Annotated in this window: 397 protein-coding genes, 4 tRNA genes, 4 rRNA genes, 14 pseudogenes and 1 riboswitch (2 of these 420 cut by a window edge); of the genes and pseudogenes, 208 read left to right on the forward strand and 211 right to left on the reverse strand. The window is 40.8% G+C overall.

Going from position 1 to position 461,373, the window contains the following annotated elements:
• From CYG50_RS19395 to CYG50_RS19410, 4 genes are all read left to right on the forward strand, one after another.
• A protein-coding gene (locus CYG50_RS19395) for a flotillin family protein (RefSeq protein WP_102140062.1) crosses the window boundary here: on the forward strand, positions 1 to 71 show its 3' portion. The gene continues 2,131 nt to the left of window position 1, outside the view; only the last 71 of its 2,202 coding nucleotides appear in the window; the start codon falls outside the window, past its left edge; it ends in the stop codon at positions 69 to 71.
• A gap of 95 nt (positions 72 to 166) precedes the next feature.
• On the forward strand, positions 167 to 5,104 hold the full coding sequence (locus CYG50_RS19400; protein ID WP_102140063.1) for a DNA repair ATPase: 4,938 nt from the start codon (positions 167 to 169) through the stop codon (positions 5,102 to 5,104).
• Positions 5,104 to 5,679, forward strand: a complete 576-nt coding sequence (locus CYG50_RS19405) for a rhomboid family intramembrane serine protease (protein ID WP_102140064.1) — start codon at positions 5,104 to 5,106, stop codon at positions 5,677 to 5,679. The genes CYG50_RS19400 and CYG50_RS19405 overlap by 1 nt, the downstream gene beginning before the upstream one ends.
• Before the next feature lie 165 nt (positions 5,680 to 5,844).
• Entirely contained in the window at positions 5,845 to 8,358 is a 2,514-nt protein-coding gene (locus CYG50_RS19410) for a penicillin G acylase (RefSeq protein ID WP_102140065.1), read from the forward strand.
• A 37-nt stretch (positions 8,359 to 8,395) separates the two neighbouring features.
• Here the strand turns inward: CYG50_RS19410 and CYG50_RS19415 are convergent, their stop codons facing one another.
• The gene (locus CYG50_RS19415; RefSeq protein ID WP_102140066.1) at positions 8,396 to 9,058 is read right to left on the reverse strand and encodes a helix-turn-helix transcriptional regulator; all 663 of its coding nucleotides are present in this window, start codon (positions 9,056 to 9,058) and stop codon (positions 8,396 to 8,398) included.
• 74 nt (positions 9,059 to 9,132) lie between these two features.
• Here CYG50_RS19415 and CYG50_RS19420 point away from each other — a divergent pair, with 74 nt between their 5' ends.
• Positions 9,133 to 10,542, forward strand: coding sequence for an MFS transporter (locus CYG50_RS19420; RefSeq protein WP_102140067.1), 1,410 nt, complete (start codon positions 9,133 to 9,135; stop codon positions 10,540 to 10,542).
• A 42-nt stretch (positions 10,543 to 10,584) separates the two neighbouring features.
• Here CYG50_RS19420 and CYG50_RS19425 read toward each other — a convergent pair whose 3' ends face one another.
• On the reverse strand, positions 10,585 to 12,090 hold the full coding sequence (locus CYG50_RS19425; RefSeq protein ID WP_102140068.1) for an MFS transporter: 1,506 nt from the start codon (positions 12,088 to 12,090) through the stop codon (positions 10,585 to 10,587).
• A gap of 95 nt (positions 12,091 to 12,185) precedes the next feature.
• Between CYG50_RS19425 and CYG50_RS19430 the strand changes: the two genes are divergently transcribed.
• Positions 12,186 to 12,731, forward strand: a complete 546-nt coding sequence (locus CYG50_RS19430; protein ID WP_102140069.1) for a TetR/AcrR family transcriptional regulator — start codon at positions 12,186 to 12,188, stop codon at positions 12,729 to 12,731.
• Between the two features lie 69 nt (positions 12,732 to 12,800).
• Positions 12,801 to 13,715 (forward strand): hypothetical protein, encoded by a 915-nt coding sequence (locus CYG50_RS19435; RefSeq protein WP_102140070.1) that lies wholly within the window; start codon positions 12,801 to 12,803, stop codon positions 13,713 to 13,715.
• A gap of 118 nt (positions 13,716 to 13,833) precedes the next feature.
• Here the strand turns inward: CYG50_RS19435 and CYG50_RS19440 are convergent, their stop codons facing one another.
• Positions 13,834 to 15,000: a hypothetical protein gene (locus CYG50_RS19440; RefSeq protein WP_102140071.1), complete on the reverse strand. Its 1,167-nt coding sequence runs from the start codon at positions 14,998 to 15,000 to the stop codon at positions 13,834 to 13,836.
• 615 nt (positions 15,001 to 15,615) lie between these two features.
• Between CYG50_RS19440 and CYG50_RS19445 the strand changes: the two genes are divergently transcribed.
• The gene (locus CYG50_RS19445; RefSeq protein WP_001353740.1) at positions 15,616 to 15,855 is read left to right on the forward strand and encodes a BrxA family protein; all 240 of its coding nucleotides are present in this window, start codon (positions 15,616 to 15,618) and stop codon (positions 15,853 to 15,855) included.
• A gap of 187 nt (positions 15,856 to 16,042) precedes the next feature.
• Here CYG50_RS19445 and intI2 read toward each other — a convergent pair.
• Positions 16,043 to 17,020, reverse strand: a pseudogene (gene intI2, locus CYG50_RS19450) (class 2 integron integrase IntI2).
• A gap of 331 nt (positions 17,021 to 17,351) precedes the next feature.
• Between intI2 and dfrA1 the strand changes: the two are divergent.
• The 7 genes and pseudogenes from dfrA1 to CYG50_RS19490 form a co-directional block, all read left to right on the forward strand.
• Positions 17,352 to 17,825, forward strand: a complete 474-nt coding sequence (gene dfrA1, locus CYG50_RS19455; RefSeq protein WP_000777554.1) for a trimethoprim-resistant dihydrofolate reductase DfrA1 — start codon at positions 17,352 to 17,354, stop codon at positions 17,823 to 17,825.
• Between the two features lie 94 nt (positions 17,826 to 17,919).
• Positions 17,920 to 18,444: a streptothricin N-acetyltransferase Sat2 gene (gene sat2 / locus CYG50_RS19460; protein WP_000704156.1), complete on the forward strand. Its 525-nt coding sequence runs from the start codon at positions 17,920 to 17,922 to the stop codon at positions 18,442 to 18,444.
• A 57-nt stretch (positions 18,445 to 18,501) separates the two neighbouring features.
• Complete coding sequence (aadA1, locus tag CYG50_RS19465) at positions 18,502 to 19,290, forward strand: ANT(3'')-Ia family aminoglycoside nucleotidyltransferase AadA1 (protein WP_001206315.1); 789 nt, start codon at positions 18,502 to 18,504, stop codon at positions 19,288 to 19,290.
• 75 nt (positions 19,291 to 19,365) lie between these two features.
• Positions 19,366 to 19,863: a hypothetical protein gene (locus tag CYG50_RS19470; RefSeq protein WP_001444089.1), complete on the forward strand. Its 498-nt coding sequence runs from the start codon at positions 19,366 to 19,368 to the stop codon at positions 19,861 to 19,863.
• A gap of 291 nt (positions 19,864 to 20,154) precedes the next feature.
• Entirely contained in the window at positions 20,155 to 20,295 is a 141-nt protein-coding gene (locus CYG50_RS23675; protein ID WP_425326962.1) for a hypothetical protein, read from the forward strand.
• Positions 20,296 to 20,704: 409 nt separating this feature from the next.
• Positions 20,705 to 21,082, forward strand: coding sequence for a hypothetical protein (locus CYG50_RS19485; RefSeq protein ID WP_001271300.1), 378 nt, complete (start codon positions 20,705 to 20,707; stop codon positions 21,080 to 21,082).
• 22 nt (positions 21,083 to 21,104) lie between these two features.
• Positions 21,105 to 21,257, forward strand: a pseudogene (locus tag CYG50_RS19490) (IS256 family transposase); the annotation flags it as partial.
• Between the two features lie 55 nt (positions 21,258 to 21,312).
• Here the strand turns inward: CYG50_RS19490 and CYG50_RS19495 are convergent.
• The 20 genes from CYG50_RS19495 to asnC all read right to left on the reverse strand — a co-directional run bounded on the left by CYG50_RS19495 (position 21,313) and on the right by asnC (position 44,145).
• Positions 21,313 to 22,929: a Tn7-like element transposition protein TnsE gene (locus tag CYG50_RS19495; RefSeq protein ID WP_000251879.1), complete on the reverse strand. Its 1,617-nt coding sequence runs from the start codon at positions 22,927 to 22,929 to the stop codon at positions 21,313 to 21,315.
• Positions 22,930 to 24,456, reverse strand: a complete 1,527-nt coding sequence (locus CYG50_RS19500) for a TnsD family Tn7-like transposition protein (protein WP_001243518.1) — start codon at positions 24,454 to 24,456, stop codon at positions 22,930 to 22,932.
• Between the two features lie 2 nt (positions 24,457 to 24,458).
• Positions 24,459 to 26,126, reverse strand: a complete 1,668-nt coding sequence (locus CYG50_RS19505) for an AAA family ATPase (protein WP_001276994.1) — start codon at positions 26,124 to 26,126, stop codon at positions 24,459 to 24,461.
• Positions 26,123 to 28,231: a TnsB C-terminal domain-containing protein gene (locus CYG50_RS19510; RefSeq protein ID WP_000267723.1), complete on the reverse strand. Its 2,109-nt coding sequence runs from the start codon at positions 28,229 to 28,231 to the stop codon at positions 26,123 to 26,125. The genes CYG50_RS19505 and CYG50_RS19510 overlap by 4 nt, the downstream gene beginning before the upstream one ends.
• Positions 28,218 to 29,039, reverse strand: coding sequence for a TnsA endonuclease N-terminal domain-containing protein (locus CYG50_RS19515; protein ID WP_001029679.1), 822 nt, complete (start codon positions 29,037 to 29,039; stop codon positions 28,218 to 28,220). Before CYG50_RS19515 ends, CYG50_RS19510 begins: the two co-directional genes overlap by 14 nt.
• A gap of 160 nt (positions 29,040 to 29,199) precedes the next feature.
• Positions 29,200 to 31,032 carry a glutamine--fructose-6-phosphate transaminase (isomerizing) gene (gene glmS, locus CYG50_RS19520; RefSeq protein WP_102140418.1) on the reverse strand — a complete coding sequence of 611 codons (1,833 nt, stop codon included), beginning with the start codon at positions 31,030 to 31,032 and terminating at the stop codon, positions 29,200 to 29,202.
• A 206-nt stretch (positions 31,033 to 31,238) separates the two neighbouring features.
• Positions 31,239 to 32,609, reverse strand: a complete 1,371-nt coding sequence (gene glmU / locus CYG50_RS19525; protein ID WP_102140419.1) for a bifunctional UDP-N-acetylglucosamine diphosphorylase/glucosamine-1-phosphate N-acetyltransferase GlmU — start codon at positions 32,607 to 32,609, stop codon at positions 31,239 to 31,241.
• 126 nt (positions 32,610 to 32,735) lie between these two features.
• Positions 32,736 to 33,161 (reverse strand): F0F1 ATP synthase subunit epsilon, encoded by a 426-nt coding sequence (locus CYG50_RS19530; RefSeq protein WP_004906291.1) that lies wholly within the window; start codon positions 33,159 to 33,161, stop codon positions 32,736 to 32,738.
• Positions 33,162 to 33,182: 21 nt separating this feature from the next.
• On the reverse strand, positions 33,183 to 34,565 hold the full coding sequence (atpD, locus tag CYG50_RS19535; protein WP_102140420.1) for a F0F1 ATP synthase subunit beta: 1,383 nt from the start codon (positions 34,563 to 34,565) through the stop codon (positions 33,183 to 33,185).
• A 34-nt stretch (positions 34,566 to 34,599) separates the two neighbouring features.
• Positions 34,600 to 35,463, reverse strand: a complete 864-nt coding sequence (atpG, locus tag CYG50_RS19540; protein WP_102140421.1) for a F0F1 ATP synthase subunit gamma — start codon at positions 35,461 to 35,463, stop codon at positions 34,600 to 34,602.
• 52 nt (positions 35,464 to 35,515) lie between these two features.
• Positions 35,516 to 37,057, reverse strand: coding sequence for a F0F1 ATP synthase subunit alpha (gene atpA / locus CYG50_RS19545; protein WP_102140422.1), 1,542 nt, complete (start codon positions 37,055 to 37,057; stop codon positions 35,516 to 35,518).
• 14 nt (positions 37,058 to 37,071) lie between these two features.
• Positions 37,072 to 37,605: a F0F1 ATP synthase subunit delta gene (atpH, locus tag CYG50_RS19550; protein WP_102140423.1), complete on the reverse strand. Its 534-nt coding sequence runs from the start codon at positions 37,603 to 37,605 to the stop codon at positions 37,072 to 37,074.
• Positions 37,606 to 37,617: 12 nt separating this feature from the next.
• The gene (atpF, locus tag CYG50_RS19555) at positions 37,618 to 38,088 is read right to left on the reverse strand and encodes a F0F1 ATP synthase subunit B (protein ID WP_004906301.1); all 471 of its coding nucleotides are present in this window, start codon (positions 38,086 to 38,088) and stop codon (positions 37,618 to 37,620) included.
• Positions 38,089 to 38,146: 58 nt separating this feature from the next.
• Entirely contained in the window at positions 38,147 to 38,386 is a 240-nt protein-coding gene (gene atpE, locus CYG50_RS19560; RefSeq protein WP_004093904.1) for a F0F1 ATP synthase subunit C, read from the reverse strand.
• 48 nt (positions 38,387 to 38,434) lie between these two features.
• Positions 38,435 to 39,253, reverse strand: coding sequence for a F0F1 ATP synthase subunit A (gene atpB / locus CYG50_RS19565; protein ID WP_042846803.1), 819 nt, complete (start codon positions 39,251 to 39,253; stop codon positions 38,435 to 38,437).
• Between the two features lie 33 nt (positions 39,254 to 39,286).
• Positions 39,287 to 39,664, reverse strand: coding sequence for a F0F1 ATP synthase subunit I (gene atpI, locus CYG50_RS19570; RefSeq protein ID WP_102140424.1), 378 nt, complete (start codon positions 39,662 to 39,664; stop codon positions 39,287 to 39,289).
• A 598-nt stretch (positions 39,665 to 40,262) separates the two neighbouring features.
• The gene (rsmG, locus tag CYG50_RS19575) at positions 40,263 to 40,883 is read right to left on the reverse strand and encodes a 16S rRNA (guanine(527)-N(7))-methyltransferase RsmG (protein WP_102140425.1); all 621 of its coding nucleotides are present in this window, start codon (positions 40,881 to 40,883) and stop codon (positions 40,263 to 40,265) included.
• Between the two features lies 1 nt (position 40,884).
• Entirely contained in the window at positions 40,885 to 42,774 is a 1,890-nt protein-coding gene (gene mnmG, locus CYG50_RS19580) for a tRNA uridine-5-carboxymethylaminomethyl(34) synthesis enzyme MnmG (protein ID WP_102140426.1), read from the reverse strand.
• A gap of 377 nt (positions 42,775 to 43,151) precedes the next feature.
• Positions 43,152 to 43,592, reverse strand: a complete 441-nt coding sequence (gene mioC / locus CYG50_RS19585) for an FMN-binding protein MioC (RefSeq protein ID WP_102140427.1) — start codon at positions 43,590 to 43,592, stop codon at positions 43,152 to 43,154.
• A 91-nt stretch (positions 43,593 to 43,683) separates the two neighbouring features.
• Positions 43,684 to 44,145 carry a transcriptional regulator AsnC gene (gene asnC / locus CYG50_RS19590; protein WP_102140428.1) on the reverse strand — a complete coding sequence of 154 codons (462 nt, stop codon included), beginning with the start codon at positions 44,143 to 44,145 and terminating at the stop codon, positions 43,684 to 43,686.
• A 161-nt stretch (positions 44,146 to 44,306) separates the two neighbouring features.
• On the opposite strand from asnC, the gene asnA reads away from it, so the two are divergent.
• Complete coding sequence (gene asnA / locus CYG50_RS19595) at positions 44,307 to 45,299, forward strand: aspartate--ammonia ligase (RefSeq protein ID WP_102140429.1); 993 nt, start codon at positions 44,307 to 44,309, stop codon at positions 45,297 to 45,299.
• Here asnA and viaA read toward each other — a convergent pair whose 3' ends face one another.
• Together viaA and ravA are read right to left on the reverse strand one after the other, a co-directional pair.
• On the reverse strand, positions 45,300 to 46,757 hold the full coding sequence (viaA, locus tag CYG50_RS19600) for an ATPase RavA stimulator ViaA (protein ID WP_102140430.1): 1,458 nt from the start codon (positions 46,755 to 46,757) through the stop codon (positions 45,300 to 45,302).
• A 2-nt stretch (positions 46,758 to 46,759) separates the two neighbouring features.
• Positions 46,760 to 48,277 (reverse strand): ATPase RavA, encoded by a 1,518-nt coding sequence (ravA, locus tag CYG50_RS19605; protein WP_102140431.1) that lies wholly within the window; start codon positions 48,275 to 48,277, stop codon positions 46,760 to 46,762.
• A 281-nt stretch (positions 48,278 to 48,558) separates the two neighbouring features.
• Between ravA and rbsD the strand changes: the two genes are divergently transcribed.
• The 6 genes from rbsD to rbsR all read left to right on the forward strand — a co-directional run bounded on the left by rbsD (position 48,559) and on the right by rbsR (position 54,381).
• Positions 48,559 to 48,978: a D-ribose pyranase gene (rbsD, locus tag CYG50_RS19610; RefSeq protein WP_102140432.1), complete on the forward strand. Its 420-nt coding sequence runs from the start codon at positions 48,559 to 48,561 to the stop codon at positions 48,976 to 48,978.
• A 7-nt stretch (positions 48,979 to 48,985) separates the two neighbouring features.
• Positions 48,986 to 50,500 (forward strand): ribose ABC transporter ATP-binding protein RbsA, encoded by a 1,515-nt coding sequence (gene rbsA / locus CYG50_RS19615; RefSeq protein ID WP_102140433.1) that lies wholly within the window; start codon positions 48,986 to 48,988, stop codon positions 50,498 to 50,500.
• The gene (gene rbsC / locus CYG50_RS19620) at positions 50,497 to 51,459 is read left to right on the forward strand and encodes a ribose ABC transporter permease (protein WP_102140434.1); all 963 of its coding nucleotides are present in this window, start codon (positions 50,497 to 50,499) and stop codon (positions 51,457 to 51,459) included. The genes rbsA and rbsC overlap by 4 nt, the downstream gene beginning before the upstream one ends.
• An 18-nt stretch (positions 51,460 to 51,477) precedes the next feature.
• Positions 51,478 to 52,368 carry a ribose ABC transporter substrate-binding protein RbsB gene (rbsB, locus tag CYG50_RS19625; RefSeq protein WP_102140435.1) on the forward strand — a complete coding sequence of 297 codons (891 nt, stop codon included), beginning with the start codon at positions 51,478 to 51,480 and terminating at the stop codon, positions 52,366 to 52,368.
• Between the two features lie 78 nt (positions 52,369 to 52,446).
• On the forward strand, positions 52,447 to 53,376 hold the full coding sequence (gene rbsK / locus CYG50_RS19630; protein WP_102140436.1) for a ribokinase: 930 nt from the start codon (positions 52,447 to 52,449) through the stop codon (positions 53,374 to 53,376).
• A 3-nt stretch (positions 53,377 to 53,379) separates the two neighbouring features.
• A complete protein-coding gene (rbsR, locus tag CYG50_RS19635) occupies positions 53,380 to 54,381 on the forward strand; it encodes a ribose operon transcriptional repressor RbsR (RefSeq protein ID WP_166268174.1) in 1,002 nt (333 codons plus the stop codon).
• Here the strand turns inward: rbsR and mdtD are convergent.
• Positions 54,378 to 55,781, reverse strand: coding sequence for a multidrug transporter subunit MdtD (gene mdtD, locus CYG50_RS19640; RefSeq protein ID WP_102140437.1), 1,404 nt, complete (start codon positions 55,779 to 55,781; stop codon positions 54,378 to 54,380). The genes rbsR and mdtD overlap by 4 nt on opposite strands.
• Positions 55,782 to 55,829: 48 nt before the next feature.
• Positions 55,830 to 56,528, reverse strand: a complete 699-nt coding sequence (locus tag CYG50_RS19645) for a FadR/GntR family transcriptional regulator (RefSeq protein WP_102140438.1) — start codon at positions 56,526 to 56,528, stop codon at positions 55,830 to 55,832.
• A 533-nt stretch (positions 56,529 to 57,061) separates the two neighbouring features.
• Between CYG50_RS19645 and CYG50_RS19650 the strand changes: the two genes are divergently transcribed.
• The 7 genes from CYG50_RS19650 (at position 57,062) to CYG50_RS19680 (ending at position 66,000) form a co-directional block, all read left to right on the forward strand.
• Positions 57,062 to 58,601 (forward strand): 16S ribosomal RNA (locus tag CYG50_RS19650).
• Between the two features lie 65 nt (positions 58,602 to 58,666).
• Positions 58,667 to 58,743: transfer RNA gene (locus CYG50_RS19655), tRNA-Ile, on the forward strand.
• 138 nt (positions 58,744 to 58,881) lie between these two features.
• A tRNA-Ala gene (locus CYG50_RS19660) sits at positions 58,882 to 58,957 on the forward strand.
• A 222-nt stretch (positions 58,958 to 59,179) separates the two neighbouring features.
• Positions 59,180 to 62,088 (forward strand): 23S ribosomal RNA (locus tag CYG50_RS19665).
• Between the two features lie 143 nt (positions 62,089 to 62,231).
• A 5S ribosomal RNA gene (gene rrf / locus CYG50_RS19670) occupies positions 62,232 to 62,347 on the forward strand.
• The 16S, 23S and 5S rRNA genes sit together here with 2 tRNA genes alongside, the layout of an rRNA operon.
• Positions 62,348 to 63,335: 988 nt before the next feature.
• A protein-coding gene (locus tag CYG50_RS19675; protein ID WP_102140835.1) for an IS3 family transposase occupies positions 63,336 to 64,489 on the forward strand; the annotation gives its coding sequence in 2 pieces (ribosomal slippage) (positions 63,336 to 63,582 and positions 63,582 to 64,489; 1,155 coding nt in all).
• A 1,082-nt stretch (positions 64,490 to 65,571) separates the two neighbouring features.
• A complete protein-coding gene (locus tag CYG50_RS19680) occupies positions 65,572 to 66,000 on the forward strand; it encodes a hypothetical protein (protein WP_168222872.1) in 429 nt (142 codons plus the stop codon).
• A 267-nt stretch (positions 66,001 to 66,267) separates the two neighbouring features.
• Here CYG50_RS19680 and actP read toward each other — a convergent pair whose 3' ends face one another.
• The 3 genes from actP to acs form a co-directional block, all read right to left on the reverse strand.
• Entirely contained in the window at positions 66,268 to 67,917 is a 1,650-nt protein-coding gene (gene actP / locus CYG50_RS19685) for a cation/acetate symporter ActP (protein ID WP_102140124.1), read from the reverse strand.
• On the reverse strand, positions 67,914 to 68,225 hold the full coding sequence (locus CYG50_RS19690) for a DUF485 domain-containing protein (protein WP_004906633.1): 312 nt from the start codon (positions 68,223 to 68,225) through the stop codon (positions 67,914 to 67,916). Before CYG50_RS19690 ends, actP begins: the two co-directional genes overlap by 4 nt.
• 129 nt (positions 68,226 to 68,354) lie before the next feature.
• Complete coding sequence (gene acs, locus CYG50_RS19695) at positions 68,355 to 70,310, reverse strand: acetate--CoA ligase (RefSeq protein ID WP_102140125.1); 1,956 nt, start codon at positions 70,308 to 70,310, stop codon at positions 68,355 to 68,357.
• A gap of 417 nt (positions 70,311 to 70,727) precedes the next feature.
• Here acs and sodA point away from each other — a divergent pair, with 417 nt between their 5' ends.
• Both sodA and yiiM read left to right on the forward strand, forming a co-directional pair.
• Entirely contained in the window at positions 70,728 to 71,354 is a 627-nt protein-coding gene (sodA, locus tag CYG50_RS19700) for a superoxide dismutase [Mn] (protein ID WP_102140159.1), read from the forward strand.
• Positions 71,355 to 71,491: 137 nt separating this feature from the next.
• On the forward strand, positions 71,492 to 72,169 hold the full coding sequence (gene yiiM / locus CYG50_RS19705) for a 6-hydroxyaminopurine reductase (protein WP_102140126.1): 678 nt from the start codon (positions 71,492 to 71,494) through the stop codon (positions 72,167 to 72,169).
• Positions 72,170 to 72,260: 91 nt separating this feature from the next.
• Here the strand turns inward: yiiM and CYG50_RS19710 are convergent, their stop codons facing one another.
• Together CYG50_RS19710 and CYG50_RS19715 are read right to left on the reverse strand one after the other, a co-directional pair.
• The gene (locus CYG50_RS19710) at positions 72,261 to 73,895 is read right to left on the reverse strand and encodes an ATP-binding cassette domain-containing protein (protein ID WP_102140127.1); all 1,635 of its coding nucleotides are present in this window, start codon (positions 73,893 to 73,895) and stop codon (positions 72,261 to 72,263) included.
• Positions 73,888 to 75,573 (reverse strand): ABC transporter ATP-binding protein, encoded by a 1,686-nt coding sequence (locus tag CYG50_RS19715; protein WP_102140128.1) that lies wholly within the window; start codon positions 75,571 to 75,573, stop codon positions 73,888 to 73,890. Before CYG50_RS19715 ends, CYG50_RS19710 begins: the two co-directional genes overlap by 8 nt.
• 187 nt (positions 75,574 to 75,760) lie before the next feature.
• Here CYG50_RS19715 and CYG50_RS19720 point away from each other — a divergent pair.
• From CYG50_RS19720 to CYG50_RS19755, 8 genes and pseudogenes are all read left to right on the forward strand, one after another.
• A pseudogene (locus CYG50_RS19720) lies at positions 75,761 to 76,450 on the forward strand (LysR family transcriptional regulator); the annotation flags it as partial.
• 261 nt (positions 76,451 to 76,711) lie between these two features.
• A complete protein-coding gene (locus CYG50_RS19725) occupies positions 76,712 to 77,047 on the forward strand; it encodes a metalloregulator ArsR/SmtB family transcription factor (protein WP_042847035.1) in 336 nt (111 codons plus the stop codon).
• A gap of 47 nt (positions 77,048 to 77,094) precedes the next feature.
• A complete protein-coding gene (gene arsD, locus CYG50_RS19730; protein WP_042847034.1) occupies positions 77,095 to 77,460 on the forward strand; it encodes an arsenite efflux transporter metallochaperone ArsD in 366 nt (121 codons plus the stop codon).
• Positions 77,461 to 77,473: 13 nt separating this feature from the next.
• Entirely contained in the window at positions 77,474 to 79,225 is a 1,752-nt protein-coding gene (arsA, locus tag CYG50_RS19735) for an arsenical pump-driving ATPase (RefSeq protein WP_102140129.1), read from the forward strand.
• 55 nt (positions 79,226 to 79,280) lie between these two features.
• Positions 79,281 to 80,570 carry an arsenic transporter gene (locus CYG50_RS19740; RefSeq protein ID WP_042849114.1) on the forward strand — a complete coding sequence of 430 codons (1,290 nt, stop codon included), beginning with the start codon at positions 79,281 to 79,283 and terminating at the stop codon, positions 80,568 to 80,570.
• A 10-nt stretch (positions 80,571 to 80,580) separates the two neighbouring features.
• On the forward strand, positions 80,581 to 81,006 hold the full coding sequence (arsC, locus tag CYG50_RS19745) for a glutaredoxin-dependent arsenate reductase (RefSeq protein ID WP_042849113.1): 426 nt from the start codon (positions 80,581 to 80,583) through the stop codon (positions 81,004 to 81,006).
• A gap of 283 nt (positions 81,007 to 81,289) precedes the next feature.
• Positions 81,290 to 82,768 carry a SulP family inorganic anion transporter gene (locus CYG50_RS19750; RefSeq protein WP_042849112.1) on the forward strand — a complete coding sequence of 493 codons (1,479 nt, stop codon included), beginning with the start codon at positions 81,290 to 81,292 and terminating at the stop codon, positions 82,766 to 82,768.
• Between the two features lie 2 nt (positions 82,769 to 82,770).
• On the forward strand, positions 82,771 to 83,628 hold the full coding sequence (locus CYG50_RS19755) for a universal stress protein (RefSeq protein ID WP_052219461.1): 858 nt from the start codon (positions 82,771 to 82,773) through the stop codon (positions 83,626 to 83,628).
• A gap of 71 nt (positions 83,629 to 83,699) precedes the next feature.
• Here CYG50_RS19755 and CYG50_RS19760 read toward each other — a convergent pair whose 3' ends face one another.
• Both CYG50_RS19760 and CYG50_RS19765 read right to left on the reverse strand, forming a co-directional pair.
• A complete protein-coding gene (locus CYG50_RS19760) occupies positions 83,700 to 85,694 on the reverse strand; it encodes a BCCT family transporter (protein ID WP_042849111.1) in 1,995 nt (664 codons plus the stop codon).
• A 183-nt stretch (positions 85,695 to 85,877) separates the two neighbouring features.
• Positions 85,878 to 86,507 (reverse strand): recombinase family protein, encoded by a 630-nt coding sequence (locus CYG50_RS19765; protein ID WP_172412315.1) that lies wholly within the window; start codon positions 86,505 to 86,507, stop codon positions 85,878 to 85,880.
• A gap of 176 nt (positions 86,508 to 86,683) precedes the next feature.
• Here CYG50_RS19765 and CYG50_RS19770 point away from each other — a divergent pair, with 176 nt between their 5' ends.
• Together CYG50_RS19770 and CYG50_RS19775 are read left to right on the forward strand one after the other, a co-directional pair.
• Entirely contained in the window at positions 86,684 to 89,710 is a 3,027-nt protein-coding gene (locus CYG50_RS19770; RefSeq protein ID WP_042849110.1) for a Tn3 family transposase, read from the forward strand.
• Between the two features lie 98 nt (positions 89,711 to 89,808).
• Positions 89,809 to 90,027 (forward strand): annotated as a pseudogene (locus CYG50_RS19775) (LysR substrate-binding domain-containing protein); the annotation flags it as partial.
• 44 nt (positions 90,028 to 90,071) lie between these two features.
• On the opposite strand, the gene CYG50_RS19780 reads toward CYG50_RS19775, so the two are convergent.
• On the reverse strand, positions 90,072 to 90,947 hold the full coding sequence (locus CYG50_RS19780) for a pirin family protein (protein ID WP_102140130.1): 876 nt from the start codon (positions 90,945 to 90,947) through the stop codon (positions 90,072 to 90,074).
• Between the two features lie 265 nt (positions 90,948 to 91,212).
• Between CYG50_RS19780 and CYG50_RS19785 the strand changes: the two genes are divergently transcribed.
• From CYG50_RS19785 to CYG50_RS19795, 3 genes are all read left to right on the forward strand, one after another.
• Positions 91,213 to 91,890: a hydrolase gene (locus CYG50_RS19785; RefSeq protein WP_102140131.1), complete on the forward strand. Its 678-nt coding sequence runs from the start codon at positions 91,213 to 91,215 to the stop codon at positions 91,888 to 91,890.
• Between the two features lie 100 nt (positions 91,891 to 91,990).
• Entirely contained in the window at positions 91,991 to 92,557 is a 567-nt protein-coding gene (locus CYG50_RS19790; protein WP_102140132.1) for a YceI family protein, read from the forward strand.
• Between the two features lie 37 nt (positions 92,558 to 92,594).
• Positions 92,595 to 93,800, forward strand: a complete 1,206-nt coding sequence (locus CYG50_RS19795; protein WP_102140133.1) for a lactate oxidase — start codon at positions 92,595 to 92,597, stop codon at positions 93,798 to 93,800.
• 73 nt (positions 93,801 to 93,873) lie between these two features.
• Here the strand turns inward: CYG50_RS19795 and CYG50_RS19800 are convergent, their stop codons facing one another.
• From CYG50_RS19800 to CYG50_RS19855, 12 genes are all read right to left on the reverse strand, one after another.
• Positions 93,874 to 94,611, reverse strand: coding sequence for a 3-oxoacyl-ACP reductase family protein (locus CYG50_RS19800; protein ID WP_102140134.1), 738 nt, complete (start codon positions 94,609 to 94,611; stop codon positions 93,874 to 93,876).
• 166 nt (positions 94,612 to 94,777) lie between these two features.
• Positions 94,778 to 95,821, reverse strand: a complete 1,044-nt coding sequence (gene trpS, locus CYG50_RS19805; RefSeq protein ID WP_102140135.1) for a tryptophan--tRNA ligase — start codon at positions 95,819 to 95,821, stop codon at positions 94,778 to 94,780.
• A gap of 16 nt (positions 95,822 to 95,837) precedes the next feature.
• Complete coding sequence (locus CYG50_RS19810; RefSeq protein WP_102140136.1) at positions 95,838 to 96,530, reverse strand: phosphoglycolate phosphatase; 693 nt, start codon at positions 96,528 to 96,530, stop codon at positions 95,838 to 95,840.
• Entirely contained in the window at positions 96,527 to 97,201 is a 675-nt protein-coding gene (gene rpe, locus CYG50_RS19815; protein ID WP_102140137.1) for a ribulose-phosphate 3-epimerase, read from the reverse strand. Before rpe ends, CYG50_RS19810 begins: the two co-directional genes overlap by 4 nt.
• Before the next feature lie 15 nt (positions 97,202 to 97,216).
• Entirely contained in the window at positions 97,217 to 98,119 is a 903-nt protein-coding gene (gene dam, locus CYG50_RS19820; RefSeq protein WP_102140138.1) for an adenine-specific DNA-methyltransferase, read from the reverse strand.
• Between the two features lie 82 nt (positions 98,120 to 98,201).
• Positions 98,202 to 99,110, reverse strand: a complete 909-nt coding sequence (locus CYG50_RS19825; protein WP_102140139.1) for an SPOR domain-containing protein — start codon at positions 99,108 to 99,110, stop codon at positions 98,202 to 98,204.
• Positions 99,111 to 99,374: 264 nt separating this feature from the next.
• The gene (gene aroB, locus CYG50_RS19830; RefSeq protein ID WP_102140140.1) at positions 99,375 to 100,463 is read right to left on the reverse strand and encodes a 3-dehydroquinate synthase; all 1,089 of its coding nucleotides are present in this window, start codon (positions 100,461 to 100,463) and stop codon (positions 99,375 to 99,377) included.
• A gap of 48 nt (positions 100,464 to 100,511) precedes the next feature.
• A complete protein-coding gene (gene aroK / locus CYG50_RS19835; RefSeq protein ID WP_004906592.1) occupies positions 100,512 to 101,033 on the reverse strand; it encodes a shikimate kinase AroK in 522 nt (173 codons plus the stop codon).
• 507 nt (positions 101,034 to 101,540) lie between these two features.
• Positions 101,541 to 102,605 carry a secretin GspD/PilQ domain-containing protein gene (locus CYG50_RS19840; RefSeq protein WP_232368214.1) on the reverse strand — a complete coding sequence of 355 codons (1,065 nt, stop codon included), beginning with the start codon at positions 102,603 to 102,605 and terminating at the stop codon, positions 101,541 to 101,543.
• Positions 102,598 to 103,146 (reverse strand): hypothetical protein, encoded by a 549-nt coding sequence (locus CYG50_RS19845; RefSeq protein ID WP_102140142.1) that lies wholly within the window; start codon positions 103,144 to 103,146, stop codon positions 102,598 to 102,600. Before CYG50_RS19845 ends, CYG50_RS19840 begins: the two co-directional genes overlap by 8 nt.
• Entirely contained in the window at positions 103,139 to 103,684 is a 546-nt protein-coding gene (locus tag CYG50_RS23565) for a PilN domain-containing protein (protein ID WP_102140143.1), read from the reverse strand. Before CYG50_RS23565 ends, CYG50_RS19845 begins: the two co-directional genes overlap by 8 nt.
• 3 nt (positions 103,685 to 103,687) lie before the next feature.
• On the reverse strand, positions 103,688 to 104,527 hold the full coding sequence (locus CYG50_RS19855) for a type IV pilus biogenesis protein PilM (RefSeq protein WP_102140144.1): 840 nt from the start codon (positions 104,525 to 104,527) through the stop codon (positions 103,688 to 103,690).
• 116 nt (positions 104,528 to 104,643) lie between these two features.
• Here CYG50_RS19855 and mrcA point away from each other — a divergent pair, with 116 nt between their 5' ends.
• The gene (mrcA, locus tag CYG50_RS19860) at positions 104,644 to 107,157 is read left to right on the forward strand and encodes a peptidoglycan glycosyltransferase/peptidoglycan DD-transpeptidase MrcA (RefSeq protein ID WP_102140145.1); all 2,514 of its coding nucleotides are present in this window, start codon (positions 104,644 to 104,646) and stop codon (positions 107,155 to 107,157) included.
• Between the two features lie 156 nt (positions 107,158 to 107,313).
• On the opposite strand, the gene nudE is transcribed toward mrcA, so the two are convergent.
• Entirely contained in the window at positions 107,314 to 107,865 is a 552-nt protein-coding gene (nudE, locus tag CYG50_RS19865; protein WP_102140146.1) for an ADP compounds hydrolase NudE, read from the reverse strand.
• A gap of 325 nt (positions 107,866 to 108,190) precedes the next feature.
• Here nudE and CYG50_RS19870 point away from each other — a divergent pair, with 325 nt between their 5' ends.
• From CYG50_RS19870 to pckA, 4 genes are all read left to right on the forward strand, one after another.
• Positions 108,191 to 110,284, forward strand: coding sequence for an IgaA/UmoB family intracellular growth attenuator (locus CYG50_RS19870; protein ID WP_102140147.1), 2,094 nt, complete (start codon positions 108,191 to 108,193; stop codon positions 110,282 to 110,284).
• A 64-nt stretch (positions 110,285 to 110,348) separates the two neighbouring features.
• On the forward strand, positions 110,349 to 110,759 hold the full coding sequence (hslR, locus tag CYG50_RS19875) for a ribosome-associated heat shock protein Hsp15 (protein WP_102140148.1): 411 nt from the start codon (positions 110,349 to 110,351) through the stop codon (positions 110,757 to 110,759).
• Between the two features lie 39 nt (positions 110,760 to 110,798).
• Positions 110,799 to 111,671: an Hsp33 family molecular chaperone HslO gene (hslO, locus tag CYG50_RS19880; protein ID WP_102140149.1), complete on the forward strand. Its 873-nt coding sequence runs from the start codon at positions 110,799 to 110,801 to the stop codon at positions 111,669 to 111,671.
• Positions 111,672 to 111,874: 203 nt separating this feature from the next.
• Positions 111,875 to 113,494, forward strand: coding sequence for a phosphoenolpyruvate carboxykinase (ATP) (pckA, locus tag CYG50_RS19885; RefSeq protein WP_102140150.1), 1,620 nt, complete (start codon positions 111,875 to 111,877; stop codon positions 113,492 to 113,494).
• Between the two features lie 68 nt (positions 113,495 to 113,562).
• On the opposite strand, the gene CYG50_RS19890 is transcribed toward pckA, so the two are convergent.
• Together CYG50_RS19890 and CYG50_RS19895 are read right to left on the reverse strand one after the other, a co-directional pair.
• Positions 113,563 to 114,261, reverse strand: a complete 699-nt coding sequence (locus CYG50_RS19890; protein ID WP_102140151.1) for a pirin family protein — start codon at positions 114,259 to 114,261, stop codon at positions 113,563 to 113,565.
• A gap of 504 nt (positions 114,262 to 114,765) precedes the next feature.
• Positions 114,766 to 115,965: a BaiN/RdsA family NAD(P)/FAD-dependent oxidoreductase gene (locus CYG50_RS19895; RefSeq protein ID WP_102140152.1), complete on the reverse strand. Its 1,200-nt coding sequence runs from the start codon at positions 115,963 to 115,965 to the stop codon at positions 114,766 to 114,768.
• A 375-nt stretch (positions 115,966 to 116,340) separates the two neighbouring features.
• Here CYG50_RS19895 and pitA point away from each other — a divergent pair, with 375 nt between their 5' ends.
• Positions 116,341 to 117,831 carry an inorganic phosphate transporter PitA gene (gene pitA, locus CYG50_RS19900; protein WP_102140160.1) on the forward strand — a complete coding sequence of 497 codons (1,491 nt, stop codon included), beginning with the start codon at positions 116,341 to 116,343 and terminating at the stop codon, positions 117,829 to 117,831.
• Positions 117,832 to 117,963: 132 nt separating this feature from the next.
• On the opposite strand, the gene uspB is transcribed toward pitA, so the two are convergent.
• Complete coding sequence (gene uspB / locus CYG50_RS19905) at positions 117,964 to 118,299, reverse strand: universal stress protein UspB (protein ID WP_102140153.1); 336 nt, start codon at positions 118,297 to 118,299, stop codon at positions 117,964 to 117,966.
• A gap of 451 nt (positions 118,300 to 118,750) precedes the next feature.
• On the opposite strand from uspB, the gene uspA reads away from it, so the two are divergent.
• Both uspA and gdhA read left to right on the forward strand, forming a co-directional pair.
• Entirely contained in the window at positions 118,751 to 119,185 is a 435-nt protein-coding gene (gene uspA, locus CYG50_RS19910) for a universal stress protein UspA (protein WP_004263149.1), read from the forward strand.
• Positions 119,186 to 119,452: 267 nt separating this feature from the next.
• Positions 119,453 to 120,787, forward strand: a complete 1,335-nt coding sequence (gdhA, locus tag CYG50_RS19915; protein WP_004263145.1) for an NADP-specific glutamate dehydrogenase — start codon at positions 119,453 to 119,455, stop codon at positions 120,785 to 120,787.
• Positions 120,788 to 120,870: 83 nt separating this feature from the next.
• Here the strand turns inward: gdhA and rsmJ are convergent, their stop codons facing one another.
• Positions 120,871 to 121,641: a 16S rRNA (guanine(1516)-N(2))-methyltransferase RsmJ gene (gene rsmJ / locus CYG50_RS19920; RefSeq protein ID WP_102140154.1), complete on the reverse strand. Its 771-nt coding sequence runs from the start codon at positions 121,639 to 121,641 to the stop codon at positions 120,871 to 120,873.
• Positions 121,634 to 123,676: an oligopeptidase A gene (gene prlC, locus CYG50_RS19925; RefSeq protein WP_102140155.1), complete on the reverse strand. Its 2,043-nt coding sequence runs from the start codon at positions 123,674 to 123,676 to the stop codon at positions 121,634 to 121,636. The genes rsmJ and prlC overlap by 8 nt, the downstream gene beginning before the upstream one ends.
• 309 nt (positions 123,677 to 123,985) lie before the next feature.
• Between prlC and CYG50_RS19930 the strand changes: the two genes are divergently transcribed.
• The 5 genes and pseudogenes from CYG50_RS19930 (at position 123,986) to CYG50_RS23165 (ending at position 128,523) form a co-directional block, all read left to right on the forward strand.
• Positions 123,986 to 124,080, forward strand: a tRNA-Sec gene (locus tag CYG50_RS19930).
• Positions 124,081 to 124,289: 209 nt separating this feature from the next.
• Positions 124,290 to 125,496: pseudogene (locus tag CYG50_RS19935) on the forward strand (tyrosine-type recombinase/integrase).
• 209 nt (positions 125,497 to 125,705) lie between these two features.
• A complete protein-coding gene (locus tag CYG50_RS19940; protein WP_102140156.1) occupies positions 125,706 to 126,803 on the forward strand; it encodes a DUF4297 domain-containing protein in 1,098 nt (365 codons plus the stop codon).
• 48 nt (positions 126,804 to 126,851) lie between these two features.
• Positions 126,852 to 128,243, forward strand: a complete 1,392-nt coding sequence (locus CYG50_RS19945) for a hypothetical protein (RefSeq protein WP_238706816.1) — start codon at positions 126,852 to 126,854, stop codon at positions 128,241 to 128,243.
• Positions 128,236 to 128,523, forward strand: a complete 288-nt coding sequence (locus CYG50_RS23165) for a hypothetical protein (RefSeq protein WP_238706817.1) — start codon at positions 128,236 to 128,238, stop codon at positions 128,521 to 128,523. The genes CYG50_RS19945 and CYG50_RS23165 overlap by 8 nt, the downstream gene beginning before the upstream one ends.
• Before the next feature lie 479 nt (positions 128,524 to 129,002).
• On the opposite strand, the gene CYG50_RS19950 is transcribed toward CYG50_RS23165, so the two are convergent.
• The 3 genes and pseudogenes from CYG50_RS19950 to CYG50_RS19960 all read right to left on the reverse strand — a co-directional run.
• Complete coding sequence (locus tag CYG50_RS19950) at positions 129,003 to 129,887, reverse strand: helix-turn-helix domain-containing protein (RefSeq protein WP_102140157.1); 885 nt, start codon at positions 129,885 to 129,887, stop codon at positions 129,003 to 129,005.
• 41 nt (positions 129,888 to 129,928) lie between these two features.
• Positions 129,929 to 130,537, reverse strand: a complete 609-nt coding sequence (locus CYG50_RS19955) for a TetR family transcriptional regulator (protein WP_102140158.1) — start codon at positions 130,535 to 130,537, stop codon at positions 129,929 to 129,931.
• 75 nt (positions 130,538 to 130,612) lie between these two features.
• Positions 130,613 to 131,182 (reverse strand): annotated as a pseudogene (locus CYG50_RS19960) (efflux RND transporter permease subunit); the annotation flags it as partial.
• A gap of 72 nt (positions 131,183 to 131,254) precedes the next feature.
• On the opposite strand from CYG50_RS19960, the gene CYG50_RS19965 reads away from it, so the two are divergent.
• A protein-coding gene (locus CYG50_RS19965) for an IS3 family transposase (protein ID WP_374189495.1) occupies positions 131,255 to 132,786 on the forward strand; the annotation gives its coding sequence in 2 pieces (ribosomal slippage) (positions 131,255 to 131,717 and positions 131,717 to 132,786; 1,533 coding nt in all).
• 4 nt (positions 132,787 to 132,790) lie between these two features.
• Here CYG50_RS19965 and CYG50_RS19970 read toward each other — a convergent pair.
• The 4 genes and pseudogenes from CYG50_RS19970 to CYG50_RS19985 all read right to left on the reverse strand — a co-directional run bounded on the left by CYG50_RS19970 (position 132,791) and on the right by CYG50_RS19985 (position 138,231).
• A complete protein-coding gene (locus CYG50_RS19970; RefSeq protein ID WP_102140842.1) occupies positions 132,791 to 133,570 on the reverse strand; it encodes an efflux RND transporter permease subunit in 780 nt (259 codons plus the stop codon).
• Positions 133,563 to 135,094, reverse strand: a protein-coding gene (locus CYG50_RS19975) for an IS3 family transposase (protein ID WP_374189495.1) whose coding sequence is annotated in 2 segments (ribosomal slippage) — positions 133,563 to 134,632 and positions 134,632 to 135,094 — 1,533 coding nt in all. Because the reading frame shifts where the segments join, the coding sequence is not laid out codon by codon here. The genes CYG50_RS19970 and CYG50_RS19975 overlap by 8 nt, the downstream gene beginning before the upstream one ends.
• A gap of 72 nt (positions 135,095 to 135,166) precedes the next feature.
• Positions 135,167 to 137,014 (reverse strand): annotated as a pseudogene (locus CYG50_RS19980) (efflux RND transporter permease subunit); the annotation flags it as partial.
• An 11-nt stretch (positions 137,015 to 137,025) separates the two neighbouring features.
• Positions 137,026 to 138,231: an efflux RND transporter periplasmic adaptor subunit gene (locus CYG50_RS19985; RefSeq protein ID WP_148241606.1), complete on the reverse strand. Its 1,206-nt coding sequence runs from the start codon at positions 138,229 to 138,231 to the stop codon at positions 137,026 to 137,028.
• Positions 138,232 to 138,575: 344 nt separating this feature from the next.
• Here CYG50_RS19985 and CYG50_RS19990 point away from each other — a divergent pair, with 344 nt between their 5' ends.
• Positions 138,576 to 139,181, forward strand: a complete 606-nt coding sequence (locus CYG50_RS19990; RefSeq protein ID WP_102140579.1) for a TetR/AcrR family transcriptional regulator — start codon at positions 138,576 to 138,578, stop codon at positions 139,179 to 139,181.
• A gap of 648 nt (positions 139,182 to 139,829) precedes the next feature.
• Here the strand turns inward: CYG50_RS19990 and CYG50_RS19995 are convergent.
• The 3 genes and pseudogenes from CYG50_RS19995 to CYG50_RS20005 form a co-directional block, all read right to left on the reverse strand.
• A pseudogene (locus CYG50_RS19995) lies at positions 139,830 to 139,958 on the reverse strand (helix-turn-helix transcriptional regulator); the annotation flags it as partial.
• Positions 139,959 to 139,972: 14 nt separating this feature from the next.
• Positions 139,973 to 141,085 (reverse strand): annotated as a pseudogene (locus CYG50_RS20000) (IS3 family transposase).
• Between the two features lie 426 nt (positions 141,086 to 141,511).
• Positions 141,512 to 142,465: a zinc-binding dehydrogenase gene (locus CYG50_RS20005; protein ID WP_102140581.1), complete on the reverse strand. Its 954-nt coding sequence runs from the start codon at positions 142,463 to 142,465 to the stop codon at positions 141,512 to 141,514.
• A gap of 381 nt (positions 142,466 to 142,846) precedes the next feature.
• Between CYG50_RS20005 and CYG50_RS20010 the strand changes: the two genes are divergently transcribed.
• On the forward strand, positions 142,847 to 143,113 hold the full coding sequence (locus CYG50_RS20010) for a DUF2798 domain-containing protein (RefSeq protein WP_102140582.1): 267 nt from the start codon (positions 142,847 to 142,849) through the stop codon (positions 143,111 to 143,113).
• A 367-nt stretch (positions 143,114 to 143,480) separates the two neighbouring features.
• Here CYG50_RS20010 and CYG50_RS20020 read toward each other — a convergent pair.
• The 4 genes and pseudogenes from CYG50_RS20020 to CYG50_RS20035 form a co-directional block, all read right to left on the reverse strand.
• A pseudogene (locus tag CYG50_RS20020) lies at positions 143,481 to 143,691 on the reverse strand (transposase); the annotation flags it as partial.
• A 353-nt stretch (positions 143,692 to 144,044) separates the two neighbouring features.
• Positions 144,045 to 144,437 carry a branched-chain amino acid transport AzlD family protein gene (locus CYG50_RS20025; protein WP_102140583.1) on the reverse strand — a complete coding sequence of 131 codons (393 nt, stop codon included), beginning with the start codon at positions 144,435 to 144,437 and terminating at the stop codon, positions 144,045 to 144,047.
• The gene (locus CYG50_RS20030; RefSeq protein ID WP_102140584.1) at positions 144,335 to 145,066 is read right to left on the reverse strand and encodes an AzlC family ABC transporter permease; all 732 of its coding nucleotides are present in this window, start codon (positions 145,064 to 145,066) and stop codon (positions 144,335 to 144,337) included. Before CYG50_RS20030 ends, CYG50_RS20025 begins: the two co-directional genes overlap by 103 nt.
• Positions 145,067 to 145,454: 388 nt before the next feature.
• Entirely contained in the window at positions 145,455 to 145,757 is a 303-nt protein-coding gene (locus CYG50_RS20035; RefSeq protein ID WP_102140585.1) for an ArsR/SmtB family transcription factor, read from the reverse strand.
• Positions 145,758 to 146,032: 275 nt separating this feature from the next.
• On the opposite strand from CYG50_RS20035, the gene CYG50_RS20040 reads away from it, so the two are divergent.
• A complete protein-coding gene (locus tag CYG50_RS20040) occupies positions 146,033 to 146,365 on the forward strand; it encodes a winged helix-turn-helix transcriptional regulator (RefSeq protein WP_102140586.1) in 333 nt (110 codons plus the stop codon).
• Positions 146,366 to 146,392: 27 nt separating this feature from the next.
• On the opposite strand, the gene CYG50_RS20045 is transcribed toward CYG50_RS20040, so the two are convergent.
• Complete coding sequence (locus CYG50_RS20045) at positions 146,393 to 146,971, reverse strand: CGNR zinc finger domain-containing protein (RefSeq protein WP_102140587.1); 579 nt, start codon at positions 146,969 to 146,971, stop codon at positions 146,393 to 146,395.
• 90 nt (positions 146,972 to 147,061) lie between these two features.
• Here CYG50_RS20045 and CYG50_RS20050 point away from each other — a divergent pair.
• From CYG50_RS20050 to CYG50_RS22940, 3 genes and pseudogenes are all read left to right on the forward strand, one after another.
• Positions 147,062 to 147,253, forward strand: a pseudogene (locus CYG50_RS20050) (alpha/beta fold hydrolase); the annotation flags it as partial.
• A 588-nt stretch (positions 147,254 to 147,841) separates the two neighbouring features.
• Complete coding sequence (locus tag CYG50_RS20055; RefSeq protein ID WP_102140588.1) at positions 147,842 to 148,876, forward strand: virulence RhuM family protein; 1,035 nt, start codon at positions 147,842 to 147,844, stop codon at positions 148,874 to 148,876.
• A gap of 72 nt (positions 148,877 to 148,948) precedes the next feature.
• A complete protein-coding gene (locus tag CYG50_RS22940; protein ID WP_168222873.1) occupies positions 148,949 to 149,110 on the forward strand; it encodes a hypothetical protein in 162 nt (53 codons plus the stop codon).
• Between the two features lie 143 nt (positions 149,111 to 149,253).
• Here CYG50_RS22940 and CYG50_RS20060 read toward each other — a convergent pair whose 3' ends face one another.
• Positions 149,254 to 150,153: a LysR family transcriptional regulator gene (locus tag CYG50_RS20060; protein ID WP_202981447.1), complete on the reverse strand. Its 900-nt coding sequence runs from the start codon at positions 150,151 to 150,153 to the stop codon at positions 149,254 to 149,256.
• Between the two features lie 126 nt (positions 150,154 to 150,279).
• On the opposite strand from CYG50_RS20060, the gene CYG50_RS20065 reads away from it, so the two are divergent.
• Together CYG50_RS20065 and CYG50_RS20070 are read left to right on the forward strand one after the other, a co-directional pair.
• Positions 150,280 to 151,482, forward strand: a complete 1,203-nt coding sequence (locus tag CYG50_RS20065; RefSeq protein WP_102140590.1) for an MFS transporter — start codon at positions 150,280 to 150,282, stop codon at positions 151,480 to 151,482.
• 67 nt (positions 151,483 to 151,549) lie between these two features.
• Positions 151,550 to 152,654: pseudogene (locus tag CYG50_RS20070) on the forward strand (alpha/beta hydrolase).
• Positions 152,655 to 152,885: 231 nt separating this feature from the next.
• On the opposite strand, the gene CYG50_RS20075 reads toward CYG50_RS20070, so the two are convergent.
• Positions 152,886 to 153,248 carry a YibL family ribosome-associated protein gene (locus CYG50_RS20075; RefSeq protein ID WP_102140591.1) on the reverse strand — a complete coding sequence of 121 codons (363 nt, stop codon included), beginning with the start codon at positions 153,246 to 153,248 and terminating at the stop codon, positions 152,886 to 152,888.
• Between the two features lie 329 nt (positions 153,249 to 153,577).
• Here CYG50_RS20075 and CYG50_RS20080 point away from each other — a divergent pair, with 329 nt between their 5' ends.
• The 10 genes from CYG50_RS20080 (at position 153,578) to CYG50_RS20125 (ending at position 163,062) form a co-directional block, all read left to right on the forward strand.
• Entirely contained in the window at positions 153,578 to 154,135 is a 558-nt protein-coding gene (locus CYG50_RS20080) for a tyrosine-type DNA invertase (protein ID WP_102140592.1), read from the forward strand.
• Between the two features lie 940 nt (positions 154,136 to 155,075).
• Positions 155,076 to 155,465, forward strand: coding sequence for a helix-turn-helix domain-containing protein (locus CYG50_RS20085; protein ID WP_102140593.1), 390 nt, complete (start codon positions 155,076 to 155,078; stop codon positions 155,463 to 155,465).
• An 82-nt stretch (positions 155,466 to 155,547) separates the two neighbouring features.
• On the forward strand, positions 155,548 to 156,111 hold the full coding sequence (locus CYG50_RS20090; protein WP_102140594.1) for a fimbrial protein: 564 nt from the start codon (positions 155,548 to 155,550) through the stop codon (positions 156,109 to 156,111).
• Between the two features lie 84 nt (positions 156,112 to 156,195).
• Positions 156,196 to 156,723, forward strand: a complete 528-nt coding sequence (locus CYG50_RS20095) for a fimbrial protein (RefSeq protein ID WP_229597500.1) — start codon at positions 156,196 to 156,198, stop codon at positions 156,721 to 156,723.
• Positions 156,724 to 156,752: 29 nt separating this feature from the next.
• A complete protein-coding gene (locus CYG50_RS20100; protein WP_102140595.1) occupies positions 156,753 to 159,284 on the forward strand; it encodes an outer membrane usher protein in 2,532 nt (843 codons plus the stop codon).
• Positions 159,285 to 159,297: 13 nt separating this feature from the next.
• Positions 159,298 to 160,047, forward strand: coding sequence for a fimbria/pilus periplasmic chaperone (locus CYG50_RS20105; RefSeq protein ID WP_102140596.1), 750 nt, complete (start codon positions 159,298 to 159,300; stop codon positions 160,045 to 160,047).
• An 8-nt stretch (positions 160,048 to 160,055) separates the two neighbouring features.
• Entirely contained in the window at positions 160,056 to 160,673 is a 618-nt protein-coding gene (locus tag CYG50_RS20110) for a fimbrial protein (protein WP_102140597.1), read from the forward strand.
• 39 nt (positions 160,674 to 160,712) lie between these two features.
• Positions 160,713 to 161,279: a fimbrial protein gene (locus CYG50_RS20115; protein ID WP_102140598.1), complete on the forward strand. Its 567-nt coding sequence runs from the start codon at positions 160,713 to 160,715 to the stop codon at positions 161,277 to 161,279.
• A gap of 13 nt (positions 161,280 to 161,292) precedes the next feature.
• Positions 161,293 to 162,294, forward strand: a complete 1,002-nt coding sequence (locus tag CYG50_RS20120) for a fimbrial protein (RefSeq protein WP_229597502.1) — start codon at positions 161,293 to 161,295, stop codon at positions 162,292 to 162,294.
• A gap of 228 nt (positions 162,295 to 162,522) precedes the next feature.
• The gene (locus CYG50_RS20125; protein ID WP_102140600.1) at positions 162,523 to 163,062 is read left to right on the forward strand and encodes a DUF2058 domain-containing protein; all 540 of its coding nucleotides are present in this window, start codon (positions 162,523 to 162,525) and stop codon (positions 163,060 to 163,062) included.
• Positions 163,063 to 163,093: 31 nt separating this feature from the next.
• On the opposite strand, the gene CYG50_RS20130 is transcribed toward CYG50_RS20125, so the two are convergent.
• The gene (locus CYG50_RS20130; RefSeq protein WP_102140601.1) at positions 163,094 to 163,783 is read right to left on the reverse strand and encodes an RluA family pseudouridine synthase; all 690 of its coding nucleotides are present in this window, start codon (positions 163,781 to 163,783) and stop codon (positions 163,094 to 163,096) included.
• Between the two features lie 183 nt (positions 163,784 to 163,966).
• Here CYG50_RS20130 and CYG50_RS20135 point away from each other — a divergent pair, with 183 nt between their 5' ends.
• From CYG50_RS20135 to CYG50_RS20160, 6 genes are all read left to right on the forward strand, one after another.
• Positions 163,967 to 164,449, forward strand: coding sequence for a cold-shock protein (locus CYG50_RS20135; RefSeq protein WP_102140602.1), 483 nt, complete (start codon positions 163,967 to 163,969; stop codon positions 164,447 to 164,449).
• Between the two features lie 102 nt (positions 164,450 to 164,551).
• Positions 164,552 to 164,974: a fimbrial protein gene (locus CYG50_RS20140; protein ID WP_116068799.1), complete on the forward strand. Its 423-nt coding sequence runs from the start codon at positions 164,552 to 164,554 to the stop codon at positions 164,972 to 164,974.
• Positions 164,975 to 165,257: 283 nt separating this feature from the next.
• Entirely contained in the window at positions 165,258 to 166,364 is a 1,107-nt protein-coding gene (locus CYG50_RS20145; protein ID WP_148241607.1) for a fimbria/pilus outer membrane usher protein, read from the forward strand.
• 297 nt (positions 166,365 to 166,661) lie between these two features.
• Positions 166,662 to 167,402 (forward strand): MurR/RpiR family transcriptional regulator, encoded by a 741-nt coding sequence (locus CYG50_RS20150; protein WP_102138738.1) that lies wholly within the window; start codon positions 166,662 to 166,664, stop codon positions 167,400 to 167,402.
• 183 nt (positions 167,403 to 167,585) lie between these two features.
• Positions 167,586 to 169,142: a PTS transporter subunit EIIC gene (locus CYG50_RS20155; RefSeq protein ID WP_102138739.1), complete on the forward strand. Its 1,557-nt coding sequence runs from the start codon at positions 167,586 to 167,588 to the stop codon at positions 169,140 to 169,142.
• 14 nt (positions 169,143 to 169,156) lie between these two features.
• Positions 169,157 to 170,527, forward strand: a complete 1,371-nt coding sequence (locus CYG50_RS20160; protein WP_102138740.1) for a class-II fumarase/aspartase family protein — start codon at positions 169,157 to 169,159, stop codon at positions 170,525 to 170,527.
• A gap of 70 nt (positions 170,528 to 170,597) precedes the next feature.
• Here CYG50_RS20160 and ytfE read toward each other — a convergent pair whose 3' ends face one another.
• Positions 170,598 to 171,260, reverse strand: coding sequence for an iron-sulfur cluster repair protein YtfE (gene ytfE / locus CYG50_RS20165; protein WP_102138741.1), 663 nt, complete (start codon positions 171,258 to 171,260; stop codon positions 170,598 to 170,600).
• A gap of 59 nt (positions 171,261 to 171,319) precedes the next feature.
• A pseudogene (norV, locus tag CYG50_RS20170) lies at positions 171,320 to 172,516 on the reverse strand (anaerobic nitric oxide reductase flavorubredoxin); the annotation flags it as partial.
• A 180-nt stretch (positions 172,517 to 172,696) separates the two neighbouring features.
• On the opposite strand from norV, the gene norR reads away from it, so the two are divergent.
• On the forward strand, positions 172,697 to 174,211 hold the full coding sequence (norR, locus tag CYG50_RS20175; protein ID WP_102138742.1) for a nitric oxide reductase transcriptional regulator NorR: 1,515 nt from the start codon (positions 172,697 to 172,699) through the stop codon (positions 174,209 to 174,211).
• A gap of 47 nt (positions 174,212 to 174,258) precedes the next feature.
• Here norR and CYG50_RS20180 read toward each other — a convergent pair whose 3' ends face one another.
• Positions 174,259 to 176,079, reverse strand: a complete 1,821-nt coding sequence (locus CYG50_RS20180; RefSeq protein WP_102138743.1) for an FUSC family protein — start codon at positions 176,077 to 176,079, stop codon at positions 174,259 to 174,261.
• Positions 176,080 to 176,187: 108 nt separating this feature from the next.
• Between CYG50_RS20180 and CYG50_RS23570 the strand changes: the two genes are divergently transcribed.
• Positions 176,188 to 176,649 carry a MarR family winged helix-turn-helix transcriptional regulator gene (locus CYG50_RS23570; protein WP_102138744.1) on the forward strand — a complete coding sequence of 154 codons (462 nt, stop codon included), beginning with the start codon at positions 176,188 to 176,190 and terminating at the stop codon, positions 176,647 to 176,649.
• A 16-nt stretch (positions 176,650 to 176,665) separates the two neighbouring features.
• Here the strand turns inward: CYG50_RS23570 and CYG50_RS23575 are convergent, their stop codons facing one another.
• The 9 genes from CYG50_RS23575 to CYG50_RS20230 form a co-directional block, all read right to left on the reverse strand.
• Positions 176,666 to 177,112, reverse strand: a complete 447-nt coding sequence (locus CYG50_RS23575) for a YbaY family lipoprotein (RefSeq protein ID WP_102138745.1) — start codon at positions 177,110 to 177,112, stop codon at positions 176,666 to 176,668.
• A gap of 22 nt (positions 177,113 to 177,134) precedes the next feature.
• The gene (locus tag CYG50_RS20195) at positions 177,135 to 177,596 is read right to left on the reverse strand and encodes a winged helix-turn-helix domain-containing protein (protein ID WP_238706818.1); all 462 of its coding nucleotides are present in this window, start codon (positions 177,594 to 177,596) and stop codon (positions 177,135 to 177,137) included.
• Positions 177,597 to 177,884: 288 nt separating this feature from the next.
• Complete coding sequence (locus CYG50_RS20200) at positions 177,885 to 178,364, reverse strand: hypothetical protein (protein WP_102138746.1); 480 nt, start codon at positions 178,362 to 178,364, stop codon at positions 177,885 to 177,887.
• Positions 178,354 to 179,004, reverse strand: a complete 651-nt coding sequence (locus CYG50_RS20205) for a hypothetical protein (RefSeq protein WP_102138747.1) — start codon at positions 179,002 to 179,004, stop codon at positions 178,354 to 178,356. Before CYG50_RS20205 ends, CYG50_RS20200 begins: the two co-directional genes overlap by 11 nt.
• On the reverse strand, positions 178,976 to 179,533 hold the full coding sequence (locus CYG50_RS20210) for a hypothetical protein (protein WP_102138748.1): 558 nt from the start codon (positions 179,531 to 179,533) through the stop codon (positions 178,976 to 178,978). Before CYG50_RS20210 ends, CYG50_RS20205 begins: the two co-directional genes overlap by 29 nt.
• Positions 179,517 to 180,266, reverse strand: a complete 750-nt coding sequence (gene sctJ, locus CYG50_RS20215) for a type III secretion system inner membrane ring lipoprotein SctJ (protein ID WP_102138749.1) — start codon at positions 180,264 to 180,266, stop codon at positions 179,517 to 179,519. Before sctJ ends, CYG50_RS20210 begins: the two co-directional genes overlap by 17 nt.
• A 3-nt stretch (positions 180,267 to 180,269) precedes the next feature.
• Positions 180,270 to 180,566, reverse strand: coding sequence for a type III secretion system inner rod subunit SctI (gene sctI, locus CYG50_RS20220; protein WP_102138750.1), 297 nt, complete (start codon positions 180,564 to 180,566; stop codon positions 180,270 to 180,272).
• 52 nt (positions 180,567 to 180,618) lie between these two features.
• Entirely contained in the window at positions 180,619 to 180,924 is a 306-nt protein-coding gene (locus CYG50_RS20225; RefSeq protein WP_102138751.1) for an EscF/YscF/HrpA family type III secretion system needle major subunit, read from the reverse strand.
• Positions 180,925 to 180,973: 49 nt separating this feature from the next.
• On the reverse strand, positions 180,974 to 182,182 hold the full coding sequence (locus CYG50_RS20230) for a PrgH/EprH family type III secretion apparatus protein (protein ID WP_102138752.1): 1,209 nt from the start codon (positions 182,180 to 182,182) through the stop codon (positions 180,974 to 180,976).
• A gap of 225 nt (positions 182,183 to 182,407) precedes the next feature.
• On the opposite strand from CYG50_RS20230, the gene CYG50_RS20235 reads away from it, so the two are divergent.
• From CYG50_RS20235 to CYG50_RS23580, 19 genes are all read left to right on the forward strand, one after another.
• Positions 182,408 to 183,187, forward strand: a complete 780-nt coding sequence (locus CYG50_RS20235; RefSeq protein ID WP_102138753.1) for a helix-turn-helix domain-containing protein — start codon at positions 182,408 to 182,410, stop codon at positions 183,185 to 183,187.
• The gene (gene sctC / locus CYG50_RS20240) at positions 183,177 to 184,880 is read left to right on the forward strand and encodes a type III secretion system outer membrane ring subunit SctC (RefSeq protein WP_102138754.1); all 1,704 of its coding nucleotides are present in this window, start codon (positions 183,177 to 183,179) and stop codon (positions 184,878 to 184,880) included. Before CYG50_RS20235 ends, sctC begins: the two co-directional genes overlap by 11 nt.
• Positions 184,871 to 185,968 (forward strand): type III secretion system gatekeeper subunit SctW, encoded by a 1,098-nt coding sequence (gene sctW / locus CYG50_RS20245; protein ID WP_102138755.1) that lies wholly within the window; start codon positions 184,871 to 184,873, stop codon positions 185,966 to 185,968. The genes sctC and sctW overlap by 10 nt, the downstream gene beginning before the upstream one ends.
• A gap of 20 nt (positions 185,969 to 185,988) precedes the next feature.
• Positions 185,989 to 188,055, forward strand: coding sequence for an EscV/YscV/HrcV family type III secretion system export apparatus protein (locus tag CYG50_RS20250; RefSeq protein ID WP_102138756.1), 2,067 nt, complete (start codon positions 185,989 to 185,991; stop codon positions 188,053 to 188,055).
• A gap of 97 nt (positions 188,056 to 188,152) precedes the next feature.
• Positions 188,153 to 188,557 carry an InvB/SpaK family type III secretion system chaperone gene (locus CYG50_RS20255; RefSeq protein WP_102138757.1) on the forward strand — a complete coding sequence of 135 codons (405 nt, stop codon included), beginning with the start codon at positions 188,153 to 188,155 and terminating at the stop codon, positions 188,555 to 188,557.
• 6 nt (positions 188,558 to 188,563) lie between these two features.
• Positions 188,564 to 189,856 (forward strand): type III secretion system ATPase SctN, encoded by a 1,293-nt coding sequence (gene sctN / locus CYG50_RS20260; protein ID WP_102138758.1) that lies wholly within the window; start codon positions 188,564 to 188,566, stop codon positions 189,854 to 189,856.
• Positions 189,856 to 190,311, forward strand: coding sequence for a SpaM family type III secretion system protein (locus CYG50_RS20265; protein ID WP_102138759.1), 456 nt, complete (start codon positions 189,856 to 189,858; stop codon positions 190,309 to 190,311). Before sctN ends, CYG50_RS20265 begins: the two co-directional genes overlap by 1 nt.
• Positions 190,283 to 191,635 (forward strand): SpaN/EivJ family type III secretion system needle length determinant, encoded by a 1,353-nt coding sequence (locus CYG50_RS20270; protein ID WP_102138760.1) that lies wholly within the window; start codon positions 190,283 to 190,285, stop codon positions 191,633 to 191,635. Before CYG50_RS20265 ends, CYG50_RS20270 begins: the two co-directional genes overlap by 29 nt.
• A gap of 2 nt (positions 191,636 to 191,637) precedes the next feature.
• Positions 191,638 to 192,570, forward strand: coding sequence for a FliM/FliN family flagellar motor switch protein (locus CYG50_RS20275; RefSeq protein ID WP_102138761.1), 933 nt, complete (start codon positions 191,638 to 191,640; stop codon positions 192,568 to 192,570).
• Between the two features lie 10 nt (positions 192,571 to 192,580).
• The gene (locus CYG50_RS20280; protein ID WP_181490130.1) at positions 192,581 to 193,237 is read left to right on the forward strand and encodes an EscR/YscR/HrcR family type III secretion system export apparatus protein; all 657 of its coding nucleotides are present in this window, start codon (positions 192,581 to 192,583) and stop codon (positions 193,235 to 193,237) included.
• A 13-nt stretch (positions 193,238 to 193,250) separates the two neighbouring features.
• Complete coding sequence (gene sctS, locus CYG50_RS20285) at positions 193,251 to 193,523, forward strand: type III secretion system export apparatus subunit SctS (RefSeq protein WP_004262998.1); 273 nt, start codon at positions 193,251 to 193,253, stop codon at positions 193,521 to 193,523.
• Complete coding sequence (sctT, locus tag CYG50_RS20290; protein ID WP_102138763.1) at positions 193,520 to 194,314, forward strand: type III secretion system export apparatus subunit SctT; 795 nt, start codon at positions 193,520 to 193,522, stop codon at positions 194,312 to 194,314. Before sctS ends, sctT begins: the two co-directional genes overlap by 4 nt.
• 17 nt (positions 194,315 to 194,331) lie before the next feature.
• Positions 194,332 to 195,438, forward strand: coding sequence for an EscU/YscU/HrcU family type III secretion system export apparatus switch protein (locus tag CYG50_RS20295; protein ID WP_102138764.1), 1,107 nt, complete (start codon positions 194,332 to 194,334; stop codon positions 195,436 to 195,438).
• A 111-nt stretch (positions 195,439 to 195,549) separates the two neighbouring features.
• Positions 195,550 to 196,044: a type III secretion system translocator chaperone SicA gene (sicA, locus tag CYG50_RS20300; RefSeq protein WP_102138765.1), complete on the forward strand. Its 495-nt coding sequence runs from the start codon at positions 195,550 to 195,552 to the stop codon at positions 196,042 to 196,044.
• A gap of 35 nt (positions 196,045 to 196,079) precedes the next feature.
• Positions 196,080 to 197,993, forward strand: a complete 1,914-nt coding sequence (gene sctE / locus CYG50_RS20305; RefSeq protein WP_102138766.1) for a type III secretion system translocon subunit SseC family protein — start codon at positions 196,080 to 196,082, stop codon at positions 197,991 to 197,993.
• A gap of 20 nt (positions 197,994 to 198,013) precedes the next feature.
• Positions 198,014 to 199,342 (forward strand): IpaC/SipC family type III secretion system effector, encoded by a 1,329-nt coding sequence (locus tag CYG50_RS20310; RefSeq protein ID WP_102138767.1) that lies wholly within the window; start codon positions 198,014 to 198,016, stop codon positions 199,340 to 199,342.
• Positions 199,343 to 199,398: 56 nt separating this feature from the next.
• Positions 199,399 to 200,394 carry an IpaD/SipD/SspD family type III secretion system needle tip protein gene (locus tag CYG50_RS20315; protein WP_102138915.1) on the forward strand — a complete coding sequence of 332 codons (996 nt, stop codon included), beginning with the start codon at positions 199,399 to 199,401 and terminating at the stop codon, positions 200,392 to 200,394.
• 77 nt (positions 200,395 to 200,471) lie between these two features.
• The gene (locus CYG50_RS20320) at positions 200,472 to 202,028 is read left to right on the forward strand and encodes a hypothetical protein (RefSeq protein ID WP_102138768.1); all 1,557 of its coding nucleotides are present in this window, start codon (positions 200,472 to 200,474) and stop codon (positions 202,026 to 202,028) included.
• Positions 202,029 to 202,036: 8 nt separating this feature from the next.
• Positions 202,037 to 202,291, forward strand: coding sequence for an acyl carrier protein (locus tag CYG50_RS23580; RefSeq protein WP_102138916.1), 255 nt, complete (start codon positions 202,037 to 202,039; stop codon positions 202,289 to 202,291).
• A 68-nt stretch (positions 202,292 to 202,359) separates the two neighbouring features.
• On the opposite strand, the gene CYG50_RS20330 is transcribed toward CYG50_RS23580, so the two are convergent.
• The 7 genes from CYG50_RS20330 to CYG50_RS20360 form a co-directional block, all read right to left on the reverse strand.
• Entirely contained in the window at positions 202,360 to 203,748 is a 1,389-nt protein-coding gene (locus CYG50_RS20330; protein ID WP_102138769.1) for an amidohydrolase family protein, read from the reverse strand.
• 141 nt (positions 203,749 to 203,889) lie between these two features.
• Positions 203,890 to 204,840: a carbamate kinase family protein gene (locus CYG50_RS20335; RefSeq protein ID WP_102138770.1), complete on the reverse strand. Its 951-nt coding sequence runs from the start codon at positions 204,838 to 204,840 to the stop codon at positions 203,890 to 203,892.
• A gap of 81 nt (positions 204,841 to 204,921) precedes the next feature.
• Positions 204,922 to 206,484: a permease family protein gene (locus tag CYG50_RS20340; RefSeq protein WP_102138771.1), complete on the reverse strand. Its 1,563-nt coding sequence runs from the start codon at positions 206,482 to 206,484 to the stop codon at positions 204,922 to 204,924.
• A gap of 269 nt (positions 206,485 to 206,753) precedes the next feature.
• The gene (locus tag CYG50_RS20345) at positions 206,754 to 208,169 is read right to left on the reverse strand and encodes a YlbE family protein (RefSeq protein ID WP_102138772.1); all 1,416 of its coding nucleotides are present in this window, start codon (positions 208,167 to 208,169) and stop codon (positions 206,754 to 206,756) included.
• A complete protein-coding gene (gene fdrA, locus CYG50_RS20350) occupies positions 208,169 to 209,719 on the reverse strand; it encodes an acyl-CoA synthetase FdrA (protein WP_102138773.1) in 1,551 nt (516 codons plus the stop codon). The genes CYG50_RS20345 and fdrA overlap by 1 nt, the downstream gene beginning before the upstream one ends.
• Positions 209,709 to 210,632 carry an oxamate carbamoyltransferase subunit AllH family protein gene (locus tag CYG50_RS20355; protein ID WP_102138774.1) on the reverse strand — a complete coding sequence of 308 codons (924 nt, stop codon included), beginning with the start codon at positions 210,630 to 210,632 and terminating at the stop codon, positions 209,709 to 209,711. Before CYG50_RS20355 ends, fdrA begins: the two co-directional genes overlap by 11 nt.
• 35 nt (positions 210,633 to 210,667) lie before the next feature.
• Positions 210,668 to 211,273, reverse strand: a complete 606-nt coding sequence (locus CYG50_RS20360; RefSeq protein ID WP_102138775.1) for an ankyrin repeat domain-containing protein — start codon at positions 211,271 to 211,273, stop codon at positions 210,668 to 210,670.
• Positions 211,274 to 211,867: 594 nt separating this feature from the next.
• Between CYG50_RS20360 and CYG50_RS20365 the strand changes: the two genes are divergently transcribed.
• Positions 211,868 to 212,800: a LysR substrate-binding domain-containing protein gene (locus CYG50_RS20365; protein WP_102138776.1), complete on the forward strand. Its 933-nt coding sequence runs from the start codon at positions 211,868 to 211,870 to the stop codon at positions 212,798 to 212,800.
• Between the two features lie 2 nt (positions 212,801 to 212,802).
• Here CYG50_RS20365 and CYG50_RS20370 read toward each other — a convergent pair whose 3' ends face one another.
• Both CYG50_RS20370 and CYG50_RS20375 read right to left on the reverse strand, forming a co-directional pair.
• Positions 212,803 to 213,660 (reverse strand): alpha/beta hydrolase, encoded by an 858-nt coding sequence (locus CYG50_RS20370; protein WP_232368215.1) that lies wholly within the window; start codon positions 213,658 to 213,660, stop codon positions 212,803 to 212,805.
• A 101-nt stretch (positions 213,661 to 213,761) separates the two neighbouring features.
• On the reverse strand, positions 213,762 to 215,816 hold the full coding sequence (locus CYG50_RS20375; RefSeq protein WP_102138777.1) for a TonB-dependent receptor domain-containing protein: 2,055 nt from the start codon (positions 215,814 to 215,816) through the stop codon (positions 213,762 to 213,764).
• 264 nt (positions 215,817 to 216,080) lie between these two features.
• Here CYG50_RS20375 and CYG50_RS20380 point away from each other — a divergent pair, with 264 nt between their 5' ends.
• The 4 genes from CYG50_RS20380 to CYG50_RS20395 all read left to right on the forward strand — a co-directional run bounded on the left by CYG50_RS20380 (position 216,081) and on the right by CYG50_RS20395 (position 223,462).
• The gene (locus CYG50_RS20380) at positions 216,081 to 217,175 is read left to right on the forward strand and encodes an efflux RND transporter periplasmic adaptor subunit (protein ID WP_102138778.1); all 1,095 of its coding nucleotides are present in this window, start codon (positions 216,081 to 216,083) and stop codon (positions 217,173 to 217,175) included.
• Complete coding sequence (locus tag CYG50_RS20385) at positions 217,172 to 220,258, forward strand: efflux RND transporter permease subunit (RefSeq protein ID WP_102138779.1); 3,087 nt, start codon at positions 217,172 to 217,174, stop codon at positions 220,256 to 220,258. Before CYG50_RS20380 ends, CYG50_RS20385 begins: the two co-directional genes overlap by 4 nt.
• Before the next feature lie 491 nt (positions 220,259 to 220,749).
• Positions 220,750 to 221,922, forward strand: coding sequence for a multidrug efflux MFS transporter periplasmic adaptor subunit EmrA (gene emrA / locus CYG50_RS20390; RefSeq protein WP_102138780.1), 1,173 nt, complete (start codon positions 220,750 to 220,752; stop codon positions 221,920 to 221,922).
• Positions 221,923 to 221,938: 16 nt separating this feature from the next.
• Positions 221,939 to 223,462 carry a DHA2 family efflux MFS transporter permease subunit gene (locus CYG50_RS20395; RefSeq protein ID WP_102138781.1) on the forward strand — a complete coding sequence of 508 codons (1,524 nt, stop codon included), beginning with the start codon at positions 221,939 to 221,941 and terminating at the stop codon, positions 223,460 to 223,462.
• Between the two features lie 37 nt (positions 223,463 to 223,499).
• Here the strand turns inward: CYG50_RS20395 and paaY are convergent, their stop codons facing one another.
• On the reverse strand, positions 223,500 to 224,093 hold the full coding sequence (paaY, locus tag CYG50_RS20400) for a phenylacetic acid degradation protein PaaY (RefSeq protein WP_102138782.1): 594 nt from the start codon (positions 224,091 to 224,093) through the stop codon (positions 223,500 to 223,502).
• A 22-nt stretch (positions 224,094 to 224,115) separates the two neighbouring features.
• Positions 224,116 to 225,054 carry a phenylacetic acid degradation operon negative regulatory protein PaaX gene (gene paaX / locus CYG50_RS20405; RefSeq protein ID WP_102138783.1) on the reverse strand — a complete coding sequence of 313 codons (939 nt, stop codon included), beginning with the start codon at positions 225,052 to 225,054 and terminating at the stop codon, positions 224,116 to 224,118.
• A gap of 771 nt (positions 225,055 to 225,825) precedes the next feature.
• Between paaX and CYG50_RS20415 the strand changes: the two genes are divergently transcribed.
• The 6 genes from CYG50_RS20415 to CYG50_RS20440 are packed head-to-tail and all read left to right on the forward strand — an operon-like array spanning position 225,826 to position 231,628.
• Positions 225,826 to 226,611 (forward strand): arylamine N-acetyltransferase family protein, encoded by a 786-nt coding sequence (locus CYG50_RS20415; RefSeq protein WP_102138784.1) that lies wholly within the window; start codon positions 225,826 to 225,828, stop codon positions 226,609 to 226,611.
• A 14-nt stretch (positions 226,612 to 226,625) separates the two neighbouring features.
• Entirely contained in the window at positions 226,626 to 227,198 is a 573-nt protein-coding gene (locus CYG50_RS20420; RefSeq protein ID WP_102138785.1) for an RBBP9/YdeN family alpha/beta hydrolase, read from the forward strand.
• Positions 227,191 to 228,372: an MFS transporter gene (locus CYG50_RS20425; RefSeq protein ID WP_102138786.1), complete on the forward strand. Its 1,182-nt coding sequence runs from the start codon at positions 227,191 to 227,193 to the stop codon at positions 228,370 to 228,372. The genes CYG50_RS20420 and CYG50_RS20425 overlap by 8 nt, the downstream gene beginning before the upstream one ends.
• A gap of 31 nt (positions 228,373 to 228,403) precedes the next feature.
• On the forward strand, positions 228,404 to 229,309 hold the full coding sequence (locus CYG50_RS20430) for a diiron oxygenase (protein WP_102138787.1): 906 nt from the start codon (positions 228,404 to 228,406) through the stop codon (positions 229,307 to 229,309).
• A 19-nt stretch (positions 229,310 to 229,328) separates the two neighbouring features.
• Positions 229,329 to 230,354 (forward strand): 2Fe-2S iron-sulfur cluster-binding protein, encoded by a 1,026-nt coding sequence (locus CYG50_RS20435; RefSeq protein WP_102138788.1) that lies wholly within the window; start codon positions 229,329 to 229,331, stop codon positions 230,352 to 230,354.
• Positions 230,355 to 230,377: 23 nt separating this feature from the next.
• On the forward strand, positions 230,378 to 231,628 hold the full coding sequence (locus CYG50_RS20440; RefSeq protein ID WP_102138789.1) for an ATP-grasp domain-containing protein: 1,251 nt from the start codon (positions 230,378 to 230,380) through the stop codon (positions 231,626 to 231,628).
• Positions 231,629 to 232,090: 462 nt separating this feature from the next.
• Here the strand turns inward: CYG50_RS20440 and paaK are convergent, their stop codons facing one another.
• From paaK to paaA, 11 genes are all read right to left on the reverse strand, one after another.
• Positions 232,091 to 233,401 carry a phenylacetate--CoA ligase PaaK gene (paaK, locus tag CYG50_RS20445; RefSeq protein WP_094960845.1) on the reverse strand — a complete coding sequence of 437 codons (1,311 nt, stop codon included), beginning with the start codon at positions 233,399 to 233,401 and terminating at the stop codon, positions 232,091 to 232,093.
• A gap of 118 nt (positions 233,402 to 233,519) precedes the next feature.
• Positions 233,520 to 234,722 (reverse strand): 3-oxoadipyl-CoA thiolase, encoded by a 1,203-nt coding sequence (gene pcaF, locus CYG50_RS20450; RefSeq protein ID WP_102138790.1) that lies wholly within the window; start codon positions 234,720 to 234,722, stop codon positions 233,520 to 233,522.
• Entirely contained in the window at positions 234,719 to 235,159 is a 441-nt protein-coding gene (gene paaI / locus CYG50_RS20455; RefSeq protein ID WP_102138791.1) for a hydroxyphenylacetyl-CoA thioesterase PaaI, read from the reverse strand. Before paaI ends, pcaF begins: the two co-directional genes overlap by 4 nt.
• On the reverse strand, positions 235,156 to 236,706 hold the full coding sequence (locus CYG50_RS20460) for a 3-hydroxyacyl-CoA dehydrogenase (RefSeq protein WP_102138792.1): 1,551 nt from the start codon (positions 236,704 to 236,706) through the stop codon (positions 235,156 to 235,158). The genes paaI and CYG50_RS20460 overlap by 4 nt, the downstream gene beginning before the upstream one ends.
• A gap of 2 nt (positions 236,707 to 236,708) precedes the next feature.
• On the reverse strand, positions 236,709 to 237,503 hold the full coding sequence (gene paaG / locus CYG50_RS20465; protein ID WP_102138793.1) for a 2-(1,2-epoxy-1,2-dihydrophenyl)acetyl-CoA isomerase PaaG: 795 nt from the start codon (positions 237,501 to 237,503) through the stop codon (positions 236,709 to 236,711).
• 2 nt (positions 237,504 to 237,505) lie between these two features.
• Positions 237,506 to 238,279 (reverse strand): 2,3-dehydroadipyl-CoA hydratase PaaF, encoded by a 774-nt coding sequence (gene paaF / locus CYG50_RS20470; RefSeq protein ID WP_102138794.1) that lies wholly within the window; start codon positions 238,277 to 238,279, stop codon positions 237,506 to 237,508.
• Positions 238,280 to 238,287: 8 nt separating this feature from the next.
• Positions 238,288 to 239,346 carry a 1,2-phenylacetyl-CoA epoxidase subunit PaaE gene (paaE, locus tag CYG50_RS20475; RefSeq protein ID WP_102138795.1) on the reverse strand — a complete coding sequence of 353 codons (1,059 nt, stop codon included), beginning with the start codon at positions 239,344 to 239,346 and terminating at the stop codon, positions 238,288 to 238,290.
• A gap of 10 nt (positions 239,347 to 239,356) precedes the next feature.
• A complete protein-coding gene (gene paaD, locus CYG50_RS20480; protein ID WP_102138796.1) occupies positions 239,357 to 239,866 on the reverse strand; it encodes a 1,2-phenylacetyl-CoA epoxidase subunit PaaD in 510 nt (169 codons plus the stop codon).
• A gap of 4 nt (positions 239,867 to 239,870) precedes the next feature.
• Positions 239,871 to 240,629: a 1,2-phenylacetyl-CoA epoxidase subunit PaaC gene (gene paaC / locus CYG50_RS20485; protein WP_102138797.1), complete on the reverse strand. Its 759-nt coding sequence runs from the start codon at positions 240,627 to 240,629 to the stop codon at positions 239,871 to 239,873.
• Positions 240,630 to 240,639: 10 nt separating this feature from the next.
• Positions 240,640 to 240,927 carry a 1,2-phenylacetyl-CoA epoxidase subunit PaaB gene (gene paaB, locus CYG50_RS20490; RefSeq protein ID WP_004262911.1) on the reverse strand — a complete coding sequence of 96 codons (288 nt, stop codon included), beginning with the start codon at positions 240,925 to 240,927 and terminating at the stop codon, positions 240,640 to 240,642.
• Positions 240,928 to 240,958: 31 nt separating this feature from the next.
• The gene (paaA, locus tag CYG50_RS20495) at positions 240,959 to 241,897 is read right to left on the reverse strand and encodes a 1,2-phenylacetyl-CoA epoxidase subunit PaaA (RefSeq protein WP_102138798.1); all 939 of its coding nucleotides are present in this window, start codon (positions 241,895 to 241,897) and stop codon (positions 240,959 to 240,961) included.
• 322 nt (positions 241,898 to 242,219) lie between these two features.
• Here paaA and paaZ point away from each other — a divergent pair, with 322 nt between their 5' ends.
• A complete protein-coding gene (gene paaZ / locus CYG50_RS20500; protein WP_102138799.1) occupies positions 242,220 to 244,283 on the forward strand; it encodes a phenylacetic acid degradation bifunctional protein PaaZ in 2,064 nt (687 codons plus the stop codon).
• 63 nt (positions 244,284 to 244,346) lie between these two features.
• Positions 244,347 to 245,144, forward strand: a complete 798-nt coding sequence (locus tag CYG50_RS20505; protein WP_102138800.1) for a class I SAM-dependent methyltransferase — start codon at positions 244,347 to 244,349, stop codon at positions 245,142 to 245,144.
• Positions 245,145 to 245,178: 34 nt separating this feature from the next.
• On the opposite strand, the gene CYG50_RS20510 is transcribed toward CYG50_RS20505, so the two are convergent.
• The 3 genes from CYG50_RS20510 to proP form a co-directional block, all read right to left on the reverse strand.
• A complete protein-coding gene (locus tag CYG50_RS20510; RefSeq protein WP_102138801.1) occupies positions 245,179 to 245,490 on the reverse strand; it encodes a monooxygenase in 312 nt (103 codons plus the stop codon).
• Between the two features lie 79 nt (positions 245,491 to 245,569).
• Positions 245,570 to 246,985 carry a deoxyribodipyrimidine photo-lyase gene (gene phrB / locus CYG50_RS20515; protein WP_181490132.1) on the reverse strand — a complete coding sequence of 472 codons (1,416 nt, stop codon included), beginning with the start codon at positions 246,983 to 246,985 and terminating at the stop codon, positions 245,570 to 245,572.
• Between the two features lie 95 nt (positions 246,986 to 247,080).
• Positions 247,081 to 248,583: a glycine betaine/L-proline transporter ProP gene (gene proP / locus CYG50_RS20520; RefSeq protein ID WP_102138803.1), complete on the reverse strand. Its 1,503-nt coding sequence runs from the start codon at positions 248,581 to 248,583 to the stop codon at positions 247,081 to 247,083.
• Positions 248,584 to 249,407: 824 nt separating this feature from the next.
• Here proP and poxB point away from each other — a divergent pair.
• Entirely contained in the window at positions 249,408 to 251,132 is a 1,725-nt protein-coding gene (gene poxB / locus CYG50_RS20525) for a ubiquinone-dependent pyruvate dehydrogenase (protein ID WP_102138804.1), read from the forward strand.
• A 62-nt stretch (positions 251,133 to 251,194) separates the two neighbouring features.
• On the opposite strand, the gene CYG50_RS20530 is transcribed toward poxB, so the two are convergent.
• Positions 251,195 to 252,094, reverse strand: coding sequence for a DNA-3-methyladenine glycosylase family protein (locus CYG50_RS20530; RefSeq protein WP_102138805.1), 900 nt, complete (start codon positions 252,092 to 252,094; stop codon positions 251,195 to 251,197).
• 160 nt (positions 252,095 to 252,254) lie between these two features.
• On the opposite strand from CYG50_RS20530, the gene CYG50_RS20535 reads away from it, so the two are divergent.
• From CYG50_RS20535 to CYG50_RS20545, 3 genes are read left to right on the forward strand one after another with little or no spacing between them, the layout of a single operon-like run.
• On the forward strand, positions 252,255 to 252,767 hold the full coding sequence (locus CYG50_RS20535) for a DUF2569 domain-containing protein (RefSeq protein ID WP_102138806.1): 513 nt from the start codon (positions 252,255 to 252,257) through the stop codon (positions 252,765 to 252,767).
• 40 nt (positions 252,768 to 252,807) lie between these two features.
• Positions 252,808 to 253,161: a DUF488 domain-containing protein gene (locus CYG50_RS20540; protein ID WP_102138918.1), complete on the forward strand. Its 354-nt coding sequence runs from the start codon at positions 252,808 to 252,810 to the stop codon at positions 253,159 to 253,161.
• A 32-nt stretch (positions 253,162 to 253,193) separates the two neighbouring features.
• Positions 253,194 to 253,718, forward strand: a complete 525-nt coding sequence (locus CYG50_RS20545; protein WP_181490009.1) for a DUF2569 family protein — start codon at positions 253,194 to 253,196, stop codon at positions 253,716 to 253,718.
• A 42-nt stretch (positions 253,719 to 253,760) separates the two neighbouring features.
• On the opposite strand, the gene CYG50_RS20550 is transcribed toward CYG50_RS20545, so the two are convergent.
• The 7 genes from CYG50_RS20550 to CYG50_RS20580 all read right to left on the reverse strand — a co-directional run bounded on the left by CYG50_RS20550 (position 253,761) and on the right by CYG50_RS20580 (position 260,873).
• Positions 253,761 to 255,332, reverse strand: a complete 1,572-nt coding sequence (locus CYG50_RS20550) for an ATP-binding cassette domain-containing protein (protein ID WP_102138807.1) — start codon at positions 255,330 to 255,332, stop codon at positions 253,761 to 253,763.
• 357 nt (positions 255,333 to 255,689) lie between these two features.
• Positions 255,690 to 257,195: a glycerol-3-phosphate dehydrogenase gene (glpD, locus tag CYG50_RS20555; protein WP_102138808.1), complete on the reverse strand. Its 1,506-nt coding sequence runs from the start codon at positions 257,193 to 257,195 to the stop codon at positions 255,690 to 255,692.
• Positions 257,196 to 257,485: 290 nt separating this feature from the next.
• The gene (locus tag CYG50_RS20560) at positions 257,486 to 258,244 is read right to left on the reverse strand and encodes a DeoR/GlpR family transcriptional regulator (protein WP_004262881.1); all 759 of its coding nucleotides are present in this window, start codon (positions 258,242 to 258,244) and stop codon (positions 257,486 to 257,488) included.
• A gap of 28 nt (positions 258,245 to 258,272) precedes the next feature.
• Entirely contained in the window at positions 258,273 to 259,118 is an 846-nt protein-coding gene (gene glpG, locus CYG50_RS20565) for a rhomboid family intramembrane serine protease GlpG (RefSeq protein ID WP_102138809.1), read from the reverse strand.
• Positions 259,119 to 259,134: 16 nt separating this feature from the next.
• On the reverse strand, positions 259,135 to 259,458 hold the full coding sequence (gene glpE, locus CYG50_RS20570; RefSeq protein WP_004262879.1) for a thiosulfate sulfurtransferase GlpE: 324 nt from the start codon (positions 259,456 to 259,458) through the stop codon (positions 259,135 to 259,137).
• A gap of 89 nt (positions 259,459 to 259,547) precedes the next feature.
• On the reverse strand, positions 259,548 to 260,126 hold the full coding sequence (gene nfuA / locus CYG50_RS20575) for a Fe-S biogenesis protein NfuA (protein WP_004266130.1): 579 nt from the start codon (positions 260,124 to 260,126) through the stop codon (positions 259,548 to 259,550).
• Between the two features lie 63 nt (positions 260,127 to 260,189).
• Positions 260,190 to 260,873, reverse strand: coding sequence for a DNA utilization protein GntX (locus CYG50_RS20580; protein WP_102138810.1), 684 nt, complete (start codon positions 260,871 to 260,873; stop codon positions 260,190 to 260,192).
• A gap of 54 nt (positions 260,874 to 260,927) precedes the next feature.
• On the opposite strand from CYG50_RS20580, the gene bioH reads away from it, so the two are divergent.
• Entirely contained in the window at positions 260,928 to 261,707 is a 780-nt protein-coding gene (bioH, locus tag CYG50_RS20585) for a pimeloyl-ACP methyl ester esterase BioH (RefSeq protein ID WP_102138811.1), read from the forward strand.
• Between the two features lie 48 nt (positions 261,708 to 261,755).
• Here bioH and CYG50_RS20590 read toward each other — a convergent pair whose 3' ends face one another.
• From CYG50_RS20590 to CYG50_RS20605, 4 genes are all read right to left on the reverse strand, one after another.
• Positions 261,756 to 261,989, reverse strand: coding sequence for a FeoC-like transcriptional regulator (locus tag CYG50_RS20590; RefSeq protein ID WP_102138812.1), 234 nt, complete (start codon positions 261,987 to 261,989; stop codon positions 261,756 to 261,758).
• A gap of 11 nt (positions 261,990 to 262,000) precedes the next feature.
• The gene (gene feoB, locus CYG50_RS20595) at positions 262,001 to 264,319 is read right to left on the reverse strand and encodes a Fe(2+) transporter permease subunit FeoB (RefSeq protein ID WP_102138813.1); all 2,319 of its coding nucleotides are present in this window, start codon (positions 264,317 to 264,319) and stop codon (positions 262,001 to 262,003) included.
• 30 nt (positions 264,320 to 264,349) lie between these two features.
• The gene (gene feoA, locus CYG50_RS20600) at positions 264,350 to 264,580 is read right to left on the reverse strand and encodes a ferrous iron transporter A (protein WP_004262866.1); all 231 of its coding nucleotides are present in this window, start codon (positions 264,578 to 264,580) and stop codon (positions 264,350 to 264,352) included.
• Between the two features lie 341 nt (positions 264,581 to 264,921).
• Positions 264,922 to 267,252: a Tex family protein gene (locus tag CYG50_RS20605; protein ID WP_102138814.1), complete on the reverse strand. Its 2,331-nt coding sequence runs from the start codon at positions 267,250 to 267,252 to the stop codon at positions 264,922 to 264,924.
• A gap of 183 nt (positions 267,253 to 267,435) precedes the next feature.
• Between CYG50_RS20605 and greB the strand changes: the two genes are divergently transcribed.
• The 14 genes from greB to hemN all read left to right on the forward strand — a co-directional run bounded on the left by greB (position 267,436) and on the right by hemN (position 281,886).
• The gene (gene greB, locus CYG50_RS20610; RefSeq protein WP_102138815.1) at positions 267,436 to 267,921 is read left to right on the forward strand and encodes a transcription elongation factor GreB; all 486 of its coding nucleotides are present in this window, start codon (positions 267,436 to 267,438) and stop codon (positions 267,919 to 267,921) included.
• A 116-nt stretch (positions 267,922 to 268,037) separates the two neighbouring features.
• Positions 268,038 to 268,757 carry an osmolarity response regulator transcription factor OmpR gene (gene ompR / locus CYG50_RS20615; protein ID WP_004266122.1) on the forward strand — a complete coding sequence of 240 codons (720 nt, stop codon included), beginning with the start codon at positions 268,038 to 268,040 and terminating at the stop codon, positions 268,755 to 268,757.
• Positions 268,754 to 270,085 (forward strand): two-component system sensor histidine kinase EnvZ, encoded by a 1,332-nt coding sequence (envZ, locus tag CYG50_RS20620; RefSeq protein WP_102138816.1) that lies wholly within the window; start codon positions 268,754 to 268,756, stop codon positions 270,083 to 270,085. Before ompR ends, envZ begins: the two co-directional genes overlap by 4 nt.
• Before the next feature lie 473 nt (positions 270,086 to 270,558).
• The gene (pstS, locus tag CYG50_RS20625; protein ID WP_102138817.1) at positions 270,559 to 271,602 is read left to right on the forward strand and encodes a phosphate ABC transporter substrate-binding protein PstS; all 1,044 of its coding nucleotides are present in this window, start codon (positions 270,559 to 270,561) and stop codon (positions 271,600 to 271,602) included.
• A gap of 130 nt (positions 271,603 to 271,732) precedes the next feature.
• On the forward strand, positions 271,733 to 272,689 hold the full coding sequence (gene pstC / locus CYG50_RS20630; protein ID WP_004262847.1) for a phosphate ABC transporter permease PstC: 957 nt from the start codon (positions 271,733 to 271,735) through the stop codon (positions 272,687 to 272,689).
• A 1-nt stretch (position 272,690) separates the two neighbouring features.
• Positions 272,691 to 273,572: a phosphate ABC transporter permease PstA gene (pstA, locus tag CYG50_RS20635; RefSeq protein WP_036958603.1), complete on the forward strand. Its 882-nt coding sequence runs from the start codon at positions 272,691 to 272,693 to the stop codon at positions 273,570 to 273,572.
• A 38-nt stretch (positions 273,573 to 273,610) separates the two neighbouring features.
• Positions 273,611 to 274,387 (forward strand): phosphate ABC transporter ATP-binding protein PstB, encoded by a 777-nt coding sequence (gene pstB / locus CYG50_RS20640; protein WP_004262838.1) that lies wholly within the window; start codon positions 273,611 to 273,613, stop codon positions 274,385 to 274,387.
• Between the two features lie 13 nt (positions 274,388 to 274,400).
• Positions 274,401 to 275,117 carry a phosphate signaling complex protein PhoU gene (gene phoU, locus CYG50_RS20645; protein ID WP_102138818.1) on the forward strand — a complete coding sequence of 239 codons (717 nt, stop codon included), beginning with the start codon at positions 274,401 to 274,403 and terminating at the stop codon, positions 275,115 to 275,117.
• Positions 275,118 to 275,456: 339 nt separating this feature from the next.
• On the forward strand, positions 275,457 to 276,296 hold the full coding sequence (locus tag CYG50_RS20650; RefSeq protein ID WP_102138819.1) for an ABC transporter substrate-binding protein: 840 nt from the start codon (positions 275,457 to 275,459) through the stop codon (positions 276,294 to 276,296).
• A gap of 110 nt (positions 276,297 to 276,406) precedes the next feature.
• Positions 276,407 to 277,159: an amino acid ABC transporter permease gene (locus tag CYG50_RS20655; protein ID WP_102138820.1), complete on the forward strand. Its 753-nt coding sequence runs from the start codon at positions 276,407 to 276,409 to the stop codon at positions 277,157 to 277,159.
• 1 nt (position 277,160) lies between these two features.
• Positions 277,161 to 277,913 carry an amino acid ABC transporter permease gene (locus tag CYG50_RS20660; RefSeq protein ID WP_102138821.1) on the forward strand — a complete coding sequence of 251 codons (753 nt, stop codon included), beginning with the start codon at positions 277,161 to 277,163 and terminating at the stop codon, positions 277,911 to 277,913.
• Between the two features lie 185 nt (positions 277,914 to 278,098).
• Positions 278,099 to 279,433, forward strand: a complete 1,335-nt coding sequence (locus CYG50_RS20665) for an NCS2 family permease (RefSeq protein ID WP_102138822.1) — start codon at positions 278,099 to 278,101, stop codon at positions 279,431 to 279,433.
• 356 nt (positions 279,434 to 279,789) lie between these two features.
• Positions 279,790 to 280,305 (forward strand): Der GTPase-activating protein YihI, encoded by a 516-nt coding sequence (gene yihI, locus CYG50_RS20670; protein WP_102138823.1) that lies wholly within the window; start codon positions 279,790 to 279,792, stop codon positions 280,303 to 280,305.
• A 207-nt stretch (positions 280,306 to 280,512) separates the two neighbouring features.
• A complete protein-coding gene (gene hemN / locus CYG50_RS20675; RefSeq protein ID WP_102138824.1) occupies positions 280,513 to 281,886 on the forward strand; it encodes an oxygen-independent coproporphyrinogen III oxidase in 1,374 nt (457 codons plus the stop codon).
• 175 nt (positions 281,887 to 282,061) lie between these two features.
• Here hemN and ampC read toward each other — a convergent pair whose 3' ends face one another.
• Positions 282,062 to 283,204: a class C beta-lactamase gene (gene ampC, locus CYG50_RS20680; RefSeq protein ID WP_232368217.1), complete on the reverse strand. Its 1,143-nt coding sequence runs from the start codon at positions 283,202 to 283,204 to the stop codon at positions 282,062 to 282,064.
• Between the two features lie 182 nt (positions 283,205 to 283,386).
• On the opposite strand from ampC, the gene CYG50_RS20685 reads away from it, so the two are divergent.
• Positions 283,387 to 284,268: a LysR family transcriptional regulator gene (locus CYG50_RS20685; protein ID WP_102138825.1), complete on the forward strand. Its 882-nt coding sequence runs from the start codon at positions 283,387 to 283,389 to the stop codon at positions 284,266 to 284,268.
• 78 nt (positions 284,269 to 284,346) lie between these two features.
• Here CYG50_RS20685 and CYG50_RS20690 read toward each other — a convergent pair whose 3' ends face one another.
• From CYG50_RS20690 to CYG50_RS23170, 22 genes are all read right to left on the reverse strand, one after another.
• Entirely contained in the window at positions 284,347 to 284,634 is a 288-nt protein-coding gene (locus tag CYG50_RS20690; RefSeq protein WP_102138826.1) for a helix-turn-helix domain-containing protein, read from the reverse strand.
• 97 nt (positions 284,635 to 284,731) lie between these two features.
• Entirely contained in the window at positions 284,732 to 284,953 is a 222-nt protein-coding gene (locus tag CYG50_RS20695) for a helix-turn-helix domain-containing protein (RefSeq protein ID WP_102138827.1), read from the reverse strand.
• 188 nt (positions 284,954 to 285,141) lie between these two features.
• On the reverse strand, positions 285,142 to 286,128 hold the full coding sequence (locus CYG50_RS20700) for a fimbrial protein (RefSeq protein WP_102138828.1): 987 nt from the start codon (positions 286,126 to 286,128) through the stop codon (positions 285,142 to 285,144).
• Positions 286,125 to 286,421, reverse strand: a complete 297-nt coding sequence (locus tag CYG50_RS20705; RefSeq protein WP_102138829.1) for a helix-turn-helix domain-containing protein — start codon at positions 286,419 to 286,421, stop codon at positions 286,125 to 286,127. The genes CYG50_RS20700 and CYG50_RS20705 overlap by 4 nt, the downstream gene beginning before the upstream one ends.
• A gap of 44 nt (positions 286,422 to 286,465) precedes the next feature.
• A complete protein-coding gene (locus tag CYG50_RS20710) occupies positions 286,466 to 286,963 on the reverse strand; it encodes a fimbrial protein (RefSeq protein WP_166265995.1) in 498 nt (165 codons plus the stop codon).
• A gap of 13 nt (positions 286,964 to 286,976) precedes the next feature.
• Positions 286,977 to 287,501 (reverse strand): fimbrial protein, encoded by a 525-nt coding sequence (locus CYG50_RS20715; protein WP_102138830.1) that lies wholly within the window; start codon positions 287,499 to 287,501, stop codon positions 286,977 to 286,979.
• Positions 287,502 to 287,510: 9 nt separating this feature from the next.
• Entirely contained in the window at positions 287,511 to 288,470 is a 960-nt protein-coding gene (locus CYG50_RS20720; protein WP_102138831.1) for a fimbrial protein, read from the reverse strand.
• 14 nt (positions 288,471 to 288,484) lie between these two features.
• Positions 288,485 to 290,995: a fimbria/pilus outer membrane usher protein gene (locus tag CYG50_RS20725; protein ID WP_102138832.1), complete on the reverse strand. Its 2,511-nt coding sequence runs from the start codon at positions 290,993 to 290,995 to the stop codon at positions 288,485 to 288,487.
• A 26-nt stretch (positions 290,996 to 291,021) separates the two neighbouring features.
• Positions 291,022 to 291,690 carry a fimbrial biogenesis chaperone gene (locus CYG50_RS20730; RefSeq protein ID WP_102138833.1) on the reverse strand — a complete coding sequence of 223 codons (669 nt, stop codon included), beginning with the start codon at positions 291,688 to 291,690 and terminating at the stop codon, positions 291,022 to 291,024.
• A 59-nt stretch (positions 291,691 to 291,749) separates the two neighbouring features.
• A complete protein-coding gene (locus CYG50_RS20735) occupies positions 291,750 to 292,274 on the reverse strand; it encodes a fimbrial protein (protein WP_102138834.1) in 525 nt (174 codons plus the stop codon).
• 574 nt (positions 292,275 to 292,848) lie between these two features.
• Positions 292,849 to 293,169 carry a helix-turn-helix domain-containing protein gene (locus CYG50_RS20740; RefSeq protein ID WP_102138835.1) on the reverse strand — a complete coding sequence of 107 codons (321 nt, stop codon included), beginning with the start codon at positions 293,167 to 293,169 and terminating at the stop codon, positions 292,849 to 292,851.
• A 31-nt stretch (positions 293,170 to 293,200) separates the two neighbouring features.
• Positions 293,201 to 293,479: a helix-turn-helix domain-containing protein gene (locus tag CYG50_RS20745; RefSeq protein WP_102138836.1), complete on the reverse strand. Its 279-nt coding sequence runs from the start codon at positions 293,477 to 293,479 to the stop codon at positions 293,201 to 293,203.
• 162 nt (positions 293,480 to 293,641) lie between these two features.
• The gene (locus CYG50_RS20750) at positions 293,642 to 294,139 is read right to left on the reverse strand and encodes a fimbrial protein (protein WP_102138837.1); all 498 of its coding nucleotides are present in this window, start codon (positions 294,137 to 294,139) and stop codon (positions 293,642 to 293,644) included.
• Between the two features lie 15 nt (positions 294,140 to 294,154).
• Positions 294,155 to 294,670 carry a fimbrial protein gene (locus CYG50_RS20755; RefSeq protein WP_102138838.1) on the reverse strand — a complete coding sequence of 172 codons (516 nt, stop codon included), beginning with the start codon at positions 294,668 to 294,670 and terminating at the stop codon, positions 294,155 to 294,157.
• A gap of 8 nt (positions 294,671 to 294,678) precedes the next feature.
• Positions 294,679 to 295,719 (reverse strand): fimbrial protein, encoded by a 1,041-nt coding sequence (locus tag CYG50_RS20760; RefSeq protein ID WP_232368218.1) that lies wholly within the window; start codon positions 295,717 to 295,719, stop codon positions 294,679 to 294,681.
• 14 nt (positions 295,720 to 295,733) lie between these two features.
• A complete protein-coding gene (locus CYG50_RS20765) occupies positions 295,734 to 298,256 on the reverse strand; it encodes a fimbria/pilus outer membrane usher protein (RefSeq protein ID WP_102138839.1) in 2,523 nt (840 codons plus the stop codon).
• Positions 298,257 to 298,281: 25 nt separating this feature from the next.
• Positions 298,282 to 298,950 (reverse strand): fimbrial biogenesis chaperone, encoded by a 669-nt coding sequence (locus CYG50_RS20770; RefSeq protein ID WP_102138840.1) that lies wholly within the window; start codon positions 298,948 to 298,950, stop codon positions 298,282 to 298,284.
• A 57-nt stretch (positions 298,951 to 299,007) separates the two neighbouring features.
• The gene (locus tag CYG50_RS20775; protein WP_102138841.1) at positions 299,008 to 299,538 is read right to left on the reverse strand and encodes a fimbrial protein; all 531 of its coding nucleotides are present in this window, start codon (positions 299,536 to 299,538) and stop codon (positions 299,008 to 299,010) included.
• Positions 299,539 to 300,089: 551 nt separating this feature from the next.
• Positions 300,090 to 301,562 carry a nitrogen regulation protein NR(I) gene (gene glnG, locus CYG50_RS20780; protein ID WP_102138842.1) on the reverse strand — a complete coding sequence of 491 codons (1,473 nt, stop codon included), beginning with the start codon at positions 301,560 to 301,562 and terminating at the stop codon, positions 300,090 to 300,092.
• Between the two features lie 9 nt (positions 301,563 to 301,571).
• Positions 301,572 to 302,621, reverse strand: coding sequence for a nitrogen regulation protein NR(II) (gene glnL, locus CYG50_RS20785; RefSeq protein ID WP_102138843.1), 1,050 nt, complete (start codon positions 302,619 to 302,621; stop codon positions 301,572 to 301,574).
• Between the two features lie 156 nt (positions 302,622 to 302,777).
• Entirely contained in the window at positions 302,778 to 304,187 is a 1,410-nt protein-coding gene (gene glnA / locus CYG50_RS20790) for a glutamate--ammonia ligase (protein ID WP_004262716.1), read from the reverse strand.
• A 381-nt stretch (positions 304,188 to 304,568) separates the two neighbouring features.
• Positions 304,569 to 305,435 carry a PadR family transcriptional regulator gene (locus tag CYG50_RS23170; protein WP_232368219.1) on the reverse strand — a complete coding sequence of 289 codons (867 nt, stop codon included), beginning with the start codon at positions 305,433 to 305,435 and terminating at the stop codon, positions 304,569 to 304,571.
• Between the two features lie 432 nt (positions 305,436 to 305,867).
• Here CYG50_RS23170 and typA point away from each other — a divergent pair, with 432 nt between their 5' ends.
• Positions 305,868 to 307,691, forward strand: a complete 1,824-nt coding sequence (gene typA, locus CYG50_RS20800; RefSeq protein ID WP_102138844.1) for a ribosome-dependent GTPase TypA — start codon at positions 305,868 to 305,870, stop codon at positions 307,689 to 307,691.
• 85 nt (positions 307,692 to 307,776) lie between these two features.
• Here the strand turns inward: typA and CYG50_RS20805 are convergent, their stop codons facing one another.
• Positions 307,777 to 308,379: a hypothetical protein gene (locus tag CYG50_RS20805; protein ID WP_102138845.1), complete on the reverse strand. Its 603-nt coding sequence runs from the start codon at positions 308,377 to 308,379 to the stop codon at positions 307,777 to 307,779.
• A 351-nt stretch (positions 308,380 to 308,730) separates the two neighbouring features.
• On the opposite strand from CYG50_RS20805, the gene yihX reads away from it, so the two are divergent.
• The 3 genes from yihX to fabY all read left to right on the forward strand — a co-directional run bounded on the left by yihX (position 308,731) and on the right by fabY (position 310,782).
• Positions 308,731 to 309,345 (forward strand): glucose-1-phosphatase, encoded by a 615-nt coding sequence (gene yihX, locus CYG50_RS20810; RefSeq protein ID WP_004266093.1) that lies wholly within the window; start codon positions 308,731 to 308,733, stop codon positions 309,343 to 309,345.
• A gap of 61 nt (positions 309,346 to 309,406) precedes the next feature.
• The gene (gene dtd / locus CYG50_RS20815) at positions 309,407 to 309,844 is read left to right on the forward strand and encodes a D-aminoacyl-tRNA deacylase (protein ID WP_102138846.1); all 438 of its coding nucleotides are present in this window, start codon (positions 309,407 to 309,409) and stop codon (positions 309,842 to 309,844) included.
• A gap of 23 nt (positions 309,845 to 309,867) precedes the next feature.
• Positions 309,868 to 310,782: a fatty acid biosynthesis protein FabY gene (fabY, locus tag CYG50_RS20820; RefSeq protein ID WP_102138847.1), complete on the forward strand. Its 915-nt coding sequence runs from the start codon at positions 309,868 to 309,870 to the stop codon at positions 310,780 to 310,782.
• A gap of 110 nt (positions 310,783 to 310,892) precedes the next feature.
• On the opposite strand, the gene CYG50_RS20825 is transcribed toward fabY, so the two are convergent.
• Together CYG50_RS20825 and CYG50_RS20830 are read right to left on the reverse strand one after the other, a co-directional pair.
• Positions 310,893 to 312,650 carry an AsmA family protein gene (locus CYG50_RS20825; RefSeq protein WP_102138848.1) on the reverse strand — a complete coding sequence of 586 codons (1,758 nt, stop codon included), beginning with the start codon at positions 312,648 to 312,650 and terminating at the stop codon, positions 310,893 to 310,895.
• Positions 312,651 to 312,775: 125 nt separating this feature from the next.
• Complete coding sequence (locus tag CYG50_RS20830; RefSeq protein WP_096863580.1) at positions 312,776 to 314,164, reverse strand: uracil-xanthine permease family protein; 1,389 nt, start codon at positions 314,162 to 314,164, stop codon at positions 312,776 to 312,778.
• 235 nt (positions 314,165 to 314,399) lie between these two features.
• Here CYG50_RS20830 and gltS point away from each other — a divergent pair, with 235 nt between their 5' ends.
• Entirely contained in the window at positions 314,400 to 315,614 is a 1,215-nt protein-coding gene (gene gltS / locus CYG50_RS20835) for a sodium/glutamate symporter (protein ID WP_102138849.1), read from the forward strand.
• A 97-nt stretch (positions 315,615 to 315,711) separates the two neighbouring features.
• On the opposite strand, the gene recG is transcribed toward gltS, so the two are convergent.
• From recG to gmk, 5 genes are read right to left on the reverse strand one after another with little or no spacing between them, the layout of a single operon-like run.
• The gene (recG, locus tag CYG50_RS20840; protein WP_102138850.1) at positions 315,712 to 317,793 is read right to left on the reverse strand and encodes an ATP-dependent DNA helicase RecG; all 2,082 of its coding nucleotides are present in this window, start codon (positions 317,791 to 317,793) and stop codon (positions 315,712 to 315,714) included.
• Between the two features lie 15 nt (positions 317,794 to 317,808).
• A complete protein-coding gene (trmH, locus tag CYG50_RS20845; RefSeq protein ID WP_102138851.1) occupies positions 317,809 to 318,522 on the reverse strand; it encodes a tRNA (guanosine(18)-2'-O)-methyltransferase TrmH in 714 nt (237 codons plus the stop codon).
• A gap of 22 nt (positions 318,523 to 318,544) precedes the next feature.
• Positions 318,545 to 320,662 carry a bifunctional GTP diphosphokinase/guanosine-3',5'-bis pyrophosphate 3'-pyrophosphohydrolase gene (spoT, locus tag CYG50_RS20850; RefSeq protein ID WP_102138852.1) on the reverse strand — a complete coding sequence of 706 codons (2,118 nt, stop codon included), beginning with the start codon at positions 320,660 to 320,662 and terminating at the stop codon, positions 318,545 to 318,547.
• Positions 320,663 to 320,681: 19 nt separating this feature from the next.
• Positions 320,682 to 320,957 carry a DNA-directed RNA polymerase subunit omega gene (gene rpoZ, locus CYG50_RS20855; protein WP_102138853.1) on the reverse strand — a complete coding sequence of 92 codons (276 nt, stop codon included), beginning with the start codon at positions 320,955 to 320,957 and terminating at the stop codon, positions 320,682 to 320,684.
• Between the two features lie 56 nt (positions 320,958 to 321,013).
• Positions 321,014 to 321,637 (reverse strand): guanylate kinase, encoded by a 624-nt coding sequence (gene gmk, locus CYG50_RS20860; RefSeq protein ID WP_102138854.1) that lies wholly within the window; start codon positions 321,635 to 321,637, stop codon positions 321,014 to 321,016.
• A 317-nt stretch (positions 321,638 to 321,954) separates the two neighbouring features.
• Here gmk and ligB point away from each other — a divergent pair, with 317 nt between their 5' ends.
• A complete protein-coding gene (ligB, locus tag CYG50_RS20865; RefSeq protein ID WP_102138855.1) occupies positions 321,955 to 323,679 on the forward strand; it encodes an NAD-dependent DNA ligase LigB in 1,725 nt (574 codons plus the stop codon).
• 27 nt (positions 323,680 to 323,706) lie between these two features.
• Here ligB and CYG50_RS20870 read toward each other — a convergent pair whose 3' ends face one another.
• A complete protein-coding gene (locus tag CYG50_RS20870) occupies positions 323,707 to 324,321 on the reverse strand; it encodes a trimeric intracellular cation channel family protein (RefSeq protein WP_102138856.1) in 615 nt (204 codons plus the stop codon).
• A 122-nt stretch (positions 324,322 to 324,443) separates the two neighbouring features.
• Between CYG50_RS20870 and CYG50_RS20875 the strand changes: the two genes are divergently transcribed.
• Complete coding sequence (locus CYG50_RS20875) at positions 324,444 to 325,772, forward strand: YidR family protein (protein ID WP_181490014.1); 1,329 nt, start codon at positions 324,444 to 324,446, stop codon at positions 325,770 to 325,772.
• Between the two features lie 307 nt (positions 325,773 to 326,079).
• Here CYG50_RS20875 and CYG50_RS20880 read toward each other — a convergent pair whose 3' ends face one another.
• Entirely contained in the window at positions 326,080 to 326,394 is a 315-nt protein-coding gene (locus CYG50_RS20880; RefSeq protein ID WP_102138857.1) for a YceK/YidQ family lipoprotein, read from the reverse strand.
• Positions 326,395 to 326,784: 390 nt separating this feature from the next.
• Between CYG50_RS20880 and CYG50_RS20885 the strand changes: the two genes are divergently transcribed.
• Positions 326,785 to 328,443 (forward strand): putative transporter, encoded by a 1,659-nt coding sequence (locus CYG50_RS20885; RefSeq protein ID WP_102138858.1) that lies wholly within the window; start codon positions 326,785 to 326,787, stop codon positions 328,441 to 328,443.
• 320 nt (positions 328,444 to 328,763) lie between these two features.
• On the opposite strand, the gene CYG50_RS20890 is transcribed toward CYG50_RS20885, so the two are convergent.
• Together CYG50_RS20890 and CYG50_RS20895 are read right to left on the reverse strand one after the other, a co-directional pair.
• On the reverse strand, positions 328,764 to 330,020 hold the full coding sequence (locus CYG50_RS20890; protein ID WP_102138859.1) for a valine--pyruvate transaminase: 1,257 nt from the start codon (positions 330,018 to 330,020) through the stop codon (positions 328,764 to 328,766).
• Positions 330,021 to 330,225: 205 nt separating this feature from the next.
• Positions 330,226 to 330,789, reverse strand: a complete 564-nt coding sequence (locus CYG50_RS20895; protein WP_102138860.1) for a DNA-3-methyladenine glycosylase I — start codon at positions 330,787 to 330,789, stop codon at positions 330,226 to 330,228.
• 202 nt (positions 330,790 to 330,991) lie between these two features.
• Here CYG50_RS20895 and glyQ point away from each other — a divergent pair, with 202 nt between their 5' ends.
• The 11 genes from glyQ (at position 330,992) to CYG50_RS20950 (ending at position 344,927) form a co-directional block, all read left to right on the forward strand.
• Complete coding sequence (gene glyQ, locus CYG50_RS20900; protein WP_102138861.1) at positions 330,992 to 331,900, forward strand: glycine--tRNA ligase subunit alpha; 909 nt, start codon at positions 330,992 to 330,994, stop codon at positions 331,898 to 331,900.
• 9 nt (positions 331,901 to 331,909) lie between these two features.
• Positions 331,910 to 333,979 (forward strand): glycine--tRNA ligase subunit beta, encoded by a 2,070-nt coding sequence (gene glyS / locus CYG50_RS20905; protein WP_102138862.1) that lies wholly within the window; start codon positions 331,910 to 331,912, stop codon positions 333,977 to 333,979.
• A 220-nt stretch (positions 333,980 to 334,199) separates the two neighbouring features.
• Positions 334,200 to 334,276 (forward strand) — tRNA-Pro (locus CYG50_RS20910).
• A gap of 177 nt (positions 334,277 to 334,453) precedes the next feature.
• The gene (locus tag CYG50_RS20915) at positions 334,454 to 336,046 is read left to right on the forward strand and encodes a ShlB/FhaC/HecB family hemolysin secretion/activation protein (protein ID WP_102138863.1); all 1,593 of its coding nucleotides are present in this window, start codon (positions 334,454 to 334,456) and stop codon (positions 336,044 to 336,046) included.
• A 618-nt stretch (positions 336,047 to 336,664) separates the two neighbouring features.
• The gene (dppA, locus tag CYG50_RS20920) at positions 336,665 to 338,272 is read left to right on the forward strand and encodes a dipeptide ABC transporter periplasmic-binding protein DppA (RefSeq protein WP_102138864.1); all 1,608 of its coding nucleotides are present in this window, start codon (positions 336,665 to 336,667) and stop codon (positions 338,270 to 338,272) included.
• 168 nt (positions 338,273 to 338,440) lie between these two features.
• Entirely contained in the window at positions 338,441 to 339,460 is a 1,020-nt protein-coding gene (gene dppB, locus CYG50_RS20925) for a dipeptide ABC transporter permease DppB (protein ID WP_102138865.1), read from the forward strand.
• A 10-nt stretch (positions 339,461 to 339,470) separates the two neighbouring features.
• Positions 339,471 to 340,373 (forward strand): dipeptide ABC transporter permease DppC, encoded by a 903-nt coding sequence (dppC, locus tag CYG50_RS20930; protein WP_102138866.1) that lies wholly within the window; start codon positions 339,471 to 339,473, stop codon positions 340,371 to 340,373.
• 12 nt (positions 340,374 to 340,385) lie between these two features.
• On the forward strand, positions 340,386 to 341,366 hold the full coding sequence (gene dppD, locus CYG50_RS20935; protein ID WP_102138867.1) for a dipeptide ABC transporter ATP-binding protein: 981 nt from the start codon (positions 340,386 to 340,388) through the stop codon (positions 341,364 to 341,366).
• A complete protein-coding gene (dppF, locus tag CYG50_RS20940; RefSeq protein ID WP_102138868.1) occupies positions 341,363 to 342,367 on the forward strand; it encodes a dipeptide ABC transporter ATP-binding subunit DppF in 1,005 nt (334 codons plus the stop codon). Before dppD ends, dppF begins: the two co-directional genes overlap by 4 nt.
• A 195-nt stretch (positions 342,368 to 342,562) precedes the next feature.
• Complete coding sequence (locus CYG50_RS20945) at positions 342,563 to 343,261, forward strand: HAMP domain-containing protein (RefSeq protein ID WP_102138869.1); 699 nt, start codon at positions 342,563 to 342,565, stop codon at positions 343,259 to 343,261.
• Between the two features lie 169 nt (positions 343,262 to 343,430).
• Positions 343,431 to 344,927 carry an insulinase family protein gene (locus CYG50_RS20950; protein ID WP_102138870.1) on the forward strand — a complete coding sequence of 499 codons (1,497 nt, stop codon included), beginning with the start codon at positions 343,431 to 343,433 and terminating at the stop codon, positions 344,925 to 344,927.
• A 48-nt stretch (positions 344,928 to 344,975) separates the two neighbouring features.
• On the opposite strand, the gene CYG50_RS20955 is transcribed toward CYG50_RS20950, so the two are convergent.
• The gene (locus tag CYG50_RS20955) at positions 344,976 to 345,992 is read right to left on the reverse strand and encodes a serine hydrolase domain-containing protein (protein WP_181490015.1); all 1,017 of its coding nucleotides are present in this window, start codon (positions 345,990 to 345,992) and stop codon (positions 344,976 to 344,978) included.
• 210 nt (positions 345,993 to 346,202) lie between these two features.
• Between CYG50_RS20955 and CYG50_RS20960 the strand changes: the two genes are divergently transcribed.
• Complete coding sequence (locus CYG50_RS20960) at positions 346,203 to 347,270, forward strand: NAD(P)H-dependent flavin oxidoreductase (RefSeq protein ID WP_102138872.1); 1,068 nt, start codon at positions 346,203 to 346,205, stop codon at positions 347,268 to 347,270.
• A 40-nt stretch (positions 347,271 to 347,310) separates the two neighbouring features.
• Here CYG50_RS20960 and yhjD read toward each other — a convergent pair whose 3' ends face one another.
• The gene (yhjD, locus tag CYG50_RS20965; RefSeq protein WP_102138873.1) at positions 347,311 to 348,303 is read right to left on the reverse strand and encodes an inner membrane protein YhjD; all 993 of its coding nucleotides are present in this window, start codon (positions 348,301 to 348,303) and stop codon (positions 347,311 to 347,313) included.
• Between the two features lie 204 nt (positions 348,304 to 348,507).
• Complete coding sequence (locus CYG50_RS20970; RefSeq protein WP_166266209.1) at positions 348,508 to 348,912, reverse strand: DUF1090 domain-containing protein; 405 nt, start codon at positions 348,910 to 348,912, stop codon at positions 348,508 to 348,510.
• Between the two features lie 233 nt (positions 348,913 to 349,145).
• Between CYG50_RS20970 and CYG50_RS20975 the strand changes: the two genes are divergently transcribed.
• Together CYG50_RS20975 and gorA are read left to right on the forward strand one after the other, a co-directional pair.
• On the forward strand, positions 349,146 to 349,988 hold the full coding sequence (locus CYG50_RS20975; RefSeq protein ID WP_102138875.1) for a 23S rRNA (adenine(2030)-N(6))-methyltransferase RlmJ: 843 nt from the start codon (positions 349,146 to 349,148) through the stop codon (positions 349,986 to 349,988).
• Positions 349,989 to 350,126: 138 nt separating this feature from the next.
• Positions 350,127 to 351,479: a glutathione-disulfide reductase gene (gene gorA / locus CYG50_RS20980; RefSeq protein ID WP_102138925.1), complete on the forward strand. Its 1,353-nt coding sequence runs from the start codon at positions 350,127 to 350,129 to the stop codon at positions 351,477 to 351,479.
• Positions 351,480 to 351,534: 55 nt separating this feature from the next.
• On the opposite strand, the gene CYG50_RS20985 is transcribed toward gorA, so the two are convergent.
• From CYG50_RS20985 to mobA, 8 genes are all read right to left on the reverse strand, one after another.
• Positions 351,535 to 352,134, reverse strand: coding sequence for a glutathione S-transferase family protein (locus tag CYG50_RS20985; RefSeq protein ID WP_102138876.1), 600 nt, complete (start codon positions 352,132 to 352,134; stop codon positions 351,535 to 351,537).
• A 49-nt stretch (positions 352,135 to 352,183) separates the two neighbouring features.
• Positions 352,184 to 352,882 (reverse strand): helix-turn-helix transcriptional regulator, encoded by a 699-nt coding sequence (locus CYG50_RS20990; RefSeq protein ID WP_102138877.1) that lies wholly within the window; start codon positions 352,880 to 352,882, stop codon positions 352,184 to 352,186.
• A 155-nt stretch (positions 352,883 to 353,037) separates the two neighbouring features.
• Complete coding sequence (locus tag CYG50_RS20995; protein WP_102138878.1) at positions 353,038 to 354,342, reverse strand: carbohydrate porin; 1,305 nt, start codon at positions 354,340 to 354,342, stop codon at positions 353,038 to 353,040.
• Positions 354,343 to 354,484: 142 nt separating this feature from the next.
• Positions 354,485 to 355,876, reverse strand: a complete 1,392-nt coding sequence (gene ascB, locus CYG50_RS21000) for a 6-phospho-beta-glucosidase (RefSeq protein ID WP_102138879.1) — start codon at positions 355,874 to 355,876, stop codon at positions 354,485 to 354,487.
• Between the two features lie 10 nt (positions 355,877 to 355,886).
• The gene (bglF, locus tag CYG50_RS21005; RefSeq protein WP_102138880.1) at positions 355,887 to 357,791 is read right to left on the reverse strand and encodes a PTS beta-glucoside transporter subunit IIABC; all 1,905 of its coding nucleotides are present in this window, start codon (positions 357,789 to 357,791) and stop codon (positions 355,887 to 355,889) included.
• Between the two features lie 190 nt (positions 357,792 to 357,981).
• Positions 357,982 to 358,824: a BglG family transcription antiterminator LicT gene (gene licT, locus CYG50_RS21010; protein WP_102138881.1), complete on the reverse strand. Its 843-nt coding sequence runs from the start codon at positions 358,822 to 358,824 to the stop codon at positions 357,982 to 357,984.
• A 224-nt stretch (positions 358,825 to 359,048) separates the two neighbouring features.
• A complete protein-coding gene (gene mobB / locus CYG50_RS21015) occupies positions 359,049 to 359,585 on the reverse strand; it encodes a molybdopterin-guanine dinucleotide biosynthesis protein MobB (RefSeq protein ID WP_102138882.1) in 537 nt (178 codons plus the stop codon).
• On the reverse strand, positions 359,582 to 360,175 hold the full coding sequence (gene mobA / locus CYG50_RS21020; RefSeq protein ID WP_102138883.1) for a molybdenum cofactor guanylyltransferase MobA: 594 nt from the start codon (positions 360,173 to 360,175) through the stop codon (positions 359,582 to 359,584). The genes mobB and mobA overlap by 4 nt, the downstream gene beginning before the upstream one ends.
• A 216-nt stretch (positions 360,176 to 360,391) precedes the next feature.
• Here mobA and CYG50_RS21025 point away from each other — a divergent pair, with 216 nt between their 5' ends.
• The 5 genes from CYG50_RS21025 to spfP all read left to right on the forward strand — a co-directional run bounded on the left by CYG50_RS21025 (position 360,392) and on the right by spfP (position 365,891).
• The gene (locus CYG50_RS21025) at positions 360,392 to 360,661 is read left to right on the forward strand and encodes a YihD family protein (RefSeq protein WP_004262581.1); all 270 of its coding nucleotides are present in this window, start codon (positions 360,392 to 360,394) and stop codon (positions 360,659 to 360,661) included.
• A gap of 6 nt (positions 360,662 to 360,667) precedes the next feature.
• Complete coding sequence (locus CYG50_RS21030; RefSeq protein ID WP_102138884.1) at positions 360,668 to 361,663, forward strand: serine/threonine protein kinase; 996 nt, start codon at positions 360,668 to 360,670, stop codon at positions 361,661 to 361,663.
• A gap of 33 nt (positions 361,664 to 361,696) precedes the next feature.
• Complete coding sequence (dsbA, locus tag CYG50_RS21035) at positions 361,697 to 362,317, forward strand: thiol:disulfide interchange protein DsbA (RefSeq protein ID WP_102138885.1); 621 nt, start codon at positions 361,697 to 361,699, stop codon at positions 362,315 to 362,317.
• Positions 362,318 to 362,714: 397 nt separating this feature from the next.
• A complete protein-coding gene (gene polA / locus CYG50_RS21040) occupies positions 362,715 to 365,507 on the forward strand; it encodes a DNA polymerase I (protein ID WP_102138886.1) in 2,793 nt (930 codons plus the stop codon).
• 336 nt (positions 365,508 to 365,843) lie between these two features.
• Complete coding sequence (spfP, locus tag CYG50_RS23680) at positions 365,844 to 365,891, forward strand: small protein SpfP (RefSeq protein ID WP_438361642.1); 48 nt, start codon at positions 365,844 to 365,846, stop codon at positions 365,889 to 365,891.
• A gap of 113 nt (positions 365,892 to 366,004) precedes the next feature.
• On the opposite strand, the gene yihA is transcribed toward spfP, so the two are convergent.
• Positions 366,005 to 366,616 carry a ribosome biogenesis GTP-binding protein YihA/YsxC gene (gene yihA, locus CYG50_RS21045; protein ID WP_102138887.1) on the reverse strand — a complete coding sequence of 204 codons (612 nt, stop codon included), beginning with the start codon at positions 366,614 to 366,616 and terminating at the stop codon, positions 366,005 to 366,007.
• Between the two features lie 322 nt (positions 366,617 to 366,938).
• Here yihA and ppiA point away from each other — a divergent pair, with 322 nt between their 5' ends.
• The 3 genes from ppiA (at position 366,939) to CYG50_RS21060 (ending at position 369,879) form a co-directional block, all read left to right on the forward strand.
• Positions 366,939 to 367,511, forward strand: coding sequence for a peptidylprolyl isomerase A (ppiA, locus tag CYG50_RS21050; protein WP_102138888.1), 573 nt, complete (start codon positions 366,939 to 366,941; stop codon positions 367,509 to 367,511).
• A gap of 448 nt (positions 367,512 to 367,959) precedes the next feature.
• Complete coding sequence (locus CYG50_RS21055) at positions 367,960 to 368,535, forward strand: aminodeoxychorismate synthase component II (RefSeq protein ID WP_102138889.1); 576 nt, start codon at positions 367,960 to 367,962, stop codon at positions 368,533 to 368,535.
• A 129-nt stretch (positions 368,536 to 368,664) separates the two neighbouring features.
• Entirely contained in the window at positions 368,665 to 369,879 is a 1,215-nt protein-coding gene (locus CYG50_RS21060) for an aspartate aminotransferase family protein (protein ID WP_102138890.1), read from the forward strand.
• 63 nt (positions 369,880 to 369,942) lie between these two features.
• Here the strand turns inward: CYG50_RS21060 and CYG50_RS21065 are convergent, their stop codons facing one another.
• Positions 369,943 to 371,172 carry a hypothetical protein gene (locus CYG50_RS21065; protein WP_102138891.1) on the reverse strand — a complete coding sequence of 410 codons (1,230 nt, stop codon included), beginning with the start codon at positions 371,170 to 371,172 and terminating at the stop codon, positions 369,943 to 369,945.
• 194 nt (positions 371,173 to 371,366) lie between these two features.
• Complete coding sequence (crp, locus tag CYG50_RS21070; protein ID WP_006813718.1) at positions 371,367 to 371,999, reverse strand: cAMP-activated global transcriptional regulator CRP; 633 nt, start codon at positions 371,997 to 371,999, stop codon at positions 371,367 to 371,369.
• 355 nt (positions 372,000 to 372,354) lie between these two features.
• Here crp and CYG50_RS21075 point away from each other — a divergent pair, with 355 nt between their 5' ends.
• Positions 372,355 to 372,756 carry an OsmC family protein gene (locus CYG50_RS21075; protein WP_102138892.1) on the forward strand — a complete coding sequence of 134 codons (402 nt, stop codon included), beginning with the start codon at positions 372,355 to 372,357 and terminating at the stop codon, positions 372,754 to 372,756.
• A gap of 90 nt (positions 372,757 to 372,846) precedes the next feature.
• Here CYG50_RS21075 and CYG50_RS21080 read toward each other — a convergent pair whose 3' ends face one another.
• From CYG50_RS21080 to CYG50_RS21090, 3 genes are all read right to left on the reverse strand, one after another.
• Positions 372,847 to 373,716 carry a phosphoribulokinase gene (locus CYG50_RS21080; RefSeq protein ID WP_004265947.1) on the reverse strand — a complete coding sequence of 290 codons (870 nt, stop codon included), beginning with the start codon at positions 373,714 to 373,716 and terminating at the stop codon, positions 372,847 to 372,849.
• 178 nt (positions 373,717 to 373,894) lie between these two features.
• Entirely contained in the window at positions 373,895 to 374,113 is a 219-nt protein-coding gene (locus tag CYG50_RS21085) for a YheU family protein (RefSeq protein WP_102138893.1), read from the reverse strand.
• The gene (locus CYG50_RS21090; RefSeq protein WP_102138894.1) at positions 374,110 to 375,093 is read right to left on the reverse strand and encodes a hydrolase; all 984 of its coding nucleotides are present in this window, start codon (positions 375,091 to 375,093) and stop codon (positions 374,110 to 374,112) included. The genes CYG50_RS21085 and CYG50_RS21090 overlap by 4 nt, the downstream gene beginning before the upstream one ends.
• A gap of 101 nt (positions 375,094 to 375,194) precedes the next feature.
• On the opposite strand from CYG50_RS21090, the gene CYG50_RS21095 reads away from it, so the two are divergent.
• Positions 375,195 to 375,800 (forward strand): LysE family translocator, encoded by a 606-nt coding sequence (locus CYG50_RS21095; RefSeq protein WP_102138895.1) that lies wholly within the window; start codon positions 375,195 to 375,197, stop codon positions 375,798 to 375,800.
• A gap of 44 nt (positions 375,801 to 375,844) precedes the next feature.
• On the opposite strand, the gene CYG50_RS21100 is transcribed toward CYG50_RS21095, so the two are convergent.
• From CYG50_RS21100 to murQ, 4 genes and pseudogenes are all read right to left on the reverse strand, one after another.
• Positions 375,845 to 376,144, reverse strand: coding sequence for a helix-turn-helix domain-containing protein (locus CYG50_RS21100; protein WP_102138896.1), 300 nt, complete (start codon positions 376,142 to 376,144; stop codon positions 375,845 to 375,847).
• Positions 376,128 to 376,489, reverse strand: a pseudogene (locus tag CYG50_RS21105) (type II toxin-antitoxin system RelE/ParE family toxin). Before CYG50_RS21105 ends, CYG50_RS21100 begins: the two are co-directional and overlap by 17 nt.
• A gap of 108 nt (positions 376,490 to 376,597) precedes the next feature.
• Complete coding sequence (gene murP / locus CYG50_RS21110; protein WP_102138897.1) at positions 376,598 to 378,061, reverse strand: PTS N-acetylmuramic acid transporter subunit IIBC; 1,464 nt, start codon at positions 378,059 to 378,061, stop codon at positions 376,598 to 376,600.
• Between the two features lie 26 nt (positions 378,062 to 378,087).
• On the reverse strand, positions 378,088 to 378,999 hold the full coding sequence (murQ, locus tag CYG50_RS21115) for an N-acetylmuramic acid 6-phosphate etherase (RefSeq protein ID WP_102138898.1): 912 nt from the start codon (positions 378,997 to 378,999) through the stop codon (positions 378,088 to 378,090).
• 255 nt (positions 379,000 to 379,254) lie between these two features.
• Here murQ and CYG50_RS21120 point away from each other — a divergent pair, with 255 nt between their 5' ends.
• The 3 genes from CYG50_RS21120 to CYG50_RS23660 all read left to right on the forward strand — a co-directional run bounded on the left by CYG50_RS21120 (position 379,255) and on the right by CYG50_RS23660 (position 383,193).
• Positions 379,255 to 380,115 carry a MurR/RpiR family transcriptional regulator gene (locus CYG50_RS21120; RefSeq protein WP_102138899.1) on the forward strand — a complete coding sequence of 287 codons (861 nt, stop codon included), beginning with the start codon at positions 379,255 to 379,257 and terminating at the stop codon, positions 380,113 to 380,115.
• A 104-nt stretch (positions 380,116 to 380,219) separates the two neighbouring features.
• Positions 380,220 to 382,484 (forward strand): arginine decarboxylase, encoded by a 2,265-nt coding sequence (gene adiA, locus CYG50_RS21125; protein WP_102138900.1) that lies wholly within the window; start codon positions 380,220 to 380,222, stop codon positions 382,482 to 382,484.
• 130 nt (positions 382,485 to 382,614) lie between these two features.
• Entirely contained in the window at positions 382,615 to 383,193 is a 579-nt protein-coding gene (locus CYG50_RS23660) for a biosynthetic peptidoglycan transglycosylase (protein ID WP_168222874.1), read from the forward strand.
• Here CYG50_RS23660 and CYG50_RS21135 read toward each other — a convergent pair.
• Positions 383,159 to 383,812 (reverse strand): hypothetical protein, encoded by a 654-nt coding sequence (locus CYG50_RS21135; protein WP_102138902.1) that lies wholly within the window; start codon positions 383,810 to 383,812, stop codon positions 383,159 to 383,161. The genes CYG50_RS23660 and CYG50_RS21135 overlap by 35 nt on opposite strands.
• A gap of 162 nt (positions 383,813 to 383,974) precedes the next feature.
• Complete coding sequence (locus tag CYG50_RS21140) at positions 383,975 to 385,906, reverse strand: ABC transporter ATP-binding protein (RefSeq protein ID WP_102138903.1); 1,932 nt, start codon at positions 385,904 to 385,906, stop codon at positions 383,975 to 383,977.
• 222 nt (positions 385,907 to 386,128) lie between these two features.
• Between CYG50_RS21140 and kefG the strand changes: the two genes are divergently transcribed.
• The 4 genes from kefG (at position 386,129) to slyD (ending at position 389,393) form a co-directional block, all read left to right on the forward strand.
• The gene (gene kefG, locus CYG50_RS21145; RefSeq protein WP_102138904.1) at positions 386,129 to 386,683 is read left to right on the forward strand and encodes a glutathione-regulated potassium-efflux system ancillary protein KefG; all 555 of its coding nucleotides are present in this window, start codon (positions 386,129 to 386,131) and stop codon (positions 386,681 to 386,683) included.
• On the forward strand, positions 386,683 to 388,491 hold the full coding sequence (gene kefB, locus CYG50_RS21150) for a glutathione-regulated potassium-efflux system protein KefB (protein WP_102138905.1): 1,809 nt from the start codon (positions 386,683 to 386,685) through the stop codon (positions 388,489 to 388,491). Before kefG ends, kefB begins: the two co-directional genes overlap by 1 nt.
• A gap of 9 nt (positions 388,492 to 388,500) precedes the next feature.
• Positions 388,501 to 388,704, forward strand: a complete 204-nt coding sequence (locus CYG50_RS21155) for a YheV family putative zinc ribbon protein (protein WP_102138906.1) — start codon at positions 388,501 to 388,503, stop codon at positions 388,702 to 388,704.
• An 86-nt stretch (positions 388,705 to 388,790) separates the two neighbouring features.
• Positions 388,791 to 389,393 carry a peptidylprolyl isomerase gene (slyD, locus tag CYG50_RS21160; protein WP_102138907.1) on the forward strand — a complete coding sequence of 201 codons (603 nt, stop codon included), beginning with the start codon at positions 388,791 to 388,793 and terminating at the stop codon, positions 389,391 to 389,393.
• An 80-nt stretch (positions 389,394 to 389,473) separates the two neighbouring features.
• Here slyD and CYG50_RS21165 read toward each other — a convergent pair whose 3' ends face one another.
• A complete protein-coding gene (locus tag CYG50_RS21165) occupies positions 389,474 to 389,695 on the reverse strand; it encodes a SlyX family protein (RefSeq protein WP_102138908.1) in 222 nt (73 codons plus the stop codon).
• 244 nt (positions 389,696 to 389,939) lie between these two features.
• On the opposite strand from CYG50_RS21165, the gene fkpA reads away from it, so the two are divergent.
• From fkpA to CYG50_RS21255, 18 genes are all read left to right on the forward strand, one after another.
• Complete coding sequence (fkpA, locus tag CYG50_RS21170; RefSeq protein ID WP_102138909.1) at positions 389,940 to 390,683, forward strand: FKBP-type peptidyl-prolyl cis-trans isomerase; 744 nt, start codon at positions 389,940 to 389,942, stop codon at positions 390,681 to 390,683.
• A 297-nt stretch (positions 390,684 to 390,980) separates the two neighbouring features.
• Complete coding sequence (locus CYG50_RS21175) at positions 390,981 to 391,685, forward strand: helix-turn-helix transcriptional regulator (RefSeq protein ID WP_102138910.1); 705 nt, start codon at positions 390,981 to 390,983, stop codon at positions 391,683 to 391,685.
• Complete coding sequence (tusD, locus tag CYG50_RS21180) at positions 391,682 to 392,086, forward strand: sulfurtransferase complex subunit TusD (protein WP_102138911.1); 405 nt, start codon at positions 391,682 to 391,684, stop codon at positions 392,084 to 392,086. Before CYG50_RS21175 ends, tusD begins: the two co-directional genes overlap by 4 nt.
• 54 nt (positions 392,087 to 392,140) lie before the next feature.
• Positions 392,141 to 392,470, forward strand: coding sequence for a sulfurtransferase complex subunit TusC (gene tusC / locus CYG50_RS21185; protein WP_241098780.1), 330 nt, complete (start codon positions 392,141 to 392,143; stop codon positions 392,468 to 392,470).
• Positions 392,471 to 392,527: 57 nt separating this feature from the next.
• Positions 392,528 to 392,815 carry a sulfurtransferase complex subunit TusB gene (gene tusB / locus CYG50_RS21190; protein WP_102138913.1) on the forward strand — a complete coding sequence of 96 codons (288 nt, stop codon included), beginning with the start codon at positions 392,528 to 392,530 and terminating at the stop codon, positions 392,813 to 392,815.
• Positions 392,816 to 392,951: 136 nt separating this feature from the next.
• Entirely contained in the window at positions 392,952 to 393,326 is a 375-nt protein-coding gene (gene rpsL / locus CYG50_RS21195) for a 30S ribosomal protein S12 (RefSeq protein ID WP_004265905.1), read from the forward strand.
• A 97-nt stretch (positions 393,327 to 393,423) separates the two neighbouring features.
• Complete coding sequence (gene rpsG / locus CYG50_RS21200) at positions 393,424 to 393,894, forward strand: 30S ribosomal protein S7 (protein WP_004262486.1); 471 nt, start codon at positions 393,424 to 393,426, stop codon at positions 393,892 to 393,894.
• Between the two features lie 89 nt (positions 393,895 to 393,983).
• On the forward strand, positions 393,984 to 396,110 hold the full coding sequence (fusA, locus tag CYG50_RS21205) for an elongation factor G (protein WP_102138914.1): 2,127 nt from the start codon (positions 393,984 to 393,986) through the stop codon (positions 396,108 to 396,110).
• 77 nt (positions 396,111 to 396,187) lie between these two features.
• Positions 396,188 to 397,372, forward strand: a complete 1,185-nt coding sequence (tuf, locus tag CYG50_RS21210) for an elongation factor Tu (RefSeq protein WP_116068795.1) — start codon at positions 396,188 to 396,190, stop codon at positions 397,370 to 397,372.
• Between the two features lie 633 nt (positions 397,373 to 398,005).
• Entirely contained in the window at positions 398,006 to 398,392 is a 387-nt protein-coding gene (gene secE, locus CYG50_RS21215) for a preprotein translocase subunit SecE (protein ID WP_004265885.1), read from the forward strand.
• Positions 398,393 to 398,938 carry a transcription termination/antitermination protein NusG gene (nusG, locus tag CYG50_RS21220; RefSeq protein WP_004264378.1) on the forward strand — a complete coding sequence of 182 codons (546 nt, stop codon included), beginning with the start codon at positions 398,393 to 398,395 and terminating at the stop codon, positions 398,936 to 398,938.
• A gap of 158 nt (positions 398,939 to 399,096) precedes the next feature.
• Positions 399,097 to 399,525, forward strand: coding sequence for a 50S ribosomal protein L11 (gene rplK / locus CYG50_RS21225; protein ID WP_004264379.1), 429 nt, complete (start codon positions 399,097 to 399,099; stop codon positions 399,523 to 399,525).
• 4 nt (positions 399,526 to 399,529) lie between these two features.
• On the forward strand, positions 399,530 to 400,231 hold the full coding sequence (rplA, locus tag CYG50_RS21230; RefSeq protein ID WP_102140206.1) for a 50S ribosomal protein L1: 702 nt from the start codon (positions 399,530 to 399,532) through the stop codon (positions 400,229 to 400,231).
• Between the two features lie 324 nt (positions 400,232 to 400,555).
• Positions 400,556 to 401,053, forward strand: coding sequence for a 50S ribosomal protein L10 (gene rplJ, locus CYG50_RS21235; protein WP_102140205.1), 498 nt, complete (start codon positions 400,556 to 400,558; stop codon positions 401,051 to 401,053).
• Positions 401,054 to 401,113: 60 nt separating this feature from the next.
• A complete protein-coding gene (gene rplL / locus CYG50_RS21240; RefSeq protein WP_102140204.1) occupies positions 401,114 to 401,479 on the forward strand; it encodes a 50S ribosomal protein L7/L12 in 366 nt (121 codons plus the stop codon).
• 358 nt (positions 401,480 to 401,837) lie between these two features.
• Entirely contained in the window at positions 401,838 to 405,866 is a 4,029-nt protein-coding gene (gene rpoB, locus CYG50_RS21245; protein ID WP_102140203.1) for a DNA-directed RNA polymerase subunit beta, read from the forward strand.
• 108 nt (positions 405,867 to 405,974) lie between these two features.
• Positions 405,975 to 410,198, forward strand: a complete 4,224-nt coding sequence (rpoC, locus tag CYG50_RS21250; RefSeq protein ID WP_102140202.1) for a DNA-directed RNA polymerase subunit beta' — start codon at positions 405,975 to 405,977, stop codon at positions 410,196 to 410,198.
• Between the two features lie 290 nt (positions 410,199 to 410,488).
• Positions 410,489 to 411,439, forward strand: coding sequence for a vWA domain-containing protein (locus tag CYG50_RS21255; RefSeq protein ID WP_102140201.1), 951 nt, complete (start codon positions 410,489 to 410,491; stop codon positions 411,437 to 411,439).
• Positions 411,440 to 411,510: 71 nt separating this feature from the next.
• Here the strand turns inward: CYG50_RS21255 and dcuC are convergent, their stop codons facing one another.
• Together dcuC and pepT are read right to left on the reverse strand one after the other, a co-directional pair.
• A complete protein-coding gene (gene dcuC, locus CYG50_RS21260) occupies positions 411,511 to 412,884 on the reverse strand; it encodes a C4-dicarboxylate transporter DcuC (protein WP_102140200.1) in 1,374 nt (457 codons plus the stop codon).
• Positions 412,881 to 414,134, reverse strand: coding sequence for a peptidase T (gene pepT / locus CYG50_RS21265; RefSeq protein WP_102140199.1), 1,254 nt, complete (start codon positions 414,132 to 414,134; stop codon positions 412,881 to 412,883). Before pepT ends, dcuC begins: the two co-directional genes overlap by 4 nt.
• A gap of 914 nt (positions 414,135 to 415,048) precedes the next feature.
• Between pepT and CYG50_RS21270 the strand changes: the two genes are divergently transcribed.
• A complete protein-coding gene (locus CYG50_RS21270; protein WP_102140198.1) occupies positions 415,049 to 416,608 on the forward strand; it encodes a sulfatase-like hydrolase/transferase in 1,560 nt (519 codons plus the stop codon).
• A gap of 128 nt (positions 416,609 to 416,736) precedes the next feature.
• Positions 416,737 to 417,456, forward strand: coding sequence for an oligogalacturonate-specific porin KdgM family protein (locus CYG50_RS21275; RefSeq protein WP_102140197.1), 720 nt, complete (start codon positions 416,737 to 416,739; stop codon positions 417,454 to 417,456).
• Positions 417,457 to 417,623: 167 nt separating this feature from the next.
• Here the strand turns inward: CYG50_RS21275 and CYG50_RS21280 are convergent, their stop codons facing one another.
• The 11 genes from CYG50_RS21280 to agaR all read right to left on the reverse strand — a co-directional run bounded on the left by CYG50_RS21280 (position 417,624) and on the right by agaR (position 427,594).
• Positions 417,624 to 418,691: a glycoside hydrolase family 88/105 protein gene (locus tag CYG50_RS21280; RefSeq protein ID WP_102140196.1), complete on the reverse strand. Its 1,068-nt coding sequence runs from the start codon at positions 418,689 to 418,691 to the stop codon at positions 417,624 to 417,626.
• Between the two features lie 17 nt (positions 418,692 to 418,708).
• Entirely contained in the window at positions 418,709 to 419,464 is a 756-nt protein-coding gene (gene kduD / locus CYG50_RS21285; RefSeq protein ID WP_102140195.1) for a 2-dehydro-3-deoxy-D-gluconate 5-dehydrogenase KduD, read from the reverse strand.
• A 69-nt stretch (positions 419,465 to 419,533) separates the two neighbouring features.
• Complete coding sequence (kduI, locus tag CYG50_RS21290) at positions 419,534 to 420,364, reverse strand: 5-dehydro-4-deoxy-D-glucuronate isomerase (RefSeq protein ID WP_102140194.1); 831 nt, start codon at positions 420,362 to 420,364, stop codon at positions 419,534 to 419,536.
• Between the two features lie 37 nt (positions 420,365 to 420,401).
• A complete protein-coding gene (gene nagA, locus CYG50_RS21295; protein ID WP_102140193.1) occupies positions 420,402 to 421,574 on the reverse strand; it encodes an N-acetylglucosamine-6-phosphate deacetylase in 1,173 nt (390 codons plus the stop codon).
• Positions 421,571 to 422,002, reverse strand: coding sequence for a PTS galactosamine/N-acetylgalactosamine transporter subunit IIA (agaF, locus tag CYG50_RS21300; RefSeq protein ID WP_102140192.1), 432 nt, complete (start codon positions 422,000 to 422,002; stop codon positions 421,571 to 421,573). Before agaF ends, nagA begins: the two co-directional genes overlap by 4 nt.
• A gap of 62 nt (positions 422,003 to 422,064) precedes the next feature.
• Complete coding sequence (locus CYG50_RS21305) at positions 422,065 to 422,952, reverse strand: PTS system mannose/fructose/sorbose family transporter subunit IID (RefSeq protein ID WP_102140191.1); 888 nt, start codon at positions 422,950 to 422,952, stop codon at positions 422,065 to 422,067.
• Positions 422,942 to 423,712 carry a PTS N-acetylgalactosamine transporter subunit IIC gene (gene agaW / locus CYG50_RS21310; protein ID WP_004264436.1) on the reverse strand — a complete coding sequence of 257 codons (771 nt, stop codon included), beginning with the start codon at positions 423,710 to 423,712 and terminating at the stop codon, positions 422,942 to 422,944. Before agaW ends, CYG50_RS21305 begins: the two co-directional genes overlap by 11 nt.
• Before the next feature lie 48 nt (positions 423,713 to 423,760).
• Complete coding sequence (gene agaV / locus CYG50_RS21315; RefSeq protein WP_094962832.1) at positions 423,761 to 424,255, reverse strand: PTS N-acetylgalactosamine transporter subunit IIB; 495 nt, start codon at positions 424,253 to 424,255, stop codon at positions 423,761 to 423,763.
• A gap of 34 nt (positions 424,256 to 424,289) precedes the next feature.
• The gene (locus tag CYG50_RS21320) at positions 424,290 to 425,474 is read right to left on the reverse strand and encodes an SIS domain-containing protein (protein WP_102140190.1); all 1,185 of its coding nucleotides are present in this window, start codon (positions 425,472 to 425,474) and stop codon (positions 424,290 to 424,292) included.
• Between the two features lie 8 nt (positions 425,475 to 425,482).
• Positions 425,483 to 426,766, reverse strand: coding sequence for a tagatose-bisphosphate aldolase subunit KbaZ (gene kbaZ, locus CYG50_RS21325; protein WP_102140189.1), 1,284 nt, complete (start codon positions 426,764 to 426,766; stop codon positions 425,483 to 425,485).
• A gap of 51 nt (positions 426,767 to 426,817) precedes the next feature.
• Positions 426,818 to 427,594: a transcriptional repressor AgaR gene (gene agaR, locus CYG50_RS21330; protein WP_102140188.1), complete on the reverse strand. Its 777-nt coding sequence runs from the start codon at positions 427,592 to 427,594 to the stop codon at positions 426,818 to 426,820.
• A 528-nt stretch (positions 427,595 to 428,122) separates the two neighbouring features.
• Between agaR and CYG50_RS21335 the strand changes: the two genes are divergently transcribed.
• The 6 genes from CYG50_RS21335 to CYG50_RS21360 all read left to right on the forward strand — a co-directional run bounded on the left by CYG50_RS21335 (position 428,123) and on the right by CYG50_RS21360 (position 435,717).
• Positions 428,123 to 429,358, forward strand: coding sequence for an anaerobic sulfatase maturase (locus tag CYG50_RS21335; RefSeq protein WP_102140187.1), 1,236 nt, complete (start codon positions 428,123 to 428,125; stop codon positions 429,356 to 429,358).
• Positions 429,359 to 429,381: 23 nt separating this feature from the next.
• Positions 429,382 to 430,989 (forward strand): sulfatase family protein, encoded by a 1,608-nt coding sequence (locus CYG50_RS21340; protein WP_102140186.1) that lies wholly within the window; start codon positions 429,382 to 429,384, stop codon positions 430,987 to 430,989.
• Positions 430,990 to 431,052: 63 nt separating this feature from the next.
• Positions 431,053 to 432,519, forward strand: a complete 1,467-nt coding sequence (locus tag CYG50_RS21345; RefSeq protein WP_102140185.1) for a DUF2264 domain-containing protein — start codon at positions 431,053 to 431,055, stop codon at positions 432,517 to 432,519.
• A gap of 115 nt (positions 432,520 to 432,634) precedes the next feature.
• Positions 432,635 to 433,489: a tagatose bisphosphate family class II aldolase gene (locus CYG50_RS21350; protein WP_102140184.1), complete on the forward strand. Its 855-nt coding sequence runs from the start codon at positions 432,635 to 432,637 to the stop codon at positions 433,487 to 433,489.
• A 91-nt stretch (positions 433,490 to 433,580) separates the two neighbouring features.
• Positions 433,581 to 434,159 (forward strand): DJ-1/PfpI family protein, encoded by a 579-nt coding sequence (locus tag CYG50_RS21355; protein WP_102140183.1) that lies wholly within the window; start codon positions 433,581 to 433,583, stop codon positions 434,157 to 434,159.
• 256 nt (positions 434,160 to 434,415) lie between these two features.
• Positions 434,416 to 435,717, forward strand: coding sequence for a uracil/xanthine transporter (locus tag CYG50_RS21360; protein WP_168222875.1), 1,302 nt, complete (start codon positions 434,416 to 434,418; stop codon positions 435,715 to 435,717).
• 80 nt (positions 435,718 to 435,797) lie between these two features.
• On the opposite strand, the gene CYG50_RS21365 is transcribed toward CYG50_RS21360, so the two are convergent.
• From CYG50_RS21365 to CYG50_RS21440, 16 genes are all read right to left on the reverse strand, one after another.
• A complete protein-coding gene (locus CYG50_RS21365) occupies positions 435,798 to 436,799 on the reverse strand; it encodes an ABC transporter substrate-binding protein (RefSeq protein ID WP_102140181.1) in 1,002 nt (333 codons plus the stop codon).
• 12 nt (positions 436,800 to 436,811) lie between these two features.
• On the reverse strand, positions 436,812 to 437,579 hold the full coding sequence (locus CYG50_RS21370) for an ABC transporter ATP-binding protein (protein ID WP_229597510.1): 768 nt from the start codon (positions 437,577 to 437,579) through the stop codon (positions 436,812 to 436,814).
• A gap of 2 nt (positions 437,580 to 437,581) precedes the next feature.
• Entirely contained in the window at positions 437,582 to 438,340 is a 759-nt protein-coding gene (locus CYG50_RS21375; RefSeq protein WP_102140179.1) for an ABC transporter permease, read from the reverse strand.
• A 12-nt stretch (positions 438,341 to 438,352) separates the two neighbouring features.
• Complete coding sequence (locus CYG50_RS21380; protein WP_102140178.1) at positions 438,353 to 440,155, reverse strand: DUF6568 family protein; 1,803 nt, start codon at positions 440,153 to 440,155, stop codon at positions 438,353 to 438,355.
• Positions 440,156 to 440,482: 327 nt separating this feature from the next.
• Positions 440,483 to 441,604: a 2-iminoacetate synthase ThiH gene (thiH, locus tag CYG50_RS21385; RefSeq protein WP_102140177.1), complete on the reverse strand. Its 1,122-nt coding sequence runs from the start codon at positions 441,602 to 441,604 to the stop codon at positions 440,483 to 440,485.
• Positions 441,601 to 442,371: a thiazole synthase gene (locus CYG50_RS21390; RefSeq protein ID WP_102140176.1), complete on the reverse strand. Its 771-nt coding sequence runs from the start codon at positions 442,369 to 442,371 to the stop codon at positions 441,601 to 441,603. The genes thiH and CYG50_RS21390 overlap by 4 nt, the downstream gene beginning before the upstream one ends.
• Before the next feature lie 2 nt (positions 442,372 to 442,373).
• A complete protein-coding gene (gene thiS, locus CYG50_RS21395) occupies positions 442,374 to 442,574 on the reverse strand; it encodes a sulfur carrier protein ThiS (RefSeq protein ID WP_004264499.1) in 201 nt (66 codons plus the stop codon).
• A complete protein-coding gene (locus CYG50_RS21400; RefSeq protein WP_102140175.1) occupies positions 442,562 to 443,320 on the reverse strand; it encodes a HesA/MoeB/ThiF family protein in 759 nt (252 codons plus the stop codon). The genes thiS and CYG50_RS21400 overlap by 13 nt, the downstream gene beginning before the upstream one ends.
• A gap of 75 nt (positions 443,321 to 443,395) precedes the next feature.
• Positions 443,396 to 444,061 (reverse strand): thiamine phosphate synthase, encoded by a 666-nt coding sequence (thiE, locus tag CYG50_RS21405; RefSeq protein ID WP_168222876.1) that lies wholly within the window; start codon positions 444,059 to 444,061, stop codon positions 443,396 to 443,398.
• The gene (thiC, locus tag CYG50_RS21410; RefSeq protein ID WP_102140174.1) at positions 444,054 to 446,033 is read right to left on the reverse strand and encodes a phosphomethylpyrimidine synthase ThiC; all 1,980 of its coding nucleotides are present in this window, start codon (positions 446,031 to 446,033) and stop codon (positions 444,054 to 444,056) included. The genes thiE and thiC overlap by 8 nt, the downstream gene beginning before the upstream one ends.
• Before the next feature lie 143 nt (positions 446,034 to 446,176).
• A riboswitch (TPP riboswitch) is annotated at positions 446,177 to 446,289 on the reverse strand.
• Positions 446,290 to 446,517: 228 nt separating this feature from the next.
• On the reverse strand, positions 446,518 to 447,180 hold the full coding sequence (locus CYG50_RS21415; protein WP_102140173.1) for an HAD family hydrolase: 663 nt from the start codon (positions 447,178 to 447,180) through the stop codon (positions 446,518 to 446,520).
• 18 nt (positions 447,181 to 447,198) lie between these two features.
• Positions 447,199 to 448,215 (reverse strand): ABC transporter ATP-binding protein, encoded by a 1,017-nt coding sequence (locus CYG50_RS21420; RefSeq protein WP_102140172.1) that lies wholly within the window; start codon positions 448,213 to 448,215, stop codon positions 447,199 to 447,201.
• On the reverse strand, positions 448,215 to 449,045 hold the full coding sequence (locus CYG50_RS21425; RefSeq protein ID WP_102140171.1) for an ABC transporter permease: 831 nt from the start codon (positions 449,043 to 449,045) through the stop codon (positions 448,215 to 448,217). The genes CYG50_RS21420 and CYG50_RS21425 overlap by 1 nt, the downstream gene beginning before the upstream one ends.
• Positions 449,035 to 449,937, reverse strand: coding sequence for an ABC transporter permease (locus tag CYG50_RS21430; protein WP_102140170.1), 903 nt, complete (start codon positions 449,935 to 449,937; stop codon positions 449,035 to 449,037). The genes CYG50_RS21425 and CYG50_RS21430 overlap by 11 nt, the downstream gene beginning before the upstream one ends.
• Positions 449,937 to 450,752 (reverse strand): alkaline phosphatase family protein, encoded by an 816-nt coding sequence (locus CYG50_RS21435; RefSeq protein WP_102140169.1) that lies wholly within the window; start codon positions 450,750 to 450,752, stop codon positions 449,937 to 449,939. Before CYG50_RS21435 ends, CYG50_RS21430 begins: the two co-directional genes overlap by 1 nt.
• Before the next feature lie 28 nt (positions 450,753 to 450,780).
• Positions 450,781 to 451,833, reverse strand: a complete 1,053-nt coding sequence (locus CYG50_RS21440) for an ABC transporter substrate-binding protein (protein ID WP_102140168.1) — start codon at positions 451,831 to 451,833, stop codon at positions 450,781 to 450,783.
• A gap of 249 nt (positions 451,834 to 452,082) precedes the next feature.
• On the opposite strand from CYG50_RS21440, the gene nudC reads away from it, so the two are divergent.
• The 6 genes from nudC to CYG50_RS21470 all read left to right on the forward strand — a co-directional run bounded on the left by nudC (position 452,083) and on the right by CYG50_RS21470 (position 456,662).
• Positions 452,083 to 452,874 carry an NAD(+) diphosphatase gene (nudC, locus tag CYG50_RS21445; protein ID WP_102140167.1) on the forward strand — a complete coding sequence of 264 codons (792 nt, stop codon included), beginning with the start codon at positions 452,083 to 452,085 and terminating at the stop codon, positions 452,872 to 452,874.
• A 92-nt stretch (positions 452,875 to 452,966) separates the two neighbouring features.
• On the forward strand, positions 452,967 to 454,031 hold the full coding sequence (gene hemE, locus CYG50_RS21450) for a uroporphyrinogen decarboxylase (protein ID WP_102140166.1): 1,065 nt from the start codon (positions 452,967 to 452,969) through the stop codon (positions 454,029 to 454,031).
• 109 nt (positions 454,032 to 454,140) lie between these two features.
• A complete protein-coding gene (nfi, locus tag CYG50_RS21455) occupies positions 454,141 to 454,812 on the forward strand; it encodes a deoxyribonuclease V (protein ID WP_102140165.1) in 672 nt (223 codons plus the stop codon).
• Positions 454,813 to 454,886: 74 nt separating this feature from the next.
• Entirely contained in the window at positions 454,887 to 455,474 is a 588-nt protein-coding gene (locus CYG50_RS21460) for a YjaG family protein (protein WP_102140164.1), read from the forward strand.
• A 199-nt stretch (positions 455,475 to 455,673) separates the two neighbouring features.
• Positions 455,674 to 455,946, forward strand: coding sequence for a non-specific DNA-binding protein Hbs (hbs, locus tag CYG50_RS21465; protein WP_004264522.1), 273 nt, complete (start codon positions 455,674 to 455,676; stop codon positions 455,944 to 455,946).
• Between the two features lie 89 nt (positions 455,947 to 456,035).
• A complete protein-coding gene (locus tag CYG50_RS21470) occupies positions 456,036 to 456,662 on the forward strand; it encodes a DUF1481 domain-containing protein (RefSeq protein WP_102140163.1) in 627 nt (208 codons plus the stop codon).
• Between the two features lie 319 nt (positions 456,663 to 456,981).
• Here CYG50_RS21470 and purD read toward each other — a convergent pair whose 3' ends face one another.
• Both purD and purH read right to left on the reverse strand, forming a co-directional pair.
• A complete protein-coding gene (purD, locus tag CYG50_RS21475; RefSeq protein WP_102140162.1) occupies positions 456,982 to 458,265 on the reverse strand; it encodes a phosphoribosylamine--glycine ligase in 1,284 nt (427 codons plus the stop codon).
• Between the two features lie 17 nt (positions 458,266 to 458,282).
• The gene (gene purH, locus CYG50_RS21480) at positions 458,283 to 459,872 is read right to left on the reverse strand and encodes a bifunctional phosphoribosylaminoimidazolecarboxamide formyltransferase/IMP cyclohydrolase (RefSeq protein ID WP_102140161.1); all 1,590 of its coding nucleotides are present in this window, start codon (positions 459,870 to 459,872) and stop codon (positions 458,283 to 458,285) included.
• 728 nt (positions 459,873 to 460,600) lie between these two features.
• Here purH and CYG50_RS21485 point away from each other — a divergent pair.
• Positions 460,601 to 461,373: ribosomal RNA gene (locus CYG50_RS21485) — 16S ribosomal RNA — on the forward strand; it runs 767 nt beyond the window's last position.

The following is a 461,373-nucleotide window of genomic DNA, read 5'->3' on the forward strand; positions in this document are numbered from 1 at the left end:
CTAAAGGGGCTAACCAGCCAGCAAAAACAGTCATGTCAAAACCGATTCCACCGACGGATGACCAGCTGTAAACCTTTAGCACATTGGGGTAGTGAACCTACCCCCTATTGTTCTTCATTATTTGTTTTCCATTTTTATTGTCTTAGTTAAGGGAATTCGCTGCGCAATGTCAGATATTCAGGATACGGATCGCGAACAAGAAATACTCGATAGCGCTGTTGCAGAAGGTGGTGCTTATGAAATATTACGCAAACGCCTGACCGACCAAGGGCAACAGCTGCATCAAAAAGCCGCACAACTCAATGAAATGCGGTTGGATGAATTTGGTCAAAGCCAAATGGATATTATTGGTCGTATTCGCATTCGTACTGAAAATAATTGCCAAGCAAGGGACATTGTCCGCGTCGGTGAATGGCTCTTATTCGGTTATAACGTATTCCTCGGCCTAAAAAAAGAAACGCACCTCGAAGATGTATTTTCACTATATCGGTTAATTGAAAACGACAATGAGTTTGATGTTGAAGCAGTCCCTTATGAAGATACCTTCTTGAGCGATAATCGCTTTGTTCAAGATTTTACTGAACTCTATACCTATTATAAGAACACACAGTTACTGCAACTTGTTGAACGGGACGGCAAACTTCTTGCTAGTTTTCAAATTGGCGATCGCATCACGGACGTGCGAGTTTTTCGCTGGTCAATCTCCAGCGACAAACGCAAAATTGAGTATATTGATAACCGGGGTGAACGCGATATCGCCCTCCCACCAGCCTATGATTTTGAATGGCAAAAAACCACACGGGAAGACACGGTTAATGGCCGATACCCTCACATCAATATTCTTGACACTGTATTCATAGAAACTATTGGCGGTGATTTAACCATCAAGTGTGAAAATAACACTGAAGATGGTTTGGGGATTTACCAAGAAGCTGTTCTTGATAAAAACCAATCTTTAGATGACGCACAAATTGAATATGCACAAACTGGCAGTTTAATTATCTTAAAAGTTTTACCCTATCGAGAAGAAACTTGGCGTTACTTGGTTTACAACACGCTGTCTCAATCTGTACAACGCATTGATGCCATTGGGCAAGCATGTGTCCAGCTACCAGAAGACCACGGTATTATTTTCCCTGGCGGCTACTACTTACAAAATGGTGACTATAAAACGTTTGAGCAGTCTATGGATGGAATGCGTTTTCGCCGTTTGCGTCGTTCTCCAAATGGAGAAGATGTCCTATATGTTTTCTATTCACCAAATCAAGGTCGTATTGCTCTATTCAATTACAATTTAATTGAACGAACACTTTCAGTTCCGCTTATTGGCCATGGCTATGCCATGCTTGAAGACGGAAAAATGGTGTTATTTGAAGGTGAAGGCGAAGAAGCGACTCGCGTTCATCCTATGCAAGTTTGGCAGACCCCATTTTACTCAGAAGAATTTGCCGACCAACAGCCGACTCGTAGCGGTTTTTTAGGGCGTATCGGCAATGCAGATTTAGTTCGAGGTATTTCTGAAATATTACATGTTTCCAAAGAAATAGAAGGCAGCCAAATTTCTATTGCTCGCTACGAACAGCTCAGCCAACAAGCAAAAAATTTACTGGATATTTATTACTGGTTTGGTGATGAACAATGCCTTGGTATTGGCAAATTGCTCAAAGAAATCACCCAAACAAGTGAACTTGTCCTTGATGAATATGAGAAGGTCGAAAGCATACGGCAGCAATCAGCTAAATCAATGAATGAAGCCATCAGCCGCCAAAAATCACTACTTTCACTAACGTTGCCTGAAAGTTGGGCTGATATTCAACAATTTGTTGATGGCTTAAATGCCCTGAGTGCTCAACGCGGGCACTTGATTTCACTGCGCGAATTTCGCTATATGGATTTAGAAAAGCTTAGCGAAATGGAAAGTGAAATAGAGAAAAATCAACAATATGTATCGCAAGAAACCGCTGTTTTCCTGGCTAGCGATAAAGCATTACAGCCCTTTAAAACACAATTAACTGTTTTCGAAGAACAAATAGAAAAAGCCCAAAACAGTGCTCAGCTAGACATTCCCATGAAGGATATGGAAAAAATGTCTACTGATTTAGATATGCTATCAAACTTAATGGCTTCACTGAGTTTCAACGATGTCACACAACAAACCCACATTATTGATGCTATTTCGCAAATCTATGCTCAGCTAAACCAATCTAGAGCTCGTTTACAACAAAAACGAAAATCACAAAGCAGTGTGGAAACCGTCGCTCAATTTGGCGCACAATTCCGGCTGTTCAGCCAAGGCATTACCAATGCCCTGTCTCTTGCCACTGATCCTGAACGTTGCGATGATCAGTTATCAAGATTGCTTGTTCAGTTAGAAGAACTCGAAAGCCAATTTAGCAATCATGATGAATTTCTTGATGATATCTTGGCTAAGCGGGAAGAATTACTCGAAACCTTTGAATCACATAAACAAGTTCTTATTGATGACCGCCAACGCCGCGCCCAAAATTTAGTTACTGCAGCAGATCGCCTACTAGACAGCCTGCAACGACGAACAACTCGTTTACAATCTCAAGATGAGCTCAATGCCTTCTTCGCCTCAGACCCTCTAGCGCTTAAAACACGTGAAATAATTGAAAAATTAAGGGAAATTAACGATAACGTTAAAGCTGATGATATTGATGCACGTTTGAAATCCTCTCGGGACCAAGCCATTCGAGTTTTGCGTGATAAAACAGATATTTTTGAAGATGGTGGGAATGTCATTAAGCTCGGTCGTCACCGGTTCAGCGTAAACACTCAAGAGCTTGATCTCACTATTTTACCAAAAAATGAACAACTATGGGTTTATCTCACAGGAACAGATTTCCAAGAACCCATAGAAAATGAACAACTATCACAACTCAAACCTTATTGGAGTGCCTCATTAGAGTCCGAATCTGATACGGTTTACCGCGCAGAATACCTTGCTTATTCAATTATCTATGCCGCAACAAAACGCCAAGAAGGGCTAGATTTTGATATCCTAAAAAACGCATTAACATCAACGGAAAAACTTGAAAAAATTGTCCGTGATTTTGCGAGCCCACGCTATAAAGAAGGCTATGAAAAAGGTATTCATGACCACGATGCTGTTGCTTTACTGAAAAAACTACTGCCAATCGGTGAAAGTGCAGATTTATTACGGTATAGCCCGACAGCCCGTGCTATCGCAGCTATTTATTGGGAGCAAGTACAAAACGACGATTTCCCCGCTTTATGGCCTGAACGTGCAAGAACAGCCATGAATATTCACCAATTATTCCATAATGACAATGCACTTCTTGACCTACAAGCCGAAATCGAAGCTGGGATTAGCTTATTTTTACAAGATAACCCCATTCAATGCCAAGCTTATGAGCAAACCCAAGCCGCTGAATACCTTAGTTTTGTATTAGCAAGAACTCCGATAGAGCTCGTCTATAGCAAGTACGCAAGGGAGTTAGTTTTAGCGCTCCAGAGCCGCTTAGAAGAAGCCCATATGTGGGGTGATTTTAATCGCTCACAACAAAATTTAGGGGCTCGCTACGCCCAGCGCTGGTCATTAGTTCAAAACTGGCTACAAGGGCTGTGCTCAACCCCTGAATTTGCTCACCTTGTTCCATACATACCGGGTGCTATTGCCATTATTATCTTAGATAAAGTAGCTTCCGCTCGCTTTAGTGAAGCAGACCTTTACTTTAAGGTTAGCGGGTTGCTCGGTGAACACCCGACCATTGAAAACCAAACTCTAGCACTGAGTTTAGATAACTACTTCAGTCGTATGCGTGGTCAAAGGAAGCGATTCATTCCCGAATTCCGCCAGTATCAAACTCTGCGCCAACAAATTGTGACTGAAGAACGTAGCCGTTTAAAACTGCATGAATACAAAGCAAAGCCACTAAGCTCTTTTGTACGTAACAAACTGATAAACGACGTCTATTTGCCTATCATTGGCGATAACATGGCAAAACAAATTGGGGCTTTAGGGGAAGGTAAACGCACTGACCTCATGGGGCTGCTATTAATGATTTCACCGCCCGGATACGGTAAAACCACTTTAATGGAATATGCCGCTGACCGTTTAGGGCTAATTTTTATGAAGGTCAATGGGCCTGCTCTTGGCCATGATGTACTTTCTCTTGATCCTGAACAAGCGCCTAACGCAACGGCAAGACAAGAGCTAGAAAAGCTCAATCTAGCTTTAGAAATGGGTAATAATGTGATGCTATACGTTGATGATATTCAGCACACACACCCTGAGTTTTTGCAAAAATTTATCTCTTTATGTGATGGAACACGACGCATTGAAGGGGTTTGGAAAGGCAAAACCAAAACGTATGACATGCGGGGTAAAAAATTCTGTGTCGTTATGGCAGGTAACCCTTATACCGAGTCTGGAGAAGTTTTCCGGATCCCTGACATGCTTGCAAACCGCGCTGATATTTATAACCTTGGTGAGGTGCTAGGGGGTATGGATGAAGCATTTGCTTTGAGCTATATCGAAAACAGCCTGACATCAAACCCTGTATTAGCCCCTCTTGCATTACGAGATCTGAACGACCTGTACTTATTTGTCGATAAAGCGATGGGCAAATCTGTCTCTACCAATACCTTAAGTTACCCATACTCTGATGCAGAAATTAATGAAATCACCTCGGTAATCAGCAAGTTAATTAAGTTACGGGATGTTGTATTGAAAGTGAATCAACACTATATCGCTAGCGCAGCGCAATCCGATAAGTACCGGACAGAGCCTGCATTTCGCTTGCAAGGTAGTTACCGTAATATGAATAAACTCAGCGAAAAAGTCTCTTCAGTGATGAATAATAATGAACTTGAAAGATTACTCGATGACCACTACTTGGGTGAAGCACAGCTGCTCACAACGGGTGCAGAAGAAAACCTACTCAAACTCGCTGAACTGCGTGGTACATTAACAGAAAAAGATTCTGCACGTTGGCAACAAATCAAGAAAGACTTTATGCGTAACAAATCGTTAGGTGGAGATAATGCAGATATTGGTGATCGGGTTGTTGGCCAGCTAGCGTCACTCGTTGAAAGTGTTCAAGCACTTGGCAACCACTAATGAGCTATTTATCAGGGTATCCTCGCGTTAAGTTATTAACCTCAATTGTTGCAATTTTTATTATTGTTCAATCGGTTAATAGCTTAACCGCTGGCGGTTTAACCCAATTTGGGCTAGTTCCACGTACAGAATGGGGCTTGCTCGGTATCTTCTTCGCTCCATTTATTCATGGAAGCTGGGAGCATCTACTCAGCAACTTGCCTCCATTTATCATCTTAAGCGCATTATTGCTTCATCGCACCATCAAAGCTTACATATTGGCATCACTGTTTATCATTATTGTTGGTGGGTTAGCAGTTTGGCTCATTGGTAGGAATGCAGTTCACATCGGCGCAAGCGGGTGGTTTTTTGGTTTATGGGGGTTGCTAATTGCTCAAGGCTTCTTCCGGCGAAAATGGGGTGATATCGCTATCGCATTATTAGTGCTGTTCTATTTTGGCACAATGGCTAGCGGCTTATTACCTACTCACTTATACATCTCAACTGAATCACATATAGCGGGGGCTATTGCAGGGGCTATCTATGCATGGCTGAGTCATCGTTACCATCAAAAAACCAATAATCGCTCACTTTAAATTAGCACCATCACAATTATGACTCACTTTTTATGCTTTATTTAAATTTATGTATCTTTTTATGTGATCGTGGTTCACATATTAACAATTAACCATAAATTAACCATTTATTAACATTATAATAATGATAGTCTCGAAAAATAATAACAACATGGGACTCAATAAATGAAAAAACACCTCATCTCAATCGCTATTGTTCTAAGTTTAAGCTCCTTATCACTGTCATCATTTTCTCAATCAACTCAAATTAAAATTGAACGAGATAATTATGGCGTCCCTCATATTTATGCCAATGATACTTATAGCCTGTTCTATGGGTACGGCTATGCTGTGGCACAGGACCGATTATTCCAAATGGAAATGGCCAAACGCAGTACCCAAGGTACTGTTTCTGAAGTATTAGGTAAGGATTATATTTCTTTTGATAAAGAAATCAGAAACAACTATTGGCCTGATTCTATCCATAAACAAATCAATCAGTTACCCTCCCAAGAACAAGATATTTTAAGAGGGTATGCAGATGGTATGAATGCATGGATTAAACAAATCAATACTAAGCCAGATGACTTAATGCCAAAACAGTTCATTGACTATGATTTTTTGCCATCCCAATGGACGAGTTTTGATGTTGCTATGATTATGGTCGGTACAATGGCAAACCGCTTTTCCGATATGAATAGTGAAATTGATAACCTAGCATTACTCACTGCGCTTAAAGATAAGTACGGTGAACAATTGGGAGTAGAGTTCTTTAACCAAATTAATTGGCTTAATAATCCCAATGCGCCAACAACAATATCATCAGAAGAGTTCACCTATTCAGATTCACAAAAAACAAAAAATATATCTCAATTGAATCAAATTAGTGATTACCGACTTACTGCTCCCATGTTTGAACGCACAGCCAAAGATACAACTGGAAAAGTCATTGCACTTTCTTCTCAAGAAAATAATGCGTTAATCGCTAAGCAATATGAACAAAGTGGTGCGAATGGGCTAGCTGGCTACCCAACCACCAGCAATGTTTGGCTTGTTGGAAAAGCAAAAGCTTCTGGCGCAAAAGCCATTTTACTTAATGGCCCACAGTTTGGTTGGTTTAACCCAGCCTATACATACGGTATTGGCTTACATGGGGCAGGGTTTAATATTGTCGGAAATACACCGTTTGCTTATCCCGCGATTTTATTCGGCCATAATGGACATATATCTTGGGGTTCTACCGCTGGGTTTGGTGACGGTGTTGATATATTTGCAGAACAAGTTTCACCTGAAGACCCAAATAGCTACCTCCACCAAGGGCAGTGGAAGAAAATGCTTTCTCGCCAAGAGACATTGAATGTAAAAGGTGAACAACCCATTACTTTTGAAATATACCGTACTGTGCACGGTAATGTGGTTAAACGGGATAAGACAACTCACACCGCCTACAGCAAAGCTCGCGCATGGGATGGCAAGGAGCTTACATCCTTAATGGCTTGGGTAAAGCAAGGACAAGCGCAAAACTGGCAGCAATGGCTAGACCAAGCACAAAACCAAGCACTGACGATCAATTGGTATTATGCAGATAAAGACGGAAACATTGGCTATGTCCATACCGGACACTACCCCGATCGCCAAATAAACCATGATCCTCGTTTACCAGTATCAGGCACAGGAGAATGGGACTGGAAAGGTATACAACCCTTTGCTAATAATCCAAAAGTGTATAACCCCAAATCAGGTTATATCGCCAACTGGAATAACTCTCCAGCTAAAAATTACCCCGCTAGCGACTTATTTGCCTTCTTATGGGGCAGTGCAGATAGGGTGAAAGAAATCGATAACCGCATTGAAGCCTATGATAAGTTAACGGCTGATGATATGTGGGCGATTTTACAGCAAACTAGCCGTGTCGACCTTAATCATCGCTTATTTACACCATTTCTAACTCAAGCGACACAAGGTTTGCCATCAAATGACAATAGCGTCAAATTAGTGTCCATGCTCCAGCAATGGGATGGCATAAACCAGTTATCAAGTGATGGAAAACATTATATTCACCCAGGGTCTGCTATCCTCGATATCTGGTTAAAAGAAATGCTTAAAGCCACCCTAGGCCAAACCGTCCCTGCACCATTTGATAAATGGTACCTAGCGAGTGGTTATGAGACGACGCAAGAAGGCCCAACAGGGTCATTAAATATCAGTACAGGTGCAAAATTACTGTATGAATCTCTCTTAGAAGATAAATCCCCCATATCTCAGTCTATCGATTTATTTTCAGGACAACCGCAGAATGATGTTATTAGAAAGGCTTTGAATACGACTTACCAAAAAATGATAGAAAAATACGGTGATAACCCGACTAATTGGCAAACACCAGCCACGGCATTAACCTTCCGTGAAAATAATTTTTTTGGTATACCACAAGCCTTACCTCAAGAAAATTTCCATCAAAATGAATACCATAATCGGGGAACTGAAAACGACTTAATCGTGTTTACCGAAGAAGGGGTGAGCGCATGGGACGTTGTAGCTCCAGGGCAAAGTGGCTTTATTTCCCCGCAAGGAAAACCTTCGCCTCACTATCAAGATCAACTTTCTTTATATCAGCAATTTGGTAAGAAACCGTTATGGCTTAACAACGAAGAGCTGGCGCCATATATTGAGTCAACTGAAACACTAATAATTGAGAGATAATACTATTATTAAGCTAAATACCAAGGTGTCTCGGTATTTAGCTTTTAACCTTCACACGATACACACAGCGCCCAGCACCATTTAGTAAGTACTGTTCGCGTTCAATGCTACCATTATCACCCACAATCTCACTGAACAACGCCAATTCCGACCGACAAAAGTTTTGGCAAGCAGTGGCTGCTGCACAAATTGGACAATGGTTTTCGATAAACAACCAACTGTCACCATCTTGCTCAACCTTCGCCATATACCCTTCTTCGCTACGCACTTCAGCCAATGCTTCAAGCCGCTCAGCTAATGGTAAATTTTTACAACGGGCAAAATATTTTTCTCTGCTTTCCGTTTCCCTTTGGTTAATCAGCTTTTCTAGTCCTTCATCTCCAAAAATAGTACGAACGGAATCAATCAATTGCAGAGCAAGTTGCGCGTGAGTATCAGGAAAGCGTTGATGCCCCAACTCCGTTAATACCCAATTTTGTCGAGGACGTCCTGCCCCTGTTTGCGATAAGCACTGCGCCCCCTCTACTAACCCTAATGACGTCAGTTTTTGGATGTGCTGCCTTGCAGCTTCTCCGGTCATATTTAAATCATTTGCGATCACAGCGGTAGAAATTGGCCCTTTAGTTTTGATACAAAAAAGAACCTTATCCACGGCCTGTGTCAAATTTAAATTATCAAAGTAATTACTTGCATTAATCATTATGCGACTCTATTATCCAAGCTATTACTTGGATAATACCTCTTTTTCTACTATTCCGTCTAGCGGGTCTCTCTATGAGCAATGAAACATCAACCATACCTCAAGCCAAATGGGCTGATTTACTCAGTGGCACTAATGCATTACTCACTATTGCCCTAACTGGAGGTGTTGCACTACATGCTATCAATATTTATATCGTAACAACCATATTGCCTAGTGTCGTTAACGATATTGGTGGTCTCGAATATTACGCATGGAATACCACTTTATTTGTAGCAACATCCATTGTCGGTTCAGCCCTTTCCAGTAAAGTATTAGACCGTTTTGGGCCTAAATATTCTTATTTATTCGCACTCATTCTCTTTTCTTTGGGGTCTATTTGGTGTGCAGCGTCCCCATCAATGCTGGTATTACTTGGTGGTAGAGCATTGCAAGGGCTGGGGGGTGGTATTCTATTTGCTCTTAGCTATGCATTGATCCGCATTGTCTTTACCGAAAACTTATGGTCCCGAGCAATGGGAGTTGTTTCGGGTATGTGGGGAATAGCAACACTCTGTGGCCCTGCAATTGGGGGGATTTTTGCAGAAAGTGGCCACTGGCGTTGGGCATTTTGGGCTTTACTGCCTGTCGCTGTTTTTCTCGCACTCATTGTCATCAATCAACTTCCTAAAAAGCAAACTCAAGCACCAAAAAACAGCAAAGTTCCATTCCTAGCGATTTCTTTGTTAGTGATATCCGTTCTTGCTATTTCAATTGGAAGTTTGTCTGAAAGTTTATTCATAAACCTTATTGGTTTGTTAATTGGTCTAGCCATACTGCTGACTATTGCCTTACTCGATGGCAAAAATGACAGACGCTTATTACCAACTGGATCCTATTCACTCAAAAGCCCACTTGGCGTCATATTTTTAACCATGTGTTTGTTAGTTGGAGGCATGACAACAGAAATTTATGTCCCTTATTTCTTACAAACCATCCATCAGTTTTCTCCACTCACTGCGGGTTATTTAACCGCAATAATGGCCGCAGGTTGGACCATCGGAGCGCTCTTTAGTGCCAATAAAACGGGGGCGATTGTTATCCGAATTATTCGAATAGGGCCGGTCATCATATTGATGTCTTTAATTGTTCTTGCTGTTTTAACGCATAATCAACAGCTTATTGAATCATGGCCACTGTTCGTTATTTATCTCATCGCCATGGCAGGGGTGGGTCTAGGAATTGGTGTGTGTTGGCCTCACCTGGTATTGCATGTTTTTAAAAATGCGCCAGAGGGAGAGGAAAACCTCGCATCCTCTTCCATTATTACCATTCAATTGTATGCAACCGCGCTATCTGCCGCCTTAGTGGGAGTCGTCGTCAATAATAGCGGGCTAATTAACCCTGGGGGGATTGCGGGAGCACAGCAAGCTTCAATCTGGTTATTCGCCCTATTTGCTATTAGCCCATTACTCGCAACGGTATTAATCCGCAAAATCAGATAAAAAAGAGTAAAAGGGAGCAAAAGCTCCCTCTTTAATGACAAATCAATCTAATGAGCTCGTTAATGTCTTTTCGGAGCGTAAAAAATAAGGCAGAACAATAATACTGATCAGCAGAACAAAAATAGTTGCTACCATCACCCCTAAGAAAGCATGGTCAAAGGCAATATTGGCCTGATTTATCAACGCAAATGCATTATTGGCTGGCAGTGATTCGGAAACTAATAAGGCTTCATCAATACTGTCATAAACTTTATCACTAACGGTTATACCTTCAGGCAGTGAAAGTTTTAACGTATAGATAGCACTCATTAGTCCCCCCATAAACGTTACGCCTAAAACACTGCCAATTTCATAAGCAATTTCTTCAATTGATGCCGCCATACCTGCTTTTTCATCGGGGGCATTTAACATCACCGTGGTCGAAGCCGTTGTAAAAATAGCACCCAAACCAAAACCTATCAAAAAGAGGAATGAAAGTAACAGAATACCTGTCGAGGTTTGGTACACCATCGTTAAACCAACAACACCAATTAACGTACAAGTAAACCCAAAAACAGTAAGTTTTACCTCACCAAATTTATGAAGGTACATACCTGCCAATGGCGCAGCTATCACCGAAGCCAATGGAATTGGAATGATATATAACGCTGCCTCAAACGGGGTATAACCCAAAACCAGCTGTAGACGTTGACTTAGTAATAACTCGACACCAACAATAACTACAATGGATAAAACCGCCATCATCAGCCCTGCATTGAATTTAGGGTGCTTTAATAACGTAAAATCAATCATTGGTGATGTGGATTTAACTTGTCGATTTCTAAATACCACCAAAAAGAAAACCCCAATAACACCCGAGACCAATACCGCAGGCCAATCAGTATAAGGTTTACCGAGCTCCTTCAACGCATAAATAACACCAATTAGACCAATTAATACTAAAATAGAACCTAAAATGTCGATTTTTTTATCGCTGTTACCGCCACATTTAGGGATCAAATAACACGCAAACGGAATAACCAATAAAACAACCGGCACATTAATGAGAAAAACAGAGCCCCACCAAAAGTGGTTAAGTAAGATACCGCCGATCAAAGGGCCAATAGCCGCGCCACCTGAAGCAACTGCCGACCATATTCCAATAGCGAGAGCTCTTTCTTTCGGGTCTAAAAAAACATGTCTTACAATCGCAAGGGTGGCAGGCATACTTACTGCAGCACCTACAGCCAAAAAGCCACGAGACAAAATTAAACTGGTTGCTGTTGGTGAAAAAGCTGCACACAACGAAGCTAAACCAAATAATGGTAACCCCAACAAAAACATTTGCTTGTGACCGACTTTATCACTTAGCATCCCTGCCGCAGGTGATAAACCAGCGACCACCAGTGGGTAAGCATTCATTATCCACAGTTTTTCAGATGACGTAGCGCCTAAATCATGGGTTAATTTAGGTAAAGCGGTATACAGTACAGTGACATCAATAACGATAAGAAATAGTACACTTGAAACTAATAGAAGCACTATCCAGCGCTTATAATCGGTTAACATAAAATTCTCTCAATGAGTTTATTTGATCATGATTTCTGTGCTGATCGTGCTACAATATAAATCCATACGTACGTATTGAAAAGAGGTTTTTCTAAATGGGACGTCAACGAACAATCGATAGAGAAAAATTACTTGATGCTGCTGAAGACATTGTTCTACAGCAAGGCGCTACAGCGCTCATTATCGACGCAGTCGCCAAAGCAATGGGGATTTCCAAAGGCGGTGTTCAGTACTGTTTTGGCAATAAAGATGCCTTAATCGATGCAATGTTTGAGCGTTGGGGCCAGTCCTATGATGAAATTTTCAATCAAACAATTGAACAAGATAACTCCCCTGAAGGGCAAATTTTTGCGCATATGCAAGCGACCCACCAGCACGACAAAGTCTCGATGGCAAAAGGCGCTTCTTTAATGGCATCCTTATTACAAACCCCTGAATATCTGGAAAGTACGCGTATTTGGTACCGTGAACGGCTTGCTAAGTTAGACACCTCAACAGAAAAAGGTAAACAGGCCAGAATTGTTTTTCTAGCCACTGAAGGCGCTTTTATGCTGCGCTATATGGGATTCATGGAAATTGATGATAATGAATGGCAATCTATATTTAGTGATTTAGAAAGTTTATTAAAAAGTCATTCATAGTATCATTTTTTTAAATAAATAATCTCCTAATCCAATATTATTGGATCAAATATCCAAATGGAGGTTATCATGAGAAAAATAATTACCACTACAGTTCCAAGCCATAAATATTATTATCAACCTCAAAAAACGAATAAAAATTTCATAATAGATAATATAAAAAATGTAAAATCAAAAAATGATGGCGATTTAAAATTTAATCAGCCTAGTTATAAAAAAGAATATAAATTTAATGTTAACGTTCCCTATCTTGCATCAAAAGATAAAAAAACCTCTCCTTTAAATAAAAAACAAGAACCGATAACACCTGTAAGTAGAACCAAACTAGAAGATATCAAATCGATCGATTCTTTCGTTAGAAGAATAAAAGAGGAAAATATCTATTTTATAGCAATAGATAAAAAAGGTTATATTTACCAAGGTCCATTAAATACGATAGGAAAAAGAAAACCTACAAATTTATACCTCAACGTAACCAATTCATTAGGCCACGGAGTTTATGGTACAGCCTACCGTGTTGGAAATTTTGTTATTAAAGTCCCCTTTTATGATGCCTATGAAATCAATCCTCACAGCAATGTAAATCGCTGTTCCTCTATACTCAATGAATTAAACAGAAATACTCATTTTTCAAGAGCAGTAACTTTGAATAAGGGAAAAGATGTTTTAATTACAAAGTACATCTCAGGAGAAAATATTAACGATGATGATGCTTATGATTTTGTTAAACAAAGAGGACGCATCATGTTTGATTATGGTTCTAACGGCAATGTTAAAATGGATAGTAATGGAAAAAAATATGTTATTGATGCTGACCTCGTAGCACAACCAACTAAATTAAAGCGCTACCCTTCATTAGAAACATTGGAAATACGTAAAATATATAAAAATAAATTTATCAGAAAACCACTTGGAGCTACTGAAATAAAACCTCTCTATTACCCTGAAATAGAAAATCTTTTACCAAAATTGAAAAAAAAGTGAAATAACAACCTTACAAACAATATTATTCCACGACATAGGGCCATTTTTTTGCACGAAAAATGGCCCTGATGCAGGAAAATGAATGACTAAACTATTATGGAAAGACATAAAATCAGTTTTAATTATTCAAGAAAATCCCCTTATCATCGTCAGTTATAATTTGCTTTAACGATTTATGAATACCGCCATCATCTGTTTGCAAGATAAACACAAATAAAACCTGACAAAGTACTGATTGAGGGCAATGACGAGGCCGATATTTTGAATAGATCGACCATCCATTAGCTAGATACCTTTCATGCATTCGCTTCATTGCATCAACAACAGAGTTCGCAGCTTTCCCTTTATTGATTTTAGTCGATTTTTTTTGGTGATACACAAAAGCATCGGTAACCGTTTTAGATATAATATAGAAAACTTGCCCAACAGATAAGTTTTCTAATAAATAGGTGATATTCTTTGTCGTTTTTTCACCAATCTGAAAAGATGTAAAACTATATTCATCCATTTCATGATTTAAATAAAAAAAACACTCAAATAAATTATTTTTCTTACATAATTCAATTAGTGATTTTTTATTTTTTTGTAAGTAATAGATATTAGCTAATTTCCCCTCTAGTAGGTCAATAGTCGAAGATAAATTATCAGTTTCTTTAATAAGAACTTCCCAGCACATAAATTTATTATTAAAACAAATATAATTTTCACTAACATTTATATATTTTAAGTCAGTAACTGAACTTACTGCAATCACACCAGCAGCATAAAGCTGTTCTATGATTAACAGATCAAACTTATAATTCGGTGTTAATTTTTCATACATCTGATTATCAAGGCTATCTAAATACATTAAGTTTTCATCAGCACAACACCGTATAAGCGCAAGTAAAAAAACACTATTTTCAAAAGAAAGATCATTTATACTTAAAGCGTTCTCTTTTTTTAAAAATAATAAATTATCAATATATTCAATTTTTTCTTGCCTTTCTTTCTCATTCTCTATACGAATACAATCAACACAAATATGTTCAAAATTACTTAAATGTGAAAAATGGCTTCTATCTCGTAAAGATTCTTTTTCACCACAAGCCACACATTTTAGCTTTAAACAATAAGCTTTGCAGCTTTTAGCCACAATAGCTTTTATCTCTTTAGATTTTAATTGTGTTTTTTCTTCTATCTTAATCATTGAATATGAAAATCGGCCATTTTCTTCAACCTGCCAATATAGTTGGCATACAAATTCATATTCCTTATCAATAACATCAATAAATATAATTTCCATATTTTTATTTCCTTGTTTTTTATTATGTTATATTAAAAAAAACAAAAAATAGAAATTATATTATGACAAAAAAACAAAAAGGCTCATTACGGTTAAATAATGAGCCTGTGGGCGGACAAAATAGTTGGGAACTGGGAGGGGTGGAAATGGAGTTTTTAAGGATTATTTAGGGAAGAGTGACAAAATAGATGGGAACTGGGTGTAGCGTCGTAAGCTAATACGAAAATTAAAAATGACAAAATAGTTTGGAACTAGATTTCACTTATCTGGTTAACTAATCTAGCTAACCTGCCGCTCAGCTTAGTACGATCCTATATCCAACTGATCATAATCCTTTCATCAGTATCCCAAATTAAATCCCCCTCCTAGACTGCCTCACCAACACTTTACAGTGATCCCGTATTTCCGGACAGGTGATTGATTTTTTTCGCTTGTACAGGTGTTAAGCCACAGTTATCTTGATGTGGACATTATGCATTGTAATAGCCCATTAACATGCGCTAAGAGCATAAATTAATATACAGTAACAAGCATTACGAGGTGCTAATGTTTGGAAAGCAGCCTCTTCCAACTACAATAATAAGTTAACTATCCTCCACCCACAAATAATTACAAATGACCCCTTTCCGCTATAACTCCGATCTCACCAGCGGCTCGCTACAAACCCGAGAGTGTCGCATTATTACTGGCTTGTTACTCCAAGAGCTTGATGAAGCTGCCTGGGATAAAGCCATGTATAAGGAAAATGTGCTTCAGAAACGCACGCAATCTACGGTAAGACGTATTTCTTCAGCGCTTAGAAAACGCCTAGAACACCTAAGCTCTGACTTTTGGGCTTTTGCGTTTTTATGTTAGGCATTGTCTGGCAACTGGAGGAAGTGTAATGACCATGAATGGTCACTGTGATTGACAGTATCTTGCTTAAACTTATCTGAACAATGGTAGAACTGGCTCATATTTATCCCCTCTATGATTGTTTATCTTTTTCACCATAAAAAGTATCAGGGGCTACTCAGGGCTACATAAAGATATTTATCTACTTTTACTGATTGATAAGTAGCATCAGTCCATCCGCAGGACTGGTGGTGCCGGCAAAATGCTGACCCAACACATGCGTATAGATTTGCGTGGTCTTAACATCGTTATGCCCTAAGAGTTCTTGCACAGTGCGAATATCACGCCCCGCTTGTAATAGATGCGTAGCAAACGAGTGACGAAATGTATGACAAGTGACACGCTTGCTAACGATGCCTGCTTTTTGTACGGCTGCCTTCAATGCCTTTCGCGCAACGGAGTCATGCAGATGATGGCGGCATAATTTGCCGTTATACGGGTGGTTGCAGAGCGTGCTGGAGGGAAAGACAAACATCCACGCCGCTTGTCGATAAGCAGAAGGGTATTTGTGATCTAAAGCAAAAGGCAGCGATGGCCCTACGCCTTGTAAGTTGTCGTCTTGCTGAATAAGCCGCGCTTGCTCAATGAGTTATTTTATTGCTGGGATTAGGCGCGTGGGCAGTAGGCTGTTTCTGCTTTTCCCACCCTTACCGTCATGCACAGTGATGCAGCCATTATCAAAATCAAAATCTTTAACCCGCAAACGCAAGCATTCATTAATGCGCAAACCTGCACCATACAGCAGCGTAAAAATAACTTGGTTGCGAGTATCCATAACCTGCAAAATGCGTTGCACTTCATTTGCAGAGATAACAGAGGGTAGCCGTCTAGGCTTGCTTGCAGGGATATAATCAATATCGCCCAACGGCTGTTGTAAAAACCTGTTGTACAAAAAAGCTAGGGCATTTAAAGCGATTTTCTGCGTGTTTATGGCTACATGTCTGCTGTTTGCTAAGCTGGATAAAAACAGCCTGACCTCTTCACTGCCCATGGTCTGAGGATGACGTTTTTTGTGAAACAGAATAAAACGCTTAATCCAGTGCAGGTAAGTTTTTTCAGTTTTCAGCGCATAACCTTTTTGTCGCATATCCGTGCGTATAGAATTTAAAAATGGACTGTTAGACATAAAACGCTCCTTGTCTTGCAACTGTCTGCCTATACAGCCTATTCTAGCTGGGATTTAAAAAAGTGCCTGTTTTTTACGCCTAGAGATGCTTGTTTACCGGTAGAGTTTTAATTTAATGCTAAATAAATTAAAATGTTATGAGTTCTTTGGGTGAGATAATGTGCATCGTGCAAGCAGGATAGACGGCATGCACGATTTGTAATAACAGAGTGTCTTGTATTTTTAAAGAAAGTCTATTTAATACAAGTGATTATATTAATTAACGGTAAGCATCAGCGGGTGACAAAACGAGCATGCTTACTAATAAAATGTTAACCTCTGAGGAAGAATTGTGAAACTATCACTAATGGTAGCTATATCGAAGAATGGAGTTATCGGGAATGGCCCTGATATTCCATGGAGTGCCAAAGGTGAACAGCTCCTGTTTAAAGCTATTACCTATAACCAATGGCTGTTGGTTGGACGCAAGACTTTTGAATCAATGGGAGCATTACCCAACCGAAAGTATGCGGTCGTAACACGTTCAAGTTTTACATCTGACAATGAGAACGTATTGATCTTTCCATCAATTAAAGATGCTTTAACCAACCTAAAGAAAATAACGGATCATGTCATTGTTTCAGGTGGTGGGGAGATATACAAAAGCCTGATCGATCAAGTAGATACACTACATATATCTACAATAGACATCGAGCCGGAAGGTGATGTTTACTTTCCTGAAATCCCCAGCAATTTTAGGCCAGTTTTTACCCAAGACTTCGCCTCTAACATAAATTATAGTTACCAAATCTGGCAAAAGGGTTAACAAGTGGCAGCAACGGATTCGCAAACCTGTCACGCCTTTTGTACCAAAAGCCGCGCCAGGTTTGCGATCCGCTGTGCCAGGCGTTAGGCGTCATATGAAGATTTCGGTGATCCCTGAGCAGGTGGCGGAAACATTGGATGCTGAGAACCATTTCATTGTTCGTGAAGTGTTCGATGTGCACCTATCCGACCAAGGCTTTGAACTATCTACCAGAAGTGTGAGCCCCTACCGGAAGGATTACATCTCGGATGATGACTCTGATGAAGACTCTGCTTGCTATGGCGCATTCATCGACCAAGAGCTTGTCGGGAAGATTGAACTCAACTCAACATGGAACGATCTAGCCTCTATCGAACACATTGTTGTGTCGCACACGCACCGAGGCAAAGGAGTCGCGCACAGTCTCATCGAATTTGCGAAAAAGTGGGCACTAAGCAGACAGCTCCTTGGCATACGATTAGAGACACAAACGAACAATGTACCTGCCTGCAATTTGTACGCAAAATGTGGCTTTACTCTCGGCGGCATTGACCTGTTCACGTATAAAACTAGACCTCAAGTCTCGAACGAAACAGCGATGTACTGGTACTGGTTCTCGGGAGCACAGGATGACGCCTAACAATTCATTCAAGCCGACACCGCTTCGCGGCGCGGCTTAATTCAGGAGTTAAACATCATGAGGGAAGCGGTGATCGCCGAAGTATCGACTCAACTATCAGAGGTAGTTGGCGTCATCGAGCGCCATCTCGAACCGACGTTGCTGGCCGTACATTTGTACGGCTCCGCAGTGGATGGCGGCCTGAAGCCACACAGTGATATTGATTTGCTGGTTACGGTGACCGTAAGGCTTGATGAAACAACGCGGCGAGCTTTGATCAACGACCTTTTGGAAACTTCGGCTTCCCCTGGAGAGAGCGAGATTCTCCGCGCTGTAGAAGTCACCATTGTTGTGCACGACGACATCATTCCGTGGCGTTATCCAGCTAAGCGCGAACTGCAATTTGGAGAATGGCAGCGCAATGACATTCTTGCAGGTATCTTCGAGCCAGCCACGATCGACATTGATCTGGCTATCTTGCTGACAAAAGCAAGAGAACATAGCGTTGCCTTGGTAGGTCCAGCGGCGGAGGAACTCTTTGATCCGGTTCCTGAACAGGATCTATTTGAGGCGCTAAATGAAACCTTAACGCTATGGAACTCGCCGCCCGACTGGGCTGGCGATGAGCGAAATGTAGTGCTTACGTTGTCCCGCATTTGGTACAGCGCAGTAACCGGCAAAATCGCGCCGAAGGATGTCGCTGCCGACTGGGCAATGGAGCGCCTGCCGGCCCAGTATCAGCCCGTCATACTTGAAGCTAGGCAGGCTTATCTTGGACAAGAAGATCGCTTGGCCTCGCGCGCAGATCAGTTGGAAGAATTTGTTCACTACGTGAAAGGCGAGATCACCAAGGTAGTCGGCAAATAATGTCTAACAATTCGTTCAAGCCGACGCCGCTTCGCGGCGCGGCTTAACTCAAGCGTTAGAGAGCTGGGGAAGACTATGCGCGATCTGTTGAAGGTGGTTCTAAGCCTCGTACTTGCGATGGCATCGGGGCAGGCACTTGCTGACCTGCCAATTGTTTTAGTGGATGAAGCTCGTCTTCCCTATGACTACTCCCCATCCAACTACGACATTTCTCCAAGCAACTACGACAACTCCATAAGCAATTACGACAATAGTCCATCAAATTACGACAACTCTGAGAGCAACTACGATAATAGTTCATCCAATTACGACAATAGTCGCAACGGAAATCGTAGGCTTATATATAGCGCAAATGGGTCTCGCACTTTCGCCGGCTACTACGTCATTGCCAACAATGGGACAACGAACTTCTTTTCCACATCTGGCAAAAGGATGTTCTACACCCCAAAAGGGGGGCGCGGCGTCTATGGCGGCAAAGATGGGAGCTTCTGCGGGGCATTGGTCGTCATAAATGGCCAATTTTCGCTTGCCCTGACAGATAACGGCCTGAAGATCATGTATCTAAGCAACTAGCCTGCTCTCTAATAAAATGTTAGGCCTCAACATCTAGTCGCAAGCTGAGGGGAACCACTAGTGTCATACGAACCTCCAAGAGACGGTTACACAAACGGGTACATTGTTGATGTCATGTATGACAATCGCCCAAGTAAGTATCCAGCTGTGTTCAGAACGTACGTCCGAATTCCAGACTATGTCGAACTAGATAACGCGGAGGAGCTGGCCGACGCAATCATTCGAGAGGTTGAGTTAAAGGAGGCATGGCTCACAAGGGTCTTGGGGAACTCAGCCGATCCTGACGCTTCTGTGGGCAAGTGGGACCGGCGCCTAGCGCAGTGCGGTGGTATTGATGAGATGTCAAGTGGGGTGCAGGCAACATACTTCAGTCCAAACGGTCAGCTGGTCGGCTTAGTGGCATACATTGATGCCGAATGGATGGATGAATAGCTCTGACGTTACGATTCAGGTGAGACAACCAGATGGGCATTGCGTACAAGCTCAGTTGCCACCGATGTGGCTACGAGTCTGATCTTCTTTACCTAGGCCAAGGTATGGCGATGCTTCCTGAGCAAATAGTCGGAACGTGCACATGCTGCGACAATCTAACGACGATTTCTATAAATGAAAGCTACGGAGTATGCTCACTTTGTGGGGCTAAGGATCGTGTGATATTTACAAGCTATCAGCATGAGGCAAGGCCAAGAAATCCCTGCTATCTAGAGAGAAGTTTCAAATATCAATGCCCAAGATGCCATGCCTTCAGTATGGAGCCTCCGGATCTACCGGAGATGCTTTGGGACTAATGCTCCGCTTTGCCTCGGGTATCCGTTCGACCTATGTTTAAGAGGAAACGCACGTGTCTGCCGCCAAAGCTCTTGCCTATGCACTTTGTGACAAGTTGGAAAGCAAAAAAGTTGATGAAGTCGTACGAAATCTTGTTTCTAGCGGCTGGAATATTAGGGAAGTGGCCTGGGAAGCTTCGTCCTTTGATCATGAAATGCCCTACTTTGACACGGGGCGGGACTTCGATATTGGATTTCCTGACACGCTGTCATCCAAGATTGAGTTTTTGACCGCGAATGGATCAATCGTCCAAGCACGTGCTCGCCTGCACTTCAAGCAGGCTCTAATTTTTGCCAAGGCGTCCAAACATGTCGCCGCGCTCAAGAACTCATTGGATTACTACTATGGATCGTCTGTAATCCCCCCTCAAAACCACGGAGGCTATTTGTAGAAAATTCCATTAATATGAACTCAAGGTGTTCCCTACGGACGAATCAGCGATGAAGGTGGTGTACCTGGCTATCCAGGCGGCGACCAAGAAATGGACGATGCCGATCCGCAACTGGAAGCCGGCCATGAACCGTTTTATGATCGAATTTGGTGACCGTTTAAATGGCCACCTTTAACTGACCGGCAAAAGCACTTACACAAAAGGGTTTACAGGCTCTTTCAGTCATTCCTTTAATGCGTAAATTGCTCTCTAACCACTCTCTCAGCCCACCCTTCCATATCCTCTCTCGATACTTGCAGCTCCCCCAACCCCTTTGGATGATTCACCCCTCTATGCCCGTCTTGTCCATATAATTGATCAAACAAACTATTTGGCCAATTCAATGAGCTCTTCACCACTCCACGCCGTATCTTTTCAAAATCATTCCGCCATGTTTCGCTATCAACGCCACTCAACACTTTGGTAGAAAGCATTTTCACCCCATCCGATGCATCCACCTCTAGCAATACAAATTCACTGCCATTACGTTGCACCCCAACGGCTTTAATCACTCTTGGTGAGCCATCTTTACACAGATGTAATCGGCTACGCCCAACTTTTGGCAAAACCAAGGTTTCTTCAAAAAGCACCCGACATGCAAATTTAGTTTTTAGAATTGAAAGTAGCTCATCAAAAGCAGCAAATCGATTAGCAAAAATAGAGTTGTAATTGGTTGCATCCTGCTTCCCACCCACATCTGCCGCTGCTAGGACACCACCTAAGTGTGGCTCATCAGTACTAACCAAATTACTATTTTCACTTGTTGTTGCTTCTTCTTTTTCTAAAATAGTTTGGCTACTTTTTCTTGCCCTGCGAGATTTTTCAATTCGACTAGGTCTACTAAAACTTATCCATGTCGGCTCAGCCTCTATGACTCGTGTGTCTGTGTCTATATTGGCTGTTTCCTCATCGTCCAACTGTAGATGCTCATCATCAACAACTGACTCTGTTGAAACCGCTATGTGCTGCGTACTACCATCACCTGCCTCCTTTTCCTGAAAAGAGGCATGGCTAATAGCTGTTGTGCTAGGAAGCATAGCGTTGATTTCTAAACCTACTATTTCCTCAACTAAATAATCCTTATCCTCGTTAGAAGAACGTCCTTTTACATGTAATTTCCAACCCTGCATGGGCGGAGGGTCAAAGCTAAAGCACCAGCTTTCAACGCCGTTCTTAATTTCTCTATTTTGTTGATAGTGCCTAAAAATACTTTCATACGAATCCATAACATCTTGATCCGAAAACAACCAAACCAAAAGCTGCACTACGGCCGACTGCTCTAACGCCCCTTTAGGAAACGATGAACTGGGTAAGATCCTTATCTCTAAATGATCTCGCTCAACCTCATACTGAACGTCGAACTCTTGCTGTAAAGCGGTACTGCTCAAACAGCTTCGACAGAAATAGGAGTTAATTAAAAATAATGACCGAGCTAGCTCTAACTGTGGGATGTGATAACGAGTCTTGCTATATGGTGTTTCAGCTTCGTAAATAAATGAACTCTGCGCTCCATCCTTGTTGCGTACGGAAGCAAAGGACGAGAGATTAGGAAAATCGATTATTTTGGCTCGTTGAAGATCCGATGCTTCAAACTCAATCACACGATCCGCCTTATTTATTTGCTTTGTTGTACTGTTAACCACCTTAGCTCGACTTAATAAAGGCAAATGAGTAAATCGAGTCCATTTCCGTTCTTGCATTGGATTAAACCAAACAAAAATACGCCACTCCTTATGACCCGAGTTACGGAATAAATGACCAATATGTACAACCTGCACATTGTCATTAAATGTAGCTAGCCTAACCACTCACTCTTCCCCATAAACCATTTCCAAGAATCTTTGTGCTTCCTCAGTTATCCGCTCTTTAGATAACGTTGCACTTCTTAATAATCGCCAGCGCCTAAGCTCAACATCTTCCTGTTTAAGCTTAATAAAAGCTTGGCTAATCCGTCTAATTTGATAATCTTCCACACTCTCTGAGTAACGCTTTAAGCAAAGCGCTACCAAAGGCAGTTTCTGTAGATTTTTTGCAAGAGAGGTTCCGTTAGGAGTTTGCTTTAACAGCCAGCTCGATGTCGCTCTTGGGTGATCAAGGCTACTATCTAGACGCTTTATGATTCTTAATAGTTGTCGTACAGCAATTCGATCTCTTTGGTTCCAATCAACTCTAGGGGCGGGTGCCAGACGCTCTTGTTGATGCTGTTGATTCCAGTGAACTAGCCAATCCCTGTCATGTCGGTAAAGCCAAGCGTATAGCACCCCACCCTCTAAAGACTGTCTTGCCGCCTTAATTCCTTGGTATTTATGCACTAGTTGCTGCCAGTCTTTATGCTTAACAGATAAATCTTCAGAGTTAGGTTGCACAGACTGGCTAACAGGTCTTGTCGTTATAGAGTGCTCAGTAAGAGCACTTGCCTGCTGTAGCGCTTCTATAACCGTTAGTTTTGGCAATAAGGCTTGCCACACAATACTATGCTGTAAATAACTAAAGGCTTTTCTATGCTTACGGAATATACTTTTCAGCCAACACGTGTCCTTGTTCTCTGCCAACTTTAAATCCAGTTTCTCTAGTGCCTCATCACTAAAAGTCTGCCTCACTCTCTCCGCCACCAAGTCATGACGAATGTGCTTGCTTTTGGTTAGCCCTAGATCCTGCGCTAAGCGCTGATAAAACAGCGTCCACTGCTCAAGGCTTGGGGAAAGCTCTTGCGCTCGTGGAGCATCTAACAGAGGGGCTATATAAGCAGCTAGTGCTGTTAATTGAGATAGGGAGTCTTTGGGGTAGTCTGAAAGCAGCTCAGTATGACCCAAAGCCCAAAATTGATGTCGGTGATCATCTACAGCTCTATCAAAGAAGACTAAAGCACCGTGTTTTGGACAATATGGCAAAGCGGGCAAATACCAATCTCGTTGCCAAAAGGCTTCCCCATACCTATTTAGCTGAAGAGCAACGCAATCAGGGCAGTATCTAAAGCGGTTATCGCTCTTAACTCTAGAAGCAGCGACTCCTAGCATTAAATGCACCGCACCTTGCGCTTGGTACTCCATTAACCGAATAGCTTCGTCTCGGCGCTCCTTGCCTACAAACGGAGCATATAAAGGGAATAAGGTATGCTCATAAATAAGCTGCTGAACAGCGTAACGTCCTGTTTGATGTAGATGTCTTGCTATCACACCTAAATGCGAGGGCAGACCTAAGGTAGCGACCACCTTGCGGTTGCCATACACCTCATCCAACAGCTGCTTAGGACTAACAATCCCTTGATAAACGCCTGCCCGTGCAATAGTGCTATAAATCAGCTCATTCGAGTACGGAACAGGAAAGTTTCTCATGGCTAACCTGCTTGTTTAAATAAGCTCGCCATATCCACTATTACCCCTTTCCCTTTTAACCGTTCATGCATGGTTTTTTCAGGTTGGCGTTGTGAATAGATATAACGTAAATCCGTATCAGGCAAGCTATCCCAGTCGCTGGGCTTGACTACCTTTATAGCCGAAACCTTTTTACTCTTGGAGGGCTTTTCTAGTTCTGACACTACCGTTTCGCCTTCCATCAACCACTGCAAAACAAGAGGCAGTAACTTTTGTCTTGTCATCGTTGGATTCTGGCTAAACGCTTTTTTAATAGTGGGAATTAACAGGCTTGAATCGTAATCCTCTTTCAACATCAGATATAAATGACGCTGATCTTCGGTATCTAACTCTTGAAGGGCTTTTTCTTCTGGTGTTTGTTCTTGTATCGCTGCGATATCTAGCTGAAGTTGGATTAACCGTTTATCAATCTCGGGAACGACTAGATCAGAATAACGAGCAATGCGTTCTGGGATACCCGAGCGTAATGCCTCTAGCATGGGGTGCACAGGCTTTAACTCATCTTGATACACTTGCCGCAATAAACCAGCGGTAATACGCTCATTGCCTAAAGCTAGCGCACGGAGCTGAGCGAGTACAAAAAGTTTTACTACAATGTCCATCACTCCTTGGCTTAGCTCATACCACACATCACGGACCTCATCCGATAACAGCGCATCTTTGCGTTGTAAAAGCTGTAATTGCCAAAGATTATCCGTAAAAGCGATCCACTCTTGATTGGGCTTTCCACGTTGCGTTTGTTGTATAGGATCCCAGAATATAGCTCCAAACCCTGCCCCTCTACGTGCAGACCGCAAATCAGCCTCAAAAATCTCTCGTGCTTTAGGGGTACCAATCAACATCACTGGTACGCCAATAATATTCACCATCGTCACAAAAAAGTTCAGCATCTCTTGAGATCCACCCGAACGAGAGCGGCTTAAATGCTGAATTTCATCAATAACCAACAACCCTAAAGCATGTGCATTGGCTATTTGCGACATCAAAGCCAACATGGTTTCTATACCATGACGTTTTAAGCCATAACGACGCTCATAGTTCGAGCCCAAGGCTCGATCCAACGCTCTGAAAAAATTCAAGCAGATTTCTTTTAGCGAACCATTATGCGAGCAGTCTATTTTCAAATACACCACCTGCTCTACATTGAGTTCACGATGGTAAATCACCTGAGGATACGTGGCTAGAATACGATGAAGAGAGGTCGTCTTCCCACTACCAGAACAACCAATTAACAATAAGCTTTGTGCCGTAGATCGTGCCTCCTCAAAGCGAAATGTCTCCAACTCTCCCGTTTGAACACGCTCATAACCATTTTGTAAATGCTTTTGTAAATCTCCTGTTTTAGGATTTCTGCCTACGTAGCCACCTCGAATCATGACCGAAATACGCTCACTTAGTAGCAAATGCGTACCTAATGGCTGAAAATAGTCATCTGGAATACGACAAATGGTATGAGCTCTGATAACACGGGACTTTTGCAAGTCAGAGGAAGTAAGCTGTAAAGAGGATTTCAGTGATGCAGCACTATTCACTGACTCTTGTAATGGTGGTAAGGCCTCGATAAAAGGATTATCACGATAAGCCTCTACCCCCGTATCACGATAAACTGCTTGAATCCGGGTAGCACTCATGACTCATCCTTTTCTGGTGGATCCTGAAATAATTCAGGCACGTATGTGGGTAGGCTGTAATCTTCTTGATCATCCGCTTCCACTGCGTTGAAAGGAATAACTTTAGCCTCATCACCTGAAGAGCTTGGCTTCAAATGCTCCGCACGTTTTTTACGCTCCGAGGTCACGGCTTCTTTTTTATTAGTTTTAATCTGCTTAATGCGTGTTGATTTGGGCTCAGTAGTACTGGGCGTTAACTTATTCGCTTTCTGAATGGTTTGCTGAATAAACGCCTCAAGCTCCCTGCGTTTAGTTAACTCATCCTGCTTCGCATTGGCTTTATTGTGTTTTTCTTGTGCTTGTATATCCCAAACCTCCCAAAATGAGAGACCTTTAAACTGCCGACTACGTTCCGTCAGATTACAGCGCCAAAATACACGGCTGCCAACTTGCGGAAACAAATAAATCGTATCAACCAGCACTGGGTCATAAGCCGCTTCTAAATGTTGAGGTCTAGCTATATCAGTGCTCCGCTGCAACCAACCCTCACGCAGAATCTCTGACCCCGAGTAATACAAACCCCACAAATTAACGCCAAATGAAGAAATAGAGACCTTTCGGCGAGGCAGTAACGCTACTCGCAACTGCTCTTGCTCCACAGCCCTTAAACTACCTGTACGATGCTGCATACCCCATTGCCATAGCTGGACAGGAATAGACGGTAAATCTGTAGGAAAATCAGCATCTCGATCGTATTTATCCATCACCAGATGGTTATTTCTGAATAAGATCGTACGCAAAATAATTTGTGTGAACTCAAATACCGACAGAGATGCATCTAACCTATAGTCTGTTTCACCATGGCTTTTGATCCGACTGCCCTCTACAATGCCAGGTGCAAAGGACTTAAACTCGGCTTGTAGTGTTCTAAAAGTGCTTTCCACTATGCCTTTAGCATCGCCACGTCTAGGTGGAGCACTTTCCACTCGCACATTAAAACTAGAAACTAAGGCTTCGACCTGATGACTCATTAATTCGCCACGGTCCGCTAGCAACACATCTGGCAAACCTACACACGGCCAGTCTGAGCTACTAATCTCAATATCATGCTGGGCACAAATGGCCGTTTTGTCAGAGCAAGCATTTACAAAAGCCTGCATCGCCACCACATAAGACGGATTTTCAAAGCCGATATAAAAGCCCGTGATCATCCGACTAAACACATCAATCACAATGTAAAGCGTTGGTCTTCCTATGATTTTTTGGCGATCATGATGATCCACTAAATAAATATCAGCAATCGTGGCATCAATCTCATAACGACTCCCAGGGCCTAACGCCTGAGAAGTGGCTGTACTACTTAAGGGTCGTACGTCTTTTTTATATACCCCTGCTTTAACTCTAGACTTTAAGCGCTGAGCTTTAGGGTATTCTCGATCATAAAAATAACGAAACTGACGTAGTGTTGGGTAATCCTCTTGGGGAATGCGAGGAAAATACTGAGCAAACAAGTCCACAAATCGTCTATAGGCAACGGTGGTCTTTGTACCTTTTTGATTTAACAGGTGCTTTTCTATGGTCAACCTAAAAAGGCGTTCAATCTCGGGCGTTACCTTGGTTCCTTCACCCTTACCATATTCTCTGGCTCGGCCAATCTTTGCTGTTCCTGTCGCTGAACGTCTTTCCCCTGGTGCACCGCTGTTTTTGTAGTCAGGAATTAATGCATTAGGCGTTTGACCACGCTGCCAGTAACGGCGTAACAACTTATAAACTGTAGCCTTAGTAACCTTATGTTCTTGGACCACATGCTCAACGAGTTCGCTTCTGACTTTAGGGTCGAAACGATCCTTACTATTAATAATAGGAAGAATTTTTCGATAATCCTCCTCGCGCTTCTGGAAGCTGACAGAATCTACAGACGGCTCTTCTAAATCAAGATGTACATAAGGGTCATCAGTTCTAACTAAGCGGCCTTCATCTAAATACTGCATTAGCAACAACTCAGCCCTAGCTTGTGGAACTCCTTTATCAGCGCTTATTTGCATCCAGACAACTTGGCCATCCTCTATAGCCAAAATGCGATACGGATCATTATCAAATAGCACAACCTCATTAATTTGCCACATAGCGCAACTCCTCCATATTCACTACTTGGCTAATACAGAGATCTGCACACTTATTTGCCCTGAAAGACTTATAAATATTGAACTTAATAAAACCATTTGCGGTTAAGGCTCGTATCTCACTCAATGTTTTGCCTAACTCCAAATCATAAGCAATATCAACCTGCTTACAGACATTGATAATGTTTTCATCTCCTTTTTCTTGCAGGATATGGGCCAATGGGGATAGTTGTGCTAAAAGCTCCGCAGAAACTTCTTCTGTTTTCACTGAATAAAGCCATTCAATATTTTCTTTTACTACGGGATTTATTTCTTTATCAGTAAAAATGAACCAAGGAATTTGCTTTTGCTGCCAATAGCGACGCTCTAGTTCTAGTTTTTCTAAGGTACGCTCGTCTTGTAAGGCTGCTGCAGGTTTGACTTGAATAGCAAACTGCTCAAAAGGACCATCTTTGCAGTCCACTAAAAAATCAGTAGACATAACCTGATCTACACCACGAATAACAGGATGCTTAATACCACTATCTATTGCAATCTGCCTGGTATCACTAGGTAATAAGGGGAACTGCTCGCGTATATCTAGCACGCTGCTCTCCCACTCAAGACTGAGAAAAACAGCAAGCTCTAAGTCAGATAGCAAATGATGGACTCGTCCCGTCTTATGAGAATAAATACGGTGGGAACGACCTGAAGAAGGAACTTCTTGTACTGTTAGCCATGGAATATAGTCTTTACCATGCCCTTGGCCACGCCCCTCTTTAATACGACGGGCAATTTGCACTTCAGAAAATGAAGAGTTTGCTTTAGCCATAACAAAAGTCCAGTATGCTTTTTCACAGCATAACTGGACTGATTTCAGTTTACAACTATTCTGTCTAGTTTAAGACTTTATTGTCATAGTTTAGATCTATTTTGTTCAGTTTAAGACTTTATTGTCCGCCCACAGAGCCCTTTATTAATCAATTTATTGATTACTCAACTGTCACCGATTTCGCCAAGTTACGAGGCTGGTCAACGTCTGTGCCTTTAATCAATGCAACGTGATAAGACAACAATTGCAGTGGTACGGTGTAGAAAATAGGCGCAATTAACTCTTCAACATGAGGCAACGAAACAATTTTCATGTTTTCACTCGCTTCAAAGCCTGCATCTTGGTCAGCAAATACATACAGCAAACCACCACGCGCACGGACTTCCTCAATGTTCGATTTGAGTTTTTCTAACAGTTCATTGTTAGGTGCAACGATGATAACAGGCATATCAGCATCAATTAGCGCTAATGGGCCGTGCTTTAACTCACCCGCGGCATACGCTTCTGCGTGAATGTAAGAAATCTCTTTTAATTTCAGAGCCCCTTCAACTGCAATAGGGAATTGATCACCACGACCTAAGAACAATGCGTGGTGTTTATCTGAGAAATCTTCAGCCAGTGCTTCGATGACTTTATCTTGCGATAACATGCTTTCAATACGAGCAGGAAGCGCATGTAATGCATGGGAAATGCTTTCTTCTAACTCAGGTTTTGCCCCCTTCAAACGACCCATATACGCAACTAGCATCAGTAAAACCGTTAACTGTGTGGTAAACGCTTTAGTCGATGCGACACCAATTTCTGCCCCTGCTTTGGTCATTAAAGCAAATTCAGATTCACGTACTAGAGAAGAGCCCGCCACGTTACACACTGCTAAAGAAGTCAGATAACCTAATTCTTTTGATAAACGCAGGGCTGCCAGTGTATCTGCGGTTTCACCTGATTGAGACAACGTAATCATCAGGCTGTTTTTACGGTGAGCAGGGTTGCGGTAGCGATACTCAGAAGCAATTTCCACATCACAAGGAATACCAGCCAAAGACTCAAACCAATAACGTGCAACCATTCCCGCATTGTAGGATGTCCCGCATGCGACGATTTGAATATGTTCAACTTGAGATAAAATTTCACTCGTACGAGGGCCTAACTCGCTTAAATCAATACCATTGTCTTTGTCAAAACGCCCTTCAAGGGTGTTTTTAATTGCCATTGGTTGTTCGTAAATTTCTTTTTGCATGTAATGGCGATAGACGCCTTTATCGCCTGCATCATATTGAACGTTTGATTCAATTTGTTCGCGATCGACCGCTTCACCATTTTTATCAAAAATATGAACAGTACGACGAGTGACTTCGGCAACATCCCCTTCTTCAAGGTAAATAAAGCGACGAGTCACAGGCAACAGCGCTAATTGGTCTGATGCTAAGAAATTTTCACCTACACCTAAACCAATAACCAACGGGCTACCAGAACGTGCAGCAACTAATAATTCAGGAATACGGCTATCCATGATCACGGTACCGTAAGCACCGCGCAATTGTGGGATAACACGTTGAACCACTTCCACCAGCGTGCCACCTTTTTGTTGTTCATGGTGAACAAGGTGAGCAATCACTTCGGTATCAGTTTCTGAACTAAAGATATAACCGAGTTTTTTCAGCTCATCTTTGAGCTCTAAATAGTTTTCAATAATGCCGTTATGAACAACCGCAATGTAACCAGAAGTATGCGGATGAGCATTACGTTCACTTGGAATACCATGAGTTGCCCAACGGGTATGTGCAATCCCCGTTCCACCCGATACCGGGTTTTTCTCCGCTTCTTCAGCTAACATTTGCACTTTGCCGACTTCACGTAAGCGTTGCAAATGCCCTTCGTGATCAACAACTGCCATACCGGCAGAGTCATAACCACGATACTCAAGACGACGAAGACCTTCTAACAGAATTTCTGCGATATCACGTTGTGCAACAGCACCTACAATTCCACACATATTTTTTGGATCCCTAGACAAAAGGTTTCTTTCTTGAGAAACCTTCATTTGTCGCAACCTAATTGTTGTACAGTTTTCACTGTTCCCCAGCCTTGTAGAAAATGGGGATATTTTTATATTGCTACCTTAGGTAGCTATTTTATTATTTGCTATTAATTAGCTTTTTTATCATAGGAGAGATATCGCTATCTCTCCTCAAAATTTACTTATTTTTTCTTAACTGGACGCTGCCAGTTTTTAATATGCATTTGCTTTACACGGCTAACGACAAGTTCGTCTTCATTCACATCACGTGTTACCGTAGTGCCAGCCCCTATTGTTGCACCTTTGGCAACAGAAACTGGTGCAACTAACTGAGTATCTGACCCGACAAATACATCGTCGCCAATAATGGTTTTGTGTTTATTGGCACCATCATAATTACAGGTAATAGTACCTGCGCCAATATTCACGTTATCACCAATTTGAGCATCACCGAGGTAACTTAAATGACCTGCTTTAGAGCCTAAACCTAAAGAGGCATTTTTCATTTCTACAAAGTTACCTACGTGCGCTTTGGCCGCTAATTTAGCACCTGGACGTAAACGCGCAAAAGGGCCAACCGTACATTCGGCTGACAATTCAGAGTTTTCTATCACTGAATATGGGCTGATAACCGAGTTATCACCGATTACACAGTCTTTTAATATACAGCCAGATTGAATATGTACGTTATTCCCTAATGTGACATTACCTTCAATAATCACGTTAGTATCAATAATAATATCACGCCCATGAGTCAGCGTTCCGCGCAAGTCAAAACGTGCAGGGTCAATTAACATCACACCAGCTAATAACAGTTTTTCCGCTTGTTCTTTCTGATAAACCCTTTCTAACGCAGCCAATTGTAGGCGGTTATTCACCCCTTCCATTTCACTTAAATGTTTAGGGTGAACAGTTGCAATTTTATTACCTTCTTTATGTGCCAATGCAATAATATCAGTAATATAATATTCGCCTTGCGCGTTATCGTTGTTCAGCTGTGCCAACCAACGTTTAAAATCTTTGCCACTGGCAACCATAATCCCAGTGTTAACCTCTTGGATTTTACGTTGCTCTTCGCTGGCATCTTTTTGCTCAATAATACCTACAACTTCATTATTTTCACGAATGATACGGCCATACCCTGTTGGGTTATCTAAAATAACCGTCAGCAAGCCAATACCACCTTCTGGCTTCACTTCAATTAGGCGATCTAAGGTATCTTTCGCTATCAACGGTACATCGCCATATAACATGACAATATTTTCATCGTCTTGGAAGCTTGGCGCTGCTTGTTGCATCGCATGGCCAGTGCCGAGCTGCTCGGCCTGCAATACCCAGTTGAGGTTTTGCTCACCCAGTTTTTCTTTCAGTAAATCACCGCCATGTCCGTATACCAGATGAATATCTGATGCACCAATGGATTTTGCTGTATCTATAACATGCTGAACCATGGGTTTGCCTGCAAGTAAATGCAAAACTTTAGGTAGCTCTGAATACATCCGTGTGCCTTTACCGGCAGCTAAAATCACGACACTTTTTCTTTGCACAGTCATTTTTCCTGAAACTCCAACTTAGGGATGAAAGTAAACCTATTTCCTTTATAAATTACTACATATTTCGCTCAAATAAAAAAGCCAGTTAGACTTAACCAACTGGCTTTTTTTACTATACCGCTATCATTACATTAGCTTTTTAGTTAACTCGATGACTCGAAGTTTCGCTATTGCTTTTGCAAGTTCTGCTGATGCCTGAGCATAATCAACATCGCCGTGAGCTTTACGGACGTGTTCTTCCGCTTTGCGTTTAGATTCCACTGCACGAGCTTCGTCTAAATCTTTACCACGGATCGCTGTATCAGCGAGTACGATAACACCATTTGGTTGCACTTCTAAAATACCACCGGAGAGGTAAATTAGCTCTTCTTCACCAAACTGTTTGGTAATACGTACCATGCCCGGTTTTATGGCAGTCAGCAGCGGGGTATGCTGCGGGTAAATCCCCAGCTCACCTTCACTACCTGTCACCTGAATTTTCTGTACCATGCCTTCAAACATTTGTTTTTCAGCACTTACTACAGTCAGGTGGTATGTCATTGCAGCTACCATATCAACCTCCTGTCAGCTGGATTAAAGCTTTTTAGCTTTTTCCACAGCTTCTTCAATGGTACCAACCATATAGAACGCTTGTTCTGGCAGGTGGTCGTAATCACCGTTCAGGATCCCACTGAAGCCACGGATAGTGTCTTTCAGAGAAACGAACTTACCTGGTGAACCGGTAAATACTTCAGCAACGAAGAATGGTTGAGACAGGAAGCGCTGGATCTTACGAGCACGAGCAACAACCAGTTTGTCTTCTTCAGACAGTTCATCCATACCCAGAATTGCGATGATATCTTTCAGTTCTTGGTAACGTTGCAGAATAGACTGAACGCCACGAGCAACATCATAGTGCTCTTGACCAACAACCAGTGGGTCAAGCTGACGGCTAGTAGAATCCAGAGGGTCAACCGCAGGGTAAATACCCAGAGATGCGATTTGACGGCTCAGAACTACCGTTGCGTCTAAGTGAGCAAAGGTGGTTGCTGGTGATGGGTCAGTCAAGTCATCCGCTGGAACGTAAACCGCTTGAACGGAAGTGATAGAACCCGTTTGAGTTGAGGTAATACGTTCTTGCAGAACACCCATCTCTTCCGCCAGCGTTGGCTGATAACCTACCGCTGAAGGCATACGACCTAACAGTGCTGATACCTCAGTACCTGCCAGGGTATAACGATAGATGTTGTCAACGAACAGCAGTACGTCACGACCTTCGTCACGGAATTTTTCAGCCATAGTCAGACCAGTCAACGCAACGCGCAGACGGTTTCCTGGTGGCTCATTCATCTGGCCATAAACCAGTGATACTTTATCCAGAACGTTTGAGTCAGTCATTTCATGATAGAAGTCGTTCCCTTCACGAGTACGCTCACCAACACCAGCGAATACTGAGTAACCTGAGTGCTCAATCGCGATGTTACGGATAAGTTCCATCATGTTTACTGTTTTACCAACACCCGCACCACCGAACAGACCAACTTTACCACCTTTCGCGAATGGACAGATTAAGTCCATTACTTTGATACCGGTTTCCAGCAGCTCTGTTGAGTTAGCTAACTCTTCGTAGCTAGGTGCAGCACGGTGAATTGACCAGCGCTCTTCTTCGCCGATATCACCTTTCATATCAATAGGCTGACCCAGAACGTTCATGATACGTCCTAAAGTTGCTTTACCTACTGGTACTTCAATTGGGTGCTCTAAGTTTACAACTTCTAAACCACGGCTCAGGCCATCTGATGTACCCATTGCGATACAACGGACAACACCACCGCCTAACTGTTGCTGAACTTCCAGCACCAGTGTTTCTTTACCGTTAACAACCTCAAGAGCGTCGTACACTTTTGGTACGTCATCTTGAGGGAACTCGACGTCCACAACGGCGCCGATTACCTGGATAATCTTTCCAGTAGCCATCTTGAATCCTCTACGTAATTCGTAAACCTAGCTGTTAAACCGCGGAAGCACCCGAAACGATTTCGGTAAGCTCCTGAGTAATGCTGGCCTGACGAGCTTTGTTGTAAACCAACTGCAACTCTTTGATCAGGTTTCCACCATTATCAGTAGCGGCTTTCATCGCTACCATTCGTGCGGCCTGCTCACTAGCCAGGTTTTCAACGACGCCCTGATAAACCTGCGACTCGATATAACGACGTAGCAGGGTATCCAGCAACGCCTTTGGATCGGGTTCGTAAATGTAATCCCAAGACTTCTTCTTCAGTGTTTCATCATTGCTTGCAGGCAATGGTAACAATTGAAGAATAGTTGGCTCCTGAGACATTGTATTGATGAACTTATTCGTCACCACATACAGTTTATCCAAACGCCCTTCATCATAGGCTTGTAGCATAGTGTTAACTGGACCAATCAAATCCGAAAGCGTTGGGTTATCCCCCATTCCGGTAACTTGTGTCACGACATTGCCGCCCACAGAACCGAAGAATGATACCGCTTTAGAACCGATTAAAGCCAAATCAACCTGAACGTTTTTCTCAGACCACGACTTCATCTCTGCTAACAGTTTTTTGAACAAGTTAATGTTCAAGCCACCACACAGACCACGGTCTGTTGAAACAACCAGATACCCGACACGCTTAACTTCACGCTCTTCGAGATATGGATGTTTATATTCCAGATTACCTAATGCTAAGTGACCAATTACACTGCGCATGGTCTCTGCATAAGGACGGCTGGCCGCCATGCGTTCCTGCGTTTTACGCATTTTGGACGCAGCGACCATTTCCATCGCTTTAGTGATCTTCTGCGTGTTTTGCACGCTGGCGATCTTGGAACGTATCTCTTTTGCGCCGGCCATTTCTGCTTCTCCTTATTAACCAGACGGCCCTAGAAACTCGGGCCGAATAGTATTACCAGGACTGGGTTGCTTTAAATGATTCGAGCAGTTTTTTCAACTTGCCTTCGATATCATCGTTATAGCTACCAGCCGGGCCAATTTCGTTCATAAGGTCAGCATGCTCGCGCAATGCATAAGAAACTAAAGCAGCTTCAAACGCACCAATTTTAGCTAACTCAACATCATCCAAGAATCCACGTTCTGCCGCAAACAGAGACAGTGACTGCTCTGCTACTGACATAGGTGCATACTGTTTCTGTTTCAGCAACTCAGTTACTTTCTGACCGTGGCTCAGCTGCTTACGCGTTGCATCATCAAGGTCTGAAGCAAACTGAGCAAACGCTGCCAGTTCACGATATTGAGCAAGTGCTGTACGGATACCACCAGACAATTTCTTGATAATTTTAGTCTGAGCAGCACCACCAACACGAGATACTGAAATACCTGGGTTAACCGCTGGACGAATACCAGAGTTAAACAGGTTAGATTCCAGGAAGATCTGACCATCTGTAATCGAAATTACGTTAGTCGGAACGAATGCAGAAACGTCACCGCCTTGAGTTTCAATGATTGGCAATGCAGTCAATGAACCCGTTTTTCCTTTAACTTCACCTTTAGTGAATGCTTCAACGTACTCAGCGTTAACACGAGCAGCACGCTCAAGTAAACGTGAGTGCAGATAGAAAACATCACCTGGGTATGCTTCACGTCCTGGTGGACGACGCAGTAACAGTGAAATTTGACGGTACGCAACAGCCTGTTTAGACAGGTCATCATAAACAATCAGAGCATCTTCACCGCGGTCACGGAAATATTCGCCCATTGCACAGCCAGCGTAGGCTGACAGATATTGCAGTGCAGCTGACTCAGATGCAGTTGCAACAACAACAATGGTGTTTTCCAGAGCGCCATGTTCTTCAAGTTTACGAACAACGTTAGCAACAGTTGATGCTTTTTGACCGATAGCGACGTAAACACATTTGATGCCAGAGTCGCGTTGGTTGATGATTGCATCGATTGCCAAAGCAGTTTTACCTGTTTGACGGTCACCGATAACAAGCTCACGCTGACCACGACCGATTGGGATCATGGCATCGACTGATTTATAACCAGTTTGAACAGGTTGATCAACGGATTGACGGTCGATAACACCTGGAGCAATAACTTCTACAGGAGAGAAGCCATCGTTATCAACAGGACCTTTACCATCAATTGGTTGACCCAGTGTATTCACAACACGTCCTAGCAGGCCACGGCCTACTGGAACTTCAAGAATACGACCAGTACATTTAACTTTCATGCCTTCTGCCAAGTCGGCATAAGGACCCATAACGACCGCACCAACAGAGTCACGCTCTAAGTTCAGTGCGATAGCGTAACGGTTGCCAGGCAGCGCGATCATTTCACCCTGCATGACTTCGGCTAAACCGTGAATACGAATAATACCGTCATTAACGGATACAATCGTACCTTCATTGTGAGCTTCACTCACAACATCGAACTGAGCAATACGCTGTTTGATCAGTTCGCTGATTTCGGTGGAATTCAGTTGCATATGCTCCAGTCCCCTTAAGACTGCAAGACGTCAGTTAAACGCTCTAAGCGACCGCGGATACTCCCGTCGATGACGAGGTCTCCAGCACGAATGATCACTCCAGCAATAACAGACTTATCAATTTTGCAATTCAGCTTAACTTTGCGTGACAGACGTTTTTCCATCGCTGCAGAAATTTTAGCTGACTGCTGTTCACTCAGTTCGTTAGCGGATAAAACATCAACTTCAATGGTTGATTCCAGAGAATCGCGCAATTGGATAAACTGCGTTAAAACTTCTGGTAGCGTCGTTAAACGCCCGTTATCTGCCATAACACGAATCAGATTCTGAACATGCTCGTCAATTTCATCTCCACAAACAGAGATAAACGTTTTAGCTAATGTTTCTGGTGCAATAGAACCAGAAAGCAGCTCACCAACCTGCTCATTGCGCGTCACCTCAGAGGTGAAGGCCAGCATTTCCTGCCATTTAGCAACAGCTTGGTTTTCCACAGCAAAGTCAAAAGCTGCTTTGGCGTAGGGGCGAGCTACAGTAGCAATTTCAGACATGCCCCTCCCTCCTTACAGTTCAGCGACTAGTTTATCAACGATGTCGCTGTTAGCAGCTTCATCCACGGAACGTTCGATGATCTTCTCGGCACCTGCGATAGCAAGCATCGCAACCTGTTTACGTAACTCTTCACGTGCACGTTTACGCTCAGCATCAATTTCAGCTTGCGCTTGTGCGACGATTTTTGCACGTTCTGCTTCTGCTTCTGCTTTTGCTTCATCAATCATTTGAACGCGTTGTTTATTCGCTTGTTCAATGATGACTTGAGCTTCAGCTTTCGCTTTTTTCAGTCGGTCGGTTGCGTCGGTTTGCGCCAGTTCCAGGTTCTTTTTAGCACGTTCTGCGGAAGATAAACCGTCAGCAATTTCTTTTTGACGTTTTTCAATGGCCGCCATAATCGGTGGCCATACATACTTCATACAGAACCAAACAAACAGGACAAACGCGATAGCCTGGCCGAGGATTGTTGCATTTAGATTCACAGACAATACCTCATATTCATTAGTGAATTAATGTTCTTACAGTGTTCCGTAACGTTAATTAGGCAACAGCGAACATTACATACAAGCCCAGACCAACAGCAATCATCGGAATAGCATCGACCAGACCCATTACGATAAAGAACTGTGTACGCAGCAGAGGAATTAAATCTGGCTGACGAGCAGCACCTTCTAAAAATTTACCACCTAGGATGCCGATACCGATCGCAGCACCGATCGCCGCTAAGCCCATCATCACAGCGGCAGCCATGTACAGCAGATCCATACTCAGGTTTTCCATGACAGTCTCCAGTTTGTTTCAGTTAATACAATTATTGATAAAATTAAATTAGTGTTCTTCAGATGCCATCGACAGATAAACAACTGTTAGAACCATAAAAATAAAGGCTTGTAGCGTAATAATCAGTATGTGGAAGATAGCCCAAGGTAGGCTTAACAACCACTGTGACCACCACGGAAGCAGAGCCGCGATAAGAATAAAGATCAATTCACCTGCATACATGTTACCAAACAGTCGCAGACCGAGTGATACAGGTTTTGACAGCAGGCTTACCCCTTCAAGAATCAAGTTGACTGGAATGAAGACAGGATGGTTAAAAGGCTGCATTGTGAGCTCTTTTGTAAATCCGCCAATTCCTTTCATTTTGATGCTGTAGAAGAGGATTAGGATAAACACACCAATAGCCATCGATAATGTGACACTAACATCTGCGGTTGGTACTGCACGTAATGCAGGTAACCCGAGATAATGTTCAGCAATATACGGAAGGAAATCAATTGGTAGTAAATCCATCAGGTTCATTAAGAATACCCAGACGAACACTGTTAATGCTAAAGGAGCAATAACTTTGCTCTTACCGTGATACATATCACGGACTGAGTTATCAACGAAACCAATGATCAGTTCTATTGCAGTCTGTAACTTACCGGGTACGCCACTAGTCGCATTGGCTGCAACTCTTCTAAATAGCCACAGGAACAGAGCCCCGAGAACTACTGAGAAAAAAAGCGAGTCAATGTTCAACGTCCAAAATGTTGGACTAGCGTGGGGATCGACCAACTTAAAGGTACTCAGGTCCAACTGAAGGTTTCTCAGATGGTGGCCTATGTAATCCTCTGTAGTCATCACTTCTCCTGATGCAGACATGATGCCTCTTACCCTTTTGTAGTTTAAAAATACTTACCGTTTAAAAACGGCTGGTGCAACAATCTGAACAATTAGCACCGCTAAATAGGTCAAACCCAGTGGTGTTAATGACGCTTTGAACACACCGAAAGCAACAACTAAGACAGTGATAGTTGTAACAACCTTTAGCCCTGCTCCTAATGCTAAGAACCAGGCAATGCGGACAGGTTCATCCTCTCCTTTTGCTTTCTGAAATTGTGATAGCAGCATAAATACGATATTTGGTAACCAGCATGCTAACCCACCAGCAAGAGCAGAGGCCCCCCATTCTATACTATTTGCACAGAAAGCCCCACTGAGGATCACAAAAGTTATCAACTGAACAGACAACTGCTTTACAGCATGCTTGTTGTCATAAAGGGATACAGACATAACTTTTGTTTACTCCCAGCTCTTCTCAGCCTCAGAAACGCTAAGTGTTGTATAAAACTGCCTTTGCGTAAATGTGTCAAGAGACAAAAACGTGCAAATTATACGGGCAGGCGAAATGAATTCAATCAGTAAGTAGCGAAAAGGTGAATAAATATTTAATTTTTTCGAGTTAGCGCAGAATTGTCGCTGTAATATTTAATAAATAGTTAATGAATTGCTGCATACATTCATATAAATGTGACATATATCACATTTAACTTTATTCACTTTATTTATTACTTCAATTTTATTCATAACAAAAAATAGATTTAACCAGTAAATCAAATAATTAAAGAAATTAATTCCTAAGCTAAATTTTGAAAGAGTAAATCCAATATTTTTCGATTCACTATTTTTTTGCTAAATCGATTAAGTAAAAATCATCAATTAGCCAGTATTTTTCTTTCAATGCCTTATTTTTGCAACTTATTCGTTATTGCCGTGTAAATACCACGTAAAATATATATTTTTATTATTTGATGGCGAATAAAAATAGCTGGCCGTTTGTAAACGTCCAGCTATCGCTCTAAATGATAAAATTATTTGATAGAAAGCAACTTTATTTCATCGAAATTTTAACTAAATGACGTTGCTCATCAAGTTCGGGCACTTCAAGTTCCGTGATCGATTCAATCATAAACTCGTCTGGTAGCGCCATTTCATCATCACGAATGACACCTTTGAGTGCATAAAAACGCCCTTCTGCTGAAGGTAAATGATGGCACCAACTCAACATGTCATTCAACGAAGCAAATGCGCGGCTAATCACACCATCAAAGCTTTTTTCCACTGGAAACTCTTCAACGCGTGATTGAACAGGCTCAATATTAGTCAGCCCTAACTCATGTTGAACCTGTTTTAAAAAGCGTACACGCTTCCCTAAGCTGTCCAATAGAACAAAATGGGAATCAGGCCGAACAATCGCTAAAGGCACGCCGGGTAAACCAGGGCCCGTCCCAACATCAATAAAACGTTGCCCGATGAGTTGACCGTTCACCACTATGCTATCCATGATATGGCGGATTAACATCTGTTGTGGGTCACGTACCGATGTCAGGTTATAGGCTTTGTTCCATTTCGCTAATAACCCAACATAGTCAATGAGTTGCTGTTTTTGCTTTTCCGTTAAGTTGATATCGGTTTTTACTAGCAATTGATTCAGTTTTGATAATAAATCCATGTTAAGCGCTCCGGCGTAGCATGCCTTGCTTTTTCAACCAAACAAGTAAAATAGAGATTGCAGCAGGCGTGATCCCTGAAATTCGTGATGCTTGACCAATAGATGTCGGTTTATGGTCGTTCAGTTTCGCCATTACCTCGTTAGACAACCCTTTAACTTGTTTGTAATCGAGGTCAACAGGCAACAACGTATTTTCATTACGCAGTTGTCTTTCGATTTCTTCTTTTTGGCGGGCAATATAACCTTCGTATTTAACTTGAATTTCCACTTGATCCGCGGCTTGAGGATCATCAATAGCTGGAGCAAAAAGGTTGAGTGAGGTTAACATTTTATACGTCATTTCCGGGCGACGTAGTAAATCTTCCCCATTGGCTTCTTTCGATAATGGAACGGTTAAAATTCCATCTATTTCTGTATGGTTATCTGATTTTGGATGAACCCAGATATCTTTTAAGCGTTGGCGCTCTTTTTCAATCAATTCGACTTTGTTATTAAAATGAGCCCAGCGAACGTCATCAACTAAACCTAACTCTCGGCCTTTTTCTGTTAGACGTAAATCCGCATTGTCTTCACGAAGCATCAAACGGTATTCTGCACGCGAGGTAAACATACGGTAAGGTTCTTTTGTCCCTAAAGTACAAAGATCGTCAACGAGAACACCGATATAAGCTTGGTCACGACGAGGGAACCAACCTTCTAAACCAAAGGCATGTTGTGCCGCATTAAGGCCTGCTAATAGGCCTTGAGCTCCAGCTTCTTCATAACCTGTAGTGCCGTTAATTTGGCCAGCAAAGAATAATCCATCAATAAATTTACTTTCAAGCGTCTGTTTTAGATCTCTAGGGTCAAAGAAATCATATTCAATGGCATAGCCAGGACGAATGATCCTCGCATTTTCCATTCCTTTCATGGAATGAACAATTTGCATTTGGACATCAAATGGCAAGCTGGTGGATATCCCGTTAGGGTAAATTTCATTGCTGGTTAGGCCTTCAGGTTCTAGGAAGATCTGATGTGAGTCTTTATCAGCAAAACGCATGACTTTATCTTCGATCGAAGGGCAGTAACGTGGGCCGATCCCTTCAATCACGCCTGCGTACATAGGGCTGCGATCCAGATTATTTCTGATCACTTCATGCGTTTTTTCATTGGTATAGGTGATATGACAAGGCATCTGTTGTGGATGTTGATCTTGTGAACCTAAAAATGAAAATACGGGCATTGGGTCGTCACCTAGCTGTTGAGCTAACTGACTGAAATCAATGGTTCTTGCATCAATACGTGGTGGCGTTCCTGTTTTTAAACGATTAACACGTAAAGGTAATTCTCTCAAACGTTGAGAAAGTGAAATTGAAGGAGGATCTCCTGCACGACCACCACTGTAATTTTCTAAACCAATGTGAATTTTGCCATCAAGGAAAGTACCAACGGTTAATACCACCGCTTTGGCTTTAAATTTTAAGCCCATGCGGGTAATAGCCCCTGTGACCCTATTGTTTTCAACAATTAAGTCTTCTACAGGTTGTTGGAAAATCATTAAGTTAGGCTGGTTTTCTAAAGCCATTCTGACAGCTTGGCGATAAAGAACACGGTCAGCTTGTGCTCGAGTCGCACGAACTGCAGGCCCTTTGCTGGCATTTAATGTTCTAAATTGAATACCTGCTTTGTCTGTTGCTGTGGCCATCAAGCCACCTAGCGCATCAATTTCTCTAACCAGATGTCCCTTACCGATCCCACCGATGGCTGGGTTGCAAGACATCTGGCCCAATGTATCAATATTGTGAGTCAGTAATAGGGTTTGACGCCCCATACGTGCAGCTGCCATTGCTGCTTCAGTACCGGCATGACCACCACCAATTACGATGACGTCAAATTGCTCTGGATAAAACATGTGTGGACCTTAAACGTTAGAAAATGCGGATTGTGCATTTGAGGAGAGAATTCTACTCAAGTTTGAGGAAGAGACCAAGCTTTAGGTTTCTCCCTTATATAATATTAAGATCTTTTTATTTAAAGATCTCTTTATTAGATCTTTTATTAGGATCACGGGGTTCTGTGGATAAGTGGATTTTCACTTTAAAGATCATAAAAGTGTAAAGGATCATATACTGTGAATGATCCGTGATCCGTTTGCGTATAAGCTGGGATCAAAAAGGGTACTTATACACAGGCCTTGTCAGCCTTAAAACTTATACTCTGGATAACTACGGGTTAATACCGGGATCTTCCCTGAGTTATCCACAGTTGATTGCTGTTATTTTAATCAAACTAGAGTTCGTTTGCCCAAATTTTAACCCATTCACCCGCGGGATCTTCCGGTATTTCGTGTTGTTGGACATCAATTTCCAAACATTCACCGATCCTTTTAGCCCCTTGCTTGATTAATAAAGCATCTATTTTGTGGATCGCTCCACAGAAAGTGTCATATTCAGAGCTGCCGATCCCTACAGAACCAAATTGAACTTGGCTTAGATCAGGAGCGCTTTCTTCTATTGAATCAAAAAGAGGTTGAATATTTTCAGGAAGATCACCTGCACCATGTGTTGAGCTCACCACCAGCCATATGCCTTCAAGTGTTAAGTCATCAAGCTTTGGGCCATGTTGAATTTCAGTTTCATGACCGAGTTCTTCTAAAATCTCTGCCATGTGCTCGGCAACATACTCCGCACTGCCCATTGTACTGCCACTTATTAAGGTTACTTTTGTCATGGTGATTCTCTTTCACAATAATAGGGCGCTATTGTACGCTGTGAATGAGCTGGGATCTACCTGTGGATAATGTGGTTATATCATTTTTTTTCTACGGATTGATTGTTCGTAAGATCGGGTTTTGTAAGGAGATCAGTGTTTCTGTGGATTGTATCTCATCAATGGTCTGAATTTTGTTGATAAGTACGTCTTGTAAAGAATCAATAGAACGGCACATCACTTTAATAAAAATGCTGTATTGCCCTGTTGTGTAGTACACCTCGACAACTTCTTCTAAGGCGTCTAATTTTTTTAGTGCGGTTGGGTAATCTTTTGCACTTTTTAAAATAATGCCAATAAAGCAACAAACATCGAAGCCTAATTGTTTTGGGTTTATATCAATACGTGTGCCTTTAATAATCCCTGCTTGCTTCATTTTTTCGACACGGACATGAATTGTCCCGGGGCTAACAGCAAATTTTTTAGCTAATTCAGCATACGGTGTACGTGCATTTCTCATTAATTCGTGAAGTATGTCACGATCGAGATTATCGATTTGATAATTTTCCGGCATTATTTCACCTCTATTTTAACGATTATTCATTTTTATACCTGTTTTTTTATTTAAAATAAACAATAAAGGCTTTTTTTAATGATGGATATTGAATTTATACCTCATTTTGTTGCTTAATCTATACATCAGCTAACACAGCTAACAAATTATGGGAATAAATTATGGACAAGTCATTTATCGAACATCAGCAACAAATTAGTTTTGTGAAATCGTATTTCTCACGTTTACTTGAAAAAGAATTAGGGTTGATTGAAGTTCAAGGGCCAATCCTAAGCCGTTTAGGGGATGGTACTCAAGACAACTTATCTGGCAGCGAAAAAGCCGTTCAAGTAAAAGTGAAATCAATTCCAGGTGCAACCTTTGAAGTGGTTCATTCTTTGGCTAAATGGAAACGTAAAACATTAGGTCGTTTCGGTTTTAGTGAAGGCCAAGGTCTATACACGCATATGAAAGCGTTGCGTCCTGACGAGGATCGCTTAACCCCAATCCATTCCGTCTATGTTGATCAGTGGGATTGGGAAAAAGTGATGGCAGATGAGGAACGTACACTTCCTTATCTGAAGCAGACAGTGGGTAAAATCTATAAGGCAATAAAAGAAACAGAAGCTGCCGTAAGTAAAGAATTTGGGTTGGCACCGTTCCTGCCAGACCAAATCCACTTTATTCACAGTGAAGAGTTGTTACAGCGCTACCCTGATTTAGATGCGAAAGGGCGTGAACGTGCAATCGCAAAAGAACTAGGCGCAGTATTCTTAATTGGTATCGGTGGTAAGCTATCTAGCGGTGAATCACATGATGTTCGCGCGCCTGACTACGACGACTGGACAACAAAAAATGAAGACGGTTTTTGTGGTTTGAACGGCGACATCATTGTGTGGAACCCTATTTTACAGGACGCATTTGAGCTCTCTTCAATGGGAATTCGTGTAAGCCCTGAGTGTTTGACTCGCCAATTAGGCTTAACCGGTGATGAAAAACGTATGGAATTAGAGTGGCACCAAGCGTTAGTAAAAGGTGAAATGCCACAAACTATCGGTGGTGGCATTGGCCAATCACGCTTAGTCATGCTACTTCTTCAACGCCAGCACATTGGCCAAGTACAATGCGGTGTTTGGGGTGCTGAAATGCAAGAATCTGTTGAAGGTATGCTGTAATTAGCGACTAAAGCGGCGTAACAGCCTGCTTTTTAACCCAGTATCAAAACGCCAAATATGGTCAAAGATTTTCATGATGCTGGGTTTCCCATAATTTGATACAGATACCGCATGGAAGCGGTATTTACCTTTCTTCTGCATAGTCTTAATTTTTTGAATCAATTCATCAGGTAAACGCTGAGCAACAAAATCAGAAATCACCACGGCATCTGCATCAATCCACTGTTTTGATTCCAATTTTACTGCGGTTTCTTGTAAACAAGCTGCCAAGTCAGTCCCACCTTTAAATGTTTGATGTAAAAAACGAATACATTGCTCTAGGCCATCAATAGAAAGTAAATCGTAATGCACAATTTCTGTGGAAAATAACATCACATGGCATGAGCGGTTATCTGCCAGCGCAATTTTCATTAATGCAAGGCAAAAGGCTTTGGCGCAGCGTTCATTTAAACCGCCCATCGAACCCGATGTATCAATACATATAACAAATGGCCCTCTTGGCTGCTCTTCATCATGGTGATGGGTAATAGGGCGCAGAACTTTTCTTTCTTGCCAGCTATCCCCTTGTAATCGGTAGGTTAGAAGCTGTTTTTCGAGTAATTTTCGATAAAATTCAAATTCAATATCTTCAAGGCCTAACATGGCGAGTTCTGCAGGTAATAACCGTAAAATATCATCACTTTGATTTAAACCGTTGACTTGCTCAGGTACTATTTCGGGTACCTTTTCCATGATTGTCATGGGCTCAAGAAAAACACTATCGTCAGGAATCGATTGAGCAGATTGGCTACGGCCTAATAATTGCGCTATTTTTTCTAATTCAGGCTGCTGACGTAAAAAATCACTGTATCGGCTTAATAATTGGTCATTATAAGCGGAAGTCATGTTTACACCTTTGGTTAAGTCCCATAGCCGGCCTGCAGCTCGCTCATTTTCGCCTAAGATATCCTCTAAATTGCCACTTAACGCTAATCGGCGTTGTAACTCCGCCAGCAATTGTTCTTTTTCTTGCTCTAACAGTTCTTTATGAAGAGTTGTCACTTGTAAAATTAAACTAACTCGCCATCTTTGAACAAATAATGACTGCCTTGCGCTGTGGTTTTCTATTTTTCCACTTTGTAGCTGATGTGCCTCACGATAAAACGGGGAATCCAGCTGCTGAAGTTTTGCTATAACCCCCGGTAATTGGTTAAAAAAGGCATCTGTCGAAATACCAAGGGATTGACGATAAAGTTCAAATTCTTCTGAAAGTTGTGCGGGAACAAGCGCATCTTGCATACGCTGTTTGAGATCCTTTTTCCAACCCGATAAATCTTTGAGTAAAGCTTTTTTTAATCGAGGGTGTTTTTCAAAAAACACCGCTAATTGAGGGGTTGCCAGTAAAGATATAATGATCTCTTCAATTAATTGGCCTTCATTAACCGAAAGCAACATTTCTAATGTGGCTAAACTCATCATCGTTATTCGGCCACTTTACCCGTGATTTGGTTACGTAATTGGTTTAGCTTTTCTGTTAGTTTCATGAAGCTTTGTTCAATATCTGCAAGCCAGTGCGGTTCAATAAATAAGTTGGGCTGTTGTTTTTCAAACTGATAACGCGCGGTTTGAATCTCTTCTTGAATTTTATCCAGCTTGTCTAGCCACTCTTGGTTATTTGTATTTGGCACTAGCGACGAAGCTTTATCTTGAATATATAAAGTAGATGATTGATGGCTTACATCTAATAACTGTATCTGGTTTAAATTATTCACCTCAGCGGCAATTTCTTGTGCAAAGCCAATCCCATTTAGGTGGGCGGATAGTGTTGTTCCTTTATTTAAGAAGGTTATCAGGGATTTTTTATCGGTTGTTACAAAAGTGACTTTCATATTATGTAGTTGCAGTGGGCGATGTAAAAATAGAGTAATTCGACCGTCACCGATATTTTCGGGTAATACATAGGACGCTTTACGAGCAAACATCGCATTGTTTTTATTAACTTTAAATGCATCTTGGTTATTTTGGTCTTGGGTCGATGACATCCATTGCTGATAAGTTTGCTCTATTTCGCGGGTTAACTTTCGCTGTTGCCAGCCATCTTCTTGTAATAATGACTGCAATAGTTTCGGTAACGTATTCATCGACTGCATGTCATGCCAAAGGCAATCTTTTAATAACACAAGATCTAGAGGAGATACGCTATTGCGCCCATTAAAGAAAGCACTTGCTTGTAATAAATAAACTGCTTTTTTCCAACGCCTATCAGAAACATAAAGCTGCTTTTCTGTTGCATCTAATTGTTGGCGTAATTGGTAAATAAGTTCAAAACAGTGATCGGGTAGCGTAATTTTAGGAATTTCTTGTTGCCATTGTTGGTACTCTTCATCACTGATTTTTAAATGCTCTGGCATTTGAGATTCATTCAGCGATGATTTTCCGGTTAATAGCGCGCGAAAATTTTGTTTCTCTTGCACTTTATCCAACCAAATACGCACTAACATTCGGTCGAATAGGGCTTCAAGGCTATTATCTGCATCGGGTAATTCATTTGATGCCGTTACCAATAACCGCATAGGGATGGATTTTTCTTCATCACCATTACGGAATTTGCGCTCATTTACCGCTGTTAATAAGGTATTTAAAATGGCAGGGCCTGCTTTCCATATCTCATCTAAAAATACCACTTCAGCGTCAGGTAAATAACCTTTGGTTAATCGTTCATATCGTCCTTCATCTTTTAGTGCTTGTATTGAAAGAGGACCAAAGATCTCTTCAGGCGTTGAAAATCGCGTCATTAAGTATTCAAAAGCATTTGCATGGCGAAAAGCATATTTCATTCTTCGTGCAATTAAGCTTTTGGCAATACCTGGAGGGCCTAATAGAAATACGCTTTCACCGCTTAATGTGGCGAGTAAGCACAAACGAATAGCTTGTTGGCGTTCATATAAACCGCTTTCAAGGTAATTGCTTAATTGGGCTATTCGTTCAGCAAGCTGCATATTCATTCCTTTTATTAATAGAGGCGTTGATATCAAAACTATCAATTTCTTTTATTACATACTGCGACCTATTTTTCCATTTTTCTTTGATATGCCCCAAGAAATAAGAAAAAACGATTCAGCTATAAGTGATTCAATAAGTTATTGTTTTTTAGCTTTTCTAATGAGAACGAAACGTTTCGATATTGATCACAAATATTAACCATCAATATTGAGTTGTGACTTATCTTTACTATTATTACATGAGCGAAACGTTTCGCTTACTAGAATGGCGGTGAAAAATGAAAAAGGGTATTTTACTTAATGCCAACGTTACCTCGGTAATTGCAAAGTTAGGTCATACAGACCAAATAACGCTTGCTGATGCAGGTTTACCTATTTATCAAGGAACGGAGCGTATTGATTTAGCAATTACGCAAGGCTTACCCGATTTCATGTCAGTTTTAAGTGTCATCACCCAAGAGATGCAAGTCGAAAAAGCCATTCTAGCTGAGGAAATCAGTACCATTAACCCACAAATGGAAGCCGCTATTTTGGCTCACTTACAACAGTTAGAAGTTACTCAAAATAATACGATTGAAATTATTTATTGCAGCCATGAACGCTTTAAACAATTGACTCATGACAGTAAAGCGGTGATCCGCACCGGAGAATGTTCACCGTTCGCTAACATTATTCTTTGTTCTGGTGTGACTTTCTGAGGTGATTATGCAACCTTTATTAGAACTTATCGGGATCGATAAATCATTTCCAGGGGTAAAAGCCCTCAGTGGGGCGACATTAAATGTCTACCCAGGAAAAGTCATGGCGCTGGTGGGGGAAAATGGGGCAGGCAAGTCAACCATGATGAAAGTGCTGACGGGTATTTATAAAAAAGATGCTGGTCAAATCCGCTATTTAGGTAAAGAAGTTGCATTTAATGGCCCTAAAAGCTCCCAAGAAGCAGGAATAGGGATTATCCACCAAGAACTCAATTTGATACCTGAATTAACTATTGCAGAGAATATTTTTCTAGGTCGAGAGTATGTGAATGCGTTTGGTAAAATTGACTGGAAAAAAATGTTCAGTGAGTCGGACAAACTGCTTAAACGGCTTAACCTTGATTATGATAGCCATCAAACTATTGCAGAGCTTTCTATTGGCGAACAACAAATGGTCGAAATCGCCAAAGTTCTGAGCTTTCAATCACAAGTGATTATCATGGATGAACCCACCGATGCACTAACAGACACGGAAACAGAGTCCCTATTTAGAGTTATCGAAGACTTAAAAGCTCAAGGCTGTGGCATTGTTTATATTTCCCATCGTTTAAAAGAAATTTTTGAAATTTGCGACGATGTGACCGTATTCCGTGATGGCCAGTTTATTGGTGAGAAACCTGTGAGTGAGTTGGAAGAAGAAAAACTCATTGAAATGATGGTTGGTCGTAAGCTTGAAGACCAGTACCCGAGGGTCGAGGTAGAAACCGGAAACATTAGGCTGCAGCTTGAAGGGGTATCTGGACCTGGTGTAACAAATGCCAATTTCACCCTGAAGAGTGGGGAAATTTTAGGTGTATCTGGCTTGATGGGCGCGGGGCGTACAGAGTTGATGAAAATCATCTACGGCGCGGCGACAAAAAAATCAGGCACGATAAAACTGGAAGGCAAAGCCGTAACACTGAAAACACCACAAGATGGCTTAAACAGTGGCATTGTTTATATTTCAGAAGACCGTAAACGAGATGGATTAGTATTAGGCATGTCAGTGAAAGAAAATATGTCATTGACAGCATTACGTTATTTCAGTCGTGCAGGGGGAAGCCTCAAGCATAGTGAAGAACAGCAAACCGTTAGCGATTTCATTCGGTTATTCAATATTAAAACCCCGTCTATGGACCAAATAATTGGCAACCTTTCAGGTGGAAACCAGCAAAAAGTGGCCATTGCGCGCGGTTTGATGACAAGACCAAAAGTACTGATCCTCGATGAGCCAACTCGTGGCGTAGACGTTGGTGCTAAAAAAGAAATCTATCAACTAATTAACCAATTTAAAAAAGAAGGGCTGAGTATCATTTTAGTTTCTTCAGAAATGCCTGAAGTAATAGGAATGAGTGACCGCATTTTGGTGATGCACGAAGGTCATATCAGCGGCGAATTTTCAGCCAAAGACGCGACTCAGGAAGCCTTAATGGCTGCCGCAGTGGGTAAAAATTATGGCTCAGTTCAGGAGTTATCAGTATGAGTTCAACTACCGCATCATCAAAACGCTGGTTCAGCAAAGCATGGCTGATGGAGCAAAAATCATTAATCGCACTCTTAGTTTTGATTGCCATCGTATCAACATTAAGCCCGAATTTTTTTACGGTTAATAACCTATTCAATATCTTACAACAAACCTCCGTCAACGCCATTATGGCCGTTGGGATGACGCTAGTTATCTTAACCTCGGGTATTGATCTCTCTGTTGGGTCCTTATTGGCCTTAACGGGCGCGGTTGCAGCTTCCATGGTCGGGGCGGAAGTTAATGCGCTAGTGGCTGTTGCGGGGGCATTAGCACTCGGTGCCGCGATCGGTGCATGCACCGGGGTGATTGTTGCAAAAGGAAAAGTCCAAGCTTTCATTGCGACTTTAGTCATGATGCTACTATTGCGTGGTGTGACACGAGTTTATACAGACGGTAGCCCTATCAATACAGGGTTTAGTGATAACGCAGACTTATTTGGCTGGTTTGGTATTGGCCGCCCATTTGGTATTCCTACCCCAGTCTGGTTAATGATTATCGTGTTTGCAGCTGCATGGTATATGTTGCACCATACTCGCCTTGGTCGTTACATCTACGCACTTGGTGGGAATGAAGCGGCTACCCGTCTTTCTGGTATTAATGTCGATCGCATTAAAATAGTGGTTTATGCCTTATGTGGAATGCTAGCAGCATTGGCGAGTGTCATTGAAGTTGCACGTTTATCATCGGCTCAGCCAATGGCAGGTAATGGTTATGAACTTGATGCTATCGCTGCGGTTGTACTTGGTGGTACCAGTCTTGCTGGTGGTAAGGGGCGTATAGTCGGAACATTGATTGGTGCGCTTATCCTTGGTTTTTTAAACAATGGATTAAACTTATTAGGTATTTCGTCAAACTACCAGATGATTGTTAAAGCTGTCGTCATCTTACTTGCTGTACTTGTTGATAATAAAAAGTAACCCTACAGGAAAATTATTATGAAACTGAACAAACTAGCAACGTTATTATCTGCAGTTGCACTGAGTGCAACTGTTAGTGTCAATGCGATGGCGAAAGATAGTATTGCACTCGTCATTTCTACATTGAATAACCCATTCTTTGTGACAATGAAAGATAGCGCACAAAAAGAAGCGGATAAATTGGGTTATGAACTGATTGTTTTAGATTCTCAAGACAACCCAGCCAAAGAGTTAGCAAACGTACAAGATTTAACCGTTCGCGGTACAAAATTAATGTTAATTAACCCAACGGATTCAGATGCGGTGGGCAACTCAATATTAATGGCTAATAAAGCCAATATACCTGTCATCACTTTAGATAGAGCGGCTAATAAAGGTGAAGTTGTCAGTCATGTGGCATCCGACAACCGTATGGGCGGGAAAATGGCTGCTGACTATATAGCACAAAAAACAGGCAATGAAGCTAAAGTGATTCAATTAGAAGGTATTTCAGGTACATCAGCAGCACGTGAGCGCGGTGAAGGCTTTAATACCGGAGCGAAAGAGCACAAATTCAATTTACTGGCGAGCCAACCCGCTGATTTCGATAGAACAAAAGGCTTGAACGTAATGCAAAACTTGTTAACGGCACACCCTGCTGTTCAAGCGGTATTTGCACAAAATGATGAAATGGCATTAGGTGCGTTAAGAGCTTTACAAACCGCAGGCCGTACTGATGTTCTGGTTGTTGGCTTTGATGGAACAAATGATGGTATTAAAGCCGTTGAAGGCGGAAAATTAGGTGCAACTATTGCACAGCGCCCAGACCAAATTGGGATTGTTGGTGTACAGATTGCAGATAAAGTCTTAAAAGGCGAGAAAGTGGATCCAACGGTTCCGGTTGAATTGGAATTAGTGGTTAAACAATAAGATAAAAACCGCCATGGCGCACTGTGGCGGTTTATTTAATTTGCGATCCATTGGGTCATAAAAAAGGAAATAAACGTTATGGGTATAGCTAAGCTGGTGGTTCTCGGTAGTATCAATGCGGATCATATATTAAATGTTAAGCATTTCCCTCAGCCGGGTGAAACTGTTAGAGGCGATCATTACCAAGTTGCATTTGGCGGGAAAGGAGCCAACCAAGCTGTTGCAGCAGGTCGCAGTGGTGCTGACATAACGTTTATTGCTTGTGTTGGTGATGATGATATTGGGGCGAGTATAAAAAAACAGTTATTTCTCGATAATATTAAAACCGAATGTATTGATGCCATTGAAGGTGAAACGACAGGTGTTGCTCTTATTTATGTGAACCAACAAGGGGAAAATACAATTGGTATCAATGCAGGTGCAAATGCGCGACTTACCAAAGAAAGATTAGCTCAATATCAGCAAAAAATTGTGGAAGCTGATGCGCTATTGATGCAACTGGAATCCCCTATTGAAACAGTACAAATGGCTGCTGAAATAGCGAAGAGAAACAATACGAAAGTCATTTTGAACCCTGCACCGGCTCAATCATTACCAGATTCATTATTATCACTAGTTGATATCATCACGCCAAATGAAACAGAAGCTGAACACCTAACGGGTATTGCTGTTAATGATAATCAAGGTGCTCAGGATGCGGCTGAAGCTTTACATCAAAAAGGTATCAGTAAAGTGATGATAACACTCGGCTCTCGAGGCGTTTGGTATAGTGAAAAAGGTAGTGAAGGCAAAATAATTTCTGCATTTCGCGTAAAAGCAGTGGATACTATTGCCGCAGGTGATACATTCAATGGGGCTTACGTTACAGCACTGCTTGAAGGTAAAGCTGACGAAGAAGCGATTATTTTTGCTCATGCAGCGGCGGCGATAGCTGTGACTCGCCCGGGAGCTCAACCCTCAGTTCCATGGCGTAAAGAAATTGACCAGTTTTTGACTCAACAGGATTAACTTGTGGCAACAATGAAAGATGTGGCACGCCTTGCAGGGGTGTCGACGTCCACCGTCTCTCACGTTATTAACCAAAATCGCTATGTCAGCGAGAGCATTACCATACGCGTTAAAAATGCGATTGAAGAGCTAAATTATGCACCTTCTGCTTTAGCGCGTAGTTTGAAGATGAATCGTACGAATACAATTGGGATGTTACTGACAACAAGTAATAACCCATTTTACGCAGAGGTAGTGCGGGGTGTAGAACGTAGTTGCTACGAACGTGGTTATAGTTTGATTTTGTGCAACACTGAAGGTGACCTTCAGCGAATGAATCATAGTTTAGAAACCTTGCTACAAAAACGTGTTGATGGGCTACTGATTATGTGCACAGAAGTACAGGGGCCATCAAAAAATGTTTTGGCTCGTTACCCTGCTGTGCCAACAGTTATGATGGATTGGTCACCTTTTGAGTCGGAAGGCGATATCATTCAAGATAACTCTTTTCTTGGTGGAGAAATAGCCACTCGTTACCTTATCGAAGCTGGTTTCTCTCGTATTGCATGTATTGCAGGGCCACAAGATAAATCACCAGCAAGAGCGCGTCATCAAGGTTTTATTCAAGCCATGACAGATGGCGGCATTAATATTTATGATGACTATATCATTTTCAGTGATTTTGAATTTGCTGGTGGGTTTGAGTCAATGAATAAATTGCTTAGCTTACCAACCCCTCCCGAGGCCATTTTTGCAGGTAATGATGCGATGGCGGTAGGCGCTTATCAAGCGATATACCAAAAGGGTTTGAAAGTGCCTGATGATATTTCAATCATTGGTTATGATGATATCGATCTTTCGCCTTATATGATCCCGCCATTAACAACAATTCATCAGCCAAAAGATAAGTTAGGCCAACAGGCTGTTGACCAACTTATTTATCGTATGGATAACCCAGAGGCAAATGCGAGTGTTTTGGTTCTTACCCCTGAGTTAATTGAACGTCAATCGGTTAAAAAATATTAATTCTTCGCTTTTTTGGTTTTATTTTTTATTAAATTATCACCGTCTGTCTTACTTAATAATAAGAAGACAAAAGCCGAGATAAGCGTAATGACGCCAACGGTAATAAAGGTGTAATGGAAATTATCGACCGTATTGCTATTAGGTTGTCCACCATAGAAGTTTAAGATTGCAGCACTGACTGCGATACCGAAGCTTATCGATAGCTGCTGAGTCACAGCTAACATACTATTTCCCGCACTTGCATTATTGTCTGTTAAATCAGCCAGGCAAATAGTATTCATTGCGGTAAATTGTACAGACATCACCATTCCTAAAATAAATAAAGGTACAACTAACAGATAAATCGACATACTTGGTGATTGTAAGGAAAACTGTGCGATCATTAATCCTATAATAATGGTGATGACAAATAATGTATTACGGTAGCCATATTTAGTTAGGATCCGAGTAACCCCTGATTTAGCAGTGATTGAACCTATTGCTAGTGGTGCCATCATCATTCCCGCCACAACGGCTTCGTAGCCGAAACCTACTTGCAGCATTAATGGCATTAAAAATGGAATACTGCCTGTTCCTAAGCGTGTTGCGATATTACCGCTGATCCCAATAGAAAAAGTGCGAGTTTTAAATAAATTCAAGGGGATTATTGCATGCTTAGTACGTCTTGCATGGAAAATATAAACAAATAAGAAAAGAAAGCCGACTAAAACAATAGTGACTGGAATCGATGTTGAAAGAGACTTATCACTGAATAAGTCTAGGCTGACAGATAGCATGACTAAACCAGAACCAAACAATAAGAACCCTAAAGTATCAAATTTACGTTTTGGCATTTTAAAGTCTGGCATATGTTTTAACGCATAAAAGATACCTAAAACACCAATAGGAATATTAATAATAAATATCCAATGCCAAGTTGCATAGGTGACTAATATACCACCTAACAGAGGTCCCAATATTGGGCCAACTAAACCAGGAATGGTGACAAAATTTAATATTGGTAGTAATTCACTTCGAGGGTAAGCCCTTATTAAGGCTAAACGAGCAACTGGCATCATCATTGCCCCACCAATACCTTGAATAACCCTAGAGGTCACTAAAAAGTTTAAAGAAGGCGAAAGGGCACAAAGTAATGAACCAAAAGAAAACAAGGAAACCGCTAAAATGAATATACGTCTTGTACCAAATCTATCTGCAAACCAGCCACTAACAGGGATCAATAGAGCAACAGTAAGCGTATAACTGACTACGGCGGATTGCATCGCAAGCGGCGAGTGATCAAGGCTTTTTGCAATATCGGGTAAAGCCGTATTCAAAATGGTGGCATCGAGCGCTTGCATGAAAAAGGCCATTGCTGCAATCCATGGAAGGCCTGACATATTTTTAGCTGTTTTGAACATCAGTTACCTATACAAGTAAATTAAAGCTTCAATTGGAGTATTGTTTTGTTAGTCTTGCTTTTGGGTAATTGTTAATAAGTTATAGCAAAGGTCGAGTGCTATTGTACTTTTACCATGAATAATTGCATTGGCAAGTTGTTGATGAATTTCGACCTCTATAACCTCATTATCAGTGATGACATCAAAGTAACGCTGATAAATAGAACGGAATAAATTAGCAAAAGAAATTAGGAAGGGATTGGCACAAGCTTTGTAAATAGTTAAATGGAAATGGTAATCAACTTTCACCCAATGCGCCCTGTCAAATTCTTTGGCGAGTAACTGCATTTCACTTGCTAATAATTGTAATGATTGTTTTTGTTCTTTTGTTGCATGTATAGCCGCAAGATAACAAGCTTGAGGTTCTATTGCGAGTCGAACCATTTTAAAGTGTTCCATCACGACCGATTGCTCTTCACTATTGGACCACCATGTTAAGAGATCTTGGTCTAAAAAATTCCAATTTGAGGGTGGCATAACACGGGTACCTATTTTGGGGCGTGCTAATACCATTCCTTTTGCCGCTAATATTTTTATTGCTTCTCTTATCGCTGTTCGACTTGCTTGGAATTGTTCTGATAATTCTAATTCGCTAGGTAAAGTGGAATCAGGTAAATAGGTGCTGGTTAAAATCAGCTGGCCAAGATTTTCTGCAATAATATAAGAACGATTTTTTTGTGAGGCGGTTTGTTGCTTACTTAATTCCATAATTCATCTCAAAGCATAATTCTTAGATACATATATTACGTGAGTAGGTGCGCAATTGCTGCTGAAATAGTCAATATATAGACCGAATTTAACTTATAAATACCTTTTTGGCTAAAAAAAACACGAACAAAATAAAAATTCAAAAAAACACTTGCGAGAATTTTTCGACTCCCTATAATGCGCATCCGTTGTCACGACAAACCGGTTAGAAGAAAACTTCATAACCCAGTGATAACAGAGGTGAGAAAGAAAAAAGTTGAAAATAAACGCTTGACTTTCTAAATAAAAAACGTAATATACGACACCTCGCGACAACGACCTTGAAGTCAAAAATCAAAAGATTTAGTCGCAACGCTCTTTAACAATTTATCAGACAATCTGTGTGGGCACTCACAGGACACTATCAAAAAAATATTTGATTTTAAGTCTTGAAGAGTGACTAACACGTTAATTCATATATATGAACTAATAGGTAATTTGGTTTCTTCGGAAATCAAACGACAGTAAACATTCTTTGAGCATCAAGCTACTTTTAATTGAAGAGTTTGATCATGGCTCAGATTGAACGCTGGCGGCAGGCCTAACACATGCAAGTCGAGCGGTAACAGGGGAAGCTTGCTTCTCGCTGACGAGCGGCGGACGGGTGAGTAATGTATGGGGATCTGCCCGATAGAGGGGGATAACTACTGGAAACGGTAGCTAATACCGCATAATCTCTTAGGAGCAAAGCAGGGGAACTTCGGTCCTTGCGCTATCGGATGAACCCATATGGGATTAGCTAGTTGGTGAGGTAATGGCTCACCAAGGCGACGATCTCTAGCTGGTCTGAGAGGATGATCAGCCACACTGGGACTGAGACACGGCCCAGACTCCTACGGGAGGCAGCAGTGGGGAATATTGCACAATGGGCGCAAGCCTGATGCAGCCATGCCGCGTGTATGAAGAAGGCCCTAGGGTTGTAAAGTACTTTCAGTCGGGAGGAAGGCGTTGATGCTAATATCATCAACGATTGACGTTACCGACAGAAGAAGCACCGGCTAACTCCGTGCCAGCAGCCGCGGTAATACGGAGGGTGCAAGCGTTAATCGGAATTACTGGGCGTAAAGCGCACGCAGGCGGTTGATTAAGTTAGATGTGAAATCCCCGGGCTTAACCTGGGAATGGCATCTAAGACTGGTCAGCTAGAGTCTTGTAGAGGGGGGTAGAATTCCATGTGTAGCGGTGAAATGCGTAGAGATGTGGAGGAATACCGGTGGCGAAGGCGGCCCCCTGGACAAAGACTGACGCTCAGGTGCGAAAGCGTGGGGAGCAAACAGGATTAGATACCCTGGTAGTCCACGCTGTAAACGATGTCGATTTGAAGGTTGTTCCCTAGAGGAGTGGCTTTCGGAGCTAACGCGTTAAATCGACCGCCTGGGGAGTACGGCCGCAAGGTTAAAACTCAAATGAATTGACGGGGGCCCGCACAAGCGGTGGAGCATGTGGTTTAATTCGATGCAACGCGAAGAACCTTACCTACTCTTGACATCCAGAGAACTTAGCAGAGATGCTTTGGTGCCTTCGGGAACTCTGAGACAGGTGCTGCATGGCTGTCGTCAGCTCGTGTTGTGAAATGTTGGGTTAAGTCCCGCAACGAGCGCAACCCTTATCCTTTGTTGCCAGCGATTCGGTCGGGAACTCAAAGGAGACTGCCGGTGATAAACCGGAGGAAGGTGGGGATGACGTCAAGTCATCATGGCCCTTACGAGTAGGGCTACACACGTGCTACAATGGCGTATACAAAGAGAAGCGACCTCGCGAGAGCAAGCGGAACTCATAAAGTACGTCGTAGTCCGGATTGGAGTCTGCAACTCGACTCCATGAAGTCGGAATCGCTAGTAATCGTAGATCAGAATGCTACGGTGAATACGTTCCCGGGCCTTGTACACACCGCCCGTCACACCATGGGAGTGGGTTGCAAAAGAAGTAGGTAGCTTAACCTTCGGGAGGGCGCTTACCACTTTGTGATTCATGACTGGGGTGAAGTCGTAACAAGGTAACCGTAGGGGAACCTGCGGTTGGATCACCTCCTTACCATTGAAGTGTTTTTGTGAAGTGCTCACACAGATTGTCTGATGAAATAGAGTAGCGGTATCGATAGGCTTGTAGCTCAGGTGGTTAGAGCGCACCCCTGATAAGGGTGAGGTCGGTGGTTCAAGTCCACTCAGGCCTACCACTTTTCTCTTATGTTGCGTTATGGCTCAGCTCGTTTACCCAAAAGTAAACTTCGCTAATCCACGCCTTGCCTAAGAAAAAAGACCTCGAATAAGAAAATCTTATAAAGAGATTCATCGATACCGAAAAATACCTTTATGGGGCTATAGCTCAGCTGGGAGAGCGCCTGCCTTGCACGCAGGAGGTCAGCGGTTCGATCCCGCTTAGCTCCACCATAAATTTTTCTGATTATTCAGAATAGATTAGTCAACTAGTCTATTGCGAATAATTATGCTCTTTAACAATCTGGAACAAGCTGAAAATTGAAAACAACGCACATTGTTTATCGCTTAAACAATGTGAGAGTCTCTCAAAAATCTCAACTTGAAGATGTCGTCAACAGACAGAAGCCGTCGGGTTTTGTGTCGAGTGACAAAAAAGACACCTTCGGGTTGTGAGGTTAAGCGACTAAGCGTACACGGTGGATGCCTAGGCAATCAGAGGCGATGAAGGACGTGCTAATCTGCGATAAGCGTCGGTAAGGTGATATGAACCGTTACAACCGACGATTTCCGAATGGGGAAACCCAGTGCAATTCGTTGCACTATCGTTTGATGAATACATAGTCAAACGAAGCGAACCGGGGGAACTGAAACATCTCAGTACCCCGAGGAAAAGAAATCAACCGAGATTCCCCTAGTAGCGGCGAGCGAACGGGGAGCAGCCCAGAGTCTTAATCAGCATTAGCATCAGGAGAACGGTCTGGAAAGTCCGGCAGTAAAGGGTGATAGCCCCGTATCCGAAGGTGTTAGTGTTGTGAACTCGACGAGTAGGGCGGGACACGTGTTATCCTGTCTGAATATGGGGGGACCATCCTCCAAGGCTAAATACTCCTGATTGACCGATAGTGAACCAGTACCGTGAGGGAAAGGCGAAAAGAACCCCGGCGAGGGGAGTGAAATAGAACCTGAAACCGTGTACGTACAAGCAGTGGGAGCCTTGATTTATCAGGGTGACTGCGTACCTTTTGTATAATGGGTCAGCGACTTATATTCTGTAGCAAGGTTAACCGTATAGGGGAGCCGTAGGGAAACCGAGTCTTAACTGGGCGAATAAGTTGCAGGGTATAGACCCGAAACCCGGTGATCTAGCCATGGGCAGGTTGAAGGTTGGGTAACACTAACTGGAGGACCGAACCGACTAATGTTGAAAAATTAGCGGATGACTTGTGGCTGGGGGTGAAAGGCCAATCAAACCGGGAGATAGCTGGTTCTCCCCGAAAGCTATTTAGGTAGCGCCTCGTGAACTCATCTTCGGGGGTAGAGCACTGTTTCGACTAGGGGGTCATCCCGACTTACCAACTCGATGCAAACTACGAATACCGAAGAATGTTATCACGGGAGACACACGGCGGGTGCTAACGTTCGTCGTGAAGAGGGAAACAACCCAGACCGCCAGCTAAGGTCCCAAAGTCATAGTTAAGTGGGAAACGAAGTGGGAAGGCTCAGACAGCCAGGATGTTGGCTTAGAAGCAGCCATCATTTAAAGAAAGCGTAATAGCTCACTGGTCGAGTCGGCCTGCGCGGAAGATGTAACGGGGCTAAACTATGCACCGAAGCTGCGGCAGCGATATTTAGATATTGTTGGGTAGGGGAGCGTTCTGTAAGCCTGTGAAGGTGTACTGTGAGGTATGCTGGAGGTATCAGAAGTGCGAATGCTGACATAAGTAACGATAATGCGGGTGAAAAACCCGCACGCCGGAAGACCAAGGGTTCCTGTCCAACGTTAATCGGGGCAGGGTGAGTCGACCCCTAAGGCGAGGCAGAAATGCGTAGTCGATGGGAAACGGGTTAATATTCCCGTACTGGTGATAATTGCGATGGGGGGACGGAGAAGGCTAGGCTATCCGGGCGACGGTTGTCCCGGTTTAAGAATGTAGGCAGGTGAATTAGGCAAATCCGGTTCACTACATGCTGAGGTTCGATGACGAGTCACTACGGTGATGAAGTAGCTCATGCCCCGCTTCCAGGAAAAGCCTCTAAGCTCTAGATTATCATTAATCGTACCCCAAACCGACACAGGTGGTCAGGTAGAGAATACTCAGGCGCTTGAGAGAACTCGGGTGAAGGAACTAGGCAAAATGGTGCCGTAACTTCGGGAGAAGGCACGCTGGCGCTAGGTGAAGTCCCTCGCGGATGGAGCTGAAGCCAGTCGCAGATACCAGCTGGCTGCAACTGTTTATTAAAAACACAGCACTGTGCAAACACGAAAGTGGACGTATACGGTGTGACGCCTGCCCGGTGCTGGAAGGTTAATTGATGGGGTTATCCGTAAGGAGAAGCTCTTGATCGAAGCCCCAGTAAACGGCGGCCGTAACTATAACGGTCCTAAGGTAGCGAAATTCCTTGTCGGGTAAGTTCCGACCTGCACGAATGGCGTAATGATGGCCAGGCTGTCTCCACCCGAGACTCAGTGAAATTGAACTCGCTGTGAAGATGCAGTGTACCCGCGGCAAGACGGAAAGACCCCGTGAACCTTTACTATAGCTTGACACTGAACATTGAGCCTTGATGTGTAGGATAGGTGGGAGGCTTCGAAGCGTGGACGCCAGTCTGCGTGGAGCCAACCTTGAAATACCACCCTTTAATGTTTGATGTTCTAACGTTGCCCCATTATCTGGGGTGCGGACAGTGTCTGGTGGGTAGTTTGACTGGGGCGGTCTCCTCCCAAAGAGTAACGGAGGAGCACGAAGGTTGGCTAAGCATGGTCGGACATCATGCGGTTAGTGCAAAGGCATAAGCCAGCTTGACTGCGAGAGTGACGGCTCGAGCAGGTACGAAAGTAGGTCTTAGTGATCCGGTGGTTCTGAATGGAAGGGCCATCGCTCAACGGATAAAAGGTACTCCGGGGATAACAGGCTGATACCGCCCAAGAGTTCATATCGACGGCGGTGTTTGGCACCTCGATGTCGGCTCATCACATCCTGGGGCTGAAGTAGGTCCCAAGGGTACGGCTGTTCGCCGTTTAAAGTGGTACGCGAGCTGGGTTTAGAACGTCGTGAGACAGTTCGGTCCCTATCTGCCGTGGGCGTTGGAAGATTGAAAGGGGCTGCTCCTAGTACGAGAGGACCGGAGTGGACGCACCACTGGTGTTCGGGTTGTCATGCCAATGGCATTGCCCGGTAGCTAAGTGCGGAAGAGATAACCGCTGAAAGCATCTAAGCGGGAAACTTGCCTTGAGATGAGTCTTCCCTGACCCTTTAAGGGTCCTAAAGGAACGTTTAAGACTAAGACGTTGATAGGTTGGGTGTGTAAGCATAGCGATATGTTGAGCTAACCAATACTAATGAACCGTGAGGCTTAACCTGACAACACCGAAGGTGTTTTAGAGAGATTAAAGTTGATTCAATAAAAGTGAGAAGCCGAGAGGCGAAGGACACACAGCTTGTTTGAGATTGATGTTCTGGTTTAGTGCACGAAAGTGACATTAAACGGGAACAAATAGAATTTGTCTGGCGGCAATAGCGCGGTGGTCCCACCTGACCCCATGCCGAACTCAGCAGTGAAACGCCGTAGCGCCGATGGTAGTGTGGGGTCTCCCCATGTGAGAGTAGGGAACTGCCAGACATTAAATTAGTGAAGAAGCCACCCATTGGGTGGCTTTTTTGCGTTTAGGGATATCCCCGGTATTGTGCTACCGTGCTAATTATCTTGTGTTTTTTCTCTTTTCTTTTTTCTTTTTTTATTTCTTTATTCCTGTATTTCTTACGCTATTTCCCCTTCCCCTTTTCATCTCTTTGGCTTATGGGAAGCCATTAATACACCTTTACCGCTGATCGTGGTGAATAGAATTGTTGGAACTAAAGTAGTGAGTGACAACTCACAGGTTATTTTGTGGAAAAGAGAATTTTAAGAATGTCACGTGAGTATTATGGATTGGGTGCTTGTTCATCATGGTGATGAATGACATCATTTGAGTCAAAGTAGTAAGTAACAGCTCACGTATTTTTTAATTAAGTGCAGGTAAGTCAATAAAATTAAATGGATATAGTTTGTTGATAATTATCTATTACTCCAGAGAATGTAACTGCTTGAGCCAAAGTAGTAAGTAACAGCTCACGTATTTCTTAATTAAGCGTAAGTAAGTCAATAAAATTAGATGGATATAGTGAGTTGATAATTATCTATTACTCCAGGGAATGTAATCACTTGAGCTAAAGTAGTAAGTAACAACTCACGTGTTGAAGAGCGCGCGGAGATATAAGTGATGGCTGTGGGGTAAAAAGAGTTAAGAGAGTTAGGTTAAGCAATCGATAGGTGACTCTTAGTGGCATTGGCTCTGTGAATGAAAATTCTGGATATAAATTAGTGAGTAACAACTCGCTCATTTCTTAATTAATCGAAATTAAATTAATAAAATCAAATGGATATAGTGAGTTGGTGATTATCTATTAATGCAGAGAATGTAATCACTCGAGCCAAAGTAGTAAGTAACAGCTCACATGTTGAAGGGGACAGTGGTTGCTGGTGATGGTGGTGGGTTGACGGGTGATCTGATTTAATGGCACCGCACACTTTTGTGAAGGATAATTAGTCCAACAACAAAGGTGTGAAAATGACCCAACGAAGAAAACCTAGAAAATATACTGATGAGTTCAGAGAAGAAGCTGTAAAGCTAGTCACTGAACAAGGTTACAGTGTTACTGAAGCAGCCAAATCATTAGGCATAACAACTAAGCTGCTTTACAACTGGAAAGACAAACTAGCCAAGCAAACTTCAGGCGAAGCATTAAGCAAAGATGAGAGAGCTGAACTGGTTAAGCTCAGAAAAGAGAATAAACGCTTACAGATGGAGCGTGAGATCTTAAAAAAGGCGAGTGCCTTCTTTGCGAAAGAAATGAAATAAAGTTCGAATATATTAAAGAGCAGCAATGGCGCTTTCCAATTAGCGTTTTGTGCGAGGTTCTAGAAGTGAGTCGGTCAGCCTATTACGCATGGCTGAGGCGACCAGCCAAGATTATTAGTGTTGAAGAGTTAATGCTTTATCGTCGCATGAAGAGGTTATTTGATGATAGCCGCAGTAGTGCTGGTGCCAGAACCTTAATGAAGTTGCTACGCAAAGAAGGCTTTAAAATTGGTATTTGTCGGGTTAAGAGCTTGATGAAAAAGCTCGGTTTAGTCGTTAAACAGCGAGTGGCTTATAAAGTGACGACTATGCGCAAACATAGCCATGCGGTTGCTGATAACTTATTGAAGCGCCAATTCAATCCAGCCAGAGCAAATCAGGCGTGGGCGGGTGATATCACCTATCTAAGAACGCATCAAGGCTGGATGTACCTAGCTGTTGTGATGGATTTGCATTCTCGCCGTATTATTGGCTGGGCGTTGAGTAAACGCATGACGGTTGATTTAACCATGAGAGCGATGCAAATGGCTATCAACCTGCGTCAACCCAAAGCAGGCTTGATCTTCCATAGCGACAGAGGCTCACAATACACCAGTAAGCGTTTTCAATCATTGCTATGGAGCAATCGAATTACGCCATCAATGAGTGGTTGTGGAGCATGTTTAGATAATGCTGTGGTTGAAAGGTTTTTCGGCAGCTTGAAAAATGAATGGCTATTAAATGTTTACCATTTAACCAGAGAAAGCATGAAAACTGATGTAGAGAAATACATCAAATACTACAACTCAGTTCGGCTTCATACTTCATTAAATGATATGTCGCCAATTGAGTTTGAAAGTGTAAGGAAAAAGTGTGCGGCCTAGCTTGACCAGATCAGGGAGTTAGGAAGAGCAATGGAAGAAAAGCGGTTGTATTGGTGTGATGAATGGATGTTTTAGATACAAAGTAGTGAGTAACAGCTCACATGTTGAAGGGGACAGTGGTTGCTGGTGATGGTAGTGGGGTGACGGGAGCTAGGAGGAGCAATGGAAGAAAAGTAGTTGTATTGGTGTGATGAATGGATATTTTGGACGCAAAGTAGTGAATAACAACTCACAGGTTATTTTGTGGAAAAGAGAATCTTAATAATATCACGTGACTACTGTGGGCTGGGTGTTTTTCCATCACGGTGATGAATAACATCACTTGAGTCAAAGTAGTAAGTAACAGCTCACGTATTTCTTAATTAAGCGTAAGTAAGTCAATAAAATTAGATGGATATAGTGAGTTGATAATTATCTATTACTCCAGAGAATGTAATTGTTTGAGTCAAAGTAGTAAGTAACAGCTCACTTATTTCTTAATTAAGTGCAGGTAAGTCAATAAAATCAAACTCAGCTTTACAGTAAGGGCAATAGGGGGTGGGTTAGGTGAATTTATCTCTCCGAGTACAATTGCTGTGTGATTTGACTCTCTGCATGATAGGTAATTTATGATCTATTAAAAAAAATAATGACTTAACGAAACTATCTGACAGAATTGGCCTTAACCTGATCTGTAATATTTATAATCTTAATGGTTTTTATGGTGTTAATTAAGTGGCCCAAAGAAGTCATTTCTTGAACAATAAACTCATTAATATCAATAGATAAAAGTAAATTAATCAATTTTACTCATATGTAAGTTTACTATTTTGTTAGTTTATTTTTAATAAATAAGTGCTCGATTGTTTATTTTTTTATATAAAAATTGTTAAATTGATGTTTCAATTTCTTACATTTATACTGTGTTAAGTAGTTAATGGTATATCCAGCTATCATGTTACCGATGAAGTTTGCTTATAAGTGAAATTTTCAAAGGAAAGAAACTTACATCCCGATATGAAAGATAGGCCGGCTAAGCAAGTTATACCTTTTAATGGATGGTATTTCGTGTAAACAATATTTGTATAGCAAAGGTGGGTCATATGAATAAATCAAAAAGCGCTAATCATCGAATTTTCGACCAAATTATTTCTGTAAACAAACAGAAAGAAAATGAGTTTAATAATGGCCAAGATGGCGCAACGATTCTTTCTTTATTAGTGATGTTTTTTGTTCCTTTTTTACTGTTAAATGCGCTGAGAAATACCCTTGGCATTGACTATAGCTTTGCCACTGTCATTGGAATGCTCGCTATAAGTGGGTTTATTACCGCAGTGCTGTATAAAAAATTAAAACTGGGTTCCCAATTCGCAGATAAAAATATTGTATTAGACCAGCTACTTTCTCGTTACACGCCGAAAAACAAGCAAGAATTTAAAAAATTACAAGAAGAAAGAAAAACAAGTTCAGCGGAGTTTTATTCACTAGTAGAAAATTGGGCTGATGTAGAAAGACAACACTATGCAAGATAGTATCGAATAACGAAAACAAAAATAAGTTTTTTAATATTATTAATATCCTTCTTTTCTCTACATAGAAAGAAGGATTTTTTTTACACAAAACTTATGAGTAATAGGGGCAAATTATACTATCATTTCATTTATGTGAGTTCATTTAGCCTGTTGATTTATTAGATAAAATTAAGAAAATTAATGGTGAAACTAGTGTAGGCTTAAATAAACTATTAATAAAAAACGGCTCGATACACTGAGCCGTTTGGTGTGGCAATAAAGTTAGGTTTAGTGTGATTTACCCTGTTCAATACCTAGTCCAATTTGTGAACGAACAAATTGCTCTTTAAAGCGCTCTCTTTCCATTTTTCCTTGTTCTGAATTATCCGTCACCGAGAATAACCATGAAGCAATAAATGCAACAGCCATGGAGAAAAGTGCTGGATATTCATATGGATATATAGGTTTTTCATGATGAAGAATGCTAACCCAGATGGTTGGTCCTAAAATCATCAGGACAACTGCGGTAATTAAACCGAACCATCCACCAGCCAATGCACCGCGAGTTGTCAGCTTACGCCAGTACATCGACAGTAAAATGATTGGGAAGTTACAACTGGCAGCGATAGAGAAGGCTAAACCAACCATGAAGGCAATATTTTGTTTTTCAAACAAAATACCTAAACCAATCGCAACAAAACCTAAGATAACAACGGTAATTTTAGAGACACGTAATTCATCTTTTTCATCTGCTTTACCATTTTTCATTGCCATCGCATACAAGTCATGGGAAACCGCAGAGGCACCCGCTAGTGTTAAACCGGCAACAACAGCAAGGATGGTGGCAAAGGCAACCGCAGAAATAAAGCCTAAGAAGAAGTTACCACCGACGGCATCTGCAAGGTGAACAGCTGCCATATTTGTTCCACCGATAAGTGCTCCAGTTGCATCTTTAAATGCAGGATTGGAACTGACTAGAACGATGGCACCAAAACCAATAATAAAGGTTAATATGTAAAAATAACCAATAAAGCCAGTGGCATAGAACACACTTTTACGTGCTTCTTTTGCATCACTGACTGTGAAGAATCGCATAATTATGTGAGGGAGACCTGCAGTACCAAACATCAAAGCAAGACCAAGGGATAAGGCGGATATTGGGTCGGAAACCAGTCCTCCCGGGCTCATAATGGCAATACCATTTTTATGAACTTCAACCGCTTCTTTAAACAGAGTGTTAAAATTAAAGCCAACATGCTTCATAACCATAACGGCCATGAATGTTGCACCTGCTAATAACAAGATGGCTTTAATAATTTGCACCCAAGTTGTGGCTAACATTCCACCAAATAGGACATATAGCACCATCAAGATACCCACGATAACAACCGCGACGTGGTAATTGAGACCAAATAACAATTCAATCAATTTACCCGCGCCAACCATTTGAGCGATAAGGTACAGTGCAACAACAACTAGAGAGCCAACCGCAGATAGAATACGAATGGGCCTTTGTTTTAATCGATAAGAAGCGACATCAGCGAAGGTATAACGACCTAAATTACGTAAGCGCTCGGCAATTAAGAATAGAATGATCGGCCAGCCAATTAAGAAGCCAATTGAATAAATCAGGCCATCATAGCCAGAAGTATAAACCAGAGCAGAGATCCCTAAGAAGGACGCAGCAGACATAAAGTCGCCAGCGATAGCCATCCCGTTTTGGAAACCGGTAATTTTCCCGCCCGCAGTGTAGTAATCAGAGCGAGAACGCGTTCTTTTTGACGCCCAGTAGGTAATATACAAAGTGAAGCCGACAAACAGTAAGAACATCACAATAGCCTGAATATTCACAGGCTGGCGTTCAACATCCCCTGTCAATGCATCAGAAAACGCCATTGATGAGGTAAAAAAGAGAATGAGTGAGAGCAATATTTTCATTTTTCTACCTCTTTTAAAATTTCTGCGGTTAAACGGTCGTATTCACCGTTGGCTCGGATAACGTAAAGCCCAGTGAGTACAAATGAAATGACAATTAGGCCGACACCAACAGGGATCCCTCTTGTGATGTATGAACCTTCGGATATCGGTGTTCCTAGCCAGCTTGGGTCAAAAGCGATAAGAAAAATAAATCCAACATACAGCACGAGCGTTATTATTGATAACAACCATGAAAAGCGACTACGTTTCCTAACCAGTTCTTTAAAGCGAGGGTTATCCTCTACCTTTTCGTAAGCAGTAGCATTCATCAGAGTTCTCCTCTGTTATACTCGTCATACTTCAAGCTGCAGCATTGTTGACTGCACCTCGAATTATTTAGAGTAAACCATCTTGTTGGGATGTATGTAAGGCCGCCTCAATGAGTTGGCCTTTTAGCGTTATGACATACTCATAGACTGTTTTTCTTCGAGTAGTTTTTCGACAACACCTGGATCGGCCAGAGTGGAGGTATCTCCAAAATTACTGGTGTCCCCTGATGCAATTTTACGTAGGATACGACGCATGATTTTACCGGAGCGGGTTTTGGGTAGTGAATCCGTCCAGTGAAGAACATCTGGTGTAGCAATTGGGCCAATTTCTTTACGAACCCAATTACGAACTTCGGTGTATAGCTCTGGTGATGGCTCAACCCCAGATATTAATGTGACATAAGCGTAGATTGCTTGGCCTTTAATATTATGAGGAATACCGACCACAGCCGCTTCAGCCACTTTCGGATGTGCGACGAGGGCGGATTCTATTTCTGCCGTACCTAGACGGTGGCCCGAAATATTCAGTACATCGTCAACACGGCCGGTAATCCAATAGTAACCATCTTCATCACGACGAGCACCATCACCGCTAAAGTACATGCCTTTAAAGGTTGAGAAATAGGTTTGCTCGAAACGTTCGTGATCGCCAAATAAGGTTCGGGCTTGACCCGGCCATGAATCAACAATCACTAAGTTACCTTCTGTGGCGCCTTCTATAGGTTCACCAAGGTTATCAACTAACGCAGGGCGAACACCGAAGAATGGCAATGTTGCAGACCCCGGTTTTAACATAGTTGCTCCCGGGAGCGGTGTGATCATGAAACCACCCGTTTCCGTTTGCCACCAGGTATCAACCACTGGACAACGGCTATTACCAATTTTTTTATAGAACCATTCCCAAGCTTCAGGGTTAATGGGTTCCCCCACGGAGCCGAGAATTCGTAATGAGCTGCGGTCAGTACCTTCAATGGCTTTATCGCCTTCAGCCATTAATGCGCGGATGGCGGTTGGCGCAGTATAAAGGATATTGACTTGGTGTTTATCAACCACCTGGCTCATTCGGTTAACTGATGGGTAATTAGGTACCCCTTCGAACATTAATGTTTTAGCGCCATTGGATAATGGCCCATATAACAAATAACTATGGCCTGTTACCCAGCCGACATCAGCAGTACACCAATAGACTTCACCCGGATGGTAGTCGAAGGTGTACTTGAATGTCAGTGTGGCATAAACCAAATAACCGCCAGTGGTATGCAGAACGCCTTTTGGCTTACCTGTAGAACCCGAGGTGTACAGGATAAAGAGCGGGTCTTCTGCGTTGATTTCTTCAGGAGGGCAGTCTGCACTGACCCCTTTGATGACGTCGTGCCACCAGAGATCACGGCCTTCTACCCAGCTCGGTGCGTTACCTGTGCGTTGGTAAACAATCACATGAGAAACCGTAGTGACTTGCGGATTAGCGAGTGCGTCATCCACATTTTTCTTTAATGGAATTGCACGGCCGGCACGTAAGCCTTCATCTGCGGTGATGATGAGCTTCGCTTTACAGTCAATAACGCGACCAGAGACTGCTTCAGGGGAGAAACCAGCAAAAATGACCGTATGTATCGCGCCAATACGGGCACAGGCTAGCATCGCGACAGCTGCTTCAACAACCATAGGCATGTAAATGGCGACAACATCGCCTTTACGAATACCTTGTTGTTTCAGGACATTAGCAAACTGACATACATCATGGTGCAGTTCGCGGTAAGTAACATTTTTTGACGATAAAGGGTCATCGCCTTCCCAAATAATCGCTGTTTGGTCACCTTTTTCAGCCAGATGGCGATCTAAACAGTTAGCACTTAAATTTAATGTACCGTCTTCAAACCAGCGGATATCAATATGGCCGGGGTCGAAAGAGGTGTTCTTGACACGAGTGTAAGGTTTAATCCAATCAACGATTTTTCCTTTTTCGACCCAAAATCCTTCAGGGTCTTGAATCGAGCGTTGGTACTCATCGTTATACTGTTGTTCGTTTATCAGGGCATTTTTTGCAATTTCAGCAGGAACGGGATGTTTAGTTATTTGAGTCATATTATTATCTCCTTGCAGATGTTAATACTATGTCAAAAAATGGTTAACTAAAGCACGAATTTTAAATTTGTTTTTCTTTTGCGCGGAAGATCACGTATTAATTGTAATGAGATTTGCAGGATTATCATTTGATGCTAAATATCAAATTAAAATATAACACTAAAAATATAACAAAAGGTAGATTTAAAGAAAAATAAAAGGTGGGGTTATTGGTATTAGTTACTGAATAAACGAGCTCTCATAGCGAATATAAATATCCATATGTTTACTGTGGGTTTGATAATGATTTTCATTAACAGTAAAATAACTATAATAGATAGTAATTCACAAGGTGCGAAGTTACGCAAGTGTTTACCCTATGAGCCTTGTGGTAAAAATGAGAAACATAGCGGTATTTACGTCACTGGAGACAATAATATGAGTTATACATTACCTGCTTTACCTTATGCTTATGATGCATTGGAACCACACTTTGACAAGCAAACCATGGAAATCCACCATACTAAGCATCATCAAACCTATGTGACTAACACCAATACAGCGTTAGAAAAACTGCCTGAATTAGCGGGTTTAGATATCGATGTTCTGATCCAAAAATTAGACCAAATCCCTGCTGATCAACGCACGTTTGTCCGTAATAACGCGGGTGGACATTCAAATCACAGCATGTTCTGGAAAGGTTTGAAATTAAATACTGAATTAAAAGGCGAACTGAAAGCTGCGATTGAACGTGATTTCGGTAGCGTTGATGCATTTAAAGAACTGTTTGAAAAAGCCGCTGCAACCCGTTTCGGTTCTGGCTGGGCGTGGCTGGTTCTGAAAGATGACGGTAAATTAGCTGTTGTTTCAACAGCGAACCAAGACAACCCATTAATGGGTGAGGCTATTTCAGGCGCATCTGGTTACCCAATCATCGGTTTAGATGTATGGGAACACGCTTATTATCTGAAATTCCAAAACCGCCGCCCTGATTATATTAAAGCATTCTGGTCAGTTGTGAACTGGGATGAAGCTGCGGCACGTTTTGCAGCAAAAGCTAAATAATTTTATAAGATAATTTATTTACCATAAGCGTAGCGTTAATGCTGCGCTTTTTTATTTATACCCCACCCGATTGTTATCTCTATTGGCATTCTTTATGATGAAGGTTCCGTTACCAATTTATGTGGAGAGCGCCGCCCATGTTATTCCTACCCCAAGTCTTTATCGGTAAAGTCCAAGCAACACAGTCCTGTGGGCACAGTGCTATTCATAAGCAGGCTGCCGATGGGTTATTGATGTTAGGGCAATTAGGGCTTGAGGGGGATGAACAAGCTGAAAAACGCTTTCATGGCGGGCCTGATAGAGCTCTTTGCCATTATCCACGTGACCATTATGACTTTTGGGCTAGTGCGTATCCAGATTTAGCGGATTTATTTATTGCCTCCGCATTTGGAGAAAATATATCAACGCTGGGTATGACAGAAGAAAACGTATTTATTGGGGATATTTTTGCTTGGGGTGATGCGCGTATTCAGGTCACGCAACCTCGTTCCCCTTGTTATAAGCTCAATGGGTTAACGGGAATTGAAAATTTTGCACAGATGATGCAAGACAATGGGCGCTGTGGTTGGCTGTACCGTGTGATAAAAACAGGTAATGTTAGTGAAAATGCGCCATTAACATTATTGAGCCGCAATAGTGATATCTCGGTACAAGAAGCCATTATGATTGCATTTCACGCCCCTTATGATGAAGAGTTATATCAGCGCCTTTTAAGCGCAGCAGGGTTATCTGCAAGTTGGAGCTTAACCATGCAAAACCGTTTAGATAACCACCGAATTGAAGAGTTTAAGCACCGTCTGTTTGGTAAGCGTTAATCACCAGTGAAAAGCCATTGTGCGCTTATAGCAAAGGGAGTATTTAGCCATAAGCGCTTGCTAGCAATATAACGTGCGATACTAAGAATGCCTATGTCTTAGGCGTTTGTTGTATAAACTGTTGGTACCACGGGATATTCGCCATTAATTCGGGATGTGTCCCCTGAGCGATCACGTTCCCGTTCTCCATATACACAATAGAGTCTGCTTGGCGTGCAAGATTGGGCAGGTGGGTGACGATGACCCGTGTTTGCTGTTTGGCTTGAGTTATAAGGTCAATCACTGAGGCGGTATTGACGTTATCAAGGCTTGCCGTTGGTTCATCCATTAAAATGATGTCAGGGTGCTGTAGCATTAGCCTCGCAATACACAGTCGTTGCCTTTGGCCGCCAGAAAGTTGCATACCACCGGCACCAACCTCTTTCTCTAAGAACTCATGATTGGCTGTAAAATTAAGTTGTGTCAGTAATGTGCTGATAGCCCGGTCATCAATATTATCATCATCAAGTATCAAGTTTTGGCGTACGCTACCGTAAAATAAACGGCTGTCTTGTAGTAAGATCCCCCGGCTAGCGCACAACACTGCTTGTGATAGGGTTTTAATATTTTGACTACCATAATTCACACAGCCCTGTGTTGGGTCTTGTAAGCGAGCAAGCAAGCCTAATAATGTACTTTTCCCTGCTCCTGATGGGCCTACAATGACAGTAAGCGTATGTTCCTTAAAAGTAAGGTTTATATTTTGCAGAATGCATTTTTTATTATCACTGTAAAATGATAATTGTTCACAGCTAACGCTATTGATGGTGGGCGCTGATGTACGATAAGGAAACACCAACACTGGAGTCTGCAAGGCTTTCTCGATTTGTTGAACTGCTTTTTTCATCTGTCTAATTGATTGGTCTAAATGAGAAAGCAGCCACATAGGTTCAATTAAGCGAGCTAATAAAACTAACCCTGCTAGCCACATATTTAGTGGCATCTTTGCATGATCAACTAAATAAATACAGAATCCAAAGAGCGTAATAAACGCAGTTTGCACCATCAATGAAAATAATAAGTGAAATGGCAAACTTCTTCGTTGTAGTTGTTTTTGAGTTTGATATTGGGACGCTAAGGCAAGTTTAGGGTGCAGTTGCTCATGGTGAGCACTTGAGCGACGAATTAATGGCTGGTGGAGGGCATATTGGTTGAGTGCACTCACTGCTTGTTGTTCTGACTCATGAACGGCTTGCTCAAAAAAAGCAACTTTAGTGGCGGAAAAACGTAAGGATATTAATAAAATACTGATTATAAATAGTAAAATGGCACCAAAACTACTTTGATAAATTAAAGCACCAATCACGATAGTGCAGGGTGTTACTAACCCACTGATAATTGGGTGTAATAAATGTGCGGGCACAGACATAACTTGTGAAACAGGCCCTGAAATTAGCTGATTACTGTTTGATATGGGTTGTAATGAAAGCGGCAGATGGCGAATAAGTGCCGTGGCAAGATAACGCATCACTAATCCCCCAGCAAAATAGCCTTTTTGAGTGGCGATAAATGTTACGGCTAATGCAGATAAACTAGAAAGAGCGAAAAGGGTTAATGGTACTGTGGTATGAAGGTGCCAATCTAAAATAACAACAAATAAAAATAACCCGCTAACGCCCTCTAAAACAGCGCTTAGCGTCATCCAAAATATGGCATTACGTACTGTGTACAATAAACGCTTAAGCACAGTCATCCTCCAGAGCGCGTAAAAGTTGCTGATAGGGTTCTGACTGCATTGAAAGTTGTTGATGCGAGCCTTGTGCGATTAATTTCCCGCTGTCTAACAGCAATACGCGATCTACTAGACCCAAGCCACTTAAGTCATGGGTAATTAATACACAGGTTCGTGGTTCGGTATGCAATAAATTCAGAACCCGTTGTGCATTTTGTGGGTCAAGCGCGGATGTTGGCTCATCAAGCAGTAATAAAGGCGCTGGTGATAGCAGCGCACGTGCAATGGCAAGGCGTTGAGCTTCCCCACCGGACAGCTGCATATCTTGTTCTATTACGGCATCCAGCCCTTTAGGTTGTTGTTTCACAATCGATAATAAGTTGAGAGCATCAAGATAACGGTACATTTCATCTTCAGTGGCATTTGGGGCAAACAACTGTAGATTTTCACGTACAGAACAAGGTAAGGGCGGGGTGTTTTGCATGACGATGGAAACCGTACGGTTCAAACTGGTTAATGATAGCTGTGGTAATGGAACCGAGTTAAAGAGCACATTTCCTACTGTTGGGTCTAAAAAGCGCGCCATAAGCTGTAATAAAATACTCTTCCCCGCACCTGATGCCCCGACTATAGCCATAAATTCGTTGGGAGCAACGGTGATGTTAATATTCGATAATATTGGGTTATTACCTATTTTAACGTCAACTTGAACAAGTTTGAGCTCACCTTGGGACGTGCTAACGTCTTTTTCTCCGTAATGCATATCTGGTTCAGCGAGAAGTTGGTGAATACGCTCTGATGCATTGACAGCAAGGTTTAAGGCGTCTGCGCCATGCCCCATTGCTGCAACAGGTGCAGCGATACTGCTAATTAATAGAATGAATAAAATCACTTGAGCAAGAGGCACGGGCTCAGGTAGTAATGAAACCCCTACAATAACCCATAATGAAAGCAATGTGCTGCTGATACCGACTTGGGTCAGTGAGCTCAAGGCGCCTATTTTGCTTATCCATCGATGAAAGGCGATTTCAAATTGAGATAAAGCTTGTGATGCTTTTTTTTGAATTGATTGGTTGGGGTATTGCCTAGCTTGTAGGGGGTTATCTGCGAGTTCCGCGTATTGTTCATATAGCAAGCCCATCGCCTGATTACGTGAGGTGTAGAGTGCCTGATAGCGTACAGAACGCATTTGTCTAAATAAAAAAATAGAGGCAATTAATGGCATTAAGCAAAAAAGGGTGAGCAGTACATTTTGCCATAATAGAATAAGAGTGGCTGCTGTGGGGACGATAATTAGTTTTGTGATATCTGCGGGGGCGTGAGCGGTTAATTGATGCAACCCACGCACATCACGATCCGCTATTTGCAATAAACCATCTCTACCGTGTTGGGTAAAGTGATTTAGTGGGAGTTTTTCTATTTTATCAATAAGTTGTAGTCTAACGTGGTAGCAGAGGTGGTTATCCGTTTGATGTGTTAAATACAAAGCAAGAGTTTGGCAAATTAGCCAACTTACACCACCAATGGACGCAATAACGACCCACTCATAATATTGATGAACGGGTGCGGCAGCAACTTGGCTAATTGCTATTAATGGAATGAGTGAACAGAGGCCTGCAATAGCTTGTAAAATAAGTGCAAATAATAATGTGAAGCGATAGGGACAAAGTTGTTCCCAAAGTGCGCGGTACATGCGAAACCTCCATTGCGAATCCATCACTTTAATTTATTTCGCTTTGTTATCGTGAATTAGTTGTTTTGCTTGCCAGACTATTTGTTTTGTTTGCAGGCTTTAATTAGCCGTATTCATTTTTAAAGCGCTTTTTTGGGGTTTTTAGTAAGATGGTGATATTGCGATTGGGAATGTTAAGGGGCGTGAGATGCAATATGATTTAAACGATCTCTACTATTTTGTGAAAGTTGTCGAATATGGTGGTTTTTCACAAGCGGGTCTGGCGCTAGGGATCCCTAAGTCTAAATTAAGTCGTCGCATCGCAGAATTAGAACAAAAGTTAAATGTTTCATTGATTTATCGTTCTACTCGCCAGTTTCATGTCACAGAAGTAGGGCAAGTATTTTATCAGCAGTGTAAAAATGTGGTTGATGAAGCTGAAATTGCTCATGAATTGATATGTTCTGTTCAGTCTCACCCTAAAGGGATAATTAAATTATCGTGCCCCGTCGCGCTATTGCAAGTTTATCTCAATGAATTACTTGTTAATTTTATGGTGCAATATCCTGATATCGACATTCAAATTTTAGCAGTTAACCGACCTGTTGATGTGATCAGTGAAGGGTTAGATTTAGCTATTCGCGTGCGCTCATTACCACTGGATGATTCAGGCTTAATGATGAAGGTACTTGGGTATTCACGACGTATATTAGTGGCTAGCCCACAATTATTCACAGAGCGGGGTGAACTTACTGAACCAGAAAAGCTGGTGGATTACCCAATGTTAGCGAATACGGAGCACTCACAAAATTACACGTTAACCCTTAAAAATAGTGATGATCTTAGTTTTACGCAGCATTTTACCCCCAAGTTAGCGACAACCGATATCTTAACGTTATAGGGGTTGTGTGCCCATTTCATCGAAAAGTCCAAAGTTTGCTCCTAGCCCTGTAATATCAAGGGCTACAGATAGTGTGTTATACGACAGTATTAACACTTGATACTATTACATTGAAAAATTAAAGGTTCTAATTTCCTCAGTAAGGAATTATCAATAAATAAAGATAGCGTTCGTTTAGATAATTCATAGGCCAATATATATGTTTTGACGAATGTATTTCCTTGGTATATCTTACACACATTAAATATAGGAGAAAGTATGGAACCACTACTGCTGTTTAAAATTTTAGCCGACCAAACCAGACTGGATATCGTGCTACTGCTAAAAGCATCTGGTGAACTGTGTGTTTGCGACATCTATACGGCCTTGAATTTATCGCAACCAAAGACTTCTCGACATCTAGCAATGCTTAGAGAGTCGGGTCTTTTGCTCGATTCAAAACATGGTAAATGGGTTCATTATCGATTATCTCCAGCATTACTACCGTGGGTGAAAAGTATCATTGATGTCACCTATGCCACAGAGAAAAATAGAGTTGCAGATTTACTCAAAAGCTTAGAGACAAAAGAACCTGCGAGTAGCTGTTCTATATAAAAATTTTTAAGTTAACATATTCGAAAAAACATATATAAGGTTGAGATATGAAAAAATTAGAAGTATTTGATCCCGCATTATGCTGTAGCACTGGTGTTTGCGGAACCGAAGTCGATCAAGCATTGGTAGACTTCGCAACAGATGTGGATTGGTTAAAAAAACAAGGGGCAAGTATAAGGCGTTTTAATTTAGCGCAAGAGCCTATGGAGTTCGTTAACAACACAAAAGCAAAAACATTTTTGGAAACCGCAGGCGCCGAGTCACTTCCACTATTGATTCTTGATGGTGAGATTGTGCTGACTGGTCGATACCCAAAACGACATGAGCTAGCAAGATGGTTTGGTATTCGGCCGAATATTGAAAAAGCCGAAATTGTTAAATCGTGTTGTGGTAATGGTAAAACGTGTTGTTAACAGGAGCAATAAAATGAAATTTTTAGATAACACACCTAATTATTTATTTTTTACTGGAAAAGGTGGTGTGGGTAAAACTTCTATTTCTTGTGCGACCGCAATTAAGTTGGCTGAAAAAGGGAAAAAAGTCTTACTGGTGAGCACTGATCCAGCTTCTAACGTTGGGCAAGTATTCTCTCAATCGATAGGCAACAATATTAAGCCAATAACATGGGTTCCAAATTTATTTGCTATTGAAATAGACCCTCAAGCTGCCGCTGAAGAATATCGAAACAAAATTATTAATCCAATCAAAGAAAGTTTACCTGAAGCGGTAATTCAAAGTATTACGGAACAGCTATCAGGTGCCTGTACCACAGAGATTGCAGCTTTCGATGAATTTACTGGGTTGTTAACCAATACCGAAATTACAAAGCAATTTGACTATATCATTTTTGATACCGCACCAACGGGGCATACCATCCGTTTATTACAACTCCCGAGTGCATGGAGTGATTTTATTACTGATAATCCTGATGGTGCGTCATGTTTAGGGCCAATGTCTGGTCTTGATAAACAACGTGAACAGTACAGCATGGCGGTGGAAGCGTTGAGTGATAAATCACTAACAAGGTTAGTATTAGTTGCACGACCTCAATCAGCGGCATTGAGAGAGGTTGCGAGAACCTATAGCGAGTTGTCATCTCTGGGTATCAGAAATCAGCAATTAATTGTCAATGGTGTTTTCCCTGAAACGGCGGTGACTGAAAATGATAAGTTATCCCATGCGCTCTACTCTCGTGAACAAGCGGCATTAGCATCTATGCCTGAAGCACTACGCTCGTTACCTGTCGATATTATTTATTTACAAAATATCAATATGGTGGGTGTCGATGCACTGAAGCAGTTGTTATCTAATGAGATGCCACAAATTCCAACTATTACCCCGACAAAACAACCTATTTCTTTACCCACCTTGTCAGAACTGGTTGGCGAAATATCTCAGCAACAGCATGGGCTGATTATGTTAATGGGCAAAGGTGGTGTAGGGAAAACAACGATTGCGGCATCAATCGCGGTTAAATTGGCAGAAAAAGGGCTTGATGTACATCTGACTACATCCGATCCAGCCGCGCATATTGAATCAACCCTCGATGGTGTTTTACCGAATCTTCAAGTTAGCCGAATTGACCCTATCGCTGAAACTGAACGTTATCGTCATTATGTCTTAGAAACAAAAGGGAAAGATTTAGATGCAGAGGGGCGCGCATTACTTGAGGAAGATTTGCGCTCTCCTTGTACTGAAGAAATTGCGGTATTCCAGGCTTTTTCTCGCATCATTAGAGACGCGGGTAAACGTTTTGTCGTCATGGATACTGCGCCGACTGGGCATACATTATTACTTCTGGATGCAACAGGGGCATACCATAAAGAAATTGCTAAGAATATGGGTGAAAAAGGCCACTATTTAACGCCGATGATGCAATTACAAGATCCTGAACGCACCAAAGTCATTATTACGACACTCGCTGAAACAACGCCTGTGCTTGAGGCGGAAAATTTGCAAAATGATTTAATACGGGCAGACATACATCCGTGGGCGTGGGTAATCAATAACAGTCTATCTATCACGGAAACAACCTCACCATTGTTACTTTCAAGAGCAGAACAGGAAGTCGCTCAGATTGAAAAGGTGACATCAACATTGGCAAAACGTGTTGCTATTGTTCCTTTGCTTGAAACAGAGCCTGTGGGGATATCTGCATTAAGTCAGCTCGCAGAATAAGTTTTATTTTCTAAAAATAAAAGGTGCGGAAAAGCACCTTTTAAATGAGGTTGTTATGTTTATTGCCGCATTCATTTTTATTTTAACGATCACCTTTGTTATTTGGCAGCCCAAAGGACTGGGTATTGGCTGGAGTGCTACAGCAGGGGCTGTATTGGCACTGATCTTTGGTGTGATCAGTTTTCAAGACATCCCGATTGTTTGGAACATTGTTTGGAATGCCACGGCGACATTTGTCGCCGTAATTATCATTAGCCTACTTTTAGATGAAAGTGGTTTCTTTGAATGGGCGGCATTACATGTTGCCAAGTGGGGCGGGGGTAAAGGAAAACTGTTATTCAGTTATATCGTGTTACTTGGTGCAACGGTTGCGGCCTTATTTGCCAATGATGGCGCAGCATTGATATTAACGCCCATTGTGATTGCGATGTTATTGGCACTTGGTTTCAACAAAGGCACGACATTAGCCTTTGTCATGGCTGCCGGGTTTATTGCAGATACGGCGAGCTTGCCGCTGATTGTTTCGAACCTCGTGAATATCGTTTCTGCGGACTTCTTTAATATTGGATTTACTGAATATGCATCGATTATGGTCCCAGTGGATATTGCAGCAATTATTGCAACATTAGCGATGCTGCATTGGTTTTTCCGCAAAGATATTCCTAAACAATATGATGTTACCAAACTGAGTGAACCGACTTTAGCCATTAAGGACATGACAACGTTTAAAGCAGGTTGGCTGGTATTGGTACTGCTACTTATTGGTTTCTTTGTCTTAGAACCATTAGGTCTTCCAGTGAGTGCAATTGCGGCTATTGGCGCCTTAATTCTTTGGGTGATTGCAGCCAGAGGCCATACGATTAATACCCAAAAAGTATTACGTGGCGCACCGTGGCAAATCGTCATTTTCTCTTTAGGTATGTACTTGGTTGTTTATGGTTTAAGAAATGCAGGGTTAACCGATTATCTTTCTGAAACGCTCAATTACCTTGCAGACAAAGGGTTATGGGCAGCAACAATTGGTACGGGATTTATAACTGCATTTTTATCCTCAATAATGAATAATATGCCAACGGTATTAATTGGTGCTTTATCCATTGAAGGGAGTGAAGCGTCAGGGCTAATTCAACAAGCAATGGTTTATGCCAATGTGATTGGTGCCGATTTGGGGCCTAAGATTACACCTATAGGGAGTTTGGCGACGTTGCTGTGGCTGCATGTTTTATCACAAAAGAACATGAGCATTACATGGGGATACTATTTTAAAACAGGGATCATCATGACACTCCCTGTACTTACCGTCACTCTCGTTGCTTTAGTGCTTCGACTTTCACTGTTAAATTAAGGCTAACCGAATGAATGAAATTACCATTTATCACAATCCAAATTGTGGCACTTCACGCAATACGCTTGCTATGATCCGCAATAGCGGCGTTGAGCCAACGATTATTTATTATTTAGAAACACCGCCGACTAAAGATATGTTAGTACAACTTATTGCTGATATGAATATCACGGTAAGGGCGTTACTACGAAAAAATGTTGAACCGTATGAACAATTAGCTTTAGAAAATGATATTTATACCGATGACCAACTGATTGATTTTATGTTGCAGTACCCAATACTGATTAATAGACCCATTGTTGTTACGCCAATAGGAACTAAACTTTGCCGACCTTCAGAAGTCGTATTGGATATATTACCTCATCCGCAACAACGTGAATTTATCAAAGAAGATGGTGAGGTTATTGTTGATAAACAAGGCATTAGAGTAAAGTAAATCACTGACGATATTTATCATGATGAGCGTACCGATGTATGGCATCAGTACGCTCATGTTAATCCGGTACTTGCTTAAGGTCGTTGATATTGGTATTTTAAAAAAATATACTATTCATAGGAACAGCTGATCATATTATGCGCCTTACTCCACCCTGAGATACCCCCTTCCTTTTAGGTTGATACTAAATCAGCCAATTTCCACATCCCTTCTTTGGGATAATTTCGTTTATTTAAAATATACTCTCCCATCTTGGGATTGATAGATTACAAGGTAGTCTAATATGCTTTTGTCCTCCTCTCGTCAGGACTGGCTGGGTAACATCCGTGGGGATGTCCTAGCCGGTATTGTTGTTGCTTTAGCGTTAATTCCTGAAGCCATCGCATTTTCAATTATTGCAGGCGTCGACCCCAAAGTTGGGTTATACGCCGCATTTTCTATTGCGGTAATTATCGCTTTTATCGGGGGGCGCCCCGGCATGATTTCATCGGCAACTGGTGCAATGGCACTTTTAATGGTCGTTCTGGTGAAAGAACATGGCCTTCAGTACCTATTAGCTGCGACGGTATTAACCGGGATATTTCAAGTTATCGCAGGATATTTAAAGCTCGGTAATTTAATGCGATTTGTTTCACGTTCGGTGGTAACGGGATTTGTTAATGCGCTGGCTATCTTGATTTTTTTAGCGCAACTCCCTGAATTAACCAATGTGAGTTGGCATGTTTATGCAATGACCGCGGCAGGCTTAGGGATTATCTATCTGTTTCCATTAGTCAATAAAACCATTCCGTCTCCATTAGTGTGTATTGTTGTATTAACGATAATTTCAATATGGCTTGGTCTTGATATCCGAACGGTTGGTGATATGGGCGTTCTGCCTGACAGTTTGCCTATCTTTCTTTTGCCCGATATTCCCTTGAATATTGAAACGCTACTTATCATATTACCCTACTCATTAGCGCTTGCTGTTGTTGGCTTATTGGAATCAATGATGACTGCAACGATTGTGGATGATTTGACGGATACAACCAGTGATAAAAATCGAGAATGTAAAGGGCAAGGCATTGCCAATATAGCCACTGCATTTATTGGCGGGATGGCAGGATGTGCGATGATCGGTCAATCCATTATCAATATAAAATCGGGTGGCCGAGGTCGATTATCGACACTGGTTGCGGGTGTTGTTTTATTACTAATGGTGGTTTTTCTTAATGATTGGGTATCAAAAATCCCTATGGCGGCGTTAGTTGCTGTGATGATTATGGTGTCAATTGGGACCTTTTCTTGGCAATCCCTTGCCGATATACGAGTCCATCCGCTATCGACCAGCATCGTTATGATAGCCACCGTCATTGTTGTCGTTTGGACCCATAATCTGGCTTACGGGGTACTTGTCGGGGTGCTCATCGCAGCGCTTAATTTTGCCAATAAAGTCGCGAGATACATGACAGTTACATCAAGACTAGACAGAAAGGTACGTCATTATGAAGTTCGGGGACAAATTTTCTTTGCCACATCGGAACGCTTTGTTAATGTCTTTGATTTTAAAGAAGACATTGATAAAGCGATTATTGATGTGAATCATGCTCATTTTTGGGATATCACTTCCGTCAGCGCGTTAGATAAAGTGGTGATTAAGTTTCGACGTGAAGGCATTGATATTGAAATTAAGGGGATGAATGAAGCCACTGCAACGTTGGTTGATAAGTTTGGTATTCATGACGACCCGGAAAAAATTGAAAAATTCATGGGAGGTCATTAATTATGACAGCAGATATCATTCAAAAAACTTGCGTAATTGGGTGTATTGACCGTTCGCCCTCGGCGATTGCCGTTTGTCACGCAAGTACTTGGATAGCTCAAACACTCAAACTTCCGCTGACACTGTTACACATGAATGAAAAAATCTCGACATCAGCACACCATGATTTAAGTGGGGTCATTGGATTTGATACCCGAGAAACTTTATTGAATGAACTCGTGGATATTGAGGAAAAGCGGGCGCGTTTAACCCGTGAGGAAGGCCGACAATTATTGATGAGTGCAAAAGAAATCACTCAAGATTTAGGTCTTCTTGATGTTAATACACTTCAGCGGCAAGGAGCTTTAGCCGAAGTGCTAAATCAAGATGATACGCATATTGTTGTACTCGGTCGTCGAGGCGAGCAATCTGAATTAACGGGGCATATTGGCCGTCAACTCGAAGGCATTATTCGTCTTCAAAAAAACTCAGTGCTTATCTGTAAGCAAAATTTTACCCCACCAAAAAAGATGATGATTGCGTTTGATGGAAGTGAGGAAGGTGAACGCGTCATTCATCGGTTAACACAAGTGAAATTATTAGCCGGTAGTGATTGCTATCTGGTAATGCACGGTAACCAAGACAGTCAACTCAAAAAAGCACAAAACCGACTTCATCAAGCCGACATTAAGGTGAAAGCCAATTTACTTGAGGGTGCCGATAGCATCGTTGATGAATTGTGTAACTTTGCAGTACAACACCATATTGATTTGATCATCATGGGGGCTTTTGGTCATTCGCGAGTGAAGCAATTTTTTACCGGAAGTCATACGACAGAGATGATACATAAAACGCCCGTGTCATTACTCATCATTCGTTAGTTTTTTCGTCTATTGTCATTATTACCAAGAGAGGTGACTCACTTTCGTCACCTCTCTATCATAATAAGTGGCTACGATTTATCCACAATATGAATAAAGTGAATGTGTTTTTCATATTGATCGAGGATATCATGAATAATCTGCGCTTCACTCCATCCCATAATATCGTAGTCCTGCCCACCTTCCTTTAAATAGACTTCAGCGCGGTAATATTTCTGAGGTTCATTATTTTCATCATCATCCATCCCCACTAATGCAAAAGACGGCGTCAGGTAGTCCCGTAATCGTATTTCATAGAGAAAATTGAGACTCTCACCAAATTGCACTTCCAGAGTCACCCTATCGTCCTTATTATGGATAGCGGCCTCTGTGCTCTGCTTTTCCAACTCAGTGATGACAGATTGCATAGCGGGCTCAATCACTTCTGTCATGAAACGTTTAACCTGATTACGTTTAGGGAAGAAGGCTATTTTACGTAATCGACGCTCCCATGATAACCCCCCACGTCCTGTATTCGGTGCTAAAGTGGCAAGCTGTTGACTGTCTTTTTTGTAAACATCAATACGTAAGGCTTTTAGCAATCCGACGATAGCAGTCAATAAAATAATCGCAAAGGGTAGCGCGGTAGCAATTGTCATGGTTTGTAATGCCGTTAATCCTCCGGCCAGTAAAAGTGTGATTGCAACGGCCCCCATCAAAAAGGCCCAAAAAATACGTTGCCATACTGGCGTGTGAATTTCACCACCGGAGGCTAACGTATCGACAACCATCGCACCGGAATCCGCGGATGTCACAAAAAAAACAATGACCATCAGCATCGCGACAAAAGAAAGGGCAGATGAAAACGGAAAGTAATTTAAAAATTCAAATAAAGCGAGAGCAACGTCTTTTTGAACCACTTGCGCCAACATTTCTGCCCCATTATCGCGGATCAGATGGATGGCACTATTGCCAAAAAAAGTCATCCAAAGTAGCGTAAACCCGGCAGGGACAAACAGAACGCCAGTGACAAACTCGCGAATGGTACGCCCTCGAGAAATTCTGGCGATAAACATCCCGACAAAAGGCGACCATGAAAGCCACCATCCCCAATACAATAATGTCCATCCCCCCAACCATTCACTGGATTGCGGTTCATAAGCATAAAGATTGAAGGTTTTATTGATAATATCTGAAAGATAAGCGCCTGTATTTTGGACAAAAGATTTGAGTAACAATACGGTCGGGCCTAAAATCCCAATCAATAGCAGTAACAATCCGGCTAAACTGAGATTGATCTCAGAGAGAATTCGTATCCCTTTATCTAAACCACTGACCACCGATAACGTGGCTAATCCCGTGATCACCACAATCAAAATCACTTGCATCGTTGGACTAACGGGAAAACCAAAGAGGTGTGCTAATCCTGCATTCACTTGCAAAACACCAAAGCCTAATGATGTCGCCACCCCGAAAACGGTGCCGACAACAGCAAAAATATCGACAGCATGACCAATAGGTCCATAAATCCGTTCACCAATGATCGGGTAAAGTGCTGAACGTAAGGTGAGCGGTAAGCCATGTCGATAACTAAAAAAAGCGAGAATTAAGGCGACAATCGCATAAATCGCCCAAGCATGTAGTCCCCAATGGAAAAACGTAATTTCCATCGCTTCTCTTGCAGCTTGAACTGTCTGTGGGTCTCCAATGGGAGGAGCAAGATAATGCATCACGGGTTCTGCGACCCCAAAAAACATAAGCCCAATTCCCATTCCAGCAGAAAACAACATAGCAAACCAGGAAAGATAACTGAATTGGGGCTGGGAATGGTCAGGACCCAATTTAATTTCACCAAATCGAGAGAGGCCTAAATAGGCGACAGTCAATAAAATTAAGGCAACAGCCAGAATATAAAACCAGCTGGCATTCTCAAAAAGTTGTGCCTGTAGAGCTTTGAGCAAAATTTCAGAACGTTGAGGAAAAATAGCGGCTATTGCAACGACACATATAATAATAAAAGCGGAAACAAAGAAAACGGGCGGATTTATCTTCCCCCACGTTTGAGACTTTTGTGGTGATAATGACATTCAATCTCCCTTTTAATGCGTGCTCATGATTGTCATGAAGCTCGGTTTATTGTGATAAATATAAGTTATTTAATTAAAAAGTATCCAATCACTTGTTTATACTTAAATATCTCTCTCATGTCATTCCACGCGGTATGACTCATTGTTGAGTAACATAAACTTGATAAACGAATAGAGGGACATTTATTGCGCTATTTTCATCGATTTTGATACTTTCGAAATAGTATGCCGCGAACAACCTATCAGGTTTTCTATTTGGCTATAGCTTTTTTTCTCCATCAGAAGGCCTTCAATTTTTTGGTGTAATATTTTGTTGATCGGACGGCCTTTATACTTCCCTTCTTGTTTGGCTTTTTGCACTCCTTGCGCTTGACGACGCCGTCTATCTTCGTAATCCTTTCTTGCAACCGCTGCCAGCATGTCTAACATCATACTGTTAAGGGCAGCAAGCATTCGTTCTGTAAATTCATCGGTGCGACTCATAAACTGGTAACTGGTTGGGAGGTCTAAAGAAACGACCTTTAACCCTTTGTGTCCAATGAGATATTTTAATTTTTCCCAGTCATCGGCATTCAAGCGGCTAATTCTATCTACCTGTTCAACTAAAATAATATCACCGGGCATGGCCACATTGAGTAAGCGAAAGAGTTCAGGTCTGTGAAGCTGAGCGCCTGACTCATTTTCTTCAAACCAGCAGGCAATTTGTAGCCCCATTCCTTCAGCAAATTTCAACAGTTCATTTTTTGCTCTTGACGCATCCTGTTCATGCGTAGAAGCACGTAGATATCCATAAATTCGTATATTTGTCTTCATCGGTGCACTATACATTGGTGTTGTTATAGTAGTGCATTATACATCTATTTTTTATACTTATTACACTAGAGTTTACCTAGTGTAGTTAAGGTAGACTTAAATTGCACTTTTATATCGATTACGCGCGCGTCCATTATATGATGTTGTTTATTTTTAGAGGATAGAACATAACCACAATGAAAGAGATTAAATCAGGCCGTATTCAAATTTTGACAGAACAGGAGATTCATGAGCTCTATTCTCGTCCAATATTTAATCAAATTGAGCGTGAAGAATATTTTTCATTAGATCCGAGTATAAAAAAAATCCTCACTAAAATGGGAAAAATTGAAACGAAAATATATTTAATTCTTCTGATTGGTTATTTTCGCGCGAAGCCTGTTGTCGCTCAATTTAAACTACGAGAGGTTAAACAAGATGTCGACTATATTTATGCGACACATTTTCCAAATAGAAAGCCGAAATACCCCTTTATTGCTAAAAGTACTCGAGCAACATTGATCGCTAAAATGCATGAAATACTGGGTTTTTCGCGGTTATTAAGACAAGATAAACAAGCCTTGATAGAGCGTTTGGGTGATGTCGCAACAATCTGTACATACCCCAAATATATTTTTGATGAATGCCTCGCTTTTTTAGGTCAAAACAGAATTGGATTAGTGGGTTATTCCACTTTGCAAAATATGATCACCACGGTTTTAGCTAATGAGAGGCATCGTACCGAGTTGATCCTTTCAAATAGCGTGCCACCAATAATACATAAAAAATTAAAGAAGATACTGCATACAAAAGGGGTTTTAAATAGTCTATCTGGCCAACAAGGCGCAGCTAAAGATTTTACACCGACAGAGCTCGCAAGTGAAATTGAAACGCATAATGCCATAAAAAGTGTTTATCCCGACGTAAAACGTCTTGTTGGTGAATTGGGATTATCATTAGGTAATTTAAGCTATTATGCATCGATTATTCAACATCAATCGATTTATAAAATTCGTCGATTTCCCGAATGGCAAGGCATGTTATATCTGGTTTGTTATCTATTTTTTCGCTACCAAGAAACTAATGATAAATTGGTAACAGCTTTTTTATATGTGACGAGAAAGCAAAGGGAAGCTGCGAGTGCTTTAGCTAAGTTACGCATTGCAGAAGAACTGGAAATTATTCGTGAAAAGTTAATGCATGCGGGTAATATTTTACACCTCTTTGTTGATGAAAACGTCAGTGACAATACGCAATTTGGTGATATTCGCCAAAATGCATTTGCAATGATGTCTAAAGATGAAATTCAGTTAATAAGTCAACATCTTAATAAGAATAGTTTTGATAAAACCCATTATGAGTGGCTATACATTGATACACAATACAGAAAAATTGCGAATACAATGAGGTCACTCTTTCTCGCGATTGATATCGAGTGCGAACCAGGATTACAACTACTATCTTCCCAATTATTAACAGCAAAATCAGAACTTCAAAAAGATAAGCACATTTCTACCGTCGATCAGCGGTTACTGTTAAAAAACGATAAACCTTTTATCCTGATAGATGAACAGGTTAATACTCAACGATTTGAATACTATTTATACCAAAAAGTGGCTCGGATGATTGAGAGTAACAATATTTACATCAATGAAAGCGCCAGCAACAAGCGTTTAGACGATGATCTGATTTCAGCCACCGAGTGGAAAAAAAGCCATGTCATCATTCAAAAAACAGGATTAACTCGGCTCAATACACCGATACAACAAACGCTTTCGGAATTAACGCAAAAACTGAGAGACCAAATGGAGCGAATTGGTCGCAATATCCATGATGGAGCCAATGATTTCGTGACACTTCAACCGCGTTCAAATCAGTTAACATGGAAACTGGCGAATAAACGCTGGAAAGATGACATTGATAATCCCATATATAACCAGCTCCAACATATGGGGATCATTGAAATTATGGACTATGTTCATCAAAAAACGGGTTACTTAGATGCATTTAAAAATATCGCATCAAAAAAGAAAAACACTAAGGCCAAAGAGGGCGATTTACTCGCTTGCATATTTGGAAATGGCTCAAACTATGGTGTTCATCATATGTCATCAATATCAGATAGAGCCATCGGTGTGCTTAGAGCCGTCAATGATGGTTATATTAGGCCTGAAACAACGAGTGAAGCTAATGATATGATAGCTGATGCTTTAGCAAAACTCCCCATTTTCAAATATTATACGATTAACGAAAGTGCCCCATTTGGTAGTATTGATGGCCAAAAACATGGTTGCCGAATCAATACATTTAAAGCCCGTTTTTCTGCTAAATATTTCCGAAAAGGGAAAGGCGTATCAGCACTCACATTAGTTTCAAATCATGTACCAATAAATACGAAAGTGATTTCAGCCAATGAATATGAGGCTCACCACGCATTCGATTTACTCTATAATAATACCAGCCATATTCAGCCCAAAACATTAGCAACAGACACGCATGGCGTTAACAATGTAAACTTTGCTATCCTTGATCTCTTTGGGTATCAGTTTGCCCCGCGATATGCAAAATTTAAACACGTTTTTAATGAATTGTTTGAGATCGAGTATGATGAAATCCTTTCCCTGAAACTTAAAAAATCGCTCAACTTATCACTCATTCAAGAAGAGTGGGAAAATATTCAATGGATAATTTGTTCATTAAGCCGTAAAACGACGACACAAAGCACGGTGATTACTAAGCTTTCTAACAGTAAGAAAAACAATCGCACCTTAGCGGCTCTTCGTGAATATGACCGAATAATTAAGTGTTTATACGTTCTCGATTATGTTGATGACAAAATGCTCAGGCAGTTTGTCCAACAAGCACTTAATCGGGGTGAGGCTTACCATCAATTACGGCGTGCAATTGCGTCAATTAATGGTAATCAATTCAGAGGTGGCGATGATTACCAGATAGAACAATGGAATGATTGTGCTCGTATCATTGCTAACTGCATTATTTATTATAATTCTGCATTATTATCCAGTTTGATTGAAAAATTTGCGCGTGAAAATAATCAAGAAGCGGTGAATATGATAGCTGAGTTATCACCTGTCGCATGGCAGCATATACAGCTGGCCGGTAATTACACCTTTGGCCTTAAAAAAGATAATATTGTACTGGAAAGATTACTGGAGAATTTAGATCCTCTTATTTCAGAAGAGTCGTTAAGCTTAGCGGCATAGTCTATTAATATTATTAAACTATATATCGGCTGTAGTCCTTGATATCAAAGGGCTACAAGCAAACTTTGGACTTTTCGATGAAATGGGCACACAACCCCTTATACCATGCGGCACTGAAAGGTGTCGGGATAGCAAGGCTGCCTTATGGTGTGGTAGAAAAAGACATTGGGTCAGGGAGTCTGGTAGAGGTATTACCGAAATGGCAGTTTCCTGAAGATATCATTCATGCTGTATATCCATCACGCAAAGGGTTGTTGCCATCAATTCAATTACTCTTGAATTATTTGGCCGATAATATTTCACCGTCGGTGAAATAAATTTCCCCGATAGCGCATTAGGCTATCAGGGAAATATTCGTCATTTATTGTGTTTCAGGAATGCGCCCAAATTTCCCACTGTTGAAATCATTTATGGCTTCATTGATTTCTTGAACAGTATTCATCACAAAAGGGCCGTAGCCAACAACTGGCTCGTCAATGGGATCGCCACTGAGCAGCAGTACTAATGCGTCTTCCGTAGCTTCCAACAGAATATTACTGTCTGTATCGTCGAGGATCATCAACTCGCCTTCGTTTAAAGCGGAACGACCATCAACAAACATTGAGCCGCGTAACATGACTAAACCAACATGGCGCCCCGCTTTGGTTGGGATACCCACAGTTTTACCTTTGTTCAGCTGTAAATCCCATACATCTAATGGGCTAAAAGTTTTTGCTGCACCTCTATTGCCTAAATAGTCACCAGCGATCACTCGCAATGTACCTGCATCATTGGGCAATGCAACTTTTGGCATGCTTTGGCTTTCTAACAACTGGTAGCCGGGGGCTGCTGATTTGTCTTTTGCTGGCAAATTGACCCACAGTTGCACCATATCAAGTGTGCCACCTTTTTTCATGAAGGTATCAGACTGATACTCTTGATGCAAAATACCGGACGCCGCAGTCATCCACTGAACATCACCAGGGCCTATCACACCGCCTTCACCCGTAGAGTCATGGTGAGCCACTTCGCCATCATACACAATCGTGACTGTTTCAAACCCACGGTGTGGGTGCTCACCAACGCCTCTGTTTGCTGAATTTGAGCTTGGGAAATCAAAAGGCCCCGCTCTGTCGAGTAAAATAAACGGATTAAGGTATTTCCCATGATCGTTATAGCTAAACATTGAACGGACAGGGAAGCCGTCTCCTACCCAATGGCTGCGAGGAGATTGATAGATACCAATAATTTTTTTCATGGTTTTGCTCCTAAATTGTTTTGATGACTGAATAATAAAGGAGCTAATAATGAGGGGGTAGTGGCAAAAATAGGTTTCATTGTTGCAGTAATAGAACAATAGAATAAGCACTGATAATTCTATTTATAGAACAGTGTTTATCAAAAACTGGACTACTCAGCCTTAAATCGATGAATTAATCTAAATAACACAAAAACGGAGCGGCTATCGTTCTATTTTTAAATCAAATATAGGTTTCATATTTTATCGATTGAGAGGTTTCATCATGAGTAGTCCAGCTAATTTTAATGGTCAACGTCCTGCTATTAACCCAGAAGATGCGGTGATGTTATTAATCGATCATCAGAGTGGTTTATTTCAAACTGTAGGTGATATGCCAATGACGGAATTGCGTGCTCGCGCCGCTGTTCTGGCTAAAATGGCATCTCTTGCAAAAATTCCCGTAATAACAACGGCTTCTGTACCTCAAGGCCCAAACGGTCCGTTGATCCCAGAAATTCATCAAAATGCACCACATGCACAATATATTGCACGCCGCGGTGAAATTAATGCATGGGATAACCCAGAGTTTGTGGCGGCCGTGAAAGCAACAGGTAAAAAACAACTGATTATTGCTGGAACTATTACCAGTGTTTGTATGGCGTTCCCTGCGATTAGTGCGGTGATGGATGGCTACCAAGTATTTGTGGTGATTGATGCATCAGGGACTTACAGCAAAATGGCGCAAGAAATTACCTTGGCTCGAGTTGTTCAAGCGGGTGTGGTGCCGATGGATACTGCTGCGGTTGCTTCAGAATTACAAGGGACTTGGAACCGTGAAGATGCAGCTGAATGGGCAATGGCTTACACGCAAATCTTCCCTGCCTATCAATTATTAATTGAAAGCTACAGCAAAGCACAAGAAGTTCTGAAAAATAATGAGCAATTAGATTCAGAGCGTTAATTAAAGAAATACTCACGATATTTAACTCACGAAATGAAATAAGGCTGCCTTTATTACGAATAAGGGCAGTTTATTTGCACTTAAAGTTTAAGGAACGTACATGAAAAAGCTAGCTTTACCTTTATTGGCATCTTTATTTGTTTTTGGAACCGCTCAGGCGGCTGACTATAAATTAGACCCAACGCATACGAAAGCGGTGTTCTATATTGACCATTTTAATACTTCAACCAATAGCGGTGGATTTCATAATATTACGGGCGATATGACTTATTCTCTGGAAAAACAAACAGGTAGCGTGAATGTTATCATCCCTGCGGAAACATTAAATACAGGTTTACCTGCATTCGACAATCATATCAAAAGTGCAGATATGTTAGATGTTGCCAAGTACCCAACGATTGAATTTAAGTCGTCTAAATGGAATTTCGTTGATAACAAGCCTGTTTCTATTGACGGTGTACTGACAATGAAAGGCGAATCACACCCTATTCAATTAAAAACAACAAAGTTTGGTTGTTACTTCAGCCCAATTTTTAAAGCGGATGTTTGTGGTGGTGATTTTGAAGCAACTATTGATCGTACACAGTGGGGTATCGATTTCTTAGTGAAAGATGGTATGACTCAGAATGTCACTATCAAGATCCAGGCAGAAGCCATTAAACAATAATTTGTGGTAATAAGTACAAGAAAGTAAAGGATTAATCATGTTGAATTTCAAAAAAAATACCGTTGTGACATCAACACTATTAGCTGTTGCTTTAACATTAGGGACGGCTCAAGCTGCTGAATATAAAGCGAGCGATAAAGAAGGCCCAATTAAAATTGTCAATTTGGATGAGCTAGAAAGCCAAGTGGCAAAAAATATGGAAAAAGGCGCTTTTGGCTACATCCGTGGTGGTGCTGAAGATGAGCTGAATTTAAATAAAAATACGCAGCATTTTGATAAAAAATACATTATGCCACGTGTGATGCAAGGTATTGAAATTTCAGATATTGATTTATCAACTGATTTTTTAGGTATTAAACTTAAAACACCGATTATTCAGGCGCCGATGGCGGCTCAAGGTCTCGCTCATAAAGAGGGTGAAATAGCGACTGCAAAAGGTATGGCTAAAGCAGGTTCTATTTTTTCTCTCAGTACTTATGGCAATAAAACTATTGAAGAAGTTGCGGAAGTTTCGGGAAATAACCCATTCTTTTTTCAGCTGTATATGAGTAAAAACGAGGCTTTCAATGAATTTACGTTGAAACGGGCTAAAGAAAGTGGTGCTAAAGCGATCATTTTGACGGTGGACTCACCTGTTGGTGGATATCGTGAAGATGATATTCGTAATAATTTTCAGTTTCCGTTAGGTTTTGCCAATTTAGAACTATTTGCTCAGCAAAATAGCGATGGCTCGAAAACAGGTAAAGGTGCTGGGATCAGTGAAATTTATGCGCAAGCGAAGCAAGCATTTACGCCAGCAGATATTCAATATGTGAAAAAATTGTCAGGTTTACCGGTTATTGTCAAAGGTATTCAATCACCTGAAGATGCTGATGTTGTGATAAAAGCTGGCGCGGATGCTATTTGGGTGTCTAATCATGGTGGTCGTCAATTAGACAGTGGTCCTGCATCTTTTGATGTGTTGCCGTCAATTGCAAAAGTAGTGAATAAACGTGTTCCTATTGTTTTTGACAGTGGTGTACGCCGTGGTTCACATGTATTTAAAGCTTTAGCGAGTGGTGCTGATGTTGTGGCTGTAGGCCGTCCTATTCTTTATGGATTAAATTTAGGTGGTGCAGAAGGGGTTAATTCTGTCATTCAGCAATTAAATAAAGAATTATCTATCAATATGATGTTAGGTGGTGCGAAAAATATTGAAGGTGTAAAAGCAACTCAGTTATATACCGACAAAGATTTTCAATAATTAAAGTTAAACTCATTGGTTAATGAAAAACGGGAAAAATATCCCGTTTTTTTGTTATAAGCAAAAGCGAAGACTAAGCTGTGAATCCACCATCAATATTTAAATTTGCTCCCGTGATATAAGCAGCAGCAGGGCTAGCTAAGTACAATACAAAATCAGCAATTTCATCAGCACTAGCGTAGCGTTTTAAGGCCATTATTTGTTTCAGACTCTCTGCAAACTCGCCTTGTTCTGGATTCATATCTGTATTTACGGGGCCTGGCTGAACGTTATTGACCGTTATCCCTCTTGAAGCCACATCTCTAGCCATGCCTTTTGTTAAGCCAATGATGGCTGATTTACTCATCGCGTAGGCAGACCCGCCTTCAAATGGCACTCGCTCTGAGTTGACACTGCCAATGTGAATTATTCGTCCATTATCATTCATAACCGCTAATGCGGATTGGCTGGCAATAAATAAGCTGCGTACATTTAGGGAATAGGAACGATCAAATGACTCTAGAGAGAGGGTTTCTACTGAACCAAATTCAAGAATACCAATACTGTTAATTAAAATATCAATAGATCCAAACTTATCAAATGACTGTTTGATTGCTGCTGTAATTTCATACTCATTAGCACTATTGGCTTTGATAGCCATGACTTTACCGGGAAATTGCGCTGTTTCAGTGATCAATAATTTTGCATTTTCATCTGATGAGGCATAGGTGAAAGTAACATTGGCCCCGTCTCTGGCGAGTTTTTTCACAATAGCCGCACCAATACCACGTGAGCCGCCTTGAACAATAGCATGTTTGTTTTTGAATAACATAGGGTGCCCTTATTATTAATTAAATAATTTAAAATCAATAGATAAGGTATTTAATAGATAAAGATGGGGGGACTCCAGATAGAAAAATAGAAGGAGTTTGTGAAAAAAATTGATTATGTATTAATGGAAGCGCTCACCCATTGATGAGTAAGCGCTTTTTATTTGGCTAGCGTTGTGGGCGTTTAACAAAACCAATTGCTTCGTAAACTTTATCTAGGGTTTCTTGTGCACGTGCAGCTGCTTTCGTTGCGCCTTCATCCATAATTTGGTTGAGCAACGCTTCATCATTACGGAATTCATGGTAACGAGTTTGCAGTGTGGTCAACATACCGGAAACGGCTTCAGCCACAGCGCCTTTAAGATGACCGTACATTTGCCCTTCAAATTCTGTTTCAAGTTCTGCAATTTTTTTGCCAGTCACGCCTGACATAATGTCTAATAAATTAGAAACACCCGGCTTATTTTCTAAATCATAACGAATACGCGGTGGCTCTTCGGAGTCAGTCATTGCGCGTTTGATTTTTTTCACGACAGATTTCGGGTCTTCTAATAAGGCGATAACGTTGTTACGGTTATCATCGGACTTAGACATTTTCTTGGTTGGATCTTGTAATGCCATAACACGAGCGCCACCACCAGTTGGAATGAATGGATCGGGTACTGTGAAAATATCACCATAAATGGCATTGAAGCGTTGAGCAATATCTCGGCTCAATTCAAGATGCTGTTTCTGGTCAATACCAACAGGTACTTGATTTGTTTGATAAATTAAAATATCCGCAGCCATTAATACTGGGTAGTCAAATAGGCCGGCATTGATATTTTCTGCATGGCGCGCTGATTTATCTTTAAATTGAGTCATACGGCTCAATTCACCGAAATAGGTGTAGCAGTTAAGCGCCCAGCTCAATTGGGCATGTTGCGGCACATGTGACTGTACAAAAATGGTACTTTTTTTCGGGTCAATGCCACAGGCTAAATAAAGCGCGAGTGTATCGAGAGTTCTTTTACGCAGTTCGATAGGGTCTTGGCGAACGGTAATTGCGTGCTGGTCAACGATACAGTAAATGCAATCGTAGTCATCTTGCATTTGTACCCACTGACGTAATGCACCCATATAGTTACCGATGGTTAATTCACCGGAAGGCTGTGCGCCGCTGAATACGATTGGTTTTTGGGGGTGCTTTAAATTTTCAGTGGGAGTGCTCATTTAGTTATGTCCTTGCTTATTTTATTTCAGATAACCCAATTGCAGGTAATAAATCAGAAAAATGTGTTAATACACAGTTCGGTTCACTCAGTGCAATAGATTCACCATAGTTATAACCGTAGGTCAGACCGACACACGGGCATTCAGCGTTTTTCGCTGCAATAATATCATTACGAGAATCGCCGACAAAAAGCAATTCTTCTTTACGTAAACCGAATGTTCCCATCGTTAAGTAGAGGGGAGCGGGATGTGGTTTCAAAGCTTTGACGTCATCGCTACCCAAGACAAGAGAAAAGTAGTGTTCAATACCTAATTTCTTCAAGAGCGGTGCAATAAATGGTGTGGCCTTATTGGTCACAATGCCCATTGGGAGGCCATAATTTGCTAGTTGCTCTAAGGTTTCTTTCACTTCAGGGAATAGTTCGCTGCCAGTTGTGACAGAAATGGCATAGAATTTATCGAAGCTAGCTCGCGCAGCTTTTTGTAACTCAGGTGTTATTTGGGTACCAGCCCAAGAAAGTGCACGTTCAACTAAAACATCCACGCCATTACCAACCCAAATAGAGACACGCTCTTTACCTGCGGGTGAAAAGCCAAGTTCTTTTAGCATGTTGTCGATGGCTTCAGCTAAGCCATCTGCGCTGTCTACAAGAGTGCCGTCTAAATCGAAAGCTATTGCTTTGATATTCTCTAATACCATGTCAGTCATTGAGATACCTTTTGTAATTCGCTACGCATTGCATCAATGACGGTTTTATAGTCTGGTTGATCGAAGATTGCGGAACCTGCAACAAAAGTATCGGCACCTGCTGCTGCAATTTCGGCAATATTATTAACTTTAACCCCGCCATCGACTTCCAAACGGATATCATAGCCACTTTCATCAATGAGTTTACGGACTTGGCGCAATTTATTGAGAGTTTGTGGGATAAAGGATTGGCCACCAAAGCCTGGATTGACGGACATTAGCAGGATCATGTCAACTTTATCCATGACATAATCAAGGTAGCTTAGTGGAGTTGCTGGATTAAATACTAGCCCTGCAGTACAGCCATTTTCGCGAATTAATTGTAATGAGCGATCAACATGTTCACTGGCCTCTGGGTGGAAACTGATATGAGTTGCCCCTGCTTTAGCGAAGTCTGGGATGATCCTATCGACCGGTTTGACCATTAAATGAACATCGATGGGGGCGGTAATTCCATAGTCTCGCAGCGCTTTACAGATAGGCGCCCCAAACGTCAAGTTGGGCACATAATGGTTATCCATAACGTCAAAATGCACGATATCGGCACCAGCAGCCAGAACTTTGGCAGTATCTTCGCCTAAACGGGCAAAGTCAGCAGATAAAATAGATGGGGCAATGAGAAAGTTTTTCATAATTGTCTCCGATTATTAATCGTTATCTGAGAGCCATTCAGCACTAGGTACAGGGCGCTGCATTTTTTTCTTATCCGTTTGTCTAGGAGAAAGGCTATTAGGTATACCCGGATATAATGCCAGTAACTCATTAACTTTTGTCCGGTTTAATATATTTCTACTAATGGTGCGACGTACTTTTACAATATGTAACTGAGCTTGATAATACCACTCTCTTGTCATCGGGGTATCATGATTTGAGATCAAGACAGGGATTTTGCTTTCTGTTGATAATTTTTGTGCCAAAATAGCTAAGTTTTGTTGCTCAAGCGAATTAAAGGAATTCGTGTGGTACGCCGTAAAATTAGCTGTATCTGATAAAGGTGCGTAAGGAGGGTCACAGTAGACAACAGCCCCCTCTTTTGCATTGAGCAATGTTTCACCATAATGCTGAGTTATAAATGTCGCATTTTGTGATTTTTCAGCAAACCACAGTAATTCTTCTTTCGGGAAATAGGGTTTTTTATAGCGGCCGAAGGGAACGTTAAATTCACCACGAGAATTATAGCGGCATAACCCATTATAGCAGTGGCGGTTTAAGTATAAAAAAAGGACACTGCGTTTCTCAGTATCGGTCGATTGGTTAAAGGCTTCACGCATTAAATAATATTGTTCGGAAGTATTATATTCAGGTGTGAAGATTTGCTGGGCTTCTTCAATGAAAGCATCAGTATTATCTTTAACTGTATTATAGAGGTTGATGAGGTCACTGTTAATATCTGCCAGTATGTAGGAATCGTAACTGGTGTTTAAAAACACTGACCCCGCACCAACAAATGGTTCAATTAAGCAATCACCTTGTGGAAGGTGTTTTTTGATTTCTTCCACAAGGGGGTATTTACCCCCAGCCCATTTTAAAAAAGCGCGTTTTTTTTTCATGCCGTCTTATTATTACAATCGTTTAGAGTAACTGCATTTATACTCTGTCAGGACAACATAATGCGCCCGGGGAAAAACGTTGTTATTTTTGATCCTGTTTGACTTGTTTCATATTTCTAACCCACGGTTTTTTCGCTTGCACTGCAGCAGGTAAGGTTCCTATTGCATTTTTGGCATCGGTCACTGAACTATAATTCCCGTGAATAAGAACATACCAGGTTTGCCCATTACGTATCGTTTTATAAACTTTGTAATTGGCCAGCTTGTTTTCTTTTGCAAAAGCTTCCAGTGTATCAGAACGGCTTGCGCTGCTAAGCTGTAATGTGTAGCTACCTGCTGGCGCAGACATGATATTACTACCTTGGCTACTCGCCGTTGATGTGGATTTCGCTGGCTGTTTAGTCTGCACAGGATGTTTTTGCTCAACGGGTTTTACAGGTGTTTTTTCTGGCGCCACTGGTTTGACGGCAGGTTGTTGTTCGACAGGTTTAACCGGTGGTGGCGTTAACGGTGCCGTATTTTGTGGCTGGTTAGTGCCTGGTACCGAAACTTGGCCTTGATTTAAGGCATCAACCACATCGCCAGGTATTTCGATTCGCTCTCCCAGACCATTTGGTTGAGTTTGAGGCTCTCCTTGGGTTGGCGTTGGCGTAATTTGTGAACCTGTAATTTCTTGTGGTTGTCCTGATAGCGTTTGACCTTGTGAGTTTGTCAACGATGAGGAGCCCGATAAGTCGATATTTTGTGAATTATTTGCACCCGTTGTTTGTTGCTTTTCATGCTCTGTAGGGGCTTTTAACGCTGAGCTGATAGCAATAATGAGCAGCAATAAAACTAAGACACCCACGCCGATCATGATATGTTGGCGTGAGAGTGCAATTTTAGGTTTTGCAGCAGATGATTGGCGTGAACGCCCTGTCGGTCTATCTGATGTATCTGGCCTAAGGTCATTTTGACCTTGAGGCTGGTTATCTGGTTTAAATTCGTCCATTTTCCTCTCCCGAATAAAATTTGCCTATAGTAGAGATAAAATGTCTCTTATCAGTACAACCTCTTAACGACCAAGCAGGACATTGCTGCTTATTTTTAAAGCATATATCCTTTCGTAATACCACGCTAGCCAAAGTGGTATTGATAATATGCTTTTCAGAGTTTCGTCTATAGGTGTAGGCATACCGTATAATTTAACGACTTTAGCGAACATCTACCAGTAACATTTTAAAACGTCAGTAAAATATTCGGTTTTTTCTTCGTTTTATGGCATACAGGATGATATTGCCGCAATGACAGTTTGCGTATCAACATCTGAACGCATTTCCGAATAGCCGATTGTGGTAGGTAAAATTAAATGCAGTTTTCCACCCATCACTTTTTTATCCCGCATCATATGTGGAAGATAATCATCGGGCTTCATTTGTGAAGGGCCTTTGACGGGAAGTGATGCACGCTTTAAAAGTGTGACTACCCGCTGAGTTTGTTCAGGAGTAAATTGACCAAGCAATTCAGCTGTTTTTGCTGCCATGACCATACCAGCGGCTACAGCTTCACCATGTAACCAGACGCCATAACCCATATGCGCCTCGATAGCGTGGCCAAAAGTATGACCTAAGTTTAATAGTGCACGTAACCCACTAGTTTCTTTTTCATCCGCAGCGACGACTTGTGCTTTTAGTTCACAACAACGGCGAATACAGTAGGCCATCGCTTGGTCATCAAGAGAGAGGAGAGCATCAATATTCTCTTCTAGCCAGCTAAAAAACTCACTATCGAGGATAATGCCGTATTTAATGACTTCGGCTAAGCCGGAGGCGAGTTCTCTTGGTGGAAGTGTTTTCAAGCAGTTGAGATCAACCACAACAGAAGCCGGTTGATAAAATGCACCGATCATATTTTTCCCTAATGGATGATTGACGGCGGTTTTACCACCGACAGAAGAATCCACTTGAGATAATAAGGTTGTAGGGACTTGAATAAAACGCACGCCACGCTGATAGCTTGCTGCAGCAAAGCCTGTAAGGTCGCCAATGACGCCCCCACCAAGAGCGATGAGGGTGGTGTCACGGTTATGGTGTTTTTCAAGTAATGCGGTAAATACATCATTCATAATGAATAATGATTTGTATTGTTCACCATCGGGTAAAATGATGGTATCAACTTTTACGCCTGAAGATTCAAGGGCATTCTTTATCTTATCGAGATAAATAGGTGCAAGAGTTTCATTTGTCACAACCATTGCTCGTTGACCCGCAGTTAATGGCCAAAACGCCCCCGTTTGTTGATATAAGCCGGGTGCAATATTGATTGGATAACTACGTTCGCCTAGAGTGACGGTGACTTTTTCCATCTTGCTTTACCACCTTGAGTTCATTTTTGAAAATAACACCATGAATAATTAGTTTTTTTCTAATAGTTCAATGATTTGGCTGGCAACAACTTTTGCGCTTTGCTCATCAGTATGAATAGTAATATCAGCAATTTCTTCATACATAGGATTACGTTCGTCAGCCAGTTTCTCAAGTACCTCACGTGCGGGTTCGTCAACTTGTAGCAGTGGACGTTTTTTGTCACGTTGTGTACGAGATAGTTGCTTCTCAATAGTGGTCTCAAGATAAACAACGACACCGCGAGCGGATAAGCGGTTACGGGTCTCTTTGGACTTAACAGAGCCACCGCCCGTTGCTAATACAATGCCTTGTTTCTCTGTAAGCTCATTGATGATTTTTTCTTCGCGATCGCGAAAGCCTTCTTCGCCTTCAAGGTCGAATACCCAGCCTACATCCGCGCCAGTGCGTTTTTCTATCTCGTGATCAGAGTCGAAAAACTCCATATTAAGCTGTTGAGCCAACTGACGGCCAATAGTACTTTTGCCAGCACCCATTGGTCCAACCAGAAAGATATTGCGTTTCTCTGCCATGTTTTTTGGTATTACTACGATTATTCGTTAATGATTACCCGCCCCGCCAATCAGATTAGCGGCGGGACCTAAACTGAAACCTCATAAGTGATGATGTGAGATCAGATAAGAAAATTATCTCAATACATCAACCTGAATTGCAACTATATAAATATGGCACTAAGCATGCAAAGTGCCATATTTCAAATTACAGGTTTCGATATTTGAGCCGTCTATGTTGTCTAATGCCTTGTTTATCATGGTTTTTAACAGTTTTTGGCTATTAGTATTAGCTAGCTATTTCTGTTAAGTGTAGAGCAACATTAATTGTGGCTGTTTTATAAGCGACTGACAGCTTGTTCTTTAATCTACGGATAGTTAGAACACTCAATGGATAACCTTGTATGCTAAAACGACGCCAGCGTCAAATTTATCCGGCAGGTTTATGGCATAAAAAATATTTTTTTTTGTCATCTTTGACTTATTGCGTATTCAACTAGTTGAAGTATATGTGTTATTTTTCCCATATTAAATATTGATAAGTTTTGGTGTTATAAAAACAATAAGGACACGCTTATCTGTATGCTCTGCCGTATTTGTAAATAATGCCCCTAAGAAAGGGATATGGGATAAAAAAGGTAACCCCATCTCTGTTTTTTCTTGTTTTTGCTGAAAAATCCCCCCAAGAATAAGGGTTTCGTTATTTTTGATGGTGACGGTTGTGGCGATTTCTTGCTTATTGATGGCCAAGTGATGATGTTGACTGCTCGTGAGTGCCGTATCAGGCGAGTTATGGCTAATTTTAAGGATTAACTCAATTTTTTCATCACGTGCAATGGAAGGTGTGACATCCATCCCCAGTACAGCGTCTTTAAATTGTACGTGAGTTTTCTTTTCACTACTGGTGACGTAGGGGATCTCTGTACCTTGCTGAATACTTGCGGCTTGTTGATGTGAAGCAACTAAGCGAGGACTTGCAATAATAGAAAGCAGATTTTCTTTTTCTAATGCTTTTAGTTTCATTTCAAGTAAACCATCACTAAGGCTAAGAACGTTGAAGGAAAATTGCCCTGATGTTGAAGAGTAACGGTTGTAGCGATTTAAATGATTAGTGGTCAGATTTCCCCCTGTCATCATTCCCCACTCTAAACCCAATTCTTGTAATGCAGTTCGGCTGCTACTAATGATATGTGCGGTGATTTGCACTTGTTTATTCGGCTTATCTTTATGTTTTATCCACTCATCAATCAGTGCTAACCGCTCTGGACTATCTTTAATAATGAGACTGTTTGTCGTGATATCGTGATGGATAGATGCATTTTTTGATAATAACGAAGTACCTGAATGCTCTAATAGATGACGAACTTCTTCGACATTGATTGAGACTAATTTAAATATTTTTTCGGTTAGTGATGTTTTATTTGGCGTTATCGGTGCGACTACTGTCTCTGAGTTGAGGTGATTTTCTGTTGTAAAAGGTGGCGTTAGTGGTGCAAAGGGATCTCGAATCTCTTCGGCAGAGACTAAAAATGAAAATAGAAAGAAGAGCCCCACAACAATCACTTTGGGAATGTTAATTAGTGAACTATTCATTATGGTTATCATCCTTGATAGCGAGAGAGTTGTTGAATAATGAAAATGAGATGGTGGTAACGATAATCCCTTGTTTTAAATATATTTTTATATCATGGAAATGCCATTTTTGTGTTTGAGGAAGGGTAAGAAGCTGTTCTATAACGTGATAAATAGGAATGAAAGTGCCCTGAAGTTCCATGAAATAGGTATTGATATCAGTTGGTTGTAACTGGTTAAGTGTGACAGATGAATGTGAGAGTAAGATATTTAACTGCGTAAGGGATTCAAGAGGCGCTTCTTGAATATTAACGGATTGTTTTAACAATTGAGCTTGTTTTTCAAGCTGTTGTAATGAAGGTGAGCGGTGGATGATTTTTGTTTCTTTTGCGATGGCTTCAATTAAATTCAGGTTTTCAGTATCTAATTCCATGATTTTATTTTGATTTTCCTTCCAGTGTAAAAAATACCCCATTGAGATACAAAGCGCAATTAAGAACCAAACAGGTAGAGTTTGTTGCCAAAATGGACGATACCAAAAAGAATGTGTTGATTCACTCATCGAGACCCCCTTGATATTTGGCTGTTAGATGTAAACGGTTTAACTGATTCACTCGGCTGATTTTTTTCAATTGAATGTCACTCAAACCAGGATGATTTTTAAGTTGTAGGCCGAGCGAGTTGATATCTTGAAAGTCATAGCTGTTAGCTTTGATTTCTATTTTGTTATTCATTAACTGTAGATTTGTTAGCCAGCTTCTGGGGGGAGTTATAGTTGAAAGATTTTGTAAAAGACCAAGTAAAAATTGGTTATTTACCATAATGTTATCTATCTTTCTTTTTTGGTTCATTAAACGATTAATTTGTGTTTGTTGATCTGTGATTTGCAATGTTAATTGTTGTATCTGCTCGTATTGCAGTTGGTTATTATGCTTTCTATTTTTTAGGTCTTCTATCTCAATGTGTTGAAAAATAAATAAAAATACACATGCTGTAATCACCGAGCAGCAAATCACAGAACAAAAAAGTAAAAACGCTCGGATCTTCTTTTTTATTTGCCGTTGGCGCCAAGGGAGAAAATTAACTTGGTATAGTTCCATCAGTTAAATATCTCCATGACGTAAAGCAAGACCAGCCGCAATCACAAAATCTCCCAGCAATTGGGGTAATTTAATATTACTCTGTTGAAAAGCTTGGCGTAATTCCCAGAGATGAGCTGCCTCAGCAGTACGATGAGTATGCTGATGGTCTGTAATGAGGTAGATAGGTGAGGCGGGAGAGGTGTTTTCTTGATCAAGAAAGGGCAGTAAATGAGAAATTGTTGGGATATCGGTATCTTGCAAATGGTTATAATTCGCTGGCTGGCTAATTGGCCCTGACCAAAGCCATTCACCTTGACGATAATGAACAACCCAACATTCATCGGGTAAACCCGCATTTCTTGCCACATAGCGTAAAGCTATGGGGGCGACATCAATAGCCAGCAGGTTGAACCCGCTTTCTGTAAGTAGGTTTTGCCAAAAAGTAATATCTGACTGGCGAGCCCCATTAAAATAAACTTGTTGCTTGATGACACGATAGTCGATAACTAGCTCTTGGGCGTGCATAGCAAAACGTTTTTCAGCTTGAGATTGTAAATACCAACCGAGTTCTGGCTGTGGCAAATTGATTTCACTTGGTAATGAAATTTGTTGTTTTATTGTGCGAACAGCGGGTAATGCGAAGGAGACAGAACACTTTTTAGGTAATTTCTGACGCCATTGTAATAAAATATTCAGTAAAATTTTATATTGTTCATGGCTAGAACTATCCGTCAGCTCGAATGGTAATTGTTGTTGCCAACATTCACATAAGTGCCAATATTGTCTGCGCCGCTTTGCAGCGACTAGCTGTATTCTATCTTGATATAGGTCGATCCCAATGTTCCATTTTGATGTATACATAATTAATTTCCTTATCATTAACAAATAAATTACGTTTTCTATTGTGCTGTATAAGCTTTATACTGTGTGTTAGTGATATCTAAACCCTCTTGTTAGTCGAGCATGGGAATTTTCCGGTGAAGTTCGTAAAATATTTTTTTATTCTTGTTTTCTGTTGCATTTTTTTGGGAACCGCCTCGATTTATGGCATGTATAAATATGTTGAAGGTGAGTTACCTGATGTAGCAACAATGAAGGACATTCGTCTGCAAATTCCAATGCAGGTATACAGTGCGGATAACGAATTGATTGCCCAATATGGGGAAAAACGTCGTATTCCTTTGCCGCTGGCCGAAATCCCTCCTTTAATGATAAAAGCGTTTATCGCCACTGAAGATAGCCGTTTTTATGACCACCATGGGATTGATCCTATTGGTATTTTCCGTGCAGTTACCGTAATGGCATCATCTGGTCACGCCTCCCAGGGGGCGAGTACGATCACGCAGCAGCTCGCGAGAAACTTTTATTTAAGTCCTGAAAAAACCTTGATGCGTAAAGCTAAAGAGGCATTTTTGGCTATTCGCATTGAGCAGCTTTTTACTAAAGATGAAATTATGGAGCTGTACCTGAATAAAATTTATTTAGGTAACCGTGCTTATGGCGTCGGGGCGGCTGCATACGTTTATTTTGGTAAGACAGTGGATGAGTTGACCCTCAGTGAAATTGCGATGATTGCGGGTTTACCAAAAGCACCTTCTACATTTAACCCGCTGTACTCTTATGATCGTGCGGTAAGCCGTCGTAATGTGGTCCTTTCTCGTATGTTTGAGGAAAAGTACATTACTCAAGACCAGTATGAACAAGCAAAAAATGAAAAAATAGTGGCTTCGTACCATGCACCGAAAATCGATTTTTCTGCACCGTATTTAGCTGAGATGGCGCGTCAAACCCTGTTTGATAAATATGGCGAAGATGCCTATACCGATGGATATAAAGTCTACACTACGGTGATCCGCAAAGATCAGGAAGCTGCCACAACGGCAGTTCGTAATAATTTGATCGACTACGATACGCGTCATGGTTATCGCGGCCCTGCTGAAGTTTTATGGAAACAGAATGAAACGGCTTGGACAGCAGAGCAGATTGTCGAAAAATTGAAAAAAATGCCTACCTATGGTCCTTTAATGCCAGCTGTCGTCACATCTGCCACCGCTTCAGAAGCACAAGTGATGTTAGCTGATGGTTCGCAAATCCCTATTACGATGACCGGAGTGCGTTGGGCGCGTAAATTTATTTCAGATACTCAACAAGGTGCCGCGCCAAGAGCTGTAAACGCAGTCATGCAGGTGGGTGAGCAAATTTGGGTTAGAAAAGTTAAAGATAACTGGTGGTTAGGGCAAGTACCTGATGTGAATGCGGCATTTGTTGCCTTAAACCCAAATGACGGTGCAATTATTGCACTTGTTGGTGGGTTTGACTTCAATATGAGTGAATTCAACCGGGTCACCCAATCATTGCGACAAGTGGGTTCGAATATTAAACCTTTCTTGTATACAGCCGCGATGGATAAAGGCCTGACTTTGTCATCATTACTTAATGATGTGCCGATTAGCCGTTGGGATGCGGGCGCTGGTTCTGATTGGCGTCCTAAAAATTCACCACCTCGATATGATGGACCTATTCGGTTACGCCAAGGTTTAGGTCAATCAAAAAACGTCGTGATGGTTCGTGCGATGAGAGCCATGGGTGTGGATTATGCTGCTGATTATCTGACACGTTTTGGCTTCCCTGCGGAAAATATTAACCGTACGGAGGCATTAGCGTTAGGTGCGCCATCATTTACACCAATGCAAATGGTTCGTGGGTATGCCGTCATGGCCAATGGCGGGTATTTGATTGACCCATACTATATTTCGAAGATCGAAAATCATAATGATGAGGTTATTTTCGAAGCCAATCCTAAAATAGCATGCCCTAATTGCACGGATATTCCTGTGATTTATGGGGATACCGAGCGCACTATTGCGAGCAAAGGTATTGATGATGACTCTACCGAAGAAGTGACACAGTCCGACAATACTGTGATACAAGAGCCAACAATGGAGCTAACAACGGCAGCTGACCTAAATGGGAGCTCCGCTGACCAATATGCACCTCATGTGATTAATACCCCACTCGCATTCTTAATTAGGGATGCGATGATGACCAATATCTATGGTGAGCCCGGTTGGTCTGGTACCGGTTGGCGTGCAGCGAGAGACTTAGGTGGTCGGCGTGATATTGGTGGGAAAACAGGAACCACGAATAGCTCGAAAGATGCTTGGTTCTCTGGTTATGGCCCAGATGTTGTTGCTTCTGCATGGATAGGTTTTGATGATAATAGGCGTACATTAGGCCGCGGTGAAGCTGGCGCGAAAAGCGCACAACCAATGTGGGACGACTTTATGAAGTCAATTTTGGCCGGGGTGCCAGTCAAAACAATGAAGCCGCCTAAGGGGGTTATTTCTGTATCCATTGATAGCCGAACAGGTCAATTAGGTTCTTCCCGCCGTGAGTATTTTATTGAAGGAACTGAACCGAAAGAACATGCAGTTCAAGAGGTGGGTACGACAATTTCTACGGAAGGTGGGGTTAGCCAAGAGTTATTTTAACGTTATTGTTGGCTAAGTTTTCACCATTAGCACCCCATTGTTGATTTTAAACATGGGGTGTTTTCTATAGAGAAAACTAATATATCAGTGGGTTACATAGCCACACTCATGATGGGTTATGGAAATAACATTCCGCTGATACAATAAAACGTATTTTTACTTAATACTTTTTAAGTAACGTTCTAGATAGAAAAGTGCGCTAATATTCCGAGCTTCGTTGAAATCTGGGTGTTCTAGTAATTCCATCATTCGAGATATTGGCCATAGTTCCTGCTGTAGAGGCTCAGGCTCATCTCCTTCGAGTTTTTCGCTGTATAAGTCTTGAGCGATAAGAATATTCATTTTACTCGAAAAGTATGAGGGTGACATTGTCAGTTTGGCGAGCTGAACAATGTGATTAGCGCCATAACCAATTTCTTCTTTGAGTTCACGCTGGGCTGCTTCAATGGCGATTTCACCGGGGTCGATAGCACCTTTGGGAAAGCCTAATTCATAGCTTTCAATCCCGACAGCGTATTCGCGAATGAGAATGAGGTTATCACCCATGATAGGAACGATAAGAACCGCTTCGCGTTTTGCGGGCCGCATTCTTTCATAGACTCGTTTTTCACCATTGCTAAATTCGAGGTCAACTGATTGAATGCTGAATAATTTTGATTGAGCAACATCTTGAATATTCAAGATTTTAGGTTTTTTTAACTCTGTCATAACGATTTCCGAACAGGATGAGTAAAATCTATTGCTAAAAGCCTATTTCATTGATTTACAGGACACAGTTTATCTAGCTCGGTCTGTATTTTGAAATCATCATACAACTATGACCTATATCAAAATAAAATGATAGATATTATCGAGTAGATAAAATGCTGTTAGTATAATCGGCTCAAACAAATAATATGGGTAAATAAATAAAACATTTTTTACAAGGTGTTGTAATTTAAAATAAAAACCACAAATAGAATAGGAATCGGCTTATTTTTAGGAAGTGTGAGGGCTGATATGCTTTTCTTATTCATTTTTCATTGGGGAAACAATGCTGAACCATGTCATTATAACGGCTATAATTGTTATTAGCCTAACTATAATGGCTTCCTTCCTATTTTTTAGGCGGGGGCGGCGTTCTGGCGTCTATCAAATACCTTCTGTTGCGTCACCATCATTTAGGAAAATGATTGATTCAGATTACCAAACCATCTCCCAGTATTTGAATTATTGCGCTGCTATATCAATAAATACTTCTCAATATCCATGGCAAATCAAAAAAAATTCAATAATTGCCACGGTTTGTCATTCATTAACGCGTTTTAACTTACGTCAAGAACAGGGGAATAGCTGGCGCTATTTCATTGATACCATTGAGGTTCAGCTCCCTTCGCAGCTTGAACCTTTTTTGCAACGCCAAAATGTCATGGAGATTGTAGAAACTGACCACTTACCCTTGATCATTTCAATGAACAGCCATTCGTTGAAGGATTTCAGTGGTGAATGGCAAACAGGTGTACCAAGCGACTCAACATGGTCTGATGCGGCGATTCAAGAACGTGGTGAACATAGTATTGAGCGATTGAAAGTTCGTAAAGAGACGCTTGAAGAGCATAGGTTACACCATTCTACAGGTTGGCTTGGCGCCGCAATTATTTGCCTGAGCTTTTTATTTGGTTATTTAACCCTCGTTTCAATTCCGTTATTACAGGAATCGGGGTTAGTGATTACCATGATTACGTTTGTTATTGGGTTACTTGTTCTCTTTCGCTCTAGGATGTTTCCTCGAAAATATCAAGATATTCAATGTATTCACGGTCAGCCAAAGCGCTGGGAACTCTATGGTGAGCTTGATAAAAAATATTCCACGAATACGTCTATTGCAGGTATTGACTTGTACTACCCCAGTCATTGGGCAAATTATTTAAAATACGAAGAGAATCAAGCTGTTAATATTGATTTTTATACGACTGGTGAGGTAGTTAAGCACGGCAAGTACCTTTCTTTGCATGAAGAAGAACGTTATTACCCATACAAGCGGTTCAAAAAGAATGTATTGATGTTAGTTGGGGCATTGTTAACGATGACTCTGATATTTGCCTATCAACCGATGGGGTTACCGATAAAGCTCGGTTTTGCTTGGTTAGGTGGCACAGAGAAAATTAAGGTTGATAGCCCTAATGATCTTGTTTCTCGGCCAATAAAAATTGGGGATACATTAGTTGCCCAAGGGAAAGGGATGTGTTACCGCCCTCCAAATTTGAATAAAGAAAACCAAGCACAATTTGTGCCGTTTGATTGCTCAGGTATTTATTGGAATGATGTTAGTTTATTGACCGAGCCTCAATCGGAAGTTGTTGAGCGCTCAATAACATTGCTTGATACCGTCAAAAGCCAGTTGCATCCAGATAAAAACTCGGTAGGCGTTAACCCAAGATTACAGCGCGATATTATGAAATCAGGGATGAATATTATCTTTGATTTTTCAGCTATTATTATGGGAACAGAACAACTGTGCCATAATTCTGATAACTGCCTAAAACTAAAAAATGCGCTGACTAACCTAGGAAGTACAGAGGATTGGCCTACTTTAGTAAAAAAAGCGTCCGCGGGGAAATTAAAAGGGGCTCATGTTTTATTACGTGCAGGCAGTGCTGAGGCCTTGGAAAACATCGTGGAAGACACCATATATGATTTTATCAGTACAGAAATAGACAGAGAAGTGCGCAAGATTAATAGTCCGCCCCCTGGCGGTGTTTTATTAATTAGTGATGAAAATAAGCCTTTAGTCGATTCGATACCGGGAATTTCTTTTAATGAGCAATCGCCATTACAGCGCTGGCAAGAGCTGCAAAGGTTATCAAATCTTCTGATCAATACACCGTTCAATATTGAAGGGGTTATTACTCGTTTATCCGTAGATGCCAATGGCACATTGCAGATTGTGTTGCATGAAGAACCCAATGCAAAAGTGGTATCTCAGTATATATGTAGTGCGCTTTTTATACTGTTTTTGTTGGTGTGTGCGCTGTTAAATGGTTCGTTGATTGTGCTACGTGTTTTGAATAATAAGAAGCGTTTGCGTAATATCACAGAATATTATGATAAATGCTTTGAGGCTAATCCCCCTCCCTATCGTCGATAGTATCATCCCGAAAATAGAGGGAGCCTCTTCTTAGTTTGATTCAGACTTATGTCGAGGAGGCCCCATGAATCAATCCACTATAGAACCTGTTCGCCTTGATAAATGGCTGTGGGCTGCGCGATTCTATAAAACGCGTGCCGTCGCCCGTGAAATGATTGAAGGCGGTAAAGTCCATTACAATGGGCAAAGAACTAAGCCTGGGAAAATTGTTGAGCTGCATGGGGTCGTTAAACTTCGGCAAGGTAATGATGAACGTACGGTTGAAATCTTGCAGATCAGCAGCCAGCGCAAAGGCGCACCGGAAGCACAGTCCCTGTACAGTGAAACCGTAGAAAGTATTGAGCAACGAGAGAAAATGGCACAAGCACGTAAGATGAACGCACTTACGATGCCACATCCAGAGCGACGTCCAGATAAGAAAGAACGGCGTACTCTGTTAAAGTTTAAACAAACAAATTCTCATGAGTCGTCTTAATGACGGCCTGAGCAACAGTCAGAGCAATAGAGAGATATTATGGCAAACCAAGACTCACTCCACCGTTTTTTATTTGAACAACATTCCGTTCGTGGAGAAATGATTAGTGTTGATGAAACTTTTGAACATATTTTAGAAAACCATGACTACCCAACAGCGGTAAAAGGTTTGCTAGGAGAGTTGCTTGTTGCAACCAGTTTATTAACGGCAACGTTGAAGTTCGATGGCGATATTACTGTCCAAATTCAAGGTGATGGCCCTGTTAATTTGGCGGTTATCAACGGTAATAATTTACAACAGATGCGTGGTGTTGCACGTGTAGATGGCCCGGTTGTTGCAGGTAGCACCCTGAAACAGATGGTTGGTAACGGCTTTATAGTGATTACTATTACACCGAGTCAAGGTGAACGTTATCAAGGGATTGTAGCGATCGAAGGGGATTCTATCGAAGAAAGCATTGATGCCTATTTCCGCCAATCAGAGCAATTACCAACCCGTTTATTCATCCGTGTGGGTGAAGTGGATGGGAAACCAAGTGCAGGTGGCATGTTGTTGCAAGTTTTGCCTGCAGCAAATGACACAAGCCATGACTTTTTTGACCACTTAGTGCAACTGACGGCCACGATTAAGGGCCAAGAACTGAGTACATTGGATGTGAAAGAGGTTTTACATCGTCTTTATCATGAAGAAGATGTCACGCTATATGACCCACAATCTGTCGAGTTTCGTTGTACTTGTTCAAGGGAGCGTTGTGAAAGTACATTAGCCACCTTACCTAAGGAAGATGTTATCGATATTTTGCACAAAGATGGGAAAATTGATATGGAATGTGAATTTTGTGGCTCACACTACGTATTTATTGAATCTGATCTTCAAGGGTTAAATAATGAGCTAAATCAGCAACTTCACTGATACGATTTAGCAACCTAATTATGTGACAAGGGTGCAATTCTGCACCTTTTTTTTATAATTTTAAAGCATTATTACGTGCTCTAAGTCTCATTATGAATTAAAAAAAATTATACATTTTCAATTCTTTGATAGCAATCGCTGTTAATTAGTCGTAAAGAATTATGATCATCCGCAGATTAGTTATGTTTACCAGGAGCAATATAATGAGCGCTAAAAGCATTACCCTGAAGGAACTTGAAAAGTACGGTATTCATGATGTAGCTGAAGTGGTTTATAACCCAAGTTACGAGCTATTATTCACGGAAGAAACTAAGCCAGGACTTGAAGGTTATGAACGTGGAACAGTGACCACTTTAGGTGCTGTTGCGGTTGATACTGGTATCTTTACTGGCCGTTCACCAAAAGATAAATATATTGTACGTGATGACGTGACTCGCGATACAGTTTGGTGGGCAGACCAAGGTAAAGGTAAAAATGACAACAAACCTATGTCACAAGAAGTTTGGGCGGATCTCAAACATTTAGTGACGGAACAACTGTCAGGTAAACGTTTGTTTATCATTGATGCATTCTGTGGTGCGAACGCTGACACGCGTCTAAAAGTACGTTTTATCACTGAAGTTGCATGGCAGGCGCATTTCGTTAAAAACATGTTCATTCGCCCATCTGATGAAGAGTTAGTGGGTTTTGAACCTGATTTCATCGTTATGAATGGTGCGAAATGCACTAACCCGAATTGGGAAGCACAAGGTTTGAATTCAGAAAACTTTGTTGCGTTCAACTTAACAGAACGCATGCAACTGATCGGTGGCTCTTGGTACGGCGGCGAAATGAAGAAAGGTATGTTCTCTATGATGAACTACCTGTTGCCATTAAAAGGCATTGCATCTATGCACTGTTCCGCTAACGTCGGTGAGAAAGGCGATGTAGCTATTTTCTTTGGTTTATCTGGAACAGGTAAAACCACGCTTTCTACCGATCCAAAACGTAAGTTAATTGGTGACGATGAACACGGTTGGGATGATGACGGCGTATTCAACTTTGAAGGCGGTTGCTACGCAAAAACGATCAACCTATCTAAAGAAGCTGAGCCAGACATCTATGGCGCTATCAAACGTGATGCGTTATTGGAAAACGTGGTGGTATTGGCTGATGGTTCAGTCGATTTCAATGATGGTTCAAAAACAGAAAACACTCGTGTTTCTTACCCAATCTACCACATTGAAAACATTGTAAAACCTGTTTCTAAAGCAGGCCATGCAACAAAAGTTATCTTCTTAACCGCAGATGCATTTGGTGTGTTACCGCCTGTTTCTCGTTTAACGCCTGAGCAAACTCAGTACCACTTCCTGTCGGGCTTTACTGCGAAATTAGCCGGTACAGAGCGTGGTGTGACGGAGCCGACTCCAACATTCTCTGCATGTTTTGGTGCTGCATTCTTATCACTGCACCCAACACAATACGCTGAAGTATTAGTTAAGCGTATGGAAGCAGTGGGCGCGAAAGCTTACTTAGTGAATACAGGTTGGAATGGTACAGGTAAACGTATTTCTATCAAAGATACACGTGCCATCATCGATGCTATCTTAAGTGGCGATATCGAAAAAGCAGACATGATTAAACTACCGGTATTCGATTTAGAAGTCCCAACAGCATTACCGGGTGTGGATACCAATATCCTTGACCCACGTAATACTTATGCAGACAAAGCACAGTGGGATGAAAAAGCGCAAGATTTAGCGGAACGTTTCGTGAACAACTTTGATAAGTACACGGACACTCCAGCAGGCGCGGCACTGGTGAAAGCAGGGCCAAAACTGTAATTGGTTTTGTGAGTAGGTAATAGCAGAAAGGCTCTACGTTGGTAGAGCCTTTTTTGTTGTGAAAATGATTATTCTGCGGCTGGTAAGTCAAACAATAGAATTTCGCTATCTTCACTCGCTTTAATGGAGAGTTCAGTTTCCTGCCAAATGGCTAGACCATCGCTGGTGGTTGCTTTTTGGCCATTCACTTCAACATCTCCTTTAACGACTTGAATCCATACAACTCGCTTATCAGCGACCGCATGAGAGTGTGTTTTATTAGCAGGCAATGCCCAGCGCCACAGTTCCATATCTTGATAAACTTTCAATGCACCATCACGCGCATCCGGTGATAGCACCAATTGCTTGCCATCTTTGGAATCGAACCGTTTTTGCTCATAACGTGGCTCAATACCTGTTTTTTCAGGAATGATCCAAATTTGGTACAGATGTAGCTCTTCTTCATTGCTTGGGTTGTACTCAGAATGACGAATACCCGTACCTGCACTCATGATTTGGAATTCACCCGCAGGGATTTGCTCCATATTGCCCATGCTGTCTTTATGTTCAACAGCCCCATTGAGCACATAGGTCAATATCTCCATATCTTTATGGGGATGTGTTCCAAACCCTTGGCCTGCAGCAATAAAGTCTTCGTTAATCACTCTCAGCGCAGAAAAGCCCATAAATTGCTCGTCATAGTAGCTAGAGAATGAAAAGGTATGCCAACTGTCGAGCCATCCATGGTTTGCATGACCACGTTCGTTTGCTTTGCGTAAATAGATCATCGTGTTCTCTCCTGTACGGATTCCAACCTTGGTTGAACTCGCTCTAAATGTATTGATGACAGTTTAACCATTTTGCTAAAAGAGAAAAGTAGCTGTCATTAACCATAGGATCCAAAAAATTTGAATAAGTAGGTTTGAGATAAGTTAAGAAAATGGATAGGAAATGATGATGTGGGAATTTTAACCAATTAAGCCGTTGATGCAGATAAAAAAATAGCCAGCGCGAGGCTGGCTAAAGTAAACACTGGAAGCAATGTGAGCAATGTCGTACTTCTTACAATAGGTGACTAAGTAACCGTATTGAGGAAGTGATGATAATGATAATAGTTATCACTATCGTTTGTAAAGCATTATTTTTAACCAAAATAATATATCTTATAATTAAAACTGCAATTATATGATTTCTATGGAATTAAATATTAACCATTATTTTTCAATGGATTAAGAGATATTCGGTTAAAAGGATGCAAACAAGAAGGCATCGCGAATATTAATTCCCTTAAATTAATTAGGGTTAATAGGCAGACTTTCTGCACATGCTGCCGCAGAGCTCCAAGCCCATTGGAAGTTATAACCACCTAACCAGCCGGTGACATCGACGACTTCACCAATAAAATATAGCCCCTCAGTTTTCAGTGACCCCATTGTTTTCGATGATATCTCATGGGTATCAACACCCCCTAAAGTCACCTCTGCGGTGCGGTAGCCTTCTGTCCCGTTGGGTTGAACTTGCCAAGCATGTAACGTGCTATGCAGTGCTTCAATTTGCGGATGGTTCAATTGCTTTAGGGCACACTCAGGGATTTGCCCTTGCGCTTGCATGATTTCAATTAGTCGTTTAGGCAATAATTTTGCAAGGGTATTTTTTAAGGATTGATTTGGGTGATTTTGCTTTTCTACCGCTAAAAAGTCGCTCAGTGAAAGGTTAGGAAGTAAGTTAATGCTCACATACTCTCCGGGGTTCCAATAGCTAGAAATCTGCAAAATAGCAGGGCCAGAGAGGCCCCGATGGGTAAAGAGAATATTTTCTTTAAACAACGTCCCATCCGCAGCTGTCACGCTTGCCGCGACCGAGATCCCTGAAAGGACTTGCAGCGCTTCTAAAAGCGGCTTATGCAGTGTAAATGGGACAAGGCCAGCACGAGTTGGAATAATCGAGTGGCCAAATTGTTCTGCGATGCGGTAGCCAAATGGTGTGGCGCCAAGACCTGGCATCGATAACCCACCCGTTGCGACAACCAGTGAGCGAGCACTTACTTGGCTCCCATTCACCGTGACTAGAAAGCCCTCAGGTGTTTTTTCGACACCAGTGACTTCACTGCGAAGTTTTATTGTTATATTCGGTAAATTACACTCATTTTGCAGCATATCGACGATATCTTGTGCACTATTATCACAAAAAAGCTGCCCTAGGGTTTTTTCATGGTATGGAATATTATATTTAGCGACTAAGGCGATAAAATCCCACTGTGTATAGCGAGCAAGTGCTGACTTACAAAAGTGTGGATTTGTTGAAATGTAATTGCTGTGTTCTGCGTACATATTAGTGAAATTACAGCGCCCACCACCGGACATCAATATTTTTCTGCCTAATTTTTTCCCGTTATCAACTACTAGCGTCTTTAAACCGCGTTTGCCAGAGTGTGAGGCACAAAATAAACCCGCAGCGCCAGCACCTAAAATAATAACGTCGAAATTTTTCACAGTAAGTATCTCTATATATGTTTGATTTTTAGTATAATTACATTGATAACCGGGATATTTTACGTCATCTCATCGGGATTGTAATGTAAAGCTTTGAGGAAGAACTGATGAAAACTATACAGGACGTATTATAATTAGAGAAATTTGTCTAAAAAAAGCAAACAACGATTATTTTCTGGAAATATCGTTAAAAAGTTTCAAAAATTCAGAATAAGTTTGATTGCTTTAATTTATTGAAAAATATGGGGTAATTGCCATGAGGTACTTTTTTGATGAGTAGTTAAATCAAAAAAAGGTTAGATTTTGCTTCCACCGCCAGCGTTTGTCACTGATAATGCGCCGCGTTCATGTCCAACATATAATGGCTTAACGTCTATGCTACATCTTTTTACAGGTTTAGAATTTCATACAGGTCTATTATTAGTTCTGGCACTGTTATTTGTGCTGGTCTATGAGGCTATAAATGGCTTCCATGACACCGCTAACGCGGTAGCTACGGTTATTTATACCAGAGCAATGCGGGCTCAGTTCGCAGTTGTCATGGCAGGGGTTTTTAACTTTTTTGGTGTTTTGCTGGGAGGGTTGAGCGTCGCATATGCAATTGTCCATCTCTTACCAACAGACCTCTTGCTTAATGTGAGCTCAGCTCACGGCCTTGCAATGGTTTTTTCATTGCTCTTGGCTGCAATTATTTGGAACCTTGGAACTTGGTACTTCGGTATTCCTGCTTCCAGTTCGCACACGCTGATCGGGGCGATAATCGGGGTGGGTTTAACCAACGCGATTGTGACTGATTCGTCTGTCGTTGATGCCTTGAATATACCGAAAATGATCAGTATTTTCATGTCATTAATTTTGTCTCCCGCTATCGGTTTTGTGATTGCCGGTTTGATGATTTTCTTTTTGCGCCGTTATTGGAGTGGCACAAAGAAACGTCGACGCATTCACTTAACACCAGCGGAACGTGAGAAAAAAGATGGTAAGCGTAAGCCACCATTCTGGACCCGTACTGCATTGATTTTGTCAGCAGTTGGGGTAAGTTTCTCCCATGGTGCGAACGATGGCCAGAAAGGCATCGGTCTTATCATGTTAGTGCTAATTGGTGTTGCTCCAGCAGGTTTCGTTATGAATATGAATTCTAACGGTTATGACATCGCAAAAACGCATGATGCGGTTGTCCACCTGCAACAATACTATGAAACACATAAACCAGCGTTAAACCATGCAATAGAAAATGCGCCTGTCGTTGCAGAAAGTAGTGATGAACCAGGTGGCGAATTCCATTGTGATAGCACGCGTACTGGCGCTATTTTAAATCAAGCTCAAACGATGCTAAATGGCATTCAAAGCTATGAAGAGCTGACGCCAGACCAACGTAACCACGCACGCCGTTTGCTGATGTGTATCTCTGATACTGCTAATGCGGTTGCGAAATTACCGGAAACAAGCTCGAAAGATGCCAGCTTACTGAAAAAACTCAGTAATGATTTGCTGTATACCGTTGAGTATGCACCACTGTGGATCATTATTGCGGTTGCTTTAGCATTATCATTAGGCACCATGTTTGGTTGGCAGCGTGTTGCTGTGACCATTGGTGAGAAAATTGGTAAGAAAGGCATGACTTATGCGCAAGGCGTATCTGCTCAGGTGACTGCAGCGGTGTCTATCGGCGTGGCAAGTTATACTGGTATGCCCGTTTCAACAACGCAGGTTTTATCTTCTGCCGTTGCGGGGACGATGGTTGTCGATGGTGGCGGTGTACAAACAAAAACCATTAAAAGCATTGCGTTAGCATGGTTATTAACTTTACCAGTATCCATTGTGTTATCGGGTGGTTTGTACTGGTTATCGCTGCTGTTTATCTAGTCGCACTAATTTGGGCTTCATACATGAGTATGGAGCCTTTAACAGTTACATGAACACAGTAATCTACATATACAAAATAGTGATGATCGTAAGGTCATCACTATTTTTTCATTAGTCAGTCACTAATTACAATTAACCCGTTATCAATAAATAGACTAAACTCACGACAACAAGAATGCTGAGCCTGCTTATCATCATGAATTGCTTGCGGATCCGCTCACAACGCAAAATAACTTCAGGGTCATAATGTTCAAGGTACTGTTTGTTATTTATGTATCGAACTAACCGTAGTTGTTTGTTCAGTTGACCGTGTGTAGTAAAAAAGCCATTACCATCAACGGATTGATAAAGCAGAGGGTCTGAATCCCTTAAAATAGACAATAAAACACGAACGGAAGAAAAATACCGCATCATATTTAAGATGCACAAAATGCATAATGCCCAAAACAATGCAATCATACTGAACATAATCCTCTCCTTAGAACCTAGCTCAAGCTCACAGCAATTGTCGCAAAGGAAATACAGCAGAAAAATTGTACTTATACTCAGTTATTTTATTGTAGGATAAATTACTGTTTAAAAAAAGTGCAGTTAGCGCAAATTTGTGATGACTTTTTGTTTTCATTGAAGAAAATAAAACTGAATGGTTGAACTTTAGTATCACAGTTTGCGGTGCAACTTTGTTGTTTTTCTAAGCTAAAATATTTCCCATAACTCGAATTTTTTAGGGCAATATATTAATATTGTATGAATGATGTTATTGTTTTATAAAATGTTATATGTAGTGATGATTTTAAGGTTAATCTGCTTAGATGTGATCAAAGCAACACTTAATAATCACAATTAGCAGGTATAGTATTCATAAAGATGTGGTGAAGGCATAACCACCAGATAATCAGCATTCGGAAGGAGTTTACTTATGGCTTACAAACATATTCTTGTTGCGGTAGATTTATCACCTGAAAGTAAAGTATTACTGGATAAGGCTGTCTCTATGGCAAAACCTTATGGGGCCAAAGTATCTATGATCCATGTTGATGTTAACTATTCAGACCTCTATACCGGTCTTATTGATGTCAATCTTGGAGACATGCAGCAACGTATTACTGATGAAACACGTAATGCTCTGAAGGATTTGTCTGCGGGTGCAGGTTATGAAATTCAAGAAACACTCAGTGGCAGTGGTGACTTAGGCCAAGTACTGGTCGATGCCATTAAAAAATACAATATGGATTTAGTCGTCTGTGGACACCACCAAGATTTCTGGAGCAAGCTCATGTCTTCTGCTCGCCAGTTAATCAATACCGTTCATGTGGATATGTTGATTGTGCCACTAAATGATGATGAAGAATAATCCATATCACTATATTTGAAATATTATTCACTAAAAACGCTTGCTTATGCAGGCGTTTTTTTTGTTTCAAAATATGTATCTTGAGGGAGTTATTGGCAGGTCAAGCAATTTATTTTGCTATTGAGTGAAAAAAAACCTTGAATTTAGAATACAAACTAATGATATATTCAATAGGCAAACGCAAATCAACCTCACATTTCCTAAAAATAATGAAAAGAAAGAGTGAGGCACATCACAACAACTACAATGTTAAAAAGGAAGACATAGATGACACAATCACTATCTTCGTTCTTGGAGTCTGTCCAAAAAAGAGACCCTTCTCAACCTGAATTTCTACAAGCGGTGCGTGAAGTATTCACTTCCCTTTGGCCGTTCTTAGAGCAAAATGCTAAGTATCGTGACCAAGCATTACTTGAACGTTTTGTTGAACCTGAGCGTGTAATTCAATTCCGTGTGTGTTGGGTAGACGACCAAGGTAAAGTTCAAGTCAACCGCGCATGGCGTGTACAATTTAGCTCTGCAATCGGTCCATTCAAAGGTGGTATGCGTTTTCATCCGTCTGTGAATTTATCCATTCTGAAATTCTTAGGCTTCGAACAAACACTGAAAAATGCCCTGACCACATTACCAATGGGTGGTGGTAAAGGTGGCTCTGACTTTGATCCTAAAGGTAAAAGTCATGGTGAAGTGATGCGTTTCTGCCAAGCATTGATGACTGAGCTTTATCGCCATATTGGTTCTAATACTGACGTCCCAGCAGGGGATATTGGTGTGGGTGGCCGTGAAGTGGGCTTTATGACGGGTATGATGAAAAAACTGTCTAATGACACTTCTTGTGTATTTACTGGTAAAGGATTGTCCTTTGGTGGCAGTTTAATTCGCCCTGAAGCAACTGGTTACGGTTTGGTTTATTTCACCAATGCGATGTTAAAACGCCATGGCCTAGGTTTTGAAGGAATGCGTGTCGCAGTTTCTGGTTCAGGTAACGTTGCACAGTACACCATTGAAAAATGTATGGAACTAGGTGCGAAAGTGGTTACTGCATCTGATTCAAGCGGTACTGTCGTTGATGAAGATGGTTTTACAACAGAAAAACTCGCACGTTTGGAAGAGATCAAAAACAACTATGGTCGCATTGAAGAGTATGCAAAAGAGTTTGGCTTGACTTACTTAGCAGGCCAGCAACCATGGAATGTGCCTGTCGATATCGCTCTGCCATGTGCAACACAAAATGAGCTGGATGTGGATGCAGCAAAAGTGTTAATCAAAAATGGTGTTAAGGCGGTGGCTGAAGGGGCTAATATGCCAACGACTATTCCTGCAACGGAGCTGTTCCTTGAAGCGGGAGTGCTGTTTGCACCAGGTAAAGCGGCTAACGCAGGTGGTGTTGCGACCTCTGGTCTAGAAATGGCACAGAATGCGGCTCGCCTAGGTTGGAAAGCAGAGAAAGTTGACGCTCGTCTGCACCACATCATGTTGGATATCCACCAGCACTGTGTGGAATTCGGTGGCGAAGAGAAACAAACAAACTATGTTCAAGGTGCTAACATCGCAGGCTTTGTAAAAGTCGCTGATGCAATGCTTGGGCAGGGTGTGTTGTAATTCTCTGACCTCAAAACGTACGCGAAAGGGCGGCTGTATCATACTGATAATTTCACCTGTACATACGCCCTTCGCCGTTACGTTTATTCGCTACTTTTAATGCATGGATAGATATCAAACCGATGGTTTTTAGTGGTAACCGCTGATGGCGCTTTTTGTCCCGCAAGGGGCTCTGCGTAATCAGGGCGCTTAACAACCACTCTACGTTTAGCCAAAGCAATCGCAGGGGCTAACAATGAATCTGCATCATCATCTGCTCCCACTAATGACTGAAATACTCGCATTTCTTTCTTCACTAAAGCACTTTTTTGCCGATGAGGGTACATCGGGTCAAGATAGATAACATCAGGCGCGTGGGTTATCTCGCTCAGTGCTGTAATACTGGATGCATGAATCAATGACATTCGCTCTTGTAACCATGGGCCAATTTCTGCATCTTGGTAGCCTCGTTGTAAACCATCATCCAATAGGGCTGCAACCACAGGGTGGCGCTCCAACATACGGACATGGCAACCGAGAGCGGCTAGAACAAAGGCATCACGCCCTAGGCCAGCAGTGGCATCAATCACATCGGGAAGGTAATCTTTTTTGATCCCGACAGCTTTGGCAACAGCTTCACCGCGGCCTCCACCAAATTTACGACGATGGGCCATCGCCCCAGAGACGAAGTCGACAAAGATCCCCCCTAACTTAGGCTCATCTAGCTTACGTAGTTGTAAGTTTTCAGGCGTAAGTACAACAGCCATAACGGCATCAGGGGTGTGAGAAAGCTGCCATTTTTCAGAAAGTTGAGAAAGAGTGCCGGGATCGGCACCCTCTTCGCAGATCAATTGGATCTCAATACGATTAGCCATGAATACCATAGCTCTTCAACATGGCATCTAATTCTGGTTTGCGACCACGGAAACGCTCAAACAGTGCCATTGGCTCTTCTGAGCCACCACGACTTAAGATATTGTCGAGGAAAGACTGGCCTGTTTGGCGGTTAAAGATGCCTTCTTCACTGAAACGTGAGTATGCATCTGCCGCAAGCACATCTGCCCATAAGTAGCTGTAATAGCCAGCGGCATAGCCACCTGCGAAAATATGGCTAAAAGCATGTGGGAAGCGAGACCATGTTGGTGAAGGGACCACAGCGACTTTATCTTTAATTGCATATAACGTTGGCATGACTTGCGCGCCTTTCGCTGGGTCATATTCAGCATGCAAGGTGAAATCAAACAGGCCAAACTCCAACTGGCGCAGAACAAACATGGCTGATTGGTAGTTTTTTGCTGCTAACATGCTATTGAGCATTTCTGTTGGTAATGGTTCGCCTGTCTCATAATGGCCAGAAATAAATTCGAGGGCTTCAGGCTCCCAGCACCAGTTTTCCATAAACTGACTTGGCAATTCGACGGCATCCCATGGTACACCGTTAATCCCAGCAACATCAGCAACATCAATTTGCGTTAACATATGGTGTAAGCCGTGACCAAATTCGTGGAATAAGGTCGTGACTTCATTATGAGTAAACAGTGCGGGTTTATCGCCAAGTGGCTTGTTGAAGTTACAAGTTAAGTAAGCAACAGGATTTTGTAATGAACCGTCTTTATGCACCATGCGGCCAACACAGTCATCCATCCAAGCACCGCCGCGTTTGTGTTCGCGGGCGTAGAGGTCTAGGTAGAAGCTACCACGCAGAGTGTTGGTTTCGTCATAGAGCTCGAAGAAACGCACATCTTTATGCCATGTTTCCACATCATGGCGCTCTTTGGCGGTTAAGCCATAGATACGATGAACAACTTCGAATAACCCATTTAGGACACGTTGTTCAGGGAAATATGGACGCAATTGTTCATCATTTAATGAGAATTTATGCTGTTTTTGTTTTTCGCTGTAATAGGCTAAATCCCATGATTCAAGCGTATCGACACCATAATGCTCTTTAGCAAAAGCCGTCAGTTCAGCCAGCTCATTTTCCCCTTGCTGATGAGCTCGGTCAGCTAAATCATTGAGGAAATTCAGCACTTGTTCTGGTGATTCGGCCATTTTGGTGGCAAGGGATTTCTCTGCGTAGTTTTTAAAACCTAATAATTGCGCCAGTTCGTGGCGTAACGCCATCAGTTCATCAATTAATTCGCTGTTATCCCATTTACCGGCATTTGGACCTTGGTCAGACGCACGGGTGCTATATGCATGGCTCATCTCACGACGCAATTCTGCGTTATCAGCATAGGTCATAACAGGTAAGTAGCTTGGCATATCGAGGGTGAGTAAGTAGCCTTCTTCGCCTTTTGATTCAGCCATGGCTTTTGCTGCGGCAATTGCACTTTCTGGCATGCCTGCTAATTCTTTTTCGTCTTTAATGAGCTTACTCCAACCCATAGTCGCATCAAGGACGTTATTGCTAAACTTAGACGCTATTTCCGACAAACGTGCAACAATTTCACCATAACGTTGCTGTTTTTCAGCAGGTAGGCCAATTCCAGATAATTCAAAATCACGTAAAGTATTTTCGATGGATTTACGTTGGGCCTGGTTAAGGGAATTAAATTCAGCCCCTTCTTTTAATGATTTATATGCTTGATATAAAGGCTCATGTTGCCCCATCCAAGTACTGAACTCGGACAGTAATGGCAAACATTTTTCATACTCTTCGCGCAGTTCTGGACTGTTTTTCACGGAGTGTAAATGGCTGACTGGCGACCAAACACGAGAAAGCTTATCACTGGCTTCTTCTAAAGGTTGGCACAGGTTGTCCCAAGTATATTGATCCGCTGCGCTCAGCAGGTTTTCTACTGTTTGGCGATATTCATTGAGTACGTGTTGGACTGCGGGGAAAATATCCGCGGGCTCTATAGTAGAAAAACGGGGTAGTGCGGAATCGGCTAATAATGAATTTGTCATAAAACATCCTGTGATTGCAGGCTTGTGCTCGTAGGCCAAGGCTTACTGTGTTGACAATAAAAGTTAAATGGCGAACTTAAACCCAAATATGGTCAATGTTATGGGTGATAGAACTAGCACGCCATTGCGAATATAAGAAAGTATATGGGGGCAAATGTACAAACCTCAATATCAATCTAACGTTTTTTCTTATTAACGCTTATCAATAAATGGGGTTTTTATTGGCTTTTATCAATAAAGGCAATAGTTGTAGTTTCAATGCTTTGGAAAATAATGAATTCAGTCTATAATCGTTTTCCAATCTATAGAGGAAGATCGTCGTCTCCGGTGAGGCGGCTGGATTTCAAATCCAGTTGGGGCTGCCAGCAGTCCCGGGCAGGTTCGACTCCTGTGATCTTCCGCCACTCAAGTTCAATACACCTCCACTGAAGTCAATTAAATCCTTTAAATTCAACATATAAAGGCAAATCATAGTCAACTCAGTTCAACTGGGGTTACCCCACATCAACCCCCTATTGGGGGTGTTAATCGGGGGTGCATTTAGGTATGGTATATCTTGCACCCCCAAATTCTCATTTTCTTTGTAACAGATAGGGCTTACGGAGGTTTTGTTATGGCTCTGAGTGATATAAAAATTAAAACGGCAAAGCCGCTAGATAAGCCCTACAAACTTTCTGATTCAGGTGGGTTATATCTGATCGTTAATCGCAATGGTTCTAAATATTGGAGAATGAAGTACCGCTTTGCAGGCAAAGAAAAGATGCTTTCTATAGGTGTTTACCCGCAAGTGACATTAGCGGAAGCAAGAAACCAGCGTGATGATGCGAAAAAATTGTTGGCTCAAAATAAAGCTCCAAGTGAGCAAAAGCAATTAGCGCGATTAGAAAAGCACTTAGCTTCTGAAAGTACCTTTGAAGCAGTCGCTCGTGAATGGCATACCGTCTAAAGCGGATCGCTGGTCACTACGTTATCGTGATGAAATTATTGATACCTTTGAAAAGGATATATTTCCTTATATCGGTAAGCGTCCGATAGCAGAAATTAAGCCTCTAGAGCTACTTGAAACGTTGCGTAAGATAGAAAAGCGCGGGGCCTTAGAGAAGATGCGGAAAGTCCGTCAACGCTGCGGTGAGGTCTTTCGCTATGCAATTATTACTGGTCGAGCGGAATATAACCCAGCCCCTGATTTGGCTTCTGCTCTAACTCCCCCTAAGAAACAGCATTTTCCATTCTTAACAACTGAAGAGTTGCCTTATTTCTTGAAAGATTTAGCGGGTTATACAGGCAGTGTGATCACGAAAACAGCGACTAAAATTATTCTGCTTACGGCTGTTAGAACGCAAGAGCTCCGTTTTGCTCGTTGGCAGGATCTTGATTTAGAAAAAGGAATTTGGGAGATACCTGCTGAAGTAATGAAAATGAAGCGACCGCATGTTGTGCCATTATCAAAGCAGGTGATCGAGCTGTTTAATTCACTCAAGCCACTATCAGGGCATTATGAGCTAGTTTTTATAGGCCGTAATGACCATAGAAAACCGATCAGTAAGGAAAGCATAAATCAGGTTATTGAATTGTTAGGGTATAAAGGAAGGCTAACAGGACATGGCTTCCGCCACACAATGAGTACGATTTTGCATGAGAAAGGATTTAATTCAGCATGGATTGAAACCCAGCTAGCGCATATCGATAAGAACGCGATCCGTGGCACGTATAACCATGCTCAGTATATGGATGGACGCAGGGAAATGATGCAGTGGTATGCGGATTATATGGATGAGTTGGAGGGGAGTTTGGATAATGTGGTTAGTGTGAATTTTTAGTGATAGATAGCTTTATTTATATAAAGAAGGCTACTTATGTAATGGTATTATTGATAAAAATTATTGCTTAATCTCGCTGAGATTTTTTATAGAAATATTCATATATGCTGTGAGTTGGATAGATAAACGATCTTTTTTTACTTCCAAATTCAATTTTTCTTGATAATCTTTTGTTTAATACACTAAGTCAAAGCGTTCGAGGAATTGTAATGGATAGCGAAATAGAGATGGATAACCCACTTGCAGTAGCTCAGCGAGAGTCTGCTGGAGCTGAATCCTATGACCGTTTTGAATATCAATATCACTGGGCTCTATGTCAGGCTTTTTCAGCGTACAGAAATGCTAAAGATTTTGCTGTATTTATGGAATACCATGAAGACGTCATTATTGCTGATTCATTAGACAAAGAAAAAGTTAAGTTTACTTTTAATCAAGTCAAAGCTAATTCTTCAGTTCGTTATACGACGAAAAGCCTTACTAAACGGGATAAAGGGAAAAAAAATGAAAAACCATCTCTTTTAGGAAAACTATGTTCTTCAGCCCATAAAAAAAGCTATTTAAAAAAAGTTACTGAGATAAATTTTGTAAGTACAATAGGTTTTAATTTTTCTCCAAAAGATGGATTAAAATTGAAGGCCATGGGGCTGTCTGATCTGAAATCAGGTGATTTTGATTCGATAACAAATGCTTTAAAGAAAGAAGTTGATGACTTCGATTCTTTTCCAAAAGAAATACTTAGGCTTGTTTGTTCTGACATACCACTTCAAAGTTATTATGAGCACACAATAACAAGTATAACTGATAGTGTTGAGGTCGTATTTCCTAAACATTTATTGAAACCAAAGGATATTTATAGAGTTTTAATGGATGCACTTAGAATCCGAGGTAAAGATACTTTTGATTATGCTAAGTGGGATGAAATACTTGTCAAAAAGGCATTAACATATGATGACATACATGATGTTGTTACAAAAGGTATATCAGGAGAAAACTCAGGAGTTGCTCTTGAAGCAGCCAAATATATTATTGATGACTTAACTGTAACTGCTTTAGAAAAGGGGAAATTATTAAAAGAAGTTAACACATACTCTTTGCGTGTTTTATCTCCTTCATTAGCTATACAGGACATTCAGAAAAGCATTCAGAAAATTATTATAAATAATCGAAGTGATTTAAATAAAAAAATAACTTATGAGCTTCTTGAAAAGATTAAAACTGAATTGCTAAAGAAAAAAATCTCTTTCTTTGAGTCAGATAGGGCATTGATTGCAGCGATTATATACGAAATTATATTGAGTGAAATCTAATGGAAAAAAACTATAAACTGTTGATTAGGAACTTAAGGATAAAATTACATGAGAAAGTTAATTTTAGAGAAAATAATAATAATATCTCATTCAACAAAGTCCGCGAGGCAATTCGAGTTCGGAAAGAATCTGACTCTAATAACTGCTAATGATGGTAATAGCGTTGGTAAATCGACGTTAGCTAAAATGATTTTTTGGTCATTTGGTTGTGAACCATTGTTTTCTAATGTTTGGAAGGCATTGGATTGCTCATCGATTATAAATTTCAGTATAGATGGTGAGTCATATTCTATTCATCGCTATAAAAATGAAATGACCTTTCAAAAAAATGGTGGTATATTAAAAAATTATAGTAAAATTACTGGTGAGTTTTCGGATTTATTCTCAAAATTGGTTTTTTTCGATGTTTTGTTACCAAAAAAAAATAGTTTTAATTTAGAAGTTCCCCCGCCTGCATATTATTTTTTACCTTTTTATATTGACCAGAAGAGGACATGGGTTAAACCATGGGATTCATTTTTGAATTTACAGCAATATAGTAAATGGGCTAAGCCTGTAATATCTTTCCATGCTGGCCTTGTTTCGAAGGAACACTTTGTTATTGAGGAAGATATTTATGAAGTTAAATCTCAAGTAGATGAAGTTAAAAGTAATATCAATGAGCTAACTAATGCTGTTGCTATTTTAAAAAACAATGTAATTCAGCAGGAGTATATTATTGATTCTGAAAGTTTAGCTAGTGATATATTAGAATATGAAGAGTTAATTAAAAATAATTTAGACGAGTCTGCTAATTTAAAAATTGATATTATTAGTCTTGATTCTCAAGTAAAACTTGCAGAGTCCATAGTTAATGAGTTGGATAAAGATTACATTTTTTCTGTGGAAAATATGAGTGAAGGAAGTATTGAATGTCCTACATGTGGAACAATTCACGAGAACTCTATAGCACATAGAAGTAGCATTCTTATTGATAAAGAAAGTGCCGAAAGACAATTATTTTCATTGAAGAATGAAAGAGTTAACGCTCAAAGAGATTTAACTCACTTGAATGAGATGCTTTCAAAGCTTAAAGAAAAATTATTAAATTCACAGTTAGCGTTTGAATCAAGTAATTCAAAGGAGTTTTCAACGTTTACTGCTAATAATGTTGATAAACAAGTTGATATTATTATTGAAAAGAAATCGGTCGTTCTTGAAACAAAAGAAATAGAAGAGAGGAATTTAAAGAAAACTCAAAAGGCTTTGATTACAAAGGAGCAAAGAGACACTGTAAAAGAAAATTTCTCGAATACATTCTTTAAGTATATAGCAAAGTTAAAGGTTAACATTGATGCTTCACTTATAACTAGCCCACTTGACTATAATAAAATATATGAAGTTGGTGGTGCAGCAGAGGATGCAAGGGCTGTTTTAGGATATTATTTGGCTTTTGTATGAGCATATTGCAGAACATTGTTGTGAGGCCATACCACCTCTTGTTATTGATACCCCTAACCAACAAGAGCAATCTACAGAAAATTATAAGAAAATAGTTGAGGCAATTGCTAGGGGGGTTACTGAAAACAAGCAGTATATTATTTGTGCAATGCAGCATAGTGCATTGGATACCCTTTCAAAAAATGCGAAGGTTATTCGTTTAGATGAAAAAAAAATACTTACAGCTTTTGAGTATGAAAAAGCAAAAAGTATTGAAGAAGAATTTCTTTTAGTATTATGACCTGTACGTACTAGTGTGAATACGATAAAGTTGGATGGTAATTATGTCATCAGGCTTCCTTGGTAATCACACTAATATATCAAATCTTAAGTAAGGCATTTTTAGCTCTAATCTATGGAGGCGATTCAACTATGAAAGTTAGAATTTCAGGATTTTCTAATAGTTCTGGTATGGATCTTTATGAAAACATCATTTCTATTTATCAAACACCCTGTATCGAAGTACCTATTCACTTCTCTTTAATTCAGATTTAATAATAAAGTAAATTAAAGAGTTTTCTAGGCAAAAAATGGAAAGTGTAATTCTTAAAGATGTCATCGTGTATGATCGCTAAATAGTGGGTAGCGCATAACGATGGAAACTAAGTCTAGCGAGTTAAACGTTACACGTGTCATAAGCTCTACTATATATCAATCGCGAAAATTAAAGCGGTAGAAATGATGCTCCAAGCAGACGATTTTTATGGGGCTGCTGATTGACTAAATAATGTTATTTTTTTCATGGATAGGTATATAGTACCTAACCTCATAAATATAATTAGAAGGATTATCAATAAAATCATTATAATTAGTTCCTTCCTTTATTTTGTACAGTTCAATATTGGTTTTTATTAATACATTTAAATTCAATTTATTAATTGCAAAGTAATTCATTAATTGTATTATTCTATCTATATCAATATTAATTTTTTTATTGGTTATTTTGAACTCAATGAAATCTCCCTCCGTAACGTTATGATTGAATTTATTTGTTCCTATGTTTTCTTCAGATGTCATTGTGTAATTATATTTCATTTCTTTTTGGTTTTTTTCTATGTCTCTAAAGAAAATAATTTTATTTGGAATGGTGCCATTTTTATTTGGCAGATATTTCCATAACTTTTTTTTTATTTCTTTTATTGTGCTTTGGTTTTTTTCAGACTTATGAAGATATAAGTCTGGCATCTGTAATTTTTTAATTTCATAATCAAAGATAAACTCTCGGTTGCAAATGAAGGGGATCTGAAAAGCATCTAATTTTATTTTTTCACTTCGTCTATATTCTAGTGGGGTTATTTTAAATAGTGATTTAAATGATCGGGAAAAACTTTGCTGTGAGTCAAAGTTGTATTTAATTGATATATCAAGAATTCTATTGTTTGATTGTTTCAAATCTATAGCTGCATTTGATAATCGTCGACATCTAATATAATGACCAATAGATATACCGGTATATTCTTTAAATAATCGTTGGAAATACCATTTTGTATATCCTGATTTTTCTGCGACCATATTTAAATCAATTTTTTGGTCTATGTTACACTCAATCCAATTGATAATGTCTTTGGTGGTTTCTTCTTGTAATTTTATTGAGTTTTTTTTCATGTTTAGTAATAACTCCGTTGAGAAATAATTTATCAAGTGTTCTATAGATTATTTTTTAATAGTAAATTAAGAGAGTTCAATGCTGTACTTAACATGTCTTTATTTGTGATGATCTGTGATCTGGCAAGGCCAATCAAGAAAAAATAAATTAAATAGGAGAAGGTTTCTTCATTCATATCATTCGTTATCTCATTATTTATTCTAGCCTTTTTTAATATCGCTGTTAGTGTGCTCAGTATTTTTTCTTGTTCAGACAATAGGGGACTTATTGATTTTATTTTTTCGATTTCAGCGGTATCACAACGATGAAATATGATTTCAATTATATTACGAGTGTGTGAATCAAAGAATGCATCGTGTATGCATTGATGTAAGCACTCAATTAATTCGGGTAGAATTTTATCTTTTTTCGTCTTGGATATAAATTCAAGACGGGTCAATATATCAAGTTTTCCTCTATCAATTACCGTCCGTAATAGCTCATCACGACTTGAAAAATACCAGTATATAGCTCCTCGAGTATAACCAGCCTTCTTTGCTATATCGGAGAGAGTTGTCTGTGATACACCTTTTTGGCTATAACACCATTCTGCTGAATCTAAAATTTTTTCTCGAGTTTCTGAAGAGGTAATATTTATTCTCGGTGTCATAATATTCCCATTGAATCTGAATTTGGATATCAGAATTTAATTTTAAATTCTGATATCCAGTTATTTTTCTTTAGCTTATGAATTTTTTTTCCTGATACGCTGTATTCTTTCAAAGACAGAAATGACTACAACGAAGAATAAAGGAACAAAAAAGATGGCAAGGAATGTTGCAGATACCATTCCGCCGACAACTCCTGTACCAATTGAATGTTTACTCCCTGCACTAGCCCCAGTAGATATGGCAAGAGGAATAACTCCCGCAGTGAATGCTAATGATGTCATTATAATAGGACGTAGTCTCAGCCGTGCAGCTTCTATTGCAGCATCGATGAGTGATTTTCCTTGTTTTTCTACCAGTTCTTTTGCAAATTCAACAATTAAAATTGCATTTTTAGCTGACAATCCAACGATGGTTAGTAGCCCTACTTGGAAAAATACATCATTTCCAAGCTCTCTAAGCAATGTGGCAATAACAGTTCCAATTACACCAAGTGGCACTACTAAAATAACTGCGATAGGAATAGACCAACTTTCATATAAAGCAGCAAGGCATAAAAATACAATAGTGAGGGATAGTGCATACAATGCAGGGGCTTGTGAGCCCGATAATAATTCTTCATATGACAATCCAGTCCATGCTACACGCCCCCTGTGTCAGGATAGTTGTCGCCTCAGTTTTTCATAAAAATATAACAGGGAGCGGTAAGTTAGATATTAGTGAAGCATTATCCTGAAGATCATAAGAAAGCCATCATTAGAAAGCTGGTTGAAAGTGGCTTATCATTACGCCAATTCGCAAAGCTAGAAAGTATCAACTTATCTACTTTGTATTCATGGCGAGATAAGTATTTAAAAGCAGGTTCTAGTTTGGCTGATAGCAATAGTTCAGATGGTTGGTCACCAGAGCAAAAGTTCTCAATTGTTTTAGAAACAGCAGCATTGAGCGAAATTGAGTTAAGTGAGTATTGCCGTGAAAAAGGGCTTTACCCTGAGCAAGTTAAAGAATGGAAGCGAAGCTGCATTGCAGGCAATCAAACTAAAGCCCAGCAACGTAAGCAATTAACCCAAGAGCGAAAGGATGATCGTAAGCGGATTAAAGAGTTAGAAAGAGAGTTAAAGCGCAAAGATGCTGCGCTTGCTGAAACGGCAGCGTTGTTGGTGCTCAGAAAAAAGTTAAATGCCTACTGGGGGGAAGACGAGGACAATTAACCTCACTCACAGATAGGCAGCATTACGCATCTCTGATTGATGAAGCAGTCGGCTCAGGTGCTAGAAAAGAGAAAGCCTGTGAAGAAGTTGGTATGTCTGTACGCACATTACAACGCTGGCAGGAAAGCGGTGAAATCAGTGGTGACAAAAGACCTACAGCTGATAGGCCAGAACCGAGTAACAAGCTCACTGAGGAAGAGCAGCAAGCGATATTAGCTACCTGTAACCAAGAAGAATACGCCAATTTAGGGCCAAGTCAGATAGTGCCAATGCTGGCAGATAACGGGCAATATCTCGCGTCTGAATCGAGCTTTTATCGTGTGTTGAAAGCCAATGACCAGCTAGCCCATCGAGGTAAAGCAAAACCTAAAGGTAGCCGAGCTAAACCTAAGGGGTACACAGCGACAGCGCCAAACCAAGTGTGGACTTGGGATATTAGTTACTGCCCGTCAACGGTCATTGGTCGGTTCTTCTACCTCTACATGATAATCGACATCTTCAGCCGTAAGGTTGTCGGGTGGGAAGTTCATGACAGTGAATCAGGTGAACATGCTGCCCAATTGCTTGAGCGCACGCTCTGGTCTGAGAAATGCGTTAAAAAAGACGTGGTATTGCATTCAGATAACGGTAGCCCGATGAAATGTTTGACGATGCAAGCCAAAATGCTTGATATGGGTGTCATTGGCTCTCGTAGCCGCCCCGGTGTCAGCAATGATAATCCGTACTCAGAATCATTGTTCCGCACGGTCAAATACAGTCACCGCTGGCCAAGCGAAGGCTTTAAAAGCCTTGAAGATGCAAGAGCTTGGATGAAAGGCTTCGCTCAATGGTACAACACTGAGCACAGGCATAGTCGCATCAAATTCGTGACACCAGCGCAACGCCATAATGGTGAAGATAAAGCGATATTGGCAAGACGCCATGAGCTATATACCAAAGCGCAAAAAAAGAACCCTAACCGCTGGTCAAAGGGTATTAGAAACTGGGAGGAAATCGGTGATGTGAAATTAAACCCAGAGAACAAAAAAGAAGCTGCTTAACAGCTCAGGCGACAACTACCTTGAAAAACGCCGCACGTATCCCTTCAGGTAATGATTCAGCTATTTTTTCGATAGCCGCCATTGCTTCTCCTGAGCTTTTACCGGGAGAAGGTGCCCCTAATAATTCAATGGCAGGAACTCCGTTATAACGCTCTAATTTAGGTGAGCCATAAATCCATTTACCTGTAGCGAAAGAAGCAAAAGAGACCATTTTGCCATCCTTATTACGCACATACCATTTGTCAAAATCTTCTTGGGATATACGTGAATCAGGGATTCCTTGAATATAGACTTTTTTTACTCGACCTTTATCGATAAAGTCATTTACATAGGAAGATCCCCATGCTGCAGACATCGTATTGTTTACATCACTTAAATTAAGTCCAAGTGCTTTGACTTTTTCATCGTCAATTATTATTTGGAATTGGGGCTCATCATTCATGCCGTTTGGGCGAACCATAGAAAGTGCAGGGTCTTGCGCTGCCATTCCTAATACTTGATTACGCGCTTGCATTAGCTCTGCGTGACTATATCCTCCTTTGTTTTCTAAAAATAAATTAAATCCTGTTGCATTTCCAAGTTCCATAACTGCGGGGGGAGCAAATGCGATAACATTAGCTTCTTTAATATTATTAAATCTGGACATAGAGCGATCAGCTAATTGAAAAACACTTAGTTTTCGTTCTGACCAAGGTTTTAATTGTACAAAAGCCATACCTGATCCTTGTCCACGACCTGCAAAGCGGCGTTTTTCAAGGTAGTTGTCGCCTGAGCTGTTAAGCAGCTTCTTTTTTGTTCTCTGGGTTTAATTTCACATCACCGATTTCCTCCCAGTTTCTAATACCCTTTGACCAGCGGTTAGGGTTCTTTTTTTGCGCTTTGGTATATAGCTCATGGCGTCTTGCCAATATCGCTTTATCTTCACCATTATGGCGTTGCGCTGGTGTCACGAATTTGATGCGACTATGCCTGTGCTCAGTGTTGTACCATTGAGCGAAGCCTTTCATCCAAGCTCTTGCATCTTCAAGGCTTTTAAAGCCTTCGCTTGGCCAGCGGTGACTGTATTTGACCGTGCGGAACAATGATTCTGAGTACGGATTATCATTGCTGACACCGGGGCGGCTACGAGAGCCAATGACACCCATATCAAGCATTTTGGCTTGCATCGTCAAACATTTCATCGGGCTACCGTTATCTGAATGCAATACCACGTCTTTTTTAACGCATTTCTCAGACCAGAGCGTGCGCTCAAGCAATTGGGCAGCATGTTCACCTGATTCACTGTCATGAACTTCCCACCCGACAACCTTACGGCTGAAGATGTCGATTATCATGTAGAGGTAGAAGAACCGACCAATGACCGTTGACGGGCAGTAACTAATATCCCAAGTCCACACTTGGTTTGGCGCTGTCGCTGTGTACCCCTTAGGTTTAGCTCGGCTACCTTTAGGTTTTGCTTTACCTCGATGGGCTAGCTGGTCATTGGCTTTCAACACACGATAAAAGCTCGATTCAGACGCGAGATATTGCCCGTTATCTGCCAGCATTGGCACTATCTGACTTGGCCCTAAATTGGCGTATTCTTCTTGGTTACAGGTAGCTAATATCGCTTGCTGCTCTTCCTCAGTGAGCTTGTTACTCGGTTCTGGCCTATCAGCTGTAGGTCTTTTGTCACCACTGATTTCACCGCTTTCCTGCCAGCGTTGTAATGTGCGTACAGACATACCAACTTCTTCACAGGCTTTCTCTTTTCTAGCACCTGAGCCGACTGCTTCATCAATCAGAGATGCGTAATGCTGCCTATCTGTGAGTGAGGTTAATTGTCCTCGTCTTCCCCCCAGTAGGCATTTAACTTTTTTCTGAGCACCAACAACGCTGCCGTTTCAGCAAGCGCAGCATCTTTGCGCTTTAACTCTCTTTCTAACTCTTTAATCCGCTTACGATCATCCTTTCGCTCTTGGGTTAATTGCTTACGTTGCTGGGCTTTAGTTTGATTGCCTGCAATGCAGCTTCGCTTCCATTCTTTAACTTGCTCAGGGTAAAGCCCTTTTTCACGGCAATACTCACTTAACTCAATTTCGCTCAATGCTGCTGTTTCTAAAACAATTGAGAACTTTTGCTCTGGTGACCAACCATCTGAACTATTGCTATCAGCCAAACTAGAACCTGCTTTTAAATACTTATCTCGCCATGAATACAAAGTAGATAAGTTGATACTTTCTAGCTTTGCGAATTGGCGTAATGATAAGCCACTTTCAACCAGCTTTCTAATGATGGCTTTCTTATGATCTTCAGGATAATGCTTCACTAATATCTAACTTACCGCTCCCTGTTATATTTTTATGAAAAACTGAGGCGACAACTATCCTGACACAGGGGGAAAGTTAAAACCAGAAACCGTCATCACAGACTCAACAGTTTCACTTTCATCATCAAGCATATATTTTGCAATTTCAGAGAGAACCTTTTGTGTTCGTTCTGCGCTACTATTTGCTGGCATTTGTACTTGAACGAGCATAGTGCCTTGGTCTTCATCTGGGAGAAATGATGTAGGCATCATTGGAAATAGGACAATAAGAGAACAAGTAATAAGAGTAAACGCAGCCATGCCACTTTTTCTTGCTTTGAGCAAACGAGTTAGTCCATTAATATACTTATTTGTTGAATACTCAAAGAAACGGTTAAACCAACCAAAAAATCTATTTTTGTGTTCATGTCCTTCTACCACCGGTTTTAATATTGTAGCGCAGAGCGCGGGGGTAAAAATTAGCGCAACAATAACTGAAAGAGCCATTGCTGAAACAATAGTGATAGAAAATTGTCGATAAATTACACCAGTTGATCCGCCAAAGAATGCCATTGGAACAAATACTGCAGATAAAACTACTCCTATACCAATTAGCGCCCCAGTAATCTGGTCCATTGATTTACGGGTTGCCTCAATTGGAGATAGTTTTTCATCAACCATTAAGCGCTCAACATTTTCAACAACGACGATTGCATCATCAACTAATAAGCCAATGGCAAGTACTAGGCCAAACATAGTCAAAATATTAATAGTAAAACCAAATGCTGCCATTACGCCTAGTGTACCCAAAAGCACCACAGGTACTGCTAAAGTAGGAATAAGTGTTGCTCGCCAATTTTGTAAAAATAAGAACATGACGAGAAAAACTAACACAATCGCTTCAAATAAAGTATCTACTACGCCTTCTATAGAAGTGCTTATTACTGTGGATGTGTCGTAAGGATAAACAACTTTTACACCATTAGGGAAAGTTGCCTCCAAATCTTTTAAAGTATCTTTAACTGCATTAATAGTTTCTAGGGCATTAGCACCACTTGCTAATCTTAATGCTATACCTGCAGAAGGTTGATTCTCACCATAGTTAGCTTGTATATAAAAATTTTCAGAACCTAATTCAACTTTAGCCACATCTTTTAAACGAACTTGTGAACCATCTGTATTCATTTTGAGTAAAATATTCTCAAACTGCTCTGGTGTTTCAAATCGTGTTTTTCCGATAATAGTTGCATTTAATTGAACATTTTTAGTTGTTGGTAGTCCCCCTAATTGTCCTGATGAAACTTGTACGTTCTGTGATCTTATTGCGTCGCTAACATCTAAGGGAGTCAGGTTATAGCTAACTAATTTCACAGGGTCTAACCAAATACGCATCGCATTTTGGGCTCCAAGAACCATGAAGTCGCCAACGCCTTTTGTTCTTGATAGAGGGTCTTGTAAGTTAGAAACTATATAGTCGCCAAGGTCAAAGCTACTCATTTTTCCATCGGTAGAAATTAACCCCATAACTAACATAAAATTGATTTGGAACTTAGCGACCCGGATGCCTTGTTGTTGCACCTCGTCAGGCACTAATGGTGTTGCAAGCGATAATTTATTTTGTACTTGTACTTGAGCAATGTCTGGGTCTGTTCCTTGGTCAAAAGTGACTGTAATTGAGAAACTTCCATCAGCATTACCATTTGAACTAATATATCTGAGGTTATCAAGGCCATTTAGCTGTTGTTCAATAACTTGTACAACCGTATCTTGAACAGTTTGTGCAGAGGCTCCTGGGTATGTACCGCTAATTTGAATTGCTGGTGCGGCAATATTGGGATACTGGTTAATAGGAAGCACTTTAATTGATAAAGCACCAGCTATCATAATAATAATTGCAATAACCCAAGCAAATATAGGTCGATCAATAAAAAATTTTGACATTGAGATTTTCCTTAATCATCTTCTTTTTGATGTGTTGCAGGCAATATAATGGAAGATGTTATATTGTCTTTTTCATCTTTTTGACTTGAGTTTTTCGTCGGAAAATCATTAATAGTATTATTTGAAGTGATATGAACAATAGAACCTGGCTGGACTTTCTGTAAACCTTCAATAATAACCTTATCACCAGAGGACAATCCCTCAGAAACTAACCAATTATTTCCGATCGTCCTATCAACGGTGATATATCGTAATTCTACTGTATTTTTGTTATTAACGACCAATGCTGTCGCTTTCCCATCAAGATCCCAGGTGATACCTTTTTGCGGGACTAATATCGCATTTTCGAGGCTTCCTTCTTGAAGTTGGGCATGTACAAACATGCCTGGAAGTAACGTTCCGTTTGGATTGGGAAAAACAGCTCTTAAAGTTACAGCGCCAGTACCTTCATCTACAGTTATTTCAGAAAATTGCAACTTTCCTTGGTGATTGTATTGTTTACCGTTTTCTAGCGTTAATTCAACAGCGACTTGGCTATTACCAATATTTTTTAATTTTCCGCTTTCTAGTTCATCTTTTAAACGAAGTAATGACGTTGATGACTGTACAATATCTACATAAATAGGGTCTAATTGCTGAATAGTTGCTAGTGGCAATACTTGATTAGCCGTTAACAATGCGCCTTGAGTAAAAGATGAACGACCTATACGGCCTGATATTGGCGCCGTTATTTGAGTATAACCTAAATCAATTTTTGCACTTTCTACAGAGGCTTTTGCCTGCAAATATTTTGAACGAGCGTCATCTCTATCTTGCTGACTAACAGCATTACTTATCACTAAGCTGTCATACCTTTTAGAGAGTAATCTTAGAGCTTCTAAGTTTGCTTGCGCTTTTGCTAATGTTGTTTTGTAGGGGGCGGGATCTATCTGATAAAGTGGTTGCCCTACTTGAATTTTAGAGCCTTCTTCAAAGTATCTTTTTTGAAGAATTCCTCCGACTTGCGGTCTGATTTCGGCAATTAAAAAAGGGGATGTTCTACCTGGTAATTCAGTTGAGAGTACTAATGTTTTTGGTACCAGCTCAATCGTAGATACCTCTATTATTTGGCTTTTTTTTTCAATATCTTCCACGTTTTTTTCACAAGATGTAAGTACGAAAGATGTTAATATAGCTAACATTATGTTCTTACTGGGAAGTTTTAGTTTCTTGTTCATATAAAGTCAACCTATCTATAATGTAAAATGAATACTCTAGTAAAAAACATAATCTATTGATATAAAAGAGTATTGTGCATTATTTCATACCTACTCACTTATAGGTTGGTCAACCAACCTATAAGTGGTCGGAATTGAAAGACCACAAAAGGAAAACAGATCCTGATTTAAAAAAAAACTGGTTAACCAACCTATTTAATGGAGATATATAGCTATATCTATACCAAATTTTTTAATCACGCATTCTAGGTTGAGTAACCAATCTAGGTCAAGTAGAATTAGTTTATACTTTTGATGAAAAGAGCTACATTAACTTATTGATATAATAGTTATAGAGGTACTTTATGATTTCTAAAGATATAAGAGGTATAGAGAAGGATGACTCTGATACAGCTAAAAAACGTAAGGCCCAAGTACTAGGTGCGGCAGCTGAGTGCTTCAGCATTAGAGGTTTTCATAAAACGAGCTTAGCCCAAATAGCAGAAAAAGCAAATATGAGTACTGGACATATATACCACTATTTTAAAAGCAAAGAAGATATTATTGCAGAGATTGTGCGAAATGAAAAAAGTGATGCTGACCTTTTTATTGAGAAAGCTCGTCAGGCAGTAAATGACGATGAAGCGATAGATATGTTAATTGAAGATTTTGCCATTGCAGCAGCTATACATAAAAATACACAAAGAGCTTCATTGATGATGGAAACTTTAGCTGAAGCAGCTAGAAACCCATTTATATCAAAAGTGGTTCACAAAGAGAATAAAGAATTTCAAGAGTCAATTTTGGGAATTTTTAAATATAAAAAATCAGAAATGAAATCAAAGCTTGAAATCATTAGTGCAATTTTACATGGGTTATCAGTGAATGCTTTAAGGAACCCTGATATTGATAAAACTCTTGATTTAGATATGCTAAAAAGTGTTGTTAAATTCATATTAAAGGAGGCATAAGAGTAGTTATTATTAAATAATCATTAATAGTATTGATGGGCAATAGCATTGATTTTTTAGACTAAACTATTATCTATTGTGTTAAAAATCTAAGGCTAATTTAAAGTTAGTCTTAGATATAAGAAAGTTAAGTGAGAATAGATTAAAAATTTATACCTCTCATTTTTGTCATGTTGATACAAATAATATTACTAGTTTAAATAAACCTATCGAGTCTTTAATGAATTTGGTGTTCGTGGCTAGAGGTATTTATCAACTGGAGCAGTAATTTAGCTACCATTCCTAGCTGCCTTTTTATAGTCTCTTGTATTTGAATTTTACAAAGTGTTTATAAGCAATGACAGTCTTTGCCGTGCTTCAAGTGTATGGGTTTTACAGCGAATTGGCATATTGTTTAAATGCATGTGTATAAGAATCCAAAACCGAACAGGAACATATACACAATCCTATATAGATTCAGTATCGGACTCTATCAGATGGTTACGGATAATGATTGACTAAAAAGCAGTATAATCATTATAAATCAAGGTGTTTACAGATGAGTACGGACGTCTGGGGACGTTGAGATGACACCGATAATAGAAGTTGAACCTATGACCTAGCATTATAAATAAAGCAATATATATCTATATTATTCCAATAACATAGTTAGTTATTTTTTCTCGATTCAGTAATCCGTTGCTGCAGCCAGTTTTCAACTTCACTCCGTAACCAACGAGAGCTACGTCCTAGTTTGATAGGTTTAGGAAACTCGCCGTCTTGAATTAGCTTATAAAACTGTCCACTTCCCTTTAATTGAGACACACCAATTTAGAGTTTTTTAACTGTTGACGATAGGCCTCCGGTGGGAGGTGATTTAAACTTTCGTGAGTTCGATTTTGGTTATAATCTTGCAGCCAAAACCACGCTAATTCTCGCACTTGGCTTAACGATTCAAATAAATACGCATTTAAAAACTCACGACGGAACGAACCATTAAAACGCTCGATAAACCCATTTTGCTGCGGTTTTCCCGGTTGAATATGGCACAGTAAAATTTGGTTATCTTCACAATAATTCAATAAGTTAACTGAAATGAGTTCAGGACCATTATCGAATCGGATCTGTTTCGGCAACCCTCTTTCGGCTTTTAAACGATCAAGCAACCTGATGACGCGTTCAGCCGGTAATGACGTATCAACCTCAATCGCCAAGCATTCACGCGTTCCTTCATCAATAATGTTGAGAGTTCTGAAGCGCTTACCGCAATATAAACTGTCGTGCATAAAATCCAATGCCCATTGAATATTTGGGAATTTTTCAATCACTAATGGCCTTTTTGATGTATCGGAAGTACTTTTTTACCCCGTCGTTTCAGGTTTAATCCTAATCGACAATAAACGCGATAAATTCGTTTATGATTAAAAGGATAGCCTTGAAATCTCAGTCGAAAATAGCATTTCCAGAATCCCGATTGTGGTGATTTCGCTAACACCGATTGTATGGCATCGATCATTACTTGATCTTTTTTACGCCAATCTATTTGCTGATGGTAAAACGTGGCTCGTGACAACGACGTTAGCTTACAAGCCTTAATGACTTGATTGATAAGCCTGCCTCTTTTAATGATTGAGCACAGGATCTCTTTTCAGCCACTACCAACCCTTTTTTGCGAAAAGCTCCTTCATCGCGTGGTTTTCAAGGCTAACTTCCGCAAAGAGCTTTTTCAGTTTCGCATTTTTATCTTCAAGTTCTTTTAATCGTCTAATATCATTAGCTTCCATGTCACCATACTTTGATTTCCAATTATAATAAGTGGCGTTGCTGATCCCATTTTGGCGGCAAATATCGTCCTCTTTCATACCAGAATCAGCGAGTTTTAAAATATTAACGATTTGAGTTTCAGTAAAACGGGCTTCCTTCATCATGACCTCTGCAATTTTTAAGGCAGAAAATCTAATTATAGCTATCTAATTTTAGAGAAACTGAACGGTTATATTTAAAACATCAACCTTCTAAGGCTCATCTAGATGCTCTATTAAGTTGATTCATGTTTATGTATCTGACTATTTACAATAGGAAACCAAGCAAGATCTTGCATGTTGATTGTGGTTAATAAACTATTTGAAAGTGAGCCTTTCTATATACCCGATAAGAAATAATATCATTTTAGATGATGAAGTCATTCAAAAGATGCCTAAAAATAAGAGTCTCATATTGACGTTTATGATTAGAATCCAGTGCTTATATAGCGTGATGTATCTGAAATTTTTATATTAGCTACGGTATGGTTCATAAACTAAATATTTAGTTTATGAACCATACAATTTTAATATTATTTTATGAATCAATTAGCCATTTATTGCAATGGCTATTTTACCTTTTCTTGTACCAGCTTCAATTAAATCATGAGCCGCAACAATATCGGTTAGCATCATAGTTCGCTCTAATATAGGTTTGATACCACCTTTATCGATGACATCTGCCATATCTGCCAACCTTCTAGCTGATTGAGTCGTAAATACAAAATGAATTTCACCGTTAGCTGACCAACCATTAATCAAGTTTTGCGGTGTTGACATATCGACAATAGAAACAATTTTTCCTGCATGTGCTAGCAAAGCAAGACTGTTTTCTATGGTTTTTTGACCTACAGTATCTAATATAATATCGAAGCCGTTAGGATGGTCATTATAAATTTTCTCGTATAAACCAGCACTCTTATAATCATAGTACTGGTCAGCGCCCAATTGCTTTACAAATCCTTCATTTGTATTATTACAGGTAGTAACCACATGAGCACCAAAATATTTAGCAATTTGTAGAGCATAAACACCAACACCACCACTTCCACCATGAATTAGAACGTTATCACCCGCTTTTAAACGCCCCCTTTCGACTAAACATTCCCAAGCAGTCCCCGCAGATAAAGGTAGTGTAGCAGCCTCTTCAAAAGTGATTGTTGCTGGCTTTTTAGCTATAATTGCCGCTTTCTCAATATGATGGGTAGCATAACTACCTTCATTTTCAAGCAATCTTGGCACATAGTAAACTTCATCACCAACATTTAAGTTTTGGACGTGTTTGCCTACTGCTTCAATAATTCCCGCGCAATCTACACCTAATTTTGCAGGTAACGAAATAGCATCTTTATAGTCACCACGGCGAGTTTGAATATCTACTGGGTTTATGGATGTAGCTTTTATTTTAACAAGTACTTCATCATCTTTCGGCTTCGGTGTTGATTGCTCAACCAGCTCCATAACCTGTGATGCACCGAATTGTTTAATAATTACCGCTTTCATTTTAATCTCCATGTTTGAGTTAAAATGCAGTGTATACATATATGATTCTTTATATAAGTACGCACAATTTTGTAATGTAGTATCATTTTGTATACCGAAAAGATAACTAAATAAATGATGATAGCCTTTATAGATATATAATTATCTCTTGCTTTTGACTTCCCTTATTCTGTCTCAGCAGATACGATTTTGAATTATCAGGGTTAAAAAAACATTGCGGTATTGAGAATAAATTGCACTTGACAAATGCAATCAGACTCATAGAATTGCATCATCAACGGTCAATTCTCTGACCCGTAAGCGTTTACGTTAATCAACGCATGTAACTTTGTAAATTACAACGGTTATGTGTTGTTGTGTCGTCACTATACGGAGTCATCTATGTCTTTTCAGGACAAAAATTATATTTTAGGTTTTCCTAAGCTGCCTCAGCGTGCGTTAATCTTTCTGGTTCCTTTTTTCTTATCGCTGGTGATGAGCGGTATTGTTTCTTTTATCAGTACGGTCAAAGCACTGGGCTTTTCCTGGCAACTGGTTTCCCCGTGGCTGACATCATGGAGTATATCTTGGGCTATTGCTTTTCCGACAGTCTTATTTGTTCTGCCGTTTGCCCGTAAATTATCGCTGTTACTGGTCAGAAGCTCATAATTACAAAACCTGACTCACCAGTCATTGCCGAAATTTTTTTCCTTTTCCAGTAATCATCATTTCACGATAGCCCGGTGTGCGGGCCTGCCAGCTCTGTTGCTCACAACAGGTTCGGGCCTATAGTAAATGTACTGGTGCGGGGGGATTTTTGGATAGCGGCTGTTACCTGAATCTAGGTAAGATTAATCATTTATTCGATAACTTCAGTCATGTTTAATCCGGAAAGCTGATAGTAGTGATGACGCCCCTACGGTATACAGATGATTAGTTTTCCGGTGACCAATTTTGCCAGATACGCGCTGGCCATTGACAACTATGGCTAGTCAATGGCATCCAACTTCTCGCAGGAAAGTAATCTGTTCTGTCAGAACCGCTCGAAAACGCCGGCCTTACAGTACTCCTGGAAGCGGCGATTGGCAGAGTTTGATCAGCAAATGCTTGTTGCATTCAGGGCATGCCACTGACAACCTGTTCTGAGCACACGAATAAAATCGCGTTCACTGTGGCACGATTATCCACGCGCTTGCGGTGTGTCCCTAGCGGGTGATGAATTTTGTTCTCTGGGAGTGTGTAGCCATTTTTCCCCAGAGATCACTGCTAATTCGTCACTTTCTGCTTGTCATATTTCGACATCAGGAATTATTTTAACTAAGTGTACGATAATTCCTTTTAGGATAAGTTCTAAAAATAATATTAATCCGCATGAGCTTTAAGTTTCCCTATACAAGCCAGGTTAATTATTCTGGAATAATATTGCATAGATTTTTAATGGATATCTAAAATATTTTATTTCTAATTCTTAGCTATTACTGTAACTCTCCGATTGAGCATATTTTTTAGTTTATATTTAGGTGATAGATATTTTACAATACAATAGAGAAACGACACATTTCATGAATGGTACTGTATTTCTATTCATGAAATATATTTATTAAAATAGCCCACGTAAAACAGCAGTTGATACGACACTAATAATTACCACCGGTAATAAGGAAAAACGTGATGTAGCCACAATTGATATTACAAGTGCTAACAAATTTACTGGGGACGAAGTAGCAAAATATGGAGTGATTACAGTCAACAGTACACAGCCCGGAACAGCTTCGATAATTTGCTGTATTTTCGGGCTCAGATTACGATTACGTAGAATTATATAACCAGCGCAACGGATCGCAAAAGTACTGAAAGCCATTAGTAAGATAGTGAATAAAACTTGTAAACTCAATTCTTGTCTCCCATCAGAAGTATTGTAGCGAATCCAGCGGCCACTCCAACAGGTACATATAAGGCATTTGAAATAAATTGGTATGTTACGGTAGCACATATTAGGCTGACAACCCATGGTATTGATGCTCTAAGGCCCTTCCACATCCCCTTGAGTAAGACAAAAAAAACAGCAGGAAATGCCATATCGAAGCCCCAAGTAGTGATATCACCCAACATAGGTCCAACGATTACTCCAGCTATTGTTGAAATGGCCCAAGTCAACCACATAGCTCCAGCTAAACCTATATAAAACCAGCCACTAAATGGAGTTAGACCACTCGCTTTTCTGCGAGCTGCATCGGCCATTCCCAATGCCCAACTTTCATCACTCATAGCGAACAGTGTAGGGAGCGCTTTTTTTGGCGGTAAATGGTAAATTAATGGTGCAAAGGTAATGCCCATGATTAGATAACGACTATTTACCAGTATCGTGATCAGGACGATTGTTAGTATATTGGGCATTGGTGACCATATCGGCATAACCGCGAATTCAGAACCACCTCCAAAGTTGAGACCTGTCATCATTCCCATTTCTAGTGGGGATATCCCTTTTTGTGCGGCCTGTGTTCCTAGAAGCAAACCAAAAGGAATATAACCAATTAATACTGGCAATGCATAGATAAGTCCCCGATATATTTCTTTCACTATTGAAGCATAAGAGTTACTATACAGTTTATTTTTAAGCATATGATAACCTTAATGAATATAATTTTTTGCTCAACCAACTGATTAGTCTGTATACGGTAAATAATCATTAATTAAGTTTTTAGTTGTGAAATAATTTGAACTATTGTTTATTGAAGTACCCACTAAAATACTACAAGCAAATATAAAAATTTTTTTGCCAAGTCATCTGCGGTAAAAGATAAACGGATAGAATATTTATCCATTCCTTAAACGAATCCCATACTGCTCTCATTATTTTCAATACACTAAAAATTCAATAATATTATAGTGTTATCCTGTTTAAATCATACGAACTTGGGAGTATTTAATAACTTAATGGTTTGTTCATTATCACTTTTTGTAGAAGCAAATATCGAGATATTTCGATATCTGGATTTTAAAATGTAAATTACAATTCCTCTTTAATAAGCTCAGCTAACGAACTGATATTTGCTTCATTCCGCTTATAGTAAGTCCACTGACCTATTCGCCTAACTTCAACTAAACCCGCTCGTTGCAGAGTTGCAAGATAATCAGACACTGTTGACTGTGATAACCCAACATATTCCTGAATACTACTAACACAAACTCCTACAGTGTTAAAATCGCCTTCATCCTGTGGAGGGAAATTTTTTTCAGGCTCCTTTAAACCATTCAAAATTTCAAGACGAGTCGAGTTCGCAAGAGCTTTAAATATTTTCAATAGATCCATGATATAAAATGCCTTGAATAGATTTATGATGTATCATGATATCGATATTTACCGATATGTCAATATGAAATGTATAAGGCTTGGTGTAAAAGTCAAGGAGGTGATTTAAAATCAATTTCTTACTTATAAGCGCTATTATTATTGGAAAGAATTTGGATATTGGCATTGCAATCTTTATTGTTGGGTTCAAAAAAGATTTATATAGAGAATATCCTTTACATAATTAAACGGCATTTATAATGTATAGTCTTTTTGTATATCAATGGAGAAATCGAATGAATTATGATGAACCTTATGGGTGTTCCGTTACCACTACCTTGAAAGTTATTGGGGGTAGATGGAAACCAATAATTTTATTTCATTTACTCGAAAATGAAACTTGTCGGTTTAACGCATTAAAAAGGATGATCAATGGCATTACACAGCGAATGCTAACAATGCAACTTAAAGAGCTAGTTGAGGATGGTATAGTGACGAGAACAGTATTCGAAATTGTCCCTCCACATGTTGAATATTCCCTTACTGAATATGGAAATACATTAACCCCTTTGTTGATTTTGATGAGAGACTGGGGAGCCAAACACGCCGAAAGAGGTGAAACTCAGTAAACTGAGGTGCTAATTAACACCTCAATTTTATTGTTTTTTCTTACGCTCTCTAAATGCAGCAACTTTCATACGGTTTCCACATGTTGACATACTACACCAGCGGCGACGGTGAGATTTAGTTAAATCTAAAAAATATAAGACGCAGTCGGATGCTTCACATTGCCGAATGTATTGCATGTTTTCATGAGTAAGTAAGTACAACATTGAACTAATAACAGGCTCTAATATTGAGAGAGAGCTTTTAACTCGGCATTTTTTTAGCAGTATGAATTTTTTATTATCATTATCCCAATCTAATTGTTCGAGAAATTGAACTTCATCTAAGAGATGGTTAAACGCTGACAACTTGGGGGGCTGACCATTGAGTAATTGGTCAATAATATTTTTTAGTTCCGTCCTTAATTGCTTGGAAATTACCATTAAATCTATAGGTATGACATTAGGTGACTCCTTTAATTGCCCCACTTGTTCTAGCCAACTTATAACACTTTGATTATTAGCCAAAACATCTTTATCTATCCCATTCTCACTATACTGGGTATTTATAAAATCTAGTGCTACATTTCCTGAAAGAAATAGCGGAGAAGCCTGAATGGTATTTGGCATAGCTTAACCTAACCTGAAAAATGTATTTGACAGGTTACATTAAAAGATCGTAACCTTCAAATCTGATTTTAATGGTTACGTGAGGTTGTTATGAAAATAAAACCAAATACAGAATTGCAAAGTCATTATCGATATGAGCAAGTAGGGGATATGAATATTTTTTATCGCGAAGCTGGAAGTCCAAGCAATAAAAAAGTATTGTTACTTCATGGCTTTGCAGCATCATCTTTTATGTTCCGTAATTTAATTCCACAACTAGCAGCAAAATATCATGTTATCTCCGCCAAACGCAGTCTCTGAATTTCTCCTAAAATCTACATTTTCCTTTTAAATCAATAAGATTAATCATCTCGGAGTCTGTCTGATTCTCCCCATGTTTACTGGTTTATACCCCTGTTTGGGGGCAAAATTGGGGGCATAATTTTTCCCTATTTTTTGGATGCCCCCACGATGAAGCCTTACGCCCGCCAGGTAGCGGCCTCAAGGCCAATGGTAACCCCCTATAAAATGACCGATGGAGGGGGGCGAGGTTAACACCAATGGATCGAAGGCTTCTGTTTGTTCGTTGTTTGCTAAACTCGTGTACGTGAGATAAGTTATCGAGAGCATAAGTCAAAGGTGAGCGAGTTTATATTCGTTCAATTAATAGCATTGTGATGATATTAAACTGAATAAAGCGCCGTGGGTAATGACTGAAAAAATGCATGAATATTTTTCTTGCAAAGAAAGAATATAGATAATAGTAGTATATTGTTTTTTCATAAAATAATGTGCTTGCTACCTATTTGCTGGTGGCCTTATTTTTTTGTTAAATATGCTATATTGTTGTTCATATTTTATGCATAACGTATAGAGAGCGGAGGCAATTTGATGAGCGACAATCTTCCTGAAGCACCACAGGGCGAATTTGTTTTGTTCCGCAGTGAAGATGGCCAAACTCACGTTGAATGCCGCTTTGAGTCTGATACGCTGTGGTTATCTCAGGCATCCATTGCTGAACTGTATGGAAAAGATGTTCGTACAATTAACGAACATCTTGTTAATATTTTTTCTGAAGGGGAACTTGCTCAAAACGCAACCATCCGGAAATTCCGGATAGTTCGATTAGAGGGAAATCGTCAGGTCTCCAGAGAGATCGACCATTATAGCTTACCTGCCATTCTTGCTGTCGGTTACCGTGTCCGTTCGGTTCGCGGTACACAGTTTCGTCAATGGGCAACGCAAATACTGGAGCAGTATCTGGTCAAAGGGTTTGTGATGGATGATGAACGACTGAAGAACCCGCCTGTCGGTCAGTCAGTCGTGCCTGATTACTTTGATGAGATGCTCGAACGCATCCGTGATATTCGCGCCAGTGAGCGACGTGTGTATTTACGGGTGAAAGATATATTCACTATGGCAGCGGATTACGAGCCTTCCAATAAAGAAACCAATCGTTTCTTCCAAACCATTCAAAACAAACTGCATTTTGCTTGTACTGGCATGACTGCTGCTGAGCTTATAGCCAGTCGTGCAGATGCTAGCCAGCCGGATATGGGCTTAACCAGCTATAAGTCGGACGAAGTTCGTAAAACGGATGTGACGATTGCGAAGAATTATCTACGTGAAAATGAGCTCAAAGAATTAAACCGTATCGTCAATATGTGGCTCGACTTTGCCGAAGACCAAGCACTGCGCCGTAAGCAAGTTTTCTTACAGGATTGGGATACCAAGCTGGATCAGTTTTTAAGTTTCAATGAGCGTGAAGTTTTGCAGGGTGCTAGTGGAATTAGTAAGAAAATTGCTGACGAAAAAGCCAAAGAAATGTTTGATATTTATGCTCAAAAGCGTCGCCAATTAAAAGAAGCTGAAGGGGCAAGGGCGAATATTGCGGCGTTGAAAGACTTATTGAAAAAAAGTAAATAAAAGAAGCCGCTTGCTAGTTTTTGCGTAATGTTTTGCTCCCTAGTCTTTTATCAGGATAACTAAGGGGTTGAAGTGGGTAAGTCACACACACAAGCTTATGAATCATTCAAGCTGTTGGAAGAACAAAAATATGAAACAAGGGCAACTCATATTTTCGATTGTGAACCAAGTTTGGCAGTATTTTTGTTATTGATTGCCTCAACTCAGGACTCCCTAAAAGGATCGATTTTTTAACTAAAAAAGAATAGTGATGTACAGAAGAATAGAGGAAAGAAATGATTGTTTCTAAAAACCTATCACTCAAAAGCCAATCTGGGGGCATTAATGGGGGTACTGCTATTTAGCCAACTCCATAAACTCATTTAATATCAACGCCATTACCCACATAGTGCGACTCCTTTGTTCCGATACCTTATTGCTTCTACAAAAGCCATAAAAGCGGGTGAGGATTGGCGACGGTTTGGGTAATACAGATGGAAACCTTCAAAGTAAGGGCTATAATCGATTAATACAGCCTGTAACTTACCCTCGGCAATATAAGGCTCTGCTAAATGTTCAGGAATATAGGCTATTCCCATTCCATCAAGTGCTGCATTTAACTGGTGTAGTGTACTATTGAAAACGAGTTGCCCATCCACCTTTATACTCGTTGTACGGCCATCTTGTTTAAATTCCCATGCATAAATAGCCCCCGCAGCACGATGGCGAATATTGATACATTGATGTTCAGATAAGTCGTTAGGAAATAAAGGCTTAGGGTGCTGTTTAAAATAGTCCGGTGAAGCGACAGCAATTAAGCGCCAATCTGGCCCAATGCGAACTGCTATCATGTCTTTATTGATATCATCGCCAATTCGAATTCCTGCATCGAAACGCTCTTCAACAATGTTTGTAAAACCATAGTCCACATATATTTCTATTGTGATATCAGGATATTTTTGTAAAAAATTATTCAATATTGGTCGAATATAAATTTCTATTTGGTCATCGGTACAACTTAAGCGAATAGTTCCTCTAGGGCTGTCTCGTAACTCACTTAATGCATTAAGTTCAATATCAATCTGTTCAAATAATGGGTGGATGGCATTCATTAGCTGTGCGCCAGCCTCTGTCACTGAAACATTTCGGGTTGTTCTTGCGAGAAGCCGGATCCCTAAGCGTTCTTCCAAAAGTCGTATTGTATGGCTCAATGCTGAAGGCGTCACACCCAGTCTTGCGGCCGCTTTTGTAAAACTTTGCTCTTGAGCAATGATAAGAAAAGCGTGCAAGTCATTCATTTTACCTTTCATAATTAATGAATTTTTCTCACAAGTTTATGAAGATTATACCCACTAATTAAATTATTACCTGTATGACATGATGATGTCCATTAAATATCGTAGGTACATAGGCGAATATAACTGATGGATAATGTCATTTTTCAAAAGCGAAATTTTCCTGAAAGAGCGAATTGGAGTGCAGTTTTTGCCATGACGCTATGTGTTTTTGTATTGATTGCCTCAGAATTTATGCCTGTGAGCTTGTTAACGCCGTTAGCGCTTGATTTTCAGGTAACTGAAGGCATGGCAGGACAAGGTATTACGATCTCAGGAATATTTGCTGTCATAACGAGTTTATTTATTTCTGCGCTGACTCGTCATTTAAATCGTAAAACTTTATTGCTCGGGCTCGCGTTCTTAATGGGGCTGTCAGGTGCAATGATTGCTTTGGCTCCTAATTATTATGTTTATATGGTTGGCCGTGCGCTAATCGGTGTTGTTGTTGGCGGTTTTTGGTCTATGTCTGCCGCGATAGCAATGCGCCTTGTACCGATAGATCAAGTTCCTAAGGCACTGGCTATTTTCAATAGCGGCAATGCACTAGCAACGGTTATTGCTGCACCTTTAGGGGCTTATTTAGGCTCAACTATTGGGTGGAGAGGGGCATTTTTAGGCTTAGTACCTATCGCGATTGCAACTATTGTGTGGTTATGGGTGAGTTTACCCTCAATGCCAACTGCTCCGAATAGTCATCAAAATACGCCTCAGATTCTCAGTATTTTTAGCTTTTTTAAATACCGGGTTGTCACACTGGGTATGCTTGCTATCGGTCTATTTTTTATGGGGCAATTTACCTTATTTACCTATGTGCGCCCTTTTCTTGAGACCGTGGTAAAAGTCGATATCTCGATGGTGACATTTATCTTGTTACTTATTGGTATTACTGGATTTATCGGAACTTTACTGATTAATCGTGTATTAAAAATAGGGTTCTATCAAATATTAATCACGATTCCATTATTGATGGCCAGTATTGCTGTATCACTTATTTTCTTTGGCTATTCCACTCTTGCTGCCACCGTATTATTGAGTCTTTGGGGGTTTATCGCGACTGCCGCGCCTGTTGGTTGGTGGAGCTGGATACCTCGAATATTTTCAAATAACACAGAAGCAGGAGGGGGGTTGATGGTCGCAGTGATCCAACTTTCCATTGCCTCAGGTGCTTCGGTGGGAGGCATAGTATTTGATTTGATGGGCTATGAAAGTACTTTTGCAATCAGTGCGTTATTTCTTGTAGTTGCAGCAATACTTGTTCAGTGCACAGCAAAGGCTGAAAAGGAAACATAACCCATGGGCTGGAATATTACCAAAACAAGCGGTGATAGAGCTTTTCCAAAGAAATGACTAAAAGAGGATGTACATTATGGATCATGAACGTAGAGATTTATTGAAATTAACGGGGGCAAGTATTGCTGTTGCAGGTATGGCATCGATAATTACAGCGCCAGTATTAGCGCAACCAAATACAAATTTCAGTGAGCTATGGGATAAAACCTTTGTAAAAAGTGATAAGGTTGAACATAAAAAAGTCACATTCAAAAATCGTTATGGTTTAGCCTTAGTCGGAGATTTATATCAACCTAAACATAGTGGTGGATTATTTTCTGCGATTGTATTGAGTGGTCCATTTGGCGCAGTAAAAGAGCAGTCTTCGGGGTTGTATGCGCAAACATTAGCAGAGCGTGGTTTTATTACTCTCGCATTTGATCCCTCTTTTACGGGGGAAAGTGGTGGTGAGCCTCGAAATGTTGCTTCTGCGGATATCAATACGGAAGATTTTAGTGCGGCTGTTGATTTTTTAGGTCTACAGCCAAATGTTGACCGGGGTGCTAGCTATTTGTGGATTAAGTGGTATGGCTTTAACCGCAGCGAGTAGCGATTCACGTATTAAAGCCGTAGCGACGGCATCAATGTACGATATGTCTCGCAGTATTAGCCGCGGGTACCAAGATAGTTACACCATTGAAGAACGACATAAAGTGATTGATTATCTTAGCCAGCAGCGCTGGAAAGATGCAAAAAATGGACACTATGCTTTAGGTTACCATGAGGTGCCATTCGATGAGGATGGCAATATTATCGAGGGGCAACGTGTTTTACCGGAGACTTTGCCAGAGAATGCACCGCCTGTATTAGTCGCATTTTTTGATTATTACCGTACTCCTCGAGGTTTTCATCCTCGTTCAATTAATTCAACAACCGCGTGGACAGCAACAACGCCTATATCTTTTTTTTATTTTCCAATGCATACCAATATTGAAATGATATCACCAAAACCAATTTTGCTGATTGCGGGGGAAAATGCACATTCTCGTTATTATTCAGAAGATGTGTACAAAGTGGCTTCAGAACCTAAAGAACTCTTGATTATTCCAAATGCTGATCATGTTGATTTATATGATAATCCAAGCAAGATCCCTTTCGATAAACTCACTGTTTTCTTTCAACAGAATTTATAAATATAGTAGCGCATTATTTTTTAGTAAAATAATGTGCTTGCTGTCAGTTACCGCGTTCGATCTGTTGGTGGCACTCAATTTCGCCAGTAGGTAATACAGAAACAGTATCTGATCAAAGGGGGGATGATTAACGGTTGAATTACTGGCTAGCGGTTCATAATCACGAAAAGTGTATTAAGAACCTTCCAGTATTCGTTAGGTATTGCAGACTTTAATTGGGATGATTTTTAACTAAAAATCAGTTTTAGCAAAACCCGTCATAACATCCAGTTCCATTTCACGGCCTAATGCCGTCATTGGATGGACGATTATTAAGCCTCGCACTGACTTTTTCAGTTTGCCAAGGTCGGCTTGTTCTTTCTTAGTGATGGGGCGCTTGAATGGCATATCTACAAGCTTTTGCGCTTCTTTGCTTAGTTTTTTGTTACGCAGCGCTTTCAGGCGAGCGATTTCAATTTCCAGTGTCGCTTTTTCTTTCTCTAGCTCTGAATGTTTTTCTACTTCACTCGTCAGCTGCATACTTGCCATCTGGTGACGAATAAGGTCTAAACGGTCGCTAAGAAGTTTAATTTGTGTTTTTTCAATTTCTTTCATTGTTCATTAACCGTGGATAAATTTCTTGCTGGCAAGTATACACTATTCTAGATAAGGGGGGAAAAGGGATACAGGCTAATGTTCATGTGAGGCTACCTTTATCGTTCATGCAATGAAAACAATATAACTACCTTATAAATCAATTTCCACTCAACTATTCATCATATTTCGTTTTTTATATCCTAGTGACATCATGATTAAGTTGTTGCATTTCGGTATCATCACTGACTTTTCTGACATATTATATTTAATTTTCTGGAAAATTATTATTTTTAGTTAATTTATCGTTGGTATATAGCGAAATATAATGAGGTATAGATGAGATCATAATGACTAAACGTAAATTTATTACACGTACAGAAGTTAATTCTTTATTGGATGCTACAAAGCAAGGTCGCTATCCTAATCGAGACTATTGCTTGTTATTAATGAGCTTTCTGCATGGATTAAGAGTTAGTGAGCTCACTCATATCACAATGGCTGATATTGATTTGGCGCAGAAAGTGATATTTATTAGGAGACTAAAAGGAGGGCTGTCTACCGTACAGCCTATAATCCCCGAAGAGTTTAATGCGATTGAAAAATGGCTAGTTGAAAGAGATTCTTGGAAAACAGCAGGGTCAGATTGTTTATTCATTTCACAAAAGGGAAGCCAAATTTCTCGTTATCAAATTTATCGCTTATTTGAGCAGTATGGGAAAATTGCAGGGCTTCCTGTAAAGCTTCATCCTCATATGCTAAGGCATGCATGCGGCTATGCTTTAGCTGATTTGGGTAGGGACACTCGATTAATCCAAGATTATTTAGGACATCGAAATATCGCCCATACTGTAATTTATACTGCTAGTAATGAAAAAAGATTTAGTGGTATTTGGTCGAATCAATAAGTAATTTAATGAGTTGTGTCAACATAAAGCTAACGCTAAACATAATAATATGAACTAAACATCAAGAATACCTCGGTTATTTAGGTGATTGATTTTATAAAACTGAGGTATTCTTATGCATATTAAGGGCAATGATTATTTTTAAACCCATAAATAGCATACTCAAATAATTTATTTTCCAGTCACTAAAAACAAAATTAGTTAATAATTTTATTTATTCTTTTTTTTTGAATTATCATGATTTAATTACTCAAATTAAGAGTGTCAGCAAATCACTTTCGTGGTTAACTAATTATTATCATATTTTAATCATTTTCTTCACAATAATAGTCTATTTTTGATTATCCAATAAAGCCGCTCTGTGAAACGGCACGATGTAAGTGAAATCATTTAGATGATAAATTCATATTTTTGGTTTTTGTAAGTTAAAAACCTTTAATTGATGTTTTAAAATACAGCAATATAAAATATAACAAAAAAATTAATCAATTATCAATAATAATCAATTAGATAAATAAAATACCTATGAAAATCAATGCATAATGCAACATAATAAATCAAAATGTTCAAATTACCTAATAAGTATAATTATCAGACTAACTAAAATCAAACAGCATAAAACTCTGTTGCTGCAATGCATTTTAGAGGTAATTATTAATTAATGTAAAAATTTGTCATTAACAACAAAAAGTTATCATTTATGATTTTTTTTGAAATAAAACCCACTAGTTAAATTATCTAATTTATCCAGTATAAAGTATAAATTAAAGATTTTAATCCTGACGATTCTTATATATAAAACAATTTACCTAAAACTCATTTAACGCAACATTTTGATTTATTTTGTTGCGTTTTTTTTTGCATTTCAAAAAATAAATTGTTTATTTTGCGAGCGGTTCTGATTGTTTTGCCACATTACATAAGGCTTTATTGGTGAGATATGAAAAGTAATAAATTAAAGACCAGTATAGATAGCTTTCAGAAAATACTAACTGAACAAATTGGCATGGAATTATCGCATCTTAGAAAAGAGAAAGGACTTAGTGGTAGTGATCTAGCTAAAAAATTAAATATATCACAACAACAAATATCTCGTTATGAAAGAGGAATATGTAGCATTAACTGTGGAATGCTATTTTCAATTTTATTCTATCTAGAAATTAGCCCAAGTGCATTTTTTGACAGTGTATCATTGAAAATAAATGAAAAAAACCCTAGTGCTAATTCATTTATTCATAATAGTGCATGTTTATCCGATGAAAAGGATAACTACCATTATATTTTTAATCGACAAACAGAAATTATTTTAAATTCTTTATACAGCAAATAGTTATTTTAAAAATAATAAATTCTAACTATGCCCTACATCATGTTGGGTAATCATCACGTTGTTATATATAAATGAGGTTCAAATGAAAAAAGTATTTTTAGCCGCACTAGTTTCTGCCGCTATTGCATCTCCAGCACTCGCTGATCAAGGGCATGGTAAAGTCACATTTAAAGGTGAAATCATCGATGCACCTTGCTCAATTAGTTCAGATTCTATTGACCAAACAGTATGGTTAGGCCAAATCGCTAACTCTGTTTTAGCGAATGGCGGTACTTCTAGCGCGAAGCAATTCAATATTGAATTGGAAGACTGTGTATTCCCGAAAGATGCAGATGATAAAGTGTACAACGATAAAGTGAGTATCACATTCTCTGGTTCTAGCGCTGCTTTCAACTCTAAATTACTTGGAGTAACAGGCTTAGACGCAACAGATACAACTATTGCTGGCAACGTGGGTATTCAATTAACGGATACTAATGGCGCAGCGTTAGATATGGGAGTTGCAACAGCTCAAGAACATCAATTACAAGCGGGTGATAATACATTACGTTATAGCGCTTATGTACAAGGTGCAAACGTTGCGGTTGATAAAATTCCATTAGGTAAATTCGAAGGCGTAACTAACTTTACCTTAACTTATAACTAATTGATTAGTTTAAGAGGAATACCTTTGTGTTCCTCTATTAATCACCAAATTAAGTCAGAGGTTAAAGTGAAAGGATTTATCTATTTGCGAAGAAAAGTATCTTCCCTATTTCTTCTAACATTATTTCTTTCGCCACAAATGGCTGCATCATCTCATGGATGGGGAAAAGTCACGATGAATGGCGAAATAGTCGATACTGCCTGCGCAATAGATATTGGGTCTAGGGATCAGACCATTAATATGGGGGTACTTCCAACAAGCTATATTCGTGAAGTTGGGAAAGGCCCCATAAAAGAATTCGATATTAAGCTCATTGATTGTCGTTGGGAAAAATATTCGAAAGATAATAACGAATGGAATTCACTCGAAGTCACTTTTGATGGTCCATCAGAAGGTGATTTTTTCACACTCTCGGGTGAAGCAAAAGGAGTGCAATTGGCATTGCATGATATATCGGGATATTCCATTACACCAGGAAAGCCATTACCTGCATTAGGAATTACACCAGGGACAATGATCCTGAAATATCAAATGCAATTAGTCACCAATTATCATCCTGTTAAAGCGGGTAATTACCAAACCTTATTAAGGTTCAAGGTCGATTATTATTAATTCTAAGAAATTATATTGGTGTTTTAGGGATGTTTTTTATGTTTTTTAAACAACACAAAATAAATATAATAACGACAACGATAATGATTACATTTGGGGCATTATCCGCTCAGTTATATGCTGCCGATACCATACAATTTAATACGGCATTATTTGATTTAGAAGACAAAAAAAACATTGATATTAAACAATTCTCACGGGCAGGCTATATTATGCCTGGCACTTATCCTCTCAAAGTACAAGTAAATAAAGAAACTTTACCTGAGCAACGGTTTTCATTCTATGCGCCAGAAAATGACCCTGAAGATAGCCTCGTTTGTATCACACCAGAGCAAGTCCAGCAGCTAGGATTAACAGCCAGTTCGTTGAAGCAAATTACGTGGTGGCATAATAATGAGTGCCTTGATTTACGCAGCTTACCCGGCTTTCAAGCACGAGGGGATTTATCGGACTCAACGTTGTATCTGAGTATACCTCAAGCCTACCTTGAATATAGAACAGCTAACTGGGATCCGCCTTCTCTGTGGGATGAAGGAATCTCAGGGGCTATTTTAGACTACAATATCAACGCAAGAGCGAATAAGCCTCATGATAACAATAGTAACTATAATGTGACAGCAAATGGTGTCGCAGGTGTGAACCTTGGTGCATGGCGCTTTAGGGGGGATTGGCAGGGGCGTGCTCAACGAGAAACTGGCTCGAATAGTAAAAATGAGCATGACTTTCAATGGAGCCGGTTATACGCCTACAAAGCGTTAACCAGTATTAAAGCAAAATTGACCTTGGGTGAGGACTATTTTAACACCGATTTATTCGATAGTTTTCGATTTACAGGTGTTAGCTTACGCTCTGATATCTTAATGTTACCACCTAATTTACGTGGGTATGCACCTGAAATAACAGGTGTTGCGACGACAAATGCGACGGTGATTGTTAGCCAACAAGGGCGAATTATTTATCAAGAACAAGTCGCCGCGGGTCCTTTCCGTATCCAAAATTTAAGTGATGCGACGACGGGAAAACTGGATGTTCGAATCGAAGAGCAGGATGGTTCGGTTCAAGAATATCAGGTTGAAACAGCCAATATCCCTTATTTAACTCGACCAGGTAGTATTCGATATAAATTAGCGATGGGTCGCCCAACGGATATGAGTCATCATGTTAATGGAGATACATTTGCGAGTGGTGAAATGTCCTGGGGTGTCACTAATGGTTGGTCATTACTTGCAGGTTCACTAAATAGCCAAGACTATAATGCATTTAACGTGGGTGTCGGTCGTGACTTATTGGCATTTGGTGCCTTATCTTTCGATATTACGCATTCTATTGCAAATATTCCTAATGATAAAAAACTCACAGGTAATTCTTATCGAATAAACTATTCAAAACGTTTTGATGACTATGATAGCCAAGTTCAGTTCGCAGGTTACCGATTCTCAGAACGCAGTTTTATGACTGTAACCGATTTTTTAACGGCTAAAGATTCTGGTGAGCGTCAAGGTAGTAATAAAGAAATGTATGTGATTTCTTTAAATAAAAACTTTAGAGAATCGAGAATTACAGCGTATTTAAACTACTCGCACCAAACCTATTGGGATAAGCCAGAAAGTAATCGCTACAATTTAATGGTGACAAAAACCTTAGATTGGGGAAGCCTGAAGAATATTAATATTTCGTTATCGGCCTATCGTAATAAATATAACGAAACAAATGATGATGGCCTGTATATCTCAGCTTCAATGCCTTGGGGAAATGGTGCAAATATTGGTTATTCATTACAAGCAACACGGGATGATACCGTTAATCGAGCAACCTATTATGACAAATTGTCAGATAGAACCAATTATCAAGTCAGTGCAGGCTCAACCAACAAAGGTGGAACCGCAAGCACCTATATTACCCATTATGGTGATAATACTAAGTTAACTGCGAATGCTAGCTATATTCATAATAATTACACGTCATTTGGGGTAGGGGCACAAGGTGGATTTACCATGACTTTAAATGGTGCGGATGCTCACCGAGTCTCAAATATTGGCGGAACTCGTTTGCTGATCGACACTGATGGTGTGGCTAAAATTCCCGTATCAGACCGAGGGATCCCTATTGCATCAAATGCATTTGGTAAAGTGGTTGTTCCTGACTTAAATAGCTACTACCGCAGTAAAGTTAAAGTCGATTTAAATGCATTACCGAATAATGCCGAGGTAACGGATTCTATTGTTCAAGCGACATTAACAGAAGGCGCGATTGGCTATCGCAAATTTAATGTATTGTCTGGTGAAAAGATGATGCTTTCAATGCGTATGTCTGACGGTTCTGCACCGCCATTTGGCGCTCAGATCACGAATTTGAAAGGAAAAGAAACGGGAATAGTTACTGATAATGGATATGCCTATGTTAGTGGTATCAATCCAAATGAAGTCATGATTATTCATTGGGGTGGTGAAGCACAATGTGAAATTAATTTTCCTGAAAACTTAGAAACAATTAACCAAGGATTATTCATTCCTTGTAAACCATTATCAAATAAACGTAATGAAGCAGATAATAATCTGTAAATGAGTGATTGCTATGAAAAAATTAACTAATTTATATATCAGTACTATTTTATTAAGCAGTTTAGTTAGCGGAAGTGCGTTCTCGGCAATTGCTTTAGATAGAACCCGAGTTATTTTTAATGGCGATCAAAAAAGCGTTTCAATTACTATCACGAATAAAAATAACCAGCTACCTTATTTGGCCCAAGGGTGGGTTGAAAATATTCAAGGGGTAAAAATTACTTCACCGTTTGCGGTATTACCTCCGGTGCAGAGAGTTGAGCCCGAAAAATCAAGCCAAGTCCGTATTGAGGCACTTCCTGAAATTAACCAGTTACCTCAGGATAGAGAAAGTGTTTATTACTTTAATTTAAGGGAGATCCCGCCAAAAAGTGATAAACCGAATGTTTTGCAATTAGCGTTACAAAGCAAAATTAAATTATTTTATCGCCCTAAAAGTATCATGCTAAGCGAAACTGAAATGCTGAATAATCCTTGGCAAGAAAAAACACAGCTTATTAAACAAGGCGACCAATATATCATTAAAAACCCAACTCCTTTTTATATTACGATTATTGGTGCGGCCGAGCGAAAAAATTCACCTGTAAACCAGAATTTTAAGGCAGTTATGGTTGCACCATTTAGTGAAGAAAAATTAGGGGTTCCAAGCTCTACTGTAGGGGCAAACCCAGTATTGACCTATATAAATGACTATGGTGGCCGTCCAAAACTTCAATTTAAATGTCAAGCAAATACATGTCAGGTTGTTCCTGAAAATAAATAGAGAGGAAAATGATGATTAATCAAAAAAGCTTTTCCTTACTCTTTGGCTTATCTCTTATATTTCATTCATCTGTGATATATGCGACATCAAATAATGCCTTTTATAACACAACAGGTAATTGGGATGTTGAAGGTGCAAATGGCAAAATTTTCGTTTATGGCTCATTAACGGAGAGTGCATGCCATTTATCGATGGATTCTGCATTTCAATCCGTTGATTTAGGAAATATTGAAACTGCATCATTAAAAACAATTGGTGCCCAAGGCCACAAGACGCCGATAAACATCGAGTTATTGGATTGTATCGAAACCCCAACGGTTTTGAGAAACAATAAATCAGGTAATGTTACATGGAGTATTTCTCAGCCTGGCATGAAAATTAGGTTTATTACGCCAGTTGTCCCTTTTAGACCGAATATCGCGAGAGTTGAAGGTGTGAATGGGCTTGGATTACAGATAACTAATCCTAAAGGAAAAGAAATTGCTTTTGGTGAGTACAGTGAACCTGAGCTTATTTCTACGGGGCAAAATATTTTAACTTATTATGTAGCTCCCGTAAGAATTGCAGAAAAATTACAGGCTGGAGCTTATCGAAGTGTTATTTCTTTTCAAATAACGTATGAATAATCTTAATAGGTTTTCTGATATAGCATTGAAGGTATTTATATGAATAACTTAAATTTCAATTTTTATAAATTTAAAAAAATAATACTCTCGATGCTATTAAGTTTGTTATTTTTTTCGTTACAGAGTCAGGCAAAAAATGGTCAAATCGGTGAAATTAAGATACGAGGACAGCTTGTCGCTGAAGCTTGTACAGTAAGACCGGGTGATGAAAATATCATTGTGGACTTTGGTACTATTGTTAATAAGTACCTCTATATTAACCAAAAAACGCCACTTGAAAATTTTAATATTCATTTAGATGACTGTGATAATAGTATCTTTAGAACGGTGACCGTTAAGTTTACAGGAAATGAGAATATCAACTTACCTGGCCTTCTTGCATTAGATTCTGGCAGCATGGCTTCAGGTATCGGAATTGAAATCTTAGAGTATAGTGGTAAAAAAATTCCCATTAATAGTACGACACCTGCATACAATCTAGAGAATGGCACGAATATTTTAAGTTTTAATGCGAATGTGCAAGGGGAACCTGATGCAATAAAAAATAAAAGTATTGCATTTGGTCATTTTACTGCAACCGCTATTTTTAGTTTAATTTATGATTAAGGTATCAGCAACAATGAAGATATTAATATTACTTCTCGCAACCTTATTATTTTCCCCAACTATTTTTGCGTTCCAATGTAAAACTAATGGAGGACAAGAAGTTGGTGGGGGAACACAAAGTATTTATGATGTTCCTCTCGATAATGATATTTTTGCTGTACCTAATCGTATAAATGAATTCGCGGATGTGAGTGATTTTATGACCTGCCGTAATGAAGCACCTAGTGCTTACGTTGATTATTTAAATGTGACTGGTGCTGACCTTGGTCCTACATTTAAGAATAACCCAGAATTAAAAGCGGGTGTGGTCGTACGTGGCGCTTACTATTTAGCACCATTTAGTGGTAAAGAAATTCAAGTATTTCGTTTAACCACAGCAAGTGAACCTTTACAAATTAAATTATATTTACAGGTAAATGTTAAACCAACGCCATCAGTTTTGGTAAGAAAAGGCGATTTGCTGATGACGTTAGATCTCCATAAATATGCGACATTTGTAAATAGTAATCAGCATATTGACCATGCTTATTTTAAATGGAATTTCTATGCAGGTAATGATGTGGTTGTTGGAACGGGTACGTGTGATATCAATGATAACCAAATCATCATTGTTGATTTTGAAACAGTAAATGCATCGGGTATTTCAACGGTGGGAAGTGCAAGTCGTTTTCAACGTAACGCAGAAATCACTTATAGTTGTGAAGATAATAATCTGACGGCGCCAATAAAGATGATTATTAGTGGAGAAACTTCGACTTTTTCATCTGATGCTTTACTTGTTAGAACTGGAGATATTGGTAGTCAAGGTCCTATTATGCCGGGATTAGGTGTTGAGATTTATCATCAAGGGCAAAGAGTTTCCCCTATGAATGGGCATTTCGATTCAAAAATAGAAAATGGGCATGGTAGAGATACACTAATGTTCACGCTAGTTAAAAAACCTAATTTATCTCCAAATGAATTGATAGAAGGCCAGTTTAGTTCAGCAGCTACCATTATTATGTCCACTCCGTAGCTATTGAAGTAGAGAGGTTTTTATGTGGATGAAAGCCTCTATTTTTTCGCATAAGCACATTTTAGATTAGACAAAATAAGTTAAACACGCCGAATTTTAAATTATCATCGTTAGCATATTTTCTTAAATAACATCACATAATTTCTCCATCAATGAAGCTCAAAGCCTATCCGGCCTCAATTGCTACAGGTATAATCACATAATTATCCGATAGATTTAGAGGCGAAGATGGCAAAACTCACCTTACAAGAGCAAATGCTAAAAGCAGGATTAGTCACCAGTAAGAAAATGGCGAAAGTGCAAAGAACGGCTAAAAAATCACGAGTTCAAGCGCGTGAAGCAAGGGAAGCCGTAGAAGAGAATAAAAAAGCACAGCTTGAGCGTGATAAGCAATTGAGTGAGCAGCATAAACAAATGGTGCAATCCAAAGAGTTCAAAGCGCAAGTCAAACAACTTATTGAAATGAATAAAGTTGATATTTCAAAGGGAGATATTAGTTTTAATTTCACCGATAACAACGTTATCAAGCAAGTTGTTGTAGACAAGATAACACAAACGCAACTGATCAGTGGGCGTCTGGCTATTGCTCGTTTAGCGATTGATAACAGTGATATTAACGAGTATGTGATTATCCCAGCAAGCGTCGCGGATAAAATAACGCAAAGAGATGCAGATAGCATCGTACTCAACAATGCGCTCAGCCAAGAAGAACAGGATGAAGATGACCCGTATGCGGACTTTAAGATCCCTGACGACCTGATGTGGTAATACTCGTCAAATTTAAGCCGTAGCTTTGGCGTTAAAACGGGCTCGCACAGTGAGTATTAACTCTTTCTTGGCTAATGGGATGAACAAAATGCAGTTCGCTGGCATGTAACATGAGCCGAGATGCATGCTCTGGTATTTGGCCTCCATATAAGTCACAGCCTAATATAGGGTGGCCTAATTGTTGGCAATGAATACGAAGCTGATGCGTTCGGCCTGTTTCTGGAATTAATTGGACTCGGGTTACTGGAAGCAATGTGCCATTATCTAATGGGTGATATAGGCGCTCAATTACTTGATAGTGAGAGCGGGCAGGTTTGCCATTAATTTCACAAAGAGACATGCGGGGAAACTGTGCAGGGTCTTTTGCTATTGCCGCATCAATGACACCTTTATCATCAGTTAAGTGGCCACAAAGTAGCGCTTGATATATTTTTGTTACGGTACGTTGGCTAAATTGCTGGCTCAGTGCGGCATTAATTGCTTTATTGCGAGCAACTACCATCAACCCTGATGTACCAAAATCGAGACGATGAACAAGAGTACATTCTGGGAATATTTGTACTAATCGGTGATGGACGGAGTCTAGGTTTTGTGGGTTTTTTCCAGAAAGGCTGAGTAGGCCGCTTGGCTTATTAATAAGAACCAGATACTCATCTTGATAGATAATTTCTATCTCATCGTGACAAGGCGGAGCAATAAAGGTGTCGATGATTTCAGTCATTAGCCTTTCCAACAAAAAATGGTTGTTGATAATAACCAATTTTTATTAGGCAGGCGAATGCTTGCCGCTTGCATCGGGTAAATTTATCACTCAGACTAAAAGCAAAGCCGTAGTCTGCGCACGCATTGTGCTCTATACTGCGCGTTGTAAAAACTGAGTCAATAAAAGATTAATTAGGCGGTAATGGCAATGAATGGAACGATCACAACATGGTTCGAAGATAAAGGTTTTGGATTTATCAAAGATGAGAATGGCGATAACCGTTATTTTCATGTGGTTAAGGTTGCCAACCCAGATTTGATTAAAAAAAATGCCGCAGTCACTTTTGAACCGACGACAAATAATAAAGGGTTATCTGCTTTTGCGGTCAAAGTCATACCTGAAAGTAAGTACATTTATATTGCAGGTGAACGGATTAAGATTACATCAATCAAATCCTATCGTGTTTATTCGGTAGAAGTACCTGCGGATACGCATATTGATAAAGAAAATACCGTGTTATCAATTGGTGCATTAATGAATAGTATTAAACCAAAATCAGATAAACCTAACCAAATGCGTTCATTGAAAAAATTAGAAATTAGCACGTTACATGGAGCATCGTTGACATTTTCGGAAGATGAAATTGATATCGATGAGGCTGTGAAACAACTTAAATTTAAGTGATTTCTTGTAAGGTAAACAGCGTCACCTTTGGGCGCTGTTTGCTTGTCTATTTTTGATCCCATCTTTCATTTCTTTTTTTAGCATTTCTCGATACCAACGAGGATGATATTTTTAGCTAAAACGTGTGAAATTGATGTTCCTAATGAAATTATATTGGGTAATGCATCGGGTGTGACAACAGTCAGTGAAATTAAGAATGATATAGTCTCAAAAAGTTTTCCTATTGGCTTAAGAAACTGTACCAGCACGGATCAAACAACCGCTGTCGTTTATTTAGCATCTGGAAATACCTTAACAGGCAGTAATAATTTCTTTAATGATGACCCTAACGGAGTGATTGGTGTCCAATTATTAGATGGGACTCGAGTTATTAGTATCAATCAAACACCATTAGCCAAACCAGATGCATCTTCAATTATTTGGGATAATATAAAAAGCACGAATGAAAAAAAATGGTCAATGCTAAATTGCGTTGCGCCAAAACAGATTGTGAACCCGATAAAGGTGATTTTTCAGCAACCTTAACGATTGGTTATTACGCCGATTAATAATTATTATAAAGCGATAATAAATAAAAATTTAAATAATTCACTTTGTTCAAAAATAACCTATATAGATAAATAATTATATCGTTTTTTGATGTTTGATTATTTTAAATGAGCCAAATTATTTTAATATAATATGGCAACGTTAAAATAATATTAACTCCTCTTCAACTAGTAATATTGGGCTACAGCGTTAATAAAATATATTCCGGTTGAAAAATAACTCACAACAATAAATAACAAAAGGTGATGCAGTGAAAGGGATGAAATTAAATATAATTGCATTAGAGATTTTTCTTTGCTGCTATGCAATGGCACCCTCTTTCTCGCATGCCGAATCATATTTTGACCCTGGCTTATTAATGCATGGGAGCGGGATTGATGTTTCTCAACTCGATTTAAATGACTTCGCCAGTAGCAACACCTTAACCCCCGGCGAATACGATGTCATGGTCAATGTCAATTTGATCCCTTCTGGGGAATTCAATATTGCATTTGATAAACAGCCCGATGGCCAAATTATCCCTGTATTTACCGTAGGTGAGCTAAAAAAACTGGGGGTGAATACCTCGGCATTACCTAAATTAAGAGATCTTGGCGAAGAGGCTAAGATCGAAAAACTGTCTGACTATATTGCCAATGCAACTACCACGTTCGATGCCCAAACATTGACTGTGAATTTATCCGTGCCACAAATTGCCATTGTGCCTAATTTCGCGGGTTATGTGCCACCAGAATTGCGTGATGACGGCGTGACCGCATTAGTGATGGACTACGTCTTTAACTACAGTAATAACCGTCAGTTAGCTCAACATCACCAACAATCTAGTACCAGTGATTCTCTATTCGCTAACTTAAACGCGGGGATCAACGTCGGTGCATGGCGCCTGAGAACCAGCTACCTGTACAACTACAGTAAAAGTAGCGGAAACTCAAGCAACAGTGATTCCAACTTCACCAATACTTATGTTTATCGCACCATTAACGCGATTAAATCCACCTTGCGTGCCGGTGAGATTTCAACGGGGGGCAATATTTTTGACTCCATTCCCATGAAAGGGGCAACGCTGAAATCCAACCCTCAACTCGACCCCAGCAGTATGCAAGGGTTTGCCCCTGTGGTGGAAGGGTTTGCTAACACCAATGCCACTGTCACCGTGCGCCAAAACGGCAGCGTGGTTTACCAAACGTTCGTAGCACCGGGCCGTTTTATTATTCGTGATATCCCTGCCAGCGGGTTGGTGGGGGACATGGAAGTGACGGTGGAAGAAGAAGATGGCAAACAAACGGTCTTTACCCAAGCCTATTCCTCACTGCCGATGATGGGGCGCCAAGGCTCGTACAATTACGAGGTTTCTACAGGGCGCTAGGGGATGACTCGGTTCCGTTTCGACCCTTCATAAAACGGTCACAACGACCATTTTGAAACAATCAAAGCAGGCATCTATCGCGGCAATATACAAGCGCTCACTCACTTAAAGTGGATGAGCGCAGATCTCATCGAAGTCACCTTTCGTGATAAGTATCTTTAGCATTTCACAAAATTTCTTCTTAAACTCAGCGCAGAATAATAATTTGACGTATAATCAACCAATTGAATGGCTGTATTAACTTTATTATCATAAAAAATAATCGTTTATAGGCTGGGTAAGTTCATTGGAGGGGATATGTTAGATTTTTTAAAAAACTACGACAATTTAACTATTAGCGAAAAAAAAGTCTTAAAATACCTGACCGATAATATTGCGGATATCCCCTACTTAAATATTAATGAACTCGTTGCTAAAACTTTCGTGTCTAAAACAGTTATCATTAACTTATCTCAAAAACTAGGCTTTAGTGGCTTTAAAGAGCTTAAGTTTCAGATTAATAATTATATTTTAACGAAAAATAAAACCGAAAAAACACTTCCCTCATCATATAAGAAACAGCTCGAAAAAAACATTAATAAAAGTTTTACATTAATTAATGAAGCGCAAATTAATGATTGCGCTAAAATATTGCATAAATCGAGAAATATTTTTATTGTGGCAAGAGGAACGAGTAAAGCGGTTGGTTATTACCTTGAGCATTTGTTATTTGCATTAGGCCTGCATTGCTTTTTCATTAATGACTATAACTTATCTGATTCCTTCACACGGCTAGTTAGCAAAGATGATACTGTCATTTTTATCTCACTGTCTGGCGGTACTAAAAAAATCATTGAAACAGCAAAAATTGTGCAATTAAAAGGGGCAAATATTATTAGTATGACTGCGTTTAATACTAATGAATTAACCAGTTATACAGATAATACTCTGTTTTGTTTTGCTGATAATTTTGATACCAAACGGGATGATACAAAATCCAGAATCGGATTTTTTATATTAGTTGATTTACTTATCAATGAATTAGAAAATCTACTTTAAATTATTGTTTTATTATTTGATCTATTTTTATTGTTAGATTCATTCATTAATGCGCTATAAGAAATGACTTAGGTCATAATTTCTGACCTAAGATATTTTTTAAAACCGCGACATCATTTCTTTTATAAAACCCCCAAGCTAGTATGCCCTTAATTCTAATAATAGAAGTCATAAGGAAATAGTATGGCCAGAAGAAAGTTTGGTGAATCAATTCAACGCTTTGGGAGAACATTACTCCTTCCTATCGGTGTATTAGCACCGATAGGTATGATATTGGGTATCAGTGGTGCGTTAGTGCAAACTTATATGATTGCACGTTTTCCTTTTCTCGGTAATGAAACGGTTAACGCATTACTTGTCAGCATTCGTTCAATTGCAGGTGTAATTTTCGATAATATTCCCTTGCTGTTTGCAATGGGGGTGGCCTATGGTATGAGTCATCGAGATAAGGGGATTGCCGTCTTCGCGTCGGTTGTCGGCTATTTATCGCTGATCATCACCATGAACATTTGGTTAGTGCTTACTGGTAAGCTTGCAGACCCTGCAATGATGGGCCAAGTGGGGCAAATTAAAGTTCTTGGTATACAAACCTTAAACATCAGTGCCGCAGGGGGAATTATTACCGGTTTGATTGCGGCCTGGGCGACGGATAAGTTTTATAACCTTGAACTACCTACCGCATTTGCTTTCTTTTCTGGAAAAAAATCCGTTTCTATTATAATGATAGGATTAATGATTGGGGTGGGGGCGTTATTACCGTTTATTTGGGAAGTATTAGTCCAAGGTTTAATGAAACTCTCTTCGGTATTTTTAAGTCCTGTAGGGCCATTTTTTACCGCAGGTGGTGAACGTTTATTTATTCCATTTGGTTTACACCATGTATGGAACGTTTTATTTAGATTTACTGAAGCGGGTGGTACTTATGTTATTGACGGACAAACCTTTGTTGGTGTTGTTCCTGCATTAACTGAGGTGCTATTTAACCAAGGCCCGGATAGTGAATATTGGGCGATGATGCCAAGTTTGACTCGCTTTATGGCACAGCAACAAATGTTAGTCACACTATTCCTATTCCCTGCAATTGCCCTTGCTATTTATAAAACATCGAAGAAAGAAAACCGCGCAGAAGTGAAATCCATGCTGGTTACCATGGTATTAACAGCCATGCTTGGTAACGTCACGGAGCCACTCGAGTTTACCTTCGTATTTATTGCGCCATTACTGTACTTAATTTACGCCATTATTGTTGGTATCGGTGCGGTATTACTTTCTTTAGCTGAGGTCGGTATTGGTTATATTCGTGGAACCGTATTTGATTTCACTATTTTTGGTTTACTGTACGAAAATACTAACTGGATCTTCTTGGTTATTATCGGTAGCTGTTTAGCTGTCGTCACTTACTTTATTTTCTACTGGGCCATTATTAAGTTTGATATAAAAACACCAGGTCGCGAAGAATCGAGCAATCTGAAAAATACCTTAATTAAAGAAAAACGTTATGGTGAAATCGCAGAAATTTTAGTCCAAGCGTTAGGCGGCAAACAAAACATTCGTAACGTAGATAACTGTATTACCCGTATGCGTATTGATGTCGGAGAAGTGAACCAAATTGATAAAGATTTAATGTTGGAATCAGGATGTACCGCATTCTTCTTTCCATCGGCAAACCACGTCCATGTTGTATATGGACCGAAGGTTGAGTTCGTTCGCAATGCTGTTGATGAAGCTATGAAGAAATAAAGAAGGGATACGAAATGAGAGCATTATACGATTCTAAAAGTAAAACTATTGATGACCGTGGAATTAAAAACTTATTGTCTGATGAGGCAAAATATTCTACTTGGTTAATGTTTGAATCCATGTTGGCTCAAGCTCAAGCGGAACTGGGATTTATTCCTCAATCAGCGGCAGATGAAATTAAAGAAAAGGCCGTAATCGAAAATATCGATTTTGAAGAAATGAGCCGTATTTACCAAAAAATAGGCCATGGCTTTGTACCTTTCTTGAAAGTTTTAGTGAATGCGTGTTCTGAAGAAAGCGGTAAATATATCCATTATGGAATTACCACGCAAAATATTCAGCAAAGTTCACAGCTCTATATGATGAAAACTGTACACCATAAATTTATGTTGTTACTGGGTGAAATCATCGAAAACTTAGCAGGTTTAGCCGAAAGAACTAAACATATGGTGATGCCGGGAAGAACTCATGGACGTCATGCCATCCCTATCACCTACGGCTATAAAGTTTCGGTGTGGATCAGCGATTTCATTGATTGCTATCAACGCATGAAAGAGTGTGAAAAACGCGTTTTCACTATCATGATGGGTGGTGCAGTTGGTGCATTTAACTCAATGCCTGGTGTTGGTATGGCAGTACAAAAACGTGTCGCTGAACTGGTTGGGATGGAAGCCATGGAAGTGCCATCCAGAAACTTGAGCACACATAAGCTTGAATATATGGCAAATTTAGCGTTGATGGCGAATATTTGTCATAAAATTGGTGAAGAAGTCTATAGCACAACGTTAGAAGAAATTGCAGAGGTCTCTGAAGGATTTACCAAAGGAACTGTGGGTAGTAGCACTATGCCCCATAAAATAAATCCAAAATTGGCTAAAGGAATTATTGCTAACTCGCAGAAATTATATTCCTTACCGAGTGTTGGTATGTATTCCGCTGTAAGGCCTTATGAAGGTGATAGCAGTTCTTATATGTTATTTGATGGGTTAATCGAAGAAGCTTTGGAATTGACCACGGAAATTTTATTAAGAACCGAGGAGCTTTCGAGGACGATTGTGCCACATGAAGAGAGAATGCTTCATAATGTATTGAGAAACAAAGGGTTAGATAATACCGAGTATGTCATGATGAAGATGGCGGAAAAATTGGGTAAAGATAAAGCGCATTCCCTCCTGTATGAAGAAGCCATTAAAACGGCTGCGGATGGGGAAGATTTCTATACTAATTTAACCAAAAACAGTGTGATATCAGCGGCATTCAGCCATGAAGAAATTAAGGCAATGCTTGACCCGAGATCTTATATCGGGCTATCCGTTGAAATTGCAGAAAAAGAAGCAAAACGTGGACTAACCACGGCACAAGAAATTAAACAACAGTACAAATAGGTATTTTTAGTATCTATTAAAAATGTTTAAAACAAGGGGCTGTCTATTATATAGATAGCCCCTTGTTTATTTATTTGCCAGCGAGTGCTCTTGGGAATAATAAATTATTTTCTAGGTTAATGTGATTCATCAAATCATCAATCAATTCATTGATACCATTATATAGTACACGCCAGGTGGTGCAGGCTTCTGGTGGCGGTGTAACATTATTGGTAATACCTTTAATTGCCTCTAATATATCACCTGCATCATCGTGTTCTTGTTCCATAACGCTGATTGGGCCGGCTGCGTTTTTGCCCATTCCGTTTTTTATCATAGGAAACAAAACACGTTCTTCTTTCATCATATGGCTAGTCAATTCTTCCAGTAATGCTTCTAAGTATTTTGATAGCCCTGTTGGTACGGTTGGTTTGTTTGCATGAACTCGTTCAACCTTTTGTGCTTGTAGAATAAGTTCAGGTAATTGCTCTCTGTGCCTATCATGATAACGAACAATAATGAAATCAATAATGTCACTGAGTGGCGCTTCTCGCCAATCTTTCTCTAAGGTTTCTGTTGATAACTCAAGTAATTGACTTTCTAGCTGGTCAATGTCTAAGTTTAATTTTTCTGCACTTCGGCTGAGTGTTTGTTTTCCACCGCAGCAGTAATCCATATTATATTGACGGAACAACGATGAGGCTCTAGGAATAGATAATGCGAGTTGCCCAAGTGTTTTATCTCTAAATTGCATATGAGTTATCCTCTAAAAAATCATAAAATTCTGACGCTTTTTTCTAAATAAATTTATGCAGATAGCGCCCATTGACGAGCAATATTGCGCCCATATTCACGGCAGTCATCCAATGTTTTTGAATCAGGCTTCCATTTTGCTTTTAAAGATAATGCGGTATCAAAACCGGCATCCATCAAACGTGTTTGAACACGGTCAACGGCGCCACCATTCCAACCAAAACTTCCGAAAGCAGCGGCTTTTTTATTTAAAAAACGTAAGCCTGTAATTTCTTCAAGCATACCTGCTATTTTGGGCATCATGACATTATTCATGGTTGAGGTACCGACCAAAGCCGCTTTGGAGCGAAAAACATGAGTAATAATGTCGTTTTTATCACTGCGTGCAACATTAAATATTTTAACTGCGACATTAGGGTCGGCTTCATTGATGCCTTGAGCGATCGCATCTGCCATTAAACGGGTATTATTTGACATGGTATCGTAGAAAATAGTGATGCGATCTTCTTGGTAATCTGCTGCCCATTTCAAATACAATTCAATGATTTGATTTGGATTATCACGCCATACAACTCCGTGAGATGTCGCTATCATATCGACGGGTAGGTTAAAGCCTAAAATTTCATTTATTTTTGGAGTTACTAAGCGGCTAAATGGGGTAAGAATATTCGCGTAATATCGTTGGCATTGTTCGAATAACTCATTTTGGTCGACTTCATCATTAAATAATCGCTCATCACAATAGTGCTGCCCGAAAGCATCATTACTGAAAAGTACTGCATCTTCAGTAAGATAACTCATCATGCTATCAGGCCAATGTAGCATTGGCGTTTCAATGAAGATCAATTGCTTATTATTACCTATATCGAGTGTATCCCCTGTTTTAACGATCTTGAAATTCCATTCAGGATGGTGGTGGTGACCATTAATTGAGTCAATGGCATTGGCGGTGCAATAGATTGGGGTATTCGGAATAAAGCGCATTAATTCAGTTAATGCACCAGCGTGATCTTCTTCAGCGTGGTTAATGACGATGTAGTCAATGTCACTTAAATCAATCTGTGAGCGTAAATTTTCAACAAACTCACGGCTAAATTTATGATCGACAGTATCAATGAGGACATTTTTTTCTTCACGGATTAAATAGCTATTATAACTACTTCCCTTTAACGTTTTATATTCGGTTCCATGAAAATCACGTACTTCCCAATCACGTTGCCCCACCCAATGAATGTTATTTTTTACATGAATCGCCATATTAATTTTGTCCTGTATTTTTTAAAGTATAAGAAGACATAATCAATATTCATGCCAATATTTAATATATTGATTTTTAATTAAATTAAAATAAATCATTATAATCTATGGTCATAATGACTATGTTAATCATGGTCATTAAGACTATAATTGTTGTCAAATTGACTATGAGGAATGGGCATGGGCTTTTCTGTTGAGGCACTAGCAAAGATTGCAATAGAATTACAAGATGGTATGGGGCATTCAGATCGTTTTCAGCGTTTGATTACCACGCTAAGGCAATCATTGGGGTGCGATGCTTGTGCGTTATTACGCTATGAATCAGGCCAATTTATTCCTTTAGCAATAGACGGATTAATGGCTGATGTTTTAGGTCGCCGCTTCTCTTTGGCGGGGCACCCCCGGCTAGAGGCCATTGCAAGAGCCGGTGATGTTGTGCGTTTTCCCGCTGATAGCCAGCTCCCTGACCCATATGATGGGTTAATTCCTCATCATCAGCACCTAAAAGTTCATGCTTGTGTCGGCTTACCCTTATATGCGGGGCAAAATCTTATCGGCGCATTAACATTAGATGGCATGGAGCCTGATCAATTTGATGCATTTAGTGATGAGTCACTTAGATTAATTGCCGCATTAGCCGCAGGTGCATTAAATAATGCATTGCTTATTGAACAGCTTGAAAACCAAAATATATTGCCGAATAACCCCGTACTATTTAAACCTTCAGGAGAAACTGAAATTATTGGTTTATCTCTTCGTATGCAGCAATTAAAAAAGGAAATTGATATTGTTGCAGCGTCAGAATTAAATGTTCTGGTTGGCGGGGAAACGGGAACAGGAAAAGAGTTAGTTGTTAAATCTATCCATGAGAAATCCCTTCGAGCGGCTCACCCTCTTATTTATTTAAACTGCGCGGCATTACCTGAAAGTGTGGCGGAAAGTGAATTATTTGGCCATGTTAAAGGTGCTTTCACTGGGGCAATTAGCCACCGTAGTGGTAAATTTGAAATGGCGGATAATGGTACCTTATTTTTAGATGAAATCGGTGAGCTCTCATTAGCGTTACAGGCAAAATTACTGCGAGTATTGCAATATGGTGATATTCAACGAGTCGGTGATGACCGTAGTTTGCGTGTTAATGTCCGTGTGTTAGCGGCAACTAACCGTGATCTACGCGAAGAAGTGTTAGAAGGTCGGTTTAGGGCCGATTTATTTCATCGTTTAAGCGTATTTCCTCTATTTGTTCCTCCATTAAAGGAGCGCGGAGACGATATTATTTTATTAGCGGGGTATTTTTGTGAGCAATATCGTCAGCGTTTTAGTTTATCCCGTGTGGTACTGAATTCATCATTACAACGGTACTTACTCAACTATTCATGGCCAGGCAATGTGCGTGAATTGGAGCATGCGATTCATCGTGCCATTGTTCTTGCTCGTGCTTCAAGTGATACGGGTGAAATTATCTTACAGCCTCAATATTTTATTTTTGATGATAATGAACATGAATTAACGGAAGCATCACAAAAAGCCGTATCGCTAACTAAAAACTTACGTGAAGCAACGGATGACTTTCAGCGTACGCTTATTACACAGGTACTGGAAAAAAGCCACCATAATTGGTCTGCGTGTGCTAGAGAATTATCTTTAGATATAGCTAACTTACATCGACTAGCTAAACGGTTAGGTCTGAAATAAAACATTAATACCTGTTTTATCAGGAGTACTCATGAATACTTATCTTATTAGCAATGTTTCTTTTCCATATAGAGTTTTACATATTTCTTAAGCTGTTCAAGTTCCTTGTTATCATTTTCGTTACGCTGTAAATGCCGAAATAATATAGAGATTTTCTTTAAATCAACGTGGTTTTGTTGAATACGTTTTTCAAGCGCAATAAGGGCTCTTTTCTTTGATGCGTGGTGTGCAAATTGCTTGTGCAAAATAAGTAGATACAACCAAATACTTTGTCGAGTTATAAAAAAATCAAATATAGGCGAGTGAGGGAGATTTGCTTTTTTTGCTAGCAATAATCCACTAAATAAACGGTGCATAAATTGCGTTGTGGAAGGTTTATTTCCTTGAATTAAAGCCGTTACCCCTAATTTAAATTGCTGCTCAGATAGATAAATTAATTGCTGGTAACGTTTGGTTGGGTTGGTTGGATAAATCCACGCGAAAGCAGCCATTGCAACTAATGGGCCTGAAACTATTGCAATGGCATTACCTATACTTTGAGGGAGTGACAGAGAAAAAGGATAGCTTGGTTGGAGTAAAATTAAAGAAACCATAATATAGTCAAAAGCAATTAAAATTAGGCGGTTATAGGAAAAAATAACAACACCGCTAATAATCACTGGAACAATGAAAAAGGTCATCTGCCATGATGAAGAGGCAAAAGGCCATAAGTACCATGTACAGATTAACGCAGCAATAGCACCAAACAATTGGCCTGTGAAAATATTTTTCATGAATTTAGCGGGGTAATCGAGGGAGGCGAATAGAGCCAACATTACCGAAAGACCGAGAGTAAGATAAGCCAATACTTGCCACTGCGTCCATAGCCATAACAAGCCAACTACAGCGATAGCCATAAAAGAACGAGAGAAGGCATGCCACGCTGAAATTTTATCTTGATGGAGTTTTAATTTGTCGGTTTTATTTATCTTCTTGATTGATTTACCAAAAGTAGCATAGTAAAGCGGGACTAACAGCATTTTAAGTACCCCATTAGGACACAATGACAAAATGTGTTTCCATTGAGTATCTGTTGGCTCTTGCGCAGGAAAATAGAAAGGAGCAATAGGTTGGTATTTATCTAAGTGTAATAATATTTGGCTCTGAAACATGAGTTTTTGACGCGCTTTAGCGACTTGTTTACGGTGATAACGCCAACCAATACGGTGAGTTTCTAAAATTTCTTCATAGCTTGCCATGGTTTGCCAAAGGTGGTCGATCTCGTGTTGCTTAATTGGGCGCTTTTTCTCGAGTGAGTCATGTAATATTTGGAAGAAGAGCGTATTGGTTTGATTTTTAAGAGTAATGACATTATCTTGCTCACGCTTAGGCGTAAAAAGAAAATTGAAAATCACGGCTGAGAGAACGCCAACCAAAATCGTCCATAGCCGATCCCAAGCGACCATAAATAAATTGTCAGTAATGTGAACGCTCAACATGCTCACCATCACAGCGGAGTAACCCGCTAGAAAAGTGCCATAAGCGACAAAGCCCTTTTGTAATTGGCCAATACCACTGCAAATACCTAACCAACTCGCGAGCCCTATAATAAATAGTAATGGGTGAATAAGGTGAAGTTGAATCAAAACGACGCCGGCAAGTACACCAAAGACCGTTCCTGCAAAACGCCACCAACTTTTTTCCAGTAAATTTTCACGCCAAGGTTGGGCAGAAGCCCAGACAGTCATGGCTGCCCATTGAGGATGAACCAACTCTAAGTATTGCGCGATAAACAACGCGGCAATTGATGCACAAGCAGTAATAGCAGCAAAGCGAAAGCGTGCTGGGTTAAATCCCAAGAAATTCAGTAAACTTATTATTTGTGACATAGAATATGAGTGAATTTGGCGTGTTAAAAAGGTATTTAGTTGATAAAATCAACTAAAGTCAGTGTGATTATTCACTAATTGGTTGATAAAATCAACTAAAGAGGCGTTATGCGTACAGAACAGGCTCGAGTATTTGGGGTGATTAGCCGGGCAGCTCACCATTATATGAAATGGATGGGAGAGCCTTACGGCATCAATGCAATTGAGTGTTTGATGATTTTACATATTCATCAAAATGATGCATCAACCCTAGAGCAAATCACCAAAGCGATGGTTGTGGATAAATCAGTAACAACTCGAGGTGTGAGCAAATTTTTAGCTAAGGAGTGGGTTGCTAAAACGAATAGCTTAGTCGATAAACGGGTTTATCATGTTTCGTTGACCCCCCTCGGCAGAACGATTGTGAATGAGCTAAATTGTAAACTAGATAAGTGGAATGATTATTTATCAGCAGACTTGCCAGAGCTAGAGGCTGAGCAGTTATTTAACGCATTAGGCAGTTTGGCAAAGCGAGCCATTGAAAGCTCAGTGGCAGATTTTCCGCGTTTATTAGAAGAACCAACTGAGTGAGGTTGAGTAACCAACGTTATGGCTGAATCGTGGACACAGGAAGTAATACTACTTCAGATAAATTCTCAGGTATGGGGCTGAGTTTATTACTCATCATGATTAATTCACCATCTTTTTCAATTCGTGCACTCATTCCTAAGGTATATCGTTTGGATTGAAATTCTTCAGGAAGAGTGACTGTAAATGCGATACTGCGTCCTGTGCTTTGTGTTTTGAAACTGTAATCCAGATTAGACTTTGCACTGTTTTCATTTTGTTGTATTGAGGTCAATGACAGCGTAACTATAGCATTTTCAGGAATATCGTAAGAGTGTGAATAAATATTACCACTGATATGGTAAGTGGGGGTATGAGTAAAGTAATTCATTAAAGTATTACTGCAAGCAGATAGCATGAAGGTCATAAAAATTATGAATAATGAAAAAAAATGTTTTTTTGATAGAACGGAGTTAATATTTAACATTAAAATTTCTCTTTAGCAAAATTTAATTATAGTGATGAACGAATAAACATTTTTTGAAGAAAATATCGTATATAGGAATAAATATTTTTTTTGTGTTATATTTAGAGAGTATCGGCATTTCTGATTTTTCTCCGGTGTATAAAATACCAATACGAGGTAAAGTCATAATTAAATTTTCATCAAGATCGACTTTTTTAAAGGATTGTCGCAGTTGCCTGACAAGCTTGTAATAACTACTTTCAGTCACGATCGTGCCTCTTTTTTCCCAGATTTCATACATGACTTCTCTTTTGCTATTTGTTTTTATTAATAATAATTTAAGTAGGCATGATTCATTTTCGGAAAGGTTAACGACATTTTTTTCACGAGAGAGAGTTCGTTTCAGTGGGTCATATACGACATTCCCAGATAAGAGGATCATTGATTCCTTTTCATTATAGTCAATATTATTCATAAAATTTTGTACTGTTGATAAATCGGTCATAATTTATATCTATCCTGATTATCGATGAAATATATGTCAATACAAAAAGCGAAGCTGGATAAGATATTTAAAAAATAAAATCGTTTTTTGATATTGGACTCATATGTTTTGATGAGGTGAATTTAAACTATATTCGGAGGTTGTATATATCAATTTTTATTTGTATTTTTTATATTTTCTTATTTTTACCAAATAAATAGGCTTAGAATATTAATAAAATACACTAAACCTATAAATATTAGTCGAGGGATAATAAATGTAAGATGAGAATGGTAGGGGAGCTGATTATCAGATTAGTAATTCGTCTTCCTCATCATCATTCCCTTCTAAACTAATATTAGTCATATTATGACGAATTTGGTTGTTGAGAGGAATACTCATCAAACTGATAGACATATAATGGTTGAGTGAGCGCTTAAATTTTTTATTCAGTGAGGAGAGCTCAGGATCACTTGATGACTGTAATGTTTGGCTAACACCCGCAATAAAGTTTTGTTTTTCATCTTTACCCAATGTAATCATAGTCTTAAATACATGAGAAAAAAATATTTTGTCATCCCCTTTTGATTTAAGCTCATCAATAAATTTGTTAATTTTATTTATTTCTTTAGGAGATAGGTCTATTTTTTCACTGGATTGATACGTGTTTTGGCGTTCCATGTTTTTTCCTTGCCATAATGAATTCATTTTACTTTGAGTATTCTCAGGATGAATTTGAGATTCATTGTGTTGAGGAGTGATAACCTTAGCTTGTAGATCAGTCAGCATCTTTGTGTTCTTCCTGTATTGAATTTATTGTTGCTATCAAGTTTTGATAGGCCTTTCTATGCATTTTTAAAATGTTGCATTGTGTTGGAACAGAAAATACATGAGGAATAATATTTTTAGAGGCAGTAATAGGGGAGAAATAGGTAATTTTATTATCAACCTCTAAGGCAATTGTGTTATCAGCAGTGGTTGAAATTTTCATATCAGAACCACTTTTGGCAATACGAGCTTGCATTTTCGCAGGTAGGTGTAATGTAGTATTGGCTATTTTTGCGTATTGCTTTTTAAAATAAGCTGCAACCGCCTCTTGTAGATGGTTATCACCAAAAATATCATTCAATATTTTCATCAGCTGCTCTTTGCTTTGACTGGTATTTTCTTGGTACTGAATTTCACTGGTCTCTATCGCATTAATAACATCCGTTAATAATTGTTTGATACCGTCGTTATAGCCTTGTTGATAAGCCGTCTGGTAGAGCGCTTCTTGCTGTTGTTCTGCTTGTTGGTAATGTTCACTTGCCTTTTTTTGAGCATATTGAGTGATAGTTTTGTGGTATCTATCGGCACTCAATGCTTGGTATTTGATCAAGACTTTCTCAGACATCGTCTGTTTAACATTTGGGGGTGTTTTCTCTGACATATCGACATGTTTCTTCAATAGTATTCCAAGGTAGCATCGTTTTTACCGATGAAGGTATAAGTTGCTGAGTTTCAAGGCTAAACATATATTTAGCTCGAAGAGTGTAAGCGGCGCCAAAGGGGGCTAAACACATCAATAATTGTTGTGCTCCAAGGGCCGTTAATACCTGTGGTGAAGTCGTGGGTTGATTTTCTGACTGCCAAAGTGGGCGACTTAATCGTGTATGTAATACACGGTATTTGGAAAGTTCAACCCACCAAGGGAGAGGTTCGGCGTGTAACAGAACCCCTAAGCCTAACGCCACCTCCGGTAGTAAAGCCCAATGTTCAGATAATATTTTGGGTAATAAGGGGGTTTTCTCATTGGGTAAAGGCAATGAGTATTGCAGAATCAATTGCTGGTTATGTTTACGTTGCAGTAAAGGAGGAAAGTCGTTATATCCGACCCCATTAAATTCGCTATGGAAATAGCAGCCTGGGGCGAGGAAAATGTTTCCTTGTGCAATGAGTAGGTTATTCAGCGCTGTCATCAGCAGGTTTCTCCACTAGATTAGTTGTCGGTTTTTTGTTACTTAGCTGGCGCCACAGTAATAGTAAAATAGTCAACAGAATGATAATCGCAGCGATAATTGAGCTGATTATGATTGGATTAAAAGTATATTCCGGTTCTGATTTAATTTGATATTGCAATGGTGGCCGGTTGACGACGACAACGGAGACATTATCGTAATTTGCTTCAGCAAAACTGTTTGTTAGAAACAGTTTAATTTTATGCATCATCATCTGAGGATCTTCACTTCCAGAATAGGTAACCAAGCTAGATACATTTTGTATTTGCTTGGTCGGATTATTACCATTCAATGGATAACTGACATGAACTCGAGCATTAATAATATCGGGAATGGTGAGCAGTGATTGCTCAAGGCGTTGTTCAATTAAAGAAAGTAAACGAGTACGTTCTGCTTGTGGCGATGCCACCAAAGAATCACCGGGGAATGCTTGAATGATTTCTATTGGTTCTTTTGATGGTAAGTTATATTGACGCAGTAAATCTACTGCAATAACAAAATCACTAGGTTGAACGCGAATGGAATCCCCACTTTTATTATCTTGTTTACGCGTAGCCTCAACACCATGCTCTTGTAGTATGGCTAATACTTCGTTACTTTGTCGTTGGCTTAACTGACTGAGTAATAACTGGTTATCACAACCTACTAAGAAGCTAATAAACCCAATCAAGATAAATTTCTTTAAAATATTCATGGTTTATTGGGCTTTTAAGACTGTATCAATCGCAGAGACACTTTTATGCGTCAGTGTACTAATCATGTTCATCGTCAGGCTGTAATTACCGACACGATTTTGAAATTGTAGTAATTCGGCAGGGTTACTTGGGTCAATATTATTTACACTCTCAGTTAATGCTTTTTTTTCTTGGCTGGCGGTTGCGGTGTATTCAGCAAATAGCTTTTTGACTTTGTCTTCAATCGGAAGAGATGATGGGAGAACGGATGTTGTTTCTGTTGGGGTGGTAAGCAGTAAATGTGGTGTAATAGCTAACATAAATTATTTCCTAAATAAAGCAGAGCATTATATTAAATAATGCTCTTAAAAATTAAACGTTACGAATAATGGCTTGGTCAGTATCTTTAATTGATTTCATAAAGTTACTCTGTAATTGGCGTGCCATATTATAGTTACCACTCATGGCGGTGATTTTTGCCAATACTAATGGGTTATCGACTTCTAAAGTAGGGCTAGAGAGTAAAGCATTTAACTCATTGCCAAATTGTTTAGCTTTAGCACTGATACTTGCTGAGGTTCGATAGATCATACCAAGGTCATCTTTATCTTTTCCCTCGATTTCTAAATTGGAGCTTACCCAACGGCCATTATCTAAGCCTGTAATTATATCTGCCATTTTGTTTCCTCTTTATCTGTAAAGTTATACTAATTAATATTTTGTTAAGTTAAAAACTGATTGAATTTAAAAACCAATGATTGTTTCCTAGTAAAATATAACCATTGGCATTGGTGACAAATGATTTTCCCACAAGAGTATTATTTGCAAGGGAAATGGAGAATTGGATATGGTTTTCTCCCCATTGTTTATAAAATGAATTCGTAAAGTTAATCAGCGAGGCAGTTTGGTTGTCATCTAAACTGTCTTTTATTATAAAGATAACTTTATTATCTTTAGTAATTTTACGCCATTGAACATTACTTTCTGTTAATCCCAACTCTGCTTTTTGTAATAATTCACCAAAAATAACCTGTTTTATTTCACTTTTAATGTAGCAGTGGAAGTAGCTAGATAATAGTTTGTCTATTTTCTCCTCTGTATCAGTTGATATATTATTAGCTATAGTGGTTATTTTAGGGTTGCAGGGATTGCTAAGATCTATTTTTAATGTGTCTGGAAATACTTCAATGATTTTGTTTTCAATTTCTTTTTCGAGTTTATTTATTATTTTAATTGAGAATTTTTCATTGTATTTAGCTTTGACTAGGCGTTGCATACTCCAATCAGCATCTCTTTGTGTTTTGACTACAATGAGGCTTTCGTTATTTACACTTTGAGTTACAGTAATAGGATAATGGCTACCTTGAAGTATGTATTCTAATGCTTTTACATTTTTCTCAGCACTTTGGGTAGGAATATATTGGAAAGTAACGTAAGCAATAAATATTGAAAATAAAGTAAAGAAAAAGACCAACATCGTTTGTTTATTAAAAAAACTTTGTTTTTCCTTGGTCGATTTTTTTATTTTAGATTCGATGATAGGTAATGGATCTTTCACTTCCGAGATTAATACGTCTTCAAGCGTTTGGGGGCTTTGCCAATCGGTATCTTGCATTTTTATTGCAATAGGAAATATATCAGCCAAAAGTAATTGCTGAAGAATGATAGGGATTTCAGTACTTAACCCATTATCATTTAGCCGAATTGCCATACCACTTTCAGTATGTTGATTCGCTGTAATAATTGAAAATTCACAAGCAATACCATCGCTAGGGATTTGGTAAGTTGTAAATCCATCATCATTGATGTCAGTTTTGTATTCTAAGCCGTCACCAATGATAATAAGATTGTTATCTGTATTAACCATTAATTCTTGGCCAGTCATAGGGCCACTAGCAATCTTTATTATGCATGTTTGGCTATTTGTATCACTCATAAAAATAATCTCATGGAATTAATTTCATTCTAGTTATGGATTTATTGGGTCGTTATTGGCCGCAAGTAAAACAAGAAATATTTATTTTGTCAGTTGAATTGTTCTTATTCATTCACACCTTTAATTTGAAATGAAAAGTATGAAGGATTCCAGAGTATTCCCTTGAGGAATTCTTATTTATCGCTCATTCTGTGTACACAAAATTACGTTAATAAGGCCTATATAATGTCAAACAAAGATATTGCTACATTATTAGAAAGTAGAGGCTGTTGCTTTTCTTTGCAGGATAAATTGGTCTTGGCTATACCCAATAAGAATGCAACGCCTTTTTTTTATAAATCTCTATATTCAAATTTAAATATTTCAATCGAAAATCAGTCTATATTTATCTGCCAAGAGAATGAGTGGGAGTCAATAGATAAATCACATTGGCATGTGTACAAAATGGATTTGTCAGAATTAGTTGAAATTTTAGCAATTATTGACACAGCGACAGGGCAAGCATTTCTCTCTAAAAAAGAGAAACTAAAAACGGATGAAAGTTGCCAAAACGAATTTATTGTATTACCTGAAGATTTTTCATTAAATATCTCGATTAAAAATATAGTTATTGATTTGATTATTAGAAATCATCCTGTATTTGATAATTGGTGTGAAATATTAAGACGATATGAAGCCTATGGCATGATGCGATTTCTTCTTACTTCTGCTCAAGATGACAAGAATGCCAATATTAATCAGTTATGTGTGCGTTATGGTATATCAGCCTCTTATTTTAGGCAGCTTTATCGAGAAAACTTTAATAAAACGGCAAAGCGAAAAATTATGAGTGTTCGTATGGCTAATGCAATTCTACAGCTAATAGAAAGTGATGACTCAATATTAGATGTAGGGCTGGAAGCTGGTTATTGCTCAGCATCTCATTTTACTAATGATATTAAAAAAGAGTTAGGTCTAACTCCATCAGAAATTAGGCACATTGGAGCAACATTATATGAGCAGTAAAAAAAATCGAGTGTTAGGGTTAACACTCTTTTTACTGAGTATGAATTACTATTCGGCACAAGCAGAAGTTATTGTGGCTGAGCCAGTCACGCAGTCAAGAAATCACGATACATTTGTCGCAAATAACATTGCGGTAGGTAAGGTGTTTGATGCAGTCGCTGAGCGTTTAAATAAACCGATTATTCTTAGTAAATTAGCTTCTCAAAAAAAAGTAACGGGTAATTTTAATTTGGCTAATGCAGATGAAATGTTTAAAGCGTTAGCTCGGAGAATTGCGCTAGTGTGGTATGACGATGGTGCTAGTATCTATGTCTACGATAATAGCGAAATGCGTAGCGCGATTATTCCAACGAATAATGTCAGCAGCAATCAGCTGCTTAATTATATTCAACGAAACGGCATTTATGACTCACGTTTTCCTGTACGTTCACAAGAAGGAGAAAGGTTATTATTTGTTTCTGGACCACCTCTGTATATTGAATTAATTAAAGCGGCTTCTTTATACCTTGCGGAACAAATTAGGAAAGAGGAATTGTCTAGTGGTGAAGTTGCGGTTATTCCACTAAAGCACGCCTCCGTAACTGATAGAAGTTATTCATTACGTGGACAAAATATTACGATCCCCGGCTTGCTGAATGTGATTAATAACTTATTTAAAAATGGGGCCGAAATTGATGAAACGTTAACTATCCAGCCTCCATCGGTAGCTATTAACTCAACAGGCGATTCAATTGATGAATTGATGGACGCGCCAATTGGTGACTCACTACCTTCTGCGAATAAGTCCCAGTTGGTAACGAAAAGGTCCACTAATAGTGCATTTTCTCTGGTGGCACATCCTGACAGTAATAGTTTGATTGTTAAAGGAAGCCAAGAACAAATTCGTTATGTTCGACAGCTGGTGAATACATTGGATATGCGTCGCCGCCAAGTGGAGCTGTCATTATGGATTATTGATATTACGCGATCTGAATTAGATAATTTAGGTGTGAATTGGGAAGTTGGCACATTTAATACGGGAACGGGGTCAGTATCATTTAATCGCAGTACATTATCGAACAGCCAGCAATTCCTATTACAGATTGATGCATTAAATAAGACAGGTAACGGACACATTGTTTCTCGTCCAGTGCTATTAACCCAAGAAAATATTCCCGCTTTATTTGATAACAACACCAGTTTTTACGCCAAATTACAAGGTGAACGCATTGCGACTCTTGAACAAGTCACTTATGGCACCATGGTGAGTGTGATGCCACGTATTTCTGCGGGTAATAACGTTGAAATGGAAGTCAATATTGAAGATGGCGCAGAAAATCGCGACAGCATGGGTAAAACATCCAGCGTAGAAGGGTTACCTGCCGTTAACCGAACTAGCATTAACACAGTTGCGCGTATTGCGAAAGACAGTAGTTTGCTTATTGGCGGTTATACACGTGAACAATATGTTGAAAATGAAAGCAAAATTCCTTTTTTAAGCGATCTTCCTTATGTGGGAGGATTATTTAGCCATTCATCAACTAATCAGCAGAAGATGGTTCGTTTATTTCTAATCCAACCGCGTTTATTGGATGAAAATGAAGGATGGGATGGGCGACAATTTTCCGAAAAGACGCGGATCAGCAACCATGATAGTCAGCTGCACGGTACTGTTCAATTCCTTCAACAATACATGAGTGAGTCATGGCAATAACCCCACTGAGTTTTAATAACCGTTTTTCAGTTAACACTCAAAACAAAAGTCGTACACCAGTGAGTAGTAGTGATGACTCTGATGAAGTAGCTCGTGGCGCGGGTGTTATTGATAGCTCTAGTGAATATGCATCAATGTCGATGTTGGCTGCAAGCCATGTGCGTCGAGGAAGTTCTAAAAAGGGCAGTGAAGAAGAGTGGATGCAATTTTCTGAACGCATCTTAGATAAAGATGCGGATGACAAAGTATTGCATATAGAAGGGTTACTTAATAAACAGTTAATGACCCCAAAACAGTTACGAGCATTTTTACTACAATTTTTTACTGACCCGAGTGACCTGTTAATGCTTCTTGCCGCATTAATCAATCGGAAAAAATTAAAAAAAGAACAAATTGATAACCTTGAAGCTTTAGTGGAATTACTACAGGCAGAAGACACTAAACGGAGTGCTCAAGCTGGTATTAATATTGCGTTAATCGCAAAAGCATTTGCTAAGAAATTTAAGTTAAGTTCTGGTGATTTACGTACGGTATATCGTGAATTTATCAGTTATGACGGGCCGGTTGTTTATTTATATGAACAATGGGTAGAAGAAATGGATATCCAAGAGCGTGAAAATATAATGCGTTACCTTGGTCGTGCCCTTGCTTGTGATTTACAAACGTTACCTTTGGGTGATTTAAATATTAGTGCATTTAGTGTTTTTTTTAATCGCATAGGCCGATTACGAGAACTGCAATCATTAGATTATGTGTTCTGCCAGCAATTCTTTCAATCCGGCTTTTTTCGGCTCAATGAAAACTCAAATAAATCAAAACTTGCAAAAGAGCTGAGTCAATTATTTACCCATGGTATTCGTAGCCAAGTTGGTTTTGAAACAGCAGTCATAACTTTTATTTCTGAGGAGCTAAAAGTCATGACTTCAGATATGCGCGGCAGATTTTTACAACTCTTATTGCTGGCTTTTACAGTTATTCCTACGACTGTATTTAGGTCAATGGAAGCAAGAGAGCAATGTATCGAACAATTAAAAATACTCATGGACCAAATTATGGTACAAGAGCAAATACTACACCGACAGCCATAGTGCGACAGGAAAATTACTCCATGAAAAATATAACCGGATTTTTATTACAAGTCCGTAATCGTCCAGAGCTAATGGTATTAATCATCATGGTTATGGTTATTGCGATGTTGATTATTCCATTACCCACAATATTGGTCGATTTATTGATCGGCTTAAATATTATGATCTCAGTACTGATTTTTATGAGTTCTTTTTATATCACTCGGATCCTAAATTTTCAGTCGTTTCCATCTATTTTACTTATTAGTACGCTATTTCGACTTGCTTTATCAATTAGTACTAGCCGCTTAATTTTATTAGAAGCCGATGCTGGGGATATTATCGCAACGTTTGGTGAATTTGTTATTCAAGATAATTTAGTCGTTGGTATGGTGGTATTTGCGATTGTCACCATTGTACAGTTCATTGTTATTACTAAAGGGTCTGAACGTATTGCTGAAGTCGCTGCACGCTTTTCCCTTGATGCAATGCCTGGAAAGCAAATGAGTATTGATGCCGACCTACGGGCGGGTATGATTGATGAGGCGGGAGTTAAAGAGAAGCGAGGCGATCTCGAAAAAGAGAGCCAGCTATTTGGTTCTTTCGATGGTGCGATGAAATTCATTAAAGGGGATGCGATCGCGGGTATTATCATCATTTTTGTTAATTTAATTGGTGGGATATCTGTTGGTACAGCTCAGCAGGGAATGGATGTTTCAACTGCTCTGAATACTTTTTCGTTGTTAACGATTGGTGATGGTTTAGTCGCACAAATACCTGCACTACTTATTTCTATCAGTGCGGGTTTTATTGTCACTCGAGTGGGGGGTAATGATAAGAACTTAGGTGAAAATATTGTTTCGGAGCTATTTGCGAATGACTTTACGATTTTAATTACAGCACTTATTGTACTTTCCATGGGGTTTTTACCGGGTTTCCCAACCATTATATTTTTACTGTTATCAGGGCTTCTTATTGGGTTATTTGCTTTCAGATATTTTAAAAAGCAAAAAGATAAGCAAAAAATAGTTAAGGGTGAAGCTGAAATCATTAATCCAGATGTGACGGAAGGTGAAACTCAAAGAGAAAATAGTGATATTGAAGATGAATATATTCCAGAAACATTACCAATTATTATTTCGGTTAATCAAAAATATAAACAACATTTAGAGCAAAATAAATTTCTATCCAGAATGAAAAAAGATATTTTTATTCGTTATGGATATAGGATACCGGATATTGCTGTTAATTACTCACCAATAATCCCTGAAAATAAAATAGTGATACTAATTAATGAAATCAAAGCAGGAGAATATGATATCTATTTTCATGGATATCGTTTATTGACTATCAATGATGAACCTGAATATCTTGGTATGACATTGACAAAGTTTACGGATGAATATGGCTCAGTGAGCACGTGGTTTGAACAAAAAGACCTCACGAATATTGAACAGCTCGGTTTAATGGCTCGTGATGACGTAACAGAGGCTATTGATTGTGTCAGTACCTTGCTGTTGAGATTTATTAATGAATTTTTTGGTATTCAAGAAACGAAAAATTTACTTGATGACCTTGAGAGAAAATACCCTGAATTACTAAAAGAGTGTTATCGCCATGCTACGGTACAAAAAGTCACCGAAGTTTTTCAACGCTTATTAATGGAAAAAATATCAGTTCGTAATATGAAATTGATTATTGAAACCTTAGTGCAGTGGGTACCAAAAGAAAAAGATAGTTTGATGTCAGTCGAACATGTAAGAAGTTCAATGGCGCGTTATATTTCATCTCGTTTTTCTGTAGATGGGCGATTGAATGTCCTCATGATTAACTCACAGCTAGAAGACACGATACGTCAAGGGATCAGGCAGGCTTCAGGTGGCATGTATTTACATCTTGAGCCTGAAAAAACCAATGAGTTGATACAAGCTGCGGAACTCGCTTTAGAAAACAGTTACCTATCAGTCAGAGATGTAAATATTTTAGTGCCTGTTGACATTCGTCGTTTTGTCAAAAAAATCTTAGAAGGTCGTTTTCCTGAGTTAGAAGTACTTTCTTTTAATGAAGTTTCTGAGATGGTCAAGGTCAATGTGGTTAAAACCATATAATCAAAAAATTGACGTTATTAACAAATAAAGCAACTGAATTCAATATAACTAAAAATATTGAATAATTAAAATATATTAAAAATATAAGGATCACCCAATGAAATATAGATTTATAGAAATGCTTAATGAATTTTTAAACACTATGGGACGTAGTGACCTAGTTAACTCTCAGTTAGATTGTCATTCTAACATTCAGTTTGAAATGAATGGTTTTGCTGAAATTAATATTGACCTATCTACAGACGATATTATTATTTGGTGTAGTTTAGGAAACTGTAACTATAGCCATTTAGATGCAACTAGCTCCTTCTTATTAAAATCATTATTAGAATACCCACCAAATAATTTTTATCCAGGCCAACCTGCATTGAATATTGTGAATGATGCTTATGTTCTTTCTGCGGTTTTAAAAGAATCAGCCTTAAATAATATACAATTATTTGCAGATAGTTTTGAAGAATTCTTTGAGCGTGCAAATGAGCTTAGTGCTCAGCTATCGTAATCCATTATGAAGTTATTCGATTTCTGCGCGCATCCTGCGCGCATTCATGGATGCCTAATTGAAGCGCCTTTACAGGGTGTTTTTATCGGTGAAATTTGTTTTATTGAGCGTTCTCTTACGCAGCCCGATATTATTGCGAGAGCGCAGGTTGTTGGTTTTAAAGAGGGGCTCACAGTACTGAGTTTAATCGGTCGCGCACAAGGTTTAACGCGAGAAGTGGTTATTCGTCCGAGCGGTTACCCATTCGTATTTGAAGTGGGTGAACATTTAGCGGGTAAAATTTTTAATGCGGCAGGAGAGCAGGTTGGTGCGTTGTGTGAAGACATTTCTGAGCCAATGTTGCTGAATACAAAATTACTACGCATTGATAGTCCGCCTGTGAGCGTGACACAGAGACGACCTGTTTCTGAGCCGATGGTCACAGGGGTACGTGCGATTGATAGCCTACTGACATGTGGCTTAGGCCAGCGTATTGGTATTTTTGCCGCCGCAGGTAGCGGTAAAACCTCATTAATGAACATGATCATCAACCATGCTCATGCAGATATCCATGTCGTTGCTTTAATTGGTGAGCGAGGTAGGGAAGTTATTGAATTTATTGAAGAGTTAAAGGAGTCACCCCATGCAGGACAGACAATTTTAATTTATGCAACTTCAGACAGCCCACCGATTGAGCGATGTAATGCCGCGTTGCTTGCGACTACGATTGCTGAATATTTTCGTGATAGCGGCCGTAATGTATTGTTATACGTCGATTCAATGACTCGATATGCGCGAGCGTTGCGTGACGTGGCTTTGGCTACCGGAGAACTACCCGCTAGGCGTGGTTATCCTGCGTCTGTTTTTGAACAGCTTCCTATGTTATTGGAGCGACCAGGGCAACTAAAGCATGGCTCGATTACTGCTTTTTATACGGTGTTATTAGAAAGCGAAGAAGAAGCTGACCCGATAGGTGATGAAATTCGCTCAATTCTGGATGGTCATATTTATTTGAGCCACAAATTGGCAGGACGTGGGCATTATCCTGCGATTGATATCTTACACAGTATTAGCCGCGTATTCCAAAAGGTGACGACTCCAGAGCATCGCCGGTGTGCAATTGATTTGCGTGACATGATCTCAAGGCTTGAACAAATTCAGCTTTATCTTGAGCTAGGGGAATATCAACGTGGTGAAAGCCATGAAAATGACCGAGCTTTAGATAAAAAAGAGCAAATTGAAGGCTTCTTAAAACAAGCCATGGATGAGCCGATGAATTTCGACAACATGTTAAGTATTCTCAATGAATTGGCATCTTAATGATCTCTAATTTATTGGTTTTAACTGAGCGACGTTTTGACCGGACATTACAAGAACAATCGCAATTAAATTCAATAATAAAGCAACAGCAACAACAATGTATGGATATTCGCCAGCGTATTTCAGTTTTGGCGATACAGGCCGCATCTTATGAAAAATCAGAAGAATTAAGTCGAGCCGCTTTTTGGGAAAGGCAGCGATTGAAGGCGGTGGTTTTAGCGGAAATTGCCCAATTTGAATTTCAAATAGAAACCCTATCAGTCGAAATATCAAAAAATAAAATATTGCAGTCTGAAATTGCTAAACGTGTTTTTATTTTACGTAATAAGTGCGAGAAATTCCGAAATTATCTCAAGCAACAACGTATAGCAAGAAGGTTAAAATCAGAGCTTCAGCAACAAAATGAAATTGAGGAATTATTCGTACATGTCAGTAACAAAAGCGAGCTCATATGAAAATACACATCGTGTGGTGGCCGAAGAAAATGGCATATCATCAACATATAGCACCACTGAATTTAGCCATAACAATATAGCTAAAAGAATGGCAAAAGCAGCGAACGACAAAAATATGTTGGTGCTCTTCGAACATAAGAAGAAGAAGAATCAGCAAAAGGATGCATCTCCGTTCTTAACTGTAGCCCCTCCTTCTATGCAACAAACATCGCAATTAAGTAATTTAGCTAAGGGGATTATTACATATAAAGAGAGCACATATATTGATGAAGGCATCCAGACAGCAGGTCAAAATAAAGAATTCAACACTAAAGGAGTTGAGTCACTAATCAGTCACTATGTATTTACGGAGGATAATAGTGAAAATATTAGTCACATTACTAGCACACCTGCCGTTGATCTTATCGATATATTAAATAAATCAGACATTGATAATAACCTGTCGGCGACGTCGACTATTCCAGTTGAACAAAATATTGTCGATGAAGATGAGACTCCGTTATTTAACACTATGATGGTTGCCTTTCCATTACAGGACATTCAGCAGCGAGAAAAGGGGAAGGCTAACGACCATTCAGGTCAATACGGAAAAAGTAAATTTCAATTAAGTGATGAGATCCAGCTCAATATGGAAAATTCGTTGGCGGAGTTAGCATCTAAGAGTGCTTTAGAGCCAACATCAAAAGAGTTAAAACCGCAGATTAAAACCGGGCAAGAGCATATTAAACATGCAATTGAACCTGCTAGCCATCCTCATATTGACGAACAGCCTTTTACAGAAAATAAGCTAGTTATACAGCCAGTTGCATCATCGGAAACCTCTTCTTCATATGATAAAAAACGGGTTTCATTACCTGAAAACGCGACAAATAACTTCTCTGACACAACGCAAGATACGATGGTTTCTCCACAAACTACATCTGTAGAAGAGATGGAGTCGCCTACCAATTTTATGACAACGGTTTTTAATGGGGCGATGTCCTCGTCTGAGCCAGTACAAGCTACACAGCCGAAGCAAGAGGTGCACCGAATACCAGAGCTGATAGAAAATAATCCACTTTTAGGCGAAAGCAAACAGCTGAAAGCGGTATCTCGTAGTCTCACTTACACCTTTAACCAGTGGCAAAGTAGCCCATCAGTGACATTTGAATTAGCATCTAAAGGGGAGTTCGTTGCCTCGACAGCGAGTCAAGAAGTTCAATTGGCATTGAATGAAAATAAGCATTTATTGAACCATGAAACTAGTGTGCATATTCAACGTGAAGATGAGCGCCAGCAGCATCGAAACCGACAGCAGCATGACCAACCGCAAGAAGAAGATTAATTATGTTGAAGATTCGACGGATCAGCTCTCAAGAAAAACAACTTAAAATTTGGCAGCAATGTTACCCAGTTAATGTACAAATAAAACAAGCTAACCGCAGTATTCGTTATTTCCAACTATCGCTAGTAAGTGAAACACAAAAAATAAATGCATTAGTTGCTGTTGAAAGTTGGTGTCAATATCGTTGGCCTAAATTGGTTCATTATGCATGGAATTCATTATCAACAAATCAGTTATGTGAACTGTTTGCTTCTGAATATATTGGAATGACATTTTTCTCCCAGTATTTCCGTTGTGAATCTGTCGAGATAGTTGATGATATACGCATCAACTATCAGCCTTGGTTAATTGCGAAAGAAGCGAATCTTGGAGAAGTATTATTAGCAGAGCCAATTGACGGGCTCGAAAAAAAGCAGCGAACCAATCAGATATTTGGTCATTTAAAACTGCAAGCTGATTGGATATTAGGATATAGCTATATCAGCGCCAAACTTTTACAAACCATAGAATTACGTGATGTGTTGAGTATCCAACAATTACAGTTAAATATGTCTGTTACAGGGCAGGTACTAGCACAATTTCAAAAGCAAGAAGAAGGACTATTTATGATTGAAGAATTGATGGCACCAGAAGATGAAGAAGAGTTAGTATTTTCTGAAGAAGATGAAGTGCAAGAAATTGTGCGCCCCTTTAATGTAAAAGAAATGAATATCAAATTAACCTTTGTTTTAGGCCATAGTGATATTACTGTCGATGAGCTTTCAAAAATGGAGCCTGGTTATATTTATTCTATTGGTGAGAATAAAGAGCGTGAAGTTAAAGTCTATGCTAATAAACAACTGATTGCGGAAGGCGAGCTTATTTATATTGGCAATAGTGATGAGTTAGGTTTAGAAATCACGCATATTGTAAGCTTGGGAGATAAAAGAGTTTAATATGCCAACAATACCAGATGGAATTCCATTATTAGCGATTATCGCATTCTCTACATTACTACCATTTATTATTGCTGCGGGAACCTGTTATTTAAAAATATCTATTGTATTAATTATGGTTCGTAATGCAATGGGGGTCCAACAAGTTCCTTCTACCATGGTTTTAAATGGCATTGCATTGCTGCTTTCTATTTTCGTCATGATGCCAGTATTACAGGATGTGAATAATCATATGCGACAAGAGCATGTTGATTTTAGTAATGCCGAGTCAATCGATAATTTTGTTGATAATGGATTGGGGGGATACAAAGCTTATTTGAAAAAATATTCAGATCCGCAGTTAGTAACATTTTTTGAATCAATACAACAAGGTCGAAGTGAAGAGGATGTGACTGCTGATGAAGGCGAAGCTACACTGTTTTCTTTATTACCTGCTTATGCATTAAGTGAGATTAAATCAGCCTTTGAAATTGGTTTTTATATTTATTTACCTTTTGTGGTGGTTGATTTAGTTATTTCCAGTATTCTATTGGCACTTGGTATGATGATGATGAGTCCAGTGACAATTTCTATTCCAGTTAAATTAATTTTATTTGTTGCAATTGATGGTTGGTCACTAATTTCTAAAGGGTTAGTGATGCAGTACATTGAATTAGCGCAGCACTAAAGCGAATAATATTATGGATCAAATTGTTTATTTAAGTAATAAAACGATGTTATTAATCGTTATATTATCTGCAATACCCGTAATAGTGGCGACTGCGGTGGGGTTATTGGTAGGGTTGCTGCAAACCGTCACGCAACTTCAAGAGCAAACCTTACCTTTTGGTATAAAATTATTAGCTGTTTTTGGTTCGCTATTTATGATCTCAGGTTGGTTATCCGATAAGGTAATGAATTTTGCATTAGAAACCTTAAGTGCAGCGATCCCCGCTATTGGGCTATTCGGATGAACCAAGAAATACTATCGCTGATGTCCTCACTCTATTTTGTCTTTCAAGAGGGGTTGATAAAAATAGCGTTAGCTTGGTTAAGAATTGCACCGGTGATGTTTTTATTGCCTTTCTTAAGTAATAAACTACTCAATGGTGGAATTATTAAAAACTGCGTAGTGGCTTATATTGCGTTAGGTTTATGGCCCTTTTTTTCTTCTTATGAAATACAATGGGATGAAATTAACTTCGTTGATGTATTTATTTATGAAATTTCGATTGGACTCGTATTAGCGTTGATATTAGCTTTGCCTTTTATGATAGCCAATGTGATTGGCGAGTTAATCGATACACAGCGGGGTGAAACTATTAGTAGTATTGTTGATCCGGCAAGTGGTTCAGAAGCATCAGAGCTGGCGGTCTTATTGAGTCATATCACTTGTATGGTATTTTTAGCTCAGGGAGGAATGTATCAACTCGCTAATATATTCGCACAAAGCTATCAGTTATTACCCTTTGCTCATGGATTTACTTCATTTAATAGCCTCCCTTTAGGGGAGTGGTTAAATAAGATGGTAGTTAATGGCGTTGTTTTGACTGCACCAATATTAGTGACATTATTTATTACAGAGGTTGCTCTAGGGTTATATTCGCGTTTTTGCCCTCAATTAAATGCGTTTTCGTTATCTTTGGCAATAAAATCAATCATCGCATTTTGTGTGTTTTTACTTTATTTTCATAATGAAGTCCCTGACATATTAGTGAACATGATTTCAATTTCACCGCTACGAGATGTATTTATTTCCTCTTAATTGCTACGAGTATAAATATGGCTGAAAAAACAGAAAAGCCTACCGATAAAAAAATTAGAGATTCAGCTAAAAAAGGGCAAAGTTTTAAGAGCAAAGATAGTGTTGCGGCAATTGTATTAGTAGTAAGTGCATTCGTTATTGATGGCATCTCTAGTTTATATGAACTGGGTGGGTTAATGCGTAAAATATTTTTATCTCCAACGGAAATAAAAATTGATGCATTACTTTGGCAATTTTTCACAATATTTTTAAGTATTGTTTTACCCGTTCTATTTGTTTGTTTTTTATCTGGTACGATAATTTCTTTATTGCAAAGTCGATTTAGATTGGCTAGCGAAGCAATAAAAATTGATTTTACCAAATTAAACCCAATTTCAGGTTTTAAAAAAATATTTTCATTAAACTCATTGAAAGAATTAATTAAGGCTATTCTGTATTTGATTGTCTTTATTGTGTCAACACTTGTCTTTTTTATTGTTTGGCGGAAAGATATTTTTATGCTCTACCGAACTATGATAAATGGGGTTATTAGTCAATGGGTTGACCTGTGTGTAACATTTATTGTGGTTTTTCTTGCGGTTGCCCTAATAATTATATTAGTTGACGCAATAGCTGAGTTCTTTTTGTATATTAAGAATTTAAAAATGGAGAAGCAAGAAGTAAAAAAAGAATATAAAGATAATGAGGGAGATCCTCATATAAAAAGTGCGCGTCGAGGAATGCATCAAGAATTACTGTCGGAAGAGGTTAAATTAAATGTCCGTAATTCAACATTTGTAATGGCAAATCCAACGCATATTGCATTACTTATCTATTATGACTCCAGTATTGCACCATTACCTTTTTTATTTTCTAAAAGTAAAGGCCTGCAAGCAAAAGCAATTATTAAATACGCAAAGCAACAAGGTGTTCCAGTTATTAGAGATATAGTCCTAGCAAGGCAAATATGGCGGTCATATAAGAATGACAGCTTTATCGATGAAAAAGGTTTAGAGGATGTTATGCAAATAATATCATGGTTGATGCGTATAGAATTAGTAAAAATGGGCATCGATATTGATAAAGCGTTGGAACAAATGGCTGAAAATGAGATGGATTCACAAAACAATAGCACTCTTAATTAATAATTTATTTATTACTTAAATCGTTTTTTTAAAGAAAGAACTAAATGGGTTAATTATGATGCAAGCATAAAGTGTGCGTTATGTATTGCATATCAACAATAAGGTAAATATATGAATAATACGGAAACAGAGTGTTTTCAAAGCGCTGACATGGAAGGGTTACTTGATAATATCACGTCTGCATTAATGGATGGGGCGACTTATAAAGATATTCACGGGATCCCACAGAGCACAATGGATGGCATTTATTCCTATGCATACGAATTCTATCAGCAAGGTAAATTAAAAGAAGCAGAAACTTTTTTTAGATTTTTAAGTATTTATGATTTCTATAATACAGACTATGTGATGGGGCTGGCGGCTGTCTATCAATTAACGAAGCGATATGACAAAGCAACTGAATTATATGCTCTCGCATTTGTATTGGCGAAAAATGATTACCGCCCACTTTTTCATGCAGGGCAATGTAATTTAATGATGAAAAAAAGTAGTGCGGCAATTCATTGTTTTGAGAGCGTTGTAAAAAGTAGTACCGATGTTGATTTACAAAATAAATCTCAAGCTTATTTAACCGCATTGGAAAAGAAACTAGAAAAACAAGTTTAGAAAATAAAAACCTAATATGAAGTAGAGGAAATTATATGGTTCAAATTACCAATTCAAGTAATGAACGAATAAATAATATTCATACATTTCTACAAGGCAGTAATCCTATTGGATTAGGGGATGATTGCCTCAAGTCGGTATTGGTTTTGGAAATGGCGTGTGAGGAGTTAACGTCAATAGAGCAGATGAAGCGTAGCCGCATTGAGAACGCACCACAGTTACCGGCACCCAAAAACAATTTATCCGTTATGTTCAAGGCCGCCGCGGCAAAAGAGGAAAAATTATCACTAAAGGAAAAGGGATTTAACGCGTCTTCAATACTCGTTGAGAGCCTTTCAACATTACGCCAATTATTACATGAAGGAAATATTAGTGAGTTAGCTAATCGTCTCCAATTGTTGAATATAGAATCAAATTCACTTCGAGAAAAAGGGAATGATTTATTAAATTCTTTTTCAAATAATACGAATAAAGCCAGCGAACTTAATAATGAAGTTAATGCGTTAAAACAAGAACGTGTTGAAAGTAAAGAGCGTTTAGCGAGTCTTCAGTCTCAGCAAGGCGGCAACCAAGAAGAGATTAGCCTGCAAATTAAGGCGGAAAATACAAAGATTACCAGTTTAGGGACTAAAATTGATAACTTGCTTGAGTTAGCTGGTAATTATGCGAAAGACGCGAATGAAGATGCCAAGAAACTCAATCAATTTGTAGAAACAGCACCACGCCGCGTTGAGGTTGATGGTGAAAAATGGGAAAACACTCTGGCATTGCTCACGATGCTAACAGCTCAGCTGAAAAAATCGATGAATGAAGATTCGATTCGTAATATGAAAGAGCAAGAAGAAGTGATGGCAACCATCAATGAAGCTACCCGAAAAGACTCAGATAAAAAGGCCAAAGAAGCGGAAGAAGCCCAGCGTAAAGCTGATGAAGCAAACAAAGCGGCCTCTTGTGCCAGTAAAATTTTTAGCTATGTGATGCTTGCCGTGTCTGTTATCGCCACCGTTGCGACGTTTGGTGCCGCTGCACCATTAACGCTTGCAGTTGCTGCTATCGGTATTGCTATTTCAGTGGCTGATATTGTTTTAGAAGAAACGGGGCAAAGTAGCCTTATGCAGATGCTAGCAACGGAAATTTCTAGTGCTGTTACCGACATGTTGATGGCTTTTGGTGTTCCTGAGGAAAAAGCGAAACAAATTGGGAGTATTGTTGGAATGATTTTGGCCGCAATCGCATTCCTAGCCCTCTCATTAGCTTCTATGTCATCTTTTGTGAAAAACATCGGTAATGTTGCTGGCAAGGTAGTAAAAATGCTGGCTAAAAATGCAGGGACATTATTGAAAAGCATCATTAAGTCGATGCCAAATAGTTTGATGAGTGCCTTAGGTAATATCGCAAATGGAGCCGGAAAGGTAGGGAAATCGGCAGATGACATGGTAGTACTTACTAAGTTTAGCAAGTTGGCAGATAGCATTGATGACTTACAGCAAGCCGTAAAAACCACCACTAAGGTCGCTAAAAAAGCCGATGACATGAAAGATATTGCGAAAGCGGCAGATAAAGTCGCAGACCAAACTGACAATGTCACGGGTATCACTAAAAACTCAGATAAAACCGTAAACACGGTTAAAACTCAAAGTGTTGCAGCGGCTCGCCTCGAAGTAGGAATGAAGGGAACCGGAGCGGCATTAACGGTTGCGAATGCGGCGACAACCGGAGGGCTAAATTTGCATGCGGCGGGCCAAATTAGAGATATGAAAGAAATGCTTGCAGGGATGATGCTTAACAATGAAACCATTCAAGCGCTGGATGAATTATTAAAAAGCTTATTGAAATCCATGTCTCAACATTATGAGATATCTGAGGAAATGTTCAGTGGAATGCTGACGTCATTAAATCATTCAGGTCAAGTGAAAGCCAATACACTGAAAACCGCCCGCTTTGCATAATTAATATAGGAATTTATCAAATGAGTCTTAATATTCAATCAGAACTAAGTAATCCCGTTTTACGTCGTAATCCTGTTAATTTTGGTGACGTTTCCCCAGTAACTAACAGTAATACAAAAGCAGTAGCCACTCCTTTACTGCAGGGAGTGCAATTAAATGATGTGCACACCGTGGCATCAGGGCCTGAGATGCAGATGGACAAGCCATTATTAAAAGTAACTCAATTTTCAATACATGATGACCAGATGCTAGCGGATATTTCTGCGTTAACGAACTCCGATAAGTTAGCCATATTGGATGATCTTCATACCTTCCGAACACTGACGCCAGAAAATATTCAGCAGGCAATTGGCAAAGTGTTAACAGAAGAGAAAAGTCATATTGAACAGCTTATTGGAGATGCTCAGTTACCAGATGAAGCTGATTTAAAACAAATGTCCCAAGCCGTTCAAGTTTTGATTGCCAGTAGTTTCTTCAAAGATTCACCTTCAGGGCGGGTTGATAGTGGTAATAAAGGTCAAGAACCTATTGATAGTATTAAGAATAACTCGTTTGTTGGAATTATTAGTAATGATTTACTGGTGGAGCTGTCGAAAATTATCCGCAAAGTGATGGCAGAAATCAATATTTCAGACCGGCGTATTAGTGCGGAATTTCTGCAATTAAATGCCAAAATGGTACAAGCTTCTGCAGACTCAACAATTCGTGAAGGGAAAGAAACATTTAAAGGCGCGATGATGGGCTTCTTTACTTCTCTCGCGATTACTGCTGCGGGCAGCGCTTTCCAAGCAAGAGGGCTGCGCCAACAACACCAATCGATTAAAAATAACTTAATACCAGGAAACCAAAACATCAGTGGTGCAAGTAAGTTATCTGGGTTAAATGGCAACGTGGGAAGCGATGTAACGAAACCGAATACCTTGAGTTTAGTGGGGAAAGATGGCTCAACAGTGACGCTGAGTAATCAAGCGACACAAAGTCAAAAGAATCTTGCAAGCCAAAGAATTGAAGAAGCAAGCAAACGTACGAAAGATTTGGGGCTGTCACAGCATGAAAAGCACGAGCAAGTCATGAACAAATCTCGCGTGCAAATGGGCGTGGCAGAGCTAGCCTCTCGAATGTCAGATAACGCGGGTCAATTAGCGACAGCGTCAAATCAAGTTAATGTGAAATCGGCAGAAGCGGATAAAATGATTGAACAATCCGTGGCAGACACTGCACGTTCAGTTTACTCCGATAAAGATAAACAAATTGATAAGAGCCAGGATATTGCGAAACAAATGCAAGAGCATTTACGTGAAATTCGTGAAGGTAGCCTAAGAACAATGCAAAGTATGGTAAGAGGCTAAAAGCTATGGGTTGCTGTAATAGTAGCAGTCTAGATAGTTTCTTTGAATATCAGCCGATGGCGGAATTGGTTCCGACAAAGCAAGAACCAATTCCCATTCATGAGGAGAAAACTGCGTCTGATAAATCACATCAGCTCTATCTACAAATCCTTGATAAATTAAATCAAATTCAATATTCGGTGCCAGAAGAGACTTATCAGCAGCAACAGAAAAATCATTCTCCTAAAGAGATTCAGCTTAGAGCGAATACTCTGGAACTCGAAAATAAATATGTGAATGATACTTATGCGGAGGCTAAGGCATTAAGAGCGACAAGAAGAGTGGAAACTCTCAATGATGGCCGCTCGCATATAAATGGGTTATCTGGAATGATTGATAATATTCATACGAATTACCAAAAAAAATACGGTGAATTAGTAAAAGCATCAACCCAATATATGCAAGATATGAATACCATGGTAAGTAAGCTATCTCGTTATATAGAGGCGGGTGAAGATGGTAAAATACATATCAAATTAGAAGACACTTTAAGGGCTATGGATGAAATGGTTGCGAAATATTCGGGTACGAGTGTAATCAGGGAAGTTGATGGTATTACAGCAGAAAAAAAGAAACCTGCCCGAAAAAGTGTTGGCGAATATTTTGGAAAATGGAAGCCTGATTTTGATAATGCTGAGCCGCTAATGGAGATAAAAGGTACTGAGCAAGAGTATGCTTTTTGGGAAAAAAAATTATCAGGGCAAGGGTTTATTATTGAGCGAATGGATGGAAAGTTATGCGTATTTCCAGATTTAAAGCCAGTAAAAGAAATTTTTTATGCATTGAACCACTCTTCGGCAACTTGGGATAAAGATGGTAGTGATATTTTGTCACAAGAATACCAAAGCTTACAAACAGCCATTGATAGTCAAAAAAATGCGATTAATAGCTCAGTATCACGTTTATTAGAAACCTTTCGACAAGATAATAGCCATTTTGAAACCTTAACTCAGCTACTTATTCAACTCTATAAAGATTTACAGCAATATAATAATGGCTACGTCAATATGTAATGTCAGAATTTAAATTTAACTTATGGAGTGAAATTATAAATTTAATTTCGCTCTATGTTTTTAAATAAGGAGTGGCAATGAAAATAGATAAAACGATTCCAAGTCAGAATCAATTACCACCTATATTTGGCAATAAAAACTCATTTTCAAATAATATAAATGCAATTAATAATTCAGGCCAGGAAGCTCTTTTTCCTATCAAAGAAAAAGGTATTAATAAAACATATGATATTCCAGGTGATAATAAAGAATTACATCCTAATAACCAGGAGTTACAGGCGAATATAGTTAAATCGCTATTAAGCGAGAAATACCCTGATATTAGTTTGGAAATGATAACCAAAACCCAAAATTTAGGAGGTGATGGCAGTCTAGAAGAAAAAGAGTTGCAATATATTTCTAAAAATATATTTGTTGTTTTGACATTGTTAACTGATGAGGAAATTAAAAAGTCAAATATATTAGACTGTATGGCAAAGTTAATTAAGCAAGTTAATAATAGTAGTGGTAAAGACACTAAGCAGATGGTTAAATCATTGAAAGAAGTGTTTGAAACAATGCCTTTTAATAATATCTGGAGTGAAAGAAATATTTATGATTTGTCTCAACGTTTTTTTGATAAATATGTTAAGCCTAAAGCTAAAGAAAAATTAACATCTTTGTTAACTGAAAAAGCCATCGAAGAATTCCCGATCGATAAATTATTTGTTAATTTTCTTTATAACACAAAAAATGAATTAATTATGGAATCGAGAAATCAGCTGAAAAAACATAAGTCTGATGGATCAGTTGATAAACACTTACAGCTAGATAATATATTTTTAGGGGTGGAACAGTATCTTGAAACTATGAGCGAGTTAATTGTTTCTATAAAAACGGATGATAAGACTGAAAATACGGCAGCTCCAAATCCAGATAAAAAGACCAAACCAGAGGATAGCGTGGATGGTGGTAACGAAAGCATTCCTGATGACAACAAAGAAGCGCCCTCTTCGCCAACTAAACCTATAACGGTTAACTTTAACAATATCTATAATGTGACGCAGGGGACTACAAATACAAATACAAATGATAAACATATAGATCCTAAAGAGCAGCAGGGTGAAGGCAACAATCAAGAAAATGGTCAAGTCGCTAGTCAACAAATGATAGATGATATGGCACTGGATGGAATGAATAAAAAACCAGCAACAGTGTTTAATGTTTTATCGGGGATAAAAGATGCAGCCAAAGAAACAAAGCCTAATGTAGACCCAATAAGACAAGAAGCCCTTTTGGAATCCCGGCCTTTATTAGTGAGGAAATCAAATACTATTGCTCAGGAGCAGCTGAACTATTCAGCACCTTCAAGGCAGGAAACTACGTTTTCACCTAATACTTATCAAAAGGACAAAAATAACCGCTGGGTACTCAAAGAGCAAAAAGATCAAAAAGCGGTGACATTATCGGCAAATGGCGCACTCACCCGTAATTCATCAGATAAGGCAATCTACCAAGGCGACCGTGAAGCAGTTAAAACAGTCGTGGATACTTACTCACATATTCCAAATACGGGTAAGCCAGTGACGTTAACTGAAAGAGGTGCGTTAACGCGTGACCAAAGCAAGAAAGACGCTTACACCACACCAGAGTGAGAAACCAATTGAAAAATGAACAAACAGACATTCACTGGCAATGGCTTTCAGAGCAAATTCAATTCATACGGACTTATTCGGGCATCGAAAAGGCCCTTACGATAGATTCTGAGTTGATCCGTGATGTCCATATTGATTCGCTGGAAATGTTAGAGTTGATAGCGGCTATCGAGCAGTATACAGAGCAGCCAATTCACGATGCAGTTTGGATGAAATGGCATAATTTACGAGACATTGTCGAGTACCTATTGAGTGTCAAATAAAAACAGAAGGCCACGGTATTTAACCGAAGCATAAAAGAATAGCCCCTATAGGCGCTATTCTTTTATCATTATGCTGCAGACTTTGGCATCATTCCGTGGGCTAAATGGCCTTTATGGAAAGTCGCGAACCTTGGTGAGATCCGTGCGACGGCCTCGGCGGAACAAGATGCATCAAGTAGCACAAAGCTGGCATCATCCCCTTTAGCTGGCCACACTTGTTGGCCTTTTTCATCTAACGGCAGAATATTGCCTGTTGCGATGGCAAGTGAGCGGGATAGCGATAGCTCATCAGGGCGAGTATACAGCTGCGCGTACAAATTGGCTTTTTCTAGCATATCGCCTAGGCCAAAGGGCGACCAATGGTCAATCACACTGTCCGTTCCGGTCATCACAAATACCCCATTTTTATTTAGGGTTTTCAGTGGCATATGCAGTGTACCAATCGGGACGGTAGAGGCAATGGTGATTTGTTGCTCAGCTAACTGTTTTGCCGTTTTTTCCGCTTGTTCAGGGGTGAGTGTTGCCAGTGCAAAGGCATGGCTGATGGTTACTTTACCGCGCAAGCTGCGGTTTTCATCCACTGTTTTAATCATATAATTGATAGCGGCAACGCCTGCTGGGCTCGTTTCATGCAGATGAATATCCACGCCTTTGTTGTAGTCCAACGCAATTTGGAACATCGAATCGAGGGACTTTTCCATCGCGCTATCTACATTGGTTGGGTCTAAACCGCCAACGTAATGAGCGCCTGCTTGCATGGCTTCACGCATTAAACCTTCTGACTTGGAGTGTAATAAGCCATGTTGTGGAAAGGCGACAATTTCGCAAGTGAGGTCTTGTTGGTGTTCACCAAGCACTTTTTGTAAGGCTTCTAAATTTTTTAAACCGGAAACGGGCTCTATATTACAATGGCTACGCGCAATCGTTGATCCTTGGGATTGGATCAGTGCGATCAGCGCATTTGCTCTTTCTTCCGTGAAGGGTTGTAATTCAGGTAACAATTTTTGCTCTAACGCGATCATATCCATGATGGTTTTGCCTTCACGTGACTGTGGTGCTTGCCATGGCCCGCCATAGAAGGTTTTATCAAGGTGGATATGCATGTCACGAAAGGCCGGTAGCATCAGTTTACCTTGCGCACTATAGGCATTTAATGTGCCATCTGCATGCTGTTTATTCGGTAAAACAGCTGCAATTTTACCGTCCCGGATTTCTACCGTATGTAATGCGGTTTGGGTGCCGACGACCGTTGAGTCCTGATAATTAAAGCCAGTTTCGAGTAATACGTCATCGAGGTAATAATGTTTATCCGTAATACTAGATAGGCCTGCTTTTTGGCTAGTTTGGCCTTGAGCGGAGGCAAAGCCCGATACCGCGCCGAATAAAGTGCAAGCGGCTGCGACTTTAGCGCTGGTGGAAAGGAACTCTCTTCTGCCTGATGATTTTTCTGCTTTCATAGAAACTCCTAGTGATATCCATTTACTGTCGAATTTCCTGTTTTTAAGCGACACTTACCCACTCAGATCGTCATTAAACGATCTGAGGGATACTGCAATTTGCGATTAACAAAAAATTCGCATGATCCAGATTATAGAAACTTACCCTTGAATAATATGGGTTCCCGTTTCACCGCGTAAGGCTTCTGGTAGCTTTTCAGGGGTGGTGATGATCACGCGTTTACCACCATTGGCAATAAACGATAGGCTGGCTTCAATCTTCGGTAACATGCTACCCGCAGGGAAATGGCCTTCTTCCATATAACGCTGCATGTCGCGGGTGCTGGTTTCACCGAGTGCTTTTTGTTCAGGTTTGCCGAAGTGAATACACACTTTTTCGACACCTGTGGTGATAATTAAAATATCGGCATTGAGCTCTTTCGCCAGTAAAGTTGTTGAGAGGTCTTTATCAATCACCGCGTCAACACTTTTGTAGCCACCATTGCCGTTGTCAATGACTGGAATACCACCACCACCTGCAGCAACCACCACATAATTGTGTTCTGTTAAGGTGCGGATAGCTTGTGATTCAATGACTCGTTTTGGTTCGGGGGAGGCCACCACACGGCGGTAACCGCGGCCAGAGTCTTCAACAAAATGCCAGTTTGGGTTCTCTTGCTGCAATTGTTGGGCTTGTTGCTCAGTGAAAAATGCCCCAATCGGCTTGGTAGGCGCGCTAAAGTTTGGGTCGTTTTTATCGACTTCAACTTGTGTCACTACCGTAATCGCTTGTCGGTTATGGCGTTTTGCTAAGACGTTAGTCAAAGCTTGTTGAACTAAATAGCCAATTCCACCTTGCGTATCCGCTACGCAGTTAGCCAGCGGTGTTAACGGCAAACCTTCGGTTTCGTGTGCAATCTCAGCACGGCGCAAATCTAATCCAACTTGGGGTCCATTTCCATGGGTCAAAACAATGTTGTAATCGCCTTCCAGCATGTCACTAATATGGTGTGCGACTTCTTGAACGGCTTTTTCTTGAGCTTCGATAGACTGGCTGTTGTTATCTTTGATAATACTGTTGCCCCCGATGGCAACAACCACGAGTTCTTTCATTGTTAATGTATCCTGATACAGAGAGTTAACTGAGGGTCGGTGTACTGAGTTGAGTACATCGACCCTGTAAAGTGTGCTGGATTACACTGACTTACTGAGTTTCTCAGATTTTTCAGCTTGTTGCTCTTCCACAGATTTTCGGCTATCTAAAAAGTGCTTGAGTACAAACAAAGCCGCCATCATGAGGTATGCGTAAACAAACATCAAGGTCGAACCGGTGGCAATTCCGACCGCTGGGGAGTGAATAATTCCGAAGAAGACTAATATTGCTCCCGCTGCAGCAGCAATAGCTCCACGCAGTGGCTGGTTGAGGATAGCAAAGATAGCAATACAGCCCCACAACATACTGGCTAAAGGTGCACCGTTACCTAAATGGACCAGACCTTGGTAATAAACCCCTTTGTGTAGCAAGGTTTCAACACCAATTGCACTTGCAGAGGTACCTGCCGCGCCCATAACACTATTAACCATCGTCAATGCCCAGTTAGCAATCCATGGGAACAGACAGATAAAGATAACGGGGACTTCAATTTTTGGCGTTTCTCGTACCACTTGGTTGGCGGTGACAACCCCGATAAACACCAGTATTGGCACGATAGCGGTCATTGGAATGATAGCTAACATAAAGGCACCGATACCGAATAATGGGACGATAAACATGGTGATACCAGATGCTAAGGTATAACCCACGCTTGCGCCCATCGCTTTCCAACCCGCGTGACCCACATAAACGGTTACTGGGAATGGGTTACCCAGAAAACAACCGACAGTAGATGATAAGCCGTTAGCTAACATGACTTTACGAGTATTATATTCATCACCAGCAGCATGTGCACTTTCAATATTTTCAAGGTCGAAGATATAGTTTGCTAAGCCAAGTGGCACCGCAGACGCTAAGTAAGGCAGAGCGTGAGGAAGGCCTTGGAAGAAGCTATCAATATGGATACCTGGTGGGTTGAAGCCAAATGATGCCATTGAATCTTTGATTGCTTCTGCACTTTGCAAGCCGGAAGCCCATGCCAGTACGGTACCAGCAATTAGCAGTAATAAGCCTGTTGGGATGCGAGCAAAAATCGGTTTTTTACCAAACCAGTTAATGAAAATTAATAACAGCACAATGAATGAAACCGTTGGTGCTTCAAACGCTTGCAGCATCGGGTTCATCGCCAGTAACAGTAATCCTAAACCGGACAAACAGGATAACAGTACGGTGCGTGGGATCATCTTACGGATGGTTTCACCTAAGAAAGAACCACCGACGAGGATCATTGACTCGACAAAACACCAAACTAGTGCGATTTGGATCGCAAATTCGGCATTCTGTGTTGTTTGGTAGACAGGCATGATGACTAAGAACGTCACCGTAAAGATAGAAGGGGCACTCGGGCCTGATGGAAGAGCTGTTACGTCATCGCGCCCAGTTTGCTTTATCATTTGCTGGCCAAAGTAAGCGTAGCTTACGCTGGCAAGTAAAACAGCGAAACCAAAGGCAGGAGCGATACGGCCGTAAACAATTTCTGATGGGATGCCGACAACGAAAATCAAGAGACCCATCATGGTGAGTAGGTTAGTTAGGTTATTGGTCATTAAGCCGAAGTAGGCGGCCAAATCCCCACGTTTCCATTTAATATTTAGTATACTCATAAGTATTCTCCCATACCCGTCATTACCCATCATACTTTAAGCTGCAACTGTGTTGGCTACACTCGGCTACACAGGTCACATACTGAAGTATGCTCCCTGAGATATCCTCGTTTGCCGCCTTGCTGCAACTTAAATTATTTTGGGTAACTGCTTACTCATTTTAAGCCGCAACAAAGTAGTTTTTGTTTTACTTCTGTATGTAAATAATTTGGGTATTGATATTTTATTATTGCCCAACCGGAGTTGGGCGTCTTTTTTATGATTGAAAACTAAGCATATTTCTGTGCGTAGGCCAACATGGCTTTTTCAAAGCAATCAAACGGCGGGTGAACAATACCTGCCCCAATCATACCGATGCCCGCATCTTTATGGGCAATGGCTGTGTTGATAACAGGTAAAATACCGCTGGCTGAAACCTTCGTAATATCAATAGCGGTAGGGATACCCATAAAGCCCAGTAATGGAATAGTCACGTTCGGGTTCTCACCTAAGGTGATTTCACGCATTTGGCGAGAGAAATCGACCGCTTCTTCTACCGTACCGCCAACGAGTGCCACGATAGCGGGTGCGGTTGCCATGGCAAATCCACCAATACCGTAGGTTTCTGTGATTGCAGAGTCACCGATATCTAAACCAGAGTCTTCAGGTTTGTAGCCTGCAAACATCGGGCCGATAACTTGCTGAGAAGGTCCTGTGAACCACTGTCCCGGTAACCCACTGATACGTAAGCCAAACTCATAGCCATTACGCGCCATAGTGGTGACAACGGTGCTGTATTCGATACCGTGAGCGGCATCCATCGAAGCTTTACACATCGCCATCCACGTTGGGCCGGAGAAGTAATCGCTGCTTGCAACAAAATCAAAGACTTCTTTTTGCTGCGCGACAGAGAAATCAGTTTGAATGATCCCAGTCGTGAGCGCTTGGATAAGTAAGGTTGTTCCTGCATTGTTACGGTTATGGCACTCATCACCCATATGTAGTGCTTGCGCAAGCATCAAACGCAGGTCGATTTCACCAACGATTTTCATTGCGTCGCGCAGCATTGGACCTAAGACATCACGCATCCAATTTAATCGGTCAATCACGCTTTGGTCGTTGGCGCCCATACGCAGGATTTTAGCCATTTGCTCACTGAGGTTAGTAAACGCACGGTTGCCATAGGTTTTATTTTCAACAATATGCATAAACATTGATGCTGAAGTGACACCTGCCATTGAGCCAACACAATCGTGTTCATGGCAAGGTGAGAAAATGATTTTCCCCGAGGCTGCAACACGCTCTGCATCGGCTAAATCTTTTGCCAAGCCTTCGAAAACCAGCGCGCCCGTCACCGCACCTTTCATCGCGCCACACATATCTTTCCAAGCAACCGGTGGGCCTGCGTGCAGGATAGTGTTTTTGGTCATGCCTGGAACCACGTTAATCGCTTGGTCGTAACCGATTAACACAGGCTGAGATTGAATAATACGCTCAAGTGCTTGGGCATTAGCCGCTGCAATTTTTTCTTGTAGCGTGGCATTACCTTCAATTTGGTCGAGGGCGCGAATAACCGCAACGTTGCCTTGTCCTGGAGGAGTCCAATTTAAATGAGTGACCGGAACATGCTGTTTTTTCAGGTCATCACTGAACATTTCGATGCCAATATTGATGACATTTAATGGCTGCTTAAATAATGAAGTCATTATGCTTTCTCCCCTTTCCATACAAACTCACGCCCTAATAAACCCGTATTGGTGCTGCTACTTGCCCAGATAACACCGGCATCTGTTAGCATTTTGACCTGCGCATCCATCGACGGTGTGTCTTGGTCAGTCCCTAGCACATAGCCTAAAATTTCTAGTTCACGCCCATCTTGTTTGGCAATATTCTTCGCTTCTTTAATCGCGTCGATCATCACGCCGACTGGGTCTTCGTGAGAACCAAAACCTAAAACGAAGTCCATCATAATGACGCCAACTTCAGGGTCGCGAGCCTCTTGTAATAAGCGTTCAATACGGTTGGTAGGGTCGATCATTGGGTGCGGTTTACCGTTGGTAAAGTCGTCATCACCAAAATCGAGGAAGGTGTGTGCAATACTTTTGTTGAGGTCTTTTAAGCGGTAGTCAGGGTTTGGCTGAATATTGCTGTAAACATCATCGTATTTTTCCAAGGCGGCAAACATGGCTTCATCGCATAGCGTTCCACCACAGAATAAGCCACGAATATATTTCTGCTCAGGTTTCAGTTTTGCTCTGACTTCATCAATAAGTGGTAAATTAAGAGGGTGTAAATCTAAATCTTCTTTGCGAATACCGGTTAATAGAACCGCTTTCAGTGCTGCTTCTTTGGTGCTTTGTGCAAAGGTTAGACCCGGCTTATCTTCTGGTAGCGGTTGGCTACCTAAGAAACACACGACAACAGGTTTGTGGCATTTTTCCGCTTGTTCTAACACTTTCTTGGCAACGGCAGGAGCTGGTGGCTTAGAAATCAGTGCGATAACTTGGGTTTCATCATCGGCATCGAGCATTTTCAGGGCGTCAATCATCATGATACCGCCAATTTTTTCGCTTAAATCGCGACCACCGGTACCAATTAATTGGGAAACGCCTGCACCAAATTCGTGAATACGGACGCTGAGTTCTTGGCTACCGGTGCCGGATGCACCGATGATGCCAATGCTGCCACGGCGTACATTGTTACCAAAGCACAGCGCAGTACCGTTGATAATGGCGGTTCCGCAGTCTGGGCCCATCATCAGCAAGCCTTTCTTGCTAGCCAGCTGTTTAAGTGCGAGTTCATCTTCAATGGAGACGTTATCGGAAAACAGCATGACATTGAGGTCATTTTCTAATGCAATGCGCGCTTCACGAGCAGCAAACTGGCCATTGACTGAAATGACAGCAAGGTTGGCATCTGGGATATGTGTTTTTGCTGAATTAATGGTGGCGTATTTGGCTTCATGTTGCCCACCGCCCTGGTTTTTCTTATTAAATAGGTCTTCGATAGCAATTAATGTGGCGTCGTTCGCTTCATTGCTTGGGCCTTTGATGACAATCATTAAATCGCCATTTTTAGCCTCTTCTAATTCAGGGGTTAGTAACCCTAAATTACGTAAAACGCCTTTATTCATCTCTGTAGCCATCGCGACAAACGCTTGCTCAACATTGTCGAGTTGATTGGCTTTTGTCGAAATAGACATCAGTGATACGGAATCAAAATAGGTATTCTTTTTTATGACAACTTTAGTCGACATAGTTTTCTCCGAAATAATGGGTGATATACAGGGCATCTCGCAAGCCAAATAGCATGTCGCTGCCAGAACTCGACCCGATATTTAAAATCTCTAAAATTTGTGGATAAATATCTGTTTCTTTCGCATCAACTAATGATTGAATTAGTTGCTGCATGTTTTCTCGAAATTCTCGGTTTAATGCTTTTTCTAATGTGATGGCACTGATTGGTGTCGTCTGGCCTAGGCTGTGGGTTACTCCTTGATAAAAATCAGGGTAAAAAGTGGCAACTGGATGGCCGTTTAATAATAAAAATGCCATTAACCCAACTAAGTAATCATCTCCTGAAGGTGTTAGCCCGATACCTAATCCAACAAACTGGCGGATCACATGAGTCATGTTTTCTTTATTTTTCTTAATTATTGATTCAATCAATTCAGAGCGTAATTGAACCAATTGTTCTGTCATAGAGAGATAAAAAAAGTTATCCCCCTGATATTTAAATAGAGAATTTTTATTTTTAGTTAAAATTAAATCCAAATTATTTCTTTTCTCTTCGATATATAATAAATAATTTGGATTTTTAAGTTTGTTATCACTAAAGTTGATAACAGGTTGCTGCCATTCTTTACATAAAGAAAATGATATTAAATAATGACTGCCAATCAATATTTCTTTATTAAATAAATAAATGGTTTCTCCTTCTTTAATATCGAAAAGAGAAAAGTCTTTATTGATTAATCGGCAACTATTTGGTGCATTATCTAATTGAGAACAAAGCAAAGTATAAAGTACATTATCAATAGAAAAATTAATGGCTTTATTAAAGACTTGTTCTACTGTTCCTTGAGGTTGTGGCTGATGCAACAAATTGAGAAAATGTGTATCAGCCGTTAGCCCGTATAACCTTTGCCGATGAGATATGGATGCGTTCACATGCCTCCTTATCCTATTTAGAGTCTATGATTTCGCTATGCGCCTGCGGCAATCAGTAGCTCCACAATTTCGTTGTAACCCTTTTCACGCGCTAACTCTAATGGTTTTTTACCATACTTATCAGTCATGTGTGGGTTTGCACCATGGTCTAATAGCAATTTAACGATTTGCTGTTGTTTTTCGCCACCGTCATTGAGCACGATAGCTTCTAATAGTGGTGTCCAGCCTACAAAGTTAGTGTGGTTGACATTAATATCGGTTTTTTCAAGTAATTCACGAACAATTTCCACGTGGCCTTTTTCACTTGCAGGTGTAATGCCCACACCACCAAAACGGGTTAATAAATCTAAATTTGGTTTTGCAGGTAAGACAATGCGCAACAACGTGAGGTCATCATTAAGGCAGCTTAATAAGAAAGGGTTAAAACATGTTTGGTCTTGTTTATTAATATCGGCCCCTGCATTAATTAGGAAAGAAACACATTCATAATGTTTATTCAGGCTTGCATTAACAATCGCCGTACGGCCTTGGCGGTTGGTGGTATTAATATCCACACCTTTTTCAAGACAACTTTTTAATATTTCTAATTGTCCTTGTTCAGCTGCGGTTAAAAAATCGTGAGCGAGAGTACTAGCGGTCATCATTTTCCCCTTAGGTTGGTTTTTATTACCAACATAGATAAAGACAATTTGAAGATTATTTATGATGTGTAGAGCATAGCAATTGTCATTAATAAAAAGAATCCATTTAAATTTAATTCATCAATGAGGCGTTTGATTGTTGAATTAAATTCAATAATCTGGCTTTTTTGTGCGTATGAGCATCCTTTTTTATCGTTTATTGATGGTTTATGACTATTTTTAGACCCAAATTATGTGATTTTTTTTGTTAATTAAAATCGAAAATCATGATTTACTCAGTTCTGTGATAGACATCAAATTGAAAGTTTTTAATTTGTTAAATTTGTAATTTTATTGATCTCATCTGTATCGAATGTTAATGCTTGGTTTGCCTATTAAATTCAATAATATTAGGCATTTAGAATATTAATAGTGACGTTAAATGTACGGTTTTTACTTGGGAAAAATATATATCAAATTTAATCTATTCCAGTTGTTAATAATTCTGTTAAGCTATAAAAATATGCTCGAAAAATAATCTGATTTTTGCGTTATTGAATTTTATTCACATAAAAAGATGATTTGTCTAAAATTTAAACACTTTTGGTGGTGGGTATGAACTCAATTTTTACGGAAGAAAACTTACTGACTTACACAACAGCAGCGAAATTTGCGAGTTTTAGTAAAGCCGCGGAAGAATTAGGCGTTACCACCTCCGCGGTAAGTTATACCATCAAACGTATTGAAACTTATTTAGATGTCGCATTGTTCATTCGTAATACCCGTAATATTGAACTCACAGAAGCGGGTTATTATTTTTATCGAAAAGCGACCGATTTGCTTAATAATTTCCATTCCATTCAAAAAAGTATTTATTCCATTGAGCAAGGTATTGAAGCACGGGTGCGTATTTGTATTAATCAGTTATTATATACGCCTTATCATACCGCTAAGTTACTGCAAATATTAAAAAAACAGTTTGCGACCTGCCACATCACCGTGACAACAGAGGTATATAATGGGGTTTGGGATGCCATTATTAATAATCATGCAGATATTGCGATTGGTGCTCCAGGCACGTTGATGGATGGCGGTGGGATTGATTACACTGAAATTGGTGCGATCCATTGGCAATTTGCTATTGCGGCAACTCATCCATTGGCGCTGATGCCAGAGCCCATCGCTGAGAGCCAATTGCGTCTTTATCCAAATATTATGGTAGAGGATACCGCGCATACCATTAATAAGCGGGTGGGGTGGCTACTACATGGGCAGGAAGCAATTCAAGTTCCTGATTTTAATACTAAATGCCAGTGTCAGATACTCGGTGAAGGGATTGGCTTTTTACCTGATTATATGATTAAAGAACATGTTAAACACGGCCTGTTGGTAACAAAACACATTCAGAACCCACGACAAGACTCCCATATGCTATTAGCCACACAACATTCGGCTACTGGGCTTGTGACGCAGTGGATCCGCAAAGAATTTGGCGAAAAGGGGGTTTTAGCAGACCTTTACAGCGACCTCCTAAAACCCATCAATTAGTTTTATTGGCTAGCGACATCAAGGGCTTTATCGATGGCATCAGGGATCACTGAACCGTGGTTTTTGCCATCGAATAAGGTAAATTCACAGTGCCTTTGGTGGTTTGCAATCTCAGTGCAAACTTGGCGTGTGCTAATCCAACTTTTGCGCGCTTGGTAATTTTGTACTTGTTCGGCGCTCAATTTGGATAAATCAGGGCTCTCTTCTAAACCGCCTAAAGTCACAAATAGGGGGGAAGCCGTTTGTTTAGCTGTCAGCTTCGCTAAATCCACCATACTTCCTTTACCCCACCATAATGACGGGCTGGCAGACACATAAAACTGAAAATCATCCGGTTGTTGTTGATATGCCATTAAGGTGAATAATCCACCAAATGAATGGCCAAATAGGGTTTGCTTGTTTTTATCAATAGGAAGCCGTTGTTCTGCCCATGGGCGAATAGTGTCAGTTAAAAATTGGTATAGCGCAGGGGAGCCTCCGCCTTGTTTAAATTCGTCACCGGTAACCGGTGGGGTGTAATCGAGCGTTCGCCATGCTTTTGGAAAGGCTTCGTCGATGGGGTAACCAATCCCAATAATAATCGGTAGTTTATCCGCAGGGAGCTTTTCAACTGCGCGATTAACCGCTTTGGGGTATAAGCCATTACCATCAAGCATATACAGGACAGGGCGTTGTGCAGTGACATTATAGGGTACCGCACTGTAAATGCGCAGCGCACGGTCACCGTAGGCCATATCCGTTTGTTGGATATCGTAAAATTGGCTGACTTGCTCGTCCATACTTGGGATAGTCTGGCTAGGGCGTGCGAACGCACTGCTTGCCATACATAATAATAAGCTGGAAATTAATAATTTATTCAATACTCGTCATCCTTCAAGCTGCAGGGGTGTTGACTACGCTCAGCAACCCGAATCACATACTTTTGAGGGCATACCTGAAACAGGTACACCCTCAGAGCTAATTAGAAACTAACGTTAACGTTCGCCCAATAGCGGCGTCCGTCTTCAACATCCCAGTTTCCACCACCTTGTGCGTCAATTTTATCACCTTTTTCATTACCAATATTTAATACCGCAAAGTTGAGTTTGGTATTTTTCAATAATTGATAGGTCGCACCCACATCCATAGTGGTATAGCCATTACGGTAACGAGGGACTGATGCACCATTACGCTGTGCAGCCCAGATTTGTTTTCCTACATATTGCGCACGGGTATACAAGTTGAGGTCTTCGCTAAACTGCCAATCTAATTTCGCATTGGCTAAGTGTTTTGGTGTCTTATCCAAAGGATAGCCTTTTAAAGATTGTCCACTAGTTAGCTTTTCATCATCACTTTTACGTTCTGAGTCGGTATAGGTATAGTTCAAACTCAGCTTCCAATCTTCTATAATTGGAATACCTGTTGCGACTTCAACCCCTTTAATGTTTGCTTTACCCACATTATCATAGGTATACAGTTTTAGGCCTGTAAGTGGGTCAGTTCCACCAGTGTAATAACTGGTTAATTTATTTTTAAAATCAGTATTAAAGAATGTTAAGCTCGCATCAAAGCCTGACTCATGGTTATAGGCAATGCTGATTTCTTCACTGACACTTTTTTCGGGTTTCAGGTCAGGGTTACCATGAATGATGCCTAAGCCTTTTTCAGTAGACGTTCCATAAGTCGGGCTAATTTCACGTAATGTTGGCGCGCGGAATGCAGATGAAACGCCCCCTTTAATGGTTATCTCATCGGTGAGGTAATAGACGGCATAACCTCTTGGGTTCCAGTGGTCGCCATAAAACTCATGGTGATCTAAACGTAACCCACCCGTCAATATCAGATTCTCTGTTGCCGTGAACTCATTTTCTAAGAAGAAAGCGTGTTGTTCCGCGGTCATCTTCGCATTTTCAGTTGTTGATGAACCTGTTGCTGAGGTGTCTTTTAGTTTCGCATACTGAAATTGACCACCAACGGTTAGGATATTGTCCGGCAAAAACGCCACGACTTTTCCATCAACGACAGTATTGGTAATTTCGGGTACTCGTGCGTCATAACGATATTCTGTAATTTTAGTCGCAGGGTCTGTTATGTCTGTTTTGGTTCTTTTTTTCGTATTTTCTTGATAAACACTCAACTCAGTATTGAATGAATCCCAGTCCCCTTTATAGGTTAAAGCAAAATGGTTACGGTCATTATGGATTTCAGAGTGTTTATTTGCTCTTGGCTTACCATTAAACTCACTGGTTGGTGCAAGGGAGTAACCCGGTTTTTCTTCCCTTTCCTGCGTGGTTCTACCCGCTTCTAATAAGAAAGTCTGGTTATCCATTGGGGTAAACGTCAGTTTTGCGGTTAGGCTCTTATTATCTTTCTTGTGATGGCCATCAGCGATTTTATCTTCCTGACGATAGTCCCCACCACCATATAATTGCAGGCCGAGTTTATCTTGAATTAATGGGCCTGATAGGTAGAAGTTACCGTCGGTTGAATTACCGCTATCGCTATTTTCTTGGATAATCGCGCCTGTTGTCACACTACCGTGCCATTCATTGGTCACTTTTTTGGTGATGATATTGATAACACCACCCATCGCATCAGAACCATACAGGGAGGACATAGGTCCACGGATCACTTCGATGCGTTCAATCGCTTCAACAGGTGGCATAAAGCCCGCTTCAAAACCACCACTCCCATTTGGACGTGATTCACGGCTATTTTGACGACGCCCATCGACCAATATCAACGTGTATTCGCCGGGTAAGCCACGGATATTAATATCTTGTTTGTTGGCAGCACCAACGATACTTACCCCTTCCACGTCTTTAACCGCATCGGCGAGGTCACGAACAGGTTTATTTTGTAGCTGGTCTGCCGTGATCACAGTCACGCTAGCAGGAGCATCACGCAGTTGTTGCGAGAAGCCTGACGCACTGACGACCATGGTATCTGTTTTACTGTCTGCTGCTGTAGCACTAAATGAAGATAAAGCCGCACAAACACCGGCGGCAATCAGGGTGTAGTGATATTGCGAAGTCATAGTTATCCCTAGGAAATATAAATGAGAATGATAATTATATTGTTTGCGAATACTATCACTAAAACATATCAAAAATAAATAATGAGCTAGCTAATTTATGAGCAATATTTGATCTCAGCTAAGAATTTTCACCTACAGTGTTTTCCCCCTTTTTACCATTTTTACCAAGCTTAACGAAAAATTAAGGTTTAACTTTGGTTTATGGTGTTTGGGGATGCGCAAATTTACTCTAGTGCCAACGTTAACTAGAAAAATTTGAATTATATGAAACATACATTTTTAGCCATTTTATGCTGTTTTATTATGGCAGTGGCTCAAGGGGTACAAGCGGAAGAAATACGCTTAAGTGTGACGCATCCGCAAAAAATTAAAGTTGCGGATGCGGTTAGCCTTCCTGGCCAATTTGTGGCGCGAAATGAAATTTCTATCGGTTCGCCATTACAGCAACAAATCGTCACCGCAGTATTTGTGGAAGAAGGGGAGTGGGTGGAGAAAGGCCAATTGCTTGCCACCTTAGAATCGCCAATCCAAAGTGCTGCTGTACAACAATTGAAAGCTGAAATTGATAAGGCTGCGGCTTATATCAAACAGCAAGAAGCACTCAGTAGGCAGTCACAAAGTGAGCTTCAGCGCTTGTCTCCGCTGGCTAAAACAGGCGTCATTTCAGCAAATGACTTTGGAAAAGCAAAAAACGAAGCTGCAGCGCAAAATGCACTTCTCACAGCAAGTCGGGCAGAATTACGCCAATTACAAGCCCAACTAAGGCGTGAGCAAAGCCAAGAAGATAAAGCAAAAATTATTGCGCCCGTTGCAGGTGTGATCAGCGAGCGCCATGCAATGAGCGGTACGCTATCCGATAACGCATTGTTATTTAAACTAATCGAAAATAACGAGCTAGAGTTTGAAGCCCTCGCACACCCCTCTGAATTAGCCCGCATCCTTGGGGATAACCCCGTTATGATGAAAGTGAATAACAATACGGTCATTTCGGGAAAACTACGTTATATATCACCCAAAATAGAGGCTTTAACCCAATTAGGAAAAATTAGAGTGACGCTAACCGAACCCGTTCAATCGATGAGATTAGGGGAAACCGGTACGATGACCTATACCAATTCACCGCGTGAATACATATCACTGCCTTATAGTGCGATTCGTACGGAGCCTGATGGTCAACGTTTTATTTTTAGTGTGGCAAATGATGGGCGCGTAGAAAAACAACCCGTCCAAATAGGTAAAATTCAACATGGTCATGTTGAAATATTAAGCCCGTTAGCGGCTAACCTTGACGTGGTGACTTACGCTCAAGCCTTTTTATCTGAAGATGATAAAGTTGTTCCTGTAAGGGCACCGCAATGAAGCTACAGCTATCGTCTTGGGCGATAACGCGTCCAATCCCAACTATTGTGATTTTTTTAGCCCTGACAATCGCTGGGCTTTTCTCTTTTAATCAATTACCTATCACTGCGAACCCAGTGATTACCTTTCCGATTGTTACGGTTACTGTCACACAGGATGGCTCATCACCGACAGAGTTAGAAAATGCCGTCACAAAGCGAGTTGAACGCGCAGTTTCTGGGATCCCCGGTATCCGCCATATTACCTCATCGATTAGTGAAGGCGCATCAACGACAACCATTGAATTTGATTTAAGTGTTGATGCCCATGTCGCCACTAACGATGTACGTGAACAAATTGGGCAAATTCGTGGGGAATTGCCACAAACTATCGACGAACCGTTAATTAACCGTATTGATGTCGAAGGCGGGGCGATTTTACGTTATGCCGTTTCATCTGAAACCGAATCTATCGCCGATTTGTCTTGGTTTGTCGATGACACCGTGAGTAAGCAGTTGATTACTGTGCCAGGGGTGCAAAAGGTCAGTCGGTTAGGGGATACAGAGCGAGTAATTCGCATTGAGCCGGACGCAGATAAACTCGCTGCAATGCAGTTATCGATAGCGAGTATCAATGAAATATTGAAAAATAATCATCAGAATTCTGCTGGGGGAAACGCAAAATACAATCGGTTACAGCATACTATTCGTGTTTTAGGGGAAAAACAGGCAGTAGATGATATTAAAAACATCATGCTACCCATTGATAACCAAAAATCTGTCAGGTTGGGGGAAATCGCTAATATTTATGATGGCCATAAAAATGTGAAATCTATTTCGCAACTTGATGGTAAAGAGGTTGTCGGGTTTGCGGTGTATCGTGCAAAAGGCTCTAGTGATACCAAGGTAGCTCAGGGCGTTGTACAAGCACTGGAAAAGCTACAAAAAGCCAACCCAAATGTTGAAATAAGCTTGGTTTCATCGACGGTCAAATACACGGAATCGAGCTTTACGCTAACGATTCAAACCTTATTAGAAGGGGCCTTTTTAACCATCGTTATCGTATTTTTCTTTTTGAAAAGCTGGCGAGCCACTTTGGTGGCAGCAGTGGCATTGCCTCTATCGATATTACCGACCTTTTTTATTTTGATGTTATTTGATTACAGCTTAAATAGCATCACATTACTGGCCCTGACGTTAGTGATTGGCATCTTAGTGGATGATGCGATTGTTGAAATTGAAAATATCCAAAAATATATTGAACGCGGTGAGCGGCCGTATCTTGCTGCATTGAAAGCCTCTGATGCAATAGGTTTTGCGATTGTTGCCATTACGCTAACGATTGTCGCGGTATTTTTACCCGTTAGTTTTATTGGCGGCTTTGTGGGGCAATATTTTGTACCATTCGGCATTACCGTTTCTGCCGCTGTGTTGTCTTCCTTGTTGGTGGCAAGGTTAGTTACGCCATTAATGGCAGCCTATGTATTATTGCCACAAAAAGGTGCCCATGAAGGCGTTAAAACAGCAAATTGGATAGCGCGTTATACCCGTTTTTTATCGATGACACTAAAACACCGCAAGTTCGCATCAATGCTAGCTGGTGGGTTTCTGTTTGGTTCAGTGGCGATAACCAGTTTTTTGCCTGTGGGGTTCATGCCAGATGGTGATATCAGTGTTAGCCAAATTAATATTGAGCTGCCACCGGGAACGCCTGTTGAGCAAACGCAGAAAAAAATTAATGAAATTGCCAAACAGCTAAAAGATAGGCCGGAAATTTTATCGGCCTACTCGATTGCCGGAATTGCGGATGACTCAGAAGGCGTTGCTCAGCACAAAGGCGAAATGATTTTAACCTTAACTGAGCCCAGTGAGCGTGAATTATCACAAAAAGAATTTGAGCTGGCTATCTCTGAGTGGTTAAGCCAAAAAACGGATGCACGTTACACTTTCAGCAACAGTAATGGGGGAAAAGAATTTTCGTTAATGTTTACAGGGAGTGACCCTGAACAACTCGAAAAATCGATGCAAAAATTGCGCGAGGCAATGGCAAAAATTGATGGGTTTAAAAATGTCCAAGTTATGAAACCGCTATTACGTAAAGAATTGATTGTTAAACCTAATGTGGTAGATGTTGCCCGAACAGGCATCAGTGTGGAAGAGATTGCAAACACACTACGCATTGCGACTATGGGGGAGGCAAATTCACGTAGCGCTAAGTTTAATCTGCCAGATAGGCAATTAGCCGTACAGGTGATTTTACCGGAGTCCCAGCAAAATAATATTGATGTGCTGAATAATTTATATGTAAGAAGCCAAAATGGGCAAAACGTCCCGATTAAATCTGTTGCTAATATTGACTCCAGTGATGGCCCTTCCCAGATTGAGCGAATTAATCGCCAAAGACAGATGTCGATAGAAGCCAATTTGGAAGGGCTCACATTAGGGGAAGCGTTAGATATTGTGGCGCAACTTCCTGAGTATCAACAACTGCCACACAGTATTTCCCAAGTGGAATACGGTGATATGGAATATATGATTGATATGTTCGAACGCTTTGGCACTACGATGGTATTCAGTGTGTTACTGGTTTTCGCTATTTTAATCGTATTGTTTAAAGATTTTATTCAGCCGATTACCATACTGGTTGCCTTACCCTTTTCGATTGGCGGGGCAATTATAGCTTTAGTGTTATACGGTGCGATGATCGATTTACCTGTCATTATTGGTATTTTAATGCTGATGGGGATTGTGACGAAAAACTCGATTTTGCTGGTGGAATTCATTCTTGAAAAACAACGTTCAGGTATGGCGCGAGAAAAAGCGATTATTGAGGCAGGACAAGAGCGTATTCGGCCCATTATTATGACGACCTTTGCCATGATTGCAGGGATGATCCCCCTAGTACTAACAAGTGGGGCAGACGCAGGGTTTCGAGCCCCTATGGCCATCGCTGTGATTGGCGGCTTGTTGAGCTCCACGATCCTTAGCTTGTTGTTTGTCCCTGTGATTTATAGCTTGATGGATGATTTAAAACGTAAATTATTACCTCAGCTCGCCAAATTAACCTCAGTGACAAAAGAAGACCGCAATATTAAGCACTGGTAAAGGGATAAAAGCTGGCCGAAAGGCCAGCAATGACTCACGTACTTTGTTACTCTGTTAAGCATCGTATTGATGAGACCAGAAATGAAAATCGAGACGATTAGTTATATTAAAAAGCAAGCGGCAGCCCGTGATCAAAAATTAAAATCTCAAGTTAATAAATCATAAATATAGCCTAATAAATAGGGTTATTACATCAAAAAAAGAATATCAATAATTGAATGACTAATTGCTATCAAAAATAAATGTTATTTAATGTTTTTTATTTTTAATTCTTATCATTAATCTAATTAGGAACGGATTTGATTAAATTGATAATAAAAATCAATTTAACACCTAACTCAGTTTGTTTATAATTACTTGTTTTATATCAATACATTAATGGTTTTTCGTTGGAATTGATTTAATTGTAAATTATTAGCTATTGCTTTATTACATATACTTCGTGAATATAGAGGGAGAATTAATATTGATTTCAGACCTTGAGAGTTATTATGAGTCAAGATACCCATTCAGAAATACACAATCAAAAAACGACGAATGAAAAACGTAGAACAATATGGATGGTGGTAGCCACAATAATTATCGTTCTATTATTTGTAGCCTATGGTGTTTATTGGTTTTTAGTTTTACGCTTTCAAGAATATACCGATGACGCTTATGTATCTGGTTTGCAGATCCCGATAGTTGCGCAAACAACGGGTAATGTGACTCAAGTTAACTTTGAAAATACTGACTTGGTAAAAGCGGGTGACGTATTGGTTGTATTGGATAAAACTAATGCCCGATTGGCATTTGAACAAGCCAAACATGATTTAGCAACAACTGTGCGCAAAACCAAAGAGCTGTATATCAATGGTGATGAGTATCAAGCGCAAATTCAAAAAAACCGGGTGACACTTGCGCAAGCGCAAAAAGATTATCAACGTCGTGTGGCGCTAGGGCGTAGCGGTACTATTTCGAAGGAAGACCTACAGCATTCGCAAGAAGCCGTACAACTTGCGCAGGCGGCTCTGGATATTTCTATTCAACAATATAATGCCAACCGTGCATTGCTGCGTAACACGGAGCTTAAAAAGCAACCGGAAATTCAGCAAGCGGCTGATAGCGTGCGCAGTGCGTGGATAAACTTACAACGTACTGAAATTAAAAGCCCGATGACGGGGTATGTTTCACGGCGTAATGTTCAAGTCGGTTCTCAAGTCAGCCCACAGAGCTCTTTAATGGCCATTGTGCCTGTTCAGCCTGTTTGGGTAGATGCAAACTTCAAAGAAACCCAACTGGAAAAAGTTCGTATTGGGCAACCCGTGACTATCAATAGTGATTTTTACGGAGAGGATATTGTTTATAACGGCACTGTTGTTGGGCTTGATATGGGAACCGGTAGTGCTTTTTCATTATTACCCGCTCAAAATGCAACCGGGAACTGGATTAAGGTGGTACAGCGTTTGCCTGTACGTGTTGAATTAGACCCTGAGCAGGTGGCGAAACACCCACTGCGCATTGGGTTGTCCATGAATGTCACGATAGATATTAAAGACCAAAATGGCCCTGTTTTAGCGGAAGTTCAGCGTACAGTACCGGCATTTGAAAGTGATGTGTTGGTCTTAAACTTAAGTGATGTCGACCACATCATCGACACCATTATCAGCGATAACGCAGACTAGCTTGAAAGGAGCCGTTGTGGCAGATATTCAACCACTTAAGGGTGCAAAACTGGTATGGGCAACCATTGCGTTGTCCCTTGCAACTTTCATGCAGGTGCTTGATTCCACGATTGCTAACGTGGCTATCCCGACGATTGCCGGTGATCTCGGGGTTTCCATGTCACAAGGAACATGGGTCATTACCTCGTTTGGCGTATCGAATGCGATTTCTATTGCGATTTCAGGTTACCTCGCGAAGCGTTTTGGTGAAATCCGTGTTTTCTTATGGGCAACGGCACTTTTCACATTATTTTCATTACTTTGTGGGTTTTCCGATAGCCTTGGTATGCTGATTTTATACCGCGTATTGCAAGGGGCTGTTGCAGGGCCGGTGATCCCGCTTTCGCAAAGCCTTATTATGCGTTGCTACCCGCCGAAAATGCAAAATATGGCGTTAGCATTTTGGTCGATGACCATCATTTTAGCTCCAGTGTTCGGTCCTATTTTCGGTGGTTATATTAGTGATAATTTCCATTGGGGCTGGATATTCTTTATGAATGTGCCTTTGGGAATTTTCGTCATTATTGTTGGCTCTATTATCCTAAAAGGGATGGAGTCGAAGATCGTGAAAGTCCCATTCAATGTGATTGGTTTGGCGCTACTTTCGGTGGGCGTTGGTTGCTTACAAGTTCTGCTCGACAAAGGTAAGGAGCTGGGATGGTTGGCGTCTAATGAAATTGTTATCTTAGCCGTTGTTTCAGCGATTGCATTGGTCTTCCTCGTAATTTGGGAACTTACTGACAAAAACCCAATTGTCGAATTATCGTTATTTAAATCGCGCAATTTTACCATCGGAACGATTTCTGTCAGTTTGGCATATATGGCCTATTTCGGCGCTATTGTATTGTTGCCGCAGCTCTTACAAGAAGTGTATGGCTATACGGCAACATGGGCAGGGTTAGCATTGGCACCCATTGGTTTATTGCCTGTGTTGTTCTCGGCTCCAGTGGCAAAATTATCCGATTTTCTCGATATCCGCTGGATAGTGACCTTTAGCTTTGTATTTTATGCAATTTGTTTCTTCTGGCGCGCGTATACGTTTGAACCGGATATGGGCTTTTCTGCTGTGGTTTGGCCACAACTGGTGCAAGGGATGGCGGTGGCTTGCTTCTTTATGCCACTGACCACATTAACCCTTTCTGGCCTACCGCCCGAAAAACTCGCTTCGGCGTCGAGTTTAGCCAACTTTTTCCGTACCTTAGCGGGTTCAATAGGGACTTCCATAACCACAACGTTGTGGAGTGATAGAGAAGCCGTACATCATAGCCAATTAACGGAATTTATTACCGATTACAATCCTGAGTCTTTAGGGATGTATCAAGAAATGGCCGCTCATGGGCTGAGTACCGAACAGACTTCCGGTTTTATTGCTCAGCAAATCACTAGCCAAGGGTTAATTATTGCTGCAAATGAGATCTTCTGGTTATGCGGTTGGGTATTTATTGCGCTGATTATTACCGTTTGGTTTGCTAAGCCACCATTTGGCAGTAAAGCGAAATAATTAATGGATGGGGCTAAGTATTATAGCCCCATCTAGCTTATAGCTGGGATTTAGGAATAATATTCTCAAAACTTAGGGTTGGCCGGTTTGTTTCGACTTCTTTGAGCGGCTCGACTTCTTTAAACGTGTTTAAGCAGCGCGTGACTAAGTTTTGATAATCTTTAGTTCCGCTGGTTTTCCATGCAATTTCTTTTTCTGATAATGTGCGAAGTACTTTTGCAGGCGTACCAACGATAAGACTATTATCAGCAAATATCGCCTCGGCTTTGATAAAGGCGCAAGCACCGACAATCGAGTTTTCGCCAATTATTGCTCCATCCATAATCACACTGTTCATCCCGACTAAAGCATTACGCTTGATATGGCAGCCATGTAAGATAGCCCCATGGCCAATATGCCCATTTTCCTCGACGATCGTTTCATACTGTGGGAAACCGTGCATGACACAATTATCTTGCACGTTTGCGCCATCTTTGATGATCAATCGGCCAAAATCGCCACGTAAACTGGCATTTGGGCCAATATAGACATTTTTACCAATAATAACATCTCCAATCACTACCGCAGTAGGGTGGACAAAACTTTCAGGGCTGACGACTGGCGTAATGCCATCGATTTGATAAAAAGGCATATGGGCTCCTGTAATAGAGGTTTTAGGCCGCGAGCTCTCGGAGTACACCACCAAAGCGGCGATAGTAAGCGCTGGATGGTTGAGGAAGTTCACCAACCGTACTTTCGCACTGTTCAGAAACGTATTGGGTCGCGGCTTGGTCGATACGCTGATAAATATTGGTGCAAAGGTGGCGTGCAATATGACCTTCCCATTGTGTGGGAAGGAGCTCGTCTGGCAATAATGGGTCTTTTAACGTGACACGACGATAGAAATGGATCAGCAATAAACGTAATTGAAAGCTGTGTTCCGGGGAAATTTGCGCATCAATATTTTCTTTAAGCAGTAATGCGAGTGGCCTAAATAATGAAATAAACTGGTGATAGTGTTCTGAAATTTCTTGCAAAGACCAAGCATGGGAAACCAGTTCTTTGAGGTTTTTTTCTGAGCGGCTATAGGGGTAATCTGCGTGAAAATAAATTGTATTTTCAGTCGCATTGAGTTCATTGAGTAGCGTAGCTACATCACTTTGTGCACAGCTTGGTGCCGCCATGAGTGAGGTATTAAATTGCCCGAAACCGAGCCAACTAAGTTCCTTTTTTAGCCTGATTTTTTCATCTTTTTCAGCGGTTTCAAGAAGGAGTAAATCCCACTTTCCATCCCAATCAGGTTGTTCTGCGAGATAAATTTTATTTTCTGCACGGCGAAATCGGCTTTGCCCGCGCTCAGAAATACGGTAATAGCTGCGACGGCCGATTTTTTCTGTATCAAGCCAACCTTCTTTTTGTAAGCGGAAAACAGACGTTCGGACAAAACGATCAGTAAAACCCATCGGCTCTAACAGCTTAGTTAAGCTTCCTAACCACACTTCGCCACCACGATGGTGCAAAGCATCACCATATAGTGAGCTAATTAAAGAGGTGCCGCTAATAGGTTGGCTTGCTATTGCATGTTGTATGAATTGGTTAAGTTTATTTTCCATTTATATTTCATCTATAAAATTTATGTATCAGAAGGCTTACTGAATAGTAGACATAAATTTAAAGGTTGTCTTTGAAGTGACCCTATAAAGTTGATACTTTTAGTTAAATGGCTTGTAAGGCCTGATTTCGGTATTCAACTGGAGTCAGGTCTTTTAATTTGATTTTTATCCATTTGGTATTGCAATACTCTTCAATAGTGCTGAGGCTGTTTTTACCTGTGTGGATGATCAAGCGATCACGTTCCTAGTCGTATCGAACATTCACAATATTGTCGCTCTTTATAGTGTGGAACAACGTACTTAATATTGGTTAGCACCATGTCAAAGCCTGATAGGACTTCAAAGGTAAGTTTCTTTTGAGCCTGTTATTAAGTCTGAGTAGCAGGTATATCGGAACTACGAAAGTGAGTAAATGATCATAATGAAACTGACCCACCTGTACCAATGACGAATGGCAGATGAAAAAATAAATTATAGTGTTGAAAATACTCAATTACTCGTTTGATTTATAATTAAGCTTTGAATTCTAATTATTCAGTTTATGGGTAACAATTTCAATTATTTGTTCTTAAAAGGAAAAAATAAGTGCACTAATTGCTAGAAATAAAGATGTTTACTGTATGAACAAAAGTGTTGCGGGAATTAATATTTGTAACATATCTTGTTTGCATTAAGAGTAGAAAACAATATTAATTGTTTATTAATAAGATTAGATATCTTTTTTCTTGTTTTTAGTTACTACCAACAATTAAAAAATGGAGTTTTACTGGTATGAATAATGACGTGAATGAATATCTTAGAAGAGTGAAAGTTTCCCCCTCTAAATTGTCAAAGCTTGAGTTTTTATTCAGACTTCATCATGCTCACTTTTATTCAATTCCATTTGAAAATATAGATATGAAGCGGAACGCTTTAGAATCTATATCTACTCAGGATGTTATGAAAAGAATTATTTATAGTAACCGAGGGGGAATGTGTTTTGAACTTTCCATTTTAATAAAATTCGTATTTAAGCATTTCGGTTATAATTACGGGATTAGATTAGGGAGAGTTTTAACGCCTAAAATAACACCCGCAACACACCAATTTTTTATTGTAAATATAGATGGAGATAAATGGATATTCGATGTTGGTTATGGAGCTAAAGGTCCTCGCTCTTTACTTAAATTATCTGATGGTTATTTACATGAGCATCCATTTTTATCCTCAAGAGTTGAAAGACACAATGAGCATGGTTGGATTGTTTCAATAAAAGAAAATAGCCAACCAAATGCAAATTGGGAAAACATATATTCTTTTCATGATATTGAAGTACTCAAGCAAGATGTGGAAATGGCTTATTTTTATATCCTACACTCTTCAAACAGCCTTCTCAATAAAAATGTAGTAGTGAGCTTACCGAAAGAAATGGGAAGAATTAGCATACGTAATAATGTATTTACAGAAGTAAAAGGACATTGCGCATCAAACATAAATATTACGAATAAACATATGATGTCAGATTTGCTGTTTGAACGTTTTGGGATTGATATCCCTTCCTCTCTCCTTACTAACTAGAGAAATAAAAATCCATGAATGCAACATATCTCATTGTACCTGGATATACAAATTCAGGTAAGGGTCATTGGCAATCCTACATGGAAAGAAAATATAGTAATGTCATTCGTGTGCAACAAGATGATTGGAATAATCCATCACGGTATGAATGGGTCGAAAAAATAGATAAAGCAGTTAATGATATTGAGGGAAACATTGTACTTCTGGGTCATAGTTGTGGAGCGGTAGCCATTACTCAATGGGCTGCCTTAAATGCTTGCGAGAAGATAAAGGCATTAATTCTTGTTGCTCCAGTAGATGTTGACTCTGAAATAGCGATTACTCCGATTAAAAATCAGAGGCCATTACCATTATGTTCACTAAATACCAAATCGTTGCTTATATTTAGCAATAATGATGAATACTTAAGTGAGTCTCGTGCAATTTATTTAGCAAAATTATGGGGTTGTACGACCCATTTTATTCATAACGCTGGTCATATTCACACCAATGCTGGATTCGGAGAATGGACAGAAGGTGAGACTTTATTTGAAGAATTCACAGGTTTTTTATTACTAGATTCGAGAGAAGGGGCTGAAGATGTTTGAGGATATCAAACAGTTTTCTCCTGCTGTGCGCCATTTCCTTATTGCAACGTTCTTAATGGGATTAAGTAATGGAATGTTTGATACGGTTTATAATTTTTACCTAGAAGCTCGCGGTGTGGATAAAACAGAAATTGGTTACATTTATGCGGTTGCAATGTGCATAATGGCTGGTGTTGTAATTCCATTGATATATCTAAGCAGACGTATGTCTCAAAAAAAACTACTTATTATTTTTTCATTCATTTACGCAGTGCCATTCATTCTATTGCCAATAGTTTCCTCTGTATGGGTAAGTGCAATTACACTTGGATTAATACTTTCAGGTATGATTGCATTATTATCTTTGGGTAATTCATTGACTGGCTCAAATACTAAATCTGAAAGTAGGACAACACTATTCAGTTGTTTTTTTGTTGCTTATTTAGGTGCAGCAATGATAGGCTCGCTAATAGTTAGTTTTATAACTTATTATCTAAAGTCAATGGCTCTAATAAATTTTCAGCTAATTCTTGTAACTTCTTTTATTTCTTCAATTTTGATGATCTATTTTCGTTTTAAATCTATTGGCGGGCTTTCTGAACCTGAGAATGATGAAAGCAAATTTACCTGGGGAAATAAAATGGAATGGGGGAATTTTTCTAAATTATTCTTAGCATCTTTATTTTTAGGTGCTTCTATTACATTAATATTTAGGTTTGTTAATGTTTTATTTAATTTAGCTTATTCCATGAATGTGAGTGAAATATCTCTAATAATGAGCATTGATAAAATAATTAGTATTGTAGGTGCGTTATTTGCACCACTTCTTATTAATAGGCTTACATTGAAGCCGACTATAGTGATAATTGGAATATTAACCGCTTTATGTCTTTATCTACAGTCACTCCATATATCGGTAGTCATTTTTATTTTACTATATTTTATCAGATTATTGCTAAATTATTGTTTGATGCCGCTTTTAGATACTCTAGCAATTACCGGTTTTTCTACTGAAAGAACGCTTTTATCTACAAGTGTGCGACAGCTTGCATTTTATTTAGGGAGTGCCCTATCGGCCATAACTTATGGGAAGTTATTAGATGCGGGATATTGGGAGAGAGCTTTAGTTATATCTTCTATTCTTGCATTTGTCGGAGCTATCTTCATGAGTCTTATTCATGTAAAAAACAAATAATATTTCTATATCTAATATGTAGGGGGTATAAATGAAAACTGCTTTTGAAATACCAGATAGTCATAGCGTTGAATTGATGTTATCCAAACTTTCGATGCTTTGGGCAAATAGAGCCGCAGTTAATAATAAACATTTAGACTACGCAGATCTTGTTTTCGATGCTACAAAGAGTGACTTCAGTGAATCATTATTACCATTTAGAAACCACGATGCGTGGAAGGAAGCTCCTGAAATCGTTAAAAGCCGATGCTTATCATACGCATGGGGAATTTATAATTTAAAGACAATCTATATAGAATGCGATGTAGTTACTCCGGCTTGTGAAGATATTATTAAATGTCCACCGACTAACTCTAAGAATAGAGCTAGATTACAGGATGTGATGTCCGAAGCTCTTCTTGATGAAGCTTTGCATACAAGAATGTCGATTATGGCATGTAATTATATTTATGACCGTAGAAAATTAGAGCATCTAAATTATACTGATTTTAATTTGATTAAAGCTCGTCAGGTAATGCTTTCGGATTGTACAGCTGAGTGGCAAAGACGACTAACTTGTTTTGCCGTGGCGTGCGCTAGTGAAACTTTGATAACCGACTATCTAAAGGTTATGGCAGAAGATTGCAGTATTCAAAATATTTGTCATGAGGTTACAAAGACTCACGCTCATGATGAGTGGAGCCATTCTAGTGTTTTCAGTTATGTTGCTTATGATATTGTCCGTGATTTAGGTTTTAGTGAGCGTAAATATATGAGAGATATAATGCTGAGAACTGTTAACCTTTTTGCTGATAATGAACTTGGATCTTGGAAGGAGGCTTTTAAGCTTTCAGGTATGCCTCACGCAAGAGATATTATTGAAGAAACTGATAACTTAAATGAAATTCAGATTTATTTAGAATCGGCAGAAGCTGTAATTACCAGAATAGGCTTATAGCTTAAATAGAGAGTATGCAATGAAACTCACTTTAGTAGAGTCACATATGTTAACCGACAAGATCAGGATGTTTCTTCTTAAACCGACATTAGATTCAGATATTCTAACTGACGCAGTTCCTGGAAAACATTTCAACTTCCAATTTATTGGAAGAGATAAACGATTAAAACAACGTAGTTATACACTGGTATCTCAGGATATAAATAACCACTATAAATTTATTATTGAGAACAGAGGATGCGATAGTGAATCTTCAACAATATGGAAATTGTTATTAGATAATGTAGGCATTAGCATTTTTGGGATCGGAGGTGAAATAACATTTGATACTATTAAAAATAGTAGAAATGTACTTTTACTTGCAGGAGGAATTGGTATAACGCTACCTATTTCTCTAATTTATGAATGCGCTAAATATTATAGCCACATAATGTCAGGTAAGAACATCCAATTAGTTATAAGTTATCCCAGTCTTAGAGATATTCCATATTTAAATGAGCTTCTTGACTTTCATATGAAATATCAATGGTTTACATTGTGCGTTAACATTACGCGCTCTAAATTAAGAAAGACCAGTGATATTATTAATATGGGCAGAATAGACTTAGCAACTGAAAAAACAAATGGAATTCCAGATACAGTGGTTATTTGTGGAAGCAGAATGTTTACGGAATCCATGATTAAAGGTGTTAGATGCAACTTTCCACAAGCATCTATTTTTACGGAATTTTTTGGCTCAACTCAGGTTCAACTTACTAACTCCGAAGAACTCAACAAAGATAAAAGTATTGTAAGAGTAAAGGACTTCGATACGCCATTGTTAATAGATAATAATAGAACTGTGTTAGATAACCTATTACAGAATAATATCCCTATTAGATATATTTGTTATTCGGGGATTTGTGGTAGCTGTAAATATAGATTAATTAGAGGTTCGGTGTTGAACCATCCTGATTTTTGTTTAACAGAAAAAGAAAAGGCTGAGAATATTCACCTTGCCTGTTGTTCTTTTCCTAAAACTGATATTGATATTGAACTCGTCTGAGATTACAAATACAAGGAAATTCAATGAGCAATAAATGTGTATTGATTGTAGATCCGTTTTCCAGTGGAGCAACTTTTGTTGGGCGAGTTAAAAAATACTTTGGTTATGATGTGATTGCATTAATAACTAATAATGAGCTTCCTGCTGTAATCTTGAATTCATTCAAGGAAGAGGACTATTCATTCGTTTTTTATTCCACCTCTCATGATGATGCTGCACGCCAAATAGAATTATATTTAGGTCGAGCCCCTGATTTTATAGTATGCGGTTCTGAGCCTGGTGTACTTATTTTTGATCAATTAAGTAACAGGTGGAACTTATTACCTAATATATTTAAGCTTAGCCAAACTAGGCGAAATAAGTATTTGATGCAAAATCGACTAAAGCTTGATGGAATACGTTACATTCCACACTACAGAGCCAGAAAATTAATAAATATGCTGGCATGGTGCGATGAAAATAATTTTGCTGAATATGTTGTAAAACCAATTTACTCTTTTGGAACTGATGGTGTTTTTTTCTGTAAAGATAAAAAAGAAGTTGAGAAAGCATTTAATTTGTTAATTAATACGTATGACTATTCTGGTAATAAAAATAATGAATTATTAATTGAACAAAAAATAGAGGGTATTGAGTATGTAGTGGATGCTGTAACAAGTAATGGAGTTCACTTTATTGTGAACATATTCAGATATATAAAGCAAGAGGTGCAAGGTGTACCGATTTATCATCAGATGGTAACGGAACCAATAGAAGAACATCTTGAATTGGTAAATTATACAAAGTCTATACTCACGTCTCTTGGTATATGTAATGGTACATCACATAATGAAATAATACTGTCTTCTGAGGGGCCTGTATTAGTTGAATCAGGAGCAAGAATGCATGGAGGGTTAGGGCCAACCATTGTCGAACGATGTAACACTCACTCTTTGATTGATCTTAGCTTAATTGTACGGATTGACCCTGCTAAATTCATAGAGAAAACACGTATACCACCTACATTACATTGCTATGGAATAGAGTATTTTCTTAGTTCAACCAATGCAGGGTATGTAAAAGAAATAAACATAGAAAATCTTTGTGGACCCTTAGAAAGTTATGGTTTAACTGTTTGTAAATTAAAGACTAAGGACTATTTAGAGAAAACGGTTGATTTGATTACTTCCTACGGAAGAATAGTTTTTTTTAATAACGACCGTGAGATTTTATCATCTGATGTTAAAACTGTTGTTGATTTAGAGAAAACTGGGAAATTAATTACTTTTATGTAGTTAATGAAAACATGTAGTTAATTAAAACGTCTTGCAATGGGAACAGCGGAACTAATTCAATATGCTCTTCTTAAAGAGTAATATACAACTAAATGATCTAACGCTTCGATAAATTTTGCTATGTTTTCGTAACTAAAGTCACTGTCTGACTGTTTGTAGAGATGATTGAGTCATTTCCCTCATCATGCTCTTCCTAGTGTTTCTTGAAGTCCGGCAACAAGCGGCTTTTGTAAGCCCAGCTTGAACAACTGATGTTCACTAAGTCGTGAAAGATCTTTCATAGCTTTTCCTTATTCGGGTTTTTTCTTAGTCCATCGCGGAGTCTCTTTCTCACGAAAAAGACTCTCAGTAATTGGTTGTTAAGCTACTGGGGGACTTCACTTCCATTACCTGTTTTAAACACTTTCTCAGAGATTAAGGCATATCAGAGTAGTTCATTCCAATATGCCTTAATAATTTGAATTAAATCGCAATTCTAGTATCAATTACTCGTTCTGCTTTGCCTTGAGAACGGGGGATATCACCGCAATTTACAATACTAATACGGGTGCTAATACCCACCATCGATTTGATTCGGTGCTTTAAATGGTGGCAGATATTACAGCGTTCATCATAAGTGAGCTGTTCAGGGTGTTTGAGCTCAACACGGACAGATAAATTGTCCATATTGCCTTGGCGACCAATCTCTAATTGGTAATGAGGAGAAAGTTCCTTAAATTGCATGATTTGTTCTTCAATCTGAGAAGGGAACACATTCACGCCGCGAATAATCATCATGTCATCTGAACGACCGGTGATTTTACCAATTCGACGCATATTACGGTTGACCCCTTGCATGAGGTGGGTGAGGTCGCGGGTTCGGTAACGGATAACAGGCATAGCTTCTTTTGTAAGGGTAGTAAACACTAACTCACCATGCTCACCCGCCCCTAATGTTTTTAAGGTATTGGGGGAAATAATTTCTGGATAAAAATGGTCTTCCCAAATCGTTGGGCCGCTCTCGCCTGAATCCGCGCACTCCATAGCAACACCGGGCCCCATTACTTCAGATAAACCATAAATGTCTAATGCTTTGATACCAAGGCGGGTTTCAATTTCAGTTCTGAGGGATTCAGTCCAAGGTTCTGCACCAAATACGCCTAATCTAAGTGAGCACTTACTAGCATCTCCACCCATGATTTTCTCAAGTTCATCAATAATACTTAAGCAGTACGATGGGGTTACCATGATCACATCGGGTTTGAAATCCGCGATTAGTTGCGCTTGTTTTTCAGTTTGCCCACCAGACATAGGAATAACTGCGGCTCCTAGGCGCTCCGCACCATAGTGGGCACCTAGCCCTCCGGTGAATAAGCCATAGCCGTAAGCAACATGGACTTTATCGCCTCGGACAGTGCCTGCAGAGCGTAAACTACGGGCGATCAGGTCAGCCCAGTTATCGATGTCTCGTTGGGTGTAACCCACCACCGTTGGGCGGCCAGTAGTTCCCGAAGAGGCGTGAATACGGATGATTTGGTCCATTGGCACGGCAAAGGTGCTAAATGGGTAGTTTTCACGTAAATCCTGTTTGGTCGTGTAAGGGAATTTTTCGATATCACTCAGTTGTTTGAAATCGTCAGGGTGTACACCCGCATCATCGAATTTTTTACGATACATGGGTACATTTTCATAGGCGTGAGTGAGTGTCCACTTCATTCGAGAATACTGTAAAGACTCGATCTCATCCCGCGATGCAAATTCAATTGGGTCGATGCTATCTTGTATATTGCTCATAATTGCCTGTCCTCATAATTATTATGGTTACCAGTTCACGCTAATCAATGACGTTCCTGGTATAAGCCTGAGCAGGTGTAGGGTTTCAGGCTGTTTTTTATTTGTAATAAGACGTTGTTCAGACTCGTTCAATAATCATTGCTATCCCTTGGCCAACGCCGATGCACATGGTGCATAATGCATAACGACCTTGTTTGCGGTGCAGCTCATTGATAGCAGCAATAACAAGCCTTGCCCCACTCATTCCAAGTGGATGACCTAGCGAAATTGCCCCTCCGTTAGGGTTAACGTGTGAGGCGTCATCAGGTAAACCAAGCCCCCTTAAAACGGCAAGTGCTTGTGCGGCAAAGGCTTCGTTTAATTCGATAACATCCATTTGTTCGATGGTGAGCCCTGCCATTTTTAATACTTTTTGCGAAGCAGGCAGCGGGCCGATGCCCATCAACCTTGGCTCGACTCCACAAGTAGCTGTAGCGATGATACGAGCCCGTGGTGTTAACCCTTGCTGCTTGGCAATCGTGTCGGATGCGATAATCAGTGCGGCAGCCCCGTCATTAACACCGGAGGCATTACCCGCTGTTACCGTTCCGTTATCGCGAAATGGCGTTTTTAGTTTTTGTAGTTGTTCAAAAGTCGTTTCTGCTCTTGGGTGTTCGTCTTCGCTGACGACGTATTCACTTTTACGCTGTTTGACCGTAACAGGGATGATTTCTTGCGCAAAAATGCCGCTAACTTTTGCAGTTTCGGTGCGTTGTTGGCTGCGCAATGCAAAAGCATCTTGGTCTTCACGGCTAATTTTGTAGGTTTCAGCCACATTTTCCGCAGTTTCTGGCATCGAATCTGTGGAAAACTGTTGTTCCATTAGTGGGTTGATAAACCGCCAACCAATAGTGGTATCAAACACTTGTGCTTGGCGTGAGAATGCAGATTCTTGTTTGCCCATGACAAACGGTGCTCGGCTCATGGACTCAACACCTCCGGCAATCATCAGCCCAGACTCCCCAGCTTTGATGCTTCTTGCCGCTAATGCAATGGCATCTAGCCCAGAGCCACATAGGCGGTTAATGGTGGTTCCAGAAACGGAAACAGGGAGCCCGGATAACAGCCCAGCCATACGTGCCACATTACGGTTGTCTTCTCCTGCTTGGTTTGCGCAACCCAAAATAATGTCATCAGTCAATGACCAATCAAGTTGTGGGTGCCTCTCCATTAGGGCTTTTAATGGCACTGTGGCAAGGTCGTCAGGACGTAATGGTGACAAAGCGCCACCGTAGCGGCCAATTGGGGTGCGGACACCATCACAAATAAACGCATCTATCATGATTGTTCTCCTGTTAAACGATGGCCTAACCGATGAGAACGACCGTGGAATAGCGCGAGTGTTTTGCCATCTTGGTTCGTTATCTCTACTTCATATAAACCGTTGCGTTTGCCTTGGTGTTGCATTGTGGCGGTGGCGGTTAGTAAGTCACCTTCAAAACCGGGACGAATAAAATCAATGGAACACATTGAGGCAACAGCGGCATGCCCTTGGCTATTACAGGCGTAGGCAAATGCAGTGTCGGCAAGGCTAAATAACTGCCCACCGTGGCAGGTTTTATGACCGTTAAGCATTTTTGCTGTGATAGGCATTTTCAATTGCGCAAAGCCCTCTTCGACTTTTTCAATGGACATACCCATAGCTTTTGCGCATGCATCATCACGGTACATAATGTGAGCTGATTGCTGAGCTAGCGTATCGTTTGGCAGTGAAATCATGGTATCTCCTTGAAAGTTAAAGATTGATAACCCGCTGCTAATTGCCTTAAAAGCGGGTTCGGCCGATAACGGGTGTCCCCATAAAACTGAGCCAAATTTTCAAGAACTGACAGCACGCGTTGCCAGCCTAGTTGCATACCCCAAGCAAGTGGGCCTTTGGGGTAATTCACCCCAAAACACATGGCATTATCGGTATCTAAAGCAGTTGCTATCCCCTTATTGACGATATCTAACGCTTCATTGCATAACATCGCGACCGTTCTCATGGTTAACAGCGCTGGGTAGTCGGGTAATACAATCACGTGTTTCCCTAATGATTGAAAAAACGCGATAGCTTGCTGGTTTTGTTGCGCATTATTTTGTGCTGCACAGCTTAACGTGATGGTTGTTGCGGCAAGGTAATTTGCCGATAAGTCAAAATGCACGACGGCTTGTTTTTGTGTTTGCGCATGTGATGATGTCAATTCACCATTCGTTAACATAATAATAACGTCATTAACAATAAGTGTCGGGGATTGTTCGGAATGTTGTGTTAATCCTTCGAGAGAGATCCCATTTTCAGTTAAAAGCTGCGCAAACTCAGGAAATATCTGCCAATCGCCACGAGCTTTTATATTTTGAGGTTGGTCAAGGTGGATTTTTTCTGCAACGGAGGGTAAAGGTTGAGGTTTATTATCATCATAATGATAAAACCCTTGCTTCGATTTACGGCCTAAATGACCAGCTTGGACTAATTCCAATTGCATTAATGAGGTTTGAAAGCGTGGGTCATAGCCGAAGGCCTGAAATACCGACTCAGTCACTGCATAGTTCACATCATGGCCAATCAAATCAGTTAGTTGTAATGGCCCCATAGCGAAACCCCCTGCGTCACGTATTGCGCTGTCTAATGTGGCAGGAGACGCAATTTGTTCTTCAAGGGCACGTAATGTTTCAGCGTAGAATGGTCTGGCGACACGATTAACAATAAAACCAGGAGTTGAACGACAAACTACAGGCACTTTTCCAAATGATAGTGTCAATTCTTTCAGCTGTTTTATCACTGTATCTGATGTTTCTAGCCCACGGATCACTTCAACCAATTTCATCACGGGAGCAGGGTTAAAAAAGTGTAACCCTGCAAGGCGCTCAGGATGTGTGAGTTGTTTACCGATTGCGGTAATTGATAAAGATGAAGTATTACTAGCAAAAATGGTTTTTTCGTTACAAATGCCTTCAAGTTCACTGAAAATAGCTTGTTTGATTTCAAGTTTTTCAGCAACAGCTTCTATTACCAATTGTGCATCCGACAGTGCCGAGAGGCTTTTTGCCACTGCAATTTTTGCGATAATCGCCTCAGTGACCTCGGGTTTTGCTTTTCCTTGCTCAACACGTTTGCGTAAACGCAGGGTCATCGTTGACAGACTATGGTTTAAGACATCTTGGTTAACATCAAACAACAAGACACGTAAACCCGCGCTCGCGGCAACTTGCGCTATACCAATCCCCATGGTTCCAGCGCCAATTACCGCGACGGTGTTGATGGTTAAATTCAAAGGTAAGGTCATGATTATCTTCCTTTAAACTGTGGTTCACGTTTATTTAAAAAAGCATTAACCCCTTCGCGATAATCTTCACTTCTCCCGCCAAGGCGCTGTAAGTCACGCTCAAGGTTGAGTTGCTCATCAAGAGTATTAGTTGCTGCGGCATAAATGGCCTTTTTGATAAGCCCTAAGCCATAAGTAGGTTGGGTTGCAAGGTGTTGTGCAAGCTGTTGAGCGGTATTAATGAGTTCTTCATTTTCAGTCACCTGCCAAATCATTCCCCACTGTAATGCTTGTTCTGCACTTATTTTGTCGCCTAATAACGCCATCCCCATTGCTCGTGCATGGCCTGCTAACTGAGGTAAAAACCAGCTCCCCCCTGAGTCAGGAACCAAGCCAAGGCGGCAAAAAGATTGAATAAAATTGGCACTTTTTGCTGCGATAACAATATCGCCCACGAGTGCAATGGCAGCGCCTGCACCTGCGGCAACACCATTGACCGCGCAAATAATCGGTTTCGGTAGTGCGGTTAGGCGACGGATCAAGGGGTTATAGTAAGTTTCAACAGAAAAACCGAGATCAGGAACTTCACTCCCCACGCTCACATTGCGATCATTTAGATCTTGTCCGGCACAAAATCCACGGCCTGCGCCAGTGATCACTAAACAGCGTACGGTTTCATCGCGTTCTGCTATTTTGATCGCTTCACTGAGCTGGCGATGCATTTCATCATTAAAGCTATTCAATCTATCAGGGCGATTGAGAGTGACGGTGAGAACCCCATTTTCTAACGTAGTGAGGATCATTGCTTCATTGGTCATGATTATTGTCCTGTAAATTGAGGTTTTCGTTTTTCGAAGAATGCCTCGATCCCTTCACGTCGATCGTTCGTCCCCGCTAAAGTCACAAAGTATTGGCGCTCAAGTTGTAACCCTTCGGTAAGGTGGTTTTCTTGAGAATGCACCAGTGAGGCTTTTGCGGCTTGTACGGCTAAAGGCGCATGCATCGCGATGCGCTCTGCCAGTTTTTGGGCGCGTTCTAGCACTAATTTATCCACACAAATTTCGCTGATTAACCCTGCTTGCAACGCATGTTTTGCACTGATCGGTTCACCCGTTAGTACCATTTGCATGGCGAGGGATTTGCCCACCGCACGGATTAAACGCTGTGTTCCTCCCGCGCCTGGCATTAAACCCAGAGTAATTTCGGGTAACCCGAAGCGAGCTGATTCACCGGCAATAATGATGTCGCTGGCGAGTAATAATTCAAAACCTGCCCCTAGAGCATAACCATTCGCAGCACTAATAATGGGCTTTGATATCATCGATAACCTGCGCCAAACTTGGGGACGTTTATCGGTGATCGCGTTAGCAACGGTTTGTTGCTGTAGTTCTTTAAGGTCGGCACCGGCCGCGAAAAAACGCGGATTGCCGGTGATCACGATCGCCCCGATCTCATCATTTATTTGTGCTTGTTCGAGGTGCTGAACCAGCAACTCTAAACAGGCGGTGCTCAGGGCATTACGCACTTCTGGACGGTTTAACGTGAGAGTCAAAACTCGGTTATGTTGTTGTGATAAAATCCAATGGTTTTCCATTACAGCTCCTACACGTCAAAGTCTAGAACAACACCATCGCCTTTTGGCCACGCTTGGCAGCTAAGGATGTACCCCGCAGCGATTTGGTCAGGCTCAAGGCTGTAATTGACCCCCATTTCCACTTCACCAGAGCGCAATTTACATTTGCAGGTTGCGCAAACGCCCCCTTTACAGGCGTAGGGTAAATCCGCGCCTTGGCGCAGTGCGGCATCCAAAATACTGTCATCTTGACTATCCATGGCAATGTCCATGGTTCTGCCATCAAGGTGAATACTGACTTGGCGTGTTTCGCTAGTCATGGCGGTTGCGGGTTTGAATTTGGTGCCTGAAGTGTTGAAACGCTCGGTGTGAACATATTCCTTTGGCATGCCATAGCCGACTAAAGTGTCATGCACTTCATCCATCATGCTGTCAGGCCCACAAATGAACGCTCGGTTAAATTGTTTAAAATTCAATAAGGTTTTGCCTAATGCACTGAGCTGCTGTTGGCTAATTCTGCCACTGAGTAGTTCGCTATCCTGTTGTTCTTGGCTAAATAAATAGAGAACTTGAAAGCGTGTAGAAAAACGGTTTTTCAGGTCTGCGATGCTTTCTTTAAACATCACAGAGCGGCTATTGCGGTTACCATAAATCAACACAAAACTGCTTTTTGGCTCAGTTTGTAATGTGGCTTTAATGATGGAGAGCAATGGTGTGATCCCAGAGCCTGCAGCAACGGCAAGGTAGTGTGCGTGGGTATCTGCCTCTGGCTGGTAACCAAATTGCCCTTGGGGAACCATGACATCAAGGCTATCGCCAACTTGTAGCTCTTGGTTAACGAAATTAGAGAAGCGCCCTTCGTAAATGGCTTTCACCCCAATTTTTAGTGTGTTTTCATCCGGTGAACTGCAAATGGAATAACAGCGACGTAGGTTTTCGCCATTAATAGAGGCCTTCAGTGTGAGATGTTGCCCTGGGCGGTAATGATATTGCTCTCGTAATGCATCTGGTACGTTAAAAGTAATGGCGACAGCTTCAGGGGTGTCACGCTCAATGGCAGCAATACTTAAACGATGAAATACAGTCATATGGGTGCCCCTAAATACATTTAAAGTAATCAAACGGTTCTAAGCATTCAGTGCATCGATACAATGCCTTACATGCAGTGGAACCAAATTCACTAATTTTTTCGGTCTGCTCGCTGTCACAACGTGGGCAACGAACCGCACCTTTGTGTTCTGGGTGCTCGCAGGACGTACCTTGTGGTGGTGCGATACCGAATTCACGCAAGCGCCTTTTCGCATCTTGATTCATCCAATCTGTTGTCCAAGCTGGGGTTAACAGAATTTCGATGTCGATGTTTGGAAAACCGGCATTACCTAGAACAGTTTTGATTTCATTGATTAAAAATTCAGTTGCTGGGCAACCTGAGTAGGTAGGTGTAAAAATAACTTTCCAACCCTGAGCTGCAGGTAGCACATTGCGGATCATGCCGAGATCAGTAATAGAGAGTGCGGGTAGCTCAGGATCGGGTATTTGGTGAAGCTGTTGCCAGATCTGGTGAACCTGGGGCGATTGAAGCTCGCGATATTGCAGTCTCTGTTCCATAACATCACCACTGGCTGTTCGGGTAAGCGCGTTGCACAAACTGCAATTGCGTTAATAACAAGCCCAAGTGTTCTGTATGGCTGCCTTGCTTGCCGCCTAAGCGATACGCGTTTTTCTCCGGTATAGTGAGGGTCGCTTCAGTGAATGTTTCGTTAATGGTGTTAACCCATGCGGCTTGTAAAGTGCGCGGGTCAACGGCGATATCTGCTTCGCTGAGTGTGATTTCAACGTCATCAGCATGGAAAAGTTCGCCAGTGAAACGCCATAGCTCATTGACTGAACGTTGGATCCGTTGATGGCTTTCTTCACTGCCATCCCCTAAACGGATCATCCAACCACGGCTAAAACGCAAGTGATAAACGGCTTCTTTGAGGGATTTCTCTGCAATGGCTGACAGTTGTTCATCACGGCTATGAATTAGCGCTTCATATAATGGAACATGATAAGCATCCATAAAAAATTGGCGCACTAGAGTGTCATCAAAGCCATTGTTGGGTTGCTCAACCAGTAATAAATTGCTGAACTCTCGTTCATCGCGCAAAAAGGCAAGGGTGTCTTCATCACACCCAGCCCCTTTTAATTGCGCGGCATAGCTTAAAAAGTTACGCGCTTGCCCTAGCAAATCTAAGCCGATATTCGATAGCGCTAGGTCAATTTCGAGCTCAGGGGCATGGCCGCACCACTCGCACAGGCGCTGCGCTAAAACTAAGGGGGTATCGCCAAGGCGTAATGTGTAATGGTGGAGCTGTTCTTGTTGGTTCATGGCAAGCTCCTTACATATTTTTGATGCCATCAGGGATGGTATAGAAAGTTGGGTGACGATAGACCTTGGTGTCCGCAGGGTCGAAGAACGTACTTTTGTCTTCGGGCTGTGAGGCAATTAAATGTGCGGCCTTCACCACCCAAATTGAGCAGCCTTCACTACGTCTTGTATACGCATCGCGTGCATTTTCCAGTGCCATTTGGTCATCAGCAGCATGTAAACTGCCAACATGGCGATGCGCAAGCCCTTGCTTACTACGGACAAAAACTTCATATAAAGGCCAATCTTGATTGCTCATGGTGTTTTCCTTTTCGTAAAATGGTCAGTGATTAAGCCGCAGTTTTAACGGATTTTTGTTTACGGCTATGTGCCATTGCACCTTCACGTACCCATGCGCCGTCTTCCCATCCTTTGCGCTTAGCGCTAAGGCGTTCGTGATTACAAATGCCATTGCCTTTAATCACCTGATAAAACTCTTCCCAATCGATTTCACCAAAGCGGTAATGACCAAGTTCTTCATCCCAAACCAGATCCGGGTCAGGGATCGTCATACCTAACGCTTCCACTTGCGGAACAGTGTTATCAACAAACTTTTGTCGTAGCTCATCATTACTGAAACGCTTGATTTTCCAAGCCATGCTTTGAGCGCTGTGCGGGGAGTCAGAATCATTGGGGCCGAACATCGTGAGGACGGGCCACCAAAAGCGGTTTATCGCATCTTGCAGCATCGCTTTTTGTTCATCGGTGCCTTCTGCGAGTGCCATAACAGCTTCATAACCTTGGCGTTGGTGAAAACTTTCTTCTTTACAGATTTTCACCATCGCTCGTGCATAAGGGCCATAAGAGGCACGGCACAGTGCTACTTGGTTCACAATTGCCGCACCATCGACTAACCAGCCAATTACGCCAATATCTGCCCAACTTAACGTGGGGTAATTGAAGATGGAGGAGTATTTCATTTTTTCATCAAGTAACTTTTGGTAGATATCTTGACGAGAGCAACCAAGGGTTTCGGCAGCGCTATATAGATATAAACCGTGGCCTGCTTCATCTTGAATTTTGGCCAGTAAAATCGCTTTCCGACGGAGTGTCGGGGCGCGTGTCAGCCAATTTGCTTCTGGCAGCATGCCGACGACTTCTGAATGGGCATGTTGGCCAATTTGGCGGATAAGGTTCTGCCGATACGCATCGGGCATCCAATCCTTGGGCTCGATGGAAATATCGGCTTCGATTTTGGCTTCGAAGTTAGCCTGATTTTGCTCGCTCATTGATTTTTCCATTAAGTGATTCGGTTATGTTTTATTTTGTATGAATAATGAATCATATATATTTAACATCAATGCTAGAAACTGTTAACAAAAAGATCAATGTTTATTAACCCTGTTTTGCGAGTGGCTTCACAATCAATAAATTAAACTAAAATAAAAACAATTAGTTAATATTATTTATTTTTATGTGGTTTTGATGGAAATAAGCATTTAAGACAAAATTGTTCTTAATTTGTTAAATTTAAATTAGCTTCTATGCTTATTTTTATGATACATATTTGTCATCTAATTTGATTTTGTGTTTTTATTTCTGGAGAGGAATATGCAGCATTTAACAAGTTACATTATGGGTAAATGGGTACAAGGTGAGGGCGCAGGGCGAAAAATTCACCATGCACTAACGAATGAAACCTTATATACGGTGACGACTGAAGGGTTGCCGTTAGCAGAAAGCTTACAGTATGGCCGCCAAGTGGGAGGCGAAATATTGTCAGCGATGACATTCCAGCAACGCGGGCAGATGCTTAAGGCACTCGCAAAATATCTACTGGAACATAAAGCGCAGTTATATGCGATTTCGGCTCAAACTGGCGCAACCAAAGCGGATAGCTGGGTAGATATCGAAGGGGGAATTGCCACACTGTTTTCTTATTCGGGTCTCGCTAACCGTGAGCTACCAGATGACACGATTTGGCCAGAAGAAGAAATGATCCCGTTATCGAAACAAGGGCAATTTATTGGCCATCATATTTTAACGTCTCGCCGTGGCGTTGCCCTGCACATTAATGCATTTAACTTCCCTTGTTGGGGAATGTTAGAGAAACTGGCGCCAACATGGCTTGCTGGCATGCCAGCCATCATCAAACCTGCAACCGCCTCAGCACAGTTAACACAGGCGATGGTGAAGTTAATGGTTGATAGCGGCTTGGTACCTGATGGCGCAATTCAACTGGTTTGCGGTGGTGTTGGCGATATGTTTGAACACCTTGATTTTGAAGATGTGGTGACTTTTACAGGGTCCGCTAGTACAGGGCAAAAGCTGAAATCGCATCCACGTATTATTGCCAAATCAGTGCCTTTTACAATGGAAGCGGATTCACTGAACTGTGCAATTTTAGGCGATGACGTTCAGCCAGAGCAGCCTGAATTTGCTTTATTTATTAAAGAAGTCGCTCGTGAGATGACCGCGAAAGCAGGCCAGAAGTGTACCGCGATCCGCCGCGTTATCGTGCCCAAAAATCAGCTCGAAAATGTGAAGCAGGCATTATTGAAACGCTTATCCGCTACAACAGTGGGTGACCCTGCGGTTGAAGGGGTCAGAATGGGGGCATTGATTAACTTAGAACAGCGCCAAGACGTACAAGAGAAAGTAAATTATTTACGTGATCATGGCTGTGATGTCTTATGTGGTGGGCAATTCGAAAAGCTGGATGTGATTGGTGCAGATAGCCAACATGGGGCTTTTTATCCACCAACGTTGTTGTATTGTGCAGAGCCTTTTAAATCTACAGCAGTACATGAAATCGAGGCTTTTGGTCCAGTCGCCACGTTAATGAGCTATGAGAATATCGAACAGGCGGTGCAATTGGCGATTTTAGGTGGAGGGAGCCTTGCGGGGACGTTAGTCACTGCTGATGCACAAGTCGCGCAAACGGTCATTCGTGCGAGTGCGCGAGCTCATGGGCGGATGCTAATTTTAAATGAAGCATCAGCCGTGGAGTCCACTGGCCACGGTTCACCGCTTCCGCTACTGGTACACGGTGGCCCAGGGCGTGCGGGTGGTGGTGAAGAGCTAGGTGGCTTGCGAGCAGTCAAACACTATATGCAGCGTACTGCCATCCAAGGTAGCTCTTCGATGCTAACGGCAATTACCAAGCAATGGCTCCGCGGGGCAGATACCATCGCTGATGTGGTCCATCCATTCCGTAAACATTTTGAAGATTTAGTGATTGGCGACACGTTACTGACCGCAAGGCGTACCGTTACAGAGGCCGATATTGCTAATTTTGCCTGTCTCAGCGGTGATAATTTTTATGTTCATGTTGATAAAATTGGCGCAGCACAGTCGCTATTTGGTGAACGGATTGCGCACGGCTATTTTGTCGTTTCCGCCGCCGCAGGGTTATTTGTCGATGCTGGTGTTGGGCCCGTGATCGCCAATTATGGCATGGAAAGCTTGCGTTTCATTGAACCTGTAAAAATCGGAGACACCATACAAGTTCGCCTAACGTGCAAGAAAAAGATCAAGAAAACGCAGAAACTTGCTGAAGACAAACCTAATGGCGTTGTTGAATGGGATGTGCAAGTGTTTAATCAGGACGATACCGTTGTGGCGTTGTACAGTATTTTAACGCTGGTGGAGCGTCGTGTAGGGGATTTTCACTAGTCATTATACGGTATGAATTAATTGTCGAGCTAATAGGTGCTTTTTCAATCATTTTCTGTTGTGATGAGGAAATCACCAACTGAATGTAAGGAAACAAAGATGAAAACGCACCACCAAGCGGTTTATCAACAATTTGATGAGCAAGCCAACTCGTATTTAACCAGCCAAGTTCATGCACAAGGTGAAGACTTACTTGTTTTGCAACAATTGCTACAAGGTTGTCAGGACGAGGACGTGCTAGACCTTGGCTGTGGAGCAGGGCATGCCAGCTTCCATGCAGCGCCGTTGGTGAAGTCAGTGACGGCTTATGATTTGTCGGACTCAATGCTCAATGTTGTGGCTAAAAATGCACAAGAACGTAAGTTAAATAATATCACCACCTGCAAAGGGACTGCGGAGTCTCTACCGTTTGATGACAATGGTTTTGACCGAGTGATTAGCCGCTACTCTGCACACCATTGGCACGATGTGGAACAAGCACTGCGTGAGGTGCGCCGAGTGCTCAAACCGGGTGGAAAAGGTATCTTTATTGATGTGGTATCACCAGGGCATCCATTATTGGATATTTACTTACAAACTGTCGAAGTGCTTCGGGATACTTCACATATTCGTGATTATTCCGCTGGGGAATGGTCAGGCATGTTTAATAATGCAGGGTTATTTGTTCAGCGGGTACAAAGTTTCCGTTTAGCGCTGGAATTTACCAGTTGGGTCGAACGGATGCGTACACCACAGGCACTCGTTGAAGCTATCCGCCACTACCAAGGAACATTAAGTGATGAGGTAAAAAGCCACTTTGCCGTACAAGCAGATGGCTCATTTACCTCAGATGTGATGTTGTTTGAATTTCAGTGCCAATAGCTATTTATTGAACTGAAAATTATTGTACTAAAAATTATTGCACTAAAAACTGCGCTTGGTTCAATTGGCTAAGCGCCTTATTGACTGCAAAAATTTCACCACGTACCTCAGGGACACCGAAAGATTTCAGGCGTGCGCTGTGTTTTTGTAGATATGCTTTGGCATCGGCTTCAGAGGTAAACAGATAAACGCCCCCGGCTTTTTGAGTTTGTTGGTTTTCTGTCCAAATTTTCCACACAAAACCAGGTTCTTGGTTGATTGAATTGGCTAATTCATCCATTGCCGCGGTCATTTCTGCACCCCAAGGCCCTTGATACGGGAAATCAACTTGTAAAATAACGCTCATATCTGCTCCTTATGATTGAAGCGCTATAATAATTCTTAAAGCAAATAATAACTTTGCTATTTATCGTATTTTAAACGATTTATTGCTTCAAACTATTACGCTTACCTGCTTCAAATGCCGCCAAAGTGGCGAGACGGGCTTGTTTATGGTCAACAATTGGTTCTGGATAATTAATCGGTGTACTGCTGAGCACCGCCCATTCATGGGGTGTATGAATATACTTATCGGGAACTTGCTGTAATTCGGGCAACCAATGGCGAATAAAAGCCCCTTGTGCATCAAACTTTTGCCCTTGAGTGGTTGGGTTAAAGATACGAAACCAAGGAGAAGCGTCAACACCAGTCGAGGCAGACCACTGCCACCCACCGTTATTTGCGGCTAAACTGCCATCAAGCAGTTGGCTCATAAAGTATTTTTCACCTTTTCGCCAATCAATCAGTAAGTCTTTGACTAAAAAGCTGGCGACAATCATACGTAGGCGGTTATGCATCCAACCTGTTGTATTTAGTTGGCGCATAGCGGCATCCACTATTGGGTAACCCGTTTGTCCCGTTTTCCATGCTGCAAAATCGGTTGAAGAATCATTCCAGTGAATATGTTGTGTCCATTGAATAAATGGCTGATGGCGACATAGGCGTGGGAATGCCACTAAAAGATGCGAATAAAATTCACGCCAAATTAACTCATTTAACCACGTGAATGCCCCGCTATCTGGGTAATCCAACACTTGGGGATTTTCTGCTTGTAATCGGTTGAAGCATTGGCGAGGGGACAGCACCCCCACCGCGAGGTAAGGTGATAATTGGCTGGTACCATCAATAGAAGGAATATCTCTATCGTTTTTATAACCGACGACTTTCTGGGAACAAAACTGCCTGAGTCGCGTTAAAGCAGATTTTTCACCAGCAGGAAATTGTGACGAGTCTTCAATGGGCTGATGCGGAAATAACGGTGAAGCCTTATCAATGTTGATGGCGACCGCTCGTTTTTCTGGGGCACGCAGTGAACGACAATCTGTCACGGTAAGTTGGGTGATGAAAGCTCGGCGAAAAGGGGTATAGACTTGATACATCTCCCCTTTTTGGGTAGTTACGGAGCCGGGGGGCAGTAATAAATAGTCATCGAAAGCATGGATATGCAACTCATGAGGTTGATTGATTAACCACTCGTCCCGTTGTTTTTCGTTCCATTCATATTGTCGATTAAAAAACAGGGCATCAGCCTGTTGCGCCTTTGCGTAATCGAGTACCCATTGCGCTGCGTCGGCAAAATTAGCCACAGTTTGACAAACCAGTGGAATACCAAGCTCAGCAAGTGAATTCTGCAGTTCAACAAGGTTCTGGTGAATGAATGAAATTTGCCGTTCAGCCATATCATGTTGTTGCCACTGCTCTGGTGTTGCCGTATAGAGAGCAATAACCTTAGCTTGAGGATCCACACACGCAGAGGAAAGCGCTTTGTTATCAGTGACCCGTAAATCATTACGAAACCACATAAGATGACAAACTTGTTTGGCTGCCACCGCCTCCCTCCTTGGTTGAAGTTTTTGTTGGAATCAAAACAAAGGGCCGTTTACCGGCCCTTTCATGTTTAATCTAATTTAGGATGCTGATTGATTAAGGATTGGCGTTTTTTCTCAAGCTCAGCAATTTGTTGGTCAATATCTTCAACTTTCTGCTCAATATTGTCAAAGTGCTCGCTAAGAATTTCTTTTGCCTCGGCTTTATCTGATGCCGCAGGTGTTGCACCACGCAATGGTTTATTCGCTGTTTCTGGCATTCTAATACCCGTATATAAACCAATTAAAGCAATCACGATTAAGTAATAAGCTGGCATATATAAGTCAGTGGTTGATTCGACCAACCATGCCGCAACAGTCGGTGTCGCACCGGCAATTAATACTGAAATGTTAAAGGCAATCGCTAACGCACTGTAACGAATATGTGTCGGGAAAATCGCGGGTAAAATGGAAGCCATAACCCCTGTAAAACAGTTCAACAACACCGCTAAAATTAATAAACCTAGGAAAATTAAGCCAACAGAACCACTGTTGATTAACATAAATGCAGGGTATGCCAATAAAATCAGACCGACACTACCGGTAATAACAAATGGGCGGCGACCAATTTTATCACTGGTTAAACCGATAATTGGTTGAACAAATAACATACCAATCATAATTGCAATAATAATTAGCACACCATGGTCAGTAGAATAATTCAGGTTGTGTGATAAGTAACTTGGCATGTAGGTCAGCAACATATAGTAAGTCACGTTGGTTGCGATAACCAAGCCAACACAAATCATCAAGCTTTTCCAATACTTAGTCGCCACTTCACGTACTGAGATTTTTGGTGGATTTTGAATATTGGCTTTATCTTGTTTTTCTAACGATTCAACATGTTGTTGGAACGCAGGAGTTTCTTCCAGTGAATGACGTAGATATAACCCGATGATCCCTAACGGTAATGCTAAGAAGAACGGAATTCTCCAGCCCCAATCATGGAAGTTGGCTTCTCCAACAATGCTCGATATCAGGACAACGACACCCGCACCTAAAACGAAACCAGCGATAGAGCCAAAATCTAACCAACTGCCCATAAAACCACGTTTACGGTCTGGTGAGTATTCTGCAACGAAGATTGCAGCACCAGAATATTCGCCGCCTACCGAGAAACCTTGAGCTAACTTAGCAATTAATAACAGAATTGGCGCCCAGATACCGATGCTCTCATAGGATGGGATCAAACCAATACAGAAGGTACTGATTGCCATAATGATAATTGTCATCGAAAGGACTTTTTGACGGCCGTACTTATCACCTAAGATACCGAAAACGACCCCACCTAATGGCCTAACTAAGAAAGGCACGGAGAACGTGGCTAATGCGGCAATCATCTGGACGCTCGGTGATGCGTCTGGAAAGAAAACCTGACCTAGAACATAGGCTAAAAAACCGTATACCCCAAAATCAAACCATTCCATCGCATTACCCAGCGAAGCCGCGGTAATTGCTTTTTTGAGTTTACCGTCATCAATAATAGTAATATCACTAATATTTAACGGTTTTTCTTTTTTCTTCTTGAATCTCATGAAACCATCCTCTTATTTTAATTTCAATAATCGAAACAACAGCACTTAAGATATGGGTTTTCATACATCGGAAAATATAAAACCTTATTATTTAGAATAGACGTTGTTTTCGCAATAGATAAGTTTTTAGTGTTTTTATGTAGCGCTGAAATAACAGGCTAAAGCAGGTATGTAATGGGTAGAGAAATGAGAGTACTTGTGTTGTAAATACAGCAAGAAAACCACCTTGAATTAATAAATACACATTCAATACTACATTAATATCGGATAAATGTAAAATGAAGGTGTTTTATACCAATTCATTTTTCTTTGCAGGGTTTTGTGTTGGTGGCTAGACGATTGAGCCGAATATTCGAAAAAATAGAATTTGGATAATAAATGGGCTGAAAATAAATTGTTTTAAATCAATTCAATACCATTTCATTTGGCAAGTTTCAGTCTGTCATAAATATATAAGGCTAGCGATTTAATATTGTTGAAATAATGGCGCTGTTGCGATGAATAATATATGAAGATAATCTAATCCTTTTCTGATGCTCTCATTGTATTTAAGTTGTTAATAACTCGCCTGTTTATTTATCTTGTTGCTATCCTCTTCTTTTGATAATAACGGTGGATTATGCTGTTCTGTCTTATATTTAATTTGATGAGTAGGAATGAAGAATTTACTTAGTTACAATCAATTTATTGTCAATATTGAGTTTGATATAAGCGAGTATGGCAAGATTCTATTTTGAATGTTGCTATACATCTAAAAAGGTCCCTTTCATATTTTGAACTGCAAGATATCAAGGGTACCACATCCGACTTAAAAGAGTGCCATTATGAAAAAACAGAGTGTTGCATCCTATATTGCAAAAGTACTTGATAATGCAGGTGTTAAACGTATTTGGGGCGTTACAGGAGACTCGTTGAATGGCTTAACCGACAGCTTGCGTCGTCAAGGCGCTATTGAGTGGCTAGGTACTCGCCATGAGGAAGTTGCTGCTTTTGCTGCGGGTTCAGAAGCTCAGTTAACCGGCAATTTAGCCGTCTGTGCGGGCTCTTGTGGGCCAGGAAATATGCACCTTATAAATGGGTTGTATGATTGCCACCGTAATCGAGTGCCCGTATTAGCGATCGCAGCTCATATTCCATCCAGTGAAATTGGTAGTAACTATTTCCAAGAAACCCACCCAACTGAATTATTTCGCGAGTGCAGCCATTATTGTGAAATGGTCTCTAACCCAGAGCAAATTCCACAAGTTCTTGGCATCGCTATGCGTAAAGCGATCCTGAATAAAGGGGTATCCGTTGTTGTGATACCGGGTGATATTGCGCTAAAAGATGCGCCAGAGTCAGCGAAAGAAACGTGGTATCAGCCACAAGCTCCACTGATTATGCCTCAGCGAAGTGAAATCGAAAAACTTGCTGAACTGCTGAATCAGTCTAAGAATATCACGTTATTCTGTGGTAATGGCTGCGCAGGTGCCCATGATGAAGTGGTTAAGCTAGCAGAAACACTAAAAGCACCGGTAGTACACGCGTTACGTGGTAAAGAACATATTGAATGGGATAACCCATACAGCGTTGGAATGACAGGTTTAATAGGTTTTTCATCAGGTTACCACGCAATGATGAATGCAGATACGGTCGTTTTACTCGGGACACAATTTCCATACCGTCCTTTCTACCCAAGTGAAGCTAAAATCATTCAGGTTGATATTAATGCGGGCAGCTTGGGCTCCCATTGCCATATTGATATGGGGTTGATTGGAGATATCAAAGCGACATTGGATGCATTACAGCCACACCTAGAGACGAAACAAGAGACAAAACACCTCGACGGTGCTTTAAAACATTATTCAGAGGCTAGAAAAGGGTTAGATGATCTTGCTAAACCGGGTCATGAAGGGTTAATACATCCACAGTATCTTGCAACAAAAATTAGTGAATTAGCTGCTGATGACGCGATTTTCACTTGTGACGTGGGAACCCCGACAGTGTGGGCTGCGCGTTATTTGAAAATGAACGGTAAGCGCCGTTTAATTGGCTCTTTTAACCATGGGTCAATGGCAAACGCGATGCCACAAGCTATTGGTGCACAAGCCGTTGATAAAAAACGTCAAGTGGTTGCAATGTGTGGCGATGGTGGCTTCAGTATGTTAATGGGCGATTTTATCTCTCTTTCTCAAATGCAATTACCAGTAAAAATCATCATTCATAACAATGGTGTGCTTGGCTTTGTTGCCATGGAAATGAAAGTTGCCGGTTTCTTGACAGCAGGAACGGATTTACATAACCCTAACTTTGCAGCGATTGCGAATGCGGCGGGTATCAAAGGGATCCGTGTTGAAAAAAGTGAAGACCTAGACGGCGCATTAAAAGAAGCGTTTGCCCATGATGGGCCGGTGGTCGTTGATGTCTTGACCGCCAAACAAGAGCTGTCTATGCCGCCAGAAATTGCAGCGCAAGAAGCGAAAGGCTTTAGCCTGTATATGTTAAAAGCGATTATGAGTGGTCGTGGTGATGAAGTCGTTCAATTAGTGAAAACGAACTGGCTACGTTAAATCGATATTGCGTATAGCTGGAAAGCCCACTTCTCAATGTGAAGTGGGCTTTTTTTGATTAATCAATACCCTGCGGCTGATTGGCTACGCCATAAATGAGCGGCAACCAGCGCACGCCATGGGGAGAATTGCGCTAACCATTTTTCTGTTTCTTTGGCGTTGGGTTGTTCTGGTTTATCGAGCAATGTTTGCAAATTACGCCTTACCGCAACATCTCCATGTAAAGAGCCATCTAAGTAGTTGAATCCTCTGAGTAAAGCATAGCTCACAGTCCAAGGGCCAATTCCTTTGATTTTTAATAATTGTTCAGTTATTTGATTCGCATTGGAGTGAGTGACATGCTGTGATAAATCAATTTGTTGATTTTCGATGGCTTCACAAAGGGCTCTGAGGGCGGTAATTTTCCCCTTCGAAAAACCCGTTTGGCGTAGCGTTTCGTCATCAACTGATTTGACCTGTGGTGTATCGGGAAAACACCAAATACCCGAAGTGTGCTGGATCCCCACGGCTTGGATGAATCGTCGACGAATGGCAATAGCTGCGTGAACACTGATTTGTTGGCCAATAATAGCCCAAACTAATGCTTCAAATGCACTGGCAGATTGATAAATTCGTAATCCTCTTTGTTTTTCAATGAGCTGGCCCAGTGTTGGGTTTTCACAGTAGTATTTTTCGAACTCATCAATATTCTGTTTCAAGCCAAGTACATGCTGTGCCAACGTTAACAGGTCTTGTTCATTGACAATGACAGATGGGGGATCAATTTCTAATGAAATTATTGCTTGTTGTTTTTTTAGCTCTAATGTCATTTTTGTGGCATGTTGTTGCCATATTATGCCTTTGTGTAATGTATTTTCTTCCACTATTTCCGCAACATTGTGTTGATCTCTTAAATGAAAGGCAAAAAAATCACCATAGAGGTAATTGGTAGGGAGTGGTAACTGTGCGGTAAATATTTGCATAATGATGGCCTTGTCAGATTGTTCTTTATTAGCAATATAATTGTGAATTAGCGCATTTAGTTACTCATTTTTTGTTGAGTAGGTATGCTATCTTATATAGGGTTATTTATTTTGTATTGATATTATTTGTCTGTTTAATAAGGATAATAAGGAAGTGTAAATGAAAACTGAAGGTCACAGTTCATCTCATGGCACTTCGGTACCATCACCACAACCAAGGAAAGAATTAAAAGGTATTGGTGGATGGCTTATTTTACCCATGTTAGGGATAATATTGTCCTTGATTATTTTGCCTTTTTCGATTTATGGGCAAAATGCTCAAGTGATTGAATATTGGGTTGAATTAACAGATCCACAATCAAGTTCATTTATTCCATTATTTAAAGAGCTAATTTACTTTGAAGTTTTAGGTAACGTTATTTTATACGCTACCTTACTTTTCCTCAGTTATGTCTTTTTTACAACGAAAAAGCTCACAATTAAAATTTATATTTTTTTCCAGATCTTTTCTTTAGTTTTGACGGTTACGGATATTATACTCGCAAGTATTTTATTGGATTTAGAGGTCGAAGCCTCCGATATCAAAGATATTTTTCGGGCTCTAATTGCTTGTGCCATTTGGATACCATATTTTTTAGTTTCAAAGCGTGTTAAAAATACCTTTGTAAATTAATAAATAAAATTTTGCGGTTTACTTATTGGGTAGGTAAATGATGATTAAATGCAAACGAGTTTATGACCCTGTTGACGATAACGACGGTTATCGCGTGCTTATTGATAGACTGTGGCCAAGAGGAATAAAAAAAACAGATTTACAACACGACGCTTGGAATAAAGACGTTGCACCTTCCAATGAGCTACGAAAATGGTTTCATCAGAACACCGATCAGTTTGCACAATTTATCGAGCGATATCAGCAGGAACTTAATAACACAACAGCTTGGCAGGTATTGGTTCCACAAGCAAAGCAAGGTGACTTAACACTGTTATACAGTGCTAAAAATACAGAACATAATCAAGCAATTGTACTCAAGGCATTTCTTGAAGAAAAAATGCAAAGTAAATAGTAAATAGTGAATAGTAAATAAAGGTTATTTGAATGGATATTCAGCAATCAGCCACGCAAACAGAGCCCGCAATAATATCACCAGTGGCTCACCCGGTAGTTAAAAAGCTGTTACAGGGGATCAGTGGATGGTTAATTTTACCGGTTATTGGTCTGTTTTATATGCTGTACAAAACCGTCATGATGTTATTGCAAGAAATTTCACAAGTACAAACAGCATGGCCATTGGCAACTCATGCAGATTCTGATTTTTATATTCCAGGCTTTGCGACAGGTTTTTACCTCTTACAAATAGGTTATGGTGTTCTAATTGCCCTATTTCTTTGGACATTTATCGCTGCGGTTAAATGGAAAAAACAGGCGAAGTGGCTGTTTATCACCACCATGGTGTTATTTACGTTAATGGTATTGGTTGCTCGTTTTATATTCCCATATATATTTGGCTTGGAAATCAATCACTCAAATATTATTACCGCTATAAATGGCAGCTTTTATTGCGTGTTATGGATCCCCTACTTTTTAGCTTCTCATCGCGTCAAAAATACATTTATCCATTAAAGTATACGGCCACTCCTATTTTGGCAGTGGCCTAACGTATGGTTATTTATCAGAAAGATTTAGCGTATGGGTTATATTGCAGTTTGCAATAAAGGCTTCATCGTGAGAAACCAGCAAGAGTGTTCCTTGGTAATCCTGCAATAGCGCTTCAAGTAGTTGTTTTGAATCCAAGTCTAAATGGTTATCCGGTTCATCGAGTAATAAAATAGCGGGTGGGCTCGGGCTATGTGTGAGCGCCAATAGTGTTGCTTTTAGTTGCTCCCCACCACTGAGCTGCTGTAGTGGCAGTAATGATTTATCTCCTCGTATTCGTAACATACCTAATTGCGTGCGCCACTGTTCTACTGTAAACAAGGGTTGGTATTGATGAAGGGCTTCAGCAACAGGTAATGTTTTATCGAGTAAGTTGAGGTGTTGGTCTAAATAGCAAAAATCCCCACTGAGGCGGCACTCTCCTGAATCTGATGGCAACAGGCCAGCAAGAACCTTAAGTAGGGTTGATTTACCACAACCATTACGCCCTTGAATATGCCAATGCTCTCCACTGTATATGGTGAATGAAAGTGGTGACGAATAACCATAAGGCAAACGCAAATCAGAAGCAAAAATGGTGACTTTATTACCTTCATTTTGATAGTTAATTGTCATTTTTTGTGGCTTGATGTGGCGGACTTTCTCTTGGTTTTCCTGTTGTTGATTTTGTAGGTTATCCATAACCCGTTGGTGCCGCTCTGCGACGTTTGATTGCCTTTTCTCTGCCCGGTTTTTTTGCATATCAAGCAGTAATAAGGATTGCGACCCACCATCGCGAATTTTCTCTCCCTGTTTCTTGCGTTGGGCGGCTTTTTGTAATGTGGCTTGTTGCTGTTTTTTCTCTTGATGAATACGTTTTTCTAAGCGCTCACTTTGTGCATCGATTGCAGCGATTTCCGCGGTTTTTTGGGTATCGTATAACGCATAATTCCCCCCATACTCGTGTAACCCTTTTTCCGTTAATTCAAAAATAGCATCCATTTCGCCTAACAGGGTTCTGTTGTGAGAAATAACGAGACAACCAGCTCGGTGCTCTGTGAGTTTCTGGCTGAGCCATTGCCGACTTTGTGTATCTAAATGGTTATCCGGTTCATCAAGTAGCAAAAAGTGGTCTTGATGAAGAAATGCACGGCAAAGGGCTAGGCGAGTACGTTCACCACCACTTAAATGGGCAATGGGGGCTTCCATTGAGATAGAGAGTCCTGCAGAGTCCAATAAACTTTGCCATTGGGAAGGTAAATGCCATTTATCTTCTGTGAGCTCAAAATCTGCCAAAGAACCATTTCCTGCCTCAATGCGTAAGAATGCGTGATAAAGCTCAGATATACCTAAAGCATCGACAAGCGTTTCTCCCGCTAGTCGCGTTAATTGCTCGACATAGATAAAGGGGCGGTTCCAATGTACATTTCCTTGCGTAGGGGATAATTGGCTAGCAAGAATACGCATCAAGACGGATTTTCCTTTGCCATTATGGCCAATTAGGGCATTTTTTTGGCATGACAACGTCCCACTTAGCGGTGAAAAAAGAGCGGTTTGGTTAAATTCAATATTGAGCTGTGAAAAGTGACAAGCAATCGTCATATGCACCTCCAAAATAATGAGGACAGACAACGTCGTTGACTTATCAAGAAGCGTCGATGAAAGCGGTTGCCTGCCAGGAACAGAAAAATGAATACCAAAAGGGTATTGGAAAATATTTTCTGGCAGTGCTTAGTTCATCGTGAGGCGTACCTGCGAAGTTGGGTGAGAGATAAATTCGCATACATTATAAACAGGTCAAATTGATTTGTGCAACTTATCGTGATTGGGTTTTTTCTGAAAGTCGTACTAATGATTTAAAAATAGAAAAAACGATTTAAAAATAGAAAAAGCCAGTCAACAATTGCGACCGGCTTTTTCCATTAACAACGAGATTTTATAACAACGAGATTTTTACGATTATGCAGAGGTATTCTCTGACAACCCATTTTTTGCTAACCAATGAGCAATGCGCTGTTTTTCTTCTTCATTCAGCCACATACCCAATTTAGTGCGACGCCAAATAGCATCATCCAACTCTGTTACCCACTCATGTTTGACTAAGTAACGTAATTCCGCTTCATAGACATTCGCAGAGAATGCTTCACCAAGGTCACTGAGTGAATTCGCGCCTTCAAGGATCAATTTACTGTTGCTACCGTAAGTTCTAGCAAAACGTAGCGCTAAGCCTTCAGGAAGCCATTGATAATGTTGACGTAATACACGTGCATAACCATCACGGTCACAACCTTCGATATCACCACCCGGTAACTGGCCATTTTTAGTCCATGGACTACCTGCATTTGGATAGTAAGTGGCTAATTTATTTACGGCAGCTTCCGCTAACTTACGATAAGTTGTTAATTTACCACCAAATACCGACAACAATGGTGCTTGGCCTTGCTCATCGTGAATATCCAATGTGTAATCACGAGTAATAGCTTGTGGTGAGTCTGACTCATCGTCGCACAGTGGGCGAACACCTGAGTAGTCCCAAACAATATCACTCACGGTTAACTGTTTTTTGAAGTGGTCGTTATACACTTTCAGTAAATAGTTAACTTCGTTCTCATCAATTTTGACGTCTTTCGGGTCACCTTTATATTCTACGTCAGTGGTGCCGATGATAGAAAATTCATCCATCCACGGGATAACAAATACAATACGGTTATCTTCATTTTGTAAGATATACGCTTGTGGTTCATCATGTGCACGTGGAACGACAATGTGGCTACCTTTGATCAGGCGAATACCGTAAGGTGATTTTAATTTCAGGCCATCATCAAAGAACTCTTTTACCCAAGGCCCAGTGGCATTAACCAGCCCTTTCGCTTTCCATGTATGGGTTTCACCCGTACGTAAGTCTTGAGCTTCAACAACCCATAAGCCATTTTCACGGTAAGCGCGAGTCACTTTTGTGCGAGTGCGAACTTCACCATTTTTACGTACCACTTCTTGAGCGTTTAACACAACTAAACGCGCATCATCAACCCAACAGTCAGAATATTCAAAACCTTTCGTTAATTCAGGTTTGAGTACGGAATTTTGGTTGAATTTCAAACCTTTACTGCTTGGTAAGCTCACACGTTTGCCTAAATGGTCATATAAGAACAGGCCAATACGGATCATCCAAGCTGGACGTAAATGAGGCTGATGCGGTAAGCGGAAGCGCATTGGGAAGGCAATATGTGGCGCTAATCGTAATAGCACTTCACGTTCAGCCAATGCTTCGCTCACTAATCTAAATTCATAATGTTCTAAGTAACGTAAGCCACCATGAATGAGTTTAGAACTCGCAGATGAAGTGGCACTTGCTAAGTCTTGAGCTTCGAGCAGTAATACCGATAATCCACGACCTGCAGCATCTGCTGCAATTCCAGCGCCGTTGATCCCGCCGCCGATGACAATCAAGTCTTTAGTTTCCATGCATCCCCCTGAGATGTTCGAAACACTTTCAATAATGTTCGTTTTCGCTCATTTGATTGTAGTCAAAATAGATAGTGATGCCAACTATTATTAATGAAAAAAATAACAACTGCGTGATATTGGTAACAATTTTTTTTCAATACCCACACATAAAATATTGTTATTCACAATGGAAAAAAGAGAATTTCGCGCGAAAAAGAAAAAATGATGGTAAGGCTGAGGGTTAAAATAGGGGGGTAGCAAGAAGCATGATGGCAGTGAGGACTACCATCATGAGAATAACTATTTGATTAACAAAGCTCTAATTGAACATTATGTTGCTCAATGACTTTGAGAATACTATCTGGTGGCTGTTTGTCAGTAAATAAGTAGTCAATCAGGTTCATATTGCCCAAGTTAACCATCGCGTTACGACCAAATTTAGAATGGTCGGTGACAAGCATGACACAGCGTGAGTTTTCAATAATTGCGCGTTTGGTACGAACTTCGTGGTAATCGAACTCAAGTAATGAGCCATCCATATCAATACCACTGATACCTAAAATGCCGTAATCTAATCTAAATTGGGAAATAAAATCGAGGGTCGCTTCACCGACAATACCGCCATCCCGTGAGCGTACTTCACCACCGGCTAAAATGAGGCGAAAGTCTTCTTTTGGCATCAGCAACGTGGCGACGTTGAGGTTATTGGTCACCACACGTAGGTTTTTGTGATTAACCAATGCATGGGCAACGGCTTCGGGTGTGGTACCAATGTCTATAAACAGTGTTGCACCATCAGGGATCTGGCTTGCAACATGTTGTGCGATACGCGCTTTTTCATCTGACCACATGATTTTACGGTCATTATAGGCCGCATTTACAGAACTTGAAGGCAGTGCTGCGCCACCGTGGTGCCGCTGAATTTTATTTTGTTCAGCGAGATCATTGAGGTCTCGACGGATTGTTTGAGGGCTAACCTCAAAGTGTTCGACGAGTTCTTCAGTACTGACATATCCCTGAAGACGCACAAGCTCAACTATTGCATCATGTCTCTGGGTTTGTTTCACAGCGTTAGCCTCTAATTATTAAAATGTTTTATCTGGAGCTCTGGTGTTTAAAACTGTGTCTATTATCCCATACTCCCATTAATAAGCCGATAATTAACCCTGAAGTATGTGCGGCATTGGCGATATGCATGCCTAAAACATCGAAGTAACCGAAAAAAAGCCAGATAATGGAGAAAATCATTAACCCTCGAGGAACGCTAACGCCACTTTCTGGCCGACGTTCACCCGTTAACCACACATAGCTGACAAGGGCATAGACGACACCGGATAAGCCGCCAAAGTTGTTTTCACTAAATAGCGATTGCCCCCAGTTACTAAATAGCGCAGAGACCAGTAAGATAGTGAATAACTTGCCCGTCCCGAGTTTTCGCTCAACTTGCCCAGCGAGAAACCACCATAGTGCAAGATTGAAACCAATGTGTGATAGCGAAAAGTGCACCAATGCAGGACTAAACCAACGCCAAAGTTCCGTTTGTTGGTCGCCAATAGGCCATGCCAAATAACGTAGAACTTCTCGAGCATCGGTCATTTCTACCCAAAGATATACAACAATCGACAATAAAATAACAGCGATAGTTAAAGGGCCAGATTGCTCTTTAAGATAACCCCAAGTTAGATAATTGCGATATTGAAATTGAGTATCTGCGCTTCCTGTGTGCCAACTGGCTTCTAAGTAGCGAGGGTGATTTGGGTCTTGTAGAAAAATATCTAATTCTTTTTGGACTTGAGGTTGAAGCTGCTCATCTTCTAGCCAAAGCTCAAAGACGGCTTGTTCTTGTGATGGCTTTATTTTTAGGTGAATATTTTTGCTCGCCATATAGTCAACAAAAGCTTGCGCCATTCTGGGATTAGCAAAGGAGGTGATGTGGATCATGAATGCGTTTTCTCATCTAGAGAGCCGTAACGGCTTGTGGATATTCCCTTAACCAGGCTTCAAATCCACCATTGATGCTATATACAGATTCAAAGCCAATGTTGATCAGATACTGTGCAGCACCTTGGCTACTGTGCCCATGGTAACACATCACCATAACAGGTTGTTCGTAATCCGTTTGTTCTAGAAATTGGCTCAGTGACTCATTGGTGAGGTGATAGGCCCCACTCGCATGGCCTGCACGAAAACTTTGTGGGTCTCGCACATCTACCAGTATGGCGGTGCCGTCTAACCAATGTTGATAGGCTTGCTCTGGTGTTAATGTTTCAAAATGGTCCATAAAATACCGAATACAGTAGGTAACAACCCATAAAAGGTTAAATGATAGGCACCCGTAAAGAACCGAGTGCCAAATATTCGTGGTATTGATTAATAGAAAGAGTGCTCGCCACGTTGGTGCTCGGTCAGGTCTTTAACGCCTTTTAGCTCACCTTCAAACATTTTGAGAAGTTCTTTCTCGATACCTTCTTTAAGGGTGACATCGACCATTGAACAGCCGTTACAGCCGCCACCAAATTGCAAAATTGCAAAGCCTTCGTCGGTGATTTCCATCAGGGAAACACGGCCACCGTGGCTGGCAAGTTGTGGGTTAATTTGTGACTGTAAAACATACTCAACACGCTCAATTAATGGTGCGTCATCAGAGACTTTACGCATTTTGGCGTTTGGTGCTTTTAACGTCAGTTGTGAGCCGAGTTGGTCGGTGACGAAGTCAATTTCGGCATCATCCAAGAATGGGGCGCTAATTTCATCAACATAAGCAGATAATTTCTCGAACTTTAGTTCTTTATCTGTGGCTTCAACGGCACCCGGAGGGCAGTACGACACACCGCATTCGGCGGTTGGCGTGCCTGGGTTGATAACAAAAACACGGATTTGAGTTCCTGGCTCTTGATTTTCCAACAACTTGGCAAAATGAGCCTGTGCTGCTTCAGTAATATTAATCATAATCATTTGCTCAATAATAGTTGACTGCTTTAGTTGGTTATAATACGCCCATTTACCCCTTTCCTACAAGGTGCGACACAGTGACCATGCATCAACAGTATGCGCTCCCGTACAAATCAACAATTGTGCTGCGCTATTCATGGTAGAACCTGTTGTAATAACATCATCAATAACAGCAACATGTAGGTTTGAAACAGAGTCGTTTAAGGTAAATGCTCCCTTTAGGTTGTTTCGGCGATACTCACGTTTTAGTGTAGTCTGTGCCAGTGTAGCACGACTACGCGATAATGAATTTTGCGAATAGGGGATATTTAACCATCTGGACAAATTTTCGCCTATTAATGCCATGTGGTCAAATCCTCTCCACCATAGACGGCGACGATGCAGTGGAATGGTGATGATTAAGTCCGGTTTTTGCCATTGTTGTTGGCGATAACCTGTGAGCCAAAATAATGCAAAGATACGTGCTAAAGTAAAAGCAAGCTGAGGTTGTTTTTGAAATTTAAAACGATGAATTAACATGCGTAAAGCGGCTTGGTAGGGGGTTACAGTGATAATTCTCTGCCATGGGGGTGGGCTCTTTAGGCAGCGTCCGCATTCCATGGTCGGCTGTTCACAGGGTAAAGCACAACGTAAACAGCAAGTTGGCATTTTAGGCAGTCCTTTGAGGCAAAAACTACAAACGCCCTGATGAGGTAACTTTAGTGATTGATGGCATAGCCAGCAGCCCCCTTCCATTGTTAGCATAGTAGCGTCCCGTTAAAACGAATTGACAAATAAATGAATGAAGAGAGTGTAACGATGGCAAAGTTATATTGGCAGACCGTTGGTGAAGGTAAACAAGATCTTGTGTTGCTGCACGGATGGGGGCTGAATGCCCAAGTCTGGCAAACAATTATTCCGCGAATCGCTTCGCACTTTCGGGTTCATTTGGTTGACCTGCCGGGCTATGGGCGTAGCCAAGGTTTTTCCCCCATGAATATTCAATCGATGGCGAATATTTTGTGGGAACAAGCACCTAAAAACGCGATTTGGCTTGGTTGGTCACTTGGCGGGCTAGTTGCAAGCCGTATCGCGCTTGACCATCCCTATGAAGTTAAAGGGCTCATTACGGTTGCTTCCTCCCCGTGTTTTAAAGCCGAAGAAAACGGTTGGGCAGGGATCCGGCCAGAGGTTTTATTAGGTTTCGAGCAGCAACTTTCGGCTGATTTTCATCGCACAGTCGAGCGTTTTTTAGCATTGCAGACATTAGGGACAGAAAGCGCCAGAAACGACGCAAAAACCTTGAAATCTGTGGTACTCGAACAGCCTATTCCAACGGTTGAAACGTTAAATGCAGGGCTTGAATCATTGCGCACCGAAGATTTGCGCGAGGAATTAAAGCTGTTACCTATTCCTTTCTTGCGTATTTATGGTTATCTCGATGGCTTGGTACCGCGCAAAATAGTGCCAATTTTAGATGAACTTTACCCTAATTCGCCATCTGTCATTGTTCGAAATAGTGCTCACGCACCATTTATTTCTCATCCTGATGAGTTTTGCGAATACCTGTTGGATTTTCAAAGTCGTATCGAGGAATAAATAAAAAAATCAGCCTAATTCGAGGCTGATTTTTTTGTGGTGTGCCTATTATTTGATTTTATATACAAAATGAGTGCAATCAGTGCTTTCAGGGCAGCCTTTACAGCTACTGCCTGTTAAACAAGCACTGATATCGACTTGTTCAATTTTCTCTAAGCTAACGAGTTTCTCAACCATTGCTTGAATTAATGGAGCCGGTGTATTTAGCTGCTCACTGAGTAGCGCGATGTCAGCTTGCCCATATAAGGCGATTAAATCTCTTATTTGCAGCAAGCTAGTCATCGTTTTATTCCTTAGTGGCACGCATCACTTGAACAGCCAGAACATTGCTCTGCGGTTCTGTTCTTGATGTTCAGGGTTACGCGGCTACGCATGCGACGTAAGAATATGAACAAGGCAAGGTTGAACAGAACAACCGCGGCTATAGTAATCAAGCTGCTTTGTGGGTGTTCGCTAAATGTGGCAACTTGGTAAAACAGAGCCGCAAGGCTATAAGCCACATTTAAGCCCCACAGAATGGAGAAGCTCATCCAACTTTTATTGGTTTCACGTGCAATAGCACCCATTACTGAGACGCAAGGCACATACAGTAAGACGAAGATGAGGTAGCTATAGGCTGCAATTCCTGAACCAAATTTCGCTGCCATGGTACCCATTGAGCCGGATTCCATTTCTCCATCGCCTTTACTGGCTTCAATAGGGTTCGATAACGCGCTTAAGGTAAAGGTCTCTTTTAAGCTATCCCAAGTTTCAGAAACCGCATCTCCCAGTTCTTCCCATAAATTGAAAGATTCTGCATCGAACGGCTCAGAAGTAATGGCTTCAGCGGTATACAGGGTATTTAGTGTTCCCACTACCACTTCTTTGGCCATCGCTCCGGTAATCAACCCAACAGTTGCTTGCCAGTTATCTGCATGAACACCGATAGGCTGTAAAGCAGGGGTTATCACTTTACTGACAGAAGCCAGTGCGGAATCATTTATATTATCAACAGGTTTACCAGAGAAAGAGAAGCTATTTAATGCGCCAATAAAGATACTGGCAACGATGATGACTTTACCTGCACGTACCACGAAGCCTTTTAGGCGCTGCCATGTTTGAATCAGCAGTGTTTTGATATGTGGCACATGGTAAACCGGAAGTTCCATGATAAACGGAGAGGCTTCGCCACGCATTAGAGTATGTTTTAGTAGTAACCCAGTTAAGATAGCGACAACAATCCCTAAAATATAGAGTGAAAAGACCACGCTCGCCCCATTTTTGCCGAAGAAAGCGGCAGCAAAAACGGCGAAAATAGCCAATCTTGCACCACAAGACATAAATGGTGCCATTAAGACCGTAATTAGCCTTTCGCGCGGTGCGTCGAGCGTGCGTGCACCCATAATTGACGGTACGTTACAGCCAAAACCGACAATCAAAGGCACGAAAGATTTACCCGGTAAACCTAAGGCTTGCATGAGGCGGTCCATCACGAAAGCGGCTCGCGCCATATAGCCAGAATCTTCCAGTATTGAAAGAAACAGATACATCATCCCAATTTGTGGCACTAACGGTAAAACCGTGTTAATACCGCCACCAACACCTTGGGCAAGGAAAATAGTTAGCCAATCAGGGAAGCTAAAGTAGGCACCAACCCACTGAATACCATGAATAAATATCGCTTCTGACGCACCTTCAAAGAAGGGTTGTAAGGCGCCACCGATGTTGATGGCTAAAACGAACATCAAATACATCACAAACAAGAAAATAGGTACGCCGAGCCAACGGCTCAGAATAAATTTATCCAGTGATTGTGTTAGTCGATTTGGTTCAGCGGCACTATTGTTAATCGCAGCATTGCAAATGGTCGCAATAGATTGATAACGTGCGTCGGCAATGAGTAATTCAGGTTCTTCGTTTAAGCCTTCTTTCAGTGTTTGGCGTATCGCCAGCAATTGTCCTTCAGATATTTCTGCGCGTTGGCGGCTATATATGTCCCCTTCGAGGATCTGTAATGCTAACCAGCGGCGCTGCTGGTGGCTAAATTGTTGTGCTGAAATTTGTTCAGATAGTGAGTCTACAGCTTGCAATAACTGTGCTGGATATTCCACAAGGGCTTGCTGGCTATTTTGTGGATGTGTATCAATGGCTTTTTTCAGTTTATCGATACCAGTTGCTCGAGTTGAAACCATTGGGATCACAGGGCAGCCGAGCTGTTTTTCTAATTCAGCAATATTAATATCAATATGTTGGCTTTGAGCGATATCCAACATATTCAAGGCGACAATACATGGAACGCCTAACTCGACTAATTGCAATGTCAGGTAGAGGTTACGCTCTAAATTAGACGCATCGACAACATTAATGAGCATGTCTGCCTCACCACTTAAAATAAAGTAGCAGGCGATTTGTTCGTCAAGAGAGGTTTGCTCAGAAATAGTGGTCAGAGAATAGGTGCCGGGTAGGTCAACAAGTTCGATTTTGTGGTCATCTGTATGGAAGCGGCCCACTTTTCGTTCAACAGTGACCCCCGCCCAGTTACCGACCCGCTGCCTTGACCCTGTGAGCTGGTTGAATAAGGTCGTTTTGCCTGCATTGGGGTTACCAATTAAGCCGATCGTTAATCGTTTCATAGTGTTTGCCAATAATAAAAAAAGAAATACTTAAGCGGTGGTCGCTTCATCTAAGTTGAGTAGGGCAAGATCCTTTTTGCGTAGTACTAAGCTGACACGATGAGTTTCTATTTGAACAGGATCACCAAAAGGCGCTAAGCGCACCACTTTAAAGACAGAACCCGGAAGTAAACCAAGTGAGAGCAGTTTTTGTCGGTATGCAGGACTAATCTCTGGAGAGAAGCCAAGTATTTTGTAACTGCATTGAGGAAGTATTGCCATAGTGTCTTCCTAATCATTTAATTAATAATGATATCGATGACAATTGTTAAAGAGTGCAATTGCTCAGGTAATAAAGTCGCCAAACAAAAATAAATCTAATTAACAATGAGAATCATAATCATCCACCTTTTGTTATATTTAGCCTCTTTTTTCGTCAATTTGACTTGATATGGATCAACGAAGCATTGAGTTTACGGTGTTCCGCTAGCGAAATTAATGGTGGAGTCAGTGAAGGGGGGATGGCTGAATTATACCCAATATATTGTTTGAACTAATCAATCACAGCATTATTTATTGAAATGGGCATCACAATAGGTACATTGCGATGCCCATAAAGAAAGTTAACGTTTCTTACCGAATGCCGCGGCAAGGGCATCACTCATGGCGCTGTTACTTGAAGATGCGCTGTTTTGGCGTGAGTTACCTCTTGATTGAGGCGCCTTACGCGCATTTTTGTCCTGTTCAGGGGCTGCACGGCGAGGGGCACTGTTAGAATCACCCGCTTGTTCATCTAAACGCATCGTTAACGCAATACGTTTGCGTGCAATATCCACATCTAACACTTTGACTTTCACAATGTCGCCCGCTTTTACTACCTTGTGTGGGTCTTCGACATAACTATTTGAAAGTGAAGAAATATGAACTAAACCGTCTTGGTGAACACCAATATCCACAAAAGCGCCGAAGTTGGTTACATTGGTGACTGCGCCTTCTAAGATCATGCCAGAAGTCAAGTCTTTCATGGTTTCTACACCTTCGGCAAAGGTGGCAGTTTTAAACTCAGGGCGTGGGTCACGACCCGGTTTTTCCAGTTCTTTAATGATATCGGTGACAGTTGGAACCCCGAATTGCTCAGTGGTAAAGTCACGTGGGCTCAAGGTATTAAGCACCTGTGAGTTGCCCATAATTTCTTTGAGTGGCTGGCGGACAGACTCAAGAATTTTTTCAACAATCGGGTAAGCTTCAGGGTGAACAGTAGAAGCATCTAACGGGTTTTCACCATTGGTGATACGCAAGAAGCCCGCACACTGTTCAAAGGCTTTTGGCCCAAGGCGTGCAACTTTGAGCAACTGTTTTCTATCACTAAATTGGCCATTCTGGTCGCGCCAATCCACCACGTTTTGCGCAATCATTTTGCTTAAACCGGCAACGCGAGTCAGTAAGGCAACGGAAGCGGTATTTAAGTCAACACCAACGGAGTTTACACAGTCTTCGACAACTGCATCGAGTTTACGCGCTAATTGTGTTTGGCTGACATCATGCTGATATTGGCCAACCCCAATGGATTTAGGGTCAATTTTCACTAATTCAGCCAACGGGTCTTGTAGGCGACGAGCAATAGATACGGCACCACGTAAAGACACATCTAAGCTTGGGAATTCCAAAGCCGCAAGTTCAGAAGCGGAATAAACAGAAGCGCCAGCTTCGCTGACAATAACTTTCTGAGCAGTGACTTCAGGGTACTGTTTTTGGACTTCAGCAAAGAAACGTTCCGTTTCACGAGAAGCTGTACCGTTACCAATCGCCACTAATTCGACGTTATGTTTTTGGCAAAGTGCCGCAACGATGGTTGCCGCTTTTGCGGCTTGTCCGGTATGTGGATAAATCGTATCCGTTGCAATTAATTTACCTGTTGCATCCACGACAGCAACTTTCACGCCAGTACGCAAGCCAGGGTCTAAGCCCATGGTGGCACGCATTCCCGCTGGAGCCGCCATCAGTAAGTCACTGAGGTTACGAGCAAACACGTTAATAGCTTCCTCTTCAGCTTTTTCGCGCAGTGAGCTCATGACTTCTGTTTCTAAGTGCAGTAATACTTTGACACGCCATGTCCAGCTGATCACGGCTTTACGCCATTGGTCAGCAGGAGCATTATTTAAACGAATATCTAAATGGCGGGTGATAATTTCTTCGCAGTAACTTTCTTTTGGTGGTTCATCAAACTGAGGGTCGCAGTTTAATGAAAGCTGTAAAATCCCTTCGTTACGACCACGGAACATTGCAAGGGCTCGGTGAGAAGGAACCTGAGCAACGGGTTCGTGATGTTCAAAGTAGTCACTAAATTTTACCCCTTCTTCTTGCTTACCTTCAGCAACAACAGAAACAAGGTGGGCATTTTTCCAAATATAGTCGCGAACTTTCGCTAAAAGAGTTGCATCTTCGGCGAAACGCTCCATAAGGATATAGCGAGCACCATCTAAAGCGGCTTTAACATCCGCCACACCTTTATCTGCATCGATATAGGTTTTTGCGAGTTCATCAGGTGACTGGCTTGGGTCATTCCACAGGGTATCCGCTAAAGGCTCGAGCCCTGCTTCAATAGCGATTTGCCCGCGGGTGCGACGTTTTGGTTTATAAGGAAGATACAGGTCTTCAAGTTCGGTTTTATTGAGCGTTGTGTTGATAGCGGAGGCAAGCTCTGGTGTCAATTTACCTTGTTCTTCTATCGACTTGAGGATGGTTTGCTTACGGTCATTCAATTCGCGCAAGTACCCTAAACGGCTTTCTAGCTGGCGAAGCTGAGTATCGTCCAACCCACCGGTAACCTCTTTACGGTAACGCGCAATAAACGGGACAGTATTTCCTTCATCTAATAGCGTGATGGCAGAAAAAACTTGTTTCGGCTGGGCTTGCAGTTCCGCTGCAATAATTTGGCTTAGAGTTTCATTCATGTCGAGTTTCAATACCTACTGTTTAAATACCTACTGGAAGAACAGTTAAAAATTTATTGCACTGTTATACTTGGTGGTAACGAGAATTTCCAGACTGAATTTGAGCCTATTGGTAGGAAAGTCTCAGATTATGTTCTATAAAATATTATAATTATGGGCTCCATTGGCTAATATTTGAAGGTTATGACTAAAAGTCTTTTAATTACACGTGAAGGTTGGGATGCGTTAGATAAAGAATTGAAATACCTGTGGAAGGATGAACGCCCTCGGGTGACTCAATCTGTTTCAGAGGCCGCAGCTCAAGGGGATCGCTCAGAAAATGCAGAATATATTTACGGCAAAAAAAGGTTGCGTGAAATTGATAGACGCATCCGTTTTTTATCTAAAAGGTTAGATCAGTTAAGGATTATCGAGCCTGATCCTCGCCAAGAAGGCCGTGTGTTTTTTGGCGCATGGGTTAAACTAGAAGATGAAAATGAAAATATCAGAATATTCCGTATCGTCGGTGCTGATGAATTCAACCCTACGAAACAATGGATTTCAATTGATTCTCCCGTAGCGCGAGCCTTGATAGGTAAACAGGTTGATGATGAAATAACAGTAAATACGCCGGGAGGGCAGGTGACTTATTTTGTATTAGAAATAAGCTACAAGCCACTAACCGTCTGAAGTGTAAAATGATTCATTAAATCCCATGTTAGTGGTAAATTAGTGAGCATTAATATTGTTTTACTTACATTCATTAAAAAAATAATTTGAAAGATGCACATCTTGAGGGCTACAAAATGCAGGAAAGTTATAAGGTTCTTGTCGTCGATGATGATATGCGTTTACGTGCGCTGCTGGAACGCTACCTCACTGAGCAGGGTTTTCAGGTAAGAAGTGCTGCAAACGCTGAACAGATGGACAGAATCCTGACGAGGGAATCTATTCACCTGATCGTCTTAGATTTAATGCTGCCGGGCGAAGATGGCTTATCAATTTGTCGTCGCTTACGTAGTCAAAATAACCCAATTCCAATTATTATGGTGACAGCGAAAGGCGAAGAAGTGGATCGTATCGTCGGCTTAGAAATCGGTGCGGACGACTATATTCCAAAACCTTTTAATCCACGGGAATTGCTAGCTCGTATTCGTGCGGTATTACGTCGTCAAGCTAATGAATTACCGGGCGCGCCATCTCAAGATGATGCGATAATTACCTTTGGTAAATTCAAATTAAATCTTGGGACGCGAGAAATGTTTCAAGGTGATGAAAATATGCCGTTAACTAGCGGTGAATTCGCGGTGTTAAAAGTATTAGTTTCTTATCCAAGGGAACCGCTGTCGCGTGACAAGCTAATGAGCTTAGCGCGAGGCCGTGAATACAGTGCGATGGAACGTTCTATTGATGTTCAGATCTCACGTTTGCGTCGCATGGTTGAAGAAGACCCAGCACATCCTCGTTATATTCAGACGGTTTGGGGATTGGGTTATGTGTTTGTTCCGGATGGAAGTAAAGCATGAAGCGACTGAGGTTCTCAAGGCGTAGTACATTTTCTCGCTCGTTATTTTTATTTGTAGCCTTACTGTTTGCGAGCCTCGTAACCAGCTATATGGTTGTGTTGAATTTTGTTGTGATGCCTAGCTTACAGCAGTTCAATAAGGTGCTGGCATACGAAGTAAGAACATTAATGACAGAGAAAATGGTCCTACAAGATGGAACCTCAGTGCGGGTATCTCCCGCGTTGCGTAAGAAAATCTACAATGAATTAGGGATCACCTTTTATGCACACTCAGCAGCGATGGAAGAAGGGCTGAATTGGGCAAAAGAGTATGATTTCCTAAGCGAACATATGTCGGAATATATTGGTGGCAAGGCAAGTGTTCACCTCGAATTAGGCCGAGAGTACCCCATTCTATGGTTAACGTCTTATCTTGCACCTGATATTTGGGTGCGAGTTCCACTGACTGAAATTGGGCAAAACCAGTTCTCCCTTGTTTTTCGCTATACATTAACGATTTTTCTCACCATTTTTGCGGGGGTATGGTTGTATATACGTTACCAAAACAAGCCATTACTTGAATTAGAATACCACGCCGGAGAAGTTGGTAAGGGGTTTGTCTTACCCCCAATGCAGGAAAAAGGTGCCACCGAGGTCAGGGCCGCTATTCGGTCTTTTAACCACATGGCAGCAGGGATTAAAACCTTAGAAAATGACCGAACTGTCTTAATGGCAGGGGTAAGCCATGACCTAAGAACCCCCTTAACCCGTATTCGTTTAGCAACAGAAATGATGAGCCCAGAAGATAGCTACCTGGCAGAATCCATTAATAAAGATATTGAAGAGTGTGATGCGATCATCGGCCAATTCATGTCTTACCTGAAAACGGGTCAAGAAATGGATATGGAATTCTGTGACCTTAACGCTATCTTGATGGAAGCAGTGAATTCAGAAAGCAACGTCGTAGGCGAAATTGAAACCGCACTTGAGCCTGGCTCAATGATTGTTAATGGTAACCCATTAGCAATTAAACGCGCGATTACCAATATGATTGTGAATGCCTACCGCTATGGTAATGGCTGGATCAAGGTCAGTAGTGGTAAAACGGAAGACTCAGTTTGGTTCCAAGTCGAAGATGACGGAGCAGGTATCAAGGAAGAAGATATTCATCGTCTGTTCCAGCCATTTGTGCAAGGTGAAAAAGCCCGTAGCAACAAAGGAACAGGGCTAGGACTGGCGATTATTCGCCGAATTGTTGATGCCCACGAAGGGAGTATTGAGATCCATAAGAGTGAGCGTGGTGGGTTTGCGATTAGGGCTCTTCTCCCTCTTAAAGAAAAAGAAGACTGATATCTCGTCATATTTCAAGCTGTAGGGGTGTTGCCTACACTCAACTACCCTAGTCACATACTTGTGTATGCTCCTAGGGATATCTTCGTTTGGCGCCTACCTACAACTTGAACTATTTAGAGCTATCTTTCTACTCTTCACACTTTGCGCCGCAGCGTTGTTGGCGGCAACACAAATTGTTTTGAGTATTATTTTATGGTTGCAGGGTAAAAAAATTTTCGCTTTTATGACAGTCTGTCATTTTTCTTTTTGGTATCAGTGTTGAAACTGAAATTTTTTAACTATTTGAATTTTATAATATAAAGATTCACTTCCCTTCGTTTTTGTTTTCTCTCCAGTGAAAAAATCAGCAATTGTCATAAAACTGTCATAAAAACGACATGTTGTCGTAACTAAATTGTCCTATTTTTCCTACCGTGACATACACCCAACAATTTTATACTTGATTGTTTCTATACATCCCCGGAGGGATTATGAAAATGACGCGTACCACCTTAGCAAGCGTAATGGCAGCAACTTTATCTCTGACCGCAATGTCTTCTTTTGCTGCTACCAGCCTGACCGGAGCTGGCGCGACCTTCCCTGCTCCTGTTTATGCGAAGTGGGCAGACTCTTATCAGAAAGAAACAGCTAATAAAGTAAACTATCAGGGGATTGGTTCTTCTGGTGGTGTCAAACAAATTAATGCAAAAACAGTTGATTTCGGTGCATCCGATGCCCCATTGACTGATGAAAAATTAAAAGAGGATGGCTTGTTCCAATTCCCTACTGTTATCGGTGGTGTGGTACTGGCTGTCAATGTAAAAGGTATTGAGTCAGGGCAACTGACTTTAGATGGCAACACATTAGGTGACATCTATTTAGGCAAAATCACTAAATGGAATGACCCAGCAATCGCTAAATTGAACCCAAATGTTAGCTTGCCAGACCAAGCTATCGCAGTCGTTAGACGCTCTGACGGTTCGGGTACCACATTCGTATTCACAAGCTACCTCGCTAAAGTCAGCGCAAGCTGGAAATCAGACGTTGGTGCAGGTTCAACCGTTAACTGGCCGAAAAATAGCGTAGGCGGTAAAGGAAATGATGGCGTTGCCGCTTTCGTACAGCGTCTACCAGGTTCTATCGGTTATGTTGAATATGCTTACGCAAAACAGAACAACCTTGCGTATACTAAATTAATCTCTGCCGATGGCGAAGCGGTTTCACCAACGGGTGAAAGTTTCAGCGCAGCAGCGAAGAAAGTTGACTGGTCTAAATCTTTTGCTCAAGATTTAACAAACCGTGATGGCGCGAATGCATGGCCGATTACTTCAACCACATTCATCTTAGTTCACAAGCAGCAAGCGAATGCGGAAAAAGGCAAAGCAGTTCTTGACTTCTTCAACTGGGCTTATGATAAAGGTGGTAAACAAGCGGAAGCATTAGATTACGCAATTCTACCTCAAGAAGTCGTGACCGCAGTACGTGCAGCATGGAAAACAGAAGTTAAAGATAGCCAAGGTAAAGCATTATTCTAGGTGAGCTTAGGTTTTCTAAGTGCACTTAGGGTTGGAAATGGCGGGTAAGTGCTGAGGAACAGGGCTTACCCGCTCATCGTTGTAACGCAATCCTGTGAAAAAGAGCAGGAATGAAATGAGAACAAAGCGCATGGCCGAGAAAACAACGGCATTTAGAGCTCCCAGCAAATCAGGTGATGTGATTTTTAGTGCACTGGTAAAGATTGCCGCGCTCATCACTTTGTTAATGCTCGGAGGCATTATTATTTCCCTTATTTTTGCATCTTGGCCAAGTATGCAAAAGTTTGGGTTTTCGTTTTTATGGACCAAAGAGTGGGATGCTCCAGCGGAAGAATTCGGTGCCCTTGTGCCTATTTACGGCACTATCGTTACATCGTTAATCGCTCTGATTATCGCCGTTCCCGTTAGTTTTGGTATAGCGTTATTCCTAACAGAGCTGGCGCCTAATTGGTTAAAACGTCCTCTTGGTATCGCGATTGAACTTCTTGCTGCTATCCCAAGTATTGTTTATGGGATGTGGGGGTTATTTGTCTTTGCACCCCTGTTTGCAGAATATTTCCAAGAACCAGTTGGTAATGTGATGTCGAGTGTGCCGATTGTCGGTGAATTATTTTCAGGGCCTGCATTCGGGATCGGTATTTTAGCAGCGGGGATTATCCTCGCGATTATGATTATTCCTTATATTGCGTCAGTGATGCGCGATGTATTTGAACAAACACCTGTGATGATGAAAGAGTCAGCCTACGGGATTGGCTGTACAACGTGGGAAGTGATTTGGAATATCGTGTTGCCGTATACCCGTAATGGGGTCATTGGTGGTGTGATGTTGGGCCTTGGTCGTGCGCTGGGTGAAACCATGGCGGTGACTTTCGTGATTGGTAATACTTACCAACTTGATAGCGCATCACTGTTTATGCCTGGTAACAGTATCACCTCGGCACTCGCAAATGAGTTTGCGGAAGCAGAGAGCGGTTTACATACCTCGGCCTTGATGGAGCTTGGACTTATCCTGTTTGTTATCACTTTCATTGTGTTAGCAATTTCCAAGTTGATGGTCATGCGTCTTGCGAAGAATGAGGGCCGTTAATATGTCGATATCTCAACCTATCGCAGTGAATGAAAAAGAACGAGCACGCCGTCAAGCGTGGCGCCGCCAAGTTAACAGAATGGCTCTATTTGTTTCAATGTTAACCATGGCTTTCGGCTTGTTCTGGTTAGTGTGGATTTTGTTTTCTACTGTCACTAAAGGGATTGATGGCATGTCCCTCAATCTGTTTACTGAAATGACTCCACCACCGAATACGGAAGGTGGCGGGTTGGCAAATGCCATCGTAGGAAGTGGTTTATTAATCTTATGGGCGACAGTTATTGGTACGCCTTTAGGGATTTTAGCGGGAATTTATTTAGCAGAGTATGGCCGTAAGTCATGGTTAGCTTCAGTTACCCGCTTTATTAATGACATTTTATTATCAGCTCCATCTATCGTTGTCGGGTTGTTTGTGTACACCATTGTGGTTGCTCAAATGCAGCACTTCTCGGGTTGGGCTGGGGTTGTGGCGCTTGCATTGCTGCAAATTCCAATTGTTATCCGAACTACTGAAAACATGTTGAAACTAGTTCCAGATAGCTTGCGTGAAGCCGCTTATGCACTTGGCACACCAAAATGGAAAATGATTTTATCTATTACGTTAAAAGCGTCGGTGTCAGGGATTATCACTGGGATCTTACTTGCAATTGCGCGTATAGCAGGGGAAACCGCACCGCTTCTGTTTACTTCACTGTCAAATCAGTTCTGGAGTACAGATATGAGCGAACCCATCGCTAACTTACCAGTGACAATCTTCAAATTTGCAATGAGCCCGTTCTCTGAATGGCAAGAGCTTGCATGGGCAGGGGTTCTGTTAATTACCCTATGTGTCCTGCTCATTAACATCATTGCACGTGTTGTGTTCGCACAGAAAAAACACTAAGCACCAGATAAATAAAGATTTAGAGAGAAAAGCAAACCATGATTAATGCAAACGATATTGCAAACAGTAAAATTAAAGTCCGTGACCTCAACTTCTATTATGGCAAGTTTCACGCACTGAAAAATATCTCTTTAGACATTGAAAAAAATAAAGTAACTGCGTTTATCGGCCCATCAGGCTGTGGTAAATCGACGCTATTGCGTACCTTCAATAAAATGTATGAACTGTATGGCGAGCAGCGCGCAGAAGGTGAAATTTTACTGGATGGCCAAAATATCCTGACTGATAAACAAGATATCGCGCTGTTACGTGCAAAAGTCGGTATGGTATTCCAAAAACCAACACCATTTCCGATGTCAATCTACGATAATATTGCATTTGGTGTGCGTTTATTTGAAAAGTTATCCCGTGTGGAAATGGACGAACGCGTGCAGTGGGCGTTAACAAAGGCTGCATTATGGAATGAAACCAAAGATAAGCTACACCAAAGTGGTTATAGCTTGTCGGGTGGGCAGCAACAGCGTCTCTGTATTGCTCGTGGTATTGCTATTCGCCCAGAGGTTTTATTGTTAGATGAGCCTTGTTCTGCCCTTGACCCAATTTCAACCGGTCGAATTGAAGAACTAATTAGTGAATTAAAGTCAGAATACACCGTGGTCATTGTTACCCATAATATGCAACAAGCAGCACGCTGTTCTGACTATACGGCTTTCATGTATCTAGGGGAGTTAGTCGAGTTTAACCATACTGACAAAATGTTTACTACCCCAGAAATGAAGCAAACTGAAGATTATATTACTGGCCGCTACGGTTGATATGGAGCCGACGATGGATACGCTGAATCACAACAAACATATATCGGGGCAGTTCAATGCTGAACTGGAACATATCCATACTGAATTGATGACGATGGGAGGACTGGTCGAAGAGCAGCTTACCAAAGCCATTACTGCCATGCATAATCAGGATGAAGCCCTAGCACGTGAAGTTATCGAAAATGACCATAAAGTCAATATGATGGAAGTGGCCATTGATGAAGAATGCGTTAAAATCATCGCGAAGCGCCAACCAACAGCGAGTGATTTGCGTCTGATTATGGCTATTTCAAAAACCATTGCTGAGCTGGAAAGAATCGGCGATGTTGCAGACAAAATTTGCCAAACCGCATTGGAAAAATTCTCTCATCAACATCAGCCTCTGTTAGTGAGTTTAGAATCATTAGGCCGTCACACAGTACAAATGCTACATGATGTATTAGATGCATTCGCACGAATGGATCTCGAAGAAGCTATTCGTATCTATCGTGAAGATGAGAAAGTTGACCAAGAGTATGAGGGCATCGTGCGCCAATTGATGACTTATATGATGGAAGACCCACGGACGATCCCGAGTGTACTAACAGCACTGTTCTGCGCTCGTTCAATTGAGCGTATCGGTGACCGTTGCCAAAATATCTGTGAGTTTATTTTCTACTATGTGAAGGGGCAGGATTTCCGTCATGTGGGGGGAGATAGTCTCGAAAAAATGTTGACTAAAGACGATTAAATGCTCGTCATATTTCGTGCTGTGGCGGTGTTGGCTTCGCTCGGCTAGCCACAACACGAACAATTTAGAGTATTGATGAATGAGGTTAATGTATTCGATAGCCTATTTATTACGATGAATACTCTAACACGTTCTTCTACCGACTTTCTTCTTGCTCAATAAGAGTCTATTGATGGTTTAACCATGTTTGGGGCACTTTGTTATCAAGGTGGCCCTTTTTTGTTTGGTCTTATATTCCATTTTGATATAAATATATTATTTAATATTATTTCAAGTGCTAAGCAATAGTTGATAGCTTGTGATGGTCGATTTACAAAAATTTACCGTCAGGGGTGTTCAATGAAAGCTCGTATTCTAACGACTGTTTTACTTACAGGTTTAGCGCTGACAGCGAATGTCGCTAGCGCAGATAAATTAGATGATATCAAACAAGCGGGTGTGATCCGTATTTCGGTATTTGATAGTAACCCACCATTTGGTTTTATTGACCCACAAACTAAAAAATTAGCGGGTTATGATATTGATATTGCACAAGAAATAGCAGATGGCCTAGGTGTGAAACTAGAGCTTCGCCCCACTAACCCAGCAAACCGTATTCCACTCCTGACTTCAGGTAAAGTTGACCTAATCGGTGCTAACTTCACCATTACAGATGAACGCGCAAAACAAGTTGATTTTTCTATTCCTGATTTTGCGACAGGCCAAAAATTTATTGCCCGTAAAGGCGTATTAAAAACACCTGATGACATCAAACCACTGCGTATTGGCGCAGATAAAGGCACTGTGCAGGAAGTCACTTTACGTGAACGTTTCCCTGACACAAAAGTGATTTCTTATGACGATACCCCGCAAGCGTTCGCGGCACTGCGTAATGGTAACGTTCAAGCTATCACTCAAGATGATGCCAAATTGGTTGGCTTACTAGGTAATTTACCTGAAAAAGTGAAGGCAGACTTTGAAATCTCTCCATTTAGCCTAACAAAAGAATACCAAGCATTGGCAGCAAGCAAAGGTGAAACTCGTTTGGTTGAAAACGTCAACGAAACACTGCTGAAACTGGAAAAAGACGGTAAAGCCGAGGTGATCTATAACCGTTGGTTTGGGCCAGATACTAAAGCAGCACAACCACGCGGAGACTTTAAATTCGCGCCACTGAGTGAGCAACAGCCACAGTCTTAATGGGTAACCGTAAGTACTCAGTGAGTTGAAGCCCCGCACTCTGTGTGGGGTTCTTGGTTATAAGGGATGAGTTTTTAATCACAAGCGGTGAAGGCAATAGGTCGTGAACAATGTTTGAAAAATTTTTAAATGGTGATTTTTGGTCTGCTCATTTACTAGCGCCGCAGTATCTAGAGTGGTTTGGCTACGGCTTTTTGATCACTGTTTGGATCTCGATTTGTACCATTGTTGCAGCCACTGTATTGGGTTTTATCGTTGCATCAGCAAAGGATAGCCAAATTGCTCCTGTGCGTTGGGCCGTGAGTATCTATATCTCTATTTTCAGAAATACACCTTTGTTGGTGCAGTTATTCTTTTGGTACTTCGCTTCCGGTGAAATTTTACCTACTGCTGCGATGGAGTGGCTCAATACCCCCCATGAAATCCATTTACTTGGAATAACAGTGGGTTGGCCGTCATTTGAATTTTTAGCGGGCTTTATTGGTTTGACCCTGTATACCGTGCCATTTATCGCTGAAGAAATTCGAGCAGGGATCCGCGGTGTTCGTCAGGGGCAAAAATATGCGGCATTTGCATTAGGGCTAACTTCATGGCAGGCCATGAAACTGGTGGTATTACCGCAAGCAGTAAAAATCGCTATGCCTCCGCTACTAGGCCAATATATGAATGTGGTGAAAAATTCATCATTAACAATGGCAATAGGTGTAGCGGAACTGTCTTATGTTTCTCGCCAAGTAGATAGCCAGACATTACAAACCTTCGCAGCCTTTGGCGTGGCAACCGTTTTGTATATTGCCATTATTGCAGTGATGGAAGGTTGGGGCCAGTGGCGCCAGCAGCGTAATTTGGCTCAGGGGGTATAAGATGGATTTTTCGATTATTGAGCAGAACTGGCAATATTTGTTATTTGGCACTTTCCCGGATGGCCCATTAGAAGGCGCAGCACTGACGTTAGTCATTAGCTTGCTTGCAGGTGCAGCTTCTATTGTATTAGGTACATTGGGGGGGATTGCATTAGCCATGCTGCGAGGTTTTTGGGTTAACCTATTCGCTGCAGTATTAGGTTTTTTCCGTGCATTTCCAGTAATTATGCTGATTTTTTGGACCTATTTCTTGTTGCCGATGTTATTGGGCACGGAAATTCCTGGGATAGCGACAGTTGTATGTGCATTGGCATTGATTACCTCTGCATATTTGGCTCATGCCGTGAAAGCGGGTATTTTAGCGATAGGTAAAGGGCAGTGGCAAGCCGGGATGTCCTTGGGGTTTAGCCGCTGGCAGGTATTGTGGAATATCGTATTACCACAGGCTTTACGTATGATGGTTCCGTCATTTATTAACCAGTGGGTGGCATTAATTAAAGATACCTCATTGGCTTATATTGTTGGGGTCGCTGAGCTGTCATTTTTGGCGACACAAGTGAATAACCGTGAAATGGTTTATCCTCTTGAAGTTTTCTTATTCGTCGCATTTATTTATTTTGTGATGTGCTTTGCGGTAGAAATTATTGCAAATAGGGTGGCGAAAAGGCTTAGTGCGCAACATCAGCCTCAGAAACTGGCAGCGAAACATCGTTTATTGTTTTGGCGTCGACAAAAACTATTAGCACTGTCTTAAATTAAACGTGGTGGTGAAATAACCACCACTTCTTCTATTAGTTACCATCAATTCTTTTATTATTTCACTCAAGTGTATCAGTTAGTTAGGACATTTTTGCCCATTACAGTTTACGCAATCGTTTTCTTTTGTGATTTTTAATTGTAGTATAGGGCGAAAAAAACTTTTTTTGGGCGCGATATCTAATGAGTAATCAATCTTCTAGCTCGGCACAACCGCAGGGCTTGTTTCAGCGTGTTTTTAAATTACAAGAACATGGCACCACAGCAAGAACTGAGGTTGTTGCTGGCTTCACTACCTTCTTAACGATGGTCTATATTGTCTTCGTTAACCCTCAAATTCTCTCAGTTGCAGGAATGGATATCAAAGCGGTATTTGTCACTACCTGTTTGATTGCGGCTATTGGCAGTATTTTGATGGGATTACTGGCGAATTTACCTATTGCTGTTGCGCCAGCCATGGGGCTGAATGCCTTCTTTGCTTTTGTTGTTGTTGGAGCGATGGGGTACTCATGGGAAATCGCGATGGGCGCGGTATTCTGGGGAGCTGTCGGGTTATTTATTCTGACGCTATTTCGCATTCGTTATTGGATTATCGCCAATATTCCTCTTAGCCTACGCGTTGGTATTACCAGCGGTATCGGTTTATTTATTGCCATGATGGGGCTGAAAAATTCCGGTATTATTGTTGCGAACCCGGACACGTTAGTTTCTATCGGTAACTTAACCCACCATAATGTTTGGCTGGGAGCACTCGGTTTCTTTATTATCGCTATTCTTGCCGCACGCAATATTCATGCCGCGGTATTAGTTTCTATTGCAGTGACAACATTGATTGGCCTAGCTCTAGGGGATGTGAAATATTCTGGGATATTCTCAATGCCGCCGAGTATCACGAGCGTTGTGGGGCAAGTTGATTTCTCTGGCTCTTTAGACTTAGCGCTATCCGGTGTGATTTTTGCCTTTATGTTAGTTAACTTGTTTGACTCATCAGGCACCATGATAGGTGTGACTGACAAAGCGGGTATTACGAATGAACGCGGGACTTTCCCACGAATGAAACAAGCGTTATATGTGGACAGCTTGAGTTCTGTCGCAGGTTCAGCGATGGGGACCTCTTCTGTCACTGCATATATCGAAAGTTCTTCTGGTGTTTCTGTCGGTGGGCGCACAGGTTTAACTGCGATTGTCGTTGGTGTTTTATTCCTATTGACCATGTTTATCTCACCTCTTGCAGGCATGGTTCCAGCTTATGCTACTGCGGGTGCCTTGATTTACGTGGGCGTGCTGATGACTTCAAGCTTAACTCGCGTGAAGTGGGATGACTTAACCGAGTCTGTACCCGCATTCATTACCGCTGTGATGATGCCATTTAGTTTCTCAATCACAGAAGGTATTGCGCTAGGCTTTATTGCGTACTGTGCAATGAAAATTGGTACCGGACGCTGGCGTGACCTGGGTCTGTGTGTGATTTTAGTGGCGGCGATGTTCCTACTAAAAATGGTGCTCGTCGACGCCTAATATTCGTCATACTTCAAGCTGTGGCGTTGTTGTCTTCACTCGGCTACTCGGGTCACATACTTATGTATGCTCCCCGAGATAACCTCGATTGACGCCTAGCCACAACTTGAATTATTTAGAATATTTCTCAAGATGGCTCTCTATAAAACCACTTGGAAGATTAATCCCCCTTCAGATGGCTTTCCCGTCTTGTTACTTGCATGCAACAAAAATTATTTAAGGTATAATCAATAAAGTACTGTTGCGAAGGCAGGGTGGGATAAAAAATCCGCTGAAATTGCAAACTAGTGCTTTCCCCCTTTATGGGATCCTGCTAGATTTCGCAGCAGAAACTGACTTTATCAAGGTATCAGACCATGAATGCACCAAAAAAACCGGCTGCTAAGCCAAAGAAAAAATACCGTAAAACCAAAGAAGAAATTAATGCGGAAGGCCGTGAGCGTAAACGCGAGAAAAAACATCGTGGTCATAAATCCGGTAGCCGTTATGTAGAACAAGCATCTAACAAGCAAAATGGTGGGCAAAATGGTTCAACCGACCCTCGTTTAGGTAGCAAAAAGCCTGTGCCTTTAATTGTGGATGAAAAACAGGCCACGAAACCTGTGGTTGAGAAAAAACAGCCGACTGTCAAAGAAAAATTGACGCCAGAAAAAGAGCTGGAAATGCTGGAAAGCGATGATCGTTTAGATAGCATTTTAGCGCGTCTGGAAGATGGCGAAACCATCACAGCACAAGAGCAGCAGTATGTTGATACCTGTTTAGATCGCATTGATGAATTGATGAATATTCTCGGTATTGAATATAGCGAAGAAGAAGAGGAAGAAGACGAAGAAAAACTTGATGACATTATGCGCATCTTAAAAAGTAAATAATTTCGTTTAAAAGATCCCTCGTGCTAGCGGGGGATTTAGCTATTTTTTCTGCTAACTCACTTTTCTTTGATGTTGTATCAAATCTCTTTTCGCTAACATACTTTATAATATTATTTAAGTTGTGAAACTTTCACACTCACCAAATAACAATTAAATAAGGTGCAACCCGTTATTATGGTTTGAGCTTTTGGTCAATTGAGGAATGTTATGTCAGAGCAAAATATTGTTTGGGATCTTTCTCTCATTCAAAAATACAATTATTCAGGGCCTCGTTATACCTCGTATCCTACAGCCTTGGAATTCAACCAAGACTACGATGAGAATGCGTTTGTTCAAGCAACAAAACGTTATCCCAATCGACCTTTATCGCTCTATGTCCACATCCCTTTTTGCCATAAGCTTTGTTATTTCTGTGGCTGTAATAAATTAGTGACACGCCAAAAACATAAAGCTGATGAATACCTTAAAGTAATTGAAAAAGAAATTATCCAACGAGCCGCTTTATTAAAAGACCGCATTGTGACTCAAATGCATTGGGGCGGTGGTACTCCAACTTATCTCGATAAAGTCCAAGTTAGTCATTTAGTTGGTTTATTGAAAAAACACTTTAATTTTGCGGATGATGTGGAAATGTCGATTGAAATCGACCCGCGTGAAATTGAACTGGATATGATAGACCATCTGCGCCATGAAGGGTTTAACCGCCTAAGCATGGGCGTTCAGGATTTTAATAAAGAGGTTCAGGTGCTGGTTAACCGTGAACAGGATGAAGAATTTATTTTTTCCCTAATTAAACGGGCTAAAGAGACGGGGTTTTCCTCAACGAGTATTGATTTAATTTATGGTTTACCTAAGCAAACCCCTGAAAGCTTTGCGTTTACCCTAAAAAAAGTGGCTGAATTATCACCAGATCGCTTAAGTGTGTTCAATTATGCACACTTACCTAATTTATTTGCAGCGCAGCGTAAAATTAAAGATGAAGACTTACCGAGCGCAGAGCAAAAACTCGATATTTTGCAAGACACAATCGCGACCCTCACCAGAGATGGCTATCAATTTATTGGTATGGACCACTTTGCTCGCCCTGAAGATGAGCTTGCCGTGGCACAACGGGAAGGGGTTCTACACCGTAATTTCCAAGGATATACAACTCAAGGCGACTGTGATTTGCTGGGGCTAGGCGTTTCTGCAATCAGTATGTTAGGTGATAACTACGCGCAAAATCAGAAAGATTTGAAAACCTATTATGCGCAAGTTGAAGAGAAAGGCCAAGCGCTGTGGCGTGGCCTCGTTTTAACCGATGACGATTGCCTACGCCGTGATGTCATCAAAATTTTAATCTGTAACTTCCAATTGGATTTTGCCCAAATTGAAGCAATCTATCCAATTGATTTTAAATCCTATTTTAAAGAGGATTTAGAGTTATTGAAGCCAATGGCAGAAGATGGGTTGGTCGAAATGACAGACAAAGGTATTAAAGTTACGCCTCAAGGGCGTTTACTTATTCGGAATGTTTGTATGTGTTTTGATGTTTATTTACGGAATCAGATGAGGCAGCGGCAGTTTTCCCGTGTCATCTAAATACTCTTCATATTTCGCCCTGTCGCGTTGTTGGCTGCGTTCGCTAACCCTAGTCACATACTTTATGTATGCTCCTAGGGCTTAGCTTCTCTTGCCGCCTAGCGGCAGAACGAACTATTTTGAGTATTAAATATTCGTTATAGCGTTATTCCACATTCAGCATCTTCTGCGGGGGCTAGTATTTCGCTTTTTCGATTAGCTGATAAGCCGCACTGATGCGATCAGGGATGGGATACCATTTGTTGGACAAAATCACAACCGCAATTCGGTCTTCAGGAATAAATGCCGCATAGGTTGCAAAGCCATTGGTTGAGCCGGTTTTGTTGTAGAAAGCTTGTGTTTCTGGCGGTAGCGCTGGTGTAATCGCTTCGACCTTTTGTGGCTGTAATGCCATTTCATCTCGGTTACCTTGCTGTAATTGAGAAATGGATACAGGCCATGAATAACTTTCCCACATCATATCTTGCACAAATGAATCGGTCATATAGAACCCAGCATGCGTGTTCTCTATGGCTTCCTGCCACGATTTAGCGACTTTCTTTGTTTGCATATTAATATCTAAGAAGCGAATTAGATCTTTAGCGTTAGATTTCAAACCATAAGATTCAGCATCTAAAATTTGTGGTGTTACACGAACGGGTTGATTGTTCTTATTATAGCCTTGAGCATAATTTTTCTGTTGATTTTTAGGGACATGAATATAGGTATGTTTCAGCCCAAGCGCAGGCAGCATCAGTTTTTCCATCGCTTGTTCAAATGGCATTTTGAGTTGTTTAGCCGTAACGATGCCGAGTAATCCCACGCCAAGATTTGAGTAAGAGCGATATTGTCCAATAGCTTTTTCAGGTTGCCATTGCTGGTAATAACGGAATAATTCCGCTGAATTCGTAATGCTATCAGGCACAAATAACGATAAACCCGAAGTGTGAGTTGCCAAGTTCATTACTGTGATTTGGTCAAAAGCAGACCCTTTTAATTCAGGAAGATAGTGGCTTACCTTTTGCGAGAAATCGAGTTTTCCTTGGTTTTGTGCATAGGCTGCGAGTGTGGCTGTGAATGTTTTAGATAAAGAGCCAATCTCAAATAAAGTCTTATCACTGACAGGCACTAAGCTTTGCTTAGATTGCACACCATAATGATAAATATAGTGTTTTCCATCAACGGAAATGGCGACAGACATTCCAGGGATCTGTTTTTGTTCCATCAGAGGTTTAATAATGTCATCCACATCCTTTTGAGTGAATGCATTAGCGGATAGCGTGGTTAACGCCAAACTCAGAGCGACAAAAATTCGCCCCTGACGAAAAAGGGTTTTCATAGAGTTATTCCAATAAGTACAAGTTTAAGTTATTGCTAACAGGAACTGAAAGCGCTTCATTGTAAATATAAAGTGCTTTAATATAGGCTATTAGGCGGTTAAACCGCGATTTCAAAGTAGTATGCATGCTTTCAATCATTATTTAAAACGATATAAAATTCGATGAGGTAAAAGAAAATCTTATGGCAGAAAATTATCGTCATCGGCTTCCTCTCAATGCGCTTAGGGCTTTTGAAGCTTCAGCACGGCATTTAAGCTTTACGCGAGCAGGAATAGAATTGAATGTTACTCAGGCCGCTGTCAGCCAACAAGTTAGGCTGTTAGAGGAGCAATTGGGACTAGAACTATTTATTCGTTTACCTCGAGGGCTTGCATTAACTGAAGAAGGTTTTGCATTATTGCCTGTTTTGAGCCGCTCTTTTGACCAAATTGAGTCACTATTGTTGCAGTTTGAAGATGATCATTATCGAGAAACCTTAAGTATTTCAGTTGTTGGCACATTTGCTGTGGGCTGGTTATTGCCAAGACTAACGCAATTTTCAGAACTATACCCTTATATTGATTTACGCATTATGACTCATAATAATGTGGTGAATTTAGCCGCTGAAGGCGTTGATTTTGCGATTCGCTTTGGTGAAGGGCTATGGCCCCTGGTAGAAAATATCCCCTTATTTTCAACAGCGCATACGGTGCTTTGTTCAGAGAAAGTCGCGAGCTTACTTAATCACCCATTAGATTTAAAATCCCACCAGTTAATGCGTTCATATCGTAAAGATGAATGGGAAAAATGGTTTTTAGCTGCGGAGATTGAACCTTGGCGTGTCAAAGGCCCAGTATTTGATTCATCACGTTTAATGGTTGAGGCTGCGTTATTAACTGACAGCGTGGCATTGGTGCCAAGTTGCATGTTTAGCCATGAATTAAGTGCAGGGGAGTTAGTTCAACCTTTTGATGTATCTGTAACACTGGGTGGATATTGGTTAAGCCGTTTAAAGTCGAGAGTCATGACACCAGTGATGGCGATATTTCGCAATTGGTTGGTGGAGGAGTCTAAAAAAGAATAATAATTCGGTGCTATGCTATAAATAGAAATAGCACCGATATTTAATCTATTGGCATATTATAATGCTCATATTTAGCTGTTAGAATACCAAAGCTTCAGCAGAGAAATAATTCTTTTTATTAATAGGGAGTTCAGTACTATTAATATTCGTAATGGTTTCAGTAAAGAAATAGATTGGCGAAACATTAAATATTTGTGCCAATTGGTAAATGGTATCGACATGAATATTAACTTCACCATTTTCATAGCGTGATTGGTGCTGTTGGCTAATACCTAACAACATGCTTAACTCTTTACCACTCATTCCGTGACTTTCTCTTAATGATCTTATTTTTAAACCGACGGATTTAGATATTTTTCGTTTCATGATTCTCTCTCTAATTTATTTTAAATATTGCAATGGAATATAATTAAATATTTTTAATGTAATTTTTTAGTGTTGGTATTACTACTTAATTTATTCATTAAATGTCATGAGACTGAAAGAATTTTTTAATATCAATCTCAAAATACGTTGCATATTGGAACAATCTATCTAAAGTAATTCTATTCACGCCTCTTTCATATCGTGACTGCTGTTGTGGGCTGATGCCAATAACCTCGGATAATTCATTAACTGAAAGTCCATTCGTTTTCCGATAAAAAAGTATTTTTTTGCCAATTAGGTAAGATACTGAATAAGGCATGTATACTCCTATAGTTATCTTTTTATTTCTAAATAAACACTATGAAAGATTACTTCTCTATCTTAACCATTTTAATAAAATAGTAAATTTGCTATTTATCAATTGTTCGATGATATTTTTCGATGTTAGCAATAAAAATCAAATTATAAATAAATTAATATCTTTTTATGATGAATGTTGAATGCTATTTATTCATATCTTATGTTAACCGACGCTGTTGAGTTTGCAGTTCCTGCAGTTATATTATTAGCAGTTTTAATATATCTAGCTTTCCAATTAAAAATATAATCGCCACCTGCAACATTGTTTTGCAAAGTGAACTTTGAATTGAGCTTTATCGGGTTACTGTTTCTATCCAATAATTGGATAGCGACTCCGGTCGCTTGCCCTTGCCCAGACAATTTAATCTTCCCTGTATTGGTATCAACATACCCAGCACTACTTGTGACTGTCACTTTTAGATTGGTGCCCGCAGCGCAGCTTAATGTAATGGGTATATTGACACTATTACTGGTAGAGCCCACAGATTTAAATTGAGTGTCATACCAAGTTCCTAAGTTAACATTGTAACTATTTGCTTTTGTTGAGCACTTTAATACATTAATTTTGATAGCACCTGCTGGAATATTCAACGATGTTAAATTCCACGTACTGTTATGTGGTGCGGGGTTACGTTGTGTTAGTCTTCCCACATGCCCTGCCTTTAAATTTCCACCTTGTGTGACTTGCCCAGTTTTTTTAATGGTGATGGTCCAATATGGATTAGGAATTCCCCAAGCGGCAGGGTTGGCACCTGTTGGTGGCCCATAACGTGTATTTAAGAAACCAATTTCGGTTGCTTTTACTTGGATGCTAATACCCGGTATATTACTGGTTGCAATTTTATTACCGTTTGGTACCCAACCATTCACATAGTCAGCATGTAAATAGGCATCACCACACCGGCCATTACTCATTGGGCCTGAATATGTATTGATATGTGAGCTCTTAAAATTGACTTGAATAGTGGCTAAATCACGAGCCCCTGTATCATCATATTGCAGTGAATAGGTTCTTGCCGGTACATTCACCACAACATTCCGTAAATTAGGATTTTGAATACAGGCTGCTTGTGTATATGCAGAATAAGCAAAAGCCGAGCCTATTATTACAAGTAAAGTTTTCTTTTTAGTCATAAAATATCCTTAACATTTACTTTTTTTATTAAATGTCTTTCTTCTGAATGCTCAATCTCATTGATCTCCTTAGAATTGAAAATAAAAAAAGCCATAATATCAATTTCAAATATCTTAGAGTAATGATAAAGCCTATCAATATTAATTCGATTAATACCACGTTCATAGCGTGACTGTTGTTGTTCACTTACACCCACGATATTAGATAAATTTTCTAATGTCATGCCTTTCATTTTTCGGTAATAGGTGATTTTATTGCCAATTATTTTTGATATAGGATAGTAATTAGGCATACCGCTTTCCCCTATTAAAACTGATATAATCAAAACAAACTTACTTACTGATATGTAAATGTAAATTCTAAATGGCTTTTAAATGAACCTGCAACCATACCACTTCCATAACCCGAGACTCGTGCTGATAGTGGGATTTCAACATTTCGCGTTTGAGTATTCACATTCGCGGTAATGGTATCGCCATTTTTTATTGTTGTTTTATTGGCGGTATTGGCTAAATTTAATGCCACATTTTTCGCCGTACCATTATTAATAAAATGTTCAGTTACTGTTGAGTCTGGTGTGCCGGATATTTTCATTACAGCTTTGGTGGTGCCGACAGGGCAATTTTTTAGCTTCACGGAAAAATCAACCCACGGAGACTTTTGCGTATCTTTGATATTCCAAATATTAATTTTTTTCAAATCGATTAAATAGTTATTTTTTTCAACCTCACAAGGCGCTGCGATAACGACGCCATGCACTTTAATATTTGCTGTTAGCCCAAATGCAGTTAAAGAACAGCTCATTAGTGATAGTAATAGGATAAAATGTCTCATATTATTCTCTCTTTTATAAATAGGTAATGGTTGCCGTAATATTGGCGGAAATAGTTCCCGGAGTGGCATTACCTAATGAGCTAAAGGCACGTGTGCGTAATGGAATATTAATATTCGCTTGCCCATTTGTCGGAACTTGTAATACTTTTTGGTTACCTAAAGCGGTTGTTCCATTACCATTTTGTAGTTGAACAGCTAGGTTTTTAGCCGTACCTTGGTTTTTGTATAAGCTGGCTGCATCCGCAGTATCCGCAGTATCCGCGGTTCCTGTAAATGTCAGTTTTACTTGGTTAATAAAAGATGAACAATTATTTAAGCTGATATTAAATGTGTTCCAGTTAGAACCTGAACTTGCATTACGAAATACATCAGCAGAAATATTTTTCAGGTCAATATCAATGTTATTCCCACCGGTAATATTGCAAGTTGCGGCTCTAATATTTCCGGTAAAATTCAATGTCACTGTGCTAGCAGCAAATAAATTTCCACTGAATATTAAGCTACTAAGTAAAAGTAAATTTTTAGATATTTTTTTCATTTTTTATTCCTACTCATAGCGGATATTTACAGTCGCAGAGGCGTTTGCTGTACCTGGCGTGATACTCGCGGCCGTTTTGATATAGCGAGCCTTCCAATTGAACATATAGTCACCAGCAGGCACATTATTTTGCAGGCTATTCATAGTGTTCAATTTGATCGGGTTATTATTTTTATCCAGCAATTGTATTGCGACACCAGTGGCACTACCAGGTCCCGTTAGAGCTAATTTTCCTGTAGCCGTATCTTCATATTTAGAGCTTGTTACCGTCGCTTTAATATTGGTGCCCGCCATGCAGTTTAATGTAATGGGAATATTGATATTTGTACTGGTACTGCCAACAGCGGGAAATTGGGTATCATACCAATCACCTAAGTTAATGGTAGGAACTGAATTTTTTAGTGAGCAACTGAGTACATTTATTCGATAGTTAGTGGAAAAAGAGACAGTTGAAATAATAAAATCAGTACCTGTTTTTCTATTTTGTTGATAAAATCTAGCGAGTTGCCGTGTTGAAATAATCCCACCAGAAGTAACATGACCTGTTTTTTCTATACGAATATCCCATGTCGGATTCGTAAATGTCCATGTAGTTGCCGTATATGGACCATTTACAGGAAAGAAAGTATCTGGCCCAAAGCTATTAATTCTCGCTTTGATACCAATACCATTAATTCCACTTACGGCCATACCATTACTGACTGGTGCTAGATAAATACCAACTTGATTTCCGCCACAATCTTGACCAACACCATTAGTCGGGTTATAAGTCCCCGTATAAATCGGTAAAGATATAGATTTTAATTGATAAGACCTAGTGTCATCATATTGTATGTTGATTGTTTCATTAGGTATTGTTTTTTGTATGTTCCTCCATGTGGGATTTTGAACACAAGCTGCATTAGCATATCCTGAGTATAAATATATAAAACTCACAGTTAATATTGATTTATAAATAAGATTATTCATAACTGGCCTCCTTATTATCGGCAAACAGCAGTTGTTTTATATAACCCCATATAATTCGATATGCCTGCTAAGTTATAATTTACTTGGCACTGTTGTTTATCGTTATATTGAATAATAAAACTGCCATTTTCAGCTAAACCAGATAAATAAATTTCACCATCATTACCAACCATGTTATTTAACTGTGGATTATCTTTAAATATCGCTTGGGCACCAAAAGGTACAGGTTTGCCATCAGCAAAAGTTAATATCATAATGGCTCGATATCCGACATTTGCGGCAAAGCTGGCTTTCACCAGTGCACCACGGCTTGGTGCAACACTTTGGCTAGTTAACTCCATTTCCGTATTTTCAGGTAGTTCAGAAGTATCGATATCAATCACATTTTTACGGTAGGCAGTAACATAGGGCACGAGTGCATAACCTTGGTTATTAGTGACAACCCCTGCTTGGTTTAAGACGGGTACATCACCTGCATCTGGTATTTCAACAATAGCCGCGGTTTCGCCTAATTGTTGACCGAGTACAAGGCCGCCAGAGTGAGCCACTAAGCTGCCATTAACCCCGTAATAAAGGTTATAGTTGTCTTTGCTATAGCCAGTTCCGCCTGAAACTTCACCATATTGGCCTTTATAAGAGGCGTTCATATTGCCGCTCGTACCTTGTTCTTGAGTGGTGAAACCCTGCTGCATGCTCCAATTCAAGCGATTATTGAGTTGTGAAGCAGAAAGCCCAATACTGCCTGTGCTTGGGCCGTTACTGCTGCTGTTACTGTTAAAGTTGTAATAGAAGGTGTTATCAAACACAGTAAACGGCACACTGACCGAGAACGCTAATTGATGGTCATCTTCACTTTTCGTGCGACTGCCGGAGCTATAGGAGTAGCTATTGGTATTTTTGTTATAGGTATAATTCAAGCTATAACTAATGCCTTGCCAACTGTTGTTGTAACCCACGGTGGCAGATTGTGTTTTACGGTCACTATTCCAGTAGTCTTCATTGATATAGCCCACGGAAATTGAACCAAAGTTATCCCCTAAGTTTTGGCTGAGCGTAATTTCACCACGATTACGGCGGCGTTCAATTTCTGGAGCATAGTTTGTATTTCTATAACCATCAAAGACTTCTGCTAAACTGTAAAAGCCTTTAGTAGAGTAACGGTAACCAGCTAATGCGATATTAGTACCAATATCGTTGATATTTTTGTTATAGCGGAAACGATATGACTGGCCTTTTTCCTTAACGTCATTACTCAGCGTTGAATTTGCATGAGTAACGTCAATGGATAATGCACCAAACCGTCCAAGGTTTTGGCCTGTACCGATGGAGTAAGATTGGTAATGCTCACTCACTTGGCTACCACCATAAGCGGTAATACCATACGGTAAACCATAGATTAAGGTGAACTGACCAAATTTTGTTTTATCAATGCTACTGTCATAAGCGCGGTATTCACCGCCCGTTACGCTATAAGAAAAATATCCTTCACGCTGCAATACGGGTAATGAGGCAAAAGGAACGATCTGATATTGCTCGCTACCATTGGATTCTTTTATTGTGACATGTAAATCACCACTTCCCCCTGTTGGGTATAAGTCATTGATTTCGAAAGGGCCTGCAGCAACCTCGGTTTGGTATATAATGTAACCATTTTGGCGGATCGTCACCTGTGCGTTACTGCGGGCAATCCCACGAACGACGGGGGCGTAGCCGCGTAAACTCTCAGGGGACATATCATCATCTGTCGCAAGCTGGGCACCACGGAATGGCACGCTGTCAAAAACCATCGAAGGTGAAACACTATCCCCCAAGGTTAACTGACTTTTGATGCTATTAATGCCACGTGATGCGTAGGTATAGATGGTATCCCATTTACCGGATTGGTCAGTGCTACTTGACCATGTTGTGTAATTGCGTAACCGCCACGCTCCAATATTTAAGCCGGGTCTTAAATTTACATAATGAGATGTATTATCCGAACCACTACTTTTGCGATCGTAATTTTTAGAGCCGTTATAGCTGTAATTTAATAGCAGTGCGTTGATCCCATTATCGATATTGGCTAAGTCAACGTAACCCCTTGGGTTTCTATCCAATGCGATTTGGGGGATGCTTAAATATAAACGTTGAGAATCGAATTCAAAATTACTTGTGGCATCAGGAATAGCTGCAAGGTTTACACAGTGACTGCCTGCGGTTTGCAATTCAGGGTATTCCGCTGTTTTGATACCAAATTCTTTAATATCAGCCAGTGATAAACACGGAACTAATTGGTTATGGTTATTTTTTTCAAATTTAAGATTTTTAGCACCAATTAAGTTAGTGTTGGCATAAATATCAACATAGTAGGCACCAGCTAGTTGTTCATTATTCTCAAACTGCGACAAATCAACCGAATCTTTATTTGGTAACTCTAAAAAGTCAGGGTCAAAGTAGACATTATTTTCTGTTTTTTCTTCAGCATATAGCGATGCGGTATAGCCTAAATATAATAGTAGGCCTAGAGATATTTTATTTATTTTCATGATAAAGCCCAACTTATTTTATAATTTTATATTTTCTTTTCGAGTGCTTCTGGTGCTGCACCATAATCATTAATAACTTCCCATTTAATTGTTCCATTAGTAGTTGAGTTATTAACGTCAAAAGTTGCACTTGAGAAAGGTGCCACATAAGAAACATCATTAGCTTTTGTTCCGTTAAAGCTGATGCTCTGGAAATTCATAAAATACGGCGTTGGGTTTTTAACCGTAATTTTATTTCCAGATTTAGACCACACTAATTTTTTTTGCTCTTCAATAAAATTAACCTCTTTTAATGCTTTAGGGCGATAAATTAATTTCATTTGCGTTTTAAAGGCAATTTGTAGTGAGTTTTCTGTTCTTTCTGTTGCTGGGATCGTTTTTATATTTAACCAGAACAATGATTCTCTATCATTAGGTAATTTATTTTCTGTTAAAAATATTCTAAGTGCATTAGTTCTATCTGCATTTAGTCTAAATAATGGTGGTGTAATAGAGAAATCAGACTGCTTTTTTTCATCTATATTATCTATCCAAGATTGAATCAAATAAGGGATTTTATCTGGATTTTCTACACTGATGCTGACATCTTTGTTTCCCTCGTTATAAATAACACGGGTTCCACCAATAATAACACCAGCATTCGCAGTGTTTATTAGTGCTAATAAGGAAATGAAAATATAGATAATAGATTTCATAATACCACCATTGATTATTATTAGATAAGGCTTAAGTCCTTTTAAACCTTATTTATTACTTAGTTATAATTGATTGTGAAAGTTGCTGTCGCATTTGCAGGACCAGGAGTCACTGTGTCAGACTTAGCAATATAACGCGCTCTGAAATCTAAATTATTTTCCACATTTTGTTGTAATGGATATGCTTTAGAGGCAGTAAATAATGGAACAATTTTATTCGTATCATCAGTAATTTGAATACCAACGCCAGTTGCAACACCCGTTTCTTCTTTTAATTTAATAACTTCATCATCACCAATATAAGAATCAGCATCAAATTTCACTGAAGCTGTTGTTACTGTAGCAGGGCAATTAATTAATTTAATTGTAAATTTAGTTGCTGCCGCTGTACTTCCTGCGTTTGGCAATGCTTTTTTAGATACTTGTCCTAAGTTTACTTTTAGTGCATCAGAGCCAGCTGCTAATTCGCATGCTTGGTCAATGATTTCACCTGTAAAGTCGATAGTACCATCTGCTGCTAATGCATTATTAACAGCAACGATTGAGGTTGCAGCAATTAATGATGCAAGTAAGTTCTTTTTCATTTGTTTTTCTCCAAAAGATAATTATTTATTTTTCATTGAGTATATAAAAGCAATGGTTACTCAATTGAAGAGTATTTTGGGACTATTTTTTAAAATAAACAAGTTTTGTTAAAATTGGAAATATATAATCAAATATTAATGAATTTAAGTTTTTTAATTGAGTTAACACGCTATAAGAGAGGGATCGATATACTATATTTAACTAAGTCAAATATAATTTTCAATGGTTTTTTGACTAAAGTTAAATAACGATATAAAACCAAGAATAATTATAAGGAGGGATATAAGTTTAATTTATCTCTCATATGGTGATTATTTGGGGTTATACGGTTTTGACATATTAGACCACATACAGTGGATGTTGTATTTTTACTATCGAAAAATGAAATAATAGTATAGTTATCGGATTTGGTAGGTCTAAATGTGCTATATTTTGTTTTTATTCGTTAGATAAGATTAGATATGTAGTCTTAATTTGATGTGATTGAATTAAGACTACATGAACGAAGATTATTTTTAATTGGAAAAAAAGAGCAATAGCCTAACGATATGCTATATTATTTTATTGTTAACACTATTTGTATAAATAGAAATTATGTTCTGGCGATAATAGGCTTTCAGCTTGCAATATTTTTCTTCTATTCTGTTTACTATCCATTGTGCTAACTGGTATTGGGATGGCAAAATCAATAATTAATTCTTGAATATCAAGTTCGAGTATTTCGGAAATAGAATATAACGTATCAACATGAATTCGGATTTCGCCTAATTCATGGCGAGATTGATGCTGCTGACTAATTCCAAGTAATGTGCTGAGTTGCTGAATACTCATGTTTTGGTCTTTTCTTAGTGTACGGATCCGTGCTCCGATAATTTTAGATGTGTTTTTTTTCATACTAATAACCAATAATGATTAAGTAAAAATACTATGGAGAGAATGATTTTTTAATTTCATTACCATTTTTAATTTTTATTTTTTCATCTTCACTAAACGAAAAAAAGTAACTAATGTTAATATCAAAATAGTTGGAATATTGTTTTAGTCTATCTACCGATATTCGGTTATTTCCTCGTTCATAACGTAATTGCTGTTGCTCACTAATTCCAACAGTCTTAGCGAGAGTAACAAGAGAGAGTCCTTTATTTTTACGCAATGACTTTATTTTATTACCAATAACCGCAGAGACAGGGTAATAATTGCTCATTATTCAACCTCATTGATTTTTTATTCTTAATAAGTAAAAGAATGCCTTGTACCTTCAAGATATATCTATCAGGTATTATGGTTTCTATCTTGATTTAAATCACACGCATTCGAACTATACAGTTTTTATTTGGGTATTAGTCAAGATAATAGCCAGACTTTGTTAATGATAAACAAATGTAAAATCAAGATGGCTATTAAATGAACCACTTGTCATGCCTGAGCCATAGCCTGCCATTCTCGCTGATAGCGGAATATCAACTTTGCGGGTTTGTTCATTAACGGGCACCATAATTTTTTCACCGTTTTTTATCGTGGCTTTATTTGCATGGTGGGCTAAGTTTAATGCGACGTTTTTAGCACTACCGGTATTAACAAAATAATCCGTTGTGGTTGAATCTGGTGTGCCTTTAATCTCCATAATGGCTTCCTTGGTACCCATAGGGCAATTTTTCAATTTAATTGAGAAATCAACCCACGGTGAAGTTTGTGTATCCCGAATATTCCAAGCATTGACTTTTTTCAGGTCAATGACATGATTGATGGTTTCTAATTCGCAGGGCATAACTGCGACATAACCATGTACATTGATATTAATTTGTTGGTCTGCTGCCAATGCGGGGCTGGAAGCAAGACAGAATAAAAGCACCATTTTTTTCATATTATAAGCTCCAGTTTATAAATAGGTGATGGTAGCGGTGACATTGGCTGAAATAGATCCAGCCACGACATTACCTGCCATGCTAAAAGCCCGCGCACGCAGTGGAATAGCGATATCAGATTGCCCATTTAAGGGCACTTGTAATGTTTTTAGGTTACCTAGCGGTGTGGCACCATCACCACTTTGTAGCTGTACAGCGATATTCTGTGCAGTACCTAGATTTTTATATAAGCTGTTCATGTCAGCGGCGTCTGAAGTGCCTGCAAATGTCAGTTTAATTTGATTGATAAATGACGAACAGTTATTTAAATGAATATCAAAATTTTTCCAGTCGGATCCTGTCTGCGCGCTATTAAATATATCAATCGGTAAACGCTTTAAGTCAATATCAATATTGTTGCCGCCAGAGATATTACAAGTAGCGGCTTTGATATTGCCTGTGAAATTTAATGTTACCGTATCCGCCGCATTAACTAATAATGGCTGACTTAAAATATTGATAGTCAATAGGGTTAATATTGTTTTTTTCATGAGAACCTCTATTCGTAGCGAATATTAACGGTGGCTGTTGCATTCGCACTTCCGGGAGTAATTTTGTCTGCTGTTTTAATATAGCGAGCTTTCCAGCCAAAAATATAGTCGCTTTCAGGCACATTATTTTGTTGTGTCCACTGAGTATTTAGAGGGATGGGGTTACTTGCGTTATCTAATAATTGTACTGCAACGCCTGTAGCTTTATTCGAACCACGTAAACTTAATTTACCTGTTGGTGCATTATCTATCGCGTCAGATGTGACATTGACTTTAATATTAGTGCCTGCAGCACAAGATAATTTAATTGGAATATCTATATTGCTGCTGGTATCACCGACTTTTTTAAACTGGGTATCATACCAATCACCTAGATTAATATTGTAGGTACCCTGTTTTAAAGAACAGTTAAGCACATTGATATAGATAGAGTTTGGTCTAATTGCCAAGGTTGCCGTTTTATAAAAAGTAGATCCCGCGGCTTCATTGCGATTGGATTTTGTCGCTATTATTCCACTATCTATATATCCAGATTTAGTTACCGGCCCTGTTTTGACTAGTGTGAGGGTAAAGTGACCAGCTAATCCAGCGTTAAACGCACCAAATTTAGCATTTTTGCTAATATAGATATAGGCTGTCCGTGGAAACTGTATACTGGCAGGACATGAAGGGCAACTATCAGCCACAAATCTTACATATTGAGATATTCCATGCACATTTGTAACGAGAGGGGTTTGAGATGTTTGCCTATTAGCATAAGCATATTGGTAGTAGACCGGACCAATATTTGAGTTGTAAGAATCTAAACCGTTACACTGAGGATTGAAGTCTTTGCCTATATTATTAACATACATATCTAATGGAGCACTAGAATTTGCAATAATTGTTTTTAAGTCCCCTGTAAATGTATTGTCAAATGGAATGTTAATAATATGCTTGCCATCTATAAACGCTTCTCTAACAGGTTGACCGATAAAACAGTTGTAAGCTGCATTAGCTTTACCTGCTATTAAAATAATAGTTGTGGTGAATAACACTATAAATTTCATTACGTATTTCCCTCTTATCGGCATACCGCAGTAGTTTTATATAACCCCATATAATCCGAAACACCGGCTAAGTTATAATTAACCTGACACTGTTGTTTCTCGTTATATTGAATAATAAAGTTCCCACTCTCAGTTAAACCGGATAAATAAACTTCGCCATTATTACCCACTAGATTATTTAATTGTGGGTTATCTTTAAATATGGCTTGTGCGCCGAATGGTACGGGCTTCCCATCTGCAAAATTCAATACCATAATGGCGCGATAACCGACATTGGCAGTGAAACTGGATTTCACTAGCGCTCCACGGCTTGGGGAGACAGACTGGCTAGTGAGTTCCATTTCTGTGTTGTCAGGTAACGCCGAGGTATCAATATCGATGGTATTTTTGCGGTAAGCGGTGACGTACGGCACTAACGCATAACCTTGGTTATTGGTTACTACACCCGCTTGGTTTAATATGGGAACATTCCCTGCATCAGGCACTTCTACCAGCGCAGCAGTCTCACCCAGTTGTTGCCCTAACACTAACCCGCCCGGGTGAGCGACAAGGCTGCCGTTAGTTCCGTAGTACAGGTTATAGTTATCTTTGCTATAGCTAGCACCACCAGAAATTTCACCATACCTGCCTTTATAGGTGGAGTTCGCATTACCAGAACTGCCTTGCCCCTGATCGGCTAAACTTTGTTGCATGCTCCAATTTAAACGGTTGTTCAGGTGAGATGCTGATACACCGATGCTACTCGAACTGGAGTCTCGGCTACTGTGGTTACTGGCAAAGTTAATGTAGGCGGTATCTTCAAACAAACTGAACGGAATATTGACCGAAAAAGTAAATAAATGGTCTTCATCACTGTATTTTTTTGCCCCAGCACTCTGCGAATAGCTGCTGGTATTCTTGTTATAGGTGTAATTCAGCCCGTAACTGATCCCTTGCCAGCTATTGTTATAGCCAAGGGTTGCTGACTGTGTTTTGCGGTCACTATTCCAATAATCTTCATTAATATAACCCATTGAAATAGAACCGTAAGTATCCCCTAGGTTTTGGCTGAGGGTGATTTCACCGCGATTACGGCGGCGTTCGATTTCAGGAGTGTAAGTGGTATCACGGAAGGTATCAAACACCTCGGATAAACTGTAATACCCTTGGGTCGAATAGCGGTAACCTGCCAAAGCAATATTGGTGCCGATATCATTGAGGTTTTTGTTATATCTAAAGCGGTAAGACTGACCACGTTCTTTGCTGTCATCACGCATTTTGGCGTGAGATTGGGTAATATCAATAGACAGCGCCCCGAAGCGCCCCAAGTTTTGCCCAGCACCTATCGAATAAGATTGGTATTTTTCACTGAACTGACTTCCTCCGAACATAGTGATGCCATAGGGTAAACCGTATACCAAAGTGAACTGACCAAATTTGGTTTTATCTACATGGCTATCATATGAACGGTATTCACCTGCGGTGGTGCTATAAGATAAATAACCCTCACGTTGCAGCACGGGGAGTGAGGCAAAGGGTACAATTTGCACCTGTTCGCTGCCGTTCGACTCTTTTATCGTCACATGTAAGTCACCGCTGCTGCCCGTTGGGTAGAGATCATTGATTTCAAAGGGGCCTGCTGCCACATCGGTTTGGTAGATGGTGTAACCGTTTTGGCGAATGGTGACCTGTGCGTTGCTGCGGGCTATCCCACGTACAACTGGCGCATAGCCGCGCAAACTTTCAGGGTACATATCGTCATCGGTAGCGAGCTGCGCCCCACGAAATGGCACACTGTCAAACACCTCTGACGGAGAAACGCTATCCCCCAAGGTTAGCTGGCTTTTTATGCGGTTGATCCCACGGGAGGCGTAAGTATAAATAGTATCCCACTTATTGGACTGCCCTGTGCTGTTGGACCACGTGGTATAGTTGCGCAGACGCCATGCCCCAATATTTAAGCCGGGGCGTAAATTGACGTAGTTTGAGGTGGTGTCTTCTCCACCTTTACGATCGGTATTTTTAGAACCGCTATAGCTGTAATTCAGTAATAGAGCGGTAATACCGTTATCGATATCTGCAAGGTCAACATAACCCCTCGGGTTTTTCGCCAGCGCGATTTGCGGAATACTGAGGTATAACCGCTGTGAATCAAATTCAAATTGGCTTGTTGCGTCAGGAATGATTGCTAAATTGACGCAGCCTGTTTGGCTATTTTGTAGCTCAGGATAATCTGCAATTTTAATGTCGAAGCTTTTTAAATCATCCAGTGTTAAACAGGGAACAAGTTTATTCTCGGTATTTTTATCAAACTTTAAACTTTTTGCTCCGATTAAGTTGGTATTGACATAAATATCAACGTAATAATTACCAGCCAATTGTTGGTTATTTTCAAATTGGCTTAAATCGACCGCATCTTTATTGGGTAACTCTAAGAAATCAGGATCAAAATAGATATTTCCCTCTGTTGTATTATTGCCGATGGCATTTTCAGCGTATAAAGGTACCGTATAGCCTAAATAAATAAGTAGGCTAAAGCATATTTTATTTATTCTCATTTTAACAACCTAAATCAATTTTGGGCTATATTTTCGCTTCAGCCAGTTCAGATGCAGAGCCGTAGTCATTAATGACTTCCCATTTCACCGTGCCATGAGTGGCAGCATCGTTAATCTCAAAAGAAGTGCTAGAAAACGGTGCAGCATAAGAGACGTCATTCGCCTTTTTACCGTTAAAGGTTATGCTTTGGAAATTCATAAAATACGGCGTCGGGTTTTTTACCGTAATCATATTGCCTGTTTTTGACCAAGTTAATTTTTTTTGTTCTTCAACAAAATCAACGTTTTTAATTGCAGAAGGACGATAAATTAATTTCATTTGTGTTTTAAAGGCAATTTGTAATGAATTTTCCGTGCGCTCTGTTGCTGGGATCGTTTTTATATTTAACCAAAATAATGATTCTTTATCTGTCGGTAAGGTATTCTCGGTTAAAAATATTCTTAACGCATTGGTTTTATCTGCATTTAATCTAAATAATGGTGGTGTAATGGTAAATGCGGATTGCTTATTTTCATCAATACCATCAATCCATGATTGAATTAAATAAGGAATTTTATCAGGGTTTTCGACACTAATACTGACATCTTTATTTCCCTCATTATAAATAACACGGGTGCCGCCAATAATAACGCCTGCATGGGCTAAATTAATCAATAAAAATGAAGAAATAAAAAAATAAACTAAGCGTTTCATATTAGTACCATTGAATAGAGGAATAAGGTTTAAATCCCTTTAAACCCTAAAAGCCAATTAGTTATAATTGATAGTGAAGGTTGCGGTTGAGTTTGCTTGACCAACGCCAACGCTATCAGACATTGCAATATAACGAGCAGTAAAATCTAAATTATTTACTGTCTTTTCTTTTAATGCATACGCACTAGATTCAGTAAATAACGGAACGGTTGTTCCGGTGACGTCCTGAATTTGAATACCAACGTTTTGTGCTGTTGTCGCAGCAGTAGGGTCGGTTAACTGGAGTACACTATTATCACCTGCGTAACTGGTGGCATCAAATTTAACCGTTGCGCTAGTCACGGTTTGCGGGCAGTTTTCTAATTTGATAGTAAATTTAGTTGCTGCTGCCGTGCTACCTGTACTCGGTAATGCCGTTTTAGCGATTTTTCCTAAGTTCACGGTAAATGCATCAGAACCAGTTGCAAACTGACAAGCCTGGTCGGTAATTTCACCCGTAAAATCGATAGTTCCATCAGCCGCTAATACATTATTAATGGCAAAAACAGACGATGCCGCAATTAAATAGGCAAAGACATTTTTTTTCATTTATTACTCTCCAAGAGGATATTTATATGATGAGATTGAGTCAGTGAATATATTCAATTACTCAACTGGTGAGTATTTTGGCTTTTATTTTAAAAATAAACAATATGAGAGTAATTTAGGTTTAATGCCCTTTTGAGGTGTCATTTTTATATCTTGTATTTGATATTCACATTATAGGTTGTGGGTTTTTTGTGGATATTTTAATAAATGTTGGTTTTTCAATATTGGGATTTTTTCTGAAGATAAAAATAAAAATTAAATAATTAAATTAGTTTTAAGTTGGTGTTTTTTTGTTATTACTTAACGCATGATGTGTTTTTGTGGTGTTTAATATCATTACATTATTTTAATTTTTTTATTTTAAAGTAAAAATAGTCTAAAATGTACTGTAATAAAAGTATAATCTTAAAACTATCATCATTAATAGTAATTTATTTAACGTTTAAATATCTTTTTCTGATGCGAGTTAGTTTGGAATTATTGAATATTAAGATAAGCATGAAATAATAAATTAAGTCACGCTTATCTTAATAGGATAGTCAATTGGGGGGTTATTCAATTCCTAGCTCTTTTAATTTACGAGTTAGTGTATTTCTTCCCCAGCCTAATAAACGGGCGGCTTCTTGTTTATGGCCATTGGTGTATTTTAACGCGCAATTTAGCATTGTACGCTCAAGTAAGGGGATGGTTTGTGCAAAGAGATCTTCTTTACCCTCCATTAATGCGTTATCAGTCCACTCTTCAAGTAGTTCAAACCACTGAGCAGCAGAACTAGGATTGTGTGATGATAACGATTGTGTTGGTATGGCGTCGGTTTGCGATGATTTTACCACTGTATTTTGTTGTGGATGCTCTTCAAGCAAATCATCGGGCAAATCTTGCGGTAAGATTTCTTGGCTTGCTGCCATCACGGTTAACCAACGGCAGACATTCTCCAATTGGCGAACGTTACCCGACCAGTAATAGCGTTGAAGAATTTTTTCGCTGTCAGGGTGGAGAACTTTAGCCTCGACACCGAGTTCTTTCGCCGTATTTTGTAGAAAATAATTGGCGAGACGTGGGATATCTTCAGTGCGTTCACGTAATGGCGGTAATTGCACTCGAATGACATTTAACCGGTGAAATAAGTCTTCACGAAATAAGCCTTCTTTAACACGTTTTTCAAGGTCTTGGTGGGTGGCGGCAATAATCCGCACATCCACATTAACTGGGGTATAACCGCCAATACGATAGAATTGGCCTTCCGCCAGAACGCGTAATAAGCGAGTTTGTACATCAAGTGGCATATCACCGATTTCATCTAGAAACAGAGATCCATGGTTAGCTTGCTCAAATCGCCCTTGACGTACTTGATTCGCACCCGTAAATGCGCCTTTTTCGTGGCCGAATAGCTCAGATTCAATTAAATCTTTGGGAATGGCGGCCATATTTAATGCAATAAAAGGGGCATCAGCACGGGGGCTGTGCTGATGTAGTGCGTGGGCAACTAACTCTTTCCCTGTTCCTGATTCACCATTAATAAGCACACTAATTGATGAGCGCGATAAACGACCAATAATGCGATAAACCTCTTGCATAGCCGGTGCTTCTCCGATCATGGTCGAAGAGACAACAGGAGCGGGCTGTTTAGCTTCACGGCCAGTATGGTTTTGTTCACGGCTATGATTCAGAGCGCGTTCGACTAATGCGACGGTTTCATCAATATCGAAAGGTTTTGGTAAGTAATCAAAGGCACCTGACTGGTAGGCATTTACGGCAGCATCAAGGTCAGAGTGTGCTGTCATGATAATAATCGGCAGGAGGGGATATGATTGTTTGATGGTATTCAGCAGTTCAATACCATTTGTGCCTGGCATACGGATATCAGATAACAACACATCAGGGAGTGAATTTTCTAATGCGGCAAGTACAGCGTCCGCACTGTCAAAGCAGGTGCAAGCGAACTTTGCATTATCTAATGCACGCTCAAGTACCCAACGGATGGAGCTATCGTCATCAACCACCCAAATTTTTCCCTGCGTCATGGTTATCTCCTATTTCTTAATTGGTAGATAAATGGAAAACTCAGTGTGACCTGGCCAACTGGTGAACTCGATTTTTCCTGCGTGTTGGTCGACTAAACTGCGGGCAATTGATAGGCCAAGTCCGGTCCCATCAGGCCGTCCACTCACCATGGGATAAAACAACGTATCCTGAATTGCCAATGGAATACCGGGACCGTTATCTTCAATATCAATACGTGCAGCTAATCGATAACGCTCGCCTTGCAGTGTGACTTGAAAAGCAGTTCGTGTACGCAAGGTGATATAACCCCCCGTTTCAGCGAGAGCTTGTAATGCGTTTCGGGTGATATTTAGAAGCACTTGCTCGATTTGGTCTGGGTAATACTCTAATTCGGGCAGGCTTGGGTCATAGTCACGAATTAATGTCACGTTATCGGGTTTTTCTAATGACACCAACCGCGTTACATTTTCCATAATATGATGGATACTTTGCTGTGTTTTCGGCCCTGGATATTGTGGGCCAAGCAGCCGATCAACCAGTGCTCGCAGGCGGTCAGCCTGTTCGATAATCACTTGAGTATATTCATTTAATTGTGGGTCAGGCAGCGCTTTAGATAGCAATTGCGCAGCGCCTCGCAAACCTCCGAGAGGGTTTTTGATTTCGTGAGCAAGCCCACGGATCAGTTCGCGGGCGGCCAATTGCTGGGCATTCTGTGCGAGTTCTTGGCTCAAGCGCCGTTGGCTATCTAATTGCGAAAGCTCAACTAAAATAAATTGCTCTGAAAAAGGCTGTGCGCTGAATGACATCACATGGGAATGGTTGTTAAACACTAAGGTGACTTCATTTTCGGTAAAACTATGGCCTTCTTTTAAGCTATTGAGCATGAGTTCATCATTGAGTGAACAATAACTGAATAACAGTGGTAGAGGCGTACCGTATAGCTTGCGCTGGCTTTGGGTTAAGATCTGGAGTGCAGCATGGTTGGCGTAATGGATAACCAAATCGTAATCCAAAATTAGCACGCTATTAATGAGGGAGTCGAGAATGTGTTCCGGTGCTGGCAAATGTTCGGTTTTCATGTAATGTTGCTCCTGCACTATTTTGGTGCATTATACCTGATAGACCAAACAACCGATATTTGATTTTTGCTGCGTAAATACGTTAGAGATAAAAGGCCCCATCAAAAGATGGGGCAAGTGCTTCACGGCAACAAAGACTAACAGTGGAACGGCGTGTTACACACTGTAGTACATTTCAAATTCGAGAGGGTGTGGTGCCATACGAACACGCTGGATGTCGGCACGGGTTAATTCAATATACGCATCGATAGCGTCATTAGTGAATACACCACCACGGGTTAAGAATTCACGGTCTTTATCTAATTCCGCTAACGCTTCGTCTAAAGAGCCTGAAACGGTTGGAATTTCTTTGGCTTCTTCTGGTGGTAAGTCATATAAATTTTTGTCCATCGCATCACCAGGGTGGATCTTGTTAATGATGCCATCAAGGCCTGCCATTAACTGAGCAGCAAACGCTAAATATGGGTTAGCAGCTGGGTCTGGGAAGCGAACTTCAATACGACGTGCTTTCGTGCTCGCAACGACTGGAATACGAATCGAAGCAGAGCGGTTACGTGCAGAATATGCCAACATTACAGGTGCTTCAAAGCCCGGAACTAAGCGTTTGTATGAGTTAGTTGTTGGGTTTGTAAATGCGTTCAGCGCACGTGCATGCTTAATAATACCGCCAATGTAATACAGCGCCATTTCGGATAAACCACCGTATTTGTCACCTGCGAACAGGTTAACACCGCCTTTAGATAAAGACATATGGCAGTGCATACCAGAGCCGTTATCACCCACTAAAGGTTTTGGCATAAAGGTCGCTGTTTTGCCGTAGGCATGGGCAACATTGTGAACAACATATTTATAAATCTGGGTTTCATCCGCTTTTTTAGTCATGGTATTAAAGCGGGTTGCGACTTCGTTTTGCCCAGCGGTTGCCACTTCATGGTGGTGAGCTTCAACAACCAAGCCCATCTCTTCCATAGTGGTACACATAGCTGAACGCAAGTCTTGTGATGAATCAACCGGTGGAACTGGGAAATAACCGCCTTTTACTGCAGGGCGATGGCCTTTATTACCACCTTCGTATTTGGTTCCCGTATTCCATGCCGCTTCGATATCATCGATATGGTAGTAGCTACCGTGCATGTTGTTGCCAAAACGAATGTCATCAAAAACGAAAAATTCAGGTTCTGGCCCAAAGAGAACGATATCGGCGATCCCACTTGAGCGCAGGAAATCTTCTGCACGTTTTGAAATTGAACGCGGGTCTCTGTCATAACCTTGCATAGTGCCCGGTTCTAAAATATCACAGCGTATAATTAACGTAATATCTGCAAAGAACGGGTCTAACATTGCAGTTGATGGGTCTGGCATTAATACCATGTCTGACTCATTGATGCCTTTCCAGCCACCAATAGATGAACCATCAAACATCTGGCCTTCTTCAAAGAAGTCTTCGTCAACTTGATGAGCAGGGATAGTGATGTGTTGCTCTTTACCTTTAGTGTCGGTAAAACGCAGATCAATAAATCTAACATTGTGCTCTTTAATTAACGATAAAACATGTTCAGCGGACATCTCGGCTCTCCTGGTCGGGTCTAATCAACAAATCACAAGCTATCATTTGACAGTATGTCTGTTGTTTGTCTGGCGTGTTAGTTATATAAAATGAGTTATATAAAAATAGTTAGCACGCGCTCTATAAATAGATAAGCGAAAAGCGTGCCAACTTTTTAATTATAGTAAATACTGATTGTTACGTGTGGACGAAGGGAGCCATCTAGCTTTCTTTATATGTAATGCACTGGTTTGGTGCTAATGGTTTTGTTTTTGCACTAAATTGGTGCAAATGGCGTGTATAGATGAGAATTCAAATAAAAAATTAGCATTGTGCTCTGCTAGAGCACAATGCTGACGAGATAAAAAAGAAATAAGGTTGCTCAACGTGAAACAGCAACATTAATCTTCATCGCTATTTGTTAATAACGTATTCACTTCTTCAATTTGTTTTACTGCATCATTGATAATTGAGGCAATTTGGCGAGTTTGTTCTTCATTTAGCTGTTTTAAAACCATTTTGTGACGTAATAATGCTTTAAAGCGACTAACGGCCATTTCAATGTCTTCCGCCAAATTACTGCCTTGTTGCATATCACGCGCTTTTGCTAGTTTGCGAGCAATAACAGCTTCAATTTCTTTATTTTGAGCTAGATGGGCTGCTCCCTCAGGAGTAATGGTAAAACTTTTGCGATTACGCTCAACAATCTGAGACTCTAGGAAGCCTTGTTCTTCTAACAGTGTTAGAGTTGGATAAATAACACCGGGACTAGGCACATATAAGCCATTTGAGGCTTCTTGAATATCTTTGATAATTTCGTAGCCATAGCTTGGTTTTTTAGCGACTAACGAAAGTACCATAATATGAAGATCACCATGGTCGAATAAACGACGCAGCCCTTTGCCTCTTCCTCGGCCTCTTTGGCGGTCATCGCCGTGGCAGCGCTCACCGTGCCCGTGGCCATGACGGCCTTCACCGTGGCAGCGCTCACCGTGCCCGTGGCCATGACGGCCTTCACCGTGGCAGCGCTCACCGTGCCCGTGGCCATGACGGCCTTCACCGTGGCAGCGCTCACCGTGCCCGTGGCCATGACGGCCTTCGCCGTGGCAGCGTTCACCATGTCCGTGGCCATGACGGCCTTCACCGTGGCAGCGCTCACTGTGTCCATGACCATGACGGTCATCATTGTGGCAACATCCACCGTGGTGGCCACGTTGATTTTCATCGTGGTGTGCATAATATACATGACGACAAGATTTAATTAGCATATAGTTACTCCTTAGCTTGTAACTTTAGATATATCGAATTTATTTTATGGGTTTACTATATTTAGATATATCTAATTAGTCAATTTAGATATATCTAAATAACACAAAAAGATATTTAAACTGGCAGTTAAGAAAGAAAGTCTATTTTTTGTTCTTTTTTTGGGCTGCTAATATTAAGTTTTTAGCGTATTATTCTGTCACTTTGTGATTTCACAGTGCTGATAGGCCTATTTTTATTAGGTATTTTGGCTCAGTCTCGCAACTGAATGTTTTTTCGTTAAAAACTTTTTATACAGTGATGGGTTTCACATTTATTCCACTTGTGCGGAAAAACGTGTAAAATAACAGCAAATTAACGTAGAAAGTATGTTTGGGTAATTAGAATGCCGCAAAAAACATATTCCTTTCCTGTCAATTAAACGGTAAAAATCCTTGTCAATTCAAAACTTAAGAAACATCGCCATCATCGCTCACGTTGACCATGGCAAGACCACACTGGTTGGTAAATTATTGCAACAGTCAGGTACGTTCGGCGAACGTGAAACTGTCGATGAGCGTGTTATGGACTCCAACGACTTGGAGAAAGAGCGTGGTATTACCATTCTTGCTAAAAATACTGCAATCCAATGGAATGGTTATCACATCAATATCGTAGACACCCCAGGCCACGCCGATTTCGGTGGTGAGGTTGAGCGCGTAATGTCTATGGTTGACTGCGTTCTGCTGGTTGTTGATGCGATGGACGGCCCAATGCCACAAACTCGTTTCGTAACGCAAAAAGCGTTCGATCACGGCTTACGTCCAATTGTTGTTATCAATAAAGTTGACCGCCCTGGCGCACGTCCTGATTGGGTCGTTGACCAAGTATTCGACTTATTCGTGAACTTAGGTGCAACGGATGAGCAACTCGATTTCCCTATCGTTTATGCCTCTGCATTAAACGGTATCGCAGGTCTTGAGCACGAAAACATGGCTGAAGACATGACCCCACTGTACGAAGCTATCGTGGAACACGTTGCACCTCCAGCAGTTGACGTTGACGGTCCATTCCAAATGCAAGTTTCGCAATTGGATTACAACAGCTATTTAGGTGTTATCGGTATCGGTCGTATTAAGCGCGGCGTTGTTAAGCCTAACCAACAAATAACTGTTATCGATAGCGAAGGTAAAACTCGCAACGGTAAAATCGGTAAAGTGTTAACTCACTTAGGTTTAGAGCGTATCGATTCACAGCAAGCGGAAGCGGGTGATATCGTTGCGCTGACTGGTTTAGGCGAACTAAACATTTCTGACACTATTTGCCAAGTGGGTAGCGTTGAAGCACTGCCTGCGTTAGCGGTTGATGAGCCAACAGTTAGCATGTTCTACTGTGTTAACACCTCACCATTCTGCGGTAAAGAAGGTAAATTCGTGACTTCACGTCAGATCCTTGACCGCCTGAATAAAGAACTGGTTCACAACGTTGCACTGCGTGTTGAAGAAACTCAAGACCCAGACGCATTCCGTGTATCTGGTCGTGGTGAGCTGCACTTATCTGTTCTTATCGAAAACATGCGTCGTGAAGGCTTCGAATTAGCCGTATCTCGTCCAAAAGTTATCATTCGTGAAATCGATGGTCGTAAACAAGAGCCGTTCGAACAAGTGACTTTAGACGTTGAAGAACAGCACCAAGGCGACATCATGAAAGCTTTAGGTGAGCGTAAAGGTGACCTGCGTGACATGATGCCAGACGGTAAAGGCCGTGTGCGTCTTGACTACATTATCCCAAGCCGTGGCTTGATTGGCTTCCGTACTGAATTCATGACAATGACATCAGGTACGGGTTTACTGTACTCAACATTCAGCCATTACGATGATGTTCGCCCAGGTGAAATCGGTGGCCGCCAAAACGGTGTTCTGATCTCCAACGGTCAAGGTAAAGCGGTTGCTTATGCTCTGTACAGCCTGCAAGATCGCGGTAAATTGTTCTTAGGTCACGGTGCTGAAGTGTATGAAGGCCAAATCATTGGTATTCACTCACGTTCTAACGACTTAACCGTTAACTGCTTAACCGGTAAAAAACTGACTAACATGCGTGCATCAGGTACTGACGAAGCAACAACGCTGTCACCACCAATCAAAATGACTCTGGAACAAGCTCTTGAGTTCATTGATGATGACGAGTTAGTTGAAGTGACTCCGCAGTCTATTCGTCTGCGTAAACGTCACTTGACTGAGAACGACCGCCGTCGTGCAAGCCGTTCTAAAGAAGACTAATTACCATTACGTGATGTTGTTTATTACGTTATTGTAGTGATGTGTGTAGTAAGGCGCCGAAAGGCGCCTTACTTATTTATGAGATTTATAATGACTTGTCTTTCTTCATAAAATACAGTGATGAAATAAACAGTCCGATAATTAAAGGGATTTCGTACAATTCTTCAATAAGGCTTTGTAGCTCAGAATGATGTAGAAAAATGGAACTCAGAAATCGATGGTGTTCAACACTATCTGAAATCAAGAAAGCACAAAGAGTCAGTAGTAAACTCCAAATTGGAATCGCTGTATTTTTTAGGTGAAAAACAATACTTTTTCTTAATGAAGAAGCACATAGCATCAAAACTAAGCCGCCAATCAAGACGATAGAAATTATCCTAAAATAGGTGTGATCCAGATTAGGAAAAAATTCGCGCCCCCAATTTGTTCCTCTGCCAAATAATGTTACCCACCAGATAGTTGCCCATAACCAAAATAGTTTCATTCCTTGGTTTTTTTGTTGTAATGGTTTCATATAAAACCAAGTAAAAAAGGCACAGAAAATTAGAGTAATTGATTGAAAATGTTCAATAATTTTTGTTGTGAGGTCGATATTGAAATTCAGGGGGAGATTGTTAAATAATGGAATTAAAAATAAGCTTCCCCAGAGAATAACAATCGGCCAAGAGATTGTTTTATCTATTTTCATAGTATGACTTTTATATTTTAAGATTTATTTATTACTGATATCGCATAGATATCAGCTCACATTGCTTGTGGTATGACTTGCTACGTAAAAACTATTATGCAAAAAGCTTGTGGAGGGACTTAACATTTAGTATCAAAAACCGATAGTGCTAAGTGAAATAGCACCTTTGGGATAAAAAGCGTTTTCTCATTAACGGAGCAAATCGTTCAGTTTGTTGCTCATTAATTGCGCTAAGTGTGGATTGCTTAATCGATAAATTGACAAAATAACGTGAATTATCACTAATTAGGGCTGTTCAGTTGCCCGAATAATGATTAAAGTAAATTTAGTGAATAACAATGAGGAAAATTTATGCTGTATATCTTCGATATGGGTAATGTGATTATTGATATCGACTTTAATCGTGTATTTGATAAATGGTCTGAACTGAGTGGTACACCAAGTGAAGAAATCAAATCACGTTTTACTTTTGGTAATATCTTTCAATTACATGAGTGTGGAAAAATTTCAGACATCGAGTTTGCTGAGCTGCTTTGTGAAGAAATGGACATTACACTAAGCTTTGAAGACTTTGCTGAAGGCTGGCACGCTATTTTTATTTCGTTACGACCTGAAGTCATTGATATTATGGAGCGCCTTCGTGAACAAGGGCACCGAGTGGTCGTTTTATCGAATACCAACCGTCTACATCTAGACTACTGGCCAGCACACTACCCAGAAATTGCAGCTTCCTCTGATTTCCTATATCTCTCCCAGGATTTAGGCATGCGTAAGCCTGATCCAGAAATTTACAAATATGTGCTGCAATCAGAAGAGTTTGATGCTGCGGATGCTATTTTCTTTGATGACGTCGAAGAAAATATAAAAGCCGCAGAAGCTCTTGGTATTCGCAGTATTCATGTCGTGAATAAAGACACCATTCCTGAATATTTCCGCACTTACGATTTCAGTGCTGAAGTTGAATAACATCCTGATTTTATCGTGGAGCAACGTTTAACGTTGCTCTATCGTTTTGTAAAGAGCCATCATGATTGCATTAATCCAGAGAGTCACTCAAGCGAGTGTGGTTGTTGATCAGAAAATAGTAGGGCAAATAAATACCGGGTTGTTGGTTTTGCTTGGCGTTGAAAAAGATGATGATGAGCAGAAAGCCAAGCGTTTGTGTGAAAAAGTATTAGGCTACCGTATTTTTAGCGATGAACAAGGGAAAATGAATCTCAATGTTCAACAAGCGGGAGGCAGACTATTGGTGGTTTCTCAATTTACTTTAGCGGCTGACACCAAAAAAGGTATGCGGCCGAGTTTTTCAGGGGGAGCAGAACCTGAGAAAGTAGATACCTTGTATCAATACTTCGTTGAACAAAGCCGGCTAAAAGGGATTGAAACACAAACTGGTGAATTTGCTGCTGATATGCAAGTGAATCTAACCAATGATGGCCCTGTTACTTTCTGGCTACAAGTGTGAGTCCATTTTTAAAGGGGGAAGCGATGTACCATTTACGTACACCGAAAGATGATATTGAATTCGCAACTTATTACCATTTTCGCTGGGAAATGTTACGAAAACCGTTTAATCAGCCCCTTGGTTCAGAAAAAGATGGTTATGATTTAACCGCACACCATCAAATGGTCGTGGATGATAAAAACCGTATTCTTGCTATTGGCCGCTTATATATCAATGCCGATAACGAAGGCGCTATCCGTTTTTTAGCCGTTAACCCTGTCATGCAAGGTAAAGGACTTGGCAAATTAATTATCATGGCCCTGGAGTCTGTTGCGCGGCAAGAAGGCGTAAAACGCATTGTGTCGAGCGTTCGTGAAGAAGCCGTACCATTTTTCGACAAAATGGGTTTTGAGAACCGTGGCCAAGTTGCTGGGCAGTTAAAAACGCCAGTACGCCACTATTTGATGATTAAACCCATAGAGATGCTAGACCAAATATTACATCGTCCAGATTGGTGTGGTGAGCTACAGCAAGCCTGGTATAAGTACATTCCATTGAGTGAGAAAATGGGGGTCCGAGTCGACCAATACACGGGGACTCGTTTTATTACCACCATGCCGGAAGCGGGCAACCAAAACCCTCATGAAACAATATTTGCAGGAAGCCAATTTTCATTAGCTACCTTGACAGGATGGGGGCTGATTTGGCTGTTAATGCAAGAACACCAGCTTGGTGGTGATATTGTGTTGGTCGATGCCAGTATTCGTTATGGTAAGCCTGTAAGCGGTAGGCCGACAGCGACAGCGGACTTAGCAAATATGAGCGGTGACCTTGACCGTTTAGCGCGAGGTAGCAAGGCGCGAGTAAAGCTGAAAGTCGAGGTTAGTAACCCTGATGGCAAAGTGGGCGCAGTATTCAGTGGTGTCTATATGGTGTTACCTGTAGAAGCAAAAAAATAAAGTTATCCATTGAATATTAATTATCCATTGAATATTAAAAAGAAAGGCAGGCTTGATTGACCTGCCTTTTGTGTTTTTATTGATTGTTAGCTTTTATTGAACGCTGGTTTTTATTGATTACTAAGTGCGGGAAGCGGTTCTACTAACGAAGGCTCAATTGGTTGCAAGTCAGCATCGGACTCCACCGATGAGGTGACAACCCCGTTTACAACGGTACGGAATAGGCGTTTGCCTTGCAATGGGACTGCCATCAATTCCCCATTCAGACTTTTTGCCACAGATGGGGCGAGTAAATCCCCTTGTAATGTCGCATCAAAATCACCGATGACTTGAGCTGGAAAGCCTGCCCAACCCCATTGGTTTAAATCAACGAGATCAATATTCGAACCCGATGCTCTCAGTAAGAAGGGGACTTTTTTCGGTTCTTGTTTTACCAGCAGGCCAATCTTACTGATGCCTTTATCGGTACTGACTGTTAAGCTCGCTGCAGCTGAAGATTTACCACTTTGACGCACTTCAATAAACGGGCGGCGTACTAGAACTTGGTTGATTGTGCCGCTATCTGCAGTGAATGTCGCTTTACCGCTCCAAATTCCCCACTGCTTTTGTTTAATCAAGTCGATATTTTCAATATTGCCACTGAGCGCGGTCAGTTCGAAAGGAAACTGCGGTTGGATATTCATCAAAAGTGATTGGGAAAGGGTGAATTTTTTGATACTTAAACCGGATAACCAAGCTGGTGTAGGCTCTGCAAAGAATGATAGCCAAGTTTCAGGCAGTGTGTATAAGATACCCGCTAGTTTGCCTTCGTCGATAGTCAGTACTCGATCATTGCGCTGCCAAGACCCACTGAGGTTAAAGACGCCTTTATTATAGTAACCCGATAACTTGTTGATACTCAGGTTGTCACCGTTAATTTTCAGGTCACCAATTAAGGTACTCAGTTGCTGGTCTTTCACGACAAATTGGTCAACATTAAAGCTAATGTTGCTTTCGGAACTCGTCCAGCTCCCTCTCGTGAAGCTGAGTTGGTCAATTTCGGTGCTCAGGCCAGAAAGTGCCCAATCTTTACCTTGAATATCAACATTGGTTAGTTCTACCTTTTTGACCTGCAATGATTTTTCACTCGCTATTGCATCAAATAGTGAATCGAAATCAACTTTATTTTCCCAGCCGACTTTATTCATGGTGAGGGAGTCAACCATGATAGAGCCATCGTCAAGTACCTTTCCAGCACCCGCAATATAGCCGTTATTTAAGTAGGCACTTGCTTGGCTTATTTCTGTTCCTTGCTGCTGTAATTTACCCGTAATGGCAACATTCTTGAATGAAAGGTCATTGAATTTTAATTGGTTAGAGGTAAATCGAAAATCACCGTAACCAAAAGGCGTGTTCTCGGTGGGTTTCCAAGGGGTAATTCCCCCCGTGAAGCCAGTGACTTGCACGGTATCATCACCTTTTTTAAGCGTGATTTGGCTATTTTCAAATTGCAAAATATTAGCGGAAATAGGTAGCAGTATCGTATCGGGTGTGACTGTTGTAGATAATGTTCCTTGAGTGATAACCAAACGTTTGATAGCGGTGCCGCTAAATATATTTTTCCAGTTAACATCAAGCACGACTTGCCGTGAGTCTAAAGATAGATCACTGTTTTTAGCAGCTAATTTGACATCTTGGAAGATGAATTCACCGGGGTTAGAAAATTCATGCCCCATAATTCCCACATCAATATCATAATTGGTGAATTTACTTAAAAATTGACTGGAGTAGGATGCACCCCAACGGGTTTGCAGCCCGATATAAGTAAAAATAAACAATAGCAGCAGTAACAAAAGTGCATAGGTAGTAAATTTGATTAACCATTTCACAGTTTACTGCTCCTTTGGTTTGTTGACGAATAGACACTGGAAGAGACTGCCTAATATAGCGACAATTTAAGGATAGCATACAGAAAAACCGCCAGAGTGTTCAACACTGGCGGCTAGAATGAAGGTTATTTTTCGAGAGGGAAGACTAAATTCAGAACAATTGCAGTTAAACCACCTGCAGCAATACCGGAAGAAAACAAGGTTTTTAGCCAATCAGGGGCAAATTGCAAAATCAAGGGTTGCTGTGAAACGCCCATACCCACTGCGAGGGAAAGCGCAATAATCATGATGGCGCGGCGATTGAGTGGTTCACGAGATACAATGCGCACACCTGAAGCGGCAATGGTACCAAACATTACAATTGTTGCTCCGCCTAATACGGGCTCTGGAATTTGTTGCACAAAGCCTGCAACCGCAGGGAACAACCCTAATAACACTAACATTAAAGCGACAATGTAGCCGACATAGCGACTTGCCACCCCTGTTAATTGGATAACACCGTTGTTTTGCCCAAAGCAAGAGTTAGGGAAAGTATTAAATACCGCAGAAACCATTGAGTTCAACCCATTAGCAAGTACGCCACCTTTTATACGTTTCATGTATAAAGGGCCACGAACAGGTTGCTCAGATACATCAGAAGTGGCGGTAATATCACCTATCGTTTCTAAGGAAGTCACCATAAAAATGAGAATTAATGGTATCAACAGGTTCCAGTCGAAGGATAAGCCATAATAGAAAGGCTCAGGGACAGTAATAATTGGCTGGTTGGCTTCCATTGGTTGCGCATTTGGCAACATGTCCATCCACCAAGCAGCAATATAGCCAACAGCCATAGCAATGACTAAAGATGCGACACGTAAGTAAGGGTTTTTCTGCCGATTAAGTAAAATAATAACCGCTAAAACAACCCCAGCTAAAATCAAATAATCAGGGGAACCAAAAGTGTTGTCACTAATTGCACCATAGCCACCGCCAATGGATGTTAACCCGACTTGAATCAAGGATAGGCCGATAATCATGACAACAACACCTGAAACTAGTGGTGTAATGACTCGACGGGCTAGATGTAAGAATCGAGAAAGAATCACTTCGGTGAGTGCCGCAACTAGCAATGTGCCGAATAAGGCTGCCATCATCGACGGAATATCAGCGCCACCTTGCTTAAGTGCAACACCACCCATGATTAAAGGTGCAACAAAGTTAAAACTGGTTCCTTGAATCGAAAGCAAGCCTGACCCAATAGGGCCCCACGCACGAATTTGAATTAAAGAAGCAATACCGGAGGCAAATAAAGACATACTAATGATGCGCTGGGTGTCGTGAGCTGGTAGTCCTAATGCCTGGCAAATCAGCATCGCAGGGGTAATCACCGCAACAAACATCGCCAGAAGATGTTGCCCAGCGGCAAACAAGGCTTGCGGCAGCGGTGGGCGGTCTTCTAATTTATAGATGAGTTCGCTTTGCGTTTGTATGGTCGCTTCAGTAGTTTGTTTTTCAGACGTCGCAGTATTCATTGCCTTCATTTCTCGCCAACAAAAAACGCATTGTAATGTGTCGAAATTAAAAAGCAATCGTTTGCGCGTAAAAAACATTGATCAATGTTAAATAAGGCTGTCACATTTTTATATCTTTTAACTTGTATTTATAACAGTTTTTTTTTCTAATCCTATAACCTGCTTTTGGCGTTTTAAGGAAGAAATTAACGTCTTACTAGTTTTTGATAATTTTAACAACAGACGAGGTACGTGAATGTATCATCTCGATGTCTACGGTACACTGGTAGCTGCTACTTTAGTACTATTGCTTGGGCGTAAACTGGTCAAATCAGTCCCTTTCCTTGAAAAATATACAATCCCTGAACCTGTTGCAGGTGGGTTGTTAGTTGCTTTTAGTCTTTTATTGCTTAAACAATTATTTGACTGGAGCCTTTCTTTTGACTTATCACTGCAAGAACCTATGATGCTGGCATTCTTTGCCACAATTGGTCTTAATGCCAACCTTGCTAGTTTGAAGGCTGGTGGTAAAGCATTGTTTATCTTCATTTTTGTGGTTGTTGGTTTATTGCTTGTCCAAAATACAGTAGGGATTGCTCTTGCTGAATTATTGGGATTAGACCCTCTCATGGGGCTATTAGCTGGTTCAATTACCTTATCTGGTGGTCATGGAACTGGCGCGGCATGGGGGAAAATTTTCACTGAAAACTATGGTTTCCAAAGTGCAACAGAAGTTGCAATGGCTTGTGCTACATTTGGACTTGTTCTCGGTGGTTTAATCGGTGGACCTGTTGCACGTTTTCTAACGCGTAATATTCCAACGCCAGGAACGGCTGAAGATGATAAAGACGTTCCAACAGCATTTGAGAAACCACAATCTGGACGCATGATCACTTCAATGGTTTTAATTGAAACTATTGCACTGATCGCTATTTGTCTATTGGTGGGAAGTTTTATTGCAGGCCAATTAGCCGATACTCCTTTCGCATTGCCTAAGTTTGTCTGCGTACTTTTTGTTGGTGTAATTTTAAGTAACAGCTTATCACTGCTTGGTTTTTACCGAGTATTCGACCGCGCTGTTTCTGTCATGGGTAACGTGAGCCTCTCATTATTCTTAGCAATGGCACTCATGAGCTTGAAACTGTGGGAATTAGCATCACTTGCAATCCCAATGATTATCATTCTTGCTGTACAGGCTTGTGTGATGGCAGGATATGCTATTTTTGTGACTTTCCGCGTGATGGGCAAAAACTATGACGCTGCAATCTTAGCTGCAGGTCACTGTGGGTTCGGTCTTGGTGCGACACCAACAGCTATTGCGAATATGCAAGCTGTTACGGATAGATTAGGTCCATCTCACTTAGCATTCTTGGTTGTACCAATGGTTGGGGCATTCTTCATTGATATTGTTAATGCGATAGTTATTAAACTGTATCTGATGCTGCCATTATTCCCAACGATTGCTGGTTAACCTTCATTTAATAATAAATCAAGTAAAGCAGGTATTGCCGTGAAAATATTCACGGCAATTTTCATTTTAGGGAACGAATAAAAAGAAGATATAAGACTTAAGCGTGGCTGTACTGCTCTCGCTCAGGTAACCAACGCTCAATAAGTTGTTGTGCATTTTCAGGGTAATTTTGTTGAATATGGCGAGCAAGGCGTTGCACTTCTGGCAACATATATTGGTCACGCAACAAGTCTGCGACTTTAAATTCTGCATTTCCTGTTTGTCTAGTGCCTAATAATTCCCCTGGCCCGCGAATTTCGAGATCTTTTTGTGCGATAACGAAGCCATCATTACTATCCCGTAATACTTGTAGTCTTTGTTTAGCGGTATGGGTTAACGGTGTCTTGTACAATAATACACAGTGAGATGCGATAGCCCCGCGGCCGACTCGCCCTCTTAGTTGGTGCAACTGAGCTAGACCAAGGCGCTCAGGGTTATCAATAATCATTAAACTTGCATTAGGCACATCCACACCGACTTCAATGACCGTTGTAGCAACAAGCAGTTGAATTTCATTTCGTTTAAAAGCCGCCATAATGCTTTGTTTTTCAACAGGTTTCATTCGGCCATGGACTAAGCCTACTTTTAATTCAGGTAGTGCCAGTGCAAGCTCTTCGCTGGTCACTTGAGCCGCTTGCGCTTCTAATAATTCAGAGTCTTCAATGAGTGTACAGACCCAATAGGCTTGGCGGCCTTCTTCAATACAGGCTTGGCGAACGCGTTCAATAATATCGTTACGGCGAGTGTCCGGTATGGCGACAGTGGTGACGGGTGTTCGTCCTGGAGGTAGTTCATCGATGACAGAGGTATCTAAGTCTGCATACGCTGTCATCGCCAGCGTCCGTGGGATTGGCGTAGCGGTCATGATTAATTGATGAGGGTGGTAACCTTGCTGCTCACCTTTTTCACGCAGAGCGAGCCGCTGATGAACGCCAAAGCGATGTTGTTCATCAATGATAACAAGCCCTAGTGCTTTAAAGCTCACTTGCTCTTGGAAAATAGCGTGTGTTCCAACAACCATCGCGACTTCTCCACTTGCGATGGCATCTTGCTGAGCCTGACGTGCCTTACCCTTTTGTTTACCCGCGAGCCAACCTACTTTGACGCCTAAAGGTTCTAACCACTGTTTGAAAGTATTGGCATGTTGCTCTGCAAGAATTTCAGTGGGAGCCATCAGTGCCACTTGTTTGCCATTCTCGATGGCACAAACGGCCGCTAAGGCTGCAACGAGAGTTTTCCCTGACCCGACATCCCCTTGAATCAAACGCATCATAGGGGCGTTTTTAGCGAGGTCTGCTTCAACTTCGCTAACAACACGGTTTTGTGCGTTTGTTGGTGAAAATGGTAATTGTGCAAGTAACTGAGATTTTAATTGACCACTTGCGACTAACGGCTGGGCATATAGGCGTTCATTACCTGCGCGGATAGCTAACATGCTTAGATGGTGAGCGAGTAATTCTTCGAGGACTAGCCGCTTTTGTGCGGGATGATGGCCTTTTTCTAGCTCACTCAGTGCTACATTCGGTGGTGGGTTGTGTAATAAGCGAATGGCATCTGGCAAACTTATCATTCCACGGCTAAGTTCTTCAGGAAGTAATTCTTTTATTTCCCCGCTATCAAGTAACCCGAGTGCTTGCTCCATGACTTTGCGTAAAGTCGCTTGGCGAACACCTTCAGTGGTTGGGTATACTGGTGTTAAATTCTCTTGCAAGCTGATATTGCTGGTTTCTTTAGATACTTTATATTCAGGGTGAATGATTTCCGGCCCTGTATTTCCTCTGCGAACTTCCCCATAGGCGGTAACCTGTCTTCCTTCCGCTAAATTATTTTTCATTGCCGCTGAAAAATTGAAAAAACGTAAGGTGAGGTTGCCTGTTCCATCGGAAATTAAGCAGGTCATCATTCTTTTTCGGCCGAAGACGACTTTAGTTTGCAGGACTTCGCCTGTGATTGTTGCTGTCGTACCGGGAAGGAGATCTTTTATTTGATATAAACGAGTATGGTCTTCATAGCGCAAAGGGAAATGAAGAAGAAGGTCTTGAACGGTGTTCAAACCGATTTTACGCATTTTTTCTGACTGACTTGCACCAACACCATGCAATGAGGTCAGTGAAATGGTATCAAGTAGCCCATTATTCATGTTATTTCCTTCTATTTAACCCAACTGCCGTCTTTTCATTTTTTCGGTTAATTGCATTTGTGCCCACCACGAGTCATCAGCTTCAATTTGCCCTTGGCTATTGATAAATGGGCGAGGAAGCCCCTTACGTTTAGCAACTTCAGCGAGTACAGGGTAACCACCTTCGAATAACCAAGCTTGTTGTTCATCTGGTGAAAGTAAGCAGTGTTCACGGTCGTACATCCCCGCTTGTTGCCGCTGCCTTTGGGCTTCATATAAAATTAGTGCAGAAGCGACGGAAACGTTCAAAGATTGCACCATACCAGCCATTGGAATAATAATGTGTTTATCAGCCAGTGCGAGGGCTTGTTGTGAAATCCCTGTTTTCTCTTGCCCCATCATAATACAAGTTGGCAAAGTATAATCAATTTCACGAAAATCAACGGCATGTTCTGACAAGTTAGTTGCCAAAACCTGCATGTTTTGTGATTTTATTTGGGAAATTGCTTCTTTGGTCGATGTATGTGAAATAATTTTAACCCAGCTATTACTCCCCGCTGCAGAAGATACGGACAGTTTGACTTGTTGGTCAGGCCAAATAGCATGAATTTGGTGGATCCCTACGGCATCCGCACTGCGTACAATGGCAGAAACATTGTGCGGTTTATGAATTTCTTCGAGGCAGAGAGTTAGGTCAGGCTGCCGCATCGCCATCATTTGGCAAATGCGGCGGTAGCGGCGTTCATTCATAGTGATTAATTAAATATGGTCGTTAATTACGGTTTCGGCTAACACGTAGAACGTCAGGCATAATACGGATTTTCCGCATCACATTTGCCAATTGAACACGGTTTTTAGTTGTAAGGCGAATAAAGGCACAATATACACGGCCATCTTTTTCTTCTGTATTCATACTTTGAATACTTGAGTTAGCGTCATTAATAGCAGCGGTTAAATTCGCTAAAGCGCCTTGATGGTTAATCATATCCACTTTAATTTCAGCGATAAAGTCGGTGTCGGTGTCATTGTCCCATTCAACCGCCATAAATTTATCGGGTTCTTTTTGATAACCACGGATATTTCGGCAGGATTCATGGTGGATAACCAGACCTTTTCCAGGACTAATATGTGCAACAATTGGGTCACCGGGAATAGGGCGACAACATTTTGCAAAGGTGATTAAAACGCCATCTGCACCTTTGATAGACAGTTTATTTCGGCTTTCAACTAACACTTGTTCTTCAGGTGCATTTTGTGGATTGTTTTGTAGGTTTCGTGCGACAACCACACTCATTGCGTTACCCAACCCAATTTCAGCAAGCAAGTCGTCTATAGAGTGCAGCTTCATGCGTGCTAATTCTGCATCAATATTGGCTTGAGGGATATCAGTGAGTTTATTTCCTGTCCCTAGTGCATGGTTGAGCAAACGGCGACCTAAGTTAATAGAATCTTCGCGTTTCAAGTTTTTCAATAATTGGCGGATCTTGGCTCGCGCTTTCGAGCTGACAACAAAATTGAGCCATGCTGCATTTGGACGAGCACCTGGCGCAGTAATAATTTCAACAGTTTGGCCACTCGTCAGGGATTGCGAAAGTGGATAAGGCTGACGGTCAACACGAGCCCCCACGCAAGCATGGCCAATATCTGTGTGTACCGCATATGCAAAATCAACAGGTGTTGCACCCGTAGGTAATTCAACAATACGGCCTTCTGGGGTGAAAACGTAGATTTCATCTGGAAATAGATCCGACTTAACGCTTTCAATAAATTCAAACGAGCTACCTGCACTTTGTTGTAACTCAAGTAGGCTTTGCATCCAACGTTGAGCTCTAACCTGTGCCGTTGTACCTTGTTCACCTTGCTCTTTATAGGCCCAATGTGCAGCAACCCCCATTTCAGCCATTTGGTCCATGTCTTCTGTGCGAATTTGCACTTCTACAGGAACGCCATGTGGCCCAATAAGTGAGGTATGTAGCGATTGATAGCCGTTGGCTTTAGGGATAGCAATATAGTCTTTAATACGCCCCGGACGCGGTTTGTATAAACTGTGCATCTGGCCTAAAACGCGGTAGCAAGTATCCACATCTTTCACAATTACCCTAAAAGCATAGATATCCATGATGGAGTGGAAACGTTGCTCTTTTTGGTGCATTTTGCGATAGATGGAATAAAGATGTTTTTCTCTGCCGCTGACGCGACAAGGAACACCCGCCTCGGTAAGCCTACCGTCAATTTCCGAGAGAATTTTTTGGATCATCTCTTTTCGGTTACCGCGAGCCGCTTTGACGACTTCTTTAATAACACGATAACGGTTGGGATATAACGCTTCAAAACCAAGCTCTTCAAGCTCTGTTTTGATGTGGTGTATACCTAGCCTGTGGGCTAACGGGCTATATATTTCAAGGGTTTCACGTGCAATACGCCGACGTTTATCGGGCCTAAGTGACCCTAGCGTGCGCATATTGTGAGTGCGGTCTGCCAGTTTTATCAAAATGACACGGATGTCTTTTACCATCGCCATGATCATTTTGCGGAAGTTTTCTGCTTGAGCTTCTTTTTTGTCGCGAAAATTGAGCTTGTCTAGTTTGGATACACCTTCAACGAGACCGGCGACGGTGGTGCCAAACAATTCTTCTATGTCTTGAAATGTCGCTGGAGTATCTTCAATCACATCATGAAGTAGCGCTGCCATTAGTGTTTCATGGTCCAAACGCATTTCAGCAAGAATACAAGCAACAGCAACTGGATGAGTAATATAAGGCTCACCACTCGAACGGGTCTGTCCTTCGTGGGCATCCCGTGCAACAACATAGGCTTTTCTTAGTAATTCAATTTGTTCTTTAGGAAGATACTTTTGAATGACTAAATTAAGGCTTTCAAACAGATACAAGGCAGACCCACCTTAGTGATTAGCGACGACCTTCAGCGATTGCAGAAACCGCTTGCATTTCAGCCGCATCTTGCTCTTGCTGTTCTTGGCGCTCACGCACATCTAAAATGTGACCGTTGATTAAACCTTCTTCTACTTCACGCAATGCGATAACAGTATATTTATCATTTTCTTCAGGAACTAAAGGGTCTTTTCCACCCGTTTGTAACTGACGAGCTCTACGTGCCGCAACCAATACGAGGTCAAAACGGTTACCAATTTTTTCTACTGCGTCTTGAACAGTTACGCGTGCCATAAGTGTGCTACTCCAAAGAAATAAAAAAATGACCTGATATGATACTGAAACTATTCTCAGTCTGCTAGTAATTTGCTGATTAAAGCATCATGTCGCTGAATCTGACGCGCTAACTTTAAACGCTCAGTACGGATAATAGATTGTAAATCGCTTAGCGCGGTATTGAAATCATCATTAACAATAAGGTAATCATACTCGTTGAAATGTTCAATTTCACCTACTGCTTGTGACATACGCTTTTCTATAACTTCATCGCTGTCTTGCCCACGTCCACGTAGCCTACGATAAAGTTCATCTTTTGATGGTGGGAGAATAAAAATACTGCGTGCTTCAGGCATTTTATCCCTAATTTGCTGGGCTCCCTGCCAATCGATATCAAGAAAAACATCTACACCACTATTTAATACATCTTCAATGATGGGTTTGGACGTCCCATAATAATTCCCAAAAACACAGGCATGTTCTAAGAACTCGCCTTTGTCGACCATTTGTAAAAAATCAGTTTCAGATACAAAGAAATAGTGCTCGCCATGGGTTTCTCCTGGACGTGCAGCTCGAGTTGTATGAGAAACGGAAACCTGTGTGTCATACAATGGTTGTGTTTTTAATAAAGCCTGAATCAGACTTGATTTCCCTGCACCACTAGGGGCAGAAACAATATATAACGTGCCTTGTATCATGATGATTTCTTGAATAGTCGAGGATTAAACATAAAAGATGGTGATAAACCCGACATAGTATACACGTACTTGCATCAACGTGCAGCGATATCAATAAATCATGAATTTTAATTAAATGAATTTGATTCATAACTAAATTGTGAACGGGCTCGAGAAATTAACTTATTACTCATGAAAGCAACATTCGTTTTGCGAAGCTTTTTGCAAATAATTTCTTTTGGGGATGAAGGCGGAGAAAAGGTGTTTCATGCTTAGCGAATGAGAAAAATGCTTTAAAGAATAGCATTACAATGGATTAATAATAACAAGGAATAGTTATGATTCATATTTTGTATGGTTATTGGTTAGCGTTCGCTTATAGGTTGAGCGGGTTAATTTTGGGAGTAATGGTATGTACTAATATTGCCCAAGCCGCGCAGCAAAGCGCTATTAATGAACAGTGTGAAGAACAAAATAGTAAAATAATTAGGCAGGAGAGTTACCGGTTAGGGAAACAATTACAACAGTGGAACCAAGCTTACCGTTTGGCGGGTAGCAGTTCGATTAGTGATGAAGCTTATGACCAGCTATTTAATTTATGGCGTTTTTTGCAACGATGCCAGCAACTCCCCGAAGAATTGCCGGAAGTGCTATTACCTGAAAAATCACAGCTAACTACGCATCCAATTCCTCACACAGGGTTGAAGAAACTTAATGAATTAGAAGTTCATAGTTGGATAGAAACACGTAAAAATATTTGGTTGCAACCTAAAGTCGACGGTGTTGCGGTAACGCTGGTTTACAAGAATGGCAAGCTTGTTTCCATGATCAGCCGAGGAAATAGTGTTGAAGGAATAGAGTGGCGAGCAAAAGCAGATTTCATTCCTGCAATACCCAAACGAATCAAATATTCAGGTACGTTAGTGCTTCAAGGGGAATTATTTTGGCGTATGAATGGGCACATTCAAGCTAAAAGGGGGGGAGTAAATGCGCGTAATAAGATTGCTGGGTGGTTAATGCGAAAAAGTGCACCAACGGCCCCTGAAGAAAATATTGGTGTTTTTATCTGGGCGTGGCCTGCGGGAGATGCTAATCCAAAAACACAATTAACATTACTTTCTGAGATAGGTTTTCCGCTTGCTGAGCAATATAGCCATAAAATTGAAAATAAAACCCAGGCTAAGGAATTAAGGGAATACTATTACCAAGGTCAATTACCGTTTGCTACCGATGGCATAGTACTTAAAAATTTTCCAGCACCAGCGGCATCAGCTTGGCAATCAAAACAAAATAGCTGGGCGATTGCATGGAAATACCCATTGCGCAGTGTGTTATCAGAGGTAACTAAATTCAAATTCAATATAGGCAGAACAGGAAGAGTCAGTGTCGTTGCCGAAATCACTCCCGTCAATATTGACTCGAAAACTATTTCAAAGGTAAATGCTGGCTCACTATCATCATGGGAAAAGCGAGATTTACTTGTTGGAGATAAAATACTTGTCTCTCTTTCAGGTCTCGGAAGTCCAAAAATTGAAGACATTGTTTGGCGGCGAGAGAAACGTGAATATCCAGATACATCAAGATTAAAGCAGTTTCACGCGCTCAGCTGCCTGACTTATACGAAGTCTTGCTCACAGCAATTTGTAGCGAGGCTAACATGGTTAGGCAAACAACTCGGTATTCGAGGGATAAATGAAGCCACATGGCACCAATGGGTAGAGAACAATAACCTTACTCAACTAACAACTTGGTTGTCAGAGCAATGGCAAAACGATTTACCTAAGGGGAAAAAGCACCAACTGTTAGTAAAGCAACTGAAAATGGCAAAGGCTCAACCTATTTGGTTTTGGTTAAAAGGTTTGGCAATTCCACTGCCTAAGGTACAGGTAGGAAAAGTGACTGACATAGGTATGCTATATGACCCCTCATGGGTTAACAGTATAAATTTGACAGAATTACAAAGGAAAAAATTGGCTAATTGGTTGGCGGAACCGGAAATCCAATCTATTTTAGATATTTTGTCTGGTATGAAAGCTATTCAGCCATCAATAGTAAATCATTAATGGCTGAATAGCTGTTGCTGAATTAGGTTAATCTTGGTTTTCGTAATTGAAAATAGGTAGACCAAGACGATAACGAATGGCTATTAGCCTTGCGCTTAAACCAACAACGAGTGTGATAATTACCACGATATCTTTAGGCAGAGGAGTTTGTAATAGGCCAATATAGATCCAAGCGGCAGCGAAAGAGACGCCAGCATAGACCTCTTTTTGGAAAACTAAAGGGATTGTATTACATAGCATGTCTCTTAACACACCGCCAAAAACGCCAGTAATTACTGCTGCAATGGCAGCGATGATTGGGCTGTAGTGCATATCGAGGGCAATTTGGGCACCAAGTATAGAAAACACAATTAGCCCGATAGCATCTAATATGAGGAACAATCGACGTAAATGTTTCATCATCGGAGCTATCCAAATTGTCACAATAGCAGCGCCCGCAACTGTCAGGATATACTCAGGGTGTTCCACCCAGCCTAAGGGGTAATGGCCAAGTAACATATCACGTACGGAACCACCGCCAATCGCTGTCGCAGACGCAATAATGATGACACCAAAGACATCCATTTTTCGCCTGCCAGCGGCAAGCGCACCCGTCATGGCTTCTGCGGTGATACCAATAATATAAAGTACACTTAATAACATGGTAGTTTTGTTCAGGACTAAGGTTGTTGCTAAAGGGTAATATTACTTGTGAAACTTCTCGACTGAGATTTTCTAGTGTTGATTAAACTAGATTAGTTAAAGTAATCCGATAGCGATATTAAATGATGTCAAAGGATAACAGATTGAATAATAAATTGCCCTATAAAGAAACACGTTTAACGTACGATGAGCGAAGCCATCAACTAACGAACATTAATGTCTGGACACCAGATAGCCAGTGGCTAGCGTACGATATAAGGCCAAATGGTAGTTCTTTTACAGGTTTATCTATAGAAAAAATTCATGTAAAAACACAACAGGTCGTTGAGGTTTACCGTGCAAGTCATGGGGCTCACGTTGGGGTGGTAACTGTAAGTCCTCAACCGCCAATTCAATATGCGTTTATACATGGCCCTGAGTACCCAGATGATCAGTGGCAATATGATTTTCACCACCGAAGAGGGGTGTATGTTAAAGACGAACAATTAAACGTCGTTCACCCCATTGATGCTATGTGTATTACTCCGCCTTATTTAGTGGGGGCGTTACGTGGGGGCACTCATGTTCATGTTTTTAGTCCAGACGGAAAGTGGCTGAGTTTTACATATAACGACCATGTAATGCATGAATTAGATGTGCAATTAGACCAACGGAATGTTGCGATTGCTGTACCTATCGGGCCTGTCAATGTAAATCCCAAAAAACATAACCGAGAATACAATGGCGACTATTTTTGTTGTGTTGTGACCCAGACTACACCGCAGCCTAAACCTTGCAGCGATGAAATTAGCCGTGCATATGAAGAGGGCTGGGTAGGTCAAAAAGGCTATCAAAAACAGAGTGGGGAGTGGCAGGAAAGAGCACTGGTATTTATTGGCGATACTCATTCTACAAATGGAGAAATTATCCCTGAGATCTACATTGTTGATTTGCCTTCACAGCTTGAGGATTACATGATTGCAGGGGAATTTCCCATCCAAGGAACAGAATCGAGCATGCCTTCTCCTCCAATGGGGATACAGCAAAGGCGTTTAACTTACACACAGGATAAAAAATTTCCTGGTTTAGCAAAACAACCACGACATTGGCTTAGAACTTCGCCAGATGGTAAATCGATCGCTTGTTTGATGAATGATGATGACGGCAACGCTCAGTTATGGTTAGTTGATACGCTAACTGGAATGCAAAGGCAAATAACTCATGGCTCTTCACCGCTTCAGTCTGCCTTTAACTGGGATAGTAAAGGTGAGCACATCTGCTTTATTCGTGACAATAGCGTTATGTATTGTCATGTTGTGACTGGGGTTATGCAAAAATTAACAGAATGGACTGAGCCTGCTCCTGTTGCTGATGCCATTGTATTTTCACCTAATGATGAATTGATCGCATTCATGCGTGATATTGATGGATTTAGGCAGATTTATACAGTAGAAACGGGTTTAAAGCGGTAAATAAAATAATTAGGTTTCTATAATTATGGATAAAAAAGTTCGGATTAACTTTTTTATTCGTAATTATTTTTATTACACTCTAATTAAAATTCTAATCATTTAATTGTTAATTATTCGCATGTCGAGTATGGAGATGTTTACAAATAGAATATTTAAGTTAAGAAAGGCTATTGTCATAAAAAATTAATAATTAAAGTAATATTACATAAATGATTTGCCAGATCTTAGTTAGGTTAAAAATAATGTATTAATAAATACATTTAGTACACAATGACATTTTAATTATAAACGTTTGATTGATCCTAAATTACTTTTTCGTTTTATCTTTCTTTTCAAGTTCTTCTATACGTTTTTTGGGTGAATCAGCTTTATCATCATTACCCGATTTAGCGTAATCTAAAGGAATTAAAAGAGTATCCATAACAACAGAAAAAGGTAAATCAATAGCAAGTAAAGGTTTAACGACCCAACCAGTTTCATCATCTTTTATCATTTTAATACTATTTTTAGAACCAGGGTAATAACCTTCTGATGGGCCCGCATGGGTCATAATACTCGAGCAACCACTCAAAATAAGAGGTGCGATAAGGAAACAGAATCGTATTGAAATTAAACTCGGCATAGACGTTGTTAACCTGTATTTAGTTTGTTATTCCTAATATTGACTTATAATAACGAAAAACAAGAAATTCACAATAATGGCGTCATATTATTATTTTATTTAACCGTATGTATTTTTTTAGTTAATAGTTTCCTTGTAGCTATTAACTAAAAATGTTTACCTTCAGTATCTATTCGATGAATGGTAAATAACGTTAAGAAATAAAGACATACTATTTTATATTTGTTATCAGTTTGAAAATTCTAAAAAAATAGGTTACTTATTCATTCTGAACTGTGCTCTATGGCACATATTACCCTCAGGCTATTTGGCATAATCGATTCAGTAGTCTGTTTTATCGCCTATTTGGGTGTGTTTAATGGGTAACTTGTCGTCAAAAGGATGCGGTCTATGAGTGAATTAGCTCTTACTGTAAGTTTGTTGGCGTTAGCTGCTGCTTTAGGATTATGGATTGGTAATTGGAAGATCCGTAGTGTTGGGCTGGGTATTGGTGGTGTCCTATTTGGGGGGATCATCGTTGGGCATTTTGCCCAAAGTTACGGCTTACAACTGAATAAAGACATGCTGCATTTTATTCAAGAGTTTGGCTTGATACTGTTTGTATACACGATTGGTATTCAGGTCGGGCCTGGTTTTTTCTCTTCTTTACGTGTTTCTGGCCTGAAACTAAATGGTTTTGCGCTGATGGTGGTTGTCTTAGGTGCGGTGGTAACGGCAATTATATATAAAGTTGCGAATATCCCATTACCTATTATTTTAGGTATTTTTTCAGGTGCAGTCACGAATACCCCATCTTTAGGTGCTGGTCAGCAAATTTTATCTGATTTAGGCTCTGATCCTAACCTTGTTGACCAGATGGGAATGGGTTATGCCATGGCATATCCTATGGGGATTTGTGGCATATTATTAGTAATGTGGTTAGTACGCATTATTTTTAGGATCTCAGTAGATAAAGAAGCTTCCGCATTTAATAGTTCTAATTTTCAACAGCGCGATTCTCTGCAGACCATGAATATTGCCATTCGTAACGCTAATCTTGATGGCTTAATGATGCAAGACATTCCACTACTTGGTAGTGAAGCGATTGTTTGTTCAAGATTAAAACGTGGAGATATGCTTGTTGTCCCTCAGCCCACAACAGAGATCCATTTAGGGGATCTATTGCACGTTGTTGGTTTGAAAGACGATTTAAATAAAGTTCGCTTAATATTAGGTGAGGAAGTTGATGCATCCCTTTCGACATCAAGCTCTATTTTGCATTCCGTTCGTGTAGTAGTAACGAATGATGCCGTATTAAGTAAAAGGCTTAAAGACTTAAATTTAAAACAAAAATATGACGTTGTTGTTACACGATTAAACCGTACGGGTATTGATTTAGTGGCTAATAACAATTCAGTTTTACAATTTGGCGATATTTTAAATATTGTTGGGCGTCCTGAGTCAATTGAAGCTGTCACCGCTTTGTTAGGCAATGCGAAACAAAAACTACAGCAAGTTCAAATGTTACCTGTGTTCCTTGGAATAGGGCTTGGGGTTGTACTGGGGTCAATACCTGTTTTTGTTCCAGGTTTTCCTGCAGCGCTAAAACTTGGATTAGCGGGAGGCCCACTAGTTGTTGCATTAATTCTAGGTCGTATAGGGACTATCGGGCGTTTATATTGGTTCATGCCTCCGAGTGCAAATTTGGCGTTGAGAGAGTTGGGGATTGTCATGTTCCTCGCTGTGGTTGGGCTCAATTCAGGTGGTGGCTTCATTGATACTTTAATTAAAGGCGATGGGCTGACGTGGATTGGCTATGGGTTATTGATCACGTTTGTGCCGCTATTTATTACAGGTGTTGTAGCTCGAATTTTTGGCAAAATGAACTATCTGAGCCTTTGCGGGGTGCTAGCAGGTTCCATGACGGACCCTCCTGCATTAGCATTTGCAAATAATATTCATGCGACCAGCGGTGCTCCCGCATTATCTTATGCAACAGTTTATCCATTAGCGATGTTTTTAAGGATTATTTCTCCTCAATTGCTGGCCATTTTATTTTGGGCCGTTTAGTTAAATGTGATAATCCATTTGATGAAGAACTAACACTGTTTAAGGCTTGTTTTTCAATTGGATAGGTGAGTATTCATGATGGATATAGAAGACGGCCATTAAAAAGTATCACGATATATAGGGGCAAAAAGTGCTTTTGTTCAAGCAATAACCAAATAGAAAAGATGTTCTAATGGTTCTGAATGATATTCGTATTGAAAAATTAATTTGATTTCAATTACGGAGTTCTCGCTAATTTTTAGCCCTTTCTGCATGAAAGGGCTTTTTTTTACCTAAAAATTGCAATTAAAGGGCTTAAAAGCCCTTTGTTATTTTGCAATCTAACAGGTTACTTCTTGATAAGCTTTTTCTAGTTCTTCAGCTAATATCTTGATCCCCTGTTCAATTTTTTCTGGTTCAGGGACATAGTTCATGCGCATACATTGATGTGCATGTGGCCAATCTTGTTCGATACCGGGAAAGAAGTAGTGGCCAGGAACCATCAATACACCGCGTTTCTTTAAGCGTTGGTATAATTCTAAGCAATTAATTGGTAAGTCTTTAAACCATAACCAAAGGAAAATGGCACCTTCAGGCTTATGAATCAAACATTTATCTTCTGGAATATAGCGGCGAATAATTTCGATGGCTTCTTCCACACGTTGCTTATAAAAAGGGCCAATTATATTCTTAGATAATGAGATAAGATCATCTTTTTTGAGCATTTCTAAAGCAAGGGCGGGGCCTATGCCACCAGGCGCAAGGCTAATGATACCATTCATATTACTAACGGCTTCAATGATTTCTTCATTAGCGATGATAATGCCGCATCGAGTTCCAGGTAAACCAAGTTTAGATAAACTCATACAAAGAATGACATTTTCGTTCCAAAATGGCGTAGCTTCGCTGAAGATAATGCCAGGAAAAGGAACACCATAAGCATTATCTATTAATAATGGGATATTATGTTGTTTAGCTAATTGATCTAAATGCTCAACTTCTTCATCTGTAATGACATTACCGGTTGGGTTTGTTGGACGAGACACACAAATAACACCAATGTCATCAGTAACTTCTAATGTGTTGAAGTCCACCCGGTACTTAAATTGGCCATTAGGTAAAAATTCAATTTGTGGTTTGTTCGCGACGAATAAGTCATCGTCAAGCCCTGAGTCCGCGTAACCGACATATTCAGGGGCAAGAGGGAAGAGGACTTTACGGGTGATACCATCTTCAAAGCGACCGGCTAACAAGTTAAATAGATAGAAAAAAGCGCTCTGGCTGCCGTTAGATAGGGCAATATTTTTCGCGCTAATGTTCCAACCTAGTTTTGCTTTTAGCGTTGCTGCAAGCGCTTTCAACATGGCATCTTTACCTTGAGGACCATCATAATTACATAAAGTGTCCGTCAATTGGCCATTAGCACACATTTCAGCTAATAGATCTTGGAAATATTTATCCATTTCAGGGATATGAGCTGGATTTCCACCCCCTAACATAATGGAGCCAGGGGTTCTTATGCCTTCATTCAAGTCTTTCATTAATAATGAAATACCTGAATTTTGAGCAAATTTATTACCAAATTTAGAAAATATCATCGCATTTATTCACATATATTTATTAGATTGTTAATGGAATTTAAAACATACTCTGCTACTTCTCAGAGTTCAACCACCCATTCACATCTTTTTTTAATGTAAAATATCGAAAGTTTCTAATTTATCGAGTTAAAATATTGCAATGTTAATGCCTTGGTGGTTTATTTTTCTTTTTCCTTGGTAAGTTACACCGATAAAAACTAATTTATTTAAATTGGCAACAATTCACTAAATGGTCATTAATCATGCCAGTTGCCTGCATAAAGGCATAACAAGTGATCGAACCGACAAATTTAAACCCACGTTTTTTGAGCGCCTTGGAAAGAAGCTTAGAAATTTCAGTTTCCGCAGGGACTTGTGATGGTTTTTCCCAACCATTGACAATGGGTTGACCATTTACAAATTGCCAAATAAAAGTGGAAAAATCTTCACCATTGTCTTTCATCGCTAAATAGGCTTTTGCATTCGCGATAATCGCATTAATTTTTAGTCGGTTACGGATAATTCGAGTATCTTGCATAAGTCGTTCAACATCATTCTCACTCATTAATGCGATTTTTGTAGGATCGAAATGATGAAATAAGTCACGATATCCTTGGCGTTTTTTTAAAATAGTGTACCAAGAGAGCCCGGCTTGTTGGCCTTCAAGGCAAAGCATTTCAAATAATGCTAAGTTGCCATAAGTGGGTTTACCCCATTCATGGTCGTGATAAGCGATATATTCAGGATCTTGATTAACCCAATGGCAGCGTGTCAGGGAAGTATCCATTTTTCATCCTTTTTACAGTTTCAATAACCTTGTCTCAAAAAACAAATTATTTATACTGTATAAATAACCAGTTTAAAAGGGGTGAAAGTATTTTTTTTTATTTTTAGAATAAATACAGACATATTCAATGCTGTATATCTTGCGGTCAAAGGGTATACTGGCGTACTTTCATTAAATTTTACGTATCGCGTGCGGATCTAACATGCAAAAGTTTGATACCAAAACCTTCCAAGGTCTAATCCTGACATTACAGGACTACTGGGCGCGTCAAGGCTGTACCATTGTTCAACCATTGGACATGGAAGTCGGCGCAGGAACTTCTCACCCAATGACGTGTTTGCGTGCATTAGGCCCTGAGCCTATTGCTGCGGCTTATGTCCAACCATCCCGTCGACCTACTGATGGTCGCTATGGTGAAAACCCAAACCGTCTACAACACTATTATCAGTTTCAGGTGATCATCAAACCATCACCCGATAACATCCAAGAATTATACCTTGGTTCTTTAAAAGAATTAGGTGTTGACCCAACCGTTCACGACATTCGTTTTGTTGAAGATAACTGGGAAAACCCAACACTTGGTGCTTGGGGATTAGGTTGGGAAGTATGGCTTAACGGGATGGAAGTGACTCAGTTTACTTACTTCCAGCAGGTCGGTGGTCTTGAGTGTAAACCGGTAACGGGTGAAATTACATACGGCCTAGAACGCTTAGCCATGTATATTCAAGGCGTGGACAGCGTGTATGACCTTGTCTGGTGTGATGGCCCACTGGGTAAAACCACCTATGGTGATATTTATCATCAAAACGAAGTTGAGCAATCAACCTATAACTTCGAATACGCAAATGTTGATTTTCTGTTCAAATGTTTTGACGAGTATGAAAAAGAAGCTCAACACTTGCTGGCTTTGGAAACGCCACTTCCACTACCTGCATACGAACGTATCTTGAAAGCGGCTCACACTTTCAACCTACTAGATGCACGTAAAGCCATTTCTGTTACTGAACGCCAACGCTATATTTTACGTATTCGTACCCTAACTAAAGGGGTTGCAGAAGCGTACTATGCTTCTCGTGAAGCGCTTGGATTCCCTATGTGTCATAAGAACTAAGAGGCTGTCATGACTCAACAGACTTTCCTTGTGGAAATCGGCACCGAAGAGTTACCGCCGAAGGCTCTTCGTTCATTAGCTGAATCATTTGCTGCAAATTTTACGGCTGAACTTGATGGTGCTGATATCGCTCATGGTGCAGTAACGTGGTTTGCTGCTCCCCGTCGGTTAGCATTTAAAGTCGCTGATTTAGCGGCTTCACAGCCAGACCGTGAAGTTGAAAAACGAGGCCCTGCTATCTCTCAGGCATTCGGTCCAGATGGCCAACCGACTAAAGCCGCTGAAGGCTGGGCTCGTGGTTGTGGTATTACTGTTGATCAAGCTGAGCGTTTGACCACAGATAAAGGCGAATGGCTACTATATCGTGCTCAAGTGAAAGGGCAGGCCGTTAGTGAATTATTGGTTGATATGACTAGCCGTGCGCTAGCAAAACTACCAATTCCTAAATTAATGCGCTGGGCTGATAAAGATACCCAATTCGTTCGCCCTGTTCATACAGTCACATTACTGCTAGGTAGTGATGTGATTGATGGTGAGATCTTAGGTATCAAGAGCGGGCGCACAATTCGTGGCCACCGCTTTATGGGTGAAGCTGAATTTACTATTGATAACGCTGAACAATATCCAGCCATTTTACGTGAACGCGGTAAAGTCATGGCGGATTACGAAGAACGTAAAGCGGTGATTAAAGCGGATGCAGAAAAAGCAGCTCAGGCTCTTGGTGGCCAAGCTGACTTAACGGATAGCTTGCTTGAAGAAGTGACGTCATTGGTTGAATGGCCAGTCGTTTTAACAGCTAAATTTGAAGAGAAATTCTTAGAGGTTCCTTCAGAAGCGCTCGTTTACACCATGAAAGGGGATCAAAAATATTTCCCAGTTTATGATAAGGCTGGCAAGCTAATGCCTAACTTTATCTTTGTGGCCAATATTGAGTCTTCTGATCCTCAGCAAATCATTTCAGGTAACGAAAAAGTCGTACGTCCACGTTTAGCGGATGCCGAATTTTTCTTTAAGACTGACCGTAAACAACGTTTGGAAGATAACTTACCACGCTTAGAAACCGTATTGTTCCAGAAACAATTAGGTACATTGCGTGATAAAACAGACCGTTTAGAAGCATTAGCTGGCTGGGTTGCGAGCAAAATTGGTGCGGATGTAAATCATGCAACACGAGCTGGTCTATTAGCAAAATGTGACTTAATGACTAACATGGTGTTTGAGTTCACAGACACTCAAGGTGTTATGGGAATGCACTACGCACGCCATGATGGTGAGTCAGAAGATGTTGCATTAGCTTTAAAAGAGCAGTACCAACCGCGTTTTTCAGGGGATGCACTTCCATCGACTGACGTTTCAGCTGCATTAGCACTGGCTGAAAAAATGGATACGCTTGCGGGGATTTTTGGTATCGGCCAACATCCTAAAGGCGATAAAGACCCATTTGCTCTGCGCCGTGCTGCGTTAGGTGTCTTACGCATTATTGTTGAGAAAGGCTATCAGCTTGATCTCGTTGAGATGACAGAAGAAGCGGCTCGCTTATACGGTGATAAATTAACCAATGAAAATGTGGTTAGTGACGTTGTTGAGTTCATGCTTGGTCGTTTCCGTTCTTGGTATCAAGAATTAGGCTATAGTATCGATACCATTCAAGCGGTATTAGCTCGTCACCCAACACAACCTGCTGACTTTGATGCGCGAGTGAAAGCAGTTACTCACTTCCGTTCATTAGACGAAGCACAGGCACTTGCAGCGGCAAATAAACGTGTTTCCAATATTCTGAGCAAATCAGAAGAAAAACTTGCGGACAACGTTTTAGCCTCTGTTCTAAAAATGCCTGAAGAAGTCAAACTGGCGACTCACGTTGTGGTATTACAAGATAAGCTTGCGCCAATGTTTGCAGAAAGGAATTATCAAGAGGCTTTAGTTGAATTAGCTTCTTTACGCGATATCGTGGATGAATTCTTTGCAAATGTGATGGTAATGGATGAAGACCAAGCGGTTCGTATTAATCGTTTGACACTATTAAGCCAGTTACGTGAGTTATTCTTAAGAGTAGCGGATATTTCTTTACTGCAATAGGTTTAAAATTGAGTTATTAGCGTGTTGTTAATGCTATTTTTATAAACTCTAACCTGTTTGATAAATAAGCACTAAAATATTTTAGTGCTTATTTTTTGCTTTAAATAAGGCGACTTGCATATAAACCTTACCATTTTGGTGGTTTTATCGGCAAACGAACAGAATTGGCGAAAAATGGGTTGACGACCTCCGTTCTTGGCAGTATTATTCACACCGTTTTCGGCGAGTAGCGCAGCTTGGTAGCGCAACTGGTTTGGGACCAGTGGGTCGGAGGTTCGAATCCTCTCTCGCCGACCAAATTCTAAAACCCACCTCATTGAGGTGGGTTTTTTCGTTTTTACTCCTTCCTATTTTTCACCCCAACTATTTCAGACTAACTTGGCTTGCACTCAATAACCTATCTCTGTTGATATATAAGCTGACTCACTCATGTTGTTTTAGGTAAAAACGCTTTTTCATTACAAGGACTCGTTAATGAAAGTTGATAACGTTTTATCGATACATCTTTGCTGCTTCTTATTCAGTTTTTGTACCATTATTGGCTTTAAAGCTTATAGCACGCCTATAGCGCCTCCAAATGGTATTATCCAAGTCCCCTCTACTTGTATCATGATGAATCAAGTACATTTCATTGGGCTTGAGCAAGTAAAGGAAATCGCTCGTAGCCAAGTGAATAGATGGCGGCAAAAGATAGAAGGCCAGTGCATTGATGAACAAGGCTTGCTTAAATATGCGGATGACATTACGGCAGAGCTAGTTCATGCAGGCTATTTAACCTCTTACTTGTATTACCCAGAGCAAACTTTTCTATTTGGTATCTTGCAAGCAAAAATAATAGTAGGAACAGTTTCTTCAGTGGTTTATCAACATGAGCAGGCAGAAGATAAATCACTTCAACATATATTTCCTTTTCAGCTAGGGGATACGCTTAATCTGCGACAAGTTGAGCAAGGTTTGTACAACTTACAAAATGCATCTTTAATCCCTTTTCAAGTCAAATTAATTGCAGATGATAAGCATGAAAACGCCACTCAAATTATAGTGCTAGGCCAGCATCGGCGCGAATTTCAAGGTACTCTCTCCTTTGAGTCACACTCAATGGCCCATCAGGTAGGCAATACAAATACAGTTGGCCATACTTTTATGGTTGCTAATCCTTTGTTATTAAATGATTTTTTATATTCAAATATTAGCCGTCAATTTAGTAACACCGAAGAAACCGAAGTCAAATCAGCCATGCTGTTTTATTCTCTTCCTTATCAATACTGGTTGTTTTCAATATTGAGTGGATACCAGAAAAATAAAACGGTCATTGCCAGCAATGATGTTGTTCTACCACTGAAGCAGCATAACAGTTTCTTATTATTACAAGCCGAGTATTTATTAAAGCGAACAGAAAACGCGATGACTTCATTAAGCCTAGGGTCTGAAAGCCAAAGGAGCGACACGTTTTTGTCCAACCTACACTTACAAACACAACAACGTTTGGCTCATTACATTATTGGTGAGCTGACTCATCAGGTTAACTTCTTACAGGGTAGCGCTTTAATTGCATTAAAGTATAAACAAGGAACTAGCTGGTTTGGTGCAAATGCACAGCAAGTTACAGGTTTAAATAAGCCACAGGTTTTACAAGTTTCGGCTTCTGCAATGAGGGTGGCCTCTCCTTTTCAATATGAAAGCCAACTTGATGTGCAACTAAGTCGTGATAAGTTAGATGTTTTATTAGAGCAAGAGTCATTTATTGGTTTTGGAGGCGTTAGCGGTTTTATTGGAGGAGCCGAGTCCTTTGATATGGGAGATAATAGTTTAAAGCTACAAAGTGAGGTCCTCTGGCAGAGCCCATGGCCATATATGGCTTTATATACCTCGTTAGGTTTAGGAACAACATCAAATGATAGGGGGACCTTTTGGAAAGAAAATCTATTGCTGGGTGGTAGAGTCGGAGCTAAAGGCCAAATAGGGCGTTTGTCATATCATTTATTTACGGAGACTCCAATTTGGCAAACTGATCAGCTGTTGGTTAATTCAATGAGTACGGGTCTTCAGGTAAGGTTTCATTATTAGTTAAATCATAGGGTTAAGATAGACAATTGCATCATTGAGGAATGACCGAATTAATACTAGGTAATTGTAGCTTTTATCGTTGGTATTAAAGCATATTCTGTATTTGGGCAAATAGAATACAAACCCTTATCAGTGTTATTTTATTCTTTAAGTTATCAGTTGGTTAAAATTTTGTTTAGCATAGTCAGCTGAATGTTTTTTATTTGCTTATAAAACAAACTAAATTATTACATACTAAAATAATTTCCATATCAATTCTCTTTAGTGTTTTATTTCGCACTACACCAATAAAAGCACTATATTCGTTCAGTAATTCAGCACTTAATCACAAATATAAAAATAAATAACCTCAACATAAAACCCTATTCACTATTGATTATATGGTTATAACGCCTGCATCTTGTCCTCTACTGTGAAATTTTAAGCTAAATTGCAGTGCTAATTGTTTCTAATATGTTACATAGATTGTGGGTGAGTCATAAATGTGGCTATTGACGAAGTGAGTAACAGTTGATTAATTGCACAATGAATAACAAAAAATACAGATACTACATCTGTCGCTTTTATGACGGATTTAGGCATCAAGCAAAACAACATGAACACCATAGGAGCATACAGATGCGCTCTATTAAAAAGACAGGTCTACTGACTGTAGGGCTTACATTGGCAGCATTAGCAGTATCAGCATCAGTACAGGCAAAAACGTTAGTTTATTGTTCAGAAGGCTCCCCTGAGGGCTTTAACCCACAGTTGTTCACGTCAGGAACAACCTATGATGCAAGTTCAATTCCACTGTATAACCGCTTAGTGGAATTCAAATTAGGAACGACGGAAATCGAACCGGGCCTAGCGGAAAGCTGGGAAGTGAGTGATGATGGTAAAGAATATACTTTCCATCTACGTAAAGGTGTCAAATGGCACTCGAATAAAGAATTTAAGCCAAGCCGTGATTTGAATGCGGACGATGTAATCTATACATTTATGCGTCAAAAAGATGCAAATCACCCATACCATAAAGTTTCAGGTGGCAGCTATGAATACTTTATGGGAATGGATATGGATAAAATTATCGATAAAGTTGAAAAAGTCGATGATAACACAGTAAAAATTACGTTAACTCGTCCTGAATCTCCATTCTTAGCGGATATGGCAATGGATTTCGCATCCATTCTTTCTGCTGAATATGCAGACCAGATGTTGAAAGCGGGTACGCCAGAAAAAGTAGACTTAAACCCAATCGGAACAGGCCCATTTGTTCTGCAACAGTACCAGAAAGACTCCCGTATTCTTTATAAAGCCAACGACCAATATTGGGGCACAAAACCTAAACTTGACCGTTTAGTCTTCTCTATCACGCCAGATGCTTCTGTTCGTTATGCAAAACTGCAAAAAAATGAATGCCAAGTCATGCCATATCCAAATCCGGCTGATTTAGAGCGTATGAAGCAAGATAAAGACATTACGTTAATGGAGCAACCAGGCCTAAACGTCGGTTACCTCTCTTATAATGTCGAGAAAAAACCGTTAGATAATCAAAAAGTTCGCCAAGCGCTGTCTATGGCGGTGAACAAAGATGCAATTATTGAAGCGGTTTATCAAGGTGCAGGCCAAAAAGCGAAAAACCTGATCCCACCGACAATGTGGGGCTATAACGACGCTGTAAACGACTACGAATATAACCCTGAAAAAGCAAAAGCCTTATTAGCAGAAGCAGGCTTCCCGAATGGCTTTGAAATTGACTTGTGGGCGATGCCTGTTCAACGACCATATAACCCAAATGCACGCCGTATGGCTGAAATGATCCAAGCAGACTGGGCTAAAGTTGGCGTTAAATCAAAGGTTGTCAGCTATGAGTGGGGCGAATACCTCAAACGTGCGAAAGATGGCGAGCCACAAACGGTAATGATGGGTTGGACGGGTGACAATGGGGACCCTGATAACTTCTTTGCAACCTTATTTAGCTGTGCAGCAAAAGAGCAAGGTTCTAACTACTCAAAATGGTGTAATGAAAGCTTTGAGAACTTGATCCAACCAGCACGCCAAACAGCAGATCACGACAAACGAGTTGAACTGTACAAGCAAGCGCAAGTTGTGATGAATGAACAGGCACCAGCCCTCATCATTGCACACTCCACGGTGTTTGAGCCGGTACGTAAAGAAGTCAAAGGCTATGTGGTTGACCCACTAGGCAAACACCACTTCGAAAACGTCGATATTGAGAAGTAATCGTATCTAATCTGTCTATGCCCTTCGTTGCTGGTTTAGAGCGGAGGGCGTTTTCTTCTCTAGAAGAAGCGGAAAAGTTAAGTTGTTTGTGAGCACCCGGAAAAGCGATTTTCTGAGTAGCCAAACGGACTAAGAGCCGTCAACGGCATTATTAAAGAGATTCAGGATATGTTGCAATTTATCCTCCGACGATTGGGGCTTGTGATCCCCACGTTTATCGGTATTACATTATTAACCTTTGCTTTTGTCCACATGATCCCGGGTGACCCGGTGATGATCATGGCAGGTGAAAGGGGATTATCCCCTGAAAGGCATGCTTATTTAATGGCTGAACTAGGGCTTGATCAGCCACTTTGGAAGCAATATCTCCATTACATCAATGGGATATTTCATGGTGATTTAGGGATTTCCCTAAAAAGCCGTATTGGTGTGTGGGAAGAGTTTTTACCTCGTTTTTTAGCGACCGTCGAACTGGCCACTTGCGCCATGATTTTTGCGGTTTCTGTTGGGATCCCTGTTGGGGTTTTAGCGGCAGTAAAACGTGGGTCAATTTTTGACCATACTGCAATCGGCCTTTCTTTAACGGGTTACTCAATGCCTATCTTCTGGTGGGGGATCATGCTCATCATGCTAGTGTCGGTGCAGTTAGACCTCACTCCAGTAGCCGGCCGAGTCAGTGACACCGTTTTTCTTGATGACTCCCAGCCTCTGACCGGTTTTATGCTAATTGATACCCTAATTTGGGGGGAGGATGGTGACTTTATTGATGCAGTAGAGCACTTAATATTGCCTTCTATTGTTTTAGGTACGATCCCATTAGCCGTTATTGTGCGCATGACTCGCTCGTCAATGTTGGAAGTGTTGGGAGAAGACTATATTCGGACTGCTCGTGCCAAAGGTCTTGGCCGCGCGCGCGTCATTTTAATTCACGCATTACGCAACGCATTATTACCAGTGGTCACGGTAATTGGCTTACAGGTTGGGGTGATGCTAGCAGGGGCTATTTTAACAGAAACTATTTTCTCATGGCCTGGGTTAGGACGCTGGTTAATCGAAGGACTACAGCGCCGTGACTACCCTGTAGTACAAGGGGGCGTCCTGCTGGTTGCTACACTGATCATCCTCGTAAACTTAGTGGTCGACGTGCTGTATGGCATTGTAAACCCACGTATTCGTCATAAGAAATAAGGAGCGCTAAATGTCTCAATCTACTGAGCCAACTGTTGTCAGCGCCCCGCAGCCGATGACACCATTACAAGAGTTTTGGCACTATTTTAAACGTAACAAAGGGGCCGTTGTCGGGATGTTCTACATTATCCTGATGGTGCTGATTGCGATTTTTGCGGGAGTATTAGCTCCGCATGCCCCAGATGAACAATTTCGTGATTTTTTACTTGTTCCACCTGTTTGGCAGGACGGGGGAAGTTGGCAATTTATTTTAGGTACTGATGATATTGGGCGTGATTTACTCTCTCGCTTAATGTATGGCGCTCGTTTATCGCTGTTAGTTGGCTGCTTGGTGGTCGTATTATCACTAATTGCGGGTGTTACCATCGGAGTAATCGCAGGTTATTTTGGCGGTGTCGTTGACGCATTAATTATGCGAGTTGTTGACATCATGCTGGCATTACCAAGCCTATTATTAGCATTGGTGCTGGTGGCCATTTTCGGCCCGTCCATTGTTAACGCTTCTATCGCTTTGACGTTTGTCGCCTTGCCACATTATATCAGGCTGACGCGTGCGGCAGTACTGGTGGAAGTCAACCGTGATTATGTCACTGCCTCCCGAGTTGCGGGTGCAGGAGCGGCTCGTCAAATGTTTGTCAATATTTTGCCTAACTGTTTGGCACCTTTGATTGTACAGGCCTCTTTAGGTTTTTCGAATGCCATTTTAGATATGGCTGCTTTGGGTTTCCTCGGAATGGGCGCACAGCCACCGACTCCTGAATGGGGAACGATGCTGTCTGATGTGTTGCAATTTGCACAAAGCGCATGGTGGGTAGTGACTTTTCCTGGATTAGCAATTTTATTGACGGTGCTTGCGTTCAACCTGATGGGTGATGGGTTACGTGATGCATTTGATCCAAAACTCAAGCAGTGATGAGGTAACTAAATGGCATTGTTAAATGTAGAACAACTTTCGGTACATTTCGGAGACGAAAAAGCACCGTTTCGCGCCGTTGACCGCATCAGCTATAGTGTTGATAAAGGCCAGGTCGTTGGTATTGTTGGTGAGTCGGGTTCAGGTAAATCGGTGAGTTCACTCGCGATTATGGGGTTGATCGATTACCCCGGGAAAGTAATGGCAGATTCATTAAAATTTGATGGACGTGATTTGCTGTCGATCCCTGAAAAAGAACGCAGGCAGATTGTTGGTGCCGATGTTGCGATGATTTTCCAAGATCCGATGACCAGTTTAAACCCTTGTTTTACCGTGGGGTATCAGATCATTGAAGCATTGAAAGTGCATCAAGGCGGGAGCAAAAGTACACGCAAACAGCGGGCTATCGACCTGTTAGATATGGTGGGGATCCCTGACCCACAATCACGTTTAGATGTGTATCCTCACCAGTTGTCAGGAGGAATGAGCCAGCGTGTGATGATTGCTATGGCGATCGCATGTCGACCTAAATTATTGATTGCAGATGAGCCGACAACAGCGCTAGATGTCACTATTCAGGCCCAAATCATTGAATTGTTGTTGGAATTGCAGCAACAAGAAAATATGGCATTAGTGCTTATCACTCATGACCTCGCTTTAGTGGCAGAAGCTGCACATCATATTATTGTGATGTATGCGGGGCAGGTGGTTGAGTCCGCCAAAGCAAGTGATATTTTTAAACATCCACGCCATCCTTATACACAAGCGCTATTACGTGCCTTGCCGGAATTTGCGACGAATAAATCCCGTTTAGCCTCGCTTCCTGGTGTGGTACCGGGAAAATACGATAGGCCAGTGGGCTGTTTATTAAACCCACGTTGTCCGTATGCAACGGAGATATGCCGTCAAGAAGAGCCAATGTTACAAACCGTTGGTGATCGCCAAGTCAAATGCCATATGCCGCTGGATGATATGGGGAGGCCAACACTATGAGTGACAAACAACACACTCCATTGCTCAAAGCGGTGGATTTGAAAAAATATTATTCTATCAAAAGAGGGGTTTTTGCTGCCGAGAAAACCTTAAAAGCATTGGATGGGGTCTCTTTTGAACTAGAAAGAGGTAAAACACTAGCAGTGGTTGGGGAGTCCGGTTGTGGTAAATCGACATTGGGTCGTTTATTAACCATGATTGAGCAACCTTCTGAAGGCGAGTTGTATTATCAAGACCAAGACTTGTTAGTAAAAGATAAGTCTGCAGAGAAATTGCGTCGCCAAAAAATCCAAATTGTGTTTCAAAACCCTTATGGCTCACTGAACCCACGTAAAAAGGTGGGGCAAATTTTGGAAGAGCCGCTATTGATTAATACTTCGCTATCGAAAGAGCAACGCAAAGAGAAAGTACTATCCATGATGGCTAAAGTGGGCTTGAAAACAGAGCACTATAGCCGATACCCCCATATGTTTTCTGGTGGCCAACGTCAACGTATCGCGATAGCTCGTGGTTTAATGCTTGACCCTGATATCGTGGTTGCAGATGAACCCGTTTCCGCACTGGATGTGTCTGTTCGTGCTCAAGTATTAAATCTGATGATGGATTTACAGCAAGATTTAGGTTTGTCTTATGTCTTTATTTCACACGATTTATCGGTGGTAGAGCATATCGCTGATGAAGTCATGGTGATGTATTTAGGCCGCTGTGTGGAGAAAGGGACAAAAGAGCAGATTTTTAATAACCCTCTTCACCCTTATACCCAAGCGTTATTATCCGCTACACCGAGATTGAACCCAGATGCTCGGCGCGAACGTATTAAGTTAACGGGAGAGTTGCCAAGCCCTTTGAACCCGCCGCCGGGGTGCGCATTTGCAGCGCGTTGCCGTAGAGCATTCGGTCAGTGTACGCAATTCCAGCCAACACTGAAGGAATATAACCAACAGTTGGTTGCGTGCTTTGCGGTTGATGAAGATGAAAAACAGACGATTGTTATGAGTTAATGTGTGAAACGGTAGAAAAGGCTGATTTTCTACCGTTTTTTATTCAAGTGTGCCTTTAAGCTATTTTAACGTGTTGTTTGTCCTAAATACCCAATCTTTCTTTTTAAGCTACTCTTTTGCAGATAAAATCAAGTATACTGGCTGACGTTTCCGTTTTCTTTAAAAAAGCTGCTTGATTAGAAAGGTTGTGGCCAAATGAATACCCGAGTCCAACGCTCACTAACATTAAAAAGTATGGTCGTATTCTTTATGATTACGTTGCTATCACTTGCGCTTTTTTTAGCTATTCAATTCAGCTATTTAGTTGACCAACGTAAGCAAGATTATTTAGACCAACTTAGTAACGCTGTAGTGCAAATTCAAGAACCATTAACTGATTCATTGTTAAGTTCTGACCTTAACGAAGTCAAACGGCTACTGATAAGTTTAAAAACATCAGGCATTATGGGAAATGCGATTATTACGGTTGATGGCACAACGGTAATGAATCTAAGCTTTGCAACGCCTAAGCCGATACCTGATTGGGTAACGCATTTTGTGGGGATACCTGTCGAAATGACCGTGCCGCTGTATGCATACGGCAATGTTGTGTTGCAAGCGAAGCCTCAAGGGTATTTAACATTACAGGTTGACCCTAACCGTGTTTATCGGTTCGCGCTAAACACACTCGCATTGATGACAACCACTTATTTGCTGTTGGTGCTCATTATTGCTATTGGAATGACGTGGTGTGTCAGCCGAATGATAATAAGGCCACTGCGTAAAATCGCAATTGAATTACAGACAAATTCTGAAGTTAATCAAATTACTGTGTCTGAATATCATCGTGACGATGAGCTCGGTTTACTTGCAAAAGGGTATAATCGTCAAAGAAAACAGCAAAAATCAGACTAAGCCATGAACATGAACTCAGCTTTATGGTCTAATATCGTTATAGTGGTGACAATGAAAAATGGAATAAAGCCAAACTATATCGTTTAACCCGATAAGTTCGCGTTTTTCGTTAATTTATCTGTCGTTATTCGCGGTTAAATATAAAGATATAAAACACATAGGGGTTTACATGCAGGGCTTGAAAGTTCGGTATATCATTGGTGTTGTATTATTCTCCGTCGCGCATTTAGCGGGGGCTGAGTCCTTACAACCCGATCCAGCATGGCAGCAAGGGAAGCTAGAAAATGGCTTTAGCTGGCAATTATTACAAACACCACAACGTCCAAATGACCGTATCCAGCTCAGGTTAGCAATTAAAACAGGCTCATTAACAGAAAAAGCGAGCGAGAAAGGATACAGTTACCTCATTCCTAAAATGGCGTTGTTTCATCAAACAGAAGCGTTTCCAACTGCAACATTACAAGAATTCTGGCGTCAGGCAGCAGACCCTGACATGCCAATTCCACCCGCTGTTGTTTCCTATGACTACACTATTTATAGCTTAAGTTTACCCAATAATCGCCCAGACCTAATCAAGCAAGCGCTAAGTTGGTTAGCAACTTCTGTTGCAGGTGCTGAGTATACAGAAACGACATTGCATAATGGTTTGACGGCACAAAATGTCCCAGTTGCAACACTGCCTTTAAATGCCAACGATCCCGTTTGGCGAGCGCGTTTAAAGGGATCAACAATGATGGGGTACGACCCAGGCCAAAAACCGAATGGTGCTGTGGCGCTTGAAAGTGTGAATTCTTTTTATCAAAAATGGTATACACCGGATGTCATGACATTGTATGTCGCGGGCCATGTGGATGCTCGAATGTTATCTGATTCAATTTCACAAAATTTCTCTTCATTAGAAGGTCGGCGCTCTGAACCGGTTTCTGTTGCCGTGTTATCGTCAGTAAAACCACAATCTATTGATATCTTGCAGGAACAACCTGCACAGGACACGCTTTCATTAATTTGGGATATTGATTGGCTACCCATTAAAGACTCAAATGTCTTACTGCGTTATTGGTCCAGTGACTTAGCGCGTGAAGCAGTTTATCGCTCCTTGCAAAAAGCGTTCAATCAAAAATTTAATCAAGGGGAAGTCGTTCCGGGGTTAGATTGTCGTGTGCAATATCAAAAAGCCAGTTGTACATTAACGGTCACGGCAGCGCCTGAAAAAATGGCAGCGGTGACAGACATTGTCGCGAGTGAGCTTGCATCGATTAACCAAAATGGTATTGCAGCTGAGTTATTTGACGACATGCTCAAAGAGAAACAGGTGCAGTTATCGCAGTTGTTTGCCGCTTATGCGCGTACGAGTACCGACGTTCTGATTAGCCAACGTTTGATTTCCCAACAAAATGGGGTCGTTGATATCGCTCCTGAACAGTATCAGCGGTTAAGGCAAGCCTTCTTGGCGTCACAGAGCCTTGAACACGTTAATATGGAAGCCCGCAGGTTATTATCTCAAGAAGCTGCTTTTGTATTAGCGCAGCCAAAAGATAAGCAATTGATGGATGCGGAACAAATTCGCCAGAAATTTACCAAAGTGCTATGGCCTCAAATTGCAGCGCCAGTATCAACAGAAGCTGCACCTGCTTCACCTGTAGAAGAAAAATCTACTGCACAATAAATATGAAAAGATAGTTATATGAAAAGATAGCCATTGAATATCCAGTGGTTATCTTTTCATTTCATGTTGTTGGCTTAATAGCGATTCAATAACGTGGATCAGCGTCTCTCGTGACTCTCTGTCATCAACAAACCCCGCCACACTGATTTTTGCTTTTGGTGCGTAATAGGCTACAGAGCCCCAAAAACCTAAATGGGAATACAGGGTGATGCCATTGACAACATTTACCATGATGCCCAATCTATAATTTTCTGCGCCATCGTGAGAACCCATACTTAGCATAGTCTCTAGCGTATTTGGTGATGAAAAAATATTTCCCTCAAACAGCGCTTCTAGAAATATCGCCATTTGTTTCGAGGACATAACTAAACCACCACCGCCATAGGCATCCATGGAGGCATGAATATGTGTGCCATCCCATTTACCTAAATATTGACGAGCCCGTGGTGTCGCGATTTCCGGTGGTTGTTCTAATGATTCCCAATATGCGCTTTCAAGACCAATAGAGTCGAAATGCAAAAGCTCCCTAACAGCTAGGCCAAGAGATTGTCCCGTAATTCGTTCAATAATATCACCGAGCAAAATATAACCCGTATCTGAATAAATAAAGGATTTAGAAGGCGAAAACGTTGGAAATTGTTTACGCATGTACATTTCGACTTGCTCTGTTCGGCTCCAAACATAATTAGGCTGCTTAAGAACGGCTTTGAGGTAGTCACCATCAGCATGGTCTAGTAGGCCACTGCTGTGCTCCAGTAAATGGCGAATGGTGATAGTGTGAGTGTTATATTGGGTACTGAGTAGCGCATTATATTGTGGGTCAATATATTCAGATATTGCATCATAAATACTAAGTTTCCCCATTTCAGCAAGACGTAAAATTGTAGCCGCAGTAAATGTCTTTGTATTACTGGCAATTCGCAGCGGTGTATCAACAGTGAGGGGCATACCTTCAAGATCTGCTCCTCTAGCGCAGAAGGTTCCCACGCTATTTTGGGATTGATTATGGTAGTAAAGGACGACACCACAAGTTAAATTTTCGAGTTGTTGAATAGAGCTGGTCATAATAATCTCATTATTAAATGATTAAGATGAGGATACATGCCATCTTAATCATATTCATACGAACCAATGTACGCTTTAAATGCGCTGAAAGTAGTAATATGGCAGCCATACTATGGTAAGTGTTTTTTCTTTTTATATAAATTTGGTGCTATGTTTATTCTCAATATAAGAACATAAAATGTACCCAGATATTGATGTAAAGGAAATAGCATGAACAACTCGAATACATTTCTACAACGGTTAGGCTTGCGTTATCCCATTATACAAGCTCCGATGGCAGGAGTTTCCACCCCAGCGCTAGCCGCTGCGGTTTCAGAGGCGGGCGGGCTTGGCTCACTAGGCCTAGGTGCAAATTCAGTGGAACAAGCTCGCCAATTGATTACTCAAACGCAAGCACTGACAAGTAAAGCATTCAATGTCAATTTATTCTGCCATTTACCTGCGAAACGTCATCCTGATAATGAACTGGCATGGAGCCAGTATTTGGCGCCTTATTTTGCTCAATTTAATGAGACTCCACCTTCCTATCTCAATGAAATTTATGACACTTTTTTAGATAACTCAGAAATGTTATCTATGTTACTTGAAACAAAACCTGCAGTAGTGAGTTTTCATTTTAATATTCCATCCATCAAGGTAGTCCAGCAATTGAAACAACATGGTATTTATACCATGGCGACGGCAACGAATTTACAAGAAGCACAACAAGTTGAATTGGCTGGAATTGATGCTGTTGTCGCACAAGGTATTGAAGCGGGAGGGCATCGAGGCATATTTGATTTGCAGGCTTTAGATGAAGAACTGACCACTTATGAATTAGTGACGTTAATATCTCAACATATTGATTTACCAGTGATTGCAGCTGGTGGCATGATGGATGGGCAAGGTATTAATATGGCTTTAGACTGCGGTGCTGCTGCCGCTCAATTGGGCACTGCATTTTTGCTTTGCCCTGAATCTGCCGCGAATACAGGCTATCGGGCTAAGGTCAAGCAGCAAACAGCGGATCACACTCAACTAACGTCTGCAATTTCAGGGCGCCCAGCGAGAGGGATTATTAATCAATTTATTCGAGCAGGTAACGGCTATGAGACAAGTCAATTACCTGATTATCCATTGGTTTATGATATTGGTAAGCAGCTCAATGCAGCGGCAATAAAGTCAGGTAGTGATGAGTTTGCGGCGTATTGGGCGGGACAGAATGTGGCGAAAGCTCGCGAGATGTCAGCGTCTTTATTGGTTAGAACGTTGGCCGAAGAAATGAAACGCTCGCTTTAAACGGTGGTAGGGCGGTTTGTCTTACCGCCCCAACAAGTTGTTATTTAATCATTTCGTTATCCAATGAACCTTTTGGTTCATCAGTCGCTATCCAAGCTGCACAAAATAAGGTTAAACGCGCAAAGAAGTAGAAGAATGCCATTAGCCCAAGCACTGAACCAAATGCGGCTCCAGAAGGCGATGAAGCAAGGTTAGGCAAAATCCAGGTCATGATGGATTTAATGATTTCAAACCCAATGGCAGCCAGTAATGTTCCTTTAAAGAGTGACTTACGGCGATGTTGCATGCGAGGTAGGATCCAAAAAATCCATAAAAATAACAGGAAATTAGCTGTAATTGATATTGTTAAGCCAATCAGTGTCCAAGCAGGTTTAAGCCATTCTATACCATCTAACCCAAGTGTACTGACAATCGTCGCTTGTGCAGAGCCAGCAACAGAGGTAAGCGTAATTGTCACAATTAAGGCAATAAGTAGGCCAATTAAAGCAAAGAAGTCGCGAATATAGCGGAAGATAATATTTTCATGTTCATCTTCATTGCGCTCCCACACAGGGCGTGATTGCGCCAAAATAGCCAAACGTAAGTTATTAACCCAATTAACCCCTGAGTATACCGCTAAAGCTAACCCTGTCAGCCCCACTGTCGTACGTTGACGTATTGCGGTATCTATTGTTCTTTCTAATGTATTTGCGAGCGTAGGGTCAGTAATATTTGCAGAAATTCCACGAACTAATTTTTCAAGTAATTCAGGATTACTGGCTAATACAAAACCGGCAGCGGCGAATGAAAACATTAAAACAGGAATTAAAGAGAGAAAGGAGAAATAGGTAATTGCAGCCCCAAACTGGTTCCCCATTCGGTCGTTAAAGCGTTGCACGGTACGAATGATATGAGCAATAAAAGGAATTGCACAAATAAAGTCCACAACTCGCATTGAGAAGGTCACTGCTTTTTTACTGCCATCAATGCTTCTATTCAGTGTCGCTTTCAGTTTATTGGTATCTTTTTGTTCTTCTTCCTGCGTATTCGACATTTAATCCCCTTTTCCCGCAACTAAAAATTGTCTGACTTTTCGACCTATTTAATGCCTATAAATGAATGATATGCATAATACTATAGCTTAAATTGGCCAGTAACTTCATCCCAATGACTATTTTAAGAGATGAATAGTCATTGGAACGTTTGTTTAAAGTCAAAGCAACTGGTTAATTAATCAGAGAAAAAGGGACGTTAGAAATTAAAGCGCATCTTTATAAACTTGCAGTTCAGCTTGGGCTTCTTTTAATTCAGCTTGAGCTTCTGCGAGTTTTCTTTCACGTTTTTTAATTTTGTCGCTGTCATCACCTTTTAATTTTTCTTCCTGTAGCTCAGCCTCTCGCTCTTGCACTTTTTCTGTCTTTTCATCCACCGCTTTTTGGCTATCACGGTATAAAGATTCTGGTGTGCAATAACGATTCACATTATCTAGTGCTTCTTCTAATCCTCTAACTCGATGTTGATTTCCATGTTGTTTAGCGTAATTAATTTGCTCTTCAATGCGTTGTTTTTTTATTTCGCAGCCATTTTGTGTTTTTGCTGCCATTACTGATGCACTAGTAAAAAAAGCAATACAAATACTAGTTGTAAGGAGTAGTTTATTCATCATTTACCTCTGTTTGTTTTGGTATTTGTGTTTAGGATAGCGTTTTGTTTCTTTTCAGTCATGTGAATTTTAGCGTGACTATGGTTATGACATTTGTAGCCAAATTTAGCTATAATGGGGCGGAAGAATAAATCCGGTCTATTTTTTGTTCAAAAAGGCTATCTTTAAAGAATCTATTTAATAATAGTCATCCTAGTGGCTAATATTGAATTTCCTCAGGAAATAAACGTTACATGTTAAGTTATCGTCACAGCTTTCACGCAGGCAACCATGCTGATGTGTTAAAACACACAGTACAGAGCTTGATCATTGAATCTCTGAAAGAGAAAGAAAAACCGTTTCTGTATATAGATACGCACTCAGGTGCTGGCCGTTATCAATTAACGGGGGAGCATGCAGAAAAAACAGGTGAATATCTTGAAGGGATTGCGCGTATTTGGGAGCAACCTGATTTACCTGAGGAATTATTGCCGTACATGAATATTGTGCGCCAATTGAATGATAATGGGCGTTTACGTTATTACCCAGGTTCACCATTATTAGCAAAATATCTATTACGTGAACACGATAAACTGGTATTAACTGAATTACATTCGAGCGATTATCCATTATTGCGCACCGAATTTTCACGGGATAACCGCGCACAAGTTTTCAAGGAAGATGGATATCAACAACTGAAATCGAAATTACCCCCACAGAGCCGACGTGGCTTTGCACTGATGGATCCTCCTTATGAAATGAAGACGGATTATGAAGCGGTCGTGAAAGGGGTGGTAGAAGGCTATAAACGCTTCGCAACAGGAACTTATGCAATTTGGTATCCTGTTGTATTACGTCAACAAATTAAGCGTATGGTCAATCAATTAGAAGCAACGGGTATTCGTAGAATACTGCAAATTGAATTGGCGGTACGCCCTGATAGCGACCAACGTGGAATGACAGCGTCTGGTATGATAGTGATCAACCCACCTTGGAAACTTGAGCAGCAAATGAAGAATGTGCTGCCGTGGTTACATAAAACACTCGTCCCAGAAGGCACTGGACATACGTTAGTTGACTGGATTGTGCCAGAGTAACCTATATTTTTGATAGATAATGCCAATTAAATTAACAGGTGTTATCTATCGTAAAGCGCTATTTATGCCATGACAATCAATAGCATGATGCGAGAAAATGCATTCATAAATCATTCAATCAATGGGAATAACCAAATTATGAGCAAACATTACGACTATATCGCAATTGGTGGCGGAAGCGGTGGTATTGCGTCGATGAACCGTGCAGCAATGTATGGGCAAAAATGTGCCTTAATTGAGGCGAAAGCATTAGGTGGGACTTGTGTTAACGTGGGTTGCGTACCTAAAAAGGTAATGTGGCATGCGGCACAAATTTCTGAAGCTATTCGCAATTATGGCCCTGATTATGGTTTTGATGCGACAATTAATCGTTTTGACTGGAAAACATTGATTGATAGCCGTACTGCTTACATTGACCGCATTCACCAATCTTATGACCGTGTCTTAGGTAATAATAAAGTTGATGTTATCAATGGGTTTGCGCGTTTTATTGATGCGCATACTGTTGAAGTGAATGGTGAAACCTATACGGCCGACCATATTTTGATTGCGACAGGTGGTCGCCCGGTGATCCCTGCTATCCCAGGGGCGGAATACGGGATGACTTCTGACGGTTTCTTTGAACTTGAAGCCTTGCCAAAACGTGTTGCGGTTGTGGGAGCCGGTTATATTGCCGTTGAACTCGCTGGTGTATTAAATGGTTTAGGTGCAGAGGCGCATTTATTCGTGCGTAAACATGCCCCGTTACGTTCATTTGACCCACTTATTGTTGAAACATTAGTGGAAGTCATGAATACGGAAGGTCCAAAACTGCACACAGAATCAATTCCAAAAGAAGTCGTGAAAAATTCAGATGGTTCACTGACATTAAAATTGGAAAATGGCCAAGAACAAACAGTAGATGCATTAATTTGGGCAATTGGCCGTGAACCAATGACTGATAACCTGAATATTGAAGCCACAGGTGTCGCACTGAATGAAAAAGGCTATATCAAGGTTGATAAATACCAGAACACCAATGTACCGGGTGTCTACGCGGTGGGTGATAACACTGGAGCGGTTGAATTAACCCCAGTTGCGGTTGCGGCTGGCCGTCGTTTATCTGAGCGTTTATTTAATAATAAACCGGATGAGCACTTAGATTACAGTAATATTCCAACGGTGGTGTTTTCACACCCACCAATTGGCACTGTTGGTTTAACTGAACCAGAAGCGATTGAAAAATATGGCGCGGATAAAGTTAAATGTTATAAGTCATCTTTCACAGCAATGTACACCGCGGTTACTTCGCACCGTCAGCCTTGCCGCATGAAGCTAGTTTGTGTTGGTGACGATGAAAAAATCGTCGGTATCCATGGTATTGGTTTTGGTATGGATGAAATGTTACAAGGTTTCGCAGTTGCATTAAAAATGGGCGCCACCAAAAAAGACTTTGATAATACTGTTGCTATTCACCCAACAGCGGCAGAAGAATTTGTGACCATGCGTTAAGTCTTGGTTATTTAAATTAAAAGCTAAGTTCATTCGAACTTAGCTTTTTTTTGCATTATTTCGCCAACAGTTCTGTAATTGCGGGGATGGTCGCTAAGCTATCAAGGTATTTTTGCATCGCAGGGGTGGTTTCCATGACTTGGTATTTGACTAAAAACATCACAAATGCGCCAACATACACATCGACAGCAGTAAATTGTTCACCACAAATAAACGGTTTCGCGCTGTTTAAACCCACTTCTAAACAAGCCATTGTGCGTTCGACAGAACCAAAACCAGAAGACTTTTGTTGCTCTTCGTCTAATTGAATGCCTAAATTATTGATGGTAAAGGCAGATTCAATTGGGCCAGCAGTAAATAAGAACCAACGGTAGTAATCTGCACGTTTAGGGTCATTCAAAGCTGGTGCTAAACCTTTTTCAATAAACTTATCTGCTAAATACAAACAAATTGCAGCGGTTTCAGTGACGACGGCATCACCATCAACAAGCGCAGGGACTTTTGCCATGGGATTAATTGCAAGATATTCAGCTGTGTGCATATCTGCACCATAGTCTAATTCAATACGTTTGTAAGGAACGTCTAAAATTTTTAAAAGTAGGTCGACAGTATTGCCACGTGACATTGAATTAGTAAACAGAACCAGTTCGCTCATGGTGATTTCCTTATATGAAGTTGAGTGCTTACTATAAGGGAGCGGAGTGTCAGAAATTGTCAGGAGAGACGCACAATACTTCTTTTTGCCAGCGCTCTAGTAGGTAATTTTTGGGATAAGGTAGTTTATCTGAAAGAGCATGATAAGACTGAATGCGATCTAAACGAAAATGGCGGTAACTTTCACGTAATTCACACCAAGCGGCCAACACTTGTGAATCTTTCATATAACCAATCGCAATTGGCCAAATAATACGTTCGCTAGGTTGGTTTTGGCCATCTAGGTAAGTCATTTGAGCTTTGCATTCTTCGCGCAAGCTTAAACGCAAATCTTTAGCTATTGTGTCATTAATGTCATAGAAATGAGTGGTTGGGGCAAATAAGGTATTTTGATTTAAGATTTTCTGTGAATGACCTGCCACCACCGCATTAATCTTACTTATCGCTCGTATTGCCGAGTTTTTAAGTTCTGTATCTGTGTTACTTTTTACCCAACGCAAACCTAATATTAAGGCTTCGAGCTCATTTTCATCAAAAGTTAAAGGCGGTAATAACAGACCTGTTTTTAATTGGTAGCCAATACCGGCTTCACCAATAATTTCCGCACCTTGGTCACGTAATGACTCTATATCCCGATAGATCGAACGCACGCTGACCTGCAGTTGTGATGAAAGTGCTTCTGCCGTAATAGGATAGCGATTCTCTTTGAGTATCTGCAATAATGTGAGTAGGCGCTGCGTGCGGGTCATGAAGTTGTCTGCTTAATATTATAGAGTGAGAAAAACAGCAAAGATAATTTGTCTATCTATAGTAAAAAAATAATAAGCAGAATGCTAATTTATTGGCGATAAAGGGAGTGGGGAGCTCCCTTTATCAATAGAGATAAAATAAACGGTAATATCATTTAAAACGTTAAAACAGTTTTCAGCCCCAAGACCCATGCATCTGATGTTTTTTTGACACCGCCCGGTTGATGCCAATATTGCATACTTGGTTGGAGTTCCAACCAATGAACAGGCTTAAAGCGATAATAGAGTTCTGCATTTAATGCGTTTGAAGTAATAGGATGATATAGCGGGTCATTATAATCGGTGATCCCTAGCTGCTCATTTTGTATTTTTTGGTTTTTTGCAAAGTGGTCACTGAGCTCAATATAGGAAACACCGAGGCCAATCCAATCTTCAGGTCTGGCATCAAAAGCCCCGCGGTAGCGAAGGGAGCTTGAGACAACATAATTCATGAAATTACTGCGCTCATCATGGTAGCTGCCACTAATAGATAAACTTAAACCTCGATTTTCATCGTCTTGGTGGCGAGTTAATTGTTGGTTCATTCCGCCATAGGCAAACCATGTGTTGTTGTAGCTTTTATCTTTATATAGATCATGCTGTTTGGCATTGGTATATAATAATCCCAGGTTATAAGCACCAGGCAACCCATTGACGAAAGTACGGTTTTCAATTTCTAAAGGTAATAAAATGCCTTTACTGCCTTTGGTTGACCAACTCCATGCATGGCTTCTATCTGTCGCTTGAGGATTTTGCTCCATAACCCCTGTTTTGATGGTGATTCCGGGGGTGATTTTATAGCTAACAGTTGTTCCCCAAGTATGAATATTCCAGTTACTCCATGTCAGGGCGTTAGCTGATTTTCCACCACATTGGCTGAGTAATTGGAAATCACAAGGAATAATTTGGTCGAACTCTTGTACTTTGTTCATCATACCAATACGCCAGGTTAATCGTCGGTCATCAAAGCTACGAGCGAAAGTAAGCCATCCTAATCGTGTTATGGAACCGCCCCCATAGCTTTCTTGTGCAAGGTCGTTATTCGGTACCCGAGGGTCTTGCAGGCGTTTAACGGTCAGGTTGTCTTCATGGTTTCGATTGACAATATTTCCTTCAATACGGGCATCAGGAATACCTGTCCAACGTTCAAGGTCTTGTGTGAATGTAAAAGCAAATTGGTCGATATAAGCAGTATGTTTATCATTATTGTAGCCACCCCCTGCATTATAGGCGACTTGGCTCAAATAATTGCTGTGAAATGAAAAACCGTGGTCGGATAATATAGGACGTATTCCTAACATATCGCCAAATATTCCTTTAGGGGCGGGTTCAAAGCCTAAAACAGTTCCATTCCATTGTTGCTCATTCGCGGTAGCAGGTAACGTTAAAAATAACAAAGAGAATAATAGTTTTTTATTCATGTCGGAAATAACCTATTAGCAATAGTTTGCCTTAACCCAATAGTAGATAATGGGTTTATGCAGTTGTATTTTTAATCTAAGGGCTCTCGAGATAAATAAATTATCCCGAGATGGTTTTTATTATATTGAGGTGTTTATTTTATTAGCGTAATAACTCTCCTTGGCTCTTAATAATACTTTGATACCAATAAAAGCTTTTTTTACGTTTTCTTTCGAGAGAGCCATTGCCTTGGTTGTCACGGTCAACATAAATAAAACCATAGCGTTTTGACATTTCAGCTTTGGATGCGCTAACAATATCGATTGGCCCCCAGCTGGTATAGCCCATAATGTCTACACCATCTTGGATGGCTTCGTGTATCTGAACTAAATGGTCGTTTATATATTGAATACGATAATCATCAATAATTTCTCCCTCAGGCGTTATTTCATCAATAGCGCCTAATCCATTTTCAACAATAAATAATGGTTTTTGGTATCTATCCCATAATAAATTTAAAAGTGTTCTAATCCCTTTGGGATCTATTTGCCATCCCCACTCTGAACTTTCTAAATGAGGATTTGGAACCATGCTGAGAATATTTCCGCGTTTTTTCTCATATTCATCTTTATCTGCAGTCACACAGCCCGTCATATAATAACTGAATGAGATAAAATCCACGGTATGCTGTAAATCACGCTTATCTTCTTCTGTTATCGTAATATTAATTTGCTGGTCTTTAAAATAACGCAGCATATAGCCTGGGTATTGCCCTCTACACTGTACATCACCAAAAAACAGCCATTTACGATTTTCCGTCAGGGTTTCCCACACATCATCAGGTTTACAGGTTAATGGATAAACAAGCCCCCCTAATAACATATTACCGATTTTGGCATCAGGAATAATGTCATGGCAGGCTTTCGTGACTCTTGCACTGGCAACGAGCTGGTGGTGAATTGCTTGGTAAACTGCTGAAGGAGAACTATTTTCAGGCAGGCCTACGCCAGTCATTGGTGCATGTAAAGACATATTGATTTCATTGAATGTCAGCCACAGTTTGACTTTATCTTTATAGCGCTCAAAGACTGTACGCGCATAACGTTCGAAAAATTCAATTGTTTTACGGTTTCCCCAACCGCCATATTGTGTCACTAGGTGGTAGGGCATTTCATAGTGGGATAAAGTAATAACAGGTTGAATGTTATATTTCGCCATTTCATCAAATAAACTATCATAAAAAGCGAGGCCTTCTTCATTAGCTGTTAATTCGTCACCAAGTGGAAATATACGGCTCCATGCAATAGAGGTGCGTAAGCAGGTAAAACCCATTTCAGCGAAAAGTGCGATGTCGGTTTTATATTGATGATAAAAATCGATGGCAATATCTTTAATAAAACTCTCATTTGGCGTTCTTTCAATTAATGAGCCAAATATGCCATGAGGCAGAACATCAGATGTGCTGAGTCCTTTACCCGCAGTTAAATAAGCACCTTCAGCTTGATTGGCTGCGATTGCGCCACCCCATAAAAATGAATTTGGAAATTTAACCATGCCTAGCTCCTTATTTGTGGTTGACGGTGATAAATTTTTGACCGCGTTGAATTGATTTATTGAGTTCAACAAACTCGATTGACGCATAATCATCACTGTTGCTAACAATGACAGGGGTTGTTAAGTCATATCCTGCCTCGAGAATTTTTTCTCGGTCAAATGTCAGCAATAAATCACCTGCTTTGAATACATCACCTTGTTTAATTTGAGGTGAAAAATGAAGCCCATCTAGTTTTACGGTATCGATCCCCACATGAATGAGCAGTTCAATGCCGCTTTGACTTAACAGCCCTAATGCATGGCCAGTTTTAAATAATGAGCTCACTTCACCATCGAATGGCGCATAGACTTCCCCTGTACTTGGAATAATGGCGGCACCTTGCCCAAGTAAACCACTTGCAAAAGTTTCATCTGGGGTATCTTTTAATGGGATAGCTGCACCGCTCAGGGGGGCAAGAACTTCATTAGGTGCTTCATGAGGTGTAGAGGCAATATCCGCTTTAATGGGTGTTTCAGGAGATATTGCTTCTTTTTTAATACCAAAAAAACGGGTTGCGGTAGCAGCAAATAAGAAAGAGAGTGCTGTACCAATAATGGCTCCCCAAACGGTATTATCAATACCGTGTTCAGGGATGATCTGTGCAAAAGTGAAAATATTAACCAAGCCAAATGAGAATGTCAGTGTTTGGCTATAGCCGACAATTGCACCGCCAACACCACCGCCAATACAGCCAAAAATAAAAGGTCGGCGAAGAGGAAGGGTAACACCATAAACGGCAGGTTCCGTGATACCAAATAAGCCAGCCGTGACTGAAGAGCCCGCCATGATTTTCATTTTTGCATTTTTTGTGGCTAACAAAACACCTAAAGTGGCGCCAATTTGCCCTGCTACAGCGGGAAGTAGTAGAGGGAACAGCGCATCGTGGCCTAGGGCGCTTAAGTTATTAATACCAATTGGGACAATTCCCCAATGTAAGCCGAAAATAACGCATATTTGCCAAACTGCACCCATGAAGGCACCAGCGATAATAGGGGCAAAGTTATAAATAGCTTGGAAGCTTTCCGCAATTAACATGCTTACCCATGTTGCTAAAGGCCCAACAACAAGGAAAGTAAGCGGGACAATAATGAGTAAGCACAGGAAAGGCGTAATGAAATTCTTCATTGTTGAAGGTAAAACTTGGTTTAGTCGCTTCTCAAGCAGGCAGCTTAACCAAGCAGCGAAAATGATCGGAATAACAGAAGCCGCATAATTAATAAAAGTGACTGGGATACCTAAAAAATATTCAGGAGGAGTGCCAGCAATGAGGCTTTGTTGAAAAGCACTCATCATCATTGGGTGAATGAGTGCCCCACCAATCGTCATCGTAACAAATGGGCTTCCGCCAAATTTTTTTCCTGCGGTATAGCCGAGCACGAGTGGGAAAAAATAGAATAAAGCGTCACTTGCCGCAAACCAGATTTGATAAGTACCACTGCTTGAGGATAACCAACCTAATGCTTCTGATAATGATAGCAACCCTTTTAAAATACCCGAAGCGGCCATAATGCCTAAAATAGGGGTAAAGATGCTAGAAACGATATCGATAAAGTAACTAAATAGGTTCTCTTTATCTTTTTTTACTGCGTTTTCATCTGTTTTTGGGCGCTGATTGATTGAATTTGGCGTTGTATCGAGTAATTGGTTAACGGCTTGGAAAACTTCGTTAACGTGATTGCCTATTACAACTTGAAACTGACCACCACTTTCGACCACGGTAATAATCTCAGGGCTTTGCTTTAATTGCTCTGCATTGGATTTTTGGCTTTCTTTTAGTTTAAAGCGTAGGCGTGTTGCGCAATGTATTAAATCAACAACGTTGTCTTTTCCTCCAACGTTTTCGATAATTTGTTCCGCTAAGGCTTGGTATTTCATAATTAATTCCTTTATTACCTCAATAATGAAAGCCACATTACTATTGATAAATAAGCAAAAAAAAACCTGACTTACCACCAATACGAATAAGATTAGTGGTATAAATCAGGTTTTGCCTGCCGGAAGGCAGTAACAATCCATCTGGTTTTTATTAGTTTGTATTAATAAATAGTTTTAGGCTTACTTCCTGTCATTTATGTGACGATTTTTCTTTCCTAATACGCTCTATATGAATGGTGAGATACATTCGTTCTTCATCTGTTAAGTCGCGTTGATATTTCTTGGCTAAAAAAGTACTGACTTTTTCGGCACATTTCCAAGAAATTGAATAATTTTCTTTGATGACAAGATGCATTGCAATATCGTCATTAGGAACAGGTTCATTGCTCATCATTCGATGGGTGAAAAATTTCAAGTGAGTCACAAACCGCTGGTAACTTAGCGTGTCCTCGTGATATTCAATTTGTAGGTGATATTTTACGATATTCATGATTTCATTCATGATTTCCATCGTTTCCATGACAATTGGCATTTCACCCGTCAATTGTGCATTAACGAAATGTAACGCGATAAACCCAGCTTCATCGATGGGTAATTCAATCTCTAAATCTTGCTTAATTAAGGCCAGTGACGCTAATCCCAACTGGTACTCTTTGGGATAAAGTCGCTGAATTTCCCATAACATGGTATTAGTGATAGCGAGGCCTTTTTGTTGCCTTTCAATTGCATAATTACAGTGATCAGTTAAAACGATATATAAGCTTTCATGTAGGCTGCCAAGTTTACTTTTCGCATTTTCAATTATCTTGTCACAGACTTTCATGACAGAAATCGGTATTTGGCTCAACAATTCACTTAATCGGTTTGTTAATTCATGGCTACGTAACTCAAAGATTTTTTCTATTTTTTTAGGATCGATAAAGTCATTAACCTTCATTTGAAAGGCGAGTCCACGCCCCATGATGACAATTTCTTGCTGTTGTTCATTTAGGGCAACGACCACATTGTTGTTTAAAATTTTTGCGATCTGCATTTTGTTTCCCCTGAAACGAAAAAAACCTGATAGCACAATGACAATTCATTGACTAATCAGGTTTTGCCTGCGTGATAAGTGCAGTAACAATCCAATAACTTAATTTTTAAATACTGTAATTAAACTTTTTGGGTTATTCAAACAGCAAAGTATGAAAATGTGAACTCACACGCTCAATTCAGCCAATCTCTTTTTTGCATGGCTAATGACGGTATCGTGCTTATTTAATTGTTTTTTGCTGCCAAGACACTTTTTTGCCACCAAGACACAATGTAATCAGCAATTTGTTCTGGGCTATTGATATCTAACTGCGGCACGTGAGTATCAATGATTTCATTACTGGCAACAGCAACCACATAGTCATCTATTAAGCCGTTTAACGGTTTACCCACCTCAGAACGGAACAAGGCAATTTTGTCGATCGTCTCATGTTTGAATCCTTCAACGAGGATCAGATCTAATGAAGCGGGATCGAAACGGCTGGCTAAATAGCGTAGATCCATGTCATTCGCGTCGGGGGTTTCAGTCATCAGTGCCCAGCGTTTTTCACTGGCAACAAGCGTTTGGTCAGCGCCAGCTTTGCGTAATTCAAAGCTGTCTTTGCCTGGTTTATCCACTTCCATGTCATGGTGAGTGTGTTTAATTAAACCAACGCGTACGTTACGCTGCTTGAGCAGAGGAATAACTTTTTTTAATAGGGTCGTTTTTCCTGTACCGCTATAAGCGGTAATTCCAAGTAGGGGTAGAGTATTTTGCTTCATGATTCTTTTTGTTGTAGCTCCCAGTTACGGCTATCTTCCAGTGTATTAAGATTCGCAAATGAACCAGACTCGGGTGAGAAAATAACGCTTTTTGCATTAACTTCATGCATAAATAGCATTAATTTACGGTCACCTCTTGCAAGGTAATCATCGAGTTGAGTTTTTAGTGAACGGTGTAATAAAGCAAATGTAGGGTGTTCTCGTTCTGCATCACAAGCGTAGCAGGCTAAATGTTTTTCTTTCTCATTAAACATTTTCTCCACTAAATTGAGAGGAAAAGCGGGAACATCGCAAGGCACAAATAGTAACCAGTCAGTTGTCACGTGGTGCAAAGCAGATTGCATTCCTGCTAATGGGCCAGAAAAATGGTTATTTAAGTCAGAAATAACGGCCAATTGGCTTTCGCTGTAACGTGCCTGATTACGGTTTGCATTGATGAGTACTTCGCCAACTTGGGGTTGTAAGCGTGCTAAAATATGTTGATAGAGCGGTTTTCCCGATAAAAGTACCAACCCTTTATCTTGCCCCCCCATTCGAGTGCCTCGGCCACCAGCGAGTATCACACCGGTTATTGACTGACGAAATGACATGTTCAATATCCCTGAATATCTTCAAGAAAATGTTTCAACATTCCTATAAAACACTTTCGAGTATAGTAATTACTAAAATTTATTCTATTTTGCTATAAAATCAATGAATATTCGTGCGTATTGCCGTTAAACTTTACGTAGATTGACAACAGTTCGCTTTTTCTCTTGTATGATTATTGGTAACTTGTATCAAATATTCGTGATAAAGGAATAAACATGAAATGCCATCGCTTAAATGAAGTTATTGAGCTTCTGCATCCTGTCTGGAAAGATAATTCAGATTTAAACTTGGTAGAATTATTGCAAAAATTAGCTGATGAAGCTGGCTTTAAAGGTAGTTTATCTGAGTTAACAGACGATGTGCTGATTTATCATTTAAAAATGCGTGGCTCGGACAGCAATGAAGCGATCCCGGGTTTAAAAAAAGATTATGAAGATGACTTTAAAACCGCTATTTTGCGTGCCCGTGGCATCATTAAAGACTAAAGCGCGATGGATGAAATAGAACATTCGAATTTCCATTTTAGTGGAATTTCCCCTGACTTAATTTTAGATGCCTTAATGGAAGTTGGGGTTTACCCCGAATCAGGGCTACTTGAATTAAATAGCTACGAAAATCGTGTTTATCAGTTCCAAGACGAAAATCGGCAACGTTATGTGGTTAAATTTTACCGTCCTGAACGTTGGAACCGCTCACAAATTCAAGAAGAGCACGATTTTACTTTAGAACTGCGAGACGAAGGGTTATCTGTAGCCGCACCTCTTGAGTTTGCAGGGCAAACGGTATTGGAATTTGGTGGGTTTATATTTGCAATTTTTCCGAGTATCGGTGGCCGGCAATATGAAACCGACAATTTGTTTCAATTAGAAAGTGTAGGCCACTTACTAGGGCGTATACACCAAATTGGTCAGCGTAAAAACTTTGCATTTCGTCCGACAATAGGTCTCGATGAATATTTGGCGCAACCCCGCCAAGTGATGGCATCAAGCCCTTTGATTGCAGAACGGTATAAAGCCCAATTTATGGCGTCTTTAGATGCATTGATTGCACAAGTAAAATTACAATGGCCTGATTCACATTCATCTATTCGCCTACAAGGTGATTGCCATCCAGGCAATATTCTATGGCGTGATGAAGCTTGGATGGTGGATTTTGATGATGCCCGAAACGGGCCTGCAATCCAAGACCTCTGGATGCTGCTTAATGGTTCTCGTCAAGATCAAGTCATTCAATTGGATACGTTATTAGAAACGTATAATGAGTTTTGTGATTTTGATGTAAAACAGCTGAAGCTTATTGAACCTCTTAGAGCAATGCGCATGGTACATTACCTCGGGTGGGTTATCCGCCGTTGGCAAGACCCTGCGTTCCCTCGAGCATTTTCATGGCTACAAGCTGATGATTTTTGGCAAAAACAATCGCTCGAATTTAATCAACAAATTGAACGGTTGCAAGACGCCCCTTTGCAGTTAACCCCTCAGTTTTAACTTTTAAGTTTTTGTTTTTGGAGAATGTAGTCTATGAAAAAAATTATGTTGGCTTTGCTTGGTATTGCCATGTCTTTTAGTGCTGCAGCGGCAAACTACACGGAAGGTAAAGAGTATACTGATGTTAAAGCTGTACCAAATTTACCTCAAGTTCTGGAGTTCTTCTCATTTTATTGCCCACACTGTTATCAATTTGAGAGTGTGTATAAAGTGCCTCAAACAGTAGAGAAAAACTTGCCAGAAGGCGTGAAGATGGAACGCTATCACGTTGACTTTCTTGGTCCTTTAGGCGCTGATTTAACTCAAGCTTGGGCCGTTGCGATTGTCCTGAAAGCAGAAGACAAAGTCACACCTATCCTGTTTGAAGGTATCCAAAAAACGCAAACTATTAACAGTAAAGCCGATATCCGTAATGCCTTTATCAAAGCAGGTATTTCTGGTGAAGAGTATGATGCAGCGTTAAATAGCTTCGTTGTGAAATCTATCGTTGCGAAACAGCAAAATGCAGCGCAAGACTTAAAACTGCGTGGTGTTCCTGCACTATTTGTTGATGGTAAATACCAAATTCGCAATAACGGTATCTCAGTTGATAACGCAGCTGACTACGGTAAAGAGTTCTCTAATGTTGTGAACTTCTTAGTAAATAAAAAATAATCGTAAATAGACGGTGGTATACTCGCCATCGTCTCTTTTTTCTATTAATATCCACAATTCAAAGACTTTCTCTCACCTGTATTAAACCCATTCAATTTTGTGCTAACCCTTTGATTTTACTTTTCTGTTTATATTGTTAATAGTCATATTACTTATTGAATTTACTGAGTAACACAAATTTACACACAAGCTTATCCACAGGATGTTAGTCAGATACTTAGTTAATCGGTGTGATTAATTTTAATTAACTGTAATCAATGGGGTACTTATAACAGTGGATGATTTGGTGTGTTTTTAATTATCTAACTAAGCAGAATATAAAACTTGGGATGTATCTGAGGCCACATTATGGCATCCTATTAGTATTCGTTCCTGACTAAAAAGATGATGACAGATTATGGCTCAGATTGCAGAAAACCCCCTTATTTTGGTTGATGGTTCTTCTTACCTATACCGTGCTTATCATGCATTCCCTCCACTGACCAATAGTGCTGGTGAGCCTACTGGGGCAATGTATGGCGTGCTTAATATGCTACGCAGTTTAGTTATGCAGTATAAACCTAGCCATGTAGCGGTTGTCTTTGATGCGAAGGGAAAAACATTTCGTGATGAATTGTTTGAAAGCTATAAGTCTCATCGCCCACCCATGCCTGATGATTTACGCGCTCAAATCGCCCCATTACATGAGATGGTTGAAGCGATGGGGTTGCCTTTACTTGTAGTTTCAGGCGTAGAGGCTGATGACGTTATCGGGACATTAGCCTGTGAAGCAAGCCGAAAAGGTATGCCTGTGTTAATCAGTACGGGCGATAAAGATATGGCGCAATTAGTTGAGCCTAATATTACGCTAATCAATACCATGAATAACACTATTCTAGGGCCTGATGAAGTTAAAGAAAAATACGGAGTTCCCCCTGAACTTATCATCGACTTTTTAGCATTAATGGGAGATTCATCAGACAACATTCCAGGCGTGCCTGGTGTTGGTGAAAAAACAGCACTCGCCTTGCTCCAAGGCATTGGTAGCTTAGAAGCAATTTATCGTGATCTTGACGCGATTGCCCCATTAGGCTTTAGAGGTTCTAAAACGTTAGCCCCTAAAATGGCGGAAAACCGTGAATTGGCTTTTTTATCCTATCAACTCGCGACGATCAAAACCGATGTGGAACTTGATAAAGCTTGTGAAGAGCTGCAAGTTGCTCAGCCTGATGTGGATAAACTGCATCAATTATTCAGCCGTTATGAATTTAAACGTTGGTTAACTGATGTTGAGAATGGGACTTGGATGGAGGGGAAAGGCGCAAGTACAAAAGCAAGCCCAACACCAGCAGCGTCACCGGTGAAGTCATCGAGCCCAGCAGTCCCAACATTGAGTGCTGAAAATTACCAAACGATTTTGGAAAAAGCCGATTTAGAGCAGTGGGTTGAAAAGTTGAGCAAAGCACCATTATTTGCTTTTGATACTGAGACGGACAGCTTAGATACTCAGGAAGCCCGTTTAGTGGGGATGTCATTTGCAATTGAGCCGGGGCATGCCGCTTATTTGCCATTAGGTCACGACTATTTGGATGCGCCAGTACAACTTCCTCTGGAAGAAGTTTTGGAAGTTATGAAGCCTTTACTTGAGAGTGAAAAAATCCTCAAAATTGGCCAAAATTTGAAATATGACGCAGAAATTCTTGAAAATTATGGCATTGAATTAAAAGGTATTGGTTATGACACAATGCTGGAGTCATATGTGTTAAACAGTGTTGCGGGGATGGGACGCCATGATATGGACAGCTTGGCCGACCGCCATCTGAACCATAAAACCGTGAGCTTTGAAGAAATCGCGGGTAAGGGCAAAAAACAGCTGACATTTAACCAAATTGCTTTAGAGCAAGCCGCTAATTATGCGGCGGAAGATGCAGATGTCACGTTATTACTGCATCAAGCGTTATATCCACAACTAGAGGCTGAACCTAAGCTTAATCACATTTTCCAAAATATTGAAATGCCACTTGTGCCTGTGTTAGTCCGAATGGAGCGTAAAGGCGTTTTAATTGACGCAAACGTGCTTGCTGCGCAGTCGAAAGTGATTACTGCCCGTTTAGCTGAATTGGAAAAAGAGGCTTTTGAACTTGCAGGGGAAGAGTTTAACCTCGCTTCACCAAAGCAATTGCAAACGATTTTATTCGAAAAATTACAACTGCCAGTGATAAAGAAAACGCCAAGTGGGGCTGCGTCGACTAATGAAGAAGTGCTTGAAGAATTAGCGCTGAACCATGCATTGCCAAAATTGTTACTCGAGCACCGTAGTTTAGCCAAATTAAAATCCACGTATACGGATAAACTCCCTCTAATGATTAGCCCGCGGACTCAGCGTGTTCATACTTCTTATCACCAAGCTGTCACAGCAACAGGGCGTTTGTCTTCTCGGGATCCTAACCTACAAAACATTCCAGTGAGAACTGAAGAAGGGCGTCGTATCCGCCAAGCCTTTATTGCGCGTGAAGGCTACAAAGTGATGGCAGCGGACTATTCACAAATTGAATTACGTATTATGGCGCATTTATCCCAAGATAAGGGCCTATTAACCGCGTTTGCTGAAGGGAAAGATATCCATAAGGCGACGGCCGCTGAAGTCTTTGGTGTGCCACTGGAACAAGTTACTAGCGATCAACGTCGAAGTGCCAAGGCGATTAACTTTGGGCTTATCTATGGCATGAGCGCATTTGGTTTAGCACGCCAATTGGGGATCCCTCGTGGTGAAGCTCAGCGCTATATGGATCTCTACTTTGAACGCTACCCAGGTGTATTGCGTTATATGGAAAACACACGCTTACAGGCTTCCGAACAAGGCTATGTTGAAACACTTGAAGGTCGTCGCTTATATTTAGCGGATATTAAGTCAAGTAATGGGATGCGTCGTAAGGCAGCAGAACGCGAAGCAATCAACGCACCAATGCAAGGAACCGCAGCGGACATCATTAAAAAAGCCATGATTGCCGTTGATAATTGGTTGCAAACGGAAAAACCACATGCAGACATGCTAATGCAAGTTCACGATGAATTAGTCTTTGAGGTCAAAGAGTCAGAATTAGAGCGTGTCCAAGCTCAAGTTCAGTCATTAATGGAACAAAGTATGAAACTCGATGTACCATTAAAAGTGGATGTAGGAATTGGTGATAACTGGGATGAAGCTCATTAATTTTTAACCATATTGAATATACAAACCTCCAAGACGTCATTGGAGGTTTTTTATGTTCAGCAAAGGCATAACAGATAATTATGCATTTGAAATTATTTACTAGAAATTTAATCTAACTCTGCAATAAATCAATTATTTTTGTGATGACAGTCAAGAAAATGATTAACATTTTTATGCGACATACATCACATAAATATGTAATTAAAATCCGTTTTTTAGCTCATTCTATTCATATTTCCGTGCTGAATCGTAGAAAGCTTTGAAAAAAAATTACAAAAAGGCTTTTTTTCGAGCGAAAAATAAAGTACATTAATAGGCGTAGGGTACAGAGGTAAGATGTTCTATCTTTCAGACCTTTTACTTCACGTAATCGGATTTAGCTGAATATTAGCTGCTCCAGTCAAAGTTTTTTGACTGGAGCATTTTTTTATCTAAAATTCAGAGAATTAGAAGATATAAGGCTGTAATGAGCCATTTCTGGCTCACAATAAGAGAAATCAAGCAGGTGTGTTATACCAGCTATCTAGCTTAATGCGGAGTTTATCAACACCAATCTTTTTCAGCGCTGAAAAGTATTCCACTTCAATATCCCCTTCAAGTGGAGCAAGTGCTTGGCGAACTTCCGTTAACTGTTTCTTTCTTGCACCAGAGGCAAGTTTGTCTGCTTTAGTGAGCAAAACTAAAACGGGTACATTCATTGCAACAGACCATTCAATCATTTGCATATCGAGGTCTTTTAATGGATGGCGAATATCCATTAATACAACAAGCCCCTTAATACATTCTCTCTTTTGGAGATATTCCCCGAGTGCTTGTTGCCATTTACGTTTCATTTCTTCAGGAACTTCGGCATAACCATATCCCGGAAGGTCAACAAGGCGAACGCCTTCCTCAACTTCAAATAGGTTGATTAGCTGAGTTCTTCCTGGTGTTTTACTGGTACGTGCTAAGCTTTTTTGCTGTGTTAATGCATTCAATGCACTGGATTTCCCCGCATTAGAGCGGCCAGCAAAAGCCACCTCAATTCCGGTATCTTTAGGTAGATGACGGATATCGGGTGCACTGATGACAAATTTTGCCATCTGGTAGTTATGATTTTTAATTGCCATTTGTCGTTCTCCCTGAGTTAGCCTCAAAAGGCTCGGGGATTATAGCTTTGCTTAGCGCTTCACGACAACTCGAAATATCCTCTCAGCCACTTTTCCTTTTGAGGACGGTCTTATTTTTATGTGTTGTGTGCGATGAAATGGCAATAATAGAGAAATAGCCATTATTCATGACGTCTTTTACTGAAATTGGTCTAGAATTTAGCGTATTTAGTGTGTTTCTATTTTTTGGCGTAAATATAGGTAAATCTTCAGCATTCTTGTTGGCTTCACTCTAGAATTGCTAGATTGCAGTTGTAATGAGCTATAACGAAAGGGATCTTACATGTTAAAACGAATTTTTGTGCCACTTTTGGCCGTCTGCGCAATGAGCGCATCTTCTCTTGCATTATCTGCGGGTGAGACTTATATCAAATTAGTCACGTCAGCGGGTGATATCGAATTAGAACTGAATAGCAAAAAAGCCCCTGTTACGACAGAAAACTTCGTTCAGTATGTTAATGAAGGTTATTACAACGGAACCACTTTCCACCGTGTTATTCCTGGATTTATGATCCAAGGCGGTGCGTTTGATAAAGATTTACAACAAAAACAAACCCGTGCACCGATTAAAAACGAAGCGGATAACGGCTTACGTAACTTGCGCGGTACTATCTCAATGGCGCGTACAGCGAATAAAGACAGTGCGACGAGCCAATTTTTCATCAATGTTGCAGATAATGCTTTCTTAGATCACGGCCAACGTGATTTTGGTTACGCTGTATTTGGTAAAGTGGTGAAAGGGATGGATGTTGCAGATAAAATCTCTAAAGTAAAAACGGAAAACGTGGGGCCATATCAGAATGTCCCGGTTGACCCTATTACAATCATTTCTGCTGAAGTGATTAAAAAACCATAGTGATCAAAATGGTAGCGATCAAAAACGGTAGTGATTAAAAACTATCGTGTCGAATACAGTGGGTAGGTTGCTTTAACGTGCCCACTTTTATAAAAAACAACGTTTTCACTCCCCCTTTGAGTTTCCCTTCATTAACAGCCTTAGCTAAAATGTGTCAGCTTCTACTCATTTTTAATAACCTTTTATTTCGTTGTATTTAAAGTAAATCTTAATCAAAATACCGGTTTGTTATAGGGATGTAAATATAATTCCATGATTTTTATATGGAAACTTATCTCCGATAAAAAACAATCATTGACTTAAATAGGCTATTTTCCTGCTTTGGCTGTGCTATGATAGCCGCCCTTATTATTTTTATGGTGTTTTAATCATCGTTCTGATTGCCAACACGATAAAAATATGCATAAGAATTAATACATAATGATAAAAATCAGTCGGATAGGCTAATATGCTTCTACTTATTGATAATTACGATTCATTTACTTACAACTTATACCAATACTTTTGTGAGTTAGGGACTGAAGTTGTTGTAAAACGTAATGATGAAATTACCATCGAAGAAATTGAACAGCTTTCGCCTACACATCTTGTGATTTCACCTGGGCCATGTACACCGGATGAGGCTGGCATCTCCCTTGAGGCGATCAAATACTTTGCAGGTAAACTACCTATTTTAGGCATTTGCTTAGGGCATCAAGCGATTGGGCAAGCTTTTGGTGCATCAGTCGTTAAAGCACGAGAAGTTATGCACGGTAAAACCTCCGCTATCCACCATAACCATCAAGGTGTATTCAAGGGCTTGAACCGCCCCTTGACAGTGACACGCTACCATTCTCTGGTGATTGCGGCAGAGACGCTTCCTGTTTCTTTTGATGTATCAGCGTGGTCACTGAATAATGGTGATGTTGATGAAATCATGGGAATACGGCACAAAACCTTGCCTATAGAGGGCGTTCAGTTCCATCCTGAAAGCATTCTGAGTGAACAAGGTCATGAATTACTCAATAATTTTCTGAAATATTAATTTAGAAATATCGTTCAGAATAAATTAATTATGCATATTATGCCCTTTGCTATTGCTCTTTTTTGATTTTTTATTCATATTTAATGCTTATGTTTTCATTTTCGCATTAAATAAGAGCAGGTGAGGGGTATGTCAGAGCAACCAGTAGTAAATCGGCAGACTTTTGATCAAGTTATGTTGCCTATTTTTTCGCCGGCGGAATTTATTCCAGTTAAAGGCGAAGGGAGCCGCGTTTGGGATCAGCAAGGTAAAGAATATATTGATTTTGCCGGTGGGATCGCTGTTCTTGCTTTGGGGCATTGCCACCCTAGTTTGGTGTCGGCTGTGCGTGAACAAAGCGAAAAGCTATGGCATGTCAGTAATATTTTCACCAACGAGCAGGCGCTGAAGTTAGCACAAAAGCTCACGAATGCGACATTTGCTGACCGTGCATTTTTTGTGAATTCCGGCTCAGAAGCTAACGAAGCCGCGTTTAAATTAGCGCGTCGCTACGCTATCACCAAATATAACCCATATAAAACGAAGATTATTGCTTTTAAACAAGCTTTTCATGGGCGCACATTATTTACCGTTTCGGTTGGTGGGCAAGCGAAATATGCAGATGGCTTTGGGCCAAAACCCGCGGATATTATTCATGTGCCTTTTAATGACCTTGATGCAGTCAAAGCGGTGATTGATGAAAATACCTGTGCAGTGGTGTTAGAGCCCGTACAAGGGGAAGGTGGTGTAACCGCAGCAACATCAGAATTTCTGCAAGGAGTTCGTAAGCTGTGTGACGACAATAACGCACTACTCATTTTTGACGAAGTACAAAGCGGTATGGGGCGTACAGGCAAACTATTTTCTTATATGCATTACAACGTTGTGCCTGATATTTTAACCACGGCAAAAGCATTGGGTGGCGGTTTTCCTATCAGTGCAATGATCACCACTGAAGAAGTGGCAAAAACCATGGAAGTGGGGGCGCACGGTACGACTTATGGTGGCAATCCATTAGCTTGTGCGGTGGGGAATGCGGCATTTGATATTATTAATACTGAAGAAGTGTTAAGTGGTGTCGAAAAGCGTCGTGAATTATTTGTTGCTCATTTAAATAAACTTAACGATAAATACCACATCTTTTCTGAGATCAGAGGAATGGGGTTATTAATCGGCGCGGAGTTAGACGGAAAACTATTAAACCGTTCGAAAGATATTTTGCAAGCCAGTGCTGTAGAAGGTCTGATGATGCTCAATGCTGGCACGAATGTTTTACGTTTTACGCCTTCACTGATTATTTCTGAGGAAGAAATTAATAGTGGGATGGCGAAATTAGAAACGGCTATTGGTAAGTTATTGGGTTAAATTGTAGAGTAAAGTTGCAGAGGCATTTTGCCTCTGCAATAAACATTTTATTGATTAAATTTTTTACTTTTTTACGATACTTTGTTGAGCTTCTAATACTAATTGTTCAATTTTTTTTTCATGTGTTGAAGTCATAACAGCCATTTCTTGGTATTCTCTTTTCAGAGCTTTCAGCCCAGCTATTTGTCTATCAAGATGATTTATTTTTTCAATTTTAATTGAGTTATTTATTTTATTTCGACGAGAAGGATGAATATAGCCTGTTGAACTATTTCCTTTGGCTAATTTGTCCATTTTTTCTGCCTGTGTTTGTTTTAGCTTTCTAGCTATCCTATTTTTTTCTTTTTTAGGTAGTCTGGTTTCGTTCGCTTTATTATCTGTAATTTCATTTTTATTTAGATTACTGAAATTTTCACTTATTAATCTAATGTTTTTATTTTTCTCTTGATGTGGAAAGTCATCTGAAAAGCACACTGAATTACCTAAAGAGGGATTGCTATCTGATTGATAACCAGAGGAATTAGAGTTTAAGCTCTCATTGCTCGAATGAAAGTTAGTAAGATGGAGAATTTTTTTAAAACTATCGTGGCTTAAGCCAAAATTTAAATTTTCATAACTTGGATACGCTGATTCATCTAATGTACCCAAAAAGTAGCTTGGTTCTTCGGTGTAGCTATCCCATTCTAAGTCAATGCACTCTGTTTCTTTATTGTTTTTTTGCATGATGATACTGTTAGCGTCTTTATTATTATAAAATCTAACATGATAGATATCTTCATTTCTTGGTATTGTTTTATTTTTGATAATTAAACTTTGAATTTTGCTAGTAGATTTTATTTTTTCAATAGACTCATGGAAAAAGTGTTTTAACTTATTGATACCGAAATCTTTAACTAAAAAATTTTTTTTGGTAGTATTAATTAACTCTGCATTAGAGTTGCTAGTTTTCATAGGAGTATTTTCCAGTTTAATATTTTTTGTTGAATTATTTTCTGTTGTAATATTATTTTTAAAGACATTTGATGGGGAAACCAAATATTCCTCTTGATAAATATAGGGAATTTTGATTTTTCCAACAGGTTGTGAATAAGGGAGTTGGCTTAGCTCGGGTTGTTCTCTCTTGTAAAACTCACAAGTTTTAATAGCGAGATTTACTTTCTTATAACCTCCTGTATTTAATGGATTAATAATATTTAACCCTTCAATAAATGAAAGGTTTTTGGATGTAATTTTTTTATTATCCATATAATTAGGTGAACTTTTTATATTATTTACTTTAGTATTTAACTCCACGACTAATAATCTCCTAGTAATAGTTTTGTTACCATTATCTTAGTGTGATCATTAGCTAGAAAAATATAAAGAAACGACACTCATTAATGAAAGTATATAAATAGGCTATGGATAAGAAAAAATAACGTTATACCAGAGGTATAACGTTATTTTAAATTGCATGCCTCGCCAAGAGAGCGAGGCTGAAAGGTTAATTAACGAGTGCCGTAAACAACAATGGTTTTACCATGTGCAGAGATCAGGTTTTGGTCTTCTAACATTTTTAAAATACGACCAACTGTTTCACGGGAACAACCTACGATTTGGCCTATTTCCTGACGAGTGATTTTGATTTGCATACCGTCTGGATGTGTCATTGCATCGGGTTGTTTGGCTAAATTTAATAGCGTTTGAGCAATACGGCCAGTAACGTCCAAGAATGCAAGGTTACCGACTTTCTCAGATGTTGTTTGTAGGCGGCTAGCCATTTGCGCAGAAAGGCGCATTAAAATATCAGGGTTTACCTGAATCAATTGACGGAATTTTTTATATGAAATTTCAGCAACTTCGCAGGCGACTTTTGCTCTAACCCACGCAGTGCGTTCTTGCCCTTCTTCAAATAACCCAAGCTCACCAATGAAATCCCCTTGATTCAGGTAAGAGAGGATCATTTCTTTGCCTTCTTCATCTTTAATTAAAACAGCCACCGAACCTTTAACGATATAGTAAAGGGTTTCTGCTTTCTCACCCTGATGGATAAGAGTGCTCTTGGATGGATATTTATGAATATGGCAGTGTGACAAAAACCATTCAAGAGTAGGGTCTGTTTGTGGCTTGCCGAGAACCATTAGCGTTATCCTCTGTATGTTATTGCAGCCATTCGGAAAAACGTCTAGAAAGGCTGGCTTTAAAGTCACTAGCTTAGCATATTAATTTGCCTTATATACCTTTAAATAATCAAGAGGCTGATTACTTCAGCGCTTTTGATTGCTTTTGGTAACGCAAATTGATATCAACACTATAATATGATCAATTAAACCGTTGAGTTTTGATCTTAATCCTATCAACTAAGTATTGTTTGTAGCATATCCAATACAGAAAGTCTTCCCTGTATCGCTTCAGCCAAATAAAGTTGATATAACATTCATTGTATCTATGGAACAATGTAGCCTTTAAATCGATTTCATTTCAAGGGGAAATACAATGGAAGCAAGAGTAAAGTGGGTTGAAGGACTTTCTTTTTTAGGGGAGTCAGCGTCTGGGCACCAAGTGATGATGGATGGCAATGCGGGCGATAAAGCGCCAAGTCCAATGGAAATGGTGCTAATGGCGGCCGGCGGCTGTAGCGCGATTGATGTCGTTTCGATTTTACAAAAGGGCCGTTACGATGTTACTGATTGTGAAGTTAAATTAACCTCACAGCGCCGTGAAGAAGCCCCGCGTTATTTTGTGAAAATCCATTTGCATTTTATTGTAACTGGGAATGAATTAACGGAAAAAGCGGTCGAACGTGCTGTTCAACTTTCTGCTGAAAAATATTGCTCAGTGGCATTGATGTTAGAGAAAACCGTTGAAGTCACACACAGCTTTGAAATAAAAAACTAAAAATAAATTTAATTTTTACTAATATATTTGAATTGAAAGATGCTTATCTTAATTAATGATAAGCATCTTGTTTATTAATCAAAAAATAATTTAATTGTTGTTCTTTTGATTAATTAATTTTTCGACTATTGGTGCCATAATTAATTCCATTGCTAACCCCAATTTCCCTCCTGGAACGACAATTGTATTCATTGCGGAAATAAATGAGCCAGATATCATTGATAGCAAATAGGGGAAATCAATTTGTTCTAGCCCACGAAAACGGATCACAATAAAGCTTTCGTCTTGTGACGGAATCGCTTTTGCTGAGAATGGGTTAGATGTGTCTACCGTTGGAACACGTTGGAAATTGATGTGAGTGCGAGAGAATTGTGGCGTGATGTAATTAATATAGTCCCCCATAGAACGCACAACCGAGTCCATGACTGCTTCGCGAGAGTGCCCTCGCTCTGTGGTATCGCGGATCAATTTTTGGATCCATTCTAAGTTGACAATAGGGACAACACCGACAAGCAAATCAACATGTTGTGCAACATTATGTTCTGGAGTAACAACACCCCCATGCAGCCCCTCATAAAATAAAATATCTGTTTTGTCTGGCAGCGGTTCCCAAGGGGTGAATGTCCCAGGTTGCAAGCCATAAGGTACCGCTTCATCATAAGTATGTAGATATTTACGGGACTGCCCACAGCCGGTTTTTGCGTAGTCGACTAAGGTTTGTTCAAGCAAAGCAAAATCATTCGCTTCGGGGCCAAAATAACTGATGTGCCGCCCTTGTTCTCTGGCTTTACGGATAGCCATATCCATTTCAGGACGTGTATAGCGGTGAAAGCTATCCCCTTCCAGTGTTGCCGGTTGGATATTTAATTGGTGAAAAACTTTACGAAATGCTTGGCTAGTTGAGGTTGTGCCAGCACCGCTTGAACCGGTGATGGCTATGATTGGGTGCTTTTTGGACATCGCAGACTCCCTGTGTTGCGCTAATAAGCACTATTTTAATCAACAGTGCATGAAGCGGATTAACGGGTGTTAGAGTTATGAGCCTTATTTGATAGTTTTACAACATGGTTGCGTTAGAAAACACCCAACTTAATTTATGGTAGATGATGACGTCAAAATGAACCACGGAATAAAAATATCATAAAGAAAAACTTCCCTTAGGCATGAAATTAACCGATTCATGCAATTCAGACCAGACTAGCACAATTTCACCAGAAACTAACTGCCGTTTCACATCGTTAACCTTATCTTGCAAGCTTTTTTCATGGGAGCCATAGTCTGTCCCTTCTCGTAAAACATAGCTTTCAATCAGATTTTCCAATGTTTCAGGGGCAAGTTCTTGCCATGGAACAATCACATTATTTCCTTATTTAAATAAGGCATTAACCATTGGGGAATGCGGGTTTCTAACCACATTTGCGGTTTTCTCAAGGTACCGCTCACAAAGCCTACGTGTCCGCCATGTTCCGTCATTTGGTATTCCACATTGTGGGGTAAAAATGATAAATCAGGCACAACTTCAGGTGCCATAAATGGATCATCTTTGGCGTGAATAATTAACGTTGGTTTAGTGATATAAGCTAATTTGGGCAATGCACTGCATTTTTGATAATAATCGGTAGCATCATCAAACCCATGAATACGCGCAGTAATCACATCATCAAACTCACGGATCCGCTTAAGCTGCTTCAATTGCAGTAGGTTTAAAGGGAGTGATCCCGGGTAGCGCACTAATTTACGCGTTGCATTACGTTTTAAGCCATTTAGTAAATAGCGTTGATAGAATTGAGATATCCCTTTTTCCATTCGCAAAGAACAGGCTTCCAACATCAAAGGGGCAGAAACAACAACACCCGCATCGATATCTGCATTTTGCCCACTTTCAGCGAGATAGCAGGCTAACATATTGCCCCCAAGAGAATAACCAACAGCTGCGGTTGGTGCATCCCCAAAGGTCTTTTTTAGCCAACGGAGGAAATAGCGGGCGTCATTTGTTTCGCCTGAATGGTAAATTCGCTGCTGGCGATTTGGCTCACCGCTACAACCTCTAAAGTGCATCACCACACCCAACCAACCGTTATTTTGGGCAGCTTCTAGCATCCCGTGGGCATAAGGGCTCTTAAAATTCCCTTCTAGGCCATGGAATATCACTAAACGTGGCTTGTGCGCCGCTAGCTCAGGTTTTTCGCTCCAAGCGAGATCGATAAAATCGCCATCTGGCAATTCAAGGCGCTGCCATATCGGTTTGATTTTCGGTGTTCTACGGAAAATCCTTGGCAGTAATGTTTGGAGGTGTGGATTTTTAGCCCAACTTATTGGACGAAAGTTTTCTGACATAGCCTTATTTTTATTTAATGGAGACTCTTGTGAGTCACATAACATACTGTTATTTTTTTGTGATGCAAGTAAACAAATTTGAGTTTGAGGCTAAATTATAAATGACATTGGGGCTGGTTTTTTCTCTTTTTACGTTTTTATTCATTGCTGCAGTCACTCCCGGCCCTAACAATATGTTGCTAACGTCAAGTGCAGCAAACTACGGTTTTCGCCATACGATAACATTATGCTTTGGTATTATGTTAGGCATGCAATCCATACTTTATCTTTCTGCATTCGGTATTGCTGCACTTTTACTGCTTTATCCCGCCATTCATATCGCATTAAAAATTGCTGGGAGCTTGTATTTACTTTGGCTCGCATGGAAAACCGCCACCGCTAATTATGCACCACTTAAGACCAATAGCGAAGTCGCGAAAAGCGTGACTTGGTATCAAGGGGGCTTATTGCAATTTTTAAACCCAAAAGCGTGGATGATGGGTTTAGGTGCTGTAGGGGGATTTAGCCTCCCCGGTGAGTTATTTACTCAATCAATTTTAATAATGAGTGTTGCCTTTGTGATCGTGAATTTGCTGGCTGGCCTGATTTGGATGGGGTTTGGTTCTTTAATTAGCTTATTTTTACGCAGCCGCCGTGCTTGGTTTATTTTTAACTGGGTAATGGGCTTATTAACTGCACTGTGTGTGCCGTTAATTTGGTTGGAATGATCAGCTTTACCAAGAAGCGAGTATAATTGAGCTTCTTGGTGAATCTAGATATGAAAGACTCGGCTATTACCTGTCGGTAATTCAATCGTAAGGCTGAGTTTACCTCCAATTGCTTCAACATAGCGTTTTAATGTTGCCAGTTTAAGATCATTGCCTCGTTGTTCAATTTGAGTAATAGCTGGTTGAGAAATACCAAGGCGGCTGGCTAGCATCTTTTGCGAAATATTAAGTTCCTCTCGCATTAACTGAAGCCCCGTTGCAAGTATCATTTCATCCGCTAACTCGTTAATTCTTGCTTGGCTTTCTGGGCAGCGTTCAGCAATTACATCATGTAGGGTCTTCATTTTTTTTCTCCATCAATTTTAGATATGCAGTAAACTCATCATCCGCGATTCGTACCATAGTTTGATAAAAAAGTTTGTCATTACTTTTATCACCACCACATAAAACAATCGCTTGCCGCTGAATATCAAATACAAAAAATGCGCGGAGGGCTTTGCCTGCATGTTGAACCCTGAGTTCTTTCATGCTGCTGTACTTAGAGCCTTTTATTGTATCGGCATAGGGGCGAGGCAATCTTGGGCCAAAACTTCTAAATTTCTGAGTGCAGCTAAAATTTTTTCTTGAGTGCGCCCATTTTGTTTGTTTAGCCAGGTTTCAAAACGAGGTGTTAATATGACTATCCACACGATGCATCCTTGCATAAGCTATGACGTATACAGAAATTATAAGCTGTGGCTTATGATGTCAAGAACAAAAAAGCAGCCAACTAGCTGCTTTTTTGTTTGATCGAGTTATTAATCTAAATCGACATTTTTTGTCCCAAAGAAGTAAGTAAAAATAAAACCGAATAAGTAGGATGTGAATAACCCGCCTACATAAACTAACATTCCTGGGAACACGCCATCAGCAGAGGTCATCATTGGGATAGCGACTAAGCCGGATGGGCCAAAGACAGTATTTAAACCAACCGGTAACCCCATCCAAGCCACTAATCCAACAAAGAAACCTCCCGCAGCACCACCTAAACATGCTGTGACAAACGGCTTCATCCGCGGAAGAGTGACACCGTAGATCAGCGGCTCACCGACACCTAAGAAACCTGGAATGATGGCCCCACGAATTTGGTTACGTAATATCGAATCTTTCGCGGCTTTAACATACAACGCCATTGCGGCACCAACTTGCCCACCACCTGCCATCGCTAGGATAGGGAAAAGTGAGTTAAAGCCTTGAGTTTCAACCAATGCCATATATACCGGAACAAAACCTTGGTGCACGCCAAACATTACTGCAATCAAGAACAGCCCTGCTAGTATTGCCGTTCCGAATGGGTTGCTGCTTAAATGCACAAAAAGCCATGACATGCCAGAGAATAACCAACTGCCAATTGGCATGATGAAGATAAACACCGCAGCACCAACAATTAACAGGGTAATTGTTGAAGTTAAAATCATATCAAGGTTAGCTGGGATGATTTTACGTACCTGTTTTTCGACCCATGCGCCAAAAATACATGCAATCAAGACCCCAATAATGTTACCTCTTGGGTCGATAGCTAACCCGAAGAAGCTATTCATGTCAGAATAGAACCCTTTGGCTATTTCTGGGTTGTATCCAAGAACAAACAGTGAAGCGATGATGGCGCCATTTACTGCGCTACCGCCAAAGGCTTTTTGAGTGTTATAACCAATAAGAATACTTAGAAAGCTAAACAGCCCTTTGCTAAATACTGACATATATAAAATAGTATGTACGAGTAGGGTTTGCTCTTCAGGCTTTGTCGGGAGACCCGCAGGAAAATAGCTCTGTTTTGCCAGTGTTGCAAAACCTAATAATAAGCCAGCAGCAATAAAACCCGGAATTAATGGTGTAAATATCGTGGCAAATTTTGATAAAAATCGGTGAACGGCACTGGTTTGTTTCTTTTTCAGTTGCTGCTTGTTTGCGGATGCAATATCTTTCAGGTCTTGAGGGGAAGATGGCTCCTGATGGTCGTCATCTTCACTTTCTAGCAATTGATTCATTAAATCCGCAGCAGTTTGTGCTTTGCCGGGGCCCACGATGATTTGCAGTTGTTCATCACTTTCAATAACACCAAGGACTCCTGCGATTTGTTTAAGTGCGGCTTTGTCGACCAACTGATCGTCATTGAGCGTCAAGCGTAGGCGTGTCATACAGTTGCCTGCTAACTTAATGTTGCGACGACCACCAACGTGTTGCAGAACTTGCTGCATCATTTCTATTGTTATTTTAGCCATGCTATTTATCTCATAAAATCCGCAGGTTAGGCGGAGGTAGCGATATTGAGTGCTGTGCGAATAAAGCCATTATTATTAGAGAGTAACTGGCGTGCTTCATCGGCATTCAAGCCAGATAACACCATTAAAATGGCGGTTTTACAGTGCCTATCACATTGTTGAAGCGCAGACTCTGCGGTGTTTCTATCGCATTGTGTCGCTTCCATCACAATTTTTGTTTGTCTTTCAATAAGTTTGGCATTTGTTGCTTCGACATCGACCATTAAATTACCAAACACTTTTCCGATACGGATCATTGCCCCTGTGGTTATCATATTTAGTACCAATTTTTGGGCTGTTCCCGCTTTCATACGGGAAGAACCCGTAACGACCTCTGGGCCAACAACGGGTGTGATGGCGATATCAGCACTATTAGCCACAGGGCTATTAGGGTTACAGCTGATAGCCGCGGTGGTGGCACCAACTTGGCGTGCGTAAGCGAGCGCGCCTAACACATAGGGAGTACGCCCACTGGCCGCGATGCCGACGAGTACATCATTTTTATTGAATTGAATATCTTTGAGGTCTTGTTCACCCAGCTCAGGCTTATCCTCTGCATTTTCTACGGCACGGAAGATAGCTTGGTGACCACCGGCAATTAAACCGACAACTTGTTCATGGGGCGTTCCATAAGTTGGTGGGCACTCACTGGCATCAAGGATCCCTAAACGGCCAGAGGTTCCTGCACCCGAGTAAATCAAACGACCCCCTTTTAAAAAGGCTTCTGCAACTTTATCAACCAGTTGGGCAATTTCAGGGAGCACTTTTTCAACCGCTAACGGAACGAGCTTGTCCTCATCATTAATGACCTTCAGCATTTCAGCCGTTGAGAGTTGGTCAATATTGGTACTGGCCTCATTACGGCTTTCAGTTACCATTTTGCTTAAGTCGATAGTCATAAAAATTGCTCCTAAATCAGTTATTGAACTAATATTAAGGAATTATTTATTCCTTTGGTGTGATTAAAATCACGGTGTTACCTATTCTAATTTGCGAATATAAAAGAATATTTTGTTACTTAGTTTAGATTGAATGTCTATTGTTGATTGAATTTAAACAATTATTTTCAAGTCATCGGTCAAATAAAATAGGAATAATTTATTATTAATTTATTCTGTAAAACGAAAAAAGAACGCTAATCTCGAGAGGGTGTCATGACACTATTAGATATCATTACTTGCTCATTACCGCGATTAGCGGAAAACCAACGCAAAATTGCACAATTTATCCTTGAAAATCCCGAAAATGTACTGAATCTGTCATCTCAGCAATTAGCGGAAATTTTAGATGTCAGCCAGTCTGCTATCGTTAAGTTTAGTCAGAAAGTTGGGGTAAAGGGGTATCCCGCTTTGAAACTCGCACTTAGTGAGATTATTGGGCGCCAGCAACTTAAGGAAGGAGCGCCTCATTCTGCTCTACATAATCGTATTGCGCCTGATGACAACTTGATGGTTGTTGCCCAGAAACTGGCAATGGAAAAAAATCATTCAATCACAGAAACAACAAAACTAATTGATTTCAAGCAATTTGAAAGAATTGTTGAACGAATAGACCAATCACAGAGAGTTCAAATTGTCGGTATTGGTGGGTCAGGATTAACAGCGAAAGATTTAAGTTACAAATTACAAAAAATTGGTATTACAACACTCGTGGAGTCAGACCATCATGTGCAAATAGCGGCTGCGCTCACGCTTAATACCCATGACGTACAAATCGTCATTTCTTTTACAGGAAGGCGTAAAGACATGCTAACAGCAGCGAATATTGCACGTAAGCAAGGGGCATGCGTTATCGCGATTACTCGTGATGGTGATTCACCATTAGGGCAAATTGCTGATTATGTTCTTGAAAGTATCGCAGAGGAGGATGAATGGCGTAGTTCGTCAATTTCATCAAGAACTGCACAAAACACACTGACTGATTTGATCTTCATGGCGTTGTTGCAACGAAGGGAAGCGAAAGCGAAGTCATTGGTTATGAATGCAAGAGTAGTGATTAATAAATTAGATGAATGATTGATGACTTAGATCCTCATCGATAACTTTGCAATCAAGCTTTATTTGCGTTAAGACTAATATCATAAGTATTTTGATTTTAAAACGTTAAAAGGGAGTTATTGATGAGAGCACTCATAGTTTATACGGAATTAACCGATGACGACTCCGTTATTAGCCATGCCGTAGCAAGACTCGCCAGTGAACTTAAAGATGAGCACGTAGAAACCGTGATCATTCGTAATTTTGAAGATGGGATGGCATACATTCGGTCAAATACTAGTATTGACTGTTTGTTATATGGTCGTGATATGTCAGACACGCAGGAACAAACGCAAGCACATCAGTTAATTACCCAACTTCACCGCAGGCAAGAAGATGTCCCTGTCTTTTTATTAAGTGATCGTGAAGAAGCCTTGACAGCATTTGACCGTAAGATGATGGAACAAGTCGATGAATTTGCGTGGATTTTAGAAGATTCCGCAGATTTTATTGCAGGCCGTGTCCTTGCCGCGATTATCCGTTACCGTGCTAATTTATTACCCCCGTTGATGAAAAGCTTGATTAAATACAGTGATGTACATGAATATTCATGGGCAGCACCGGGGCATCAAGGTGGTGTTGGGTTCACCAAAACCCCCGCAGGTCGCATCTATCATGATTTCTTTGGGGAGAACTTATTTCGTACGGATATTGGTATAGAGCGGGTTGCTGTGGGTTCACTGTTAGACCACACTGGCGCATTTGGTGAATGTGAAAGGAATGCCGCACGCATTTTTGGGGCTGACCAATCTTATTCCGTGGTCGTGGGAACATCAGGTTCGAACCGAACGATCATGCAAGCTTGCATGACGGATGACGATGTTGTTGTGATTGACCGCAACTGCCACAAATCTATTGAACAAGGTTTGATTTTAACTGGAGCAAAACCGGTTTATATGACACCAAGCCGCAATCGTTATGGCATCATTGGCCCGATTTACCCTCAAGAAATGACACCGGAAGCGATTGCTGAGAAAATCGCTGAAAATCCATTAACTTCGGATAAAATAGGCAAACGGCCTGCATATAGCGTCGTAACCAACTGTACTTACGATGGCGTATGTTATCACGCACGTAAAGTACAGGATTTGCTGGATAAATCATTAGATAGAATCCATTTCGACGAGGCATGGTACGGCTACGCACGTTTTAACCCTATCTACCATGACCACTTTGCGATGCGTGATGATCCTAGAAAAGACGATGAACCCACTGTTTTTGCGACTCACTCTACGCACAAATTATTGAATGCGCTTTCGCAAGCTTCATTTATCCACGTTCGAAATGGCCGTAATTCGATTGATTTCAATCGTTTTAACCAAGCCTATCATATGCATGCGACCACTTCGCCGCTATATGCAATTTGTGCCTCAAATGATATTGCCGCAGACATGATGGACGGTAACAGTGGGCGCTCACTTACTGATGAAGTGATCCGTGAAGCCATAGACTTCCGTCAATCACTGGGCTATCTATACAAAGAATTTATCAATGACGATGAGTGGTTCTTCAAACCATGGAATCAAGAAATGGTAAAAGACCCAGCAACAGGTAAACGCTATGCTTTTGAAGACGCCCCTGTTGAGCTGTTGATGAAAGAACAAAGCTGTTGGGTGATGAACCCCGAAGATAAATGGCATGGTTTTAAAGATATCCCTGAAAATTGGGCAATGCTGGACCCGATTAAAGTGAGTATCTTGTCACCGGGAATGGGAGATGACGGTAAATTACTGGGTAGCGGCGTCCCAGCTGCGTTAGTCACGGCATGGTTAAATCACTATGGTATTGTGCCGACCCGTACGACTGATTTCCAAATTATGTTCTTGTTTTCGATGGGAATTACAAAAGGGAAATGGGGAACGCTGGTCAATGCGCTGCTGTCGTTTAAGCGCCATTATGACAACAATACGGCACTGAAAAAGGTATTACCTGAAGTCGTTGAAGCGGCTCCTGAGATCTATAGTGAGATGGGGCTCCGTGATCTAGGCAATAAAATGTTTGTGTATCTGCAAAAAAATAACCCTGGAGGGCAGTTAAATCAGGCTTATGAGCAACTTCCTGCCGTGATGATGAGCCCACGCGATGCTTATCAAGAAATTGTCGCTAACCGCGTTGAGGCGGTTCCTTTAGATAAACTTGCCGGACGTATTGCGGCTAACTCGATTATTCCTTATCCACCGGGTATCCCTATGTTGTTATCGGGTGAAAGCTTTGGCGATAAAAACAGCCCGCATATCGGCTACTTGCATAGTCTTCAAGCGTGGGACAGCGAGTTTCCGGGTTTTGAGCATGAAACCGAAGGCACTGAAATTATTGATGGCCAGTATTATGTGATGTGTGTGAACTAAAAAGAAATGGAATTCTGTAGCCCTGTAGAATCAGTATGCTACAGTAATTCTGTTTTAGGTATGCTATTTTATGCATATCTGAAGTAGAAGTTGTTATCGGTTGTATGCTGAACTCTATAAGGTAAGTTACTTGAGGATAATCAAACAATTATCAAATTTTCGTAGGGATTTCAAAGTTGCCTGTGATTATATTACGAACAATAGATTTTATATAAAAAATAATGAATTAATAATTAGTATATTACTTATTGAAGATAGGAAGTTTTTTATACATCATGGGGTTAGTTTTAAGTCCCTATTAAGAGCTTTTGTTAAATCATATGGAGGAGGTAGTACAATTAATATGCAGTTAGTTAGGACATTAACAGGGCGAAGAGAATTAACGATAAGAAGAAAAATTAGAGAGTGTTTCCTATCTATAGCTATAGATTTTAAATATAGTAAAAAAGATATTATAAACTCATATATATCTTGTGCTTATTTTGGTGTCGGAATTAATGGGTTTAATGAAATGACAAATTCCTTTTTTGATGGGAAGTCATCAAGTGAGTTGTCACTAAATGATTGTTTTTTCATCGCATCTCTTTTAAAAAGACCTTATCCAGGAAGGCTGTATTATAGTTGGATAAAAAATATTTATATCCGTATGGAATATATTCGTCACTTGTATTGCACTAACGAACAAAAAATTCGTAAAGAAATAAAGTAATTGAAAGAAGTATGTAAATTACTAGTGTTTTAAAAGTATAATCAAAACATAAATAGAAAAAATATTTAATTTTACTACGACTTAAAAATATAGTGTTCCAGTTTTCATCTGCTTTGTGATGTAATTTGGATACAAATGCATAGGTTTCTTGCTGAAATTTTTTTAATAACTCAATTTGCTTTTGGATTTCGACCTCATCGAGGTTTTCTTTATTCTTCATGTTATTATTTATAAAATCATGAAATTCCTTAAGGTTTTTTTGTATTTTTTGTAGCCCAACAGTTTCACCTAACATTCCAGATCTATAAATGACATTATACTTATAGTCTAAACTTAAATTCCATTCACTAATAGTTTTCTTATAGAGCTCTCTAAATGAGCTATCGATCTCCTTATTTTTAATCTTTAAATCAATAAGGTCATAAAGATAAGCTCTTGTTAAATAGATTCTTTTAACTAGCTCTTTTTCATATTGGCTAATCATGTCTTTAGCATCATTAATGTTTTTTTCTTTCTTCTTTATTGTTAATTCATTTTTAAAACGAAAAGAACTAAATAAATGTGTCATTATTGATGCAATAGCGGCTATTATTAATGCATATATGGGAGACATACTCATTTGGTATCCTTTAATATTTATTTATATTCTGTTTACTAAAAATGAATTATTATTCAGCTATATATTATCATTAGCTACATAACAAAGACTACAACTACCAGCATAAACTTAGTACTCTATAGTCTTTGTGAATAATTAATTTTTACAAATTTGAGCTTATTTTTAAGCTTCAAACTCACTGGTCATGGTTTCTAACTGTTCCTGCAAATCCATCCACTCCATTTCGACATCTTCAAGCGCGGCTTTATGTTCAGTTTGTTTTTTCAAACATTCCGTCAATTCAGCTTTTTTATCTTGTTCATAAATGGAAGCATCAGAAAGTTTTGCTTCTAGCTCACTCAGCGCGTTGGAGTGTTTATCCATCTGCTTTTCCAATTCCGTAATTTTTTTACGGATAGGCTGAGTTAACTGACGAAATTCAGCTTCACGACGTTTTTGATCTTTTCTATCTTGTGCTGTAACCGTTGCCGCGGCTGCTGGTTTGTCTTTCTCTTGTTGATCACGAACTTGCTGTAATTCGAGCTTATTTTGCTCAGCTAGCCATTGTTGGTAATCTTCTAAATCACCGTCAAATTGCTCGACAGAACCGCCATGGACTAAATACAGTTCATCGGTGGTGGTGCGCAGTAAATGCCTATCATGGGAAACGACAACTAAAGCCCCTTCGAAGGCCATTAAGGCTTCGGTAAGTGCTTGGCGCATATCTAAGTCCAAGTGGTTAGTTGGCTCATCGAGTAGCAGTAAATTTGGGCGTTGCCAGACGATTAAAGCGAGTACTAAGCGGGCCTTTTCACCGCCAGAGAAACGGCCGCTTGGGTCAGTCACTTGGTCGCCTTTGAAGCCAAAACCACCTAAATAGTCACGTAACTGCTGCTCAGTTTGCTCTGGTGCAAGGCGGGCAAGATGCTGCAAAGGTGACTCTTCAGGGTGTAAATACTCTAATTGGTGCTGGGCGAAATAACCGAGTTTAATCCCTTTTGCGAGGGCTATTTCTCCCTGCAATGGTGGTAAATCACCTGCTAACATTTTGATTAAAGTTGATTTACCCGCGCCATTGCGCCCCAATAGGCCAATGCGTGAACCCGGTACTAAGTTCAGTTTGATGGATTGCAAAATGACTTTTTCACCATAGCCAGCGCTGACTTTTTCCATTTTTAATAATGGATTCGGTAAGCTTTCTGGTTTACGGAATGAAAAATGGAATGGGTTATCCACATGAGCCGGAGCGACCATTTCCATTCTTTCAAGCATCTTAATACGGCTTTGTGCTTGTTTGGCTTTGGTGGCTTGCACTCTAAAGCGGTCAATATAACTTTGTAAATGCGCCGCTTTGGCTTGTTGGCTTTCATATAACGCTTGCTGTTGAGCGAGCTTTGTTGCGCGTTGGCGTTCAAATGACGAGTAGTTACCCGTGTATTCAAACATCGTTTCTTGTTCGATATGCAGGACTTTATCAATAATCGGGTCGAGGAAATCCCTATCATGGGAAATCAAAATCAGGGTGCCTTGGTAGCTTTTCAACCATTTTTCTAACCAAATTACTGCATCTAAATCAAGGTGGTTGGTCGGCTCATCGAGCAGCAACAAATCTGAGCGGCATAACAAAGCCTGCGCCAAGTTCAAACGCATTCGCCATCCACCTGAAAATGATTTTACTGGGGAATCTAGCTGTGCTTGGCTGAAGCCTAAACCATGTAGCAAACTGGATGCGCGAGAACGGATAGTCCATGCATCAATGGCATCAAGTTGCCCATGTACGACAGCAATGGCATGGCCATCATTTTTTTCATTGGCTTGCTGAAGTTTTTGTTCTAGAGCGCGGAACTCGCGGTCTCCATCAATCACATACTCAAGCGCTGGCACATCGAGAGCTGGCGTTTCTTGGTTAACCCATGCCATAGACCAATTGCTTGGAAAGGTTGCAGAACCTGCTTCAGCTTGTAATTCGCCTTTTAATAACGCAAGAAGCGTCGATTTACCGCAGCCGTTTTTACCCACTAAACCAACTTTTTGGCCGGGGTTAATAGTCGCAGTGGCATTGTCCAGCAGGACACGAACACCTCGGCGAATTTGGAGTGAAGAGAAAACAATCATAGCAACCGTCTATTAAAAATATGTTAAATTATCAACGTATATACTCTAAATAATTCACGGTACTGTTAGGCGACAAGCAAATGAGTCGCTAGGAGCCTACTTAAGCAGGTGACTAGTGCGAATGCGCGTAGTCAACAACACAGCAACGTGAAGTATGACGAGTATAGCAGGCTGCATGGTAACGGAAAATGTTCCGTCTGACACGCCTTTGAGGAGGGAAAGATGTCAAATACACCGAAAGTGCTAGTGGTCTATGCTCACCCGGACCCCGACGAATCTATGGCTAATAAGGCGTTACTGGGTGCTATACATGATTTTGACCATGTAACTGTGCACGATTTATACGCAATTTATCCAGATTATTTTATTGATGTTACCGCGGAACAAAAATTATTGTGCCAGCACGATATCATTGTTTTTCAGCATCCCCTTTATACTTATAGTTGCCCTGCATTGTTGAAAGAGTGGTTTGACCGCGTGTTAACTCGCCGTTTTGCTACCGACGTGGGGTATCAAAAATTAAAAGGCAAATACTGGCGCTCGGTGATCACCACCGGAGAGCCCATTCACGCTTACCAACATGATGGGTATAACCATTACCCACTCACGGAAATACTTCGCCCATTTGAATTGACCGCATTAATGTGTGATATGCAGTGGCTGGAACCAACCATTATTTATGCAGCACGTCGGCAGCCGAAAGAACGCTTTGAACAGCTTATTGATGACTACCGCCAATGGATGCAACAACCACTAGGCGCGGGAGGGTTATCCTAATGTCAGAACTGGGGCTATTTGAGTCCGTTATTATTTTCCTCTGTGCAGGGGTAATAATGGTGCCTATCGCACAGAAAATCCGCTTAGGTGCTGTGCTTGGGTATTTGCTTGCAGGGATCATGATTGGACCATTTGTTTTCGGCTTTATTCGTAATGTTGATGATATTTTACACTTCTCCGAAATGGGGGTGGTGTTCCTGATGTTTCTCATTGGTTTAGAGCTCAAACCTTCTAAATTATGGGAACTTAGGCGCTCGATTTTTGGTGTTGGTACGCTTCAAGTGGTTGTGACCGCTGCTATCATGGCGTCATTGTTATTTTTAGCCAAATTCTCTTGGCAAGCCGCCATTGTCGGTGGATTAGGAATGGCGATGTCTTCAACTGCAATGGCACTTCAGTTGATGAACGAAAAAGGGATGTCCAATAAAGAAAGCGGGCAACTTGGTTTCTCTGTTTTGTTATTTCAAGATATGGCCGTTATTCCTATTATGGCGCTGATCCCATTGTTAGCCGGGGACTCCGCAACCAGTGATTGGCAAAAAATTGGCTTGAAAATAGTAGCATTCGCAGGCTTATGGGTAGTTGGCCGCTATTTATTACGACCGATGTTCAGGCTTGCCGCTAAATCTGGCGTCCATGAAATTTTTACGGCTGCAGCATTACTGGTGGTATTAGGCTCCGCACTTATTATGGAAAGCCTTGGGTTTTCTATGGCACTGGGCACCTTTATGGCAGGGGTCATGTTAGCGGAAACAGAGTTTCGCCATGAACTGGAAATTAATATCGAGCCATTTAAAGGGTTATTACTGGGGCTATTTTTTATTTCAGTAGGTATGTCATTAAATTTAGATGTGCTATGGGCCTATTTACCACAAGTATTGATTGCCGTTGCAGTATTAGTCGGAGTCAAAGCGTTGGTACTTTACGGCCTGAGTTTAGCGGCTAGGCTTCGAAATGGTGCAAGAGCGCAATTTTCCGGGGTACTTAGCCAAGGTGGTGAATTTGCTTTTGTGATCTATGGAACTGCCTTTGGGGCAAGTGTGATTAATGAATGGCAAATGGACTTACTGCTGGTGGTTGTCACACTTTCCATGATGACTACGCCACTTGTGATGCAGCTGATAGATGCCTATTTGAACTACCGTTATAATCAACAACCAGCCTCGAGTGAAAAACCGTTTGTGGAAGACAATGACCCGCATGTTATTTTGGTCGGTTTTGGCCGCATGGGGCAGGTGGTTGGCCGCTTATTGATGGCTAACAAGGTTAAAATCACCGTGCTAGAACAAGATGTTACAGCAATTGGTACCATGCGCCGCTACGGCTATACCGTATATTATGGTGATGCGCGTGAACTGCAGTTATTGCGTTCCGCAGGAGCAGATAAAGCGAAGTCAATTGTGATCACCAGTGATGTACCAGAAGAAGTGATGGAAATTGTGCAAATTTGCCAAGAAAATTTCCCTAACTTGCATATTATTGCACGCGCTAAAGGTCGTCTTGAGGCACATGAGCTATTAAAATGTGGGGTCACTGATTTCAGCCGTGAAACATTCTCAAGTGCGCTTGAATTAGGTAGTAAAGCTCTTGTTAGCACAGGAATGCATCCTCATAAAGCCTATCGTGCCAAACAGCATTTCCGCCGTTTAGACATGAAAATGCTCAGGGATATCTACCCTGAAAATGAAAATAGTGATAGCGGGCAAATTTCACGTATTAAAGAGGCGCGCCGTGAACTTAATGAGCTCTTTGAAAAAGAAATGCAACGAGAGCATCGCCAGCCTCATAGCTGGAATAATGAACAATAAGGGTTAGAAATGTCTTCAACACGTAAACGCTTTATTGCAGGGGCGACTTGCCCTAAATGCAAGTCACAAGACACTTTAATGATGTGGCGTGAAGATAAAATTGATGTTGTGGAGTGTGTCAATTGCGGTGACCAACAGCGCCAAGCGGGGGATGAAGCAACGGGGCATGTTAGACAAAAAGAGCAGGTTATTGGAATTTTTACACCTGAATAATAGAAATTTGTCAATTCTCAATACATCATCATAGTTTTTCGGTACAATTGGCAAAAATTTTTCCCTTACGGGTAGTAGGAGATGTCATGAAAGTAGCAAAAGACTTGGTGGTCAGCTTGGCTTATCAAGTAAGAACAGAAGACGGTGTTTTAGTTGATGAATCACCAGCAAGCGCACCAATGGACTATTTGCATGGTCGTGGGTCTTTAATTTCAGGTTTAGAAAAAGCATTAGAAGGCCGTTCTGTAGGCGAAAACTTCGATGTTGAAGTAGCTTCAGATGACGCATATGGTCAATACGATGACAACTTAGTTCAACGTGTTCCTAAAGATGTATTTATGGGCGTTGATGAGCTAGAAGTGGGCATGCGTTTCTTAGCTGACACTGACATGGGCCCTGTTCCTGTTGAAATCACCGGTATCGAAGGTGATGAAGTTATCGTTGACGGTAACCACATGTTAGCAGGCCAAAACCTGAAATTTAATGTTGAAATCATGGCTATCCGTGAAGCAACAGAAGAAGAAATTGCACATGGCCACGTCCATGGTGCAGGCGGTCACGACCATGACCACGACCACGAAGGTGGTTGCTGTGGTGGTGGTCATAGCCACGGTTCAGAAGGCGGCTGCTGCGGTGGCGGTGAAGGCCACGGACATGGTCACAAACAAGGCGGTTGCGGCTGCCACTAATACGCGGTATTAGTGTTTGTAAAAAAAGGAAGCGAAAGCTTCCTTTTTTGCATTTAAAATCAATGGTTTTGCATTCTAAATTAATAATGCGGTGGCGGCGTTTCTTCTTCAGGTCTTGCTAAGTGAGAATCTTGGGATGATTTCAGTCTTTCAGCCACAATGCGCAAGTGTTCTTGAAGGCGGCTCATTTGCATTTGCTGGTCAGTAATAACCTGATTAAGTTGCTCAATAGCCAGTTCTTGAAAGGTAACTTTACTTTCTAAAAGTTCCAAACGTTGTTCAAATGTATCAGATGAGTCCATATTCGACTCTCCTTAAGCGTTTATATCGTAATTAAACCATCATAATAACCGAACATTACAAATCAACAGATAAGTTTTAGTTAAAGATATAGGCGATGAAACGACTTTTTGTTAATGTGGTCTCAGTAGTTCTTATATTTTTTAATACTCAATGGGATAACGGGTCTAAACTTAAAGAGCCCTATCCACAAAACGAATAGTTCGCTATTCGAATATAATCGAATAAAAGTTATCGGAGACTAGGATGAAATCACTGTTTAAGGCAAGCCTTTTAGCAACTACGCTAGCATTTACTTTTGCTGCTCCGCAAGTGATGGCAGCGGAAGCCAAAGCACAAAGCAGCGCATTCAAAAACGCAGAAGAGCGTAATGCGTATGCATTGGGTGCATCTTTAGGTCGCTACATGCAGAATTCTTTAGAAGAACAGAAAACAATCGGTATTAATTTGGACAAAGCTCAATTACTGGCAGGTGTTCAAGATGCATTTAACGGCAAAAGCAAAATGACCGATGCAGAAGTTGAAGAAACCCTGCGTCAATTTGAAGGCCAAGTCAAAGAAGCAGCTGACAAAAAAATGAAAGACGAATCAGCAGCGAATGAGAAAAAAGGTGCTGAGTATCGCGAGAAATACGCTAAAGAAAAAGGCGTAGTTAAAACCAAATCTGGCTTACTGTACAAAATTGAAAAAGACGGTACAGGTGCGAAACCTAAAGCAGATGAAACTGTCGTAGTTCACTATAAAGGTTCACTGATTGACGGTACTGAATTTGACAGCTCATATTCACGTAACGAGCCACTGACTATTCCATTAAACTCAGTCATTAAAGGCTGGACTGAAGGTTTAGTTAACCTGAAAAAAGGCGGGAAAATGCAGTTAGTGATCCCTGCTGAATTAGCTTATGGTGAAAATGGCGTGCCGGGTATCCCTGCAAATTCAACATTAGTCTTTGATGTTGAATTATTAGATATCAAACCTGCCGCGAAATAAGCACTCACTAAGCATTAGCTAAGTGTATTTTTGAGCCCAATGCATTCATGCCTTGGGCTTTTTTGTCTTTCTCATCAAAAAAATTCTCAAATTGTTTAAAACTTGTGATAAAACAGACTGTCTTGCATTCATTCGCTTGACGGCAACGTCTTGGAGTTTTAACTTCAGAAGACTCTATTTTATTTTTTATCATCACAATTGTTGGCTACAAACAAAGTAATGAAGGCCAAATAGTCGAATAATGAACGCCTTTTTAGTCAACAGGATGAGTTTTTACATTAGAAGGATGATGTTGAAATGTCTGATTCTATACAATCACACGACCTCAGCGATATTAACATATTGGATAACCAACCCTTTTCTGAGACAGACCATGAAATTTTAAAATCATATGAAGCCGCGGTGGATGGTCTGGCAATGCTAATCGGTGGGCATTGTGAAATTGTTCTTCACTCTTTAGAAGACCTAAACTGCTCTGCAGTTAGAATCGCAAATGGCCAACACACTGGGCGTAAAATCGGCTCACCGATAACAGACCTTGCGTTGAGAATGCTGCATGATATGGCAGACGAAGAATCGAATGTATCGAAGGCTTATTTTACGAAAGCAAAAAGTGGTGATTTAATGAAATCCGTGACTATTGCAATTCGTAACCGCAAGCAACGTGTGATTGGCTTACTATGCATTAATATGAACCTAGATGTGCCGTTCTCTGAAATTATTCAATCGTTTGTTCCAGAAACCAAACAAGAAGTCACTTCAGATGTGAATTTTGCCTCTTCAGTTGATGATCTTGTCGCGCAAACATTGGAATATACGATCGAAGAAGTTGGCGCTGACCGTAATGTTTCGAATAATGCGAAAAACAAGCAAGTGGTCCTTAATTTATACGAAAAAGGTATTTTCGATATTAAAGATGCCATTAACCAAGTTGCAGACCGCCTGAATATTTCTAAACACACCGTTTACTTATACATTCGTCAATTCAAGAGTGGTGAATGAGTAATATAAATTCGTTAACTTACTGCTTAGTTGTGACAGGCCCTGCTTACGGTACACAACAAGCAGCAAGTGCGTATCAATTTGCCAAAGCCCTTCTTGAAGAAGGGCATATATTGAAAACGCTCTTTTTTTATCGTGATGGTGTTTTCAATGCGAACCTGCTCACATCACCGGCAACAGATGAATTTAATTTAGTTCCAGCTTGGCAGGAACTCGCAAAACAATCTGGGTGTGAAATGCATATCTGTGTTTCCGCTGCGCTGCGTCGAGGAGTGGTTGACCAAGAACAAGCGCAAAGTTTATCTCTTCCAACGGCTAACCTTGCTGAGGGCTTTATCATGAGCGGGTTAGGGAGCCTTGCTGAAGCGATGATAACCACAGACCGAACGATTCAATTCTAAGAACAGCTCAATACAAGGTATCGTGTGAAAAAAATAGCTTTTGTCTTTACAACCATGCCCCATGGAAATGCCAGTGGCCGAGAAGGGCTAGATGCATTATTAGCAACTTCAGCGCTGACAGAAGACATTCAGGTGTTTTTTCTCTCTGATGGTGTCTACCAGCTTCTAGCAAATCAACACCCTGCTGAAGTGCTTGCCCGAGATTACATCGTTACATTTAAAATATTGCCATTATATGACATTGAAAAAATTTATCTCTGCGGTGCTTCGCTACAAGAAAGAGGGTTGGGGGAGAATGGTGAATGGGTTGTGACTCCAACAATTCTCAACAAGAAAGAGATTAGAGCTAAAATAGCGGAATGTGATGTGGTGCTTAATTTTTAATCTATTGTGCGAATTTTGAGCTTGGGTTAGGTTTTGATCTATAGTAGGATCTTTTCTATGCTGTATACATTAGCAACATCTCCATTTAAATGTGATTTTTCTGCGATGCTAGGTTTTATTACGGCTGAAGACGTAGTTTTACTGATGCAGGATGGCGTGGTTGCGGCAGTCGCACAGTCGCCTTTTCTTGCTGCATTACAAAAAACAGGCGCGCAGCTGTACGCTTTGGATGTCGACATCAACGCTCGCGGGTTGCAAAATACCCTCTCAACCACAGTTTCTGTGATCACATATCAAGGTTTTGTGAAGCTAACAGAAGTCCAAAAACAACATTTTGCCATATAAAGGCATTAAAAGTTGTATATTTCTTGACACCTGAGCCAGTCAGCAATAAAATTTCGCGTCCTCGTGTATCGTCATGTTGGCGAACGAGGTCAAAATCCGTGTTTACGAAGCAATAAAACCAGGAGCTTTTTTAATAATGGCAACTATTAATCAGCTGGTACGCAAATCTCGTAGCTCGAAAGTTGTTAAAAGCAACGTTCCAGCACTGGAAGCTTGCCCGCAAAAACGTGGCGTATGTACTCGTGTATATACTACCACTCCTAAGAAACCAAACTCAGCATTACGTAAAGTATGCCGTGTTCGTTTAACTAACGGTTTCGAAGTTTCTTCCTACATCGGTGGTGAAGGCCACAACTTGCAGGAGCACTCCGTTATCCTTATCCGTGGTGGTCGTGTTAAAGACTTACCAGGTGTGCGTTATCACACCGTTCGCGGTGCACTGGACTGTTCTGGTGTTAAAGACCGTAAGCAAGCTCGTTCTAAATACGGCGCGAAGAAACCTAAGGCTTAATGGATTTCCGTTAAGTAAGGCCAAACATTTTAATCTTAATGTCAAAATACTCTCGTAGAGTTTTGGACAAACCTGAATTAACAACGGAGTCATATCCATGCCACGTCGTCGCGTAATAGGTCAACGTAAAATTCTTCCAGATCCTAAGTTCGGATCAGAATTACTGGCCAAATTTGTAAATATCCTGATGGTAGACGGGAAAAAATCTACTGCTGAAGCAATCGTATATAACGCACTTGAGACCCTTGCTCAGCGTTCTGGTAAAACTGAACTTGATGCATTCGAATTAGCACTGGATAACGTGCGTCCGACTGTGGAAGTTAAATCCCGCCGTGTTGGTGGTTCAACTTACCAAGTTCCAGTTGAAGTTCGCCCGGTTCGTCGTAATGCCCTGGCAATGCGTTGGATCGTTGATGCTGCTCGTAAACGCGGTGATAAATCTATGGCACTTCGCCTGGCAAATGAATTATCAGACGCTGCTGAGAACAAAGGTTCCGCTGTTAAGAAACGTGAAGACGTTCACCGTATGGCAGAAGCTAACAAGGCGTTCGCACACTATCGTTGGTAATTATTTCTTACCTACATTAGTGATGTATCTCAGGGTAGCCATTTGCTACCCTTTATATGAAGCATTGAACGCCCACGAGAGAGGAAAAAATGGCCCGTCAAACGCCCATAGCACGTTATCGTAATATCGGTATCAGTGCACACATCGACGCCGGTAAAACCACAACTTCTGAACGTATTCTGTTCTATACTGGTGTAAACCATAAAATTGGTGAAACTCACGAAGGTTCTGCAACAATGGACTGGATGGAGCAGGAGCAAGAGCGTGGTATTACTATCACATCTGCAGCGACTACTGCATTCTGGTCTGGTATGGCAAAACAGTATGAGCCACACCGTATCAACATCATCGACACCCCGGGACACGTTGACTTCACAATCGAAGTAGAACGTTCTATGCGTGTTCTTGATGGCGCAGTAATGGTTTACTGTGCAGTTGGTGGTGTTCAGCCACAGTCTGAAACTGTATGGCGTCAGGCTAACAAATATAAAGTTCCACGTATCGCGTTCGTTAACAAAATGGACCGTATGGGTGCGAACTTCTTACGTGTTGTTGAGCAATTAAAATCACGTTTAGCAGCTAACGCAGTTCCACTGCAATTACCAGTCGGCGCAGAAGAAGCGTTCACAGGTGTTGTTGACTTGCTGAAAATGAAAGCAATTAAGTGGAGCGATGAAGACCAGGGCGTTACCTTCGAATACGAAGATATCCCTGCGAGCATGCAAGAAGCAGCTGAAGAGTGGCACAACAACCTGATCGAAACCGCAGCAGAAGCATCAGAAGAACTGATGGAAAAATATCTGGGCGGTGAAGAACTGACTGAAGCAGAAATTAAAGCTGCATTACGTCAACGTGTTCTTGCAAGCGAAATTATCCTGGTTACCTGTGGTTCTGCATTTAAGAACAAAGGTGTTCAGGCGATGCTGGATGCGGTGGTTGATTACTTACCTGCGCCAACAGATGTACCTGCAATCAATGGTATTCTGGATGACGGTAAAGACACACCTGCAGAGCGTCACGCAAGTGATGATGAGCCATTCTCATCATTAGCATTTAAAATTGCAACTGACCCATTCGTTGGTAACTTAACGTTCTTCCGTGTTTACTCTGGTGTTGTTAACTCAGGTGACACAGTTCTGAACGCAGTGAAATCGAAAAAAGAACGTTTTGGCCGTATCGTACAGATGCACGCTAACAAACGTGAAGAGATCAAAGAAGTTCGCGCTGGTGACATCGCGGCGGCAATCGGTCTGAAAGACGTAACTACAGGTGATACTTTATGTGCTGTTGATGCACCAATCATCCTGGAGCGTATGGAATTCCCAGAGCCAGTAATCTCTGTTGCAATTGAACCAAAAACTAAAGCTGACCAAGAAAAAATGGGTATCGCATTAGGCCGCTTGGCTCAAGAAGACCCATCATTCCGCGTATCAAGTGATGAAGAGACTAATCAGACTATCATCGCTGGTATGGGTGAATTGCACTTGGACGTTCTGGTTGACCGTATGCGTCGTGAATTTAAAGTTGAAGCGAACGTTGGTAAACCTCAAGTTGCTTACCGTGAAGCAATCACTATGAAAGTGACTGATATCGAAGGTAAACACGCGAAACAGTCTGGTGGTCGTGGTCAGTACGGTCATGTCGTTATCGATATGTTCCCACTGAACAAAAACGATAAAGACGGCGTTCAAATGGATTACGAATTTGCCAACGACATCAAAGGTGGTGTGATTCCAACTGAATACATCCCTGCAGTTGACAAAGGTATCCAAGAACAGCTGAAATCTGGTCCATTAGCTGGTTACCCGGTTGTTAACATGGGTGTTCGTTTACATTTCGGTTCTTACCATGATGTTGACTCCTCTGAATTGGCGTTTAAACTTGCGGCTTCAATCGCGTTTAAAGATGGCTTCAAAAAAGCTAAACCAGTTCTGCTTGAGCCAATCATGAAAGTTGAAGTGGAAACACCAGAAGACTACATGGGTGATGTTATTGGTGACCTGAACCGTCGTCGTGGTATGATTGAAGGTATGGATGACCTGCCTACTGGTAAAGTCGTTCGTGCACAAGTACCATTGTCAGAAATGTTCGGTTATGCTACTGACCTGCGTTCTCAGACACAAGGTCGTGCTTCATACTCTATGGAGTTCCTGAAGTACAATGAAGCACCAAACAACGTTGCACAAGCTGTAATCGAAGCTCGTAACGCTAAATAATCGATTTTTATCGGTTAACTACTTTAATTTAAGTTCCTTCTTTATCGTGAAGAGGGAACTCCATAAGGAATAGAGTCGTGTCTAAAGAAAAATTTGAACGTTCAAAACCGCACGTTAACGTTGGTACTATCGGCCACGTTGACCACGGTAAAACTACTCTGACAGCAGCTATCACTACTGTTCTGGCTAAAACTTACGGCGGTTCTGCTCGTGCATTCGACCAAATCGATAACGCACCAGAAGAAAAAGCGCGTGGTATCACCATCTCTACTTCACACGTAGAATACGATACTCCAACTCGCCACTACGCACACGTAGACTGCCCAGGACACGCCGACTATGTTAAAAACATGATCACTGGTGCTGCTCAGATGGACGGTGCAATCCTGGTTGTTGCTGCGACTGATGGCCCAATGCCACAAACTCGTGAGCACATCCTGTTAGGCCGCCAAGTAGGTGTTCCTTACATCATCGTTTTCCTGAACAAATGTGACATGGTAGACGACGAAGAACTGTTAGAATTAGTTGAAATGGAAGTTCGTGAACTTCTGTCTCAATACGATTTCCCAGGCGACGACACTCCAGTTGTCCGTGGTTCAGCTCTGAAAGCGCTGGAAGGCAACCCAGAGTGGGAAGCGAAAATTGTTGAATTAGCAGGTCACTTGGATTCTTACATCCCAGAACCAGAGCGTGCAATTGACAAACCATTCCTGCTGCCAATCGAAGACGTATTCTCAATCTCTGGTCGTGGTACAGTAGTAACAGGCCGTGTTGAGCGTGGTATCATCAAAGTTGGTGAAGAAGTTGAAATCGTTGGTATCCAAGACACGGTTAAAACAACTTGTACTGGCGTTGAAATGTTCCGTAAACTGCTGGACGAAGGTCGTGCGGGTGAGAACGTTGGTGTTCTGCTGCGTGGTACTAAACGTGAAGAAATTCAACGTGGTCAAGTACTGGCAAAACCAGGTTCAATCAAGCCACACACTAAATTCGAATCAGAAGTCTATATTCTGAGCAAAGATGAAGGTGGTCGTCACACTCCATTCTTCAAAGGTTACCGTCCACAGTTCTACTTCCGTACAACTGACGTAACAGGTACTATCGAACTGCCAGAAGGCGTAGAGATGGTAATGCCAGGTGATAACATCAACATGATCGTTACCCTGATCCACCCAATCGCGATGGACGACGGTTTACGTTTCGCAATTCGTGAAGGTGGCCGTACTGTAGGTGCGGGTGTTGTTGCAAAAATTATTGCATAATACCGCTCTTTCTGAATAAGAAAGAACTACTTAGTAAAAAAGGGCGTCTAATAGACGTCCTTTTTATACGTTACAAAATTTAGGCATTGCAAAATTCAGACGTTGCAAAATGAAGAACCTATCTCATCAATCATTTGTATAATTATTGGTGAGATAGGCTCTGAAATAACGAATTGATAACTGCACAGGTTCCTTTACGCAGTTATATGAGATTTATTAAGGTTTTGCTCGGAAGATATGGTATATTTTACCGCTGCCACAAAAAGAAAGTTATTTTCTTACTTGGTGCAGTTAAAAATTTGCTGAGCATGCTGAAATTCCTGCAAAATGGAATAGCACTTGTGAAATGGGTAACACTTGTAAAGTGATAGTACTGACATACAAGTAGTACTTGCGAAATAAAATGTTACTGCAACTTGTTGTATTTGCAGAACGAATAACGCTAATTACCTCCATTAACAAGGCTAATTACTTTTAGATCGCAGGTGATGCTATTGATATCCCTATCAAATTTTGCAGGCTTAGTTTGTAGTAATTGAGGGATATGTTGGCATATTCTATTGGTTTGGCTTGGTTGTTTTACCTTTGTAAACAAGCAGGCTTTGTACATACTTCATGGTAACAGGTTGAATTATGAGTGCGAATAGCGAAGCTCAAGGAAGTGGACGCAGTGCAGACATCTTCAAGTGGGTCATTGTCTGTGCCTTATTAATAATTGCTATTGTTGGTAATTATTACTTCCGTCAATATAATCTCGCGCTGCGTGCTTTTGCAGTTGTGGCTGTTGTCGCTATTGCAGGTGCTGTCGCTTTATGGACCACAAAAGGTAAAGCTACACTGGCGTTTGCACGCGAAGCTCGCGTCGAGATGAGAAAAGTCATTTGGCCTACTCGCCAGGAAACATTACAAACTACTTTAATTGTTGCTGCAGTAACGGCTGTAATGTCATTAATACTGTGGGGACTCGATGGTATCCTGGTGCGTTTAGTTTCATTTATTACAAGCCTGAGGTTATTCTAAATGTCCGATTCACCTAAAAAGCGCTGGTATGTCATTCAGGCATTCTCTGGTTTTGAAGGTCGCGTAGCACAGTCTTTACGTGAACATATCAAATTACATGCTATGGAAGATTCTTTTGGCGAAGTTATGGTTCCAACAGAAGAAGTTGTTGAAATCCGTAGCGGTCAGCGCCGTAAGAGTGAACGCAAATTCTTCCCAGGCTATGTCTTAGTCCAAATGGTCATGAATGATGACTCTTGGCACTTAGTACGTAGTGTACCGCGTGTAATGGGGTTCATTGGCGGAACGTCAGATCGTCCAGCGCCAATTAGCGATAAAGAAGTTGATGCTATTATGAACCGCTTACAACAAGTTGGTGATAAGCCACGTCCGAAAACACTGTTTGAACCAGGTGAAATGGTTCGTGTTAGCGAAGGCCCATTTGCTGACTTTAACGGTGTTGTTGAAGAAATTGATTATGAAAAGAGCCGCTTGAAAGTCTCTGTTTCTATCTTTGGTCGTGCAACTCCAGTCGAATTGGATTTTGGTCAGGTAGAGAAAGCCTAATCTAAACGACAAAACTGACTTGCAAAAGGCGTGAAATTTGACTACAATTTCGCGCCTTTTGTTTTTATGTTCGGCGCAAACTAATGTGCGGGGCATGTTTAATGTAACGGGGAGCCTTGCAAACCGTAAGGCGCTATCACCCATCTAGAGGAAATATCATGGCTAAGAAAGTTCAAGCCTACGTTAAGCTGCAAGTTGCAGCTGGTATGGCGAACCCAAGTCCACCGGTTGGTCCAGCACTGGGTCAACAAGGTGTTAACATCATGGAATTCTGTAAAGCGTTCAACGCAAAAACAGACAGCCTGGAAAAAGGTTTACCAATTCCTGTTGTTATTACTGTTTACGCAGACCGTTCTTTCACTTTCGTTACCAAAACTCCACCTGCAGCAGTTCTGCTGAAAAAAGCAGCTGGCGTTAAGTCTGGTTCAGGCAAGCCTAACAAAGATAAAGTTGGTAAAGTGACCTCTGCTCAGATTCGTGAAATCGCTGAAACTAAAGCTGCGGACATGACTGGTGCTGATGTTGACGCAATGATGCGTTCAATTGAAGGTACTGCTCGTTCCATGGGCCTGGTAGTGGAGGACTAAGACAATGGCTAAACTGACTAAGCGCATGCGCAATATCCGTGAGAAAGTTGATGTAACTAAACAGTATGACATCAATGAAGCCGTTGCACTGCTGAAAGAATTAGCAACTGCTAAATTCGTAGAAAGCGTTGACGTAGCTATCAACCTGGGCATCGATGCTCGTAAATCTGACCAAAACGTTCGCGGTGCAACTGTACTGCCACACGGTACTGGCCGTTCAGTTCGCGTTGCTGTGTTCGCACAAGGCGCAAACGCTGAAGCTGCTAAAGCTGCAGGCGCTGAACTGGTAGGTATGGAAGATCTGGCTGATAAAATCAAAGCTGGTGAAATGGACTTTGACGTTGTTATTGCTTCTCCAGATGCAATGCGCGTTGTTGGCCAATTAGGTCAAGTTCTGGGCCCACGTGGTCTGATGCCAAACCCGAAAGTTGGTACTGTAACTCCTAACGTTGCTGAAGCAGTTAACAATGCTAAAGCAGGTCAGGTTCGTTACCGTAACGATAAAAACGGAATCATCCATACCACTATCGGTAAAGTTGATTTCGACGCTGACAAACTGAAAGAAAACTTAGAAGCTCTGCTGATTGCACTGAAAAAAGCAAAACCAGCTTCAGCTAAAGGTGTTTTCATCAAGAAAGTTAGCCTGTCTACCACTATGGGTGCAGGTGTTGCTGTTGACCAAGCTGGTCTGTCAGCGACAGTTTAATTGCTATAGCTTCGGCTAATCAGTAATTAGGCTTTACCTTTGCGTCAATTTTGTATAAAATTTGACGCCTTGAGTTTGTTGGGTATAGCGATATACTCAACAAACCACAAATTTCGGTATGGAGTCTGGCCTTTCCAGACCCCGTCCAAGACCGCAGGTGTGGTTATATTAGCTACTTAATTTACCTGCGTAGACGGTGACAGAGATACCTAGAATTTTATTCTGGATTCTATTCTGCTCACCGTGTTTTAGCGCTCAAGTACATGTTGTATCTGAGTGATGTGAGTCCCGGGGTTTCCCGGTTAATCCAGGAGCAAGAAGCTAATGGCACTAAATCTTCAAGACAAACAAGCGATTGTTGCTGAAGTCAGCGAAGTAGCCAAAGGCGCGCTTTCTGCAGTTGTTGCCGATTCACGCGGCGTAACTGTAGCAAAAATGACTGAACTGCGTAAAGCAGGTCGCGAAGCTGGCGTTTATATCCGTGTTGTTCGTAATACACTGATCCGCCGTGCTGTTGAAGGTACTTCTTATGATGTACTGAAAGACGTGTTTGTCGGTCCAACCTTAATTGCTTTCTCTAACGAACACCCGGGCGCTGGCGCTCGTCTGTTCAAAGAGTTCGCGAAAGCGAATCCAGCATTTGAGATTAAAGCTGCGGCCTTTGAAGGTGAGTTAATCCAAGCGAAAGATATCGATCGTCTGGCAACTCTCCCAACTTACGATGAAGCAATCGCACGCCTGATGGCAACCATGAAAGAAGCCGCTGCCGGCAAATTGGTTCGTACTCTGGCTGCTCTGCGCGATCAGAAAGAAGCTGCATAAGCCCTTTCCTTCGTTGCTTTTTAACGTATAAACTATTTCTGAATTTTAGGAACACTTGTTATGTCTATCACTAAAGACCAAATCCTTGATGCAGTTGCAGAAATGTCTGTAATGGACGTTGTTGAACTGATTACTATGATGGAAGAAAAATTCGGCGTTTCTGCTGCTGCAGCTGTTGCTGTTGCTGCGGGCCCAGCTGAAGCTGCTGAAGAAAAAACTGAATTCGACGTTGTTCTGTCTGCTATCGGCGGTAACAAAGTTGCAGTTATCAAAGCAGTACGTGGCGCAACCGGTCTTGGCTTAAAAGAAGCTAAAGACATGGTAGAATCTGCTCCAGCTACTATCAAAGAAGCTGCAAGCAAAGATGAAGCTGAAACTCTGAAGAAAGCTCTTGAAGAAGCAGGCGCTTCTGTTGAACTTAAATAAGTTCAATTTCAAGAACGCAGCCTAGTCTAATTAGGCTGATGGCTGGTGATTTTTTAATCACCAGCCTTTTTGCGCTGTAAAGCGTGATGGGTGTTAACAGCTTTTCACGCAGTTTTAATGTTAACAACAACCCTCCAATACTTCTTTCTATTGACGACTTAATATACTGTGTTCTTCGCTACGACCCGCTCGGGTAGCTCGGTAGCAAAAGTGACGCAATGAAATGATTTAAGAGTAATAGCAATGAGTATTAAGGAAAGTATTCATTTTCCGTTTCTTATAAAAAACGCGTTGCGGTTCAGTCTCTTACATTAAGAGCTAACCACTTGGGTCACTGATCAACGAGCTGAGGAAACCTATGGTTTACTCCTATACCGAGAAAAAACGTATTCGTAAGGATTTTGGTAAACGTCCACAAGTTTTGGACATACCTTATCTCCTTTCTATCCAACTTGACTCGTTCCAGAAGTTTATCGAGCAAGATCCTGATGGCCAGAATGGGCTGGAAGCAGCTTTCCGTTCTGTGTTTCCAATTCAGAGCTACAGCGGTAATGCTGAATTACAATATGTCAGCTATCGTTTAGGCGAGCCTGTTTTTGATGTTAAAGAATGTCAAATTCGCGGTGTAACTTACTCTGCGCCTTTGCGTGTGAAATTGCGTCTCATCGTTTATGAGCGTGAAGCACCGGAAGGAACTGTTAAAGACATCAAAGAACAAGAAGTCTACATGGGTGAAATTCCACTCATGACTGAAAACGGAACTTTCGTTATCAACGGTACTGAGCGTGTTATCGTTTCTCAGTTACACCGTAGTCCGGGTGTATTCTTTGACAGCGATAAAGGTAAAACACACTCTTCAGGTAAAGTGCTCTATAACGCACGTATTATCCCTTACCGTGGTTCATGGCTTGATTTCGAATTTGACCCGAAAGATAACCTGTTTGTACGTATTGACCGTCGCCGTAAATTACCTGCGACCATTATTCTGCGTGCAATGGATTACAACACCGAAGAAATCTTAAATCTGTTCTTCGACAAAACTGTATTCCAAATCCGTGATAATAAACTGATGATGACGCTGGTTCCTGAGCGTCTGCGTGGTGAAACTGCTTCTTTTGATATCGAAGCGAACGGTAAAGTCTATGTAGAAAAAGGCCGCCGTATCACTGCACGTCATATTCGTCAGTTAGAAAAAGAAGAAATCAATAGCATCGAAGTACCTGTTGAATATATCGCAGGTAAAGTTGTTGCTAGAGACTACATTGATGAAAGCACCGGTGAGCTGATTTGTGCAGCGAACATGGAACTTTCTTTAGACATGTTGGCACGTCTGAGCCAGTCTGGTCATAAAACAATCGAAACATTGTTTACCAATGACTTAGACCACGGTGCTTACATTTCTGAAACCGTTCGTGTCGACCCAACTAACGACCGTCTGAGTGCATTGGTAGAAATCTACCGCATGATGCGTCCTGGTGAGCCACCAACCCGCGAAGCTGCAGAAAACCTGTTCGAGAACCTGTTCTTCTCTGAAGACCGTTACGACTTGTCTGCGGTAGGTCGTATGAAGTTCAACCGTTCACTGAACCGTGAAGAAATTGAAGGTTCAGGTATCCTGAGTGAAGAAGACATCATTGATGTTATGCGTAAACTCATCGATATCCGTAACGGTAAAGGCGAAGTGGATGATATCGACCACTTAGGTAACCGTCGTATTCGTTCCGTTGGCGAAATGGCTGAGAACCAATTCCGTGTAGGTCTGGTTCGTGTTGAGCGTGCAGTGAAAGAGCGTCTTTCTCTGGGCGACCTCGATGCATTAATGCCACAAGATATGATCAACGCGAAACCAATTTCAGCCGCAGTGAAAGAGTTCTTTGGTTCTAGCCAGCTGTCCCAATTTATGGACCAGAACAACCCACTGTCTGAAATTACGCACAAACGTCGTATCTCTGCGTTAGGCCCAGGTGGTCTGACTCGTGAGCGTGCGGGCTTCGAAGTACGTGACGTTCACCCAACTCACTACGGTCGTGTCTGTCCTATCGAAACGCCTGAAGGTCCGAACATCGGTCTGATCAACTCATTATCTGTTTATGCACAGACCAATGAGTATGGTTTCTTAGAAACCCCATACCGTTTAGTGCGTGATGGTCTAGTTACAGACGAAATCCATTATCTGTCTGCAATTGAAGAAGGTAACTTCATCATTGCTCAGGCAAACACCGTTTTAGGTGATGATGGTAGCTTCGTTGAAGAACTGATTACTTGCCGTAACAAAGGTGAATCAAGTTTATTCAGCCGTGAACAGGTTGAGTATATGGACGTTTCGACTCAACAGGTTGTTTCTGTTGGTGCGTCACTGATCCCATTCCTTGAACACGATGACGCCAACCGTGCATTGATGGGTGCGAATATGCAACGTCAAGCGGTTCCTACTCTGCGTGCTGACAAACCATTAGTTGGTACGGGTATGGAACGTGCAGTAGCGGTTGACTCGGGTGTTACCGCTGTTGCAAGACGTGGTGGTTCAGTTCAGTACGTTGATGCGTCTCGTATCGTTATCAAAGTTAACGAAGATGAGATGTATCCGGGCGAAGCTGGAATCGATATTTATAACCTGACTAAATATACTCGTTCTAACCAGAACACCTGTATTAGCCAGATGCCTTGCGTATCTTTAGGTGAGCCAGTTGAACGTGGTGACGTGTTAGCAGATGGTCCTTCAACAGACCTCGGCGAATTAGCACTTGGTCAAAACATGCGCGTGGCATTCATGCCATGGAATGGTTATAACTTCGAAGACTCCATCTTAGTTTCTGAGCGTGTTGTTCAAGAAGACCGTTTCACTACTATTCATATTCAGGAACTCTCTTGTGTGTCTCGTGACACTAAATTAGGGCCTGAAGAAATCACTGCAGATATTCCAAACGTCGGTGAAGCTGCTCTGTCTAAACTTGACGAATCCGGTATCGTGTATATCGGTGCGGAAGTGAAAGGCGGCGACATTCTGGTTGGTAAAGTCACACCTAAAGGTGAAACTCAGCTGACGCCAGAAGAGAAACTGTTACGTGCTATCTTCGGTGAAAAAGCATCAGACGTTAAAGACTCTTCTTTACGTGTTCCTAACGGTGTTTCTGGTACGGTTATTGACGTACAAGTATTTACCCGTGACGGTGTAGAGAAAGACAAACGTGCATTAGAGATCGAAGAAACTCAGTTACGTGATGCGAAGAAAGACTTAACAGAAGAGCTGCGTATTTTCGAAGCTGGCCTGTTTGCTCGTATCCGTTCTGTACTGGTTAACGGCGGAATTGAAGCTGAAAAACTGGACAAACTGCCTCGCGATCGTTGGTTAGAGTTATCTTTAGCAGACGAAGAGAAGCAAAACCAGTTAGAGCAATTAGCTGAACAGTATGACGAACTGAAATCTGAGTTTGAGAAAAAACTTGATGCAAAACGTCGTAAAATTACTCAAGGTGATGACTTAGCACCTGGTGTACTGAAAATTGTTAAGGTTTATCTGGCGGTTAAACGTCAAATTCAACCGGGTGATAAAATGGCGGGTCGCCATGGTAACAAAGGTGTTATCTCAAAAATCAACCCAGTTGAAGACATGCCTTATGATGAAAACGGTAACCCAGTTGACATCGTTCTGAACCCGCTAGGCGTACCATCACGTATGAACATCGGTCAGATTTTGGAAACCCACTTAGGGATGGCTGCGAAAGGTATTGGTGAAAAAATCAATGCTATGCTTAAACAGCAAGAAGAAGTTGCCAAACTGCGTGAGTTTATCCAAAAAGCGTACGATTTAGGTGATGATCCACGCCAGAAAGTTGACTTGAATACTTTCTCTGACGAAGAAGTTATGCGTTTGGCTGAGAACCTGAAAAAAGGTATGCCAATTGCGACACCAGTATTTGATGGTGCGAAAGAGAAAGAAATCAAAGAACTGCTGAAATTGGGTGGTCTGCCAACTTCAGGTCAGATTACATTATTCGATGGTCGTACTGGCGAGAAATTTGAGCGTCAAGTTACCGTTGGTTATATGTATATGCTGAAACTGAACCACTTGGTTGACGATAAGATGCACGCCCGTTCAACTGGTTCTTATAGCTTGGTTACTCAGCAACCGCTGGGTGGTAAAGCGCAGTTCGGTGGTCAGCGTTTCGGGGAGATGGAAGTGTGGGCACTGGAAGCATACGGTGCAGCCTATACTCTTCAAGAAATGCTTACAGTTAAATCGGATGACGTTAACGGCCGTACGAAGATGTATAAAAACATCGTCGATGGCAGCCATCAGATGGAACCTGGTATGCCGGAATCTTTCAACGTATTGCTGAAAGAAATCCGTTCTCTGGGTATCAACATCGAGCTGGAAGACGAGTAATTCGTTTTATGCCGAAAGGTTCGCCTTTCGGCACATGTAAGCACTGGGATTTGGGGAGAGTGTCTTTGAACACTCACCTGACAGGTCTAACTCCGACAGGAGCATTTTGTGAAAGACTTAATAAAGTTTCTGAAAGCGCAAACCAAGACCGAAGAGTTTGATGCTATCAAGATTGCTCTGGCATCACCTGATATGATCCGTTCATGGTCATTCGGTGAAGTTAAAAAGCCAGAAACCATTAACTACCGTACGTTCAAGCCTGAGCGTGATGGTCTTTTCTGTGCGCGTATTTTCGGGCCAGTAAAAGACTACGAATGTCTGTGCGGTAAGTACAAACGTTTAAAACACCGTGGTGTGATTTGTGAGAAGTGTGGCGTTGAAGTTACACAGACCAAAGTCCGTCGTGAGCGCATGGGGCACATTGAACTTGCTTCTCCGACTGCACATATTTGGTTCTTAAAATCACTGCCATCCCGTATCGGTTTACTGCTCGATATGCCACTGCGTGATATCGAACGCGTTCTGTACTTTGAATCATATGTTGTTGTTGAAGGCGGTATGACTAGCCTTGAGCGTGCACAGATTCTGACAGAAGAGCAATATTTAGATGCGTTGGAAGAGTTCGGTGACGAATTTGATGCGAAAATGGGTGCGGAAGCAATCCAAGGCCTGCTGAAAAACCTCGATCTTGAGAACGAGTGTGAAACCCTGCGCGAAGAGTTAAACGAAACTAACTCTGAAACTAAGCGTAAGAAGCTGACCAAACGTATCAAACTGCTGGAAGCATTTATCCAATCTGGTAACAAACCAGAGTGGATGATCTTAAACGTGCTGCCAGTATTACCACCGGATCTGCGTCCATTAGTTCCACTCGATGGTGGTCGTTTCGCAACATCAGATCTGAACGATCTGTATCGTCGCGTAATCAACCGTAATAACCGTCTGAAACGTCTTCTGGATCTGGCTGCGCCAGACATCATCGTACGTAACGAAAAACGTATGTTGCAAGAAGCCGTTGACGCCCTGTTAGATAACGGTCGTCGTGGTCGTGCAATCACAGGTTCTAACAAACGTCCTCTGAAATCTTTGGCAGATATGATCAAAGGTAAACAAGGTCGTTTCCGTCAGAACTTACTTGGTAAGCGTGTTGACTACTCAGGTCGTTCTGTTATCACCGTGGGTCCATACCTGCGTCTGCATCAGTGCGGTCTGCCGAAGAAAATGGCTCTTGAGTTATTCAAACCATTCATCTATGGCAAATTAGAATTACGTGGTCTGGCTACAACCATTAAAGCTGCGAAGAAAATGGTTGAGCGCGAAGAAGCGGTTGTTTGGGATATCTTGGATGAAGTCATCCGTGAACACCCAGTCATGCTGAACCGTGCACCAACACTTCACCGTCTGGGTATCCAAGCTTTCGAACCTATTCTTATCGAAGGTAAAGCTATCCAATTGCACCCACTCGTTTGTGCGGCATATAACGCCGACTTCGATGGAGACCAAATGGCGGTACACGTTCCTCTGACTCTGGAAGCTCAGTTAGAAGCACGTGCGTTGATGATGTCAACCAACAACATCCTGTCACCTGCAAGTGGTGAGCCGATCATCGTTCCTTCTCAGGACGTTGTATTGGGTCTTTACTACATGACACGTGACTGCGTAAACGCGAAAGGCGAGGGCATGGTATTAGCCGGTCCTAAAGAAGCTGAGCGTGTTTACCGTTCAGGTCATGCGTCACTGCATGCCCGCGTTAAAGTCCGTATCACTGAAGAAGTAAAAGATTCGGAAGGTAACATTACAATCAACACTGGTTTAGTTGACACCACTGTTGGTCGTGCAATTTTATGGATGATCGTACCGAAAGGTCTGCCTTATGCTCTGGTAAACCAAGCGTTAGGTAAGAAAGCTATCTCCAAAATGCTGAACACCTGTTACCGTGTTCTGGGCCTGAAGCCTACTGTTATTTTTGCTGACCAAATCATGTATACCGGTTTTGCCTATGCGGCACGTTCTGGTGCATCAGTTGGTATCGACGATATGGTTATTCCAGAGAAAAAAGCTGGGATCATCGCCGAAGCAGAAGCTGAAGTTGCAGAAATTCAGGAACAGTTCCAGTCTGGTCTGGTAACAGCAGGCGAACGTTACAACAAAGTTATCGATATCTGGGCAGCAGCAAACGAACGTGTTGCTAAAGCGATGATGGAAAACTTGTCGACTGAAGCGGTTATTAACCGTGATGGCGTCGAAGAACAACAAGTTTCTTTCAACAGTATCTTTATGATGGCCGACTCCGGTGCTCGTGGTTCTGCAGCTCAGATTCGTCAGCTAGCAGGTATGCGTGGTCTGATGGCTAAGCCAGATGGCTCCATCATCGAAACACCAATCACGGCAAACTTCCGTGAAGGTCTGAACGTTCTTCAGTACTTTATCTCTACGCACGGTGCGCGTAAAGGTCTTGCCGATACCGCATTGAAAACAGCGAACTCCGGTTATTTGACTCGTCGTTTAGTTGACGTTGCACAGGACTTGGTTGTGACTGAAGACGACTGTGGAACTCATGAAGGTATCCTGATGACTCCGGTTATCGAGGGTGGCGACGTTAAAGAACCACTGCGTGAGCGTGTATTGGGTCGTGTGACTGCAGAAGATATCCTGATCCCAGGAACGGCAGACATTCTGGTTCCACGTAATACATTACTGCACGAAAAACTGTGTGACCTGTTAGAAGCTAACTCCGTCGACAGCGTTAAAGTTCGTTCAGTTGTAAGTTGTGAAACTGACTTCGGTGTGTGTGCTCACTGTTATGGTCGTGACCTTGCTCGTGGTCATATCATCAACAAAGGTGAAGCTATCGGGGTTATCGCGGCACAGTCAATCGGTGAGCCGGGTACACAGTTAACGATGCGTACGTTCCACATCGGGGGTGCGGCATCTCGTGCGGCGGCAGAATCTAGCATTCAAGTCCGTAACACAGGTACTCTGAAACTGGTTAACGCGAAATTCGTTACTAACACAGAAGGCAAACTGGTTATTACTTCACGTAATACTGAATTGCGTCTGGTTGATGAATTTGGCCGTACGAAAGAAAGCTATAAAGTCCCTTACGGTGCGCACTTGACGAAAGGCGATGGCGATGCAGTAACGGGCGGTGAAACTGTTGCGAACTGGGATCCACATACCATGCCAGTCGTCAGTGAAGTGTCTGGTTTCATCAGCTTCTCTGACATGCTTGATGGTCAAACAATGACACGTCAGACTGATGAATTAACCGGTCTGTCTTCAATCGTTGTTCTGGATACTGCGGAACGTACCAGTGGTGGTAAAGACCTACGTCCTGCATTGCGTGTAATTGACGCAAAAGGTAACGATGTTCTTATCCCTAACACAGACATGCCAACTCAGTACTTCTTACCGGGTAAAGCAATTGTTCAGTTAGACGATGGCGTTGCTATCAATGCGGGTGATACCTTAGCGCGTATTCCACAAGAATCTGTGGGTACTAAAGATATCACGGGTGGTCTGCCACGCGTAGCTGACTTGTTCGAAGCACGTCGTCCGAAAGAGCCTGCAATCTTGGCTGAAATCAGCGGTATTATCTCGTTTGGTAAAGAAACCAAAGGGAAACGTCGTCTGGTTATCACACCATTAGATGGTAGCGATCCGTACGAAGAGATGATCCCTAAATGGCGTCAGCTCAACGTGTTCGAAGGTGAGATCGTTGAACGCGGTGACGTAGTTTCGGATGGTCCAGAATCTCCACACGATATTCTGCGTCTGCGTGGTGTCCATGCTGTTACGCGTTATATCACGAACGAGGTTCAGGAAGTTTACCGCTTACAAGGCGTTAAGATTAACGATAAACACATTGAAGTTATCGTTCGTCAGATGCTGCGTAAAGTCACTATCGCGGATGCAGGAAGCTCTGAATTCCTCGAAGGTGAACAAGTCGAGTACTCACGTGTTAAAGTTTCGAATCGTAAACTGGAAACTGAAGGTAAAATTCCAGCTAACTTTGCTCGTGACCTGTTGGGTATTACTAAGGCATCTCTGGCAACAGAATCCTTTATCTCAGCAGCATCGTTCCAAGAAACGACGCGCGTACTGACTGAAGCTGCGGTTGCTGGTAAACGTGATGAATTACGTGGTCTGAAAGAAAACGTTATTGTTGGACGTCTGATCCCAGCAGGTACTGGTTTTGCGTATCACCAAGACCGTATCCGTCGCCGTCATCTGAACGATGTTGTGGAAGCACCACAAGTGAGTGCAGATGAAGCAACAGCGAACTTAGCTGAGCTGTTAAATGCAGGTTTTAGCAGTGACAATCAGAACTAATTTCTGATTTTACTGTAAAATTCCTGATTGAAGCCAGTGCCGAAAGGTACTGGCTTTTTTTATATCTAATGATTTTATCAATTAATTTTTCCTAATTAAAATCAATCAGCCCACCAATAAAGTCTTTTTATGGTGTTAGTTTATTTGAATACGTATTTCTATTTTTGAAATATATCGAGCACTAAAAAGAAGTAATAATAAATTGCTTGATTAAAAAGAAATGGTAATAAAAACAATAATAAAAAATTATTTTAAAAATATTTAATAGAAATAAATAAAAGGAATATGCGATGGATAAAGAAAAGACAAATGAACAGACCGATGCAAATCAAACCAACCTTTCGGATTATTATGGATTACTATCAAATTCATTAGGAGTAATGAATACATCTCAGATCGTGACGGGAAACGGGCAAATTGCATTAGACTTAGTTGTTGTTATTGATACGAGTGGTTCAATGTCTGATGAAGCTGGGGATTTAAGCAAACAGATTGATGCGACGATTGAGGCTGCATCAGCAAAGTGTCCATCCCACCTTCGGGCGACATTTTTAGGTATCGAAGGGACTTGGGCAAATACAAAGTTCGACCAATCTGCCAGTGAATATTTAATCAAAACAGGCGCGAACGAAAGGGACCTACAGGCTAGATTGCCGTTTAAAGAATCCGATGGGCGAGATCATGCTGGAAATAAAGAGGATTTATGTCGGGCGGTTATTGATATAAGTAAACATTTTGATTGGCGAGATGATGCGCGTAGAGCTATTTTTGTGTTGGGTGATGAAGGAATGGAGGGGGGCGGTGGAATTCTCACGCGTGCTGCTATCGCAAAAAATAACGAAGCCATATCCGTCGCTCAAGAAAGAGGAATTAAGGTGTATACCTACCAAGGCACACCGGATGATAACCCAACCAATTTAGATCGCTTTCCGACCTTGGTGGATAGAGATAACGTGACGCGAGAGTATGAACGACTAGCCAAAGAAACCGACGGACGCTCATACATTTATACCACTGGGATCGCAAATTTCTCGTTGGTTTTACAGGAAATATTGTGTGATAGCTTAACGCCACCAGTAAAACCGGATAGAAGGCTTTCAGAATGCGATTCTGTTTGTGAAAACTTGCCACTCATTATAAATACCGTGAATACATTGTCTGATATTATAAAAAAGACAATAGATTCTTGCTGCCCTGATCCCAAACATGATGACCCCTCAGACTGCCAGTGTAAACATTAGGATTGGTTAGCTAGAAAAAGTAAAAAGCGGGAATATTTCCCGCTTTAATTATTGAATGGTAAATATAGTAATTAGTAAAAAATACCAATAATTGCACAGTGAGCTACAAAACCAACCATGAGTGGTACCGCGGTTCGTTTCACGACATCAAACGGCTGCAATTTTGCGCCACTCGATACCGCAATAATAACCCCCGCAACAGGCGACATACCTCGACCCATGTGTGAGGCTTGTTGCATAGGTAAAATCATCGCAATTGGGTTAACGCCCATACTGTGAGCAATTTGTGGAATGAGTTCAACGAATGCTAAGAATGGCGCATTACCAGAGCCCATAATAATTGCGGCGGCTAAGGTCACTAAAGCGAATACAATCGCCATGGCAAATGGTGGTAAACCAACAGATTCAGCACCTAATATCAGTTGGTCAATAGCACCACTGACTTTGATACCATGAGCAAATACCCCAGCTGCAACCAGTAAGCCCACCACATTACTAAATGCGTGTCCCATTCCGTTTAAGAAGGTTTGGAACCCATTACAAACCAGTTTGAAGTTACGTACACGAAGAGTTTCAATCACCATACAGATTGCCATTGCAATCAGTACGATAGTCACGACATCTAAGTGAATACCGGAAAAGAACAAATTGGATGTTCCTACCGCCATAATAATGGGTAACATAGGGAGAAGTGCATAATACCCAGGAACTGACTTGGTCACTTTCTCTTTTTCATGAGACTGAATGGCTTTACCGATCTCGGGAACAAAGCCTTGCTTACGGTCACAGTGACGTTGCCAGAAAATATGGGTAATACCGACTACTAATACCGTAGCTAACGCTGCAGGGCCCTGATAGTAAAGCACATACTCAACGACAGACATGTCGACCGCTTTCGCACCACGAATAGCATCAATTGCGGTTGGTGTGTAGGCTACCCCAAGAGACGTTGCGATGACCCCAGCTGCAGAAGCAGGTGATAGACCTAAACCTATCATAATTGGGAACATGGTACCCATTAACAGTACGGCTAAGCCTGTCGCTGATGGAATAGCTAATTGCAAGATACTCGCCAGCAAGAAAGAGAAAAATAGCAATACGTAAGGTGAACGCATATTTTTCAGTGGCTTAGTTGCAACACGAACTACCGCTTCATTGGCACCGATATGGTCCATATAGTGCGCAAAGCCCATCAATGCCATGATCATTAAACCGAGATCCGCTGCACGGCTGCTGAATAAATCTCGCATGACTTCAAATGGGTCGAGCCAAGTGATACCGGTGGTGGCGACATTTTTAGGGAGGATAGGCCCCCAGCCAAGGGCTAGGGTGAATATCATCAATACTAAGCCAGCGATTAACAGTACTGGCTCAGCTTTGTATCCCTTCAAAATAAACCGCGCAACCAAAACAACGATAATCAGAACCGTTAGAATTGGGATCATGCTTTAGCTCCTGGTTTGAAGCGTTCTGCGGTGATTTGTACCACTTGTTTTAGTACATCGCTGGCGGCGTAAAGGGATTTCACTGGCAGGTATTCATAGATTGAATGGAAGTTATGTGCGCCTGTGAAGATATTAGGGCAAGGCAATCCATTTTGCGATAAAGCGGCTCCGTCATAGCCACCACGCATTGGGATCACTTTTGGCGTAATGCCACAAGCTTGATAGGCATCAACAGCGATATCGATTGGATAACGGTTGTCACCTTGTAGGCTATTGTAAACGTTAGAGTAGCGGTCTGATAGCTTACAAACAACACTTTCGTTGCCCCAAAGGCTTTCGCAGCTCTCTGCTAATTGTTTTAAGAAAGCCATACGTTTGCGATAGCCGTCTTCGGTAAAATCACGCACATCCATTTTTAAAACAGTGCGAGCGCTGTTACCTGACATTTGTTTTACCCAGTAATAGCCTTCGCGTCCATCTGTATACTCAGGGGCTTCACCACCTGGTAACATGGCAATAAATTTTTGCGCCATTAATAATGAGTTAACCAGCTTGCCTTTTGCGGACATTGGGTGTGCTGATTTACCTGTAAAGATGATTTCGGCATCTCCTGCGTTCCAGTTTTCATAAACTAATTCACCAATACCACAGCAGTCGAGGGTATAGGCAAAATCAGCACCGAATTCTTTAACATCGAAAACTTTAGCGCCACGTAGTCCTTGCTCTTCATCCGGCACAAAACCAATTTTAATTGTGCCGTGTTTAATCTCCGGGTTTTGCTTAAAGTATTGCAGCATATCCATGATAGAGGCAATGGCGGCTTTATCGTCAGCGCCTAATAAGCTAGTTCCATCAGTGACAATGATGTCATCACCGATATAATTCACCAGTTCAGGGAACTCACTCTTACGTAGATAAATATTAAGCTCTTTATTCATACACAAATCTTCACCGGTATATGGCAAGATTTGTGCTTTAGTGTCATTGGTTTGTTCTGCACTGGTGTCTAAGTGGCCAAAGAAAGCAACCGTCGGCACATCATAATCAAGGTTAGATGGCAACGTTGCGGTGACAATGGCTGTGTCACGCAGCTTAATATCTTCAACGCCGAGAGCTTCTAGCTCTTGAACCAGCTGTTTTGCAAGGACGCGTTGTCCTTCTGAAGAAGGCATAATTCCTGCCGCGCCTTTTTCTCTATCAGTGGTGGTGTTAATTTTGGTGTAAGAAATAAACCGCTCAACAATATTCATTCTTTTATTCCCCAGCATCTTATAGAATTCGTTTTACATCAGTTATATCTGTGGCTGTAATTTCATTTCACAGTATTATTCTTTTATCACAACTAAAGATATTCTGAATATCAGACCTGTTGAATTTTTCTAAGAAATGCTAGTGAGAATATAAAATTGATAATTAATAGTGGCATTATTTGAATAATGGATTAGAATGGGCGACTTTACTCCCGCCTTATTCTTCTTATTAAATAACTTTGTTAAATTATTGATATTAAAGCGTGATAATCTTCTTTCACGATGTATATTTTATTTAACACTTCGCTTTAAAATTGTCCTATCTTAAATTTAATTAATATATATATCTGTCAGATAATTAAAATATAATTCACTCTAAAAATAAAAAATATTTTTATTGAAAAAATAATAGAAAGCTAGATGGAATGAATGATTAAAGTCATATTTTGGCATTTTATTTTTTCTTAATTTTAGATAATTGAATAATTTTTATAATTATCCTTATATTGATTAATTTTTACAGAATATAGGATAGTGATAAAAATTTATCTTTTTGTATTGTTTCGGATTACCTGTTTTTTACATTATTGAAAGTAAATGAAAATACGCTAAATGAGGTGAAAGCATCATTTTTATACAATTTACAAACAGAGTTTAGCTTTTGTGCTCATTATCTCTGAATTATTTATTTCTTTTGTAAATCAATATATTATTTTTATTTTCAATAAGTTGGCACCATCTTTTTATTGTGCGTTAGTTGGCTTTTTCTTGGTGTATTGCTCATTTTTTGTGATCTCTACTTGAATTTTGATATTTTCGATCACTTACTTTTTGATCTTATGTAAAAGTATAAATAATATGTATTAACCAAAAACGAAAGAAAACGTAAACGTAAACAAAAAGAGGATGAAGCAATGACTGTTTCGCGCAGAACCTTTATAAAAGGATTAGCAGCCAGCGGTGCAGCAATGTCGGTTTCTAGTCCCATTTTAGCCAGTGATGGAAAACCTTCAAATATTAAGCCTTATCGGCCCGATGACGCCCCTAACTTATTGATAGTATTCCCCGATGAGATGCGTGCCCATGCCTTACAATTTATGGGAGAAGACCCGTCAATTACGCCCAATTTAAATAAGTTTGCGAAACAAGCGAAAGTGATGACGCAAATGGCATCTAATTACCCATTATGTTCTCCATTCCGAGGCATGTTTATGACAGGGCAATATCCTGTTCGTAACGGTATCACAGGCAACGCTCATGATTATGGCGGTAAGGTAGGGATTGATTTATCACCTTATGCCAATTGTTGGTCTGATGTTTTAAAATCATTAGATTACAGCACGGGGTATATTGGTAAATGGCATTTAGATGCACCATATGCCCCTTTCATTGAAAGCTATAACAACCCGATGGAAGGGCGTTATTGGAATGAATGGGCTGCTCCAAACCGCCGCCATGGCTTTGATTTTTGGTACTCCTATGGCACATATGACCTGCATATGAAACCAATGTATTGGGCCAATGATACGCCTCGTGAAAAACCTATTTATGTAGACCAATGGGGACCAGAGCACGAAGCGGATATGGCCATAAAATTCTTACAGAATAAAAATGGGCAGTATCGTGATAATACCAAGCCATTTGCGCTGGTTGTTTCAATGAACCCTCCGCATTCACCGTATGACCAAGTTCCACAAAAGTATCTCGATGCCTATAAAGGAAAAACCTCGCAAGAGCTAAATACTCGACCAAATGTTAAATGGGATGTGGAATACCAAGAAGGTTATGGTCCTCAATACTTTAAAGAATATCTGGCGATGGTAAACGGTGTTGATGAACAATTTGGTCGTATTGTTGATGAGCTTGAAAAACAAGGGCTGGCGGATAATACATTGGTTGTTTTCTTCTCTGATCATGGCAGTTGTCTTGGTGCAAATGGCCAGCCAACAAAGAATAACCCATATGATGAATCGATGCGTGTTCCGATGATGTTTCGGTTACCGGGTAAAATTAAACCGGGGCAAGATGATGCATTAATGTCAGCACCTGATATCTACCCAACGATCCTAGGTTTATTAGGGTTAGAGCAATGGATCCCTGGCTCAGTTGAAGGAAGTAACTTAGCTGAACGCGTAGTCACTGGTGAGGGGGATGTCGCCAATTCTCAACTTTATTTATTTATACCGTATGGTGAACCTTCGTTTGGTAAACGTGGCGTGAGAACGAAAACGCATACATTGGTTATTGACCGCCAAGATGGACAACCGCTGAAATATACTCTTTATGATAATGTGAATGACCCTTATCAAATGAAAAATGTCGCAGACGAAAATGCGCCAATTATTGATAAATTAATTAAAGATGAGCTCATACCGTGGTTAGAAAAAACCGGTGATTCTTGGAGACCAACAGAATTTATTACAGCTACAACAAATAAATTAAATAAAAAAGCTTCAGCTTGTGAAGTTAAATAAATTATTTCTTAATTGCCGCCTAATAAATTAGGTGGCATTAACTAAAAATAATGAAAATATTATTCTCTAATAAAACAGGGAATCACTATCCTCGTGCTTAAATAGTACACAGCTTTGGAATAAAGATAATGAAAAAATTAATTATTGCTAGTGCAGTGTTATTTTCAATTTCATCACAATATGCTCTCGCAAATAACTATAAAACAACAATTGAATATCGTCATCAATATTTAGATGCATCAGGAAAAAGTGGGGACAGAATTAAAGCTTTCTTGGATACAGGAAAGAATATTGGATTTGAACTTGATGCGCGTTATGGAAATAAAGATGGTGCCTATGACGCAATGAAAATTGATGGTTCTGAATTTTCAGCTTTTTATTATACGAAATTAAACCCAAATTTAGTGGGGCTTGTTGGTGCTTCTCTTGATTTTGATAAATTAGGTTTGGTTTATGTTCCTTATGTCCGTTTAAACTATACATTTGATAACGGTATTCGTTTACAAGGCCGTTATAAATGGAAAGTATGGGATTATGGTCAAGCAGGGGAAAATGGCAGTAATTACCACTCTAAAATCCAAGAGTTTGATAGCTGGATAGGTTATAAATGGGGTAACTTAGACTTACAGTATCAGTTAGATTTAATGTGGGAAATGGCCGACAACGCTCAACCTCTTTATAATGATAAGAAATTCGATTATCAGCACAACGTTCGCCTTCGTTATGATATTAAAGCGGATGATGGTGCTTTATGGCGCCCATTTGTTGAAGTGGGTAATGTGAAAGAAAATAGATTTTCAAGTGACCGCCAAACACGCTTCCGTGTGGGTATTCAATATACTTGGTAATATCACTTTTTATTAAATATACATTTGCCCACGAGTGATCGTGGGTTTTTTATTGCCGGCTTGTAAAGAAGAGAGAAAAATAGAAGCAAGAAAAATGGCCAATAAATTGGCCAAAAAGAAAGTAATGAAATGACAACTTGAGCAATGGTAAATCGGGTCGTAATGGATTAAATCTTGAGTTGGATAACTTCACTTGCGGCTAATAAATAGGCTCCTGCTCCATAATCCATATTATGGTCATACTGGACATCTCGTGGGTTGAACGCTGGAAGCTGTACCCAACCTAGCATTCCATTGGGGTGAATACAGCTTTGTAGTGCACACCATGATTTTTCGAGTAAAGGCAGATAACGTGTCTCTTCCAGTAAACCTTGATTTAAGCCCCATGCTAAGCCATAGCTAAATAATGCAGTCGCACTACTTTCAGGGGCTGGGAAGCTTTGTGGGTCAAGTAAACTGGTACGCCAGAAACCATCATCTTGTTGGTATTGAATGACAGCTTCCATTAGTTCAACAAATAAATTCACATACTGCTGGCGGGCAGGGAAACCATCAGGTAAAGATTGTAAGATACGTGGGATAGATGCAATAACCCAACCAATACCTCGACTCCAAAATACTTTCTCACCATTTTTTTCACGCAATTCACCGCCTTTGCCATCTGGAATATAGCGATAATCACGATAAATTAAGCCAGTTTCAGGATCACGCAAATAGTCTACTGCATCCCAATAAGCGGTATGCATGTAGTCTAAGTAGCGACTGTCATTTGTTTGAGCTGATAAGGCAGCAAAAGCTGGGGGAGCCATGAAAAGTGCATCACACCACCACCAGTCTTCTCGACCTGGTTTTGGCTCAGCTAGCATAAGGTTGAATGCGTTAATAGTGGGTTCAAGGACTTCTGGATGATCAAATTGTGAATTTACAGCTAAATAAGCTTGAGTACAGACATGGTCATCGGCAAAACGCGGGTTAGGTCCTGTACGAAATCCAGTATGTAATGTGTAATCCAATACACCAGTCAGATATTCGTTATCCTGTGTTGCTTGCCAAGCAGCGGCAACACAAGACCACAGAACACCACGTTCCCAATCCGTATCTTTAATAAAACGGGTTTTACCACTACGACGAAGTACACTGCGTACTTGGTTTTTTGATTGAAAACGGTAAACTCGTTTCATGTCGTCTAAAACCGTATCGCGCTGTAATGGTTTTGGTAATGATGATTGTTCCATTATTTTCTCCAGATAGGTTAGCGAGCTAACCAGCCACCATCAACCGCAATGGTATAACCATTAATATAGTCGCTTGCTTTGGAGGCTAAAAAGACAGCTGGGCCTGCCAAATCCTCTGGTGTTCCCCAACGGCCTGCTGGAATACGCTCTAAGATAGCCGCATTGCGGTCTGCATCAGCGCGTAGTGCTGCTGTGTTGTCTGTTGCCATGTAACCTGGGGCGATTGCATTCACATTAATGTTGTATTGGGAAAGCTCAGTAGCGAGAGCACGAGTGAGCCCCATGACAGCGGACTTACTTGCCGTGTAAGATGGAACTCGAATACCACCTTGGAACGAGAGCATTGAAGCAATATTAATAATTTTACCGCCATTTCCTTGCTTCACGAATTGTCGTGCAACACGTTGAGATAAAAAGAATAGGGTTTTTTGATTAATATTAATCACATCGTCCCAATCTTTTTCACTAAATTCGAGTAAGTCTTCGCGACGAATAATACCCGCATTATTAATAAGGATATCGACATGGCCCATGGCAGATACGGCATCATCAACTAAAGTTTGCAGCCCATCTTGTTCCATTAAATTCATAATAATATAGTGAAACTTGCGGCCTAAAGCTTCGACCTGAGCACGTGTTTCAGGGGCATCTTGGACTCCAACTCCGACAATATCTGCGCCTGCTTGTGCCAAACCAATTGCCATTCCTTGACCTAAACCAGTATTACATCCAGTGACAATCGCGACTTTTCCAGTTAAATCAAATAAATTCATATGTGCCTCACTTACGATGTGACGGTACAGCCACATCGTTTTTTTATTTTGTTCAAAAAGATAAAGGGATTATTTCAGATCTTTCATGGCAACATGGTCCATGTCGTGGAATACCTGATTCTCTCCAACCATTCCCCATATAAATGTATAAGCAGCGGTTCCTACGCCTGAGTGAATCGACCAGCTCGGGCTAATAACGGCTTGTTCATTACGAACAACAATATGGCGGGTCTCCGAAGGCTCACCCATATAATGGAAAACAACGTTGTCTTCTTTCATATTGAAATATAAATAGACTTCCATACGGCGCTCATGGGTATGGCATGGCATGGTATTCCATAAGCTGCCAGGCTCGAGTACTGTCATACCCATTGATAATTGGCAGGTTGGTAAAATCGATGGGTGTAAGAACTTATAGATGGTACGAACGTTACAGTTCTCAACATTACCTAATTTTTCTGGCGAAGCTTGTTCGATAGTAATTTTGCGTGTTGGGTAAGTATGGTGTGCAGGTGCGCAGTTCATGTAGAAGCGTGCAGGAGTATTGGCATCGGCACTAATAAATTCGACAGATTTAGCGCCCATACCGATATAAATAGCTTCTTTTGGTGCGATGTCATAGGCTTCGCCATCAACGATAACTTGGCCCGCGCCCCCAATATTAATTGCACCCAGCTCACGACGCTCAAGAAAAAAATCAACGCCTAATGCTTTTCCTGCCATTAGCGCGAGTGGTTTTTGTGTTGGAACAATACCACCCACAATAATGCGGTCGATATGGCTATAAGTGAGATTCATTTCCCCTTCACGGAGCAAATTCTCGATCAGGAACTGTTTGCGTAAGCCTTCAGTATCAAGTGTTTTTGCATGCTCACTGTGAATTGGTTGACGAATTTCCATTATAAATACCTCATAATTTACTGATAGGTAACCGGCCTTAATGGTCGGTATTCCCGAATACAGAGTGAACGTGTTCACCTCTGATGAATGTGTCTGTTAGATAAAAATTGTTATCAACAACAGCGAAATTAGCGTGTGCTCCAACTCGGATGTAGCCAAATTGGTCATCGATCCCAAGGTATTGAGCGGGAACCGAAGTGGCCATTTGTACTGCTTCCCACTCAGGAACATGCGCGAGTTGCACCATGTTGCGCAATGCGCTATCAAGGCTACATGTACTACCTGCAAGAGAGCCATCAGCCGTGCGGGCTTGTCCTTGAGTGACTTTTACTGTTTGCGCACCAAGGAGATAATCGCCATCCGGTAACCCTCCAGCTCGCATACAATCTGTAATTAAAGCGATCTGCTGATAACCTTTCATTCGATAAGCTAGCTGCATCATGACAGGGTGAACATGAACGCCATCGGCAATCAGTTCCGCAAGGACATCGTGGTACAACACTGCGCCACAGCAACCGGGCTCTCTATGATGTAAACCCGTCATGCCGTTATAAAGATGTACGCCACAATCTGCACCATGTGAAAATGCAAGACTGGTTTGTATGAAATCAGCGGCAGTATGTGCAACACTGGTCTTAATACCGCGTTGTACTAACCAATCAATAGCCTCAATGGCACCTTCTGCTTCGGGGGCCACTGCAACCCGTAAAAGTGTGTGATTAGCACATTGCACAAGGTCTTCCAGCTCATGAATGGTCGGTGCTTTTAAGTACTTAACAGGATGTGAGCCTCGATGACGTTCAGTGAAGTAAGGGCCTTCTAAAAAACTGCCGACTAACTGGGCTCCTGATGTTTGCGATTTGGCGATAAACTCACAGACTTGGGTGAGTGCACGTTTGATATCATCCATTGGTGCGGTGACGGTGGTTCCCACCCAAGCAACAACACCGGTTTTGGCTAATGCATCGGCTATGGTTTGCAACCCTTGTTGGCTTGCATCCATGACGTCTGCGCCAGCACGCCCATGAATATGGATATCAACAAACCCCGGTAGTAAGGAGCGGCCTTCCAGGCGAATGACAGGGCAATGTTCGGGAGCGGTATCCGTAATTTCTTGTATAACACCGTTGCACACACGAACATACTGCTGATAACGAATTCCCTCAGGAGTAAAAGTACGATCCGCTAAAAGGGCATATTGTTGTTTCATAGGCCATCTTCTTCAAATTCAGTTTCTGACGTCATAGCCAGTTGCTGACGTAGGTCTTGAATACTGCGAGTCCCTATATCGTGTAAGATAGAAAGGAGTTCTTTTGCATCAACCCCTTCACGCTCGAATGCCGCATTAACGATCATCGGCAGGCTAACGCCAGCTACAACTTCAACGAATTGATTTTCCATCATAATTGCCATGGCGCGGTTACAAGGGGTTCCACCAGGAAGGTCGGTGAGAAAGAGCACTTGTTCACAATTCATAGCGTCCATTGCGGCTCGCATTTGTTGTTCTAATTCATCGGGAGAAAGGGTTTCAACAAAATCAATAAACACCATATTTTCCTGTTCACCTGCGATAGCCTTGACCGCAGAGGCCATGCCGCTCGCAAAATTAATGTGCCCAGAAACAATCAAACCAATCATTGATAACTCCTTGCTGGTGGGTAACTTAGCTACCCACCTAAAAACAATTTAATACGATCCTGTTACATCACACCGAGTACGTGGCCAATAACGCCGAAGGCTAAGACAGAGAAGATAAGAACGGGCGGTTTGGCCCAGAAACCAGTCCCTTTCACCATTTTGAACATCAAAAAGACGAGGCAAAGCGGGAGTAAGTTAGGCATGATTTTGTCGAACAAGGCGGTTTGTAGTTCAACCACCTTGCCGCCTACCTCAACAGCAGCGGTGGTTTGTACTTTTATGAAGGTGGCGGAAAGTGCCCCAATCACAAAAATCCCCATGATGTTGGCGGCTTTAGCGAGCTTTTCTGTTGCATCGCTCATATTAACCATTGCTGCGGTACCCGCGCGATACCCCATGAACATCAAGCCGAAATAGACAAAAAAGTGAACAATTTGGTACAAAAAGAAGAAAACAAATGGGCCGGCAATTGAGCCTTCCATTGCGATAGATGCACCTAATGCTAAAGTCAGCGGCATCAATGTCATATGGTCGATAGCATCGCCAATGCCACCTGTTGGCCCCATACCTGCCACTTTCATAACGTTGACAGTTGACGGCTTCTCTTTGTTTTCTTCCATGGCCACAGCTGTACCAAGTAAGAACGTAAATAATTTTGGACTCGCATTGAAAAACTGTAAGTGATTTTTCAGTGCAGTTGCATAATCGCGTTTGTTATTACCATGAATTTTGCGTAGGGCTGGGATGATGGAGAAGGCAAAGCCTCCCCCCTGCATACGTTCAAAGTTAAAGTTACCTTCCATAAAGAGCCCACGAAAAGCACAACGCCATAGATCGCCTTTCGTGATGACTTTGCGGACAGTGGTATCTTGGTACTCATCAATGCCATCAACGTAGGATCCCACTGGTAAGTTTTTGGTTTCTACTGCTGTTTTGTTATCAGATACCATCTTCAAAATCCTCATTTTGTTGTGAGTTATTTTTATTGTTGTTACCGCTGAAGAAGTAATACAGTGCTGCCGCAGATGCGCCGAGTATTGCCACTGCCATAATTGGCAGCTTGAGATAAGTAGTCATGACGAAACCAACAAAGAACACACCAGCCACTTCTTTTGACCACATGATTTTTAACAGCATCGCGAAGCCAATTGCTGGAACCATTTTCGCGCCAATACCTAAGCCTTCGAGGAGTACTTTTGGTGTGTTTTCATCAATCCATTGTGCTGCGTGTTCACCGAAGTAAACGGTTACAAAAGCGACGATAGCGTAGAGCAAAGAACGAACGGTAATGGTGGCGACTAATAACCGGGAGATCCCCGCTGCATCTGCTTTTTCAGCGTAGCGGTCAGCTTTCCCCATGGTGAATGCGGTAATAGCAAAAAAGCCGATAATGATCATTTGCATGAGAACGGCAATTGGCATGCCGATTCCCATCGCTACTGCTGGTGATTGATTGGTCATAATGGCAAATGCAACAGCAGCGATAGTACCTAAGGTAACATCAGGCGGCTGAGCCCCTGCATTTGGAACAAGACCAAGCCAAGCTAATTCTAATGTTGCACCCGCAATTAAACCGACTTGCATATCACCCATAATCAGGCCGACAACAGGCCCTGTGATCAGTGGGCGGTGGATATTGAGTGCAACGTCATACTTATCTATACCGCAAAAGAAGGCCCATAAAGCCACGAGAGAAGCTTCATAAATCATAATAGTTTTCCTTAAACGCCTTAATGTTAAGTTGTTATCTCAATCTGCTTATGCTGTTGCGAGAGTAAGAACATTAACGGGGGTTTGGTCTGGAGTATTTTGAATTGTGCAAGCTACCCCTTTGTCGACAAGCCGACGGAATGCCTCTAAGTCGCGTTCATCCACAGACACTGTTTTGGCAATTTGGCGTTTTCCTTCATGGAAGTGCATATTACCGACGTTGCAGTGAGTGATAGGAACGCCGCCTTCGACAAGACGAGCAACATCTGTTGGGTTATTGCAAAGAATAAAGATTTTTTGACGAGGAGATGCCTTGTGAATGACATCGATAGTTTTTTCGATAGAGAAAAATCGGACGGCATATTCTCCACCGGCAGAAGCTTTCATTCCTGCTTGCATAAACGCGGAGTTAGGGCCGTCCGCAGCATCATCATTAGCGACAAGAATTAAATTTGCTTCAGTGTGTTTACCCCAAGTGATTCGAATTTGCCCATGTAATAAACGCTCATCGATTCGGGTCCAGACAATATTTGGTGCGTGCATATAATTGCTCTCTTATTATTAGCTATATTTATCATTAAGAAGGCATGGTGCCATCTTCTTGATATGAGAACGGGTAAATAGTGACACCTTGAACAACTCGATTAATTTCTCCAGTTGGAGACGGGTTATCCGGTGTATTCCCCAGTGCAATGGAACTATGGAATGCAAAGGCTTGCGCTAACATTAAATAAGGGAAAAATAGTGCTGAGTCTGAGCATTTCTCCATTTTTTTAATATAAACAAAACTTTCTTCTATTTGTGTGTCATCAGAAGAGGAGGTGATCGCGATCACTTTCGCTGAAGCATTATCGTGAATTACCTCTCTTAATAAGTCAGTCTCATACTGTCTGGTGTACTTATCGTTTGATAGAAACAGCACAACTAACGTTTCTTTATTGACGATAGATTTCGGTCCATGGCGAAACCCTAAAGGCGTGTCAAAGTTAGCAACGACCTTACCAGCGGTTAATTCCAGCATTTTTAGGGCGGCTTCTTGTGCAAGGCCTTGTAGGCCCCCACTACCTAGATAAATGACTCGTTTAAACTTACCTGCATAATCTTCTCGGATACGGAGGTTAAATTGGGTATAACTGTCGTGATAATCTTGGAAATAAGGTTGAATTTCGTTCAAATAGAACGATTCTTTTAAGAAAATACACAGTGCAGCCATCATCATAGATGAAAAGCTTGATGTCATTGCTAATGAACGGTCATTTGACTCTTCTGGCATTAAAATAGCTAATGCATTGGTATTATTTTGGCAATAACGATATAGCTGTCCTTGCTCGTTACAGGTTAAAACTAAGTGGTAACATTGTGTTAGGCACTTTTCTGCTACATCCAGGGCGGCAACACTTTCAGGGCTATTACCAGAGCGAGCAAAAGAAATTAGTAGCGTTGGTACGTCTTCTGCTAAATATTCTTTTGGGTCGGCCACTAAATCCGTGGTGGCGATAGCATCAACTCGGCGTTTTAAATGACCAGTCAGAACGGGGGCAAGGGCGCGGCCTGCAAAAGCCGATGTTCCTGCTCCCGTCATGATAATACGTGCGTCCGATGCCTGAAGTACTTTAGCTAAAAATGTATCAATTTCAGCACGTTGTTCTTGTATTAGCTGGTTTGTTTTTTCCCAGCATTCAGGCTGTTGCTCAATCTCTTTTGCTGTCCAGAATGCGTTTAGCTTTTCGAGTTCAGGTGTTTGATAGCTTAAATATTCCATGTCAAACCTCAGTGACTAAATTTACATGCATCGGCATATACCGAAAGTACGTCGCGAATTTTTGCAAAAATAAAGGATTTCGCTGAGCCGTCGATCATGCCTTCTCTCAATTGTTGAAATTGATGTGGCATGTATTGGCTTAGAAGTGGTAACGGAATCGATTTTGAAGATAAGTTCGCCATCAGTGTGTCTATGGCTTGGTTAATTTCTTTATCAGGCCAGTAATAACGAATACGGTCACTAAAGCTATAAACGCGAGCAAAAGCTTGCTGCTGAGCATCACCATGGTAGTATTTTTGCCAAAATTCAGGCTCACGGCACATCAACTGTTCCATTTTCTCTTTTAAGTGAGAACACTGTTCTGTTGGGAACATTTCATTCTCAATTTCACACAGAGAATAGAGGGCTTCCCGCATAGCAAATGTTAAAGCAGGGCCAACTTTTAAAATGGCAAAATGGTCTTGCACTAGTTGCTTGTAAGCATCCGGTGTTTGGTAATCGGTTGAATGTGCTTCGAAAACGAGATGAGGGTAGTCATCAACCACTTGACTTAATGCTTGTGCTTTTTCAGGTTGATAGTCAATAACACCGGTATGGTCGAATTCCACACCAGGTTGAACGACGAGGCCAATAACACGTGCCCAGCAGTCACCGATGCCTGCTTTTTCGAATGCTTTCGCATGACAGTCTAAGGTTTTTCTCGCAGCTTGTGGGTCTGTGACCTCAACACCTTCAAGGGCTTCTGTTGCTCCACCAGGCACAGGAACTTCAGTACCAATAACATAGACGATATCGCTATAACCGAATTTTTCTTTGGCAGTTTTTTCTGCAATAACAGCAAGTCGGGCAGCCCGCTGTGCAACAATTTCATCAGTGAGTGGAACTGGATCATCTGCACAGGACATACTGCAATCAAGGTGGATTTTTTTAAACCCTGCAGCAACATAGTGCTCAATCAGGACATCTGCATTATCCATGGCATCAGCGGCATTAAGCCCCTGCCAGCGATTTGGGCCTAAATGGTCTCCACCAAGAATTAATTTATTTAGAGGGAAATTGATTTTTTCTGCTTTTTCAATAACGTAGTTGAAGAAGTCAGCCGGAGTCATACCCGTATAGCCACCAAATTGGTCAACTTGGTTAGATGTGGCTTCAATTAAAAGAAAGGAATCATTATCCAGCGCTTGGTGCAGTGAAGCTTCAATAACAAATGGGTGGGCTGAGCAAACAGAATAAATGCCATTCTGTTTACCAAGTTTATTTTGCTGAACAATCTTTTCTAAAGGATGCATTAATACTAACTCCACAATCAACACGGTTGTATTGTTAATGGAGTTAGCGAATTATTGCTCTTTATCGACGATGATTACTTCAATTTTATGGTTTTTTAACTCTTGGATATATTCATCAGGGATCCCAGAGTCTGTCACCAAAACATCAATACCAGCGAATTCACGGATCATATGACAACTGCGCTTACCGAATTTCGTAGAATCAGCAACCGCAATAACTGTTTCCGAGATTTCACACATTAACCGGTTAAGGCTAGCTTCCTGTTCATTGTGTGTCGTGATACCAACGCGTAAATCGAACCCATCAACCCCAAGAAAAACCTTGTCAAAACGATAATTTCTGAGGCTGTTTTCTGCTTGTGAGCCAGAAAACGATAAAGCATTCTTGCGCAATGCGCCGCCAGTCATTAGTACATCAATGCCTGCAGCTGTAGCTAACTCCATTGCGACATCTAAACCGTTAGTCATGACAACAACGCTATCTCGCGACTTTAAGTGGGTCGCAATTTCTCGTGTCGTTGTCCCCGAGTCTAAAATTATTGTGTCGCCATCATTAATGAGCGCGGCGGCCGCTTTTCCTATTAATGTTTTTGTGCCCGCATTCTGCCCACGTTTTTCGTGGATGCTAAGTTCAGCAATAAACCCAGTATTTGGGATTGCTGCCCCATGGGAGCGGACGACATAACCATTTTTTTCAAGAAAGCTTAAATCGCTACGGATGGTGACACTTGAAACTTTAAATATTTCGGCTAAATCTTCGACCCGTGCTTTACCTTGTTGGTTAATCATGTCGAGGATTTCCATGCGCCGTTCAACAGCCGCTTTCACTTTCATCTCCTTACGAAACCAAATGACTTTTCTTTCATTTGATTTCGAATTAAGTTTACTACGCTAAAAAATACCGACAACGAAAAAAAACAAAACTTTTGATCTCTTTCACAAAGTTTCGATTTGTGTGTTGCTTGCTTACGGATATTTTCAAATTTTAAATATCATATCTTCGAATAGGAAAGTATCCAATCAATAAAGTAGCAATAATTGTACTTTTACTAAGCAACCCCTGTGTTTTGCATGAATATTAGCAATATTTGCAAAAAAATCGCTAAATATAAGCTCAAGAATTGGCATAAAGTGCGATGGCGATATTAGAAATTCGAAAGAAATAAAAATTTCTTTAAATCAAAAACAAAAATTAGTGGCTTAATGCGTGCTATTTGTGCTCTCTTCAATGCTTCTAACTCAAATTACAACCTTTCAAACTCTTTCATTTTTTAATTTTGTGATTTCAATCTCTTTTGATTTTTCGTGTTTTGCGTAATGCTATAAAAATAACCTGACTGTTTCGGATGAATTTAAATGCCTGCAAACCAACCTACTTATTTTCATATGATGGCGAAACCCACCAGCTATCGCTGCAATATTAAATGCGAATACTGTTTTTATCTTGAAAAAGAAAATGTATTTCACGAACAATCAGTGGAAGACCAACATGACGTTATGCCTGATAACGTGCTGCGTCGTTATATCAAAGACTATATCCAGTCTCATGCAGGTGAACAGGTGGATTTCTCGTGGCAAGGTGGGGAGCCAACCCTCGCAGGGCTCGAATTTTTTGAGCGGGTTGTTAAGTACCAAAAGCAATATGCCCAAGGAAAAATCATCACGAATAGTGTGCAAACTAACGCTATTGCGATAAACCGGCAATGGGCACAGTTTTTTGCAGATCACGGTTTTTTAATCGGTGTATCTATTGATGGCTTAGAAGCTGTTCATGATAAATACCGGATTTCCGTTAATGGTAATCCAACTTTTGAACGTGTAAAGAAAGCGATTCAGCTCCTGATTGAATATGGTGTTGAATTTAATACCTTAACCGTTGTTAATGACCAAAATTGGCGAAAAGGAAAAGAAACTTATCGAGCTTTGAAAGCATTGGGTTCCACTTTCTTTCAGTTTATCCCCATTGTTGAGGTAGATAGGCGCTTTCCTCATACCCAAGGTGGCCATTATGCCCCTGGGCCAAATGCAGTGATGGCTCCTTTTTCAGTACCCGCTGAGGGGTATGGGCAGTTTATGGCTGATGTTTTTGATGAATGGGTCCACCAAGGAGACATTGGCAAAATTTATATTCGTCTATTTGATAGCTTATTAGGCACTTGGATGGGCTATCCGGCATCAACCTGTGTGCAATCTAAAACGTGTGGACAAGCGCTGATTATTGAGTCGAATGGAGATGTCTATTCCTGTGACCACTATGTGTACCCAGCAAATCGGGTGGGTAACGTACAACAACATTCCCTTTCTCGTCTTGTTTCCTCTAAGCAGCAAATCCGTTTTGGGCAAAATAAATATGACAAGCTAACGAGTCTTTGCCAGCGCTGTGAGGTTCAAAGCCTTTGTTATGGCGGCTGTCCTAAGCACCGGATCACGGCGATAGAAGGTGAAAAATATCGCCATAACTATTTATGTCGTTCATATAAAAAGATTTTCCATCATACCGCTTTAGGCATGCAGTTAATGCGCCAAGCGATATCACGTGGCGCATTAGCCAGTGATGCACTTGGCGAAATACAGCACGCTTATAAGCAATAACAATATTATCTGGAGATATTTTTGTGAGATTACCTTCTATGAAGAAAAGCCTGTTAGCAGGGCTGATTGCAACCAGTAGTTTAGTGCCTCCAATTGCAGCGAATGCAGGTGGTACACCGGAGAAGCCGAATGTTTTACTGATTGTTATGGATGACTTAGGAACAGGACAGCTCGATTTTGTACTTGATAGCATTGATGTTAACGAACTTGCGAAGCGCCCGTCACCACAACGTTATCAGGGCGATATTAATAAGATGGTGGAAGCGGCAAAAATAGCGATGCCAAATGTCTCTGACATGGCGGCTGGCGGAATTAAGATGACCAATGCATTTGTGGCTCATCCTGTCTGTGGCCCATCACGAGCCGGTATTTTTACTGGCCGCTCTCCTGCAAGTTTTGGTACTTACAGTAACGATGATGCGATGTTAGGTATTCCACAAGATATCAAACTATTACCTGCATTATTCCAAGAAAATGGCTATGCCACCGCCAGTATTGGAAAGTGGCATAATGCGAAGGTATTGAAAAAACCTAAAATTGCAGCAGAAAAGCAAACTCGTGATTATCACGATAATATGATTTCAACACCGGAACCAGGTTTCGCGCCTCATGAAAGAGGTTTCGATTATGCATATAGTTTCTATGCATCAGGAGCGGCACTTTGGAACTCCCCCGCAATGTGGCGAAATGGTGAAAATGTGCCAGCTCCCGGCTATACCACACATTTGCTAACGGATGAAACCATTAAATTCATTGATGGGCACAAGGACAAACCTTTTTTTATCAACCTTTCATATAGCGTGCCGCACATTCCGTTAGAAGAAGCTTCTCCAGCGAAATATATGGATAAATTCAATACGGGTAATGTTGAAGCCGACAAATATTTTGCTGCGCTCAATGCCGCAGATGAGGGAATTGGTAAAATTATCAATACACTAAAGGAAAATGGTGAATTAGATAATACGTTAATCTTCTTTATTTCTGACAATGGCGCGGTGCATGAGTCGCCAATGCCAATGAATGCAATGGATAAAGGCTTTAAAGGGCAAATGTTTAATGGTGGTGTACGTGTTCCATTTGTCGCTTATTGGCCGGGGCATATTCCTGCGGGTAAACACAGTGATGCGATGGTTTCAGCGATTGATATCTTACCAACCGCATTACAAAGCGCAGGGATCACCATTCCCGATAGTATGAAGGTTGAAGGCAAAAACATTATGCCACTCTTAACGGGGAAAGCAGAAAAGTCGCCACATAATTATCTGTATTGGACAGGTCCAGGGACGAAACATTACAGCGAAGAAAACCAAGATTTTTGGCATGGCTACCATGAATGGATCACTTATCAACGCAAAGAAATTCCAAACAACCCTAATTTAGAAAAACTATCGAAAGGTTCATGGGCTATCCGTGATGGAGAGTGGGCTCTTTATTTTTATGATGATGGTTCTAACCAGCTCCAATTATTCAATGATAAACAAAACCCGGCCGAATCGAATAACTTAGCAGCTCAATATCCAGAAAAAGTGAAAGAGTTGAAATCGGCTTATTATCAATGGGTTAAAGATAAGCCAAAACCCGTTGTATGGGGACAAGATCGTTACCAAGTCCTGATTGAATCAGCAAAATAAATACAAAATTTTGTTTTAGCCTGAGCGCAAGGATGCGCCTGTTTGCATGATAGAGAAATACGTATGACAACACCTACTGAACGTCCAAAGCTGCCTTATGAACACCCAAATATAAAAATTTACCAGAAGCTATTCAAAGAAAATATCATTCGAAGATTAATTAGAAAGTCAGCTTATCAATGTAACGATAACCACATCACCAAAGCCTTTCAAGATGAAAATCAATCACTTTCAGTTCTTTGCGAATTATTAGTTCGCTATACCACGGAAGCTTTTGTTCATTATCAAACATGGGGCTACTCTCACGCATACTACCCCGGTAGCCCGGGCCAGCAAACGGTACGAACAGATGCTCTAGAAGGGGTTAGTAGGGTATTGCCTTTGCTTGCTTCATGGCTAGTTCACAGCCAAAAAGCAATATTGAATGGAATAAATTTAGCATCAATTGACCTTTCTGACATTATCAAGAATGCATTTTTACATGGCACAGATCCCACTCATAAAGGCTATTGGGGAAGGCTTGAAAATTATGACCAAAAAATTTGTGAGTCTGCAGATTTAGCGCTGACTCTTTGGTTAAGTCGTGAGTGGGTATGGGAAAAATTGGATAAGTCTGCACAACAGAGGATCATTGCATGGTTCGAACAAGTTAATCACTGCGATATCGTAGACAACAACTGGCACCTGTTCCCGCTTACTGTGCAATTTGTGATCCGAGCACTCACTGGTCGAGATACTATTGCAACGTGGCGCTATGAAAGAGTGAAACAATTTTACGTGGGTGATGGTTGGTTTCGGGATGGCGCGAAAGGTAACTTTGACTACTACAATGCATGGGGGTTTTACTATTCATTATATTGGCTTAACCAGATATGCCCTGATTTTGATGAAGAATTCATTCGTAGTTCATTAAATCAGTTTAACCATCATTACCGATATTTTATGACGCCTCAAGGCATCCCTTTTTTTGGCCGCAGTGCATGTTATCGCCTGGCAGTATCCGCGCCTTTATTAGCAGGCGTTGATTTGGGTGGGAACGCCGTGGGTGTGGGGGAAGCTAAAAACGCACTAGAAAGTACTTTGCGTTATTTTATTGGTCATGGTGCCTTAAAAGCAGGAGCGCCAACTCAAGGTTTATTTGGCTATGATGCACGCTTAGTCGATAACTATAGTGGCCCTGCGAGTAGTTTTTGGTCATTACGTGCGGTAGTCATTGCTCTATATTGCGGCAAGCGAATTCAACTTTGGGATAGCCCTCGCACTCCATTGCCAATTGAGTGTTCAGACTTTCATTTCGAAATACCATCAATTTCGGCAACAGTTATTGGTGTGAAAGAAACACAAGAGGTTACCGTGATATTTCGTGAAGACTACCTCAAACAGCAATCCCCGTTGACGCGTCGCTTAGAGAAACAATTATGCTCTCAGAAAGTGATTGAAATGCTACTAGGCCAATCAAGACGCCCTAAAAACAATCTGTTACGTAAGGGGGTGACCAGTTATAGCTCTAAAATGACTCACTACTTCTAGCCTCTCTTTCATTTGCTTTCAGTGCGAAAGGAATGGAAATGTGATTTAGATCTTTTACCTTTCTGATTCTTTCGTTTAATATTATTCGAAATCAATCGAAAGTTAAGAGGCGATTATGTACTTGGTATCTACCCGTAATATGTTGAACAAAGCCCAACTGGGTGGCTATGCGGTTCCCGCATTTAATATTCATAATTTAGAAACCATTCAAGTTGTCATGGAAACGGCCGCAGAAATGGCATCCCCCGTTATTTTAGCAGGCACACCAAGTACATTTTCTTATGCAGGAAGTGACTACTTGATTGCAATCTGCCAGCAAGCGGCTGAGCGTTATAAAGTTCCCGTGGCTTTGCATCTCGACCATCATGAAGATATCCCAGATATTTTCCAAAAAGTCTCCGCAGGTGTACGTTCTGCAATGATTGATGCTTCTCATTTTCCGTTTGAAGAAAATATTCAAATCGTTAAGCGGGTTGTTGATTTTTGCCATCAGTGGGACTGCACGGTTGAGGCTGAACTAGGGCGTTTAGGGGGGCAAGAAGATGACTTAGTTGTCGATGCAGCGGATGCGCTTTTCACTGACCCTGATGCTGCCGTGACTTTTATTCAAAGAACCGGTATTGATTCCTTGGCTGTTGCCATTGGAACCGCTCACGGCATGTACAAAAATGAGCCACACCTAGATTTCGCTAGACTAGACGCTATCCGTAAGAAAACGGATTTACCGTTAGTGCTTCATGGTGCTTCGGGGATCCCTGATGCGGATGTTAGGCATTGTATTGAGCTTGGAATTTGTAAAGTCAATGTCGCGACAGAGCTCAAAATCGCGTTCTCTGATGCAATTAAGCAGTATTTCATTGAAAACCCAGAAGCCACTGATCCTCGCCATTATCTGGTTCCAGGAAAGGCAGCGATGAAAGCGGTGGTGATGGATAAAATTCGTGTTTGCAAAAGTGATGGAACACTTTAATAAGCAAAACTATCTGGATTTGCTTGATGTATAACCCAAAGTTATTGCGGATGCCCTGCAATAACTCTTTTTGAAAAATAAAAGGAATGTCATGAAACAAGTTGCTGTTTTGCTCGCGGATGGCTTTGAGGAAGGGGAAGCTGTCGTTTTCATTGATATCATGCGTCGGCTAGATATTCATGTTGATGTGCTGTCTTGCATGGATACGCTTGTTTTAAATACGTATTTTGGCACTAAAATTAGTGCAGATCATCTTTTAGTCGATAAATTATCTCATACTTATGATGCAGTGATGATGCCAGGTGGGCCAAAAGGAACTGACCGTTTATATGCGAATGAAAAGGTGGTTGATTTTCTTCGCCGGCATATACATGAGGATAAATATATTTGTGCGCTATGTTCTTCTGGTGCGAAGGTGCTAGCCGCCCATGGCTTACTGGAAAGGCGGCATTATAGTACCGGGGACAAACTCGCTGAGAAGTTTGATGATGGTATTTATGTTGACCAAGATGTTGTTGTTGACGGGAAATTTATCAGTGCAAAAGGGCTCGGTGTGAGTTTTGAATTTGCATTTACCGTCGCAAAATATTTACTGGCTGACAATATTGATAAAGTGGATTGGCAAGCTAAGCATATTTATTTTAAACATTGGCCACTTCCTTATCTATAACGTTTATTGCTGACTAAGCGTTTTTTATCTTGATCACCGATAAAAATAAAGCGGGAATAATATTTTTTCCCGCTTTATTAATATTAGATAGCAGAATAATGATCAAAAATCAGAGTTAATAGTGTATGAAGCTAGTTCTCATCATGATAAGAATTAATTGTAATTTATCAATATCATAACAGCTGGATTTAAATTAGAAATTTTCCGTTATAAACATTAAGCTGGTTAGGTACATAATCGCCGGTAAGGAATGAATATGCGGAATATTGCTATTACAAAAAATAATATTATTTCTGGTTTTCAATGGTTCTTTTTTATCTTTTGTAATACGGTTGTTATTCCTCCGACGTTACAGTCCGCTTTTCATTTATCACCACAAACCACATTTGTTATTACCCAATATGCTTTCTTATTAACAGCTCTAGCTTGTTTATTGCAAGCATTCTTAGGGCACAAGCGCTCAGTAATGGAAGGACCGACAGGGTTGTGGTGGGCAACAATTTTAACTGTCACATTATCAGAATCGATGCAAGGAACTCCCCTTGGCACTATCGGCTGGAGTTTAGCCATTGGTATTTTCTTGTCTGGGGTCGTGACTATTCTTATTGGTTTGAGTGGATTGGGCGGTTGGTTGGCGAGTTTGTTTAAACCGGGTGTTTTAGTCGTATTTATGTTTTTGCTTGGCGCCCAGTTAGTAACTATTTTCTTAAAAGGGATGCTAGGACTACCATTTGGTGTCGGAGGCGAAAATATCACGGTCAATTACCCTGTCTTCTTTTTAGCGCTCGCAGTACTGATATTTGTCATCGGAATGATTATTTATTTACCCATGAGCATCAGTAAATATGCGTTATTAATTGGGACAATTATCGGGTGGGTTGCTTATAGTGGGCTATTTGGCAGCGCAATATCCCCTGTTTCATCAGGGGAATGGATGCTATTTCCATTAGGTCGCTCCGATGAAGTCAATATGAGTATTGTATTGACGGCTATTTTGGCGGGGATATTAAATACATCAAATACATTTGGAGCGATGCGAGGAACTGATGTGTTTTACCCCGATTCATTGCCGACGAAGTCCCTATATCGACGTAGTTTTATGATGTCAGGGTTCGTCACGATATTAGCCGCGCCAATAGGGGTCGTGCCTTTTTCACCGTTTGTTTCATCCATTGGTTTAATTACCCAAACAAAAGATAGTTCACGTACCTCTTTTAGTATTGGCAGCCTTATTTTCTTATGTGTGGGGGGCGTTGCAGTATTGACCCAATTTTTTCGCTCTTTACCGTTAGCCATTGGCAGCGCGGTCATGTTGGCGACTTATCTGCCTCTGTTATTTTCTTCATTTTCGTTTCTGGCAGATATGAAGCTAAATGCACGTAATATTTATCGCCTTGCTCTACCTATTTTTATTGGTATCTTCTTGATGTCAGCACCTGCTGCGGTATTAAGTTCTTTGCCAACAATGTTTAGTTCTTTACTGGGTAATGGGCTGCTAATGGGCATTATCTTGGCACTTATTTTAGAAAATACGATCAAGTGGGATAACATTGCTTAATATTTTGATAAAAAAAGCAAAGATGAAGAAAAATCTTTGCTAGAAAAGAAATAAAAAGGGATATGGTTTCATTTAGGCGTTTATTTTTTAGTATAAACCCAATTTTTTATATCAATAGGCTTAGTGATAATTTTGTTATCAATCAAAAATTGTTGAGTTTGCTTTAACTTACGGATGTCATTATCAGTAATATTAACGGAATAGCGTTTAGAAAAACTATCTATACTATGAAAATCATGTATTTTTTTAATGATTTCAACATTAGTATCGCTTTCTTTAGCAAGTAAAATTTCTGCCTGATCGGGATTATTTTGCGCATATTTACTTGCTTTTAATAAAGCAATATTCATTGCTTTAATCACATTCTCATTTTGATTTATGAATGCTTCTCGCCCTACGATAACAGAAATACCTGAGAGTTCAGGTTCAGTACGGGTTGAATAAAGTGTTGTAATAGTTGGGGATTTATTTTCTAAACGGGCGGTACTTTGCTCAGTCCATACCATCGCATCAATTGCTCCGTTTAATAATGCGGATTCAGCATCATTTGTCATTTGAATAATATTGAAGTCAGATAATTTATACCCTTGTTGTTCAATAAATAGCGTGAAATACCGTTGCATATACGTTCCTCGTGGTAATGCAACTTTCTTGCCTTTAAGGTCAGCTAATGAGTGAATATTGCTATCTTTTCTTACTGCGATATTGGCATTGATGGAAGAATCCTCTGACATGATTAATTTTAAGGGTACACCTCTCGATGTGGCTATAATTCCTGGAAAATCAGCATAAACAGCAATATCAATGGCATTTGTCGCTAGGCCTTCATTGACGGCAGGCCCTGCTCCTGCAAAACCAGAAATGGAATATTGGTAATCAACTTTTTGTAGCTCTTCTTCAAGATATCCTAGCTGTTTTGCTAAACCGAGCAAACCACTTAAACGACCATTATTATCTGCTGTGCCAATACGAACAATTTTTTCATTATTTTTACTGTCAGGTAGCCTTTCATCCCCACAACCAACTAGAATGAACGAAATTAATACTATAATAGGAAATTTGATATAATTTAATAATACCATGATATGTTCCTTCTAGATTTCATATTCACTTGCAAAAAGTTCTGCAGAATTATCGAAAAACTCTTGAAGAATAATTCTTTTATAATATGCAAAATCAGAACTGCCTCGATTTCGTGGATAAGGAAGATTAATATCAATTATTTTTTTTATGTTTCCAGGGCGGGATGACATTATAATTACTCGATTTCCCAAATATATTGCCTCTTCAATATCATGAGTAACTAAAATCATCGTCAGTTGCTTTTCTTGTTTGATAGATAAAATCTCTCGTTGCATCTCAATTTTTGTTAAAGCATCAAGTGCGCCAAGCGGTTCATCCAATAACAATAGTTCAGGTTGGGTGATTATGGTACGGGCAATTGCTGCACGTTGTGCCATTCCACCTGAGAGTTGTTTGGGATAAGCATTAGCAAACTCAGTCAAGTTTACGAGTTTTAAATAATTTTCAACTAGAATTTTCTTCGTTTTTTTATCTATATGGTCTAATCCGAAAGCGATATTATCGGCAATTGTTAACCAAGGTAGAAGCCTATTTTCTTGAAAAATCATTCCTCTTTCTATATTTGGTTTGGTTATCTCTTTATTTTTAAATAGTACACTTCCACTATTGAATTGGTTTAAGCCTGCAATTATGCGTAGTAAAGTACTTTTCCCACAACCACTATGGCCAACGATAGCAACAAATTCACCTTTTTGAACTTGAAGGTTAATATCTTCTAAAACAGGAAGTAACTTATTATTGATAGTAAAGTTTTTAAATCCATTTTTGATTGATAGCATATCTATCTCCTTTCTGTTCTTAACCATGGCAGCAGGTAATAAGATATAATTAATAAAATCTTATCTAATAATAAACCGACTATACCGATAACAAGAATACCCACTATAACGACTGGGGAATCTAGCATAATCCGGGCATCATTGATGCGATAGCCAATACCCGAGTTAGCTGCGATCATTTCTGCTGCAACAACTGTTGCCCAAGATAACCCCATTGCAAGCCTTAAACCTGTAAATAGGTTGGGAAGTAGTGATGGAATATAAATTTTTCGTAATTTTTGCCAAATATTGAATTGATAAAGATTACCTAATTCAATATAAGTCATAGGTGTCGTTTGTATTCCATTGATAGTACTTAGTAAGATAGGGAAAAAGGCACTTTTTATAATAAGAATAATTTTAGTTACTTCACCAATTCCAAACCATAAAATTAATAATGGTATCCATGCTAGTGGAGGAATTTGACGTATAGCATTTAATGTTAGGTTGAAAATTTGGTTTGTTCGTAGCGACAATGCCATGATAATACCAAGAAAAAAAGCAAAAATAGCAGCGATAACAAAGGCTATTAATACTCGGGATAAACTAATTGATAAATCTTGCCATAATTGCCCAGAATATAGCTGGAAATTCAAAGAATGCCATGCTTGTGGAATAGATGGAAAAATAACAGGGGAAACACCTCCAATTGTTGTTGTAATATACCAAGTTGTAAAAATAATAACTGGAAGTAGAAGCAAGAAAAAACTGTTTTTCAACATGATATATAAGCCTCAATTTATTTTGTCGAAATATTGATTGAGGAAACTCACATATGTTGTTGTATCCTGTAATCCAACGAGTTTATCCACTAATTTCCCATTATTTGAAATTGCAATAATAGGTATGCTTCTAAGTGAATACTTTTGAAGGATTTCAACAGAATTATCTACAGAGAGATAATTGATTTTATTTATTGAGTAACGTTTTACTAATGAAGGCAATAACTCACTCAATACTTTACATTTATTGCACCAACTAGCACCGAAGAATATCAAATTATTTTTATTTTCATTAATAATTGAGTCGAATGTTTCACTATCTATTTCATATATGTTATCGGAAAAGAAAAAGGTATCAGATTTCTTAGAGGGATGATTATCTCTAGTTCGAGCAATACATAAGATATCATCATCTGAAATTTTATGTTTTATTATTCCTTCGATATACACTCCTGTAATTGTATCTTTAGGAGCTGCATTTGGTAATCGGAATTGAGAGACATCCATAGGTGCTATGCTATTTTCTTCAGGTATATCTAATTGAGGGATCCAATCATAAGGGATTCTATAAGCACGATAGATCATATTATTGCGTTTTTTTCCTTCTCTCCAGTAAGGCGAGACATATTCCCACACAATCTCATGTTCAGCTGTTATTTCAATCAATCGCCCATTTGAGCCTTCGGTAATTAAAGTATTACCATTTGGTAGACGCTGAGCGCTACTTACATATGGGCTATAGAATCGACTTGAATCCATGGGAGCGGCAAAGCCTAGTTTTTCTGCATCATGTTGCCAAATAATTTCGAGAGTAACTGGGTTTATTTCTAATACTCGAGAACTATCTCGCCATGCATTTTTTAAGCCATATACAGATGAAGGGTTTGGTGCTCCATAACCTGCCCAGCCGCCATTATCAAAAATTAACAGATTTCCTGCGCCTGGAAGGCCATGAGGTATAATATGAGCATGATGAGGTCCGATAATCCAACCAAGATGATGAACTTGTTTGTTGTTATAATCGGGCCCTAATTGCCAAACTATTTTTCCAGTTTTCCGGCTCGTTATTCCGATTATATTTGCTTCTCTAGAATCCCAAATAATATTATCAGGATGAAAACGTTCGTCTCCATTATCATAATGTAGATTTGGTCCTATACGAGACATGGTATTAATATGTAGATAATCTCCCATGCCTCCACCGGCACTACGCATATTTGGGTCACGATATAAAACATTTCTAGCTTCTTCGCTGAAATTTAATTCTGAAAAGTGATCGCTAAATGCCCATTGCCAGATAATATTACCTTGCCAATCTACTTCGATAAAAATATCATCAAGTAGCCATTTATCTGATATTTCAGGTTTGTAAATATTCTTATGGCATAGTATTAGAGTATTTCCGCTATGGGTTTGTGATGTTAATGTAGGAGAATAATAACCAACAGGGTTTCCATCACGTTGAAAATCATGATGTTGTCTTGCCATCCATATTATTTCTTGATTGGGATCTTGTATTTTTTCTAATTTATTGAATGACCATATAATGTTACCATCCCAATCAAATTGAACTAAATCAACTTGATCTTGAACACCATATTTAGGTGATCGCAAACCATGACTACCAAATAAATATCCACCAGGTAAAATTTTATTAGGAAAACCATCAACTCCTTGCCATAAATGCACTTCTCGGCCATTCATATCAATTAATAGCGCACCTTTTCCAGGTGCGTTAAAAAGGGTATAACCACTAAATGTTTTTTCTTTATTGAAAATAGTAGTTCCTGAAGGATAAATACTTGGGTGTCCCATATTAAATATTCCTATAGTAAATTTTTTCTATGTGGAATAATGGTATAAAGGTAATGGGTTTTGAAATATCTTTTATTATGGTGTTATAACTTAATAGAACAATAAAGTAATGTTCTATTAAGTGTTTATATTTATAATATTAAGTAATAAGAATATAATACGTAATTAATACAAAAAGTTAAAAATATGATTGATTTTTTCCTAGTGATGGCAATGAGTATTGCTCATATTTTATGATTAGTAGCACAGTATGAATGATATTAAACTATATATGAATTCATTTACTGATCGTTACTTGCGGGCTAACATCGCGTTAGCCCGCAAAATTTAACGGCCTAAATAGCTATCCCAATCTTTCCAAACGGGCTGTAAACCGGCTTGCACAAGGGCATGTGCGACTTGTGTGGCACTGCGGTTATCATTTGGAGAAAACTGTTCTAGCTCTTCTTTGGTATCTGCATATCCACCCGGCTGGGTTTTCGAACCCGCACTGACGTTATTAATTGCCAATGGCACGACGTGATCACGGAAATAAGGCGATTCACGGGTTGAGAGGGAAAGCTCAACATTCGGTGCGAGTAAGCGAAAAGCACAAATTAATTGTACTAATTCTGCCTCACTCATCAGTGATGCCGGTTCAACGCCACCCGCACAAGGGCGTAAGCGAGGAAAAGAGATAGAATAACGACTTTGCCAATAGTATTGCTGTAAGTACAACAAATGTTCTGCAACCATATAGCAATCGGTACGCCAACTGTTTGATAAACCAATTAACGCGCCAAGACCGATTTTATCTATACCTGCTTCCCCTAAACGCTCAGGAGTGGCTAGGCGCCAGTGAAAATCCTGCTTTTTGCCTTTGAGATGATGTAGCTGATACGTGGGCTCATGGTAGGTTTCTTGATAGACCATCACACCATCTAACCCCAACGTTTTCAACTCCTTATATTCCTCTGTGCTTAATGGCTGCACTTCCATCATTAAGGAACTGAAATAAGGGCGAATGATGGGGAGTGTGTGACGGAAATAGTCCATACCCACTTTACTTTGGTGTTCCCCAGTGACCAGCAATAAGCTATCAAAACCAATTTTGCGAATGGTTTCACACTCATTAATGATTTCATCGTCACTTAGGGTTTTACGTTTAATTTTATTACTCATCGAAAAACCGCAATAAGTACAATCGTTTGCGCATAGGTTCGATAAATAAAGTGGCACGTAAAACCCAACTGCATGGCCAAAGCGCTGGCGGGTGAGTTTCTGAGCCTTTTGTGCCATTAGTTCAATATAGGGGCGGGCAGCAGGGGAAAGCAGAGCCATAAAATCATCGAGTGTGAGTATGTCTGCCGCTAAAGCGTGTTCCACATCGACAGCGGTTTTACTGTTTATCCGCAGTGTCGTATCGTCCCAATCCAGCGCTTGTAAGCGTTTTTGGAAACTTGGGGTCATGATAAGGCCCCTAAGAAACTGGTCAACGGGCTTGATGCTTGCGCCTGTTGCTTCGGTGCAGCTAACCCACTTTGATAGGCCAATTCAGCGGCTTCGACAGCCAGTTTAAACGCTTTTGCCATAAGTACCGGTTGCTTAGCTACCGCGATTGCGGTATTGACTAAAACGGCATCAGCACCCATTTCGATCGCTTCTGCCGCATGGCTTGGTGCACCAATTCCTGCATCTACGACGACAGGGACAGAGGCTTGTTCAATAATGATACGAAGCATTTCTTTGGTTGCTAAGCCTTTGTTTGTGCCTATCGGTGCGCCTAATGGCATCACAGCGGCACAGCCAACTTCTTCTAAACGACGGCATAACACTGGGTCTGCGCTGCAGTAAGGCAATACAACGAATCCCTCTTTAACGAGCTGCTCCGCGGCAAGCAATGTCTCGATAGGATCGGGTAGCAAATAACGCATATCTGGATGAATTTCGAGTTTGACCCAATTGGTACCGAGGGCTTCTCGAGCTAGGCGCGCGGCAAACACCGCCTCTTGGGCATTTTTCGCACCAGAGGTATTCGGTAATAGTTTCACACCCAGTTCTTGCAGAGGTTGTAGAATGCCATCATCTTGCCCACGTAAGTCAATACGCTTCATTGCCATTGTCACCAATTGACTGCCTGAGGCCGCAATGGCGTCTTGCATTAGGTTGGCGCTGGCAAATTTACCTGTTCCAGTAAACAGGCGTGAGTGAAAAGTTAAATCTGCGATTTTTAACATTATTAGCCCCCAGCGATAGCTTGAAATAACAAGATATTGTCTTGGTCATTAATGAGATGCGAATCCCACTGACTTTTAGGAATGATCACTTGGTTGATAGCAAGTGCAGTTCCCACTATTGGGCGGTTGAGAGTGGAAAATAATTGATTAACCGTCAGTGGGGCGTCGAATTCCATAGGTTGGTCGTTAATTATGATATGCATGTTTCTTCCCGACAGATTGGACATTGCAATGACGGCGTTAATTGCAATGTATTCCATTGTTGTTGTTTTCCATCGAACAAACGCAATTTACCACTCAGTGAAGAGGGAAGGCCGACAAGTAATTTAATGGCTTCCAGTGCTTGCAGCGTGCCGATGATCCCAACTACAGGCCCTAATACCCCAGCAGTGCGGCAGTTGCGCTCAGGTTCATCTTGGTCTGGATATAAACAGGCATAGCAACCGGTGCTAAATGGCGGTTCAAGAACCATTAATTGGCCGCCAAACCCAACCGCACTACCGCTAACTAAGGTTGTATTGGTCATGACACAAGCGGCATTAACTGCGTGACGAGTGGCCATGTTATCGCAGCAATCAAGCACTAAATCGACTTGCTCAGCTAAAGGAATTAAAGTCTTAACATCCAACTTTTGTGCGACAACATGGGTTCTTACCAACGGATTGAGCTGATACAGTCTATCTGCGGCCAGCTGGGCTTTTGGCTGGCCGATATCATCAGTATCATAAAGCACCTGCCGTTGTAAGTTAGAAACATGTAAATCATCGTGATCGGCTAGCCACAATTCGCCGACACCAGCCCCCGTTAAATAAAGGGACGCGGGAGAGCCTAAGCCCCCTAAGCCAACAATGAGGACTTTGCTATTTTTCAGTTTTTGTTGCCCCTCGGGACTGATATCTTCGAGTAGTAGCTGGCGGCTGTAACGCATGAATTCTTGGTCACTTAACATGAATGAATTCCTTAAATCATCACTAACCCTGTTTTATGATGATAAAGCAGGGCGAGTTATGTGATTAAAAATTGGCTAGTTGGCAGTATTGCGCTCAATTAAATTCAGCAAGGTTTCTGTTGCAGCTAGCCAATCATCTGCTTTGGTAATCGCACTGACCAGCGCGATGCTGCCTACTCCAGTTGCTAGCACGGCAGGGACTTTATCAATAGAAATCCCACCAATGGCGACCGTTGGGTAATCAGGCGTTGCTTCCACCATGGCTTTAAGTGTTTCTAAACCCTGAGGCGAAGATGGCATCTCTTTCGTTTGTGTTGGAAAGATATGCCCCATAGCAATGTAAGAAGGACGCACGGATTTTGCGATAGCCAGTTCATGCTCATCGTGCGTTGATATTCCTAACCGTAGCCCAGCTTGGTGTATTGCCAGTAAGTCGGTCGTTTCCAAATCTTCTTGGCCCAAATGTACGCCATAGGCACCGAACTCAACGGCTAAGCGCCAGTAATCGTTAATGAATAAACGTGCGTTATGTTTTTTACCCAAAGCGATGGCTTTTTGAATATCATCACGCACATCTACGTCAGGTTTGTCTTTGATACGCAATTGGATTGTGGAAACACCTGCATCAAGCAAACGTTCAATCCATTCAACGGAATCCACAACGGGGTAAAGCCCAAGGTGTTGTTCAGTCTCTGGAAAGGGTGATGTTGGCGTTATAATAGCATTAGGCAATTTAGGCATTTTCATTCACCTCTGCATTCACAATTTCAGCTCCGTGATAGAGCTCGCTGCCATGGGCACGAAAGGCCTCAGACATCTGTTCCATACCCGCTTCTTTTTCGTTTGCTTCTTTTTGGGCTGCGTAATCACGGACTTCTTGGGAAATCTTCATCGAACAGAATTTTGGTCCGCACATTGAGCAGAAATGGGCAATTTTTCCAGAAGCTTGTGGCAAGGTTTCATCGTGATATTTGCGAGCAGTTTCAGGGTCTAATGCCAAGTTAAATTGGTCTTCCCAACGGAATTCAAAACGGGCTTTGGACATGGCATTATCACGAATTTGCGCACCGGGGTGGCCTTTAGCAAGGTCAGCGGCGTGAGCTGCGATCTTATAAGTGATTAGCCCTTGTTTAACATCGTCTTTATTTGGTAAGCCTAAATGCTCTTTCGGGGTGACGTAGCACAGCATTGCACAACCAAACCAGCCGATCATGGCGGCACCAATACCAGAGGTAAAGTGGTCGTAACCCGGTGCAATATCGGTAGTGAGTGGGCCTAAGGTATAAAAAGGCGCTTCATGGCAGTGCTCGAGTTCTTCCGTCATATTACGGCGGATCATCTGCATTGGCACGTGACCAGGGCCTTCGATCATCACTTGGACATCATATTCCCATGCAATTTTGGTTAACTCGCCAAGGGTATGGAGCTCAGCAAATTGTGCTTGGTCGTTGGCGTCTTGGATTGAACCTGGGCGCAGGCCATCTCCTAATGATAAGGAAACGTCGTAAGCGGCACAAATTTCACAAATTTCACGGAAGTTTTCATATAAAAAGTTTTCTTGGTGATGAGATAAACACCATTTTGCCATGATGGAACCACCGCGAGAGACGATCCCCGTTAGGCGTTTGGCGGTCATTGGCACATAACGTAATAATACGCCAGCGTGGATAGTGAAGTAGTCGACGCCTTGCTCTGCTTGCTCTAATAATGTGTCACGGAACATTTCCCACGTAAGATTTTCAGCGACACCGTTCACTTTCTCGAGCGCTTGGTAGATAGGTACTGTTCCAATCGGCACAGGGCTATTACGTAAAATCCATTCGCGAGTTTCGTGAATATAACGGCCAGTGGATAAATCCATGACCGTATCTGCGCCCCAACGCGTCGACCAAATCAGTTTTTCCACTTCCTCTTCAATGGATGAGGTGACCGATGAATTACCAATGTTGGCATTCACTTTAACCAAGAAATTGCGACCAATAATCATCGGCTCCGATTCGGGATGGTTGATATTGGCTGGGATGATGGCACGACCCGCTGCCACTTCTTGGCGAACAAATTCAGGGGTAATATTTTCCGGTAAATTTGCGCCAAAGCCTTGCCCTGGGTGTTGTTGTAATAAAACTTCGCCACGAATGCGTTCACGCCCCATATTTTCACGGATTGCAATAAACTCCATCTCAGGGGTTACGATACCTTTTCGTGCATAGTGTAATTGGGTAACACACTTGTTAGTTTGGGCTTTTAATGGGTGGGGGCGGTTGTTAAAGCGCAGATGGTCAAGGCCTGCATCAGCGAGACGCTGTTGGGTAAAATCGGAACTTAAATTTTCGACAGGTTCGGTATCAGCACGTTCACTTATCCATGGCGCACGAATTTTTTTAAGGCCTTTATGGACATTTAATTCAGAAACTGGGTCGCCGTAAGGGCCAGATGTATCATAGATAGGAACGGGTTCGTTATCTTCAAATTGTGGGTTGTCTTTATCGCCCCCGATCAAGGTTTGAGAGAGTTGGATTTCTCGCATCGGGACTTGGATATCGTCTCTAGAACCTTGTAAATAAATACGCTGTGAATTAGGAAACGAAACGCCAGAAACGGTATTAATAAAGGTTTCAGCGGCATCACGTTGAGCTTTACGGGTGCGAGCCGGGGCTGCTTGTGGCGATAAATCAGCAGTAGGGATGATATTTTGTTCTGTATTATTGGACATAGCAATTTCCTGACATTGTCACGGCTATCACAGTTTAGTGAGTAGCGGGTTTATCGAAAGAAAGTTGCTTGTCAGGAGTTCGGAGGAGTAATAAAAAGGCTTGCGCTGAATTTTTCACCAAATATAGTGGGGTGAAATGACGCTGAGTGATTACTCTTGTTCCCTTCGCGGGTATTAACCCGATCAGGTTCCGCGGATCCCGAATTAACGGTCTCAGCCTGATGCGTATGCATACTAGGCACTCCGACAAGAGGTTTCAGTATAAGCTTTCCTTATCATTCTTCAAGCGATAAGTGCTTCCTCGTCATTCTTCGCGCGATAGGTGCGTCGATTTCATAGATTTACCCGAATCACATACTTATGTATGCTCATCGGGATAATTCTATTTATCTCCTTCCTCTAGCACGAATAATTTAGAGGAACCTTTGAAAAGATTAGTTAGTTAAAACCAAAATTAAAACCAAGTTTGAAATTAAAATTGGGCTTACAAACCCCAAGTATGTTGTGGCCAATTGTGTTTGAGTGCGGCTTGCGTTAGGCGTTCGTCGCCGTTGATAATAAATACTTCATCGGCAAATTGGCACATTGGGAGATCGTTAGCGGAGTCGGTGTAGAAATACACATAGGCGTCAGTGATCGGCTGGTGGCGGATCCAATCTAATAGGCGTTTGACTTTGCCTTCTTTAAAGGTTGGGATACCGTCAATTTCTGTGGTGTAGCAGCCATCTTGTTGCTTGATATCGATCCCCATTGCGATATCTGCACCCAGTTGATCCGCAATTTTTTTCACAATAAATGAAACAGTTGCGGAGATCACAATAATTGGGATCCCTTTGGCTCGATAATTTGCGATCGTTCTAATCGCTTCAGGGTAGATCCGCGGTAAAATCACACTTTGTACAAAATCATCCAACCAGATATCTACTTGCTCAGCTTTTACATTGGCGAGAGTCTGCAGGTTAAAACGTAAGTAAGTTGGCATGTCTAATGTACCTGCATTATATTGCGCCATCATGGCTTTATCCGCTTCCACAAATTGCGGATTACTGATGATTTGTTTATCCCACAGGTATTGTGTCCACAATACGCTGCTATCACCTTGAATTAACGTATCATCTAAGTCAAAAATGGCCAGTTGGTTTTGCATTATATTCCTATTCACTGATTAACTAAGTGTGCGAATTTCATTTTTATTAAACATAAGTTTAAGGTGAGTTCCTGGTTCAAATAAACGCTCAGATGAGCGGTTAAGTAAATCCACCGTCATATCACCTGCAGGGGTATTCACACTATAACGAATAATATTGCCGAGCAATTGATGATCCAATATCACGGCATCAACAGGGTGAGAAATATGGCTACCATATTGGCGCCCCGCTTCTTTGACATATATAGACTCAGGACGGATAGCCAGTGTACCTTGTAAATTAAGGCCTAACATTGTATTGGCTTTTTCTGAATCAACAAGGTTGTAATGCCCCATAAACCGAGCAACAAACTCTGTTGCCGGTTGGGTATAAATATTCTCTGCCGTATCGCTTTGCACGATCTGGCCTTTATTCATAAGAAAAATACGGTCAGACATAATCATCGCTTCATCTTGATCATGAGTAACAAAAATTGTGGTTAAGCCTAACTCACGTTGAATTTGGCGGATTTGCTGGCGTAAGTGCTTGCGAATGCGTGCATCAAGAGCGGAAAGCGGCTCATCAAGTAACAAAATTTGTGGTTTCATCACCAATGCTCTTGCTAGCGCAACGCGTTGGCGCTGTCCCCCTGACAGTTGATGAGGAAATTGTTGTTCTTTGCCTTGCAATTCAACTAATTCAATCACTTCAGCGACTGCTTTAGATCTCGCTTGGCTATCAATTTTACGCATTTTTAAACCAAACACGATATTGTCAACCACAGTCATGTTGGGAAATAACGCATAACTTTGGAACACCATACCCACTCCGCGTTGTTGCGCGGCTTGGTAGGTTACATTCTGGCGATTAATATAAAGTTCACCATGATTAAGTTGTTCAAGCCCTGCAATACAGCGTAATAAGGTAGACTTTCCGCAACCACTTGGCCCTAGTAGGGTAATAAATTCACCTTTTTCGATAGTAAATTGAATATCAGCAAATACCTGATTAGTGCCGAAAGATTTGGCTAAATTTTCCGCAATAACATAACTCATCATTCATCTCCTGAACGATTTAATCGCATTGCTAACCACGTCAGCAATAAGGTAAATAGAAAATAAGACATCACCAGGGCAGAAGTGAAGTGTCCGCTGGTTTGTCGCATATTGAAAAGATAGATTTGCAAAGTTTCATAGCGTGTTCCCACAAGGATATTGGCAAACACAAATTCACCCATTAAAAATGAAAATGAAATTAATAATGAAACCAACATACCTTTGCGAATATTGGGTAACACAATCATCATGAAGGCTTGGAAAGTACTGGCACCGAGTAAATGTGCTGCATCCATTAAGTCATGTAAATTAATGCCTTGGAAGCTATTCGCAAGCGCACGATACATAAAAGGTAACGTGATGGTGAAATAGGTACCAATCAGGATCCAAGGGGTGCCAACTAACATGAATGGTTCATCGGCAAATATTTGCAGCAAGCCCACCGATGAGACCACAGGCGGGATCGCAAAGGGTAAAATAATCAGTAAATCCATTACCCCTTTGAGTTTGGGGAACCGATAAAATACTGCAAACGTCATCGGTAAAATAATTAATGTGCTAACCAGTAATGTACCAAAGCAAATAATCAATGAACGACCAAACGCCATGAGAAAACGCGGGTCTTGCCATAATTGTAGATACCATTTGATGGACAAGGCGTCAGGTAGCACAGTGGCTCCCCAAGAACTGGCGATGGAATACAAAAATGTGGCAATAATAGGTAACGCTAGTAGGCTAGCAACACTGATTAGTACTAACTTATGAAGCCATAACCCAGAGGGTTTATTGCCATTGGTTATGGCTGGGCTAATCGCATTATTATTTTGCATGGTAGCTCCGCTTGATTAACCAATGATGTATGGCAGTGATAAAAGCTAAGATAGCGATAAGTAGCATTGATAACGCAGCAGCCATATTCGGTTCGAGAAACAAATCACCAGAAACTAAACTGGCAATTCGGATAGTCACAAGGTTGTAATTACCACTCGTTAACGCATAAGTACTGGCGTATGCGCCCATTGCATTAGCAATTAAGATAATAAAAGTGCCAACTAAAGCAGGAGAAAGCACTGGAATAGCGACTTTTAACCAATAGGTCAGCTTACTTGCACCCATCGTTTTCGCTGCGTCTTCCCACTCCGGTTTTAGTGCGTCAAAGGCGGGGTAGAGCAACAACACACCTAATGGGATCTGAAAATACACATACAACAGCATTAAGCCGCTGGCGCTGTATATATTAAAATCTTCGATAATCCCCCATGATTTAAGTTGTAAGGTAATCGCCCCATTGAAGCCCAAAATAATAATGAATGCGAAAGCAAGGGGAACACCGCTGAAATTACTGGCCATGGTGGTGAAGGAGATCATTATTCGGCGAATTTTCCCTTGCATTTTATAAATGGAAAATGCCGTGATACTGGAAATAAATAAGCCAATCACACTACAAATAATGGAAAGCCATAAGGTATTTTCAAACGCTTGCAAGTAAAAATCATTATTGAATACCTCAAGATAGTTATCTAATGACCATGCTTCTTCGTAGATAAAGCTATTAATGAGCACCCAAATCATTGGGGCGATTTGGAATAAACTAAACAACACAAAGAATGGCAAAAGTAGAAGTGCAGCGCGCCAATGAAAACGAGCAAAGCGTTTTTTCAACATGGCAATTTTTCCCTGTTGTTGGTATGTCTGTTCACAGGGGGCAGGAATATCAGCCATTACAAATCTCCTCGTAATAGCGCATCACAAACCGGTTTATCGAGAGAGCTGGCACCGAGTAAACGACAAATGGTTCCGCAAATTGCTGTCTGCTCAATATTGCAGGGTTGATGAGAAAACTGCGAACCGACCACAAACAATGGTACTAAACACTCTTCGGGGAGTGTTCCGCCATGGCTACGATCATTATTCATACCATGATCACTCGTGATCATGATTTGATAGCCTTGCTCAACCCATGTAGGAATATAATTCGACAGGATAATATCTGCATGGCGTGCTGCATTACGATATTGGGGCGAATCAAAACCGAACTTGTGCCCTGTGTCGTCTATATTCATAGGGTGGATCAATAAAAAATCAGGGTTAAATTGAGTCCGTAAATATTCCGCATCGACAAATAAATGGTCATCAGGGTAATGGTCTGCTTGATAAAAGCAGCCATGTTGGATAGCGAGTGAGTCATCGTGGGTGAAGCGGTCTCGTAAGGCAACAAAAGGAGCCCGGTTATACAGTTCACTCACCCAATAATAAGCGGCGGCGGCAGTTGTTTTCTCAGCTTGACGAGCAAGGGAAAAGAGACTCTCAAAGTGAGAAAGGCGGACAATTTGGTTATTTACAATACCACTTTTGACCGGGGGAACCCCCGTCAGTATGCATTCATATAAAGGGCGAGACATCGAAGGAAGCTCACACTCTAATTGGTAAAGTGTTGCACTGTTGGCTTTGATTAAGCCGTTGAGATAGCCCATACAATGATGGGCTACTGAATAACTTAAACCGTCTAGGACAACAAGTATGACTTTTTCAGACATTAATTTTTCCTAAAATCAATACATTGAATTACTGCTGGTGGATCAAAACTTGCTGTTGCCACATTTTAGGGAGATTACGAGATGATTTTTCCCAGCCTTCTGCATTTTTAATGGGTTGAACATTTTTATATTGTTCTTCTGGTAATAATTTGGCTTTAATATCATCAGGTAACGTTAAATATTGTGCACGAATTGGTCGTGCATAACCTTCAGCAAGGTTAATTTGCCCTTTATCACTGAAAATAAACTCACGAGCTAACTTCGCTGCGTTAGGGTTTTTGGCGAATTTGTTGATAATAGTGGTGTAACCCGAAATCACGGAGCCATCAGATGGGATCACAACCGTAAAGCGATCACGATTGATCTGATCACGGTAATTCAGTGCGTTAAAGTCCCATAATATGCCAACTTCGACTTCACCTTTTTCGATATTTGCGACAGTTGGGTCATTAACGGATAGGCGTTTTTGTTTGGCGAGTTCAGCAAAAAATTCAATGGCAGGCTTTAGGTTGTTTTCATCCCCACCACGCGCAAATGCAGCTGCCAGTACAGCGTTATTGGCTTGTGCGGCAATCCCTACATCCCCAACGGTGACTTTATATTTCCCTTTTAGTAGGTCATCCCAGCTTTTCGGTGCATCTTTTACTAAATCATTATTTATCATAAAAGCGATAGACCCCGTATAGGCTAAAGCCCAATGACCGTCTTTGTCTTTTGCCCAATCAGGAATTTGTGACCAAGTTGTTGGTTTATAAGGTTGCGTCACTCCTTTTTGTACGGCAACAGGCCCAAAGGAGGCACCGACATCACCAATATCTGCCGTCGCATTATTTTTTTCTGCGGCAAATTTAGCAATTTCTTGGGCGGAGCTCATATCGGTGTCTTGATGTTTCAACCCATATTGTGTCGCTAAGTCTTGCCAAGTTCCTTTCCAGTTCGCCCAAGTATCAGGCATCCCAACGCTGTAAACTTGTCCTTCTTTTTTCGCTGCATTGATTAACTCTGTTAAATTAGTATCAGCAGCTAATGTCACACTGGATGCGGTCAATGATAGTAAAATCGCAGGAACGATAGTTTTCATTATTTTCTCACTTTTGAAGAACGGTGAACCGTATTGGTTACTTAGCATCCTAATTTTAAGACGTGACAGTTAGTTGATCCTTTTATGACAGTTTTTAGACATTTTATGGAATGGAACGTCTAAAAAGTGTCAAAATTGCTAAAGAAAAACAATGAAACAAACGTTTGAATGACTTTGTGTCAAAAAAGTATATTGTGTCATTAATAGATTTATTTTACCGACAATAAAAACTGACAAAAGACGTGAAAAATGAATAAGTTAAAATTATCAGGAACAGAAAGTGGTTGGTGGTTTATCTGTTTTTCCGGGCGTTTGTGGCTACCTCATGGAGATATTCCTCGAGGTATGGCAAAGGACTATTTGTTAGAAGGAAAAACGGCAACACCCATTGGTGAGTGGCAAGGGGAAATCGTCTGGTTGATAGCCGAAAAAATGCCATCAGATATGGCTTCTCCCCGTATTGTTGCTGCGCAAGATGAAGGCTTATTTCGCCTTGCTGGGCGAGGTGTGCAATTAGCAGAATTCTATCGTTCCCACCGTTATTGTGGTTATTGTGGTACTGCGATGCGCCACAGTGAAACAGAGTGGGCGTGTTTGTGTGACCATTGTCATGAGCGCTATTACCCGCAGATCGCCCCTTGCATTATCGTGGGGATCCGCCGCGATGACCATATTCTATTAGCTCAGCACCGACGCCATTCGCAAAATCCGTTATTTACGGTACTTGCTGGTTTTGTCGAGGTTGGCGAAACATTAGAAGAAGCAGTCATGCGCGAAGTCATGGAAGAGAGCCATATTAAAGTGAAAAATATCCGCTATGTTTCTTCACAGCCTTGGCCTTTTCCTCATTCCTTAATGATGGGGTTCCTCGCGGATTATGAGAGTGGTGATATTAAAGTAGACCCGAAGGAACTGGTGAGCGCAAATTGGTATCATTACGATGATTTACCGTTGATCCCACCGGCAGACACAATAGCTAGGCGTTTGATTGAAGATACGGTCGCATTGTGTCGTCAAAGTGAGTATGAAACGGGGGAATAGCACAGCGCTGATATTGTTATCATTAACATGATACAATAATGAACTTCGCTCTTAGCCATTTGCGGCGGCCACTTATAATAATGGAGTAAATAATGACTGAGTTAAAAAATGACCGCTATCTACGTGCTTTGCTACGTCAGCCTGTAGATGTGACCCCTGTATGGATGATGCGTCAAGCAGGGCGTTACCTGCCAGAATATAAAGCAACTCGCGCGGAAGCTGGTGATTTTATTGCTCTGTGCAAAAACACCGAATTGGCTTGTGAAGTGACATTGCAGCCATTACGTCGTTTTCCATTAGACGCTGCAATTTTATTTTCTGATATTCTTACCATCCCTGATGCAATGGGGCTTGGGCTATATTTTGAAACAGGTGAAGGTCCGCGTTTTCATAAACCTATTATGAGCGCAGCAGATGTAAAAAATATCCCTATTCCTGATCCTGAAATGGAACTTGGTTATGTGATGGACGCAGTTCGTGCCATTCGTAAAGCCCTTGAAGGCAATGTACCACTCATTGGTTTCTCTGGTAGCCCGTGGACACTGGCTACTTATATGGTGGAAGGCGGTAGCAGCAAAGCCTTCACTAAAATCAAAAAGATGATGTACGAAGACCCGAATTCATTGCATTTGTTATTGGATAAACTGGCAGATAGCGTCATTTTATACTTGAATGCTCAAATTCGTGCCGGTGCGCAGTCTGTGATGATTTTTGATACATGGGGTGGGGTATTAACTAAGCGTGATTATTTACAGTTTTCACTGAATTATATGCATAAAATTATTGATGGCTTAATTCGTGAAAATGATGGTCGCCGTGTTCCTGTCACCTTATTTACTAAAGGTGGCGGTCAGTGGTTAGAAGAAATGGCAGCAACGGGTTGTGATGCATTAGGCCTTGATTGGACGACTGAAATTGCCGATGCTCGTCGTCGTGTTGGTGATAAAGTTGCCCTGCAAGGAAATATGGATCCATCCATGTTGTATGCACCTCCTGCGCGAATAGAAGAAGAAGTACAAAATATTCTATCAGGCTTCGGCCAAGGTGAAGGGCACGTATTCAATTTAGGTCATGGTATTCATCAGGATGTTCCACCGGAGCATGCAGGTGCATTTGTGGATGCTGTTCACCGTTTATCCCGCCAATATCATCAATAATTATCGTTTATTGATCTTCTTGATTTGTGGTGTATTTATAGGATCTTGTAAGTACACCATTATCATCTATGATTAAGAATAATTAAATATCATAAGCAATGGACGCATGATGGTTTTAGATACCCAACAGTTACGAACAGAACAAACTAGCCAAGCCTCAAAAATCATTTTGCATGACGAATTTCCACCCCTTAAACTGATTGGTGGGGCTGATGTGGGCTTTGAACAGCAAGGTGAGATTACGAGAGCTGTGGTGGCTGTACTATCTTGGCCACAGTTAGAACTTGTTGAGTATCAAATAGCTCGAATACCGACGCAATTACCTTATATACCGGGGTTACTTTCTTTTCGTGAAGTGCCTGGACTAATGGCTGCGTGGGGAAAAATACAAAACAAACCTGAATTAGTGCTTGTGGATGGACAAGGGATTGCACACCCACGGCGGTTTGGTGTTGCCTGCCATTTTGGGTTACAAGCGAATGTTGCCACAATTGGTGTTGCAAAAAGCCGTTTATGTGGTGATGCAGATGAGTTAAGTGAAGAACCCGAAAGTGTTCAGCCGTTAATGGCAGGTGAAAATCAACTCGGTTGGGTGCTGCGGAGTAAAAAACGCTGCAAACCATTATATGTTTCTCCGGGACATAAAGTCGGTTTTTCATCTTCCTTAGAGTGGGTTAGGCAGTGTCTAAAGGGTTATAGGTTGCCTGAACCAACACGTTTTGCTGACGGAATTGCATCAAATCGAACGTTTTTTAAGCGAATGAATGAGAAAATCAGCTAATTATCAGCAAAATATGTGGCATTGACAGATTTTCAGGTAAACTGCGAAGTATTAAGATTGATGAGTCAGAAATTATGTTAAGAAATCCCATTCATTTGAGGTTGGAAAAATTAGAAAGCTGGCAACATACAACTTTCATGGCAAGCTTATGTGAAAGAATGTATCCCAACTTTCAGATGTTTTGTCTGCAAACTGAATTTGCCGATGCAAAAGTTTATCGTTCCATCCTTGATTTAGTTTGGGAAACTTTGGTCATTAAAGATAGCAAAGTCAATTTCGACAGTCAGTTAGAAAAATTAGAAGAAATTATCCCATCAGCGGATGATTTTGATATGTATGGTGTGTATCCAGCTATTGATGCCTGTATTGCATTGGGTGAAATTATTCATTCGAAATTGAGTGGTGAAACCCTCGAACACGCGATATTGGTTAGCGAAGCATCCATTCGTACGGTTGCCATGCTCGAAATGACTCAAGCAGGGCGGGAAATGACAGAAGAAGAACTCAAAGAAATCCCGGCCGTTGAAGAAGAGTGGGATATCCAGTGGGACATTTTCCGCTTACTGGCAGCTTGTGAAGAGCGCGACTTAGAGTTAATTAAAGGATTAAAATCTGACCTCCGCGAAGCGGGGGTGAGCAACATAGGTATTACTTTAAGCTGATTTTTGCATTTTCATTATCGAAAACGTGACTTGACGCAGTAATGCTGAGTACTAAGACTTCACATTTGCCCCTACTCTGGTCTACATTTAGGGGCGAGAAGAAGTGGCTATCGGGGGCGTGTATCAGGGGCTGTCAATTTGGCATATCCGACGCACTCGATGCTTTGCAAACGATAAACACACTGTGTAAGGATAATTTATGAATAAGACTGAATTAGTTGATGCTATCGCAGAATCAGCGGACCTGACCAAAGTTCAGGCAAAAGCAGCATTAGAATCTACTCTGAATGCTATTTCTGAAACGCTGAAAAAAGGCGAGCAAGTCCAACTGGTCGGTTTCGGTACTTTTAAAGTTAGCCATCGTGCTGCACGTACTGGTCGTAACCCACAAACTAAAGCAGAAATCCAAATTCCTGCTACAACTGTACCTGCTTTCTCTGCCGGTAAAGCACTGAAAGAAGCTGTAAAATAAGAACATTGTACAGACGAATTACCAGAGGGGGTAAAAAACTCCCCCTTTTGTTTATTCAAAAAGGGTTGCTGGTATTGGGAGCCATCTCAATGCTAAGCGCCTGTTCTTCTAATGCACCAAAACTTCCTGAGTTTAGTGCAAGTGGTTTTATTGCTGATGATGGCGTCATTCGTATGTGGCGGCTGAATAATGCACAAAGCCAACCTCTTGTCTTAATGGTGGTTTATAGCCCCTATAAAGGCACAGACACTTCCGTTAATTTCTTCGAATACCGCTCCGGTAAACTCTGGCAAATTCGCAGCCAAATCTTGAACCAAAAAAATGGTGATATCACCGAACAATTACGCTTCGATAAAAACAATGACGTTGTTTTTATGCAGCGTGCCCAAGATGGCCATAAAACACCACTTTCAACGGATGACATCACGCGTTGGCGCTTTGAAGCTGAACGAGTACTTGAGACAAACACTGCCCTTATTGTCGGTGGCGTTAAACTTTACCAAGGACGTTGGCAACAAGGCAAAGTGACGACTTGTGAAGGTGATGTGCGAGAAGTAACCTTCGAGCCCTATGCTGAAAATTGGTTACAGAGCCGTGCGAAAGTGTGGCATTCCCAGTTAAATTTAGCGTGGTTGGAGTCTTCAGAGGGGAATCAGCTTTTGATGGTGGCGGATACCGATTTTTGCCGCTGGCAGCCTTCTAAAGATTCGTTGTAATATCGCCGCTCGTCGTCTTTCAATCCATAACGTTGTTGGCTGCTCTCAGCTACTTAGGTCACATACTTATGTATGCTCCCTAAGATATCTTCGTTTGCCGCCTAGCTCTGAATTGAAATACTTAGAGCCGATATTTTTGCTCGTCAACTCGTAGCCTTTCGACCTTCAGCATTGTTGGCCGCGGTGACTTAGCCTAGTCACCTTGTCGTCTAGCTGCGAACAGAAATCCTTAGAGTGCTTGTTTGATAGTACAAACAACAATAAAAAAGCTGATAAAAGTTTCCTCTTATCAGCTTAGGGAATGGTTTAGTACTTTGTATTATTTTATACGAGCGATAGCACGGTAGCCGATGTCGTTGCGGTAAAAGTTATCATCCCAGTGAATGGTTTTTGCCACTTCATAAGCTTTGGTTTGCGCTTTAGCGATATCATCGCCTAACGCAGTGACACACAACACACGCCCACCGGCAGTGACTACATCACCATTTTTCAAGCGAGTGCCTGCGTGGAAAACCTTGCTATCAGTGGCTTCAGTGGTTGGTAAACCTGAAATCACATCGCCATTGCGGTAATCACCTGGGTAACCACCCGCGGCAATAACTACCCCTAGAGCAGGGCGCTCATCCCATAATGAATCTTTACCTGCCAGCTCACCTTTCGCACCGGCTAAACATAAAGCGACTAAGTCCGATTGCAAGCGCATCATAATAGGTTGAGTTTCAGGGTCGCCAAAACGGCAGTTGAATTCGATAACCTTTGGGTTGCCTGCTTTATCAATCATTAAACCTGCATATAAGAAGCCTTGATAGCGGTTTCCTTCTTGGTCCATGCCTTTAACTGTAGGGTAAATGACTTGTTCCATCACGCGCTGGTGTATTTCATCTGTCACAACAGGTGCTGGGGAGTATGCGCCCATTCCACCTGTATTTAGACCAGTATCACCATCACCGACACGTTTATGGTCTTGGCTAGTCGCCATTGGAATGACATTTTCACCATCTACCATAACGATGAAACTCGCCTCTTCACCATCGAGAAACTCTTCAATAACGATACGATGCCCTGCATCGCCAAAGGCATTTCCCGCTAACATATCGTGAACAGCTTCTTTTGCTTCTTGTAAGGTCATGGCAACGATAACGCCTTTCCCCGCGGCAAGGCCGTCAGCCTTAATCACAATAGGCGCACCGACTTTATCTAAGTAAGCCAAAGCGGGCTCTATCTCAGTAAAATTTTCATAAGCGGCAGTTGGAATATTGTGACGAGCTAAAAAATCTTTGGTAAATGCTTTTGAACCCTCAAGCTGTGCAGCACCTTGGGTTGGGCCAAAAATAGTTAAACCGGCAGCCTTAAATGCATCAACAACACCAATAACTAATGGTGCTTCAGGGCCTACAATCGTTAAATCAATTTGTTTTTCTTTAGCAAATTGGAGCAGCCCATCAATATCAGTTGCCGAAATATTCACGTTTTCGAGTGTAGGTTCTAATGCTGTTCCTGCATTACCTGGGGCAACATAGACTTTTTCCGCTAAAGGTGATTGCGCAGCTTTCCATGCCAATGCATGTTCACGACCACCACCACCAATAATTAAAATATTCATGACTAGGCTCCTAATAATTAGTGACGGAAATGACGCATATTAGTGAAAAGCATGGCAATACCATGTTCATTTGCGGCTGCAATCACTTCATCATCGCGAATAGAACCGCCAGGTTGGATAACACAAGTTACGCCAACAGCTGCCGCGGCATCAATACCATCGCGGAATGGGAAAAAGGCATCTGAGGCCATCGCACAGCCAGCGACTTCTAAACCTTCATCTGCGGCTTTAATACCTGCAATTTTTGCAGAATACACACGGCTCATTTGCCCTGCGCCAATACCGATAGTCATATCATTTTTGGCATAAACGATTGCATTGGATTTTACAAATTTCGCGACTTTCCAGCAGAATAACGCATCTTTTAGCTCGCGTTCAGTTGGTTGGCGCTTAGTTACAACGCGAAGTTCTTCTTTTTCAACCATTCCTAAGTCACGGTCTTGCACTAATAAACCGCCATTCACGCGTTTAAAGTCTAAACCTGCAACGGGTTTGCTCCATTCGCCACATTCAAGTACGCGGACGTTTTGTTTAGTCTCAAGAATAGGCAATGCATCTTTAGCAACAGAAGGCGCAATAATGACTTCCACAAACTGGCGTTCAATAATCGCTTGAGCGGTCTCTTTATCTAATTGACGGTTAAAAGCGATAATGCCACCAAAAGCAGAGGTTGGGTCAGTTTTGAATGCGTTATCATAAGCTGTATGAATAGAATCACCGATAGCGACACCACAAGGGTTTGCATGTTTGACAATGACACAAGCAGGTTCTTCGAATGATTTAACACATTCAAGAGCTGCATCGGTATCAGCGATATTATTATAAGACAGGGCTTTACCTTGGATCTGCTGTGCAGTTGCAATAGAAGCTTCTTTTGGGCTTTCTTCTATATAAAAAGCCGCATCTTGATGGCTGTTTTCTCCATAACGCATATCTTGTTTTTTTATAAAGTTTAAATTCAAGGTGCGAGGAAAGCGGCCGGAAGGCTGAGTTGTATCGCCATAATAAGGGGCAACTAATTCACCAAAGTAATTCGCAATCATGCTGTCATAAGCCGCAGTGTGCTCGAAAGCTTTTATTGCGAGGTCAAACCGAGTCGACCAATTTAGCGAGTTTTCGTGATTATCCATCTCATCAATGATGGTTTGATAGTCATTACTATTTACCACAATTGCGACATCTTTATGATTTTTAGCCGCGGAGCGCACCATGGTTGGGCCTCCGATATCAATATTCTCTACAGCATCTTCAAGGGTGCAATTTGGTTTTGCCACGGTTTGGGCAAATGGGTATAGATTAACAACAACCATATCGATAGGCGCGATGTCATGTTGTTGCATGATGGCATCATCTGTACCGCGACGTCCTAAAATTCCGCCATGCACTTTCGGGTGCAATGTTTTCACTCGGCCATCCATCATTTCAGGAAACCCTGTGTAATCTGAAACTTCAGTTACGTTTAATCCTGACTCAGCAAGTAACTTTGCAGTACCGCCAGTAGATAGAAGCTCAACACCACGTTGAGATAACGCCTTAGCGAATTCAACAACCCCTGTTTTATCAGACACACTAAGCAGGGCACGACGAATAGGACGAAGCAGTTGCATGAGATAGATCCCTTGGATTTGAATAAATAAGGCAATAACGAATATCAGTCAGTAAAAACTCAAAGAGCTTTTCTTATATACCTATTATATCTATTGATGAAAGCCAAGCGGAATTAGCCCGCTTTCCCTATAACAATATATAAGTCACTAACAATTTCAGAACATAAAAACAAAATCAATGCTGAAATTTCGAGCCAATTGTAACGCAAACGTTTGCGTAATGCGCGGTAATTTTTAAATTATTTTCATGTTGTGGATAACTTGGTGCATAAGTCGGTATAAGTGGGGGTTTTGCTGTGGAATGCAGCAGTTGAACAAAATAATGCAAAAAAGGGGTTGCCAGATTTTTCTGACTCCCTATAATGCGCATCCACTGACCGGGAACAAGACAACGCAAAGCGCGATGAACACTGAAACGGCAGCGAGAGATTCTGAAAAGAAAAAGCAAAAAATTGCTTGACTCTCACGGAGGAAAACGTAATATACGCCTCCTCGCAACAACGGCCCGGTTCACGAAATCTGGTGTCGACATCGAAAGATGGTTGCAACGCTCTTTAACAATTTATCAGACAATCTGTGTGGGCACTCACAGGACATTATCAAAAAAATATTTGATTTTAAGTCTTGAAGAGTGACTAACACGTTAATTCATATATATGAACTAATAGGTAATTTGGTTTCTTCGGAAATCAAACGACAGTAACATTCTTTGAGCATCAAGCTACTTTTAATTGAAGAGTTTGATCATGGCTCAGATTGAACGCTGGCGGCAGGCCTAACACATGCAAGTCGAGCGGTAACAGGGGAAGCTTGCTTCTCGCTGACGAGCGGCGGACGGGTGAGTAATGTATGGGGATCTGCCCGATAGAGGGGGATAACTACTGGAAACGGTAGCTAATACCGCATAATCTCTTAGGAGCAAAGCAGGGGAACTTCGGTCCTTGCGCTATCGGATGAACCCATATGGGATTAGCTAGTTGGTGAGGTAATGGCTCACCAAGGCGACGATCTCTAGCTGGTCTGAGAGGATGATCAGCCACACTGGGACTGAGACACGGCCCAGACTCCTACGGGAGGCAGCAGTGGGGAATATTGCACAATGGGCGCAAGCCTGATGCAGCCATGCCGCGTGTATGAAGAAGGCCCTAGGGTTGTAAAGTACTTTCAGTCGGGAGGAAGGCGTTGATGCTAATATCATCAACGATTGACGTTACCGACAGAAGAAGCACCGGCTAACTCCGTGCCAGCAGCCGCGGTAATACGGAGGGTGCAAGCGTTAATCGGAATTACTGGGCGTAAAGCGCACGCAGGCGGTTGATTAAGTTAGATGTGAAATCCCCGGGCTTAACCTGGGAATGGCATCTAAGACTGGTCAGCTAGAGTCTTGTAGAGGGGGGTAGAATTCCATGTGTAGCGGTGAAATGCGTAGAGATGTGGAGGAATACCGGTGGCGAAGGCGGCCCCCTGGACAAAGACTGACGCTCAGGTGCGAAAGCGTGGG

Origin of the sequence: Providencia huaxiensis (genome assembly GCF_002843235.3) — a bacterium.
In the GTDB taxonomy this organism is placed as follows: domain Bacteria; phylum Pseudomonadota; class Gammaproteobacteria; order Enterobacterales; family Enterobacteriaceae; genus Providencia; species Providencia huaxiensis.

Excerpts from the sequence above, each read along its gene's own strand:
- secE (WP_004265885.1), top strand. The coding sequence starts at position 398,006 with ATGAGTGCGAATAGCGAAGCTCAAGGAAGTGGACGCAGTGCAGACATC.
- CYG50_RS20885 (WP_102138858.1), top strand. The coding sequence starts at position 326,785 with ATGAGTGAATTAGCTCTTACTGTAAGTTTGTTGGCGTTAGCTGCTGCT.
- CYG50_RS20440 (WP_102138789.1), top strand. The coding sequence starts at position 230,378 with ATGAGCAATAAATGTGTATTGATTGTAGATCCGTTTTCCAGTGGAGCA.
- CYG50_RS20695 (WP_102138827.1), bottom strand. The coding sequence starts at position 284,953 with ATGCCTTATTCAGTATCTTACCTAATTGGCAAAAAAATACTTTTTTAT.
- bioH (WP_102138811.1), top strand. The coding sequence starts at position 260,928 with ATGGCAAAGTTATATTGGCAGACCGTTGGTGAAGGTAAACAAGATCTT.
- paaI (WP_102138791.1), bottom strand. The coding sequence starts at position 235,159 with ATGATTTCACTGCCAAACGATACGCTAGCTCAGCAATCAGCTCACATT.
- purH (WP_102140161.1), bottom strand. The coding sequence starts at position 459,872 with ATGCAACTGCTTCGTCCTATTCGTCGTGCCCTGCTTAGTGTGTCTGAT.
- CYG50_RS19740 (WP_042849114.1), top strand. The coding sequence starts at position 79,281 with ATGTTTATTGCCGCATTCATTTTTATTTTAACGATCACCTTTGTTATT.
- phrB (WP_181490132.1), bottom strand. The coding sequence starts at position 246,985 with ATGTGGTTTCGTAATGATTTACGGGTCACTGATAACAAAGCGCTTTCC.
- aroB (WP_102140140.1), bottom strand. The coding sequence starts at position 100,463 with ATGGAAAAAGTCACCGTCACTCTAGGCGAACGTAGTTATCCAATCAAT.
- CYG50_RS20510 (WP_102138801.1), bottom strand. The coding sequence starts at position 245,490 with ATGAGCGTTATTTTACAAGTTGATTTCCCGTATCAAGGGCCTTGGGGT.
- CYG50_RS19810 (WP_102140136.1), bottom strand. The coding sequence starts at position 96,530 with ATGACTGACATGGTATTAGAGAATATCAAAGCAATAGCTTTCGATTTA.
- CYG50_RS20755 (WP_102138838.1), bottom strand. The coding sequence starts at position 294,670 with ATGAAAAAAACAATATTAACCCTATTGACTATCAATATTTTAAGTCAG.
- hemN (WP_102138824.1), top strand. The coding sequence starts at position 280,513 with ATGTCAGAGCAAAATATTGTTTGGGATCTTTCTCTCATTCAAAAATAC.
- tusD (WP_102138911.1), top strand. The coding sequence starts at position 391,682 with ATGAGTAATATAAATTCGTTAACTTACTGCTTAGTTGTGACAGGCCCT.
- CYG50_RS20745 (WP_102138836.1), bottom strand. The coding sequence starts at position 293,479 with ATGAGCAATTATTACCCTGTCTCTGCGGTTATTGGTAATAAAATAAAG.
- dppF (WP_102138868.1), top strand. The coding sequence starts at position 341,363 with ATGAGTGACAAACAACACACTCCATTGCTCAAAGCGGTGGATTTGAAA.
- glpE (WP_004262879.1), bottom strand. The coding sequence starts at position 259,458 with ATGGACCATTTTGAAACATTAACACCAGAGCAAGCCTATCAACATTGG.
- CYG50_RS20420 (WP_102138785.1), top strand. The coding sequence starts at position 226,626 with ATGAATGCAACATATCTCATTGTACCTGGATATACAAATTCAGGTAAG.
- CYG50_RS21155 (WP_102138906.1), top strand. The coding sequence starts at position 388,501 with ATGTCTTCAACACGTAAACGCTTTATTGCAGGGGCGACTTGCCCTAAA.
- CYG50_RS20580 (WP_102138810.1), bottom strand. The coding sequence starts at position 260,873 with ATGCTAACAATGGAAGGGGGCTGCTGGCTATGCCATCAATCACTAAAG.
- CYG50_RS19470 (WP_001444089.1), top strand. The coding sequence starts at position 19,366 with ATGCGCGATCTGTTGAAGGTGGTTCTAAGCCTCGTACTTGCGATGGCA.
- CYG50_RS19785 (WP_102140131.1), top strand. The coding sequence starts at position 91,213 with ATGAGTAGTCCAGCTAATTTTAATGGTCAACGTCCTGCTATTAACCCA.
- rpoB (WP_102140203.1), top strand. The coding sequence starts at position 401,838 with ATGGTTTACTCCTATACCGAGAAAAAACGTATTCGTAAGGATTTTGGT.
- rplL (WP_102140204.1), top strand. The coding sequence starts at position 401,114 with ATGTCTATCACTAAAGACCAAATCCTTGATGCAGTTGCAGAAATGTCT.
- CYG50_RS21420 (WP_102140172.1), bottom strand. The coding sequence starts at position 448,215 with ATGAGTTATGTTATTGCGGAAAATTTAGCCAAATCTTTCGGCACTAAT.
- hbs (WP_004264522.1), top strand. The coding sequence starts at position 455,674 with ATGAATAAGACTGAATTAGTTGATGCTATCGCAGAATCAGCGGACCTG.
- thiS (WP_004264499.1), bottom strand. The coding sequence starts at position 442,574 with ATGCATATCATAATTAACGACCAACCTATGGAATTCGACGCCCCACTG.
- CYG50_RS21140 (WP_102138903.1), bottom strand. The coding sequence starts at position 385,906 with ATGATTGTTTTCTCTTCACTCCAAATTCGCCGAGGTGTTCGTGTCCTG.
- CYG50_RS20970 (WP_166266209.1), bottom strand. The coding sequence starts at position 348,912 with ATGAATAAACTACTCCTTACAACTAGTATTTGTATTGCTTTTTTTACT.
- gmk (WP_102138854.1), bottom strand. The coding sequence starts at position 321,637 with ATGATACAAGGCACGTTATATATTGTTTCTGCCCCTAGTGGTGCAGGG.
- viaA (WP_102140430.1), bottom strand. The coding sequence starts at position 46,757 with ATGATGAGTTTAGCCACATTAGAAATGTTGCTTTCGGTTAATGAAGGC.
- rsmG (WP_102140425.1), bottom strand. The coding sequence starts at position 40,883 with ATGGATTTATTATCAAAACTGAATCAATTGCTAGTAAAAACCGATATC.
- CYG50_RS21425 (WP_102140171.1), bottom strand. The coding sequence starts at position 449,045 with ATGCAAAATAATAATGCGATTAGCCCAGCCATAACCAATGGCAATAAA.
- CYG50_RS21280 (WP_102140196.1), bottom strand. The coding sequence starts at position 418,691 with ATGGAACAATCATCATTACCAAAACCATTACAGCGCGATACGGTTTTA.
- glpG (WP_102138809.1), bottom strand. The coding sequence starts at position 259,118 with ATGATCCACATCACCTCCTTTGCTAATCCCAGAATGGCGCAAGCTTTT.
- CYG50_RS20365 (WP_102138776.1), top strand. The coding sequence starts at position 211,868 with ATGAACTCAATTTTTACGGAAGAAAACTTACTGACTTACACAACAGCA.
- feoA (WP_004262866.1), bottom strand. The coding sequence starts at position 264,580 with ATGGCAATACTTCCTCAATGCAGTTACAAAATACTTGGCTTCTCTCCA.
- atpH (WP_102140423.1), bottom strand. The coding sequence starts at position 37,605 with ATGTCTGAAATTGCTACTGTAGCTCGCCCCTACGCCAAAGCAGCTTTT.
- CYG50_RS20605 (WP_102138814.1), bottom strand. The coding sequence starts at position 267,252 with ATGAATGAAACTCTAAGCCAAATTATTGCAGCGGAACTGCAAGCCCAG.
- CYG50_RS20705 (WP_102138829.1), bottom strand. The coding sequence starts at position 286,421 with ATGCCTAATTACTATCCTATATCAAAAATAATTGGCAATAAAATCACC.
- CYG50_RS19445 (WP_001353740.1), top strand. The coding sequence starts at position 15,616 with ATGACCCCTTTCCGCTATAACTCCGATCTCACCAGCGGCTCGCTACAA.
- CYG50_RS19530 (WP_004906291.1), bottom strand. The coding sequence starts at position 33,161 with ATGGTAGCTGCAATGACATACCACCTGACTGTAGTAAGTGCTGAAAAA.
- atpG (WP_102140421.1), bottom strand. The coding sequence starts at position 35,463 with ATGGCCGGCGCAAAAGAGATACGTTCCAAGATCGCCAGCGTGCAAAAC.
- crp (WP_006813718.1), bottom strand. The coding sequence starts at position 371,999 with ATGGTTCTCGGCAAGCCACAAACAGACCCTACTCTTGAATGGTTTTTG.
- CYG50_RS20120 (WP_229597502.1), top strand. The coding sequence starts at position 161,293 with ATGAAGATATTAATATTACTTCTCGCAACCTTATTATTTTCCCCAACT.
- envZ (WP_102138816.1), top strand. The coding sequence starts at position 268,754 with ATGAAGCGACTGAGGTTCTCAAGGCGTAGTACATTTTCTCGCTCGTTA.
- paaD (WP_102138796.1), bottom strand. The coding sequence starts at position 239,866 with ATGGAACAGAGACTGCAATATCGCGAGCTTCAATCGCCCCAGGTTCAC.
- CYG50_RS19825 (WP_102140139.1), bottom strand. The coding sequence starts at position 99,110 with ATGGACGAATTTAAACCAGATAACCAGCCTCAAGGTCAAAATGACCTT.
- CYG50_RS19990 (WP_102140579.1), top strand. The coding sequence starts at position 138,576 with ATGATTTCTAAAGATATAAGAGGTATAGAGAAGGATGACTCTGATACA.
- CYG50_RS20135 (WP_102140602.1), top strand. The coding sequence starts at position 163,967 with ATGGCAATGAATGGAACGATCACAACATGGTTCGAAGATAAAGGTTTT.
- nfi (WP_102140165.1), top strand. The coding sequence starts at position 454,141 with ATGGTTTTAGATACCCAACAGTTACGAACAGAACAAACTAGCCAAGCC.
- CYG50_RS20890 (WP_102138859.1), bottom strand. The coding sequence starts at position 330,020 with ATGATATTTTCTAAATTTGGTAATAAATTTGCTCAAAATTCAGGTATT.
- paaA (WP_102138798.1), bottom strand. The coding sequence starts at position 241,897 with ATGAGCGAGCAAAATCAGGCTAACTTCGAAGCCAAAATCGAAGCCGAT.
- yihA (WP_102138887.1), bottom strand. The coding sequence starts at position 366,616 with ATGGCAATTAAAAATCATAACTACCAGATGGCAAAATTTGTCATCAGT.
- CYG50_RS20030 (WP_102140584.1), bottom strand. The coding sequence starts at position 145,066 with ATGCTTAAAAATAAACTGTATAGTAACTCTTATGCTTCAATAGTGAAA.
- nusG (WP_004264378.1), top strand. The coding sequence starts at position 398,393 with ATGTCCGATTCACCTAAAAAGCGCTGGTATGTCATTCAGGCATTCTCT.
- aroK (WP_004906592.1), bottom strand. The coding sequence starts at position 101,033 with ATGGCAGAGAAACGCAATATCTTTCTGGTTGGACCAATGGGTGCTGGC.
- CYG50_RS19440 (WP_102140071.1), bottom strand. The coding sequence starts at position 15,000 with ATGGAAATTATATTTATTGATGTTATTGATAAGGAATATGAATTTGTA.
- uspB (WP_102140153.1), bottom strand. The coding sequence starts at position 118,299 with ATGTTCAGTATGATTGCATTGTTTTGGGCATTATGCATTTTGTGCATC.
- CYG50_RS21350 (WP_102140184.1), top strand. The coding sequence starts at position 432,635 with ATGTACTTGGTATCTACCCGTAATATGTTGAACAAAGCCCAACTGGGT.
- CYG50_RS19940 (WP_102140156.1), top strand. The coding sequence starts at position 125,706 with ATGGATAGCGAAATAGAGATGGATAACCCACTTGCAGTAGCTCAGCGA.
- CYG50_RS21390 (WP_102140176.1), bottom strand. The coding sequence starts at position 442,371 with ATGTTAAAAATCGCAGATTTAACTTTTCACTCACGCCTGTTTACTGGA.
- CYG50_RS23565 (WP_102140143.1), bottom strand. The coding sequence starts at position 103,684 with ATGGAACTATACCAAGTTAATTTTCTCCCTTGGCGCCAACGGCAAATA.
- atpD (WP_102140420.1), bottom strand. The coding sequence starts at position 34,565 with ATGGCTACTGGAAAGATTATCCAGGTAATCGGCGCCGTTGTGGACGTC.
- dppB (WP_102138865.1), top strand. The coding sequence starts at position 338,441 with ATGTTGCAATTTATCCTCCGACGATTGGGGCTTGTGATCCCCACGTTT.
- CYG50_RS19515 (WP_001029679.1), bottom strand. The coding sequence starts at position 29,039 with ATGGCTAAAGCAAACTCTTCATTTTCTGAAGTGCAAATTGCCCGTCGT.
- CYG50_RS19795 (WP_102140133.1), top strand. The coding sequence starts at position 92,595 with ATGTTGAATTTCAAAAAAAATACCGTTGTGACATCAACACTATTAGCT.
- CYG50_RS21255 (WP_102140201.1), top strand. The coding sequence starts at position 410,489 with ATGGATAAAGAAAAGACAAATGAACAGACCGATGCAAATCAAACCAAC.
- CYG50_RS20380 (WP_102138778.1), top strand. The coding sequence starts at position 216,081 with ATGAAACATACATTTTTAGCCATTTTATGCTGTTTTATTATGGCAGTG.
- gorA (WP_102138925.1), top strand. The coding sequence starts at position 350,127 with ATGAGCAAACATTACGACTATATCGCAATTGGTGGCGGAAGCGGTGGT.
- CYG50_RS20250 (WP_102138756.1), top strand. The coding sequence starts at position 185,989 with ATGAAAAATATAACCGGATTTTTATTACAAGTCCGTAATCGTCCAGAG.
- CYG50_RS21370 (WP_229597510.1), bottom strand. The coding sequence starts at position 437,579 with ATGCTATCAATCAAAAATGGATTTAAAAACTTTACTATCAATAATAAG.
- CYG50_RS20715 (WP_102138830.1), bottom strand. The coding sequence starts at position 287,501 with ATGAAAAAAATATCTAAAAATTTACTTTTACTTAGTAGCTTAATATTC.
- rpe (WP_102140137.1), bottom strand. The coding sequence starts at position 97,201 with ATGAAAAACTTTCTCATTGCCCCATCTATTTTATCTGCTGACTTTGCC.
- kduI (WP_102140194.1), bottom strand. The coding sequence starts at position 420,364 with ATGGAAATTCGTCAACCAATTCACAGTGAGCATGCAAAAACACTTGAT.
- ppiA (WP_102138888.1), top strand. The coding sequence starts at position 366,939 with ATGTTAAAACGAATTTTTGTGCCACTTTTGGCCGTCTGCGCAATGAGC.
- CYG50_RS20340 (WP_102138771.1), bottom strand. The coding sequence starts at position 206,484 with ATGAGTATACTAAATATTAAATGGAAACGTGGGGATTTGGCCGCCTAC.
- fdrA (WP_102138773.1), bottom strand. The coding sequence starts at position 209,719 with ATGTCGACTAAAGTTGTCATAAAAAAGAATACCTATTTTGATTCCGTA.
- CYG50_RS20140 (WP_116068799.1), top strand. The coding sequence starts at position 164,552 with ATGATATTTTTAGCTAAAACGTGTGAAATTGATGTTCCTAATGAAATT.
- actP (WP_102140124.1), bottom strand. The coding sequence starts at position 67,917 with ATGAAAATATTGCTCTCACTCATTCTCTTTTTTACCTCATCAATGGCG.
- dtd (WP_102138846.1), top strand. The coding sequence starts at position 309,407 with ATGATTGCATTAATCCAGAGAGTCACTCAAGCGAGTGTGGTTGTTGAT.
- CYG50_RS20150 (WP_102138738.1), top strand. The coding sequence starts at position 166,662 with ATGTTAGATTTTTTAAAAAACTACGACAATTTAACTATTAGCGAAAAA.
- glmS (WP_102140418.1), bottom strand. The coding sequence starts at position 31,032 with ATGTGTGGAATTGTAGGTGCTGTTGCACAACGTGATATCGCAGAAATT.
- glnL (WP_102138843.1), bottom strand. The coding sequence starts at position 302,621 with ATGAAAACCGAACATTTGCCAGCACCGGAACACATTCTCGACTCCCTC.
- mdtD (WP_102140437.1), bottom strand. The coding sequence starts at position 55,781 with ATGTTCAAAACAGCTAAAAATATGTCAGGCCTTCCATGGATTGCAGCA.
- CYG50_RS20005 (WP_102140581.1), bottom strand. The coding sequence starts at position 142,465 with ATGAAAGCGGTAATTATTAAACAATTCGGTGCATCACAGGTTATGGAG.
- CYG50_RS19430 (WP_102140069.1), top strand. The coding sequence starts at position 12,186 with ATGGGACGTCAACGAACAATCGATAGAGAAAAATTACTTGATGCTGCT.
- CYG50_RS20275 (WP_102138761.1), top strand. The coding sequence starts at position 191,638 with ATGTTGAAGATTCGACGGATCAGCTCTCAAGAAAAACAACTTAAAATT.
- CYG50_RS20230 (WP_102138752.1), bottom strand. The coding sequence starts at position 182,182 with ATGAGTGATACAAATAGCCAAACATGCATAATAAAGATTGCTAGTGGC.
- arsD (WP_042847034.1), top strand. The coding sequence starts at position 77,095 with ATGAAAAAATTAGAAGTATTTGATCCCGCATTATGCTGTAGCACTGGT.
- CYG50_RS21345 (WP_102140185.1), top strand. The coding sequence starts at position 431,053 with ATGACAACACCTACTGAACGTCCAAAGCTGCCTTATGAACACCCAAAT.
- thiE (WP_168222876.1), bottom strand. The coding sequence starts at position 444,061 with ATGCCTAAATTGCCTAATGCTATTATAACGCCAACATCACCCTTTCCA.
- asnA (WP_102140429.1), top strand. The coding sequence starts at position 44,307 with ATGGACAAGTCATTTATCGAACATCAGCAACAAATTAGTTTTGTGAAA.
- adiA (WP_102138900.1), top strand. The coding sequence starts at position 380,220 with ATGAGAGCACTCATAGTTTATACGGAATTAACCGATGACGACTCCGTT.
- CYG50_RS21320 (WP_102140190.1), bottom strand. The coding sequence starts at position 425,474 with ATGGAATATTTAAGCTATCAAACACCTGAACTCGAAAAGCTAAACGCA.
- greB (WP_102138815.1), top strand. The coding sequence starts at position 267,436 with ATGACTAAAAGTCTTTTAATTACACGTGAAGGTTGGGATGCGTTAGAT.
- gltS (WP_102138849.1), top strand. The coding sequence starts at position 314,400 with ATGTATCATCTCGATGTCTACGGTACACTGGTAGCTGCTACTTTAGTA.
- rbsD (WP_102140432.1), top strand. The coding sequence starts at position 48,559 with ATGAAAAAGGGTATTTTACTTAATGCCAACGTTACCTCGGTAATTGCA.
- sicA (WP_102138765.1), top strand. The coding sequence starts at position 195,550 with ATGAATAATACGGAAACAGAGTGTTTTCAAAGCGCTGACATGGAAGGG.
- CYG50_RS20540 (WP_102138918.1), top strand. The coding sequence starts at position 252,808 with ATGATTAAATGCAAACGAGTTTATGACCCTGTTGACGATAACGACGGT.
- slyD (WP_102138907.1), top strand. The coding sequence starts at position 388,791 with ATGAAAGTAGCAAAAGACTTGGTGGTCAGCTTGGCTTATCAAGTAAGA.
- CYG50_RS20225 (WP_102138751.1), bottom strand. The coding sequence starts at position 180,924 with ATGGCAGATATAATTACAGGCTTAGATAATGGCCGTTGGGTAAGCTCC.
- paaY (WP_102138782.1), bottom strand. The coding sequence starts at position 224,093 with ATGCCTTTTTATCAAATCGATGGCATTACGCCAGTCGTCAGCCCTGAA.
- CYG50_RS20180 (WP_102138743.1), bottom strand. The coding sequence starts at position 176,079 with ATGTCACAAATAATAAGTTTACTGAATTTCTTGGGATTTAACCCAGCA.
- paaG (WP_102138793.1), bottom strand. The coding sequence starts at position 237,503 with ATGACCAATGAAGCAATGATCCTCACTACGTTAGAAAATGGGGTTCTC.
- CYG50_RS20685 (WP_102138825.1), top strand. The coding sequence starts at position 283,387 with ATGGCAGAAAATTATCGTCATCGGCTTCCTCTCAATGCGCTTAGGGCT.
- CYG50_RS19420 (WP_102140067.1), top strand. The coding sequence starts at position 9,133 with ATGAGCAATGAAACATCAACCATACCTCAAGCCAAATGGGCTGATTTA.
- trpS (WP_102140135.1), bottom strand. The coding sequence starts at position 95,821 with ATGAGCACTCCCACTGAAAATTTAAAGCACCCCCAAAAACCAATCGTA.
- paaE (WP_102138795.1), bottom strand. The coding sequence starts at position 239,346 with ATGACTGTATTTCATCGTTTAAGTATTGCTGCCATTGAGCGTGACACC.
- CYG50_RS21440 (WP_102140168.1), bottom strand. The coding sequence starts at position 451,833 with ATGAAAACTATCGTTCCTGCGATTTTACTATCATTGACCGCATCCAGT.
- CYG50_RS20025 (WP_102140583.1), bottom strand. The coding sequence starts at position 144,437 with ATGTGCTACCGTAACATACCAATTTATTTCAAATGCCTTATATGTACC.
- rbsA (WP_102140433.1), top strand. The coding sequence starts at position 48,986 with ATGCAACCTTTATTAGAACTTATCGGGATCGATAAATCATTTCCAGGG.
- CYG50_RS21470 (WP_102140163.1), top strand. The coding sequence starts at position 456,036 with ATGCTAAGCGCCTGTTCTTCTAATGCACCAAAACTTCCTGAGTTTAGT.
- CYG50_RS20040 (WP_102140586.1), top strand. The coding sequence starts at position 146,033 with ATGAATTATGATGAACCTTATGGGTGTTCCGTTACCACTACCTTGAAA.
- CYG50_RS21375 (WP_102140179.1), bottom strand. The coding sequence starts at position 438,340 with ATGTTGAAAAACAGTTTTTTCTTGCTTCTACTTCCAGTTATTATTTTT.
- agaW (WP_004264436.1), bottom strand. The coding sequence starts at position 423,712 with ATGATTTATGAAGCTTCTCTCGTGGCTTTATGGGCCTTCTTTTGCGGT.
- CYG50_RS20535 (WP_102138806.1), top strand. The coding sequence starts at position 252,255 with ATGAAAACTGAAGGTCACAGTTCATCTCATGGCACTTCGGTACCATCA.
- CYG50_RS19760 (WP_042849111.1), bottom strand. The coding sequence starts at position 85,694 with ATGTCATTATCACCACAAAAGTCTCAAACGTGGGGGAAGATAAATCCG.
- CYG50_RS20950 (WP_102138870.1), top strand. The coding sequence starts at position 343,431 with ATGCAGGGCTTGAAAGTTCGGTATATCATTGGTGTTGTATTATTCTCC.
- sctN (WP_102138758.1), top strand. The coding sequence starts at position 188,564 with ATGAAGTTATTCGATTTCTGCGCGCATCCTGCGCGCATTCATGGATGC.
- hslO (WP_102140149.1), top strand. The coding sequence starts at position 110,799 with ATGGCAAACCAAGACTCACTCCACCGTTTTTTATTTGAACAACATTCC.
- CYG50_RS20915 (WP_102138863.1), top strand. The coding sequence starts at position 334,454 with ATGAAAGTTGATAACGTTTTATCGATACATCTTTGCTGCTTCTTATTC.
- CYG50_RS20125 (WP_102140600.1), top strand. The coding sequence starts at position 162,523 with ATGGCAAAACTCACCTTACAAGAGCAAATGCTAAAAGCAGGATTAGTC.
- CYG50_RS21435 (WP_102140169.1), bottom strand. The coding sequence starts at position 450,752 with ATGTCTGAAAAAGTCATACTTGTTGTCCTAGACGGTTTAAGTTATTCA.
- CYG50_RS20895 (WP_102138860.1), bottom strand. The coding sequence starts at position 330,789 with ATGGATACTTCCCTGACACGCTGCCATTGGGTTAATCAAGATCCTGAA.
- licT (WP_102138881.1), bottom strand. The coding sequence starts at position 358,824 with ATGCAGATCGCAAAAATTTTAAACAACAATGTGGTCGTTGCCCTAAAT.
- agaF (WP_102140192.1), bottom strand. The coding sequence starts at position 422,002 with ATGATTGGTTTGATTGTTTCTGGGCACATTAATTTTGCGAGCGGCATG.
- glmU (WP_102140419.1), bottom strand. The coding sequence starts at position 32,609 with ATGACTGTGCAAAGAAAAAGTGTCGTGATTTTAGCTGCCGGTAAAGGC.
- CYG50_RS20210 (WP_102138748.1), bottom strand. The coding sequence starts at position 179,533 with ATGACAGCGCTGAATAACCTACTCATTGCACAAGGAAACATTTTCCTC.
- rbsC (WP_102140434.1), top strand. The coding sequence starts at position 50,497 with ATGAGTTCAACTACCGCATCATCAAAACGCTGGTTCAGCAAAGCATGG.
- CYG50_RS20065 (WP_102140590.1), top strand. The coding sequence starts at position 150,280 with ATGGATAATGTCATTTTTCAAAAGCGAAATTTTCCTGAAAGAGCGAAT.
- CYG50_RS19870 (WP_102140147.1), top strand. The coding sequence starts at position 108,191 with ATGCTGAACCATGTCATTATAACGGCTATAATTGTTATTAGCCTAACT.
- CYG50_RS21060 (WP_102138890.1), top strand. The coding sequence starts at position 368,665 with ATGTCAGAGCAACCAGTAGTAAATCGGCAGACTTTTGATCAAGTTATG.
- norR (WP_102138742.1), top strand. The coding sequence starts at position 172,697 with ATGGGCTTTTCTGTTGAGGCACTAGCAAAGATTGCAATAGAATTACAA.
- paaX (WP_102138783.1), bottom strand. The coding sequence starts at position 225,054 with ATGGAAAATAAACTTAACCAATTCATACAACATGCAATAGCAAGCCAA.
- CYG50_RS20955 (WP_181490015.1), bottom strand. The coding sequence starts at position 345,992 with ATGACCAGCTCTATTCAACAACTCGAAAATTTAACTTGTGGTGTCGTC.
- CYG50_RS20665 (WP_102138822.1), top strand. The coding sequence starts at position 278,099 with ATGAGTAATCAATCTTCTAGCTCGGCACAACCGCAGGGCTTGTTTCAG.
- fkpA (WP_102138909.1), top strand. The coding sequence starts at position 389,940 with ATGAAATCACTGTTTAAGGCAAGCCTTTTAGCAACTACGCTAGCATTT.
- uspA (WP_004263149.1), top strand. The coding sequence starts at position 118,751 with ATGGCTTACAAACATATTCTTGTTGCGGTAGATTTATCACCTGAAAGT.
- trmH (WP_102138851.1), bottom strand. The coding sequence starts at position 318,522 with ATGAATGAACGCCGCTACCGCCGCATTTGCCAAATGATGGCGATGCGG.
- glnG (WP_102138842.1), bottom strand. The coding sequence starts at position 301,562 with ATGACGCAGGGAAAAATTTGGGTGGTTGATGACGATAGCTCCATCCGT.
- dppC (WP_102138866.1), top strand. The coding sequence starts at position 339,471 with ATGTCTCAATCTACTGAGCCAACTGTTGTCAGCGCCCCGCAGCCGATG.
- CYG50_RS19690 (WP_004906633.1), bottom strand. The coding sequence starts at position 68,225 with ATGAATGCTACTGCTTACGAAAAGGTAGAGGATAACCCTCGCTTTAAA.
- paaZ (WP_102138799.1), top strand. The coding sequence starts at position 242,220 with ATGCAGCATTTAACAAGTTACATTATGGGTAAATGGGTACAAGGTGAG.
- sctC (WP_102138754.1), top strand. The coding sequence starts at position 183,177 with ATGAGCAGTAAAAAAAATCGAGTGTTAGGGTTAACACTCTTTTTACTG.
- CYG50_RS19400 (WP_102140063.1), top strand. The coding sequence starts at position 167 with ATGTCAGATATTCAGGATACGGATCGCGAACAAGAAATACTCGATAGC.
- CYG50_RS20045 (WP_102140587.1), bottom strand. The coding sequence starts at position 146,971 with ATGCCAAATACCATTCAGGCTTCTCCGCTATTTCTTTCAGGAAATGTA.
- CYG50_RS20805 (WP_102138845.1), bottom strand. The coding sequence starts at position 308,379 with ATGAAAATAGATAAAACAATCTCTTGGCCGATTGTTATTCTCTGGGGA.
- CYG50_RS20655 (WP_102138820.1), top strand. The coding sequence starts at position 276,407 with ATGTTTGAAAAATTTTTAAATGGTGATTTTTGGTCTGCTCATTTACTA.
- CYG50_RS21400 (WP_102140175.1), bottom strand. The coding sequence starts at position 443,320 with ATGTTAAGTGACCAAGAATTCATGCGTTACAGCCGCCAGCTACTACTC.
- proP (WP_102138803.1), bottom strand. The coding sequence starts at position 248,583 with ATGAGATTCAAGAAGAAAAAAGAAAAACCGTTAAATATTAGTGATATT.
- CYG50_RS20765 (WP_102138839.1), bottom strand. The coding sequence starts at position 298,256 with ATGAGAATAAATAAAATATGCTTTAGCCTACTTATTTATTTAGGCTAT.
- sctS (WP_004262998.1), top strand. The coding sequence starts at position 193,251 with ATGGATCAAATTGTTTATTTAAGTAATAAAACGATGTTATTAATCGTT.
- nudE (WP_102140146.1), bottom strand. The coding sequence starts at position 107,865 with ATGACAGAGTTAAAAAAACCTAAAATCTTGAATATTCAAGATGTTGCT.
- feoB (WP_102138813.1), bottom strand. The coding sequence starts at position 264,319 with ATGAAACGATTAACGATCGGCTTAATTGGTAACCCCAATGCAGGCAAA.
- CYG50_RS20945 (WP_102138869.1), top strand. The coding sequence starts at position 342,563 with ATGAATACCCGAGTCCAACGCTCACTAACATTAAAAAGTATGGTCGTA.
- CYG50_RS20990 (WP_102138877.1), bottom strand. The coding sequence starts at position 352,882 with ATGACCCGCACGCAGCGCCTACTCACATTATTGCAGATACTCAAAGAG.
- CYG50_RS19715 (WP_102140128.1), bottom strand. The coding sequence starts at position 75,573 with ATGTACCGCGCACTTTGGGAACAACTTTGTCCCTATCGCTTCACATTA.
- kduD (WP_102140195.1), bottom strand. The coding sequence starts at position 419,464 with ATGAATTTATTTGATTTAACTGGAAAAGTCGCGATTGTCACTGGATGT.
- rplJ (WP_102140205.1), top strand. The coding sequence starts at position 400,556 with ATGGCACTAAATCTTCAAGACAAACAAGCGATTGTTGCTGAAGTCAGC.
- CYG50_RS20985 (WP_102138876.1), bottom strand. The coding sequence starts at position 352,134 with ATGAGCGAACTGGTTCTGTTTACTAATTCAATGTCACGTGGCAATACT.
- CYG50_RS19645 (WP_102140438.1), bottom strand. The coding sequence starts at position 56,528 with ATGGAATTAAGTAAGCAACAAACCGCCTCACAAAAAAATCGTTCTTAT.
- ytfE (WP_102138741.1), bottom strand. The coding sequence starts at position 171,260 with ATGCAATTTAGAGATAAAACACTTGGGCAACTCGCATTATCTATTCCT.
- CYG50_RS21430 (WP_102140170.1), bottom strand. The coding sequence starts at position 449,937 with ATGGCTGATATTCCTGCCCCCTGTGAACAGACATACCAACAACAGGGA.
- CYG50_RS23570 (WP_102138744.1), top strand. The coding sequence starts at position 176,188 with ATGCGTACAGAACAGGCTCGAGTATTTGGGGTGATTAGCCGGGCAGCT.
- paaB (WP_004262911.1), bottom strand. The coding sequence starts at position 240,927 with ATGAGCAATCAAGATTGGCCTTTATATGAAGTTTTTGTCCGTAGTAAG.
- rplK (WP_004264379.1), top strand. The coding sequence starts at position 399,097 with ATGGCTAAGAAAGTTCAAGCCTACGTTAAGCTGCAAGTTGCAGCTGGT.
- pitA (WP_102140160.1), top strand. The coding sequence starts at position 116,341 with ATGCTACATCTTTTTACAGGTTTAGAATTTCATACAGGTCTATTATTA.
- kefB (WP_102138905.1), top strand. The coding sequence starts at position 386,683 with ATGTCAGAACTGGGGCTATTTGAGTCCGTTATTATTTTCCTCTGTGCA.
- dam (WP_102140138.1), bottom strand. The coding sequence starts at position 98,119 with ATGAAAAAAAAACGCGCTTTTTTAAAATGGGCTGGGGGTAAATACCCC.
- CYG50_RS20160 (WP_102138740.1), top strand. The coding sequence starts at position 169,157 with ATGAGAGCATTATACGATTCTAAAAGTAAAACTATTGATGACCGTGGA.
- CYG50_RS19425 (WP_102140068.1), bottom strand. The coding sequence starts at position 12,090 with ATGTTAACCGATTATAAGCGCTGGATAGTGCTTCTATTAGTTTCAAGT.
- CYG50_RS20320 (WP_102138768.1), top strand. The coding sequence starts at position 200,472 with ATGAAAATAGATAAAACGATTCCAAGTCAGAATCAATTACCACCTATA.
- CYG50_RS20255 (WP_102138757.1), top strand. The coding sequence starts at position 188,153 with ATGAAATATAGATTTATAGAAATGCTTAATGAATTTTTAAACACTATG.
- CYG50_RS20010 (WP_102140582.1), top strand. The coding sequence starts at position 142,847 with ATGTCTTTTCAGGACAAAAATTATATTTTAGGTTTTCCTAAGCTGCCT.
- pckA (WP_102140150.1), top strand. The coding sequence starts at position 111,875 with ATGAGCGCTAAAAGCATTACCCTGAAGGAACTTGAAAAGTACGGTATT.
- CYG50_RS21380 (WP_102140178.1), bottom strand. The coding sequence starts at position 440,155 with ATGGGACACCCAAGTATTTATCCTTCAGGAACTACTATTTTCAATAAA.
- nudC (WP_102140167.1), top strand. The coding sequence starts at position 452,083 with ATGAATAAGTTAAAATTATCAGGAACAGAAAGTGGTTGGTGGTTTATC.
- thiH (WP_102140177.1), bottom strand. The coding sequence starts at position 441,604 with ATGACCCCAAGTTTCCAAAAACGCTTACAAGCGCTGGATTGGGACGAT.
- CYG50_RS19855 (WP_102140144.1), bottom strand. The coding sequence starts at position 104,527 with ATGTATACATCAAAATGGAACATTGGGATCGACCTATATCAAGATAGA.
- CYG50_RS20720 (WP_102138831.1), bottom strand. The coding sequence starts at position 288,470 with ATGAATAATCTTATTTATAAATCAATATTAACTGTGAGTTTTATATAT.
- CYG50_RS19780 (WP_102140130.1), bottom strand. The coding sequence starts at position 90,947 with ATGAAAAAAATTATTGGTATCTATCAATCTCCTCGCAGCCATTGGGTA.
- atpI (WP_102140424.1), bottom strand. The coding sequence starts at position 39,664 with ATGTCTGTATCCCTTTATGACAACAAGCATGCTGTAAAGCAGTTGTCT.
- CYG50_RS20060 (WP_202981447.1), bottom strand. The coding sequence starts at position 150,153 with ATGAATGACTTGCACGCTTTTCTTATCATTGCTCAAGAGCAAAGTTTT.
- CYG50_RS21165 (WP_102138908.1), bottom strand. The coding sequence starts at position 389,695 with ATGGACTCATCTGATACATTTGAACAACGTTTGGAACTTTTAGAAAGT.
- CYG50_RS20235 (WP_102138753.1), top strand. The coding sequence starts at position 182,408 with ATGTCAAACAAAGATATTGCTACATTATTAGAAAGTAGAGGCTGTTGC.
- CYG50_RS21305 (WP_102140191.1), bottom strand. The coding sequence starts at position 422,952 with ATGGTATCTGATAACAAAACAGCAGTAGAAACCAAAAACTTACCAGTG.
- rpoZ (WP_102138853.1), bottom strand. The coding sequence starts at position 320,957 with ATGGCACGCGTAACTGTTCAAGACGCAGTAGAAAAAATTGGTAACCGT.
- rsmJ (WP_102140154.1), bottom strand. The coding sequence starts at position 121,641 with ATGGCTAATCGTATTGAGATCCAATTGATCTGCGAAGAGGGTGCCGAT.
- sctJ (WP_102138749.1), bottom strand. The coding sequence starts at position 180,266 with ATGAATATTTTAAAGAAATTTATCTTGATTGGGTTTATTAGCTTCTTA.
- CYG50_RS19725 (WP_042847035.1), top strand. The coding sequence starts at position 76,712 with ATGGAACCACTACTGCTGTTTAAAATTTTAGCCGACCAAACCAGACTG.
- pepT (WP_102140199.1), bottom strand. The coding sequence starts at position 414,134 with ATGAATATTGTTGAGCGGTTTATTTCTTACACCAAAATTAACACCACC.
- CYG50_RS20110 (WP_102140597.1), top strand. The coding sequence starts at position 160,056 with ATGATGATTAATCAAAAAAGCTTTTCCTTACTCTTTGGCTTATCTCTT.
- CYG50_RS19955 (WP_102140158.1), bottom strand. The coding sequence starts at position 130,537 with ATGACACCGAGAATAAATATTACCTCTTCAGAAACTCGAGAAAAAATT.
- fusA (WP_102138914.1), top strand. The coding sequence starts at position 393,984 with ATGGCCCGTCAAACGCCCATAGCACGTTATCGTAATATCGGTATCAGT.
- sctE (WP_102138766.1), top strand. The coding sequence starts at position 196,080 with ATGGTTCAAATTACCAATTCAAGTAATGAACGAATAAATAATATTCAT.
- prlC (WP_102140155.1), bottom strand. The coding sequence starts at position 123,676 with ATGACAAATTCATTATTAGCCGATTCCGCACTACCCCGTTTTTCTACT.
- CYG50_RS20430 (WP_102138787.1), top strand. The coding sequence starts at position 228,404 with ATGAAAACTGCTTTTGAAATACCAGATAGTCATAGCGTTGAATTGATG.
- kbaZ (WP_102140189.1), bottom strand. The coding sequence starts at position 426,766 with ATGCATCCTTTAGAAAAGATTGTTCAGCAAAATAAACTTGGTAAACAG.
- CYG50_RS21365 (WP_102140181.1), bottom strand. The coding sequence starts at position 436,799 with ATGGTATTATTAAATTATATCAAATTTCCTATTATAGTATTAATTTCG.
- CYG50_RS21075 (WP_102138892.1), top strand. The coding sequence starts at position 372,355 with ATGGAAGCAAGAGTAAAGTGGGTTGAAGGACTTTCTTTTTTAGGGGAG.
- phoU (WP_102138818.1), top strand. The coding sequence starts at position 274,401 with ATGGATACGCTGAATCACAACAAACATATATCGGGGCAGTTCAATGCT.
- CYG50_RS20205 (WP_102138747.1), bottom strand. The coding sequence starts at position 179,004 with ATGTCAGAGAAAACACCCCCAAATGTTAAACAGACGATGTCTGAGAAA.
- CYG50_RS21100 (WP_102138896.1), bottom strand. The coding sequence starts at position 376,144 with ATGAAGACCCTACATGATGTAATTGCTGAACGCTGCCCAGAAAGCCAA.
- CYG50_RS20975 (WP_102138875.1), top strand. The coding sequence starts at position 349,146 with ATGTTAAGTTATCGTCACAGCTTTCACGCAGGCAACCATGCTGATGTG.
- paaF (WP_102138794.1), bottom strand. The coding sequence starts at position 238,279 with ATGGAAAACCATTGGATTTTATCACAACAACATAACCGAGTTTTGACT.
- murP (WP_102138897.1), bottom strand. The coding sequence starts at position 378,061 with ATGGCTAAAATAACAATAGAAATGATGCAGCAAGTTCTGCAACACGTT.
- tusC (WP_241098780.1), top strand. The coding sequence starts at position 392,141 with ATGCCCCATGGAAATGCCAGTGGCCGAGAAGGGCTAGATGCATTATTA.
- atpA (WP_102140422.1), bottom strand. The coding sequence starts at position 37,057 with ATGCAACTGAATTCCACCGAAATCAGCGAACTGATCAAACAGCGTATT.
- CYG50_RS20505 (WP_102138800.1), top strand. The coding sequence starts at position 244,347 with ATGAGGAAATCACCAACTGAATGTAAGGAAACAAAGATGAAAACGCAC.
- nagA (WP_102140193.1), bottom strand. The coding sequence starts at position 421,574 with ATGAAACAACAATATGCCCTTTTAGCGGATCGTACTTTTACTCCTGAG.
- CYG50_RS19845 (WP_102140142.1), bottom strand. The coding sequence starts at position 103,146 with ATGAGTGAATCAACACATTCTTTTTGGTATCGTCCATTTTGGCAACAA.
- CYG50_RS20735 (WP_102138834.1), bottom strand. The coding sequence starts at position 292,274 with ATGAAAAAGAACTTACTTGCATCATTAATTGCTGCAACCTCAATCGTT.
- CYG50_RS20415 (WP_102138784.1), top strand. The coding sequence starts at position 225,826 with ATGAATAATGACGTGAATGAATATCTTAGAAGAGTGAAAGTTTCCCCC.
- CYG50_RS20960 (WP_102138872.1), top strand. The coding sequence starts at position 346,203 with ATGAACAACTCGAATACATTTCTACAACGGTTAGGCTTGCGTTATCCC.
- CYG50_RS20590 (WP_102138812.1), bottom strand. The coding sequence starts at position 261,989 with ATGACTAGCTTGCTGCAAATAAGAGATTTAATCGCCTTATATGGGCAA.
- CYG50_RS19750 (WP_042849112.1), top strand. The coding sequence starts at position 81,290 with ATGCTTTTGTCCTCCTCTCGTCAGGACTGGCTGGGTAACATCCGTGGG.
- mioC (WP_102140427.1), bottom strand. The coding sequence starts at position 43,592 with ATGACAAAAGTAACCTTAATAAGTGGCAGTACAATGGGCAGTGCGGAG.
- CYG50_RS20830 (WP_096863580.1), bottom strand. The coding sequence starts at position 314,164 with ATGAATACTGCGACGTCTGAAAAACAAACTACTGAAGCGACCATACAA.
- rbsB (WP_102140435.1), top strand. The coding sequence starts at position 51,478 with ATGAAACTGAACAAACTAGCAACGTTATTATCTGCAGTTGCACTGAGT.
- purD (WP_102140162.1), bottom strand. The coding sequence starts at position 458,265 with ATGAATATTTTAATTATTGGTGGTGGTGGTCGTGAACATGCATTGGCA.
- CYG50_RS19405 (WP_102140064.1), top strand. The coding sequence starts at position 5,104 with ATGAGCTATTTATCAGGGTATCCTCGCGTTAAGTTATTAACCTCAATT.
- sat2 (WP_000704156.1), top strand. The coding sequence starts at position 17,920 with ATGAAGATTTCGGTGATCCCTGAGCAGGTGGCGGAAACATTGGATGCT.
- CYG50_RS19950 (WP_102140157.1), bottom strand. The coding sequence starts at position 129,887 with ATGAAAAAAAACTCAATAAAATTACAAGAAGAAACCACCAAAGACATT.
- CYG50_RS20740 (WP_102138835.1), bottom strand. The coding sequence starts at position 293,169 with ATGAAAAAAAACACATCTAAAATTATCGGAGCACGGATCCGTACACTA.
- CYG50_RS20080 (WP_102140592.1), top strand. The coding sequence starts at position 153,578 with ATGACTAAACGTAAATTTATTACACGTACAGAAGTTAATTCTTTATTG.
- pstC (WP_004262847.1), top strand. The coding sequence starts at position 271,733 with ATGGCCGAGAAAACAACGGCATTTAGAGCTCCCAGCAAATCAGGTGAT.
- glyQ (WP_102138861.1), top strand. The coding sequence starts at position 330,992 with ATGCAAAAGTTTGATACCAAAACCTTCCAAGGTCTAATCCTGACATTA.
- CYG50_RS21270 (WP_102140198.1), top strand. The coding sequence starts at position 415,049 with ATGACTGTTTCGCGCAGAACCTTTATAAAAGGATTAGCAGCCAGCGGT.
- CYG50_RS20775 (WP_102138841.1), bottom strand. The coding sequence starts at position 299,538 with ATGAAAAAAAATGTCTTTGCCTATTTAATTGCGGCATCGTCTGTTTTT.
- emrA (WP_102138780.1), top strand. The coding sequence starts at position 220,750 with ATGAGTCAAGATACCCATTCAGAAATACACAATCAAAAAACGACGAAT.
- paaK (WP_094960845.1), bottom strand. The coding sequence starts at position 233,401 with ATGAGCAATATACAAGATAGCATCGACCCAATTGAATTTGCATCGCGG.
- CYG50_RS20995 (WP_102138878.1), bottom strand. The coding sequence starts at position 354,342 with ATGAATAAAAAACTATTATTCTCTTTGTTATTTTTAACGTTACCTGCT.
- CYG50_RS20725 (WP_102138832.1), bottom strand. The coding sequence starts at position 290,995 with ATGAAAATAAATAAAATATCTCTAGGCCTACTATTATATTTAGGCTAT.
- mobA (WP_102138883.1), bottom strand. The coding sequence starts at position 360,175 with ATGTCATTTCGTCAGTCAATAACCGGTGTGATACTCGCTGGTGGCCGA.
- ravA (WP_102140431.1), bottom strand. The coding sequence starts at position 48,277 with ATGCAGCTTGCTGAACGAATAGCCCAATTAAGCAATTACCTTGAAAGC.
- CYG50_RS20710 (WP_166265995.1), bottom strand. The coding sequence starts at position 286,963 with ATGAGACATTTTATCCTATTACTATCACTAATGAGCTGTTCTTTAACT.
- aadA1 (WP_001206315.1), top strand. The coding sequence starts at position 18,502 with ATGAGGGAAGCGGTGATCGCCGAAGTATCGACTCAACTATCAGAGGTA.
- mobB (WP_102138882.1), bottom strand. The coding sequence starts at position 359,585 with ATGAAGCAAAATACTCTACCCCTACTTGGAATTACCGCTTATAGCGGT.
- pstA (WP_036958603.1), top strand. The coding sequence starts at position 272,691 with ATGTCGATATCTCAACCTATCGCAGTGAATGAAAAAGAACGAGCACGC.
- CYG50_RS20550 (WP_102138807.1), bottom strand. The coding sequence starts at position 255,332 with ATGACGATTGCTTGTCACTTTTCACAGCTCAATATTGAATTTAACCAA.
- CYG50_RS20530 (WP_102138805.1), bottom strand. The coding sequence starts at position 252,094 with ATGCAAATATTTACCGCACAGTTACCACTCCCTACCAATTACCTCTAT.
- asnC (WP_102140428.1), bottom strand. The coding sequence starts at position 44,145 with ATGCCGGAAAATTATCAAATCGATAATCTCGATCGTGACATACTTCAC.
- CYG50_RS20155 (WP_102138739.1), top strand. The coding sequence starts at position 167,586 with ATGGCCAGAAGAAAGTTTGGTGAATCAATTCAACGCTTTGGGAGAACA.
- CYG50_RS19985 (WP_148241606.1), bottom strand. The coding sequence starts at position 138,231 with ATGAACAAGAAACTAAAACTTCCCAGTAAGAACATAATGTTAGCTATA.
- sctW (WP_102138755.1), top strand. The coding sequence starts at position 184,871 with ATGGCAATAACCCCACTGAGTTTTAATAACCGTTTTTCAGTTAACACT.
- poxB (WP_102138804.1), top strand. The coding sequence starts at position 249,408 with ATGAAAAAACAGAGTGTTGCATCCTATATTGCAAAAGTACTTGATAAT.
- CYG50_RS20085 (WP_102140593.1), top strand. The coding sequence starts at position 155,076 with ATGAAAAGTAATAAATTAAAGACCAGTATAGATAGCTTTCAGAAAATA.
- tusB (WP_102138913.1), top strand. The coding sequence starts at position 392,528 with ATGCTGTATACATTAGCAACATCTCCATTTAAATGTGATTTTTCTGCG.
- CYG50_RS20090 (WP_102140594.1), top strand. The coding sequence starts at position 155,548 with ATGAAAAAAGTATTTTTAGCCGCACTAGTTTCTGCCGCTATTGCATCT.
- CYG50_RS20055 (WP_102140588.1), top strand. The coding sequence starts at position 147,842 with ATGAGCGACAATCTTCCTGAAGCACCACAGGGCGAATTTGTTTTGTTC.
- CYG50_RS20335 (WP_102138770.1), bottom strand. The coding sequence starts at position 204,840 with ATGAAAGAACTCGTGGTTGTTGCCATCGGGGGCAACAGTATTATCAAA.
- glnA (WP_004262716.1), bottom strand. The coding sequence starts at position 304,187 with ATGTCCGCTGAACATGTTTTATCGTTAATTAAAGAGCACAATGTTAGA.
- yhjD (WP_102138873.1), bottom strand. The coding sequence starts at position 348,303 with ATGTCGAATACGCAGGAAGAAGAACAAAAAGATACCAATAAACTGAAA.
- CYG50_RS20360 (WP_102138775.1), bottom strand. The coding sequence starts at position 211,273 with ATGACCGCTAGTACTCTCGCTCACGATTTTTTAACCGCAGCTGAACAA.
- CYG50_RS21120 (WP_102138899.1), top strand. The coding sequence starts at position 379,255 with ATGACACTATTAGATATCATTACTTGCTCATTACCGCGATTAGCGGAA.
- ascB (WP_102138879.1), bottom strand. The coding sequence starts at position 355,876 with ATGGTTAAATTTCCAAATTCATTTTTATGGGGTGGCGCAATCGCAGCC.
- CYG50_RS21275 (WP_102140197.1), top strand. The coding sequence starts at position 416,737 with ATGAAAAAATTAATTATTGCTAGTGCAGTGTTATTTTCAATTTCATCA.
- CYG50_RS19510 (WP_000267723.1), bottom strand. The coding sequence starts at position 28,231 with ATGTGGCAAATTAATGAGGTTGTGCTATTTGATAATGATCCGTATCGC.
- sctI (WP_102138750.1), bottom strand. The coding sequence starts at position 180,566 with ATGTTAGCTATTACACCACATTTACTGCTTACCACCCCAACAGAAACA.
- CYG50_RS20660 (WP_102138821.1), top strand. The coding sequence starts at position 277,161 with ATGGATTTTTCGATTATTGAGCAGAACTGGCAATATTTGTTATTTGGC.
- polA (WP_102138886.1), top strand. The coding sequence starts at position 362,715 with ATGGCTCAGATTGCAGAAAACCCCCTTATTTTGGTTGATGGTTCTTCT.
- rplA (WP_102140206.1), top strand. The coding sequence starts at position 399,530 with ATGGCTAAACTGACTAAGCGCATGCGCAATATCCGTGAGAAAGTTGAT.
- CYG50_RS19800 (WP_102140134.1), bottom strand. The coding sequence starts at position 94,611 with ATGTTATTCAAAAACAAACATGCTATTGTTCAAGGCGGCTCACGTGGT.
- CYG50_RS20310 (WP_102138767.1), top strand. The coding sequence starts at position 198,014 with ATGAGTCTTAATATTCAATCAGAACTAAGTAATCCCGTTTTACGTCGT.
- dcuC (WP_102140200.1), bottom strand. The coding sequence starts at position 412,884 with ATGATCCCAATTCTAACGGTTCTGATTATCGTTGTTTTGGTTGCGCGG.
- recG (WP_102138850.1), bottom strand. The coding sequence starts at position 317,793 with ATGAATAATGGGCTACTTGATACCATTTCACTGACCTCATTGCATGGT.
- CYG50_RS21055 (WP_102138889.1), top strand. The coding sequence starts at position 367,960 with ATGCTTCTACTTATTGATAATTACGATTCATTTACTTACAACTTATAC.
- CYG50_RS19755 (WP_052219461.1), top strand. The coding sequence starts at position 82,771 with ATGACAGCAGATATCATTCAAAAAACTTGCGTAATTGGGTGTATTGAC.
- CYG50_RS19765 (WP_172412315.1), bottom strand. The coding sequence starts at position 86,507 with ATGAAGACAAATATACGAATTTATGGATATCTACGTGCTTCTACGCAT.
- arsC (WP_042849113.1), top strand. The coding sequence starts at position 80,581 with ATGAATGAAATTACCATTTATCACAATCCAAATTGTGGCACTTCACGC.
- atpB (WP_042846803.1), bottom strand. The coding sequence starts at position 39,253 with ATGTCTGCATCAGGAGAAGTGATGACTACAGAGGATTACATAGGCCAC.
- sctT (WP_102138763.1), top strand. The coding sequence starts at position 193,520 with ATGAACCAAGAAATACTATCGCTGATGTCCTCACTCTATTTTGTCTTT.
- rpsG (WP_004262486.1), top strand. The coding sequence starts at position 393,424 with ATGCCACGTCGTCGCGTAATAGGTCAACGTAAAATTCTTCCAGATCCT.
- CYG50_RS19435 (WP_102140070.1), top strand. The coding sequence starts at position 12,801 with ATGAGAAAAATAATTACCACTACAGTTCCAAGCCATAAATATTATTAT.
- yihX (WP_004266093.1), top strand. The coding sequence starts at position 308,731 with ATGCTGTATATCTTCGATATGGGTAATGTGATTATTGATATCGACTTT.
- CYG50_RS20425 (WP_102138786.1), top strand. The coding sequence starts at position 227,191 with ATGTTTGAGGATATCAAACAGTTTTCTCCTGCTGTGCGCCATTTCCTT.
- CYG50_RS19770 (WP_042849110.1), top strand. The coding sequence starts at position 86,684 with ATGAAAGAGATTAAATCAGGCCGTATTCAAATTTTGACAGAACAGGAG.
- rbsK (WP_102140436.1), top strand. The coding sequence starts at position 52,447 with ATGGGTATAGCTAAGCTGGTGGTTCTCGGTAGTATCAATGCGGATCAT.
- CYG50_RS21355 (WP_102140183.1), top strand. The coding sequence starts at position 433,581 with ATGAAACAAGTTGCTGTTTTGCTCGCGGATGGCTTTGAGGAAGGGGAA.
- rpsL (WP_004265905.1), top strand. The coding sequence starts at position 392,952 with ATGGCAACTATTAATCAGCTGGTACGCAAATCTCGTAGCTCGAAAGTT.
- hemE (WP_102140166.1), top strand. The coding sequence starts at position 452,967 with ATGACTGAGTTAAAAAATGACCGCTATCTACGTGCTTTGCTACGTCAG.
- CYG50_RS20375 (WP_102138777.1), bottom strand. The coding sequence starts at position 215,816 with ATGACTTCGCAATATCACTACACCCTGATTGCCGCCGGTGTTTGTGCG.
- CYG50_RS19415 (WP_102140066.1), bottom strand. The coding sequence starts at position 9,058 with ATGATTAATGCAAGTAATTACTTTGATAATTTAAATTTGACACAGGCC.
- CYG50_RS19505 (WP_001276994.1), bottom strand. The coding sequence starts at position 26,126 with ATGAGTGCTACCCGGATTCAAGCAGTTTATCGTGATACGGGGGTAGAG.
- yihI (WP_102138823.1), top strand. The coding sequence starts at position 279,790 with ATGAATGCACCAAAAAAACCGGCTGCTAAGCCAAAGAAAAAATACCGT.
- CYG50_RS21360 (WP_168222875.1), top strand. The coding sequence starts at position 434,416 with ATGCGGAATATTGCTATTACAAAAAATAATATTATTTCTGGTTTTCAA.
- CYG50_RS23170 (WP_232368219.1), bottom strand. The coding sequence starts at position 305,435 with ATGCTAATTAAATCTTGTCGTCATGTATATTATGCACACCACGATGAA.
- CYG50_RS20105 (WP_102140596.1), top strand. The coding sequence starts at position 159,298 with ATGAAAAAATTAACTAATTTATATATCAGTACTATTTTATTAAGCAGT.
- CYG50_RS20880 (WP_102138857.1), bottom strand. The coding sequence starts at position 326,394 with ATGCCGAGTTTAATTTCAATACGATTCTGTTTCCTTATCGCACCTCTT.
- CYG50_RS20435 (WP_102138788.1), top strand. The coding sequence starts at position 229,329 with ATGAAACTCACTTTAGTAGAGTCACATATGTTAACCGACAAGATCAGG.
- CYG50_RS21335 (WP_102140187.1), top strand. The coding sequence starts at position 428,123 with ATGCCTGCAAACCAACCTACTTATTTTCATATGATGGCGAAACCCACC.
- CYG50_RS19500 (WP_001243518.1), bottom strand. The coding sequence starts at position 24,456 with ATGAGAAACTTTCCTGTTCCGTACTCGAATGAGCTGATTTATAGCACT.
- CYG50_RS20145 (WP_148241607.1), top strand. The coding sequence starts at position 165,258 with ATGAAATTAAATATAATTGCATTAGAGATTTTTCTTTGCTGCTATGCA.
- dppD (WP_102138867.1), top strand. The coding sequence starts at position 340,386 with ATGGCATTGTTAAATGTAGAACAACTTTCGGTACATTTCGGAGACGAA.
- glpD (WP_102138808.1), bottom strand. The coding sequence starts at position 257,195 with ATGGAAACTAAAGACTTGATTGTCATCGGCGGCGGGATCAACGGCGCT.
- CYG50_RS20035 (WP_102140585.1), bottom strand. The coding sequence starts at position 145,757 with ATGGATCTATTGAAAATATTTAAAGCTCTTGCGAACTCGACTCGTCTT.
- murQ (WP_102138898.1), bottom strand. The coding sequence starts at position 378,999 with ATGACTATCGACTTAAGCAAAATGGTAACTGAAAGCCGTAATGAGGCC.
- CYG50_RS20270 (WP_102138760.1), top strand. The coding sequence starts at position 190,283 with ATGTCAGTAACAAAAGCGAGCTCATATGAAAATACACATCGTGTGGTG.
- CYG50_RS19945 (WP_238706816.1), top strand. The coding sequence starts at position 126,852 with ATGAGAAAGTTAATTTTAGAGAAAATAATAATAATATCTCATTCAACA.
- CYG50_RS21025 (WP_004262581.1), top strand. The coding sequence starts at position 360,392 with ATGAAATGCCATCGCTTAAATGAAGTTATTGAGCTTCTGCATCCTGTC.
- dsbA (WP_102138885.1), top strand. The coding sequence starts at position 361,697 with ATGAAAAAAATTATGTTGGCTTTGCTTGGTATTGCCATGTCTTTTAGT.
- fabY (WP_102138847.1), top strand. The coding sequence starts at position 309,868 with ATGTACCATTTACGTACACCGAAAGATGATATTGAATTCGCAACTTAT.
- CYG50_RS20100 (WP_102140595.1), top strand. The coding sequence starts at position 156,753 with ATGTTTTTTATGTTTTTTAAACAACACAAAATAAATATAATAACGACA.
- atpE (WP_004093904.1), bottom strand. The coding sequence starts at position 38,386 with ATGGAAAACCTGAGTATGGATCTGCTGTACATGGCTGCCGCTGTGATG.
- CYG50_RS21095 (WP_102138895.1), top strand. The coding sequence starts at position 375,195 with ATGACATTGGGGCTGGTTTTTTCTCTTTTTACGTTTTTATTCATTGCT.
- kefG (WP_102138904.1), top strand. The coding sequence starts at position 386,129 with ATGTCAAATACACCGAAAGTGCTAGTGGTCTATGCTCACCCGGACCCC.
- pstB (WP_004262838.1), top strand. The coding sequence starts at position 273,611 with ATGATTAATGCAAACGATATTGCAAACAGTAAAATTAAAGTCCGTGAC.
- CYG50_RS20770 (WP_102138840.1), bottom strand. The coding sequence starts at position 298,950 with ATGAAACGCTTAGTTTATTTTTTTATTTCTTCATTTTTATTGATTAAT.
- CYG50_RS20315 (WP_102138915.1), top strand. The coding sequence starts at position 199,399 with ATGGCGGAATTGGTTCCGACAAAGCAAGAACCAATTCCCATTCATGAG.
- CYG50_RS20730 (WP_102138833.1), bottom strand. The coding sequence starts at position 291,690 with ATGAAATCTATTATCTATATTTTCATTTCCTTATTAGCACTAATAAAC.
- CYG50_RS21030 (WP_102138884.1), top strand. The coding sequence starts at position 360,668 with ATGGATGAAATAGAACATTCGAATTTCCATTTTAGTGGAATTTCCCCT.
- CYG50_RS23575 (WP_102138745.1), bottom strand. The coding sequence starts at position 177,112 with ATGTTAAATATTAACTCCGTTCTATCAAAAAAACATTTTTTTTCATTA.
- CYG50_RS20075 (WP_102140591.1), bottom strand. The coding sequence starts at position 153,248 with ATGAAAGAAATTGAAAAAACACAAATTAAACTTCTTAGCGACCGTTTA.
- CYG50_RS21080 (WP_004265947.1), bottom strand. The coding sequence starts at position 373,716 with ATGTCCAAAAAGCACCCAATCATAGCCATCACCGGTTCAAGCGGTGCT.
- glyS (WP_102138862.1), top strand. The coding sequence starts at position 331,910 with ATGACTCAACAGACTTTCCTTGTGGAAATCGGCACCGAAGAGTTACCG.
- CYG50_RS21415 (WP_102140173.1), bottom strand. The coding sequence starts at position 447,180 with ATGCAAAACCAACTGGCCATTTTTGACTTAGATGATACGTTAATTCAA.
- CYG50_RS21135 (WP_102138902.1), bottom strand. The coding sequence starts at position 383,812 with ATGAGTATGTCTCCCATATATGCATTAATAATAGCCGCTATTGCATCA.
- nfuA (WP_004266130.1), bottom strand. The coding sequence starts at position 260,126 with ATGATTAATATTACTGAAGCAGCACAGGCTCATTTTGCCAAGTTGTTG.
- CYG50_RS19680 (WP_168222872.1), top strand. The coding sequence starts at position 65,572 with ATGAATAAATCAAAAAGCGCTAATCATCGAATTTTCGACCAAATTATT.
- CYG50_RS20195 (WP_238706818.1), bottom strand. The coding sequence starts at position 177,596 with ATGACCGATTTATCAACAGTACAAAATTTTATGAATAATATTGACTAT.
- gdhA (WP_004263145.1), top strand. The coding sequence starts at position 119,453 with ATGACACAATCACTATCTTCGTTCTTGGAGTCTGTCCAAAAAAGAGAC.
- CYG50_RS20760 (WP_232368218.1), bottom strand. The coding sequence starts at position 295,719 with ATGAAATTTATAGTGTTATTCACCACAACTATTATTTTAATAGCAGGT.
- CYG50_RS20345 (WP_102138772.1), bottom strand. The coding sequence starts at position 208,169 with ATGACTTCATTATTTAAGCAGCCATTAAATGTCATCAATATTGGCATC.
- pcaF (WP_102138790.1), bottom strand. The coding sequence starts at position 234,722 with ATGATAGATGCGTTTATTTGTGATGGTGTCCGCACCCCAATTGGCCGC.
- CYG50_RS20650 (WP_102138819.1), top strand. The coding sequence starts at position 275,457 with ATGAAAGCTCGTATTCTAACGACTGTTTTACTTACAGGTTTAGCGCTG.
- CYG50_RS20330 (WP_102138769.1), bottom strand. The coding sequence starts at position 203,748 with ATGAAAGCAGAAAAATCATCAGGCAGAAGAGAGTTCCTTTCCACCAGC.
- CYG50_RS20115 (WP_102140598.1), top strand. The coding sequence starts at position 160,713 with ATGAATAACTTAAATTTCAATTTTTATAAATTTAAAAAAATAATACTC.
- acs (WP_102140125.1), bottom strand. The coding sequence starts at position 70,310 with ATGACTCAAATAACTAAACATCCCGTTCCTGCTGAAATTGCAAAAAAT.
- CYG50_RS20460 (WP_102138792.1), bottom strand. The coding sequence starts at position 236,706 with ATGACCTTACCTTTGAATTTAACCATCAACACCGTCGCGGTAATTGGC.
- CYG50_RS19840 (WP_232368214.1), bottom strand. The coding sequence starts at position 102,605 with ATGAATAGTTCACTAATTAACATTCCCAAAGTGATTGTTGTGGGGCTC.
- CYG50_RS20690 (WP_102138826.1), bottom strand. The coding sequence starts at position 284,634 with ATGAAACGAAAAATATCTAAATCCGTCGGTTTAAAAATAAGATCATTA.
- agaV (WP_094962832.1), bottom strand. The coding sequence starts at position 424,255 with ATGCACGCACCAAATATTGTCTGGACCCGAATCGATGAGCGTTTATTA.
- CYG50_RS19790 (WP_102140132.1), top strand. The coding sequence starts at position 91,991 with ATGAAAAAGCTAGCTTTACCTTTATTGGCATCTTTATTTGTTTTTGGA.
- CYG50_RS20385 (WP_102138779.1), top strand. The coding sequence starts at position 217,172 with ATGAAGCTACAGCTATCGTCTTGGGCGATAACGCGTCCAATCCCAACT.
- ompR (WP_004266122.1), top strand. The coding sequence starts at position 268,038 with ATGCAGGAAAGTTATAAGGTTCTTGTCGTCGATGATGATATGCGTTTA.
- hslR (WP_102140148.1), top strand. The coding sequence starts at position 110,349 with ATGAATCAATCCACTATAGAACCTGTTCGCCTTGATAAATGGCTGTGG.
- CYG50_RS21090 (WP_102138894.1), bottom strand. The coding sequence starts at position 375,093 with ATGTCAGAAAACTTTCGTCCAATAAGTTGGGCTAAAAATCCACACCTC.
- bglF (WP_102138880.1), bottom strand. The coding sequence starts at position 357,791 with ATGAAATACCAAGCCTTAGCGGAACAAATTATCGAAAACGTTGGAGGA.
- CYG50_RS19410 (WP_102140065.1), top strand. The coding sequence starts at position 5,845 with ATGAAAAAACACCTCATCTCAATCGCTATTGTTCTAAGTTTAAGCTCC.
- pstS (WP_102138817.1), top strand. The coding sequence starts at position 270,559 with ATGAAAATGACGCGTACCACCTTAGCAAGCGTAATGGCAGCAACTTTA.
- CYG50_RS20750 (WP_102138837.1), bottom strand. The coding sequence starts at position 294,139 with ATGAAAAAAATGGTGCTTTTATTCTGTCTTGCTTCCAGCCCCGCATTG.
- CYG50_RS20875 (WP_181490014.1), top strand. The coding sequence starts at position 324,444 with ATGATGTCAAAGGATAACAGATTGAATAATAAATTGCCCTATAAAGAA.
- sodA (WP_102140159.1), top strand. The coding sequence starts at position 70,728 with ATGAGTTATACATTACCTGCTTTACCTTATGCTTATGATGCATTGGAA.
- mnmG (WP_102140426.1), bottom strand. The coding sequence starts at position 42,774 with ATGTTTTATCCAGAGCAATTTGACGTCATCGTAATTGGTGGTGGTCAT.
- CYG50_RS20200 (WP_102138746.1), bottom strand. The coding sequence starts at position 178,364 with ATGCTGACTGATCTACAAGCTAAGGTTATCACTCCTCAACACAATGAA.
- dppA (WP_102138864.1), top strand. The coding sequence starts at position 336,665 with ATGCGCTCTATTAAAAAGACAGGTCTACTGACTGTAGGGCTTACATTG.
- CYG50_RS20295 (WP_102138764.1), top strand. The coding sequence starts at position 194,332 with ATGGCTGAAAAAACAGAAAAGCCTACCGATAAAAAAATTAGAGATTCA.
- ampC (WP_232368217.1), bottom strand. The coding sequence starts at position 283,204 with ATGAAAACCCTTTTTCGTCAGGGGCGAATTTTTGTCGCTCTGAGTTTG.
- CYG50_RS20700 (WP_102138828.1), bottom strand. The coding sequence starts at position 286,128 with ATGACTAAAAAGAAAACTTTACTTGTAATAATAGGCTCGGCTTTTGCT.
- CYG50_RS20870 (WP_102138856.1), bottom strand. The coding sequence starts at position 324,321 with ATGTTATTAAGTGTACTTTATATTATTGGTATCACCGCAGAAGCCATG.
- CYG50_RS19890 (WP_102140151.1), bottom strand. The coding sequence starts at position 114,261 with ATGATCTATTTACGCAAAGCAAACGAACGTGGTCATGCAAACCATGGA.
- paaC (WP_102138797.1), bottom strand. The coding sequence starts at position 240,629 with ATGAACCAACAAGAACAGCTCCACCATTACACATTACGCCTTGGCGAT.
- thiC (WP_102140174.1), bottom strand. The coding sequence starts at position 446,033 with ATGTCCAATAATACAGAACAAAATATCATCCCTACTGCTGATTTATCG.
- CYG50_RS20265 (WP_102138759.1), top strand. The coding sequence starts at position 189,856 with ATGATCTCTAATTTATTGGTTTTAACTGAGCGACGTTTTGACCGGACA.
- CYG50_RS21175 (WP_102138910.1), top strand. The coding sequence starts at position 390,981 with ATGTCTGATTCTATACAATCACACGACCTCAGCGATATTAACATATTG.
- CYG50_RS20545 (WP_181490009.1), top strand. The coding sequence starts at position 253,194 with ATGGATATTCAGCAATCAGCCACGCAAACAGAGCCCGCAATAATATCA.
- CYG50_RS20130 (WP_102140601.1), bottom strand. The coding sequence starts at position 163,783 with ATGACTGAAATCATCGACACCTTTATTGCTCCGCCTTGTCACGATGAG.
- arsA (WP_102140129.1), top strand. The coding sequence starts at position 77,474 with ATGAAATTTTTAGATAACACACCTAATTATTTATTTTTTACTGGAAAA.
- yiiM (WP_102140126.1), top strand. The coding sequence starts at position 71,492 with ATGTTATTCCTACCCCAAGTCTTTATCGGTAAAGTCCAAGCAACACAG.
- CYG50_RS21460 (WP_102140164.1), top strand. The coding sequence starts at position 454,887 with ATGTTAAGAAATCCCATTCATTTGAGGTTGGAAAAATTAGAAAGCTGG.
- ligB (WP_102138855.1), top strand. The coding sequence starts at position 321,955 with ATGATTCATATTTTGTATGGTTATTGGTTAGCGTTCGCTTATAGGTTG.